Origin of the sequence: Bradyrhizobium yuanmingense, from assembly GCF_025200905.1 — a bacterium.
In the GTDB taxonomy this organism is placed as follows: Bacteria; Pseudomonadota; Alphaproteobacteria; order Rhizobiales; family Xanthobacteraceae; genus Bradyrhizobium; species Bradyrhizobium yuanmingense.
Genome location: NZ_CP104173.1, coordinates 6368622 through 6815000, shown reverse-complemented (window position 1 = coordinate 6815000; position 446379 = coordinate 6368622). Strand labels below are relative to the sequence as shown.

Annotated in this window: 415 protein-coding genes, 2 tRNA genes and 3 pseudogenes (2 of these 420 running past the window's edge); 224 read left to right on the top strand and 196 right to left on the bottom strand. The window is 64.8% G+C overall.

The window, feature by feature from the left end:
- From N2605_RS31585 to N2605_RS31565, 5 genes are all read right to left on the bottom strand, one after another.
- Positions 1-575: the 5' portion of a TRAP transporter substrate-binding protein gene (locus N2605_RS31585; protein WP_035996972.1), read on the bottom strand. It extends 514 nt beyond the left edge of the window; only the first 575 of its 1089 coding nucleotides appear in the window; the start codon lies at positions 573-575; its stop codon lies off the left edge, out of view.
- Between the two features lie 180 nt (positions 576-755).
- A complete protein-coding gene (locus tag N2605_RS31580; protein WP_225111497.1) occupies positions 756-2069 on the bottom strand; it encodes an NAD(P)H-dependent oxidoreductase in 1314 nt (437 codons plus the stop codon).
- Positions 2070-2222: 153 nt separating this feature from the next.
- Positions 2223-3023: a phytanoyl-CoA dioxygenase family protein gene (locus tag N2605_RS31575; protein WP_225137625.1), complete on the bottom strand. Its 801-nt coding sequence runs from the start codon at positions 3021-3023 to the stop codon at positions 2223-2225.
- A gap of 162 nt (positions 3024-3185) precedes the next feature.
- Positions 3186-3863 carry a GntR family transcriptional regulator gene (locus N2605_RS31570; RefSeq protein ID WP_225139444.1) on the bottom strand — a complete coding sequence of 226 codons (678 nt, stop codon included), beginning with the start codon at positions 3861-3863 and terminating at the stop codon, positions 3186-3188.
- A gap of 140 nt (positions 3864-4003) precedes the next feature.
- Complete coding sequence (locus N2605_RS31565; RefSeq protein WP_225185301.1) at positions 4004-4903, bottom strand: sigma-70 family RNA polymerase sigma factor; 900 nt, start codon at positions 4901-4903, stop codon at positions 4004-4006.
- 100 nt (positions 4904-5003) lie between these two features.
- Between N2605_RS31565 and N2605_RS31560 the strand changes: the two genes are divergently transcribed.
- Positions 5004-5459 carry a carboxymuconolactone decarboxylase family protein gene (locus tag N2605_RS31560; protein WP_225128080.1) on the top strand — a complete coding sequence of 152 codons (456 nt, stop codon included), beginning with the start codon at positions 5004-5006 and terminating at the stop codon, positions 5457-5459.
- 1 nt (position 5460) lies between these two features.
- On the opposite strand, the gene N2605_RS31555 is transcribed toward N2605_RS31560, so the two are convergent.
- Together N2605_RS31555 and N2605_RS31550 are read right to left on the bottom strand one after the other, a co-directional pair.
- The gene (locus tag N2605_RS31555) at positions 5461-6273 is read right to left on the bottom strand and encodes an alpha/beta fold hydrolase (RefSeq protein WP_225127841.1); all 813 of its coding nucleotides are present in this window, start codon (positions 6271-6273) and stop codon (positions 5461-5463) included.
- Between the two features lie 2 nt (positions 6274-6275).
- The gene (locus N2605_RS31550) at positions 6276-7094 is read right to left on the bottom strand and encodes an alpha/beta fold hydrolase (RefSeq protein WP_036020851.1); all 819 of its coding nucleotides are present in this window, start codon (positions 7092-7094) and stop codon (positions 6276-6278) included.
- A gap of 134 nt (positions 7095-7228) precedes the next feature.
- Here N2605_RS31550 and N2605_RS31545 point away from each other — a divergent pair, with 134 nt between their 5' ends.
- Positions 7229-7771, top strand: coding sequence for a methylated-DNA--[protein]-cysteine S-methyltransferase (locus N2605_RS31545; RefSeq protein WP_035997007.1), 543 nt, complete (start codon positions 7229-7231; stop codon positions 7769-7771).
- A 109-nt stretch (positions 7772-7880) separates the two neighbouring features.
- Here the strand turns inward: N2605_RS31545 and N2605_RS31540 are convergent, their stop codons facing one another.
- The 3 genes from N2605_RS31540 to N2605_RS31530 all read right to left on the bottom strand — a co-directional run bounded on the left by N2605_RS31540 (position 7881) and on the right by N2605_RS31530 (position 12015).
- A complete protein-coding gene (locus N2605_RS31540) occupies positions 7881-9035 on the bottom strand; it encodes an IS4 family transposase (protein WP_036046927.1) in 1155 nt (384 codons plus the stop codon).
- 145 nt (positions 9036-9180) lie between these two features.
- Positions 9181-10725: an acyl-CoA synthetase gene (locus N2605_RS31535; RefSeq protein WP_260344827.1), complete on the bottom strand. Its 1545-nt coding sequence runs from the start codon at positions 10723-10725 to the stop codon at positions 9181-9183.
- Between the two features lie 117 nt (positions 10726-10842).
- The gene (locus tag N2605_RS31530) at positions 10843-12015 is read right to left on the bottom strand and encodes an acetyl-CoA C-acetyltransferase (RefSeq protein ID WP_035997013.1); all 1173 of its coding nucleotides are present in this window, start codon (positions 12013-12015) and stop codon (positions 10843-10845) included.
- 232 nt (positions 12016-12247) lie between these two features.
- On the opposite strand from N2605_RS31530, the gene N2605_RS31525 reads away from it, so the two are divergent.
- The 7 genes from N2605_RS31525 to N2605_RS31495 all read left to right on the top strand — a co-directional run bounded on the left by N2605_RS31525 (position 12248) and on the right by N2605_RS31495 (position 20623).
- Positions 12248-12826 (top strand): TetR family transcriptional regulator, encoded by a 579-nt coding sequence (locus N2605_RS31525; protein ID WP_244608878.1) that lies wholly within the window; start codon positions 12248-12250, stop codon positions 12824-12826.
- 55 nt (positions 12827-12881) lie between these two features.
- Positions 12882-13640, top strand: coding sequence for an SDR family NAD(P)-dependent oxidoreductase (locus N2605_RS31520; protein WP_024337318.1), 759 nt, complete (start codon positions 12882-12884; stop codon positions 13638-13640).
- Between the two features lie 243 nt (positions 13641-13883).
- On the top strand, positions 13884-14690 hold the full coding sequence (locus N2605_RS31515; RefSeq protein WP_260344818.1) for an enoyl-CoA hydratase/isomerase family protein: 807 nt from the start codon (positions 13884-13886) through the stop codon (positions 14688-14690).
- A gap of 43 nt (positions 14691-14733) precedes the next feature.
- Entirely contained in the window at positions 14734-16605 is a 1872-nt protein-coding gene (locus tag N2605_RS31510; protein ID WP_260344816.1) for an AMP-binding protein, read from the top strand.
- Positions 16606-16763: 158 nt separating this feature from the next.
- Positions 16764-17891, top strand: coding sequence for an acyl-CoA dehydrogenase family protein (locus N2605_RS31505; RefSeq protein WP_260344814.1), 1128 nt, complete (start codon positions 16764-16766; stop codon positions 17889-17891).
- 118 nt (positions 17892-18009) lie between these two features.
- Positions 18010-19251 (top strand): acyl-CoA dehydrogenase, encoded by a 1242-nt coding sequence (locus N2605_RS31500; RefSeq protein WP_260344812.1) that lies wholly within the window; start codon positions 18010-18012, stop codon positions 19249-19251.
- A 127-nt stretch (positions 19252-19378) separates the two neighbouring features.
- The gene (locus N2605_RS31495; RefSeq protein ID WP_260344810.1) at positions 19379-20623 is read left to right on the top strand and encodes an acyl-CoA dehydrogenase; all 1245 of its coding nucleotides are present in this window, start codon (positions 19379-19381) and stop codon (positions 20621-20623) included.
- A gap of 67 nt (positions 20624-20690) precedes the next feature.
- Here the strand turns inward: N2605_RS31495 and N2605_RS31490 are convergent, their stop codons facing one another.
- The gene (locus tag N2605_RS31490) at positions 20691-22283 is read right to left on the bottom strand and encodes an ABC transporter substrate-binding protein (RefSeq protein WP_260344808.1); all 1593 of its coding nucleotides are present in this window, start codon (positions 22281-22283) and stop codon (positions 20691-20693) included.
- 198 nt (positions 22284-22481) lie between these two features.
- Here N2605_RS31490 and N2605_RS31485 point away from each other — a divergent pair, with 198 nt between their 5' ends.
- The 13 genes from N2605_RS31485 (at position 22482) to N2605_RS31425 (ending at position 36459) form a co-directional block, all read left to right on the top strand.
- On the top strand, positions 22482-24143 hold the full coding sequence (locus N2605_RS31485) for an ABC transporter substrate-binding protein (protein WP_225127965.1): 1662 nt from the start codon (positions 22482-22484) through the stop codon (positions 24141-24143).
- 195 nt (positions 24144-24338) lie between these two features.
- Positions 24339-25292, top strand: a complete 954-nt coding sequence (locus tag N2605_RS31480) for an ABC transporter permease (protein WP_074447673.1) — start codon at positions 24339-24341, stop codon at positions 25290-25292.
- Between the two features lie 3 nt (positions 25293-25295).
- The gene (locus N2605_RS31475; RefSeq protein WP_035997066.1) at positions 25296-26201 is read left to right on the top strand and encodes an ABC transporter permease; all 906 of its coding nucleotides are present in this window, start codon (positions 25296-25298) and stop codon (positions 26199-26201) included.
- A gap of 3 nt (positions 26202-26204) precedes the next feature.
- Positions 26205-27266 carry an ABC transporter ATP-binding protein gene (locus N2605_RS31470; protein WP_035997070.1) on the top strand — a complete coding sequence of 354 codons (1062 nt, stop codon included), beginning with the start codon at positions 26205-26207 and terminating at the stop codon, positions 27264-27266.
- On the top strand, positions 27263-27460 hold the full coding sequence (locus N2605_RS31465; RefSeq protein WP_225129039.1) for a hypothetical protein: 198 nt from the start codon (positions 27263-27265) through the stop codon (positions 27458-27460). The genes N2605_RS31470 and N2605_RS31465 overlap by 4 nt, the downstream gene beginning before the upstream one ends.
- Complete coding sequence (locus tag N2605_RS31460; RefSeq protein WP_260344801.1) at positions 27457-28872, top strand: amidase; 1416 nt, start codon at positions 27457-27459, stop codon at positions 28870-28872. The genes N2605_RS31465 and N2605_RS31460 overlap by 4 nt, the downstream gene beginning before the upstream one ends.
- Positions 28869-29846 carry an ABC transporter ATP-binding protein gene (locus N2605_RS31455; RefSeq protein WP_035997077.1) on the top strand — a complete coding sequence of 326 codons (978 nt, stop codon included), beginning with the start codon at positions 28869-28871 and terminating at the stop codon, positions 29844-29846. The genes N2605_RS31460 and N2605_RS31455 overlap by 4 nt, the downstream gene beginning before the upstream one ends.
- Positions 29847-29948: 102 nt before the next feature.
- Complete coding sequence (locus N2605_RS31450) at positions 29949-30218, top strand: GlsB/YeaQ/YmgE family stress response membrane protein (RefSeq protein ID WP_109142276.1); 270 nt, start codon at positions 29949-29951, stop codon at positions 30216-30218.
- A gap of 254 nt (positions 30219-30472) precedes the next feature.
- Positions 30473-32221 (top strand): type I secretion system permease/ATPase, encoded by a 1749-nt coding sequence (locus N2605_RS31445; protein WP_035997082.1) that lies wholly within the window; start codon positions 30473-30475, stop codon positions 32219-32221.
- Between the two features lie 10 nt (positions 32222-32231).
- Positions 32232-33563 (top strand): HlyD family type I secretion periplasmic adaptor subunit, encoded by a 1332-nt coding sequence (locus N2605_RS31440; RefSeq protein WP_036020913.1) that lies wholly within the window; start codon positions 32232-32234, stop codon positions 33561-33563.
- Between the two features lie 168 nt (positions 33564-33731).
- Positions 33732-35201 carry an AMP nucleosidase gene (locus N2605_RS31435; RefSeq protein ID WP_260344799.1) on the top strand — a complete coding sequence of 490 codons (1470 nt, stop codon included), beginning with the start codon at positions 33732-33734 and terminating at the stop codon, positions 35199-35201.
- 79 nt (positions 35202-35280) lie between these two features.
- The gene (locus tag N2605_RS31430; protein ID WP_035997098.1) at positions 35281-35556 is read left to right on the top strand and encodes a DUF1488 family protein; all 276 of its coding nucleotides are present in this window, start codon (positions 35281-35283) and stop codon (positions 35554-35556) included.
- Positions 35557-35691: 135 nt separating this feature from the next.
- Entirely contained in the window at positions 35692-36459 is a 768-nt protein-coding gene (locus tag N2605_RS31425; protein WP_260344797.1) for a hypothetical protein, read from the top strand.
- A gap of 37 nt (positions 36460-36496) precedes the next feature.
- Here the strand turns inward: N2605_RS31425 and N2605_RS31420 are convergent, their stop codons facing one another.
- Positions 36497-36979 carry a CinA family protein gene (locus tag N2605_RS31420; RefSeq protein ID WP_035997104.1) on the bottom strand — a complete coding sequence of 161 codons (483 nt, stop codon included), beginning with the start codon at positions 36977-36979 and terminating at the stop codon, positions 36497-36499.
- Between the two features lie 145 nt (positions 36980-37124).
- Between N2605_RS31420 and N2605_RS31415 the strand changes: the two genes are divergently transcribed.
- From N2605_RS31415 to N2605_RS31405, 3 genes are read left to right on the top strand one after another with little or no spacing between them, the layout of a single operon-like run.
- Positions 37125-38183, top strand: coding sequence for an amidohydrolase family protein (locus N2605_RS31415; RefSeq protein ID WP_225171629.1), 1059 nt, complete (start codon positions 37125-37127; stop codon positions 38181-38183).
- A gap of 25 nt (positions 38184-38208) precedes the next feature.
- Positions 38209-39321, top strand: coding sequence for an amidohydrolase family protein (locus tag N2605_RS31410; protein ID WP_035997110.1), 1113 nt, complete (start codon positions 38209-38211; stop codon positions 39319-39321).
- A 51-nt stretch (positions 39322-39372) separates the two neighbouring features.
- Positions 39373-39786 carry a Rieske (2Fe-2S) protein gene (locus N2605_RS31405; protein ID WP_109142280.1) on the top strand — a complete coding sequence of 138 codons (414 nt, stop codon included), beginning with the start codon at positions 39373-39375 and terminating at the stop codon, positions 39784-39786.
- A gap of 77 nt (positions 39787-39863) precedes the next feature.
- Here N2605_RS31405 and tcuC read toward each other — a convergent pair whose 3' ends face one another.
- Positions 39864-41192, bottom strand: a complete 1329-nt coding sequence (gene tcuC / locus N2605_RS31400; RefSeq protein ID WP_260344791.1) for an MFS transporter — start codon at positions 41190-41192, stop codon at positions 39864-39866.
- Between the two features lie 144 nt (positions 41193-41336).
- Positions 41337-42236 (bottom strand): transcriptional regulator GcvA, encoded by a 900-nt coding sequence (locus N2605_RS31395; RefSeq protein WP_260344789.1) that lies wholly within the window; start codon positions 42234-42236, stop codon positions 41337-41339.
- Positions 42237-42346: 110 nt separating this feature from the next.
- Between N2605_RS31395 and N2605_RS31390 the strand changes: the two genes are divergently transcribed.
- The gene (locus N2605_RS31390) at positions 42347-42550 is read left to right on the top strand and encodes a DUF1127 domain-containing protein (RefSeq protein WP_035997119.1); all 204 of its coding nucleotides are present in this window, start codon (positions 42347-42349) and stop codon (positions 42548-42550) included.
- Between the two features lie 68 nt (positions 42551-42618).
- Positions 42619-43242 carry a GNAT family N-acetyltransferase gene (locus N2605_RS31385; protein ID WP_036020939.1) on the top strand — a complete coding sequence of 208 codons (624 nt, stop codon included), beginning with the start codon at positions 42619-42621 and terminating at the stop codon, positions 43240-43242.
- 187 nt (positions 43243-43429) lie between these two features.
- On the opposite strand, the gene N2605_RS31380 is transcribed toward N2605_RS31385, so the two are convergent.
- The gene (locus tag N2605_RS31380) at positions 43430-44260 is read right to left on the bottom strand and encodes an enoyl-CoA hydratase (RefSeq protein ID WP_036040518.1); all 831 of its coding nucleotides are present in this window, start codon (positions 44258-44260) and stop codon (positions 43430-43432) included.
- 115 nt (positions 44261-44375) lie between these two features.
- A complete protein-coding gene (locus N2605_RS31375) occupies positions 44376-45077 on the bottom strand; it encodes an SDR family oxidoreductase (RefSeq protein ID WP_225140827.1) in 702 nt (233 codons plus the stop codon).
- Between the two features lie 34 nt (positions 45078-45111).
- Between N2605_RS31375 and N2605_RS31370 the strand changes: the two genes are divergently transcribed.
- From N2605_RS31370 to N2605_RS31360, 3 genes are read left to right on the top strand one after another with little or no spacing between them, the layout of a single operon-like run.
- The gene (locus N2605_RS31370) at positions 45112-45315 is read left to right on the top strand and encodes a hypothetical protein (protein ID WP_035997131.1); all 204 of its coding nucleotides are present in this window, start codon (positions 45112-45114) and stop codon (positions 45313-45315) included.
- A complete protein-coding gene (locus N2605_RS31365; RefSeq protein WP_260344784.1) occupies positions 45299-47083 on the top strand; it encodes an acyl-CoA dehydrogenase family protein in 1785 nt (594 codons plus the stop codon). Before N2605_RS31370 ends, N2605_RS31365 begins: the two co-directional genes overlap by 17 nt.
- Before the next feature lie 44 nt (positions 47084-47127).
- On the top strand, positions 47128-48216 hold the full coding sequence (locus tag N2605_RS31360; protein ID WP_035997137.1) for a Zn-dependent alcohol dehydrogenase: 1089 nt from the start codon (positions 47128-47130) through the stop codon (positions 48214-48216).
- A 144-nt stretch (positions 48217-48360) separates the two neighbouring features.
- On the opposite strand, the gene N2605_RS31355 is transcribed toward N2605_RS31360, so the two are convergent.
- The 6 genes from N2605_RS31355 to N2605_RS31330 all read right to left on the bottom strand — a co-directional run bounded on the left by N2605_RS31355 (position 48361) and on the right by N2605_RS31330 (position 54703).
- A complete protein-coding gene (locus N2605_RS31355) occupies positions 48361-49833 on the bottom strand; it encodes an amidase (RefSeq protein WP_260344783.1) in 1473 nt (490 codons plus the stop codon).
- 144 nt (positions 49834-49977) lie between these two features.
- Positions 49978-51126, bottom strand: a complete 1149-nt coding sequence (locus tag N2605_RS31350) for an alpha/beta hydrolase (protein WP_311735345.1) — start codon at positions 51124-51126, stop codon at positions 49978-49980.
- Positions 51127-51300: 174 nt separating this feature from the next.
- Positions 51301-52167, bottom strand: coding sequence for an MBL fold metallo-hydrolase (locus N2605_RS31345; protein ID WP_225149364.1), 867 nt, complete (start codon positions 52165-52167; stop codon positions 51301-51303).
- A 15-nt stretch (positions 52168-52182) separates the two neighbouring features.
- A complete protein-coding gene (locus N2605_RS31340; protein ID WP_260344781.1) occupies positions 52183-52794 on the bottom strand; it encodes a glutathione S-transferase family protein in 612 nt (203 codons plus the stop codon).
- Between the two features lie 133 nt (positions 52795-52927).
- On the bottom strand, positions 52928-53770 hold the full coding sequence (locus N2605_RS31335) for a fumarylacetoacetate hydrolase family protein (protein WP_260344779.1): 843 nt from the start codon (positions 53768-53770) through the stop codon (positions 52928-52930).
- Between the two features lie 84 nt (positions 53771-53854).
- Positions 53855-54703, bottom strand: coding sequence for an MBL fold metallo-hydrolase (locus tag N2605_RS31330; protein WP_036020963.1), 849 nt, complete (start codon positions 54701-54703; stop codon positions 53855-53857).
- 125 nt (positions 54704-54828) lie between these two features.
- On the opposite strand from N2605_RS31330, the gene N2605_RS31325 reads away from it, so the two are divergent.
- Positions 54829-55305 carry a DUF3775 domain-containing protein gene (locus tag N2605_RS31325; protein ID WP_035997316.1) on the top strand — a complete coding sequence of 159 codons (477 nt, stop codon included), beginning with the start codon at positions 54829-54831 and terminating at the stop codon, positions 55303-55305.
- Positions 55306-55465: 160 nt separating this feature from the next.
- On the opposite strand, the gene N2605_RS31320 is transcribed toward N2605_RS31325, so the two are convergent.
- Both N2605_RS31320 and N2605_RS31315 read right to left on the bottom strand, forming a co-directional pair.
- Entirely contained in the window at positions 55466-56248 is a 783-nt protein-coding gene (locus tag N2605_RS31320) for an SDR family oxidoreductase (protein WP_035997153.1), read from the bottom strand.
- A 139-nt stretch (positions 56249-56387) separates the two neighbouring features.
- Positions 56388-56900: a CvpA family protein gene (locus tag N2605_RS31315; RefSeq protein ID WP_225187793.1), complete on the bottom strand. Its 513-nt coding sequence runs from the start codon at positions 56898-56900 to the stop codon at positions 56388-56390.
- Between the two features lie 121 nt (positions 56901-57021).
- On the opposite strand from N2605_RS31315, the gene N2605_RS31310 reads away from it, so the two are divergent.
- Complete coding sequence (locus tag N2605_RS31310; protein WP_035997156.1) at positions 57022-57783, top strand: SDR family oxidoreductase; 762 nt, start codon at positions 57022-57024, stop codon at positions 57781-57783.
- A 205-nt stretch (positions 57784-57988) separates the two neighbouring features.
- On the opposite strand, the gene N2605_RS31305 is transcribed toward N2605_RS31310, so the two are convergent.
- Positions 57989-59581 (bottom strand): GMC family oxidoreductase, encoded by a 1593-nt coding sequence (locus N2605_RS31305; RefSeq protein WP_260344774.1) that lies wholly within the window; start codon positions 59579-59581, stop codon positions 57989-57991.
- 390 nt (positions 59582-59971) lie between these two features.
- Between N2605_RS31305 and N2605_RS31300 the strand changes: the two genes are divergently transcribed.
- Positions 59972-60048: transfer RNA gene (locus N2605_RS31300), tRNA-Met, on the top strand.
- Positions 60049-60127: 79 nt separating this feature from the next.
- On the opposite strand, the gene N2605_RS31295 is transcribed toward N2605_RS31300, so the two are convergent.
- The 5 genes from N2605_RS31295 to N2605_RS31275 are packed head-to-tail and all read right to left on the bottom strand — an operon-like array spanning position 60128 to position 64093.
- Positions 60128-60895 (bottom strand): ABC transporter permease, encoded by a 768-nt coding sequence (locus tag N2605_RS31295; protein ID WP_260344773.1) that lies wholly within the window; start codon positions 60893-60895, stop codon positions 60128-60130.
- Complete coding sequence (locus N2605_RS31290; RefSeq protein ID WP_109142297.1) at positions 60892-61656, bottom strand: ABC transporter permease; 765 nt, start codon at positions 61654-61656, stop codon at positions 60892-60894. The genes N2605_RS31295 and N2605_RS31290 overlap by 4 nt, the downstream gene beginning before the upstream one ends.
- The gene (locus N2605_RS31285) at positions 61653-62459 is read right to left on the bottom strand and encodes an ABC transporter ATP-binding protein (protein WP_225126626.1); all 807 of its coding nucleotides are present in this window, start codon (positions 62457-62459) and stop codon (positions 61653-61655) included. The genes N2605_RS31290 and N2605_RS31285 overlap by 4 nt, the downstream gene beginning before the upstream one ends.
- Positions 62456-63160, bottom strand: a complete 705-nt coding sequence (locus N2605_RS31280; protein WP_260344771.1) for a GntR family transcriptional regulator — start codon at positions 63158-63160, stop codon at positions 62456-62458. The genes N2605_RS31285 and N2605_RS31280 overlap by 4 nt, the downstream gene beginning before the upstream one ends.
- A 12-nt stretch (positions 63161-63172) precedes the next feature.
- Positions 63173-64093, bottom strand: a complete 921-nt coding sequence (locus tag N2605_RS31275) for an ABC transporter substrate-binding protein (protein ID WP_311735344.1) — start codon at positions 64091-64093, stop codon at positions 63173-63175.
- Between the two features lie 113 nt (positions 64094-64206).
- Between N2605_RS31275 and N2605_RS31270 the strand changes: the two genes are divergently transcribed.
- Both N2605_RS31270 and N2605_RS31265 read left to right on the top strand, forming a co-directional pair.
- Positions 64207-65196: a fumarylacetoacetate hydrolase family protein gene (locus N2605_RS31270; RefSeq protein WP_260347525.1), complete on the top strand. Its 990-nt coding sequence runs from the start codon at positions 64207-64209 to the stop codon at positions 65194-65196.
- A gap of 72 nt (positions 65197-65268) precedes the next feature.
- Positions 65269-66045, top strand: coding sequence for a cyclase family protein (locus tag N2605_RS31265; RefSeq protein WP_225139418.1), 777 nt, complete (start codon positions 65269-65271; stop codon positions 66043-66045).
- Positions 66046-66111: 66 nt separating this feature from the next.
- Here N2605_RS31265 and N2605_RS31260 read toward each other — a convergent pair whose 3' ends face one another.
- A complete protein-coding gene (locus tag N2605_RS31260) occupies positions 66112-67089 on the bottom strand; it encodes a GlxA family transcriptional regulator (protein ID WP_225126619.1) in 978 nt (325 codons plus the stop codon).
- Between the two features lie 107 nt (positions 67090-67196).
- Between N2605_RS31260 and N2605_RS31255 the strand changes: the two genes are divergently transcribed.
- The 3 genes from N2605_RS31255 (at position 67197) to N2605_RS31245 (ending at position 71374) form a co-directional block, all read left to right on the top strand.
- Positions 67197-67901 carry a DJ-1/PfpI family protein gene (locus N2605_RS31255; protein WP_225111534.1) on the top strand — a complete coding sequence of 235 codons (705 nt, stop codon included), beginning with the start codon at positions 67197-67199 and terminating at the stop codon, positions 67899-67901.
- A gap of 54 nt (positions 67902-67955) precedes the next feature.
- Complete coding sequence (locus N2605_RS31250) at positions 67956-69182, top strand: ABC transporter substrate-binding protein (protein ID WP_225111535.1); 1227 nt, start codon at positions 67956-67958, stop codon at positions 69180-69182.
- Positions 69183-69760: 578 nt separating this feature from the next.
- A complete protein-coding gene (locus N2605_RS31245; RefSeq protein ID WP_260344767.1) occupies positions 69761-71374 on the top strand; it encodes an acyl-CoA synthetase in 1614 nt (537 codons plus the stop codon).
- A 35-nt stretch (positions 71375-71409) separates the two neighbouring features.
- Here the strand turns inward: N2605_RS31245 and N2605_RS31240 are convergent, their stop codons facing one another.
- The gene (locus N2605_RS31240) at positions 71410-72360 is read right to left on the bottom strand and encodes a helix-turn-helix domain-containing protein (RefSeq protein WP_260344766.1); all 951 of its coding nucleotides are present in this window, start codon (positions 72358-72360) and stop codon (positions 71410-71412) included.
- 197 nt (positions 72361-72557) lie between these two features.
- A complete protein-coding gene (locus N2605_RS31235) occupies positions 72558-73757 on the bottom strand; it encodes an MFS transporter (RefSeq protein WP_035997203.1) in 1200 nt (399 codons plus the stop codon).
- Between the two features lie 179 nt (positions 73758-73936).
- Between N2605_RS31235 and N2605_RS31230 the strand changes: the two genes are divergently transcribed.
- The 3 genes from N2605_RS31230 (at position 73937) to N2605_RS31220 (ending at position 76880) form a co-directional block, all read left to right on the top strand.
- On the top strand, positions 73937-74740 hold the full coding sequence (locus tag N2605_RS31230; protein WP_260344764.1) for an MBL fold metallo-hydrolase: 804 nt from the start codon (positions 73937-73939) through the stop codon (positions 74738-74740).
- 160 nt (positions 74741-74900) lie between these two features.
- On the top strand, positions 74901-75917 hold the full coding sequence (locus N2605_RS31225; protein WP_260344762.1) for an alpha/beta fold hydrolase: 1017 nt from the start codon (positions 74901-74903) through the stop codon (positions 75915-75917).
- A 15-nt stretch (positions 75918-75932) separates the two neighbouring features.
- Positions 75933-76880, top strand: a complete 948-nt coding sequence (locus N2605_RS31220) for a fatty acid desaturase (RefSeq protein WP_225139412.1) — start codon at positions 75933-75935, stop codon at positions 76878-76880.
- Positions 76881-76936: 56 nt separating this feature from the next.
- Here the strand turns inward: N2605_RS31220 and N2605_RS31215 are convergent, their stop codons facing one another.
- Together N2605_RS31215 and N2605_RS31210 are read right to left on the bottom strand one after the other, a co-directional pair.
- On the bottom strand, positions 76937-77185 hold the full coding sequence (locus N2605_RS31215) for a hypothetical protein (protein ID WP_035997328.1): 249 nt from the start codon (positions 77183-77185) through the stop codon (positions 76937-76939).
- Between the two features lie 137 nt (positions 77186-77322).
- Complete coding sequence (locus tag N2605_RS31210; RefSeq protein ID WP_260344759.1) at positions 77323-78303, bottom strand: helix-turn-helix transcriptional regulator; 981 nt, start codon at positions 78301-78303, stop codon at positions 77323-77325.
- Positions 78304-78389: 86 nt separating this feature from the next.
- Here N2605_RS31210 and N2605_RS31205 point away from each other — a divergent pair, with 86 nt between their 5' ends.
- Positions 78390-79034 carry a glutathione S-transferase family protein gene (locus N2605_RS31205; protein WP_035997331.1) on the top strand — a complete coding sequence of 215 codons (645 nt, stop codon included), beginning with the start codon at positions 78390-78392 and terminating at the stop codon, positions 79032-79034.
- 7 nt (positions 79035-79041) lie between these two features.
- On the opposite strand, the gene N2605_RS31200 is transcribed toward N2605_RS31205, so the two are convergent.
- The 3 genes from N2605_RS31200 to N2605_RS31190 all read right to left on the bottom strand — a co-directional run bounded on the left by N2605_RS31200 (position 79042) and on the right by N2605_RS31190 (position 81905).
- Complete coding sequence (locus N2605_RS31200; RefSeq protein ID WP_036021024.1) at positions 79042-79827, bottom strand: enoyl-CoA hydratase/isomerase family protein; 786 nt, start codon at positions 79825-79827, stop codon at positions 79042-79044.
- Between the two features lie 123 nt (positions 79828-79950).
- On the bottom strand, positions 79951-80169 hold the full coding sequence (locus N2605_RS31195; protein ID WP_035997220.1) for a hypothetical protein: 219 nt from the start codon (positions 80167-80169) through the stop codon (positions 79951-79953).
- 290 nt (positions 80170-80459) lie between these two features.
- A complete protein-coding gene (locus N2605_RS31190; protein WP_225156646.1) occupies positions 80460-81905 on the bottom strand; it encodes a TAXI family TRAP transporter solute-binding subunit in 1446 nt (481 codons plus the stop codon).
- 403 nt (positions 81906-82308) lie between these two features.
- Here N2605_RS31190 and N2605_RS31185 point away from each other — a divergent pair, with 403 nt between their 5' ends.
- Positions 82309-82656 (top strand): DUF3307 domain-containing protein, encoded by a 348-nt coding sequence (locus N2605_RS31185; RefSeq protein WP_050995827.1) that lies wholly within the window; start codon positions 82309-82311, stop codon positions 82654-82656.
- A gap of 279 nt (positions 82657-82935) precedes the next feature.
- The gene (locus tag N2605_RS31180; protein ID WP_260344757.1) at positions 82936-83334 is read left to right on the top strand and encodes a hypothetical protein; all 399 of its coding nucleotides are present in this window, start codon (positions 82936-82938) and stop codon (positions 83332-83334) included.
- On the opposite strand, the gene N2605_RS31175 is transcribed toward N2605_RS31180, so the two are convergent.
- Positions 83331-83645, bottom strand: coding sequence for a YkgJ family cysteine cluster protein (locus tag N2605_RS31175; protein WP_035997229.1), 315 nt, complete (start codon positions 83643-83645; stop codon positions 83331-83333). The genes N2605_RS31180 and N2605_RS31175 overlap by 4 nt on opposite strands.
- Positions 83646-83650: 5 nt before the next feature.
- A complete protein-coding gene (locus N2605_RS31170) occupies positions 83651-84349 on the bottom strand; it encodes a helix-turn-helix transcriptional regulator (protein WP_025033709.1) in 699 nt (232 codons plus the stop codon).
- Between the two features lie 112 nt (positions 84350-84461).
- Here N2605_RS31170 and N2605_RS31165 point away from each other — a divergent pair, with 112 nt between their 5' ends.
- Positions 84462-84737, top strand: coding sequence for a hypothetical protein (locus N2605_RS31165; RefSeq protein WP_260344751.1), 276 nt, complete (start codon positions 84462-84464; stop codon positions 84735-84737).
- 38 nt (positions 84738-84775) lie between these two features.
- Positions 84776-85504, top strand: a complete 729-nt coding sequence (locus N2605_RS31160; protein ID WP_036021027.1) for a glutathione S-transferase family protein — start codon at positions 84776-84778, stop codon at positions 85502-85504.
- A gap of 260 nt (positions 85505-85764) precedes the next feature.
- Here the strand turns inward: N2605_RS31160 and N2605_RS31155 are convergent, their stop codons facing one another.
- The 6 genes from N2605_RS31155 to N2605_RS31130 form a co-directional block, all read right to left on the bottom strand.
- Positions 85765-86916 carry an ABC transporter substrate-binding protein gene (locus tag N2605_RS31155; protein WP_225126599.1) on the bottom strand — a complete coding sequence of 384 codons (1152 nt, stop codon included), beginning with the start codon at positions 86914-86916 and terminating at the stop codon, positions 85765-85767.
- Positions 86917-87006: 90 nt separating this feature from the next.
- Positions 87007-87426: an acyl-CoA thioesterase gene (locus N2605_RS31150; RefSeq protein WP_212260090.1), complete on the bottom strand. Its 420-nt coding sequence runs from the start codon at positions 87424-87426 to the stop codon at positions 87007-87009.
- Positions 87427-87449: 23 nt separating this feature from the next.
- Positions 87450-88211, bottom strand: a complete 762-nt coding sequence (locus tag N2605_RS31145; protein WP_036036313.1) for an SDR family NAD(P)-dependent oxidoreductase — start codon at positions 88209-88211, stop codon at positions 87450-87452.
- Between the two features lie 26 nt (positions 88212-88237).
- The gene (locus tag N2605_RS31140; RefSeq protein WP_036021034.1) at positions 88238-90121 is read right to left on the bottom strand and encodes a feruloyl-CoA synthase; all 1884 of its coding nucleotides are present in this window, start codon (positions 90119-90121) and stop codon (positions 88238-88240) included.
- Positions 90122-90131: 10 nt separating this feature from the next.
- Complete coding sequence (locus N2605_RS31135; protein ID WP_260344742.1) at positions 90132-90941, bottom strand: crotonase/enoyl-CoA hydratase family protein; 810 nt, start codon at positions 90939-90941, stop codon at positions 90132-90134.
- A 124-nt stretch (positions 90942-91065) separates the two neighbouring features.
- Positions 91066-91911, bottom strand: coding sequence for an SDR family NAD(P)-dependent oxidoreductase (locus N2605_RS31130; RefSeq protein WP_260344741.1), 846 nt, complete (start codon positions 91909-91911; stop codon positions 91066-91068).
- A gap of 181 nt (positions 91912-92092) precedes the next feature.
- Between N2605_RS31130 and N2605_RS31125 the strand changes: the two genes are divergently transcribed.
- From N2605_RS31125 to N2605_RS31110, 4 genes are all read left to right on the top strand, one after another.
- The gene (locus N2605_RS31125; RefSeq protein WP_260344739.1) at positions 92093-93589 is read left to right on the top strand and encodes an aldehyde dehydrogenase family protein; all 1497 of its coding nucleotides are present in this window, start codon (positions 92093-92095) and stop codon (positions 93587-93589) included.
- Between the two features lie 234 nt (positions 93590-93823).
- Positions 93824-94951 (top strand): alkene reductase, encoded by a 1128-nt coding sequence (locus tag N2605_RS31120; RefSeq protein WP_036021039.1) that lies wholly within the window; start codon positions 93824-93826, stop codon positions 94949-94951.
- A gap of 151 nt (positions 94952-95102) precedes the next feature.
- Positions 95103-95606 (top strand): GFA family protein, encoded by a 504-nt coding sequence (locus N2605_RS31115; RefSeq protein ID WP_225183025.1) that lies wholly within the window; start codon positions 95103-95105, stop codon positions 95604-95606.
- A 108-nt stretch (positions 95607-95714) separates the two neighbouring features.
- Positions 95715-97376, top strand: a complete 1662-nt coding sequence (locus N2605_RS31110) for a thiamine pyrophosphate-binding protein (protein WP_260344737.1) — start codon at positions 95715-95717, stop codon at positions 97374-97376.
- Positions 97377-97537: 161 nt separating this feature from the next.
- Here N2605_RS31110 and N2605_RS31105 read toward each other — a convergent pair whose 3' ends face one another.
- A complete protein-coding gene (locus N2605_RS31105) occupies positions 97538-98917 on the bottom strand; it encodes an LLM class flavin-dependent oxidoreductase (RefSeq protein WP_260344735.1) in 1380 nt (459 codons plus the stop codon).
- 294 nt (positions 98918-99211) lie between these two features.
- On the opposite strand from N2605_RS31105, the gene N2605_RS31100 reads away from it, so the two are divergent.
- The 6 genes from N2605_RS31100 to N2605_RS31075 all read left to right on the top strand — a co-directional run bounded on the left by N2605_RS31100 (position 99212) and on the right by N2605_RS31075 (position 104973).
- Positions 99212-100609 (top strand): M20 family metallopeptidase, encoded by a 1398-nt coding sequence (locus tag N2605_RS31100; RefSeq protein ID WP_260344734.1) that lies wholly within the window; start codon positions 99212-99214, stop codon positions 100607-100609.
- Positions 100610-100696: 87 nt separating this feature from the next.
- The gene (locus tag N2605_RS31095; protein WP_225183029.1) at positions 100697-101608 is read left to right on the top strand and encodes an amino acid ABC transporter substrate-binding protein; all 912 of its coding nucleotides are present in this window, start codon (positions 100697-100699) and stop codon (positions 101606-101608) included.
- Positions 101609-101737: 129 nt separating this feature from the next.
- Entirely contained in the window at positions 101738-102469 is a 732-nt protein-coding gene (locus N2605_RS31090; protein ID WP_035997279.1) for an amino acid ABC transporter permease, read from the top strand.
- A gap of 3 nt (positions 102470-102472) precedes the next feature.
- Complete coding sequence (locus N2605_RS31085) at positions 102473-103165, top strand: amino acid ABC transporter permease (RefSeq protein WP_225135356.1); 693 nt, start codon at positions 102473-102475, stop codon at positions 103163-103165.
- A gap of 12 nt (positions 103166-103177) precedes the next feature.
- Positions 103178-103909, top strand: coding sequence for an amino acid ABC transporter ATP-binding protein (locus N2605_RS31080; protein WP_035997285.1), 732 nt, complete (start codon positions 103178-103180; stop codon positions 103907-103909).
- Between the two features lie 203 nt (positions 103910-104112).
- Positions 104113-104973: a D-amino-acid transaminase gene (locus N2605_RS31075; protein ID WP_036021055.1), complete on the top strand. Its 861-nt coding sequence runs from the start codon at positions 104113-104115 to the stop codon at positions 104971-104973.
- Positions 104974-105106: 133 nt separating this feature from the next.
- On the opposite strand, the gene N2605_RS31070 is transcribed toward N2605_RS31075, so the two are convergent.
- The 5 genes and pseudogenes from N2605_RS31070 to N2605_RS36630 all read right to left on the bottom strand — a co-directional run bounded on the left by N2605_RS31070 (position 105107) and on the right by N2605_RS36630 (position 108243).
- Positions 105107-105568 (bottom strand): carboxymuconolactone decarboxylase family protein, encoded by a 462-nt coding sequence (locus tag N2605_RS31070; RefSeq protein WP_260344731.1) that lies wholly within the window; start codon positions 105566-105568, stop codon positions 105107-105109.
- A 26-nt stretch (positions 105569-105594) separates the two neighbouring features.
- Positions 105595-107202, bottom strand: coding sequence for a DHA2 family efflux MFS transporter permease subunit (locus N2605_RS31065; RefSeq protein WP_260344729.1), 1608 nt, complete (start codon positions 107200-107202; stop codon positions 105595-105597).
- A 4-nt stretch (positions 107203-107206) separates the two neighbouring features.
- Positions 107207-107608 (bottom strand): hypothetical protein, encoded by a 402-nt coding sequence (locus N2605_RS36640; protein WP_482151225.1) that lies wholly within the window; start codon positions 107606-107608, stop codon positions 107207-107209.
- A gap of 12 nt (positions 107609-107620) precedes the next feature.
- Positions 107621-107710, bottom strand: a pseudogene (locus N2605_RS36635) (hypothetical protein); the annotation flags it as partial.
- The gene (locus N2605_RS36630; protein WP_482151224.1) at positions 107671-108243 is read right to left on the bottom strand and encodes an HlyD family secretion protein; all 573 of its coding nucleotides are present in this window, start codon (positions 108241-108243) and stop codon (positions 107671-107673) included. The gene N2605_RS36630 and the pseudogene N2605_RS36635, both read right to left, overlap by 40 nt.
- A gap of 337 nt (positions 108244-108580) precedes the next feature.
- Here N2605_RS36630 and N2605_RS31055 point away from each other — a divergent pair, with 337 nt between their 5' ends.
- Positions 108581-109492, top strand: coding sequence for a LysR family transcriptional regulator (locus N2605_RS31055; protein ID WP_035997299.1), 912 nt, complete (start codon positions 108581-108583; stop codon positions 109490-109492).
- On the opposite strand, the gene N2605_RS31050 is transcribed toward N2605_RS31055, so the two are convergent.
- Positions 109487-109678, bottom strand: coding sequence for a hypothetical protein (locus N2605_RS31050; protein WP_260344726.1), 192 nt, complete (start codon positions 109676-109678; stop codon positions 109487-109489). The two genes, N2605_RS31055 and N2605_RS31050, sit on opposite strands and share 6 nt — an antisense overlap.
- A gap of 133 nt (positions 109679-109811) precedes the next feature.
- Between N2605_RS31050 and N2605_RS31045 the strand changes: the two genes are divergently transcribed.
- Complete coding sequence (locus N2605_RS31045) at positions 109812-110831, top strand: DUF3616 domain-containing protein (RefSeq protein WP_260344724.1); 1020 nt, start codon at positions 109812-109814, stop codon at positions 110829-110831.
- A gap of 81 nt (positions 110832-110912) precedes the next feature.
- Here N2605_RS31045 and iaaH read toward each other — a convergent pair whose 3' ends face one another.
- Together iaaH and N2605_RS31035 are read right to left on the bottom strand one after the other, a co-directional pair.
- Positions 110913-112334, bottom strand: coding sequence for an indoleacetamide hydrolase (gene iaaH / locus N2605_RS31040; protein WP_225111564.1), 1422 nt, complete (start codon positions 112332-112334; stop codon positions 110913-110915).
- Positions 112335-112409: 75 nt separating this feature from the next.
- Positions 112410-115859, bottom strand: coding sequence for an indolepyruvate ferredoxin oxidoreductase family protein (locus N2605_RS31035; RefSeq protein WP_260344722.1), 3450 nt, complete (start codon positions 115857-115859; stop codon positions 112410-112412).
- Between the two features lie 152 nt (positions 115860-116011).
- Here N2605_RS31035 and N2605_RS31030 point away from each other — a divergent pair, with 152 nt between their 5' ends.
- Positions 116012-116467: an Lrp/AsnC family transcriptional regulator gene (locus N2605_RS31030; protein WP_225126576.1), complete on the top strand. Its 456-nt coding sequence runs from the start codon at positions 116012-116014 to the stop codon at positions 116465-116467.
- A gap of 244 nt (positions 116468-116711) precedes the next feature.
- Positions 116712-120818: a bifunctional diguanylate cyclase/phosphodiesterase gene (locus tag N2605_RS31025; protein ID WP_260344718.1), complete on the top strand. Its 4107-nt coding sequence runs from the start codon at positions 116712-116714 to the stop codon at positions 120816-120818.
- On the opposite strand, the gene N2605_RS31020 is transcribed toward N2605_RS31025, so the two are convergent.
- Entirely contained in the window at positions 120792-121133 is a 342-nt protein-coding gene (locus N2605_RS31020; RefSeq protein WP_225140894.1) for a hypothetical protein, read from the bottom strand. The genes N2605_RS31025 and N2605_RS31020 overlap by 27 nt on opposite strands.
- Before the next feature lie 99 nt (positions 121134-121232).
- Between N2605_RS31020 and N2605_RS31015 the strand changes: the two genes are divergently transcribed.
- The gene (locus tag N2605_RS31015; protein ID WP_260344716.1) at positions 121233-121361 is read left to right on the top strand and encodes a hypothetical protein; all 129 of its coding nucleotides are present in this window, start codon (positions 121233-121235) and stop codon (positions 121359-121361) included.
- Here the strand turns inward: N2605_RS31015 and galE are convergent.
- The 4 genes from galE to N2605_RS30995 form a co-directional block, all read right to left on the bottom strand.
- Positions 121358-122350 (bottom strand): UDP-glucose 4-epimerase GalE, encoded by a 993-nt coding sequence (galE, locus tag N2605_RS31010; RefSeq protein ID WP_260344714.1) that lies wholly within the window; start codon positions 122348-122350, stop codon positions 121358-121360. The genes N2605_RS31015 and galE overlap by 4 nt on opposite strands.
- 19 nt (positions 122351-122369) lie before the next feature.
- Entirely contained in the window at positions 122370-123173 is an 804-nt protein-coding gene (locus N2605_RS31005) for a WecB/TagA/CpsF family glycosyltransferase (RefSeq protein WP_035997366.1), read from the bottom strand.
- Positions 123166-125541 carry a Wzz/FepE/Etk N-terminal domain-containing protein gene (locus tag N2605_RS31000; RefSeq protein ID WP_260344712.1) on the bottom strand — a complete coding sequence of 792 codons (2376 nt, stop codon included), beginning with the start codon at positions 125539-125541 and terminating at the stop codon, positions 123166-123168. The genes N2605_RS31005 and N2605_RS31000 overlap by 8 nt, the downstream gene beginning before the upstream one ends.
- A gap of 291 nt (positions 125542-125832) precedes the next feature.
- Complete coding sequence (locus N2605_RS30995) at positions 125833-126633, bottom strand: class I SAM-dependent methyltransferase (RefSeq protein ID WP_260344711.1); 801 nt, start codon at positions 126631-126633, stop codon at positions 125833-125835.
- A 322-nt stretch (positions 126634-126955) separates the two neighbouring features.
- Between N2605_RS30995 and N2605_RS30990 the strand changes: the two genes are divergently transcribed.
- Positions 126956-127984, top strand: a complete 1029-nt coding sequence (locus tag N2605_RS30990) for a glycosyltransferase family 2 protein (protein WP_260344709.1) — start codon at positions 126956-126958, stop codon at positions 127982-127984.
- 12 nt (positions 127985-127996) lie between these two features.
- On the opposite strand, the gene N2605_RS30985 is transcribed toward N2605_RS30990, so the two are convergent.
- Complete coding sequence (locus N2605_RS30985; protein WP_260344707.1) at positions 127997-128983, bottom strand: glycosyltransferase; 987 nt, start codon at positions 128981-128983, stop codon at positions 127997-127999.
- A gap of 250 nt (positions 128984-129233) precedes the next feature.
- Between N2605_RS30985 and N2605_RS30980 the strand changes: the two genes are divergently transcribed.
- The 3 genes from N2605_RS30980 to N2605_RS30970 are packed head-to-tail and all read left to right on the top strand — an operon-like array spanning position 129234 to position 132835.
- Positions 129234-130337: a glycosyltransferase gene (locus N2605_RS30980; protein ID WP_036021091.1), complete on the top strand. Its 1104-nt coding sequence runs from the start codon at positions 129234-129236 to the stop codon at positions 130335-130337.
- 3 nt (positions 130338-130340) lie between these two features.
- Positions 130341-131693, top strand: a complete 1353-nt coding sequence (locus N2605_RS30975; protein ID WP_260344704.1) for an O-antigen ligase family protein — start codon at positions 130341-130343, stop codon at positions 131691-131693.
- Complete coding sequence (locus N2605_RS30970) at positions 131690-132835, top strand: GNAT family N-acetyltransferase (protein ID WP_260344703.1); 1146 nt, start codon at positions 131690-131692, stop codon at positions 132833-132835. The genes N2605_RS30975 and N2605_RS30970 overlap by 4 nt, the downstream gene beginning before the upstream one ends.
- Positions 132836-132856: 21 nt before the next feature.
- Here N2605_RS30970 and N2605_RS30965 read toward each other — a convergent pair whose 3' ends face one another.
- A complete protein-coding gene (locus N2605_RS30965) occupies positions 132857-133396 on the bottom strand; it encodes an RBBP9/YdeN family alpha/beta hydrolase (RefSeq protein WP_225126565.1) in 540 nt (179 codons plus the stop codon).
- 121 nt (positions 133397-133517) lie between these two features.
- On the opposite strand from N2605_RS30965, the gene N2605_RS30960 reads away from it, so the two are divergent.
- Positions 133518-133994, top strand: coding sequence for an Lrp/AsnC family transcriptional regulator (locus tag N2605_RS30960; protein ID WP_036021132.1), 477 nt, complete (start codon positions 133518-133520; stop codon positions 133992-133994).
- Between the two features lie 102 nt (positions 133995-134096).
- On the top strand, positions 134097-134981 hold the full coding sequence (locus N2605_RS30955; RefSeq protein ID WP_225126564.1) for a protein-L-isoaspartate O-methyltransferase family protein: 885 nt from the start codon (positions 134097-134099) through the stop codon (positions 134979-134981).
- Positions 134982-135047: 66 nt separating this feature from the next.
- On the opposite strand, the gene wrbA is transcribed toward N2605_RS30955, so the two are convergent.
- Together wrbA and N2605_RS30945 are read right to left on the bottom strand one after the other, a co-directional pair.
- Entirely contained in the window at positions 135048-135647 is a 600-nt protein-coding gene (wrbA, locus tag N2605_RS30950) for an NAD(P)H:quinone oxidoreductase (protein WP_057028278.1), read from the bottom strand.
- A 45-nt stretch (positions 135648-135692) separates the two neighbouring features.
- Positions 135693-136391: a pirin family protein gene (locus N2605_RS30945; protein WP_225126563.1), complete on the bottom strand. Its 699-nt coding sequence runs from the start codon at positions 136389-136391 to the stop codon at positions 135693-135695.
- A gap of 115 nt (positions 136392-136506) precedes the next feature.
- Between N2605_RS30945 and N2605_RS30940 the strand changes: the two genes are divergently transcribed.
- Positions 136507-137442: a LysR family transcriptional regulator gene (locus tag N2605_RS30940; RefSeq protein WP_035997402.1), complete on the top strand. Its 936-nt coding sequence runs from the start codon at positions 136507-136509 to the stop codon at positions 137440-137442.
- A 114-nt stretch (positions 137443-137556) separates the two neighbouring features.
- Here N2605_RS30940 and N2605_RS30935 read toward each other — a convergent pair whose 3' ends face one another.
- The gene (locus N2605_RS30935) at positions 137557-137814 is read right to left on the bottom strand and encodes a hypothetical protein (protein WP_036021169.1); all 258 of its coding nucleotides are present in this window, start codon (positions 137812-137814) and stop codon (positions 137557-137559) included.
- A 255-nt stretch (positions 137815-138069) separates the two neighbouring features.
- Between N2605_RS30935 and N2605_RS30930 the strand changes: the two genes are divergently transcribed.
- Positions 138070-138915 carry an alpha/beta hydrolase family protein gene (locus tag N2605_RS30930; RefSeq protein ID WP_260344699.1) on the top strand — a complete coding sequence of 282 codons (846 nt, stop codon included), beginning with the start codon at positions 138070-138072 and terminating at the stop codon, positions 138913-138915.
- Between the two features lie 134 nt (positions 138916-139049).
- Positions 139050-140039 (top strand): Bug family tripartite tricarboxylate transporter substrate binding protein, encoded by a 990-nt coding sequence (locus N2605_RS30925; protein ID WP_225146301.1) that lies wholly within the window; start codon positions 139050-139052, stop codon positions 140037-140039.
- Between the two features lie 6 nt (positions 140040-140045).
- Here the strand turns inward: N2605_RS30925 and N2605_RS30920 are convergent, their stop codons facing one another.
- Positions 140046-142661: an autotransporter outer membrane beta-barrel domain-containing protein gene (locus N2605_RS30920; protein WP_260344697.1), complete on the bottom strand. Its 2616-nt coding sequence runs from the start codon at positions 142659-142661 to the stop codon at positions 140046-140048.
- A 252-nt stretch (positions 142662-142913) separates the two neighbouring features.
- Here N2605_RS30920 and N2605_RS30915 point away from each other — a divergent pair, with 252 nt between their 5' ends.
- A complete protein-coding gene (locus tag N2605_RS30915) occupies positions 142914-143252 on the top strand; it encodes a hypothetical protein (RefSeq protein WP_035997417.1) in 339 nt (112 codons plus the stop codon).
- A 6-nt stretch (positions 143253-143258) separates the two neighbouring features.
- Here the strand turns inward: N2605_RS30915 and N2605_RS30910 are convergent, their stop codons facing one another.
- Positions 143259-143726 carry a YbaK/EbsC family protein gene (locus tag N2605_RS30910; protein WP_035997420.1) on the bottom strand — a complete coding sequence of 156 codons (468 nt, stop codon included), beginning with the start codon at positions 143724-143726 and terminating at the stop codon, positions 143259-143261.
- 41 nt (positions 143727-143767) lie between these two features.
- The gene (locus tag N2605_RS30905) at positions 143768-144499 is read right to left on the bottom strand and encodes a haloacid dehalogenase type II (protein WP_035997422.1); all 732 of its coding nucleotides are present in this window, start codon (positions 144497-144499) and stop codon (positions 143768-143770) included.
- Positions 144500-145296: 797 nt separating this feature from the next.
- Between N2605_RS30905 and N2605_RS30900 the strand changes: the two genes are divergently transcribed.
- Entirely contained in the window at positions 145297-145530 is a 234-nt protein-coding gene (locus N2605_RS30900; RefSeq protein ID WP_260344694.1) for a DUF7336 domain-containing protein, read from the top strand.
- Between the two features lie 19 nt (positions 145531-145549).
- Positions 145550-146215 carry a CPBP family intramembrane glutamic endopeptidase gene (locus tag N2605_RS30895; protein WP_225146304.1) on the top strand — a complete coding sequence of 222 codons (666 nt, stop codon included), beginning with the start codon at positions 145550-145552 and terminating at the stop codon, positions 146213-146215.
- A gap of 220 nt (positions 146216-146435) precedes the next feature.
- Here N2605_RS30895 and N2605_RS30890 read toward each other — a convergent pair whose 3' ends face one another.
- Positions 146436-147308, bottom strand: coding sequence for a tetratricopeptide repeat protein (locus tag N2605_RS30890; protein WP_162131141.1), 873 nt, complete (start codon positions 147306-147308; stop codon positions 146436-146438).
- A gap of 250 nt (positions 147309-147558) precedes the next feature.
- A complete protein-coding gene (locus tag N2605_RS30885) occupies positions 147559-147930 on the bottom strand; it encodes a winged helix-turn-helix transcriptional regulator (RefSeq protein WP_036021178.1) in 372 nt (123 codons plus the stop codon).
- A gap of 160 nt (positions 147931-148090) precedes the next feature.
- Here N2605_RS30885 and N2605_RS30880 point away from each other — a divergent pair, with 160 nt between their 5' ends.
- The gene (locus N2605_RS30880; protein WP_225126554.1) at positions 148091-148825 is read left to right on the top strand and encodes an SDR family NAD(P)-dependent oxidoreductase; all 735 of its coding nucleotides are present in this window, start codon (positions 148091-148093) and stop codon (positions 148823-148825) included.
- A gap of 410 nt (positions 148826-149235) precedes the next feature.
- Here N2605_RS30880 and N2605_RS30875 read toward each other — a convergent pair whose 3' ends face one another.
- Positions 149236-151767, bottom strand: a complete 2532-nt coding sequence (locus N2605_RS30875; protein ID WP_260344688.1) for an NAD-dependent epimerase/dehydratase family protein — start codon at positions 151765-151767, stop codon at positions 149236-149238.
- A 400-nt stretch (positions 151768-152167) separates the two neighbouring features.
- Complete coding sequence (locus tag N2605_RS30870) at positions 152168-153052, bottom strand: amidohydrolase family protein (protein ID WP_036021159.1); 885 nt, start codon at positions 153050-153052, stop codon at positions 152168-152170.
- A gap of 342 nt (positions 153053-153394) precedes the next feature.
- On the opposite strand from N2605_RS30870, the gene ykgO reads away from it, so the two are divergent.
- The 3 genes from ykgO (at position 153395) to N2605_RS30855 (ending at position 154661) form a co-directional block, all read left to right on the top strand.
- Complete coding sequence (ykgO, locus tag N2605_RS30865; protein WP_006611362.1) at positions 153395-153520, top strand: type B 50S ribosomal protein L36; 126 nt, start codon at positions 153395-153397, stop codon at positions 153518-153520.
- A 120-nt stretch (positions 153521-153640) separates the two neighbouring features.
- Positions 153641-154276: a tetratricopeptide repeat protein gene (locus N2605_RS30860; RefSeq protein ID WP_057028269.1), complete on the top strand. Its 636-nt coding sequence runs from the start codon at positions 153641-153643 to the stop codon at positions 154274-154276.
- 124 nt (positions 154277-154400) lie between these two features.
- Positions 154401-154661, top strand: coding sequence for a hypothetical protein (locus N2605_RS30855; RefSeq protein ID WP_036021163.1), 261 nt, complete (start codon positions 154401-154403; stop codon positions 154659-154661).
- 7 nt (positions 154662-154668) lie between these two features.
- Here the strand turns inward: N2605_RS30855 and N2605_RS30850 are convergent, their stop codons facing one another.
- Entirely contained in the window at positions 154669-154851 is a 183-nt protein-coding gene (locus tag N2605_RS30850) for a hypothetical protein (RefSeq protein ID WP_028180446.1), read from the bottom strand.
- A 328-nt stretch (positions 154852-155179) separates the two neighbouring features.
- On the opposite strand from N2605_RS30850, the gene N2605_RS30845 reads away from it, so the two are divergent.
- A complete protein-coding gene (locus N2605_RS30845; RefSeq protein WP_036021165.1) occupies positions 155180-156136 on the top strand; it encodes an alpha/beta fold hydrolase in 957 nt (318 codons plus the stop codon).
- A gap of 119 nt (positions 156137-156255) precedes the next feature.
- Here N2605_RS30845 and cycA read toward each other — a convergent pair whose 3' ends face one another.
- On the bottom strand, positions 156256-156651 hold the full coding sequence (cycA, locus tag N2605_RS30840) for a cytochrome c-550 CycA (protein ID WP_035997470.1): 396 nt from the start codon (positions 156649-156651) through the stop codon (positions 156256-156258).
- 229 nt (positions 156652-156880) lie between these two features.
- Between cycA and N2605_RS30835 the strand changes: the two genes are divergently transcribed.
- Positions 156881-158374 (top strand): FAD-linked oxidase C-terminal domain-containing protein, encoded by a 1494-nt coding sequence (locus N2605_RS30835; protein ID WP_074447681.1) that lies wholly within the window; start codon positions 156881-156883, stop codon positions 158372-158374.
- 75 nt (positions 158375-158449) lie between these two features.
- Here N2605_RS30835 and N2605_RS30830 read toward each other — a convergent pair whose 3' ends face one another.
- Together N2605_RS30830 and N2605_RS30825 are read right to left on the bottom strand one after the other, a co-directional pair.
- A complete protein-coding gene (locus N2605_RS30830; RefSeq protein WP_260344632.1) occupies positions 158450-159220 on the bottom strand; it encodes a hypothetical protein in 771 nt (256 codons plus the stop codon).
- Positions 159221-159331: 111 nt separating this feature from the next.
- Positions 159332-160909 carry a cation:proton antiporter gene (locus tag N2605_RS30825; protein ID WP_260344630.1) on the bottom strand — a complete coding sequence of 526 codons (1578 nt, stop codon included), beginning with the start codon at positions 160907-160909 and terminating at the stop codon, positions 159332-159334.
- Positions 160910-160995: 86 nt separating this feature from the next.
- Here N2605_RS30825 and N2605_RS30820 point away from each other — a divergent pair, with 86 nt between their 5' ends.
- From N2605_RS30820 to N2605_RS30800, 5 genes are all read left to right on the top strand, one after another.
- Positions 160996-161754: a tetratricopeptide repeat protein gene (locus N2605_RS30820; protein WP_225156675.1), complete on the top strand. Its 759-nt coding sequence runs from the start codon at positions 160996-160998 to the stop codon at positions 161752-161754.
- 308 nt (positions 161755-162062) lie between these two features.
- Positions 162063-163454 (top strand): tetratricopeptide repeat protein, encoded by a 1392-nt coding sequence (locus N2605_RS30815; protein ID WP_260344627.1) that lies wholly within the window; start codon positions 162063-162065, stop codon positions 163452-163454.
- Between the two features lie 337 nt (positions 163455-163791).
- On the top strand, positions 163792-165702 hold the full coding sequence (locus tag N2605_RS30810; protein ID WP_260344624.1) for a propionyl-CoA synthetase: 1911 nt from the start codon (positions 163792-163794) through the stop codon (positions 165700-165702).
- Positions 165703-165860: 158 nt separating this feature from the next.
- Positions 165861-166130 (top strand): hypothetical protein, encoded by a 270-nt coding sequence (locus N2605_RS30805; RefSeq protein ID WP_225126530.1) that lies wholly within the window; start codon positions 165861-165863, stop codon positions 166128-166130.
- Between the two features lie 193 nt (positions 166131-166323).
- A complete protein-coding gene (locus tag N2605_RS30800) occupies positions 166324-167070 on the top strand; it encodes an OmpW/AlkL family protein (RefSeq protein WP_035997497.1) in 747 nt (248 codons plus the stop codon).
- Between the two features lie 83 nt (positions 167071-167153).
- On the opposite strand, the gene N2605_RS30795 is transcribed toward N2605_RS30800, so the two are convergent.
- Complete coding sequence (locus tag N2605_RS30795) at positions 167154-167849, bottom strand: DUF1013 domain-containing protein (RefSeq protein WP_035997500.1); 696 nt, start codon at positions 167847-167849, stop codon at positions 167154-167156.
- A 263-nt stretch (positions 167850-168112) separates the two neighbouring features.
- Between N2605_RS30795 and ispH the strand changes: the two genes are divergently transcribed.
- Genes ispH through rnhA form a run of 3 tightly spaced genes read left to right on the top strand, consistent with a single transcriptional unit; the run spans position 168113 to position 170532 of the window.
- Entirely contained in the window at positions 168113-169081 is a 969-nt protein-coding gene (gene ispH / locus N2605_RS30790; RefSeq protein WP_036021214.1) for a 4-hydroxy-3-methylbut-2-enyl diphosphate reductase, read from the top strand.
- 6 nt (positions 169082-169087) lie between these two features.
- Entirely contained in the window at positions 169088-170071 is a 984-nt protein-coding gene (locus N2605_RS30785) for a homoserine kinase (RefSeq protein ID WP_035997505.1), read from the top strand.
- Positions 170068-170532, top strand: coding sequence for a ribonuclease HI (rnhA, locus tag N2605_RS30780; RefSeq protein ID WP_035997507.1), 465 nt, complete (start codon positions 170068-170070; stop codon positions 170530-170532). Before N2605_RS30785 ends, rnhA begins: the two co-directional genes overlap by 4 nt.
- 161 nt (positions 170533-170693) lie before the next feature.
- Here the strand turns inward: rnhA and N2605_RS30775 are convergent, their stop codons facing one another.
- From N2605_RS30775 to N2605_RS30750, 6 genes are all read right to left on the bottom strand, one after another.
- The gene (locus N2605_RS30775) at positions 170694-171179 is read right to left on the bottom strand and encodes a peroxiredoxin (RefSeq protein ID WP_028180275.1); all 486 of its coding nucleotides are present in this window, start codon (positions 171177-171179) and stop codon (positions 170694-170696) included.
- Positions 171180-171287: 108 nt separating this feature from the next.
- Positions 171288-171842, bottom strand: coding sequence for a DUF924 family protein (locus N2605_RS30770; RefSeq protein WP_225185250.1), 555 nt, complete (start codon positions 171840-171842; stop codon positions 171288-171290).
- A 15-nt stretch (positions 171843-171857) separates the two neighbouring features.
- Entirely contained in the window at positions 171858-173543 is a 1686-nt protein-coding gene (locus tag N2605_RS30765; RefSeq protein ID WP_035997514.1) for a long-chain fatty acid--CoA ligase, read from the bottom strand.
- Between the two features lie 190 nt (positions 173544-173733).
- The gene (locus N2605_RS30760) at positions 173734-175239 is read right to left on the bottom strand and encodes a D-alanyl-D-alanine carboxypeptidase family protein (RefSeq protein WP_260344609.1); all 1506 of its coding nucleotides are present in this window, start codon (positions 175237-175239) and stop codon (positions 173734-173736) included.
- 189 nt (positions 175240-175428) lie between these two features.
- Positions 175429-177225 carry a glucan ABC transporter ATP-binding protein/ permease gene (locus N2605_RS30755; RefSeq protein ID WP_057028254.1) on the bottom strand — a complete coding sequence of 599 codons (1797 nt, stop codon included), beginning with the start codon at positions 177223-177225 and terminating at the stop codon, positions 175429-175431.
- 82 nt (positions 177226-177307) lie between these two features.
- Entirely contained in the window at positions 177308-178357 is a 1050-nt protein-coding gene (locus tag N2605_RS30750; protein ID WP_225146316.1) for an ABC transporter substrate-binding protein, read from the bottom strand.
- 227 nt (positions 178358-178584) lie between these two features.
- Between N2605_RS30750 and N2605_RS30745 the strand changes: the two genes are divergently transcribed.
- The 7 genes from N2605_RS30745 to N2605_RS30715 all read left to right on the top strand — a co-directional run bounded on the left by N2605_RS30745 (position 178585) and on the right by N2605_RS30715 (position 184172).
- Entirely contained in the window at positions 178585-178944 is a 360-nt protein-coding gene (locus N2605_RS30745; RefSeq protein ID WP_225146317.1) for a hypothetical protein, read from the top strand.
- Positions 178945-179061: 117 nt separating this feature from the next.
- Entirely contained in the window at positions 179062-179466 is a 405-nt protein-coding gene (gene hisE, locus N2605_RS30740) for a phosphoribosyl-ATP diphosphatase (RefSeq protein ID WP_035997540.1), read from the top strand.
- Positions 179467-179512: 46 nt separating this feature from the next.
- Entirely contained in the window at positions 179513-180115 is a 603-nt protein-coding gene (locus N2605_RS30735) for a YqaA family protein (RefSeq protein WP_081492862.1), read from the top strand.
- A gap of 47 nt (positions 180116-180162) precedes the next feature.
- Positions 180163-180705, top strand: coding sequence for a hypothetical protein (locus N2605_RS30730; protein WP_036021240.1), 543 nt, complete (start codon positions 180163-180165; stop codon positions 180703-180705).
- A gap of 30 nt (positions 180706-180735) precedes the next feature.
- The gene (locus N2605_RS30725) at positions 180736-182136 is read left to right on the top strand and encodes an aspartate ammonia-lyase (RefSeq protein ID WP_225146318.1); all 1401 of its coding nucleotides are present in this window, start codon (positions 180736-180738) and stop codon (positions 182134-182136) included.
- A gap of 271 nt (positions 182137-182407) precedes the next feature.
- Entirely contained in the window at positions 182408-183376 is a 969-nt protein-coding gene (locus N2605_RS30720; RefSeq protein ID WP_036021244.1) for an NAD(P)H-dependent flavin oxidoreductase, read from the top strand.
- A gap of 22 nt (positions 183377-183398) precedes the next feature.
- Positions 183399-184172 (top strand): thioesterase family protein, encoded by a 774-nt coding sequence (locus tag N2605_RS30715; protein ID WP_225126522.1) that lies wholly within the window; start codon positions 183399-183401, stop codon positions 184170-184172.
- Positions 184173-184546: 374 nt separating this feature from the next.
- Here the strand turns inward: N2605_RS30715 and N2605_RS30710 are convergent, their stop codons facing one another.
- Positions 184547-186109, bottom strand: coding sequence for an AMP-binding protein (locus N2605_RS30710; RefSeq protein WP_260344600.1), 1563 nt, complete (start codon positions 186107-186109; stop codon positions 184547-184549).
- A gap of 108 nt (positions 186110-186217) precedes the next feature.
- On the opposite strand from N2605_RS30710, the gene N2605_RS30705 reads away from it, so the two are divergent.
- From N2605_RS30705 to N2605_RS30690, 4 genes are all read left to right on the top strand, one after another.
- Positions 186218-187183: an NAD(P)H-dependent flavin oxidoreductase gene (locus tag N2605_RS30705; protein WP_260344597.1), complete on the top strand. Its 966-nt coding sequence runs from the start codon at positions 186218-186220 to the stop codon at positions 187181-187183.
- A gap of 136 nt (positions 187184-187319) precedes the next feature.
- A complete protein-coding gene (locus tag N2605_RS30700) occupies positions 187320-187568 on the top strand; it encodes a hypothetical protein (protein ID WP_036021252.1) in 249 nt (82 codons plus the stop codon).
- Between the two features lie 133 nt (positions 187569-187701).
- Entirely contained in the window at positions 187702-188415 is a 714-nt protein-coding gene (locus N2605_RS30695; protein ID WP_192893067.1) for a hypothetical protein, read from the top strand.
- A 90-nt stretch (positions 188416-188505) separates the two neighbouring features.
- The gene (locus N2605_RS30690) at positions 188506-189183 is read left to right on the top strand and encodes a hypothetical protein (protein ID WP_260344592.1); all 678 of its coding nucleotides are present in this window, start codon (positions 188506-188508) and stop codon (positions 189181-189183) included.
- 43 nt (positions 189184-189226) lie between these two features.
- On the opposite strand, the gene N2605_RS30685 is transcribed toward N2605_RS30690, so the two are convergent.
- A complete protein-coding gene (locus tag N2605_RS30685; protein WP_035997571.1) occupies positions 189227-190783 on the bottom strand; it encodes a winged helix-turn-helix domain-containing tetratricopeptide repeat protein in 1557 nt (518 codons plus the stop codon).
- 396 nt (positions 190784-191179) lie between these two features.
- Between N2605_RS30685 and pcaB the strand changes: the two genes are divergently transcribed.
- Positions 191180-192541, top strand: coding sequence for a 3-carboxy-cis,cis-muconate cycloisomerase (gene pcaB / locus N2605_RS30680; protein WP_074447728.1), 1362 nt, complete (start codon positions 191180-191182; stop codon positions 192539-192541).
- A gap of 113 nt (positions 192542-192654) precedes the next feature.
- The gene (locus N2605_RS30675; protein WP_035997576.1) at positions 192655-193914 is read left to right on the top strand and encodes an aminopeptidase; all 1260 of its coding nucleotides are present in this window, start codon (positions 192655-192657) and stop codon (positions 193912-193914) included.
- An 89-nt stretch (positions 193915-194003) separates the two neighbouring features.
- Here N2605_RS30675 and N2605_RS30670 read toward each other — a convergent pair whose 3' ends face one another.
- Positions 194004-194399, bottom strand: a complete 396-nt coding sequence (locus tag N2605_RS30670; protein ID WP_260344587.1) for a hypothetical protein — start codon at positions 194397-194399, stop codon at positions 194004-194006.
- 395 nt (positions 194400-194794) lie between these two features.
- Between N2605_RS30670 and N2605_RS30665 the strand changes: the two genes are divergently transcribed.
- A complete protein-coding gene (locus N2605_RS30665; RefSeq protein WP_035997581.1) occupies positions 194795-195250 on the top strand; it encodes a cupin domain-containing protein in 456 nt (151 codons plus the stop codon).
- Between the two features lie 81 nt (positions 195251-195331).
- Here the strand turns inward: N2605_RS30665 and N2605_RS30660 are convergent.
- The 6 genes and pseudogenes from N2605_RS30660 to N2605_RS30635 form a co-directional block, all read right to left on the bottom strand.
- Positions 195332-196383: pseudogene (locus N2605_RS30660) on the bottom strand (amidohydrolase family protein).
- A 110-nt stretch (positions 196384-196493) separates the two neighbouring features.
- Positions 196494-197015, bottom strand: coding sequence for a hypothetical protein (locus N2605_RS30655; protein WP_260344583.1), 522 nt, complete (start codon positions 197013-197015; stop codon positions 196494-196496).
- 71 nt (positions 197016-197086) lie between these two features.
- Entirely contained in the window at positions 197087-198031 is a 945-nt protein-coding gene (locus N2605_RS30650; RefSeq protein WP_260344580.1) for an EamA family transporter, read from the bottom strand.
- 68 nt (positions 198032-198099) lie between these two features.
- Positions 198100-198912, bottom strand: coding sequence for an MBL fold metallo-hydrolase (locus tag N2605_RS30645; protein WP_225111608.1), 813 nt, complete (start codon positions 198910-198912; stop codon positions 198100-198102).
- A gap of 91 nt (positions 198913-199003) precedes the next feature.
- Positions 199004-200533: a permease gene (locus N2605_RS30640; protein WP_225146327.1), complete on the bottom strand. Its 1530-nt coding sequence runs from the start codon at positions 200531-200533 to the stop codon at positions 199004-199006.
- Entirely contained in the window at positions 200530-201279 is a 750-nt protein-coding gene (locus N2605_RS30635) for an ABC transporter ATP-binding protein (protein WP_057028575.1), read from the bottom strand. The genes N2605_RS30640 and N2605_RS30635 overlap by 4 nt, the downstream gene beginning before the upstream one ends.
- 274 nt (positions 201280-201553) lie before the next feature.
- On the opposite strand from N2605_RS30635, the gene N2605_RS30630 reads away from it, so the two are divergent.
- The 6 genes from N2605_RS30630 (at position 201554) to N2605_RS30605 (ending at position 208348) form a co-directional block, all read left to right on the top strand.
- Positions 201554-202429 carry a branched-chain amino acid ABC transporter permease gene (locus N2605_RS30630; protein WP_036021277.1) on the top strand — a complete coding sequence of 292 codons (876 nt, stop codon included), beginning with the start codon at positions 201554-201556 and terminating at the stop codon, positions 202427-202429.
- A gap of 5 nt (positions 202430-202434) precedes the next feature.
- Complete coding sequence (locus N2605_RS30625; RefSeq protein WP_036021279.1) at positions 202435-203586, top strand: branched-chain amino acid ABC transporter permease; 1152 nt, start codon at positions 202435-202437, stop codon at positions 203584-203586.
- Positions 203583-204341, top strand: coding sequence for an ABC transporter ATP-binding protein (locus N2605_RS30620; protein ID WP_035997604.1), 759 nt, complete (start codon positions 203583-203585; stop codon positions 204339-204341). The genes N2605_RS30625 and N2605_RS30620 overlap by 4 nt, the downstream gene beginning before the upstream one ends.
- Positions 204342-204344: 3 nt before the next feature.
- The gene (locus tag N2605_RS30615) at positions 204345-205133 is read left to right on the top strand and encodes an ABC transporter ATP-binding protein (RefSeq protein ID WP_035997607.1); all 789 of its coding nucleotides are present in this window, start codon (positions 204345-204347) and stop codon (positions 205131-205133) included.
- Between the two features lie 95 nt (positions 205134-205228).
- Positions 205229-207067 carry an AMP-dependent synthetase/ligase gene (locus N2605_RS30610; RefSeq protein ID WP_109142366.1) on the top strand — a complete coding sequence of 613 codons (1839 nt, stop codon included), beginning with the start codon at positions 205229-205231 and terminating at the stop codon, positions 207065-207067.
- 81 nt (positions 207068-207148) lie between these two features.
- Positions 207149-208348 (top strand): ABC transporter substrate-binding protein, encoded by a 1200-nt coding sequence (locus N2605_RS30605; RefSeq protein WP_035997612.1) that lies wholly within the window; start codon positions 207149-207151, stop codon positions 208346-208348.
- Positions 208349-208535: 187 nt separating this feature from the next.
- On the opposite strand, the gene N2605_RS30600 is transcribed toward N2605_RS30605, so the two are convergent.
- Entirely contained in the window at positions 208536-209651 is a 1116-nt protein-coding gene (locus N2605_RS30600; RefSeq protein ID WP_035997615.1) for a lysozyme inhibitor LprI family protein, read from the bottom strand.
- A gap of 178 nt (positions 209652-209829) precedes the next feature.
- Positions 209830-210561: a transglutaminase-like cysteine peptidase gene (locus N2605_RS30595; RefSeq protein ID WP_260344569.1), complete on the bottom strand. Its 732-nt coding sequence runs from the start codon at positions 210559-210561 to the stop codon at positions 209830-209832.
- A 620-nt stretch (positions 210562-211181) separates the two neighbouring features.
- Between N2605_RS30595 and N2605_RS30590 the strand changes: the two genes are divergently transcribed.
- The 3 genes from N2605_RS30590 (at position 211182) to N2605_RS30580 (ending at position 219799) form a co-directional block, all read left to right on the top strand.
- Positions 211182-216590, top strand: coding sequence for a VCBS domain-containing protein (locus N2605_RS30590; protein ID WP_482151221.1), 5409 nt, complete (start codon positions 211182-211184; stop codon positions 216588-216590).
- Positions 216591-216732: 142 nt separating this feature from the next.
- A complete protein-coding gene (locus N2605_RS30585) occupies positions 216733-218964 on the top strand; it encodes a CHASE2 domain-containing protein (protein WP_260344566.1) in 2232 nt (743 codons plus the stop codon).
- Positions 218965-219100: 136 nt separating this feature from the next.
- Positions 219101-219799, top strand: coding sequence for a nitroreductase (locus N2605_RS30580; RefSeq protein WP_035997645.1), 699 nt, complete (start codon positions 219101-219103; stop codon positions 219797-219799).
- An 87-nt stretch (positions 219800-219886) separates the two neighbouring features.
- Here the strand turns inward: N2605_RS30580 and N2605_RS30575 are convergent, their stop codons facing one another.
- Together N2605_RS30575 and N2605_RS30570 are read right to left on the bottom strand one after the other, a co-directional pair.
- Complete coding sequence (locus N2605_RS30575) at positions 219887-220435, bottom strand: sigma-70 family RNA polymerase sigma factor (protein WP_018316216.1); 549 nt, start codon at positions 220433-220435, stop codon at positions 219887-219889.
- Positions 220435-220668 carry a NepR family anti-sigma factor gene (locus tag N2605_RS30570; protein ID WP_025032292.1) on the bottom strand — a complete coding sequence of 78 codons (234 nt, stop codon included), beginning with the start codon at positions 220666-220668 and terminating at the stop codon, positions 220435-220437. The genes N2605_RS30575 and N2605_RS30570 overlap by 1 nt, the downstream gene beginning before the upstream one ends.
- A 231-nt stretch (positions 220669-220899) precedes the next feature.
- Between N2605_RS30570 and N2605_RS30565 the strand changes: the two genes are divergently transcribed.
- The 10 genes from N2605_RS30565 to N2605_RS30520 all read left to right on the top strand — a co-directional run bounded on the left by N2605_RS30565 (position 220900) and on the right by N2605_RS30520 (position 230419).
- On the top strand, positions 220900-221706 hold the full coding sequence (locus tag N2605_RS30565; protein WP_035997648.1) for a response regulator: 807 nt from the start codon (positions 220900-220902) through the stop codon (positions 221704-221706).
- 156 nt (positions 221707-221862) lie between these two features.
- On the top strand, positions 221863-222489 hold the full coding sequence (locus N2605_RS30560; protein ID WP_260344548.1) for a nuclear transport factor 2 family protein: 627 nt from the start codon (positions 221863-221865) through the stop codon (positions 222487-222489).
- A gap of 237 nt (positions 222490-222726) precedes the next feature.
- Positions 222727-223149, top strand: coding sequence for a hypothetical protein (locus N2605_RS30555; protein ID WP_036021311.1), 423 nt, complete (start codon positions 222727-222729; stop codon positions 223147-223149).
- Between the two features lie 111 nt (positions 223150-223260).
- Positions 223261-225138 carry a molecular chaperone HtpG gene (gene htpG, locus N2605_RS30550; protein WP_260344544.1) on the top strand — a complete coding sequence of 626 codons (1878 nt, stop codon included), beginning with the start codon at positions 223261-223263 and terminating at the stop codon, positions 225136-225138.
- A gap of 176 nt (positions 225139-225314) precedes the next feature.
- Entirely contained in the window at positions 225315-225593 is a 279-nt protein-coding gene (locus tag N2605_RS30545; RefSeq protein ID WP_035997672.1) for a DUF3551 domain-containing protein, read from the top strand.
- 202 nt (positions 225594-225795) lie between these two features.
- Complete coding sequence (locus N2605_RS30540; RefSeq protein WP_260344541.1) at positions 225796-227610, top strand: long-chain-acyl-CoA synthetase; 1815 nt, start codon at positions 225796-225798, stop codon at positions 227608-227610.
- Positions 227611-227753: 143 nt separating this feature from the next.
- Complete coding sequence (locus tag N2605_RS30535; protein ID WP_015688794.1) at positions 227754-227999, top strand: acyl carrier protein; 246 nt, start codon at positions 227754-227756, stop codon at positions 227997-227999.
- On the top strand, positions 227986-229368 hold the full coding sequence (locus tag N2605_RS30530; protein ID WP_260344534.1) for a class I adenylate-forming enzyme family protein: 1383 nt from the start codon (positions 227986-227988) through the stop codon (positions 229366-229368). The genes N2605_RS30535 and N2605_RS30530 overlap by 14 nt, the downstream gene beginning before the upstream one ends.
- Positions 229361-230083 (top strand): SDR family NAD(P)-dependent oxidoreductase, encoded by a 723-nt coding sequence (locus tag N2605_RS30525; RefSeq protein ID WP_260344532.1) that lies wholly within the window; start codon positions 229361-229363, stop codon positions 230081-230083. The genes N2605_RS30530 and N2605_RS30525 overlap by 8 nt, the downstream gene beginning before the upstream one ends.
- A 126-nt stretch (positions 230084-230209) precedes the next feature.
- Entirely contained in the window at positions 230210-230419 is a 210-nt protein-coding gene (locus tag N2605_RS30520; protein ID WP_260344531.1) for a hypothetical protein, read from the top strand.
- 4 nt (positions 230420-230423) lie between these two features.
- Here N2605_RS30520 and N2605_RS30515 read toward each other — a convergent pair whose 3' ends face one another.
- Positions 230424-230801, bottom strand: coding sequence for a hypothetical protein (locus N2605_RS30515; RefSeq protein WP_425248826.1), 378 nt, complete (start codon positions 230799-230801; stop codon positions 230424-230426).
- Between the two features lie 222 nt (positions 230802-231023).
- Between N2605_RS30515 and N2605_RS30510 the strand changes: the two genes are divergently transcribed.
- Positions 231024-232175 (top strand): DUF3095 domain-containing protein, encoded by a 1152-nt coding sequence (locus N2605_RS30510; RefSeq protein ID WP_225183071.1) that lies wholly within the window; start codon positions 231024-231026, stop codon positions 232173-232175.
- Here the strand turns inward: N2605_RS30510 and N2605_RS30505 are convergent.
- The 3 genes from N2605_RS30505 to N2605_RS30495 all read right to left on the bottom strand — a co-directional run bounded on the left by N2605_RS30505 (position 232172) and on the right by N2605_RS30495 (position 234711).
- Positions 232172-232606 carry a DUF2147 domain-containing protein gene (locus tag N2605_RS30505; protein WP_035997687.1) on the bottom strand — a complete coding sequence of 145 codons (435 nt, stop codon included), beginning with the start codon at positions 232604-232606 and terminating at the stop codon, positions 232172-232174. The two genes, N2605_RS30510 and N2605_RS30505, sit on opposite strands and share 4 nt — an antisense overlap.
- A 109-nt stretch (positions 232607-232715) precedes the next feature.
- Complete coding sequence (locus tag N2605_RS30500; RefSeq protein WP_035997689.1) at positions 232716-234101, bottom strand: MATE family efflux transporter; 1386 nt, start codon at positions 234099-234101, stop codon at positions 232716-232718.
- Between the two features lie 82 nt (positions 234102-234183).
- Positions 234184-234711, bottom strand: a complete 528-nt coding sequence (locus N2605_RS30495; protein WP_035997755.1) for a GNAT family N-acetyltransferase — start codon at positions 234709-234711, stop codon at positions 234184-234186.
- Between the two features lie 245 nt (positions 234712-234956).
- On the opposite strand from N2605_RS30495, the gene N2605_RS30490 reads away from it, so the two are divergent.
- From N2605_RS30490 to N2605_RS30440, 11 genes are all read left to right on the top strand, one after another.
- A complete protein-coding gene (locus tag N2605_RS30490; protein WP_027573470.1) occupies positions 234957-235553 on the top strand; it encodes a superoxide dismutase in 597 nt (198 codons plus the stop codon).
- Between the two features lie 257 nt (positions 235554-235810).
- A complete protein-coding gene (locus tag N2605_RS30485) occupies positions 235811-236422 on the top strand; it encodes a permease (protein ID WP_260344522.1) in 612 nt (203 codons plus the stop codon).
- On the top strand, positions 236419-236919 hold the full coding sequence (locus tag N2605_RS30480; RefSeq protein ID WP_036036588.1) for a hypothetical protein: 501 nt from the start codon (positions 236419-236421) through the stop codon (positions 236917-236919). Before N2605_RS30485 ends, N2605_RS30480 begins: the two co-directional genes overlap by 4 nt.
- A gap of 56 nt (positions 236920-236975) precedes the next feature.
- Positions 236976-237218 (top strand): hypothetical protein, encoded by a 243-nt coding sequence (locus N2605_RS30475; RefSeq protein WP_035997699.1) that lies wholly within the window; start codon positions 236976-236978, stop codon positions 237216-237218.
- Positions 237219-237220: 2 nt separating this feature from the next.
- Positions 237221-237976, top strand: coding sequence for a metal ABC transporter ATP-binding protein (locus tag N2605_RS30470; protein WP_035997701.1), 756 nt, complete (start codon positions 237221-237223; stop codon positions 237974-237976).
- Positions 237977-237982: 6 nt separating this feature from the next.
- Positions 237983-238852 carry a metal ABC transporter permease gene (locus N2605_RS30465; protein ID WP_036021355.1) on the top strand — a complete coding sequence of 290 codons (870 nt, stop codon included), beginning with the start codon at positions 237983-237985 and terminating at the stop codon, positions 238850-238852.
- A 2-nt stretch (positions 238853-238854) separates the two neighbouring features.
- A complete protein-coding gene (locus tag N2605_RS30460) occupies positions 238855-239718 on the top strand; it encodes a metal ABC transporter substrate-binding protein (RefSeq protein ID WP_225156844.1) in 864 nt (287 codons plus the stop codon).
- 56 nt (positions 239719-239774) lie between these two features.
- Positions 239775-240815 (top strand): CobW family GTP-binding protein, encoded by a 1041-nt coding sequence (locus N2605_RS30455; RefSeq protein WP_035997707.1) that lies wholly within the window; start codon positions 239775-239777, stop codon positions 240813-240815.
- A complete protein-coding gene (locus N2605_RS30450) occupies positions 240815-241834 on the top strand; it encodes a WD40 repeat domain-containing protein (RefSeq protein ID WP_225156703.1) in 1020 nt (339 codons plus the stop codon). The genes N2605_RS30455 and N2605_RS30450 overlap by 1 nt, the downstream gene beginning before the upstream one ends.
- A gap of 30 nt (positions 241835-241864) precedes the next feature.
- Positions 241865-242581, top strand: coding sequence for an MgtC/SapB family protein (locus tag N2605_RS30445; protein WP_260344517.1), 717 nt, complete (start codon positions 241865-241867; stop codon positions 242579-242581).
- Between the two features lie 101 nt (positions 242582-242682).
- Positions 242683-243021 carry a hypothetical protein gene (locus tag N2605_RS30440; protein WP_192893073.1) on the top strand — a complete coding sequence of 113 codons (339 nt, stop codon included), beginning with the start codon at positions 242683-242685 and terminating at the stop codon, positions 243019-243021.
- Between the two features lie 151 nt (positions 243022-243172).
- Here the strand turns inward: N2605_RS30440 and N2605_RS30435 are convergent, their stop codons facing one another.
- From N2605_RS30435 to N2605_RS30415, 5 genes are all read right to left on the bottom strand, one after another.
- Positions 243173-244615, bottom strand: coding sequence for a homospermidine synthase (locus tag N2605_RS30435; protein ID WP_225130140.1), 1443 nt, complete (start codon positions 244613-244615; stop codon positions 243173-243175).
- A gap of 59 nt (positions 244616-244674) precedes the next feature.
- Positions 244675-245064, bottom strand: coding sequence for a RidA family protein (locus N2605_RS30430; RefSeq protein WP_036021421.1), 390 nt, complete (start codon positions 245062-245064; stop codon positions 244675-244677).
- 147 nt (positions 245065-245211) lie between these two features.
- Entirely contained in the window at positions 245212-245799 is a 588-nt protein-coding gene (locus tag N2605_RS30425; RefSeq protein WP_035997718.1) for a GNAT family N-acetyltransferase, read from the bottom strand.
- Positions 245800-245933: 134 nt separating this feature from the next.
- The gene (locus N2605_RS30420) at positions 245934-247076 is read right to left on the bottom strand and encodes a type III PLP-dependent enzyme (protein WP_035997723.1); all 1143 of its coding nucleotides are present in this window, start codon (positions 247074-247076) and stop codon (positions 245934-245936) included.
- A gap of 673 nt (positions 247077-247749) precedes the next feature.
- On the bottom strand, positions 247750-248004 hold the full coding sequence (locus N2605_RS30415) for a hypothetical protein (protein ID WP_036021364.1): 255 nt from the start codon (positions 248002-248004) through the stop codon (positions 247750-247752).
- A gap of 136 nt (positions 248005-248140) precedes the next feature.
- On the opposite strand from N2605_RS30415, the gene N2605_RS30410 reads away from it, so the two are divergent.
- The 4 genes from N2605_RS30410 to N2605_RS30395 are packed head-to-tail and all read left to right on the top strand — an operon-like array spanning position 248141 to position 252418.
- A complete protein-coding gene (locus N2605_RS30410) occupies positions 248141-250222 on the top strand; it encodes a M3 family metallopeptidase (RefSeq protein ID WP_036021365.1) in 2082 nt (693 codons plus the stop codon).
- Complete coding sequence (locus tag N2605_RS30405) at positions 250222-250860, top strand: DUF1007 family protein (RefSeq protein ID WP_225185238.1); 639 nt, start codon at positions 250222-250224, stop codon at positions 250858-250860. Before N2605_RS30410 ends, N2605_RS30405 begins: the two co-directional genes overlap by 1 nt.
- A complete protein-coding gene (locus N2605_RS30400) occupies positions 250857-251972 on the top strand; it encodes a nickel/cobalt transporter (RefSeq protein WP_225149308.1) in 1116 nt (371 codons plus the stop codon). The genes N2605_RS30405 and N2605_RS30400 overlap by 4 nt, the downstream gene beginning before the upstream one ends.
- An 8-nt stretch (positions 251973-251980) precedes the next feature.
- Complete coding sequence (locus N2605_RS30395) at positions 251981-252418, top strand: acyl-CoA thioesterase (RefSeq protein ID WP_035997736.1); 438 nt, start codon at positions 251981-251983, stop codon at positions 252416-252418.
- A 6-nt stretch (positions 252419-252424) separates the two neighbouring features.
- Here N2605_RS30395 and N2605_RS30390 read toward each other — a convergent pair whose 3' ends face one another.
- Positions 252425-252823 (bottom strand): MAPEG family protein, encoded by a 399-nt coding sequence (locus N2605_RS30390; RefSeq protein WP_035997738.1) that lies wholly within the window; start codon positions 252821-252823, stop codon positions 252425-252427.
- 83 nt (positions 252824-252906) lie between these two features.
- On the opposite strand from N2605_RS30390, the gene hemH reads away from it, so the two are divergent.
- The 4 genes from hemH to N2605_RS30370 all read left to right on the top strand — a co-directional run bounded on the left by hemH (position 252907) and on the right by N2605_RS30370 (position 256734).
- Entirely contained in the window at positions 252907-253944 is a 1038-nt protein-coding gene (gene hemH, locus N2605_RS30385) for a ferrochelatase (protein ID WP_225185236.1), read from the top strand.
- Between the two features lie 10 nt (positions 253945-253954).
- The gene (locus N2605_RS30380) at positions 253955-254932 is read left to right on the top strand and encodes an ABC transporter substrate-binding protein (RefSeq protein WP_225149306.1); all 978 of its coding nucleotides are present in this window, start codon (positions 253955-253957) and stop codon (positions 254930-254932) included.
- 343 nt (positions 254933-255275) lie between these two features.
- Positions 255276-256265, top strand: coding sequence for an SPFH domain-containing protein (locus N2605_RS30375; RefSeq protein ID WP_057028214.1), 990 nt, complete (start codon positions 255276-255278; stop codon positions 256263-256265).
- 25 nt (positions 256266-256290) lie between these two features.
- Positions 256291-256734 carry an NfeD family protein gene (locus tag N2605_RS30370; RefSeq protein ID WP_225149305.1) on the top strand — a complete coding sequence of 148 codons (444 nt, stop codon included), beginning with the start codon at positions 256291-256293 and terminating at the stop codon, positions 256732-256734.
- Positions 256735-256915: 181 nt separating this feature from the next.
- Here N2605_RS30370 and N2605_RS30365 read toward each other — a convergent pair whose 3' ends face one another.
- Positions 256916-257242, bottom strand: coding sequence for a winged helix-turn-helix transcriptional regulator (locus N2605_RS30365; protein ID WP_035997791.1), 327 nt, complete (start codon positions 257240-257242; stop codon positions 256916-256918).
- A 71-nt stretch (positions 257243-257313) separates the two neighbouring features.
- Here N2605_RS30365 and N2605_RS30360 point away from each other — a divergent pair, with 71 nt between their 5' ends.
- Complete coding sequence (locus N2605_RS30360) at positions 257314-257871, top strand: carboxymuconolactone decarboxylase family protein (RefSeq protein ID WP_036021381.1); 558 nt, start codon at positions 257314-257316, stop codon at positions 257869-257871.
- Between the two features lie 158 nt (positions 257872-258029).
- Here the strand turns inward: N2605_RS30360 and N2605_RS30355 are convergent, their stop codons facing one another.
- The gene (locus tag N2605_RS30355) at positions 258030-259037 is read right to left on the bottom strand and encodes a KpsF/GutQ family sugar-phosphate isomerase (RefSeq protein ID WP_036021423.1); all 1008 of its coding nucleotides are present in this window, start codon (positions 259035-259037) and stop codon (positions 258030-258032) included.
- Positions 259038-259228: 191 nt separating this feature from the next.
- On the opposite strand from N2605_RS30355, the gene N2605_RS30350 reads away from it, so the two are divergent.
- Positions 259229-260971, top strand: a complete 1743-nt coding sequence (locus tag N2605_RS30350) for an outer membrane beta-barrel protein (protein ID WP_036021389.1) — start codon at positions 259229-259231, stop codon at positions 260969-260971.
- 183 nt (positions 260972-261154) lie between these two features.
- On the opposite strand, the gene N2605_RS30345 is transcribed toward N2605_RS30350, so the two are convergent.
- Positions 261155-262606 carry a glutamate synthase subunit beta gene (locus N2605_RS30345; RefSeq protein ID WP_225139351.1) on the bottom strand — a complete coding sequence of 484 codons (1452 nt, stop codon included), beginning with the start codon at positions 262604-262606 and terminating at the stop codon, positions 261155-261157.
- A gap of 146 nt (positions 262607-262752) precedes the next feature.
- On the bottom strand, positions 262753-267498 hold the full coding sequence (gltB, locus tag N2605_RS30340) for a glutamate synthase large subunit (RefSeq protein ID WP_225187875.1): 4746 nt from the start codon (positions 267496-267498) through the stop codon (positions 262753-262755).
- 491 nt (positions 267499-267989) lie between these two features.
- Here gltB and N2605_RS30335 point away from each other — a divergent pair, with 491 nt between their 5' ends.
- Positions 267990-268739, top strand: coding sequence for a hypothetical protein (locus N2605_RS30335; RefSeq protein ID WP_260344504.1), 750 nt, complete (start codon positions 267990-267992; stop codon positions 268737-268739).
- A 62-nt stretch (positions 268740-268801) separates the two neighbouring features.
- Here N2605_RS30335 and N2605_RS30330 read toward each other — a convergent pair whose 3' ends face one another.
- Positions 268802-269572, bottom strand: coding sequence for an alpha/beta fold hydrolase (locus tag N2605_RS30330; protein WP_036036655.1), 771 nt, complete (start codon positions 269570-269572; stop codon positions 268802-268804).
- A gap of 157 nt (positions 269573-269729) precedes the next feature.
- Positions 269730-270194 (bottom strand): Hsp20 family protein, encoded by a 465-nt coding sequence (locus tag N2605_RS30325; protein ID WP_035997846.1) that lies wholly within the window; start codon positions 270192-270194, stop codon positions 269730-269732.
- A 216-nt stretch (positions 270195-270410) separates the two neighbouring features.
- Between N2605_RS30325 and N2605_RS30320 the strand changes: the two genes are divergently transcribed.
- Positions 270411-271358 (top strand): alpha/beta fold hydrolase, encoded by a 948-nt coding sequence (locus N2605_RS30320; RefSeq protein ID WP_057028207.1) that lies wholly within the window; start codon positions 270411-270413, stop codon positions 271356-271358.
- Positions 271359-271519: 161 nt separating this feature from the next.
- Here N2605_RS30320 and N2605_RS30315 read toward each other — a convergent pair whose 3' ends face one another.
- Complete coding sequence (locus N2605_RS30315; RefSeq protein WP_260344501.1) at positions 271520-274285, bottom strand: di-heme-cytochrome C peroxidase; 2766 nt, start codon at positions 274283-274285, stop codon at positions 271520-271522.
- Positions 274286-274470: 185 nt separating this feature from the next.
- Positions 274471-276267: an adenylate/guanylate cyclase domain-containing protein gene (locus tag N2605_RS30310; protein ID WP_225111637.1), complete on the bottom strand. Its 1797-nt coding sequence runs from the start codon at positions 276265-276267 to the stop codon at positions 274471-274473.
- A gap of 221 nt (positions 276268-276488) precedes the next feature.
- On the opposite strand from N2605_RS30310, the gene N2605_RS30305 reads away from it, so the two are divergent.
- Both N2605_RS30305 and N2605_RS30300 read left to right on the top strand, forming a co-directional pair.
- Complete coding sequence (locus N2605_RS30305; protein ID WP_225140993.1) at positions 276489-277121, top strand: LysE family translocator; 633 nt, start codon at positions 276489-276491, stop codon at positions 277119-277121.
- 54 nt (positions 277122-277175) lie between these two features.
- The gene (locus tag N2605_RS30300; RefSeq protein ID WP_036021404.1) at positions 277176-277586 is read left to right on the top strand and encodes a GFA family protein; all 411 of its coding nucleotides are present in this window, start codon (positions 277176-277178) and stop codon (positions 277584-277586) included.
- A gap of 5 nt (positions 277587-277591) precedes the next feature.
- Here N2605_RS30300 and N2605_RS30295 read toward each other — a convergent pair whose 3' ends face one another.
- Positions 277592-278344, bottom strand: coding sequence for a sulfite exporter TauE/SafE family protein (locus N2605_RS30295; protein WP_225134581.1), 753 nt, complete (start codon positions 278342-278344; stop codon positions 277592-277594).
- Positions 278345-278443: 99 nt separating this feature from the next.
- Between N2605_RS30295 and N2605_RS30290 the strand changes: the two genes are divergently transcribed.
- Positions 278444-279334, top strand: a complete 891-nt coding sequence (locus tag N2605_RS30290; protein WP_260344497.1) for a LysR substrate-binding domain-containing protein — start codon at positions 278444-278446, stop codon at positions 279332-279334.
- Between the two features lie 253 nt (positions 279335-279587).
- On the opposite strand, the gene hisN is transcribed toward N2605_RS30290, so the two are convergent.
- On the bottom strand, positions 279588-280370 hold the full coding sequence (gene hisN, locus N2605_RS30285) for a histidinol-phosphatase (RefSeq protein WP_036021430.1): 783 nt from the start codon (positions 280368-280370) through the stop codon (positions 279588-279590).
- Between the two features lie 522 nt (positions 280371-280892).
- Complete coding sequence (locus N2605_RS30280) at positions 280893-281783, bottom strand: N-formylglutamate amidohydrolase (protein ID WP_035997849.1); 891 nt, start codon at positions 281781-281783, stop codon at positions 280893-280895.
- 333 nt (positions 281784-282116) lie between these two features.
- Between N2605_RS30280 and cpdR the strand changes: the two genes are divergently transcribed.
- The 4 genes from cpdR (at position 282117) to N2605_RS30260 (ending at position 283558) form a co-directional block, all read left to right on the top strand.
- Positions 282117-282476, top strand: coding sequence for a cell cycle two-component system response regulator CpdR (gene cpdR, locus N2605_RS30275; RefSeq protein WP_007597092.1), 360 nt, complete (start codon positions 282117-282119; stop codon positions 282474-282476).
- A gap of 74 nt (positions 282477-282550) precedes the next feature.
- Positions 282551-282625, top strand: a tRNA-Val gene (locus tag N2605_RS30270).
- A gap of 208 nt (positions 282626-282833) precedes the next feature.
- Entirely contained in the window at positions 282834-283307 is a 474-nt protein-coding gene (locus N2605_RS30265; protein ID WP_225126464.1) for an L-2-amino-thiazoline-4-carboxylic acid hydrolase, read from the top strand.
- 8 nt (positions 283308-283315) lie between these two features.
- Positions 283316-283558, top strand: coding sequence for a hypothetical protein (locus tag N2605_RS30260; protein WP_035997826.1), 243 nt, complete (start codon positions 283316-283318; stop codon positions 283556-283558).
- An 11-nt stretch (positions 283559-283569) separates the two neighbouring features.
- Here the strand turns inward: N2605_RS30260 and N2605_RS30255 are convergent, their stop codons facing one another.
- The 3 genes and pseudogenes from N2605_RS30255 to N2605_RS30245 form a co-directional block, all read right to left on the bottom strand.
- Positions 283570-284562: a glyoxalase superfamily protein gene (locus tag N2605_RS30255; protein ID WP_260344423.1), complete on the bottom strand. Its 993-nt coding sequence runs from the start codon at positions 284560-284562 to the stop codon at positions 283570-283572.
- A gap of 71 nt (positions 284563-284633) precedes the next feature.
- Positions 284634-285109 (bottom strand): annotated as a pseudogene (locus tag N2605_RS30250) (NUDIX hydrolase).
- Between the two features lie 80 nt (positions 285110-285189).
- Positions 285190-286281 (bottom strand): enolase C-terminal domain-like protein, encoded by a 1092-nt coding sequence (locus tag N2605_RS30245; protein WP_036021436.1) that lies wholly within the window; start codon positions 286279-286281, stop codon positions 285190-285192.
- A gap of 192 nt (positions 286282-286473) precedes the next feature.
- Here N2605_RS30245 and N2605_RS30240 point away from each other — a divergent pair, with 192 nt between their 5' ends.
- Positions 286474-288036 (top strand): adenylate/guanylate cyclase domain-containing protein, encoded by a 1563-nt coding sequence (locus N2605_RS30240; RefSeq protein WP_260344420.1) that lies wholly within the window; start codon positions 286474-286476, stop codon positions 288034-288036.
- A 223-nt stretch (positions 288037-288259) separates the two neighbouring features.
- On the opposite strand, the gene N2605_RS30235 is transcribed toward N2605_RS30240, so the two are convergent.
- From N2605_RS30235 to N2605_RS30225, 3 genes are all read right to left on the bottom strand, one after another.
- Positions 288260-289486, bottom strand: coding sequence for an ABC transporter substrate-binding protein (locus N2605_RS30235; RefSeq protein ID WP_225146363.1), 1227 nt, complete (start codon positions 289484-289486; stop codon positions 288260-288262).
- A gap of 134 nt (positions 289487-289620) precedes the next feature.
- The gene (locus N2605_RS30230) at positions 289621-290550 is read right to left on the bottom strand and encodes an alpha/beta hydrolase (protein ID WP_225146364.1); all 930 of its coding nucleotides are present in this window, start codon (positions 290548-290550) and stop codon (positions 289621-289623) included.
- Between the two features lie 229 nt (positions 290551-290779).
- Complete coding sequence (locus tag N2605_RS30225; protein ID WP_225146365.1) at positions 290780-291349, bottom strand: alpha-ketoglutarate-dependent dioxygenase AlkB; 570 nt, start codon at positions 291347-291349, stop codon at positions 290780-290782.
- A 79-nt stretch (positions 291350-291428) separates the two neighbouring features.
- Here N2605_RS30225 and N2605_RS30220 point away from each other — a divergent pair, with 79 nt between their 5' ends.
- Positions 291429-291569 (top strand): hypothetical protein, encoded by a 141-nt coding sequence (locus N2605_RS30220; protein WP_167361649.1) that lies wholly within the window; start codon positions 291429-291431, stop codon positions 291567-291569.
- Here the strand turns inward: N2605_RS30220 and N2605_RS30215 are convergent.
- The 3 genes from N2605_RS30215 to N2605_RS30205 are packed head-to-tail and all read right to left on the bottom strand — an operon-like array spanning position 291566 to position 295375.
- On the bottom strand, positions 291566-293152 hold the full coding sequence (locus tag N2605_RS30215) for an ATP-binding protein (RefSeq protein WP_225111643.1): 1587 nt from the start codon (positions 293150-293152) through the stop codon (positions 291566-291568). The two genes, N2605_RS30220 and N2605_RS30215, sit on opposite strands and share 4 nt — an antisense overlap.
- Positions 293149-293853, bottom strand: a complete 705-nt coding sequence (locus N2605_RS30210) for a response regulator transcription factor (RefSeq protein ID WP_109142397.1) — start codon at positions 293851-293853, stop codon at positions 293149-293151. Before N2605_RS30210 ends, N2605_RS30215 begins: the two co-directional genes overlap by 4 nt.
- Positions 293854-293872: 19 nt before the next feature.
- Positions 293873-295375, bottom strand: coding sequence for a DUF4153 domain-containing protein (locus N2605_RS30205; RefSeq protein ID WP_260344411.1), 1503 nt, complete (start codon positions 295373-295375; stop codon positions 293873-293875).
- A gap of 188 nt (positions 295376-295563) precedes the next feature.
- On the opposite strand from N2605_RS30205, the gene N2605_RS30200 reads away from it, so the two are divergent.
- Positions 295564-296907 (top strand): glycoside hydrolase family 3 N-terminal domain-containing protein, encoded by a 1344-nt coding sequence (locus N2605_RS30200; protein WP_260344408.1) that lies wholly within the window; start codon positions 295564-295566, stop codon positions 296905-296907.
- On the opposite strand, the gene N2605_RS30195 is transcribed toward N2605_RS30200, so the two are convergent.
- The 4 genes from N2605_RS30195 to N2605_RS30180 all read right to left on the bottom strand — a co-directional run bounded on the left by N2605_RS30195 (position 296904) and on the right by N2605_RS30180 (position 302201).
- A complete protein-coding gene (locus N2605_RS30195) occupies positions 296904-298526 on the bottom strand; it encodes an ABC transporter substrate-binding protein (RefSeq protein WP_225183095.1) in 1623 nt (540 codons plus the stop codon). The two genes, N2605_RS30200 and N2605_RS30195, sit on opposite strands and share 4 nt — an antisense overlap.
- 129 nt (positions 298527-298655) lie before the next feature.
- Positions 298656-299927, bottom strand: a complete 1272-nt coding sequence (locus N2605_RS30190; RefSeq protein ID WP_035997886.1) for a DUF892 family protein — start codon at positions 299925-299927, stop codon at positions 298656-298658.
- Positions 299928-300047: 120 nt separating this feature from the next.
- Positions 300048-301502: a dihydropyrimidinase gene (hydA, locus tag N2605_RS30185; RefSeq protein WP_260344403.1), complete on the bottom strand. Its 1455-nt coding sequence runs from the start codon at positions 301500-301502 to the stop codon at positions 300048-300050.
- A gap of 69 nt (positions 301503-301571) precedes the next feature.
- Entirely contained in the window at positions 301572-302201 is a 630-nt protein-coding gene (locus tag N2605_RS30180) for a TetR/AcrR family transcriptional regulator (RefSeq protein ID WP_109142402.1), read from the bottom strand.
- A gap of 104 nt (positions 302202-302305) precedes the next feature.
- On the opposite strand from N2605_RS30180, the gene N2605_RS30175 reads away from it, so the two are divergent.
- From N2605_RS30175 to N2605_RS30165, 3 genes are all read left to right on the top strand, one after another.
- Positions 302306-303001: a PspA/IM30 family protein gene (locus N2605_RS30175; protein WP_035997892.1), complete on the top strand. Its 696-nt coding sequence runs from the start codon at positions 302306-302308 to the stop codon at positions 302999-303001.
- A gap of 52 nt (positions 303002-303053) precedes the next feature.
- Positions 303054-303329 (top strand): YiaA/YiaB family inner membrane protein, encoded by a 276-nt coding sequence (locus tag N2605_RS30170; protein WP_035997898.1) that lies wholly within the window; start codon positions 303054-303056, stop codon positions 303327-303329.
- A gap of 119 nt (positions 303330-303448) precedes the next feature.
- Positions 303449-303655, top strand: a complete 207-nt coding sequence (locus N2605_RS30165; protein WP_025033895.1) for a hypothetical protein — start codon at positions 303449-303451, stop codon at positions 303653-303655.
- Between the two features lie 83 nt (positions 303656-303738).
- On the opposite strand, the gene N2605_RS30160 is transcribed toward N2605_RS30165, so the two are convergent.
- The 4 genes from N2605_RS30160 to N2605_RS30145 form a co-directional block, all read right to left on the bottom strand.
- Positions 303739-304200 (bottom strand): DUF3237 domain-containing protein, encoded by a 462-nt coding sequence (locus tag N2605_RS30160; protein ID WP_035997901.1) that lies wholly within the window; start codon positions 304198-304200, stop codon positions 303739-303741.
- A gap of 203 nt (positions 304201-304403) precedes the next feature.
- The gene (locus tag N2605_RS30155) at positions 304404-305723 is read right to left on the bottom strand and encodes a TRAP transporter large permease (protein WP_035997903.1); all 1320 of its coding nucleotides are present in this window, start codon (positions 305721-305723) and stop codon (positions 304404-304406) included.
- A gap of 2 nt (positions 305724-305725) precedes the next feature.
- Entirely contained in the window at positions 305726-306235 is a 510-nt protein-coding gene (locus tag N2605_RS30150; RefSeq protein WP_035997911.1) for a TRAP transporter small permease, read from the bottom strand.
- 279 nt (positions 306236-306514) lie between these two features.
- The gene (locus N2605_RS30145; protein WP_035997913.1) at positions 306515-307531 is read right to left on the bottom strand and encodes a TRAP transporter substrate-binding protein; all 1017 of its coding nucleotides are present in this window, start codon (positions 307529-307531) and stop codon (positions 306515-306517) included.
- 414 nt (positions 307532-307945) lie between these two features.
- Between N2605_RS30145 and N2605_RS30140 the strand changes: the two genes are divergently transcribed.
- Complete coding sequence (locus N2605_RS30140) at positions 307946-308365, top strand: PaaI family thioesterase (protein ID WP_035997915.1); 420 nt, start codon at positions 307946-307948, stop codon at positions 308363-308365.
- Between the two features lie 55 nt (positions 308366-308420).
- Here the strand turns inward: N2605_RS30140 and N2605_RS30135 are convergent, their stop codons facing one another.
- Complete coding sequence (locus N2605_RS30135; RefSeq protein ID WP_035997918.1) at positions 308421-309305, bottom strand: LysR family transcriptional regulator; 885 nt, start codon at positions 309303-309305, stop codon at positions 308421-308423.
- Positions 309306-309426: 121 nt separating this feature from the next.
- On the opposite strand from N2605_RS30135, the gene N2605_RS30130 reads away from it, so the two are divergent.
- Positions 309427-310035, top strand: coding sequence for a pyridoxamine 5'-phosphate oxidase family protein (locus N2605_RS30130; protein ID WP_260344390.1), 609 nt, complete (start codon positions 309427-309429; stop codon positions 310033-310035).
- Positions 310036-310241: 206 nt separating this feature from the next.
- Here the strand turns inward: N2605_RS30130 and N2605_RS30125 are convergent, their stop codons facing one another.
- The 3 genes from N2605_RS30125 to N2605_RS30115 are packed head-to-tail and all read right to left on the bottom strand — an operon-like array spanning position 310242 to position 313785.
- Complete coding sequence (locus tag N2605_RS30125) at positions 310242-310973, bottom strand: ABC transporter ATP-binding protein (RefSeq protein WP_260344387.1); 732 nt, start codon at positions 310971-310973, stop codon at positions 310242-310244.
- Positions 310970-312739, bottom strand: coding sequence for a branched-chain amino acid ABC transporter ATP-binding protein/permease (locus tag N2605_RS30120; protein ID WP_128264314.1), 1770 nt, complete (start codon positions 312737-312739; stop codon positions 310970-310972). Before N2605_RS30120 ends, N2605_RS30125 begins: the two co-directional genes overlap by 4 nt.
- 5 nt (positions 312740-312744) lie before the next feature.
- Positions 312745-313785 carry a branched-chain amino acid ABC transporter permease gene (locus tag N2605_RS30115; protein WP_260344384.1) on the bottom strand — a complete coding sequence of 347 codons (1041 nt, stop codon included), beginning with the start codon at positions 313783-313785 and terminating at the stop codon, positions 312745-312747.
- 173 nt (positions 313786-313958) lie between these two features.
- Between N2605_RS30115 and N2605_RS30110 the strand changes: the two genes are divergently transcribed.
- Positions 313959-314480, top strand: coding sequence for a MarR family winged helix-turn-helix transcriptional regulator (locus N2605_RS30110; RefSeq protein ID WP_035997926.1), 522 nt, complete (start codon positions 313959-313961; stop codon positions 314478-314480).
- Between the two features lie 31 nt (positions 314481-314511).
- On the opposite strand, the gene N2605_RS30105 is transcribed toward N2605_RS30110, so the two are convergent.
- The 10 genes from N2605_RS30105 to N2605_RS30060 form a co-directional block, all read right to left on the bottom strand.
- Positions 314512-315795: a glycerate kinase type-2 family protein gene (locus N2605_RS30105; RefSeq protein ID WP_225156737.1), complete on the bottom strand. Its 1284-nt coding sequence runs from the start codon at positions 315793-315795 to the stop codon at positions 314512-314514.
- Between the two features lie 189 nt (positions 315796-315984).
- Positions 315985-317214: an ABC transporter substrate-binding protein gene (locus tag N2605_RS30100; protein WP_035997932.1), complete on the bottom strand. Its 1230-nt coding sequence runs from the start codon at positions 317212-317214 to the stop codon at positions 315985-315987.
- A gap of 177 nt (positions 317215-317391) precedes the next feature.
- On the bottom strand, positions 317392-318621 hold the full coding sequence (locus N2605_RS30095) for an ABC transporter substrate-binding protein (protein ID WP_035997935.1): 1230 nt from the start codon (positions 318619-318621) through the stop codon (positions 317392-317394).
- Between the two features lie 248 nt (positions 318622-318869).
- The gene (locus tag N2605_RS30090; protein WP_260344380.1) at positions 318870-320096 is read right to left on the bottom strand and encodes an ABC transporter substrate-binding protein; all 1227 of its coding nucleotides are present in this window, start codon (positions 320094-320096) and stop codon (positions 318870-318872) included.
- 116 nt (positions 320097-320212) lie between these two features.
- The gene (locus tag N2605_RS30085; protein ID WP_036021515.1) at positions 320213-321448 is read right to left on the bottom strand and encodes an ABC transporter substrate-binding protein; all 1236 of its coding nucleotides are present in this window, start codon (positions 321446-321448) and stop codon (positions 320213-320215) included.
- A gap of 30 nt (positions 321449-321478) precedes the next feature.
- Entirely contained in the window at positions 321479-322498 is a 1020-nt protein-coding gene (locus N2605_RS30080; RefSeq protein WP_036021517.1) for a branched-chain amino acid ABC transporter permease, read from the bottom strand.
- A gap of 2 nt (positions 322499-322500) precedes the next feature.
- Positions 322501-323379 (bottom strand): branched-chain amino acid ABC transporter permease, encoded by an 879-nt coding sequence (locus N2605_RS30075; RefSeq protein ID WP_035997949.1) that lies wholly within the window; start codon positions 323377-323379, stop codon positions 322501-322503.
- 13 nt (positions 323380-323392) lie between these two features.
- Entirely contained in the window at positions 323393-324106 is a 714-nt protein-coding gene (locus N2605_RS30070; RefSeq protein WP_035997952.1) for an ABC transporter ATP-binding protein, read from the bottom strand.
- Positions 324103-324900: an ABC transporter ATP-binding protein gene (locus N2605_RS30065; RefSeq protein ID WP_225134601.1), complete on the bottom strand. Its 798-nt coding sequence runs from the start codon at positions 324898-324900 to the stop codon at positions 324103-324105. Before N2605_RS30065 ends, N2605_RS30070 begins: the two co-directional genes overlap by 4 nt.
- A gap of 66 nt (positions 324901-324966) precedes the next feature.
- Positions 324967-325833: an IclR family transcriptional regulator gene (locus N2605_RS30060; RefSeq protein WP_260347523.1), complete on the bottom strand. Its 867-nt coding sequence runs from the start codon at positions 325831-325833 to the stop codon at positions 324967-324969.
- A 130-nt stretch (positions 325834-325963) separates the two neighbouring features.
- On the opposite strand from N2605_RS30060, the gene N2605_RS30055 reads away from it, so the two are divergent.
- The 7 genes from N2605_RS30055 (at position 325964) to N2605_RS30025 (ending at position 336113) form a co-directional block, all read left to right on the top strand.
- Positions 325964-328060, top strand: coding sequence for a 3-hydroxyacyl-CoA dehydrogenase NAD-binding domain-containing protein (locus tag N2605_RS30055; protein ID WP_260344371.1), 2097 nt, complete (start codon positions 325964-325966; stop codon positions 328058-328060).
- A gap of 158 nt (positions 328061-328218) precedes the next feature.
- On the top strand, positions 328219-329913 hold the full coding sequence (gene pimA / locus N2605_RS30050) for a dicarboxylate--CoA ligase PimA (RefSeq protein ID WP_260344369.1): 1695 nt from the start codon (positions 328219-328221) through the stop codon (positions 329911-329913).
- Positions 329914-329932: 19 nt separating this feature from the next.
- The gene (gene pimC / locus N2605_RS30045; RefSeq protein WP_035997966.1) at positions 329933-331123 is read left to right on the top strand and encodes a pimeloyl-CoA dehydrogenase large subunit; all 1191 of its coding nucleotides are present in this window, start codon (positions 329933-329935) and stop codon (positions 331121-331123) included.
- Positions 331124-331306: 183 nt separating this feature from the next.
- Positions 331307-332449: a pimeloyl-CoA dehydrogenase small subunit gene (gene pimD / locus N2605_RS30040; protein WP_036021529.1), complete on the top strand. Its 1143-nt coding sequence runs from the start codon at positions 331307-331309 to the stop codon at positions 332447-332449.
- Positions 332450-332592: 143 nt separating this feature from the next.
- Positions 332593-333366: an SDR family NAD(P)-dependent oxidoreductase gene (locus N2605_RS30035; protein ID WP_109142412.1), complete on the top strand. Its 774-nt coding sequence runs from the start codon at positions 332593-332595 to the stop codon at positions 333364-333366.
- Between the two features lie 378 nt (positions 333367-333744).
- On the top strand, positions 333745-335250 hold the full coding sequence (glpK, locus tag N2605_RS30030) for a glycerol kinase GlpK (RefSeq protein ID WP_035997987.1): 1506 nt from the start codon (positions 333745-333747) through the stop codon (positions 335248-335250).
- A gap of 269 nt (positions 335251-335519) precedes the next feature.
- Positions 335520-336113 carry a GNAT family N-acetyltransferase gene (locus N2605_RS30025; protein WP_260344365.1) on the top strand — a complete coding sequence of 198 codons (594 nt, stop codon included), beginning with the start codon at positions 335520-335522 and terminating at the stop codon, positions 336111-336113.
- A gap of 168 nt (positions 336114-336281) precedes the next feature.
- On the opposite strand, the gene N2605_RS30020 is transcribed toward N2605_RS30025, so the two are convergent.
- Both N2605_RS30020 and N2605_RS30015 read right to left on the bottom strand, forming a co-directional pair.
- Positions 336282-336701 carry a DUF6636 domain-containing protein gene (locus N2605_RS30020; RefSeq protein WP_260344363.1) on the bottom strand — a complete coding sequence of 140 codons (420 nt, stop codon included), beginning with the start codon at positions 336699-336701 and terminating at the stop codon, positions 336282-336284.
- 11 nt (positions 336702-336712) lie between these two features.
- Positions 336713-337696 (bottom strand): threonine/serine dehydratase, encoded by a 984-nt coding sequence (locus N2605_RS30015; protein ID WP_260344361.1) that lies wholly within the window; start codon positions 337694-337696, stop codon positions 336713-336715.
- A gap of 27 nt (positions 337697-337723) precedes the next feature.
- On the opposite strand from N2605_RS30015, the gene N2605_RS30010 reads away from it, so the two are divergent.
- Positions 337724-338026, top strand: coding sequence for an ArsR/SmtB family transcription factor (locus tag N2605_RS30010; RefSeq protein WP_036021541.1), 303 nt, complete (start codon positions 337724-337726; stop codon positions 338024-338026).
- A gap of 140 nt (positions 338027-338166) precedes the next feature.
- Positions 338167-338796 (top strand): glutathione S-transferase family protein, encoded by a 630-nt coding sequence (locus N2605_RS30005; RefSeq protein WP_260344357.1) that lies wholly within the window; start codon positions 338167-338169, stop codon positions 338794-338796.
- A 283-nt stretch (positions 338797-339079) separates the two neighbouring features.
- On the opposite strand, the gene metH is transcribed toward N2605_RS30005, so the two are convergent.
- Both metH and metF read right to left on the bottom strand, forming a co-directional pair.
- Positions 339080-342922, bottom strand: a complete 3843-nt coding sequence (metH, locus tag N2605_RS30000; RefSeq protein ID WP_260344355.1) for a methionine synthase — start codon at positions 342920-342922, stop codon at positions 339080-339082.
- Positions 342923-342928: 6 nt separating this feature from the next.
- Entirely contained in the window at positions 342929-343849 is a 921-nt protein-coding gene (gene metF / locus N2605_RS29995; protein ID WP_225139323.1) for a methylenetetrahydrofolate reductase [NAD(P)H], read from the bottom strand.
- A 372-nt stretch (positions 343850-344221) separates the two neighbouring features.
- Here metF and N2605_RS29990 point away from each other — a divergent pair, with 372 nt between their 5' ends.
- On the top strand, positions 344222-345235 hold the full coding sequence (locus N2605_RS29990; RefSeq protein ID WP_260344352.1) for an LLM class flavin-dependent oxidoreductase: 1014 nt from the start codon (positions 344222-344224) through the stop codon (positions 345233-345235).
- A gap of 189 nt (positions 345236-345424) precedes the next feature.
- On the opposite strand, the gene N2605_RS29985 is transcribed toward N2605_RS29990, so the two are convergent.
- Together N2605_RS29985 and N2605_RS29980 are read right to left on the bottom strand one after the other, a co-directional pair.
- Complete coding sequence (locus N2605_RS29985) at positions 345425-346282, bottom strand: prephenate dehydratase (protein WP_057028168.1); 858 nt, start codon at positions 346280-346282, stop codon at positions 345425-345427.
- Between the two features lie 21 nt (positions 346283-346303).
- Positions 346304-347044: a 3-deoxy-manno-octulosonate cytidylyltransferase gene (locus N2605_RS29980; RefSeq protein WP_035998024.1), complete on the bottom strand. Its 741-nt coding sequence runs from the start codon at positions 347042-347044 to the stop codon at positions 346304-346306.
- Positions 347045-347275: 231 nt separating this feature from the next.
- Between N2605_RS29980 and N2605_RS29975 the strand changes: the two genes are divergently transcribed.
- The 6 genes from N2605_RS29975 to N2605_RS29950 all read left to right on the top strand — a co-directional run bounded on the left by N2605_RS29975 (position 347276) and on the right by N2605_RS29950 (position 355783).
- Positions 347276-347827: a c-type cytochrome gene (locus N2605_RS29975; RefSeq protein ID WP_035998026.1), complete on the top strand. Its 552-nt coding sequence runs from the start codon at positions 347276-347278 to the stop codon at positions 347825-347827.
- A 209-nt stretch (positions 347828-348036) separates the two neighbouring features.
- Positions 348037-349950, top strand: a complete 1914-nt coding sequence (locus N2605_RS29970; RefSeq protein ID WP_036021576.1) for an extracellular solute-binding protein — start codon at positions 348037-348039, stop codon at positions 349948-349950.
- A 14-nt stretch (positions 349951-349964) separates the two neighbouring features.
- Complete coding sequence (locus N2605_RS29965) at positions 349965-351851, top strand: extracellular solute-binding protein (protein WP_036021593.1); 1887 nt, start codon at positions 349965-349967, stop codon at positions 351849-351851.
- 2 nt (positions 351852-351853) lie between these two features.
- Positions 351854-352963: a microcin C ABC transporter permease YejB gene (locus tag N2605_RS29960; protein ID WP_260344348.1), complete on the top strand. Its 1110-nt coding sequence runs from the start codon at positions 351854-351856 to the stop codon at positions 352961-352963.
- The gene (locus tag N2605_RS29955; RefSeq protein ID WP_036021579.1) at positions 352963-354141 is read left to right on the top strand and encodes an ABC transporter permease; all 1179 of its coding nucleotides are present in this window, start codon (positions 352963-352965) and stop codon (positions 354139-354141) included. Before N2605_RS29960 ends, N2605_RS29955 begins: the two co-directional genes overlap by 1 nt.
- 4 nt (positions 354142-354145) lie before the next feature.
- Positions 354146-355783, top strand: a complete 1638-nt coding sequence (locus N2605_RS29950; protein ID WP_260344346.1) for an ABC transporter ATP-binding protein — start codon at positions 354146-354148, stop codon at positions 355781-355783.
- Positions 355784-355790: 7 nt separating this feature from the next.
- On the opposite strand, the gene N2605_RS29945 is transcribed toward N2605_RS29950, so the two are convergent.
- Both N2605_RS29945 and N2605_RS29940 read right to left on the bottom strand, forming a co-directional pair.
- Positions 355791-356645, bottom strand: coding sequence for a C40 family peptidase (locus N2605_RS29945; RefSeq protein WP_109142425.1), 855 nt, complete (start codon positions 356643-356645; stop codon positions 355791-355793).
- A complete protein-coding gene (locus N2605_RS29940) occupies positions 356638-358011 on the bottom strand; it encodes a leucyl aminopeptidase family protein (RefSeq protein WP_260344344.1) in 1374 nt (457 codons plus the stop codon). The genes N2605_RS29945 and N2605_RS29940 overlap by 8 nt, the downstream gene beginning before the upstream one ends.
- Before the next feature lie 32 nt (positions 358012-358043).
- Between N2605_RS29940 and N2605_RS29935 the strand changes: the two genes are divergently transcribed.
- The 3 genes from N2605_RS29935 (at position 358044) to N2605_RS29925 (ending at position 360888) form a co-directional block, all read left to right on the top strand.
- Positions 358044-358337 (top strand): hypothetical protein, encoded by a 294-nt coding sequence (locus N2605_RS29935; protein WP_260344343.1) that lies wholly within the window; start codon positions 358044-358046, stop codon positions 358335-358337.
- A 121-nt stretch (positions 358338-358458) separates the two neighbouring features.
- Positions 358459-359964 (top strand): metallophosphoesterase family protein, encoded by a 1506-nt coding sequence (locus N2605_RS29930; RefSeq protein ID WP_260344342.1) that lies wholly within the window; start codon positions 358459-358461, stop codon positions 359962-359964.
- A gap of 96 nt (positions 359965-360060) precedes the next feature.
- Entirely contained in the window at positions 360061-360888 is an 828-nt protein-coding gene (locus N2605_RS29925; protein ID WP_036021589.1) for a tetratricopeptide repeat protein, read from the top strand.
- Positions 360889-360936: 48 nt separating this feature from the next.
- Here the strand turns inward: N2605_RS29925 and N2605_RS29920 are convergent, their stop codons facing one another.
- The 10 genes from N2605_RS29920 to N2605_RS29875 form a co-directional block, all read right to left on the bottom strand.
- Positions 360937-361911 carry a type II secretion system F family protein gene (locus N2605_RS29920; protein WP_036021591.1) on the bottom strand — a complete coding sequence of 325 codons (975 nt, stop codon included), beginning with the start codon at positions 361909-361911 and terminating at the stop codon, positions 360937-360939.
- Positions 361912-361920: 9 nt separating this feature from the next.
- The gene (locus tag N2605_RS29915; RefSeq protein ID WP_057028159.1) at positions 361921-362898 is read right to left on the bottom strand and encodes a type II secretion system F family protein; all 978 of its coding nucleotides are present in this window, start codon (positions 362896-362898) and stop codon (positions 361921-361923) included.
- Positions 362899-362914: 16 nt separating this feature from the next.
- Positions 362915-364384 carry a TadA family conjugal transfer-associated ATPase gene (locus N2605_RS29910; RefSeq protein ID WP_035998067.1) on the bottom strand — a complete coding sequence of 490 codons (1470 nt, stop codon included), beginning with the start codon at positions 364382-364384 and terminating at the stop codon, positions 362915-362917.
- A 21-nt stretch (positions 364385-364405) separates the two neighbouring features.
- Entirely contained in the window at positions 364406-365674 is a 1269-nt protein-coding gene (locus N2605_RS29905; protein ID WP_035998070.1) for a CpaE/TadZ family protein, read from the bottom strand.
- Positions 365671-366405, bottom strand: coding sequence for a CpaD family pilus assembly protein (locus N2605_RS29900; RefSeq protein WP_035998073.1), 735 nt, complete (start codon positions 366403-366405; stop codon positions 365671-365673). The genes N2605_RS29905 and N2605_RS29900 overlap by 4 nt, the downstream gene beginning before the upstream one ends.
- A gap of 20 nt (positions 366406-366425) precedes the next feature.
- A complete protein-coding gene (locus tag N2605_RS29895) occupies positions 366426-367916 on the bottom strand; it encodes a type II and III secretion system protein family protein (RefSeq protein WP_085971991.1) in 1491 nt (496 codons plus the stop codon).
- Positions 367913-368710 (bottom strand): Flp pilus assembly protein CpaB, encoded by a 798-nt coding sequence (gene cpaB, locus N2605_RS29890; protein WP_036021604.1) that lies wholly within the window; start codon positions 368708-368710, stop codon positions 367913-367915. Before cpaB ends, N2605_RS29895 begins: the two co-directional genes overlap by 4 nt.
- A 129-nt stretch (positions 368711-368839) precedes the next feature.
- Positions 368840-369364, bottom strand: a complete 525-nt coding sequence (locus N2605_RS29885; protein WP_036021607.1) for an A24 family peptidase — start codon at positions 369362-369364, stop codon at positions 368840-368842.
- 122 nt (positions 369365-369486) lie between these two features.
- Positions 369487-369627, bottom strand: coding sequence for a hypothetical protein (locus N2605_RS29880; protein ID WP_162131143.1), 141 nt, complete (start codon positions 369625-369627; stop codon positions 369487-369489).
- A gap of 77 nt (positions 369628-369704) precedes the next feature.
- Positions 369705-369869 carry a Flp family type IVb pilin gene (locus tag N2605_RS29875; RefSeq protein WP_025033956.1) on the bottom strand — a complete coding sequence of 55 codons (165 nt, stop codon included), beginning with the start codon at positions 369867-369869 and terminating at the stop codon, positions 369705-369707.
- Between the two features lie 272 nt (positions 369870-370141).
- On the opposite strand from N2605_RS29875, the gene N2605_RS29870 reads away from it, so the two are divergent.
- The 4 genes from N2605_RS29870 (at position 370142) to N2605_RS29855 (ending at position 373147) form a co-directional block, all read left to right on the top strand.
- Positions 370142-370969 (top strand): sterol desaturase family protein, encoded by an 828-nt coding sequence (locus N2605_RS29870; RefSeq protein ID WP_036036840.1) that lies wholly within the window; start codon positions 370142-370144, stop codon positions 370967-370969.
- A 249-nt stretch (positions 370970-371218) separates the two neighbouring features.
- Positions 371219-371722, top strand: a complete 504-nt coding sequence (locus N2605_RS29865) for a pilus assembly protein N-terminal domain-containing protein (RefSeq protein ID WP_057028157.1) — start codon at positions 371219-371221, stop codon at positions 371720-371722.
- A 205-nt stretch (positions 371723-371927) separates the two neighbouring features.
- The gene (locus N2605_RS29860) at positions 371928-372509 is read left to right on the top strand and encodes a TadE/TadG family type IV pilus assembly protein (protein WP_036021610.1); all 582 of its coding nucleotides are present in this window, start codon (positions 371928-371930) and stop codon (positions 372507-372509) included.
- Between the two features lie 23 nt (positions 372510-372532).
- A complete protein-coding gene (locus tag N2605_RS29855) occupies positions 372533-373147 on the top strand; it encodes a TadE/TadG family type IV pilus assembly protein (protein ID WP_036036873.1) in 615 nt (204 codons plus the stop codon).
- Between the two features lie 91 nt (positions 373148-373238).
- Here the strand turns inward: N2605_RS29855 and N2605_RS29850 are convergent, their stop codons facing one another.
- From N2605_RS29850 to N2605_RS29840, 3 genes are all read right to left on the bottom strand, one after another.
- Positions 373239-373451 carry a cold-shock protein gene (locus N2605_RS29850; RefSeq protein WP_035998097.1) on the bottom strand — a complete coding sequence of 71 codons (213 nt, stop codon included), beginning with the start codon at positions 373449-373451 and terminating at the stop codon, positions 373239-373241.
- 258 nt (positions 373452-373709) lie between these two features.
- Positions 373710-373997, bottom strand: coding sequence for a translation initiation factor IF-1 (infA, locus tag N2605_RS29845; protein ID WP_035998101.1), 288 nt, complete (start codon positions 373995-373997; stop codon positions 373710-373712).
- A gap of 23 nt (positions 373998-374020) precedes the next feature.
- Positions 374021-375604: a DEAD/DEAH box helicase gene (locus tag N2605_RS29840; RefSeq protein ID WP_260344339.1), complete on the bottom strand. Its 1584-nt coding sequence runs from the start codon at positions 375602-375604 to the stop codon at positions 374021-374023.
- Between the two features lie 480 nt (positions 375605-376084).
- Here N2605_RS29840 and urtA point away from each other — a divergent pair, with 480 nt between their 5' ends.
- The 15 genes from urtA to N2605_RS29765 all read left to right on the top strand — a co-directional run bounded on the left by urtA (position 376085) and on the right by N2605_RS29765 (position 390067).
- Positions 376085-377407, top strand: coding sequence for an urea ABC transporter substrate-binding protein (urtA, locus tag N2605_RS29835; protein ID WP_035998103.1), 1323 nt, complete (start codon positions 376085-376087; stop codon positions 377405-377407).
- A gap of 84 nt (positions 377408-377491) precedes the next feature.
- Positions 377492-379099 carry an urea ABC transporter permease subunit UrtB gene (gene urtB, locus N2605_RS29830; protein WP_035998106.1) on the top strand — a complete coding sequence of 536 codons (1608 nt, stop codon included), beginning with the start codon at positions 377492-377494 and terminating at the stop codon, positions 379097-379099.
- Positions 379096-380265 carry an urea ABC transporter permease subunit UrtC gene (gene urtC, locus N2605_RS29825; RefSeq protein ID WP_225183117.1) on the top strand — a complete coding sequence of 390 codons (1170 nt, stop codon included), beginning with the start codon at positions 379096-379098 and terminating at the stop codon, positions 380263-380265. The genes urtB and urtC overlap by 4 nt, the downstream gene beginning before the upstream one ends.
- Before the next feature lie 6 nt (positions 380266-380271).
- On the top strand, positions 380272-381033 hold the full coding sequence (gene urtD / locus N2605_RS29820) for an urea ABC transporter ATP-binding protein UrtD (RefSeq protein WP_018646608.1): 762 nt from the start codon (positions 380272-380274) through the stop codon (positions 381031-381033).
- An 88-nt stretch (positions 381034-381121) separates the two neighbouring features.
- Positions 381122-381817 carry an urea ABC transporter ATP-binding subunit UrtE gene (urtE, locus tag N2605_RS29815; RefSeq protein ID WP_260344333.1) on the top strand — a complete coding sequence of 232 codons (696 nt, stop codon included), beginning with the start codon at positions 381122-381124 and terminating at the stop codon, positions 381815-381817.
- Between the two features lie 44 nt (positions 381818-381861).
- On the top strand, positions 381862-382680 hold the full coding sequence (locus N2605_RS29810) for an urease accessory protein UreD (protein ID WP_425248825.1): 819 nt from the start codon (positions 381862-381864) through the stop codon (positions 382678-382680).
- A gap of 38 nt (positions 382681-382718) precedes the next feature.
- Positions 382719-383021, top strand: coding sequence for an urease subunit gamma (locus N2605_RS29805; protein ID WP_007605424.1), 303 nt, complete (start codon positions 382719-382721; stop codon positions 383019-383021).
- Positions 383022-383030: 9 nt separating this feature from the next.
- Positions 383031-383336: an urease subunit beta gene (locus tag N2605_RS29800; RefSeq protein WP_026202067.1), complete on the top strand. Its 306-nt coding sequence runs from the start codon at positions 383031-383033 to the stop codon at positions 383334-383336.
- A gap of 56 nt (positions 383337-383392) precedes the next feature.
- Positions 383393-383932 (top strand): HD domain-containing protein, encoded by a 540-nt coding sequence (locus N2605_RS29795; protein WP_035998123.1) that lies wholly within the window; start codon positions 383393-383395, stop codon positions 383930-383932.
- Between the two features lie 34 nt (positions 383933-383966).
- Positions 383967-385682: an urease subunit alpha gene (gene ureC / locus N2605_RS29790; RefSeq protein ID WP_035998126.1), complete on the top strand. Its 1716-nt coding sequence runs from the start codon at positions 383967-383969 to the stop codon at positions 385680-385682.
- Between the two features lie 130 nt (positions 385683-385812).
- Positions 385813-386112 carry a putative quinol monooxygenase gene (locus N2605_RS29785; RefSeq protein WP_035998129.1) on the top strand — a complete coding sequence of 100 codons (300 nt, stop codon included), beginning with the start codon at positions 385813-385815 and terminating at the stop codon, positions 386110-386112.
- Positions 386113-386125: 13 nt separating this feature from the next.
- Positions 386126-386737, top strand: a complete 612-nt coding sequence (ureE, locus tag N2605_RS29780) for an urease accessory protein UreE (protein WP_260344308.1) — start codon at positions 386126-386128, stop codon at positions 386735-386737.
- Positions 386718-387446, top strand: coding sequence for an urease accessory protein UreF (locus N2605_RS29775; protein WP_260347522.1), 729 nt, complete (start codon positions 386718-386720; stop codon positions 387444-387446). The genes ureE and N2605_RS29775 overlap by 20 nt, the downstream gene beginning before the upstream one ends.
- 39 nt (positions 387447-387485) lie before the next feature.
- Positions 387486-388109, top strand: coding sequence for an urease accessory protein UreG (ureG, locus tag N2605_RS29770; RefSeq protein WP_025033975.1), 624 nt, complete (start codon positions 387486-387488; stop codon positions 388107-388109).
- 299 nt (positions 388110-388408) lie between these two features.
- Entirely contained in the window at positions 388409-390067 is a 1659-nt protein-coding gene (locus N2605_RS29765) for a CHASE domain-containing protein (RefSeq protein WP_109142436.1), read from the top strand.
- Here the strand turns inward: N2605_RS29765 and N2605_RS29760 are convergent.
- The 5 genes from N2605_RS29760 to N2605_RS29740 form a co-directional block, all read right to left on the bottom strand.
- Positions 390064-390672 (bottom strand): TetR/AcrR family transcriptional regulator, encoded by a 609-nt coding sequence (locus N2605_RS29760; RefSeq protein WP_036021630.1) that lies wholly within the window; start codon positions 390670-390672, stop codon positions 390064-390066. The genes N2605_RS29765 and N2605_RS29760 overlap by 4 nt on opposite strands.
- Before the next feature lie 92 nt (positions 390673-390764).
- On the bottom strand, positions 390765-391913 hold the full coding sequence (locus N2605_RS29755) for an OpgC domain-containing protein (RefSeq protein ID WP_260344306.1): 1149 nt from the start codon (positions 391911-391913) through the stop codon (positions 390765-390767).
- A 167-nt stretch (positions 391914-392080) separates the two neighbouring features.
- Positions 392081-392536 carry a hypothetical protein gene (locus N2605_RS29750; protein WP_057028148.1) on the bottom strand — a complete coding sequence of 152 codons (456 nt, stop codon included), beginning with the start codon at positions 392534-392536 and terminating at the stop codon, positions 392081-392083.
- Between the two features lie 87 nt (positions 392537-392623).
- Positions 392624-392995, bottom strand: coding sequence for an ElaB/YgaM/YqjD family protein (locus N2605_RS29745; RefSeq protein WP_035998171.1), 372 nt, complete (start codon positions 392993-392995; stop codon positions 392624-392626).
- Between the two features lie 78 nt (positions 392996-393073).
- Positions 393074-394186 (bottom strand): AI-2E family transporter, encoded by a 1113-nt coding sequence (locus N2605_RS29740; protein ID WP_035998174.1) that lies wholly within the window; start codon positions 394184-394186, stop codon positions 393074-393076.
- 208 nt (positions 394187-394394) lie between these two features.
- Between N2605_RS29740 and N2605_RS29735 the strand changes: the two genes are divergently transcribed.
- The 3 genes from N2605_RS29735 (at position 394395) to N2605_RS29725 (ending at position 396185) form a co-directional block, all read left to right on the top strand.
- On the top strand, positions 394395-395210 hold the full coding sequence (locus N2605_RS29735) for a L,D-transpeptidase (protein ID WP_260344305.1): 816 nt from the start codon (positions 394395-394397) through the stop codon (positions 395208-395210).
- Between the two features lie 13 nt (positions 395211-395223).
- Entirely contained in the window at positions 395224-395874 is a 651-nt protein-coding gene (locus N2605_RS29730; protein ID WP_225149275.1) for a DUF2865 domain-containing protein, read from the top strand.
- 155 nt (positions 395875-396029) lie between these two features.
- The gene (locus tag N2605_RS29725) at positions 396030-396185 is read left to right on the top strand and encodes a Thivi_2564 family membrane protein (RefSeq protein ID WP_008546817.1); all 156 of its coding nucleotides are present in this window, start codon (positions 396030-396032) and stop codon (positions 396183-396185) included.
- 128 nt (positions 396186-396313) lie between these two features.
- On the opposite strand, the gene N2605_RS29720 is transcribed toward N2605_RS29725, so the two are convergent.
- The 4 genes from N2605_RS29720 to cysD form a co-directional block, all read right to left on the bottom strand.
- On the bottom strand, positions 396314-396514 hold the full coding sequence (locus N2605_RS29720) for a CsbD family protein (protein WP_008546815.1): 201 nt from the start codon (positions 396512-396514) through the stop codon (positions 396314-396316).
- 176 nt (positions 396515-396690) lie between these two features.
- On the bottom strand, positions 396691-398856 hold the full coding sequence (locus tag N2605_RS29715) for a malate synthase G (RefSeq protein ID WP_260344295.1): 2166 nt from the start codon (positions 398854-398856) through the stop codon (positions 396691-396693).
- A 488-nt stretch (positions 398857-399344) separates the two neighbouring features.
- Complete coding sequence (gene cysC, locus N2605_RS29710) at positions 399345-401261, bottom strand: adenylyl-sulfate kinase (RefSeq protein WP_225139305.1); 1917 nt, start codon at positions 401259-401261, stop codon at positions 399345-399347.
- A 14-nt stretch (positions 401262-401275) separates the two neighbouring features.
- Positions 401276-402070, bottom strand: coding sequence for a sulfate adenylyltransferase subunit CysD (cysD, locus tag N2605_RS29705; protein WP_035998209.1), 795 nt, complete (start codon positions 402068-402070; stop codon positions 401276-401278).
- Between the two features lie 244 nt (positions 402071-402314).
- Here cysD and cysG point away from each other — a divergent pair, with 244 nt between their 5' ends.
- The 12 genes from cysG to N2605_RS29645 all read left to right on the top strand — a co-directional run bounded on the left by cysG (position 402315) and on the right by N2605_RS29645 (position 413541).
- Positions 402315-403739, top strand: a complete 1425-nt coding sequence (cysG, locus tag N2605_RS29700; protein ID WP_225185201.1) for a siroheme synthase CysG — start codon at positions 402315-402317, stop codon at positions 403737-403739.
- Positions 403736-404053 (top strand): DUF2849 domain-containing protein, encoded by a 318-nt coding sequence (locus N2605_RS29695; protein ID WP_036021663.1) that lies wholly within the window; start codon positions 403736-403738, stop codon positions 404051-404053. Before cysG ends, N2605_RS29695 begins: the two co-directional genes overlap by 4 nt.
- A gap of 11 nt (positions 404054-404064) precedes the next feature.
- Complete coding sequence (locus N2605_RS29690) at positions 404065-405720, top strand: nitrite/sulfite reductase (RefSeq protein WP_109142442.1); 1656 nt, start codon at positions 404065-404067, stop codon at positions 405718-405720.
- Positions 405707-406222: a DUF934 domain-containing protein gene (locus tag N2605_RS29685; protein WP_035998199.1), complete on the top strand. Its 516-nt coding sequence runs from the start codon at positions 405707-405709 to the stop codon at positions 406220-406222. The genes N2605_RS29690 and N2605_RS29685 overlap by 14 nt, the downstream gene beginning before the upstream one ends.
- The gene (locus N2605_RS29680) at positions 406219-406944 is read left to right on the top strand and encodes a phosphoadenylyl-sulfate reductase (RefSeq protein WP_109142443.1); all 726 of its coding nucleotides are present in this window, start codon (positions 406219-406221) and stop codon (positions 406942-406944) included. The genes N2605_RS29685 and N2605_RS29680 overlap by 4 nt, the downstream gene beginning before the upstream one ends.
- A 120-nt stretch (positions 406945-407064) precedes the next feature.
- Positions 407065-408066 carry a sulfate ABC transporter substrate-binding protein gene (locus N2605_RS29675; RefSeq protein WP_192893080.1) on the top strand — a complete coding sequence of 334 codons (1002 nt, stop codon included), beginning with the start codon at positions 407065-407067 and terminating at the stop codon, positions 408064-408066.
- Between the two features lie 88 nt (positions 408067-408154).
- Entirely contained in the window at positions 408155-408940 is a 786-nt protein-coding gene (cysT, locus tag N2605_RS29670) for a sulfate ABC transporter permease subunit CysT (protein ID WP_035998220.1), read from the top strand.
- Between the two features lie 9 nt (positions 408941-408949).
- Positions 408950-409861 carry a sulfate ABC transporter permease subunit CysW gene (cysW, locus tag N2605_RS29665; protein ID WP_036021670.1) on the top strand — a complete coding sequence of 304 codons (912 nt, stop codon included), beginning with the start codon at positions 408950-408952 and terminating at the stop codon, positions 409859-409861.
- Complete coding sequence (locus N2605_RS29660) at positions 409851-410885, top strand: sulfate/molybdate ABC transporter ATP-binding protein (RefSeq protein WP_035998225.1); 1035 nt, start codon at positions 409851-409853, stop codon at positions 410883-410885. Before cysW ends, N2605_RS29660 begins: the two co-directional genes overlap by 11 nt.
- A gap of 107 nt (positions 410886-410992) precedes the next feature.
- Positions 410993-411496 carry a CAP domain-containing protein gene (locus N2605_RS29655; RefSeq protein WP_035998228.1) on the top strand — a complete coding sequence of 168 codons (504 nt, stop codon included), beginning with the start codon at positions 410993-410995 and terminating at the stop codon, positions 411494-411496.
- A gap of 79 nt (positions 411497-411575) precedes the next feature.
- Complete coding sequence (locus N2605_RS29650; protein ID WP_035998231.1) at positions 411576-412751, top strand: DUF3734 domain-containing protein; 1176 nt, start codon at positions 411576-411578, stop codon at positions 412749-412751.
- 1 nt (position 412752) lies between these two features.
- A complete protein-coding gene (locus N2605_RS29645) occupies positions 412753-413541 on the top strand; it encodes a 3-hydroxybutyrate dehydrogenase (protein WP_225126393.1) in 789 nt (262 codons plus the stop codon).
- A gap of 126 nt (positions 413542-413667) precedes the next feature.
- Here N2605_RS29645 and N2605_RS29640 read toward each other — a convergent pair whose 3' ends face one another.
- From N2605_RS29640 to N2605_RS29625, 4 genes are all read right to left on the bottom strand, one after another.
- The gene (locus tag N2605_RS29640) at positions 413668-413994 is read right to left on the bottom strand and encodes a type II toxin-antitoxin system RelE/ParE family toxin (protein ID WP_225134638.1); all 327 of its coding nucleotides are present in this window, start codon (positions 413992-413994) and stop codon (positions 413668-413670) included.
- Positions 413991-414227 (bottom strand): GNAT family protein, encoded by a 237-nt coding sequence (locus N2605_RS29635; protein ID WP_057028137.1) that lies wholly within the window; start codon positions 414225-414227, stop codon positions 413991-413993. Before N2605_RS29635 ends, N2605_RS29640 begins: the two co-directional genes overlap by 4 nt.
- 51 nt (positions 414228-414278) lie before the next feature.
- Complete coding sequence (locus N2605_RS29630) at positions 414279-415646, bottom strand: flippase (protein WP_425248872.1); 1368 nt, start codon at positions 415644-415646, stop codon at positions 414279-414281.
- Between the two features lie 76 nt (positions 415647-415722).
- A complete protein-coding gene (locus N2605_RS29625) occupies positions 415723-416562 on the bottom strand; it encodes a protein-disulfide reductase DsbD domain-containing protein (protein ID WP_035998237.1) in 840 nt (279 codons plus the stop codon).
- A 142-nt stretch (positions 416563-416704) separates the two neighbouring features.
- Between N2605_RS29625 and N2605_RS29620 the strand changes: the two genes are divergently transcribed.
- Complete coding sequence (locus N2605_RS29620) at positions 416705-417349, top strand: YqgE/AlgH family protein (RefSeq protein WP_035998239.1); 645 nt, start codon at positions 416705-416707, stop codon at positions 417347-417349.
- 152 nt (positions 417350-417501) lie between these two features.
- On the opposite strand, the gene N2605_RS29615 is transcribed toward N2605_RS29620, so the two are convergent.
- Positions 417502-418389 (bottom strand): TauD/TfdA dioxygenase family protein, encoded by an 888-nt coding sequence (locus tag N2605_RS29615; RefSeq protein ID WP_035998242.1) that lies wholly within the window; start codon positions 418387-418389, stop codon positions 417502-417504.
- A 96-nt stretch (positions 418390-418485) separates the two neighbouring features.
- Positions 418486-419265, bottom strand: a complete 780-nt coding sequence (locus N2605_RS29610) for an SDR family NAD(P)-dependent oxidoreductase (RefSeq protein ID WP_074447693.1) — start codon at positions 419263-419265, stop codon at positions 418486-418488.
- Between the two features lie 100 nt (positions 419266-419365).
- Between N2605_RS29610 and N2605_RS29605 the strand changes: the two genes are divergently transcribed.
- Together N2605_RS29605 and N2605_RS29600 are read left to right on the top strand one after the other, a co-directional pair.
- Positions 419366-420103 (top strand): SDR family NAD(P)-dependent oxidoreductase, encoded by a 738-nt coding sequence (locus N2605_RS29605; protein WP_260344289.1) that lies wholly within the window; start codon positions 419366-419368, stop codon positions 420101-420103.
- Positions 420104-420167: 64 nt separating this feature from the next.
- Positions 420168-420542 carry a CsbD family protein gene (locus tag N2605_RS29600; protein ID WP_035998251.1) on the top strand — a complete coding sequence of 125 codons (375 nt, stop codon included), beginning with the start codon at positions 420168-420170 and terminating at the stop codon, positions 420540-420542.
- A gap of 163 nt (positions 420543-420705) precedes the next feature.
- On the opposite strand, the gene N2605_RS29595 is transcribed toward N2605_RS29600, so the two are convergent.
- On the bottom strand, positions 420706-422415 hold the full coding sequence (locus N2605_RS29595; RefSeq protein ID WP_225146405.1) for an SGNH/GDSL hydrolase family protein: 1710 nt from the start codon (positions 422413-422415) through the stop codon (positions 420706-420708).
- A gap of 170 nt (positions 422416-422585) precedes the next feature.
- Entirely contained in the window at positions 422586-423971 is a 1386-nt protein-coding gene (locus N2605_RS29590) for a lytic murein transglycosylase (RefSeq protein ID WP_225126389.1), read from the bottom strand.
- A gap of 205 nt (positions 423972-424176) precedes the next feature.
- On the opposite strand from N2605_RS29590, the gene N2605_RS29585 reads away from it, so the two are divergent.
- Positions 424177-425052: a UTP--glucose-1-phosphate uridylyltransferase gene (locus tag N2605_RS29585; protein WP_225126387.1), complete on the top strand. Its 876-nt coding sequence runs from the start codon at positions 424177-424179 to the stop codon at positions 425050-425052.
- 110 nt (positions 425053-425162) lie between these two features.
- On the opposite strand, the gene N2605_RS29580 is transcribed toward N2605_RS29585, so the two are convergent.
- The gene (locus N2605_RS29580) at positions 425163-426659 is read right to left on the bottom strand and encodes a sensor domain-containing diguanylate cyclase (RefSeq protein WP_225126385.1); all 1497 of its coding nucleotides are present in this window, start codon (positions 426657-426659) and stop codon (positions 425163-425165) included.
- A 143-nt stretch (positions 426660-426802) separates the two neighbouring features.
- Between N2605_RS29580 and N2605_RS29575 the strand changes: the two genes are divergently transcribed.
- Positions 426803-427066: a DUF7662 domain-containing protein gene (locus N2605_RS29575; RefSeq protein ID WP_035998268.1), complete on the top strand. Its 264-nt coding sequence runs from the start codon at positions 426803-426805 to the stop codon at positions 427064-427066.
- 159 nt (positions 427067-427225) lie between these two features.
- Here N2605_RS29575 and N2605_RS29570 read toward each other — a convergent pair whose 3' ends face one another.
- A complete protein-coding gene (locus tag N2605_RS29570; protein ID WP_035998272.1) occupies positions 427226-430102 on the bottom strand; it encodes an EAL domain-containing protein in 2877 nt (958 codons plus the stop codon).
- A 153-nt stretch (positions 430103-430255) separates the two neighbouring features.
- Positions 430256-431254, bottom strand: coding sequence for an NAD(P)H-quinone oxidoreductase (locus N2605_RS29565; RefSeq protein WP_035998275.1), 999 nt, complete (start codon positions 431252-431254; stop codon positions 430256-430258).
- 118 nt (positions 431255-431372) lie between these two features.
- On the opposite strand from N2605_RS29565, the gene N2605_RS29560 reads away from it, so the two are divergent.
- Both N2605_RS29560 and rcdA read left to right on the top strand, forming a co-directional pair.
- Positions 431373-431564 (top strand): DUF1192 domain-containing protein, encoded by a 192-nt coding sequence (locus tag N2605_RS29560; protein WP_260344285.1) that lies wholly within the window; start codon positions 431373-431375, stop codon positions 431562-431564.
- Positions 431565-432166: 602 nt separating this feature from the next.
- Positions 432167-432676 (top strand): protease adaptor protein RcdA, encoded by a 510-nt coding sequence (gene rcdA / locus N2605_RS29555; protein WP_035998279.1) that lies wholly within the window; start codon positions 432167-432169, stop codon positions 432674-432676.
- 199 nt (positions 432677-432875) lie between these two features.
- Here rcdA and rpmE read toward each other — a convergent pair whose 3' ends face one another.
- Complete coding sequence (rpmE, locus tag N2605_RS29550) at positions 432876-433103, bottom strand: 50S ribosomal protein L31 (RefSeq protein WP_027573780.1); 228 nt, start codon at positions 433101-433103, stop codon at positions 432876-432878.
- A gap of 197 nt (positions 433104-433300) precedes the next feature.
- Between rpmE and N2605_RS29545 the strand changes: the two genes are divergently transcribed.
- Complete coding sequence (locus N2605_RS29545) at positions 433301-435151, top strand: ABC transporter ATP-binding protein/permease (RefSeq protein ID WP_260344283.1); 1851 nt, start codon at positions 433301-433303, stop codon at positions 435149-435151.
- 31 nt (positions 435152-435182) lie between these two features.
- On the opposite strand, the gene N2605_RS29540 is transcribed toward N2605_RS29545, so the two are convergent.
- The 3 genes from N2605_RS29540 to N2605_RS29530 all read right to left on the bottom strand — a co-directional run bounded on the left by N2605_RS29540 (position 435183) and on the right by N2605_RS29530 (position 437817).
- Positions 435183-435629 (bottom strand): GNAT family N-acetyltransferase, encoded by a 447-nt coding sequence (locus N2605_RS29540; protein ID WP_225153008.1) that lies wholly within the window; start codon positions 435627-435629, stop codon positions 435183-435185.
- Complete coding sequence (locus N2605_RS29535) at positions 435629-436657, bottom strand: peptidoglycan -binding protein (protein WP_036021776.1); 1029 nt, start codon at positions 436655-436657, stop codon at positions 435629-435631. The genes N2605_RS29540 and N2605_RS29535 overlap by 1 nt, the downstream gene beginning before the upstream one ends.
- Before the next feature lie 146 nt (positions 436658-436803).
- Complete coding sequence (locus N2605_RS29530) at positions 436804-437817, bottom strand: hypothetical protein (RefSeq protein ID WP_036021706.1); 1014 nt, start codon at positions 437815-437817, stop codon at positions 436804-436806.
- Positions 437818-437985: 168 nt separating this feature from the next.
- On the opposite strand from N2605_RS29530, the gene N2605_RS29525 reads away from it, so the two are divergent.
- The 3 genes from N2605_RS29525 to N2605_RS29515 all read left to right on the top strand — a co-directional run bounded on the left by N2605_RS29525 (position 437986) and on the right by N2605_RS29515 (position 443775).
- Positions 437986-439005 carry an SAM-dependent methyltransferase gene (locus N2605_RS29525; protein WP_225126374.1) on the top strand — a complete coding sequence of 340 codons (1020 nt, stop codon included), beginning with the start codon at positions 437986-437988 and terminating at the stop codon, positions 439003-439005.
- Positions 439006-439235: 230 nt separating this feature from the next.
- Complete coding sequence (locus tag N2605_RS29520; RefSeq protein ID WP_085968706.1) at positions 439236-440429, top strand: efflux RND transporter periplasmic adaptor subunit; 1194 nt, start codon at positions 439236-439238, stop codon at positions 440427-440429.
- 184 nt (positions 440430-440613) lie between these two features.
- Complete coding sequence (locus N2605_RS29515; protein WP_035998301.1) at positions 440614-443775, top strand: multidrug efflux RND transporter permease subunit; 3162 nt, start codon at positions 440614-440616, stop codon at positions 443773-443775.
- A 141-nt stretch (positions 443776-443916) separates the two neighbouring features.
- Here N2605_RS29515 and N2605_RS29510 read toward each other — a convergent pair whose 3' ends face one another.
- The 3 genes from N2605_RS29510 to N2605_RS29500 form a co-directional block, all read right to left on the bottom strand.
- Positions 443917-444708, bottom strand: a complete 792-nt coding sequence (locus tag N2605_RS29510; RefSeq protein ID WP_225141101.1) for an inositol monophosphatase family protein — start codon at positions 444706-444708, stop codon at positions 443917-443919.
- An 85-nt stretch (positions 444709-444793) separates the two neighbouring features.
- The gene (locus N2605_RS29505; RefSeq protein WP_035998306.1) at positions 444794-445867 is read right to left on the bottom strand and encodes a tetratricopeptide repeat protein; all 1074 of its coding nucleotides are present in this window, start codon (positions 445865-445867) and stop codon (positions 444794-444796) included.
- An 8-nt stretch (positions 445868-445875) separates the two neighbouring features.
- Positions 445876-446379, bottom strand: partial view of a thiamine phosphate synthase gene (locus tag N2605_RS29500; protein ID WP_260344281.1) — the 3' portion only. It continues 186 nt past the right edge of the window; only the last 504 of its 690 coding nucleotides appear in the window; its start codon lies beyond the right edge, outside the window; the stop codon is at positions 445876-445878.

Below are 446379 nucleotides of genomic sequence, written 5' to 3'. Positions count from 1 at the left end.
GGCACGCCCCCGACCTTTGCGACAATGGTGCCGGCGAAGCCGCCAACCCGGAATTTCAGGCCCTTGAGATCATCGACGGTCTTGATCTCCTTGCGGAACCAGCCGCCCATCTGAGCCCCGGTCGAGCCGGTCGGCACGCCGATCGCGTTGTGCTCTTTCAAGAGATCATTGAGCATGTCCTGACCGCCGCCCCATATCAGCCAGGAAATGTGCTGACGCGTATTGAGGCCGAACGGCAGCGAGGTGCCGAAGGTGAATGCCGGATTCTTGCCCCAATAATAGTAGAGCGCGGTGTTGCCCATTTCGACGGTGCCGTTGGACACGGCATCGAGCACTTGCAGGCCCCCGACGATTTCGCCGGCCGCGAAGGGTTGGATCTGGAATCTGTTGTCGGTGATCTCCGCGACCCGCTTGCAGAAATACTCGCAGCCGCCGTAGAGCGTATCCAGTGATTTCGGCCAGCTCGCCGCCAGCCGCCATTTCACCTCGGGCATTGATTGTGCGACAGCCGGCGCTGCAATTGCGCTTGCGGCAAGGCCCAGTCCGCCTGCCTTCAGAAATTTACGACGTTCCATGCGTTTCCCTCCTGCGGTGTCGTGTCCTCGACGAGGGATCGCGGTCTTGACGCCGCTTCATCTTTCGCCGGTGGCCGACGTTTCTTGGTGTCCGAAATTCAATGTTCCCGGATCGCAGGCAGCATGACCAAAGGGGAACAGCAAATCAAGCTCGCTTTGGTTGTGCGCCTGCCAAGCCGATCAATGCTGCGGCGCGAACGCGGCTTCCATGGCCTTGCGCGCCTTCACCGTTTCGTTGCCCGGGTCGAATTCGACATCGCTCCAGCGTACCAACGTGCCATGGGCGACGTCGTGCTTAAGCTTGAGGCGATGTGCGAGCCCGATCGGCAGGGCCCCAGCCCTGAGGCTCGCGGCCGCCGGTATCAGCTTGCCCCATACCGTGTAGCCGCCTTCGCCGTCGAGCATCTCCCCGGCACGCAAGTTACGTTTGGCCACGGCGGCGACGTCGCCGCGAAAGCCGTAAGGCTGCCCGGTGGGCTCGCCCCGCAGCGCGGCCGACAGCACCGAGATGTTCAGCTCGAGCCCGATCAGATGGTAGGGCTTGTACATCGCGGCATAGCGTCCGCTCCCATCGGTCTTGAGGCCGTATTGCCTGAAGCAATCGGCGGCATAGTCGTTGGGCGCCTCCAGTACCACATAGACGCCCCAGCGCAGGTCGCGAAACACCGGCCGGCCGTCGCGCTCGAGCGAGGAGACGACTTCGACGACACCGGATCGCTCCAGCACACCGCCGCGCGAGCGCGGCCGCATGATGTGCGGCAGATCATCGACGCCGCACGGCGGAAACGCCAGGCCGTCCGCGGGCACGTCGAGGCCGCAGGCATTGGCGATCGCGGCCATCTCGATCGCCGATTTGGTGCCGTCGAGGAACGAGTTGAACATCTGCGGATTCATGCCGGCCGACTGCGCTTCGCCCGCGGTCAGGCCGTAATGCTGCCAGACACCGTCGGGCGTCACGTCGTGATAGGCCGGCAGGTACTTCGTGCCCTTGCCGGCGGCAATGACGTGAAATCCAGTGGCGCGGGCCCAATCGACCATCTCCGCCGTCAGCGCCGGCTGGTCGCCATAGGCGAGCGAATAGACCACGCCGGCTTTGCGCGCTTCGTCGGCGAGCAGCGGGCCCGCCAGCACGTCGGCTTCGACATTGACCATCACGATATGCTTGCCCGCTGCGATCGCGGCGCGCGCGTGGGCAATGCCGACGGCGGGATTGCCGGTCGCCTCTACCACCACGTCCATGGCGCCGCCGGCAATGGCGCGCGCGCCGTCATCGGTGAACACGGTCGCGGCGATGCGTTCGGCATCCCAGCCGACGGTCCGGCAGGCCTCGCGGGCCCGGTCGCGGTCGATGTCGACGATGATGGGCACCTCCAGCCCCGGCGTGTGCGGCACCTGTGCGAGGAACATCGAGCCGAACTTGCCGGCGCCGATCAGCGCGACACGGATGGGCTTGCCGGCGGATGCGCGGGCTTGCAGGAGGCGGAAGAGGTTCATGGGGGGTCCGAGATCGCTATGGCTGTCAGGTGACACTGTCAAACTTCGTCATTCCGGGGCGCGCGAAGCGCGAGCCCGGAATCCATTTGTCCACAAGCACTGCGGCCCGATGGATTCCGGGCTCGACGCTCCGCGTCGCCCCGGAATGACAGGTTACTCCGCCGCCTGCCGTGGTGCCCGCGCCAACCGCAGCAGCGCATCGTCGTCCACCGTCTTGATCGGCGTGAAATCGCGATGCGCGATGTAGTCCGGCCGGGTCGGTGTGCGGATATGGTTCGAGACCGCATTCAGCGTCAGGTACACGATCTTGCGCGGATAGGGCGTGATGTTGCCGCTGGAGCCGTGCACGAGATTGCCGTGGAACATCAGCATGCCGCCGGGCTTGCCGGTGGGCGCGACGATGCCGCCCTGCTTGACGAGGCGCGTGACCGTATCCTCGTCCAGCGTCCATAGCGGATAAGAGGTGGTGGCAAGATCGTGCGAAGCCTCGAGATCGCCGGCGTTCTGGCTGCGCGGCACCAGCATCAGGGGGCCGTTGATCGGCATCACCTCGTCGAGGAAGATCGCGATGTTCATCGCCCGCGGCTCCGGCATGCCGTCATCGCGCTTCCAGGTGCCGTAATCCTGGTGCCATTGCCAGACGTCGCCGGTGAAGGCCGACTTGGCGTTGATCTTGAACTGGTGCATGTAGACGGGCTCGCCGAACAATTGCTCGACCGGCTCGATCATGCGCGGATGCGCGCCGAGGATCGCGAACGCCTCGTTGTAGAGATGCGCGGCAAAGGCCGTGCGCGGCGCTCCGCTCTTCTCGCGCCAGACCTCCGGCCGGTTGGCCTCATAGATGGCGACCGCCTCGCGCGCGAGCAGGTCGACCTCCTCTTGGGCGAACAGCTCGGGCAGGAACAGCCAGCCCTCGCGGTGGAAGAACTCCAATTGCTCCTGAGACAGTTTCATGGGTCGTCCTCCTGTTTGCTTTGTTTTGTCATTCCGGGGCACGCGAAGCGTGAGCCCGGAATCCATTCCTCCGCAGTCTCTGCCGCCCGATGGATTCCGGGCTCGACGCTCCCGGGCCGCGCTTCGAGCGGTCCCGTCGCGTCGCCCCGGAATGACGGCGTGCTACGCCGCCGCCTCTTCCGTCGCCCGCAATCTCTCCTCGGTCATCCGTCCCGCCGTCTGCGCATGCGCGAGCGCGGCGCGTTCGGCCGCTTTCGCGTTGCCGCTGAAAATGTGCGCGGCAATATCGGCATGCTCCGCCCAGGCGCTGGCGCGATAATCGAGCTCGGAGAGCACCGTCGCCATCGAGCGACGCATGTGCGGCCATTGCGGCGCCATGGTCTCCTCGATCACGGGATTGCCGGCGAGCTGATAGATCGCGCGGTGAAAATCGACATCGAGGGTGATGAGCTCGGATAGCGTGGTGTTGCGGTCGCTGCGGCGCCCGGCGGCGAGCGCTGCCTCCAGTCGCGCGCGTCCCGCTGCGTCGCTGGCCGCGCGCTGAGCGGCAAGCCCGGCCGCCAGCGCGTCGATGGCGCCGCGCACCTCGTAGAGCTGGCGGATGCGCGCGGGATCGAGCTGCGTCACTTCAAAGCCGCGGCGGCCGCTCTCTGCGACCAGGCCCTGCCGGTGCAACAGATGCAGCGCATGCGACACCGGCTGGCGCGACACGCCGAGCCGGTCGGCGAGCTCGTTCTGCCGGATGCGCTGGCCGGGCTGAAGCGTGCGGTCGGAGATCGCCTCCAGGATTCGCGCATAGACCTGGTCGATCAGGTTCGGGAGCGGGTCGAGAGGGATCACGCCGGCAGCTCCAAGCCATCTCGGAATACGGAATTCCGTATTCGAACTTACGCTCGGCGAGGTGGAGCGTCAAGCCGTATCTCGGGCGATCCCAAGGGCTTCACGTCACCCGGGTAAGCTGTTGAATTTCCTGAGTCCGTCTACTGTGCATGGGGTTGTTTTCGCGACAACGGGTCCGGATCTGACCCATCCAGCACCTCCACCTCCATCGTGGCGATGTCGTCCGCATCGGCCACCGCCTCGATCGCCCCGATCCGCTCGCCCACGAACGTCACGCGCAGGGCAATGCGCAGCTGTCCGCCGAGGATGACGGCAGCACCCAACTCACCATCGACCAGCGCCGTGCGCGCCGTCCGGGCGCGGCCCTTGTAGAGCTGCGCGACAGCCTCGGCGCCGCGCACCTCCGCCAGCGAGCCGAGCCGCACCGCGGCCTGATCGGCGCGGAAGACGACCTCGGGATCCAGCACCGCGAGCAGCCCTTCGAAATTGCCCTCGCGCGAGGCTTTAAGAAATGCATCGACGATCCTTCGCTGCTGCGTCAGATCCGTCTCGGGCACCGGTGCGCCCTGCACGCGCCGCCGGGCGCGGCTCGCCAGCTGCCGCGAGGCATCGACCGAACGGCCGACGATCGGCGCGATCTCCTCGAACGGAACGGCGAACATGTCGTGCAGCACGAAGGCGAGCCGCTCCGCGGGCTGCAGCGTTTCCAGCACGACCAGCAGTGCCGCGCCGACGGAATCGGCCATCTCCGCCTCTCGCTCGCTTGTATCGTCGACCGGCTCGGGTACGTGCGGACCCATCGGATCCTCGCGACGCGATTTCCGGGCGCGCAGCATGTCGAGGCAGATGCGCGCCACGACCGTGGTCAGCCAGCCGCGCAAATTCGCGATGTCGGACAGGTCGTAGCGGCTGACCCGCAGCCAAGCCTCCTGCACGGCATCGTCGACCTCGGCGCGCGAGCCCAGCATGCGGTAGGCGACCGCACGCAAATGGTCCCTGCTCGCCTCGAACTGTTCAGTCAGAAAATTTTCTCCGGTCATCGGTCACATTCCCTCGTCGCGATCCGTCATGCCCATGACGAAGCCAATCCGGCCGATGTGACCGGAACCTTCGAAATTCGACAGATGGAGACGCAACATGATGCACGCACGCATGAAACACCCTGTCATGGTCCTGCCGGAGGCCATGAATGTCCTTCAGTCCCTCGGCAACCTGACAAAGCAGGGTCTGCCGGAAAGGCTCCTCGAACTGGTGCACCTGCGCGCCAGCCAGATCAATGGTTGCAGCGTGTGCGTCGATATGCACCCGAAGGTCGCCCGCAGACTGGGCGAAACCGACGAGCGCTTGTTCGCCGTATCCGCCTGGCGCGAGGCACCCTACTTCACCGACGCGGAGCGCGCCGCGCTGGCCCTGACCGAAGCCGTCACGCGCCTCGCCGATCGCGAGGATCCGGTGCCCGATGCGATCTGGAACGAAGCCGCCAAGCACTTCGACGAGCGCGAGCTCGCCACCCTGATCCTCGCGATCGCGACGATCAACGTGTGGAACCGCCTGAACGCGACGATCAAGATGCCGATCGGCGTGTGGAAGGTGTGACCTACTTCGCCAAGAACCTGCTCACCACCTCGCCGAACTCGAGCGGCGCCTGCTCGAACATCCAGTGGCCGGCGTTCGCGATCACCGCCGTCTCGGCGCCCGCGATGTGCGCGGCCAGTACGCGCCACATCACCGACAGGCTGCCGGTGGTGGCGCCGCCGCCGATCAGCAGCGTCGGCGTCCTGATTGCCTGCGCATCGCCGAGCGTGTAGGGCCGGCGCTGCTCGTTGATCTGGCCGAGGAAGGTGAGCGCGTTGTCGCGGAGCTGTTGCTTCGCCGCGGCCGGCACGCGCCGCCAGGAGCCGTCGCCCTCGATGCCTTCGTAGAAATTCCGCACCGCGCCCTCGAGGTCGCCGCCGCGGATCATCTCGACGGAGCGCGCCGTGCGGGCCGCCAGCGACGGATGCGCGGGCGTGCCTTCGGGCACAGGCAGGGATGGGTCGAGATCGCCGCCGGGCTCGGCCAGCACCAGCTTGTGCAACAGATCAGGCCGCGCCTGCGCCACGCGGAAGGCGATGTGGCCGCCGCGCGAATGGCCCATCAGGTCGACGGGGCCGGGCCTGACCTGCTCGATGAAGGCAATCGTATCGGCGACGTGCTGCGCCATCTTGTAGTCGTCGCCGACGGCGTCCCAATGCTCGGGAAAGAAGTGCCGCAGGCTGACCGCGATCACGCGATGGGATTTCGACAGCGGACCGAGCACCGAATACCAGGTGCGGAAATCACCGAGTGTGCCGTGCACACAGACCAGTGGCGGGCCCTCACCGACCTCGAGATAGGCCATGTCGTAACCGTTGACGCGGAAGCTTTGCATGGTCAGCTCGCCAGAAAATCCAAAACCACTTCGGAGAATTTCTGCGGCGCCTGCTCGAACATCGGATGCGTCGCGTTCGGGATGATCGCCGTCTTGGAATAGGGCACATGCGCGGCCAGCGCATGCAGCACTTTCGGCAAGAGGCCCTTGGTCCGCGCGCCCAGGATGAACAGCGTCGGCATCTTGATCGCCTCTGCATCCGCCTTTGAGAACGGCGGGCGGCTGTCGCGGACCTGGCCGATCAGCGTAAAGGCATTGTCGCGCAGGTTCTGCTTCACCATCGCGGGCAATCGCGGCCAGGTGCCGGGGCCTTCCAGCGTGTCGACGAAGACGGCGAGCCCGCCGTCGACATCGCCGGCCGCGATCTTCTCGGCCGAGGCCGTGAAGCGCGCCAGCAGCGGCGAGGGGCCGCCGACGTAGTCCGGATCAAGGCTCGCATCGAGCTCGCCCCCGGGCTCGGCCAGGATCAGCCGGCGTAAGAGATCGGGCCGCTGCTGCGCCACGCGGAAGCAGATATGCCCGCCGCGGGAATGGCCCATCAAATCGACCGGTCCCACATCGAGCTTGTCGATGAAGGCGATGACGTCCTCGACATGCTGGGCGATCGAATAGGTGTCACCGACGCCGTCCCAGCGCTCCGGGAAGAAGTGCCGCAGGCTGACGGCGATCACCCGGTGCCGCTGCGTCAGCGGCCCCAGCACGCAGCCCCAGACGCGGAAGTCATTCAGCGATCCATGCACGCAGACCAGAGGCGGACGGCCCCTGTCTTCGCCCACATCGAGATAGGGCATGTCGTAACCGTTGACGTGGAGGCTCTGCATGATGGACTCGGGAGAGGATTGGAACGCCTGTGCAAGATTCCCGGAAACCGGGTGGATCGCAACTATTTCCAAGCCTAGATTTGGCACGACATCAAAGTGGGGGCCTGCAACGGAAGCAAGCCAGGAACCTAGACATGACCGACCAGCATTTTGCCCTGTTCGACACAAGGATCGGCCTGTGCGCCATCGCCTGGGGCCCGCGGGGCATCAACGGCACGCAATTGCCGATGGGCGGCGAGCAGAAGATCCGCACCCGCATCAGCCAGCGTCATGCCGACGCCGTTGAGACCGAGCCGACCGCCGAGGTGCAACAGGCGATCGATCGCATGACAAAACTGCTCGCCGGCGAGCCGGATGATCTCACCGACATTCCGCTCGACCTCGACGGCGTGCCCGAGTTCAATCGCAGCGTCTACGACATCGCCCGGGCGATTCCGCCGGGCAAGACCATCACCTATGGCGACATCGCAAAACAGCTCGGCGGCGTCCAGCTGTCTCGCGACGTCGGCCAGGCGCTCGGCCGCAACCCGTGCCCGATCGTCGTGCCCTGCCATCGCGTGCTCGCCGCGGGCAACAAGCCCGGCGGCTTCTCGGCGAATGGCGGCGTGGTCACGAAGCTGAAGATGCTGGAGATCGAAGGCGCGCTGGTGAACCACACGCCGAGCTTGTTCGATTGAAGATACCAAAGCTTGCTCGGCGTCATGGCCGGGCTTGACCCGGGCATCCACGTGTTCCTTTGCGGTACAAAGAACGTGGATGCCCGGGACAAACCCACGGCTGTCCGGTTTAAATTTGGCATAGTCTTAGGCTCATCTGGCGGTCATTTTTGATAATCGGGGGCGGTAGGTCGAGAAGGTGATCGATCCGGCGCCGCTGCATGAGATTTTGAGCGACCAGACGGGTGAAGATCAGAAGGTTCTCGACGCTTTGTTGCGCTTTGTGGGCCGAACGCAAGAGCAGGAAGGCGATCAGCGCGATGGCGATCTGGATGCGCACGGCATTCTCGGACGTGCCGAAGAAGTGACGGATTTTGAGAGTGTGCTTGACCCAGCGGAAGAACAGCTCGATCTGCCAGCGCCTCTTGTAGAGTTCAGCAATTTCGTCGGCCGGGGCATCGAGATCATTGGTCACGATGCGCAGGATCTTGCCAGTCTCGGTGCGAACCGTGATCTCGCGCACCGGATCCCTGAAGGGGTTTTTGCGGGACTTTGCCTGCCGTGCAGGCAACAGACCTATGCGGTCGGAGAGCGCGCAGGAGCCTTCAGGCAGCTTGTTCTCAACTATGTCGCTCAGGGGCGTGTTGACCTTGAGCCGGGTCACCAGGCGGCATCCCGCAGCGTCGAGCTCAGCCCACCAGCCATAGTCGTAGTAGCCGAGGTCGAAGATATAGGTGGCCCCGGGGCGGATCGGCATAGCCTTGGCGACGGTGATGTCGTTGACATTGGCGGGCGTCAGCTCGGCGAAGCTCGGACGCTCACTGTCCGGATTGTAGACGATATGCAGCTTGACCCCATGCACGCCGGAGCAAAACCGCGCCCAATCGGAACTCAGAGAGTTCAGCCGAAAGCCGGTCGAATCGACCAGATACACCGCTTCGGCCACTTTATCGGCAAGATCACGTTCGCAGCGGCCCATCAGCGCCGCCAACAGTTCGGCAAACACCGCGCTGGACCGCTTGGCGTTGGCGTCAGCCAAAGTCGATCGCGACAGCTCTTTGGTTCCGAGATGGTAAAGCCGTGCGGCATGGCTCTCGAAGGATGCTTCGATCGATCGTAGGCTTTGGGCGTCCGAAAGCTGCGCGTACAGCATCGCAACAAACTGATCCTGTGTGCTGAGCCGCCGCACCCGCTTATTGGCCTGGTACCTGTCCACAAGCCGATCCAGAACACCCCACGGCACCAAGTTCAGAATGCCGTGAAATACTGTATTGTGGTGGCGCATGGCGGGACTCTCCTGGCGTGTCTCGAACATTTGGCGATGCTCAAGACCGTAGAAGAATCCACGCCATGCGCCCTGTCCATGAAAATTAAACCGGACAGCCGTGGGACAAACCCGGGCATGACGGTGTTGAGAGCGGCCGCTCGCCCTAAATCTTCGCCGCCGTCTTCGGCCAATACTTATCGCGCAAATGCCGCTTCACCAGCTTGCCGGTCGGCGTGCGCGGCAGCTCGGCTTCGAAATCGACCGAGCGCGGGCACTTGATGGCGGAGAGGCGGCTCTTGCAATAGGCGATCAAATCGGCCTCCAGCGCCTTGCCGGCGCGGCTCATGTCGTGCGGCTGCACCACCGCCTTGACCTCTTCGCCCATCTCCTCGTTCGGCACGCCGAACACCGCGACGTCGGCGACCTCGGGGTGCGTGATCAGCACGTCCTCGGTCTCCTGCGGATAGATGTTCACGCCGCCCGAGATGATCATGTAGGACTTGCGGTCGGTGAGATAGAGGAAGCCGTCCTTGTCGAGATAGCCGACATCGCCGAGCGTCGACCATCCCTTGGCGTTGTAGGCCTTCTTCGTCTTCTCGGGGTCGTTGTGATAGGTGAAGGCGGGCGCGTCGGCGAAATAGACCGTGCCGATCTCACCGACCGGCTGCTCCTCGTCGTTCTCGTCGAGAATCTTGATCTTGCCGACCACGGCGCGGCCGACGCTGCCGCGATGCTCCAGCCATTGCTGCGAATTGCAGACGGTGACGCCATTGCCTTCAGACCCGGCGTAATACTCGATCAGGATCGGCCCCCACCATTCGATCATCTTGGCCTTGACGTCGATGGGGCAGGGCGCGGCGGCGTGGATCGCGCCCTTCAGGGTGGAGACGTCGTACCTCGTGCGCACCTCGTCCGGCAGCTTCAGCATGCGCACGAACATGGTCGGCACCAGCTGCGATTGTGTCACCTTGTACTTCTCGACCAGCTTCAGGAACTCTTCAGCGTCGAAATGCTCCATGATGATGGAGGTGCCGCCGAGCACGATCGCCATCATGTTGAAGCGCAGGGGTGCCGCATGATAGAGCGGCGCCGGCGACAGATAGGTGCTCTCCGCATTCATGCCGCACATGTCGGCGCAGAGCACGCGGAGGAAGGCGTTCGGCACGTCGATCCTGTTGCCTTCGAAAGCCTTCTTGATTCCCTTAGGGCGCCCGGTGGTGCCCGACGAATACAGCATGTCGTAGCCGGCGACCTCGTCGGCGATCGGCGTCGTCGGCTGCGCGGCGGCTTCCTTGTCGTAGGAGCGGAAGCCGGGCAGCGGGTCGTCCATCATGTAGAAGATCGGCTCGCCGGGCGTGCCTTTGATCAGGCCCTTGATCTGGTCAGCGCATTTCGGCGTCGTGATCACGACCTTGGCGCCGCAATCGGCGATGATGTAGTCGATCTCGTCTTGCTTCAGGTAGCGGCTGATCGCGGTGTAATAGAGCCCGCTGCGCTGTGCCGCCCAGCACAGCTCCATGAAGGCGAGCCGGTTCTCCATCAACAGCGCGATGTGGTCGCCGGCCTTGAGGCCAAGCGAGCGGAACAGCTGCGCGCCCTGGTTCGAGAGCTCGTCGAGCTCGCGATAGGTGATCGCTTTGCCGGTCCCGGCCATCTGGTAGGCGATCTTGTCGGGCGTCGTCTTTGCGTGGATACAGGGGTGGGTCATGGCGTTTCCTCAAAACGCGAATGGCGAGTAGCGAGTGGCGAATAGGGAAGAAGGGCAAACCGCTCTTCGCCTACTCACCATTCGCTACTCGCCACTCGCTACTCGCTTTTGTTCTTCTTACAGCCGCTCCACGATCGTCACATTCGCCATGCCGCCGCCTTCGCACATGGTCTGCAGGCCATAGCGCTTGCCGCGCTGGTGCAGCGCGTGGACCAGCGTCGTCATCAGCTTGGTGCCGGAGCCGCCGAGCGGATGGCCGAGCGCGATGGCGCCGCCGTTGACGTTGAGACGCTCCGGGTCGGCGCCGGTGGTCTTCAGCCAGGCGGTCGGCACCGAGGCGAAGGCCTCGTTGACCTCGAACAGGTCGATGTCGCCGATCTTCATGCCGGCCTTCTCCAGCGCGCGCTTGGTGGCGTGCAAGGGAGCATCGAGCATGATCACGGGATCGCCGCCCGTCATGGTCATGTGATGGATGCGGGCGAGCGGCTTGACGCCGAGCTGCTTCAGGCCCTTCTCGTTCACCACCATGACGCCGGAGGCGCCGTCGCAGATCTGGCTGGCGCTGGCCGCGGTCAGCTTGCCGTTCTCGGCGATCAGCTTGACGCCCTTGATGCCGTCGAGCGTGACGTCGAAGCGGATGCCTTCGTCGATGTGGTGGGTGTCCTTGCTGCCGTCGGCACGGGTGATCTCGAGCGGCACGATCTCCTTCTTGAAGTGACCTGCTTGCGTCGCCGCGATCGCGCGCTGATGGCTGTCGTAGGAATATTGATCGAGCTCATCCTTGGAGAGGCCGTACTTCTCGGCCATCATCTCCGCGCCGGTGAACTGGCTGAACACGATGTTCGGATATTTCCTCTCGATGCCCGGGCTCTTGTAGTTGCCAAAGCCGTTCTTGGCCGGAAGCTGCGATGACAGGCCCATCGGCACCCGCGTCATCGATTCCACCCCGGCCGCGATCACGACGTCCATCGCACCCGACATCACCGCCTGCGCGGCGAAGTGCAGCGCCTGCTGCGAGGAGCCGCACTGACGATCGATCGAGGTGCCTGGCACACTCTCCGGCAGCTTCGAGGCCATGATCGCGTTGCGCGCGACGTTGTTGGACTGTTCGCCGACCTGCATCACGCAGCCCATGATCACGTCCTCGACCTGAGCCGGGTCGACCTTGGTGCGGTCGACCAGCTCGTCCAGCACCTTCGCGGCGAGATCGGCCGGATGCCAGCCGGCGAGACGGCCCCCCTTGCGCCCGCCGGCGGTGCGCGCAGCGGCGACGATGTAAGCCTCGGCCATTTCGGTCTCTCCCATGATTATTTTGGATTGGGTTGTCGGGGCGGATTTAAGAGGCGGATCATCGTTTAGTCAATCGATCAATTAACTCTTGTGATGAGGCGCTGCTTGCGCTTATCTGCGCCCCGCTTCCAGCGGCCAAACAGGGATCTCCGTGGCGACCAGCGTACCGAACAGGCTCCCCAGCGGGAAAAATTCCACGGCAGAGAAATTGCTGGTGGCCGCGAGCGAGCTGATGATCGAACGCTCCTCGATCGAGATCTCGCTGTCCGATATTGCGCAGAAGTCGGGCGCCAACGCGGCCCTGGTCAAATATCACTTCGGCAACAAGGACGGCCTCTTGCTGGCGCTGCTGGCGCGGGATGCCGCGACCGAGATGACCAATCTCGAATATCTGCTGGCACAGCCGATCACGTCGACAGCGAAGCTGAAGCTGCACATCGCCGGCATCATCCGTGCCTATCACCGGTTCCCCTACATGAACCGGCTGATCCACTATCTCTTGCACGAAACCAGCGCGAGCTCTGCCGACGAAGTCTCGAAATTCTTCGTTGCCCCGCTGCTGGACTTCCATCGCCGCCTGCTGGCGGAAGGCGTCAGCCGCGGCGAATTCCGCCCGACTGATCCGGTACTGTTCTACACCAGCCTGATCGGTGCCTGCGATCACCTGTTCTTCGGCCGGCACGCGATGTCCCGCGCCACCGGCGTCGGCCCGGTCACTGACGATGTCTGCCGGCAATACATCAAGCACATGGAAACGCTGATCTGCGGCGGCATCCTCACGCAAGCCGGGGAAGCCGCTGCGGCCGGATAGTCCGGCCGACACGTGACAAGTCTAGAGAAGAAACGCTCAAGGAAAGGTACAAGCGATGCAATTAAAAGACGTAGCCGTTCTCATCACCGGCGGCGGCTCGGGCCTTGGTGCCGCGACCGCCCGCGCCATGGCCGCCAAGGGCGCCAAGATCGGCGTGATCGATCAGAGCAAGGAAAACGCCGAGAAGGTGGCCGCCGAAGTGAAGGGCGTCGCGCTGCACGCCGACGTCACCAGCGAGGAGCAGATCAAGGCAGCGATCGCCAAGGCGGAAGCCGCACACGGCGTCGCCCGCGTGCTGATGAACTGCGCCGGCATCGGCGGCTCGCAGCGCATCGTCGGCCGCGACGGTGTCTATCCGCTCGAAAAGTTCGCACGCATCATCAACGTCAATCTGATCGGCACCTTCAACTGCCTGCGGCTGTTCGCCGAGCGCCTCGTTACTGCGGAGCCGATCGGCGAAGAGCGCGGCGTCATCATCAACACGGCCTCGGTTGCCGCCTACGAAGGCCAGATCGGCCAGATCGCTTATTCGGCCTCGAAGGGTGGCGTCGTCGGCCTGACGCTGCCGGCCGCGCGCGATCTCGCCAGCCAGAAGATCCGCGTCAACACCATTGCGCCCGGCCTGTTCTTCACGCCGCTGCTGATGGGCCTGAACGAAGAGGCCCGCAAGAGCCTGGGCGCCCAGGTGCCGCATCCCTCGCGTCTCGGCGATGCCAACGAATACGGCATGCTCGCGGTGCACATCGTCGAGAACCCGATGCTGAACGGCGAGACCATCCGCCTCGACGGCGCGATCAGGATGGCGCCGAGGTAGGTGCTTTCTTCCTTCTCCCCTTGTGGGAGAAGGTGGCATAGGCGGCCTTAGGCCGCCGTTCTTAAGAACGCCGAAGCGAAGCTTCGGCTACGGCGCCGGATGAGGGGTTGTCTCCACAATCTCATTTGTGGAGGCAGACCCCTCACACAAGCGATTGTGCGGCTAGCGATTTACATGCCCTCTCCCGCAAGGGGAGAGGGCGCAGCAATCGGCGCCGCGACTCGCGGCAAGTGCGAGGCCCCCATGTCCCAACCGCTGCTGATCGAGCATGACGATGGCGTCGACCGGGTGACGCTCAATCGGCCCGAGCACCTCAACGCGCTCGATCCCGCGCTGATCGATGCGCTCAACGATTATTTCCAGGGCCTGCAACGCAATCGCGACACCCGCGTCGTCGTGCTCAAGGGCGCCGGCAAGAATTTCTGCGCCGGCCTCGATCTCAAAGCTGCGATGGCGCGCCGGGCCGGGCAGCAGGAGCCGCCGGGCATCACGGAGTCGCTGGATTCGCAGCGGCGCATCGCCGACATCGTGATGCTGATGCGGCGCTGTCCGCAGCCGATCCTGGCGCTGGTGCAGGGCGCGGCGGCCGGCGGCGGCTTTGCGCTGGCGCTGGCCTCCGACATCCGTGTCGCCACGAGATCGGCGCGGATGAATTGCGCTTTCATCAAGCTCGGGCTCGGCGGCTGCGACATCGGCACCAGCTATTTTCTGCCGCGCCTCGTCGGCGTCTCCGTCGCATCCGAGCTGATCCTCACCGGGCGCTTCATCGGAGCGGAGCGCGCGCTCGCGGTCGGCCTCGTCTCGGAGGTCGTGGACGAGGACAAGCTCGATGACGCGGCCGCGCCTTATATCGAGGCGATGATGACGGCCTCGCCCGTGGGCCTGCGGCTATCCAAGGAATGCCTCAACATGAGCGTCGATGCCGGCTCGCTGGAAGCTGTGATCGCGATGGAGGATCGCAACCAGGTCCTGTGCAGCCGCTCGGAAGAGTTTTCGGAAGGCATCAGGGCCTTCCTTGAGAAGCGAAAGCCTGTCTATATCAGGCGCTGAACGATGAAGATCCGCAAAGGACAGTAATTCCGGGAGACGCAAAATGAGTGGAAGCGCGGCGGCAGCGATGACGAAGCCCGCCTTTCGCAAGGTCCAGTGGCTCGCGCGCGACATCGACGTCGAGCGTCGCGGCGACGGCACGGTGGTGCTGAAGTCGCGCATTCCGCTGCAGCCTTATGAGAAGCACATCCCGGCGTCGCTGGCGAAATGGGCGAAGGAAGCGCCCGAACGCATTTGGCTGGCGCAGCGCGGCGGTCCGAACCGCGAATGGCGTAAGGTGTCCTATGGCGAAGCCAAGCGCATTGTGGACGCGCTGACGCAAGGCCTGCTCAATCTCAAACTCGACGGCCGGCCCGTCACGATCCTCTCCGGCAATTCGATCGAGCATGCGCTGATGACGCAGGCCGCGATGCAGGCGCGCGTCCCGGCAGCGCCGGTGTCGCCGGCCTACTCCTTGATGAGCCACGACCACGTCAAGCTGAAGTACCTGTTCGAACTCATCAAGCCGGCCGTATTGATGGTGCAGGACGGCCCGACCTTCGAGAAGGCGCTGAAGGCGCTCGACCTCCGCGGCGTCACAGTCGTTCACGTCGCTCGGCCCTGCGAGGGCATCAAGAGCGTCAGCTTCGCCGAGCTCGCGGCAACGCCTGTCATGACCGATGTCGAGGCATCGATCGCGAAGATTACGCCGCAGACCGTCGGCAAACTGCTGTTCACATCAGGCTCGACCGGCATGCCCAAGGCCGTCATCAACACGCAGGAGATGATGTGCGCCAATGCGGCGATGATGATGCAGGTGCGGCCGCGCGATCCGAACGGGCCGATCTCGACCATGCTGGACTGGATGCCCTGGAACCACACCATGGGCGGCAATGCCGCGTTCCACCCGATCCTGGTCGACGGCGGCACGCTCTATATCGACGACGGAAGGCCGATGCCGGGCCAGTTCGAGGAGACCCTGCGCAATCTGCGCGAGATCTCGCCGACCTATTATGCCAACGTGCCGGCCGGCTATGCCGCGCTGGCAGCGGCCATGGAGAAGGACGACGCGCTCTGCCGTTCCTTCTTCAAGAATCTCTCGATCATGGCCTATGGCGGCGCGCGTCTGCCCGACGATCTCTACAACCGCATGCAGGCGCTGGCGGTGAAGACGACAGGCGAGCGCATCGTGTTCTACACCGGCTGGGGTTCGACCGAGACCGCGCCGACCTCGACCGGCACCTATTGGGACACCGAGCGCGTCGGCCTGATCGGCCTGCCGTTCCCCGGCGTCGAGTTGAAGATGGTGCCGTGCGGCTCGAAATACGAATTGCGCCTGCGCGGCGTCAATGTCACGCCCGGCTATTTCGGCCAGCCTGAGCTGACGAAGAAGATGTTCGACGAGGAAGGTTTTTATTGCATCGGCGATGCCGGCGTCTTCGTCGACGATTCCGATCCGGTGCAAGGCATCATCTTTGCCGGCCGCGTGGTGGAGGACTTCAAGCTCACCACGGGCACATTCGTACATGTCGGCTCGCTGCGGACCGATGCGATCGCGGCCGCCACGCCCGTGGTGCACGACGCGCTGGTCGCGGGGCAGGACCGTCCCTTCATCGGCCTCCTGGCCTGGCCGAACCTGCACGCCTGCCGCCAGCTGGTCGGCAATCCCGATCTCAGCTTTGCGGATGCTGTGAAGCATCCCGAGGTGATCGCTTGCTTCAGGCGCGGCCTGGAAGCCCACAACCGTGAATGCGAAGGGGCCAGCAGCCGGATCATCGCGCGCGCGATGCTGATGGTCGAGCCGCCTTCGATCGACGGCAACGAGCTCACCGACAAGGGCTACATCAACCAGCGCGCCGGCCTGGAACGCCGCGCCGCGCTGGTGGAGCGGCTCTATGCGGACAAGCCGGATGAAGATGTGATCGTGCTGAAATGAAGACGACACTCGCTCCATTCGTCATTCCGGGGCGCGCGCAGCGCGAGCCCGGAATCCATCGGGCCGCATATGCGTGGCGAAATGGATTCCGGGTTCGCCGCTGCGCGGCGCCCCGGAATGACGGCAATAAATGACAACGAATAAGAGGTAAGCCCGCCATGAACTTCGACTTCTCCGACGACCAGAAGCAGCTCCGTGATCAGGCGCGCAAGTTCCTCACCGAGAAATGCTCGCCCAAGGCCGTGCGCGTCGTGCTCGACGGCAAGGCGCCTTACGACAAGGAGCTGTGGAAAGGCCTCGCCGAGATGGGCTTCCTCGGCGTCGCCATTCCGGAGGAGTTCGGCGGCGCCGGCGCCGGTCATCTCGAGCTGTGCGTGATCGCGGAAGAAATGGGCCGGGCCAACGCGCCGGTGCCGTTTTCCTCGACCGTGTACCTCGCCGCCGAAGCGCTGCTGATCGCCGGCAGCGAGGCGCAGAAGAAGAAATGGCTGCCGGCGGTTGCTTCCGGCGAGGCCATCGGCACGCTGGCGCTGTTCGAGGGCAAGGGCAACCCGGCGCCAAAGAACGTCAAGCTTACGGCCGCGAACGGCGTGCTCAACGGCGTCAAGAAGCCGGTCGCCGATGGCGCGATCGCGGATTTTGCGGTGGTCGCCGCGCGCACGGGATCGAGTGGGCGCGACAATGACATCTCGCTGTTCCTGGTCGATCTCAAAGCCGCCGGCGTCGATGTGAAGAGCCTCACCAACCTCGATCCGACCCGCGGACAGGCCGAGATCACCTTCAAGGACGTCAAAGCCGAGCCGCTCGGAGCTGCGGGTGACGGCTGGAGCATCCTCACCCAGGTGCTCGACCGCGCCGCGGTGCTGTGCGCGTTCGAGCAGGTCGGCGGCGCCGATCGCGCGCTGGAGATGGGCCGCGACTACGCGCTGGACCGCATCGCCTTCGGCCGGCAGATCGGCTCATTCCAGGCGGTCAAGCACATGCTCGCCGACATGTACGTCTCGGCGACGCTGGCGCGCTCCAACAGCTATTACGGCGCCTGGGCGCTCTCGACCAATGCGGCCGAACTGCCGGAAGCCGCCGCCGCCGCGCGCATCAGCGCGACGCAGGCGTTCCAGCACTGCGCCAAGAACAACATCCAGGTTCACGGCGGCATGGGCTTCACCTGGGAATTCGACTGCCACATGTACTATCGCCGCGCCAACGCGATGGCGCTCGGGCTCGGCAGCCTCACTTATTGGGAAGATCAGCTGATCGATCGGATGCGGAAGAAAAACGCAGCGTAACGACAGGTGCGTAGGGTGGGTTAGCCGAAGGCGTAACCTACCACGGACCGGCAGTGCTCGACAGAATTGGTGGATTACGCCTCCGGCTAATCCACCCTACGGACAACAGAGAACCAAGATGAACTTCGACGACACCCCGCAGGAAGCCGAGTTCCGCGCCACCGCCCGCGCCTGGATCAGTGCGAACGCGCCCAAGCAATACGAGGACGAGCTGCGCAAATCCTCACTCGGCCGCACCGTGCTCAAGAACGCTGACATTCTCGAAGTGGCAAAAGCCTGGCAGAAGAAAAAGGCCGACGCCGGCTGGGCCTGCCTGCACTGGCCCAAGGAATATGGCGGCCGCGGCGCCTCGCCGATCGAGCGCGTGATCTGGCAGCAGGAGGAGGGGCCGTTCGGCCAGCTGTCCCGCATGTTCATCATCGGTCACGGCATGTGCGGGCCGACCATGATGGCGTTCGCGCGCGAGGAGCATAAGCGCACCTATCTGCCGCCGCTCGCCTCCGGCGAGAAGGTCTGGTGCCAGCTGTTCTCCGAGCCCGCCGGCGGCTCGGATGTCGCGGGCCTGCGCACGCGCGCCGAGAAGGACGGCGACGACTGGATCATCAACGGCCAGAAGATCTGGACCTCGGGTGCACATTATTCAGACTACGGCATCCTGCTCACGCGCACCGATCCGACCGTGCCCAAGCACAAGGGCCTCACCATGTTCTTCCTGGACATGAAGAGCCCCGGCGTCGAGGTGCGGCCGATCAAGCAGGCGAGCGGTGCCTCGGATTTCAACGAGGTCTATTTCACCAATGTCCGCATCCCCGACCATCAGCGCCTCGGCGAGGTCGGTGACGGCTGGAACGTGTCGCTGACCACGCTGATGAACGAGCGCAGTGCGATCGGCGCGGCCGTCTCGACCGGTTTCCCCGAATTGTTCGAGTACTGCTCCAGCTTGATGCTCGACGACGGCCCGGCGATCGAGGATCGCGCGGTGCGATCCAAGCTGGCGAACTGGGCGGTGAAGGCAAGCGGACTGAAATACACCAGCATGCGCGCGATCTCGGCGCTGTCGAGGGGCGAACGCCCGGGACCGGAGAACTCCATCGGCAAGCTGGTGGCCGGCTCCATGATCCAGGACGTTGCGACCTACGCACTGGATCTGCAGGGCACGGCCGGCGTCGTCAGCGGCGAGGATGGCGAGCTGGCCGGCCGTTTCCAGGCCATGCTGCTGCGTGCGCCGGGTACACGCGTCGAGGGCGGCACCGACGAGATCATGCGCAACATCATCGCCGAACGGGTCCTGGGCCTGCCCGGCGACATCCGCGTCGACAAGGACGTGCCGTTCAACAAGATCCCGACGAAGGGAAGATGACTCCGAATTCGTAGGGTGGGTTAGCGAAGCGTAACCCACCACGTTCGCAACGATACTCGACAGAAGTGGTGGGTTACGCCTTCGGCTAACCCACCCTACGCACCGCGCAAGGATTGAGAGGTCCGCCATGAATTTCGACGACACCCCGCAGGAAGCCGCGTTCCGCGAGACCGCGCGCAAATGGATCGAGGCCAATGCGCCGAAGGAATTGCAGGCCGAGCTGTCAAAGTCCTCGCTTGGCCGCATCCGCCTTGCCAATCGCGACATCGTCGATGTCGGCAAGGCCTGGCAGAAGAAGAAGTTCGAGGGCAATTGGGCCTGCCTGCATTGGCCCAGGGAGTATGGCGGCCGCGGCGCGACGCCGATTGAGAAGGTGATCTGGCAGCAGGAGGAGGGCGTCTACGGCAAGCTGACGCAGCCGTTCCAGATCGGCGAAGGCATGTGCGGCCCGACCGTGATGGCGTTCGGCAGCGAGGAGGCCAAGCGCCGTTACTTGCCGAAGCTCGCATCGGGCGAGGAGATCTGGTGTCAGCTGTTCTCCGAGCCGTCTGCCGGCTCCGATGTCGCGGGTCTGCGCACCCGTGCCGAGAAGAAAGGCGATAATTGGGTCGTCAACGGCCAGAAGATCTGGACCTCGGGCGCGCATTATTCCGACTATGGTCTTTTGATCGCGCGCACCGATCCGAACGTGCCCAAGCACAAGGGCCTCACCATGTTCTTCCTGGACATGAAGAGCCCCGGCGTCGAGGTGCGGCCGATCAAGCAGGCCAACGGCATGCAGGAGTTCAATGAGGTCTATTTCACCGATGTCGTGATCCCCGACAGCCAGCGGCTGGGTGCCGTCGGCGACGGCTGGAACGTCTCGCTGACCACGCTGATGAACGAGCGCATGTCGATCGGCGCGCGGCTCGCGACCGGCGTGCCCGAAATGTTCGAGCTCTGCTCGAACCTGATGCTGGAGGATGGCCTCGCCATCGACGATCCCGCCGTGCGCTCCAAGCTGGCGACCTGGGCAGCAAAATCCAACGGACTGAAGTACACCAGCTACCGCACCATCTCGGCGCTGTCGAAAGGCGAGCGGCCGGGCCCGGAGAATTCGATCGGAAAGCTGGTCTCGGGCATGATGCTGCAGGACATCGCGACTTACGCCATGGACCTGCAGGGCGCGGCCGGTGTTCTCACCGGCAACGACGAGGAAACGGCGCAGGGCCAATTCCAGCAGATGCTGCTGTCCTCGCCCTCGATGCGCATCGCCGGCGGCACCGACGAGATCCTGCGCAACATCATCGCCGAGCGCGTGCTGGGCCTGCCGGGCGACATCCGCGTCGACAAGGACGTGCCGTACAACAAGATCCCGACCAAGGGGCGGTGATCGCGCGCAGCGCGGCTATTCCGGGTGGGGAACGGCGCAAAGCGCCGTGCCCGCCCTTGCCCGTTGCTCACTCCACCCCGATCGTCGTCAGGTCCTGGAACCAGTGCTGCGCCTGCACGAACTGCTTGATCTTCGGTGACAGCGCGTGCGGGTTGGTGTCGTGGACGACCCACACCAGCGTGGCATCGTCCACGATCTGCGCATGCGCCTGCGCCAGCAATTGGTCCTGCTTGGTACTATCGAAAGTCTGCTTGGCCTCGTCGATCAGCGCGTCGACCTTTGGGTTCTTGTAGCCGCCCCAATTGACGCCCACCGGCGCGATCTGGCCGGAATGGAAGAAGCGGACGATGGCGTAGAGCGGATCCGAGGTGACATAGGCGATGTTGTTGGAGGTGATGCCGGCGTTCATCTCGTCGGCGGCGCCCTTGCGCCAATGGGTATAGAGCGTCTCCAGCTCGACTACCTTGAAGTCGATCTCGATGCCGATCTCCTTGAAGCTCTGCTGCAGGAATTCGTTCATCGGCAGTGACAGCATCTGGCCGGTGCCGCCTTGCGCGATGATGAAGGTGGTCTTCAGCGGCTTTGCTTTGGAATAGCCCGCTTCCTCCACCAGCTTCTTGGCGGCGGCGAGATCATATTTCAGCTCGAAGCTGGGCTTGCCGAACCACGGGCTCGACGGGTCGACCTGGCCCTTGGCGGGCTTGGCGAGGCCGTTCATCAGGCCGACGACTTCGTCGCGGTTGATCGCAAGGTTCAGCGCCTTGCGCAGGCGGATGTCGGTCCAGGGCGAGCCCGGCAGCACGCTGAGGTGATAATTCCAGACATGCGGCGTGACGTTGTCGACCAGCTTCATGCCGGCCGCCTTCAGCTGCGGCACGGCGTCCGGTGCCGGCGTCTCGATCAGGTCGACCTGGCCGGCGAGCAGCGCGTTGGTGCGCGTCAGCGCTTCCGGCATCGGCACCAGCACGATCTTGTCGGCCTTGGGAATGCGTTTCTTGTTCCAGTAGTCCGGATTTTTGCTGAGCTCGGCGAGCTCGCGCGGCACCAGCTTCGTCAGCTTGAACGGGCCGGTTCCGGAGGGCTGGCTGGCGAACTTGTCCCAGTCCTTGCCGAGTTTTTCATATTGCGCCGGGCTCGAGACCAGGAACCACAGCATCTGATAGGGGAAGAAGGAATCCACCGTCTTGGTGATGATCTCCACCGTGAAGTCGTCGATCTTGGCGTAGCTGGCGACGGAGGGGAGGCGGGTCTTGACCTGCGCGCTCTGCCGCTTGTCGAATTGCGGCGCCTTGTCGTTGAGCACCTTGTCGAGATTCCAGATCACCGCATCGGCGTTGAAATCGCTGCCGTCGTGAAACTTTACGCCCTTGCGCAGGGTGAAGCGCCACTTCGTCTTGTCGGCGTCGTCCACCTTCCATTCGGTGGCGAGGCCCGGCACCAGCTTGCCGGGGCGGTCGGCGACATCCATCTCCCAGGCCACCAGCGGATCGTAGATCGTGTAGGCCGTGAACTGATAGGCGCCGGCGCCACGATCTGGCTGGCCAGTGGTGAGTGGAATATCCGCCATCGAGATGCCGTAACGCACCACCGTTTCGGCGTGCGCCGTTGCAGACACCGCCAGTGCAAGCACGGCGAGACAGGTCGATAGACGAATACGCATGGCCCAAAGCTCCAGGGGGATCTGGGACCAAACCTGCAATCTTGATGCCAGAATAGGCAGGGGGCCGATTTCGCCCGTGCGTCATCACAAGGACTTGTCGTCGCAGGGGCAATTCGCAGAAAAAGTTTTCCCTTGGCATAGCCATTGCATACGATTGCATCAAAATTAATCATCGGAAGCCGGAAAGGGACTGAGGCAATGTTTATCAAGAACAACAACACACGGGCGGCGCTGATCGCGCTGTTGGCGCTTGGCAGCGCAGCCGCATGGCCGCGGGTGGCGGCTGCCGAAACTGTGCTGCGCATCGGCATGACTGCTGCCGATATTCCGCGCACGCTCGGCCAGCCCGATCAGGGTTTTGAGGGCAACCGCTTTACCGGCCTCACCATGTACGATGCGCTGACCAGCTGGGACCTGTCCTCTGCCGACAAGGCGAGCGTGGTGATCCCCGGCCTTGCCACCGAGTGGAAGGTCGACGATGCCGACAAGACCAAATGGACCTTCAAGCTGCGCCCAGGCGTCACCTTCCATGACGGCTCGCCGTTCAACGCCGACGCGGTGGTGTGGAACGTCGAGAAGGTGCTGAAGCAGGATGCGCCGCAATTCGACGCCAGCCAGGTCGGCGTCACGGCCTCGCGCATGCCGACGCTGGCCTCCGCGAAGAAGATCGACGACATGACCGTCGAGCTCACCACCAAGGAGCCCGACAGCTTCCTGCCGATCAATCTCACCAATCTGTTCATGGCAAGCCCGGCGAAGTGGCAGTCCTTCTACGACAAGGCCGAAGGCGCCGACGCCAAGGCGAAGTCGCAGGCCGCATGGACCGCCTTCGCCAGGAGCGCCTCGGGCACCGGCCCGTGGAAGATGGCGAGCTTTACGCCGCGCGAGCGGCTCGAGCTGGTCAAGAACCCGGACTATTGGAACAAGGCGCGCGTGCCCAAGGTTGACAAGATGGTGCTGCTGCCGATGCCGGAAGCCAACGCGCGCACCGCGGCACTGCTGTCCGGCCAGGTCGATTGGGTCGAGGCGCCGGCACCGGACGCGCTGCCCGAACTCAAGCAGCGCGGCTTCAAGCTCTACTCCAACGAGCAGCCGCACGTCTGGCCGTGGCAGTTCTCCCGCGTCGAGGGCTCGCCCTGGAACGACATCCGGGTGCGCAAGGCCGCGAACCTCTGCGTCGACCGCGAAGGCCTCAGGGACGGTCTGCTCGCGGGGCTGATGGTGCCGGCGTCCGGCACCTTCGAGCCCGGCCATCCCTGGCGCGGCAATCCCACCTTCCAGATCAAGTACGACAAGGCGGCTGCGCAAAAGTTGATGCAGGAGGCCGGCTACGGTCCCAACAAGAAACTGACCGTGAAGACGCAGACGTCGGCGTCCGGCTCGGGCCAGATGCAGCCCTTGCCGATGAACGAGTATCTCCAGCAGGCGTTGGCCGAATGCTATTTCGACGTCCAGCTCGACGTCATCGAATGGAATACGCTATTCACCAACTGGCGCCGCGGCGCCAAGGATCCCAGCGCCAACGGCTCGCACGCGACCAACGTCACCTACGCGGCGATGGACCCGTTCTTCGCGCTGGTGCGCTTCCTGCAGTCGGGCATGGCGCCGCCGGTCTCGAACAATTGGGGCTTCATCAACAACCCCAAATTCGACGAGCTGGTGAAGAAGGCGCGCCAGACCTTCGATCCCGCCGCGCGCGACGCCGCACTCGCCGAATTGCACGCAGCCTCCGTCGATGACGCCGCCTTCCTCTACGTCGCCCACGACGTCGGCCCGCGCGCCATGAGCCCGAAGGTGACAGGCGTCGTGCAACCGAAGAGCTGGTTCATCGACTTCTCGCCGGTGTCGATCGCGCAGTAATTCGCGCCACACGCACAGTGCACCCTCTCCCCTTGCGGGAGAGGGTGGCTTCGCGGATAGCGAAGCCGGGTGAGGGGTCTCTCTCCGCGAGTGATCCTTCCTCCATTTGATAATGCTGTAACCGCGGACCGAACCCCTCATCCGGCGCTTGCGCGCCACCTTCTCCCGCAAGGGGAGAAGGAAGAAAGAAGACCAGTGCTCGCCTATACCGCCAGACGCATTGTCTACGTCGTCCCGATCGTCATCAGCGTCGCGCTGGTGTGCTTCTTGCTCGTGCACATCACGCCGGGCGATCCGCTGGTCGCCGTGCTGCCGGCCGATGCGTCGCAGGAGCTCGCCGCGCAGCTGCGCGCCGCCTACGGCTTCGACCGGCCGCTGCCGGTGCAGTTCGGCCTGTGGCTGTTGCGTGCCCTTCACGGCGATCTCGGCAATTCCATCGCGACGGGGCGTCCGGTGCTGGCCGAGGTGATGCGCGCGGTCGGCAACACCGTCACGCTCGCGATTGCCGCCGCCATCATCGGCTTCACCATGGGCGTCCTGCTCGGCCTGATCGCCGGCTATTTCCGCGAGACCTGGGTCGACAAGGTCGCGACCTCCTTTGCCATCGCCGGCGTCTCGGTGCCGCATTACTGGCTCGGCATGCTGCTCGTCATCATTTTCTCGGTCCAGCTGAACTGGCTGCCCGCGGTCGGCGCCGGCCCCAGCGGCTCCAACTCCTGGGCCTGGGATTGGGCGCACCTCAAATATCTCGTGCTGCCGGCGATCACGACGTCGGTGATCCCGATGGGCATCGTCACCCGCACGGTGCGCGCGCTCACTGGCGACATTCTCTCGCAGGACTTCGTCGAGGCTTTGCGTGCAAAGGGCCTGCGCGAAACCGGCGTGTTCCGCCACGTCATCAAGAATGCCGCGCCCACCGCGCTCGCGGTGATGGGGCTTCAGCTCGGCTACATGCTCGGCGGCTCGATCCTGATCGAGACCGTGTTCTCCTGGCCTGGCTCGGGCTTCCTGCTCAACTCGGCGATCTTCCAGCGTGACCTGCCGCTGCTGCAGGGCACGATCCTGATCCTGGCGCTGTTCTTCGTCTTCCTCAATCTCCTGGTCGACATCGCCCAAGCCGCGATCGACCCGCGCATCAAGCGGGGCTAGCCGATGAGCGAGCTTCCGTTGTCCGCCACCGCCAGCGATGCCGCGCTGCAGGCCGCGCCCGCCACCAAGGCGCGCGGTTATTGGGCGACCGTCGGCCGCCGCATCATGCGCGACAAGGTCAGCATGGCCTGCGCTCTGGTGCTGCTGCTGATCTTCCTGTCCGCGATCCTCGCGCCGTGGCTCGGTCTCGAAGACCCCTACAAGGGTTCGATGATCCGCCGCCTCCGCCACATCGGCACCACAGGCTATCCGCTCGGCACCGACGAGCTCGGCCGCGACATGCTGGCCCGGCTGATCTATGGCGGGCGGCTGTCGCTGGTCATCGGCATCCTGCCGGTGATCCTGGCCTTCTGCATCGGTACCTCGCTCGGCATCATTGCCGGCTATGTCGGCGGCAAGCTCAACACCGCGATCATGCGCACGGTGGACGTGTTCTACGCCTTCCCGTCGGTGCTGCTGGCGATCGCGATCTCCGGCGCGCTCGGCGCCGGCATCCTCAACTCCATCGTGGCGCTGACCATCGTGTTCGTGCCGCAGATCACCCGCGTCGCCGAGAGCGTCACCACGGGCGTACGCAACATGGACTTCGTCGAGGCCGCACGTGCCTCCGGCGCGGGCGCCTTCACCATCATGCGCGTCCACATCCTCGGCAACGTGCTCGGCGCGATCTTCGTCTATGCCACCAGCCTGATCTCGGTCTCGATGATCCTGGCGGCCGGTCTGTCCTTCCTCGGCCTCGGCACCAAGCCGCCGGAGCCGGAATGGGGCCTGATGCTGAACACGCTGCGCACCGCGATCTACGTCAATCCCTGGGTCGCAGCCTTGCCGGGCGCAATGATCTTCGCGGTCTCGATCTGCTTCAATCTGCTCTCGGACGGCCTGCGTAGCGCCATGGACATCAGGAACTAGGCCATGAGCGAAACCAACACCTCCGTCGAAATGCTGGAGCCGGTCGAGGACCGCGGTGGGCTCGCGCAGCCGCTGCTGCAGGTCAACGGCCTGACCAAGCATTTTCCGGTGCGCGGCGGCCTGTTCGCCGCCAAGCGCACCGTGCGTGCCGTCGACAATGTCTCCTTCTCCGTCGCCAAGGGCGAGACGGTCGGCATCGTCGGCGAGTCCGGCTGCGGCAAGTCCACCACCGCGCGGCTGCTGATGCACCTGATGCCGCGCGATGACGGCGACATCATCTATGACGGCATGACCGTCGGCCAGTCGCTAAGCTTGCGCGAGCTGCGCCGCGGCATGCAGATGGTGTTCCAGGATTCCTACGCCTCGCTCAACCCGCGCCTGACGATCGAGGAATCCGTCGCCTTCGGTCCAAAGGTCCATGGCATGGCCGATGGCGCGGCGCGCAACCTGGCGCGAGAGCTGCTCGGCAAGGTCGGCCTGCGCCCGGAAAACTTCGCCAACCGCTATCCGCACGAGATCTCCGGCGGCCAGCGCCAGCGTGTCAACATCGCGCGCGCGCTGGCGCTGTCGCCGCGGCTGGTGATCCTGGACGAAGCCGTCTCGGCGCTCGACAAATCGGTCGAGGCGCAGGTGCTCAACCTGCTCGCCGATCTCAAGCGCGAATTCGGCCTCACCTATCTCTTCATCAGTCACGACCTCAATGTCGTCCGCTACATCTCGGACCGCGTGCTGGTGATGTATCTCGGCGAGGTCGTCGAGCTCGGCCCGGTCGACCAGGTCTGGGACAGCCCGGCGCATCCCTATACCCGCGCGCTGCTCGCCGCGATGCCGTCCTCCGATCCTGATCGCCGCACCGAAACGCCGCCGATCACGGGCGACCCACCCAATCCGATCGATCCGCCCTCCGGCTGCCGTTTCCACACCCGCTGCCCGTTTGCGGAGCCGCTCTGCGCAAATGCGACACCAAAGCTCACCGCGCTGGATAATATGGGCCACGAGGCCGCGTGCTACATGGCGATACCGGGTTCAGGCCACAGCCGCGCCCCCAGGGGAGAAACCGCATGACGAGACCGACACCGAAAGAGATCAAGCCGATCGCGCATATCGCCGGCGTGCCCGTGGACGACGAGATCGCAACCCGCATCTCCAGCGCCATCGGCCCCGCCTTCGAGGGCTTCGCCGCCATCGCGGGTACGCTGCCGTTCGATCTGGAGCCCGCAACTTACGGGCTCGCGCAGACGCAGAAGGTGTCGAAATGAGCCGCGAGCCCGCCTTGATGACGCTCACCGAGGTCGCGCGCGCGATCGCGATGAAGCAGGTGTCCTCGCACGAGGCGACGCGGGCGCTGCTGCAGCGCATCGCGCAGTGGCAGCCGCATCTCAACGCCTTCATGTCGATCGAGGCCGAGGCTGCATTGAAAGCGGCGGATGCCGCCGATGCCGAGCTCGCCAAGGGCAATGTCCGCGGTCCCCTGCATGGCGTGCCGCTCGCGCACAAGGACATGTATTACGATGCCGGCCACGTCGCGACTTGCGGCTCGCTGATCCGCCGCGACTTCGTGCCGAACGTCACGTCCACCGCCTTGCAGCGGCTCAAGGACGCCGGCCAGGTCCGGCTCGGCACGCTGCATCTCGCCGAGTTCGCCTATGGCCCGACCGGGCACAACGCTCATTACGGTTCGGTGCGCAATCCCTGGAACGTCGCCCATATCACCGGCGGCTCCTCATCCGGCTCCGGCTCGGCGGTGGCCGCGCGCCTGACCTATGCGGCGCTTGGCTCGGACACCGGCGGCTCGATCCGCATGCCCGCGCATTTCTGTGGCGTCACGGGGCTCAAGACCACGGTGGGCCGCGTCAGCCGCGCCGGCGCAATGCCGCTGTCGCAATCGCTCGACACCGTCGGCCCGCTGGCCCGCACTGCCGAGGATTGCGCGCTCTTGCTGGCGCTGATGGCCGGGCCTGATCCCGCCGATTCGACCTGCAGCCACGAGCCGCTCGCGGACTACGTCGCAGCCACCAAGGCTTCGCTGAGGGGTCTCAAGATCGGCGTGCCCGCCTCGTTCTATGTCGACGATCTCGACAGCGAGGTCGCGCGCGTGCTGGACGAGACCGTCGCGGTGCTCAAGCGCGAGGGCGCCGACATCGTCAAGGTCGAGCTGCCGGACCAGCGGCAATTGTCCTCGGCCAGCCAGCTCGTGCTCGCCGCGGAAGCCGCCGCCTTCCACAAGCGCTGGATGATCGAGCGCCCGCAGGACTATGGCCCGCAGGTCTTGATGCGGCTTCAGAACGGCCTCGCCCTTCCCGCCATCACCTATCTCGAGGCGATGCGTTGGCGCGGGCCGGCGCTCGCGGCCCACAATGCCGCGACGGCAGGCGTCGATGCGGTGATCGCGCCGGCGTCCCCGGTGCCGGCGCCGACGATCGAGGAGAGCGACGTCGGCGGCGGCCCGAACGCGCCGGCGCTGTTGCAGCGGCTGACGCTGTTCACCCGCCCGGTGAATTTCCTGGGCTTGCCGTCACTGACCATTCCTTCGGGCTTCACCACGACCGGCCTGCCGGTCGGCATGCAGCTGATCGGCCGCTCCTTCGACGAAGCCACCCTGCTGACCATTGGCGCCGCGTACCAGCGCGTCACCGACTATCACGACCGATTGCCGAAGCTGCCGTCATGAGAAACCTCGTCGAGATCTCAGGCCTCAACATCCGCTTCACCGGCGAGCGCACGGTCTATGCCGTGAACGATCTCAGTCTCTCGCTCGGCAATAGCGAGGTGCTGGGCCTGCTCGGCGAATCCGGTTCGGGCAAGAGCGTGACGCTGCGTGCCTTGATGCGCCTATTGCCGAAGAAGCGCACGCAGATTTCGGGGACGGTCAACGTCATGGGACAGGACGTGCTGGCCATGAACGACGAGCAGCTGTCGTCGTTCCGCGGCCAGACCGTCTCGATGATCTTCCAGGAGCCGGCGCTTGCGCTCGATCCGGTCTACACGATCGGCGCGCAGATCGCCGAAAGCGTGGTGCGCCACGAAGGCAAGAGCTTTGCAGAAGGGCGCGCACGGGCGCTGGAGATGCTCGAGGTCGTGCGCATTCCCTCGGCCAAGCGCCGGCTGGATGCCTATCCGCACGAAATGTCCGGCGGCATGCGCCAGCGCGCGATGATTGCGCTGGCGCTGGCCTGCCGGCCAAAAATCCTGCTGGCGGACGAACCGACGACGGCGCTCGATGCCACCGTGCAGATCCAGATTCTGCTCTTGCTGCGGGAGCTGCAGCGCGAGTTCGGCATGTCCGTCATCTTCGTCACCCACGACATCGGCGTCGCCATCGAGATCTGCGACCGCGTCGCGGTGATGTATGCGGGCCAGATCGTGGAGCAGGGCACCTTGCGCGACATCGTCCGCTCGCCGGTGCATCCCTATGCCAAGGGCCTGCTCGCCTCCACCATCCACGGCGCCAAGCGCGGACAGCGGCTGGAGACCATCCCCGGCACGCCGCCGTCGCTGGCCGAGAAGCCGCACAATTGCTCCTTCGCTCCCCGCTGCAAGCTCGCCGAGCCGCGCTGCCTGGAGCAATTGCCCGGGAATGTCGCGGTCGGGCCGGGTCGGGCCGCCAGATGCGTCCTGGCGGAGCCGGCCACCGTGCTGTCATAGTTCGGATGAGTTGAACCGGGCTGTGCGAGCCTTTCCAGCATTCACACCCCGTTCATTCCGGTTCCCGTTCCATGGCGCCTTTCACGGAGAGGGACCTCACGGATGTACATTTCCAACGAAGGCCTTCTCGTCATCCTGTTCGTCGGTCTCGTCGCCGGTTGGCTCGCCGGCAAGATCGTGCGGGGCGCCGGGTTCGGCCTGATCGGCGACATCGTGATCGGCATCTGCGGTGCGCTGGTGGCGAGCCTGCTGTTTCCAAAGCTCGGCATCCGCCTCGGCAGCGGCTTGATCTCCCAAATTGTCTATTCTGCCATCGGCGCGGTCATCCTGCTGCTGGTGGTACGCCTTGTGCGCGGCGGGGGCCGGCTCTAGCCTCTGCATTCGGCTGAGCGGAACTTGAGCCGCGCTTTTCGCGGAAGCGGCTGAAAGCCTGCAAGAAAAAGCCGCAAGCCTGTGGAATTCCGGACTTGCGCGGAAGGCTATCGGGGGTAGATGTGGCCCATGAGGCCTCGGATTAAATTCGACCGCGTTGGACGGCCGGAAAACAGATGTTAATCCAAGGCGAGTACTCCTTGAATCGCCTTTGAAATCAGGGCTTTGCCCGTTAGCCGAAAGAGATCAGACTGATGGCAGCCATCCCTGGCGTCCGCCGTTCGGAGCTCGGTGACGCCTTGCGCGCTTGTCGCACGGCCTTCATCGGCGTCGGCCTGATGAGCTGCATGATCAACCTGCTCTATCTGACCGGGTCGATCTTCATGCTGGAGGTCTATGACCGGGTGCTGCCGAGCCGCAGCATCCCCACCCTGGTCGGCCTGATCATCCTCGCCAGCTTCCTCTACATGGCGCAGGGCGTGCTGGACATGATCCGCAACCGCATCCTGGGGCGGATCGGCACCGCGCTCGACGAGGCCCTCAATAAGCGCGTGTTCGACACCATCGTGCGCCTGCCGCTGCTGGTCGGCAGCCGCAACGAGGGCCTGCAGCCGCTGCGCGATCTCGACAATGTCCGCTCCTTCCTCGGCAGCATGGGCCCCAGCGCATTCTTCGACCTGCCCTGGCTGCCGCTCTATCTCGCCATCTGCTTCGCCTTCCATGTCCTGATCGGCGTCACCGCGCTGGTCGGTGCCATCATCCTGGTCGGGCTGACGCTGGTCACCGAGTTCATGTCCCGCCAGCCGGCGAAGGAAGCGATGGGCCTCGCCGCCCAGCGCAACGATCTCGCCCAGGCCAGCCGCCGCAACGCCGAAGTGATGGTGTCGATGGGGATGGCCGGCCGGATGAACCAGCGCTGGAGCGAGGCCAACGAAAAATACCTCGCCGGCAATCAGCGGGCGAGCGACGTCGCCGGTGGTCTCGGCGCGGTCGCAAAGGTGCTGCGGATGATGCTGCAATCGGCCGTGCTCGCGGTCGGCGCCTATCTCGTCATCCACCAGGAGGCGACGGCCGGCATCATCATCGCCGGCTCGATCCTGTCCGCCCGCGCGCTCGCGCCGGTCGATCTCGCCATCGCGCATTGGAAATCCTTCGTCGCGGCGCGCCAGAGCTGGCAGCGGCTGACGCGCCTGTTGGAGCAGATGCCGGCGCAGGCGATGCCAACCCAGCTGCAGGCGCCGACCAGCCGGCTCTCGGTCGAGGGCGTCGCCATGGTGCCGCCCGGCGATCAGCGTCTCGTGGTGCAGGATGTCACCTTCGCGCTCGCCGCCGGCAACGGCCTCGGCGTGATCGGCCCGAGCGGTTCCGGCAAGTCGTCGCTGATCCGCGCGCTGGTCGGGGTCTGGCAGCCGGTGCGCGGCAAGGTGCGGCTCGACGGCGCGGCGCTCGATCAATGGACGAGCGACGCGCTCGGCCGCCATATCGGCTATCTGCCGCAGGACGTCGAATTGTTCGGCGGCACCATCGCGCAGAACATCAGCCGGTTCGATCCCGAGGCCACCTCCGAGGCGATCATCGCCGCGGCCAAGGAGGCCGGCGTGCACGAGATGATCATCAAGATGCGCGAGGGCTACAACACCCAAGTCGGCGAGCAGGGCGCCGCGCTTTCCGCAGGTCAGGCCCAGCGCGTGGCGCTGGCGCGCGCGCTCTACGGCAACCCCTTCCTGATCGTGCTCGACGAGCCCAATTCCAATCTCGACACCGAAGGCGACGAGGCGCTGACCCGCGCCGTCCGCTCGGCGCGCGAGCGCGGTGCCATCGTCGTCGTGGTGGCGCACCGCCCGATCGGCGTCGAGGCGGTCGACCAGATCCTGGTGCTGCGCGACGGTCGCATGCAGGCCTTTGGGCCGAAGGAGCAGGTGCTCGCCCAGGTGCTGCAGCCGCGCGTGACGCCGCCGGCGCCGATCAAGATCGTCAGCGAAGGCGGAGTGGCCAAACCATGAGCACGAAGCCATGAGCACGTTGGCCATCGGCGGCACCAAGGCGGCCGCGAAGACCGTCCGCGACTCCATCAGGTTCCACCTGATGCTCGGCCTTGTGATCGTGCTGGTCCTGGTCGTCGGCCTCGGCGGCTGGGCCTCGACCGTCCTGATCTCGGGCGCGCTGATTGCGCCGGGCCAGATCGTGGTCGAATCCAACGTCAAGAAGGTGCAGCATCCGACCGGCGGCGTGGTCGGCGAGGTGCGCGCCCGCGACGGCGACCTGGTCAAGTCCGGCGACATCGTGGTGCGGCTCGACGACACCGTCACCAAGGCCAATCTTGCCATCGTCACCAAGAACCTCGATGCGGCGCAGGTGCGTGCGGCGCGATTGCAGGCCGAGCAGCGCGGCCTCGACCGAATCGAGTTCCCGCAAGGCCTCATCGAGCGGGCGGGCGATCCCGACGTCAAGGCGCTGCTTGCGGCCGAGACCAAGCTGTTCGAGGTCCGCGTCAATGGCCGCACCGGGCAGAAGGCGCAGCTCCGCGAACGCATCACGCAGCTCAACGAGGAGATCGCCGGTCTCAGCGCCCAGGAAAAAGCCAAGGACCAGGAGATCGCGCTGGTGCTGAACGAGCTCACCGGCGTGCGTGAGCTCTACGAGAAGCGTCTTGTGCAGATCTCGCGCCTGACCCAGCTCGAGCGCGACTCGGCCCGCCTCAACGGCGAGCGCGCGCAGTACATCGCCGCGCGCGCCCAGGCCAAGGGCAAGATCACCGAGACCGAGCTCCAGATCATCCAGATCGACAAGGACGTGGTCAGCGAGGTCTCCAAGGACCTGCGCGAAACCAACGACAAGATCGGCGAGCTGATCGAGCGCAAGGTCGCGGCCGAAGACCAGCTCCGCCGCGTCGACATCCGCGCGCCGCAGGATGGCATGGTGCTGCAATCGACGGTGCACACGATCGGCGGCGTCGTCACGGCCGGCGATACCTTGATGCTGATCGTGCCGCAGACCGACGATCTCCAGGTCGAGGCCAAGGTCAATCCGGTCGACATCGACAAGCTCCAGATCGGCCAGAAGACGCTGCTGCGCCTGTCCGCGTTCAACCAGCGCACCACGCCCGAGCTCAACGGTGTCGTCAGCCGCGTCTCGCCCGACGTCACCACCGACCAGCGCACCGGCCAAGGCTACTACACCATCCGCGTCTCGATGCCGCCGGAAGAGATCGCCAGGCTCGGCGACGTCAAGATGATCCCCGGCATGCCGGTGGAAGCCTTCGTCCAGACCGGCGACCGCACGATGCTGTCCTATCTGATGAAGCCGCTTCACGACCAGCTGATGCGCGCCTTCCGCGAGAAGTGACGCACGACAGCGCGTCGTGGTCTCGTAGGGTGGGTTAGGCGAAGCCGTAACCCACCGCTTCTCTAACCGAGGATGCGGAAGTGGTGGGTTACGCTGCGCTAACCCACCCTACAACACCGCCTTCTTTGCTATAGTTCGACTTAGGCCCAATCACCCGGCGGTCGAACCATGCAATCTCCTCCCTCCATCCCCACCGCATCCTTCTCCGACGCGTCCCTCGCCGTTGCCCGCCTCGAGGAAATCTACGAGCGCAACGCGAAATTCCTGCGCGACCGGTTCGAAGCCTATGTCGGCGGGGAAGCGATCACGATGCGGGTTCGCGCCTATTATCCCTTCGTCCGTATCACCACTGCGACGCATGCGCGGCTGGATTCGCGCCTTGCTTACGGCTTCGTCGCCGGACCCGGCGTGCATGAAACCAGCGTGACGCGGCCGGATCTGTTCCGCAGCTATTTCACCGAGCAGATCGGCCTCTTGATCCAGAACCACGGCGTGCCCGTCGAGATCGGCGAGTCCGCCGAGCCGATCCCGATCCACTTCGCCTATCGGCGCGACATCAATATCGAAGCCGCGATCACCACCAGCGAGAATTCGCCCGTGACACGCTCGCTGCGCGATGCGTTCGACGTGCCCGTTCTCGCGACCATGGACGATTCGATCGCCGACGGCACTTTCGAGCTCCAGCCTGATACGCCGGAGCCGCTGTCCCTGTTCCGCGCCGCCCGCGTCGATTACTCGTTGCGCCGGCTTTATCACTACACCGGCACCGATCCCGAATATTTCCAGAACTTCGTGATCTTCACCAACTACCAGTTCTATGTCGATGCCTTCGCGCAAGCGTGCCAGCAGCGGCTGCAGTCCGGCGAAGCCGGGCTCGAAGCTTTCGTCGCGCCCGGCAACGTGATCACGAACAGCGGCGGCGCGATCAGCGGCACCGCGCCGGCTCGCGCACCGCAGATGCCGGCCTTCCATCTGGTCGCACCTGGCTATCGCGGCATCACGTTGATCAACATCGGCACCGGTCCGTCCAATGCGCGCAACGTCACCGACCACGTCGCGGTGCTGCGGCCGCATGCCTGGCTGATGCTCGGCCATTGCGCCGGCCTGCGCAACACGCAGCGGCTCGGCGATTACGTGCTCGCGCACGGCTATGTGCGCGAGGATCACGTGCTCGATCGCGAGCTGCCGCTGTGGGTGCCGATCCCAGCGCTGGCCGAGATGCAGGTCGCGCTCGAGGAGGCGGTCGAGGACGTCACCGGGCTCGAAGGCTTCGAGCTCAAGCGCCTGATGCGCACCGGCACGGTCGCGAGCGTCGACAACCGCAATTGGGAAATTTCCGGGCCTGAGGTGATCCGCCGGCTGTCGCAATCGCGCGCGGTCGCGCTCGACATGGAATCGGCCGCCATCGCCGCCAATGGCTACCGCTTCCGCGTTCCCTACGGCACGCTGCTGTGTGTCTCCGACAAGCCGCTGCATGGCGAGATCAAGCTCGCGGGCATGGCCAGCGAGTTCTACCGCCGCCGCGTCGGCCAGCACCTTGAGATCGGCCTGAAGGCGCTGGAGCGGCTCAAGCAGCAGGAATCGGAACGCCTGCATTCGCGCAAGCTCCGCAGCTTTGCCGAAGTGGCGTTCCAGTAGGGCCGAAGCCGCACTTTGCTGCTGACAAGCGCAGCGATTTTCAGCATTGTCCGACGCGGGGCTCGACCGGGACGACTTGATGCCGCTCATGCGCCACAAGATCATTGGCCATGATCTGGAACGGCTGGCCTTTCGCTTCACCATGTTGAACGACGGCGAGGTCGTGCAGTGCCAGATCAGCGACGCCGCGATGGACGAGCTCGCGGGCATGCAGGGCACCGAAAGCAGCGCACGGCAGGCGCAATTCCTGTCGCTGCGCGAGACCATCGAGCGGATCGCGTCGGACCTCTACGACGAGGCACCGCGATTCCCGGGCTATGTGGTGCGCATTTTCATGCGGCATTTGGCAAAATAAGCCAGCCTGCATGCGATCCGCCAGGCGGTGAAAGGGCTGCGAAAGGATTCGTTAACGGCAGCCTGTAGTTGCAATGGATGGCGCCGACCCCGGCGTGCGATGATGTCTCGCGGTATTTCACGCCAACATTCTCGCATGACCAGAAGATCACTCCTGCTGCTCGTCGCCGTCGCCCTGCTGGCCGGAAATCTGGCATGTGCCAGCCTCTCCGGGCCCAGCGGGTTTGCACGCGATTTCGATCAGAACCTCGCGCGATTCCCACTGGCGGCGTCTATCGCCCGCAGCGATCCCGCCCTCCGGGAGGTCTTGCTCCGAAAGACCGAGGCGGCGTTCAATGAAGGCGGATGGCCCGCCGCGAATGGCGTGCTCAACATCATTCTGGCGAACGAGATGGAAGCCTATGCCGATGACGAACACATCAATGCGGTGGACCGGGCAGAGCTGACAGCCCTTCTGAAGCTGATGAGCGACCCATTGGCATGCAAGTCCTTCCTCATGGCGGGTTCCCAGCGCGGCGAGTTTTCGGACGCAGCACAAGAGCTTGCAGAGCTCGGGGCGGCTCACGGGGCGGCGATCGCGAACGGTTTCGAACGCAAGACAAAGGGTGTCGCCCGGGTGCAGGCTGGTGACGAGGAGCTCGGAGCGATCGAGATGCAATTGCGTCGGGGGCCTTTCGCGGAGCTCACCCGGCAGGAGCTCGGGGCAGAGTCGAGATACCTCGGCGGCAACCCCGCTTTGATGTGCAGCGCGGCCATCAAGAAGCAGCTCAATCTGCTGTCAGTAGACAGAGTTTACTCGGCTTACGCCTCGCGCCTGCGGCGAGCCAGGGATAACAAGATCGATGTCGTCGAGGTCCGCGCGAAGCTGTGCCGCGAACCCGGTAATGGCTTGTCTTGCCCCTGAGCGGGGGTATCGATGGTGAGATGAGCGTGGGCTCCGCTCATCCCTCAAGCTTTCTCAACAACAGCTTCAGCGCCGTCGCCGCGAATACCTGCATGTTGCCGAACCGGTCGTTGCTTCCCGTCTCCAGCGTCATCACCTCTGACGCGGGCCCTGCAACCGCCATGCAGCTATGGCCCGCCGAATCGCCGTAGCGGTTGCCGGTGGGGCCGGCGGCGCCGGTCTCGGACAGGCCCCAGTCGCTGTCGAAGCGCGTTCGCATCTGCTCGGCCAGCAATTGCGCGTAGGGCTCCGACGACGACCGAAAGCCCTTCATTCCTTCGTCCGAAATATCCATCAGCACGCGCCTGGCATCGCGCGTATAGACCACCGCGCCGCCGAGGAAATAGGCGGATGCGCCGGGCACCGCGAGCAGGCTGGCCGCGATCAGGCCGCCGGCGGAGGATTCGGCAACCGCAATGGTCTGTTTGCGCGCGATCAGTTTGGCGGCGACCTGTTCCGCAATGCCGACGAGCTCTTTCATGTCGTAACCCCTCATTCCTTCGCAACCGAGCTCAGCCTTCCTAGCATATGACAGGACGCTTGGCCGAGTTGCGGGCGGCGGGCAGGCCTGCTTGAATGGCAGGGACAAGAAGAGACATGCGAGGAAACGTGAGAAGGGAGACGTGATGGCATCCCTGATCGCCGGTGGCATCGACTGCGACGTGCATCCGGCCGTGCCGCATCTGACCAGCCTGCTGCCGTACCTGAACGATTATTGGCGCGATCAGGTCACGACGCGCGGCATGGTCGACCTTATCTCGCAATCCTATCCGCAGAACTCGCCGATCACCGCGCGGCCGGACTGGCGCCCCGAGACCGGCAAGCCCGGCGAGAGTCTGGAGGCCATGCAGCGTCACGTGCTCGATCCCTTCCAGCTCAAGCATGCGATCTGCAACCCGCTCTACGGCGTTCAGATGGTGTTTTCGGAAGACATGCAGGCCGCCTTCTGCCGCGCGCTGAACGATTGGCTGGCGAAGGAATGGCTCGATCGCGACTCGCGGCTGCGTGGCTCGATCGTGATCCCCACGCAAAGCGTCGAGAAAGCCGTTGCCGAGATCGAGCGCTGTGCACCGGACGAGCGCTTCGTGCAGGTGCTGATGCTTGTCATGGGCGATACGCCGCTCGGCAAGCGCGCGCTGTGGCCGATCTACGAGGCCGCGGAACGTCTGGAACTCCCGGTAGGCATCCACGCCGGTTCCGCCTATCACAATCCGCCGACCGCCGTGGGTTGGGGGTCCTATCACATCGAGGATTATGTTGGGCAGGCCCAGGCGTTCCAGACCCAGCTCACCAGCCTGATCGTCGAGGGCGTGTTCGCCAAATATCCGCGGCTGAAAATGGTGATGCTGGAGTCCGGCGTGTCCTGGATCGCGCCCTATCTCTGGCGCCTGCACAAGTTCTGGCGCGGGGTACGGATGGAGACGCCGTGGGTCGATCGCGCGCCGCTGGAGATTGTGCGCAGCAACATCCGTTTCTCGTTACAGCCATTTGATGCGCCGCCGGAACCTCAGACATTAATTCGCCTGTTTGATCATATGCAGTCCGACGAATTGGTCCTATTCTCCACGGACTATCCGCACTGGCAGTTCGACGGCCAGGACGCGCTGCCCGAAGGTCTGTCCCCCGATCTCGTGCGCAAGATCATGATCGACAATCCGCATGCAACCTATCCCCGCCTGAAATGAGCCCGCTGCCAAAGGAGGCAAGGCGATGAATATCCAGTTCCGCGAGAACCAAGAAGCCGCTTCCCCACTGAACGTCAAAACCGCAATCGCGGACTGCGACATCCATCCGGCGCGCACGACCCACACCGAGCTCTACCCCTACCTCGCCAAACGCTGGCAGCATCACCTCGAAGTCTACGGCGTCCATGCCTATCAGGGCATGATGGAAGGCCCGCCCTATCCGAAGGCCCAGCCCAACGCCTCGCGCCGCGATGCCTATCCGCCGGAAGGCGGCCCGCAGGGCTCCTCGCTCGCCTTCATGCAGAAGCAATTGCTCGATCCCAACAACGTGCAGCTGGGCGTGCTCAATCCACTCAACACCGGGCAGGGCATCCGCAATCACGAGCTCTCAGCCGCTCTGTGCTCGGCGATCAACGATTGGCAGATCGACAAATGGACCAGCAAGGATAAGCGGTTGAAGGCCTCGATCGTGGTCGGCAATGAGGACGGGCTATCGGCCGCCGCCGAGATCCGCGAGCGCGCCGGGGACAAGAACTTCGTGCAGGTGCTGCTGCTCAGCCGCAATGTCGAGCCGCTCGGCCAGCGCCGCTATTGGCCGATCTATCAGGCTGCGGAAGAGGCCGGCCTTCCCGTCGGCGTGCACGCCTTCGGCTTCGGCGGCAATCCGATCACGCCGTCGGGCTGGCCATCCTATTACATCGAGGAGATGGTAGGGCATTCGCAGTGCCAGCAATCGGCGCTTGCGAGCCTGGTTTTGGAGGGCGTGTTCGAGCGCTTCCCGAAATTGAAGATGGTGATGATCGAGGCCGGCTTCGGCTGGGCGCCGTCACTGGCGTGGCGGCTGGACAAGGCCTGGCAGCGGCTCAGGAGCGAGGTGCCGCATGTAAAACGGCCGCCGTCGGAATATATCCGCGAGCAGGTGTGGTGGACGACGCAGCCGATGGAAGATCCTGAAAGGCGCGAGGATCTGTTCGATGTCATCAAATGGATCGGCTGGGATCGTCTCTTGTTCGCCACCGATTATCCGCATTGGGACTATGACGAGCCGTCGCGCGTGCTGCCGGCGGGAGTCAGCGAGGACAATCGCGAGGCGTTCTATCTCGGCAACGCAAAGAAGCTGTACGGGATAACCGCATGATCCGAAAAAGTGTGAAGCGGTTTTTCGGTCAGATCATGCGGAAAACATAGCATGGCGCGGCATGTGATTGCCGCGGTCGACGAGCTTCCGCCCGGCACGCGAAAATTCCTGGAGATCGACGGGCGGCCGATCGCAGTCTTCAACATCAAGGGCGAATATTTCGGCCTGATGAACCGCTGCCCGCATCAGGGTGCGGCGCTGTGTGAGGGCCCGCTGATCGGTCTCGCACAGTCGAGCAACCCCGGCGAGATCGAATACACCAAGTTAGGTGAGATCATCCGCTGCCCCTGGCACGGCTGGGAGTTCGATATCCGCACCGGCCAATCCTATTGCGACCCCCGCCGTTTCCGCGTGAAGGCCTATCCCGCCCATGTCGAGCCGGGCGCCAGCGTGGTGAAGGGGCCCTATGTCGCCGAGACGATTCCGGTCAGGATCGAGAGCGATTACGTGGTGGTGGAGCTGTAGGCGGCACGGGCAGTACGCCCCTCGCCCCGTTCTTACGGGGAGAGGTGAAGAGAGTGCGCGTCCCGAAATGACACCGTCTAGCGGCCCGCCACCGGCTCCGGCACCGCATCATAGGCCGGCACTGTGCCGCCGCCGCGATACACCGTCGAGGCCGCGATGATGCCGAGCAGGGCGGCGAACATCAGCCAGAAGCCAGGCGCGGCCTTGTCGCCGGTGCGCTCGATCAGCCAGGTCGAGGCGAACGGCGTGAAGGTGCCGAACAGGGCGGCGGCGAGCGCGAAGGCGAGCGAGAAGCAGGTGGTGCGCACATGCGCCGGCACGATCTCGACGAGTGCGCCGAGCATGGTGCCGCTGTAGACGCCGAAATAGAACGAGAACATCATCTCGACCGCGAGCAGCTTGCCGAACGTCGGCGCGGCCACCAGCCAGTGCAGCGCCGGATAGGCGGTGACGAGAGAGAGGCCGGCGATGGCGAGCAGCACCGGCTTGCGGCCGATGCGATCGGACAGCGCGCCGCCGACCGGATTCCAGATGAAGTTGCTCACTGCGACGAGCAATGTCACGAGCAACGCGTCCTGCGTCGACAGCTTCAGCACAGTCTTGCCAAAGGTCGGCGTGTAGACGGTGACGAAATAGAACGTCGTCGTAGTCAGGATCGCGATCATCATGCCGAGCACGACGATGCGCCAGTTGGTGAGTGCGGAGGCGAACACCTCGCGCGTCGTCGGATGCTTTCTCATGGCAAGGAAGGCCGGCGTCTCCTCCAGCGTCCGCCGCAGGATGAAGATCAGCGGAATGATCAGGCAGCCCACGAAGAAGGGAATGCGCCAGCCCCAGGCGGCCACCAAGTCGGCCGGCATCACCTCCGAGAGGATGAAGCCGAGGATCGAGGCCACGAAGATCGCGACCTGCTGGCTCGCCGATTGGAACGAGGTGTAGAAGCCGCGATTGCCGGGCGTTGCGATTTCCGCGAGATACACCGACACGCCGCCGAGCTCGACCCCTGCCGAGAAGCCCTGCAGCAACCGGCCGATCAGCACGATGACCGGCGCGGCGAGGCCGATGGTCGCGTAGTTCGGGCAGAACGCGATGACGACGGTGCCGAAGGCCATGATGCCGAGCGTGACGATCAGGCCCTGGCGGCGGCCGATGCGATCAATATAGGCGCCGAGCACGATCGCGCCGACGGGGCGCATGAGAGCGCCGAGCCAGAACACGCCGAACGTGTTGAGTAGCGAGGCCGTCTCGTTGGTGGAGGGGAAGAACGCCTTGCCGATCGCGGCGGCATAGAAGCCGAACAGGAAGAAGTCGAACTGCTCGAGGAAATTGCCCGAGGTCGCGCGCAGGATGGCGCCGATGCGCGATTTGATCGCGGGTGGATTGGTCGATGCGGCTGATCCAGCCATGGCGTTCTCCCCTTGGAAAGGCGTGGCCGGCCGAAAATCGTTCTTTCGGCAAGGCGACAGATTGATGCTGCGACAATCTGCCATACCCCTTCCCGCGCGGGGCGAGGCGAGTCAACCGATTTCGCCGGGGAAGCTGATGAATTTTCAGGCTTTATTTTGCGCTGCAGCGATCATCCAGTCGCGAAAAGCGACCAGCTTTGGCGCCTCGCGACGGCCCTCGGGCGCGACCAGGTAGAAGCCGGCGTCCGCCGGCAGCGCGATCTTGAAGGGGACCACGAGCCGGCCTTTGGCGATGTCGTCCTGCACGTAGGAGGTCCGTCCCATCGCGACGCCGATGCCGTCGATGGCGGCCTGGATGGTCATGAAGATCATGTCGAAGGTGATGCCGGGGTGCCTTGCGATATCGGCCGGCAGGCCCGCCGCGGTCAGCCACAGCCGCCAATCGTCGCTGTTGGTGCTCGACGTGTGCAGCAGCGGATGGTTGCGCAGATCCTCGGGGCGGCGCAGCGGCTTGTCGCCGCGTAGCAGCGACGGGCTGCACACCGGAAACAGCTCATCCGCCATCAGCCAGTCGGCGCGCAGGCCGGGCCATTGGCCGCGACCATAGCGGATCGCGGCATCGACATTGTCGCGCTGGAAGTCGACGAGGCTGGTCGAGGTGGTGATGCGCACATCGATGCCGGGGTGCTGCTCCTGGAAATCGGTCAGCCGCGGCAGCAGCCATTTGGCGGCGAGCGAGGCCAGCGTCGACACTGTCAGCACCTTGTCGTCGTCCTTGCGCAGGAGACGGTCCGTGGCGAGGCGCAAATCGTTGAAGGCGGCGCGGACGCCCGGCAAATAGTCGCGCGCCTCCGGCGTCAGCGCCAGCGCGCGGTTCTGCCGGATGAACAGGCGGATGCCGAGCTCCTCCTCCAGCCTGCGGATCTGATGGCTGATCGCGGTCTGGGTCACGTTCAGCTCGCTGGCTGCGAGCGTGAAGCTGAGATGGCGCGCGGCGGCCTCGAACGCCCGCAATCCGTTCAGGGAGGGCAATCTGGCAGTCATTTGGCAGCAGGATGCATGACGTTATTTCATGCGAAAAGGTACAAATTGTCGTTTGTCGCGGCGCAGCAGAAGGCAGATAGTAGCGGTCAACTTAGCTCCAGGAGCTGAAAATGTCTACATTGACCGACAATTCGATGACAAATCATCATGCACAGGGCGTCCTCTACCAGATCGGCGAGGTCCTTCACGTCTGGCACGAGCGCTACCGGACCCGGCGCGAGCTGACCCACTGGACAGCCCGCGATCTCCAGGACGTCGGGCTGTCCTGGTCCGACATTGCCTACGAGGCCGACAAACCCTTCTGGCGGGCCTGACAGGCCGCCAGGCCGGCGCCGCCTGAGCACAGGGGCGCCGGCGGTCCCCTTTCCGCAGGGCACGTGTCATGAGCACCCTTCGCCTCGAAGACCTCAAGCAATATTCGGACGTGCTGCGCACAAGGCACGATGAGCGGCTCAATGTCCGCTTCGTCGAGCCGCGCGACACCGACGAGCTGCAGCACTATTTCCGCGCGCTCTCGACCCGCTCCCGCTACAACCGCTTCTTCGGTGCGATCAGCGAGTTGCCGAAGGGCCTGCTGCACGATTTCCTCGAGGTCGGCGAGCGCGATCGCTTCACCATCGTGGCGACCATGATGGTCGACGGCTTCGAGACCATCGTGGCCGAAGCCCGCTATGCCTTCCATGCCGAGACCGCGACGCTCGAGTTCGGCCTCTCGGTCGATGACCGCTGGCAGGGCCACGGCATCGCCACCGCGCTGATGAAGAATCTCGAATGCCGCGCGGCCGCGCTTCGAGCCGAGCACATCTACGGCGACACGCTGCGCGCCAACGAGACCATGGTCTCGCTCGCGCGCAAAGCCGGCTTCACGTTCGTCAACCATCCGGACGATTGGAAGCTGGTGCGCTTCGACAAGGAGATCAGCGTCGAACCGAAAGACATTCCCTGCGCGAGTTGGCGCCTCGCCGCCCTTTCCCGTCAGGCCGACAGCCCCTCAGCCTCGGCCTAACATGACTGCAGCCCGGCCTGGCCAAGCCAGAGCCGGGCGTTTTTTCGCGTTCTCTCTCTCTCTCCATCGTCATTCCGGGGCGCGCGTAGCGCGAGCCCGGAATCCATTTCACCGCGCGTTTTGCGGCCCAATGGATTCCGGGTTCGATGCTGCGCATCGCCCCGGAATGACGGCGCTTGTGTCGGAGCTACTTCCCCGTGAACACCGCTTTCCGCTTGTCGATGAAGGCCTGCACGGCCTCCTTGTGGTCGGCGGTCGTGGTGAGGCGGACCAGCCTTTCGGCCTCGTGGTCGCGCGCGGTTTCGAAGTCGAACAGCAGGGCCTCGTCGAGATTGTCCTTCATGTAGCGCAGCGCGAGGCGCGGGCCTTCGGCGAGCGATTTGGCCAGTGCGAAGGCCTCGGTCTGCAGTTTGTCGTCGGGCACGACGCGGTTGACGAGGCCGATCGCCTCGGCGCGCGCGGCATCGACGCGGTCGCCGGTGAACATCAATTCGCGCGCCCGCGCGGTGCCGACGAGGCGGGTGAGCAGCCAGGCAATGCCGTAGTCGCCGGACAGCGCGATGCGGGCATAGCCGGTGGCAACGAAGGCCGATTGCGCGGCGATGCGGATGTCGCAGGCCATGGCGATGGCGAGCCCGGCGCCGACCGCGGGGCCGGGCAGCGCAGCGATCGTCGGCTTGCGCACAGACACCAGCGCGCCGGTGAGCAGCCGCTGCCGCTCCTGCAGGTCGGCGACCTTGTCGTCAAAGGACATGTCGAGCTTGGCCTTGTCGCGATGCGCACCCATGCCCTTGACGTTGCCGCCGGCGCAGAAGGCTTCGCCCGCGCCGGTCAGCAGCAGTGCGCCGACATCGGGATTCTCGCCGCAGCTCCGGATCATCGTGCGCAGCGCCGGCGTCAGCGCGTCCGACAGCGAATTGCGCGCCTCCGGCCGGTTCAGCGTGATCACAGCGACGCGGTCGCGGATCGTGCAGAGGAGCTCATTGGTGCCGGTATCGATGGTGGTTTCCGTGGTCATTGTTCCTCCCGGTCTCGTAGGGTGGGCAAAGCGAAGCGTGCCCACCATTATTTCTAAAGTTCGAGATCGTGGGCACGGCGCTTCGCGCCTCTGCCCACCCTACGGCAATGTGCCTTCAAAACCTCTCCACCCAGGGCCGCAGCTCCAGCTCCCAGCTCCAGGCGCTGCGCGGCTGCTGCAGCACGTTCCAATAGCTCTGTGCGATTGCGTCGGGATCGAGCATCGAGTCCGGCTTGTCCGCCGGATCCGTCCGCGCGGCGCTCCTGATGCCGCCGTCGATGACGAAATGCGCGACATGGATGCCCTGCGGCGAGAGTTCGCGCGCCATGCTCTGGGCAAGGCCCCGCAGCGCGAACTTGCCCATCGCGAAGGGAGCGGACTGCGCATAGCCCTTGACGCTGGCGGAGGCGCCGGTGAACAGGATTGCGCCGTGCTGGTTCGGCAGCATGCGCTTGGCGGCCTGCTGCGCCACCAGGAAGCCGCCATAGGCGCTGACCGCAATCGCCTGCGCGACGTCGGCCGGCACGAGATCGACGAACGGCCCGCGCGTGCGGCCGGAGGCGTTGTAGACGACGAGGTCGGGCGTGCCGATCTCGCGCTCGACCAGACCGAACAGCCGCTCCACCTCGTCGGGCTCGGTGGCGTTGCAGGCATAGGCCTTGGCCCCGGTCTCGGTGCAGAGCGCGCCAAGCTTCTCGATCTTGCGTGCGGCGAGCGCGATGCGGATGCCCTGCGCCGCTAGCAGGCGCGCCAGCGATGCGCTGAGGCCTTCGCCGGCACCGACGATGAGGGCGATCTTGTACTTCGGGTGTTCCATGGCGTGATCTCTCGGAGGAAGGAGCCGCTGATCTATGCATGGTCCGCGCAGACAACCAGCCGGCGCGATCACAATTCCGCAGGGCGAGTTGCTCCCTCGCGGCGATCATGCCGCCCTGACATTTTGCGGCTTTATCGCTGTCCGCGACTGGAGCATGATCGACATCATCCAAAGCGGCAAGCGCAAAGAATTGCCGTCGGATGGAAACGAAGAGGACGATCATGCCCGGACCGGTTAAAGCGCAGCCAAAAGATATCGCGGCCGCACCCTCCGGCCTGCTGGCGCCCGATACGTCGGGCATGAATTTCTACCGCGCCGATCCCGCGCTCACGGACCTGCTCCGCATCCATCTGCCGGAGAATCTGTTCCGACACATCGAGCCGCATCTCGACCGGCTCGGTGAGCTCGCCGGCGGCCATCTCGACGAATGCGCGCGGCTCGCCGACCGGCACACGCCCATCCTGCACCAGCGCGACAAGTTCGGCCGCGACGTGCAATGGATCGAATATCATCCGGCCTATCGCGAGCTGGAGAACGCCGCGTTCGGCGAGTTCGGCATCCACGCGCTTTCAATCCGCAAAGGCATCATGGGCTGGTCGGACAAATACCCTGTTGTGGCCAAGCACGCCTTCACCTTCCTGTTCAACCAGACCGAATTCGGCATGGGCTGCCCGATCAACGTCACCGATGGCTGCGCCAAGCTCTTGGCGAATTTCGGCAGCGAGGCGCTGAAGGCGAAATATCTGGATGGCCTCACCTCGACCGACATGAGCAAGCTGACCCAGGGCGGCCAGTTCATGACCGAGAAGGAAGGCGGCTCCGATGTCGGCACGCTGACCACGCGCGCCGTGCAGGAGGGCGATCATTGGTGCCTCTATGGCGAGAAATGGTTCTGCTCGAATGCCGATGCGAAAGTCGTGATGCTGCTGGCGCGGCCCGAAGGCGCCGGGCCCGGCACGCGCGGCGTCGGCCTGTTCCTGATGCCGCGCTTCCTCGACGACGGCACGCAGAACCAGTACCGGATCGTGCGCCTCAAGGACAAGCTCGGCACCCGCTCGATGGCGTCGGGCGAGATCAAGCTCGAAGGCGCGATCGCCTACGCCGTCGGCAAGCTCGACCGTGGTTTCGTGCAGATGGCCGAGATGGTGAACTCCTCGCGCCTCTCCAACGGCGTCAAATCGACGGCACTGATGCGCCGCGCCTATCATGACGCGATGACGGTGGCGACCAACCGCGTCGTGTTCGGCCAGCGCATCATTGATCTGCCGCTGGGGCGGCGACAAATGCTGAAGATCATGCTGCCGGTGGAGCAGGGCCTGTCGATGAGCTTCCTCACTGCTGATGCCCTCGACCGTGCCGAGGCCGGCAGCCAGGATGCCGCGGCGCTGCTGCGCATTCTCACCCCGACGCTGAAGTTCCGCGCCACGCGCGATGCGCGCAAGGTTTGCGGCGATGCGCTCGAGATGCGCGGCGGTATCGGCTATATCGAGGAATTCGCCACCCCCCGCCTGCTGCGCGATGCGCATCTCGGCTCGGTCTGGGAAGGCACCGGTAACATCGTCGCGATCGATGCGCTGCGGCGGGCAGTCGGCCGCCACGGCGCGGAATCCGCGCTCGCAGCCGATCTGCACGCCCGGCTCGGCGACAGCGCCTCGGTGCCGCAGGCCTGGCGCGATCATCTGCGTGGCCTCACCGACCGCGCCGTCGGCTTCGCACGTGAAGTCGCGGCCAAATCCGAGAACGAAGCCGATGCGCGCCGCGCCACCAGCGTGCTCTATCATGTCGCCAGCGCGGTGGCGCTTGCCTGGGAAGCACACCGCATTCACGAGATGCGCGGCGATGCACGCCGGCTGCTGCTCTCGCGCCTCGTGATCGACCACCGCGTGACGCCGAGCGATCCGTTCCGGCTGACGGAAAATGCCGCGCAGGCGAAGATGGCCGAACTGCTGCTCGGCGATCGCGCAGCCGGCATGAGCGAGGTTGGCGAACTGGTTCTGGCAGCGTAGGCTGCGCGCTGCGATCAAACAAAAAGCGCGATAGGGAGTGTTCGATGAAGGCCGCCGTCCTCTATGAAGTCAATCAGCCGCTCGTCATCGAGGACATCAGCCTGCCGAAGCCGGGACCGCGCGAGGTGCTGATCCGGACCGCCGTCGCCGGCCTCTGCCACTCCGACCTGCATTTCATGGAAGGGCTCTATCCGCATCCGCTGCCTGCGGTGCTCGGGCACGAATCCGCCGGGGTGGTTGAGCAGGTCGGCTCCGATGTGACTTATGTCAAGCCGGGCGACCATGTCGTCACATGTCTCTCCGTCTTCTGCGGCACCTGCGACAATTGCACGACCGGCCGCACTGTGCTCTGCACCGACGCGACGGTGAAGATGCTGCCGGGCGTTTCGAACCGGATGCAGTGGTCGAAGCCGGAGAAGCTGCACCAATTCCTCAATCTCTCCTCCTTCGCCGAGCAGATGCTGGTGCACGAGAATGCCATCGTGAAGATCCGCAAGGACATGCCGCTCGATCTCGCCGCGCTGATCGGCTGCGGTGTCATCACCGGCTATGGCGCGGTGGTGAACACGGCGAAGGTGACGGCCGGCGAGACCGTGGCGGTGATCGGCTGCGGCGGCGTCGGCATGGCCGCGATCAACGGCGCGCAGATCGCCGGCGCCGGCCGTATCATCGCCATCGACACCAATCCCGCAAAACTCCAGCTCGCGACCAAGCTGGGCGCGACCGACATCATCAACCCGGCCGACGGCGATGTCGTGAAGCAGGTCCGCGACCTCACCAATGGCGGCGTGCACCATTCCTTCGAGGTGCTCGGCCGCAAGGAAACGGCCGAGCAGGCCTTCGCCATGCTCGCCTCCGGCGGCACCGCCACCATCGTCGGCATGATCCCGTTCGGGCAGAAGATCGAGCTGCACGGCTTCGACTTTCTGCGCGAGCGCAAGATCCAGGGCTCCTCGATGGGCTCGAACCACTTTCGGGTCGACATGCCGCGCCTGGTCGACTTCTATTTGCGCGGCCGGCTGCATCTGGAAGACTGGATCTCGGCCAAGCTGAAGCTCTCCGAGATCAACGAGGGCTTTGCCAACATGAAGGCAGGCAAGACGCTGCGCAGCGTGATCGTGTTCGATAGCTAGCGGCCGTTACGGTGTCATCGCCCGGTCAAGCCGGGCATGACAGTTCGTAGCCCGGATGGAGCGAAGCGCAATCCGGGATCTTTGTCGCGGATCGGCTGTCCCGGATTTCGCTTCGCTCCATCCGGGCTACAGGACTTCGAAGCATCAATCATCGAACATCTTCGGCGGCACGAAGCCGCCGAACTCGCGCTCGATCAGCTCGGCGAGCTTGAGCGGCGTCCTGTCCTCGAGGAAGGGACCGACGATCTGCACACCGACAGGCAGACCGTGTTTCGACAGGCCGAGCGGAACGGCTGTTGCCGGCAGGCCCGGAAGCGTTGCGATGCCCGGCCAGGCGAGCTGGTCGGAATAGGGGTAATCCTTGCCGTCGATGCTGATCGTTCGCAGGCGTTGTTCCGGCGAATGATCGTGCGGAAAGGCCGGCGTCGGCATGATCGGGCAGATCACCGCGTCGAAGCTCTTGAACAACGCCCGCCATTGCGAGCGGAGCACGGCGCGGGTCCCTGCGTCGAGGACCCAGGCGCGGTGGCTCGCGGTGATGCCGCGCAGCCGCTCCGCGTCAAGGCTGGTGTCCTCCGGTGACAGCTGGCTCGCCCGCGCCTGCGCATCCGCCAGCTCGTCGGGAGGTAGGAACGCGCCGAGGAAACCCAGCAGCATGCGCATGTAAAGCCGGGACGTCTCCGCGAAGTCCGGGAGCAGCGCGCTCTCGCGTGCGACGGTGACGCCGGCCTTCGCAAGATCGATTGCGAGCTTGTCGATTGCGCTGCGGACATCCCGGTCGCTCGGCAGCAGAGGATGGCTGTCGATCACCAGGATACGAAAATCCCGCAGCGACTGATGCCGCGCAGCCGGCAAATCGAGCTTGTAGGCGATACCGATGTCGAGAGGATCCGGTCCCGCCATGACGTCGAGCAGCAAGGACAGATCCGCCGCCGTGCGCGCCATCGGCCCGATGACGGCGAGGTCGCCCTCGCGCGGAATGGCTGGAAACGGCGGCGGGGTCTCGCCGCGCGCCGCGCAGAGATTAAGGGTCGGCTTGTGCGCGAACACGCCGCAATGAAATGCCGGCACACGCAGGGAGCCGCCGATGTCCGAGCCGGTGGCGAGCGCGCAATAGCCTGCGGCGAGGGCTGCCGCCGATCCTCCGGACGAACCGCCCGGCGTGCGGCCGAGATCGTAGGGGTTGTTGGTGGTGCCATAGATGTCGTTGTAACTCTGCCAGTCGCCGAGGCCGACCGGCACGTTGGTCTTACCGAGGATCACGCCGCCGGCCTGCTTGATGCGGGTCACCGCCAGCGCGTCTTCCACGGGCTTGAAGCCCTTCTGCGGCACGAATCCCCAGGTCGTCGGCAGGCCTGCGATGTTGAAGGATTCCTTGATCGTCGTGGGCAGGCCGAGCAGCGGCTTGTGCTCGTCGCGCGCCAGCGCCGCATCCGCCTCGCGCGCCGCAACGAGCGCGCGATCGAAATCGCGCACGCACACCGCGTTGATCCTGCCGTCGTGCCGTTCGATCCGCGCAATCGCATCCTGCGTGAGCTCGACCGCCGAGACCTTCTTCGCACGCAACGCGGCCGACAGTTCGACCGCACTCTTGAAACTCCATTCCGATCCGGCCACGGCGCTTCTCCCGCTCTTGGATGATGATGCGCAGTCTGGCCGAATCTCGCAATGGCTGTTTGATGGAGATTGATGTGCTGCTAGCCGTAAACAGCGAATGTGATACGAGCTACGCTGCCCCCAGCCGTGGTTCCCCCGTCCAGATCAGGCCGCGCCCGCCTTGGCGAGGAAGTCGAGCAACAACCTGCTCACCGCGGCCGGCTGCTCCTGCTGGACCCAATGGCCGGCGCCGTCGACGAGATGGCAACCGAGCATCTTCGTGCACGCGCTGCGCTGCATCGTCTCGAATACGCCGGGCCGTTGATAGGTGCCCCAATCCTGCTTGCCCGAAATGAAGCAGGAGGGCACGTCGATGCTGCGGCCGGCAAACAATTGCATCTCGTTGTTGAGCATGCCCGACGTGCCGTAGCGGTACCATTGCAGCCCGCCCTGAAATCCGGTGCGGCTGTATTCGGCGCTGTAATAGGCAAGTTCGCTATCCGGCAGCCATTGGTTCGCGGCGATCGCGGCCGGCGAGGGCATCTCCTTCGCGACCGTCTCGGCCATGGTCTCATGCAAGTCCATCACGTAATAGGTCGGCAGCTTCGCCAGCTCCTGCGCCGACCATGCTTGCAGCGGATAGGGCTTGTTGTCGGTCCAGTCCGCGCTCTTGTGATGATAATAGGCGCGCAGGAAATCATGCACGCCCTGCGGTGCCTGCTGCATGTCGGCATTGGCTTCCCGTGTCGAATAATACCATTGATAGTGCTTGCGTGGCCGCGGCAGCGCGGCGAGCTCGCGATGCACGGGGTCCTCCACCGCGGGCTTTGCCGGTTTGTCGACCGTGCCGAACGGCAGCGGCGGCGGTCCGCCGAACGGCGCGCTCATCATCGTCACCGAACGAAACACGTCGGGCCGGATCAAGGCGCACCAGGCTGCGACCGGGCTGCCAAAATCATGTCCGACCACATCGACCTGCCTGTAGCCGAACGCCGACACCAGGCCGAGCGCATCGCGCACGAGACTGAGAAGCGAGAACGGCGCGAGAGGGCCGTCGTACTCCGCGCTCCATCCCGTGGTGCGTCCGTAGCCGCGCTGGTCCGGTGCGATCACGTGGTAGCCGGCCGCGCTGAGCGCCGGCATCACCTTGCGCCAGGAGAAGGCGAGCTCGGGAAAGCCGTGCAGCAAGAGGATACAGCGCCGTCCCTTGGTCTCGAAACCGGCCTCCAGCACATGCATCCGCAAGCCGTTGATGCCGTCGACGGTGCGCGAGCGGATTCCGGCGGGCAGGGGAATGTCGGGGAGTGCGGTCATCGTATTCTCCACACGGGCAGTATCGTAGGGTGGGTTAGCCCCGGGGATTGCGCGAAGCGCAAGCCGCGCGGCGTAACCCACCTCTTTATTCTCCGCGGAGGCAGAAGTGGTGGGTTACGCTCGGCGTCTGCGCTTCGCGCAGCCGCAGAGCTAACCCACCCTACGACAGCCAGACTAAACCGCCACACATTCGAACGCGTTGCCCTTGCTCCTGATCTTCCCGACCGACGGCGAGGGGAAATGCGCGGTGCAGCACAGCGTGTCGGTGTCGCAATAGCGTTCCAGGAAGCTGCGGCGCGTTTTCGCGGCTTCGGCCGGATCGACGTCGAACTTGATCGACAGCTCCGGATAGAGCGTCTGCAGCGGCGAGTGCATGAGATCGCCCGAGAACACCGCATCGTCCTTGCCGCGGCCCATCGTGATGGCGATATGGCCCGGCGTGTGACCCGGTGTCGGCAGGATGCGGACGTGGTCGCCGATCTCGTGGTCGTTGCCGACGAGCTCGTGCCTGTTGGCCTCGACCACCGGCAACACGCTGTCGACGAATGGCGGGATCTCCGTCTTCTCGTTCTGCGCGGACCAGTGATCGAATTCCTGCTTGGCGAACAAATAGCGCGCCTTGGGGAAGGTCGGCACCCAGCGGCCGTTCTCAAGCCGCGTATTCCAGCCGACGTGATCGACATGCAGATGCGTGCACATCACGAAGTCGATGTCGTCGACCGAAAACCCCGCGGCGCCGAGGCCGCGCAAATAGGTGTCGTCGGTCTTCATGTTCCATTTCGGCCGCGGCCGCGGCTTGTCGTTGCCGATGCAGCTGTCGACCAGGATGGTGTGGTGCGGCGTCTTCACCACGTAGGACTGGAAGCACAGCAGCAGCACATCCTCATCGTCCAGTGCCTTCGCCTCGCGCATCCAAGCCCGGTTCTCGGCCAGCACGTCCGGCGTCAGTCCAGGCAGCATCTCCAGCGCCGGGACGAACGAGGTCTCCTGCTCGATGATGCGATGGATGGTGAGATCGCCGACCGAGAATCTGAGGCTCATGAGAACTCCCGAGACTTATGCCGCTGGCGGCACCGAGATCTTGACGGAGGGCCGCTCCAGCATCTTCTGGTGGAATGCGTCGAGCTTCGGAAAGGCCTTACGCCAGCCGCAATCGGCGAAGCGGAAGTCGGCATAGCCGAGCACGCAAACGAGGCCGATCTGCGAGATGTCGAACGGGCCGTTCAGCACGTCAGGCATGTTCTCGAAGCGCGCCATGCCGGTCCAGGCCCTGTTCCAGTGGTCGTCCGACCAGGCCTGCCATTGCAGGCCCTGCGGCCGCACCATCTTCTCGTAGCGGCACAGCAGCATGGAATCGAGCATGCCGTTGATCAGCGAGTGATTGGTCTTGGCTTTCCAGCGCCGCGGGCCGTAATCCGGGATCAGGCTGCCGCCGGCGATCTCGTTGAGATATTCCACGATGACATAGGAATCCAGGATCACCTCGCCGTCATTGGTGATCAGCACCGGCAGCTTCTTCAGCGGCGTGATCTTCGAATAGTCCTCGTTGGCCGTGCCCGGCGTCACGCTTGCTGGCACGAATTCGATCTTGTCGATCAGCCCGAGCTCGATCGCAGCAATGCGCACCTTGCGGGCAAAGGGCGAGGCGGGGGAGAAGGTGAGCTTCATGGAGAGTATCCCACAAATGAACGTTTTGTTTCGTCATTGCGAGGAGCGAAGCGACGAAGCAATCCAGAGTGTTGCCGCGGAGGGATTCTGGATTGCTTCGCTTCGCTCGCAATGACGGCGAGAGGGCGGAGGCTTACGCCGACACGATCTCCTGGCGCTGCTCGCCGAGGCCTTCGATGCCGAGCGTGACGACGTCGCCAACATTGAGGAAGGTCGGCGGCTTCATGCCGAGGCCGACGCCGGGTGGGGTGCCCGTGGTGATGACGTCGCCGGGCAGGAGCGTCATGAACTGCGAGACATAGGAGATGCACTTGGCCATCGAGAAGATCATGGTCTTGGTCGAGCCGGTCTGGCGGCGCTGGCCGTTGACGTCGAGCCACATCGACAGGTTCTGCACGTCCTTGATCTCGTCCTTGGTGGCGAGCCACGGCCCGAGCGGGCCGAACGTGTCGTGCGACTTGCCCTTGGTCCACTGGCCGAGGCGCTCGATCTGGAAGGCGCGCTCGGAGACGTCGTTGCACACGCAATAGCCGGCGACGTGGTTCAGCGCGTCGGCTTCCGAGACGTATTTGGCGCGGGTGCCGATGATGGCGGCGATCTCGACCTCCCAGTCGAGCTTGGTCGAGCCGCGCGGCTTCTCGACGGGATCATTCGGGCCCGACAGCGAGGTATTGGCCTTCATGAAGATGATCGGCTCGCTCGGAATCTCGGCGCCGGTCTCCTTGGCATGGTCGGAATAGTTGAGGCCGATCGCGACGAATTTCGAGATACCGGTGACGGGGGCGCCGAACCGGGGCTTGCCGGAGACGGCGGGCAGCGAGGCGGGATCGAGCGCGGCCAGCTTCTTCAGGGATTCAGGCGAATAGGCCTCGCCGGTGAGGTCCTTCAGATGCGCCGACAGGTCGCGCAACTGGCCGGATCTGTCGATCAGGCCGGGCTTTTCCGCACCCTTCTCGCCATAACGAACAAGCTTCATTCTCGTTTCTCCCTGGGAATGGACCGATCGGTTAACTGCTTCATGGAACAGGGCGGCGGGAAATTCAACCGCCCAAAACGGGCATCACCCCAGCGCCACGAACCTGAATGCGTCGCCGTCTCGCTTGATATGTCCGGCGGAATAATGACCGCCGATCACCAGTGTGGGTGTGTCGGCAAAGCGCGAGAACACCGCATGCCGGCTTGCCGCCGAACGCGCGGGATCAGTATCCACAGTCGAGCACCAGTCGAGATGGGCCATCTGGCAGGGATGATGGGCAACGTCGCCGGTCAGAAGCGCCTGCTCGCCGTCGGACTCGATCAGGACGCTCATGTGCCCCGGGCTGTGACCGGGAGTTGGGATCATTTCGATCTCCTCGCAAAGCCGATGGTCACTCGGAACCAGATCGGCCTGGCCGGCATCGACCACTGGCTTCACGGAGTCGTTGAACACCGCGACCTTGTCCGGCTCGGCCGTGTAATCACGCCAATGATCATATTCGGTCCTGCCGAAAACATAGCGCGCCTTCGGGAACGTCGGCACCCATCGGCCGTCAACCAGCCGCGTATTCCAGCCGACATGGTCGACGTGAAGATGCGTGCACAGCACGGTGTCGATGCTGTCAGGCGGAAACCCCGCCGCGGTCATGGTCTCCAGAAAGGGTGTGCTGCGGTTGTTCCAGGTGGGGACGCCGCGGCCTTGCTTGTCGTTGCCGAGGCCGGTGTCCACCACGATCCGGCGCGTCGGCGTCTCCACCACCAGCGAGTGGATCGACATTTTCAGCCGGCCTTCGTCGGTGGCGAAATGCGGGATCAGCCAGGGCAGCTTCTGGATCTCGTCATGGGTGGCTGCCGGCAGGATGAAGCGGGTCGAGCCGACCGTCTCCATTTCGACGAATTTCGTGATCCTGACCTTGCCGACCTTCCACTGCATCCGCCGCCTCCCATTTTCTTGCTCTTGCGCTGGAACATGCACGTTTTCTGCCATCGGGCGCAATGGATCATCTGAGGTGATGTGGCGTTATCGCGGGGAACTGGATGCTAGCCGAAGAGGACGCCATGCCAGAGCTTGCGATTTCCGCGGAAAAGGTCGCCTTTATCATCGAGAAGGCGCGCGAATTCGACGTCAAGGAGGGGGCTTCTGATCCGGACTCCGGCTCGAACGCGGCCGACGACGATATGATGGACGTCCTCGACGACGATGGCTCCGATCCTGTCGTCCAGGAGCTCGGAAGCTTCATGATCGCCCTGAACGAGGACGAGCAGCTCGATCTCGTCGCGCTGACCTGGCTCGGACGCGGCGATGGCACGATCGATGACTGGGACGATCTGCGCGCCCGCGCGTCGGAGGCGCGCCGTGAATATGGCAGCCCACGCCGCGAAACGGTGCACTATCTGCTCGGCGAGCCCATGCTGGGCGATCTGCTCGCGAACGGGCTCGACGAATTCGGCATCGACTGGACCGATGAGCGCACCACCGCCGATTCCTCCGCTCCGAGCCAGCAGGATGAGGACGAGCCGACCAAGCAGCGGTGATGATTTTACCTCGCCCCGCTTGCGGGGAGAGGTGGGCGCGAAGCGCCGGGTGAGGGGGAGTCTCCGCGAGTCCGACTGTCACCGTGCTTGCGGAGAGAGCCCCTCACCCCAACCCTCTCCCCCGTAAGAACGGGGCGAGGGAGTACATCTGCAAACGCGACTACAGCGTCCCCGGGAACGCGCCACCATCCAGCAGAATGTTCTGTCCGGTGATGAAGCCGGCCTTGGCGCCGCACAGGAAGGCGCAGGCATAGCCGAATTCGTCGGGCTGACCGAAGCGCCCCGCGGGGTTGAGCTTGGCGCGCTCGGCCAGGATCTGCTGCGGTGTGACACCGCGCTTGTCGGCTTCGCCCTTCGCGGTGCTGGTCAGGCGATCGGTCTCGAACGGGCCCGGCAGCAAGCCGTTGATGGTGACGTTGTTGATCACCGTCTTGCGCGACAGGCCGGCGATGAAGCCGGTGAGGCCGGCGCGCGCGCCATTGGAGAGGCCGAGAATGTCGATCGGCGCCTTCACCGCGGCCGAAGTGATGTTGACGATGCGGCCGAACTTGCGTGCCATCATGCCGTCGACCGTCGCCTTGATCAGCTCGATCGGGGTCAGCATGTTGGCGTCGATCGCCTTGATCCAGTCGTCTCGGGTCCAGTTGCGGAAATCGCCGGGCGGCGGGCCGCCGGCATTGTTGATCAGGATGTCGGGCTCGGGGCAGGCCTTCAGCACCGCCTCGCGGCCCGCCGGCGTCGTGATGTCGCCGACGATCTCGGTGACCGTCACGTCGGGATAGGCCTTGCGGATCTCGTCGGCGGTCTTCTTCAGCGCATCAGCGCCGCGCGCGGTCAGCGTGACGTCAACGCCGGCCTCCGCCAGCGAGAAGGCGCAGGCGCGCCCGAGGCCCTTGCTGGATGCACAGACGATGGCGCGGCGACCTTTGATCCCAAGATCCACTGTTTCACTCCCGTAAATGTCAGGCAGGTTTTGGACGGCGGCTACATTAGCCAACTGTGATGCCGCTGATAAGGGATCGGCCCGCACCAAAATGCATGGCGTGCGCTGCGGCGATGCAAATGCGCGGGCATGATCTGGACTAGATCCGCCGCTCCTGCTTGAGGCGGTCGATTGCGGCGGCAGCCTCCGGCGGCAGCGACTTGAAGCCCATCTGGCCCGCGGTCGAGAACAGCGGCCGCAGATGCGAGCCGGCGAGGAAGGGCGGCTGGCGGTTCGTCGGCACGATCTGATCAAACACCAGCACCAAGGTAGTGGCGACGAGGCCGACCCTGACGGCGCCGAGCGTCGCGCCGCCGAGCCGGTCGCCGATGCCGGCCTCGCCGATCGTGTCGTTCAGCGCGATGCGGCCGATATGGCCGAACAGCATGCCGACGACCACGAAGATGGCGAAGAACCAGATCCAGTTCTGCAGCAGCGGCGAGTTCGGATTGCCGGCGATCTGCGGTGCGATCAGCGGCATCAGCGCCACCGCGATCGGGGCGGCGAGCAGATAGGCGAGGATGGTCATGGCGCTGCGTAGCAGCCCGGTCCTGAACCCCAAGCCGACCGCGACTGCCAGCGCGGCATAGACGGCGAGATCGAAACTGTTCATGCGCGAAAGCCCTGCCTCGACGGAACGAATGAACGCCGAGCCGATCATTCCGGTTTCAGATCGCTAAAATCGTCTGTATTGGTGGCTCCAAAGCTTAAAGGAACCGTCCAAGGAACGCGTCATGTCAGACCTATTCGACGTCAGTAAAGAAACCATCCTCGTCACGGGTGCGAGCCAGGGGCTCGGCCGGCAATTTGCCCGGGTGCTGGCGGCGCATGGTGCGGCCGTGGCGCTCGCTGCGCGGCAGACCGACAAATTGAAGGGCCTGGAAGAGGAGATCCGCGGCAAGGGCGGCCGCGCCGCGGCGGTCGCGCTCGACGTCACCGACACTGCCTCGATCGCCAAGGCGGTCGATGCCGCTGAGGCCGCGCTCGGCCCCGTCACCGTGCTGATCAACAATGCCGGCATCGCCATCGAGAAGCTCGCGACCGAGCAGACCGAGGCGGATTGGGACGCCGTCATTGGTGCCAATCTCAAAGGCGCCTATTTCCTCGCAACCGAAGTGGCGCGGCGCATGATCGCGCGCAAGCAGCCGGGCAACATCGTCAACATCGCCTCCGTGCTCGGCACTGGCGTCTTGAAGGCGCTCTCGCCTTACGCGATCTCCAAGGCCGGCATCATCCAGGCGACGAGAGCGATGGCGCTCGAGCTCGCGGGCCAGAACATCCGCATCAACGCGCTTGCGCCCGGCTATATCGATACCGAGATGAACCACGCCTTCTGGTCGACGCCGGCAGGCGAGCGCCTCGCCAAGCGCATCCCGCAACGCCGCGTCGGCGCCGAGTCCGATCTCGACGGCGCGATTCTGCTGCTGGCGTCGAATGCGTCGCGCTACATGACGGGGAGCGTGGTGACCGTGGACGGCGGGTTCCTGCTGAGTTGAACGTGTCTTCGCCTCTTCCCGCGTGCGGAGAGGCCGGAATTTGCGAAAGCAAATTCCGGGTGAGGGCGAGCCTCCGCGATTCGAGACGGCGAGTACACGCGTCGCTCTATCCGCGTCGTCATTGCGAGCGTAGCGAAGCAATCCAGAATCCCACCGCGGAAAGACTCTGGATTGCTTCGCTGCGCTCGCAATGACGGAAAACGACTTAGCGCATCTCTCCACGGATCATATCCGCCGCCTTCTCCCCGATCATGATGGTCGGCGCATTGGTGTTGCCGCCGATCAGCGTCGGCATGATCGAGGCGTCGACCACGCGCAATCCTCCGATGCCATGCACCTTCAACGCCGGATCGACCACGGCCATCGCGTCGGTGCCCATCTTACAGGTGCCGACGGGGTGATAGACGGTGTCGACACGCGCGCGCAGAATGGCGCGGATGTCCTCGTCCGTCTTCACGTCGGATGTGAACATGTCCTTCTTCTGCAGCGCCCGCATCGCAGGCGTCTCCATCAGTCGCCGCGTCGTCTTGAAGCCGGCGACCATCGCCTCGAGATCCTCCGCCTCGCCCAGAAAGTTCGGGTCGATCATCGGCGTTGCGAGCGGATCGGCGCTTTTCAGCCAAATGCTGCCGCGGCTCTTCGGCCTGAGCAGACAAAAATGGCATGAGAAGCCCGCCTCCTTGTGTTTCTTGCGGCCGTGGTCGTCGAGCATCGCGATGACGAAGTGGAGCTGGATATCAGGTACGTCGAGATCAGGCCGGGTTTTCAGGAAGCCGCCGCACTCGGCGAATTTGGTGGTCATCACGCCGCGCCGCTCGCGGCGATATCGCTGGATACCGCGCAGCAGGGATGGCAACCGACTGATCGAGGCGTGAACGAAGTGCGGATAGTCGGAGGCGTAGACGAACACGAAGTCCGGATGGTCCTGCAGATTGCGCCCGACGCCAGGCAGGTGATGCACGACGTCGATGCCGTGGGCGGCAAGCGCATCGCCATCGCCAATGCCCGACAGCATCAATAGCTGCGGCGACTGGAAGGCGCCGGCGGCGAGGATCACCTCGCGGCGGGCGCGCAGCTGCCTTGTCTGCCCGCCCTGCACATATTCGATGCCGACGGCGCGCCCTGCTTCGAACAGGATCTTCGTTGCCTGCGCTCCCGTCTCGACCCGCAGATTCGGCCGCTTGCCGAGATGAGGAGCCACATAAGCGCGCGCCGCGCTCCAGCGCTCGCCGCCCCGCTGCGTCACCTGGTAGCTGCCGAGCCCTTCATGGTCCTCGGCATTGAAGTCCTCGCGGATGCGGAACTGCGCCTCGCGCGCGGCCTGATGGAAGACGTCATGGATCGGATTGTCCGAGCGCAGCCGGTTGACATGCAGCGGTCCGCCCTTGCCGTGATACTCGCCGTCGAAATCGGCGTTGTCTTCCGAGCGCTTGAAGTAGGGCAGCACGTCCGCATACGACCAGCCGGCATTGCCGAGCGCGGCCCAATGGTCGTAATCCCATTTGTGGCCGCGGATATAGACCATGGCGTTGATCGCCGAGGACCCGCCGAGGCCCTTGCCGCGCGGCTGATAGCCGATGCGGCCGTTCAATCCCTTCTGCGGCACGGTATCGAAGGCCCAGTTGGCCGCGGCATAGGGCAACGCGAGCCCGAAGGGCGTGGTGATCCGCCAGGTGTCGTTGCGTCCCCCTGCATCAAGCAGCGCGACGGATGTGCCCGCATCCTCCGACAGCCGCCCCGCAATTGTGCAGCCGCCCGAGCCCGCGCCCACGACGACGAAATCGAATGTGTCGGTCAATGTTGTTTCCCCCCCCCGTTTACCGTCATTCTGGGGCGCGCGAAGCGCGAACCCGGAATCTCGAGGTTCGCTTCGCCTCCCGGAACGGCACCCCGGCGTTTTCGGCCTTAATCTTGTTGCCGCAGGCTGGCCGTTTGTGGAACTTCTGGCAAGAGCGCGCGGAACGGCGCGGAAACTCGTCGATTCCCCTGTCATGAAGTCGAAAAAAACGTTCCCGCAGCCCTTTCCAAAGGCAGTCCGCCTTGATACATACCCACCGCACCCGACGGGCATTGCCCCTCGGGTCGCCTTCCAAGGAAGCCTTTGGGACGGAAGTGGAAAGCCAGCGCGACCAGCGCCGGCCTCAACCGACCGTCCCCAGGATTTAACCGAAGGCACGCAAAGCTTTAACGCGGGGTGGAGCAGCCCGGTAGCTCGTCAGGCTCATAACCTGAAGGTCATAGGTTCAAATCCTATCCCCGCAACCAAATTCGGATTGACCGGATCCGAGACGGAAACGGCCCGCGCGAAGCGGGCCGTTTTTGTTTTGGCGATGGGATCGCCGCGCTACCTCGCCGCGGTCTGCCAGGCGAGTAGCCGCTGCTCGACCAGTGACATCGCAATCGACGTCAAATATCCGGTCGCGCCGAGCAGGATGACGCCGGCGAAGAGGTCGGCGGACCGGAACGCGCGTGCCGAGAGCAGCACCCAGTGACCAAGGCCGTCGAGGCCGGCCAGGATCTCGCAGACGACCGAGAGGATCAGCGCAACCGTCAGGCTGAGCCGCATGCCCGCGAGAATATCCGGCAATGCCGAGGGCAGGGCGATCTTGGCGATGATTGCGGTGCGCGACATCTGCAGCGAGCGGGCGACCTCATAGAGCCGCGGCTCGACGGCGGCAAAGCCGTGAATGGTGGCGAGCATGATCGGCCAGATCGCGCCGAAGGCGATCACGAACAGCGCCATGCCTTGCGTCAGCCCGAGCATCGCGATTGCGACCGGGATGATCGCCGAGACCGGCAGGGGCCTTAAGAATTCCAGCGACGGCGCGACATAGGCGCGCATCATCTTGGACGAGCCGATCAGCGCGCCAAGCGCAATGCCGGCGATCGAGGCGGCGAACCAGCCATAGGCCATGTGCTCCAGCGTGCCGATGAGCTTGCCCGCGAGATCGCCGCTGGAAAAGCCGCGCACCAAAGCGGCCCAGGCGCGGTCCGGACCGGGCAGGAACACCGGCGACACTAGCTTCAGATTGGCGACGAGTTGCCACGCCGCGATGAAGCCGGCCGCGACGAGGGCGCTTGCGACACGCCAGAGGATCGCGGCGCGCTTCATGGATTGTCTCCGGCGAGCGCGGCACGGCCGAACAGACGGCGCTGGGCGGCGATCAACAGCATGTTCAGCGCGTAGCCGATCGCGCCGATCCAGACGAGATAGGCGAGCATCAGGTCGGCGCGCAGGGCCTGCTGTGCCAGCATGATGCCGGCACCCAAGCCGATCGGGTTGATGGCGATCTCGACGGTGACCGCGACGATCAGGGCGATCCCGGCCGACAGGCGGAAGGCGACGAAGATCCGCGGCAGTGCGGCCGGGATCACGATCTTCGCGATCCGTTGCGGCGCGCTCAGCCGCAAGGCCCGCGACACTTCCATCAATCGCGGCTCGATGCTACGCACCGCGCTGCGGGTCATGATCAGCATCGGCCAGACGCAGGCGAACGCCACGATCACGATCTCCATCCGGTAGCCGAAGCCGAGCGCGATCAACGCAATCGGCAGCAGCGCGATCGAGGGAATCGGGCGGATCGCCTCGACCGTCACCTCCATCAGCCGGTCGAGGGGACGCGAAATGCCGAAGGCGATGCCGAGCGCAAGCCCGATGGCGCTGCCGATGGAAAGGCCCGCAAAGGCGGCGAACAGCGTGTCGCGGGTCGCGATCGGAATCGAGAGATCGGCGAGCGCCGTGGCCAGCGCCGCGAGGATTGCGCTCGGCGGCGCCAGGCTGTCGCTTTGCAGATGGGTGAGGCGCGCCCAGAGCTCAAACGCCAGCACCAGCGCCAGCGGCAGCAGCAAGGGCTTGGTGCGATCGAGGCTCAATGCTCGGTCGCCTTGATGAAGTCGAACAATTGCCGGCGCAGCCGCAGGAATTCCGGATGCTCGCGGGTGGCGAGCTGGTCGCGCGGACGCGGCAGGTCGACGTCGAGCTCGATCCCGATCCGGCCCGGATGCGGCAAGAGGCCGATGACGCGGTCGCCGAGATAGATCGCCTCGTCGAGATCGTGGGTCACGAAGATCACGGTGGTCTCGCTCGCCTGCGTCAGCGACAGGACCTCGTCCTGCAAGCCCTGCCGCGTCATCGCATCCAGCGCGCCGAACGGCTCGTCCATCAGCAGGGTGGTCGGCTCCTGCGCAAGGCAGCGCGCGATCTGCAGGCGCTGCTGCATGCCCCCGGACATCTCGGTCGGATATTTGTCGGCATGACCGGGCAGTCCGACCTTCCGCAGCAGCGCCTCGATGCGTGCGCCGCGTTCGCGCGCCGGCACGCGCGAGGCTTCCAGCGCCAGCGAGATGTTTCCGGCCGCGGTCCGCCACGGCAACAGCGCCTTGCCGTAATCCTGGAACACGATCGCGACCTCACGCCGCGGCTCGGTGATCTCTTCGCCGTCAAACGTCACCGCGCCGCTCGTGGGGCGATAGAGACCTGCGGCGAGCCGCAGCGCCGTGGTCTTGCCGCAGCCGGAGGCGCCGACGATGCAGAGGAATTCGCCCGGCCGCACCTGAAGATCGAGATTCTCGATGATGGTCTTGCCGCCGAGCCGCAGCGTCGCGGCATTGAACGCGATCAGCGGTTTCTGCCGCCGCGCGGCGCGCGCCTCAATGAGCCTTGCAACGACGCTCATGATTGTTCCCCGCTCACCTGCGGATAGACGAAATCGATGGTCGAGTGCAGATGCGCCGCCAGCATTTTTTGCGCGGCGGCCACGTCGCGGGCGAGCACGAGGTCGGCGAGCATCTGGTGACTGCGGATGAATCTCTCGCCGCTGTCGATGGCGCCCATCATCACGCGGCGGTAGCGGTAGGCCTGGTCGTAGAGGTCGGAGTGGGCGGCCAGCATGCGCCGCGAGCCGCAGGCGGCGAGCAGCGCGGTGTGGAAGCCCTTGTGCAGCCGGTCGAACTCCGCCGCGCCCTCGCGGAATTCGTCGCCGGTGCGCTCGATGTGTCGGCGCATCTGATGCAGCGCGCTGATGATGCCGGCCTCCCAGGCAGCATCGCCGTGCAGGATCGCCAGCCTGACCGCCTCGATCTCGACCGCCGTCCGCATGCAGGTGATGTCGGCGAGATCCTCGCGGCTGACCTCGGCGACGCGGAAGCCGCGCTGGCCGATGCCGACGATGAGGCCGCGCGACATCAACCGCGAAAGGCCTTCGCGCAGGGGCGTGGCGCCGATATCGTAACGTTGCACGAGGTCGAGGATGCCCAGGCGCGATCCCGGTGCGAGATCTCCCGCCAGGATGTCCTGCTCGATGAGGTTTGCGGCACGCTCGCTCAAGGTGCCGGCTTCCGTCGGCAGGCGTTCGAGAGTGCGCTCGGGAGCTGGCATCGTCGATATCCCTTAGTTCAGCACCAGTTTCGCGGTGTCGAGCTTCGATTGCAGCATCTTCTGCGACGACATCACCTCGATCCACCAGCTGAGGTTTTGCGGCTTGAGGTTCGGCTCGGACTGGTTCGGCGGCGTCGCCTTGACGAGATCGAGCGGCTGCTTGGTGAACTTGGCGATCGAGGCCGAGGCCTTCTCGCGGTCGCTGTTGACGATCGCGGCGGCCTCCGCGACGGCCTCGCGAAACTTCTTCACGGTGGCCACATTCTTCTCCGCCCAGTCGCGCGATGCGGCATAGAAGATGATCGGATCGGTGCGGCCGAGCTCGGCGCCGTACCGCGCGCCAACCGAGCCGAGCCCCGCATTGCTCATGCGCGTGACGAACGGTTCGGCCGTGAGCACCGCATCGACGCCGCCTGATTTGATGATGTCAGCCATGGTCGGGAAGGTGACCTCGACGAAATTGACGCTTTTGGGATCGACGCCTTTCTCGACCAGCCATTTCACGAAGAGTACGTGCAGGAAGGCGTTCAGGCCGGGCGCGCCGACCTTCTTGCCGATGAAATCCTTGGGATCCTTGATGGTGATGCCGTTGCGGACGAAGGCCGCGATCGCGGTGTTGGAGGTCGGGTTCATGACCGAGGCGCCGGCGATCGCGACGAGGTCGAGGCCGCCGTCCACGGCTTGCAAGAAGACGGTGGAGGTGGGGCCGCCGACCTGAATCGAATTCGACAGGATCGCCGCCGGGATGTTGGAGTTGATCGCGATCGGCGTCATCTCGACCTCCAGCCCGTGCTTTTTGAAGATTCCTTCGTCGACCGCGACCATGGCCGAGGCGCAGTCGGAGGTCGCGGTGCAGCCGATCTGGATCTTGGCCTGCGCCAGCGCGGGTGCCGTCAAGCCAGCAGACATCCCCAACACGAGACCTGCCAACATCGCTGTGATCTGCGTTCGCCCCACTGCGCTCCTCCTCATTTTATATTTTTCGTTCTTGTTTATCGATATTTTATCTGATCATATATTCGAAACGATGACAAGGGGTGCCCAAGGTGAAGCTCGCAACATTCAGATCGGCCGGTCAGGAGAAGATCGGAGCCGTCCACAGCAACGACAGCCAGGTGTTCGACCTCGTTGCCGCGGCCGCACGGGACGGCGGGGCCGATCCGGCCTTCGGCTCGATGCTGGCGCTGATCGACGCCGGGCCCCGCGCGCTGGATCGGGCCCGGGCTCTGCTGGACAAGCACGGTCAGGACGCGACGCTGTCGGCGGCGGTCACCACCGTCGACATCCTCGCGCCGGTGCCGGAGCCGAGGCAAATGCGCGACGGCATGTCGTTCCCCTTGCACATCCTGCAAGCGCCGCGCGGGCAGCTGAAGCTCGCCGCGCGTGCCAAGGGCGACATGGCAGAGTTGGCGCGCATCGACGCCGAGCCGCTCGGCGAATTGCCCGAGGTCTATCGCAAGCAGCCGATCTTCTACATCACCAACCGCTTCAGCGTCCGCGGCACCAACACCACAGTGAAATGGCCGCGCTACAGCAAGGTGATGGACTACGAGCTCGAATTCGGGATCATCACCAAGAACAAGGGCGCGAACATTTCCGCCGCGAAAGCCAAGGATCACATCTTCGGCTACACCATCTTCAATGATTTCTCCGCGCGCGACGCCCAGCGCATCGAGATGGAGGGACGGCTCGGCCCTGCCAAGGGCAAGAGTTTTGACGGCGGCAACGTGATGGGGCCCTGGATCGTGACACCGGACGAGATCGGTGATCCCTACAAGCTGAAGATGGAAGCGCGCGTCAACGGCGAGACCCGCTCGAAAGGCGTGAGCGAGGGCATGCTGTTTTCGTTCGAGGAGATCATCGCCCACGTCAGCCAGGACGAGACGCTGATGCCCGGTGAATTCATCGGCTCCGGTACGGTCGGCAATGGCTGCGGCCTCGAGCTCGGCTGGTTTCTCGAGCATGGCGATACGATCGAGCTAGAGGTCGAGAAGATCGGCATTTTGAAGAATCGCGTCGAGCGGCAAGAAACCTGAAGGGGGCGTCTGAAGGCGCGCTTGAAGCGACGCCTGACTGCCGCCAACGAGAACAATCAACGAGGAAGCGCCATGACGAGCAAGCTGATCGACATCTCCGTCCCCCTCCAGAACGACGTGCCGGCCGACCCGCCTGGCAATCATCCGACGATCCAGTACATCAATCATCAGCAGGGCCTGCCGCGCATGCTGCAGTTCTTCGATGGACTGAAGGCCGAGGATCTGCCTGATGGCCAGGGCTGGGCGGTGGAGCAGGTCAGTCTCTCCACCCACAACGGCACGCATCTCGATGCGCCCTGGCATTTTCACCCGACCATGAATCGCGGCGAGCGGTCCTGGACCATCGACGAGGTGCCGTTGGAATGGTGCTTCCAGCCCGGCGTGAAGCTCGACTTCCGGCACTTGCCGGACGGCTATGTCGCGACGGCCAAAGACGTCGAGGCCGAGCTCAAGCGCATCGGCCACGAGCTGAGGCCGCTCGAGATCGTCGTGGTCAACACCAGCGCCGGCGCCAAATATGGCCGGCAGGACTACGTCACCTCGGGCTGCGGCATGGGCTACGAAGCAACCATGTACCTGCTCGAGCGCGGCGTGCGCCTGACCGGCACCGATGGCTGGAGCTGGGACGCGCCGTTCGTTCACACCGCGAAGAAATATGCCGAGACGAAAGACGCCAGCCTGATCTGGGAAGGCCACAAGGCCGGACGCCATATCGGCTATTGTCATCTCGAGAAGCTGCACAATCTCGAACAGCTGCCGCCAACCGGCTTCAAGGTGTCATGCTTCCCCGTGAAGATCGAGCGAGCCTCGGCGGGATGGACGCGAGCGGTCGCGATTTTGGAGGGGTAGCTTATTGTCCCGTTGGGCGCCCATGGCGTCAAAAGGTCGAGCCACCCCGCCCGTCGCTTGTTGTCTCTACCCTTGATGGAATCGAACCCGGTAGTCATGCGGCAGCACGTTCAGGCGGCGGCGGAACGCGCGGCGTAGATGCTCCTCGCTCTGAAAGCCTGCGCGCGCGGCGATTTCCTTGATAGGGGAGGCGGACTCTTCCAGCGCGCGCCGGGCAGCCTCGACGCGAAGCTCTTCGACCGCCTTGGCGGGCGTGCGGCCGGTCTTCTGGCGAAACACGCGCGCGAAGGTGCGCGGGCTCATGCCCGCTCGTTCGGCGAGACTTTCGACACGCAAATCGCGGCCGAGATTTTCTTGCATCCAGCTCGAAATTTTTTCGAGAGCCCGATCTTCCGAGGCCTGCATTGACAGCGGCACGCTGAATTGCGCCTGCCCGCCGGGCCGCTTGAGGAAAACGACGAGGCGCCGCGCGATGCGCATGGCCTCGCGATGGCCGAGATCATCTTCCAGCAGCGTGAGCGCCAGATCGATGCCGGCCGTCACGCCTGCCGATGTCCAGATGCCGCCGTCATGCACGAAGACCGGGTCGACCTGAACCGAAACGTCGGGATGTTTTGCGCGCAGCAGGTCACAGGAACCCCAATGGGTGACCGCGCGCCGCCCGCGCAGCAGCCCGGCTGCGGCGAGGATGAATGTGCCCGTGCAGACCGAGCAGACGCGCCTTGCCTTCGGCGCTGCCAGGCGAAACCAATCGACCAGCGCGGCTTCTGCAGCGGCGCGATGGACGCCGGGACCGCCACCCACCATGAGGGTGTCGATGTTCTTGTGGTCGCAGTCAGCGAGGGCGGTCGTCATCACCTCCAGACCGGACGAGGTTTTGACCGACCCGCCTTTTAACGAGCAGATCTGCCAGACATAGGGCGCGCGCCCCGCTTTCGACGTTTCGCAGGCCAGTTCGAAGGCCTGTAGCGGTCCGGCAAAGTCGAGCAGCAGACAGTCGTCGAAAAGGACGAAGACCACGCGGCGGGGGGCGGAACGGGCCATTGTCAGCGCCTTGAGCAGGGAAGGCTTGGCAGGAATTGCGTGTGTTATGACATTTCGGCAAAGGCCCTCCGCTGTCAACATGAGTTATCCAACGTTAGGAGGGCTCCATGTCCGGCAAGCGGATCGAAATCGGAATTCTGTACTATCCTGGGATGACGCAACTGGACGTCACCGGACCATTCGAAGTTTTTGCCCGTCTGCCGAATGTCCGCATGCACCTGCTGTGGAAGCGCATCGAGCCCGTCGTCAGCGACGTCGGTCTGCCGCTGCTGCCAACCACGACCTTTGCCGACTGCCCGGATCTGGACGTGTTCTGCATCGGCGGCGGTCCGGGACAAGTCGCCACCATGGACGATGACGAGGTGATTGCCTTCGTTCGCGACAAGGGTGGATCGGCGCGCTACATCACCTCAGTTTGCGCCGGCTGTCTGATCCTCGGCGCCGCGGGCCTCATCGATGGATACAGGTCAGCCTGCCATTGGCTGATGAGCGACCAGCTTGCTGCGTTTGGCGCCATCGCCGTCGACGAACGCGTCGTGGTCGACCGCAACCGCATTTCCGGCGGTGGGGTCACCGCCGGTATCGATTTCGGTTTTCAGGTTGCCGCCGAACTCTGCGGCGAAGACGTTGCAAAAAACCTCCAGCTGATGCTGGAATATCAGCCGCAGCCGCCGTTCGACATCACCGTGCAGAATGCGCCGCGTGAGCTGATTTCCCGCATGCGCCGCGAGGCCGAACCTTGGCTGCAAAAGCGCGCAGCCGCGGTGCAGAAGGCGGTTTCTAAACTCAAGGCGAGAGCAACGGCGGCTTAAGCTGTTCGAGACAGGGAGGAAAGGCACAAGCGCCCTTATTGGAAAGGTGTTCGCATGAACTGGCACGGCCGCATCGCTACGCTTCTCGTCGTTGGGACTTTCATCGCATCTTTTCTGCCCACCCACGCCGCCGAACTCTCCGGTCGCGTGGTCCGGATCGGCATTATCAATGACCAGACCGGGCCATTGTCCGACCTGTCGGGATCGGGCTCCGTGGCGGCAGCCAGGATGGCGGCGGAAGACTTTCAGAAACTGGTGCCGTCGATCAATGTCGAGATTTTGGCCGCCGATCACCAGAACAAGCCCGATATCGGCGTCGGCATTGTCCGCAAATGGTTCGACGTCGACGGCGTCGACATGGTCGCCGACGTCTCCAATTCGGCCGTGGGGCTGGCGATCCAGTCGCTGGCGCGTGACAAGAACAAGATTGCGGTCTACTCGGCGGTGGCGACCACCGAACTGACGGGCAAACAATGTTCGCGAAACGGCCTGGCGTGGCTGCACGATTCCTACAATCTGGTGTCGGGACCGATCCGCACCCTGGTCAGCCAGGGCTACGACACCTGGTTCTTCATCGCGGCCGATTACGCGTTCGGCAAGAACATGGTGTCGGAATCGCAGCGCGTGCTGGCGGCGGCGGGCGGCAAGTCGCTCGGCGCGGTGTATCACCCTATTGGCAACGCGGACTACAGCTCTTTCATCCTGCAGGCGAAGGCGTCCGGCGCCAAGGCGATCGCCTTCGCCAATGCCGGCGACCAGCTCGTCAACCTGATGAAGCAATGGAACGAGTTCGGCATGAACACGGGAAGCCAGAAGCCGGTGGCCGAACTGATGTTCGACACTGATGTTCATGCGATGGGCCCGAAAACCGCCAAGGGCCTGACCACGCTGACGGCATGGTACTGGGCGTTGGATGACGAGAGCAGGGCGTTCGGCCAGCGCTTCTTCAAGCTTCGCAGCGCCATGCCCACGGCACCGCAAGCCGCGGTCTATTCCGGCGTCAGCCACTATCTGAAAGCAGTCGCTGCCGCAGGCACGGATGCGACGGATCCAGTGCTGGAGAAGATGCGCTCGACGCCCGTCGACGATTTCTACGCACGCGGCGCGAGGTTGCGCGACGACGGCAAGCTCGTGCACGACTTCTATCTTGTGCAGGTGAAGGATCCGTCCGAGGTCAAGGCACCCTGGGAGTACTATAACGTGCTCGAGAAAATTCCAAGCGGCGAAGTCTACGCTTCGCTGGCTGACAGTGAATGCCCACTGGTCAAGCGGGGCAATTGAGGTTGGAGTGCCAATCCCGCGACCTGATGGATAATCGTGATCGTGAGCTTGGTCGGCGCGCATTACGGTGACGGTGCTGGACCGCGCCACGGTGACAGTGCTGGACCGCGCCAACTCCGACTGTGCATCGGCCAACGTTGGAGAAAACAAAAAGGCCTGACGAGCCTCAACCGCGCAACTCGCTCGCCGAAAGGCGCCGCCACATCCCGGCCCGCCCGACCTCCTGCGATGATGCCACTATGCTCCTGTTTTGCCCGACGAAGCAAATCGCGAGAGACCCCATTCGGAATGGGCGGCAACGATCGCGGCCAATTCGCCTCGGCTCGCTTGGGCGAGCCGGACAGGCGAGTCACCACGATTCCTCGGCCTCTTGGCTCCTGAAAGCCTGCCCGACCCGCACCCAATCCGGCTCCACACCTAACCCATTGATCTTGCAGCCCCCGTCTACTGTGCATGGGGTTGTTTTCGCGAGTTTTGATCTGCCCCGTGCAATTTGACGTCGCTGACAGCGCCGACTACGTTCCGCGAAACACGAAAGCTCGCGAGCGTTGAGCCGAGCGAAATTCCACGGGGAAGAAATGACCGGCGACACCGCAGCCACCATCTCGAAAGCGCGCGAGCATTCCATCGGCGATCTTCTGCGCCGCTCCGCAGGCCGCGAGCCGAACAAGCTCGCGGTGAGCTGCGGCGATGTCAGCTGGAGCTTTGCCGAGATGGATGCGATCTGCAACCGGCTCGGCCGCGGCCTGCTCGGGCTCGGCGTCGGGAAGGGCGATCGCCTCGCCGTGCTCTCGCGCAACTCGCACGTCTTCGCGGCGCTGCGCTTCGCGGCCGCACGGATCGGCGCGGTGCTGGTGCCGATCAACTTCATGCTCAATCCGGACGAGATCAACTTCATCCTGAAGAGCTCCGGCGCAAAGCTGCTCGCGACCGGTCCCGATTTCGTCGGGCCGGCACGCGCGGCGAGCGCGAAGGATTGCGCGGTCGAGAAGATGATCTGGCTGCCGGGCGAGGATCCGGCCGCGGCGCCTGCCGACCTCACCACCTTCGATGATCTATTGCATCCCGACGGGTCGTTCCTGGACGCCTCGGTCGATAGCCGCGATCTCGCGCAGATCGTCTACACCTCGGGCACGGAATCGCTGCCCAAGGGCGCGATGCTGACCCATGAAGCCGTGATGTGGCAGTATGTCAGCTGCATCATCGATGGCGGCATGAGCGTGGACGACAAGTTCCTGCACGCTCTGCCGCTCTATCATTGTGCGCAGCTGGATGTGTTCCTGGGTCCGCAGGTCTATCTCGGCGCCTCCGGCGTGATCACGGGCAAGCCGACCGCCGACAACATCCTGGCGCTGATCCAGGCGCACAGGATCACCTCGTTCTTCGCGCCGCCGACGATCTGGATCGCGATGCTGCGCTCGCCGAACTTCGACAAGACTGATCTGTCGACGTTGCAGAAGGGGTATTACGGCGCCTCGATCATGCCGGTGGAGGTGCTGCTCGAATTGCAGCGCCGGCTGCCGGCCGTAAAGTTCTGGAATTTCTACGGCCAGACCGAGATCGCGCCGCTCGCGACCGTGCTGCGGCCGGAGGATCAGCTCCGCAAGGCCGGCTCCGCCGGCAAGCCCGTGCTCAACGTCGAGACGCGCGTCGTCAACACAGCGATGGAGGACGTCAAGGTCGGCGAAGTCGGCGAGATCGTGCATCGCTCGCCGCATCTGCTCTCCGGCTATTACAACGATCCGGTCAAGACCGCAGCGGCATTCACCGGCGGCTGGTTTCATTCCGGCGATCTCGCCACGGTCGACGAGGAAGGCCACATCACCGTGGTCGACCGCGTCAAGGACATGATCAAGACCGGCGGCGAGAACGTCGCCAGCCGCGAGGTCGAGGAGATGGTCTATCGCATCCCGGAGGTCTCCGAAGTCGCGGTCGTCGGCCTGCCCGATCCGCGTTGGATCGAGGCGGTGACCGCCATCGTCGTGGTCAAGACCGGGGCAAAGCTCGACGAAGAAACCGTCATCAGACATTGCGCCGGCCATATGGCCCATTTCAAGGTGCCCAAGCGCGTGATCTTCGTGGACGCCCTGCCGAAGAATCCGAGCGGCAAGCTGCTCAAGCGCGAGCTGCGCCAGCGCTTCGTCGGCGGCGAAACGCTCGACAAGGCGGTGCAGAAGAGCTTTGGGACGTAGCAGGCGCCGTTCCGGCACCGTCGCGGCGAACTCGCCTATTCGGCCTCGCCAGCCAGCTTCCTGACATCGTCGGGCGTCGCTCCGAAACGGCGGCGAAACGCGCGATGGAAGTAAGAGACGTCGTGAAATCCGGCGAGGTGCGCGATCTCGATGATCTTGCGGCTGCGCATCGCAGGATTTCGCAGCAGTCGTTCGGCGCGCAGCAATCGTTGCTCCAGCACGAAGCCGCTATAGGTGATGCCGGCCTTCTCGAACAGTAACTGGATCGTGCGCGCGCTGATGCGGCGCGTGGCTGCAAGGTCGGACAGCGACAATGCGGGGCTGTCCAGCTGCGCCAGGATGTCGGACTTGAGCGCTTCGAAGCGCGCCGCCGCAAGGCCGCGCAATTGAGCCTCTTCGGCGGCATCGCCGCGTGCGCCGAGCATCAGGACGGCGAGGTCGAACAGGTGCTGCGAGACCGCATCGAGCTCCGCCGGCGCGAGCTTGTCCGCGTGCGCATGCGCGAGATCGTAATATCGCAGGAACATCGATGTGATCGGGTTGGCGCCGGAGATCGACCCCGCGATCAGGTCCTCGGCATTCGGGCAGGCGCGCAGCAGGGCCTTTCGCGGCAGCAGCGCGGTCTGGAAATTACCATACGCCAGTTGCGTGATTTGGGCCCCCTTGATCGAGGGATCGCCGATCGTGATGTCGCCGGCGGCGACCTCCAGTGGCCGTTTCCCCATGGCCCCACGCAATGCCGAATTGGGCGACGTCGTGATCACCAACTCGTCGTTCGTTCCCAATGACACGAAGGACATCGGCGTGCCGAACGAGGCCGAGAGTCTGAGGCGGGGAAGAATGGCAGGCGCAATGGTTCGGTGAACGCGCCCTTCACCAACCGGCACGAAATCGACGTTCGCTACCTGACGGCAAAACTGCTCGCGCCATTGCTCATAGGCCGCACCGTTCGGGTCGCCATCGAATGAGAGCTGCGGCTGGGTCATCGATCGCCGGAACGCCTATTGCCGATTCATTGCGGTCCGCACTTTCGTCGGCGCGCCGGGGATGCGGCAACTAGAAAAGCGCCAGATTGCGCGAAAAACCACTCGCACCTACGCGCTGAGCCAGCGACGAGGTGCCGCAGCCTCCTTATTGGGCAAATCGAGCACGCTGCGCCGCGACCGCCAGGCGCCGGAGAACCTCAATACTTCTTCACCGCCGCACTGAAGGCCAGCCACAGCGCGATCGACGCCAGGCCAAAGCCGCCGAGCAGCAGGAAGGTCGGCCCATAGCCGATCCATTGCGCGATCCAGCCGCCGAGAGCCGGGCTGAGGCTCGCGCCGACGCCCTGCACGGTGATCACGGCGCCCTGGCCGAGATTGATGCGGCCGGTGCCGTTGAGCGAGCGCGCGACCATGCCGGGGACGGCAACCGTCTGAAGCCCGGTGCCGATGCCGTCGAGCACCTGCATCGGCACGACGCCCCACCATCCCGTGACGAAGAAGGCGAGCACGCCCCGGATGGGCAGGAACATGAAGGAGACCAAGATGATCGGCCAGTAGTTGCGCTTGCTCGCGGCCTTCATCGCGATCAGCGAGGTCACGATCATCACGCCCTGTGCGATCACCACGGTGGTTGCGACGAAGCTCGGGCCGTTGGCCTGTCCCTCGGCGACCGCGGCAAGTCCGTACAGCGGCACGATCGCGGCATTGCCGAGGTGGAACAGCGCGAGGGCGAGAGCCAGCACGAGCAGCGCCTTGTGCTTCAGCAGCATCGTCATCGCATCCGGCGGCGCCTTGGAATCGTCCTCCTTGCTGCCGCGCGCGGCGCGATCGTCGATCGCCTTGGCTGGAATCATCAGCACGCAAGCGATGGCGATGGCGCCGAACAGGGCCGCCAGCGCGAACACGGCAAAATAGCCATACTTGTAGCCGAGATAGCCTGAGAGCGCGGCTCCGACCATGTTGCCGGCGTGGTTGTACGCCTGGTTGCGGCCGTTGAGCGCATTGAAGCCCTTCTGCTTGGCGATGCCGAGCGTGATGCCCGTGACGGCCGGCACGATTGCGGCGCTCGCCAGCGATTGCGCGACTTGCGAGAACGTCACCGCCCAGAAGTTTTGCGAGATCAGGATGATTGCAGACGCCGAGACGACGCAGATGCCGGGAATGATCACCCACAGCCGCTTGTTGCGGCTGGAATCGATGAAGCCGCCGATCGGAGTCGTGACCAGCATGCCCGCGACGTTGCCGATCGTCATTGCCGTGCCGATCAGGCCGGTCGCCCAGCCGCGTTCCTGAAGGAAGACCCCGACGAACGGCCCGATGCCCGACTGCATGTCGGCCATGAAGAAATTGAGCGCGAACAGGGGCCAGATGCGAGACGTTGAAGGGCGAGATGTCATCGAGACGCTGAACTTGATGCTGCCGATCGAATCGGATCTCGCATGATGCGGACTCGGCGGGCGGGTGCCCGGGCGGACCAGAACTTAACCTGCTCTCAACCCGTTGGTTCCGGTTGCTCTTGCGATCCGGCGAGTGCGACGTCATGTCTTGCAAGACTGGATCATGATGGATCAGCGCGATGCCCCTCTGGACCTGCGCAACCTGCGGCGCTCAATTCCCGGATAGCGGAAAACCCCCTGCGGCCTGTCCGATCTGCGAGGACGAGCGCCAGTTCGTCGGCTGGGACGGTCAAGCTTTCCTCACGCGCGAGGAGCTCGCGCGCAAGCACCGACTGGTGGGGCGCGACGATCTCGGCCTGACCGGGATCGGCATGGAGCCGAGCTTTGCCATCGGGCAGCGAGCGCTGCTGGTGCCTGACGGCGACGGCTGCGTGATGTGGGATTGCATTCCGCTCGCGACCGACGAGGCCATCCATCACATCACAGCACTCGGCGGTCTCAAGGCCATCGCGATCTCGCATCCGCATTACTATGGCGCGGTCGCCGACTGGAGCGACAGGTTCGGTGGCGTGCCGGTCTATCTGCACGCCGACGATCGCGCCTTTGTCACGCGGCCTCATCCGGCGATCGTGCACTGGACCGGCGAAAGCCATCGCCTCTCCGGCGACGTGCTGCTGCTTCGCACCGGAGGCCACTTCTCCGGCGCCACCGTGCTGCATTATGCGCGTGGTGCGGACGGCAAGGGTGCACTGCTCACGGGGGATATCGCGCAGGTGACGATGGACCGGCGCTTCGTCAGCTTCATGTATTCCTATCCGAACTACATGCCGCTCAACGCCGCCGCGGTGCGGCGGATTGCGTCAGCCGTCGAGCCGTTCGCCTTCGACCGGATCTATGGCGCCTGGTGGGGCCGCAACATCGCCAGCGGTGCCAAGGCGGCGTTTGCTGCGTCGGTCGCGCGCTATCTCGCGGCCATCGCCTGAGCCGGGTTGCGGATCGGATTTATCTTGCCGGCCTCTAATTAGTGTACTATAAGTACATTATAAGATCGGGCGCAAACGGCGCATCTGGCGGGAGCCGGCATGATCGATGCATCGAAGAAGCCGTGAGGTCTAGCGGCCTCCGTGAGCGGGAGCTGAGTGCATGACGGCGCAGCGCGGCTACGACATCTTCGAGGCTGGCGACGTCACGCTCCAATTCGGGTCCGTGTTTCCCGCGCTGAAGCTCGCCTACAAGACCTACGGCACGCTGAGCCCGGCCAAAGACAACGTCATTCTCTATCCGACCTCGTTCAGCGCCCAGCACACCGACATTGAATGGCTGATCGGGCCCGACGGCGTGCTCGATCCCACGCACTACTTCATCATCATCCCGAACCTGTTCGGCAACGGCCTGTCGTCGTCGCCCTCGAACACGCCCGCGCCTTTCCCGGAAGTGAGCTATCACGATGCCGTCGCGGTCCAGCACCGGCTGCTCACCGAGCGCTTTGGCATCTCGAAGCTTGCGCTGGTCTATGGCTGGTCGATGGGCGGCATGCAGGCCTATCACTGGTCGGCGCTGCATCCGGACATGGTCGAGCGCGCCGCGGTCGTCTGCGGCAGCGCCCGCTGCGCACCCTACAACTACGTCTTCCTTGAAAGCGTGAAGGCCGCGCTCACGGCCGATCCCGCCTTCCGCGATGGTCGTTTCCTCGAAAAACCCGTCGCCGGCTACCGCGCCATGGGACGCGTCTATGCCGGCTGGGCGATGTCGCACGGCTTCTACCGCGACGAGCTCTGGCGCGAGGCCGGCTTCACTTCACTCGAGGATTATCTCGTCCGCGCCTGGGATGCGACCTTCGCGCGGCGCGATGCCAACGATCTTCTGGCGCAGATCGGCATCTGGCAGCGTGGCGACATCAGTCGGTGTGGGGCATTCGCCGGCGATCTCGATCGCGCGCTGGCGGCGATCAAGGCCCACATGCTGCTGATGCCGGGCGCGACTGACCGCTATTTCGACGTGCACGACAACGAGGACGAACTCGGCAAGCTCGTCAACGCGAAATCGGCGGTGCTGCATCCGATCCCGTCGCTGCATGGCCATCGCGCCGGCAATCCCATCAACAATCCCCGCGACCAGGCCTTCATCAAGGCCGAGATCGCCGAGCTTCTCCGCAAGTAGGGCACGCAACCGACCATGAGCGACGCAACCATTCCGGACGCCGGCCATCGCCTGAAGCCCCTGACGCCCACCACGCTGCGCGAATTGTCGGTTCGCTCCAACATCAGAGGTGCGGTGCAGAGCCTCGGCCATTACAGCGTGATTGTGCTGGTGGGCGTGCTGATCTGGACGGTTTCGTCGAGCTGGGGCGCGCTCTGGGCGCTGCCGCTGATGGTGGTGCAGGGCTATGTCGTTGCCTTCCTGTTCATGGCGGTGCACGAGACCGCGCACAAGACGGCATTCAGGAGCCGGGGCCTCAATCTCGGCGTCGGCTATCTCTCGGCGTTCATCATCGGGCTGCCTTACGAATATTACTGTCTGTTTCACTGGGACCATCATCGCTACACGCAGGACCCGGAAAGGGATCCCGAGCTGATCGTGGGCGTGAAGCCGACGTCCGACACCCAGCTTGCGCTCGCCTATAGCGGCCTGCTCCAGGTCGCCGGCCGTCTGCGGCTGATGCTCGGCCACGCGATCACCGGCAAGGTCGTCGTGCCATGGATTCCCGAGAGCAAGCGCAGCACCATCGTTGCCGAGGCGCGCGCCTATGTCGCGCTCTACGCCCTGCTGCTCGCGCTGTCGCTGTGGTTCTCTTCAGCGCTGCTGCTCTGGGTCTGGATCGTGCCGCTCGTGATCGGGCAGTTCTTCCTGCGGCCCTATCTCTACGCCGAGCATACCGGTTGCGACCGCACCCGCAGCGCCTTTCAGAACACCCGCACGACTTACACCGGTGCTATCGTCAAATGGTTCGCGTGGAACATGCCGTATCATGTCGAGCACCACGCTTATCCCTCGATCCCCTTTCACGCCCTGCCGAAGCTGAACGCGATCGTCGACGGCGAGATCGTCCATCGCGGCCGCGGCTACATCAGAACGACGCGCGAGACCTGGGCCTGGTTTCGCCGGCAGCGGCAGGCCGGCTAGCTCAACGCAAAACTCCGGCCGCGGTGCGACCGGAGCTTTGTCGTGATATCGAGATATCAGTAGATCCCGTAGGCGCAGACGTTCACGACGCGCACGCGCAGGCCGTGACGGGTCCGGACCAGGCGCTCCTGATAGCAATTGCTGACGCCGGTGTTGAGGTAGATACCGCCAAAGCCCCAGCCGGGACCCCAGTGGTGATGACCATGATGGTGATGGAAGCCGCCGGCCGAGGCCGCGGTGGGGGCGAGAGCGGCAACGCCGAGCGTGCCGGCGGCGATCAGACCAAGTGCAAGCTTACGAAACATCTTCATTCTCCATTCGGCGCTAGGGCCATTGTTGCGTCCCTGCATTTCCGTCGAGACGAGACGCGATCGCGTTCATGGCAAGCGGGAAGAATCGTGTTTCAGGAATGTTTCGTCGGCTGCGGCAGAATGCGCCGCGATCAGGCTTTCCGCGCCGCGCGATACCGCGCGGCCATCGCCTGCGTCAGCTCGACCATCTTGTCGCGGAGATCGGCCGGTTCAAGGACTTCGGCTTCCGGGCCGAGCCGCAGCAGTTCGGCCGCGGCATGCCACGATGTCTTTCCGACCGGCACGCGCGCAATGCGCCAGCCGTCTGCATCGGCTGTCTCCTCGAGCTGCGTGCGTGCCTTGACATAGGGCTGGCTGAGCGCGTCGAGCAGCTTCACGCCGAACGGCGACAGGCGGACGATCGCGACATTGGGGTGCATCTCCGCTTCGAGCCGCAGCGTCGCGGCCCGCCAATGGGCGGCGAGGTCGAAGCCGGCCGGACGATCGAAGCGGTCGCCGAGGGCTGTGCAGTCGAGCACGCGTGCGACGCGATAGGTGCGCACGCTGCCGTCGACTTGTCCTGCGAGATACCAGCTGCCGCCCTTCAGCACGAGGCCGAGCGGCGCGACGCGGCGCTGCTTCTCGGATCGCCAGCTCTGGTACCGAATCCTGATCAGCGTCCCGCGCAGCACAGCGCCAGCGATGGTGCGCAGGTGCTTCGGGTCTTCCGCTTCACCGAACCAGCCGGGCGCGTCCAGGTGGAAACGCTCCTGCATCCGCCCGGCATCCTCACGCAAATTCGGTGGCAGTGCCGCCATCAGCTTGTTTTGGGCGGCGATCATCGCAGCATCGAGCCCGAGTGCGGCGGCCGGGCCTGGCAATCCCGCCAGGAACAACGCGCCCGCCTCGCTCTGCGACAGCCCGTTCAGCCGCACGCGATAGCCGTCGAGCAGCCGATAGCCGCCTTCCGCGCCGCGGTCGGCATAAACGGGAACGCCGGACGCCGCGAGCGCGTCGATGTCCCGATAGATCGTGCGCACCGACACTTCGCAGGCCTGCGCGAGCTCGGGCGCGGTGACCTGTCCCCTGGCCTGGAGGGTGGTGAGGATCGACAGCATCCGGCTCGCGCGCATGATCCCTTAGACCATACCTGACACAAGATGTCAGGTATGGTCCGCTACAAGCGGCGCCATCGCCAGCCGGCCAGATGGAGACTGCCATGACCGATCCGAACCGCATCACCCTGTTCTATTCGCCGCAGACGCGCGCCACCGGCACGCGCGTGCTGCTCGAGGAGCTGGGGGCACCTTACGATCTCCATGTCCTCAACATGAAGGCCGGCGATCAGCGCAAGCCCGCCTATCTCGCCCTCAACCCGCTCGGCAAGGTGCCGGCGATTCGCCACGGCGAGGCGCTGGTGACCGAGCAGGTCGCGATCACCATCTATCTCGCCGACCTGTTCCCGCAAGCGGGGCTGACCCCCGCCCTGAACGATCCGTTGCGCGGGCCTTATCTGCGCTGGATCGCCTATTATGGGTCGTCGTTCGAGCCGGCCTTGATCGACAAGTTCATGCAGCGAGAGCCGGCGCCGATCACGCAATCGCCCTATGCCGATTACGATACGATGCTGGGTGCGCTCGAGGCCCAGCTGGCGAACGGGCCCTATCTGCTCGGCGAGCGCATGACGGCGGCCGACGTATTGTGGGGCGTCGCGTTCAGCTGGACCATGATGTTCGGCATCGTGCCGAAGAAGGATGTCTTCGTCCGCTATGCGGAGCGCATGACGGCGCGGCCGGCGTTCCAGCGCATCAATGCCGCAGATGCGGAGATGGCGGCGCAGCATGCCGCCGCGGCGGGTGGATGAGAGGGCGTCAAAATCGCGGTGCCCGCTTGTCGGCGAACGCCTTGATGCCTTCCTTGATCTCGTCGCCGCGCATGCTGTCGCGGTGGCGCCGGTCGGCGGCGCCTTCATCGAGCTCGCCGCGGGCGAACTCGTTGATCGCGCGCTTCATGCCGCGCATCGCTTGGGGGGCGTTGCCGGCGAGGATCGCAGCGAGCGTGTCGACCTCCTCGTCCAGGAATTCCAGCGGCACCATTGTGGTGAGATAGCCGATGCGCAGCATCTCCGGGGCGTCGATCTTCTGCGCGGTGAGGAACAGCTTTTTCGCATTGTCGACGCCGAGGCGGGTCACGTAGCGTTTGATGCCGCTCGGGTAGTAGTGCAGCCCCAGCCGCGCCGCCGGCATGAACATTTCCGCGGTATCGACGCCGACGCGGAAATCGCAGGCGAGCGCGAGGTCGGTCGAGCCGCCATAGACGCCGCCATTGAGCCGGCAGATGGTCGGCACGCCGAGATCCTCGAGCCGGTTGACGACGGCCTCGAAGGCCGAGCCCGCGCTCTGCTGCTCGCCCGCGCTGACGGCGCGTTCCGCGACCGAATTGAGATCGTAGCCGGCGGAGAAGGCGCGCCCGGTTCCGGTCAGCACCAGCACGCGAATATCGGGATCGGCCTCGACCCGGTCGAACAGTCTCGTCAGCTCGTCGAGATCCTCCGCCTGCAGCCGGTTGAGATGTTTCGGCCGGTTGAGGCGGATGGTGGCGCGGGCGCCGATGATTTCGAGCAGGGGGCTAGATGCTGCGTCGGCTGTGTCCGACATTCTCGTCTCCGTTGTCGGCGCCAAAGTGCCCGCCCGGGCGGAGGCCGTCAACGACGGCGCCGGTCGTTTGCCGCGCCGCTGCAGCGGGCCTGCCGTCCACGCCGCCGTCCCTGGCGGGGTGCCTTACCTGAAATGTGGCGGCTCGTCGTAGCCGCGGCGGCTGCTGAAGAACAGCAGCACCATCAGCCCGACGCCGACAATGACGGAAAACCCCGCGCCCAGCGCCAGTGCCACATAGCCTTCCGTCGGGATCGGCTCACCTTCGACCGCCATTGCGGAATAGGCGAAGTAGCCGGCCGCCGCCAGCATTGCCAGAAGGAGGATGATGAGGAGTGCACGCATGCCGCGTTCTCCGGTTGCAACCGGAAACCAACGGTTGCGGGTGGGCAGGGTTCCAGACGACCGGCAGCGATCGGTCGGGAGCATAGCCTCACTCTCGTCTCGGACGCAGCGCAGCACCACAAGCGCGTTTACGCGCGTCTTCGACGCGCTGTGATGATGCGCTGCAGAGCCGGGGCCCATCGAGCAGCGGAAACTGCGGCTCTGAGTCCCGGCTCAGCGCCGCAACGCCTTCGGCATTGCGGCATGTCCGGGACACGAGCGTGGTGGGTGGGTTGCTCAATCCGGCGGGGTCAGGCGCTCTGGGCGGTCTTCACCACCACGACATTGCTATCGTCCGACGGAGCCGGGCCGGCATCGCGTACCGTCTTGTCGGCTTCGCCGGCATGACGTTTCAGATAGTCGCGGCGCATGCCGATCTCGTCACGGACGAATTCGTAGCCGAGCTTGAAGGTGTCGAGCCCGTCGGTACTGATCGTGCCGTCCCTGAGGCCGATGACGGCACCGCGCAAGATGGTCTCGAGCTCATCCTGGAGACATTCGAGCTGATCCAGCGAATGGGCGTGCTCGATCCGCTCGCCGATGTCGAGGATGGCGGTCGAGAGCTCGCTGGCCTTCTCCGGCGCGATGCGGGTGATCTTGGCGTAGATCGCGGCGAAGATCGACCCGATGACGCTGAGCGCCGCGACGCCCAGATACATCAGGTCGCTGTACTTATCCACGAACGACTTGGTGTCGTCGTTGATGTAGTCGGCGGCGCCCCGATGCGCGACCACGAAGGCGTCCTTCTCGACCGAGGCCGGCTCGATCCTGGTGGCAAAGCCGTTGTCGAGCCCGAGCGCCGCCTTGTTCTCGTAGACGATGCGGGCGAGCTCGCCGGCCGTGCTTGGGGACATCCGGGATTGCGCGACCAGCAGCCATTCGAGACCGATCGTGTCGAGATCGTCGTCGGGAATCTGCGGGGATGTCGACACCGAGCCGGCTGTCACGGTCTCATCGGAAATGCCGGGAAATTTGCGCGCCAGCGTCTTGGCTTCTTCGATGGTGTTCAGTGTGAAGCCGCCGCGCTTGGCGGCTTGCTCATAGGATTTGTCCCGGACCGCCTTCGAGGCGTGGACGATCGCGATCACCGCGCTGAAGCCGTTTGCCGGGGCGAACAGCTTGTCGAGCGTCGCGCCCTGCGGCGCCATCTGGATCTTCGCAGCCTCAGGGCCATCGGGGACGTCGAGGATGCTGCGGACGAAGGCGAGCGAGGATTCGTTCTCGGCGACGACCGCGACCTTCTTCTTCTTCAATTCGGCCAGCGACTTGATCTTCTTGTTGCCGGGACCGAGCAGGAGCACGAGATCGTGCTCGAGGATCGCGAGCGTGCGCGCCCGCAGCGGCACCTTGGCGTCGGTGCGCAGCACGGCGAGGTCGGCCTGCCTGCGGTCGAACTGCGCGAGCGCCTTGGCATTGTCGGCGTTGTTGACGATGTTGATCCGCAAGCGCGAAGCGTTGTTCTTCAGGAGGGCGGCGAGCTTGGCCGCGAACAGCGCCTCATCGCTGTTGGGGCCGCCGACGGCAAAGGTCAGCGTCTCCGAATTGTGCACCAGCGTGCGGCCGGCCCAGACGGTGGCGAACGACAGCAGCAGGGTCAGCACGACGTAGAGGAGAACCTGCTGCTGGTTGGTCTTGATCACCTTGGGGCGCCGGGGCGGCGGCATGGTCGGCGATGCGATGGGGCCTTCGGTACTCATGGCGGCACTCTGGCCTTATCGTTTGGCTGGCGGCGGCGCGTGGCTTGGAAGCGCGGCGGGCCCGGTAATTCGTAAACGCCTGAAAAAAGAACGATATTCCCGATCGCCGATGATAGCGCGAAGGCAGCGGAATGCAAATTTCGAGCCGGAGGTAACCTTAGTCGATATGTCCGCGGCGATTGGCCATCCTATCACCGGTTAGCCACACTTGGCGATTTTCCGGTTCCACCCGGCTGCATTCCGCCGCGGGAGATGTCATAAATTGCGCGTCCCGGCGATTTGACCGGTCCAAGAAGAAGTTGCGCTGAACGCTCCAATTCTTCTCGTCACGTCAATGAGGGCGTCAGCTTTGTCGTTTCCACCCATGTCATCGGCGATTCCGGTTGAAGCGCTCATTGGCTGGATGTTGCTGCTCACCTTCAAGCACGTCATCGCCGATTTCGTTCTTCAAACCGCCTGGATGGCGCACGGCAAGGATCAGAAGCATGGCTGGGCCCTGCCGCTCCTGGTGCACTGCCTGGTCCACCTTGCCGTCGCGCTGCCGCTGATCGTGATCGTGGCGCCGCGATTCTGGTTCGTGGCCTTCTTCGACTTCCTGATCCACATCACGATCGACCGCGCCAAGGGATACGTCTCCGCCAATTTCGGCGTCGACCTCGCCCATCCCTGGTTCTGGACCCTGATCGGCGTCGACCAGGCGCTGCACCACCTGACCGGCTTCGGCCTCGCGATCTTCATGGCGGCGAACTGAAGGTCGCCTTTGGGCCTTTCGGGGAGGCAATCGCCATCAGCACGAGGGATCATCATGCCCGGGCTTGTCCCGGGCCTCCACGTTCTTCGTGCCTCCTGGCTTTCCGTGAAGGGTCGGGACAAGCCCGGCCATGACGCCGCGGAAGACTTTGAAAACCCCACCAAGGCGTCCCACCGATTCGCGGCCGACGCGCAACCACCCCGGGTGACTACCGGGCAGCGTGGTTAACCTTTCGTTAGAGAATTGCGCTGCATCTTCCTCACACGAGGGAGAACTGCAATGTTTTCAAGCCGCGACGCCTTTGAAAGCGATTTCTGCCCGGTCCGCGACGAGCTCCTTGGCGAGATGTATCGCGCCAGTGAGAGTGGCCTGCCGAGGCTGGTTGAGAGTGTTTCCCCTGACGTGCGCGCCAGGCTGGCGCTGTTCTGCTACCGCCGTAGCCATTTGCACTCGCTGGCGGTCGCGATCGCAGCGAGCTGCAGCGAGCGCGACCTGATCGAGAATGGCGGCCGCGTCGGCTCGACGCTCTTCGCGCTGTCGCGCGAAGGCACCGCGAAAGCTTCGCCGTCGCTGACGGGTGGGCGCAAGCCGATCACGCTGTCGACCAAGCCGCTCTCGGTGCTCGCACCGCTCGATGACGAGCTCGACGACGAGATCGGCGAAGCCGTCCCCGCCTAAGCGGCCTCGATAACGGGCAGGCCGAACTTCCGCCGCGCCATCGCGCATTCGGCGTCACCAGGCATGCAGGTGCGGCACACCTCCGGCCGCACGTCATAGATGCCGCAGGCCGTCATCCTTCCGATCTCGCCTTGCAATGCCGCGCAGCGATCGCCCTCGCAGCGCATGCCCGATTGCCGGTCGTTGACGAGCGCCTCCGGGATCAGCGCAAGCTCCTCGTCGCTCTCGATCGAGAAGCGCGGCCAGTTCTGCGAATAGCCGCAGCAGGCGCCGCAGCCCTGGCAACAGCTCGACAGCTCGGTCTCGTCCATCGTTCTCACGTGTCCTTCGGCGGACCCCAGACCAGGCTCTGCCGCCATCTCGCGCGCAGCACGTCGCGCCGTTCCGGATATTTCTCGTCGAGATAGGTCGCCTCGACCACGCGGTCGGTGCGGAAGCTGCGGAAGTCGCCGCGCAGCTCGCACCAGGCCGCCAGCAGCCGCACGGCTTCGAGATAGCCGACCGAGATCGGCCAGATCATGCGCTCGCTGGGGCGGCCCTGTTCGTCGCGATAGCGCAGCATGATCTTCTTGCCTTCGTGGATCTGGGTCCGGGTGCGCGCCATGTCCAGGCGGTCCGGTTCCCGGTTCCAGCTCGGACGCGCCCGGCTCGCCGGCTCCAGTACGAAGGGGCGCAGGCGCTCCGGGACGGTATCGGCAATCTTGGCCATCAAGTCTTCGGCCGCGCGCGCCAGCGCGGAATCGGCGTGGCCTGCGACCCATTGCGCGCCCAGCACGGCCGCCTCGATCTCGTCCGGCGTCAGCATCAGGGGCGGCAGGTCGAAACCCTTTTCCAGGATGTAACCCATGCCGGCTTCGCCGCGGATCGGCACGCGCTGGCCGATCAGGGTTGCGATGTCGCGATAGATGGTGCGCTTCGAAGTCTCGAGCTCGGCCGCGATCGCGTCTGCCGTCAGCGGCTTACGCGTGCGCCTTAGCACCTGGATGATTTGAAACAGCCGGTCGGCGCGTCTCATGTCAATTCTCTTTCGAACGACGGATCAGAAATCGGCGCGCGGCTGCTGACAGGATGTTGGCAGCAGGGGGGTTCTATACCGGGACAACACATCGACTGAAGAGGATTTGTCCATGATCATTCCAACCCATTTCGGCCAGGCCGGTCCACTGTGGCGGGCGCAGCTGTGGCACGGCCAAATGTTGCGGGCTTGGGCGTTTGGCCGCCTCGTTCCGCTCGATCTCATGGTCGTTGATCTCCGATTTGCGCTCGCAAGCGTGGTGACACGCTCGCTGAACCATGCCGCGGATGCGCTGGTCCGCCATCTGATGGGCCGCGCCTGGCGCGGGGCCCGCTTCGCAGAAGATATCACGGCTGCTGCCACCATGGTGGCAGCAGCCGGCCGCTAGGTTCCTTCCACTCGTTCGACAGGTTCAGGAGAGCTTGCATGATCACGCTTTACGGCTTTGGCGCCGGCTTCGGCCTGCCGGAAATCAGCCCCTTCGTCACCAAGACCGAGGTGCAGCTCAAGATGGCGGGACTGCCTTATCGGAAAGAGCGGGCGATGCCGCCGGCCTCGCCCAAGGGGCAGCTGCCCTTCATCGACGATGGCGGCGAGGCGGTGGCCGATTCCACCTTCATCCGGGCCCATATCGAGCGCCGCTACGGCTTCGATTTCGATGCCGGCCTCACCTTGGCCGAGCGTGCGCAGGCCTGGGCGTTCGAGCGCATGATCGAGCACCACGTCTATTGGGCGCTGGTGGGCGCGCGCTGGGTCGATCCGGTCAATTTCGCCAAGGGGCCCGCGCATTTCTTCGACGGTGCGCCGGAGCACAATCGCGAGAAGCTGCGCGAGGACGCTCAATTCCGCGTCGCCGAGAACTATCTGCTCTCTGGCCTCGGCCGCCATGCGCCGGATGACGACGTCGATCTTGCCGTGCGTTCGCTGTTCGCGCTGTCGGTGCAGCTCGGCGACAAAGCCTTCCTGATGGGCAACAGGCCCTGCGGCGTCGATGCCACTGCGTTCGGTATGCTCGCCGGCGTCCTCTCACCGTTCTTCGAATCCGCCTTGCGCGAGCGGGCCGAGGGATTTCCGAACCTCACCGCCTATGTCGACCGCATGATGGACGACTATTATCCGGAATTCGCCTGGACGCCGCTACGGCAGGCGGCGTAGCCGCGGTGCATCGGCTGACTCCGTGCAACCTCTCCCGCTTGCGGGAGAGGTCGGCGCGAAGCGCCGGGTGAGGGTTTTCTCCTCTAGGGGGTTTTCTCCGTAAGTCTCGGAGGGTCGCAACGCGGAGGCACCTCTCCCCAACCCTCTCCCGCAAGCGGGAGAGGGGGCGCACCGGTGCCGGAGCTGCAGCTCACTCCACTAACCAAAACAAAGAGCCGGCCCAGTGGGCCGGCTCTCGTTGTCTCGAATCTTGGCGACGCCTACTTCACCAGCGTGTACTTGCCGTCCTTCACCGTGAGCAGGATGCGCGAGCGCTCGTCGAGGCCGTAGCGGTCCTTTTCGGTGAAGTTGTAGACGCCCTGGCTCGCCGCCAGCTCCTTCTCCGTCAGCAGCGCCTGGCGGATGGCTTCGCGGAATTCCGGCGTGCCGGGCTTGGCCGTCTTCAACGCCGCCGGAATGACGCGCTTGAGGATCTCGAACGCATCAAAGGAATGGCCGGCGAACTGGCTGCGGCTGTTGGGGCCGTACTTTGCCTCGTAGGCGGAGTTCAGCGCGAGGCCCGGCTTCTTGGTCAGCGCGCTGTCCGGCTGTTCCTCGGGGGCCATGACGGGACCCGAGGCCATCAGCACGCCTTCCGCTGCTTTGCCGGCAATGCGGATGAAGTCCATGCTGGCCGCGCCGTGGGTCTGGTAGATCAGGCCCTTGTAGCCGCGCTCGCGCAGCTCGGTCTGCGGCAGCGCGGCCGCGGTGCCGGAGGCGCCGACCAGGATGGCGTCGGGATTGGCGGCGACGAGCTTCAGCACCTGGCCGGTCACCGAGGTGTCGGGACGAGCGAAGCGCTCCTCGTCGACGATCGTCATCCCCATCGGCACGGCCTGCGCCTTCAAATCGTTGAACCAGAGGTCGCCGTAGGAATCGGAATAGCCGATGTAGCCGAGCGTCTTCACGCCCTTGGCCTTCATGTGATCATACAGCACCTTGCCGACGATCGGAATCGGCTGCGGCATCGCCACCGACCACTTCATGCGCTCCGGCGTGATCGGGAAGGGCGCCAGACCGAAGTGCGGGATACCGGCCTCGTTGGCGACGTTGGAGACCGCGATGGTCGGCGGCGTCAGCGCCGAGCCCATGATGATGTCGGCCTTGGATTCGGTGACGAAGCGGCGGGCGTTGGTGGTAGCGGTGGTGGGATCGCCGCCGTCGTCGAGCACGATCACCTTCAGCGGCACGCCGCCGATCTCCTTCGGCACGAATTCCAGCGCGTTGCGCTCGGGAATACCGAGTGCCGCACCTGGACCGGTCGTGGTCGTGGTGATGCCGATGGTGACTTCGCTGGTCTGGGCCAGCGCGGGCAATGCCGGCAGGGTCAGCGCAGCCGCAGTGATGGCAGCGGTTAAATAAAAGCGTTTCATCTATTCCTCCCTTGACGTGTTTATCTGAAAGCAGAAATCGCGGGGTAATTCAGCCCCGTCTTTTGGTGATGCGGCGATTTAGCTCCGGACTTAACTCCCCGTGAACTTGGCTACCATTTCCGCCGGGAATGGTGCGGATTTCAGCTTGTCGTGGTTATCAGGGTCGCGGCCGACCAGGACGCGGGTCTCGAAACCCTCGATCGCGAGCGCCTCGCCCTTGTAGACATTGTGCTTCACCTCGAAGCTCGAGCGCTTGATGCTCTCGATTCTGGTCTCGATGGTGATCCAGTCGCCATAGGTCGAGGGGATGTAGAACTTGGCCCGCGTGTCGACCATCGGGATGCCCACCAGGCCGTATTTGCGGACCAAGTCCTGCTTGGAGAAGCCGGCGGCTTCGAACAGGGTCGAGGTCGAATCGTCGAACATCGCGAAATAGCGCGGGTAGTAGACGATGTTCGCGGGGTCGCAATCGCCCCACTGGATCTGGACCTCGCGCCGGTTCACGAACATCTGGCTGGCCTTGCTCGACGAATCTACTTGGGCGCCATGCGCAGCGAACCGTCGAGGCGCACCACTTCGCCGTTCAGGTAGGCATTCTCGACCATGTGCAGCGCGAGCGCGGCGAACTCGTCGGCCTGGCCGAGCCGGCGCGGGAAGGGGATCGCGGCGGCGAGCGAGTCCTGGGCCTCCTGCGGCAGGTTCGCCAGCAGCGGCGTCAGGAACAGGCCGGGGGCGATCGTCAGCACGCGGACGCCGAACTGCGCGAGCTCGCGCGCGATCGGCAGCGTCATGCCGACGATGCCGCCCTTGGAGGCCGAATAGGCGGATTGGCCGATCTGGCCGTCATAGGCGGCAACGGAGGCGGTGTTGATGATGACGCCGCGCTCGCCGGTCGCCTGCGGCTCCAGCTTGGACATTTCGGTGGCGGCGAGGCGCAGCATGTTGAAGGTGCCGATCAGGTTGACCTTGATCACCTTGTCGAAATCCGAAAGCGCCATCGGGCCGTCGCGGCCGACCACGCGCTTGGCAACGCCGATGCCGGCACAATTGACCAGCACGCGCGCCGGGCCATGGGCCTTGGTCGCCTGCGCGATCGCGGCTTCAGCGGAGGCGGCATCGGAGACGTCGCAGGTGACGGCCACGCCCTTGATCTCTGCGGCGACCGTTTCGGCCAGCTTGGTGTTGAGGTCGCACACCGCGACCTTGGCGCCCTGTGCGGCCAGCTTTCTCGCGGTGGCCGCGCCCAGTCCCGATGCGCCGCCGGTGACGATGGCTGCCTGATCCTTCAACAACATGGCGTTCTCCTTTGGCGATATTTTTTCTAGGTGACCGATATCACACGGTTCGACGGATTGGCAGCGTAGAGCTCCTCGATCAGCTCGCCGCGATGCTCCAGCACTGCGCGCTGGTTGATCGAGCCCTTGTCGGTGACTTCGCCCTTGTCGATCGAGAGCGGCGTGTCCATCAGGATCGCGCGCGTGATCCGTGTCGAGGATCCCGTGGCCTGGCCGAGGAAACGGGTCAGACGCTCGCGGAACGCCTCGCGCACCAGGCGGTCGCGCGTCGCGACGACGAGATCGTCGGGCGGCAGCGTCGGGTTGATCAGCCGGCAGCCGTCGAGATCGAGCACGACCAGCGCGGAGATCTCGTCGCGATTGATGCCGGCGATGACGACGTCGCGCACCAGGGGCGCGCAGGCCGCGGTGAGGCGCGCGCGCAAGGGGCCGACGCTGACCCAGGTGCCGCTCGCGAGCTTGAAGTCCTCGCTGACGCGGCCGTCGAAATCGAAGCCGGCGTTGAAATCATCGGGATCGGCGGGCTTGAGCGCATCGCCCATCTTGTAAAATCCTTCCTCGTCGAAGGATTTTGCCGTGATGTCGGGTTGGCGCCAGTAGCCAGGCATCACGTTCGGCCCCTTGGCGCGCACTTCCAGCTTGCCGTTGTTCGGCACCAGCTTGGCGTCGTTGCCGGAGACGGGCAGGCCGACATGGCCGGAGCGGCTGGTGCGCGGATTGACCGACATGAAGAACGGCGCGGTCTCGGTCGCGCCGAGACCGGTCAGCATCGGCACGCGATAGCCCTTCTCCTTCGCCGCGAGCTCGTCGAGGCTGTCCCAGACGAACGGCGACAGCGCCGCGCCCGAGAAGAACATCGCATGCAGCCGGTCGAAGAACTTGGCGCGCAGGCCCTGGTCGTCGCGCAAATAGGGCAGCAGCGATTCGTAGCCCTTGGGCACGTTGAAATAGACCGTCGGTGAAATTTCCCGGAGATTGCGCACGGTCTCCTCGATGCCCCCAGGCACCGGCTTGCCGGCGTCCAGATACATCGAGCCGCCGTTGTAGAGCGTCAGGCCGATGTTGTGATTGCCGCCGAAGGTGTGATTCCACGGCAGCCAATCGATGATGACCGGCGGCTCGTCCTTCAGGAAGGCGAGCGTCTCGCGCAGCATCACCTGATTGGCGCAGATCATGCGCTGGGTGTTGATGACGGCCTTGGGATTGCCGGTCGAGCCCGAGGTCAGCAGGAATTTTGCGATCGTGTCGGGGCCGATCCTGCCGTGAACGTCGTCGAGATCGCCACGGATCGGCGTCGCCATCAGATCGGCCAGCAGGGTGACGTCGCGGCCCGGCACGTGGCCATAGGACGCGGCGATCTCGGTGCCGAGCGAGACGTTGGCGGCGAGCGCATCGGCGAACTTGTCGGCATCGTCGGCGAAGACGAGGCCCGGCGTGAGCAGCTTCATCAGATAGGACAGCTTGCCGTAATCCTTCGACACCAGCGAATAGGCCGGCGACACCGGGCAGAACGGAACGCCGGCATAGAACGCGCCGAACGCCAGGAGCGCGTGGTCGATCGAATTACCGGAGAGGATGACGACAGGCCGCTCGGCCGACAGGCCGCGCTGGATCAATGCGGAGGCGATGTGACGGCTCGCGGTGAGCAGCTCGGCATAGGTGATCTTGCGCCAGCCGCGGCCGCCTTCGCGCTCGGCCATGAAGACGCGGTCCGGCGTCGTCGTGGCCCAATGATGCAGGCGGTCGGTGATGCGGACCGGATAGTCGCCGAGCGGCTGCTTTGGCCGCAGGTAAATCGTGCCGTCGTCGCGCCGCTCGATGTTGACGACGGGATCGCCGAACGAGATGGGCCGCAGCGGGAAATTGCTCGCGCCGCGCTCGATGCCGGAAGAGGACGGCTGGGCGCTCATGACTTTACGCTCATGATTTGGGCTTCACCTTCGCGGTCTTGTGCTCGAGGAATTCGCGGATCCGCCGCTTGGCCTCCTTGTCGCTCTGCGCGACAGTGGCCATCAGCGACTCCATCAACAGGCCGGTCTGCGGATTGGCCTCCGCGATCATCGGCAGCGCCTGGAGCACGGCAAAATTCGTCAGCGGGGCGTTGGACGCCACCTTGGTCGCAAGCTCCAGCGCTTTGCCGAGCCCGTTGCCGGCCTCCGTCAGATATTGCGCAAAGCCGTAGGACGCGCCCTCAGTCGCGCTGTAGACGCGTCCCGTCAGCATCATGTCCATCATCCGGGCAACGCCGATCAGCCGCGGCAGCCGCACCGAGCCGCCGCCGCCGACGAAAATGCCGCGCTGCCCCTCCGGCAGCGCGAAATAGGTCGAGGGCTCGGCGACGCGGATATGGGCCGCGCAGGCAAGCTCGAGCCCGCCGCCGATCACGGCGCCCCGCAGCGCTGCGATCACGGGCACGCGGCTGTACTGGATGCGGTCGAACACCCGGTGCCACATCTGGGAGTGCAGGAGCCCGCCGGTGGCGTCGTGCTCGGTCAGCTCGGAGAGGTCGAGGCCACTGGAGAAATGGTCGCCGATACCGTGGATGACGACCGCGCCGATATCCTCGGGCAGGTTCGCAAAACACTCGCCGATTTCCAGGATGATGCCGTCATTGAGCGCATTGCGCTTGGCCGGCCGGTTCAGACCCACGGTCAGAACCCGGTCCGCCCGCTCGATCTTCAAAAGCCCGGAGGGACCCGCATTCGCGGTCTCGGCGTTTCCTTGTGTCATTTGCGTCCTTGTCAGAATAGTTATGTTGTATAACGAATTTTGGGGGAGTCAAGGTGGGGCAAGGCCAGGTGGCCGTGACCCCACCCTCTCCGCGAGACCCGGGGCGAGCGAGAGCGGTGCAGGCCTACTCTCGCGCCACAAACTTCGCGAACGCATCGGCATAATCCGGATGCCAGCGCGACAATGGCGGGCGGTTCTCGACGATGTCGCCGGCCGCCCAGAGCATGCGCTTCTCGTCGAGCGCGCGCGGCACGTCATTGTCCGGGCAGAGAATGTAGAAGTCGCCGGCCTCCAGCCGCGCCAGCATGAAATCGACCGTCTGCTCCGGCGTCCAGGCGCCGGCCGGCTTCTCGGTACGGCCCTTTGCGGTCAGGCCGGTGAAGACGAAGCCCGGGATCAGCAGGTGTGCCGTGACGCGACAGTCCTCCGTGTTGCGCAACTCGTGCTGGAGCGCCTCGGTGAAGGCCTTCACGCCGGCCTTGGAGACGTTGTAGGCGGGATCGCCGGGCGGCGTGGTGATGCCCTGCTTGGAACCGGTGTTGATGATGAGGCCGCGCCTGCCACGGGCGATCATGTTTGGCGCGAAGATGCGCGAGCCGTTGATGATGCCCCACATGTTAACGGCGATGATGCGTTGCCAATTGTCCGGCGCGTCGAACAAGGTGCTGCCGGGCTGAATGCCGGCATTGTTCATGAGGACGTCGGCGCCGCCGAACCGCTCGTGGACGGCGCGCTCGAGTTCCGTCACGCTCTCGATCCTGCTGACATCGACGGCCGAGGTCATGAAGTTTGCGGCCGATGTTACGGATGACAATTTTGTTGCAGCTTCTGCCAAGCGTGTCTCGTCGACATCCGCGATACACACCTTCATTCCAGCGCGCGCAAATGCCGCGGCGGCGGCAAATCCGATGCCGGCTGCGCCACCCGTGATCACGGCAACATTGTCCTTGACGATGGCGGGATGTGACATCGAGCGTCTCCGTGGAAAGCCTTCAGCCGAGCTATAGCATGGCAGCCGTGCGACCCTGCACAAGTCGGCATGGGAGGTCTTCGTTCCCCGCTGCCTTTACGCCTATCAGGCGCGGCTGTATCCTCGGCCGAACGATCCCGCCCAGATCGAACCAATCAATCACCTGACAGGGAGTGCAGCCATGGCTGTGTCGCAGGCTATTCCGATCACGCGCCATCCGTTCGCCAACGGGTCCTACAAGCAGATGCTGATCGACGGCAAGTGGGTCGATGCAGCCTCGGGCAAGCGCTTCGAGACCCGCAATCCCGCCACCGGCGAGCTGCTCGCAGCCGTTGCCGAAGGCGACAAGGAAGACATCGATCGTGCGGTCGCGGCCGCGCGTCGCGCTTTCGAAGGCCCGTGGAGCAAGGTCAAGCCGTTCGAGCGGCAGAACCTGCTCCTGAGGCTCGCCGATCTCGTCGAGAAGAATTTCGACGAATTGTCGCAGCTCGACACGCTCGACATGGGCGCGCCGCTGAGCCGCACCCGTGCCTACCGCCTGCGCGCCGTCGGCATGCTGCGCTATTACGCCGGCCAGACCACCGCGATCCACGGCGAGACCATCGAGAACTCGCTACCCGGCGAGATATTCTCCTACACGCTGAAGGAGCCGATCGGCGTCGTCGGCGCCATCATCCCGTGGAATGGACCGCTGACCGCGACGATCTGGAAGATCGGACCGGCGATCGCGACCGGCTGTACCGTGGTGCTCAAGCCCGCCGAAGAGGCGCCACTGACCTCGCTGCGCATCGCCGAGCTCGCGATGGAAGCGGGCATCCCGCCCGGCGTCATCAACGTCGTGCCCGGCTATGGCGAGACCGCGGGCGCGGCGCTCGCCTCGCATCACGACGTCGACAAGGTCGCCTTCACCGGCTCGCATGTCACGGGCCAGTCGATCATCCGTGCCTCGGCCGGCAACCTCAAGCGCGTCTCGCTCGAGCTCGGCGGCAAGTCGCCGGACATCGTGTTCGCCGATGCCGATCTCGACGCCGCCGTGCCCGGCGCGGCGATGGCGGTGTTCGCCAATTCAGGGCAGATCTGCAGCGCCGGAACGCGCCTGTTCGTCGAGCACTCGATCTATGACGAATTCGTCGGCCGCGTCGCCGAGTTCGGCAAGAAGCTGCAGGTCGGCAACGGCCTCGATCCCAACGTGCAGATCGGGCCGCTCGTCTCGGAGCAGCAGCTCGAGCGCGTCACCGGCTATCTCGACATCGGCCAGAAGGAGGGCGCGAGGGCGCTTGCCGGCGGCGGCCGTGTCACCGAAGGCGCGCTGTCGAAGGGCTTCTTCGTCTCGCCGACGGTGTTCGCGGGTGTCGAGGACAACATGCGCATCGCGCAGGAGGAGATTTTCGGCCCCGTCATCTCCGCAATCGCGTTCAAGGACATGGACGAGCTGGTCAAACGCGCCAACAACACCACGTTCGGCCTCGGCTCCGGTCTGTGGACGCGCGACGTCAGCAAGGCCCATGCGGTGGCGAAACGCTTGCGTGCCGGCTCGGTGTGGGTCAACTGCTACCAGGCGATGGATCCGGCCGTGCCGTTCGGCGGCTACAAGATGAGCGGCTACGGCCGCGAATCCGGCAAGCAGCACGTCGAGGAATATCTCAACGTGAAGGCCGTCTGGATCAAGACGGCGTAAGGCCGGCTCTCCTTCGCCTCTCCGCGCTTGCGGGGAGAGGCCGGAATTCGCGCAACGCGCGGATTCCGGGTGAGGGGGACTCTCCGCGAGTCCACTCTCACCGCGATTGCCGAGGCAGCCCCTCACCCCAACCCTCTCCCCGTAAGAACGGGGAGAGGGAGAACAACCACCGCCTTCAGGCGGTCAGTCTCCCTCACAATCATCTGCATCCTTTCAAAGACATCCGGGGACCACATGAAATTCGAAGCCTTGTTCAAGCCGTTGCAGGTCGGTCCCTACCAGCTCGCGCATCGCGTCGCGATGGCGCCGCTAACGCGCATGCGGGCCGAGCGCGACACTTTCGCGCCGCGGCCACTCAACGCCGAATATTACGGCCAGCGTGCGACGAAGGGCGGCCTGATCATCGCCGAAGCCTCGCCGGTGCTCTCGCACGGCCGCGGCAATCCGGCGACACCCGGCATCTATTCGGAGGCGCAAGTCGCGGGCTGGCGCAAGGTGACGGATGCCGTGCACGCCAAGGGCGGCATCATCTTTCTCCAGCTCTGGCATGTCGGCCGCGTCTCTCATTCCTCCTTCCACGGCGGCGAGCTGCCGGTTTCGGCCTCGGCAATTCCGATCAAGGCCGAAGGCATGAAGGCGATGACGGCCGACGGAAAGATCGCCGACTACGAGACGCCGCGCGCGCTGGAGACTGATGAGGTGAAGGGCATCGTCGAGGCGTTCCGGCAGGGTGCCAAGAATGCGCTCGCCGCCGGCTTCGACGGTGTCGAGATCCACGGCGCCAACGGCTATCTGCTCGAGCAATTCCTGCAATCGCGCAGCAACCAGCGCACCGATCAATATGGCGGCGGAATCGAGAACCGCGCGCGCCTTCTGCTCGAGGTCACTCAGGCCGCGATCGACGTCTGGGGCTCGAACCGTGTCGCTGTGCGGCTGTCGCCCTACGGCATCGCCAATGATTCCGGCGAGCCCGATCCGATGCCGCTCTATACCCATGTCGTGAAGGCGCTCGAGAAGCTGGGTTTGGCGTACCTGCATTTCATCGAACCGCGCTCCAGCGGCTCGGGCCGCGCCGAGGTCAACTGGCAGAACGTGCCATCGGCGATGGTGCTGTTCCGTCCGCTCTACAGCGGCGTGCTGATGACCGCCGGCGGCTTCACCGGGGAGACCGCGAATGCGGCGATCGCCGACGGACATGCGGACATCATCGCCTTCGGCCGCATCTTCATCTCCAATCCTGATCTGCCGCGTCGTCTCGAGCACGGCTACCCGATCACGCCGTATAATCGCGCGACGTTCTACAGCGGCGAGGAGAAGGGGTACACGGATTATCCGGTGTATGACGAGCTGACGCCGGCTTGATCTGTCATTCCGGGGCGCGACGAAGTCGCGAACCCGGAATCCATCGGGCCGCATACCTGGACGTGGGATGGATTCCGGGCTCGATGCTTCGCATCGCCCCGGAATGACGAGCTTGCTTCGCTGCGCTAGCGATGACGACGGAGAGACGTCCATGGCCAAAGCCGCAGCCGCCGCAGGGATCGCCACCGGCCAATGCCTCTGCGGCAAGGTCGCCTTCGAGATCGACGTGCCCGCGCGCTGGGCCTGGCACGATCATTCCGCCGCCAGCCGCCGCGCCCATGGCGCGGCCTACGCCACCTATGTCGGAAGCTGGAAGAAGCGCTTCCGCATCACCTCGGGCAAGACCGCGCTGACCCGCTACGAGGACAAGGCGACGAAGACCGCGCGCAGCTTCTGCTCGCATTGCGGCACGCCGATCATGTACGAGCGCCCGCGCGGGCCGCACATGGTCAACATCCCGCGCGCCCTGTTCAACGAGCGCACCGGCCGCCAGCCGCTCTATCACATCGCCATCGAGGAGCTGCAGGAATGGGCCTATACCGGCGAGCCCCTGGTGCCGCTGAAGGGCTTTCCCGGCGTCGTCTGGCAGCGCTCGAAAAGGAAGAAGCGCGCTGGCGGGGACGACCCGTTCGAACTCGGGCGGGAGGAGATGTAGCGCCTCTCCCGCGCAACGCAGCCATGACCGCGCTTCCTTGCGCCTCTGCCAGCATCTCGGCCATCATGCTTTCGGTCCTTGCGGCAACGGTCCGCTCCTGGAGGAAACATGAAGAACAAGATCACCGGCCGCTCCGCCTTTCTCGCGCTGCTCAAGGACGAGGGCATCACGCATCTGTTCGGCAACCCTGGAACCACCGAACTGCCGATCATGCATGCGCTGAAGGACCATCCCGATCTCACTTATGTGATGGCGATGCAGGAGAGCCTGGTGGTCGCGATCGCCGACGGCTACAGCCGCGCTTCGGGCAAGCTCGTCGCCTGCAACGTTCACGTCGCGCCCGGCCTCGGCAACGCCATGGGCTCGCTCTACAACGCCCAGTTCACGGGCACGCCGATGATCCTGACGGCGGGCCAGCAGGAGCAGGGCCACGGTCTGATGGAGCCGGTGCTCTATGGTCCGCTGGTGCGCATGGCCGAGCCGCTGGTGAAATGGGCGGTCGAGGTGACACGGCTGGAGGACCTGCCGCGCATCGTGCGCCGCGCCGCCAAGGTGGCGATGACGCCACCGACCGGGCCGGTGTTCATCTCGCTGCCCGGTGACATCCTCAACAGCGAGGCGGGACTCGATCTTGGCCGCTCCACCCGCATCGATGCGCGCACGAAACCGTCGGACGAGGCGCTGAAGGCCTTTGCCGCACGCCTGCTCAAGGCTGAGCGTCCCGTGATCGTCACCATGGACGAGGTGGTCAAGAGCGATGCTTTGACGGAGGCGGCTGAACTGGCCGAGCTGCTCGGCGCTGCGGCCTATCAGTCCTCGACGCCCTACGGCTCGCACTTTCTGTCCGAAAGCCCGAGCTTCGTCGGCACGCTCGCGCGCGTGCAGAAGGTCGCCCGCGATACGCTCGCGCCCTACGATCTGCTGATCGCGCTCGGCGGCGATCCCTTGCGGATGTCGGTCTATAGCGAGGTCGATGCGCTGCCTGAGGGCCTCGGCATCGTGCAGATCGGCCTCGTCGATTGGGAGATCGCCAAGAACTACGGGGCCGAGATCGCGCTGAAGGCGGATCTGAAGGAAACGCTGCGCGCGCTGATCCCGGTACTCAAGGAGATGGGCGGCGCAGCCCTCGCGAGCCGCGCCAAGCAGCGTCTCGCCGAGCTCGCGCCGAAGAACTGGACCGCGCGCCGCGCGGCGCTGGTCGAGCAGATCGGCAAGAGTGCCGGCCGCACACCGATCGATCCGGACTTCCTCGTGCTGCAAATGGTCGAGGCGATGCCTGACAACGCCATCCTGGTCGACGAAGGTCTCACCTCCAGCCGCCAGATCACGGCCCTGCATCCGCATCGCGACCGCTACGGCTATCACGGGCTCGCCTCCGGCGGCATCGGCTGGGGCCTGCCGGCCTCGGTCGGCGCCAGCATTGCCAATCCCGATCGCCCCGTGGTGTGCTTCTCCGGCGATGGCAGCGCGATGTACTCGATCCAGTCGCTCTGGACCGCGGCGCATCACAAGCTGCCGCTCAACGTCGTCATCGCCAACAACGGCGGCTATCGCATCATCAAGCAGCGCCTGCTCGCCTTCCACGGCGATGACAATTACGTCGGCATGGATTTCGTCGATCCGCCGGTCGATTTCGCCGGCGTCGCCAAGGCGCTCGGCTGCGAGGCGATCAAGGTGAGTGATCCCCGTGAGCTGAAGGCGACGCTGGCGTCGGCGTTTGGCCGGCCGGGAACCAAGCTGATCGAGGTGATGGTGGACGGGAAGGTGTAGCCCCGCAGTCGTCCCCGCGAAGGCGGGGACCCATACCGCGTGATCTATCGACTGCGGCTGGTAGGCGTATCGAGCTCCCGAGTCTTCGCCAAACTACTTCCTGTGGTTATGGGTCCCCGCCTTCGCGGGGACGACAGCCTGGCTGTGGCGCGATCTTCCGCCTACCCCTTCTTCCCCACGCGATACTCCGCCGCGGGATGCGGCGCGTCGAGGCGCGCGCGGCCCTCGCCGAACAGTTTTTCCCGCAACGTGCCCTTGGCGTACTCGCTCTTGTACCTTCCGCGCCGCGTCAGCTCGGGCACCAGCATGTCGGCGATATCCTCGAAATCGCCGGGCGAGATCGCGAACGCGACGTTGAGGCCGTCGACATCCGTCGCCTCGAACCATCCTTCGATCTTGTCTGCGACCATCTCGGGCGTGCCGACCACGACCGGGCCAGCGCCGCCGATGCCGACATGCTCGATGACGTCGCGCACGGTCCAGACGCGGTCAGGGTCGGCGCGGGTCACGTTGTCCATCGCGCTGCGGCCGGCATCGTTCTGGACGTGGCGCACCTGCTGGTCGAGGTCGTAGCCGGAGAAGTCGACGCCGGTCCATCCCGACATCAGCGCCAGCGCGCCTTCTGGGCTGATGTGGCGGCGGTAGTCGGCGTATTTTTCCTTCGCCTCGGCTTCCGTCCGTCCGAGAATGATCGTCATCATCGAGAACATCAGGATCTCCGCCGGATCGCGGCCGAGTGCGGCCGCCTCCTGCCGGATTGCGGAGACGCGCGGCGCGATCACCTTGGCTGACGGTCCCGACATGAACACGCACTCGGCGTGCCTGCCCGCGAACTGCCGGCCGCGCGGCGAGGTGCCGGCCTGGTACAGCACGGGCGTGCGCTGCGGCGAGGGCTCGCTGAGGTGAATGGTGTTGTTGATGCGGTAGTTCGCGCCCGCATGATTGACGCGATGAACTTTTGCCGGGTCGGTGAAGATGCCGCGCTTGCGGTCGCGCAGCACGGCATCGTCTTCCCAGCTGCCTTCCCAGAGCTTGTAGACGACCTCCATATATTCGTCGGCGATGTCGTAGCGGTCGTCATGGCCGGTCTGCTTGTCCTTGCCGGCACCGCGCGCGGCGCTGTCGAGATAGCCGGTGACGACGTTCCAGCCGATCCGCCCCTCGGTGAGGTGATCGAGCGTCGACATCCGCCGTGCGAACGGATAGGGCGGCTCGAAGGACAGATTGCTGGTGACGCCGAAGCCGAGATTTTGCGTCACCGCCGCCATCGCCGACAGCAGCAGCAGCGGCTCGTTCGACGGCGTCTGCGCTGCATTGCGCAAGGCTGCGTCAGGGCTGTTGCCATACACGTCATAGACGCCAAGCACGTCGGCCAGGAACAGCCCGTCGAAACGGCCGCGCTCCAGCGTCTTGGCGAGATCGATCCAGTAGGACAGGCGGTTATACTCGGCGGTACGGTCGCGCGGATGGGTCCACAGGCCCGGTGATTGGTGTGCGACGCAATTCATCGCAAAGGCGTTGAGCCTGATCTCTTTGGCCATGCTGGTCCCTCGGCGCCCTATACTGAGCGCTCTTCGAATGATAGATGTGCGCCCCAACTTGGCGAAGTTCTTGCATATAATTGGCCCTTGGCAAGGGCCAAGATAGAAGGCTTGCGCTTGGCAAGGCCAAAGTCAGCGTCGCAGCTGTGCCTGGCAAGCCAGTCTCAAGGAAGCAAGAACGAAATCCCAAGAGAGCTACAAGAGAACTACAAGAAACCATCCAAGTCCCCGCCACTTTCGAGGGCCAACCCATGTCGGGTAAGGTCCTTCGTCTCACAGTCTCGAAAAGCAAGCATGACCAGAGCCGACGCCATCGCCCGCGCCCGTGAGGATTTCAAGTCCGGCGCGTTCCTCGCTGAACTCGATCGCCGCGTCGCCTACAAGACCGAGAGCCAGAATCCGCAGCGCGGCCCCGAGCTGCGCGCCTATCTGGAGCAGGAGATGCAGCCGGCTTTCGCCGCGCTCGATTTTTCCAGCCGCATCGTCGAATCCCCGAGCGGCAAGGCGCCGTTCCTGTTCGCCGAGCATCACGAGAGCGCGTCTGCGCCGACCGTGCTGGTCTACGGCCATGGCGATGTCGTCGACGGCATGGAAGGCGAGTGGCGTGATGGCCGGGATCCCTGGCGCACCAATGCTTCCGGGACGCGCCTCTATGGCCGCGGCACCGCCGACAACAAGGGGCAGCACAGCATCAATATGGCCGCGCTGCGTGCGGTGCGCGAGGCGCGCGGCGGTAAGCTCGGCTTCAACGCCAAGTTCATCATCGAGATGGGCGAGGAGATCGGCTCGCCCGATCTCGGCAAGGTCTGCGATCTCCATCGCGACGCGCTCAAGGCCGACCTGTTCATGGCCTCCGACGGGCCGCGCCTCTCGGCCGATCGGCCGACGCTGTTTCTCGGCTGTCGTGGAGGCATCCGCATCCATCTCGACGTGAACTTGCGCGACGGCGGCCACCATTCCGGCAATTGGGGCGGTGTGCTCGCCAACCCCGCGACCATCCTGGTCAACGCGATCTCCACCCTGGTCGACGGCCGCGGCCGTCTCCAGCTCGATGCCTTGAAGCCGCCGCGGCTGACCAACCAGATCCGCTCCTATCTCGCCGACGTCGAGGTGGTGCCGACTGCGGACGAGCCGGCGCTGGCCGAAAATTGGGGCGAGGAGGGTCTATCGGCCGCTGAACGGCTCTACGCCTGGAACACGCTGGAAGTGCTGGCGATGTCCTCAGGCAATATCGAGAAGCCGGCCAACGCGATTCCGGGCCAGGCCAATGCCGTGCTGCAACTGCGTTTCGTGGTCGGGACGAAGGTTGAGGGGCTGATCGACGCTGTCCGCGCGCATCTGGTCGGACGCGGTTTTCCGATGGTCGAGGTGCGCGCGGCGCAGAGTTTTGCTGCATCGCGCACTGATTTCGACAGCCCGTGGATCAAATGGGCGGCGGATTCGGTGCGAGAGACCACCGGCAAGGCGCCGGCCGTGCTGCCGAATTTCGGCGGTTCGCTGCCCAACGACGTGTTTTCCGAGATCCTGGGACTGCCGACGATCTGGGTGCCGCATTCCTATCCCGGCTGCTCCCAGCATGCGCCCAATGAGCACATCCTGCTGCCATTGACCGAAGAGGCCTTGACGGTGATGGCCGGGCTGTTCTGGGATCTCGGAGAGTTGCCAAAGCCACTGACAGGCCCGTTAACCTGAGCCGACGATCCAGCCGAAAGTTACATTCTAATCCGGCCCGATTTGTGCTTGCATCCGGGCCGCATCATCCGAAAGGGGAAGAAAAACGTGAAACATTTCCGTCACATCGGGCTCGCGCTCGCCGCGACCTTCGTCGTCAGCCAGGCCGGGGCCCAGGAGCTGACCGGCACGCTGAAGAACATCAAGGACACCGGCGCCATCACGCTCGGTTTCCGCGATTCCTCGATCCCGTTCTCCTATCTTGACGACAACCAGAAGCCGGTCGGCTTCGCGATGGACATCTGCTACAAGATCGTCGACGCCGTGAAGAAGGAGCTCAAGCTCGACAAGCTCGAGGTCAAGCTCAACCCGGTGACCTCGGCGACCCGTATCCCGCTGATGGCCAACGGCACCATCGACCTCGAATGCGGCTCGACCACCAACAATGCCGAGCGCCAGAAGCAGGTCGCCTTCACCAACACCCACTTCCTGACCGCTAGCCGCTACGTCTTCAAGAAATCGAGCGGCCTGAAGTCGATCGACGACCTCAAGGGCAAGACCGTGGTCTCGACCGCCGGCACCACCAACATCAAGCAGCTCACCGAAGCCAACGCCGCCAAGGGCCTCGGCGCCAACATCATTCCGGCCAAGGATCACGCCGAAGCCTTCTTGATGGTCGAGACCGACCGCGCGGTCGCCTTCGTCATGGACGACATCTTGCTGGCGAGCCTCGTCGCCGGTTCGAAGAACCCGGGCGACTACGTTATCTCCAAGGATGCGTTCTCCAAGCCGGAGCCCTACGGCATCATGCTGCGCAAGGACGATCCTGCGTTCAAGAAGGTCGTCGATGCGGCCACGGCTGCGCTCTACACCTCCGGCGAGGCCGAGAAGATCTACGACAAGTGGTTCACCCAGAAGATCCCGCCGAAGGGCCTGAACCTCAACACGCCGATCTCGGCCGAGCTGAAGAACGAGTTCGCCAAGCCGACGGACTCGCCGAACCCGGACGACTACAAGTAAGATAAAACCTCGATCTTTCGATCGGAATCATGTCCGGCCACTCTTGACACCAGAGTGGCCGGACATTTGCATAGGCCTGAGACTTTCTCTGAAGACGTCCAATGACGGGCGCGTTCGCGCGGGGGACACGTGAACTACAACTGGAACTGGGGAATCTTCTTCCAGCCGAACCCGATGGGGACCGGCACCTACCTCGACATGCTGCTGTCGGGGCTGGCGCTGACCCTCAAGACCGCGGCGCTGGCCTGGGTGATCGCGCTGATCACAGGCTCGATTGTCGGCGTCATGCGCACGCTGCCGTCGAAGGGCGCCAATTGGTTCGGCTTCGCCTACGTCGAATTCTTCCGCAACATGCCGCTTCTGGTGCAGCTCTTCCTGTGGTTCTTCGTGCTGCCGGAAATTCTGCCGAGGGCGGCCGGGCTGTGGCTGAAGCAATTGCCGAACGCGCCGTTCTGGACGGCGGCGATCGGGGTCGGCTTCTTCATGTCGGCGCGCGTAGCCGTGCAGCTGCAGGCCGGCATCTCCTCGCTGCCGCGCGGGCAGAAGATGGCGGCGACTGCGCTCGGCCTGACCACCGTGCAGGGCTATCGCTACGTGCTGCTGCCGATGGCCTTCCGCATCATCCTGCCGCCGCTGACGTCTGAATTCCTCAACACCATCAAGAACACCGCGGTCGCCATCACCATCGGCCTGCTCGAGCTGACCGGACAGGCGCGCTCGATGCAGGAATTCTCGTTCCAGGTGTTCGAGGCCTTCACGGCCGCGACCATCCTCTATCTCCTCGTCAACGCCGTCGTCGTGACCGCGATGCGCTTCCTCGAGCGCTGGGTCGCGATCCCCGGCTACATCACGGGGAAATAAGCGATGTTCGGCAATCTCGATTTCGATGTCATCCGCCGCGCGCTGCCGTATCTGTTCTACGAGGGCATGACGTTCACGCTGACGCTGACCTTCCTCGCAGCTCTCGGCGGCCTAGTCTTCGGCACGGCGCTCGCCCTGATGCGCCTGTCCGGATTCAAGATTCTGGGCCGCATCGCCGGCATCTATGTCGACTTCATGCGCTCGCTGCCGCTGGTGCTGGTGATCTTCTGGTTCTACTTCCTGGTGCCCTATATCGGGCAGTGGGTGACAGGCGCCTCGCGTCCGATCAGCGTCGGCGCGTTCACGTCCTCGCTCGTCACTTTCATCATGTTCGAGGCGGCATATTTCTCCGAGATCATGCGCGCCGGCATCCAGTCGATCTCGCGCGGCCAGCCGGCCGCGGCGAGTGCGCTGGGGCTGACCTACGCCCAGAGCATGCGCTACGTCGTGCTGCCGCAGGCCTTCCGCAACATGCTGCCGGTGCTGATAACGCAAACCATCGTGCTGTTCCAGGACACCTCGCTGGTCTACGTCCTGTCGATCACCGACTTCCTGGGCGCGGCGAGCAAGGTGGCGCAGCGTGACGGCCGCCTGGTCGAAATGTATCTGTTCGCCGCCGTGGTCTACTTCACCATCTCCTGTATCGCGTCCTACGGCGTCCGCCGCCTCCAGGCGCGCATCGCCATCATTCGCTAGGGCTCCCCGCTCATGATCGAAATCAGCCACGTCAACAAATGGTACAGCCCCACCTTCCAGGTGCTGACCGACTGCACAACCAATGTCACCAAGGGCGAGGTCGTCGTGGTCTGCGGCCCCTCCGGCTCGGGCAAGTCGACGCTGATCAAATGCGTCAATGCGCTGGAGCCGTTCCAGAGCGGCGACATCCTCGTTGACGGCACCAAGGTCAACGACCCCAAAACCGATCTGCCGAAGCTGCGCTCGCGCGTCGGCATGGTGTTCCAGCATTTCGAGCTGTTTCCGCACCTTAAGATCATCGACAATCTCTGCCTGGCGCAGGAGAAGGTGCTGGGCAGGGGGCATGACAAGGCGCAGGCCAAGGGCATGCAGCTGCTCGAGCGCGTCGGCTTGAAGGAGCAGGCGCAGAAATTCCCGGCGCAGCTCTCCGGCGGCCAGCAGCAGCGCGTCGCCATCGCTCGCGCGCTCGCGATGGATCCGATCGTGATGCTGTTCGACGAGCCGACCTCGGCGCTCGATCCGGAAATGGTCAGCGAGGTGCTCGACGTCATGGTCGATCTCGCCCGCGAGGGCATGACCATGATGGTCGTCACCCACGAGATGGGTTTTGCCCGCAAGGTCGCCAACCGCGTCATCTTCATGGACCGCGGCGAGATCGTCGAGGACGCAGCGAAGGACGATTTCTTCGGCAAGCCCCGCAGCGACCGCGCGCAGAAGTTCTTGTCGAAGATTCTTTCGCATTAATCACCGCCACCGTCATTCCGGGGCGCGACGCAGTCGCGAGCCCGGAATCCATAACCACCATCGGGGGTATGGATCCTCAGGTGCGCAATTGCGCACCATAGCGCGCGCTACGCGCGTCCCGGGATGACGAGGGTAGGGTTTATCCAGCCCGCCAAATCCCCTATACCGGTGGCCAAATCCCTTCCCTCCCCAGGAGACCTGCCTTGGACTCGATCGCCTACGTCAACGGCTCATTCGTCCCGCTCTCGGAAGCCAAGATCTCGGTGCTCGATCGCGGCTTCCTGTTCGCCGACGGCATCTACGAGGTCTCGGCCGTGCTCGACGGCAAGCTGGTCGACAATGCTTCGCATCTGGCGCGGCTGGAGCGGTCCGTCGGCGAGATCAAGTTGAAGCTGCCGGAGACCATCGAGCGCATCACCGAGCTGCAGAAGGAGCTGATCGCGCGCAACAAGCTCGTGAACGGCCTCGTCTATCTCCAGGTGACGCGCGGTGCCGACAAGGGGCGCGACTTCCCGTTCCCCAAGGCTGACGTCAGGTCGAGCCTGGTGATGTTCACGTCGGAGAAGGACATCATCAATGCCGCGGTGGCCAAGACCGGCATCAACGTCATCACGGTGCCCGACATCCGCTGGGAGCGCCGCGACATCAAGAGCGTGGCGCTGCTGGCGCAGGTGCTGGCAAAGCAGGCCGCGGCGGAAGCCGGCGCCGGCGAAGCCTGGATGCTGCAGGATGGCTATGTGACCGAAGGCGGCTCGTCCACGGCGTTCATCCTGACCAAGGACGACGTCATCGTCACCCGCCAGAACTCCAACGCGATCCTGCCCGGCTGCACCCGCAAGGCCGTGATTGCGCTTGCCGAGGAGCGCCAGCTGCGCGTCGAGGAACGCTCCTTCACGGTCGCCGAAGCGCTCGCCGCCAAGGAAGCCTTCATCACCAGCGCATCCTCCTTCGTGCAGCCGGTGGTCGCCATCGACGGCAAGACGATCGGCGACGGCAAGCCCGGCCCGATGGCGACGCGTCTGCGCGAGATCTACGTGGACTTCGCCAAGGCGACGGCGGTGTAAGCGGCATACGTAGCTGTCGTAGGGTGAGCAAAGGCGCGCTTGCGCCGTGCCCACGCCTTCTCCCGTTTTTGCTGAAGAATGGTGGGCACGCTTACGCTTTGCCCACCCTACGAGACCGTCCGTTGCCGTCGGTTTAAGCCACTGACGCCTTCACCTTCACCGGATGCACGGCGCGGAACGCGATCGCGATCCTGTTCCAGGCGTTGATGGCACCGATCAGCATGGTCAGGTTCACCGTCTCCTCTTCGGAGAACTGCGCGCGGACCTGTTCGTAAGTCTCGTCTGGCGCATGCGTCTCGGCGATCAGCGTCACCGCTTCGGTCCAGGCCAGCGCGGCGCGCTCACGGCCGGAATAGAGCGGGGATTCGCGCCAGGCGTTGAGCAGGTAGATGCGCTGCTCGGTCTCGCCGCGCTTGCGGGCGTCCTCGGTATGCATGTTGATGCAGAAGGCGCAGCCGTTGATCTGCGAGGCCCGGATCTTGACCAGCTCGATCAGCGATTTCTCCAGGCCCGTCGACTGGATCTGCTGCTCAAGCGCCATCAGCGCTTTGATCGTATCGGGCGCGGCCTGGTAGTAGTTCATGCGGGGCTTCATGGTCGTTCTCCTTTTCTTTGGTTGGGTCAGTGGGCTCCGCCGGCCGAGACTTGGCCGGGCCTCTTCAGAAAGAATACGGCGATGAGAGCGACGATCAGCGCCATTCCGAGCAGGTAGAACGTGTCGCTGAAGGCGAAGATGAAGGCCTGCTTCTGTACGGTATGGCCGATCGCGACATAGGCGCGATGCGCGGCGTCCGCACGGTCGAGAACGCCGTGATTGACGAAATATTGCGTGAGCTGCTCGAGCCGCGTTCGTGTGGCCTCCTCGAACACAGAGACCGACTGCATCAGCACGTTGGAGTGATATTGCTCGCGCTTGGACAGCACGGTTTGCAGCAGCGCGATGCCGACGGCGCCGCCGAGATTGCGCATCATGTTGAACAGGCCGGAGGCCGAGCCCGCATTCTCCGCTTCGATGCCTGCGGTCGCGACCGCCGACAACGGCGCCATCACCAGCGCCTGGCCGATGGCGCGCACGATATTGGGCCACAGCAGCTGGTCGGCGGCATAGTCGTTGGTCATGTTGATGTTCATGAAGTTGGATGCTGCGAACAGAACGAAGCCGACGCCGATGATGATCCGCGCATCGAACTTCTGCATCAGGCGCGGCACCAGCGGGATCAGCACGAGTTGCGGCAGCCCGGTCCAGGCCAGCACCATGCCGATCTGCTCGGCATTGTAGCCCTGAATACGCGCCAGATATTGCGGCAGGATGAACACGGAGCCGTAGAGTGCAATGCCGAGCAAGAAGTTCGCGAGCATGCCGAAGCCGAAATTGCGACGCACGAGCAGACGCAGATTGAGCAGTGGCTTCTTCACCGTGAGCTCGATGATCAGGAATGCCGTCAGCGCAACAGCGGCGATGATCGAGAGCTTGAGGATGAACGGCGAGCCGAACCAGTCGTCCTTGTTGCCTTCCTCCAGCACGGTCTGGAGCGCGGACAGGCCGATCGCCATGGTGATGATGCCGGCCCAGTCGCCCTCGCGAAGCAGCGCCAGCTTCATCGGCTTGGGCTCGAGCGCATACCAGAGCATGCCGACCATGATCGCGCCGGGAACCAGGTTGACGTAGAAGATGTATTGCCAGCCGAAATTCTCGGTGAGATAGCCGCCGATGGTCGGGCCGATCGCCGGCGCGAAAGTCGCCGACAGCGCGAACAGCGCAAGGCCGACCGGCTGCTTGGCGCGCGGCAGCAGCATGATGATCAGCGTGAAGGCCATCGGGATCAGCACGCCGCCGGTGAAGCCCTGGATAGCGCGCAGCACGATCATCTGCGACAGATCCTGCGCCAGTGCGCAGGCCGCGGACAGAACCAGGAACAGGATCGCGTTGGTGAGCAGATAGATGCGGATCGAGAACACCTGCGCGAGCCAGCCCGACAGCGGGATGACCACGATCTCGGCGATCAAATAGGAGGTCGAGATCCAGCCGCCGTCGTCGATGCCGGCGCCGATCGCGCCCTGAATGTCCGCGAGCGAGGCGTTGACGATCTGGATGTTCAGCACCGCCATGAAGGCGCCGAGGGTGGCGCCGATCACCGCAATCCAGGTCTTTGTGGACACCGCCGTGGGCGCAGCAGCGGCGGGGAGATTGGCGGAGGTAGCGTTGAGGGCCGGTTGGAGCGTGCCCATGGCTTCAACCCCCATTCGCGCGGGACGTATTGTCGGCAAGGCGCTTGGCCGTCTCGCGCTCGGCCAGCACCGCCTGTTTGGTGTCGACGGTCGGCACCGCGGACATGCCAGGCCGCAGCAAGCCGGTGAGGCTGTGGTCGTCGAGGACGATCTTCACCGGAACGCGCTGCACGATCTTGGTGAAATTGCCGGTGGCGTTGTCGGGCGGCAGCAGCGCGAATTCGAGCCCGCTCGCCGGCGACAGGCTGTCGACATGGCCGCGCAGGCTGATGTTGCGGAAGCTGTCGACGTGCAGCTCGACCGGCTGGCCCGGCCGCACATGGGTGAGCTGGGTCTCCTTGAAATTGGCGACGACGTAGACGGCGTCGAGCGGCACCACCGCCATCAATTGCGTGCCGGCCTGCACGTATTGGCCGACACGCAAGCTGCGGGCGCCGACCGTGCCGTCCACCGGCGCGGTGATCTCGGTTAGGACAGGTTCAGCGCCGCCTGCTGCGCGACCGCGCGGGCGCGTTCGAGCTGGGCGGTGGCCTGGGCGCGCTGGGTGGTGAGCACGTCGACCTTGCGCTGCGCGGCGACGAGGCCGGACTTGGCATGCTGCAATTGCGCGCTGCTGGCGCGCAGCGCCGCGTCGGTCTGCTGCGCGCGCTGGATCGTGCCGGAGCCCGACTTCATGAGGTCGTCGTAGCGGGCGCGCTCCTCCTGCGCGAATTTCAGATTGGCTTCTGCAGCGGCGACGTCGGCGGTGCTCTGTTCAATGATCGGCTGCTGCAGTTCGAGCTGGGCGTCGATGTTGCGGACCGAGGCTTCGCCGGCAGCGACGTCGGCTTTCGCCTGGTCGAGCGCCGCCTTGAAATCGCGGTCGTCGATCTTGGCCAGCAGCTGGCCCGCCCGAACCTTCTCATTGTCGCCGACCAGCACCTTGGCGATGTAGCCGGAGACTTTCGGCGCGACGATCGTGGAGTCCGCCTTCACATAGGCGTCGTCGGTGGATTCGAGGTAGCGGCCGTTGGTCCAGTAATCGTGTCCGTAGTAGGCCATGGTCGCAGTGCCTGCGAGCAGCGCGAGCACCAAGGCCGCGCGCCGGACCCTGTTCCGGGCCGGCATAGCGGGCGGCGCCTTGGCGTAATCGCGCGTGATTTCAGTGGCTTGCTGGAAGGTCTCGGTGCGGGGCATTTCGGACATTGCAGTCTCCTGTCGGCTCGCTGAGACTATCGGTCTTGCTGGCCCGGATGATAATTGGCTAGATTTTGGAAGGATTATCCATTCAAGGTGGATAATCTGACCGGTCACCCTGGTTCGTGATGTCTACCGGGTCAGGCGAGCGGCTACGCAAGCGCGATTGCTGCTGAGGCGCACATCCCAGTCAAGGAAAGCCATGGATCGATTGACCAGCCTCGAAGTGTTCAGCCGGGTGGTCGAGACCGGCGGCTTCTCCGCAGCAGCCCGCAAGCTCAACATGTCGACCACCATGGTGAGCAATCACGTGCAGGCATTGGAAGACCGGCTCGGGGTGCGGCTGCTTCACCGCACCACGCGCAAGGTCAATCTGACCGAGATCGGGAAGGCCTATTACGACCGCTGCGTCCAGATTCTCGCCGATATCGAACAGGCCGACGACATCGCGAGCGAATTGCAGTCGGTGCCGCGCGGCACGCTGCGCATTCACGTCGCCACGCACATGGTGCCGTTCGTCGCGCCGATTGCGGCCAAACTGCTGTCGACCTATCCGGAGCTCAAGATCGATCTGCGCATGGGCGAGGCCGAGGTCGACCTCATCGAAGAAGGCTATGACGTTGCCCTGCGCATGACACAGCCACCGGATTCAAGCCTGATCGTGCGCAGCCTTGCCACCTGGCGCCACGTGCTGTGCTGCTCCCACGATTACATCGAGAAGCACGGCCGGGTGCAGAAGCTCGACGAGCTCACCGGGCACAATTGTGGTCGGCACTTGAACTATCCGTTCGGCGACGAATGGCGCTTCCTCGATCGTAAGGGCACGCCGGCCTCGGTGCGCGTCTCCGGCAGCTTCGTCACCAATAGCGGAGAAGCGCTGCGCGAGGTCGCGCTGGAGGGCGCCGCAATCTGCCTGATGGCGGGGTTCCTCATTCAGGATGATCTCGAAGCCGGCCGCCTCGTGCGCCTGTTGCCGGAATATCGGACGGTCGAGCTCTCCATGAACGCGGTCTATCCGCATCGTCATCATCTGTCGGCGAAAGTGAGGACCTTCATCGACCTGCTCGTGCACCACAGCGCCGAGCAGCAGAAGCTGATCAACCCGTATTCATGAGACTTTCACCGCCGGCTCCACGTGCGGCAGAAAGCGTGTTGACAACGCCGAGTTGCCTGCAACAATACAACCTGAGATATGAATGATGTATTTGGGACCGAGGCATTCGGTTCGCTTCTTTTTTGATACGACGTTTCGTCCAGGCCAGCTTTCTAGCTTCTCCTCTTCCATCTGTTGCTCTTCCATGTTTGACGGATCGACCGGGGGCAAGCCGGTCAACGTTCGCTTGCGTGAGAGCTTCGCAAGGGATTGGCGGCATCATCCTGTGATGGAGCTGGATGGCTTGGTCTGGCCCGACTGCGGCTCTAGGGAGGCTTCGATGACCATTGACAGAACAGGATGGATTGCGACTTTGCTGCTCGGCCTCGTGATGGCGGGTGGCGTGCAGCCTTCTCCTGCTGCGGCCGACGATGTGTGGCCGGTCAAGAACAAGCTGATCGGCAAGGACGGAGGCAAGTCGAAGGATGTCAGCGGCATCGCCTGCACGACCGCTGATGGGTTTCCCCGTTCGTGCCTCGTTATCGACGACAATCTCCAGGGCGCTCAAATCATCGAATTGACCGACGGCAAGTTCGTCGCCGGCAACCCCGTGAAGTTGATCGACAACACGTTCAATGGCAAGGCGCTCGAACTTGATGGCGAGGGCGTCGCCTTCTCCAAAGGGCAGTATTACGTCATCGGCTCGCATGGCCATCCGCGGGACAAGGACCACAAGCTCGACCCCAAGAAAGATGCCGATAAGATTCGGGCGAGGATTGCCGCAAGCAGCCAGATCGTTCGGTTCCGCACGACGGGGGCAGATGGCAATGCGTCGGGCATCGAGCGTACAGGGCAATTGCGAGAGGTCATCGCGGCCGAACCTGCGCTTCTCGAGTTCATGGATATCAGGCTGGAGAAGAACGGCTTGACCATCGAGGGCCTGGCGATCAAGGACGATCGGACGTTGCTCGTAGGATTCCGGGGCCCCGTCTTGAACGACAATCGCGCCGTCGTCCTCTCGGTAGAGATAGACGCGCTGTTCGGTGATCGAAAAAGCACGACTCACCGGCTGTTCCGACTTCCGCTCGGTGACAACAGGGGTGTACGCGATCTCGCCGCGTTCGGCGATCGCACCCTCATCCTGGCCGGTCCTGTTGCGGACGGGCCGGGAGCCTACGCAATATATTCTTGGGACGGAGAGTCCGAGACCGTGCGGCTATTGAAGGAACTCCCGTTCGATCCAAAGCGAAAGCCGGAGGGACTACTGCCGTTGGGCGCGACTTCCGCCGGACTGCGAGTCCTGATCGTATTCGACAGCGATAAGGAAGGTACGCCCACCCCCATCGAAATACCACGATGAACGGGATCGGACCTCCCCTCGCCTTGTCCAGCCGGCCGAACGAACGAGGCGCCACCTTCCAGCATTTCCGGAGGGAGTCCGTCAGCGAGCCGGTGGCGGCAAGCGCCCGAACGCAGCCTCGAGCGCCATGCCGATCGCGAGCAGGCGGGGATCGCTGCCGGCGGGGCCATCGAGCTCAAGCCCGATCGGCAATCTGCTGCTGGCGCCGAGCGCGATCGGGATCTGGATGCCGGGAATCCCGGCATTGCTGCCTGGGTCCGTGTTCTGAATGAACAGGCCGAAATTCTCGAGGCTGCTGGACTCCGGATTGGAGGGAATGGCGACGCGCGGCGTGGTCGGGAAGGCGATCGCATCGAGCCGGTTGTCGGCAAAGCTCCTGGCGTACAGCGCCTGCAGCGCGGGGCGCGCAATCTCGATCGCGGCGTCGTAGATCGGCTTGGCGTCGACCAGGGTGCCGTCGGGACCAGGCAGCTTGCGCGGGATCACCAAGCCGTCGTAGGTGCCCTTCACATCGGCGCTGGCGATCTGCTCCGCCAGTGCCGCGATGGAGAGGCCGGTGCCGGTGTGCCTGAGATAGGCGACCAGATCGTCATAGGCCTCGTACAGCGCGACGGGAAAGCTGACCTGGGCGTCGAGCTCTGCCAGTTGCGGCATCTCGATCCCGACGACCGTGACGCCTTGCACCTTCATTTTCGCGACGGCTTCCTGGAACGCGGCCTCGGTGTCGGCATCGAGATTGGCCAGCATGGATCTCGCGAGGCCGACGCGGACCTGCGTCAGATCCGCCGGCGCAAGCGCATCGCCACCGGCGATGACGCGGTCGAGCAGCGCGACATCCGCTATGGTCGCAGCCATCGGGCCTGCGGTATCGCGGGTGTGCGAGATCGGTGCGATGCCGTCTTGCGGGTAGCGGCCGACCGTCGGGCGCAGCGAGGCGCATCCGTTCAGGGCGGCAGGCACCCGCACCGATCCGCCGGTGTCCGTGCCGAGCCCGCCGGCGACGATCCGTGCGCCGATCGCCGCGCCCGTGCCTGACGAGGAGCCGCCGGCGATCAAAGTGCGATCATAGGCGTTGCGCACGCCGTACTCGGCGCCGGTCTTGAATGCGGTGTTGTAGCCGGAGATGCCGAAGGCGAGCTCGTGCATGCTGGTCTTGCCGATGATGACCGCCCCGGCATCGCGCAGCTTTGTCACGACAGGCGCGTCGGCCTTCGGAATGTAATCCTTCAGCGCCGGTGTGCCGGCGCTGCAGGGCAGTCCCGCGACCTCGATATTGTCCTTGATCACGATAGGTACGCCGCCGAGCGGCTTTGTCTTGTCGCCTGCCGCGTCGAACGCGGCCGCGGCCTTCAAGGCGCCGGCTTCGTCCAGGGTGACAAAGACATTGAGTTCGGCGTTGGCCTTGGCGCGGGCCAGGGCTTCCCGGGTGAGTGCGGTGCTCGTGAATGTCCCGGCGGCGAGGCCGGCCGCGGCCTCGGTCAGTGTCAACTGGTCGAAATCCATGATGCATCACCCGATCGCAGGAGGCCATCAGAGCGTCCCTTAAGGAGCAGAGGCTGAAGCGTCCGCGGCGCCGCGTCAACCGGTGGCGTGCATCCTTGCCGGCGATGGCGTGTCCAGTTCGGCGAGCAGCCGCTCGACGTCGGCCTTCACCTGCACAACCGCGATGTCCTTCACCGGGCCATAGCCGCGGATATCCATCGGGCCTTTGGCGATCGCCACGAGATTTGGCAGATGCGCCGCATCGAGCTCGCCCAGCATCCGCTCGATCAGGCCTTCATACCAGGCGATCAGTTCACGCTCTGCGCGCCGTTCCGCGGTGTAGCCGAACGGATCGAAAGGCGTTCCGCGCAGTGCTTTCAAGCGCGCGAGCATGGCCAGAGGCACCTGAATCCACTGGCCGAAGGCGCGTTTGCGCGGACGTCCCCGTGCATCGCGCCGCGACTTCAGGAACGGCGGGGCGAGGTGGTACTGGATGCTGAAGCCGTCCTCGAATTCACGCTTCAGCTCGTCGAGAAAGCCGCTTCGCATGTGGAGCCGCGCCACCTCGTACTCGTCCTTGTAGGCCATCAGCTTGAACAGGCCGCGAGCGACCGCCTCCGTCAGCGCCTCACTGTTCAGCTTGGCCTCGGCATTGCGGACCTTTCCGACCATCGCCCGGTAGCGCGCCGCGTAGGCGTCGTCCTGATAGGTCGTGAGGAACTCGGCGCGCCGGGCAATGATCTGGTCGAGCGTCTCGGCTTCAGGTGCCTTGTCCGAGGTCGGCAGAAAATCCGGATCGGCAGCGGCGATCCGGCCCCAGGCAAAGGCCTGCTTGTTGCGCTCGACCGCGACGCCGTTGAGCTCGATCGCGCGAAGCAGCGCCTGCAGCGAAACAGGGACGAGACCGCGCTGCCAGGCAAAGCCCAGCATGATGATGTTGGCGTAGACGGCATCGCCGAGCAGGCGCTCGGCCAGCGCATTGGCATTGAACCTGTCGAGATTGTGCTCGCCGATGACCTGACCGATTGCGCGCAGGCGGCTTGGCGCAGCGAGATCGGCGTCGCGGAAGCGGACCACGTCGCCGGTCGGCATTTCCGCGGTGTTGACGGCGGCACGGGTGCCGCGGCGATATGTGCCTGATGCCTTGGGCGAGGAGCTGACGACGAGGTCGCAGCCGATCAGCGCATCGGCCGCGCCCTGGTCGATGCGGACCTGGTGCAGCGCCTCGGGGCTCGCGGCCAGGCGAATGTAGCTCAGCACAGGCCCGAATTTCTGCGCAAAGCCGGTGAAGTCGAGCACCGAAACGCCGCGGCGTTCCAGATGCGCGGCCATGCCGATCAGCGCGCCGACGGTGATCACGCCGGTGCCGCCGACGCCGGTCACCAAGAGATCGTAGGGCCGCTCGAGCGTTGCGGGCGCGGGCAGGGGTAGTGTGGCGGCGCGGTCGGCCGCGTCGATATGGCTCGCGCTCTTCTTCCGCCGCGTCGCGCCTTCGACCGTGACAAAGCTCGGGCAGAAGCCGTTGAGGCAGGAAAAATCCTTGTTGCAGGCCGACAGATTGATCTGCCGCTTGCGGCCGAACGGCGTCTCCTTCGGCTCGACGCTGAGGCAGTTGGATTCGACCGAGCAGTCGCCGCAGCCTTCGCAGACGAGGTCGTTGATGTAGGCGAAGCGCTTGGGATCGGCCATCTGCCCGCGCTTGCGCCGGCGCCGCTTCTCGGTGGCGCAGGTCTGCTGGTAGATCAGCACCGAGACGCCGGGAACCTCGCGCAGCTCGCGCTGCACGGCATCCATCTCCTCACGCGGATGGATGGTCACGCCGGATGGCAGGTCGGCCGGCCTGAATTGCGCGGGATCGTCCGACACCAGGGCGATGCGCTCGACACCCTCGGCGCGGACGCTGTGGGCGATGGCATGAACGCTGACGGGCCCGTCGACCGGCTGGCCGCCGGTCATGGCGACCGCGTCGTTGAACAGGACCTTATAGGTGATGTTGGCCTTGGCCGCGATCGCCTGCCGGATCGCCATCGAGCCGGAATGGTAGTAGGTGCCTTCGCCGAGATTCTGGAACACGTGCCTGCGGCCGGTGAATCGCGATGAAGCAGCCCAGTTCACGCCCTCGCCGCCCATTTGGATCAGTGAGGAAGTCTCGCGGTCCATCCAGCTCGCCATGAAGTGACAGCCGATGCCGGCGAGCGCCTTCGATCCTTCCGGCACTTTGGTCGAGGTGTTGTGCGGACATCCCGAGCAGAAATAGGGCGTGCGCGTCGCGCCGCTGACATTGATCGTGCGCGCGGCCTCCGGCATCAGGGCGGCCGCGCGCGCGGCGAGATTGAGACCCGGAAACATCGGATCGAGCCGGCGCGCGAGCACGTTCGCGAGCGCGCGAGGCGACAATTCGCCGATCCAGGAGATCAGCCGTGCGCCGGTTTCGTCGTGCTTGCCGACCATGCGCTCGGGCTTGCTGCCGGGATAGTCGTAAAAATACTCCTTGAACTGGCTCTCGATGATGCCGCGCTTCTCCTCGACCACCAGGATCTCGCGCTTGCCTCTCACGAACTCCATCGCGTCGTGCAGCGCCAGCGGCCAAACCATCCCGACCTTGTAGACGTCGATGCCGAGGCGGCGGCAGGCGGCTTCATCGAGGCCCATCAGCCGCAGGGCTTCCATCAGGTCGAGATGCGCCTTGCCGGTGGTGACGATGCCGTAGGTGGCGCTGGGGATATCGTAGATGTGCCGGTCGATCGGGTTGGCCTTGGCAAAGGCGTAGACCGCGTGCTTCTTCGCTTCCAGCCGTTCCTCGATCTGCGGGCCCGGCAAATCGGGCCAGCGATAGTGCAGGCCGCCCGGCGGCGGCGTGAAGTCTGGCGTGCGGAAGAGGCGCGGCGGGCGGAGCGCGACGGAGGCGCCCGATTCCACGATCTCGGAGATCGCCTTGAAGCCGACCCACATGCCGGAGAAGCGGCTCAGCGCGTAGCCATATTCGCCGAACGCCAGATATTCGCCGACGTCCGAGGGGTGCAGCGTCGGCATGAACCAGCTCATGAAGGCGACGTCGGACTGGTGCGGCATCGAGGAGGAGACGCAGCCATGGTCGTCGCCGGCGACCACCAGCACGCCGCCATGCGGCGAGGAGCCATAAGCGTTGCCGTGCTTGAGCGCATCGCCGGACCGATCGACGCCCGGGCCCTTGCCGTACCAGAGCCCGAACACGCCATCGACCTCGCGGTCGCCTTGCGTCTCGACCTGTTGCGAGCCGAGTACAGCTGTCGCCGCGAGGTCCTCGTTCACGGCGGGAAGGAATTCGATGTGATCCCGCTTGAGCCGCTGCTGGATGCGCCAGAGCTCGAGATCGATGCCACCGAGCGGCGAGCCGCGATAGCCGGAGATGAAGCCGGCGGTGTTGAGCCCGGCCGCACGGTCTCGTCGCGCCTGGTCGAGCGCGATGCGGACGATGGCCTGCGTGCCCGTGAGGAAGACGCGGCCCTCCTCGCGCTCATAGCGATCGGAGAGCTCGTACGTGTCGATTGACGGAATGGCGTCCATGGCGGACCTCGCGCGGCATCCTGCCCAGTGCTGGAAGGTTATGCCCGGGCCGCTGGTAGGTCTTACCTATTTATCCCTTCTGTTATGGAAATCCGGTAGAATTTTGCATGCAGGCGCCCAATCTGGTAGACCTGCTCGAATTGGAGCCTCCCATGATCGAAGAGCAGGACACCCGCATTCTCGCCCATCTCCAGCGAGATGGCCGCGCCACCAACCAGCAACTCGCCGACGGGGTCGGCATGTCCACCTCGGCCTGCTGGCGGCGGGTGCGCGCGCTGGAGGAGAGCGGCGTCATCCAGGGCTATGCGGCGCTGGTCGCGCGCGAGCAGGCGGGCTTTGCGATGTCCGCCATCCTCCACGTCTCGCTGGAGCGGCACGATGCGAAGTTCGTCGATGAATTCGTGGCGAGGGTCACCAAGCGCCGCGAGGTGCTGGAGTGTTTTGCGACCACCGGGGACGCCGATTATCATTTGCGCGTCGTCGTGCAGGACATGGCGGCCTACAACCGCTTCCTCGACGAGTTCATGTTCCGCATCCCCGGCATCCGCTACGTCCGCAGCAACGTGGTGCTGAAGGAGATCAAGACCAGCGTGGCGCTGCCGTTTTGAAGGAGGTGCTACGGCACCGCGATATCAACCTCCCGTAAACCAACACAGGCTGCAAAGTGGTAACTGAACATGCCATTCGTAGGCGGTTCGGCGTCGCAGCGGTATTCCGGTCAGTTTTGTCGCGCTCGTTCGCAGCTCGTTCACTTTGATCGACGGTTTGCGCCGCGCAATAACGACCACTTAGGCGATCGCCGCGCATAAAGGTCCCGGGATAAATAGGCAGAAATGCCTGGGAGCTGAGATCGTGCCGACGACACTCGCGCGCACCTTTGCGGCGTTGAGCGCCATCAATGAAGCGATCCTGTACGCGAGATCGCCGGAGGAGCTGTACCAGAAGGTCTGCGACGCCGGGTTTTCGAGCGGGGATTTTCTGGCCGTTGCCGTTTTCCTGGTCGAGCCGGACGGCCGAAGGCTGCGCTACGCGGCCGGTTGTGGCGATGACGTTGCGCGGCTCCGCTCGATCGTGATCACGACGGAAGCCGGCACGCCAGAAGGAGCCGGCGTCGGCGGCGAGGCGTTTCGCGATCAGAAGCTGTGCGTCAGCAACGACTATCTGAACGATCCGCGCTCGCTGGCGTGGCGCGAAGGCGCCGCCAAGGCGCATATCGGTGCGGCCGCGGCGCTGCCGCTGCTCTGCAATGGCAAGAGCGTCGGCGTATTGTATGTGACGCGGAGCGAGGCCAACTCGCTGAACGAGCAGATGGTGTCACTGTTCGAGCGCATGTCGGCGAACATTTCCTACGCGCTGGACAATTTCGCCCGTGAGACCGCGCGGCAGACCAGCGAGCGGGCGACGCGGCGGCTCAACCGCATGTTCGGCGCCATCAGCGCCACCAACGAAGCCATCCTGCGCGCCAAGACCGAGCGGGAGCTATACCAGCTCGTGTGCGACGCTTCGGTCCACAGCGGCAAGTCGCTGGCGACCATCGTGCTGCTTCGCGAGCCGGACTCGCACTGGATGAAGCCTGTCGCCGCCACCGGGCAGAACCTCGATCTCGTCACCCAGGCACGCTATTCGGTCGATCCGGACAATCCTTACGGCAAGGGTATCTCGGGCGAGGTGTTCCGGACGCAGAAGGCCATTGTCGAGGACGATCTCGCCAGCCGCACCAGGGGCACGCCGTGGGAGCAGGCCAACGTCAACACCGGCGTCGCCGGCTGCGTGGTCGCGCCGTTGATCAGGCACGGCGAGAGCGTCGGCGTGCTGCTGTTCTTCATCAGCCGGTCCTGGGCCAAAGACGAGGAGATCGTCGCGCTGCTGCTGCGCATGGCCGAGAACGTCTCCTTCGCGATCGAGAATTTCGGCCGCGAGGCCGAGAAAGCCCGGATCTCCGCCGAAGAAGAGTGCCTGGCGCGCATGTATGCAGCGCTCAGCGCCACCAACGAGGCGATCCTGCGGGCACGGTCGCGGGCTGAGCTGTTCGACCTCGTCTGCGAGGCGACCGCAACGGGAGCAAAGTTCACCTCAGCCACCGTCGCGCTGGTCGACGATCGGACCGGGCTGCTGCGCGTCGTCGCCTGCTACGGCCCGAATGCGGATCAGGTTCGCAGCTTCACGTTCTCCACCTCCGACCAGGTGCCCGAAGGGCGCGGCTTGACCGGCACCGCGTTTCGCACGCGCCAGCCCGCCGTCAGCAACGACGTGCTCGCCGACGACCGCATTGCGCCCTGGCAGGCCAGCGCCCGCCGCACCGGCATCGCATCCTCTGCGGCCTTGCCGCTGTTCAACGGCGACCGGGTCGAGGGCGTCTTTCTGTTCAACTCCCCGGAGCGCGGCACCTTCACGCCGGAGCTCGTCGAGCTGCTGCGCAAGCTTCAGGCCAACGTCGCCTTCGCGCTCGAAAGTTTCGACCGCGCCGACGAGAAGGCGCGGGCGGACAAGCAGCGCAATCGTCTGAGCGGAATGTTCGAGGCGCTGAGCGCGACCAATGAAGCCATCATGCGCGCCAAGACGCGCGAGGAGTTGTTCGAGGCGGCCTGTCAGGCGGCCGTGCTCGGCGACCTGTTCGCCTCGGCGACGATCGGCATCATCGACGAGGCACGCGAGCTCGTCCGCGTCGTTGCCGTCAAGGGACGCTTGCAGGAGCGCATGAGCGGGCGTACCTGCATCATTTCCGCCGATCATCCCGAAGGCCAGGGCATCATCGGCACTTCGCTGCGGACGTGCCGGCCCAGTGTGATGAACGATTATCTGAACGAGCCGCGCTCCGCATATTGGCGCGCGCAGGCCATCGAGGATGGAACGCGGGCTGCGGCGAGCTTCCCGCTTCTGAGAGCGGGACGGGAACCGGTCGGCATTCTGCTCTTCCTCGCACCGGAAGAGAATACGTTCACGCCCGATCTGGTCGAACTGCTCGGGCGGCTCGCGGAGAACGTCTCCTTCGCACTCGACAATTTCGAGCGCGCCGAGGAGAAGGCCCGCACCGAAGCGCAGAAGGAGCGCCTGACGCGCATGTTCGCGGCCCTGAGCGCGACCAACGAGGCGATCATGCGCGCGAAGTCGCGGGCCGAGCTGTTCGACCTCGTCTGCCTTGCGGCGTCGAACGGCGCCAAGTTCACCTCGACCACGATCGCGCTGGCAAGGGCCGGCAGTGATCGGCTGGAAATCGTAGCGAGCGCGGGCCCGTCCGCCGACACCACCCGTAATGTGCGGCTCTCCGTCGATCCGGAGCGGCCCGAAGGACGTGGGATGAGCGGCACGGCGTTCCGCACGCGCCAGCCCTGCATCAGCAACGACTATCTCAACGACGACCGCGTGAGCGCCTTCCACGCCATCGTGCGCGGCGACGGCGCGCGGTCGGGGGCCGCGTTTCCGCTGATCGCGCATGACCACGCGGTCGGCGTCATGATCTACATGTCCACCGAACCGGCGACCTTCACGCCCGAATTCGTCGACCTGCTGCAGCGCCTCGCCGACAACGTCTCCTTCGCGATGGAGAATTTCGATCGCGCCGACGAGAAGAACAAGGCCGACGAGCGCATCGAATACCTCGCCTCGCACGACAGCCTGACCGATCTGCCGAACCGCGAGACCTTCAACGCCCTGCTGCGCGAGGCGATCGATGCGGCGCAACGCCACGATCACCGCTTTGCGGTGCTGTTCATCGACCTCGACCGCTTCAAGGTCATCAACGATTCGCTGGGTCACGAGGCGGGCGACCTGCTCCTGCTCGAGGTGGCGAACCGTCTGCGCGGCGCCCTGCGGGCGAGCGACGTGGTCGCGCGGCTCGGCGGCGACGAGTTCGTAGTGATCCTCGACCAGTGCGGCGAGATCGAGGACGTCCAGCGCATCGCCACCGGGCTGCTCGCCGCGCTCGCCGAGCCCATGCAGCTGGCCGGCCACGAGTGCCATTCCACCGCCTCGATCGGCATCGCGATGTATCCGGCCAACGGCTCCGACGCCCAGACGCTGACCAAGAACGCCGACATGGCGATGTATCTCGCCAAGGAGGACGGCAAGAACGGCTATCGCTTCTTCTCCAACGAGGTGAAGACGCAGTCGATCGAGCGGCTGTCGCTGGAGAGCGCGCTGCGCCGCGCGCTGGAGCGCGAGCAGTTCTCGCTCAACTACCAGCCCAAGGTGGACATGGCGACGGGTCAGATCACGGGCGTCGAGGCGCTACTGCGCTGGGCGCATCCTGATCTCGGCAACGTCTCGCCGGCACAGTTCATTCCGCTTGCGGAGGAAACCGGGCTGATCGTGCCGATCGGCCGCTGGGTGCTGGAAGAGGCCTGCGCGCAGGCCATGGCCTGGCAGCGCCGCGGCCTGCTGCCGCTGTCGATGGCGGTCAACCTGTCGCCGCGGCAGTTTGCCGACGAGCATCTGTTGCAGGACGTCGACGAGGCGCTGGCGGCCTCCGGCATGTCGCCGGTGCTGCTCCAGCTCGAGGTCACCGAGAGCATGATGATGCGCAATGTCGGCCGCGCGCTCAAGGTGCTCGACTCCATCCAGAGCCGCGGCATCCGTCTCGCCATCGACGATTTCGGCACCGGCTATTCGTCGATGTCGCTGATGAAGCACTTCCCGATCGACACGATCAAGATCGACCGCTCCTTCGTGCGCGACCTGCCGCAGGATTCGGAGGATCAGGCCATCGCGCAGGCGATCATCAGCATGGGCAAGGCCCTCGGCATGACCGTCGTCGCCGAAGGCGTCGAGAATGCCGAGCAGGAGGCGTTCCTGCGCGCCCATGGCTGCGACGAGATGCAGGGCTTCCTGATCTCCAAGCCGCTGCCGGCGCGGCAGATGGGCGAGCTGCTGCGGCCCATGGCGCTGCCCGTCGCGCCGCCGCTCCAGCCGGAAGCGGCCGGCGAAGACGCAGCCTCAGGGCTGAAACGCGCCGTCGTCTGACGGCTGCGGGTGCAGCTCGCGCACCTCGTGCTCTTCCCCCTCGGTCTTGCTCGGAAAGTCCTGGGGACCGGTCAGTGACGTCTGCTCGGTGAACAGCGCGAGAATGGCGCGCGCGCCCTCGGCGAAGCTCGTCCCTTCGCTCACGTTCAACGCGCAGCAGCTTGTTGCGCTCATCGGCTCCTGGTCGTCGACCACGGCCATCGCGGGCCCCCACCACCAGGCGGGCGCGGGCGAACGCTCGTCCTGCGGCACCACATGCCAGCGGACGAACTCCTCCATCACGCGCTCGAATTCCAGGCGGACAGCCTGATGCATGTGGTCGATGCTCCCAGAATCGCGTCCGACGACGGGTCGACACGCTGACTTGATCGTCACGTCGTTCGGAAAAATCGGCTCGTGCAAGCGAGCCGAACCATGCAGGCCGACGTCGTCGTCGGCAATGCGGAACGTGCGGCTGCCGGCAATGTGCCGGCGCAGCCGCGATGGTTCATTCTAGCCGCTGCAGGGCACGGCAAGCAAGCGATTGGAGCCGCGATTGCCTAACGCGGCCTGAACGGATGCGCCTTCTGATGCCAGGCCCAGGCCGTGCGGACGATCGTCGGCAGGTCGGAGTGACGCGGCACGAAGTTCAGCACGGTTCTTGCAGCAGAGGGATCGGCGACCAGAAAGGTGGGATCGCCGGCGCGGCGCGGCTTGATCGTGTGCGGCACCTCGCGCCCGGTCTCCTGCCTGATGGCGTCGAGGATCTCGCGCACGGAAAAGCCGGAGCCGGTGCCGAGATTGAAGCTGCCGCCGGCATGGCCTTGCTCCAAGAGCCTCAAGGCCGCCACATGCGCCGCCGCAAGGTCCGTGACATGGATGTAGTCGCGGATCGCGGTGCCGTCGGGCGTGTCGTAATCGTCGCCGAACACCGCGAACTCGACATGGCCCTGAAGCGCCATCATCGCGCGGGGAATGAGGTGGGTTTCGTTGTCGCGCAGCTCGCCGATGCCGCCGGCCGGATCGGCGCCGCTGGCGTTGAAATAGCGCAGGCAGAACGCGCCGAAGCCATAGGCCGTGCGGTAGTCGGCGAGCATGCGCTCGATCATCAATTTCGACGCGCCGTAAGGATTGATCGGCGCGCAAGGAAAGTCTTCCGGCAGCGCCTTGGAATCGGCGTTACCGTAGACGGCGCCGGTCGAGGAGAACACGATGCGATGGCAGCCCGCGTTGCGCATCGCCTGCAGCAGCGTCAGCGTGCCCTGCACGTTGTTGATGTAATATTTCTGCGGGTCGGACATGGATTCCCCGACGAGGCTCGCCGCCGCGAAATGCATCACCGCCGCGATCTTGTGGTCGGCGAAGGCGCGCGCCAGCGCCGCGCCGTCGAGCAGATCGCCCGTCACCAGCGGGCCCGATACGAAGCTGCGATGACCTGTCGAGAGATTGTCATAAACGACGGGCTGATAGCCGGCGGCGGACAATGCACGGCAGGCATGCGAGCCAATATAGCCAGCGCCCCCGGTGACGAGGACGGTCGGTCGGTCGGTCATGTCGTATTCTGCTCTTCTCTTAACGGAGGGGCCGGTTGCGGCTGAAGAGAAGATAGAGCGCGCGGGGGTTGGTGGTCAAATAACGCCAGAGCAGACGGCGCGGCTCGAGCAAGGTGCGCCAGGCCCATTCGAGCCCGATCTTCTGCATCCATTGCGGCGCGCGGGAACGACTGCCTGACAAGAAGTTGAACAATCCGCCGGATGTCTTGATGACGCCAACATTGGTCAGATGCGGCGTGAATTCCTTCACGAATGCCTGTTCGTTGGGCACACCGAGCGCGACCCACAGATAGTCCGGTGCCAGGGCGTTGATCTCCTCGACCTTGGCACGCAGCGCCTCGCCGCGCAGATAGCCGTGGCTGTGCCCGACGATCTTGAGATGTGGATACATTTTCTGGACGTTCGCGACCGCCGCGGCGTTCTCGGCCTCGCTTGCGCCGAACATGTAGAAGGTGCGGCCGGCGGCTTCGGCCTTGCGCGCGACGACGTGGAACAGGTCTGTGGTTGCGACGCGCTCCGGCAGCGGGAACCAGGATTGCAGCTTTGAAGCGGCGACCAGCGGCTGTCCGTCGGCGTTGATCAAATCGGCGGCACGGAACAGCTGCTCGGTCTGCGGCTCGGTCGAGCAGCGCGCCAGCACCTCGCCATTGGCCGAGGTCAGGAACAGCGGACGGCCGATGCGATGGTCGGGATTCGTCGCCTCGATCATGAAATCGGCGGTCTCTTCCAGGTCGATCGCGGCCATGCGAAGTCCGCCGACGGTGATTCTCGGCACCTCGGCAGTTGCTGCCCGTCCGTCGAGGTTGACGCGGCGCTCAAGCATATTGTCTGCCTCGCTGGCGCGTTTGCATTGCAGGGGTGAGCTCGTCGAGCACGACGCCGACGAGCTTGCGCTCGGCCGGGCCGAGCGCGGCCAGGATCTCTTCCAGGCTATCGTTGACGTCGAAGCTGGTCGGCAGCACAGCCACCAGCGAGTCGATGTCCTCGAGCAGCTTGCGGCCGCCGGCCGCGAGCGGAATGGCCGGGCCGTCGAGGATCACGAGATCATAGCCGCCCGCGGAATGGGCCTGCACAATCGCCTTGTGGATGGCATCGGCGGCTTTGCCGGCGTCGCCGTCGGCGGCCGGCAACACCGAGATGCCGTTGACCGTCTTGATCTCGCGCGCGTCCTTGCTGCCGATCGAGAGCCAGCCGAGCCTGCTCGGCTCGCTCTTGCCGGGACGGATGACCCTGTTCGTGAGCGAGCGCGCCTGATGGTCGGCATCGATCATCAGCACGCGGGCGCCGTCGCGTGCGGCCGCCAGCGCGAAGTTCAGCGCGGCCACGCTGCGGCCGCTGGTCTTGCCGGTGCCGACGAGCGCGACGACCGGGATCGCCTTGCCGCCGGCGCGCCGCGTTACCGCGGCGCGCATGTCGCGCCAGGCGTTGAGCAAGCTCGTCATGGGAAAGCCGGGGCGCAGCGTCGGCCAACCCAGCCGCGTGAGATCGACGCCGCCGCCGGTGGGAAGTATGGCGCCGAGCGTATGGATGACGTCGGCCTCCTGGAAGCGTGCGATCAGCGGCTTCTCGATCATTGGCTGCTCGACCATCGAAGGCTGCAGCGGGGGCGCGGCGAGCTCCGGCATCGACGGCGCAGCTTCAGGAGCGCGCGGGGCCTGGCGCGGCTGAGCAACCTCTGCAGCGCGCGGGAGCTCCGGTGCTCGGGACGCCTGCGGCGCTGGCGAGCGCTCACGCCGGGCGGGTGTCGGCGTCGCGGGCGCGGCTGCACCGGCGAAAAGCAAATCTGCCACGACGAACCAGCTCGACGCCGCGATCGCCCCGAAGATGAAGCCGATCACGGCGAACAGGCTCATGGCTGGCGGGAACGAGCGCCGCTGCGGCACCGTCGCCTCGCCGATGACGCGGGCGGCCGAGGTGTTCAGGCTCTCCTGCTCCTCGGTCTCGCGGGAGCGCTTGAGAAAGGACTGATAGACGTCGCGGCTGGCATCGGCTTCGCGCTCGAGCTCGCGCAGGCGCACGGCGGCCTGGCTGAGCTGGACGCTCTGCCGCTTCTGCGCTTCCAGCGCGCGGTTGAGCGAGGCCTCGAAGTCGCGGGCGCGCGTCAGATCGTTCTTGGCGGACTGGGCGAAGCGGTCGATCTCCTCGTTGATGGTGCGCTTGAGGTCCTCGACCTGCTTCTCGGTCTGGCGCAGCGCCGGATGGCGCGGACCGAGCTCACCGGCCTGCTCCGCATATTTCTTCCGGGCGTCGGCATATTGCGCGCGCAAATTCGCAATGGTCGGCGATTGCAGCGCCTCCGGAATCGCGCCGGCATCGGCAGCGGTGCGGCGGCTCGCCTCGATCTGGTCGAGCCGCGCCTGCGCGTCCATCGTCGCCGCGCGGGCCGCGGAAAGCCGCTGGTTGCTGGCGGAGAGCTGCTGATCGCTGATCAGCGCATCCTGGGTGCCGACGAAATTGTTCTGGGCCTTGTAGGTCGCCAGCGCGGTCTCGGCGTTACGCAGCCGGTCGCGCAGCTCCTTCAGACGGCTGGAGAGATCGTTGGTGGCGCGCCGTGCCGCCGAAGCCTGCGACTTGCGGGACTCGGCGAGATAGGCATTGGTCAGCGTGTTGGCGAGCATCGCCGCCTTGGCGGGATCCGTCGACCAGACCTCGATGTCGACGATGAAGCTCTTCTCGGTTTTGCGGATCGCGATGTGCTTGTTCAACGCATCGAGCGCCGCGAGCTCCACTTCCCTCTTCTCCGCAGCGGAGGGCGCGCGCGGTTGCAGGCCGATCAGGCCGAGCAGCGACGACATCAGGCTCCCAGCCTCGCCGCCTCCGAATTCCGGATCCTTGTCGAGGCCGGCCTGCTGGATCACCTGGAGCAGCACGCTGTTGGAGGTGATCAGGCGCGCCTGGCTCTCCACCACCATGGCCATGCCGGTGACGTCCTGGGCCCGGGGCGTGAGCTCGCGGTCGACGAGCTGAAGCTCGCGCGGGTCGACATAGAGCTGAGCGGTGGCGGTGTAGCGGGGCGTCACGCTCTTGCCGATCGTGACGGCAAGCGCCGCACCGAGCAGGGCGGCCGCGGCGATCGCGACCTTCCGCCGCCAGAGCAGATTGGCGAGCTCCAGCACGTTGAAGCCGGCCTGAGGCTTCCGTTGCGCGGCCTCCGGTCTGGCTCGATCGATCGGCTGGCTATAATCAAGCATGATCCCCAGCTTTCATTCCAAGTGCCGCGGGCTGAGGGGTTACTCTTCGCTTTACGCCACGCACCCGGGATATAGGTGCCCAATCAACGCAACAGGGAAAATTAACCATACTCATTGAGGGACTATTCACCGAAATGGCAAACAAAGCGTTTAAGCGCATGCCATCCCTTGGCGCGTCCCTATGACGCCCGCGATACCCGCCGCTTCCAGGAATTAACGGTTCGTTACCGCGCGCAGCATGGCTGCGAGCCGTCGTTTTTCCGTTGATGGGCCGCGCACGTGCCATCGCCGTCAGATCCTCCGAAGGATGACGTGATAGTCGCCGCGGCGGACGTCGGTGCCGCGCGGCAGCACGGCATTGAGCACCGCGGCGCCGGCGTCGACCAGGGCCGCAACCAGCGGCTTGCGCCGGCGCATCTCGGGATAGCGCGGACTCTCGACCTCACGACGATAGATCATCTCGAGGCCGTTGGCGGCCGCGAATGCTTCCAGCCGGGGCAGCGTCACCAGCGGATGGAAGAACGTCGGGAACGGCGGCTCGCCCGGCAGGCCGGCGTCCTTGATGCCGCGGATGTGCCGGTAGAACCAGACGTGAAACCAGTGCGGCGAATATTTGGTGACGACCCCGGAGAGCGAGCGCGGATTCGGTGCGCCGATCAGGATCATCCCGCCGCGCCTCAGCGCATCGCGGAAGTTCAAGAGCGCGGCGTCGACATGGGGCAAGTGCTCGATCACGTTGTAGCAGATCACGAGATCGAAGGTCTCGCGATTGAAGCTGTAGGTCTGGACATCGCCGAGGATCGCCTCGTCGGCGTAGGTGTTGTTGCGGACCTGGTCCTCGTCGATGTCGACGACCGTGACCTTGCTGCGGCTGAGCAGGTCCGGTGGCAGAACGCTGCACGAGCCGCCGCCCGCCTCATAGATCGCGAGCCGGCCCTGCGGCAGCTCGCGGCACAGCACGTCGTGGACTGCGAGCAGGCTGTCGCGGGCTTCGCCGGGGACGAGATCATGGAGCGCCTCGGCATATGGTGCAGCCGCGGGGATTTGGATCGCCGTGGCTGTCGCGAAATCGATGGTGGCTGGCTTGTTCATGGATTCTGACCGCGCTTGTTCTATTCAAATTTACAGGAAAAAATGCGCCTGCCCGAAGAGCAAATCCGATGCCGCACCGTCTCACCGGTCGCAGTGCTTACGGCCCGGTTAATGCGCACGCGCATTAACTACGGTATTGTTCATGTTGGAGCGTTGTCGGCGCATGGACCGCCAATTGCAGCATGACGCGCGGCGAACTTGGTGGCTATGTACCGCGCGGCAGCCGTTCATTTTGAGACGCATCTGTCCCGCGGCGATGTGCCGTCGTGGGACGCGCGATCGAAGCAGGGATTCTTCAATACATCTCGGACATCTAGACCTCATGACATTGATCCCGACAGACCTGTCTGCGGCCCGGATCGCGGATGCCGTGCGCGATCCCAACCGGGAGATCGTGGCGAGCTCTCGCGTCATCGACCTGTCGGTCGGCATCGTCGTCTGTGTTCCCTGCTTCCGTCGTCCGCAACACCTGCGCCTCACGCTGGAGTCGCTCGCGAACCAGCGCACTCCGCGTTCCTTTGCCGTCGTCATGGTCGAGAACGATGCGGTGCGGCGCGAAAGCGCGCCGGTTGCCGCGGAGTTTCTGGCCGCTGGAAGGCTCCAGGGCGTCTGCCTCATCGAGAAGCGGCAGGGGAACTGCCAGGCGATCAATGCTGCCTTCGAGACGGCGCAGCAGCTGTTTCCCGCCGCCACCCGTTTCCTGATGATCGACGACGACGAGATCGCATCAAGCGACTGGCTCGAGCTGATGGTCCGCACCGCGGAGGCGACCGGCGCCGAAGTGGTCGGCGGGCCGGTGCTGCCGGTCTTCGACGACGACAGCAAGCCCTGGCTTTCGCGTCATCCCGCCTTCTGTCCCGCCTACGACTACAGCGGTGCGGTGCCGCTGATCTACGGCTGCGGCAATTGCCTGATCACGCGTGCCGTCTTCGAGCGGTTCGACCGTCCCGCGTTCGACCTGCGCTTCAATTTTCTTGGCGGCGGCGATTGTGATTTCTTCGTGCGGTGCCGTGACGCCGGCATGCTGTTCCACTGGACGGCGGAGGCCGTCATCACCGAGACCGTGCCGCGTAGCCGCACCAGCCTCGGCTGGATCGCAAAGCGCGGCTTGCGCATCGGCGCGATCAATTATCGTGTGCAGTACAAAGCCGCCCCGAGCGCAGCAGCGCGGGCGCGGGTGTTTGCGCAGATGCTGGGCCGCATGCCGCTGTCGCTGCTTCGCGCCGCCACCTTGTTGCCGTCGTCGAAAGCCGTCGTCGCGATGCATCCCGTGATGGTTGCGTTTGGCGCCGCCCTGGCGGCCCTCGGCCTCGAGCCGAAGCCTTACGAGGCCTCGAAGATCGCGTCCTGACGCGGCGGCGGACTAGATACCGAAACGGGCGAGGGCGACCCGGATTGCCGAGCGTGGCAGCGATTTGAGCGACTGCCGGCCGATCATCGCGAGATAAGCGAACGCCTGGCGATACCTGCCGAAGCGGACCGCCTGCATCGCCGAATAGGTGACGAGATGAATCTCGGCGGCGAGGCGCAGCCCGGCGGTCATGCGCTCGGGCAGTCGCGCCAGGATCAATCCGTCATCGAACACCCGCGCGACGGCCGGGAGGAAGTCCTTCGGCGTCCGGACCGCGGCGTTCATGGTGTTGGCGGTGTGAAGACGATAATCGAGCAGCAGCTCTGGCGCGAACGCGAACTCCCCGATCGCAGCGAGGCGGCACCAGCAATGCCAGTCCTCGCAATATTTGAGGGACGTATCGAAGCCGCCGATGGCGCGGAAAGCTTCCGCGCGTGCGAGCGCGATGCCGCCATTGACGATGAAATTGCCGGCGGCGAGCCGCGTCAGCACGTCTCCGGACGGCTTCCGGCGCCCCTTCAAGAGGCCGCGCCGGCCGATCTGGCGGCCTTCGCTGTCGATCGTGTTGTAATCGCCATAAACGAGGACGGCGCGCGGCGCGCCACGCGCAGCAGCGAGCAGCGCCGCCACCGCGCCTGGGCGCAGGCGGTCGTCGGCATCGAGGAAGAGCAACCACTCGCCGCTTGCCTGTCTTGCGCCGAGATTGCGTGCGGCCGATACGCCCGCGGAATCGTTGTGGAACAAGTGCAGCCGCGGGTCACGCATGCCGCGGACGATCGCAACGGTTTCGTCGTCCGAGCCGTCGTCCACGACGATCACCTCGGTCACCTCGCGCTGCGCCAGAGCGCTGGCAAGCGTTTCGCCGACATAGGCCGCAACGTTCTTGGCCGGAATGACGACCGATACCGGTGTGGTCGAGCCGACCTGAAGCGGCAAGCGCGCCGGCGCTGCCGCGCGGGAGGCGGCTGGCAGTTCGAGAACCTCTTCAGCGGTGATCAAGCTACGGCTCGCCTTTAATGATCCGTTAACCAGGACCCCATGTGCCGCGCTGGTAATGCTGGCGATCTGCAAGTCCGGCGTGCGCGCATGATACTCGCATTCCGCTCGAACCGTTGCCGAGAAGGGCCGTGTGCCGCCGGTTTCGTAGAATAACGTTAAGCCGCTGGCATTAAGCCTGTGGCAAATTTGGAAGCGTGCGGCGGACTGCCTCGTGCGAGAATGCGCATCGGACTGCCGCGGATGGAATCCCGTGCCCGCAAACACGTTCGAACACGCCCCCGATACGATGATCCTGAACCTCTTTTACGAGGACAAGGATGACCGCTGGTTTCCGGGCGACAGGCATCTGCGTCGCATCGCCCGCCGGTTGTTGCTCGGCGAGCCGCGCATGAGTGGCCAGCTGCGCGTGTTCCTCAATCTCTGTGCGGGGCTCGACCGGCTCGGCATCCGCTACCGCGTCAACGATTACGGTTACATCGCGGAACATCCCCACGAGCTTGCCTGTATCGTCGGGCGCACGTTCCTGCTCGACAAGTTCCTATGGAAGAACCCGATCCTGCTCGGCGCTGCCGTCCACAATCATCCGCTCGACGACCCTGATCTATTCAAGCGTCTGCCGGTGAAGAAGGTCGTGGTGCCCGGTCCCTGGTACGTCGATATGTACCGGCCATATTGGCCCGAGACCGAGGCCTGGCCTGTCGGCATCGACACGAATCTCTGGGCGCCGTCGGCTCGAGCGCAAAAGACCGTCGATGTCTTGATCTACGACAAGGTCCACTGGGACCGCGAGCGCTACACGTCGGAGATGATCGAGCCCGTGCGCGCCCGGCTCGTTAAGGAAGGCCGCTCGTTCACGGAGCTGCGCTACGGCAGCTACAAGGAAGCCGATTTTCAGGCGGCGCTCGCGCGTTCGCGCGCGATGATCTTCCTGTGCCAAAGCGAGAGCCAGGGCATCGCCTATCAGCAGGCCTTGTCCTGCGGCGTGCCGGTGTTTGCCTGGGATCCGGGCGGGCCATGGCGCGACCCCGACTATTATCCGCATCGCGTGCAGTTCGCGCCGGTGTCGTCGGTGCCGTACTGGGACGAACGCTGCGGGGTCAAGTTCACCGACATCGCCGGCTTCGAGACGGGCTGGGACAATTTCTGGGCCGGGTGCACCGCGGGCGCGTTCGATCCGCGCGGCTACATCCTGGACAATCTCACGCTGGAGCAACGGGCGCTGCAATATTACGAGATCGCGCGGAGCATCATGCGGCAGCCCGCGATGTCGCAGACCTCCGCAAGACCCGTTGACGAAGCCTCGGAAGGGTTGAGCCGCGACCCCAAGCTTCACTGGCGTTACCGAATGTCTTGAGCCATGGACCGCAGTGCCGCCAACATGACCGACGTCGGGGCCCGATCGTTCGGCCATATCCTGCGTGATCGCCTCGCAGGGCTCGATGCCGTGCAGGTGGCGCGCTGCCTCGTCGCGGTCGGGGCGCTGCTGCTGGTGCTGGTGACACTCGATCCGTTCCCGGACCTGCGCAATCCCGACGTCACCATGATCGTCGGCGGACGAATGGCGCTGACCTATATCGCCTGGGGCCTGCTGGCTGCGGTCGCTATCCTGTGTGTCGCTGCCACCGATGCGCTCGCGCTGAAGAGCCTGGTGACGCCGCTGCATCTCTGCCTGCTGGTCTGGCTTGTGATCAACATCGTGTTCTCCGAAAGCCGCGGCGTTTCGATGCAGCGATTCGTGCTCACGGTTAGCGTGACGTCGCTCGCCATCGTGTTGCCATTGCTGCCGCCGACTCGGCGCAGCTTCAACCTTTGCCTGGGCGGCGCCGCGCTCGTGCTGCTCGCGCTGTGCTATCTCGGCGTCTTCCTCGCGCCGCAATATGCGGTCCACACGGCGCTCGACGTCACCGAGCCGCAGCTTGCCGGCGACTGGCGCGGCAGCTTTGGCCACAAGAACATCGCCTCCGCCGTGATGACCATCCTGGTCTATGTCGGCATCTACCTGTCCGCCGTCGGCTCGTTTGTGATGGGGCCTGTGATCGCCGTGCTGGCCGGCACCTTCCTGATCTTCACCGGCGGCAAGACGTCCTCGGTGCTGTGCCTTGCGATCTACGTGCTCGCTTCGCTGGTCTATGTCACGCCAAGCCTGTGGCTGAAGCGGCTCATCTGCTTCGTGCCGCTGGTTGCGATGAACCTGTTGACCGTCGGCAGTGCCCTCAGCCCGGTGCTCGCGGCCACGACACGGCTACTTCCGCTCGATCCCACCTTCACCGGACGCTCCGCGATCTGGGACTTCGCGCTCGCGGCCGTCGCCGAGAAGCCGATCATCGGCCACGGCTATTCTGCGTTCTGGGACGACGTGAGTGCGCGGGCCACCGCGGAAGGAGCCGAATGGGCGACATCGGCGGCGCACAGCCACAATAGCTACCTCGATCTCGCGGTCACGATCGGTCTGCCGGGGCTGCTGCTGGTGATCCTCATCTTCGTGCTCGCCCCGCTCCGCAATTTCCAGACGGCGCAGGCTCACAGCCGCAGTGGCGCACTGGCCAAGCTGTTCCTGACCGTGTGGCTGTTCGGCCTGTACTACGGTGCCACCGAGACCTTCCTGCTCGAACGACAGAATCCGATCTGGTTCATGTTCGCGCTGGCGGTGGCCGGCCTGCACTTCCTGGCGAGGTTCCAATGCATCGAGCAGACCGAGCCCCGCGCATGACCTTCCTCAGCGTTGATCAGCCCGACGATCTTGCGTCCAGCGCGTCGGCCATCGCGGTCGATTTCCTGCGTGACTGGCGGCACGCGGCCTCGCGCCTGAGCGCCGGGCACCGCACCGCCTTCCAGCATGCCGACTGGCTCGGCGCCTGGTACGAGTCGTTTCACGACGTCGCGCCACTGATCGCCGTGATCTCCGATGCTGCCACCGGCAAGGACATCGCGGTCGTGCCGATGATCAGCCACGTCAGGCGCGGCATCCGCATCGTCGAGTTCGCGGACCTCGGCGTCTCCGACAACAACGCACCGATCCTGGCGCTCGATGCCGAGTTGGACGCGGGAACGGCGGACGCGATCAACACGGCGCTGATCGGCGCGCTGCGCGCGCTGCCCGATCGTCTCGATCTGCTCCGCCTGAAGAAGATGCCGGCGGAGGTCGGCGGCAAGCCGAATCCGCTGGTATCGCTCGGCCGGATCGGATCCTCCTCGCTCAACGGCAATCTCGTGTTGATGGGCGACGACTATGGCGGCTATCAGGCCGCGATCAAGCGCCTGCAGATGCCGCGCTGCTGGCGGGTCTTCAGCCGTCTTGCCGGTGCGCGGTTCGAGATCGCCGCCGATGTCGGGCGTGCGCACGAGCTGTTGGACGTGATGGATCTCCAGCAGCAGGCACGCATGCAAAAGCTCGGCTCGCGGTTCGTTCTCAACGACGAGACCCATGCGCGATTCTATCGCGAGGTCGTCCGCCGGGGCCTCGCGGGAGGTCATGCCGTGGTCTCGGCACTGGTGTGCGAGGAAGGCATTGTCGCCACCGCGCTCGGCGTCAAGCATGGCGCGACCTATGTCCTGCTGCGCATCAGCCATGGCGGCGATCAATGGTCGAGCTGCTCGCCGGGTCTGCTCGTCACCGAGCGCACCCTGGCGGCGCTGCATGCGCAAGGCCTGCGCCGTTTCGACCTCAGCATCGGCAATCAGGACTACAAGCGGCGCCTCGGCGCCGAGAGGGTGCCGCTGACCGATGTCAGCGTCGCGCTGTCCTGGCGCGGCCGGCCCTTCGCCTGGCGCGATCACGCCGCGCAGGGCCTTCGGCGCTATCCGAAGCTCGCCTCCCTCGCGGCGAGGGCGATGGGCAAGGGAGCGCGCTGACGGGCGCCGTCTGTTTCGCCATCACCTCGGAAGGCCCGCCCGGAAAGCATCCAGCAACGCGCGTCCTTGCGGCCAGTCGCCGAGCCCGCTCGCGGCATTGATGTGGCCGAGCGCGCCCGGCACGATCAGGCCGGACTGCCAGTCCTGCGCCCGCCGCCGTGTCACCTCGAGCGCTCCATATGGATCATTCGTGCTCGAGATGATCAGCGCGGGAAAGCGCAACGCGCCGCCGGGGACCGGCTTGAACGCTGCGGCCTCCGCGGGAAAATGGCCGCCATCGGGATCGGGCACGGCGACCAGAAAGGCGCCCGCAATCGCGGAAGGGAAGCGCGCGGCCCAGTGCGCCACCAAAAGGCAGGCGAGGCTGTGTGCGACCAGGAGGGGCGGCCTGGCGCAGCGCGCGACCACGTGCTCCAGGGCTTGCTCCCAGTCGTCGAGCTCCGGCTGGTCCCAGCTCGCCGGCTGGAATCGCGTGAAGCGCGCGTCAGCGCGCTCCCATAGCGTCTGCCAGTGGGTATCTCCGGAGCCGCCGAGCCCGGGCAATGTGATGATGTCGTGCATGAACGTCCCGTGATATCTGAGTTGACCGCAGTGTGACCGATCGCGGTCCTGCATCACATGGCAAGTCATCGGCGAAATCGACCATCTGCCGATGATCTCAAGGTGGAACGGAGAATTGAGTTTGGATCGCTTCGGGAGCATCGATGCCAAGGATTTGAAGATCCTCGAGGCGCTGCAGGCCAATGCGCGCGTACCGTTGTCCGAGCTCGGCCGTTCCGTCGGGCTGTCCCAGCCGGCCGTCTCCGAACGCGTCAAGCGGCTCGAGGAAGCCGGCATCATCGAGGGCTATGGCGCCCGCATCAACCCGCGCGCTCTCGGGCTCGGCCTGATGGCGCTGGTGCGCCTGCGCACCTCGCACGAGCACATCAAGACCTGCCTCAAGCGGTTCAGCGAAATCCCTCACATCATCGAAGTCCATCGCGTCACGGGCGATGACTGTTTCGTGCTCAAGGTGCTCGTTCCGGCGCCGGAGGATCTCGAGACCATCGTGGATCGCATCGCCGGTTTTGGTGCTGTGACGACCTCGCTGGTGCTACGGAGCGAACCCGTGCGGCCGATCGGCAAGGACCTCGTCAGGAAGAAAATGGAACGGAGTTGAGGCGTGGCTACGTCACGGCGCCGTCACAAAGGCCGCGATTGCGCAAGCCTTCCGATGATCGTCCTCGTTGTGTTATCGTCGCTTCCATTCCGCGGAGGCGACATGGAAGACCGTTCGGCAAAATATCGTGCATTCTATGCGCAGTTGATTTGCGGTGCTGCGAAGGCTGCAGACCCTCGCCTCGAACAGGCCTTTCGGACCATCAGGCGCGAGCCGTTCGCCGGGCCCGGGCCGTGGTCGATCTGTCTCGGCGGTCATCCCTATGTGGTCACGCCTGACGATGATCCCGCCTTCCTCTATCAGAACGCGCTGTTGGCGCTGGACCCGGCGCGCGGTCTCAATATCGGAATGCCCGGTGCGCACGCCTACTGGCTCAATGGCTGCGCCGTGAAGGAAGGCGAGACCGTGGTCCAGATCGGCGCCGGCAGCGGCTATTACACCGCAATTCTCGCGCATCTCGTCGGTCCCGACGGTCGCGTTCACGCCTATGAGATCGATGAACGTCTGGTGGGACTTGCGCGCGACAATCTGAAGGACGTCGCCCATGTGGACGTGCGCGGACGCTCGGGCATCGCGGCGGATCTGCCGGAGGCCGACGTGATCTATGTCTGCGCGGGCGCGGCGCAGCCGGCGGCGGAATGGCTCGATGCGCTGCGGCCCGGCGGGCGGCTGGTGTTTCCGCTCGCGCCCGAAGGCATGTACGGCGGCATGTTGATGATCACGCGGCCGGATGACGGTGCGATCTGGCCGGCGAAATTCCTCAGCCGCGCCCAATTCATCGGCTGCGCGGGATTGCAGGATGCCGAGGCCGGCGGGCGATTGGGCGAGGCGTTCACGAAAGGTTGGGAAGGGGTGCAGTCGTTGCGGAGAGAGGGCGTCCCCGACGAGACATGCTGGTTTGCCGGCGAGGGCTGGTGGCTTTCGACGGCGCCCGCACCTCTACCGACGGAGCCGGTTCGGCCTCACGCCGACATCACGCAGATTTAGCGGTGACCGTATCCCAATTCCGGATTGGGGCGGCATTCCCCGACTGAGAATGCCGCCCGGGTTGCATCAGCCATGCAGCTTTTTGGCGGTCTCCGCGATCTGGCGGCCCTGATAACGCGCGCCGGCAAGCTCGTTGGCGCTGGGCTGGCGGCTGCCGTCGCCGCCGGTGATCGTGGTGGCGCCATAGGGCGCACCGCCCGTGACCTCGTCGAGCTTCATCTGGCCGGCAAAGCCGTAGTTCATGCCGACCACGACCATGCCGAAATGCAGCAGGTTGGTGATGATCGAGAACAGCGTGGTCTCCTGGCCGCCGTGCTGGGTCGCGGTGGCCGTGAAGGCACCGCCGACCTTGCCGTGCAGCGCGCCCTTGGCCCAGAGCCCGCCGGCCTGGTCGAGGAAGTTCGCCATCTGCGAGGCCATGCGGCCGAAACGGGTGCCGGTGCCGACGATGATCGCGTCGTAATTGGCGAGGTCCTCGATCTTGGCGACCGGCGCGGCCTGGTCGAGCTTGTAGTAAGAGGCTTTCGCGACCTCGGCCGGCACCAGCTCGGGCACGCGCTTGATGTCAACGGTCGCGCCGGCCTCGCGCGCGCCTTCGGCGACGGCATTGGCCATCGCCTCGATATGGCCATAGGCGGAATAATAGAGGACGAGAACTTTGGTCATGGTGGTCTCCGTTGGGATTGGGTGAGGTGATTGGTTGCTTGTTCGTCACGCCGCGTCGACGAGCACGAGCTCGGAATCTTCGAGCGCCGTGATCTTCAGCTTGGCCTCGTCGCGGATCGCGGCGCCGTCGCGGGCATTGACGCGGACGCCGTTGACCTCGACAACGCCTGCCGCCGGCACTAGGTAGAGATGCCGCGACGTCTGCGGCTCATACTCCGCGCTCTCGCCCGCCTTCAGCGTGGTGGCGAGCACCCGGGCATCGGCGCGGATCGGCAGTGCGTCCGTGTCGCCCGCAAAGCCGCTCGCGATGGTGACGAGCCTGCCGGAGCGGTCTGCCTTCGGAAACGGCTTCGAGCCCCAGGTCGGCTGTCCGCCGCGCATCGCCGGCTCGATCCAGATCTGGAAGATCCGCGTCCTGGTCGGCTCGAGATTGTACTCGGAGTGGCGGATGCCGCTGCCGGCGCTCATCACCTGCACGTCGCCCGCTTCGGTGCGGCCCTCGTTGCCGAGGCTGTCCTGATGGGTGATCGCGCCCTCGCGCACATAGGTGATGATCTCCATGTTGGCGTGGGGATGGGCGGGAAAGCCGGTGTTCGGCGCGATCTCGTCGTCATTCCACACCCGCAAGGCGCCGTGGCCCATGTTGTTCGGGTCGTAATGGCCAGCGAACGAGAAATGATGCTTGGCCTTGAGCCAGCCGTGATCGGCGCCGCCGAGCTTTTCGAAAGGTCTGAGTTCGATCATCTGTGCAATTCCTTGATGTCGGATTGACCTGTTGGATAAGCCTTCGCCTGTGGTATAGAAATAGAAACTGTCGAAACGCATTGTTTCCTTAAATGCCCCATCAGGACCGGCTGCCATGGCAAAACTTCCAGATTTCGAAGCGCTCGCGATCTTCGCCAAAGTCGTGGAGCTGCGATCATTTGCGGGGGCTGCGAGCGAGCTTGGGATGTCCAAGGCCACGGTGTCCAAGGCGGTCACGCGATTGGAGGAGCGGCTCGGCGCGCGGCTGTTCAACCGCACCTCGCGCCGGCTCGCGCTGACCGATGCCGGCCACAAGCTGGCCGAACGCGCGACGCGCCTCTTGGCCGACGGCGAGGCCGCTGAGAACGAGGCCTTGGCGCAGTCGGTGGCGCCGCGCGGCCTGGTGCGGCTCGCCGTCCCCATGACGTTCGGCATCAAGGCGGTGGCGCCGCTGCTGCCCGAGTTCTTCCAGGCCTATCCGGAAGTCTCCGTCGATCTGCATTTGAGCGATGCGACCGTCGACCTGATCGGCGAAGGTTTCGACATGGCGGTGCGGATCGCGCGGCTGCCGGACTCTTCGCTGATCGCGCGGCGGCTCTTCACCATGCCGCGCTACACGGTCGCCGCGCCGTCCTATCTCAAGAAGCACGGCCGGCCGACGCACCCGATGCATCTCGCCGCGCACAAATGCTTCAGCTACGCCTATCTCTCCACGCCCAACGCGTGGCACTACACCAATTCGGCCGGCGAGCAGGCCAGCGTGCGCCCGGGCGGCCAGCTTCGCGTCAACAACGGCGAAGCCGTGATGCCGGCGTTGATCGCGGGGCTCGGCATCGCCGAGCTGCCGGAATTCATCGTCGGCGAGGCGATCTCGTCGGGCGAGGTCGAAGTCATCCTGAAGGACTGGAAGCAGGCCGAAGGCGCCGTGCACCTCGTTACCCCGCCCGGCGGCCCCCGCCCCGCGCGCGTCGAAGCGCTCGCCGATTTCCTGGCAGCGAAGCTGCCGGGCACATGCAAGCGGCGGCCGCGCGGGAAAAGCAAAGCGTCGTAGGAGCGCGCGCGGCTTCAACGCTCTCCGTCATTGCGAGCGCAGCGAAGCAATCCAGCATGTCTCCTCGGAGAGATTCTGGATTGCTTCGTCGCAAGAGCTCCTCGCAATGACGAACTACGACACCTTCACGCCATGGATCGCGACGACGCGCAGGCTTGGCTTCAGCGTCCCCTCCAATTGCGCCTTCAATTCGTGAACGCGTGGGTCGCTCGACCGCGCCGCACACACACCATATTGATGGACGGATCGCGCCAGCGCGCGCCGCGCTTCCGGCGTTCCCGTCAATTCGGGCGTCGAAAGCCGCAACACGATCGCTGCGAGATTCACCAGCATCTCGTCCAGCGCAACGTCGATAGTCGCCAGATTCCGCATCATCCACTCTCCCTGGGAAGGCAACAGCGGGCCCGGACATGCGTTCCTGAAGGAGCCCGATATGGCTAACGCTTCGTAAACGTCTTGTTCTTGCTGCCTGGCGCGTTAGCCTGGCAGCGAAACAAGAAAATCAGGCGAGGGCAAATCATGGATCGACGCGGTCTCTTGCGTGCGGCTGCGGCATTGCCGCTGACGGAGTTTTTGCCCAGGCAGTTTGCCAAGTTGAAGAAACGCTAGGGCCCTCGCGTTGCGGTCATGAACTTTGTTGTCTATACCCGCGCCGCGTTCTGTTTCCTGCTTCCCGTTTCTCAACAACTCGATGACCGCTACATGATGCTTCGTCTTGTTTGCCTCTTCCTCTTCGCACTGTGCCTGGCCGGCCCCGCGCAGGCGCAAACCAACCAGCCGGCGACGGTTGCCAAGCCGGCAAAGAACGCGCCTCCCAAGCCGGCACCTGCTTCGCAGTCCACGCCGCAAGCTGCAGGACCGTGCGTCGGCGTGATATCGCTGCTGGGCGATCGCTTCATCGTGAAGAAGATCGGCGTGACCGTGTTCGGCAACGAGAACAAGGAGGTTCCGGTCGACGGTTTCGGGCTCGATGACCTCGTTGTTGAACGTGTGAGGGCCGCGGTCGGCTCCGGTTTTGTCGTCCGCAGGATCGCTGCCGATAGATCCGCATTCAGTTCCTACGATCCCGGGCTTGGCATGTTCGTTCGCAGCGACAAGGCCGGCGCCATCGTCCGCCAAGTTGCCGGTCAGGCCGGATGCAAACGCTATGTCGTCGTGATCAAGGGAATACGCCAGGGTGGATTCTTCGGCATCGGTGTCATGAAGGTCAGCCCGCTGTACGACATGGCCGACATCTACGCGGTCATACGGATCTACGTTCATGACGGGCAAAGCTTCGATATTCTGAAGAGCGGCGAAGGCTCGATCAGCGGAAGCAACTTTATGACCGGGCCGCCGACGCTGCGTATCGATTGGGCGCAGTGGCCAGAACCGCCGGAAGCCGCCAACAATCCAGTGATGCGCGCGTCGACGCGGCAACTGCTCGGCAACGTCCTCGACAAGAGCCTGCCCACCCTGTTGCAGTCGCAGTAGTTGGGGAGATGCGGCCAACCGGCCGCCCCCTCCAGGCCCCGCCGGGGAGGGTGCAAGCGCACGGCTATCGCAACATAATCCATTCCGGTTAGGCTGCCTCCCAATCACGAAAACAATCGGGGAGGTACCCACCAATGAACCGCCGCGAACTTCTGAAGGCCGCTGCCGTGCTGCCCCTCGCACAGGCCGCTTGCTCTCGATCAAGCTTTGCCCAAGCTCTTTACCCCTCGCGCAACATCACCATGATCGTTCCGTTCCCGGCCGGCGGACAGGCCGATCTCGCTGCGCGACCGGTCGCGACGGCGTTGGAGCGAATTCTCGGCAAACCCGTGATCGTCGACAACCGGGCGGGAGGCGGCGGCGGATCGGTCGGCAATGCCGCGGCCGCGCGTGCCGAGCCCGACGGTTACACGCTGCTGATGACGCTGTCCTCGCTCGCGGTGCTCCCCGAGGCCGACCGGCTGTTCGACCGACCCGTCGCCTACGAGGTCTCGCAGTTCATGCCGATCGCGCGCGTGCTCGCCGATCCCACGCTGCTCGCGGTGCCGGCCTCGGCGCCCTGGAGAACCGCGCAGGATTTCGTCGAGGATGCGAAGAAGCGGCCGGGCCAGATCGCCTATGGCTCGTCCGGGCCGTACGGCACGCTGCATGTGGCCATGGAGATGTTCGCGAGCAGCGCCGGCATCAAACTGCTGCACGTGCCGTTCCGCGGTGCAGGTCCTGCGCTGACCGCGATCCTCGGCGGCACCGTGCAGGCGATCACCGCTGCACCCGGCACGCTGAAACCGCAGGTCGACGACGGCAAGCTGCGCGTGCTCGGCAATTGCGGCGCGCAGCGCATCGCGAGCTTCCCTGATGTGCCGACCTTCCAGGAGCTCGGCTACAAGGATGTCGAGTTTTACATCTGGGCCGGGCTGTTCGCGCAGAGCGCTCTCCCTGCGCCGATCGCGATTCGCCTGCGCGAGGCGATGACGCAAGTGATGACGAGCCCTGATGTGCTCAAGGCATTCGAGACCTCGGGCAGCCTCGTCGCCTATCAGGACGCGCCGGCCTTCTCTGAGTTCGTCGCGACCGACAGCAAGCGGCTGATCGCGGCGGTGAAGAAGATCGGCAAGGTGGAGTAGGGCCGTTCAGAATTCGCTGCGGACCAGGCCGCGCAGCGTGTGACGGTCGTATCCCGGCGCGAACGCGCCCTCGTACGAGGCCTTGAACGATGTCGCGGTCGTCAGGTCCCACCGGATTTCGGCGCCGGCAAGCGCCACCGTGCGCGCGCGCTCGACGCCGGTGATCGCGAACGGAATGCCGGGTGCGCCTTCCAGCGCCGCCGTCGTGGTTGCCGCGCTGCCGGTAAACTCATGACGAACGGCAATGGTCGCGCCGAACTGTGCCGCGTGGCCATTCGGCATCATCATGCGCTGGCTGCCGCGCAGGCCGGCCGTGCCATAGCCGAGGTCGAAACTGCCGCCTCGCACCAGCTGATTGACCCCCGGCGCACCGGCCTCTGAAAGACTGCCCTGGTGTGTCGCGTACCAATCAGCCTTGGCAAAGGGCTCGGCGACAAGACCCCATCCGGTCTGGAACGGCCGCGAGATGCCCAGCGAAGCGGCAAAGGTGTTTGCACGCGAGGCGGCAGTTGCCGTCTCGCCGAGGAACGCGATCGTGCGCGAGGAGTCGAGTGCCGCAAAGGAATAGCTGATCGCCGATGCGAGATTGAAGCCGCCGGCTTCGCCGCGCGCGTAGACGCCGGCATGCCCGGCATTGGCCTCGATACGGTCGGCGCGGCCGGTCATTCGCAGTTGGCCGGTCGATGCGCCGACCGCGAGGCCTGCCGTAAAGCCCGGCATGTGCCAGAGGTCGGCACCGAGCGCGGCGCCGGCGATGGTCGTGTTGGTTCCGAAGGCAATGTCGCTCGCGGCCACCTTGTCCCAATTGCCATAGCCGCCAAACCAGACGCTCTGCATCGGCGCCGCGCGGCGGCGGTTCAACGCCTTGCCGATCGGGTCCCTGGGCTCCGGCGCGTAGGCGGACGCGGTCATCCGAACGGTCTCGCCGCGCGACTGCGTCCCGGCATTCCACATGAAGCTCTGGAACATGTCGGCCTGATCCGCAACGAAGCGGCGTCCATCGGCGTGGATTTGACCGGCCAGGTCGTCGAGGCCGGCCTTGATGCCTGGCGTATTGAGCGCGGCGAACGTGTTGATCGCAGTGGCCAGCGGTCCCGATGCGCCGCCGAGCTGTGCCTGGTCGAGTGCGCCGGCCACCGCAGCCTGGTTCGGCGTCAGCGCCGACAACGTTCCGAAGCCGCCGATCTGCTGCAGCAGGAAATAGACGTTGTTGGCATCGTAGCTGAGCTGCCCTGTGACTAGCGGGCTGCCAGAGCTCGTGAGCGCCGCGAACGTGCCGCTGACGCCGCCGGCCGCCGAGAGGATGGTGTATTGCGTATTGGCGATAAAGCCCGCGCCGAGCGGCACGATCTGCACTGTGCCGCCGTTGAGCGTCGCGGTGCCCGTTGCCGCTATTCTGTCGGACTGGCCGGCGGGGTTGATCTCGACCTGGAAGGTCGAGCCGGCATTGAAGGCGACGTTGCCGTTGACGTTAAGCGTCCCGATCGAATTGCCGGGTGCGACTATGCCGCCATTGTTGACGACGATTCCGCCGACGGTGCCGGTGCCGCCGAGATAGCCGCCATTGATCGTGACGACCGAGGGCAATGTGCCGTTCACGATCAGGCCGCCCGCGTCCACTGTCGTCGCGCCGTTGAAGGCGGTGGTGCCGGTCAGCGTCCAGACGGAGTTGCCGTTCTTCTTCAGTTGCTCGAACTCGTCATAGTGCAGGCCGGGGCCGAGATTGCCGAGGTCGAACGTGGCGCTGCCAATGCTGCCGAAGTTCAGCGTGTCGGTACCGCTCCCGCCGCGAACATTCCCGGTGATCGTCGCCCCCGGAGCGAGGCCGAGCTGATCATCACCGCCATTCAGCTCGATCGCTCCGCTGCCGCCGCCCGAGATGGTGCCGGCGTTGAAGATGGTGTCGCTGCCGGAAGAGCCCTGGATGGCGAGGAAGAAGCCGCCGGAGATCGTGCCGCCATTGACGAGCGAATTGCCGCCGGCGATGAATTGCACGCCGGTATGGCCGCCGCCGATCGATCCGCTGTCATAGACGAGGACGACATTGCCGCTCGACGTCCCGCTGATCCGCAGTCCCGTCGTGTTTCCTCCGGTGCCGACGGCCGTCCCGCGAATATTGAGGAGATTGTCGTTCGAATTGTCGATGACGATGGCTGCTTCGGCGTTGCCCGTACCCTCCGCGATCGCACCGGCGGCGATCGTCACATTGTTGTGGGTCGATCCGTTGGAGAGCAGGACCGCTCCGCTGGAGGTCGAGACTGTCGCCTGATTGTTGACGGTGACATGCGAGGCGATGGTGGCGTCGAAAACGATCGCAGGTATGCCGGCGCCGGGCAGCAGCGATGTCGTGGTGCCGTCGCCGACATTGACGGTGACGTTGGTGCCGCCGGTGGCGTTGATGTGATCGGTGTTGCCGAGGCCGGTGCAGGTTGCGACATCGCCCGAATTGAGCGCGCCGATCGTGCCGGTGCCTGCCACGGTGCAGGCGGCGCGCGCCGGGCTGGACGTCAGGACCGGGAAGGCAAGCACGAGGGGCGCCAGCGCGGTGGTGACCAGTAGCTTGCGGCGAAAGATTGCGGCCGTGGCGACGTTTTGCGCACAGACCGGTCTTGCAGTCGGCATCGACATTCCCCTCATTGCAGCCCATTGCTAGCGGGAGCGCCGTCATGATTCTTGGCGTCAGGCGAAATGCCTTATGGCGAAAGGCGCAAGAGGCCGGTTTGCTTCTGCCCTGTTGCTGGGGCGCCACGGACCAAGGCGTTAGCGGGAGCTGCCATGGTTCCAGTCGCGCTTTTCACATTTTGTTGTTGGTCCAGAACAAGCTCGCGTCTCATTGATTGAAGAGAATTCGAGAGACTTGGGAAGGATCTGGACATGCGAACAGAGCGGATCGCGCTAGGTGTGGCGCTTGCGGTCGGCGGCATCATGGCGCACAGCGCTGCATCCGCGCAGGAATACCGCGGCACGATGGAACAGCAGATGGCCTGCACACCTGATGTGTGGCGCCTGTGCAGCGATCAGATTCCCGACGTGAACCGCATCGTGGCCTGCTTGCAGCAGAATACGCCACAGCTCTCGAGCGGCTGCCGTGCGGTGTTCCAGTCCAGCAACCAGATGCCGCCGCAGCAACAGGTTCCGCGCGGCCGGGCCGCACCGCCACCACGCTACATTGCTCCGCCGCCTCCACAGCGGCCTTACGACGAGGACGAATAGCGCCGCTCAGGGCCTGTGCTCGCAGACGTCGACCCATTCAGCCGCGGTCAGCTCGGCCATCCGCTCCGGTGTGATGCGCACCGCGCTATGGGTCGAGCCGGCAGCCGGCACGACGACGTCGAATGCCTTCAGCGAGATGTCGCAATAGATCGGCAGCGGCGACTTCAGGCCGAACGGGCAGACGCCGCCGACCTCGTGTCCGGTGATGTCGGCGACTTCCTCCAGACCCAGCATCTTCGGCTTGCCGCCGAACTGCGCCTTGACCTTCTTGTTGTCCATGCGCGAGGTGCCGGCCGCGACGATCAGGATCACGCGCTCGCCGATCCGCAAGCTCAGCGTCTTGGCGATCATTCCCGGCTCGACGCCATAGGCCTCGGCCGCCAGCGCCACGGTCGCGGAGCTGATCGGGGATTCAATGACGGAGATGTCGGGGGCTTTCTCGGCGAAGAAGGCGCGAACGGATTCCAGGCTCATTCCGGGCAGCTCATTCCAATCTTACAGGCGGGCGACGACCCCTAAGCGATTCCCGGCAGCTCGGAGAGGGCGCGGACGCGATGATCCGGCTCAAAGCCGAGCTCGTCCATCTGGGTGCGGATCGCCTTGAACATGGTGAGCGGTGCCACGAGTTCGTTCTCGACGCAAGCCAGCGCCATCGCTTCGGGCGTCACCCGCTCGATCCAGGCAACCTTCAGTCCGAACGATTTTGCCCCGGCGGCGTCCCAGGGATTGGAGGAGACGAACAGAACCTCATCAGGCGCGGTGCCGAGCACCTCGCCGATCAGCTCATAGGCCTGTGGGCTCGGCTTGAAGATCTTTTTCGCGTCGACGCTGATGGTGGCATCGAGCAGGCGGTCGAGCCCGGAATTGCGTACCAGCGCATTGAGCATGTCCGGGCTGCCGTTGGAGAGGATGGCGAGCTTGCGCGGTCTTAAGGCCGCGAGCGTTTCGGCCGCATCCGGATAGAGATCGAGATGCAGATACTTCTCGATCACGCGCTCGAATGCTTCGCTCTCATAGGCGAGTCCGAGCACACGCAGCGTATAGGCGAGCGAGTCGCGCGTGACCGCGTCAAAATCCTGGTAAGCTTGCATCAGCGAGCGCAGCCAGGTGTATTCAAGCTGCTTGATGCGCCAGACCTGCGTGATGATCTCGCCGTAGCCGGGAAACGCATCCTCAGTGACGTCAGCGACCGACTGGATGTCATAGAGCGTGCCATAGGCGTCGAAGACGACGGCTTTGATGGGCATCGGCTGTCCTTCCGGGGTTGTGGTCACAAGAACTCCGATTGGGGCGTGCGTATAATTCGTCAGCTTACCAGAGCAAAGCGGACGTCTGCCACTGCAGGTGTGATCGGCAGCTTGTGACCCAAGACAGACATTGCCGGGTAGTCGCTATAATTTGAACTCTATTCTTCATGCAGACGTGCTTAATTGTAGTTGCAGGGCAAATAAGGCGCTTCGTCCCATGCCGAAATGGCTTGTTGTACTTGTCGCTCTCCTCGCGGCTACGGCCTACGTCCCTCAGGTCCGCCACAGTGTGATCAACTGGCTTAAGACGCACCCTGCGCTCATTGGACCAGCTCTGACCGTCGCCGGAATACTGGCAGTCTTGTATCTGTTCATCGATCCTACCACGGTCCTGTTCTTGGCCGTTGTCGCTGTCGTCTCCGCTCTCGCTGCATTCTTTGACCCAAGAACCTATTCGAGCCGATGAGACCCTCGTATGAACGACAGCTCGCGGCCCTTGAAGCTTCGTACAGGGAGTTGCTTCTGTCGGCACTACAGGGGTGCGCTAAGGGACAGTGGGGACTCTTCGGCTCGTACGAACGAGTTGGTTTGCGCGACCCCGCACGGGAGGAGCTCCTTGAATTAGGCTCCAAAATCGAGCGCCTGCGCCACAAGTGCGGCATTGAACCCTTCCAGCTCCACGAGCGGTTCCTGCAGATGGGCTCTCGCCTTTCAAACACTCCGGGTGAGCCGAAATTGGCTCAGCGGTGGTTGGACGAACTGACGTAAGCAATCACGCGGTTATGGCCCTTACACAAATGCGCACAGTTTTCCTGCTCTGGCATAGCTATCCGCGCGAAGATGCTCTGGATGAGAATGATACCGAAGATAAACTCGTCGGGGTCTATAGCAGCGCGGCCGAAGCAGATGCAGCAAGACTGCGCAAGCTGCGCTTTGAGGTCTTTCGCGACTATCCCGATAATTTCCAAGTCAGCGAGATGGAAATCGACAAGGACGCGTGGAGCGAAGGATTCGTCTCCGTGAAAACGTAAAGCGAATATCTCATCGAGCATGGAAGAGCACTCTTTCGTCGTGCCTAAAGAGCGTGAGAGCAATCGCTCCGATACGCGCCCGTTGATTTGGTGGTTCGTCCTCGCCCTTATAGCGCTAGTTGCGTCGCAAGTTATGCGGCTGCATCAACATCAAGCGGCAAGTTGGCTTCTCTGGGACTATGTGGGTCGGATCACTGCTCTCACCATTTTGGCGGCAGTGCCTTCCGCTCGGATCGCTGCATTTCGAACAGGTGGACGTCAAATTTCACTTTTTGAGATTGTCCTTTGGATCGTCGGAATTTGCTTGCTAGATCGCTTTGTCCAGTTGCCGCAATCTTCCCTCAATGCGGCATTCCCTACAACCGTTCTCGGCGCATATCCGCACCCGACCGGATGGCTAAAAGCGTTCGATCTTTTTTTAGGCTTAGCCTTGGTAGCTATCAGCGAAGAAGTCATATTTCGCCGATACATCCGGCTAGCATTCCAGCCTTATCTGGGTGACGGCATTTTTGCCGTTCTCACGACGTCAGTTTTGTTCGGCGCAATTCATTGGTGGGCCGGCCTTGGTAATGTCCTTTCTGCGGCTACTGTTGGCCTTTTCCTCATGTTAATGCTGCGGCGGTCGGGTGTGCTATGGCCGGTGGCGCTCGCGCATTACCTGCTAGATTTGATCAATTTCGCCTAACGCGCCTTGCAGGTTCGGAAGTCATACGACTGCTCCTGGCCCGAAGGGGCCGACGCGATACCTCCGTCGGATGTCGGCTGCTCGGGGTGTAACGGACCCGATATGCTCGACCTGAGTTCTTCCGGGCGTGACCCGAAGCGGACCTGATGCTTTCAGTTTCCGAGGCCACTCGAGCAGCCATATCCGAGGCAATAGTTGTAGATCAGGCGACCTTTGATCCCTAGTTCGCGCGGAGCCTCTGCAGCCGCTTCACGGCAAATTCGTCGCCTGGATTTAGTCTTAAGACGGTCTCGTAGTCGCGATACGCACGATCAAGCTCACCTGCCCGTTCATAGGCTAGCCCTCGGTACCTGAGGGCTGTAGTCGAATTGGGGTCGAGTTCGACAGCCTTATCCAAGCTTTCGATCGCGGCCTTCTCATTCTTCAATGTGATCTGAGCGACTCCGACGCCCACGCGAAGTCGATAGGTATCGCTTCGCGTGAGATGTCCGAGTGCCAACGCCTTGTCGTAATCCTCCAGCGCGGTTTGCGGTCGGCCCGAACGATTGTAGGCCTCGGCCCTTCCAAGCATGAATAGACCTGATGTCGGCTCAAGCTTTATCGCTTCGTCAAACCGTGTGATCGCTTCGTCAAATTTGCCCTGCTCCATAAGCGCCAGCCCCTGACCGTTGGGGAAAGCTCCGTTATCCGGGAACAGCCTCGCCGCAGCGGTGTAGTCGGCCAGCGCAAGCTCGAAGTGACCTCGGTGGTGATAGAAAAAGCCGCGGTCCCGATAAGCGCGCTGGTCGGTAGAGCCGACCATTTCGACGGCCGCGGTAAAATCGGCTTCGGCTTGGTCCCATCTTTTTGCCAGCTGAGCGGTTACACCCCTCATCAGCAGCAGCTCCGCCCGGTCCTTGAGACTGAATGGCTGCTCGAGCCCTTTGGAGTAGATTTGAATGGCTCGGTCAAAGTCCAGCTTGCTTACGGCAACGGCAGCAGCCGTCTGGTAAGTCTCGGCGTCAGACGCAATTGCCGCAGAACAGAAGGGCCAGAGCACGGACAGGAAAGCAATCCCGCGCAGGACCCGCCTTAGCTCTAAACCCACTTTCATTTGCTGCTCCGGGCTGAAAGACGCTCTTGCCGATGGTAACTCAATCGGCAGCAAGGCCCCATGGAGCACTGCAACGTTAACGCGGATTTCGGTTAAACAATCGTCAAGCGAGTAGAGGCTATTCGCCATTGCGAAGCTGGATAGCGTGACCTTCGCATGTCATTTGTTGGCCCAAGTCGGACGCAAGTCGAGTTGCGGCAACGCGCTGCTATCAGGGGCGGAGCAGACTTCGCACGACGAGTAGCGCGAGCTAGCCGGTCGGCTGACGTCCTGGCCGCGTCCAGGTCGCCCGCTCTGCGAACACCCGGCTGACCTCCGCCATGTGCTCGGTGCCCCACGTGCAGAGCGGCACCAGCGCTTCGGCGAGGCTCTGGCCCAGAGGCGTGAGGCTATAGTCCACCCGCGGCGGCACCTCCTTGTAGTCGGTCCGCTTCACCAGGCCATCGGCCTCCAGCTCCTTGAGCTGCTGGATCAGCACCTTGTCGCTGACGTCGCGTATGGCGCGCCGAAGCTCGCCGTAACGGGTCGGTCCGTCCTGGGCGACGAAGTACAGGATCAGCGGCTTCCACTTGCCCGAGACGACCCGCAAGGTCGCATCCAGGCCGCAGGTGAAGCCGGGCAGATTCGGCGTGCAACGTTGGACGTCTGCTTGGGCTTGCGCCGGTGGGGAGATGAGGTCTGAACGATCTGACGACATTTTTTGGGCACTTACCAAAAGGTGCATACTTGTCGATAGGTGGGTACGCCGCCAGCTCAGTGCAACCTCAATGAAGGAGCACATCATGAGCAGACTACAAGGCAAGACGGCGGTGGTGACGGGCGGCGGAACGGGCATCGGGCTCGGAGCCGCCAAACGGTTCGTCGATGAAGGCGCATTCGTCTATCTCTTCGGGCGACGGCAGGAGCCGCTCGATGCTGCGCTCGCGCAGCTGGGGTCCTCGGCGCGTGCCGTCAGGGGTTCGGTCACCGATCTGTCCGACCTCGACCGACTGTATGCGACGGTGAAAGCCGAACGCGGCAATGTCGACGTTCTGTTCGCCAATGCCGGGACCGGCGCGTTTGCGCCGCTCGGCCAGATCACGCCCGAGCACTATGATCAGATCTTCGATGTCAACGTGAAGGGGCTGGTGTTCACCGTGCAGAAAGCCCTGCCGTTGATGCGCAGGGGATCGTCGATCATCCTGACCGGCTCGAGCACGGGCGTGATGGGGACGCCGCAGTTCAGCATCTACAGCGCGACCAAGGCCGCAATCCGCAATCTGGCGCGCAGCTGGGCGCTGGACCTGCGCGGCACGGGCATCCGCGTCAACGTGCTGTCGCCGGGGCCGACCAAGACGGAGCTGGCGCTGGAGGTCGTGGGCGAGGAAGCGTTCGATGCACTCGGCAGCGCCACGCCCATCGGGCGCGTCGGCGACCCCAGCGAGACCGGCGCGGTGGCCGCATTCCTGGCGTCCTCGGACAGCAGCTACATGACCGGCGGCGAGGTCTTTGTCGATGGAGGCTTGGCTCAAGTCTGAAGCCTTCGTCTGAGTGCGAGGGCTTTGGTCAATGGGATCGAAGCCCTCATGCGCTGCGATGAGGATACGATTAGAGCGAAATGGCTTTAGGTTGAATTGATCGGTGGGGCTCGTTCACCTCTCCCGCTTGCGGAGAGGCATAGGCGGCCTCTGGCCGCCGTTCTCTAAGACGCCGATGCTTCGCATCGGCTATGGCGCCGGGTGAGGGCTTTGCCTCTTGGGGATTGTCCCATTGCGGAAGCACCCTCTCCCGACTCGCTCCCGCAAGCCTGCGGGAGAGAGGGCACCTCTGTTGTTGCAGCGATCAAGCACTCGGCGAGCCATACGTGATGCCGCTGTCCGATCAGATGCGTCATGAGAAAGCTCCCCGCATCATCTTCGGTGGCGCCCACGCAGAGCCCGCCGTTGCGTCATACTATTGCGTGGTCCCATCCGCCGTAATGCGCGGCGCTACGGGTGCCGCGTGGCAGGCTCAGCCCGATGAGGAGGACACCGGTTGCAACGTTGGCTATCGTCGCGATTGTCGTGGCGCCGTCGAGGACAAAGGGGGAGATTGCCACCCATGCTCCGAGCGCGACGTTGGCGAACCGCGCGGCACGCGCCACCTCCGCCATCGCCGTAACGGCGACGAGGATGACAAGGCAGCCGGTGATATGGTCGCTGAAATAGAGGATCGGGCTCGTGCCGAAGGCAAGCGGCGTGATCATCAGCAGCATTCCAAGGAAAGAGCTCGCGACCAGCGTCCAGGGAAAATTGACGCCGCCGGTGACGATATCGCGCAGCACCGCCGATAACGGGCGGTCGAGATCGGGCGTCGGCGCCTGCTTCTCGGAGAGCGCCGGGCCACCGCGCCAGAAAGTGCGCCAGAACGGCTGGCCCGCCTGCTTCGCGCCCCAAAGATACTGACAGCTCGCCAGTACCTCATCTATCGAATAGGGGATGAGCACTATCGTGATCGCGGCCTGGATGATGCAGAGCGTACACAGTGCACCGATCAAAGGGGGCTGGATAATGATGAAGCTGACGCTCACGAGCCCGAGCGGGATAACCAGTAGGCCGAACAGAATCACCATCCATGGCATTGTGCGCCAGCGGCGACGGTCGCCGATCGCGCCTGCCAGGGCATCTAGCGCGTAGGCGAAGGCGCCAAACCCGGCATCGGCGACCGGAAAGCCCTTCGAGACCCAGGAGGTCACCACCGCCTCGCTGCCATTGGCGACCGCTGCATCACCTGGGCCGAAGAAAGGATCCCACAAGCCGTCGATATGACCGAGTTGATAGGCGGCGAGATAGCGCGAGACGAACAGGCCGACAAAGGCCAGAGCAATGATGTGGAGGCGCTGGCTGAATGTGGATGGCGAGTAGGTCCAGCCGAGGGGGCGATCATCGTCGGCGGCGAGGGCTTGGCGGCTGATGCCCGGTGTTGGAGGAACCATCACCGCGAGCGTCACGATCAGCATGCCAGCAAGCGTATCGGTGGCGTAGGCTCCAGCGCTCGTGGTCCAGAACACGAGAGGTGCGAATATGACCCATATGCCGACGGCAGCGGTGAGCCACTGCAACCAGCGCCAGCGCCGACGCATGCCGATGAGTGCGAACGCGACGACAAGAATGCCGGACACGATCTCGCTGATGCCGAGCCTGCCGTCACGTGTCTCGGGCGAAGCGATCTCATGTCCCAGCGCCGGTGGAATTGGCGCCGCGGATGGATCGAAGAGACCAAGCGTGACAGGCGAGGCGACGAGCCACAGTCCAATCGCTGCATTGGTCAGCGGCGCCCAGAGCGTGCGCGCCCGATGCCGTTCCGTCTCGGCCTCAACCTCATCTTTCGAAGGCTCCACCGATTGCCGCAGTCTCTCCGCGGCCTGGTCGAGCTCGGGTTCGGAAGCGGCGACCGTCGCAGGATGAAGTTTGTTCGTCTCGTACCAGTCCGTCGGGTCGACCTTAAGCCGCCGGATCATTTCGGGCAGCGTGGCGGTCAGACTGTGTCGGGGTTTCCACCCCAAGAGGCTCCTCGCTCGCGAAGTATCGATCTCATAATGGTCGTCGGCATTCTCGATCATCCACGACTTGATGTCGGTATCCTGATCGAGAACCTTCTCCTGCATCCAAGTGCCGAGCTTCGTCATCTCTTTCGGGAGGGACATCGTCCGCCATCTCTCCCCATGCACAAGCTGGCCAATCCGCCTCTGCATCTCGTCGTAACTCGGCGTTTCCTCTTCGCCAATGAGCAGTGTCGTTTCATCAGCAAGATCATTGCGTCGATCGACCACGCGTACCACGGCCTCGACGAGGTCGTTCTTGTGGAGATAGGGCTGGCCAGTGGTGATGTCGCCGGTGAAGAGATAAGCGGTCGGCAAGCGCTCGAAGATGCGGGCGATCTGCTGCGCGATGAATGCCGCACGGCAATCCTCGTCATAGACACCTGCAAGCCTCAGGATCGCGACCTTGATGTTGCCATGCTCGTTCAGGATCAGGGTCTCGGTCTTCGCCTTTGACTGCGGATAGGCCCAAGCTGGTTCGATCGGCGAATCTTCATCGATCTTTCTTCCCTTTGCCGAGCTAGGAGCATGCACGAGCAGCGTGCTCGAGAAGACGAACTGCTCCGTGTCGAATGCCTGAAGGGCCGCCAGCAGTCGGCGCGTTCCCTGAACGGTGACGGCATCGTATCTCGGGTTGTCCTCGCCGGTCGTGTCGTAATAGGCGGCAAGGTGAATGACCGAGGCGATCCGACGGCCTGTTCGCGCACGAACCTGGTCCAGCGCCTTCGCCACGATTGCATCCGAGGTGAGGTCGATCTCAATCGTCTCGATGCCGGACAACGGCTTCTTAGGGCGGCTGACATCGAGGCCGATGACCTGGTAACGATCCATCAAGCCGCGCGCGATCGCCTGGCCGAGAAAGCCGCTGCTGCCGGTGATCAGGACGGTGGGGCGAGACATGGCATTCGCTGCTCAACGTGTCTTAGCGAACGACCCGGGTACCCGAAAGTTTCCCTCCAACCTGCTTTTGCGTCCTGGATCGCCGGAGTATCACGCGCCCCATCCACCTACTTCGACGCCGCTGGTGAGCAGCCCAAGCTTGAATCGGGTGGAATCACACAACGTCGTGAGGTCGATGTGGACCGCGGCCCGGCCGCCAGCCTGAAAGAACTGTGGGTACGATGTCGGTCGCTCTGACGTACCCAGAGGATCCGGAGCAGGCGGCGCGCGTCGTGTTCGAGGTACTCTACGCGCCGTCCGAATCCGGACCAGAGATGGAAGGGATACGCTAGGCTACGCCAGCCGAGATGTACCCCGTGGCCAAACCTAGTTGCATGCCGGTTTCATGGAAGCGGATCGTCTAGATCCCCAGCAGCTTGCGCGCGTTCGCCTTCAACACCTTCGGCCGGATTTCGTCGCGGATCTCGATCTTGGCGAAATCGGACAGCCAGCGGTCCGGCGTGATCACCGGCCAGTCCGAGCCGAACAGCATCTTGTCCTGCAGAATCGAGTTGATGTAGCGCACCAGGATCGGCGGGAAATACTTTGGCGACCAGCCCGACAGGTCGATGTAGACGTTCGGCTTGTGGGTCGCGACCGAGAGCGCCTCTTCCTGCCAGGGGAAGGATGGGTGGGCGAGAATGATCTTGAGGTCGGGGAAATCGGCCGCGACATCGTCCATGTACATCGGGTTGGAATATTTCAGCCGCATGCCCATGCCGCCGGGCATGCCGGAGCCGACGCCGGTCTGGCCGGTGTGGAACAGCGCGATCGCGCCGCCATTGTTGATCTCCTCATAGAGCGGATAGGCCATGCGGTCGTTGGCGTAGAAGCCCTGCATGGTCGGGTGGAATTTGAAGCCGCGCACGCCGTATTCCTCGATCAGCTTGCGCGCCTCGCGGGCCCCGAGCTTGCCCTTGTGCGGGTCGATCGAGACGAAGGGGATGAGCACGTCGAGATGCTCGGAGGCGATCTCCAGCATCTCCTCGTTCTTGTAGCGGCGGAAGCCGGTCTCGCGCTCGGCATCAACAGGGAAGATCACCGCGGCGATGTTCTTGGAGCGGTAATAGGCCGCGGTCTCCGGCACGGTCGGCGGATGCTTGTGCGGCGACTTGAAATACTCCGCCATCTGCGCCTGGAAATCGTCATAGCCGTCGTCGGGATGGGTGCCGCAGGGCTCCTCGGCATGGGTGTGGATGTCGATGGCGACGACTTTGTCGATATCAGGCAGCTTCAGCTTCGGCATGGGTGTCCTCCCGACGGGTTGCCGAATTGATTATAGGATATAACGAATTTGGCAAGGCGCTGGTGGCGGCGAAAGCGCAGGTAGCGACAGTCTTTGCCGGGCCTGACCTCCAATGCGCCGGATCGGGCCGATCCGGCCGCTTCTACTGTGCATGGGGTTGTTTTCGCGATTTTGCTCGTTGGGAGCCGGGCAGTTAACATTGACATGACCTCCCGCCATGCCTTAAGAACCGCTCCGTCCCGGGCGGTCGGTCCGCCAGCGGGAAAAATCTCATTTTGCCACATTCGCGCGTGCCGAAACGGTAGTGCCGAACACGGCCTTTCGAACGTTCAGGATTCTGCCATGAAGGTCCGTAACTCGCTGAAATCGCTGCGCGGTCGCCATCGCGCCAACCGCCTGGTCCGCCGCAAGGGCCGGGTCTATGTGATCAACAAGGTGCAGCGCCGCTTCAAGGCGCGCCAAGGCTGATCTGAGCGGCTGATCACGCCCCGCCGGGAGCCTTCGCGCGCCCCGCAAGACCACGGTCTCACACGAGTTTGACGCCGCCTTTGCTTTGCAAGGGCGGCTTTGCGCGTTTAGACTTCCACCATGGCAGTGAGATTCCGTTTCGCGCGCACCCTGTGTCTGGCCCTCGTGCTGGGAACCGCCGGCCTTGCGCCGGCGGCCCTGGCCCAGCAGGTCGAGCCGCCCGGCAAGCAGAAGAAGCTGCCGGAGGCGCCGTCAAAGCTGCCGAAGGTCGACCGCAGCAAGAATCTCGATTTCCTGTTCGGCGCGCTGAAGGCGGCGCCCGACGAGGCCAGCGCCAAGCATGTCGAGGCGCGGATCTGGGCGATCTGGCTGCAGACCCCGAGCGACACCGCCGCGCTCCTGATGTCTCGCGCCAAGACCGCCGTCGATGCGAAGAAGATCGACGTCGCGATCAAGCTCCTGGATTCGATCATCAAGCTCAGGCCCGATTACATCGAAGCCTGGAACCGGCGTGCGACGCTCTATTACATGCAGAACGATTATGGCCGCTCGCTCGCGGACATTCAGCAAGTGCTGATCCGAGAGCCCCGCCATTTCGGCGCGCTCGCCGGCCTCGGCATGATCATGCAGGAGGTCGGGGACGAGAGGCGCGCGCTCGAGGCCTACCGCAAGGCGCTCGCCGTCAATCCGCACCTGGAAAAGATCCCCGACCAGGTCAAGGCGCTGACCGAAAAGGTCGAAGGCCGCGACATCTAGCTATAACTCGATCATATCTTGAGCGATCGCGGCCGCCGCGGATTAACCACGATCCGAGCCGGGACGTTGCAAGGACTATTGCAAGGCCTGTTGCAGGCCTACCTGCATGGCAGGAGCGAAAGCCATGAAGCATTTGATGGTCGCAGCGACGTTGCTGCTCGCGTCGGGGACGGTGAGCTTCGCCGACGGACTGTTCTGGGTGGTCGGCAACCGTGCCACCGGCAAATGCGCCATCGTGACCAGCAATCCAGTCATCATTGGCGACATCTGGTTCGGCGACGGTCCCTACAAGTCCAAGGCCGATGCCAAGCTTGCGCGCTCGACGATTCGCGTCTGTCCCCCGGTCACGCCCGAGGAAGAAAAGCAGGAGGAGGGGGCGAACTAGGCTGCGCTTAATGCAGCACGCTGCTGCCGCGCTCGACCAGGCCGCGGTCGGCGGCTGCGGCGTAGGCCTTTGCCAGCTCGGTCTCGAGATGCTCGTTGATCAGGAGCAGCGCCCGCACCGCACCGCGCAGGTCGCCGTTGCAGCTCGCGACGATTTCGTCGATTGCAGTATCGTTCGATCTGAAGCTCATCGAAATTCTCCGGTTCAAACCAGGACAATCCTGCCGGTCTTTCCCGCATCCCCCTGATGTTGCGGGGAGGATCGGCGCCCACCCGCGCCTAGATGGCGGAACCGACCATGGCGATTATATGGAAGCTGCGATGACGCCCGCATGAAGCTGGTCCGAAGCTTGCGTGCGGCTTAGAATGGCTCTGATTTCATTGAGTTTTCTCGATCAGCAATTATGCACATATCCACAGCCCCAGCATTTTTGGTGGAAGCGCGCACCGCCGGCGGCGAAACTGCCGGCCGAGCAGACCCGTAACTGCCCCGTGCCCAGGATCACCCGGATTCTCTCCATGATCGTGATGTCAGTCGTGACGGCGCTGGTCCTGCTGGCGCTGCTCACGCAGGCCGGAATCGTCGCCGTGCAGCGGGCCTTTCCGCCGCAGGGGCGCATGGTCGAGGTCGAGGGCGCCGCGCTTCACGTCGTCGAGATCGGCCCGCGCGAGGCCGCCCCGCCGATCGTGATGCTGCACGGCGCGAGCTCCAACCTCGAAGCGATGCGGCGGCCGCTCGGCGATCTCCTCGCCCGGGATCATCGCGTGATTCTGATCGACCGCCCCGGCCATGGCTGGAGCACGCGCGCAAGCCGGCAGGATTCGACGCCGCAGATTCAGGCGCGCATGATCGACGAGGCGCTCGGCAAGCTCGGGATCGATCGCGCGGTCTTCGTGGTGCATTCCTGGAGCGGCGCCCTCGGCGCGCGGATCGCGCTCGATCACCCGCGCCGCGTGGCAGGTCTCGTGATGCTCGCGCCCGTCACGCATCCCTGGCGCGGCGGTGTCGGGCGCTACAACGAGATCATCGCAACGCCCGTGATCGGCCCGCTGCTCGCCTACACCATCACGCTGCCGCTCGGCTATTTCATCACCGAAGCCGGGGCCCGCAACGTGTTCCTGCCGCAGATCATGCCGGATGGTTTCGTGCAGGACTCCGCGACACCGCTCTTACTGCGCCCGCGCGAGTTCATCGCCAATGCCTATGATCTGGTGACGCTGAAGGAGTCGGTCGCCGCGCAAGTCGCGCGCTATGGCGCGATTACGGCGCCTGTTACGATCATCGCCGGCGAGCCCGACAAGACGGTGAGAACCAACATCCACGCGCGTCCGTTCGCCGCGGCTGTGTCGAATGCAAAGCTGATCGTGCTGCCCGATCTCGGCCACATGGTGCAGAACGCCGTGCCGGATCTCGTGAAGGCGGAGATCGAGACGATGATCGGAAACATCGCCCCGGCGCAGGCGGTCGCCGACTAAAGCATTTTTCGAGCGAAGTGGAAACCGGTTCGCGCGAAGAAACGCGTCAGAACAAGAAAGCCAGAGCTTCGATTCTGGTCCGATCAGAACCGAAGCTCTAGCGTCCGCCTCGTGCGCGCTTACTGCTTGATCTTCCCGTCCTTGTCGTATTGGGCAAGGAAGGCCCAGAGATTGTTGATCTCGGTCTCGTTCTTGATGCCGGCGAACGCCATCTTGGTGCCGGGGATCTTGGCCTTAGGATCCTTGATGTATTCCTTGAACGTGGCCTCGTCCCAGGTGATGCCGGAATTCTTGTTGGCGTCCGTGTAGCTATAGCCCTCAACCGCGCCCGACTTGCGGCCGTTGAGGCCGTTGAGCTCCGGGCCAACCTTGTTCTTGGCGCCTTCGCCGATCGCGTGGCAGGCCAGGCACTTGTTGAACGATGTCTTGCCGGCCGCGACATCCTGCGCCATCGCGGCGGGTGCGGTGGCAATGACGGTGAGGATTGTCACCGCGCCGAAAGTCAGTTTTGTCATAAGTGTGCTCTTCGTCTCTTCCCGGGTCAGATGGAGGGTCGTGGTTTTGGCAGGTCCGGTGCAAGTGGACAAGCCGCGAAACTCTGACAGGTTTCCTGCTAGCAGACTTGCCCCAGAGAGAACTTGCGCTGCAACAAAGCAATGCGACCTTCGGAGGACCTACCCAAAGTCCGCAAGACATGATTGATTTGCCGAGATAATTCCATCCGTCGGACGAAGGCTTCTTAAAATGGCCATCATGATGCCCGCAAGCGACCAGGCCGTGCTGGCGCGTCGCAGCGAAATCGTCGCCGCCTTGCGCGCAATCGTGCCGGGCGAGGGCGTGATCGACAGCCTCGCCGAGATGCGGGCCTATGAATCCGACGGGCTGACCGCCTATCGGCAGCCGCCGATGGTCGTGGTGCTGCCCGATACGACCGAGCAGGTCTCTCTCGTCCTGAAATATTGTGCCGCGCAAGGCATCAAGGTGGTTCCGCGCGGCTCCGGCACCTCGCTGTCCGGTGGCGCGCTGCCCCTCGAGGACGGCGTGCTGCTCGGCCTCGGCAAGTTCAAGCGCATCCGCGAGATCGATTTCGACAACCGCGTCGTCGTCACCGAGCCCGGCGTCACCAACCTCGCAATCAGCCAGGCGGTCGCCCATGCCGGCTTCTATTACGCGCCCGATCCGTCCTCGCAGATCGCCTGCTCGATCGGCGGCAACGTAGCGGAAAATTCCGGCGGCGTGCACTGCTTGAAATACGGCATGACCACCAACAACGTGCTCGGCTGCGAGATCGTGCTGATGAGCGGCGAGATCCTGCGCATCGGCGGCAAGGGCTGCGAGAATCCCGGCTATGACCTGATGGGCGTCATCACCGGTTCCGAGGGCCTGCTCGGCGTCATCACGGAGATCACGGTGCGCATCCTGCAGAAGCCGGAAACGGCGCGCGCGCTGATGGTCGGCTTTGCGCAGGTCGAGGCGGCCGGCGAATGCGTGGCCCGCATCATCGGCGCCGGCATCATCCCCGGCGGCATGGAGATGATGGACAAGCCCGCGATCCACGCCGCGGAGGCCTTCGTCCATGCCGGCTACCCGCTCGATGTCGAAGCGCTGCTCATCATCGAGCTCGACGGGCCCAAGATCGAGGTCGACGAGCTGATCACGCGCGTCGAGGCCATTGCGAACGCCTGCGGCTCGACCACCTGCCAGATCTCGACTTCGGAGGCCGAGCGCAACCTGTTCTGGGCCGGCCGCAAGGCCGCGTTCCCCGCCGTGGGCCGCATCTCACCCGATTATCTCTGCATGGACGGCACCATCCCGCGCGGCGCGCTGCCGAAGGCGCTGGCGCGCATCCGCGAGCTCTCGGAAAAGTACCAGCTCGGCTGCGCCAACGTGTTCCACGCCGGCGACGGCAATCTGCACCCCCTGATCCTCTACGATGCCAACAAGCCCGGCGAGATCGAGCGCGCCGAAGCCTTCGGCGCCGATATCCTGCGCGCCTGCGTCGAGTTCGGCGGCGTGCTCACCGGCGAGCACGGCGTCGGCATTGAGAAGCGCGACCTCATGCCCGACATGTTCAGCGAGATCGACCTCAACCAGCAGCAGCGCCTGAAATGCGCCTTCGACGCGCAGGGCCTGCTCAATCCCGGAAAAGTATTTCCGACCCTGCACCGTTGCGCCGAGCTCGGCCGCATGCACGTCCACGCGGGTAAGCTGGCGTTCCCGGATTTGCCGCGGTTCTAGGCTCCACCGTGACGGGTGCAACCTCTCCCAGCATGACGGATTTGATGCTCGGGACGACAGCGGCGTGTTGGTCGCCTACTGCGCCAGCGCCAGGATGCCGCCGGCAAATGCGTGCCACGCCGCCGTTTCGCTGACCGGCCAGTTGAGCACCTTCACCGCCAGAAGCGCGAGCGTGCCCGTGATGTACACCGGATGCATGCGGCCCTCGGCGCGCCAGTCGCGCACCATGGCGACGACGAGCAGAAGGGAGGCGACCACAGCAGGCGCGATCGTCACGGGCACCGGCGGCGGGCCGGACGGTCCTGATGGTGCGAGGAAGGTCAGGAACCAGCGCGCGATCGCGGCGTCGAGGATCGAGACCGCCGCGAGCAGCATCAGGCGCTTGTGAACCTCGAGCCTGCGCGCGTTCATGATGGCGAGCGCGAACACCACGGCAAAGAATGCGATGCCGCTCAGCGGCACGATCGAGAAGGCGATGCCTGCATCGGCCTGTCCGAGCGCCGCGGCCTTCTTCATCGACGTCACGGACGCGAAGAAGCCAGAAATGACCATCGCGGTCGCAAGCGAGACGCCGACGATGCCGAACGAGCGGTGATTGACCACACGGCCGGAGGCTGCGAGCCAGGTCTGGAGCACGAAATAAAGCGACCAGGTGAAGAACAAGAGTCCGTGAAAATGGATCACCGGGCTTGCGGACAATGTCCGGTGAGCGAGCGGCACCCAATAGGTCGGTGCGAAGCCGAGAAAGGCAGTGGCGGCGCAGGCGAGCGCCATGTGGAGATAAAAATATCGTGCAGGCGACGCATCACGCGCGCGTACACGACGGTCGTCAATCAGGGTCGTCATCAGGGGTGAGTCTGGAGAGGCGGGGTTTGGTTCAAGCTGCGGGATGCTGTGTGTGACTCGGCGCACATTGCAGAGCGCCCAAACTCTTGTCGGGACGACAGCGGAGAGACATCATCCGCCCGCGCTCAATTCTGCGCGATCGAGCTCCTCCTCGAGCCGATGAAACGCATCGTCGCCGATCACCTCGGTGGCGCGCAGGTCGAAGATCGCCTTGCGCGCGGCCTCGATAGCGCGGCGGCGCAGGGGATCGGCGGGCAGTTCGCCCTTGCTGATGCCGCCGTTGGGATCGGTCTCGGCCTGCATCAGGATGGCGCGATATTCGAGCCGCAGGATTTCCGCCTCCTCCGACGGATCGCTCTCGATCGCATCGAGCGCGGCGCGATAGGCCACGGCGCGGCCGCGGGCGACCTCGATGCCGACGGGATCGTCGTCCTTGAGGTTGAAAGCGAGGATCAGCGGCCGCAGCGTCAGGCCCTGGATCACCAGCGATCCCAGCACCACCGCAAACGCGATGAAGACGATGAAGTCACGATAGGGAAAGTTTTCCGGCAGGGCAAAGGCGGTGGCGAGCGTGACGAGGCCGCGCATGCCGCACCAGGAGATGATGAGCCCGCCCTTGGGCGAGGCCACCTGCTGCGGATCCTTGGGATGATAGAGCCCCTGCGCGATCAGCACCCGCAGGCTCGTGCGATAGAACGTCACCCAGAACAGGCGTACCAGGATCACCGTAAGCAGGATCCAGGCGGCGGCCACGCAATATTCCCAGCGCACGTCCGCATCCAGCCGCGTCCAGATCGGCCGCATCTGCATGCCGATCAGCATGAAGGCGAGCACGTTGAGCACGAACACGGTCGTCTCCCACACCGCATAGGACGGCACCCGCAGCCGCGCCGGGATGCGCGCCGGTGCGGTGCGCGCGACCGTGATGGCGTAGACCACGATGGTGAGGATGCCGGAGAGACCGAGATGCTCGGCGGCGATCCAGACCATGAAGGTGGTGGCGAACTGCACGATGATGGCGCTCGGCGCCTCCGTCACCCGCTCCATGAACAGCGGAATGATGCGGCCTGCGGCCAGACCAGCGATGACGCTGCCGACCAGCGCCAGCGCCATGGTCGGGGCGACCTGGCTCCAGGTCAGATGCTCGGTGGCGACCGCGCCGACGGCGATGCGATAGATCAGCAGCGCGCTGGCATCGTTGAGCAGGCTTTCGCCCTCCAGCACCTTGACCATGCGGTGGGGCAGCTTGACCTGGCTCAGGATCGCAACCGCAGCGGCCGCATCCGGCGGCGCCACGATGGCGCCGAGCGCGACCGCGGCGGCCCAGGGCATGTCGGGCATCAGCCGGTGCGCGACATAGGCCACGGCGGCCGTGGTCAGGCCGACCGCGGCCACCACCAGGGTCGAGACCGGAACCCAGTTCTTGCGAAGGTCGCGCAGCGACGTGTCGAAGGCGGCATCGAGCAGGACCGGCGCGACAAAAAGGGCAAGGGCGAGGTCCGGCTCCAGCGTCCAGGACGGGCTCGCCGGCACGAAGGCGATCAGCGCGCCGCCGATGGCGAGAAAGGTCGGGTAGGGCACCTTGATCCGCCGCGCCAGCGCCGATAAGCCAACCGCGCCGAGCAGCAACACAATGATCCATTCGAATGTCGACACGATGATCCCCGAAGCCGATTTCAGCGGCGCCACAAGCTAGCACCAATCCGGCCGTATGATGGATAGTGCGGCTTCAAGGCAAGAGCTTAACATCGACGACAAGGCTTCGACTGCAACGCATGCGTTTTCTCATTCAGCTGATCGGCGCCGGACTGCTCTATGCGCTATCGTTCGCCCCGGCCGATGCCGCGACCGGCGGCGAGCCGGTGGCTGTGACGCAGGTCGATGTCGCGCCCTGCCTCGCCGCGGCCGCAGCCGATGACATGGACAAGGCCGCCACGGCCTGCGCCGAAGTGATCGACAACGAGAAGACGACGAAGGCCGATCTGATCAAGGCTCTGATCGCGCGCGGTGCGCTCTATGCGCGGCACAATCAGGTGGACCATGCCATCGCCGACGACAGCCGTGCTCTTCTGCTCGATCCCGGCCTTGCCGACGTCTTCAATGCGCGCGGCGAACTCTGGCTGAAGAAGGGTGACAAGCCGAAGGCGGTGCAGGATTTCGGCGCAGCGCTCAGGATCGATCCGAACCACGAGAAGGCCAAAGCCAATCACAAGGCGATGGCGCGCGAGATCGAGCGGATCGGCGCGCAGATGGCGGTCGCCGGCAAGCCCAGCTTCAATTGCGGGCGAGCGCGTCGGGCGGTGGAACGGGCGATCTGCGGCAATCGCGAGCTCGCCGATCTCGATCGCGAGGTCTTTGCCTCCAATGCCCGTGTGATCCGGGAGGCGCGCAATGCGGCCGAGGCCAAAGCGCTCCAGCGCGAGCAGGACGAGTTCATCGCGCGCCGCAATGCCGATTTCGGCCGGCCGGGATACGACCTGAAGAAGGCGATGCAGGAGCGCTTGCAGCGGCTGAACGGTGTGGATGGATATTGAGATTTTCGCCTCTCCCCGCAAGCGGCAGGGCAATCGCATTTGAATATTGCAGGGGTCGTCATGCCCGGGCTTGTCCCGGGCATCCACGTTCTTTGTGCCGTGTGAAAAGGCGTGGATGGCCGGGACGAGCCCGGCCATGACGCTGTGGAGACAGCCGGTGCCCATAGCCACATCTCATATGCGATAGTCCCAGCCCCAAGCGCGGCGAGGGGGAGTCGGCAGCGCTCCGTCCCTCCCAGGCCCGGTTTGAACCCATCACTTGCCAGCTGCGACAACGGTGAGAACCCGACGTCACGGAGCCCTATGCCATGTGCGGCACTCACGCCTCCGCGCAAGCGCTTTCGCCTGCCAAAATCTCGCTTCGCGCCCTCTTTCTCGGCGCGGCCATGAGTTTCGTTCTCGCGGCTCCCGCCGCGGCGAGCACCGAGTGCGTGCTGGGAAGCAAGGCCGCCCCGGCCGAGTTGATCTCCGCGTGCAGCGCTATCATCGACCAGACCGCCAATTCGGCCGCCGAGCGAAGCGCGGCCCTCGTCGTCCGCGCCGAAGCCAATGCGCAGACCCTTGGAGGCCAGTCACAGGCGCTGCGGGATCTCGACCGCGCCATCGCGCTCGACGGCAAGAACGCGAAGGCCTGGCGCGTGCGCGGCGATCTCCTGCGCGAGGCCGGCGGCGACCTCAATCGGGCCGCGGCGGATCTGACCAAGGCGATCGAGCTCGACCCTCAGGATGCCGAAGCTTACGAGCTGCGCGGCGTCGTCTACACCAATCAGCGCCGCCTCGACCGCGCGCTCGCCGATTACGACCAGGCGATCAAGCTGAAGCCGGACGATGCGCAAGCCTGGTCCGACCGCGGTGTGGCCTATTATCTCGGCGGCGACAACGAGAAGGCGATCAGAAATTTCGACGAGGCGCTGCGGCTCGATCCCGACCGCGCGCGCACCTACACCAATCGCGGCGCGGCCTACAAGAAGCTCGGCCAGCTCGACAAGGCGGTCGCCGACGACGGCGAGGCGATCAGGCTCGACCCGAAGGTGCCGGAATATTACGACAACCGCGGCCTGACCTATGCTGCGATGGGCGAGTACGACAAGGCGATTGCCGATTACGACCAGGCGATCCGGCGGGAGCAGCGCGCCAACTTCCTGACAAACCGCGGCGACTCCTACCAGTTCAAAGGCGAGCTCGGGGCGGCGCTGAGCGACTACGAGGCTGCGCTGAAGCTCGATCCGAATTTCGCCAAGACCTACAACAACCGCGCGGTGCTCTACAAGAAGATGGGCGAGCGCAAGAAGGCGCTTGCCGATTATGAGACGGCGCTGAAGCTGGATCCCGGCAACGAGAATGCAGCGAACGGCCGCCGCAGCATGATTGCCGAGATCGCCAGGTTCGGCGCGGCGTCGCCGGGCCCAATGCATGCGCGCTCGGCCGACGATAGCGGTCCGTCCTTCAAGTGCGCCACCGCCAAGCGTGAGGTCGAGAAAGTGATCTGCGCCGATCCGCAGCTCGGCGTGCTCGACCGTCAGATCGCCGAGACCTATGAACGCGTGCTGAGGGCTTCCAAAGGACGTTCCGCTAGCGACCTGCGCAAGACCCAGCGCGAGTTCCTCACGACGCGCAATGCGAGCTTCCGCCGCCCCGGATACGATCTGAAGAGGATCATGCAGGACCGCTTGCAGCGGCTGAACGCGATGGAGAGCTGAGAGGCTCTTCTTCGCCTCTCCCCGCCTGCGGGGAGAGGCCGGAATTTGCGTCAGCAAATTCCGGGTGAGGGGACTCTCTGCGAGTCCAATTTGCACGATGATTGCGGATGCAGCCCCTCACCCCAACCCTCTCCCCGTAAGAACGGGGAGAGGGAGCGCACCGCCCGTGCCGCAGCCGCGCGCCTCCGCCAAAAAACCTATCCTTTTCAGCTTGAACCGCGGCCCGTTCCCGGGAAAATGGCTCCAAACAAGGCCGGCAATTGATCCTGGTCATGGCGGGGCGCCTGTCCTGCCACGAGGTTCAAGCCAGGTGAATCAAGGGAACGGGAGCGCGGGAATGAATATCCAGGGCAAAAGCAGCTATCATGAAGTCCATGCGCGCTCGCTGGCCGATCCCGAGGGCTTCTGGGCCGAGGCGGCGAAGGAGATCGACTGGATCGAGCCTGCGACCAAGGTCTTCGATCCCTCGCAAGGAACCTACGGCCGCTGGTTCGCCGGCGGCGTCGTCAACACCTGCTACAACGCCCTCGACCGCCACGTCGAACGGGGGCGCGCCGACCAGGTCGCGCTGATCCATGATTCGCCGCTGACGGGCTCGGTCACCAAGTTCACCTATGCCGAACTGCTGAACGAGGTCCAGGCGCTCGCCGCAATCATGCAGGATTTCGGTGTCGCCAAAGGCGATCGTGTCATCCTCTATATGCCGATGGTGCCGGAGGCGGTGGTCGCGATGCTCGCCTGCGCGCGGCTCGCTGCGGTGCACTCGGTGGTGTTCGGCGGCTTTGCCGCGAAGGAGCTTGCCACCCGCATCGACGATGCGCAGCCCAAGCTGATCCTGTCCGCCAGCTGCGGCATCGAGCCCGGCCGCATCGTGCAGTACAAGCCGCTGCTCGACGAGGCGATCAAGCTTGCCAGCAGCAAGCCGAAGGCCTGCATCGTGCTGCAGCGTCCGCAGCTCACCTGCGAGATGACGCCGAGCCGCGATTACGACTGGGCCAGCCTGCGCCGCAAGGCGCTGAACGACGGCAAGCGCGCGGCTTGCGTGCCTGTCGCCGCGACAGACCCGCTCTACATCCTCTATACCTCGGGCACAACAGGCGTGCCGAAGGGCGTCGTGCGCGACAATGGCGGGCATCTCGTCGCGGTGAAATGGTCGATGTTCAACCTCTATGGCGTCAAGCCGGGCGAGGTCTGGTGGTGCGGCTCCGACATCGGCTGGGTGGTCGGCCACAGCTACATCGTTTACGGCCCGCTGCTGCATGGCGCGACCACGATCATGTACGAGGGCAAGCCGGTCGGCACGCCCGACGCCGGCGCGTTCTGGCGCGTGATCTCCGAGCACAAGGCGGTGGCCTTCTTCACCGCGCCGACGGCCTTCCGCGCCATCCGCAAGGAAGACCCGGAAGGGAAATTCATCCGGCAGTACGACCTCTCGAAATTCCGTACCCTGTTCCTCGCCGGCGAGCGCGCCGATCCGCCGACCGTGGAATGGGCGGAGCAGCAGCTGAAGGTACCGGTGATCGACCATTGGTGGCAGACCGAGACCGGCTGGTGCATCGCCGGCAATCCGGTCGGCCTCGGCATGCTGCCGGTGAAGCACGGCTCGCCGACGGTGCCGATGCCGGGCTATCAGGTCGATGTCGTCGACGAAGCGGCAAAGCCGGTCGGCCCCAACACCATGGGCTCGATCGTCATCAGGCTGCCGATGCCGCCGGGCTGCCTGCCGACGCTGTGGAATCAGGACGCGCGCTTCAAGGAGGCTTACCTGAGCGAATTCCCCGGCTATTACAAAACCTCCGACGCCGGCTACAAGGACGAGGACGGCTATGTCTTCGTGATGGGCCGCACCGACGACATCATCAACGTCGCCGGGCATCGCCTCTCCACCGGCGGCATGGAGGAGATCCTGGCCTCGCATCCCGATGTCGCCGAATGCGCCGTGCTCGGCGTCAAGGACGCGATCAAGGGCGAGGTGCCCTGCGGCTTCCTGGTGCTGAAAGCGGGCGTGAAGCGCCCGCCGGCCGAGATCGAGAAGGAGATCGTCGCGCTGGTGCGCGACAAGCTCGGCCCGGTCGCCGCGTTCAAGCTCGCCATCACCGTCGGCCGCCTGCCCAAGACGCGCTCCGGAAAGATTCTGCGCGGCACCATCAAGAAGATCGCCGACGGAGAATCCTGGACCATGCCGGCGACGATCGAGGATCCCAAGGCACTCGAGGAGATCGGCGAGGCGCTGAAGGGACGGATGTGAGGCGAAGCGTCATCCCGGGGCGGGAAGGGAGTTGCTTCACCGCTCTCCACTGTCATCGCCCGCCTGTGCGGGGAACGACAGCGAGCGTGGAACGGCGTCCAGGGACTTACAATCTCCGCATTCCGCGCTAAACAGGGCCGGCCGATAGGGGACCTCGTATGCCACTTGCCGCCGCGCCACGCCTGCTGACCGCCTTAGCTCTCGCCGTCGCTCTCTCCGCCTGCTCGGCGCGCTACCAGAATCCGGTGGCGGCGGGCGGCGATGATGACGACGCCGTCTGCCAGAGCCGCGGCTATGCGCAGGGCTCGCCGGAATACGTAGCCTGCCGCAAGGACCGCGACGTCCAGCGCAACGCGGCCACCGCGCGCGCCGACCGCCGCCAGCGCGATCTCGGCGAGTACATGCTCAACAACCCCGTGCGCCCGTGATGTGAGCTGCGGCACTATGCTGCCGCGCCACCCGCTTCGCATTCGCGGTTTCCGTGACACATCTGCAACGCCGGGGGCCAAATCGCGTCGCGATAGTCCTGGTTTGATCGGCATCAAATCCTTCACCATCCTCTTTCTGCTCTGACGCTGATGTCGCGCAACGACGCGTCGACATGGTTGAAGGGGATTGAAAATGGATGGAACGATAAGAAACTTGGCGCGGGTCGCGACGCTCGGCGCGATGCTCGTGGGCACTTTTGCATCAGTGCAGGCGGCAGATCTGCCGGTCTACAAGAAGGCGCCGGTGCCGATGGAGGCGTTCAATCCGTGGATGATCCGCCTGCGGGTGCTCGGCGTATTGCCGGATGCGGGCGGGAGCACCGTCAATGTCGCGGGCGTGCCTTCGCTGTCGTCGCCGAATTCAGGCCTGTCGATCAGCGACCAGGTCGTCCCCGAGCTCGACATCAGCTATTTCTTCACCAAGAACATCGCTGCCGAATTGATCCTGGGCGTGACCAGGCATTCGATCAGCGGCACCGGCTCGCTCGCGAATCTGCCGATCGGCAAGACCACGCTGCTGCCGCCGACGCTGACGCTGCAATATCACTTCGACCAGTTCGGCGCGTTCAAGCCGTATGTCGGCGCGGGCGTGAACTACACCGTGTTCTTCAACAATTCCGCGGCCAATGCGCCTTCCGCGATCGCCGGTCCGCCCGCGATCGTCGCCACCACCACCAACCTGCACGTCAGCAACGCCTGGGGCGGCGCCGTCCAGTTCGGCTTCGACTACATGATCGACCGGCACTGGGGTCTCAATGTCGACGTCAAGAAGCTCTGGCTGCGCCCGAACTACAGCGCCATCGTCTCCGGCCTGCCGGTCACCGGCACCGCGCATATCGATCCGTGGCTGGTCGGCGCGGGTGTGACCTACAAGTTCTGACCTGAAGCCCAGCTCGGGCGTACAAACAAAACGCGGCAGGTTTTCCTGCCGCGTTCGCGTTGATGGTGGATGAACGGGAGGAATTACTCCTCCTCGTCCTCGTGCTTCTTGCCGCCGAGCGTCTTCAGCTTGGCGAACACGGCGTCGACGTTGAGGTCGTCGCTGGACTTCTCCGCGGGCTCGTACTCGTCCTTGCGGGTGGTCTCGGAGGCCGGCAGCAGGGTGGCGCCGCCATAGGCTGCGTCGATCGGCTTCTCCTTCGCCGCGCGCTGCACCTCGAAATCGAGCTCGATCTGCGAGCACAGACCGAGCGTGACCGGGTCGATCGGGGTCAGCGCCGAGGTGTTCCAGTGGGTACGGTCGCGCACGCTCGCGATCGTGCTCTTGGTGGTGCCGACCAGGCGCATGATCTGGGCGTCCTTGAGCTCCGCATGGTTGCGCAGCAGCCAGAGGATGGCGCTCGGGCGCTCATGGCGGCGTGAGACCGGGGTGTAACGCGGGCCCTTGCGCTTGGGCTGGGGCGGCAGCACCACCTTGCTCTCCTGGAGGCGGAGCCGGTAGTCCGGGTTCTTCTCGCCCTTCTCGATTTCCTCGCGGGTCAGCTGGCCATTGGAGAGGGGATCCATGCCCTTGATGCCCTGGGCGGCGTCGCCGTCGGCGATGGCGCGCACCTCGAGGGGATGCATCTTGGTGAAATCGGCGACCTGGTCGAAGGTCAGCGCGGTGTTGTCGAGCAGCCAAACGGCGGTCGCCTTGGGCATCAGAGGTGCGTTGCTCATGGCAAATCTCCTTTGTGCTTCGCCCACCCCTCTGGAGGCGAAACCGGTGGTCATCAGCGATGACAGGGAATTCGCGCTATATAAGCCCGGAGGGGGTAGCCATGCAATGGTTCTGCTATAGATAGTGCCTTGACACCGCCCGAAAGGGGGCCCAATTCCCTTTGAACCGCTGTAAGGTTCAAGCCGACAGTTTTAAGCCAAATTCCCATCCATCGACCGCCCCGGCAGAACGCGATCGGGTGATTCGGTCCCGAGATCGCTCAATGTCAGCCAAACCAGACCTCAAGATCGTGCTTTGTTCTCCCCGCGGCTTCTGTGCCGGGGTGGTCCGGGCGATCGACACCGTGGAACGGGCGCTCGATAAGTACGGCGCCCCCGTCTATGTTCGCCACGAGATTGTGCACAACAAGTACGTCGTCGATGGGTTGAAGAAGAAGGGCGCCATCTTCGTCGAGGAGCTCGCCGAAATCCCCGAGAATACCACCGCCCCGGTGGTGTTCTCGGCCCATGGCGTACCGAAATCGGTTCCGGCCGACGCCCAGTCCCGCAACCTGTTCTCGCTGGATGCGACTTGCCCGCTGGTGACCAAGGTGCATCGCGAGGCCGCGATCCATTTCAAGCGCGGCCGCGAGATATTCCTGATCGGCCATTCCCACCATCCCGAGGTAGTCGGTACGCTCGGCCAGCTGCCGCCCGGCGCAGTGACCCTGATCGAGACCGCCGAGGATGCCAAGACCATCACGCCGAAGGACCCCAACAACCTCGCCTTCGTGACGCAGACCACGCTGTCGATCGACGACACCGCGGAGATCGTCGCGCTGCTCAAGGAACGCTTCCCCAACATCAACGGGCCGCACAAGGAAGACATCTGCTACGCCACCACCAACCGCCAGCTCGCGGTGAAGAAGGTGGCGCCGGTGGTGGACGCGCTCATCGTGGTCGGTGCTCCCAACTCGTCGAACTCGCAGCGCCTGCGCGAGGTTGCCGAGCGCGAGGGCTGCAAGATCGCGGTGCTGGCGCAGCGCGCCGCGGACCTCGACTGGACCAGGTTCGGCAACATCAAGAGCCTTGGCATCACCGCTGGCGCGTCCGCGCCTGAGGTGATCGTCGAGGAGATCATGGACGCCTTCGCCGAGCGCTACACGCTGCACGTGGAGACGGTCTCGGCCGCGGAAGAGAACGAGTTCTTCCCGTTGCCGCGTCAGGTGCGCCCCGAAGCTGCCGCCGAGTAGACCTTGATGGCGGTCTACACCGACGTCGCCGCCGACGAGCTTGCGGATTTCCTGAAGCAATACGATCTCGGCGAATTGCTCTCCTACAAGGGCATCGCCGAGGGCGTCGAAAATTCCAACTTCCTGCTGCACACAAGCAAAGGCTCGTTCATCCTCACGCTGTACGAAAAGCGCGTGGCAAGGAACGATCTGCCGTTCTTTCTCGCGCTGATGACGCATCTGGCCGAGCACGGCGTCAATTGTCCGCTGCCTGTGAAGGCAAGAGACGGCGAGGCGCTGCGCGAGCTGGCAGGCCGGCCCGCAGCGATCATCACCTTCCTCGAAGGCGTCTGGCCGCGCAAGCCGAACGCGACCCATTGCGCCGGGGTCGGCGAGGGGCTGGCGAAGATGCATCTGGCAGGCGCGAATTTTGCGATCAAGCGCACCAATGCGCTCTCGGTTTCCGGCTGGCGGCCGCTGTTCGACGCAGCTTCAAGCCGCGCCGACGAGGTGCAGCCCGGTCTGCGCGATTTTCTTGCCGCCGAACTTGATTATCTCTCGAGCGGCGTCTGGCCGAGCAACCTGCCCGAAGGCGTGATCCACGCCGACCTTTTCAACGACAACGTCTTTTTCCTCGGCGACAAGCTCTCGGGGATCATCGACTTCACCTTCGCCTGCAACGACATGCTGGCCTATGACGTCGCGATCTGCCTCAACGCCTGGTGCTTCGAGCCGGATCATTCCTTCAACGTCACCAAGGCGCGTGCCTTCCTCAACGCCTATGGCCGGGTGCGCAAGCTGAGCGAAGCCGAAGAGGCCGCGCTGCCGCTGCTGGCGCGGGGCGCGGCGATCCGCTTCCTGCTGACGCGGCTGGTCGACTGGCTCAACGTGCCCGCAGGCGCGCTGGTCAAGCCGAAGGATCCGCTCGAGTATGTCCGCAAGCTGCGCTTCCATCAGAGCGTGACGAGCGTGCGCGATTATGGGCTGATGCCGTCGGGGCTGGTGGCGTGAGCGAGCTACCCAATGTCACGATCTATACCGACGGCGCCTGCTCGGGAAATCCCGGGCCGGGCGGCTGGGGCGCGATCCTGAAGTTCGGCGACAAGGAAAAGGAGCTGAACGGCGGCCAGCCGCACACCACCAACAACCAGATGGAATTGATGGCGGCGATTTCGGCGCTGGAAGCGCTGAAGCGGCCGTGCACGGTCGACCTCTACACCGACAGCCAGTATGTCCGGCAGGGCATCACCGGCTGGATCTTCGGCTGGAAGCGCAACGGCTGGCGCACCGCCGACAAGAAGCCGGTGAAGAATGTCGAGCTATGGCAGCGCCTCGACGCAGCGCTGAAGCAGCACGAGGTCCGCTGGCACTGGGTCAAGGGCCACGCCGGCCACCCCGAGAACGAGCGCGCCGACCAGCTGGCGCGCGACGGCATCGTCATGGCGCGGTTGCAGCAGCGGGTGAGGGAGTAGGGGGCGCCATCGTCGCCTCATTCACCACTGTCATCGCCCGGCTTGACCGGGCGATCCAGTACTCCGATACGTTTCTGATTCAACCGAGAAGCCTCGGCGTACTGGATGCCCCGCCTTCGCGGGGCATGACAGCGCCATGTGTGGCTAAGACCGGTGGCGCCTCACAGCTGCCCGAGCAGCGTATCGCCGCCGGAGACCTCGACCTTGCCGGGCATCGCCTCGAGGTTCAGCTTCTTGACCACGCCGTCCTCGATCAGCATCGAATAGCGCTTGGAGCGGATGCCGAGGCCGTTGGCGGAGGCGTCCAGCTCCATGCCGATCGCCTTGGTGAAGTCGGCATTGCCGTCGGCGAGGAAGACGGCCTCGTCGCGCTGGTCGGTGTCGCGCTTCCAGGCGTTCATGACGAAGGCGTCGTTGACGGAGACGATGGCGATGGTGTCGACACCCTTGTCCTTCATGGCATAGGCGTTGAGGAAGATGCTCGGCAGATGCATCTTGTGGCAGGTGCCGGTATAGGCGCCGGGGACCGCGAACAGCGCCACCTTCTTGCCCTTGAAGATGTCGTCGGTGGTCTTCACCTGCGGGCCTTCCGCCGTCATCACGCGGAATTTCGCCTCGGGCAGCTTGTCGCCAATCTGGATCGCCATCGTCAGTCTCCCTGAAAATCGGTCCCGCTTTTTAGACCGGGCGGCGGGCCTGCACAATATTGCCAGTGGCGGAAGCGGCGAGGATGGCGGCCGTTCACCGTGATGTCATCAGCCGGCAAAACCGCCGCCGTCGAGGAAGGCCTGGTCCTCCTCGGTGGTGTCGCGGCCGAGGAGACGGTTGCGGTGGGGAAAGCGGCCGAACCGCGCGATGATATCGGCGTGGTCGCGCGCGTATTTCAGGCTTTCGGTATTGTCGGTGTTTCGAAACAGCGCGACGCAATGCAACTGGTCGGCCAGGTGCTCGGAATGCATGAAGGGCAAATAGAGGAATTCCAGCAGGAGGGGATCGACCCTGCGATCGACGCCGCGCGCGATGGCGCGGCGGGCGACGTCGCGCGCCTGTGCGTCGCTGGCAAAGGCCTGCGGCGTGCCGCGAAACATGTTGCGGGGAAACTGGTCGAGCACGATGACGAGTGCCAGCACGCCGTCGTCGCTTGTCTCCCATGAGGCAAGCTCGCCGGCGGCCGCCTTCTGCCACAGCGAGAGAAAGCGGCGTCGTATCTCCGCATCGAAATCATCGCTGCGCTCGTACCAGCGTTGGCGCCCGGCCTCTCGCCAGAAGGCGAGAACGCCTGATGGCGTGATGTCGCGGGCGTCAGCCATGAACGGAGGCGCGCCTTACGCCGCCTCCGCCTTCTTCTCGTCGCGCAGCTGCCGACGCAGGATCTTGCCGACATTGGTCTTCGGCAGGTCATTGCGGAATTCGACGTGCTTGGGCACCTTGTAGCCGGTGAGCTGGTCGTGACAGAACTTGATCACGGCATCCGCCGTGAGGTTCGGGTCCTTCTTCACCACGAAGGCCTTCACCGCTTCGCCCGACTTGGAATCGGGGATGCCGATCACGGCGCATTCGAGCACGCCTGGATGGCTCGCGATGACTTCCTCGACCTCGTTCGGATAGACGTTGAAGCCGGAGACCAGGATCATGTCCTTCTTGCGGTCGACGATCTTGATATAGCCCCTCTCATCCATCACGCCGATGTCGCCGGTGCGGAAATAGCCGTCCGCGGTCATCACCTTGGCGGTTTCTTCCGGCCTGTTCCAGTAGCCGGACATCACCTGCGGGCCCTTGGCGCAGATCTCGCCCGCCTGGCCGAGCGGGACCTCGTTGCCCTCGTCGTCCCGGATCGAGATGTAAGTCGACGGCACGGGGATGCCGATCGAGCCGGCGAACTCGGTCGCCGTGGGCGGATTGCAGGTCAGGACAGGCGACGTCTCCGACAGGCCGTAGCCCTCGGCGATGCTGCAGCCTGTGATGTTCTTCCATTGCTCGGCAACGGGGCGCTGCACCGCCATGCCGCCGCCGTTCGAGATCTTCAGCTTGGAGAAGTCGAGCTTCTTGAAGTCGGGATGGTTCATTAAGGCGTTGTAGAGCGTGTTCACGGCCGGGAAGGTGTTGACCTGGTATTTCGCCAGCTCCTTGATAAAGCCGGGTATGTCGCGCGGGTTCGGGATCAGCAGGTTGCAGCCGCCGGCGCGCACAGCCAGCAGATAACAGGCCGTCAGCGCGAAGATGTGATAGAGCGGCAGCGCGCAGACGATCATGAGCTGCTCGACATGCGGCGGAGAAGCGAGCGCCGGCTGCAGCCAGGCATCGTTCTGCAAGACGTTGGCGACGATGTTGCGATGAAGCAACGTCGCGCCCTTGGAGACGCCGGTGGTGCCGCCGGTATATTGCAGGAAGGCGACGTCACCGGGCGACAGCTTCGGCTTGTTGAACGTCATGCCGCGGCCGGCGGACAGCGCGTCGTTGAAGGAGACCGAGCCCGGCAACGACCAGGCCGGTACCATCTTTTTGACCCGGCGGACGACGAGGTTGACGATCACGCCCTTGAAGCCGAGCAGGTCTCCCATGCTGGCGACGATGACGTGCTTCACCTGCGTCTTCGCGATCACCTGCTCGACGGTGTGGGCGAAGTTCTCCAGCACGATGATCGCTTCGGCGCCCGAATCCTTCAGCTGGTGCTCGAGCTCGCGCGGCGTATAGAGCGGGTTGACGTTGACCACCGCGAAACCGGCGCGCAGCACGGCGGCCGTCGCGACCGGGTATTGCAGCACGTTCGGCATCATGATGGCGATACGCGCGCCGCGCTGCAGCCCGCGGCCCTGCAAGTAAGCGGCAAGCGCGACCGACATCTGGTCGAGGTCGCGATAGCTGATCGACTTGTCCATGCAGATGAATGCCTTGCGGTCGGCGAACTTGGTGAAGCTCTCCTCCAGCAGGTCGACCAGCGATGCGTATTGCGTCGGCTCGATATCGGCAGGCACGCCGGGCGGATATTGCTTGAGCCAGATGCGCTCCATGGAAGACTCCCCTCATTGACCAGGGCCCGTTGTTCTCGGGCTTGCCTCGTTGTCGCCAGTATCCAGCTTGCCGGAACGGGTGGCAAGCCGTCGTGGCTTAGGGCAAAGGTCGGGCCGTCGCTACTGGAATCGTCGCAAAACGGTGCTGCCGCAGGTGCGAAGCGGGGCTGCGGTTTAGTGCCGAGCGGCGTTAACTGTTGTTGGCCGGCTTGGCCGCGGCGGGAGGCTTCGTCGCAGCGGGGGTCGTCGCTGCCTTGGGCTTGGCGGGCTTCGCCGCCTGATCGCCGCCGGCCGAAGGCTTCTCGGCGGGCTTCGCCACCGCATCCGGCTTGGTCGCGGCATGCTTGGCGCCAGCCGGCTTGGTTGCGGCCGGTTGGGGCGTGGCCGGCTTGGCCGCCTTGCCGTCAGTCGGCTTGGCATCCGGCTTGGCCGCCGCGGTCTTGGTGTCCTTGGGCTTATCGGCCGGCTTGTCGGCGGCGTCTGGCTTCTTGGCGACGCGCGGCTTCTTGGCGCGCGGCTTGGACGCGGCCTGCTGGTCGGCATCGGCTGCCACAGCGGCAATCAGGGCGGTGCCGGTGCGGGTCGGGCCGGTATAGACCAGCACGGGCTCGGTCGGAGCCGCAGCCGAGGCCATCAGCTCGGAAGCTTTCATCAGCGGCGGCTGCAGGCCTGCCGTGAAGAAGGTGAACTGGGCCGCGCCGCCGGTGGCGGAGCCCGATCCGGTCGCGCCGCCACTGGCCGCAATCAGCGCATCGTCGTCGTCGCTGGCCGGCCGCTTGCGGTTGGGTCCGCACATCTCGTCGCGCAGGTTCGGCGGCGTGGCATCGACCGGCACGAGATTGTCGACCGTGCCGAGCGAGGGGCGCAGCCAGGTGAGGTTGTCCGGAGCGAAGCCACGCTCCAGGAGCTGCGCCGCCTTCACCGCGCGTGCCGTGCCGGAGTTTGCACCGAGCACCACCGCGATCAGCCGGCGGCCGTTGCGCGTGGCCGAGGCGACGAGGTTGTAGCCGGAGGCGCAGATGAAGCCGGTCTTGAACCCGTCGGCGCCGGGATAGCGGCCGATCAGCTTGTTGAAATTGCCGGTGACGCGCTTGCCGAAGCGGATCGCCGGGATATGCATGTAGTACTCGTATTCCGGCAGGTCGCGCAGGAAAGACCGCGCCAAGATGCCGAGGTCGCGCGCAGAGGTGATCTGGCCTTCGGCGGGCAGGCCGTTTGGATTGACATAGCTCGTCTGCGCCATGCCGAGCTTCCTCGCGGTGTCGTTCATCACCGCGGAGAAGCCGTCGACCGAGCCGCTGACGCCTTCGGCGAGCACCACGGCCATGTCGTTCGCCGACTTGACCATCATCATCTTCAGCGCGTTGTCGACGGTGACTTGGGTTCCCGGGCGGAACCCCATCTTCGATGGCGATTGCGAGGCCGCGGTCGGCGACACCGTGAGCAGCGTGTCGAGCGTCAGCCTGCCGTCCTTGACCGCCTTCAGCGTCACATAGGCGGTCATGATCTTGGTGACGGAGGCCGGGTACCAGGGAAGGGTCGCGTTTTCGGCCTGCAGCACCTTGCCGCTGTCGGCCTCGATCAGCAGGAGCGCTTCGGCGCTCGCCGTGCGCGGCGCGAGCGTCGCGGCACAGGCGAGCGTCGCAGCGAACAGGTTGAACAGGGATTTGCGAAGCAGCGGGCGAAGGGCGTGCACTATCCGATTCCGGTCCTTGGAGATCCGCCTGATACGGCCGGTTCTCGTGATCTGATTGTCGGTTCTGAAATCCAGCGCCGCCGCTTGCGGCGTCGCAAACCTATACCGGCTGGTGCGTCGAGAATAGGGGGATCGGCGCGGTATTCCGCAACGAAGTAGGCCGAATTTCGACGGTCCTCTCGGGACTTGCTAGGGGGATTTGGCAGCTGTCGCGGCAGCCTCGGCGGCCGTCACGCTGGCCCGTGCGTTCTCCTGCACCATGAACTGGGCCTTGGCCATCTCGGCAAAATGGCCGCCTTTGGCCACGAGTTCATCGAAAGTTCCGGTTTCGATCACCCGTCCATTCTCGAACACCAGGATCCGCGTGGCGTTGCGGATGGTGGAGAGGCGATGGGCGATCACGAAGGTGGTGCGGCCCCTCATCACTTCGTCGAGAGCGGCGTTCACCTTGACCTCGGTGACCGCGTCGAGCGCGGAGGTCGCCTCGTCCAGGATCAGGATCGGCGGGTCCTTCAGCAGGGCGCGGGCGATCGAGAGCCGCTGCCGTTCGCCGCCGGAGAGCATGCGGCCGCGCTCGCCGGCATTGGTCTCGAAGCCGCCGCTGCGTTCGATGAATTCCAGCGCCTGCGCGCGCTCCGCCGCCTTACGCATCTCGGCCTCGGTCGCATCCGGCTTGCCGACGCGCAAGTTCTCCGCGATCGAGCGGTTGAACAGCAGCGCTTCCTGGAACACGACACCGATGTTCCGCCGCAGCGAGGTCAACGTGACGCCGCGCACGTCCATGCCGTCGATCTTGATGACGCCGGATTGCGGATCGAAGGCCCGGTGCAGGAGCGCAATCGCGGTGGACTTGCCGGCCCCGGTCGGGCCGACCAGCGCAATGGTCTGGCCCGGCAGCGCGGTGAAGGTGAGGTCCTCGATCGCCGGCCGCTTGCCGTCATAGGAGAACGTGACGTCGTTGAACTCGACGAGGCCCGACAGCCTGCCGGCATCGATTGCGTCGGGCCGGTCGTGCACCGCGGGCACGGCGTCGAGCACATTGAAGAACTCGCGCAGCCGCGGAGCTTCCATGAACACGTTGTTGATGAAGCTGACCACCTGCTCGAGCTTCTGGATCAGCAGCGTCGCGAAGCTCACGAACATCACGATCTCGCCGACCGAGGTCAGGCCCTGGTCGTGCAACGCGATGCCGAGGGTGAAGATCGCGAGCACCGTGATGGTGGTGGAGGCGCGCGTGATCACCGTGACCAGCGCCCACCACGACAACACCGGCATCTGCGCGGCCAGCAGCTCGTCGGCGACCGAGCGCAGCCCCTTGACCTCGGATTCGACGCGCACGAAGCTCTGCACCAGCGCGACGTTGCCGAGCGCATCAGACGCGCGCGCGGAGAGCTCGCTGTAGTGCTCCTCGACCGCCATCTGCATGCCGAAGGTCCTGCGCACCACGAAGGTGGTCAGCGCCGTGAAGACGATGCAGAGCACGAACAGGAGGATCGCCAGCCGCCAGTTCAGGTAGAGCGACAACGGCAGCAGCACCAGGACCGAAAGGATCGCGGCAAAATGCTCGCGGAAAAAGCCGAGCCACAGCCGCCACAGCGCGTCCGTGCCGTTGAGCATGACCTTCATCAGCCGGCCGGAATGGGTGCCGGAGTGGAAGGTCAAGGGCAGCTGCAGGATGTGCTCGAAATAGTCGGTCAGCACCGCCTGGCGCTGACGATGCGAGAGCCGGTCGGCCTGCAAGGCCACCAGCGCGCTGCAGACGATGGTGAACAGTCCGAACGCGACCCAGGCGACCAGGAACGGCCAGGCCGAGCTCGAGCCGGCCACGGTCTTACCCGAGAGCACGTCGACGATCCGGCCGAACAGCACGGGCTCGGCGAACTGGGATCCCGCCAGCAGGAGGTTGGCGACCGCGAGCAGCCAGCCCAGCCGCGCCTCCTTGCCGAGCAGCTCAAGAACGCGGGTGTAGAGTCGGAGAATGGACATGCGGGCGGGGGACTCGGTGACGACGGAGCTCACATTCTAAGCAGGGACCGCCGCGAGATACAGCGCAAGCTTTCAGTTTTGCTCAGTTGATCAGCCGCTCTGCCAGCGGTGGCAGGAACTGGCCGTCGAAGACGTCGCGAGCCGTCGGCCGTTTGCGGAATTTGAAGTCCCGCGCGATCTGATCGATCGAACGTTCCAGGCGCGCCGGCTCGACGCCGCCGAGGCCGTTGCGCTTGACCTCGTCGGTCAGGATATTGTCGGCAAGGACCGCGTGCAGGCGCTTCAGCTCCAAATTGCGGTCGCCGTCGTCGATGCGGCTCGCGGCCTCCTCCGCCGCACGCGCCGGCTCCCTGGCCGTCGCGGTGATGCCCGCAATCAAGGCGCGGACGAAGCCTTTCACGGCATCCGGCTTCGCTGCGGCGAAGGCGGTGTTGGCGACTACGGCAAAGCCGTAGGCCTCACAGCCGTAGTCCGCATAGCGCAGCACGACGAGATCGGCTTCGGGTACGCCGCGATCGCGCAGGTTCACCGCCGAGAGATAGCTGAACCCGGCGACGGCATCGACCTGTCCTGCGGACAGGATCGGCTCGCGCACCGCGGCACTGATCTTGTGGAATTTGACGTGCGATGCCTTGATGCCGTTCTGCTGCGCCAGCGCCGGCCACAGTCGCATCGACAGATCGCCGTCGGCAACGCCGACGGTCTTGCCGTCGAGGTCGGGCAGGAGACGGATGCCGCGGCTTTTGCGCGCGACGATCGCGTAAGGCGCGCGGTCGAACAGCACGAACACGGCCTTGACCGGCGCCGCGTCGTCCTTGTCACGAAAGCGTATCAGCTCGTTGATGTCGACGAGCGCGAGCTCGCTGTCGCCTTTGGCGAGCCGTGCGAGCGCCTCTGGCGATCCGCTCGCGCTGTTGAAGGACACGTTGAGATGCTCGGCGCCGAACCTGCCGTCCTTCGCCGCAAGGAAGAATGGCGCCATGCTCGCATCGATAGGACGGTCGAAGGTGAAACGGATGGCGGTCGAGGGAGTGCCGCTCTCGGCCGCAATGCATTCGCGCACCGTCGATGCGGTGAACGCGATTGCAAGGGCCAACAGGCATTGAAGGGCGATCGTCTTGAATCCGGACATCGGTCGCGCCGGCCCCGCAATGTTATGGTTTCGTGACGCTTGGCAAGCGCCGGCCCGCGACGAACGTGCGCGCGCGAACATGAACGGCGGATGAGCGGGCTTGCGGCATCGTTACGCAACCCCGTTCAGCTTGTGTTGGGATTGGGGAACCTACTTAGGTGGTGAGTGTTTGACAGACATCAGCCTGTCGTCAGGCACAATCCGAGGTCCCAAGGAGGGTCCAGATCATGTTTGACAGCCTTTCGAAGTTCGTCGGCCGCAAGGCCGTTCTGGCCACGGCCGCCGTGGTGGCCCTGACTGCCGCTGCACCCACCGCCTCTTACGCTGGCGGTCGTCATTGGCATGGCGGTGGCGGCGGCGCCGCTGCTGCCGCGATGTTCGGCCTCGCCGCGACCGGCCTCGCGATCGCAGCCAGCCGCAATGCCTACGCCTATGATCCGGGTCCGGGTTACTATTACGAGGGCGGCCCGGTCTATTACAGCGGCCCCGGCTATGGTTCCTATTACTACGACTCGGGCCGCCGCTACACCTATGGCGGCTACAAGAACCCCTGCGCCCACGGCTATTCCGGCTACAGCTGCTATTGACGGATCGGCCATTCTGATCGACGAACAGGCCGTCGCGCTTGCCGCGGCGGCCTGTTTTTTGCTTACATTGCCGCGTGTTAACACGCCGGCCATTTGTTTCGAGTAGTTTTGCGTACCATGAGTGATTCGCTTGAGCGGCTATATCTGGCTGTGCTCGCGGCCAGAGACCTTGATCCGGCAACATCGCGCACGGCCCGGCTGTTTCAGCGTGGGCCCTCAAAAATGGCAAAGAAGCTCGCCGAAGAGGCCATCGAAGTCGTCATCGATGCGGTCAATGGCGATAGCGAGGCCGTGATCCGGGAAAGCGCCGACCTGCTCTACAATCTCACCGTGCTGTGGGCTTCGGCCGGAGTGCGCCCCGAGGACGTCTGGCGGGAAATGACGCGGCGGGAGGACATGCTCGGAATTGCCGAGAAACTGCCGAAGTCGCCGCCGAAATTGCCCAAAGTCGCGTCACCGCGCATAGCCTCGCGGCGGCCTATTGTCGCGCTCGACGGCCGTGCCGCGCGCAAGCGCCACTAGAAGCGTCACAAATCGCTCAAAAACTGGCGATGGACAAATCCGTCCCATGGTGCTTCATCGCGGCGCCATGCTGAAACGAATGTACGACTGGTGCATCGACGCCGCCCACAAGCCCTATGCGCTCTGGATCATGGGCATCGTGTCCTTCGCCGAAAGCTCCTTCTTTCCGGTCCCGCCGGATGTGATGCTGATTCCGATGTCCCTGGCGCGGCCGCAGCGCGCCTGGTTCTATGCCGCGATCTGCACCGTGACCTCGGTGCTCGGCGGCGTCGTCGGCTACGCCATCGGCGCGCTGCTGTTCGACTCGGTCGGCCAGTGGCTGATCCAGGTCTACGGCCTCGCCGACAAGGTTGACGCCTTCCGCGCCTCCTATGCGGAATGGGGTGCGGTCATCATCCTGCTCAAAGGACTGACGCCGATCCCCTACAAGCTCGTCACCATCACCTCGGGCTTTGCCGGCTACAACATCCTCCTGTTCGTCCTGTGCTCGATCGTCGCGCGCGGCGGACGCTTCTTCGTCGTCGCGATCCTGCTCAACCGCTACGGTGACTGGATCCGGGTCAGGATCGAGCGGCATCTCGGATTGTGGGTCGCGCTCGGCGCGATCGTGCTGGTGCTCGGCTTCGTTATCGCCATCAAGCTGATCTAGAGCCGCGGCGCTTTGCCGCCGCGCCGGCTTCGGCTACGGTTGTCGTCATGATGGTTCGATCCGGCAATCCGGCGGCACGGCATGGGACGCTGATGTCGACAGCGCTGCTGCTGCTGCTGCTCGCTGCCGGAGGGACGGCCCGGCCGCAATCCGCCCCGCCGGCGCTCGGCCTTCAGCAGCAGGGAGCGCAGGCCGGCCCGTCGCCATCGACGCCCGCTCCCTCGGCGCCGCCGGCGCGCGAGGAGAATCCCGGGCTGATCAACGAAATGGGCAAGCTGTTCGACAAGCTGCCTTCGATCCTGCCGCCGATCAAAAGCCCCAGTGAAACCATGGATGACCTGTCGCGGCTGGCCAAGCCTTCGACCATGGTGTCGGGGCGCGTGATCTGCCCGGTCTCTGCGAACGGCGCGCCCGACTGCAAGCAGGCGGCCGACCAGCTCTGCCAGGGCAAGGGCTACAAGGAAGGCAAGAGCCTGAACGCCGACTCCGCGGAAAAATGCTCGGCCAAGGTCCTGATCCCGGGCCGGCAACGTAAACCGGACGACTGCCGCACCGACACTTTCGTGACCAGCGCGCTGTGCCAGAACTGAAGGCCGGCGCGCGAGAACCAAGGAGCGCCCATGAGCCGCACGGAGCAGGACTTCCTCGGACAGCGTGAGATCGCCGACGACATCTATTACGGCGTCCAGACCATCCGGGGTAAGGAGAACTTCCACATCACCGGCATTCCGATGAACCAGGAGCCTTACTTCGTGAAGGCGCTCGGTTACGTCAAGAAGGCCGCCGCGATGGCCAATCGCGACCTCGGCGCGATCGACGCCAAGGTCGCGGACGCCATCATCCTCGGCTGCGACCGCGTCATCGCGGGCGACATGATGGATCAGTTCGTCACCGATTTCATCCAGGGCGGTGCCGGCACGTCGACCAACATGAACGCCAACGAGGTGATCGCGAACCTCGCGCTGGAATCGCTCGGCTTTGCCAAGGGTGACTACCAGCACGTCAGTCCGAACGATCACGTCAATTACGGCCAGTCCACCAACGACACCTATCCGACCGCCTTTCGGCTGGCCCTGATCCTGCGGCTCAAGAGCTACATGACGGCGTTGCGTCAGCTCCAGGAAGCCTTCTTCGCCAAGGGACGCGAGTTCGAGCGGGTGCTGAAGATGGGCCGCACGCATCTGCAGGACGCGGTGCCGATGTCGCTCGGCGCGGAATTCCGGGGCTGGGGCACCACGATCGGCGAGGAGGTCGACCGCATCTCGGAAGCGCGCGCGCTGCTGCGCGAGATCAATCTCGGCGCCACCGCGATCGGCACCTCCGTCACGGCGGCGGTCGGTTATCCCAAGCTCGCCGTCCGGCACCTCAGCGCGCTCACAGGCGTCGATTTCATCCTCGCCGGCGATCTCGTCGAGGCGACCTCCGACACCGGCGCCTATGTGCAGCTTTCCGGCGTTCTCAAGCGCACGGCCAGCAAGCTGACGAAAATCTGCAACGACATCCGCCTGCTCGCTTCCGGTCCGCGCGCGGGCTTGAACGAGATCAACCTGCCGCAGCTTCAGCCGGGCTCCTCGATCATGCCCGGCAAGGTCAATCCGGTCATTCCCGAAGTCGTCAACCAGACCAGCTTCCTCGTCATCGGCCTCGATACCACGGTGACGCTGGCGGCAAGCGCCGGCCAGCTCCAGCTCAACGTGATGGAGCCGGTGATCTCTTTCGCGCTGTTCTTCTCGATCCGCACCATGGAGCGCGCGGTCAACAGCCTGCGCGAGAATTGCGTCGTCGGCATCACCGCCAACGAGGAGCACACCCGCAACATGGTGCTGAACTCGCTCGGCATCGTCACGGTGCTGAAGCCGCTGCTCGGCTACAAGCAATGCGCCGAGATCGCGCGCGAAGGCTACAAGACCGGCAAGTCGCTGCACCAGATCGTCGTGACCGAACGCAAGCTGCTGACGCAGGAGAAGTGGGACGAGATGTTCTCGTTCGAGCGGCTGATCAACCCGGATTTGATCGGGTAGGCGGTCGCTGTCATTCCGGGCGCGCGGAGCGCGAGCCCGGAATCCATTTCGCCACGCGTGCTGACGGCCGATGGATTCTATGATGCGCAATCGCGCATCATAGCTCGACGCTCCGCCTCGCCCCGGAATGACGGGTGAAGGAATTCCGCTGCTTGGAATTGCGGCAATGGCCTCCGCTGCGGCGCCAAAACGCAATACTTGACAGTGGAAAGATTGCCTTGTTGGTATGGCTCCCAACTTCAATTTGACCGGCTGAGAGGATCGTACCGCAATGTCCATGCCTGCCTTGTTTAAGGGCCGCCTGTCGATCCCCGTGATCGGCTCGCCGCTCTTCATCATCTCGGTGCCCGATCTCGTGATCGCGCAGTGCAAGGCGGGTGTGGTCGGCTCGTTTCCGGCGCTGAATGCGCGGCCGCCGGAGCTGCTGGACGAATGGCTGGCGCGGATCACCGAAGAGCTCGCGGCCTATGACCGCGCCCATCCCGACAGGCCGTCGGCGCCGTTCGCGGTCAACCAGATCGTGCACAAGTCGAACAACCGGCTCGACCACGACATGCAGCTCTGCGCCAAGTACAAGGTGCCGATGATCATCTCGTCGCTCGGCGCCCGCGAGGAGCTGAACCAGGCCGTGCACGGCTGGGGCGGCATCGTCTTCCACGACGTGATCAACCAGAAATTCGCGCACAAGGCGATCGAGAAGGGTGCCGACGGCCTGATCCTGGTCGCGGCCGGCGCCGGCGGCCATGCCGGCACCATCTCGCCGCTGGCCTTCGTGGCCGAGACACGAAAATGGTTCGACGGTCCGATCGCGCTGTCGGGTGCGATCGGCAACGGCAAGGCGATCCGCGCCGCGCGCATCCTGGGGGCCGACTTCGCCTATATCGGCTCGGCCTTCATTGCGACCAAGGAGGCCAATGCGGTCGAGAAGTACAAGGAGATGATCGCGGGCTCGAGCGCCGACGACATCGTCTATTCCAATCTCTTCACCGGCGTGCACGGCAATTATCTGAAGCCCTCGATCCTGGCGGCGGGCATGGACCCCGAAAATCTGCCGACGTCCGATCCCTCCAAGATGAACTTCGGCACCGACGCCTCCGGCGAGCGCGCCAAGCCGAAGGCCTGGAAGGAGATCTGGGGAAGCGGCCAGGGCATCGGCAGCATCGACAAGGTCGTGCCGGCGGCCGAGCTGATCGCGCGCTTCAAGAAGGAATACGACGAAGCGATCGATCCGCCGTTGTGATCGCACCCAGATCGAGTGCTGCATGCCCCCCATTTACCGCGTCGACGGCAACGACGTCGTCACCAGCCCCGATGCAGCCGGCCCCTGGGACCGGCGCATGCAGCACGGCTCGGCACCGGCATCGCTGGTGACATGGGCGGCTGAGCGCATCCCTGCGGCGGTGCCGATGGATGTCGCGCGCGTGACCATCGATCTGATGCGCCCGGTACCGGTGGCGCCGCTCACGATCGCCACCGAAATCTTGCGCGAGGGCCGCAAGATCCAGCTCTGCGGGATCAAGCTGGTCGCCGACGGCGTGCAGGTGGTCGGCGCCACCGTGCTCAAGATCAGGCGCCAGGCGCTGACGCTGCCCGACGAGGTCGAGGAACTTCCGGTCACGTTGCCGTCGCCGGAGGATTCATTGGTCGAGGACGGTCACGCCGCCACCAGCCCGTTCGTGCGATCGGTCTCGATGCGCGCCGCGCGCGGCCGCTTCGGCCAGGCCGGCGCCGGCGCGATCTGGTTTCGTGTCGACCATCCGCTGATCGAAGGCGAGGCCGTCTCGCAGGCGATGCGCGCCGTGGTCGCCGCCGATTTCTCCAACGGCACCGCCTCGACGCTCGACTTCCGCGCCTGGACCTACATCAACGCCGACCTCACCGTGAGCTTTGCACGCCAGCCGGTCGGCGAGTGGATCCTGCTCGACGGCGATTCCTGGATCGGCCCCGACGGCGCGGGCCTTGCGATGTCACGCCTCGCCGACCGCCAAGGCTATTTCGGCCGCGCGGTGCAGAGCCTCGTGATCGAGAAGCGGTGAGAGGCGCTATGTGCGATCAGCCGGGCGATGACACCGATCGTGTGAGAGCTATCTCGCGCATCGCGGGATTGAACGGCAGACTTCCGCCGCCGCGGAAGGGATGCAAGGTCGTGTTCGACCAGGGCATCCTGCCAGTTCACACACCGTAGAAGATCTTGATCCCCCACAGCACCACGATGATGGCCGTGATCAACGTGATCGCGGCGACTGCACTTTCCAGGGAAGCGACTCTCATTTCACTCTCCGCTTCCCAGCCCCGTCAGCGGTCTAGTTGATTCCCTGATTCGCCGGCAATTGCGCGGGCATCGCCGTCGCAGACTCCGTTGCGGGCTGTGGTGCCGAAGCAACAACGACACCGTAGAATTCCGGAGTATTTACCCCACCATCCGGTCCCGCCCGCTCCAGAAGCCCGCACGCAGCACCTTCTTGTCGACCTTGCCGACCCCGGTCATCGGCAATTGCTTGACGAATTGGATCTGCTTGGGCGCGTGCGCCGGGCCTTTTCGCGTCTTCACCAGGTTGATCAGCTCGTCCGGATCGGGCTTCGTCCCTTCACGCGGGACGACGATGGCGGTGACGGCTTCGCCCCATTTCTCGTCGGGAATGCCGACGACCGCGACCATCGCCACGTCCGCGTGCTGCGACAGGACGTCCTCGACCTCGCGGGGGAAGATGTTGAAGCCGCCTGTGACGATCATGTCCTTCTTGCGGTCGAGGATGAACATGTAGCCGCGCTCGTCCTGACGTGCGATGTCGCCGGTGTGGACCCAGCCGTTCTTCAGCGTCTCGGCGGTGATATCGGGCCGCTTCCAGTACTCCGCCATCACATGCGGCGCGCGCACGCAGATCTCGCCGGCCTCGCCCGTCTTCACCTCCTGGTCGTTGTCGTCGAGGATCTTGACCTCGCAGGCCGCGATCGGGAAGCCGCAGGACAGGAACAGCTCCGGCCGCTGGGGATCGTGGTCGGCCTTGCGCAGCACCGAGACGGGATAGCATTCGGTCTGCCCGTAGAGCTGCGAGAACACAGGGCCGATGCGTTCGATGCCCTCCAGCAGTCGGCTCGGCGACATCGCGGAGGCGCCATAGAGCACGAGCTCGAGCGAGGAGAGGTCGGTCTTGCCGAGCGCGGGCTGATCGAGCAGCACATAGATCATGGTCGGAACGAACAGCGTGAAGTTGATGCGCTCGCGTGCGATCGTTGACAGCACGGCTTCGGGATCGAAGCCTTTCAGCATGTGCACGGTGCCGCCGCGCATCAGGGTCGGCAGCACCTTCGTGCCCGCGACATGGCTGATCGGCGCGACCGTGAGGTAGCGCGCAGCCTCGGGGATCTCGAAGTCGGCCAGGATCGCGCCGGCGGCGCCGGCATTTTCGCGGTGATAGCGCAGCGCGCCCTTGGATTTTCCGGTGGTGCCGCCGGTGTAGTTCAGTGTGGCGAGATCGTCGGAGCCGGCGAGGCACTGTGCGCTGGCGTGCCCCGCACTCTCGACCGCCGCCAGCAGATCGACGCCGTAGCCGGCCGGTCCCATGTTGAAGACCGCCTTGAGCCGGCCGGCCTTCGCGGCGAGCTCGCCGCCGCGGTCGCGGAAGGCGGCCGCATCCACCACCAGCATCTCGGCTTCGGAATCCTCGAGCTGAAACAGCTGGTCCTCCAGCGAGCCCAGAGGGTGGAGCCAGGTGATGCAGAGGCGGGCCAATTGGGCGGCGACGCCGGCGCACCAGCTGTCGGCGCGGTTCGCGGTGAGGAAGGCTACGCGGGCGCCGGGCTCCAAGCCGAGCCGCATGAACACGCCCTGGATCCGTCCGATCAGGTCGATGGCACCCCGATAGCTCAGCGATCCCTCGGGCCAGGCGAAAGCAATGCGGTCGGGATAGCGCGACAGCGCCCGTAGCGTCTGCGCACAAGCCGGGGATGATGCGTGGAGCGGATCAGGCATATGTTTCCTCGTTGCTTTGTCACCGGCTTATGGCGTGCCAATGTTGCTGACGACGCTAGCACAGAGACTGCGGGAGGAAACCACAAAGCCCGCGCGAGGGAGGCATGCATGCCATCAGATCGACTGCAACGCTTCCGCGATCGTCTTGCTCTGCCGCTGATCGCGGCGCCGATGTTTCTGGTATCGGGCGTCGAGCTCATGGTTGCAGCCTGCCGCAACGGGGTGATCGGCAGCTTTCCCACCGCGAATTGCCGTGGCGCGGAACAGCTCGATGAATGGCGGACCGAAATCAAGCTGCGGCTGCGGCAGCATGAAGATCAAACCGGGCGAAAGGCAGCGCCACTTTGCCCGAACTTGATCGTCCACCGCTCCAATGCGCGGCTGGAGCAGGATCTCGCCGTGCTGCTGCGGCACAAGCCGGAGATCGTCATTACGTCGGTCGGCTCGCCGGCGCCAGTCTTGAAGCTGCTGCACGATGCCGGCGCGCTGGTGCTGGCGGACGTGGCCTCGATCCGCCATGCCGAACGCGCCGCGGAAGCGGGGGCGGACGGGCTGGTCCTGCTCACTGCCGGTGCTGGCGGCCAGACCGGCTGGCTCAACCCGTTCGCCTTCGTCCGTGCGGTGCGCGCATTCTACGACGGCATCATCGTGCTCGCGGGCGGAATCAGCGACGGTCGCGCGCTGCGTGCCGCCGAAGTGCTCGGCTGCGATCTCGCCTATATGGGCACGAAGTTCATCGCGACGCGTGAGAGCATGGCGGACGAGCGTCACAAGCAGATGCTGGTCGAGAGCAGCGCCGACGACATCTTGCTCACCACCGCGTTCACAGGCTTGCAGACCAGCATGCTGAGGCCATCGATCGCGGCCGCCGGGCTCGATCCCGACAATCTGCCGGCGCGCGGCGCGATCAATATCACTGCGGATATCGACGTCGCCGCCCGCGACAGCCGCCCCAAGCGCTGGCGCGATATCTGGAGCGGCGGGCATTCGAGCTCGGGTGTCACCGATGTGCTCGCGGTCGAGGATCTCGTTGCGCAGACCATCGCCGAATATCGGGAAGCGGGTGGGCGGTAGCGTCGTCGCCTCTCCCACAGGGGATCGGGCAGGGTTAATCCCGCATGCCTCCGGCCCATCCCACTTAACGGCGGATTAACCATCGCCAGCCAAGAATCCTTCTTGTGGCCGCCAATCAGGACGAGAGGGACAGGCGATGGACTTCAATTATCTCAACGGCAAAACGGCTGCGACCCTGGACGAGATCCGCGTCCGCGTCGCCCATGCGCTGGCCCGCCACCCGCTGTGTCGCAACGTCCGGTTTGACATCGTCAGCGTCCCCCGGACCCGCCGCGGCGGCAATTGGACGGTGACGCTGCAATCGGTCGAGCCGCGCGCGGTCTGGGAAGCCTCGGAGATCGTCGCCGACATCCAGGATGCCTATGACCTTGCGGCAGCAGCCTGATTTCGTTGGGGGTTTCCGGGCGATGTCGCCTTAGTCCGCGCGATTGCCGCCGCGATAGCACGGTTCAGCCTTAATTATCGCCCAGTTTCCGGGCAGTGATCACGTGGACTTGAAGTCGGACGCGGAGAGACGTTTGTCCAAAGCCATCACCATCGTCGCGCTGACCTGTTTCCTCGTCCTCGGCGCCGCCACCACCGCCATCCTCGGCCGCGACAGCGTTCCCAGCGTCAGCGCCGCGATGATCGCCGAGACGCCCCCAGCCAAGCCGCTCGCAACCAACCGCGCCGCCAAGGCCGACCGTCTGGTTCCGACGCTCGCGCTGGCCTCGGCCGCGATCGAGCCGGTCCAGGTTGCCGCCGACAAGCTGGCGCAGGCACCGGTCCTGACCGAGCCGCTGCGTCAGGCCTTCGCCGCCGCCACCCCCTCCGATTTTCCGATGCCGAAGCCGAGCGCGCACGAGGCGCCCGCCGCGACCGAGGTTCCGGCCGTCGAAGTTCCGGCCAAGCCGAAAGTCGTCGCCAAGCCGCAGCCGCAAAAATCCTACTCGCTGCTGTCCGACGTGCAGATCGCAGGCATCAGGGATCGCCTGAAACTCTCCTCGTCTCAGGAATATTACTGGCCCTCGGTCGAGACCGCGCTGCGCAACGTCGCGCGCAAGATCCAGGCGAACAGGCTGTCGAATCCGAATGCGCCGCCCAGCGCACAGATCGATCCGAATTGCGACGAGGTGCAGCAGCTGAAGTCGGCCGCGATGCCGCTGTTGTTCCAGCTTCGCGACGACCAGAAGGAAGAAGTGCGCAAGCTCGCTCGCCTCATCGGGCTTGAGAAGGTCGCGCAGCAGATCTGACGCACGCGGTTCCTCGTCGAGGAGCCGCGGCTTATCAGGAACATCTGGCAATCCCCACGCGTTGCCCGCTCCGAAAGAGGGAGTGGATGAATGCGCGCCTCGACAGCCTATTTTGTCGGTGCCGGAACCATCGTCGCGGCCATCGCCATTGGTCTCGGTGGCGGCATCGTTGCCGGCAACATTATGAATCCGGTTGCGTCCAAGCAGGGGCCGGACACCAGCAAGATGGCGCAGCGCGCGGCGACTCCCACGCCGGCCAGCACCAACGCTCCCTCCGAGCGTGTGAACTATCTCACCGGCTCACAAGCCTTTGGCGCGATGATCGCCGTGCCCGCACAGGCCGAAGCAAAGTCTGAACCCGCAAAACCCGACACGCCAACCACGCAGGCGAATGTCGCACCGGCGCCGCAACCCTCGCAAGCCGCTGCAGTCGAGCCGCCGAAGCCCGCCGCTGCGCCACAGGCCGCAAGGCCTGCCGAGCAGCAGGCCTCGACCGAGCCGTCGTCCTTACCGAATAACGCCTATGCCAAGGCAAGGGATTCCGATGTGAAGCGCGCCGCGTCCGAACGGCGCCGAGCCGAGCGTCGCGAGCGCTGGGCCGAGCGCCGCTATTATTACGAGTCCCGCGAGCCGCGCGGCCTGCGCGACCGCACCGATTGGGATGACGTCGCGCGCAACATCCGCGAGGATTCCGATGCGCGCGATTACGCGGGGCGGTCGCGCGGCGGCTTCCCGCAGATCAGGCTGTTCGGGCCTGACGACGACTAGCACCTGACACGGGGATCAAGCGGAGCGGTCGCGCCAGCGACCGTCACGTCATTCCGGCGCGCCGCAATCCCTCGAGATAGTGCGTACGATCCTCTTCCCGCAGCATCGGCAGCTCGCGCGTGATCCAGGCCAGCGAGACCTCGGGCTGGGTGCGGCGCAGGCCTTCCAGGGCGGATGCCGCGAGGGCGGGATCGCCGAGCATGCCGGCGGCGGCCGTCAGCACGCGGTGGGCGCCGACGAAATCCCCGCGCTGGCGCATCGATTCCCGAGCCATCTGCACGGCGCCCGCGTAGTCGCGGCCGACGAACCGGGCATAGGCCGCAACCCCGCAATAGATCGCCGCGAGCGGGTCGCGCGGGCTCAGCCGCAGCGCGCGGCGGGCGGCGGCATCGCCGTCCTGCCAACGTCCGGCATAGCACAGCGTCACGCCGTGGAAGGCATGCGCCATCGCGAAATTCGGATTGAGCCGCAAGGCCAGCTCGAATTCAGCCAGCGCGTCGTCGAAGCGGCGGCGGAACAGGTAGGTGTAAGCAAGACCGTGATGGGCCCAGGCATCCTCGCGATCGGCCTCCACGGCCGCGAGCGCCGCACGTTCGGCGACCGGCACGGTGGCAGCCATGTCGGCCCAGCCCATATGCGCGCCGAAGATATGGCTGGTGGCGAGCAGGCCGAGCGCCTTGCCATAGGCGGGATCGACCGCCACCGCTTCTTCCAGCAGCTTCTGCGCGGCGGCATTGTCCTCGCGGGTGATGCGCCAATAATGCGACAGCGCGCGCATCACGAGGTCCCATGCATCCAGGCTGCCCGGCGGCTTCTGTTGGGCCCGGAAGCTTTCGGCAGCATAGAGCTGCGGCTCGATGGCGGCGACGATCGCTTCCGTGATCTCGTCCTGCACGGCGAAGATGTCGGCGAGCTCGCGGTCGTAGCGTTCGGCCCAGAGATGGCTGCCGGTCGAGACGTCGTTGAGCTGGGCCGAGATGCGCACCCGTTCGCCGCTCCGCCGCACGCTGCCCTCGACCACGTAGCGCACCCCGAGCTCCCGCGCGACCTCGTGGATGTGCACGGCGCGGCCCTTGTAGACGAAGGAGGAGTTGCGCGCGATGACGAAGAACCAGCGCAGCTTCGACAGCGCCGTGATGATGTCCTCGCTGATACCGTCGGAGAAATAATCCTGCTGGACCTCGCCGCTCATATTGGTGAAGGGCAGCACAGCGATCGCGGGCCGCTCCGGCAGAGCGAAGGTGGCCTGGGAAGGGGCGATCCGGACCGGCTCCGGCGCGACCGCGCCGATTTGCGTCTGGACGTCGCCGACGAAGCGAAAACCCTTGCGGGTGATGGTGCGGATCAGCGACTGGCTCGCGCCATCGTCGCCGATCGCCTTGCGCGCCGCGTTGATCCGGCTAGTCAGGGTGGATTCGGAGACGCTGCGCCCGTGCCAGATCTTGTCGATCAGCTCGTCCTTGCTGACGACCCGGTCGCGGTTCTGCATGAGGTGGACGACGAGGTCGAAAACCTGCGGCTCCACGGCAATGGGAACCTGCTCGCGGCTCAGCTCGCGCCGGTCGGTATCGAGAAGGTGGTCCCGGAACAGAAACTGCACGTCGAAAACTCGGGCCTCATTGCGAAATCGGGCAAACAAACAAAATGAAATTTGGGTCGAAAGATCGTGTGTCTGCCGAAGGGGGCGTTTGGTTCATCGCAATCGCGTGATGGCAGCCATGTGGTTTTCCGGGGGAATACATCCGCGACTAGAATGTTGCGGTCGGGGCCGCCGAGATCTCCCACTGCAATCATCCCGTCATGTTGAGGTGCGGGACGCAGGCTGTGAAGCAGCCTCCGAGGCCTCCGCTTCGCTCCGGCACCCAAGATAACGGGCAATGGGCGCGCGCTTGCCGGGCAGGACGAATGTGTGGCGAAACTGCGAATGTCCATTGCCGAGCTGCGCAGCCTGCGTAAGCTGTCGCCCACACAAAACACCAATCATAAAGAATCGCCCATGCCTGCTTTCCCTGCCGCCAGCACTGTGATCGACTCCCTGCTGTTTCGCGACGCCTTCGGTACGCCTGAGATGCGCGAGGTGTTCTCGGACGTCGCGACGGTCGCACGCTATGCCGAGGTCGAGGTGGCGCTGGCGAAGGCGGAGGCGAAGTGCGGTGTGATCCCACACGAGGCGGCCGCAGCGATCGCGGCGCGGACCGACATCGGCGCGCTCGACTTCGATCTGCTCAGGCAGGAGACCGATGTCGTCGGCTACCCGATCCTGCCTTTGGTGCATCAAATGGTGAAGCAATGCGGCGAGGCGGGCCGCTACGTGCATTGGGGCGCCACCACGCAGGACATCATGGACACCGCCGTGGTGCTGCAACTGCGCGCCGCGCTCGAGATCGTCGAACGTGACATCGCCGAGCTGCGCAAGATCCTCGCCGATCTGTCGAAGCGCCATCGCGACACGGCGATGGCGGGCCGCACCCATCTGCAACAGGCGCTGCCGGTGACCTTCGGCTACAAGAGCGCGATCTGGCTCGCGATGTTCGACCGCCACGCCGAGCGGCTGGCGCAGCTGAAGCCGCGCGTGCTGGTCGGTCAGTTCGCCGGCGCGGCCGGTACGCTGGCTTCGCTCGGCGACAGGGGGTTCGAGGTGCAGGAGGCGCTCTGCAACGAGCTGAAGCTCGGCGTTCCCGCCTCGACCTGGCACGTCGCGCGCGACGGCTTCGCCGAAGCCGTGAACTTCCTTGCTCTCGTCACCGGCTCTCTCGGCAAGATCGCGCTCGACATCATGATCATGGCCTCGACCGAGTTCGCCGAGGTCTACGAGCCCTTCGTCAAGGGGCGCGGCGCCTCCTCGACCATGCCGCAGAAGCGCAACCCGATCTCCTCGGAGCTGATGCTTGCGGCCTCCAAGGCGGTGCGCCAGCACGCCGGCCTGATGCTCGACGCCATGGTGCAGGATTTCGAGCGTGCCACCGGCCCCTGGCACGCGGAATGGATGGCGATTCCCGAAAGCTTCGTGCTGGCCGCCGGCGCGCTGCACCAGGCGAAGTTCGCGCTTGCGGGCCTCATCGTGGACGAGGCGAAGATGAACGACAATCTCGCCATCAGCCGCGGCCTGATTGTGGCCGAAGCGGTCATGATGGGCCTAGCCCCGCAGATCGGCCGGCAGGAGGCGCACGACGTCGTCTATGACGCCTGCCGTCAGGCCAACGAGAAGGGAATGACCCTCGCTGACGCGCTATCCGCAGATTCACGGATATCGAGCCACATCGACCGTGCCACAATCGAGGCGCTCACTTCACCGAAAAATTACCTCGGCCTTGCGCCCGCCATGGTCGACCGGGTGCTGGCATCGGCAACGCGTTGAAAACCAAAATGCGTGAAACTGCGTATCTTTCCAAGGGCGCAAGACGCTCGCATACTTGTGCCCCGCGATGCTAGACTTAAATTGTGTGAGCGACTTTCGGCAGAGGGCCCGGCATGACTGATCAACGCAATCCTTCCACTCCCATCGATCCGGCGAAGCTCGACCGACTGGCCGAGGTGGCGGTGAAAGTGGGCCTGGGCTTGCGGCCGGGACAGGATCTGCTTCTGACGGCGCCCGCGATCGCGCTGCCGCTGGTGCGGCGGATCGCCGTGCATGCCTACAAGGCCGGCGCCGGCCTCGTGACGCCGATCCTGTCGGACGAGGAGATGACGCTGGCGCGCTACCGCCACGGCCACGACAACAGTTTCGATCGTGCCGCCGGCTGGCTCTACGAGGGCATGGCCAAGGCGTTCTCCGACAACACTGCACGGCTTGCCATCGTCGGCGACAACCCGATGTTGCTGTCCGGCGAGGATCCTTCCAAGGTGGCGCGCGCCAGCAAGGCCAATTCGATGGCCTATCAGCCTGCGCTGGAGAAGATCGTCAATTTCGACACCAACTGGAATATCATCGCCTATCCGAGCGCGTCCTGGGCGAAGCTGGTGTTCCCGAACGATCCCGAGGACGTTGCGGTCGGCAAGCTCGCAGACGCGATTTTCGCCGCGTCCCGTGTCGATCGCGAGGACGCGATCAGCAATTGGGCGAGCCACAATGCGGTGCTGCGCGAGCGCACCAACTGGCTCAACGGCCAGCGTTTCCGCGCGCTTCAGTACTCGGGTCCCGGCACCGATCTCACCATCGGCCTTGCCGACGGCCACGAATGGGAAGGCGGCGCCTCGCTGTCCAAGAACGGCATCAGCTGCAACGCCAATATCCCCACCGAAGAGGTCTTCACCACGCCGCATTGCCGCCGCGTCTACGGCCACGTCGTGAGCTCGAAGCCGCTGTCCTATCAGGGCACGCTGATCGACAACATCGCGGTGCGGTTCGAGGACGGCAAGATCGTCGACGCCAAGGCCTCGCGCGGCGCCGAGGTGCTGAACAAGGTGCTCGATACCGACGAGGGCGCGCGGCGCCTCGGCGAGGTGGCCTTGGTGCCGCATTCCTCGCCGATCTCGCAGAGCGGGCTGTTGTTCTACAACACGCTGTTCGACGAGAACGCGGCCTCGCACATCGCGCTCGGCCAGTGCTATTCGAAATGCTTCGTCAACGGTGCCCAGCTCACGCCGCAGCAGATCGCGGCGCAAGGCGGCAACCAGAGCCTGATCCATATTGATTGGATGATCGGCTCGGCCGAGACCGACATCGACGGCATCTTGGCCGACGGCAGCAAGGTGCCCGTCTTCCGCAAGGGCGAATGGGCGAAGTCGTAATCTAGATTTTGGTCCAAATAGGCAGCCCAGGACGTGGTCAACCTCTCCCCGCTGGGGAGAGGTGAACGTCCTCGCGTCAGTCTTCCCCCTCACGCCGCCGCGTTGCGCAGGGTCGGGCTGTTGTCGATGCTGAAGCGGTTGAACAGCGTCGTGAACGGGCTGCCGTCGGTGGCCCGCACGATCGCGTCGGACGCCGCCACCGCCTCGTAGAGCGCGCCAACCGGATCGTCCGCGTCCGCCAGCGCGAGCGCGCCGCAGATCTGTTCGCGGGCCTCGCTGACGTCATCCTCGTCTTGGAGCCTTGCCTCCAGCGCATCCGCCGCCCGGCGCATCTCTGCAAGGTCGCCGCCCCCGGAGAATTTGAGGATGTCGCGCCAGTAGGGACGGGCAACGACAAGCTGGATCAATGCATCGAAACTTTCCGCGATGATGCCCGCGCGGCCCTCTGACGAGACATAGAGCACATTCTGCGACGGCAGCAGCACGAACGCGCTGCCGAGCTGTCACTGCCGATGTGCCGCGGGCTTTCGACGCCGTCGATGGTGAACCAGGGCTCCTCGTCCGGTGCGAAGGAGACGTCGAGACTGCGGAGCCTGGCGACGACCTCGCTGTTGGCTGTCAGAATCTCCGGCGTGAGGGGCATCGGTGCGGCTCCTTCCCAAGACTTCGCGCACTTTGTCGCACCCCGGACAAGCTAGGTTCATGTGTGCGAATTCGCAGAGGAAATCGTGACGTTAACCGTGTCGCACCCGCAACTCGGGGCTGATTGTCGAGTACCATGTAAGAAAGAATTAAAAGCAGCCTACTAGCGTCCCAACTTCTTTCGAAGCAATCCGGGCCGAGACCCGGCCATTCATATTTAAATCTTCTGGGGAAGCAGATGTCGCGCACATTGATTGAAATCGGTAGTTGCAATGTGGATCTCGAGCTGCGGCCGATCGAGCCGTCCTGGATCATCGAGGGCAATCCGGTATCCCGCTCCCGCGTCTTGTCGACCAGCGCCGACGGCACCGCGCAGACGATCATCTGGCACTGCACCGAAGGCCGCTTCAACTGGTACTACGACATCGACGAGACGATCATGATCATGGAAGGATCGATCGTGCTCGAGAGCGACGGCATGCCGCCCAAGCGCTACGGCCCCGGCGACGTCATTTTCTTCCGCGACGGCGCGCATGCCAAATGGCATGTCGAAGGCCACGTCAAGAAGATCGCCTTCTGCCGCAAGACCAATCCGGTGATGATCGGTTTCCTGATCCGCGTCATCAACAAGCTGAAGAAGATGTTCGCCTCCACCGGCGAGCGCCGTCCGGCCTCGCTGATGGGCGCCGGCTAAGCGGACACCAGGGTTTCAAGGACGCTTCCCAGCGGCCACGACGAAGAGGGGTCGGGATCAAGGTCCCGGCCCCTCTTTTCATCATGACGGCAGCTCGAGCCGGTAGACGTCGATCGCGGTCTGCGAGAACAACGCCGTCTTGTCGGCCTCGCTCAGCTTTGAGGTGATACGCTTGAAGGCATTGAAGATCACCTGGTAGCTGCACTGGCCCTTGTCCGGGGGGAAATTGCTTTCGAACATCGCGCGCTTCGGGCCGAACGCCTCGATGCAGGTCTCGACATAGGGCCGCCAGGCCGCGGCAAGCTCCTCGGATGTCGGCGGCCTCTCGCGCAAATGGAAGTCGTAGCCAAGCAGGCACATCGCGAGACCACCGAGCTTCACCACCACATTTTCGCATGTCGCGATCTCCCGGATCGAGGCGCGCCATTGCGCAAACACCTCCTCGCGCCGGCCCGCGAAGCGGCCGGTTCCGACCGGGCCGCCGCAATGGTCGAGCACAATCCTGGTGTCGGGGAAGGCGCGCGCCAGTGCCGTGAGCTCACCGATTTGCGGGTGGAACAGCCAGGCATCGAAGCTGAGTTTGAGGGGCGCGAGGCAGGCAAAGCCTTTGCGGAAGGTCGGATCCTGCAACAATCCCTTCGGTCTGTTCGCATACATGCCGGCGACGACAGGATCTTCGTCCCAAGCCGATGAATGCCTGATGCCGCGAAAGCGGCCGTTGCCAGCGCGATCTCGGCTTCCAGCACGCCCTTTGCGGCGTCGCCGAGCAGCAGATTGGCATGGCTCACGATGCCGGCGCAGATCGCGGCCTTGCCGTAGCCACCGCTTGCACTCATGGCGGCGACGCCGTTGGCGAACTCGACCTCGCCCACGGGCCGGAACGCCTCGGGTCCATGCGCGCGGTACATCGAACGGCAGTCGACATAGACGGTGGCGATGACGTTGTGACCGGAGGCGATGTCGGCGGCCATCTCCTCGATCAGATAGCGGTGCCCGCGATTCCACAGATGGTGATGGGGATCGACGATCGGCCGCAAGGGATCGATGGTCTCCTCCCGATGCAGCGCGAGCCAGTCCTCACGCGGATCGACGAACAGCCCGCTCGTGTTGGCGGGCACACCGCTTGCTGCCATCGGTCTTCGCTCCCTGATGTTTTGTGTCGGGAGCCTAGCACCTCATTTCCGCATGCAGCAGCGCGCCTTGCGCAACCGCACCCATCATCACGAGCAATGCGGTATGCTCGTCAGCCCGTCCGCCGTCTTGCTCTTACTTCGACCATCAGCCGCCAGTCCACTGCCGTGGCCGGCTTGACCTCCCCACGCCAACGGAAGGAGTCCCCGGTAATCTCAGTAAAGCTCCAGCGCGTCAGCTCGCCGGATTCGGTCGTGCCTTCCTGCACGATGTCCTCGCCGCGGGGACGGCCGATCTGCTGCCGGAACACGCGGCGGCCCGGATCGAACCAGGAAATCCGCCACGCATCCATGGCCGGATCGTAGACGCGCAGCGTGGTGCCGTACCAATTGCCGGCAATCGGAAAGGCTGCGCTGCCCGCTGGCCGGGGAATGATCCAGACGTCCTGCACCGCACGGCCTTCCAGCACCCAGCCGAAATGGATTTCGCCCGGCGCGGTGTGGCTTCTGCCGTCCACTCCAAAGGCGGCGATCTCAGCGTCCCAGTCGCCGACGAAACGGCCGTAGAGCTGAAGCGCGGCCGCGTGCTCGGGATGCGGTGCGCTGGCGTGAAGAAGTCTCGCAAAGTCGTTCATGTTGCTCTCCTGCTGCGGAGGATTCAGCACGGATGAGCCGCGGGCGACTTGGAGAAAATTGCCGTCGGTCGTCAGGTCTTGCGCAGCGACAGATGTCTCATGGGACGATCGGCCTCCGCCTGCGTCGACCGATTGCTCGAGCTCTCAGCACGCCAGATGGCGACAACGGCGACAATGACGAGACTCGCGCCCACGAGCATCATGCGAGAGAACGGCTCTCCGAGCACGAGGGTGCCGAGCAGCACCGCGATGACCGGATTGACGAATGTGTAGGTCGAGACCAGGGAGGTCGAGACATTCTCGAGCAGCCAATTGTAGGCGGCGAAGCCGATGACGCTGCCGGAGACGATCAGCCAAAGAGCTGCTGCAACGGACGTCATCGAGACCTCGCTCGGTCTAAAACTCTCCAGTTCGCCCGTGAGCCAGCTGATCGCGAACAACACGGCGCCCCCAATCGATAGCTGCATGCCAGACAGCGCGATCGCGGATGCTTGATGCGACATGCTGCGCGACAGCACGGTGCCGATCGACCAGGACAGCGCCGCAGCGAGCAGCCAGACGATCGGAAGCATGCTGATTCCGGCCTGCTCGGCGTTCTGCCATGCTACGAGCCCGACGCCCACGAAGCCGGGGACGAGCGCGAGCAGCGCGATCGGCCGCGGGCGCTGATCGCCCGGAAAAAGCGTGTCCGCCAGCAGGATCCAGAACGGAATCGTGGCGAGCACGATGGCGGCGACGCCGGACGGAACCGATTGTTGCGCGAAGGCGAGAACGCCGTGGCAGCCGACGAAGAAAAGCAGCCCGCAAAGGCCTGCCTGCAACCATGTTCGGCCCGGGGTATTCGCGACATGCCTGCCGCTGAAGGCGAGCAAGATCATGCCGCCGCATAACGATCGAACTGCCATCAGCAGAAACGGCGGTATCGATTGCAAGCCAAGCGTGATGGCGAAATAGGTGGAACCCCACAGGAGATAGATGGCCGCAAACGAGCCGATGACCAGGAACCGTCTGCTCATGATTGCTCCGACTGAGGTGGGTCTTGGAGCAACCAAGTCGTTGACGGGTGATGCGTTCCGGTTCTGAGTCAGACCCCGTCGAGGATGATCACCGTCGGCTTCGTCGGCAGCGTATCCCGTGACATCCGGAACGAGCGCTCGGCGCGCCGGTCGATCTCGAACTGCTGGCCGATCCGGCGCATGAAGTCGTCGAGCGGGGTGGCGAAGCGGTGCATCGGCAGCACCACCGAGGCGCGCAGCCGCTTGGTGATCTCGGAGATGCCGTCGAGCGTCATGGTATAGGTGCCGTCGATCGGCACCATCACGATGTCGAGCCGTCCGATCTGGGCGAAATGGCTGTCGTCGAGCTTGTGATGGAGGTGGCCGAGATGGCCGATGCAGAGGCCGGCTGCCTCGAAGATGAAGATGGAATTGCCGTCGCGGATCATGTCGCTGCCGGCATCGTCGCCGTAATAGCGGCGGATGTCGGTGGTGACGTTGCGGATGAAGGTGTCGCTGATGCGCTGCGACACGATCGCCGGCTTGCCGTCCTCGCTCCAGCCATGCAGCACGTGGGGAATGCGCTTGTCCGGAAAGAGAGTGTAATGGGTGCTGTGCGCCCGGTTCATGGTGACGACATCGGGCAGTCGCCCGACCTGGTAGGCGCCGCTATAATCGGTGGCGATGCGCAAGCCGGCGGGCGTGTCGATGAAATAGGTGGAATGGCCGGCATAGGTGATCTCGACCTCGGGCGCAGCTGCAGCCTGCCTGAAGACGACCGGCATGATCCGCGGCGCCGCGTTGGCCATCGCCAGGCATTCGCTGCGCAGTGGTTGCTGGGCCAGGGCAGGGGTCAGGTATGCGCTGAACAGCGCGATAGCCGCCAAAACCAGTCGTCGCATGGATCCGTCCCCGATGACTTCACAGCGAAGTCTAGCGTGCAATGCGGAGCATCGCCAATGGGCTGCGATCAACAGCGCGTCAGTGTCGCACCTATTGCTCGCGCTTCGGGCTGAACTTCCAGGTGACCGCGACGAGGCCTGCGGTAATCAGGCCGCTGATGAGGCCGGCCAGGGGAAGGGCGAGCAGCAGTGCGGCGGTGGCGGCCCAGCCGATCGAGGAAAAGGCCTCGGCGAAGGTTGCAAGCCGCGAAGACGTCTGACGGCGCCGGAATTGGCTGCGCCTTGCCTGCACCCGGAACCAGAGCTGGATCGCGGTCGCCGAGGCCGCGCTGATGATGATCGCACCCGCGCTGATTGCGGCCTGGGATGGCGAGGCAAAGGCCAGCGCCGCGAGCAGCGGAGCGAAGATTGCGGCAATCGCGATCAGCACCACCTCGATCTTGGCACGGATGATGCCGGACGGCATCAAGGGCGCGGTCGCGACCAAGTCAGGCGCGTCCTCGCCCGAGATCGTCAGCCAGGCGAGCCCGCCGGCGAGCTGTCCGGCCGCCATCACGATGACGGGTGTGATCAGTGTCAGCGCCGCGGAGCTGTCGGCGAAATTACGCCAGAGCAGCAGCGCCGGCGGTACCAGATAGAGCAGCTGCATCAAGGTCTGCGAGATCAGCCATGGATCGCGCCACAGCAGCATGAATTCCTTGCGACGCAGCGCCTGCTGGCGCGATCCGCCGCGGAACGGGCGCTCCTTGGCACGGACGCGGCCGGACGTGGCGTAGGCCGCCGCATCGATCGCGGTGTCGGCAAAGCGGTGCGAGAAGATCGCCATCACGCCGCCGAGCATGACCAGAGCGAGCGCGAGAAGCAGCGCCAGCGCCTCGCTGTCGCCCATCGCTGCCCGCGCCGGCCACCACCAGATGCTGTCGACGTCGGGGGCGTAGGCGGCAACGCTGCCCGAGGTCAGGATAGTGAAGCGCGACAGCGTGCCGTAGGACATGATCGCGGCGACCTGAAGCGCGATCACGAAACCCGCACCGATGATGGCGGCGAGGATCTGTGCGATCAGGCGCGTCCGCGCCGGGCCGATCAACCGGAACAGGAGAATGGTGATGGCGATCGCGATCGCCGCCGCGGACAGGCCCATCGCAATGACGACGCCGAAGGCCGCCAGCCAGCGCGCGCCGCCGCCGATCACCAGAACGTCGATGAAGGGCGTCGAGAACAGCAGCGCCAGCACGGTGACGGTCAGCGCGATCGCGGCGATGCGGACCGAGAACAGATTGGCCAGCCGCGCCGGCGAGGACATGATCAGGTCGAGATCGGCGCGGGCGTAGAATACCCGCGTCACGGATTCGATCGCCTGCGACAGCATCAAGGTCCAGGCGAGAAAGATCGTCGCCGAAATCACGATCAGAGAGGATTTGTCGAGCGGCAACTGCAGGTCGGCGAAACGGCCGATCACCGCCCAGGCCGGCAGGTGGAGCAGCGCGGCGAAGCACATGAGGCCGATCATTGCCGCGCGCGCCCGTTTGCGCCGCCCGCCCGTCATCATGGCGAGCCATTCGCGCCAGGCGAGCCGCAGCTCGTGGCGGGCAAACCAGGACAGCGCGGTGGCCGAGCTCATGCCGCTTCCTGAAGCGTCACCAGCGCGATGAAGAGGTCTTCCAGGCTGGTGTCGGCATGGCCGTTCTGGTGGCGCAGCTCGGTGAGCGTGCCTTCCGCGACCAGGCGGCCGGAGGCGATCACGCCGATGCGGTCGGCCATGCGCTCGGCGACTTCGAGGATATGCGTGGTCATGATGACGGTGCAGCCGGCGCGGACACGCGCGCTGAGCAGGCCCTTCACATGGCGGGCGGAAACCGCATCGAGCCCCGTCAAGGGTTCATCGAGAATGATGAGGCGGGGATCGTGCACCAGCGCCCCTGCGAGAGCGACCTTCTGGCGCATGCCCTTGGAAAAGCCCTCGCAGCGCTCGTGGCGGTGCGCCTCGAGGCCGAGCGAATCGAGCAGTTCCTCGGCGGCCGGTTGCGAGATCGACGGCGCGATGCCCCAGAGGCCGGCGACGAATTCGAGATATTCGAGCGGGGTGAGCTTGTCATAGATCATGGGCTCGTCGGAGACCCAGGCCATCACCTGCTTGGCGGCGACGGGGTCTTGGAGCGCATCGATGCCGAAGATCGAGACGGCGCCGGCATCGGGCCTGAGCAGGCCCGCAACCATGCGTAAAGTGGTGGTCTTGCCGGCGCCATTGGGGCCGACCAGCGCGTAGAATTCGCCGGCGTGAATGGTGAGATCGAGGCTGTCGACCGCCAGACGGTCAAAACGCTTCGTTAACCCTCGGACTTCCAAGGCCGAGTTGTCCGGCTTCATGACGGCCACACCATCCGGTTTGCATCGCCCGCGACCATGACCCGAAGATGTTTCGGCACCGTGAATCGCACTGCCGCAAATTCCGCCATCCGGATTGGACTAAAGACAAGGTATCTCGACAAGTCACCGTTTGTTGACAGCGCGCGGGCGTTCAGGCTGAATTGATTCCGGACAAATGGCGCTAACGCGGCGAAACGACTGCGTAGCGACTGGACACAAGATGCGGCAAGGCGGCCTCGAAGATCGCCGGTTGCATCGGGGAGGACGCGCGTCAATGCTGGATTTCGTTCAGCAGCTGGTCAGCGGTGTTGCGCTCGGCTGCGTCTACGGCCTGATCGCGCTCGGCTTCGTGCTCGTCTACAAGGCCACCGAAGTCGTCAATTTCGCCCAGGGCGATCTGATGATGCTGGGCGGTTTCTTCGCCTTCACCTTCATCGGCATGATGGGCCTGAACTACTGGATCGGCTTCGCCGGTGCGGTCGCCGCCATGGCGCTGTTCGGCATGCTGGCCGAGCGCGTGGTGGTGCGGCCGATCCTCGGCTATCCGCAATTCTCCATCATCATGGTCACAATCGGTCTCGGCTATTTCCTGCGTTCGGTCGCCGGCATGATCTGGGGCACCGACGACCTGAAGATCGAGACGCCTTTCAGCCAGGGCGTGCTGCGCATGGGCTCGCTGGTGCTCGCCTATGACAAGCTCTCGGTGATCGCGGCGACGATGATCCTGTGCACGCTGCTCTGGCTGTTCTTCAACAAGACCACGCTCGGTACCGCGATGCGCGCCAGCTCCGAAAATATGCTGGCGGCCTATTACATGGGCATTCCGGTCAAGCGCGTGGTGGCGGTGGTCTGGGCGATCAGCGCGGCGGTCGCGACCTGCGCCGGCGTGCTGCTGGCGCCGATCACCTTCATCCACTCCAATGTCGGCCTCGTGCTCGGCCTGAAGGCGTTTCCCGCCGCCGTGCTCGGCGGCTTCGGCTCGATCCCGGGCGCGGTGGTCGGCGGCGTCCTGATCGGCGTGATCGAGAGCATGGCCGGCTTTTACCTGCCCGAGGGCTGGAAGGACGCCGCGCCTTACATCGTGCTGCTCACCGTGCTGCTGCTGAAGCCCGAGGGCCTGTTCGGCCTCCACGTCCGCAAGAAGGTCTGAACGCCATGCGCTTCCTGTTCAAGACCGACTACGAGGACGACATCAAGCTGTTCCCGCATTCCGGCTACGTCGTCACCTACGGCGTTCTGCTCGCGCTGCTGCTGATCGCGCCTCACGTGCTCTCCAGCTATCTGATGAGCCAGCTCGTCTTCGTCTGCATCTATGCGATCGTCGGCGTGGCGCTGCTGATTCTGACCGGCTTCACCGGCCAGGCCTCGCTTGGGCACGCGGCGTTCCTCGCCATCGGCGCCTACACGGCGGCGTACTTGCAGAAATACAACGTGCCGTTCCCCGTCTACTTCCTCGCCGCCGGGCTGTTGACCGGCATCATCGGCGCGATGGTCGGCTTTCCGGCGCTGCGCCTCACCGGCATCTATCTCGTCATCGCCACCATCTCGTTTGCCCTGATCGTGGAGGAGATCCTGGCGCGATGGGAAAGCGTTACCCACGGTAACGAGGGCATGCGGGTCAAGACGCTGTCGCTGCTCGGCGTCGCCGTGCCGCGCGACAGCCCGACCTTCTATTACCTCTGCCTTGCCGTGCTGGTGCTGACCATCGTCGGCACGCTCAATCTACTACGTTCGCCGACGGGCCGCGCCTTCGTCGCGATCCGCGATTCCGAGACGGCGGCGCGCAGCATGGGCGTCAATGTCGCGCTCTACAAGGTGAAGTCGTTCGCGATCTCGGCCGCGATCACCGGCTTTGCCGGCGTCCTGTTCGCGCACAAGCTCTCCTTCATCTCGCCGGAGATGTTCACGCTTCAGCTCTCGATCGAGTTCATCATCGTGATCCTGATCGGCGGCACCTTCAGCCTGCACGGCGCCGTGCTCGGCGCGATCTTCATCGTGATGATCGACCCGTTCCTCACCTATCTCAAGGACGACATGCCCGGCATCATCGCCGGCATTGCCGCGACATTCGGCGCCGGCGCGGCGACTGCGGGCAATATCGAGGCGAAGGTCGCGGCCTTCGCCTCGCTCAACGGCCTGAAGGGCGCGATCTACGGCATCATCATCGTGCTGTTCGTGCTGTTCGAGCCGCTCGGGCTCTACGGCCGCTGGCTCAAGATCAAGCTCTTCTTCCAGCTGTTCCCTCTCTACAAGCGCGCCACCTTCAAGCGGCAGAAGATCTACGTGAAGTCGGAGCGCAATCGATGAGCTATTTCCGCGCCGAGAACCTGTCGCTGCATTTCGGCGGCCTCAAGGCGGTCGATGCGGTCTCGTTCGCGGTGGAGAAGGGCGAGATCCTCTCGATCATCGGGCCGAACGGAGCCGGCAAGAGCTCGATCTTCAACCTGATCTCGCGGATCTACCGGCCGACCTCGGGCCGTATCTTCTTCGAGGACCAGGACATCACCGAGCAGCCGCCCTACGACATCGCCAAGCTCGGCATCGCCCGTACCTTCCAGAACATCGAGCTGTTCGAGAACGCGACCGTGCTGTCGAACCTTCTGGTCGGCCGCCACCGCCATTCGACCACGCAGCTGTGGCAGGAGCTCTTATTCCTGCCGAGCGTGCGGGCCAACGAAAAGGTTCACCGCCGCCGGGTCGAGCAGGTCATCGAATTCCTCGACCTCGAACCCTATCGCGACAAGCTGATCTCGGGCCTGCCTTACGGCGTGCGCAAGGTGATCGAGCTGGCGCGCGCGCTCTGCTCGGAGCCGAAGCTGATCCTGCTGGACGAGCCGTCCTCGGGTCTCAACGTGGAGGAGACCGGCGACATGTCGTTCTGGATTCGGGACATGAGGACCGAGCTCGGTATCACCGTGCTGATGGTCGAGCACGACATGTCGCTGGTCAACCGGGTCTCCGATCGCGTCATCGCACTGAACTACGGAAGGGTGCTGGCGATGGGCTCGCCCGCTGAAGTGCAGCAGCACCCCGACGTCGTCGCCGCGTATCTGGGAGCCTGACCGATGGATGCCGCTGCGCCCCAGGATATCATCCTCAAGCTCTCCAACATCGAGAGCTATTACGGGCCGATCATGGCGATCCGCGGCATCTCGCTGGAGGTGCCGCGCGGGCGCATCGTCACGCTGCTCGGGGCCAACGGGGCCGGCAAGACCACGGTGCTGAAGACCATCTCCGGCATCCTCGATCCGCAGAAGGGCGCGATCGAGTTCATGGGCAAGCCGATCCAGCGCATGGAGGCCGACCGCATCGTGCGGCTCGGCCTCAGCCACGTGCCCGAGGGGCGCGAGGTGTTCCCGTTCCTCTCGGTGCGCGAGAACCTGATGATGGGTGCCTATCCGCGCAAGGACCGGGACGGCGTCGCGGAGGACATGGAGCGCGTCTACGGCTATTTCCCGCGCCTGAAGGAGCGCATCAACCAGCCGGCGGGCCAGCTCTCCGGCGGCGAGCAGCAGATGCTCGCGATCGGGCGCGCGCTGATGAACCGGCCGACGCTGCTCTTGCTCGACGAGCCCTCGCTCGGCCTGTCGCCACTGCTGGTGAAGGAGATATTCACCATCATCCGCCGGGTCAACGAGGAGCAGGGCATGTCGATCCTGCTGGTCGAGCAGAACGCCAAGGTGGCGCTGGAAACCGCCCATTACGGCTATGTGCTGGAGATCGGCCGTATCGTGATGAACGATACCTGCGACCGCTTGATGCATTCCCAGGACATCCAGGAATTCTACCTTGGCGCCAAGGAAGCCGGCGCGCGCGGCGAGCGGCGCTGGAAAAAGAAGAAGACGTGGCGGTGAGGACGAGCTGGCAGTAAGATGAGCTTGCCCAACGTTGAGCAAAGACCGGCCGGCAAGGCAGGCAGCGGAGGGAAGGCGACAAGGAGGAGAGGTGCATGGCCCGACCGGCGGTGCTGACGGTCGCTGATACGATCGCGAAGAGCTTCTTGCGCGCCGCCGAGACGCGGGGCGACAGGCCGGCGATCCGCGAGAAGAAGTTCGGCATCTGGCAGCCGACGAGCTGGCTAGAATGGCTGGAGATCTCCAAAGAGATCGCCTACGCGCTCCGCGCCGTCGGCTTCATGCCCGGCGAGGTCGCCTCCATCATCGCCAATGCCGTGCCCGAATGGGTTTATGCCGACATGGGCATATTGTGCGCCGGCGGCGTCTCCAGCGGAATCTATCCGACCGATTCTTCGTCCCAGGTCGAGTATCTCGTCAACGACTCCGCCACGAAGGTGATCTTCGCCGAGGACGAGGAGCAGCTCGACAAGATTCTCACCTGCCGCGCGCGATGCCCCAGCTTGCAGAAGATCATCGTGTTCGACATGGAGGGCCTCAGCGGTTTCTCCGACGACATGGTGATGTCGCTGGACGAGTTTCGCGCGCTCGGCCGCAACCACATGGTCGGCCGCGAAGCGCTGTGGCAGGAGATGATCGACAGCCGCAGCGCCGGCGATCTCGCGGTCCTCGTCTATACGTCCGGCACGACCGGCCCGCCGAAAGGCGCGATGCACGCCAATCGCAGCGTCACCCACCAGATGCGACACGCCAACGACTTCATACCTGCGCGAGAGGACGAGAACCGGCTGGTCTTCCTGCCGCTCTGCCACGTCGCAGAGCGTATCGGCGGCTATTACATCTCGGTCGCGCTCGGCTCGGTGATGAATTTTGCCGAGAGCCCGGAAACCGTGCCTGACAATCTGCGCGAGGTGCAGCCGACCGCCTTTCTGGCCGTGCCGCGCGTCTGGGAGAAGTTCTATTCCGCCATCACCATCGCGCTGAAGGATGCAACGCCGCTGCAGCAATGGGTCTATCGCCGCGCCATCGGCATCGGCTACCGCATGGTCGATTGCCGGCTCGAGGGCAGGGCGCCGCCGCTATCGCTGCGCATCGCCAACCGCATCGCCTACCTGGTCGCGTTCCGCAACATCCGCCGCATGATCGGACTCGACCGCTGCCGCATCGCGTTCACCGGCGCAGCCCCGATCGCACCGGAGCTGATCCGCTGGTATCTGGCGCTCGGCATCGACATGCACGAGGTCTACGGTCAGACCGAGAATTGCGGGGTCGCAACCATGATGCCCGCGGACAAGATCAAGCTCGGCTCGGTCGGCACTGCGGTGCCCTGGGGCGAGGTCGCGCTGTCGCCCGCCGGCGAGATCCTGATCAAGGGCGACTTCCTGTTCATGGGCTATTTGAACCAGCCGGAGAAGACCGCAGAGACGATCGATTCCCGCGGCTGGCTGCACACCGGTGACGTCGGCACCATCGACAATGAGGGCTTCGTGCGCATCACCGACCGGATGAAGGACATCATCATCACCTCGGGCGGCAAGAACATCACGCCGTCCGAGATCGAGAACCAGCTCAAGTTCTCGCCCTACATCTCCGACGCGGTCGTGATCGGCGACAAGCGGCCCTATCTCACCTGCCTCGTGATGATCGACCAGGAGAATGTTGAGAAGTTCGCCCAGGATCACGACATCCCCTTCACCAATTATGCCAGCCTGTGCCGGGCGAGGGAGATCCAGGACCTGATCGGGCGCGAGATCGAGCATGTCAACGGCAATTTTGCCCGCGTCGAGACCATCAAGAGGTTCTACCTGATCGAGCGCCAGCTCACGCCCGAGGACGAGGAGCTGACGCCGACCATGAAGCTGAAGCGCGGCTTCGTGAACAAGCGCTACGCCGCCGAGATCGAGGCGATGTATCGCGAGCGTGCGGTGGCGTGACGAGTCGGTCCATTTCGAGAAAGCGAAGGAGCTGTGGCCCCGCCCTTCGTGCAATACGGGCCTTTAGGAGAGGAGACGTCAATGTCGAAATCGTTCAGCGCATTCGGCCTTGCTGTGGGTGCCGTGGTGCTCACCTGTCTGCCGGCCGCAGCGCAAACCAAGGTCACCAACGAGGGCATCTCGGCAACCGAGATCGTCATCGGCACTCACCAGGACCTGTCAGGCCCGATCAAGGGGTGGGGCGTTCCGGTCGCGAACGGCATGAAGATGGCGGCCGAGGAGATCAATGCGGCCGGCGGAATTCACGGCCGTAAGATCCGGCTGGTCGTCGAGGACAGCGGCTACGATCCGAAGAAGGCCGTGCTGGCCTCGCAAAAGCTGATCGAGCGCGACAAGATTTTCGCGATGGTGGGGCCGATGGGATCGCCGACGGTGCTCGCCGCGCAAGACATCCTGTTCGATGCCGGTGTCCTGCAACTGTTCCCGCTGACGGCGGCCGAATTCACCTTCAAGTTCGACCCGGCCAAGCCGCAGGAGCGTTTGAAGTTCAACAATCTGCTGCCCTATGTCGAGAGCACGCGGGCTGCGGTGAAATACATGATCGAGTGGAAGGGCTTCAAGAAGCCCTGCATCATGCATCAGGACGACGAGTACGGTAAGAACGTGCTCGACGGCTTCAACCAGCAGCTCACCGCCATGAAGGCGCAGCCGGCCTCGATCACGAGCTACAAGCGCGGCGCCTCCGATTTCAGCGCGCAGATCGCCAAGATGAAGTCAGATGGCTGCGACCTCGTCGTGCTCGGCACCGTGCTGCGCGAGACCATCGGGGCGATGACCGAAGCCAAGAAGCTCGGCTGGGACGTCACCTTCCTCGGGGCCACCCCCACGAACGTGATGGAGGTTCCTGCACTGGGCAAGGACGCCGTCGAGGGTCTCTATGCCGCCAGCGGCTTCGAGATCCCTTATGAGGACACCGCCAAGGGCAAGGTGAAGGATTGGCTCGTCAACTACAAGAAGATGTTCAACGCCGACGCCAACACGCAAGCCATCATCGGCTACAATGCCATGATGACTTTTGCGTTCTATGCCAACAAGGCCGGCAAGGATCTCACCGGGCAGAAGATGCTCGATGCGCTCGAGTCGGGCGAGAAATTCCTCGACATCTTCAACTCGCCGCCCACCAAGTTCTCCAAGACCGACCACCTCGCCAACACCATCACCCAGGTGCAGCAGGTCAAGGGCGGCCGCTGGGTCCTGGTGAAGGACAATCTGATGTTCTGATGCGGGCTCTCTTGCGTCGAGCTCAGTGCACCCTCTCCCCTTGTGGGAGAGGGTGGATCGCCGCGAAGCGGCGAGCCGGGTGAGGGGTCTCTATCCTTCACGCACGTCTTGCGTGCGGAGAGAACCCCTCATCCGGCGCGCTTGCGCGCGCCACTTTCTCCCACAAGGGGAGAAGGAAGAGAGAACCCTACGATCCTCCGCCCGCGGTGCCCGAATTCACCGGGGCGAGCTCGTCTTCCCGGCAGCGCCAGCCGTCGGCGGCTTTAACGAAGGCGAAGGTTCGCTGGACCCTCAGCCGGCGCGTGACGTTGAAGACGTCTGCTGGGCGCGTCTTGTTGCCGGCTCCCTGCTGCGGCCGACCCGTCGTGGCGTCCCAGCAGGTGCCGGTGCAGATGGAGGCGATCCTGCTGCACACGGTGAAGGGAGCGAGCACGGCCATTTCGATTTCGCCCGTGACCTGTGCCTCCTGGTCGGTCACCTGGCTGTCGAGCGCATAGACGCGGTTGATGCGCAGGAAGTTGCCGCAGGAATTGGCCGCATGAATCCGCGCGGCGCAGAAATCGACGGCGTCGGCGTCGGGAATGCGGGCCGCGACCTGCCGGCCGAACACTTTTTTGGGATCGCCCTTCGCGGCGCGGATTTCATCTGTCTTGCGCTTCAAATGGTCGGCGAGACAGTCCTCCGCGGATTCCAGCTCCTGCAGCGGCACGTTCTCCTTGCCGACCAGATTGCATTTGCGGTCGCGCTCGCGCGTCCACCGTCCATATTCGGCGAAGGCAAAGCGTGCCGCAGTCGGGTCCAATTTGCCGATCAGGCCGAGCACCTGGCCGTTGAGCTCGGTTTCGGCAAGCGTCAGCGAGGGGTCTGCGCAGATCACCGCGCCCGCAGCAGTGTTGGCCGCAAGGCAGTCGAAATCCGGATCGCGAACGATCGCGGCGCGCTCCTCGGTGACCTTGAGCAGGCACGCCTTGACGGTCTCGAATTGGTCGGGGCGGATCGCGGTCTGGCCGACGATGCCGCAGCTGAGGTTGCGTTGGCGGACCCAGATCGCATTCTCCTCGATAGCGGGCAGGCGATCCGGCAGGCGGGCGAGCCGCTCCTCGATCGCGATGCTCAGCTTCTCGGCGGCGGCGGCAAGCGCGGCATCACCGCAGAACAATTGGTTGCCGGGGTCGCGAATCGGCTGGCAGTTGTTCCTGGCAAACAGCGGCAGCCTGTCGGCGATCGCGCGGTCGGATTGCGCGGACGCGGGCACCGCCGGCAATGCCAGCAGCGCAAGCACAGACAGCACGATGAATCGCATTCCAAGTCGCCCCCGCACGGAAGGCGCCATGCTAGCGTCTGGTCTTGCGCGGTGAAATGGGTTTGTGGGGACGAGCAGTGGAAGGTCTGTAGCCCGGATGGAGCGCAAGCTTAATCCGGGGCCGGTGCGAGTGGTAAGAGTCTCGGATTTTGCTGCGCTCTATCCAGCTACGAACAAATCAACGTGCCTCGGCGGCCGCCATCGAGACCTGCACCGGCTCGTCGACATATTTCAGCACTGCCGACTGGTGGAGCACGAACAGTGGCTGATAGCTCCGCGTCGCGTCATCCTTGACCATCGCCATGCGGCGATTGTCCAGCATCAGCCATTGCCCGTCGAGCTTTGCCGCGGCAATTGCGTGCGCCTCGCCGGCCCTGACGTCTCGCACCACAACGATGCGGAGGTCCTCAGAGGCAATTCCCGCCAGCCGCAACGCGGCCAGCTTGGCGATGGCATAGTCCTCGCAATCGCCGGTCCCGCGCGCGAAGGTCGAAAGCGGCGAGCTCCAGACGTCGTCGGTGCCATCATTGGCGGCATGGATGGCGAGATTGATGGCGCGGTTGACCTCGCCGAGCCGCGCGCGACCGTCGCGGGCGCGGGCGTGGTCGACTATGGCGAGCAGCTCGAGCGCTGCCGGTGAAGCGCAATTGTCCCGGTCGCCGTCGCACAGCGCGAGCTGCACCATCTCGTCGTCGAGCTTGTCCTTCAGCACGGACCATCTCTGCTGCAGGCTACCGGACGAGATGGCGAAGGCGAACACGCCGAACGGTTCGGCGGATTTGCGCACTAGGACGCCGGCGCCGGGCGACAGCAGCGTGCCGGCGCGAAGCTCGGCGGCCGATCCGAGCAGGATCAAGCCGCACATGACAAGGATTGCGCGCCAGGCGCGCGAGCGAGCAGCGGTCTCCATCTGACATCCCCTTCCCAGGCTTCACGAGATCCCCCTCGATCTCGACGTGCCGGGCTTTGTTGCTTTCGCGGAGATAGTGCGAGACGGGCCGTTTTGTTCTGCTTAACGCGCCCGGCAGGGGTTCCAAAACCGGGTGACAGGCTGAAATGGGCCTACCGAAATTGCGTAAAATTTTACGATTCGCCGGCTAGGAGGTGTCGCGTTGCCGCGAAATGGAGCCAATTGCAGACACAGGTTGTGGCAGTGCCGAATCTGGGTCCTATGGCTAACAACCCCCATTTCATGGGGTTCTGTTAGATAGGTCACAGATTTAACTCCGTATTTGCCGCAGGATGCTGCGGGAGCTCGCGAAGGAAAGATGATGAAAGTATCTGCTTCGTAACTATACAGCAGGTTACTTTGGATGACTGGAAATGCGTGGAAACAGGCCGAATTCGACATACGAATATTTGAGGAATTACTTTCACTCCTCTGTCGCGGCGCCACGCCGTGGGGCCTCCCGGGGCCAAGTGATGCGAAATCACACAAGCAATAGATGGTATCGCTAAGGACTTGCTAATGCTATGCAAGCTTAGGCGGTCGATACTTACTTAAATTTTAACCCTTTTTACGGTGCCCGGTTGAATTACGCTGGCCAATTTGACGGCGCGATTTCTTTGGACGGCCAGGGTTCCCGCTCGCCCGTCGGGGCAAATATCGATTCTTTTACCGCAAAGGCGAACGGTCACGCGCCCGACGGCGCGTTCGTCGTTCCCGACCCCAATCTGATCTTCAACGGCGAGTTCAAGCGTGCCGGGCTCGACCTTGTGCTGTCCCACGACGGTCATGAGTTCGTCGTTCACGATTATTTCAGGGGCGACAAGCGCGCCGCGCTCGCTTCGCCCGACGGCGCCCACCTCAGCGGCGACGTCGTCAACGCCCTCACCGGCCATGTCCAGGTTGCCCAGGCCGCGCCCGGTGCCGGTGCGGGCCAGGTCATCGGTCACGTCACCAAGCTCGTGGGAAGCGCGACCGCGATCCGCAACGGCGTCTCGGTCATCCTGAACAATGGCGACAACGTCGAGAAGGGCGACGTGGTCTCGACCGGCGCCGACTCGACGCTCGGCATCACCTTCATTGACGGCACCGTGTTCGGCCTGTCCTCCAACGCGCGGATGGTGCTGAACGAGATGGTCTACGACCCCAACGGGTCGAACAATTCCTCGCTGCTCAGCCTCGTCGCGGGCACCATCACCTTCGTCGCCGGCGAAACCGCCAAGCGCGGCGACATGAAGGTCGACACGCCCGTCGCCACCATGGGCATCCGCGGCACGGCGGTGCTGACCCAGATCAACTTCGTCGTTCCCGCCGGCGGCGGCGATCCGCAGCCGCAGGCGAGCTTCCAGGTGCTGGTCGAGCCGAACGGCACGACCGGCTCCTACATCCTGTTCGACAAGGTCACGCTGCTGCCGATCGCGACGGTCAACCAGGCCGGCCAGATGATCCAGATCAGCGGCGGCAACGTCTCGATCACCAATGCACTGATGTCGCCGGAGGTGCAGAAGCTGATCACGGACGTGTTCACGCTGAAGTTCACCGACAACAACACCAACACTAAGCTGACCACGAACTACACCGATACGATCACGCCGTTCGGCTATGAGGTGTTGCTCAAATCGTCGTCCGGCCCTAGCGCCACCGCAACATTCGTCAATCTCAATCCGCAGGGATCGGAGACGCCCACCACCTCCACGCCGCTCATCGTACGCATTCCCGGCCAGCCGATCGCGCAGAGCTTCGACGCGAGCGGCAACGTGAAGACGGCGTTCGCGTTGACGGAGCGTGCGGACACGACCGGCGACACGCGCGCCGACACGATTTCCGGCGTGATCAGGTTCGTCGATCAGAACCTCGGCGACCGGCCGACGGTGAGCATCAGCCTCGCCGAGGCGCCGAACTACGTGTACAAAACCGCGGGCCAGAACGACGTCACCGGCTCCCTCTCGGAGCTCCAGAAGCAGGGCATCGCGGCGACGCAGATCCAGATCAGCGTCGTCCCCGACCCCGCCAACAACAACAACGGCTCGGCGGTCTGGACCTACACGATCCCCGACCACGTTTTCGACTTCCTCGCGGCCGGCGAAACCCTGACGCTGACCTACATGGTCCGCGTCGACACCAATTTCACGGTGAACCCCGAGTCCAGGTTCATCCCGATCACCATCACGATCACGGGAACGAACGACAAGCCTACCGTTGCGACGTCAGGCGGCACCGTCATCGAACAGGTCGGGACCGGCAACGAGGCGCTGGACATCATCACGGGCACGGTCACCTTCACCGACGTCGATCTGACGGACCGGCCGATCGTGAGCGCGGCGCTCTCATCCGTCGAGCCGTTCAAATATCTCGATGCCGAAGGCAACGATATCACTGCGTCCCTGACGCCGGAGCAACTCGCGGCGATCGCTGCCGTCAAAGTGCCGCTGACCGTGGTTCAGGGTGCCGGAAACAGCAACAACGGCACGGCCACCTGGACCTACAGCGTTCCCGACCATCTCTTCGACTTCCTGGCCGAGGACGAGAAGCTGATCCTCAACTACGTGGTGCAGGTCGATGACGGGCACGGCGGCGTCGTCAGCACGCCGATCACCGTGTCCATCGACGGTGCGGACGTCAATGTCGAGGGCACCAACGACGTGCCGACGATCGTCGAGGACTCGACGACGCCCACCGGAGAAGTGACAGAGGATACGGCGGCAATCCTGACGGCGAACGGCACCGTCGCCTTCAACGACCCCGATCTCACGGATACGCACACTGCCAGTTACGTCCTGCAGTCGACGACGTCGAACGCGCATCTGCCCGGCTTCGGCAGCGGCACCTCGCATATCGGGACCTTCGCGCTGACCGCGGTGAGCGAGAATCCGGGTGTCAGCACGCGCGGATCAGTGGGTTGGACCTTCACGCTCAACGACAACGATCCGGTGCTGCAGTCGCTGGCCGAAGGCCAGACCATCACCCAAGTCTACACCGTGACCGTCGACGACCATCACGGTGGCACCGTCACCCGGGACGTCACGGTCACCATCACCGGCACCAATGACACGCCGACCATCACGAGTGATGCAGACGCTGCAAAGGGCAGCGTCACCGAGGATGCCTGCGCGACGCTGTCGATCGAGGGCACGCTCGCGATTCAGGATCTCGATCTGATCGACACCCACACCGCGCAGGCCGCATTCAAGTCGGCGACGTCGAACGCGCATCTGCCGGGCTTCGATGGTAATGCGCCGCTCGGCACCTTCACGATCGATTGCGAGGTCGCGGAGTTCAACACCGATACCGACAACAGCGCGACGCTGGGCTGGCACTTCAGCCTCGACAACGACAATGCGGTGCTGCAATCGCTGGCGCATGGCCAGACCATCACCCAGGTCTACACCGTCACCTTTACTGACGATCACGGTGCGCAGGTCTCCCAGGACGTCACTGTCACGATCAACGGCGCCAACGACGCGCCGACGATCACGAGCGATCCCGAGGCGGCAACGGGTGCGGTTACCGAGGATGACGGCGCCTCGCTGACGACCAGCGGTACGCTGGCGATCCAGGACGTTGACCTGATCGACACCCATACGGCGCAGGTGCAGTTCAAGTCATCGTCCGTCAGTTCGGCTCTGCCGGGATTCGAGGACGACAGCACGAATATCGGCACCTTCTCCATCGGCGCGGTGTCCGAATCCAACGCCGACACCAGCACCGGCGCGACGCTCGACTGGCACTTCACGCTCGACAACAACGATCCCGTGCTGCAGTCGCTGGCGGAAGGGCAGACCATAACTCAGGTCTACACCGTCACCTTCAAGGACAATCACAACGCGACTGTCACGCAAGACGTCACCGTCACCATCACCGGCACCAACGATGCGCCGACCGTCTCCTATGTGACGTCCGACTACATGAACTTCGACGGTGCGACCATCGCGGTCGGCGACGTACCGACGGTCGCCACCGACGACGTGACGCTGGACGGCTGGGTGAACTGGAACGGAGACGCTGCCTCCGCCAGCCAGGTCTTGTTCTACAATGGCAATACCTCGACCACCGGTTTCGGCCTCATGGGCACTGTCATCAGCGGCAAGCTGGAGATCGCGATTCTCGAGGGCGGCGTCGAGATCCAGGATACCGGCTTCGCGCTTACTGCGGGGCAATGGCATAACCTCGCCTTGACGCGTGACGACGGCATCTTCACGCTTTATGTCGATGGCAACGCCGTCTATTCCCACAGTGGCGGCGTCAACGCGATCGCTGGCGCTCAGGAGCCGTCCTACATGATGATTGGAGCGGCGAGCGGCAGGTACGCTCCGGGCTTCGGTACGCAAGGCTTCACCGGCTCGATCGCCGATGTCAGCGTCTGGACCACCGCACTCACGCAGGCGCAAATCCAGTCGTACGACTTCACCGCGCTCACCGGCAACGAGGCCAATCTGGCCGCCTATTATACGCTTGGCGACGGCAGCGGGAGCACGGCCTCCAACACGGTCAACCCAACCAAGAGCCTCGCCATTGAAGGTGATGCGGATTGGGCCAGCGGGACCTCCGGGCCGGGCGGCGCATTTGCCGATCTGATGGAGACCAATGGCGGCCAGCTCTCGCATGGCGTGCTGGCGGTCTCCGACGTCGACGCGACCGATCACGTCACGGTATCGGTCGATGCGGTGCAGGTTAAGCTCGACAACGTGTTGCAAACGGGCAGCGTCGGCGGGCTGTCGCATGCCGATCTCCTGAACTATCTGACCGTGCCGTCCGGCGACATTCTCAACGGCACGGCGACCCACGCCCAGTTTACCTGGCAATTCAACTCGGCCGGCCAGGCCTTCGACTTCCTCGCCGCCGGTCAGACGCTATCGCTGCAATACACCATCGTTCCGTCGGATGCTCAGGGCTTTGGAACTAGCGCGGTCGTGACCATCAACATCACCGGCACGAACGACGCACCGACGCTGTCCGATCTCCACATCGGCCCGCTCACGGACACCGCTGACGACGACACCTTCTCCAATCTCACCGGGCAACTGGCGGGGACCGACGCCGACAGCGGTGAGACGGCGCCGCTGACCTATGCCGTCCTCAATTCAGATCACCAGGCGGCCACGACGGTCGCGGGACTCTACGGCTCGCTGACGGTCAATTCCAACGGCAGCTACAGCTACGTTCCGAATGATGCTGCGATCAATGCGTTGGCGGACGGATCGTATGTCGATACGTTCACGGTCCAGACCACGGATATCCATGGTGCGACCGACACGGCAACGCTCAAGGTGAACGTGACCGGTGCGGACGACGGTGCGGGCCCGGTCATCAACACCGAGAGCTTCCAGGTCGAGCACATCACCGAGAACAGCAACGAGATCATTACCGACCTCGTCGTCATGGACGCCGATCCCGGCGCTGCGACGGACACTTTCACGGTCACGCTGTCGACCGCGAATCCGGACGTCAGCCTCGCAAGTGTTTATCCGACGACCGGCACGCTCGAGCAGATCAACACCGCCCTCGCGCAAGGCGCGGGCATCGTCTACGAGCCGACCGGCGCTGATCCCGAGGCGGGACTGCCCGCCACCGATCAGATCACGCTGACCGTTGCCGATTCGGCGGGCCGCTCGGACACGGTGAACTTCATCTTCGTCGAAGGAGCCGAGAGCCAGGGCATGACCCTGCAAGGTACCGCCGGCAAGGACGTCATTTTCGCGACCGAGTCGAGTGATACGCTGATCGGCGGCAGTGCCAAGGATCAGTTCGTATTCGCACCGGCCTCGTCGCAGGATTCGGTTCAGCACACCGTGAATGATTTCGAGTACGGCCTCGACAAGCTCGACCTGCGGCAGTTCAGCGGCATCAGCTCCTTGAACGACCTTGCCCCGACCGCCGCGCAGGATGGCGGCACGTTGCTTACGCTGGATAGCCACGAGACGATCCTGCTCAAGGGTGTCGCCGTCGCGAATCTCCAGTCCAGCGATTTCATCTTCGGCACTCACGTCGGCTAGTGGAAGCAGGCGGCGCTTCCGGTTTGCACCTCGACCGCGGCAAAAAATCCATAATCCTCAGCACTCGGGGAATAGCCAATCGCACGCCGACGCTTCATGATCGGTGCGCCCGGCATGATCTGGGTCAGGAAGTCTGACTGGCATGAAGCGTTTCAAAATCCTGCGGCGGTGGTTTGCGCGGAAGTTTGGCCTTGCGCGGCTGATCTGCCTTGCGCTGCTGGTCTTGTTCGCGGGCGCGCGCCTGTGGGATCCGCCGCCGATCCAGGAATTGCGGCTGCGCACCTTCGACATGTTTCAATTGATCGATCCGCGCGAGAAGGCGGCGCGGCCGGTCGTCATCGTCGATATCGACGACAAGAGCCTCACCAGACTCGGACAGTGGCCGTGGCCGCGCACGCGCATCGCCGACATGGTCCAGAACCTCACCAACAACGGCGCGGTGGCGATCGGCTTCGACATGGTCTTCTCCGAAGCCGACCGGCTCAACCCGGATCAGGTCGCGAGCCAGATGCGCTATCTCGACGACGCGACCCGCGCCAAGCTGCGTGAGCTGCCGAGCAACGATCAGATCCTCGCCGAGGCGATCAAGCGCTCGCACGTCGTGCTGGGCGAGACCGGGCTTCCGGAGGTCTTGTCCGAGCTCGACAAGTCGCTGCCGTTCACGGGGGTTGCAACGGTGGGGGAGGACGGGGCCGAGCGTTTCCTGTTCGAATTCCCCGGCCTGCTCCGCAACGTGCCGGTCATCGAGAGGGCAGCGGCCGGCCGCGGCCTGTTCTCGATCCGGACCGAGCGTGACGGATTGATCCGCCGCGTGCCGATGATCATGCGCGCCCAGGGCAACATCATGCCCTCGCTCAGCCTCGAGATCCTGCGCGTCGTCACGGGCACGCCGACCCTGCTGGTCCGTACCGACAAGACGGGCATCAAGTCGATCCGCCTCAAGGGTTTGGAGGTTCCGACCGACAAGAACGGTCAGCTCTGGGTGCACTATGCCCGCCGGGATCCTTCGATCTACGTCTCCGCGGTCGACGTGCTCGACAATGCGGTGCCGCCCACGAGGTTTGCCGGCAAGCTGGTGCTGGTCGGCACTTCCGCGGGCGGCTTGAACGACATCAAGACCACGCCGGTGTCCCGGGCCATGCCGGGTGTCGAGATCCATGCCCAGGTGTTGGAGGGCGTGCTGAGCCGCGCGGTGATCTCGCAGCCGAACTATGCCCTGGGCGTCGAGCTGATCGCGGCGCTGATCATCGGCCTGCTCGTCATCATCTTCACGCCGAATCTCGGCCCCGTCCGCCTCGTGCTGGTGGGCGCGGCCTTCGCGGCCATCCTGATCGGCGTGTCCTGGTTCTCCTACACGCAGCACCGCTATCTCATCGACTTCACCTATCCGCTGCTGTCGACGACCGCAGTCTACCTGACGCTGATCTTTGCGAGCTTCGTGCGCGAGCAGCGCCAGCGCGTGCAGATCCGCGGGCAATTCGCGCAATACATGTCGCCTGTGCTGGTCGAGCAGCTGGCGCAGTCGCCGGAAAAGCTCGTGCTCGGCGGCGAGGAACGCGAGATGACGATCATGTTCTCCGACGTGCGCGGCTTCACCACGATCTCCGAGAGCTACAAGCACGATCCGCAGGGGCTGATCGAGCTGATGAACCGCTTCCTGACGCCGCTGACCGACGTCATCATCGACCGCAAGGGCTATATCGACAAGTACATGGGCGACGCCATCATGGCGTTCTGGAACGCGCCGCTCGACGACGCCGAGCACGAGATCAACGCCTGCGAAGCCGCGATCCAGATGCTCGAGCAGATCGACGAGGTCAACAAGGAGCGCGAGCAGGAGGCCGCCGACGGCGGCCACGTCTATATCCCGCTCAATGTCGGCATCGGTCTCAACACCGGCATCGGCGTGGTCGGCAACATGGGGTCCGACCTGAAGAAGAACTATTCGGTGCTCGGCGACAGCGTGAACCTGGCCTCGCGCCTCGAGGGCCAGTCGAAGGCATACGGATTTCCGATCATCGTGGGCTCGCGCACGGCACTCGCTGCCAAGGAGAAATTCGCGATCCTCGAGCTCGACTTCATCATGGTCAAGGGCAAGACCGAGCCGGAAGTGATCTACGCCATCGCCGGCCGCGAGGACGTGATGCATTCGGCCGCGTTCCAGCGCCTGCGCAACATCACCATCGAGATGCTCGGCTGCTACCGCAGCCGCGACTGGCAGGGCGCCCTGGATGCCATCGAGCGCGGCCGCAAGAGCGAGGACGCCGACACGCTGGAGAAGCTGTTCAGGCTTTACGAGGCGCGGATCAAGGATTTCCAGATCGATCCGCCGCAGGAGGGCTGGACCGGCGCCTATGCCCTGCTGACCAAGTAGTCGTCACGGTCACCGCTCGTGCAGGGTGGGCAAAACATAGCATGCCTACCATATGCAGGTGCATCGAGGTAAGTATGGTGGTGGGACGGCGCTTGGCGCCTCTGCCCAACCAAAAGAAAAAAGGGCGAGCTGAGTGATGGATGCACAAGTGAGACAGAACGACCGCATCGGGGTGCTCGAAGAGCTCCTCAACGAGCGCTACTCCGTTCGCGCATTTCTCCCCAAGGAGGTCGATCGCGCCACCATCGAGCATGTGCTGGCGACCGCGCAGCGCACGGCGTCCTGGTGCAACAGCCAGCCCTGGCAGGTCATCATCGCCAGCGGCGAGGCCAAGGAGCGCTTTCGCAAGGCGATCTACGCGGAGGCCTCGAAGGGCCTCGGCGATGACTACGACTTCACGCCACCGCGCGAATATGTCGGGGTCTATCTCGATCGCCGCCGCGAGAGCGGCTTCCAGCTCTACAACACGCTCGGCATCGCCCGCGGCGACAAGGCGGCCTATGCCAAGCAGGCGCTGGAGAACTACAATTTCTTCGGCGCACCGCATGTCGCCATCATCCACACCAACGAGCCGCTCGGCATCTACGGTGCGATCGATTGCGGCGCCTATGTCTCCAACTTCGTGCTGGCGGCGCAGGCGCTCGGGCTCGGCACCATTCCGCAGGCCGCGCTGGCGCGGCATTCCGGCCTGATCCGCCGCCACTTCGATCTGCCCGATGACCGCCGTGTCGTCTGCGGCATCTCGTTCGGCTATGCGGACCATGCGCACAAGGTCAACAGCTACCGCACCTCGCGGGCGAGCGTGGCCGAGACCGCAACATTCGTGGATGTGTGATCGCGACGTGAGCCGGACGCATCGCGCGCGAAGACAGCCGTGGAAGCGGCCGTCTTCGTCTCGTTCCGGTGCGATTGACGGCGGCGGTCAGCCGCCGCTGCCGCCGATCACGGCCCGCACGGTCTCGTCAGGCCCAAAATCCTCGGCGCCGTCGACATAGAGCAGCGCGGCGAGCTTCGAGCGGGCGCGGTTCACGCGGCTCTTGATGGTGCCGACTGCGCAGCCGCAGATCGAGGCCGCGTCCTCATAGGAGAAGCCGGACGCGCCGACCAGGATCAAGGCTTCACGCTGATCCTGCGGAAGCTTGTCGAGCGCGGTGCGAAACTCCTCGAATTCGAGGTGCGCATTCTGCGAGGGCTGGGTCTTCAGCGTCTTGGCGTAATTGCCCTCGGCATCTTCGACCTCGCGCCGCCGCTTGCGATAGTCCGACCGGAACAAATTGCGCAGGATCGTGAATAGCCAGGCCGGCAGGTTGGAGCCGGGCTGGAACGAGTCGATGTTGGCGAGCGCACGCAGCAGCGTCTCCTGGACCAAATCGTCGGCGCGGTCCGCATTGCCGCTGAGCGAGATGGCGAAGGCGCGCAGACTGGGCACGGCCGCCAAGATGTCGTTACGCAGGGAGTCCGTGAGAGGCATTAATCCCTCCCATTGTTGTTGTCGTTGGATCCGCCCTCATTTTCTACGTGGGGTGACGCTCCCGGCGCATCAAGCTTCTTGATCAGTTCCGCGAACCGATCCGGAACCCCCTGTCGCACGACATCGTCGTACATGGCGCGCAACTGGTGCCCGATCCGGGATTGAATCTCCGGAGTCAGGCCTCCCTTGCCGGGGGTCGTGCTTCTGCTGGCTTGAGACTTGAGATCTTTCATGACCTGTTCCACGTTTCCCCGAGTTAAGTGACTGTAAAATCGAGAAGTTTTCTCAACCGGGAGCCGTTCCCTGGATAGGCACAATTCCAGCTGCGCCAAAAAGTTCCCAGCTTGGCGGAACTTTTGTTGTCGTGAGGCGTAGACAGCCCAGCAGGGGAACCTGGGCCCCCCGCGTGATGCCTGACCTCAGGATTGGACCTCAAGGTTGGCCCAAAGACGAATGGAGTGGGGATGTCCCGTTCACAGGTAGTTGCTGAACACTTGCCGTTGTTGCGCAGGTACGCGCGGGCTCTGACAGGCAGCCAGGCCTCCGGTGACGCCTATGTCGCCGCCATGTTGGAAGCCATGCTGGGCGATCCGTCGGTGCTCGACGAGAACCATGGGCCCCGGGCCGGCCTGTTCCGGCTCTTCACCCAGATCTGGAATTCAGTCTCGATCAACGATGATGCCGAGGTGACGACCTTGCCGATGCCGCCGGAACGGCGGCTGTCGAACATCACCCCGCTGCCGCGGCAAGCCTTCCTGCTGCTCTCGCTCGAGGGCTTTTCGGAAGAGGAAGTCGCCTTCATTCTCGGCACCGATGTTGCCGAGACGCGCCGTCTTGCGGACGCAGCCGGACGCGAGATGGCCGCCGAGATTGCCACCGACGTGCTGATCATCGAGGACGAGACCTTCATCGCCATGGACCTCGAGAGCCTGGTGAAGAATCTCGGCCACAACGTCGTCGGCGTCGCGCGCACCCATGCCGATGCGGTGGCACTGGCCAAGAACAAGCGGCCGGGGCTGATCCTTGCCGATATCCAGCTTGCCGACGGCTCGTCGGGCCTGGACGCCGTCAACGAGCTCCTGCGCACCTTCGAGGTGCCGGTGGTGTTCATCACGGCCTATCCGGAGCGCTTCCTCACCGGCGAGCGTCCCGAGCCGGCGTTCCTGATCTCAAAGCCGTTCCAGCCCGCGATGGTATCGGCGGTGGCGAGCCAGGCCCTGTTCTTCCAGCGCAACTCGCGCAATCGCACGCCCAAAGCGCCTGCGGCGTAACAAGGCGCCTGCGGCCGTCCCAATAGCGAAGTCCGGCGTGCCCAAGGCACGCCGGATTTTTTTTCATGCCGGCGACCCGCTTGACGGGCGCTGAATTCGCCGCCCATAGCTCATGTAGCAGCTGCGCGTGCGACCACGCCAATCGGAGACGTGCCCATGGACCAGCAACTCCTCGATCGTCTCGCCATCCGCGATCTCGTCGAGAACTGGGCGGTGTGGCGCGATGCCGGCGACTGGGAGCGCTTTGCCACGGTTTGGCACGAAGAAGGCTGGATGTCCGCGACCTGGTTTCAGGGGCCGGCCCGGGATTTCATGCGGGTCAGCCAGGAGGGTTTTGCCAGGGGCGTGCGCATCCTGCATTTCCTCGGCGGCACCAGCATCGATCTTGCGGGTGCGCGAGCGATCGCGCAGACCAAGATGACCATCTCGCAGCGCGGCCTCGTGCACGACGTGCTCTGCGACGTCGTCTGCACTGGACGCTTCTACGATTTCCTGGAGAAGCGGGACGACCCATCAGGTATCGGCAAATGGGGCATCGTCCGCCGCCAGCCCATCTACGAGAAGGACCGCATCGACCCGGTCGATCCCGCCGCGACGCTTCGGCTCGACCAGGATGCGCTGGCTGCACTCCCCGAGGGCTACCGCCACCTCGCCTACATGCAGGAGCTGATCGGCTACAACGTGAAGCGCGACATGCCGGGCCTGATCGGCCCCGAGGTCGAGAAGCTCTATGGCGAGGGCCGGGAGTGGCTGGCAGGAAAGGCGAAAGTAGGCCCCAGATAAAAGTAAGGCGCGACTGGCATCACCACAGTCGCGCCCTACGTCGCCGGCTTATGGGGCAGGGGGGAATAGCCGGCTGCTGAGACGACTCCTGTGCGCGAAAGTCGTTCCAAGGCGCGCGAAATATTTTGCCGTCTGCTGCATTTTTCGCACACGGTTAAGTGATCGTAGCTGTCGAGAACCCCCGATCCTGCGGCGGCGTTGTTCCCGTGCCCGCCATGGGGCGAGGGATCGGCAGCCATGTCACAGATTCAAAAGGTTTTTTTGAGCGCAATTGCGGTCGTCGCCACCCTCGGTGCCGTGCAACTGGCCTCCGGGCATGATCTCGCAGACCGGTGGCAGGCCGTCGCCGACCTCCCCAGCCACGGTTCCACCGTCGCGGTGGGTCACAACGTCAACCGCACCGCCAAGGCAGACCGGCTTGCAGAGATCAAACCGGCAGCCGTTCCCACCCGTACCGTCTCGATGCGGCTGAACGACCTCGCCGATACGTCGGTGCTGCTGCGGGTCCCCGCCGTGATCGAGACCGGCAATGCCAAGACGCCGGTGCTGCTCCAGAACCAGAAGAAGCCTCGCAACAAGCCGACGATCGCCTGTGAGCCGATGGTCAGCTCCCTGACCGAGGTCGCAAGGCTGCTCCAGCCCGGCCGCTGCGTGACCTGACCCCCTCTCTGCGAGGGGTGGTTTGGCGGACCCAGACTTCACATCCTCTTGATCCGCCATTGCCTCGCGCTATATCCGGGTTCCCTCCCTTTTGTTTGACCGGGTAAGCGCATGACGACGTCAGATACGGCTGTGCATACGCAGCCTTTCCAGGCCGAAGTTTCCGAACTGCTGCACCTGATGGTGCACTCCGTCTATTCGGAAACCGACATCTTCCTCCGCGAGCTCATCTCCAACGCCTCCGATGCCTGCGACAAGCTGCGCTACGAGGCCATCGCCAGTCCCGCCCTGCTGGGCGAAGGCGACGCACTCAAGATCCGCATCGTCCCGAACAAGACGGCCAAGACGCTCACGATCGCCGACAACGGCATCGGCATGGAGCGGCAGGAGCTGATCGACCATCTCGGCACCATCGCCCGCTCCGGCACCAAGGCGTTCGTGTCCAAATTGAAAGAGGCCAAGGACGGGCTCGGCCTGATCGGCCAGTTCGGCGTCGGTTTCTATTCCGCCTTCATGGTCGCCGAGAAGATCGTCGTGATCAGCCGCCGCGCCGGCGAGAGCGATGTGTGGACCTGGACGTCCTCCGGCGGCTCCGGCTTCGAGATCGCCCGTGCCAGCGACGAGGAAGCGGCGCGCCTGACGCGCGGCACCGAGATCGTCCTGCACCTGAAGGACGATTCCAAGAAATATCTCGAGACCTACGAGATCGAGCGTATCGTCACCGCCTATTCCGACAACATCCTGTTTCCGATTGAGCTCGTGCCCGAAGACGGCGAGCCGCGCCAGATCAATTCGGCGAGCGCGTTGTGGCAGCGCTCCAAATCCGAGCTCACGGCTGACGATTACAAGAAGGCCTATCAGCAGATCGCCTCTGCCTTCGACGATCCCGCGATGACGCTGCACTACCGCGCGGAAGGACGTTACTCCTACGCCGTGCTGCTGTTCGCGCCCTCGACCAAGCCGTTCGACCTGTTCGAGCCGAACCGCAAGGGCCGCGTGAAGCTCTACGTCCGGCGCGTCTTCATCACCGACGATGCCGACCTCTTGCCGGGGTACCTGCGCTTCATCCGCGGCGTGGTCGACAGCGAGGATCTTCCGCTCAACATTTCGCGCGAGATGCTCCAGAACAATCCGCAGCTGGCGCAGATCCGCAAGGCGGTGGCGACGCGTGTGGTGTCCGAGCTCGAAAGCCTTGCCGACAAGGACCCCGAGAATTTTGCCAAGATCTGGGACGCCTTCGGCGCGGTGCTGAAGGAAGGCATCTACGAGGATTTCGAGCGGCGCGAAAAGCTGCTGGGGCTGTCGCGCTTCACCACCACCTCGGGCGAGAAGCGGTCGCTGAAGCAGGTCGTCGCCGATTTCAAGCCGAACCAGACCGAGATCTATTATCTCGTCGGCGACAGCATTGAGCGGCTGAAGTCCAATCCGCGGCTGGAAGCTGCGACCGCGCGCGGCATCGAGGTGCTGCTGCTGTCGGATCCCGTCGACGCGTTCTGGACCTCGATGCCCTCGGATTTCGAAGGCAAGCCGCTGAAGTCGCTGAGCCAGGGCGATCTCAATCTCGATTTGATTCCGCGTATCGACGATAAGGACGAGGCGAAGAAGGACGAGCCGGCTGCGGACGAAGCAGCCACCATCGCCGTGATCAAGGCCGCGCTGGGCGAGCGCGTCAGCGACGTCAAGGTCTCGACGCGCCTGACCAGCTCGGCCTCCTGCCTCGTCGCCGACAGCCAGGGTCCGAGCCGCGAGCTCGAGCGCATCTTGTCGCAGCAGAACCGCGGCATGAAGACCAAGCCGATCCTCGAGATCAATTTGCGCCATCCGCTGGTCACCGCGGTCACCAAGGCGCAGGCTGGCTCGATGGTCGTCGACGATCTCAGCCTGATCCTGCTCGAACAGGCGCAGATCCTAGACGGCGAATTGCCGGAAGACCCGGCAGCGTTCGCGGCGCGGCTGAACCGGCTCGTGTTGCAGGGCCTCGGCGGCTAGCGCTGCCTCGCAGCATCATTCCGACCGCGCTTGACCCAGGTTGTCAGATCGCTCGGCCCGCATCGCCTCTGGCGTTGCGCGTCCCACTCACCTTGACGTCATCAGGTCTCAGGAACAGTCGCGGACGGCGAGATGTTGTGTCATATGAAGCGACGTCACCAGTTCGAGGATTTCCCATGCGCTTGTCATTCCTCACTCTTACCGCGGTCTTCACGCTGCTGGGCGCAGCGGATGCCAGCGCGCAGCGATACGATCCGGCCTATCCCGTCTGCATGCACCGCTACGTCGGTGGCGGCCCTGGTGGCGGAGGCAGTGACTATTTCGACTGCTCGTTCACCTCGTTGGAGCAGTGCCGCGCCACGGCCTCGGGCCTTGCTGCGACCTGCGACCTCAATCCCTATTACGCCTTCAACGAGTCGCCGCCGCCGCGCCGGCGTCCCAAGAAGGTGCACTGAGGCGAACGGGACCAAGCCCGGGACTTCTGCATTCATCGCTCTTTCGACCTGGTCACACCCGTCGGCGCGCTGCCGGCGGGTGCGACCTTGGCTGCGCGCTGCCGACCGTTAATCGCGCCCTAACCGGGTTTTACCTTGTCTCTTAACGCCTGGGTCAGGGCGCGCGGGCTATACTGCCGGAAACCGCAGATCGCCCGAAAGAGTGAACAATATGACCACCGGCGTCATCGAGAAGCCGAAAGCCGCGCGCGCACCGTCGGCTTCCAAGATCTGGTTGAGGGCGATCGAGCTCACCGCGCGGATCGAAACGCTGCCGGGCCGCCTGTTCGCCGACGTCGTCGACGATTGGGCGCAGCGCCAGCCTAACCGCGTTGCTCTGGTGGCGGACGAGGCAAGCCTCGATTACGAAGGCCTCTCGAAGAGGATCAATCGCTACGCCCGCTGGGCGCGCTCGCTCGGCCTGTCCAAGGGCGATACCGTTGCGCTGATCATGCCGAACGGCATCGATTATATCGCGGCCTGGCTGGGCATCAGCCGCGTCGGCGGCGTGGTCGCACTGATCAACACCAAGCTCGTCGGGCAATCGCTCGCGCACTGCCTTGGTGTCGCGAAGCCGATGCATGTCATCGTTGCGCATGAGCTAGCGGGGATGCTGGACAGCGCGGCACCTCATCTGAAGACGGCGGCAAAAGTCTGGACGCATGGCGATAGCCGCAGCGAACGTGCGATCGACGTCGCGCTTGCCGTTCTCGACGACGGCCCGCTATCGCCGGAGGAGCATGGCGAGGTCACCATCGACGACCGTGCGCTGCTGATCTACACCTCCGGCACCACCGGCCTGCCGAAAGCGGCCAGCATCAGCCACCGCCGCATCCTGAATTGGGGGTTTTGGTTCGCTGGCCTCACCGGCGCGACGCCGCAGGATCGGCTCTACGATTGTCTGCCGCTGTTCCATTCGGTCGGCGGCATCGTCGCGCCGTGCAGCATTCTGGCCGCCGGCGGTTCGGTAGTGATCGCCGAGAAATTCTCGGCCTCGCATTTCTGGTCCGACATCGTCCGGCACGACTGCACGCTGTTTCAATATATCGGCGAGCTCTGCCGTTACCTGCTCAAGGCCGCGCCCTCGGAATACGAGAATCGGCATCGCCTGCGGCTCGCCTGCGGCAACGGGCTGCGCGGCGATATCTGGGAGGATTTCCAGGCGCGCTTCGCCATTCCGCGCATCCTCGAATTCTACGCCGCGACCGAAGGCAATTTCTCGCTGTTCAACGTCGAGGGCCAGCCGGGTGCGATCGGCCGCGTCCCGGCGCTGCTCGCGCACCGCTTTCCTGCCAGGCTCGTCAAGCTTGACCCCGATAGCGGCGCGCCGCTGCGCAATGAAGAGGGCTTCTGCATCGCCTGCAGCCGCGGCGAGGCCGGCGAAGCGATCGGCCGCATCGGCACCGCGGACGAGGGCGGTGGGCGCTTCGAGGGCTACACCGATGCCGGTGAGACCGAGAAAAAAGTCTTGCGTGACGTCTTCGTCAAGGGCGATGCCTGGTTCCGCACCGGCGATCTGATGCGGATGGACGACAAGGGATTTTTCCATTTCGTCGACCGTATCGGCGACACGTTCCGCTGGAAGGGCGAGAATGTCGCGACCTCCGAGGTGAACGATGCCGTGCGCGATTTCATTGGCGTCGTCGATGCCGCCACCTATGGCGTCAGCATTCCCGGCGCCGACGGCCGGGCCGGGATGAGCGCGATCGTCGTGAACGAGGGCTTTGACATCAGCGCGCTGCCCGCCCATCTCGCGCAACGCCTGCCGGTCTACGCCCGCCCGCTCTTCATCCGTATCTCGCGCGAGCTCGACGCCACCGAGACCTTCAAGCAGAAGAAGGGCGAGCTCGCCCGCGAGGGATTTGACCCGGCCGCGGTCGCCGATCCGCTGTTCATGCTCGACCCGATGTCCGGCGTCTACGTCGCGCTGGACGCGGAGACATATGCGGCCATCTCGGGCGGTACGATCAGGCTGTAGGGCAACCAAAATCGAGAGATAGGTCCAATTTTATCTGAATTGTCCAAGAAGCCATTTACTTCTGTCGGGTAAACAGACCGCGATGGGGAGGCGGTCAGCAAGAGCCGCCGCAACAACGAGATCGATAACAAAGCGAGCCAGCCATGTCGGTAAGGTCAAAGGTCATTGAAGCGATTCAGCAGATCGCCAAGGAGCAGCACGTCACGCTTCCCGCCCTCTCGGACGATCTGTCCCTGCATGAGACGGGCTTCGACTCGCTCGCCTTCGCCATCCTGGTCGCCCGCCTCGAGGACGAGACCGGCGTCGATCCCTTCACCATTTCCGAGGACGCAGCGTTCCCCGCCACGGTGGGCGATTTCGTGCGGGCCTACGAAAATGTCCCCGCGTGAGATCTTTGCACTTCGCGACCATCTTGGCGCGGAGCTGAAAGGCCGCACCATCTCCGATGCGCATGATGTCGTGTCGCTGACGGGCATCCTGTCGCACACTGTTCTGGGCGGCCGGCTGCACGAGCTCTCCGGCCGTGCCGTGCTGCTCAAGCTGTCGGACCAGCTCCGGTCCGGCCTTGCCATGATCGAGCTCGACGGCATCGCGCGCCGCATGCTGCTGTGTCCGCCGGACCTCAATCCGGCGCATCTCGACGCCTTGATCGCGGATGCCGGGATCGATGCCGTCGTCACCGACGAGCCCGAACTCTGGGCGGCGTCCGGCGTGCCGCTGGTCGTCACCGCGCAATTGCCGCCGCAAGCCGCCGCGCCGGCCAAGACCGCGCGCGGCACCGAATGGCTGATGCTCACCTCGGGCACCTCGGGGGTGCCAAAGATCGCCGGCCATACGCTGGAAGCGCTGACCGGCGCGATCGTCGCCGAAGGCCCATCGCGCGGACCTGCACCGGTCTGGGCAACGTTCTACGACATCCGCCGCTATGGCGGCCTGCAAATCTTTCTTCGTGCCATCCTCTCCGGCGGTTCGTTGGTGCTGTCCGATCCCCATGAGGCGCTCGCCGATCACGTCGCGCGGCTGAAGGCGCGCGGTGTCTCGCATATCTCCGGCACGCCTTCGCATTGGCGCAAGCTCCTGATGAGCGGCTCGGCCGCCCAGTTCGCCCCGGCTTACGTCCGTCTCTCCGGCGAGATCGCCGACCAGGCCGTGCTCGACGGCCTGAAGGCGGCATTCCCCAATGCGTCCGTCGGCCATGCCTATGCCTCGACCGAGGCCGGCGTCGGTTTCGCCGTCAATGACGGGCTGGAAGGCTTTCCGGCCGACTATCTCGGCAACCGCAATGGCGTCGAGATGAAGGTCGTCGACGGCTCGCTGCGCATCCGCTCGACGCGCACGGCTCATGCCTATATCGGCCGCAACGCCTCCGCGCTCACCGACGACGACGGCTTTGTCGACAGCGGCGACATCGTCGAGCTGCGCGGCAACCGCTATTATTTCGTTGGCCGGCGCGGCGGCATCATCAACATCGGCGGGCTGAAGGTCCACCCCGAGGAGATCGAGGCGGTGATCAACCGCCATCCCGACGTGCGGATGTCGCGCGCGAAGTCGCGCAAGAGCCCGATCACCGGCGGCATCGTCGTCGCGGACGTGATCCTCGCTGAGGGCACCGATCCGGCGCGCGCGAAAGAGATCCGCGACCAGATCCTGGATCTGTGCCGCGCCCAGCTCGCATCCCACAAGGTGCCGGCGGTGCTTCGTTTCGTCGAGGTGCTCGACGTCACCCCGGCCGGAAAACTGGCGCGCACCGATGCATAACGTTCTCGTCACAGGCGGCAGCCGCGGCATCGGACTTGCGATCGGCAAGCGCCTTGTCGCGGCCGGCTTCAACGTCATCGCGGCGGCGCGGCGCGAAAGCGAAGAGCTCAAGGCGGCCATCGCAGCCGCCGACGGGCGCCTGCATTTCCGTGCCTGCGATCTTGCCGTGATCGATGCAATCCCGGCCTTCGCAAAGCTCGTGCGCGACGAATTCGGCCCGATCTACGGCCTCGTCAACAATGCCGGTCTCGGCACCGAAGGCCTGCTGGCCACCATGCACAATTCCGAGATCGAGGCGCTGGTGCAGCTCAACGTGCTGTCGCCGATCATCCTCACCAAATATGTGGCGCGCCAGATGATGGCCGACGGCACTGGGCGCATCATCAACATCTCCTCGATCATCGCGACGACAGGCTATAACGGCCTCTCCGTCTACGGCGCGACCAAGGCCGCCGCGACCGGCTTCACCCGCTCGCTGGCCCGTGAGGTCGGCAAGCTCGGCATTACCGTGAACGCGATCGCGCCGGGCTTCATCGACACCGAGCTGACGCACAATCTCTCCGAGGAAGGCCGCAAGCGTATCGCCGGCCGCAGCGCGCTGCGCCGGCTGCCGGAGCCGGACGACGTCGCGCGCATGGTGGAATACCTCCTGGGCGAAGGCGGCCGCAACGTCACCGGGACCGTGTTCACCATCGACGCCGGGAACACAGCGTAGGCGGAACCCGGCCGCCACAATCGCGTTGATCGGGCGCAATGACAGCCAGCCGCATTTGGTCGTAGGATGCCCCGCAATCGATTGGATTACGTCAATCGATCTACCCTAACTGAAGGGGAGCAGTCGATGGCCACTTCAAACATGCCTGCTTCAAGTCGGGCCCTGACAGAGCCGGCCCGCGTGAAGTCGGATGAAGTTCGCTGCCTGCCGATGTCGCATCAGAATTCCGGCGCTCACGGCCACGAGATGTATCCGCAACAATTCGTGCGTTTGATCGGCTGCCACGACGTCCCTGCATCCCAGCTGCGCAAGCGTCGGGACGAGAAGCTGCACTAGCCGCTCACGGCCGCTGATTCGGCAGGTCGATTCGTTCGTGTGAAAATTCCGGCGGCCCTTCGGTGAGGCGGCGGATGCGGCGCTCGCGCTCGTCTGGCGGCAATGCCGGATCGAGCAGTAACTCGATCTCATGCACTGCGATCTCTTCGATCTTGGTCGCGTCCGATACGACCGGGTGCGCGGGCGCGGAGACGGGGAGTGCCAACTTCAGCCCCAGCTCGATCAGCTTGCAGATCGCATCCGAGCGGGTCAGGCGGTGAGCTTCAGCCCAGGCATCGACCGCCTCCGTCAATCTTTCCGGCATCTTCACCGCGCTGATCGGGTCGACACCCGTGCGCCGGCGGACCGGACAGGTGGAGTCCTTGCTGCTGAAGTCGGACACCTCGATTTTCCCATGCAACCCCTTGGAGCCGACCGACGATAGCCGCTCTCCCCGGATGGCCGTTTGATGCCGATCAATGATCCCGCCGGGGCATTGCAAGGCGGCCGCATCTTGTTGTCCGGGCCGCTTTCGGCCAATGATCGAAACGGGGCGCGAGCCAGCGAACCCGGATCGATCCTGCCACGTATCTTGCTTCGCATTCCCAACAGTCCGGCAATCCCGATGAGCTCAGGCGAGTCCTTCTATGGCGGCATTCCCGTCTTCCGAGGCTTCACCAGCCTGATGGATCCTGCGCTTTATGCGCCGCTGCCGGACGACTGGAGCATCGGTGTTGCCGATATCGTCGATTCGACCAAGGCGATCGCGGCGCAGCGCTACAAGGCCGTGAACATGGCGGGTGCCGCCGTGATCGCGGCGGTGACCAATGCGCTGCAGGGGCGGGAATTTCCCTTCGTGTTCGGCGGCGACGGCGCCAGCTTCGCGGTGGCGCCAGACGACGTCGAGCTTGCCCGCCAGGCGCTGGCTGCGACCGCGACCTGGGTGCGCGAAGATCTCGATCTGACCCTGCGCGTCGCCTTGGTGCCGGTCAGCGTCATTCGCACACACGGCCTCGATGTGCGCGTCGCCCGGTTCGGGCCGTCGGCCAACCTGTCCTATGCGATGTTTTCGGGCGGCGGGCTCGCCTGGGCCGACGCCGCGATGAAGCGCGGCGAGTTTGCCGTCGAGGAGGCGCCTGGCGGCACGCAGCCGGACCTCTCCGGCCTGTCGTGTCGTTTCGAGGTGATGCCGGCGGCGCGCGGCCTGATCCTGTCGGTGCTGGTGATGCCGGCGCGCGGCGTCGATCCGCAGGCCTTCCGCAAAGTGATCGAGGACATCATTCATCTCGTCGAGCGCAGCCCGGAGGGTGGCCGGCCGGTGCCGCCGCAGGGGCCCCCGTTGAAATGGCCGCCGCAGGGCGTGGAATTCGAGGCCCGAACCAGGCGCGGGGGGCCGCTGCTCGCGCGCAGAGCCAGCGTACTGGCCTATACGCTGTTCGCTTATTTCATCATGCGCTTCGACATCAAGATCGGCGGTTTCGTGCCCAGCCTCTACAAGCGCCAAGTGGTCGAGAACTCGGACTTCCGTAAATACGACGACGGCCTGCGCATGATTCTGGACTGCACGCCGCAGCTCGAGCGCGCCTTGAACGATCGTCTCAAAGCCGCCGCGCGCGAGGGCATCGTGCGCTACGGCCTCTACCAGCAGGACGCTGCGATGATGACCTGCTTCGCGCCGTCGGCGCTGCGCAGCGATCACGTCCATTTCATCGACGGCGCGCGCGGCGGCTATGCCTCGGCGGCGACGGCGTTGAAGGCGATGATGGCAGCGGGTTAGCGCCCCGCGCGCGTCCAGGTCTCACCGCCGCAGAGCGCGCCGACGCAGCCTTCGACCCGCAGCGCGTCCGCGCCAGTCAGGCTGATGTTGCTCGCATAGGTGCTGCCGTCGTCCGCATTGTAGATCTGGCCCGACCATTTGTTCGGTCCCGTCGGCTCCATGCCGCTGAACAATGGCAGGCCGATCATCGGGCGCCTGGCGAGCGCGGGATTGGGATTCTTGCTGTCGGTGGCGGGCTGACCGGTCGCGCTGTCCATGGGCTCGCGCAGCCAGACGATGTGGCCGCAGATGCCGCCGCCGCATTTGCTGATCTTGACGCGTGCATCGCCCGCCTGCGTGAGCCAGGTCCCGTCGGCGCTCTGCGCATAGGCGGAAGGCGCACCGATCAGCGCAGCCAGAATGACGGTGAGAGCGACGAATCTGAATGTCATGGAGAGGAGCCCTGGAATGGAGGCGACTCCATAGCAGCAAATCGAGCGCGCGCAACGCCCGAAGGAATCACATCTCTGAGCTTATCTGCCGGCGCTTATTTGCCTGCGATCATTTGCCCCAGCGCGCGAAAGCGACCGAGGCGGCAGTCGAGAGCCCGAACACGACCATGGCGCCGCCGACCAGCGCGAACAGGGTCCAGGCCGGAGCCTGCGCGGTCATCAGTCCGATGCCGCCGATCGCGACGATCAGAAGCCGTGCCGTCGAGGCGAGCACGGGCCCGCCGACGCGTGCGGCGCCTTGCGAGGAGAAGTAAAGCGACACGCCCATGCCGAAGAACACGAAGGCCGGACCGGCCCAGTGGAAATAGCTGTGCGCTGCGGCGGTGACGCCGGGATCGCGGGTGAAGAGTCCGACCCACAGTGACGGCGCGAGCGCAACGACGAGACCGATCAGCCCCACCGTGAGTCCCGAGGCGGCAGCCGCGGTCCAGGCGACACGCCGCGCGCGCTTCACATGCCCGGCGCCGATCGCCATGCCGACCATCGGCACCGAGGCGATGCCGAAGGCGAAGGTGATCGGGATCAGCAGAAATTCCAGCCGCGAGCCGATACCGTAGCCCGCCAGCATCTCGGTGCCGAAGGTCGCGAGGATCTTCGTGAAGATCAGAATGGTGAGCACGGTCTGCAGCGGCGACAGGCAGGCCACCGCGCCGACTTTGAGAATGTCCAGGAACATCGCGCGCTCGAAATGAAAGGCGCGGACATCCAGCGGCAGCCGGCTGCGCCCCGACAACAGATACCAGATGAAGAAGATCGCCGCGCAGCTGAACGCGATCAGCTGCCCGCTCGCCACGCCCGGCATGCCGAATTGCGGCACTCCGAACAGGCCGAGCCCCAGCGTGCCGCCGAGCACGATCTGCAGCGCGCTCGCGCCGATCAGAATCATCGAAGGCAGGCGCATGTCGCCGGTACCGCGGATCACCGAGGCCAGCGTGTTGACGAGCCAGATCGCGACCGCGCCGGAGAACAGCACCTGCGAATAGCCGCTGGCCTCCTCGAGCACGCGCTCGCGTCCGCCGAGCAGCGCGAAGAAGGAGCGGCCGAAGGCGAGCATCATCACCGTGAAGAACAGCCCGCCGCAAAGGCCGATGATGGCGGCATGCAGCGCCAGCGTCGCGGCGCGGTCGCGATCCCCTGCGCCGAGGGCGCGGCTGATTGCGGACGAGACGCCGCCGCCCATCGCGCCCGCGCTCATCATCTGCGTCAGCATCGCGAACGGAAACACCAGCGCGATCGCGGCGAGCGGGATGGTGCCGAGCCGGCCGATATAGGAGGTCTCAGCCACTGCGACGAGCGTGCTGCCGACCATCGCGATCATGTTGGGGATCGCGAGCCGCAGCAGCGTCGGCAGGATCGGCGCGGTCAGGAGGCTCGCGATGGGGGAGGCGACCGGCGCAACCGGCGGGACGGCATCTGCGGGGGCGTCGATCGTCATGTTCACCGGGCGGAAAATTAAATGATGACCGACATATTATAAGAGAATGAGCCGGCCGGCGCAGCCCTGGCTCACGCAGGGCTCACCACGGCAGGCCGCATAGGTCGATGGTGCCCAGCGTCGGCGCGCGCACGATGTGGAAGACATAGGGCGCCATGTAGGTGAACCGAATCCGCCCTTCCGGCTGTTCGCAATAGACCTCGCCTTTGAACGGCAGCCAGCTCCGGGCCTCGTAGAACGCGAAATTGTGCGGCTCGCAGACCAGTAGGGCGAACCGAACCGCCTCGTTGGCGCGCATGGTATGCACCGCCGCGTCGATCGCCACGGTCGCATAGCCACGGCCGCGCTGGTCCTCGCGCGTCGAGACGCCGCCGATGCCGCCGATATGAACCTTTTGTCCATTCCAGGTGATGGTGCGGAAGTAGATGCCGACATGGCACACGAGACCATCCTCGGGCGTCTCGACCAGCACGCGGAGATCGGCATTGGCCCATTTGACATGAGCCCAGGGCTTGCCTGCGACCAACTGCGGTGCCCAGACCGCCTGAAGTAGCGGCTCGGCCCTCGGCCACGAGGCGTCGCCGTTCAATATGTCGATCTCGATGCTCATGGCCTCGTCCTCCACAGCTCCGCTTCTTCGCGCGTTTGTTCTGTCTTAAGCGCCTCAAAGGCAATGATATTTTACAGCGAACCGCAGGTCTGATCACGGCGGCCGGGTTGCGGCGAATTTGTGCATTCAAGCAGGACGCGCCAAGTCACGCCTTTTCGCAAATTCTGAGGTATTTAATGGCCGCGGAACCTTCTATAAGGGGTGACCGTTAGAACTCGTTCCCCACCAGTTGCGGACAAGAAGCCATGACCTTTACGCTGCCCCCACTTCCTTACGCCTATGACGCCCTCGGCCAGTACATGTCGAAGGAGACGCTGGAATATCACCACGACAAGCATCATCAGGCCTACGTCACCAACGGCAACAACGCGCTCAAGGGGACCGAATGGGAAGGCAAGTCCCTTGAAGAGATCGTCAAGGGCTCGTTCGGCAAGAACCCCGCGGTGTTCAACAACGCCGGCCAGCACTACAACCACATCCACTTCTGGAGCTGGATGAAGCCCAATGGCGGCGGCACCAAGCTGCCGGGCAAGCTCGAGAAGAAGATCAACGAGGACCTCGGCGGCTTCGAGAAGTTCAAGACCGACTTCCAGGCGGCCGGCGTCGGCCAGTTCGGCTCCGGCTGGTGCTGGCTCCAGGTCAAGAACGGCAAGCTCGAGATCTCCAAGACCCCGAACGGCGAGAATCCGCTGGTGCACGGCGCCACACCGATCCTCGGCTGCGACGTCTGGGAGCACTCTTACTACATCGACTATCGCAATCGCCGTCCCGACTATCTCAAGGCGTTCGTCGAGAACCTCGTGAACTGGGAATACGTGGAGTCCCTGTTCGAGAAGGCGTGACAGGTGTCATTCCGGGGCGCGGGAAGCGCGAGCCCGGAATCCATTTGTCTGCTCGGGTGACGCCCGATGGATTCCGGGTTCGGCGCTGACGCGCCGCCCCGGAATGACAGAAACAAAGGCGGTCGCAGGCGCGACCGCCTTTTTGCTGTGCGGAATTGCCCTGCGTGGCGCGCGCATGGGTCTGTCGTCACACCGTTTGCATCGGGGGAACACCGCCCTTAATCAAAACGGGCATCACCCTCGAGCGACCCAGCCCGTTGTCAGAACCTTCCCCGAACAATCCGGTGCCTGGCGGCGACGCGGAATCCGAGCCGCGGCCGGGCCGGGTCCGCAAGCCGATCGGCTGGTCGACCGTCATCATCGCAGCTCTGGTGGCGGTGAGTGCTGCACTGGTCTGGCGGCGGGACGGCACTGACGGCGTTCTGGAAATCCTCACCCACGATCTCTCGCTGTTCTCGGGCATCCTGCCGCGCGTGCTCGCCGGCTGCCTGCTCGGGGCCTTCATCTCGGAGATCTTGCCGCACGAGAAGGTCTCGCGCTCGCTCGGGCCGAAATCCGGCCTGATGGGCCTGCTGATCGGCACCGCCTTCGGCGCGATTCTGCCCGGCGGTCCCTTCACCGCCTATCCGGTCGCGAGCGCACTGCTCGCGGTCGGCGCCGATTTCGGCGCCACCATCGCCATGGTCGTGAGCTGGACGCTGATCGGTTATGGCCGGGCGGTCGCCTGGGAAATCCCGATCATGGGCACCGATTTCACGCTGTGGCGGATCGTGATCTCGCTGCCGCTGCCGGTGCTCGCCGGCGCCCTCGGCCGCTTCGTCTATGTCAGGCTCTATCCGAAGCCGCTCGCGAAGGACGACGAGAGTTGAGCGCAGCGCTTCTGATCGACATCCTGCTGTGGGGCTCGGTGCTCGGCGTCGGGCTGATCGCCTTTCGTCGTGGGCGTCCGGTGTTCGTGGCCTCGCTGCGCGAGGGCACGATGGACTTCGTCAACATCGTGCCGCGGATCGCGCTTGGCGTGATCGGCTCCGGCTACATCGCGGCCATCATCCCGCAGGAGGTGATCACCGGCTGGCTGGGCCCGGATAGCGGCTGGCTCGGGGTTGCCACCGCCGTGGTCGCCGGCGCCGCCACGCCCGGCGGTCCCGTGGTCGGCTTCTCCATTGGCACCGTCGCGCTGAAGTCGGGCGGCGGGGTGCCGCAGGTGGTCGCCTATGTCGTCGCTTGGGCGCTGTTCGCCTTCCAGCGGGTGATCCTGTGGGAGATCCCGTTCATGCCCGCCCGTTTCGTCTGGTTCCGCTGCGCCGTCTCGGTGCCGTTCCCATTCGTGGCAGCCGCCATCGCCATGGTGATCGGCAAGCCCTGAGCCGCGATGTCAGTCCCGCCGTGGACAGGCGTAATGTTATAATATAACGTCCGCAAATGGCTCCCGCCGCGTCCCACGCCCACCAGCACGACCATGCTCATGGCCATTCCCATGGTCACGGCCATGGACATTCGCACGGGCACGATCACGCCCACGCCCATGTCCACGATGCGACGTCGCCGCATCCGGCCCAGACCGCGCCTTGGTCGATCCTGCGCATGACCATGGCGGGCCGTCTCGCGGCCGCGCTCGCGGTCTGTGCCGTGCTGTGGGGCATCGTCTTGCTGGCGATGAGGTGACGATGGCAGCGTTGCACTTTCACAACGTCACGCTCGGCTATGACCGGCACCCCGCCGTGCATCATCTCAGCGGCGAGGTCGCGCCGGGCGCGCTGGTTGCGGTGATCGGCCCGAACGGCGCCGGCAAGTCGACGCTGTTGCGCGGCATCGTCGGCATCCTCAAGCCGCTCGACGGCACGATCCATCTCGGCGGGCTCGATGCCCGCGACATCGCTTATCTGCCGCAAAGTGCGGAGATCGACCGCAGCTTCCCGATTTCGGTGTTCGATTTCGTCGGCACCGGGCTGTGGCGTGGCACAGGCCTGTTCGGCGGCATCGGCAAGGCCGCGCGCGACAAGATTCTCCGGGCAATCGGAGCCGTTGGCCTCAGCGGTTTCGAGAACCGCCCGATCGGCACGCTCTCCGGCGGTCAGATGCAGCGCGTGCTGTTCGCCCGTGTGCTGCTCCAGGATGCCAGCCTGATCGTGCTCGACGAGCCCTTCAACGCCATCGACAGCAAGACCACCGCCGATCTGCTCGCGCTGGTGAGGCGCTGGCATGGCGAGGGTCGCACCGTGCTCGCCGCGCTGCACGACATGGAGATGGTGCGCAATCATTTCACCGAAACGCTGGTGCTGGCGCGCGGCCCGGTCGCGTGGGGTCCGACGGCGGAGGTGCTGACGCCGGAAAATCTGCTGGTCGCGATGCGGATGTGCGAGGCCTTCGACGACAGCGCCGCGGCCTGCGCGGCCGATGATATCAGCTCGCGGGCGGCCTGATATCCGATGCTCTATGACGCGCTGATCGGTCCGTTCACCGAATTCGAGTTCATGCGGCGCGCGCTCGCCGCGGTGATTGCATTGGCGCTGGCGGGGGCGCCGATCGGCGTGTTCCTGATGCTGCGCCGGATGAGCCTCGTCGGCGACGCCATGGCGCACGCGATCCTGCCTGGCGCGGCGGTCGGTTTCCTGCTCTCCGGCCTCAATCTGTTCGCGATGACGGCCGGTGGCCTGGTCGCCGGCTTTGCCGTCGCGATCCTCGCTGGCGTGGTCGCACGCTCGACCGGGCTGAAGGAAGATGCCTCGCTCGCCACCTTCTATCTCGCTTCGCTTGCGCTCGGCGTCACCATCGTCTCGATCAAGGGCACCAACATCGATCTCCTGCACGTGCTGTTCGGCAACATCCTCGCAATGGACGATCAGACGCTGTTGGTGGTCGCCTTCAACGCCACGGTGACGCTGCTGGTGCTCGCGGTGATCTACCGCCCGCTGGTGATCGAGAGCGTCGATCCCCTGTTCCTGCGCACCGTGAGCCGCGCCGGCGGCCCCGCCCATCTCGCCTTCCTCGCGCTGGTCGTCATCAACCTCGTCAACGGCTTTCAGGCGCTGGGCACGTTGCTGGCGGTGGGGCTGATGATCCTGCCTGCGGGCATCGCAAGGTTCTGGTCGCGCGATCTCACCGCGATGATCTGCATCGCCGTCACTGCTGCTGCGGTGTCCGGCTATGCCGGCCTCGTGCTCTCATTTCAGACCCGCGTGCCCTCGGGCCCGGCGATCATCCTAGTGGCGACGGTGCTCTACATCGTCTCCGTCCTGTTCGGCCGTGTCGGCGGCATCGTCCGGCAGCTGTTTCCCGGCCGGCATCTGGAAGCATGACGATGCGGCTCATCCTGGTCTTTGCACTGTTGCTGATCGCCTCGCCGCTGCGGGCCGCGGAGCGCCTCAACGTCGTCGCGAGCTTCTCGATCCTCAGCGATTTCGTCCGCAATGTCGGTGGTGACCGCATCAACCTGACGACGCTGGTCGGGCCCGACGGCGACGTCCACGTCTATACGCCGGCCCCTAGCGATGCCAAGCGGGTCGCGGCGGCGAAGCTCGTCATCGTCAACGGGCTCGGGCTGGAGGGCTGGCTGCCGCGCCTCGTGCAATCCGCAGGGAGCAAGGCCAAGGTGATCACCGCGAGCACCGGCATCGCGCCGCTGAAGCTGGGCTCGGCCGCTGATCCCCACGCCTGGCAGTCTATCCCGAACGCCAAGATCTACGTCACCGACATTGCGAGCGCGCTCGCCACGGCCGCTCCTGACGATGCGGAGTTCTTCCGCGCCCAGGCCAAGGCCTATCTGGAAAAGCTCGAAGCCCTCGATCGCGAGGTCCGCGACGCCGTCGCAAAAATCCCGCCGGAGCGGCGCAAGGTGATCTCCACCCATGACGCCTTCGGCTATTTCTCCAGCGAATACGGTATCCGATTCATCGCCCCCCGGGGCGTCTCCACGGAGAGCGAGCCGAGCGCGCGAGATATCGCCGCCATCATCGGCCAGATCAAGGCCGCGAGGATCCCGGCCGTGTTCCTTGAAAATATCAGCGACGATCGCCTGATCCGGCGGATCGCCGCCGAGACCGGCGCCAAGGTCGGTGGCACCCTGGTTTCGGACGGTTTGACCGGCGAAAAGGGCCCTGCACCCACTTACATTGACATGGTCAGGCACAATATAAAGGCCCTGACCAGCGCGCTTGACCATTAGGGCAGGGGCCACCCCGCCTCGCGTCGCGCGAAAAAGCCTTGAAGTCCGGAGTTGTTATGTCTGACGCGACCTCCCAGAAGATTCCCGTGACCGTGCTGACCGGCTATCTCGGCGCCGGCAAGACCACGCTGCTCAACCGCATCCTGTCGGAGAACCACGGCAAGAAATACGCTGTCATCGTCAACGAATTCGGCGAGATCGGCATCGACAACGACCTCATCATCGGCGCCGATGAGGAAGTGTTCGAGATGAACAACGGCTGCATCTGCTGCACCGTACGAGGCGACCTCGTCCGCATCATGGACGGCCTGATGAAGCGCAAGGGCAAGTTCGACGCCATCATCGTCGAGACCACCGGTCTTGCCGATCCCGCCCCCGTCGCGCAGACTTTCTTCGTCGATGAGGACGTGCAGAAGAACGCCCGGCTCGATGCGGTCGTGACGGTCGCCGACGCCAAATGGCTGTCCGACCGTTTGAAGGATGCACCAGAGGCCAAGAACCAGATCGCCTTTGCCGACGTCATCGTTCTGAACAAGACCGACCTCGTCAACAAGGGCGAGCTCGCCGAGGTCGAGGCCCGCATCCGCGGCATCAATCCCTATGCGAAGCTCCATCGCACCGAGCGCTGCGCGGTGGCGCTGGCCGACGTGCTCGACCGCGGCGCCTTCGATCTCGACCGCATCCTCGACATCGAGCCGGCTTTCCTGGAGGCCGACGATCATGACCACGATCATGATCATCACGGCCACGATCACCATCACCATGATCACGGCCACGGTCTGAAGCACTATCACGACGAGGAGATGCAGTCGCTCTCGCTCAAGACCGACAAGCCGCTCGATCCCAACGTGTTCATGCCCTGGCTGCAGAACCTGGTGCAGGTCGAGGGCGGCAAGATCCTGCGCTCCAAGGGCATCCTCGCCTTCCACGACGACGACGATCGCTACGTCTTCCAGGGCGTCCACATGATGCTGGAGGGCAACCACCAGCGGAAGTGGAAGGAGGGCGAGCCGCGCGAGAGCCGCCTCGTCTTCATCGGCCGCGAATTGCCCGAAGAGGCGATCCGCAAGGGTTTCGAGAGCTGCATCGTCTCGTGATGAAAGAGTTTACGCCCGCGCCCGAGTCCGCTTCGATCGTTTCCGTCACCGACCGCGTCAAGCCGATTGCGCTCGGCATGGCCGTGACCTCGGTGCATTTCCTGAAGGATCGCGCTGCCTTCGTCGGCGGCGAGGAGAACGTCGCATTCGTCGATGCCAATTGCGAGATCACCACGGTTGCCGTGCATAGCGGCGGCATTCTCTCGACCGCCTCCGACGGCAAGCGTCTCGTCATGGGCGGCGACGACGGCAAGGTCGTCTCGATCGATGCCAAGGGCGAGGTGACGCTGCTCGCCACCGATCCCAAGCGGCGCTGGATCGACGCGGTGGCGCTGCACGCCGACGGCGCGTTCGCCTGGTCGGCCGGCAAGACCGCGACCGTCAAGAGCGGCAAGGCTGAGGAGAAGTCGATCGACGTGCCCTCGACGGTCGGCGGCCTTGCCTTCGCGCCGAAGGGCCTGCGGCTCGCAATCGCGCATTACAACGGCGTGACGCTGTGGTTTCCGAACATGGCGGGATCGGCCGAATTCCTGCCCTGGGCCGGCTCGCATCACGCGGTCACCTTCAGCCCCGACAACAAATTCCTGGTCACCGCCATGCACGAGCCGGCGCTGCACGGCTGGCGGCTCGCCGACAACAGGCACATGCGCATGACCGGCTATCCGGGCCGCGTCCGCTCGATGTCGTGGAGCGCCGGCGGCAAGGGGCTGGCGACCTCGGGCGCCGACACGGTGATCATCTGGCCGTTCGGCAGCAAGGACGGTCCGATGGGCAAGGAGCCCGCGATGCTCGCGCCGCTGCAGGCGCGCGTCTCCGCGGTCGCCTGTCATCCCAAGAACGACATCCTCGCCGCCGGTTACAGCGATGGCACCGTGCTGATGGTCCGTCTGGAGGATGGCGCGGAGATCCTGGTCCGCCGCAATGGCACGCCGCCGGTGGCCGCGATCGCCTGGAACGCCAAAGGCACGCTGCTGGCCTTTGCCGACGAAAATGGGGACGGCGGTCTGCTCGAGCTTTAATCTGTCATGGTTCCCGCCGTATAGGGAACCATGCGATTTCTGACGACCTTCCAGCTTGCCGACTTTGGCGACACCCTGGTCAGCCTGATCACGGCCTTCGTGCTGGGCACGCTGATCGGCGCCGAACGGCAATACCGTCAGCGCACCGCGGGGCTGCGCACCAACGTGCTGGTCGCGGTGGGCGCTGCCGCCTTCGTCGATCTCGCCATGCAGCTGGATGGCGCCGACGGCGCGGTCCGGGTGATCGCCTATGTCGTCTCCGGCATCGGCTTCCTGGGAGCCGGCGTCATCATGAAGCAGGGCATGGATGTGCGCGGGCTCAACACCGCGGCGACGCTGTGGGCCTCGGCCGCGGTCGGCTCCTGTGCGGGCGCCGACATGATCGCACAGGCGGCCGCGCTGACCGTGTTCGTCATCGCCGGCAACACCATGCTGCGCCCGCTGGTCAACGCCATCAACCGCATCCCGCTGAACGAGAAGGCGCTGGAGGCGACCTACTATCTCAAGCTCGCAGTTGCGGCCGACGCCTTGCCCGACATGCGTGACCGCCTCGTCGACAAGCTCGAAGCGGCGAAATATGCCGTGGCCGATATCGAAGTCGCCGAGATCAGCGAGGGCATTCTGGAGATCGCCGCCAAGCTGGTTGCGACCGCGGTCGACCCGAACGAGCTGAACGCGGTCGCGACCGATCTGCAGCATCTGCCAGGCGTCCGGCATGCAACATGGGAAGTCAGCACGACGGAGTAGCGCGGCGTTTTGGCGCGTGCGGGTGGGTTCCGCGCGTTTTCAGGTTCCGGAACCGGCGCGCCCCAGTTTCGTTGATTCCGCGAACAAAGGCGGTGATCGACATGCCCGGCCGAGATGACAAACGTAGACTGAAGCTCAACCTGACAATCGCCGGTGCGCTGTTCGCAGCAGGCGTTGCGGTGTCGGTGATGTCCCTGGCGCAAATCCGCGCCGAAAGCCGCATGCAGCTGGCGCAGGCGACGCCCCCGCTCCAGGGCACCCCGTCCGACGAACAGAGCAAGGTGCCCGCGGAGGCGAAGCCCGGCGGTGATCGCCCGACCACGCCGGCCCCCGAGCCGGCACGGCCGGATCCGCAGACTCAGGGCGCGGCTGGTGCGGCCAAACCGGCGCTGCCGCCGGCCCCGGCCGAGAAGATCGCGCCGCCGATGGAGAAGAAGTAGTTTTTCCGGTCATTCCGGGGCGCGCGAAGCGCGAACTACGGTGCGCAATTGCGCACCGGAGAATCCATTTACCTGCAGAGTCTGCCGCCCGATGGATTCCGGGCTCGCGCCAATTGGCGCGCCCCGGAATGACGGGCGGAGAGAGCCCGCCTCACCGCACCAGAATATTCCGGAACTGCCAGGGATCGCTGGTGTCGATATCTTCCGGGAACAGTCCCGGACGATCCGTCAACGGGGTCCAGTCGGTATAAAAACCCTTCACCGGACCGAGATAGGGCAGCTGAATTTCGAGCAGGCGCTCGAAATCCATCTCGTCGGCCTCGACGATGCCTTCGTTCGGGTTCTCCAGCGCCCAGACCATGCCGCCGAGCACGGCGGAGGTCACCTGCAGGCCGGTGGCGTTCTGGTAGGGCGCGAGCTCGCGGGTCTCTTCGATGGAGAGCTGCGAGCCGAACCAATAGGCGTTCTTGTCATGGCCGAACAGCAGCACGCCGAGCTCGTCGATGCCGTCGACGATCTCGTTCTCGTCGAGGATGTGGTGCTTCTCCTGCATCTTCCCGGCGCGGCCGAACATTTCATGCAGCGACAGCACGGCATCGTCGGCCGGATGGTAGGCATAGTGGCAGGTCGGCCGGTAGATCGCCTTGCCCGACGCATCGCGCACGGTGAAGTAATCGGCGATCGAGATCGACTCGTTGTGGGTGACGAGGAAGCCATACTGGGCGCCGCGGGTCGGGCACCAGGTGCGCACGCGCGTGTTGGCGCCGGGCTGCATCAGATAGATGGCAGCGCCGCAGCCGGCTTCATGGGTGTGCGCATTCTCGGGCATCCATTTCTCGTGGGTGCCCCAGCCGAGCTCGGATGGCTGCATGCCTTCCGACAGGAAGCCTTCCACGGACCAGGTGTTGACGAAGACGTCAGGCTCCTTCGGCTTCTTCGAGCGCTGGGTATCGCGCTCGGCGATGTGGATGCCCTTGATGCCGGCCTGCCGCATCAAATCCGCCCATTCGCCCTTGGTCTTCGGCCTGGGCGCATTTAGCTTCAGATCGGCCGCGACATTGAGCAGCGCCTGCTTGACGAAGAAGGAGACCATGCCGGGATTGGCGCCGCAGCAGGACACGGCCGTGGTCGAGCCGGCGGGGCGCGCCTTCTTGGCGGCCAGCGTCGTTTCGCGCAGCGCGTAATTGGAGCGCGCTTCCGGACCCTTCGAGGAATCGAAATAGAAGCCAAGCCAGGGCTCGTTGACGGTGTCGATGTAGAGCGCGCCGAGCTCGTTGCAGAGCTCCATGATGTCGGTCGAGCCGGTATCGACCGACAGATTGACGCAGAACCCCTGGCCGCCGCCCTCGGTGAGCAGCGGGGTCAGCACCTCGCGGTAATTGTCCTTGGTCAGCCCTTTCTGGATGAAGCGGACATTGTGCTTCTCGCAAAGCGCCTTGCGGCCCTCGTCCTTGGGGTCGAGCACGGTGATGCGGGACTTGTCGTAATCGAGATGCCGCTCGATCAGGGGCAGCGTGCCTTTGCCGATGGAGCCGAAGCCGACCATGACGATGGGGCCGGTGATCTTCGCGTAGATCTGCGAGGGAGGGCTCATGGGATGGATTCTCCGGAACGTGCTGGCAGTGAGGGATGGATCAGGCGCTGCAGCGCTTGTCAGATGCTGCGGCGCTTGGCGGTGACTTCAATCTCGACCTTCATCTCGGGCCTCGCCAGGGCAGAGACGACCAGCAAGGTCGCCGCCGGCCTGATGTCGCCGAGGACCTCGCCGCAGACGGCGAAGTGGTCATCGATATAGCTGGCGTCGGTCACGTAATAGGTCGCACGGACGATATCGGCCATCTCGAATCCGCCCTCCTTCAGGGCGGCGGCGATGGTCTTGAAGCAGTTGCGTGACTGGCTCGTGACATCTGATGGCATCGTCATCGTGGTGTAGTCATAGCCGGTCGTTCCCGCGACGAAGGCGAACTCGCCGTCGATCACGGCACGGCTGTAGCCGACGGACTTCTCGAGCGGGGAGCCGGTGGAGATCAGGCGACGGGACATGGTCATGGGCCTCGACTGAAGGGGGTGTTTCGCGGGGTTAAAGGGCGTTTCCGGCGCCTGCGCAACCCCAAAGGAACGGGCCTCGCGCAGGCGCGGCAGGGCGTCGCCACTCGATGCGGCTGCGGTCTTCGCTACGCCAGCGATCCCTCAGGCCGCGTGCGCCTCAGGCGCGCGAACCGACCTCCGTTTGGGCAGGGCCGCGCCGGTCGGGACGATCATCCCGGCGGCGCCATCAAGCGCGCCATCAGTGAACTCGATCGCCAGCAGGCGGTTGCGCTCGAACGGGCCGGGCAGCGACAGCTCGGCGGTCTTCTCGGCTGTGAAGCCGAAGCGGGCGTAATAGGGGGCATCGCCGAGCAGGATCACGGCGCCATGCCCGCGCGCCCGGGCGGCAGCCAGCGCTTGTTGCATCAGCGCGGCGCCGATCCCGAGCTCGCGGCAGGCAGGGTCGACCGCCAGCGGTCCGAGGACCAGAGCGGGCCTGCCTCCGGCGCTGACATGCCACAGCCGCACGGTTCCCACGAGCTTGCCCTCGCGCATCGCCGACAGGGCAAGGCCTGCAGCGGGCGCGCGTCCGTCGCGCAGGCGCTGGCAGGTGCGGCCATGGCGGTTCTCGCCAAAGCAGGCATCGAGCAGCGCTTCACGCGTCGCGACGTCTCCAGCACGTTCCGCACGGATCACGAACGGAGCGGCTTTCGAGGTGAGGGCAACTTGCGGCTTCCGAGGAGCAGTCATGGCACGTCAGTCCCCGCTTGAACCGGCGTGCGCACAGCACGCCTGTCCAAGACGTCGTCAGAAATCGAGATGTTGGATGAGGAGCCGGCGGACCGGCTCCCGGGTTCGTCAGGCCTCTGGAAAAGAGAGGCGGATCAGATGTGGTACGTCCGCAGCGGCGGAATGCCGTTGAACGCCACCGACGAGTAGGTCGACGTATAAGCCCCGGTGCCTTCGATCAGCACCTTGTCGCCGATCTCGAGCGTCACCGGAAGCGGATACGGGGTCTTCTCGTACAGCACATCGGCGCTGTCGCAGGTCGGACCTGCGAGCACGCACGGGGTCATGTCCGCGCCGTCGTGACGGGTGCGGATGGCGTAGCGGATCGACTCGTCCATGGTCTCGGCGAGACCGCCGAACTTGCCGATGTCCAGGTACACCCAGCGCACCTCGTCCTCATCGCTCTTCTTCGAGATGAGCACGACCTCGGATTCGATGATGCCGGCGTTGCCCACCATGCCGCGGCCCGGCTCGATGATGGTCTCCGGAATCTGGTTGCCGAAGTGCTTGCGCAGCGCGCGGAAGATCGAGCGGCCGTAGGTGACGACCGGCGGCACGTCCTTCAGGTACTTGGTCGGGAAGCCGCCGCCCATGTTGACCATGGACAGGTTGATGCCGCGCTCGGCGCAGTCGCGGAACACCTGCGAGGCCATCGCCAGTGCACGGTCCCACGCCTTCACCTTGCGCTGTTGCGAGCCGACATGGAAGGAGATGCCGCACGGCTCCAGGCCCAGGCGCTTGGCGAGGTCGAGCACCTCGACCGCCATCTCCGGGTCGCAGCCGAACTTGCGCGACAGCGGCCACTCGGCGCCGGCGCAGTCATAGAGGATGCGGCAGAACACCTTCGCGCCGGGAGCGGCGCGGGCGATCTTCTCGACCTCGGCGGCGCAATCGACCGCGAACAGGCGAATGCCGAGCGCGAAGGCGCGAGCGATGTCGCGCTCCTTCTTGATCGTGTTGCCGAAGGAGATGCGGTCGGGCGTCGCACCCGCAGCCAGCGCCATCTCGATCTCGGCGACCGTGGCGGTGTCGAAGCAGGAGCCCATGGACGCCAGCAAGGCCAGCACTTCCGGCGCCGGGTTCGCCTTGACGGCATAGAACACGCGGCTGTCGGGCAGCGCCTTGGCGAAGCTCTGGTAATTGTCGCGCACGACCTCGAGGTCGACGACGAGGCACGGCTCGGTGTCGAGGCCTTCGTTGCGGCGGTTGCGCAGGAATTCCTGGATACGTTCGGTCATGGCACTCTCCAACGGTCCCAGCGACGGGAGCCGTATCAACGTGACGTCTGATGAGAGTGCTTCGGCCGCATCGCGCGATGGAGGCGCGCTGGGGCCAAAAAACTCAAACCAGACTGTGCTGCCGTGGATTGGTTGGGAGAGTTTCCCGCCCGCTCACCTGGCAATGAAGGACAAGCCTTTTCAGTAGCCCGCGCCGGCGTTGGACTGCCGGTAGAGACCAAAAAAGCCCGATCCGTCGTTGCTTTAAGTCGCGTCCCCCGTTGAGAGCGGGGTGCGCCGGTTCGCCTCCGGCTGCCAGTCACGGTTGCAAAGAGCGAAGTCACCTTCGACATGGCATCTCTTTGAGAGAGATGCTGGGCGCTCCGGGTTTGCTTCGGTCGCTCGACGTTTCAGTCTCGACTTCCGCACTTCCGAAGAGCCCCTCGGCTTCTTCACCCCTTGGCGGCTGTCCGGCCTCTTGTCCGGATACCTACCGACTGACACACGACCACAGGCACGTGCGAAATTGGGCAAGTCCGCACATAAGCGTTTTGACTCTGGTTCGCAAGAATTTTTTTAGGCTGCGGACAGGATTGCCTAACATCTGCTTGCGCACTGTTGCGCGAGCGACGCGGAAGATGAACGCGCGTTAAGTTTTCGCCGCGCAGCGCGTGCTGCCCACGCGCGAGACGCGTCAGCCGCGCTTGGTGAAGGGCTCGATGCGCTGAGCGCCGCGGATGAAGGCGGTCATCACGAGCACGCCGAGTGCGAACAGCACGGCCTGCAGGATATGGGCGCCCTGATCGCCGAGCCCGAACAGGATCGCGAGCGCCCAGCCGCCGGCAAACGCCGCGCCGAACACCTCCGCGCCGATCAGGATGGCGGCGCTGATGACGGTGATGACGCTGGACCAGACGATCTGGCGGGGCGATGAAGAAGGCGCGTTCATGGTTTCAGAGAGTCCTGGCTTCGAGGGCCGCAATCTCCCCGAAAAGGAGGCTGGGGGCAAGGGCAAACGGCCCAAAAAAGCCCCACGCGTGCTATAGCTGGCCGCAACAATCGAGCCACGAAATCCGGGACTTGTGATGTCAGAACCCCGCCAAACTACGGACGCCGAGACCAATCCGCTGCTGAAGGCCTGGGTGACACCGTTCGCGACCCCGCCCTTCGACGAGATCAAGCCGGAGCATTTCCTGCCGGCCTTCGAGCAGGCCTTCGCCGACCACGCCGCCGAGATCGCGGCGATCACCAACGATCCCGCGGCGCCCGACTTCGCCAATACCATCACGGCGCTGGAGCGCTCGGGCAAGCTCCTGAGCAAGGTCGCGGCGGTCTTCTACGACCTCGTCTCGGCGCATTCCAACCCGGCCATCCTGGAGATCGACAAGGAGGTCTCCTTGCGGATGGCGCGGCACTGGAATCCGATCATGATGAACGCCGTGCTGTTCGGCCGCATCGCCCATCTGCACGAGAACCGCGCGGGTCTCGGTCTCACGCCCGAGCAGCTCCGCCTCTTGGAGCGCACCTACACCCGCTTCCACCGCGCCGGCGCCGGCCTCTCCGAAGAAGCCAAGGTGCGGATGGCCGAGATCAACGAGCGGCTGGCCCAGCTCGGCACCGGCTTCAGCCACCATCTGCTCGGCGACGAGCAGGACTGGTTCCTGGAGCTCGGGGAGTCCGACCGCCAGGGCCTGCCGGAGAGCTTCGTCGCCAGCGCCAAGGCTGCGGCGGAAGAGCGCGGCATGGCAGGCAAGGCCATCGTCACGCTGTCGCGCTCCTCGGTCGAAACGTTCCTGAAGAGCTCCGCCCGGCGTGACCTCCGCGAGAAGGTCTACAAGGCCTTCATCGCGCGCGGCGACAACGGCAACGCCAATGACAACAATGCGACCATTGTCGAGATCCTGAAGCTGCGCGAGGAGAGCGCCGGGCTCCTGGGCTATCCGACCTACGCCGCCTACCGGCTCGAGGACTCCATGGCCAAGACGCCGGACGCGGTGCGCGGCCTGTTGGAGCGGGTCTGGAAGCCGGCCCGCGCCCGCGCGCTTGCCGACCGCGACGAGATGCAGGCGCTGATCACGGAGGAGGGCGGCAATTTCAAGCTCGCCCCTTGGGACTGGCGCTTCTACGCCGAGAAGCTGCGTCTGCAGCGCGCCAATTTCGACGATTCCGCGATCAAGCCGTATCTCGGTCTCGACAACATGATCGCCGCCGCCTTCGACTGCGCCACGCGCCTGTTCGGCGTCACCTTCGAGGAGCGCAAGGACGTTCCGGTCTGGCACCCGGACGTCCGGGTCTGGGAGATGAAGGACAGGGGCGGCAAGCACAAGGCGCTGTTCTATGGCGACTACTTCGCCCGGCCGTCCAAGCGCTCCGGCGCCTGGATGACCTCGCTGCGCGACCAGCAGAAGCTCGACGGCGACGTCGCGCCGCTGGTTCTCAACATCTGCAATTTCGCCAAGGGCGCCGGCGGCGAGCCGTCGCTGCTGTCGCCCGACGATGCCCGCACCCTGTTCCACGAGTTCGGCCACGGCCTGCACGGCATGCTCTCCAACGTGACCTATCCCTCGCTGTCGGGCACCTCCGTGTTCACCGACTTCGTCGAGCTGCCGTCACAGCTCTACGAGCACTGGCAGGAGCGGCCCGAGGTGCTGCAGAAGTTCGCCCGCCACTACCAGACCGGCGAGCCGCTGCCGGACGACCTGCTGCAACGCTTCCTCGCCGCGCGAAAATTCAACCAGGGCTTTGCCACGGTCGAGTTCGTCTCCTCGGCGCTGGTCGACCTGGAATTCCACACCCAGCCGGCCGCCGCCGCGCAGGATGTCCGCGCCTTCGAGAAACGCGAGCTGGAGAAGATCGGCATGCCCGAGGAGATCGCGCTGCGTCACCGGCCGACGCAGTTCGGCCACATCTTCACCGGCGACCATTACGCCGCCGGCTATTACAGCTACATGTGGTCGGAGGTGATGGACGCCGACGCCTTCGGCGCGTTCGAGGAGGCCGGCGACATCTTCGATCCCGCCGTGGCCAAGCGCCTGCACGACGACATCTATTCGTCGGGCGGATCGGTCGATCCGGAAGCCGCCTACGAGGCGTTCCGCGGCCGCCCGCCGGAGCCGGATGCGCTGCTCCGCCGCCGCGGCCTGCTCGAAGACGCCAGGGCAGCCTGATGAGCATGCGCGCCCTGTTCGGATACCTGCTCGCCGCCGCGATGACGCTCGCGGCCGGGGCAGCGAATGCACATCCGCATGTCTGGATCACCGCCACCAGCGAATTGCTCTATGCTGCCGACGGCAGCGTCACCGGCGTGCGCCACGCCTGGACCTTCGACGACATGTTCTCGGCCTATGCGGTGCAGGGGCTCGAGAGCAAGACCAAGGGCGCATACACAAGCGAGGAGCTGAAGCCCCTGGCGCAGACCAACGTCGAGTCCTTGAAGGAATACGCCTACTTCACCTTCGCCAAGGCCGACGGGAAGAAGGAGCGGTTCCAGGAGCCGGTCGACTATTTCCTCGACTACAAGGACACGGTGCTGACCCTGCACTTCACCTTGCCGCTGAAGAATCCGGTCAAGCCCAGGCAGCTGGTGCTCGAAGTGTTCGACCGCTCCTTGTTCATCGACTTCCAGATGGCCAAGGACAGTCCGGTCAAGCTGGTCGGTGCGCCCGCGGGGTGCCAGATGAAGCTGGAGCGGCCGAACGACGGCACCGCGAGCGCGCAGAAGCTGAACGAGCAGACCTTCCTGAACGGTGAGAACTCGAATTTCGGCATGATGTTCGCCAACAAGATCACGGTGGATTGCCCTTGAAGCCGCAACTCTCTTCGCTTGCGCGTGGGCTGCTCGCCACTGCCGCTGTGCTGCTGGTCGTGGCCGTGACTGATGCCGCCCTTCATGATCTTCTCGCGCAAAACCCGTTCGGTGCGCCGCGACCGGCGCAGGCGGCCCAGCCTGAAGCAAGCGGCCTCATCGGCTGGCTGCTCGCCAAGCAGTCGGAATTCTATCGCCAGATGTCGGCGACGATCCGCGCCGCGAAGTCCGATGGCTCGGCGGTGTGGACGCTGCTGTTCATCTCGTTCGCCTACGGCATCTTCCACGCCGCCGGTCCCGGCCACGGCAAGGCGGTGATCGCCTCCTATCTGGTCGCCAACCGCGAGACGGCGCGGCGCGGCATCGCGCTGTCCTTTGCCTCGGCCCTGATGCAGTCGCTGGTCGCGATCCTCATCGTCGGCATCTCGGCCTGGCTGCTGAATGCGACGGCCAAGACGATGTGCAAGGCGGAAGGCGTGATCGAGATTGCGAGCTACGCCCTGATCGCGCTGTTCGGCCTGCGCCTGGTCTGGGTCAAGGGCCGCACCTTCATCCGCGCATTTCAGGCCATCCAGCCGGTGCCGGCGATGGCGGGCGTGCCGCACGACCATGATCACCACCATCATGATGCGCATGATCATCATCACCACGATCACGGCCATGATCAACACCATGGCCACGGCCACGCTCACCATCACCACGGGCACGACCACGTCCACGACGAGCATTGCGGCCATTCCCACGGACCCACGCCAAGCGAACTCGCCGGCCCCGGCGGCTGGCGGCGCGGCTTCGCTGCGATCCTGACCGTCGGCATCCGCCCCTGCTCGGGCGCAATCCTGGTCCTGGTGTTCGCGCTGGCGCAGGGCCTGTTCTGGGCAGGGATCGCCGCGACCTTCCTGATGGGGTTGGGCACCGCGATCACGGTGGCGGCCATTGCTGTCGTTGCCGTCTCCGCCAAGGACATTGCCGCCCGCCTCAGCGCCGGACGCGACGGCGGTGGCGCGCTGTTTATGCGCGGCATCGAGTTCGGCGCCGCGAGTCTGGTCCTGCTGTTCGGCGTCGGCCTCCTGTTCGGCTACATTGCCGCCGAACGGACCACGTGTTTTTGAGGCGATAGATGTCGCGCGAACACTTCTGGTTCTTCCATCCGTTCCGGGTGCGCTATTCCGAGATCGACGGCCAGGGCGTCGTCTTCAACGCGCATTATTTGACCTATTTCGACACTACCATCACCGAATATTTCCGCGCGCTCGGCTTCGACCAATATGCGGATGCAAAGGCGAGCGGCATCGATTTCCACGTCGTCAAATCGCTGATCGAGTACAAGGCGCCTGTTAGGTTCGACTGGGAGCTCGACGTCGGCGCGCGCGTGGCGCGGATCGGCAATTCGAGCCTCCTGTTCGAGCTCGCCATCTTCCGGAAGGGCGGCACTGAGGCGCTGGTAACCGGCGAGATCGTCTGGGTCTACACGGACCAGAACACCCATCGTCCGGTCACGATCCCGGCATCAATGCGGGCACTGATCGCGACGCGAGAACGCCATCTTTCGGCGTGAAGCCGCTCACACCGGCAGAAACCGCTTCAATGCCGGCATGAAGAAGATGCCGAGATTGATCGCAAAGCCGATGCTCCAGAGGATCGAGCGCAGCGTCGGGCGGTTGCCGAGATACGTCAGCACATAGGCAATCCGCACGATCAGGAACAGCGCCGCGAGCTCGTCGATCAGCCGCTGCGGCGCTTCCCTGTATTCGGCGAGCAGCACCGCGAACGCAAAGAACGGAAACGTCTCGATGCCGTTCTGGTGCGCGCCGAGCGCGCGTTGCGACAGGGCGTCCTCATAGAAGGCGGGGTCGCGCGGCCGGGAATTGTCGAAGCGGCGAAACCTGATCCATTTGACCGTGACGATCGTCGACAGATAGAGCAGCAGCGCCCCGAAGACGCACCATTCCGCGAGTGTCATCCTGCCTCCCCCCGCTTGGGTGCGACCCTAGCGAACCCCGGCTCATCTTGACAAGTTCGGACCAACGCGCGACCCAACCAGTCATGAACAGCGTCCTCCCCCTCGAGACCGCGAAACCGGCCACCCGATCCGCCCTACCGCGCGTCGGCGTGCTCCTGATCAATCTCGGAACGCCCGATACGGCCGATGCTCCGGGCGTGCGGATCTACCTCAAGGAGTTCCTCAGCGACGCCCGCGTCATCGAGGACCAGGGCCTGATCTGGAAACTGGTGCTGAACGGGATCATTCTGCGCAGCCGTCCGCGCACCAAGGCGCTCGACTACCAGAAGATCTGGAACAATGAGCGGAACGAGTCGCCGCTGAAAACCATCACGCGCTCGCAAAGCGACAAGCTCGCGGCCGCCTTGTCGGACCGCGACAACGTCGTCGTGGATTGGGCGATGCGCTACGGCAATCCGTCGATCAAGTCGGGCATCGACGCGCTGATCGCGAAGGGCTGCGAGCGTATCCTGGCCGTGCCGCTCTATCCGCAATATTCGGCCTCGACCTCGGCGACCGTCTGCGACGAAGTCTTCCGCGTGCTCGCGCAGCTGCGGAACCAGCCGACTCTGCGGGTGACGCCGCCCTACTATGACGACAAAGCCTATATCGAGGCGCTCGCCGCCTCGATCGAGGGCCATCTGGCGACGCTGTCCTTCAAGCCGGAGCTGATCGTGGCATCCTTCCACGGCATGCCGAAAGCCTATGTCGACAAGGGCGATCCCTATCAGCAGCACTGCATCGCGACGACCGAGGCGCTGCGCCGCCGGCTCGGCATGGACGAGACCAAGCTGCTGCTGACCTTCCAGTCGCGCTTCGGCAACGACGAGTGGCTGCAGCCCTATACCGACAAGACCATGGAGCGGCTTGCCAAAGAGGGCGTGCGCCGCATCGCAGTGGTGACGCCGGGCTTTTCCGCCGACTGCCTGGAGACGCTGGAGGAGATCGCGCAGGAGAACGCGGAGATCTTCAAGCACAATGGCGGCGAGCAGTTTTCCGCGATCCCCTGCCTCAACGACAGCGGACCGGGCATGAACGTGATCCGCACCCTGGTGCTGCGCGAGCTCCAGGGCTGGATCTGATGGGCATCCCATGAACCGCCGCCGGTGCCTGGCGCTTCTTGGGATGCTCGCGGCGCTGCCGGCCCCGGCCCTGGCGCAGCAGCCGAACGCGACACGGCGGCTCGGCGTGCTCTCGGTCACGGCTGCTGATGATGCGATCGGCCAGACGCGCAGCATGGCCCTGGTCGAAGCGCTCGCCGGCCAAGGCTGGAAGGAGCGCGACAATCTCAAGATCGATTGGCGCAACGGCGGCGGCGAGCGCGCCCGCATCGCGCAGTTCGCCGACGAGCTGATCGCGCTCAAGCCCGACATCCTGCTTGCGGTCGGCACACCCTCGGTCGAAGAGCTGCGCCGGCGCACCACGACGATCCCGATCGTGTTCGCCGTCGTCACCGATCCCGTCAGCCAGGGTTTTGTCGAAAACCTCGCGCATCCCGGCGGCAACCTCACCGGCTTTACCGATTACGACGGTCCGCTCGCCGGCAAATGGCTGGAGATGCTGACGCAGGTCACGCCGAAGGTGTCCCGCGCTGCGGTCGTCTTCAATCCCGCCACCGCGCCGTTCGCGCCACTGATGTTGCGCGCCATCGAGGACGCCGCACGGACGCTGCGCCTGACGGTCGAGCCCGCGCCCGTCCATGACGCCGTCTCGATCGGGGCGCTGGCTTCCAGGCAAGACGGCGCCATCCTGGTCCTGCCGGACTTCTTCACCATGGCCAACCGCGCGCAACTGCTCTCGGCGATCGCACAGGCGCGTGTACCCGCGGTATTCTGGAGCCGGACGTTCGTCGATGAGGGTGGGCTGATGTCCTACAGCACCGACAGCGTCGAGCAGCTTCGCCGCGCCGCGGACTATATCGATCGGATCCTGAAGGGCGCACGGCCGGCCGACCTGCCGGTGCAGAATCCCACCAAGTTCGAGCTGGTGATCAACCTGAAGGCGGCGAGAGCGCTCGGCATCACGCTTTCCCCGGGCCTGCTTGCAATTGCGAATGACGTGATCGAATGAACCCGTCCGTGACGGACGCCTCGCCCGAATTCGCTAATTTCCGCTGCTAGAGCATGATCCGGAAAAGTGTGAAGCGGTTTTCCGAAAAGATCATGCTCAAACAATAACCTAAAGTGCGATGACGATTCATCCTGATCGCATCGCGCTTTAGGCCTGCGCCCGCGCGCTTTCAAGAGCCTGTCGCAAATACATATCGCGACCGTTCTCTTGCTGTGTGTCTTGTGTGGAATTGCTCCGATACCGACGTGAATTGCGACCGCTGAACCGGTAGGATCGTGATCCCGACCAATGACAGCGCCGGAAAGGGCTTTTTCCTGACGTCTTGTCCCGGCTTGGAGGAGATATGAGCGGCTTCGACATTTTCGCGATTGTTCTGGTTTTGCTCGTCATCGTCACGCTGGTCGCCGGCGTGAAGACGGTGCCGCAGGGCTATGACTGGACCATCGAGCGGTTCGGCAAATACACCCAGACGCTGAGCCCCGGGCTCAATTTGATCGTGCCCTATTTCGATCGCGTCGGGCGCAAGATCAACATGATGGAGCAGGTGATCGACATTCCCGAGCAGGAGGTGATCACCAAGGACAACGCCACGGTGACGGTGGACGGCGTCGCCTTCTATCAGGTGTTCGATGCCGCCAAGGCGAGCTACGAGGTCGCCAACCTGAACCAGGGGATCACGGTGCTGACCATGACCAACATCCGCTCGGTGATGGGCTCGATGGACCTCGACCAGGTGCTGTCGCACCGCGACGAAATCAACGAGCGCCTGCTCCGCGTGGTCGACGCCGCGGTCTCGCCCTGGGGCGTCAAGGTCAACCGCATCGAGATCAAGGACATCGTGCCGCCCGCCGACCTGGTCGAAGCCATGGGGCGGCAGATGAAGGCCGAGCGGGTCAAGCGCGCCGACATTCTCGCGGCCGAAGGCCAACGCCAGTCCGAGATCCTGCGCGCCGAGGGCGCCAAGCAGGGCCAGATCCTCCAGGCGGAAGGCCGCCGCGAGGCCGCCTTCCGCGATGCCGAGGCGCGCGAGCGGTCGGCGGAAGCCGAGGCCAAGGCCACGCAAATGGTCAGCGAGGCCATCGCCAAGGGCGATGTCGCTGCGCTAAACTATTTTATCGCCGACAAGTATATCAAGGCATTCGGGCAACTGGCCGACTCGCCGAACCAGAAGGTCATCATGCTTCCGGTCGAAGCGATGAGCATGCTGGGCTCGCTCGCCGGCATCGGCGAAATTGCGAAGGCCACGTTCGGGGAGAGCGCGGTGGCCGCGGCCCGCCGCGGCGGCTCGGTACCGTCGTCGGGCCCGACACCGCCGTTCGTGCCGCAGCAGTAACGGGACTATTCACAGAGGTCGTGTCATGACCGACATGTTCGTATCGCTCGGCAACTGGAACTGGCTGATCCTCGGCTTCATCCTGATGGCGTTGGAGGTGCTGGCGCCCGGCATCTTCCTGTTCTGGCTCGGGCTCGCTGCGCTGCTGGTCGGCCTGATCTCGTTCGCGGCGGCGATCTCCTGGCAGGTCCAGCTCGTGATGTTCGCGATCTTTGCCGCCGCTGCCGTGCCGGTCTGGCGCCGCCTCGCCAAGCCGAAGCCGGACGCCAGCGCCAGTCCGTTCCTCAACAAGCGCAGCGAAGCCCTGCTCGGCCGCGAGTTCACGCTGGAGAAGCCGATCATCGACGGCACCGGCACCGTGCGCATCGGCGACACGGTATGGCGCGTGGCTGGGCCCGATACGCCGGCCGGCACGCGGGTGAAGGTGGTACAGGTCGACGGCGCCAACCTGACGGTCGCCGCGGCGTGAGGACTTTTCCCCTCTCCCCTTGCGGGAGAGGGTGGCTCGCCGCAAAGCGGCGAGACGGGTGAGGGGTGTCTCTCCGCGATAGCTAAGCTGAGTTCGTGGAGAGAGACCCCTCATCCGGCGCTTCGCGCCACCTTCTCCCACAAGGGGAGAAGGAACACCAGCGCGTGGCAACGAGTGATGCTCACCTTCTCCATCGCTCCGCAAACCTGTGCAGTGGCATGAAGGTCTCGCACAATTCCCGGCCCAGCGGTGTCAGTCCGTAACCTCCGCCGTCGCCCAGCTCCACGAAGCCCGCCTCGCGCAGCTCGGTCAGCCGGGCCTGCAGCACTGTGGGCGAGGCCTCGTCGCAGGCGCTGCGCAGGGCGCGCGAGGTGAGGGGCTCTCCGCGCAACTCCCACAAGATCCGCAAGGCCCAGCGCCGGCCGAGCAGGTCGAGCAAAGCCATGATCGGCCGTCCGGTGCGCGAGCCGCGGACGCGGCGTTCTGCTGTTGTCGCCCGTTTCGCCATGGTCACCTCTTGCGTCATGCTACGGATAATGTAGCGTAGCGCTACGGTAAATGTAGCAACGGAAATCGCTCATGTCCCAGGCCTCACCGCGCATCGCCCCGCTCTCGCCGCCTTATCCCCTGGGCATCCAGGCGCAGTTCGACCGCATCATGCGCGGTGCGCCGCCGCTGGTGCTGTTCCGGGTGATGGCGGGCCATGACCGCGCCTGGGACAAGTTTCGCGCGGGCGGGCTGCTTGATCCGGGGCCGCTCTCGCTGCGGCAGCGTGAGATCGTCATCGACCGCACCTGCGCGCTGAACGGATGCGAATACGAATGGGGCGTGCATGTCGCGATCTTCGCCGGGCCGGCGAAGCTCACCGCGGAGGAGGTGCGCGCCACGGTGCTGGGTGATGCGAATTCGGCCCTTTGGTCGCCGGCCGAACAGGCGCTGATCGCAGCCGTCGACGCGCTGCATCATCGCGCGACGTTGAGCGACGATGAATTCGCCGCGCTCTCCGCGCATCACGACGAGGCGCAGATCCTGGAAATCATGCTGCTGTGCGGCTTCTATCGCACGGTGTCGTATTTGGCGAACGGGCTGCGCTTGCCGCTGGAGGAGAACGCGGCGCGGTTTCCGGCGCCGCTCTAGCGGCCGTCATTGCGAGGAGCGTCTCATCCTTACCGTCATTCCGGGGCGCGCGAAGCGCGAGCCCGGAATCCATCGGGCAGCGACCTCGGGGTGAAATGGATTCCGGGTTCGCGCCAAGTGGCGCGCCCCGGAATGACGGGTGAAGCGGGCTGCGCGCCCTACGCCACGCCCGCGCGCAGCAGATCGTGCAGATGCACGATCCCCACCACCTTGCCAGCTTCCGTCACCAGCAGCGAGGTGATCTTGCGGGTGTTCAGCACCTCGATCATCTCGGTCGCGAGCATCGAAGGCGGCACGGTCTTGGGCTGCTTCGTCATGATCTCGTCGACGGTCACCGTCAGCAGATCGGGCCGCATGTGGCGGCGCAGATCGCCGTCGGTGATGATGCCGACGGCCTCGCCCGCATCGTTAACGATGCAGACGCAGCCGAGCCCCTTCGCCGACATCTCGACCACGGCTTCCGACATCTCGGTGCCGAGCGGCTTGAGCGGAATCTCAGCGCCCGTGCGCATGTAGTCGCGGACGAATTTCAGCATCGCGCCCAGCTTGCCGCCGGGGTGGAAATGCGCGAACTCCAGCGCGGTGAAGCCGCGTCCCTCCAGCAGCGCGATCGCGAGCGCGTCGCCGATCGCGGCCTGCATCAGCGTCGAGGTGGTCGGCGCCAGATTGTGCGGGCAGGCCTCGCGCGCCTTGGGCAGCTCGATCACGAGGTCGGCGGCCTGGCCGAGCGAGGACGACGCGCTCGAGGTCACCGCGATCATGGGGATCGCAAAGCGCGCCGAATAGTTCACGAGGTTCTTCATCTCCGGCTGCTCGCCGGACCAGGACAGCGCCAGGATGACGTCGTCGGGCGTGATCATGCCGAGGTCGCCATGACCGGCTTCGGCGGCGTGCACGAAGAAGGAAGGCGTGCCGGTCGAGGCCAGCGTCGCGGCGATCTTGCGGCCCATATGGCCTGACTTGCCGAGCCCGGTGACGATGACGCGGCCCTTGGCATTGCGGATCAGCTCGACCGCCTTGGCGAACGGCTCGCCCAGCGGGCCGCGCAGCGCGCTAGCGAGCGCATTGATGCCGCCGCTCTCCGTCTCCAGCGTGCGGAGCGCGGATTCGACGCTATCGGGAATGGAGCCGGATGATTGGGTCATCAGCGGTTTCGAGCTCGGCATGGTCGGGTCCAGGGAGGAGGGGCGTTCGCCCATTGGCGCCTGCTTAGCACGCCCCGATCAGCGAGGCGACGCGCGGCCGGATGCCCTCAACCGGTCATTAACCATAATTGTTTTAACTCCATTAACGATGGTTCTCGCCAGTCGGCGGGGATGATCGAGAAAGTGTTTGATTTCGTTGGGGTAATTCCATCGTGGGGTCGTCTCCAGGCAGGGGCCGGAGCAAGGTCGCGCATTTCCTGCGCGCCTCTTTGCCGTGCCTCGCGCTGACCACCCTCGCAAGCGGCCCGGCGGCGGCCCAGGGGCTCACGCCCGACCTGTTCAATCCCAACCGCGGCGCCTTCGCCTCGCCTGAGACGCTGCCGACCCGCCGCACCGCCGGCGTACCCCAGGCGCCCTCCGATGCCTTGCCGAAACTGCCTGATCCCAACGCCGACCCGCGCCAGCGCCAGCAGGCGCCGGCGAGCTCGCGTGTCGGTCAGGTCCCGACCTACGGCCTGCCGGCCGCCACCGGCGCGAGCGGCTCCGGCTACGACTCGCTCAACCGCAAGCGCCAGCAGCCCAAGCTCTATCCGGGCCAGCCGAAGCCGAAGCGCGCCGCCGGTCCCGGCTCACCGCCGCCGCCCGCAACGCCGGCCACGACGCTGGGCCCGCCGCGCATCGCGCCACCGCCCTCCGAGACCGCGCACAAGGTCCCGGTGCCGGCGGCGATGGCGGGCAACGTGCCCGGCCAGCCGCTGCGCCGCCGCCTCAGGGCCGATGACGATCCGTTCGGCGCGGTCGGCGATTACGCCGGCAGCTTCCTGATCAAGGGCGGGCTCGAACTCTCCGCCGGCTACGACAGCAATCCGACGCGCCTCAACAGGCCCGTCGGCTCGCCGGCCTATGTCATCGCGCCCGATCTGCTCGTGGTGTCGGATTGGGAGCGCCACGCGCTGGTCGCCGATCTGCGTGGCTCGTTCTCGGGCTACACCAAGGACATGCCGGCGACGATCAACGGCTTGGCCTCGCCGTCGCCGGTCGAGGCCAATCGTCCCGATTTCAACGGCCATGTCGATGGCCGCCTCGACGTCACCCGCGATTTCAAGCTGACCTCGCAGCTGCGCCTGCGGCTCGCCACCGACAATCCTGGCAGCCCCAACGTGCAGGCCGGCCTGCAGAGATATCCGGTCTACGCCGCCTATGGCACGACGCTCGGCTTCGACCAGACCTTCAACCGCTTCCAGGTCGCGGCCGGCGCCACCATCGATCGCACCGCCTACACCGATTCCAAGCTCACCGACGGCTCGACCTTCAGCAACGACGACCGCAACTTCAACCAATATGGCGGCGTCGGCCGCTTCTCCTACGACCTCAAGCCCGGCCTAAAACCCTTCGTCGAGATCCAGGGCGATACCCGCGTCCACGACCAGGCTTCCGACCGCAACGGCTATTTCCGCGATTCCAACGGCGGCTATGCCAAGGTCGGCTCGTCCTTCGAGTTCTCGCGCATCCTCACCGGCGAGATCTCGGTCGGCTATTCCGCGCGCAGCTACACCGATCCGCGCCTCAGCCAGCTCGCAGGGTTTCTGACCACGGGCTCGCTGATCTGGAGCGCCAGCGGCCTCACCACGGTGAAGTTCTTCACCGACACGCAGATATCGGAGACCACGGTCCCCGGCTCATCCGGCGTCCTGGTGCGCACTTACTCCGCCCAAGTCGACCACGACTTCCGCCGCTGGCTCACCGCGGTCGGCAAGTTCACCTACGGCACGCTCGACTACCAGGGCCAGAACCGCAACGACAAGACCTACTCGTTCGAAAGCAATTTGATCTACAAGCTCAACCGCAACATCTGGGTCAAGGGCACGCTGCGCCACGACATCCTGAATTCGAGCCAGCCGGGCTCGAGCTCGCAGGGCACGGTGGTGCTGCTCGGGGTGAGGCTGCAGAATTGAGGCGCTTGTTAGCGCGTCGCACGAGACGAAGCCGAAAGGCGCGGCTCTCTCCAATTGTCATTCCGGGGCGCGCCACTTGGCGCGAGCCCGGAATCCATCGGGCGTCTGGGTTGGTGATGAATGGATTCTCAGGTGCGCAATTGCGCACCATAGCTCGCGCTTCGCGCGCCCCGGAATGACATCTCAGCGCGGCAAATCCGTCTTCCCCATAAGGAACGTATCGATCGACCGCGCGCACAGCCGGCCCTCGCGGATCGCCCACACGACGAGCGATTGCCCACGCCGCATGTCGCCGGCGGTGAACACGTTGGGGCGCGAGGTCTGGTAGTCCAGCGTGTTGGCCTTGACGTTGCCGCGCGGGTCGAGCTCGACCGCGAGCAGCTTGAGCAGGCCCTCGTGCACGGGATGGACGAAGCCCATCGCGAGCAGGACCAGCTCGGCATCGAGCTCGAACTCGGTGCCGGCAATCGGCTTGAACTTGTCGTCGACGCGGACGCAGTGCAGCTTCTTGACCTGGCCGTTCTCGCCCGAGAACTTCTGGGTCAGCACGGCGTATTCGCGCACCGCGCCTTCGGCCTGGCTCGAGGAGGTCCGCATCTTCAGCGGCCAGTTCGGCCAGGTCAGGCCCTTGTTCTCGCGCTCAGGGGGAGCGGGCATGATCTCGAGCTGCGTCACCGAGAGCGCGCCCTGGCGCAGCGAGGTGCCGATGCAGTCGCTTCCGGTGTCGCCGCCGCCGATGACGACGACATGCTTGCCGCCGGCCAGGATCTCCTGGACGCCGCCGAGCGGCTCCTCGGAGACGCGGCGGTTCTGCTGCGGGAGGAAGTCCATGGCGTAGTGGATGCCGGCGAGCTCGCGGCCGGGGATCGGCAGGTCGCGCGGGGCTTCCGCACCGCCGGTCAGCGCCACGGCGTCGTACTCGTTGAGCATCTCGCGCGGATCGACGTTGCCCTCAGCGCCGACATGGCTGTTGTAGTGGAAGGTGACGCCTTCAGCTTCCATCTGCGCCACGCGGCGGTCAATGACGCCCTTCTCCATCTTGAAGTCGGGGATGCCGTAGCGCAGCAGGCCGCCGGCCTTGGCGTACTTCTCGTAGAGGTGGACGTCGTGGCCGGCGCGCGCCAGCTGCTGCGCACAGGCCATGCCGGCCGGACCCGAGCCGATCACCGCGACTTTCTTGCCGGTCTTCACAGTCGCGACTTCCGGCTGGAGCCAGCCATTGTCCCAGGCGCGATCGACGATCGCGCATTCGATGGTCTTGATGGTGACGGGGTTGTCGTCGATGTTGAGCGTGCAGGACGCCTCGCACGGCGCCGGGCAAATGCGCCCCGTGAACTCCGGGAAATTGTTGGTCGAATGCAGGTTGCGCGAGGCTTCTTCCCAATTGCCCTGGTAGACGAGGTCGTTCCAGTCGGGAATCTGGTTGTTGACCGGACAGCCCGGCGTGCCCGGCGCGACCGAGCCGGTGCCGTGGCAATAGGGAATGCCGCAATTCATGCAGCGCGCGGCCTGGTCGCGCACCTCCTTCTCGGAGAGCGGAACGACGAATTCCTTGTAATGCTTCACGCGCTCGGCGACCGGGGTGTACTTGCGGTCGTGCCGTTCGATTTCCAGAAAACCCGTGATCTTGCCCATTAAACCCGAAGTCCCTGCCGCTTAAATTCGTCTTGTTGTTTCCTCACCGTCATTGCGAGGAGCGAAGCGACGAAGCAATCCAGTCTTTTTTCCGCGGAGAGATTCTGGATTGCTCCGCTTCGCTCGCAATGACGAGGTGTAATGCCTTACGCCCCGATCGCGATTTTCGGCTCGGCGTCCGCGTTGGCCGCCATCTCGCGCAGCGCGCGCCGGTACTCGACCGGCATCACCTTGCGGAATTTGGGCAGCCAGTCCTTCCAATTGGCAAGGATGTCGGCGGCGCGCTTGGAGCCGGTGGCTTTGGCGTGGCGCGAGATCAGGACGTGCAGCCGCTCGACGTCGGAGGCGAGCAGGTTCCTGAACACGTCGACCCGGCCATGCGCCTCGAGGTCGCCGGCATGGTGATAGGTGCCGGCGTTGATCAGCTCCTCCGACAGCACCGGCTCGAGCTCGACCATGCTGAGGTTGCACAGCTTGTCGAAGTCGCCGGCCTCGTCGAGCACGTAGGCGATACCGCCGGACATGCCGGCCGCGAAGTTGCGCCCGGTCTTGCCGAGCACGACCACGATGCCGCCGGTCATGTATTCGCAGCAATGATCGCCCGCGCCCTCGACCACGGCGACCGCGCCCGAGTTACGCACGGCAAAACGCTCGCCGGCGATGCCACGGAAGTAGCACTCGCCCTCGATCGCGCCGTACATCACGGTGTTGCCGACGATGATGCTCTCTTCCGGCACGATGGCCGAGTTCCTCGGCGGCTTGACGATGATCTTGCCGCCCGAGAGGCCCTTGCCGACATAGTCGTTACCCTCACCTTCGAGCTCGAAGGTGACGCCGTGGGCGAGCCAGGCGCCGAAGGCCTGGCCCGCGGTGCCCTTGAGGCTGACATGGATGGTGTCGTGCGGCAGGCCGGCATGGCCGTAGATCTTGGCCACCGCGCCGGACAGCATCGCGCCTGCGGAGCGGTTGGTGCTGTTGATGGCGGCCTCGATCTTCACCGGCGCGCCGCGATCGAGCGCTGCCTGCGCCTTCTCGATCAGCGTGCGGTCGAGCACCGCCTCCAGATGATGGTTCTGGCGCTCGGAGTGATAGATCTTCTGGCCCTTCTCTTCCTTCTGCTTGACGAAGAGCTTGGAGAAGTCGAGCCCCTTGGCCTTCCAATGCGCGACCAGCTTGGTCTGGTCGAGCAGCTGCACCTGGCCGACCATCTCGTTGAAGGTGCGGAAGCCGAGCGAAGCCATGATCTCGCGGACTTCCTCGGCGACGAAGAAGAAGTAGTTGATCACGTGCTCGGGCTGGCCGGTGAAGCGCTTGCGCAGGACAGGGTCCTGGGTCGCGACGCCGACCGGGCAGGTGTTGAGATGGCACTTGCGCATCATGATGCAGCCGGCCGCAATCAGCGGCGCGGTGGCGAAGCCGAACTCGTCGGCGCCCAGCAGCGCGCCGATCACGACGTCACGGCCGGTGCGGAAGCCGCCGTCGACCTGGACCACGATGCGGCTGCGCAGCCGCTCGCGCACCAGGGTCTGGTGGGTTTCGGCGAGCCCGATTTCCCACGGCGATCCCGCATGCTTGATCGAGGTCAGCGGCGAAGCACCCGTGCCGCCCTCGAAGCCCGCGATGGTGACATGGTCGGCGCGCGCCTTGGCAACGCCCGCGGCCACAGTGCCGACGCCGATCTCCGAGACGAGCTTGACCGAGACGTCGCCGGTCGGGTTGACGTTCTTGAGGTCGTAGATGAGCTGCGCCAGGTCCTCGATCGAGTAGATGTCGTGGTGCGGCGGCGGCGAGATCAGGCCGACGCCCGGCGTCGAGTGCCGGACTCTTGCGATGGTCGCGTCGACCTTGTGGCCGGGCAGCTGGCCACCTTCGCCGGGCTTGGCACCCTGCGCCATCTTGATCTGCATCATGTCGGAGTTGACGAGATACTCCGTCGTGACGCCGAAGCGGCCCGAGGCGACCTGCTTGATCGCCGAACGCATGGAATCGCCGTTCGGCATCGGCTTGAAGCGGTCGGCTTCCTCGCCGCCTTCGCCGGTGTTCGACTTGCCGCCGATCCGGTTCATGGCGATCGCGAGCGTGGTGTGCGCCTCGCGCGAGATCGAGCCGAAGCTCATCGCACCGGTGGCGAAACGCTTGACGATCTCCTTGGCCGGCTCGACCTGGTCGAGCGGGATCGGCTTGCGCTTTTCTTCCTCCGCGTTCTTGATCCGGAACAGGCCGCGCAGCGTCAACAGGCGCTCCGACTGCTCGTTCAGGATCTTGGCGAAGGCGCGGTAGCGCTCCTGCGAATTGCCGCGCGCGGCGTGCTGCAGCAGCGACACCGACTCCGCGGTCCAGGCATGGTCCTCGCCGCGGCTGCGATAGGCATATTCGCCGCCGACATCGAGCGCGGTCTTGTAGACCTGCGCCTCGCCGAACGCGTCGGCATGACGGCGCACGGCTTCCTCGGCGATCTCGCCAAGGCCGACGCCCTCGACGCGGGTGTGCGTGCCGGCGAAGAACTTGGCGACGAAGTCGGCCTTGAGGCCGACCGCGTCGAAGATCTGCGCGCCGCAATAGGACTGATAGGTCGAGATGCCCATCTTGGACATCACCTTGAGCAGGCCCTTGCCGATCGACTTGATGTAGCGCTTGACGATCTCATAGTCGTCGAGCGAGCCGGGCAGGCGGTCCTTCATCGCGGTGATGGTCTCGAACGCGAGGTACGGATTGATCGCTTCGGCGCCGTAGCCGGCAAGGCAGGCGAAGTGATGCACTTCGCGCGGCTCGCCGGATTCGACGACGAGGCCGACCGAGGTGCGCAGGCCGGTGCGGATCAGGTGATGATGCACGGCGGCGCAGGCCAGCAGCGATGGGATCGGCACGCGGTCGGTGCCGACCATGCGGTCGGACAGGATGATGATGTTGACGCCCTCGCGCACCGCGCTTTCGGCGCGCGCGCAGAGCTCGTCGAGCACCTGGTCCATGCCCGCCGCGCCGAGGCCGGCGTGGAAGGTGGTGTCCAGCGTGCGCGACTTGAAGTGCGACTCCGCCACCTCCGAGATCGAGCGGATCTTTTCCAGGTCCGCGTCGGTCAGGATCGGCTGGCGCACTTCGAGGCGCTTGGTCGTGGCCATGCCCTGCAGGTCGAACAGGTTCGGCCGCGGCCCGATGATCGAGACGAGGCTCATCACCAGCTCTTCGCGGATCGGGTCGATCGGCGGGTTGGTGACCTGCGCGAAGTTCTGCTTGAAGTAGGTGAACAGCGGCTTGGCCTTGTCCGACAGCGCCGAAATCGGCGTGTCGTTGCCCATCGAGCCCGCGGCTTCTTCGCCCGTGGCCGCCATCGGCGTCATCAGAAGGGTGATGTCTTCCTGGCTGTAGCCGAACGCCTGCTGGCGGTCGAGCAGCGACAGGTTTGAGCGCACGCCCGTGGTCGGCACCTTCGGCAGGTCTTCCAGCACGATCTGGGTCCGCTCCAGCCACTCCTTGTAGGGATGGCTGGCGGCGAGCGAAGCCTTGATCTCGTCGTCCGGGATTAGGCGGCCTTGCTCGAGGTCGACCAGCAGCATCTTGCCCGGCTGCAGCCGCCACTTGGTGATGATCTGGTCCTCTGGGATCGTCAGCACGCCCATCTCGGACGCCATGACGATGCGATCGTCCTTGGTGACGAGATAGCGGGCGGGCCGGAGGCCGTTGCGGTCGAGCGTGGCGCCGATCTGGCGGCCGTCGGTGAAGGCGATCGCGGCCGGGCCGTCCCACGGCTCCATCAGCGCGGCATGATATTCGTAGAAGGCGCGGCGCTTCTCATCCATCAAGGGATTGCCGGCCCACGCCTCCGGAATCATCATCATCACGGCGTGCGGCAGCGAGTAGCCGCCCTGCACCAGGAATTCGAGCGCGTTGTCGAAGCAGGCGGTGTCCGACTGTCCCTCATAGGAGATCGGCCAGAGCCGGTTGATGTCCTTGCCGTAGAGCTCGGAGCTGACCGAGGCCTGGCGTGCCGCCATCCAGTTGACGTTGCCGCGCAGCGTGTTGATCTCGCCGTTATGCGCGATCATGCGGTAGGGATGCGCCAGCGACCAGGCCGGGAAGGTGTTGGTCGAGAAGCGCTGATGCACGAGCGCCAGCGCGCTCTCGAAGTCAGCCTCGTGCAGATCGGGATAGTACTTGCCGAGCTGGTCGGCGAGGAACATGCCCTTGTAGATCACGGTGCGGCAGGACATCGAGCACGGGTAATAGCCGGCAAGGCCGCGGTCGCGGCGCTGGTAGATCGCCTGCGAGATCGACTTGCGCAGGATGTAGAGCCGGCGCTCGAACTCGTCCTCGGTCTTGGCGGTGCCGTTGCGGCCGATGAACACCTGCATGCAGGCGGGCTCGGTCGGCTTCACGGTGACGCCCAGCGAGGAATTGTCGGTCGGCACGTCGCGCCAGCCGAGCAAGGTCAGACCCTCTTCCTTGATCTGGTCGGCGACGATGCTCTTGATCACGTTGCGCCAGGCGGTGTCGCGCGGCATGAACAACGCGCCGATGGCGTATTCGCCGGGCGCCGGCAACTTGAAGCCGAGTTCGGAGGCCTTACGGCTGAAGAAGGCGTGCGGGATCTGCACCAGAATGCCGGCGCCGTCACCCGCGCGCGGGTCGGCGCCGACGGCGCCGCGATGCTCGAGGTTGCAGAGGATGCTCAGCGCGTCCGAGACGATCTCGTGCGACTTCTTGCCCTTGATGTTGGCGATGAAGCCGACGCCGCAAGAGTCCTTCTCCAGGCTCGGATCGTACAGGCCTTCGGCTTTGGGGCGCGAATTGTGCTCTTGAATCGGTGAGGTGATCGGATCGGTCGTTTTCGAGGCGACCGTCGCCGACAGCTCTTCTGCCACGATGTTTGCGCGCTCGAATTGCGACCCGTTCATTGTTCCTGTCCTCTCCATGCGGCAAGCTGCCTCACCGCCATCTTCGGCGCACCTTGGGCGTCCCGCGGCACCCGCTCCTGGGCCACCGCTCGTCCTCTGCGAGCCGCATTTTCTTAAATTCAGGCCTAGGCGTTCTTCGTCCCCGAGAACGGCTTTGCCTGGTACCTTGCCGGCGCTCGAGAGCACCAGTTCTCGCTGCAATCCCTATGCCGGAACCGCAGGCAAAATTGAGACAGTCTTCCTGTCCTAACCATCACCTTGCCAAATTTTTGTCTAGCACACAAGCGCGCGGAAGTCCCGATTCCGCAGAAGTCAATCGATCGCTTTCCAAAAGTTGCGTAGCCCCGGTTTTGAGGCAAACACGCCCTGATCCGGCCCCGGCGGCGCCGAAATCCCAAATGAAGCTTCGGATCAACCCTTCGGAAGGCGCGCCACGCCGCGAGAAGCGAAAGAGGGCGGCCACCGGAGGGCCTGACAGGAGCGTCTGGATCATGAAGTTTTTCACAGGATGTGTGGCCGCCGCCGTGCTGGCGCTGGGTGCCAGTGCGGGGCAGGCCCAGGTTCCCGCGAGCGGTATCGCCAGAGGGGCCGTCATCGCGGTCTCGGATTTCGACGGGCCCTATGCGCCGCCGGAAGCCGCCCCGCCGCCGCGCTACGGTTATGGCTACGAGGAGCGCGGCCCGGCGCTGGCCCTGTTGCCGCCGACCGAGGTTTACGCCGTGCTGCGCGAGAACGGCTTCTCGCCCCTCGGCATTCCGCGCCTGCGCGGCAGCGTCTACACCATCGCGGTGATCGACAGAAACGGCGACGATGGCCGGCTGGTGATCGACGCCCGCGACGGGCGGATCATCCGCTTCATGCCCGCCCCTGACGCCTATGGCATGGCGCCCGCCTATGACGAGCGCGCGGTCGCGCCCTACGGGCCGCAAACCGCACTGCCGCCGACCGTGGTCCGCGGCGGCCCGCCGCGCCCGCCGGCGTCGATCCCGCATGTGGCAAGCCGCGCCGTGCCGCTGCCGAAGGCCGCCCCGCGGCGCGCCGAGCCGCCGGTCGTCGTTGCCAAGCCAGCCGAGCCGGCGGCGCAGGCAGCGCAGGCCCAACCCGCGCAGCAAGCCGCCGTGGTGCAAGCCAAGCCGACCGAAGCCGCTCCGCAAGCAACCGCGCCGACCGTCGGTCAGGTCAGGCCGGCCCCGACCATCCTGCCGACGCAGGAGATGCCAGCCGCACTGGGGCTGGATTAGGCCTCAGCAAACGGAAAGCGCCCGAGAATCTCTCGGGCGCTTTTGCGTGAACTGACTGCGCCTCAGCTCCGCGGATAGCCCGCCGCATCCAGGATCAGATTCGCCACCTCCTTTGGATGCGACACCAGCGAGAGGTGGCCGGCATCGAGCTCGATCGTGGTGGCGTTCATGCGCTTGGCGAGGAAGCGCTCGAAATCGGGGTTGATGGTGTAGTCGTTCTTCGACACCGCGTACCAGCTCGGCTTGGAGCGCCAGGCCGCCTCCGTGGTGCGGCCGGCGAAGATCGAGGCCGCCGTCGGCCATTGCACGGCGTAGAGCTCCTTGGCCTGCTCCGGCTTCACGCCGTTGGCGAAGTACTTCAGGAAGGCCTCTTCCGAGAGCTTGGTGTAGCCGTCGCGCTCGACGATGCCGGCGCGCGCCGGCCCGGCCGGAAACTGCTTCGACAGCGCCACGAAATCCTCGTTCGCATCGGGCGCGCGTGCGGCGACGTAGACGAGGCCGGTGACCTTCGGGTCGGTGCCGACCTGGCTGATCACGGTGCCGCCCCAGGAATGCGCGACCAGCACCGTCGGCCCGTCCTGCTCGGCCAGCGCCCGCTTGGTCGCCTCGACGGAGTCGCTGAGCGAGGACAGCGGATTCTGCACGGCGGTCACATGCAGGCCTGCAGCCTGCAGGATCGGGATCACCTCCGACCAGCTCGAGCCGTCGGCCCAGGCGCCGTGCACCAGCACGACGTTCTTCGCCTTGACCGTCTGCGGTGTCTGGGCATGAGCGAGGTTGAGGGGAGCGGCCAAAAGGCTCGCGGCGACGAAAAGGCTGCGCCAGAGTGACATGGTCTTCTCCGTGTTTTTGGTTCGATGCCCAAAGGACGGAGAGCGAGGCGACGGTGTTACGCCATCACTGCTCTGTGATGCATTGCAACGAAAAAAACGCCCCGGGGCACCGGGGCGTTTTTCGCAACCTGGAAGTCGCTGGGTTTGGTCGCCTGGCTCAGGCGGCCTGCGCGGCGGAGTTCTCGATCACCTGCGCCTTGGCGCCGGCGTTGATCGCGATCTGGCGCGGCTTCTTGGCCTCGGGAATCTCGCGGACGAGGTCGACATGAAGCAGCCCGTTCTCGAGCGAGGCGTCCTTCACCTGCACGAAGTCGGCAAGCTGGAAGGCGCGCTCGAAGGCACGCGCGGCGATGCCGCGGTAGAGCACTTCGGATTTCGAGTTCTCGTTCGCGACCTTCTCGCCCTTGATCGTCAGCGTGTTTTCCTTCGCGACGATGGAGAGCTCATCCTTGGCAAAGCCCGAAACCGCAACGGTGATGCGGTAGGCATTCTCGCCGGTGCGCTCGATGTTGTAGGGGGGATAACCGGGGCTGCCGTCCGAGCTGGCCTGGTCGAGCAGGTTGAAGAGACGGTCGAAGCCGACGGTGGAACGATAGAACGGAGTGAGATCGTAGCTACGCATGGTCAAGTCCTCCATTGAGCGACTGTTGGTAACCCGCCCGCCAATCGGGCCGGGCTTTAGTCTGTGTGCAGCCTGATGTTCCGGTTCCGAAACACTGGTAGCGGCCTGCACGAAGGTGATATGGGTGGAACGAGACGGCGTTCAAGAGGGCGGGACAGGCGCCTTTTCGGCGCTTTGGCCCCTTGATTTGCAGCACTTCCCGCCCAAGCACGCCCAATGACGCTGGTCTCGATTCCCGCCAATCCGGTCCCCGAAAACGTCGTCAGCGGCACCATCAAGACCCCTGATGGCGTCGAGCTGCGCTTTGCGCGCTGGGCGCCGCCGGCGAACCGCAAGGGTACGGTCTGCGTCTTCACCGGGCGCAGCGAGCAGATCGAGAAATATTTCGAGACCGTGCGCGATCTGCGCGACCGCGGCTTTGCGGTGGCGATGATCGACTGGCGCGGGCAGGGCCATTCGTCGCGCCGCCTGCGCGATCCGCGCAAGGGCTATGTGCGCGACTTCGCCGATTTCGAGATCGACGTCGAGACCTTCGTGCAGCAGGTGGTGCTGCCGGATTGCCCGCCACCCTTCTTCGCGCTCGCCCATTCCATGGGCGGCACGGTGCTGCTGCGGGTGGCGCATGCCGGCAAGCGCTGGTTCGACCGCATGGTGCTGTCTGCGCCGATGATCGACCTGCCCGGGCGCACCACCTCGCTCCCCGTGCGTGCGCTGCTCAAGACGATGCGCCTGCTCGGGCAGGGCGGCCGCTACGTCCCCGGCGGCAGCGACCGCCTCACCGGGCTCGAACCCTTCATCAACAATCCCTTGACCAGCGATCCCGTCCGCTATGCGCGCAACGCCGCGATCCTGGAGGAAGACCCGACGCTTGGCCTAGCCTCGCCGACGGTCGCCTGGGCCGATACCGCCTTCCGCGCGATGCACACCTTCAAGCGCGTGAACTACCCCTCCCAGATCCGCCAGCCGATCCTGATGCTGGCGGCCTCCAACGATACCGTGGTCTCGACCGCGGCGATCGAGGAATTCGCCTATCATTTGCGCGCCGGCTCCCATCTCGTGATCGCCGGTGCCAAGCACGAGATCCTCCAGGAGCAGGACCGCTACCGCACCCAGTTCTGGGCCGCCTTCGACGCCTTCGTGCCTGGCACGCCGCTGTTCAAGTGAGAAGAGATCGGGAGCCTCCACGATTACGGTGAGAATCGGAGTCGAGGAGCGTCCTCATTCTCCGTCATTGCGAGGAGCTCTTGCGACGAAGCAATCCAGGCTATCTCCGCGGCGACAGCCTGGATTGCTTCGCTGCGCTCGCAATGACGAAGCAAGATTCTTTACAGCGTCTTCAGATACTCGATCAGGTCGTAGCGCTCGGCGTCGTCCTTGAACATGCGGCCGATGACGCCGGGGCGCTTCGACTCACCGTCCTTGCGCTCGAAGGAATGGCCGAGCACGCTGTTGCCCTGGATCGGCTTGCCGTCGGAGCCGGTCGCGGAGAACTCCGTTTCACCGGTCTTGCAGCGCTCGTTGGCGGTGACTGCGAAACCGACGCTGTCGGGGTCGTAGTCGCGGCGGCCCATGCAGAATTTTTGCGGACGCTCGTTCTGCGGCTTCAGCAACCAGTACAGCGAAGGCACCGAGCCGTTGTGCAGGTAAGGCGCAGTGGCCCAGATGCCGTTCAAGGGCCGGGCGCGATAGCGCGGGTCAGGCGCCGGATTGAGACAGTTCTTGCGCGCCATATTCCACATTTGCGCCCGTTCGGCCTCCGGGATCTTCTCGTCGTCCATCCATTTGCGGGCGACGAGATCGACCACCGTCATGAGCCCGAGTGCATAGACCATCTCGTTGGGCGATTTGCTCGCGGTCGGGATCTCGCACTGCCACCACGTCTGCAGGTCAGCCGTGTTGATTTTCAGAAAGCCGGGCACGTCGACGGTCCGCTTGCTGAGAACGAGGGACTGCTCGGGATCGGTCTTGATCTCGTCGAGCGGGATCGTCACCGCATTCAGCACCTTGCTGTCGCCGCTCGGCTCCCAGCGCTTCGACGACCAGAAGGCCGGGGTGTTGATGTCAGGCAGATGGCATCCGGAGCACATCTCCGCGTAGATGGCGCGGCCGCGTTCGACCCGATCGGGCTTCAGCTTCCAGGCATCGCCGAGGATGTGCGAGGGCCATTTCGGTGCGAGCAGGCCGCCGAACTTCGGACCATCAGCCGCCTTGAATGGATCGGGGCCTCTCAGCATGTCCTCGATCCAGCCGAGCGTCCTGATGTTCACCGAGGAGCGCCACAGCCTGTCCTGCGGATAGGCATCGGACAAATTGAGCAGCGCCGTCACGCCGAGTGCTTCGCCGGCGTTGCGGATCAGCGGCTGCTCGATCGAGGCGTCGTATTGGGCGAACTTGAACCAGGGCACCGTCCAGATCGCGGGATAGCTGACCGGCGCGTCCTGGGCGTGCAGGTTCTTCTCGAATCCCTTGACCCCGCTCATTGCGAGGTCCTGCGAAAACACCTGGTTGCCGATGCGGTTGAGGGCATCGAGCCGGCCGAACCCTTCTTCGGTGTCCTGCTGCTGCTTGCCGTCCCAGGTCGTCTTGCCTTCGATCGTTTTCTCGTAGGTCTTGGCCCAGTCGATCAGGAAGCTGCCGATCGTGCTCAGCTTCTGCTTGAGCGCAGCGCGGTCCGCCTTGCTGGCGTCGGGGCCGAGCACGCGATCGGCGAAACGCTGGAAGCGGAACGGGACGTACAGCGTATAGGCGATCGACAGGCCGGTCGCGAGCTCGAGCTTCTTCAGGTCGGTCATCGCCGGGCCGCCGTCGAAGCGGACGTCGATGCCCTGGTAATGGATCTGGCCGGTATGACAGGCGGCGCAGGTCAGTCCGATCATGTCGTCCTCGCGGCGGCTCGTCGCGGGATCGACCACGCCGGTCATGCGCGCGAAGCCGACCGGCAGGCCGTCAACGTTCTCCGCCGGCGTCCAGCGCGTCGACCAGTCCGACGCTTGCGTGGTCTCGTAGACATTGGCGTAGCCGAAGCGGCGCAGCGTCGCCGTGTCGGTCTGGATCGTCTGCGGGCTCGGGATGAAGCCGAAGCGTTCGAGATAGGCGCTGTCCTTGATCAGGCCCGGTTTGGAGAACAGGTGGAGCTGCGGCTGCTCCAGCGCCACGAACCACTCATAGGGCACCGGGAACGTCGCGGTGCCCTGGCTGGCGTGGTGGAACCAATGTCGGTCCTTGAGCGACCAGTTTTGCTCGAGCCAATAGGCAGCCTTGGTTTCGGGCATCGCCGGCAGGGGCGGCGGCAGGAGATTCACCAGCACGCCCTTCTGCGGCAGCATGGCACGAACCTGGTTGGGGAATTCGGCGACCGCGACCAGGGCGACGAGGCCGAGGCCGATGACGAACGCCGTGAGCGCGACTGCCCAGCGAAAGCGGAGCTGGCAGGACGACAGCAGCGGCTGCGATACGATCCGCTGATTGATGCGGTCGGGGAATTGGCGCTGTTCGAACAGCGTGCGCACGTCGGCCACGCTGAGATAGCGCTCTTCGCCCTGCTTGCCCTTGCCGATGATCTTCAAAAGGATGGGCCATTCGAACTTCATCAGCAGCGGGTAGTACCAGCGAGCGGCGCTGCCGGCGCGCTCGAGGTTGTCACGCATGAAGGTCTTGATTTCCGCGGCGTTGAGGCCGGGCTCGCTGCTGCCGGTGTTCGGGTCGGTGTAGTTCCGGCCGAAGCTCGCGAGCCGCGCGATCTCGTCCTCGTCGATCTTGCCGTCGACGCCGAGGATGCGCGAGCCGGCGCCGCGCTTGTCCAGCGGGCCGCCGCGCAGCGCGTCGAGCTGCGCGCCCGAAAAGATGCTCTTCAGAATGTGCTTGACGCCGTTGGCGATCATCGCGACGCCGCGGACCTGGATGCGGGCCGAGACCTTCTTCAGCCCCGTCTCACCGGTCGCATTGGCGATGGTCTGCGACAGCGTGTTGAGCGGGACGGTGCCGCCCTCGACGAAGCCTTCGCCGACGAGGCCGCGCAGGAACGGGCAGGGATTGTTCGGCGAGACTGGAATCGAGGGATCGAGGGGCGGCTTCGAAGCGGGGTGATGCATGGCCCAAATCCTGAAAGCAGCGAATCTTGAAAAAGCAGGCGCGCTGTTAGAGCGCGGAAAGTCCTAACAAACCGACAGCACGATATACTACTTCAGCGTGTGACGAGTGTGGCCCATTTCACTGTCGCGTCAACAACGAGCAGGCGGTCGCACCGGAACCACGTCGGGCCTGCGGCCCCCTTCGTTCAGGATTCGGCGGCCCGTTTGACGTCGCTCTGGACCAGCGTCAGCTTGCCGAGCGGCACGCCGGCCTTCAGCAGCCCCTCGCGATAATGGGCGATGTCCTCGGGCCGCTTCCAGTGGAAGTTGCGCAAGTGCCTGTCGACATTCAGCGTTGGATAATTTGCCATCAGCACGCGGGCAGCTTCGCTGGCCTCGTCGCTTCGCCCGAGCTGCGCCAACGCCGCGGCGCGGATCGCCAGCGCCTGCATGTGATTCGGGTTGATGTAGAGCTGCTCTCGCGCCCATGACAGCGTCGCGTCATATTGGCGCAGAAGGTAATGACTGAACGCGTTCAGCGCCGCCCATTGATAGCGCGGGTCGCTGTTGTCGCGCTGCGACGCCATCGAGAACAGCTCGATCGCCTGGCGGTGCTCGCCGATCATGAAATGGCAGATGCCGAGCACGCCGCGCGCGCCATTGTCGTAAGGGTTGAGCGCGACCGCGCGCTTGGCGGCGTCCATTGCCGCCTCGTGATGACCCTCCAACGCGTGCGCCCAAGTCAGGATCGAGAACGCGAAGGAGGAGCGCGGATCGAGCCGGACGCTGGTTTCGGCGAGGCTCATCGCCTCGGCCCACATCTCGCGCGTGCCCTTGACCCAGCCGAACTGAATGCTCTGGATCTGGATCGTGGCGAGATAGGCATGCGCGATCGACAGCTTGGGATCGAGCCCGATGGCCTCGCGGAATAGGTCGACCGCGACGGCCAGATCTTCCTTGGTTTGCCGATAGTAATGCGACAGCCCCTTGAGGAAGCGGTCCCAGGCGGTGACGTCGGTCGAGAGCCGCGCCGGCGCCGAGGCCTCGGCACGGACGATCTCTGTGGCGATGGCGGCGGACAAATTGGTGGTGATCTCGTCCTGCATCGCGAACAAATCGCCGATGTCGCGGTCGTAGCGGCCGGTCCAGAGCTGCTCGCCGGTCTCCGGCGCGATCAGCTCGGCGGTGACGCGGATCTTGGCGCCGGCGCGCCGCACCGAGCCCTGGATCAGATAGGTGGCGTCGATCTCGCGCGCGATCAGCCGGGTGCCCACGTTCTTGCCCTTGAAGGCGAAGGTCGAGTTGCGGCTCAGCACCCGATAGAAGGATTGCAGCGACAGCGCGTGGATCAGGTCCTCGGTGAGGCCGTCGGAGAAATATTCGTCCTGGGCGTCGCTGAGATTGGCAAAGGGCAGCACGCCGACGATGGCCGTGCGGTACTGCTGCGACAGCGCCGAGGCCTCACGGAGCTCGGGGGCAAGCGCCGGCGCGCCCTCGGGCGTCCAGGTAAAGACCCCGATCGCATCCTTGATGTTCTTGAAGCGATGGTTGCCGGCATCGGTCAGCGGCACGGTGAGATGCTTGCTCGCCTCCCGGTAGGCCTTGGCCGAGATCGCGAAGCCGCCGGGGCTCGCCACCGATTCCAGGCGGACGGCGATGTTGACATCGTCGCCGAAGACTTCGTCCTCGTCGGCGATGACGTCGCCCATGTGGATGCCGAGCCGGAACTGCATGGCGCGGTCGGCCGGCAGGTGGCGGTTGCGTTCTGCCATCAGCGTCTGCATCGCGATCGCCGCCTCGGCGGCGCCGACGATCGAGGCGAATTCCAGCAGGAAGCCGTCGCCGGTGTTCTTCACGACGCGGCCGCCGTGATTGAGGATGATGGGATGGATCGCGGCGCGATGGGCCTTGAAGGCGGCATGGGTGCCGGCCTCGTCGCTGCCCATCATGCGCGAATAGCCGGCGACATCGGCGCAGACGATGGCGGCCAGACGTCTTTCCATATCCTCAAAGCTCCAAGGGACCAGATGACCGGCCACAGCGTGGCGGTTGCCGCGAATCCCGCATTTCAAGAACCCCGCCTTTATAGAGCAGATGCGCCGCAGCGGAAGCATGATCCGCATTGCAAATTCGAGGTAAATCCTGCGCAATCCCGGCGGTGGACGGGAACGGGCGAACCGACTAAGCGGAACCAGGACCGCCAGGACGGCAGCGGAGGACCTTCATGCTGGGCATTCACGAGATCGGGCTTTTCATCCTCTCGGGCGTGGTGCTCAACATCACGCCGGGGCCGGATTCGGTCTATGTGATCGGCCGCAGCATGCAGATGGGCTGGCGGGGCGGCGCCGCTGCCGCCCTGGGCATCAGTTGCGGCTGCTTCGTCCATGTCGCGGGCGCGGCGATCGGGCTTTCGGCTCTGCTGATGGCCTCGTCCACGGCCTTTTCGATCCTGAAGCTGGTCGGCGCGGCCTATCTCGTCGTGACCGGTCTTCAGATGCTGTGGTCGCGCCCGACGCTGGCTTCAGACCTGGACGAGCCGGTGCGGAGCTCATTGCAGCGGGTCTTCCTCCAGGGTGTCTTCACCAACGCGCTCAATCCCAAGGTCGCGCTGTTCTTCCTCGCCTTTCTGCCGCAATTCGTCGCAGCCGATGCCCCGCACAAGCCGCTCGCCTTCCTGACGCTCGGCCTGATCTTCATCTTTACGGGGACGCTGTGGTGCCTGGTGCTGGCGGCGTTCGCCGCCAGAGCCGCCTACCGGCTGCGGCAGTCCGAGGGCGCGATCGCCTGGGTCAACCGCGCGCTCGGCGGCCTCTTCATCTATCTCGGCATCCGCGTCGCCATGCTGGAGACACGGTAGCTCCTTCTAGTGAATGAGAAGCGGTCCGATCGAGGCTGCGCTCGGGAGGTTTCGATGATCCGTGGAAGCTGTCTGTGTGGCACCGTGCGGTTCGAGATCGAGAAGGTGCGCGCGCTGACGCACTGCCATTGCGTCAATTGCCGCAAGCTGAGCGGCGCGGCCTTCGCCACCTACGCGCATGTCGATGCCGACAAGTTTCGCTTCGTGGCGGGCGAGGACATGACGGCATCTTACGAATCCTCGCCGGGCAGTATCCGCTATCGTTGCAGGACCTGCGGCTGCCCGACGCCGGGCAAGGCGAGCTATCTCCCGACCGTCAGCATTCCCGCTGGCCTGCTCGATGACGACCCGGAAGTCCGGCCTCGCCTCCACGTTTTCACCTCGTCGCGCGCGTCGTGGTGGACAATCCAGGACGACCTGCCCCAGCACGAAAAATGGGTGCCGGGCTACGGGCCGAAATCGTAAGGCGCTTAAGCGAATTCTTTCGCCAGCGCGCTGCCGGCGAGGTAAAGGCCGAGCAGGATCATCGCGATCAGGAACCAGCGGCGAAACGCCTCCGCCGGCATCCGCGCCCGCACCGATTGGCCGATGAACATGCCGGCAAAGGCCATGGCGAGGCCCAAGGCGCCCGGCACGACATTGGCGGGCGTGAGCAATCCGACCGCAGTCAAATTGAAGGCGAGCGCCAGTGTTGCGGTGGTGAAAAACACCCCGAGCGCCTGCACCAGCTCGTCCTTTTCCATGCCGATCGCCTGCATGAACGGCATCGACGGGATCACCTGCACGCCTGTGGAGGCCGAGATCACGCCGGTGATGACGCCGACCACGCCGCCGACCCATTTCTCGTTCTCCGGCGCGACGTGGAACTCGAACTTGTTCAGGCCGATCACAGCGTAGACGACGAGCAGGGCGCCCAGCACGATCGTGCCGTAGCGCGCATGCGGCCCGGTCAGCGCGCCGGCGTTGAGCCAGCAGCCGACCACGGTGCCGATCATCAGCGGCCACAGCCGCCGCAGGATGTCGCGCAAATACGGGCCGACGAAGGTCTGCCAGATGTTGGTGACGATGGCGGGAACGATGACGATGGCGATGGCGCGGCTCGGCGCCATGCTCACGGCGAGCAGGCCCATCGACACCGTCGGCAGGCCGAGCCCGACCACGCCCTTGACGAATCCGGCGAGGAGGAACACGGCGGCGATGAGGATGAGCAGCGGGTCGATCATGTCTGCACATTGACCGAAGCCGCGCCGGCGCACAATCTGGAGGTTACGGAGAGAGCCTTCGGCCTCAACGAAGGCTCAGGGAGCTCACGGAGACATCGCATGCGCTTCGACCTGGTCGATCTCCAGCTCTTCATCGCGGTCGCCGACCAGCGAAGCATCACCCGCGGCGCGGAGCGCTCACATCTCGCCCTCGCCTCGGCCAGCGCGCGTATCAAGGGGCTCGAGGATGCGCTCGGCGTCGCGCTGCTCAAGCGCGGGCGCCGCGGCGTCGAGTTGACCGCGGCCGGCGAGAGCCTGCTCGATCATGCCAGGCTCGTGATCCATCAGATCGACGCCATGCGCGGCGATCTCGCCGGCTTTGCCAGCGGCGTGCGCGCCAGCGTGCATTTCCTCGCCAACACGTCGGGCCTGTCTGAGCATCTGCCGAAGGCGCTCGCCGGCTTCCTGCGCCAGCATCGCGACGTCGCCGTCGACATCGAGGAGCGCGAGAGCACCGATATCGCGGCGGCGATCACCGCAGGCGCCGCCGATCTCGGCTTCGCCGCCGAGCACGCGCTGCCCGAGCATATCGAGCGCTTTCCCTTCAGCGAGGATCGCCTGACGCTGGTGACGTCGAAACGCGGCCCGTTCGCCGGCCGCCGCCAGATCGACTTTCAGGAGGCGGAGGCTTGCGACTTCGTCGGCCTCACCAGCGCCACCGCGCTTCAGATGCACATCGCGAAGCACGCCGCGCGGCTCGGCATGCGGCCGCATTTCCGCGCGCGCCTGCGCGACTTCGACGCGATCTGCCAGATGGTCGCGGCCGATGTCGGCGTGGCGCTGGTGCCCGAAGCCGCTGCCCGCCGCTGTGCCAAGACCATGCCGCTCGCCATGGTCCGCCTGCGCGATGCCTTCGCCAACCGCCGCCTCGTGATCTGCGCGCGCAGCTTCAAGGCGCTGCCGAAGCCGGCCAAGCTGCTGGTGGAGCATTTGCGAGCAGAGGCGGTGTGAGGAGCTGTTACCCTCCCCTGGAGGGTCAGGGCAATCGCAATTGAATTTTGCAGAGGTCGTCATGCCCGGGCTTGTCCCGGGCATCCACGTTCCTTGTGCCGCGTGGAAAGGCGTGGATGGCCGGGACAAGCCCGGCCATGACGCTGCCATAGCGACATCTCATATGCGATAGCCCTGCCCTCCAGGGGAGGGTAAGACACCTACTTCGCCATCTCCGCTCCCGCGTCGGTGATGCAAGCCCTCCGCCCGCGCGCTACTGGTTCAAAAGCTTCAACGCTGCCTCGTGCACCCGTGCGTCGCCGGCGGCGATGATGCGGCCGCCGCCCTGGGCCGGCTTGCCTTCCCAGGTGGTGACGACGCCGCCGGCGCCGGTCACGATCGGGATCAGTGCCGCGATGTCATAGGGCTTCAGCTCGGTCTCGACCACGAGGTCGACGTGGCCCGCGGCAAGCATGCAATAGGAGTAGCAGTCGCCGCCATAGCGCGACAGCCGCGCGCTCTTCTCGATGTGGCCGAAGATGGCGCGGTCGCTCTCGTTCATCAGCAGCGGGCTGGTGGTGTAGGTCGTGGCCTCCGACAGCGAGGCGCAGCGGCGGACCTGGAGCCGGCGCTCGCCCGACGGCCCTTTATAATTGGCCGAACCGTTGTCGCCGGAAAAGCGCTCGCCGATGAAGGGCTGGTGCATCATGCCGAACACCGGCGTGCCCTTGTGCAACAGCGCGATCAGCGTGCCCCAGATCGGAAAGCCGCCAATGAAGGATTTGGTGCCGTCGATGGGGTCGAGCACCCAGACATAGTCGGCGTCCTCGCGCTCGTTGCCGAATTCCTCGCCGACGATGCCGTGCTGGGGAAAGTTGGCCTTGATCAGCCGCCGCATCACCGCCTCCGCGGCGCGGTCGGCCTCCGTCACCGGGTCGAAATCCTTGGTCTTGCTCTTGTCGTCGATCGACAGCGAGGTGCGGAAGAACGGCAGGATGGTTTCGCCGGAGGCGGTGGCGAGCCGACCGATGAAGGCGGAGAAGTCGATCACCGTCACAGGCGAAATCCTCGAAGCGAAGTTGGAGAGCTTGCCTCCTGCCTAGCTCAATTCGACTGCCGCGTGCAGCGCTGTCTTGATGTTGCTCCCTGGTATTTTGGATGCCGGGGCGGGCTGCCCCATTCCAGTCATCTGCTGGCCAAATATCGATCATGGAGTTGAAATCTTGGTTCCGACCTTGCCTTGTTCGTGTGCAAATGACTATCAACCCATTGAATTCCCTTATCAAAGGAACTGAATCTGGGTTTCCATAGAAGCAACTGAGCCATGTGCGATTTGCATGGGAAACCGCGCAAAAGCCCTTGCACTTTGTGCGGCGCGGTCGCATATTGTTGCGGTGCGGTAGCGCCTCGCGTTACCGCTGCCCTCCTTGGGCGTTTCCTCCCTAGACTTGGGCCGCTTGCGTCATTCGCGAGCGGCCCTTTTTTCTGAGCCCCGCCGTTTTCATTTGGGGCGCGCAAGCTTGCGAAGCGAAAACGCAGTCGCGCGCAAGGCCTCGTCGTTTCGGAGAGAAGCTGCGTCCTATTCCGCCGCGGCTTGGAACGGGCCGAGATCGGCGAACGGAATCGTGGTCGCCAGCACGTCGGCGAGAACGCCGAAGTCGGAGGCCACTTGCGCAAAGCGAGCGCCGCGCTCGCGCCGCCGCTCGTCCATGTAGATCGCGCGGTTGAGCTCGAGCTGCACGGCGTGCAGGCCGCTCGCGGGATTGCCGTAATGCTCGGTGATGAAGCCGCCGGCATAGGGCTTGTTGCGGCCGATCGAATAGCCGAGCCCGCTCATGGTCTCCTCGACGCGATCGGGCAAGAGGGGCGTGCAGCTGGTGCCGTAGCGATCGCCGATTACGACGTCGGGCCGGCGCGGCTCGTCCCTGCTGACGCCGACCGAGGGCATCGAGTGGCAGTCGACCAGCACCACCGTGCCGAACATCTGGTGCACCTTGTTGATCAGCCGGCGCAGCGCGCGATGGTAGGGCTTGTACAGCGTCTCGATCCGCCCCAGCGCATCGTCGACCAGGAGGCGGTCGCGATAGATCTCCTGGCCGTCGCCCACCACGCGCGGAATGGTGCCGAGGCCGCCGGCGACCCGCATCGAGCGGGTGTTGGCGAAGCTCGGCAGCCGGCCAGTGAACATGCGCGGGTCGAGCTCATAGGGCTCGCGGTTGACGTCGACATAGGAGCGGGGAAAGTTGACCCGCACCGTCGGAAAGCCGCGCGCGCTCAGATGGCCGATCAGCTCATCCATGAACGAATCTTCCGACCGTCGCAGCGTGGGCAGGTCGATCCGCGACGCCGCCAGGAATTCTTCAGGATAGGTCGAGCCGGAATGCGGCGAGTTGAAGATGACGGGCGCGCGCCATTCGGCAGGCTCGAAGATCTCGAAGGCTGGCGACATGTCGCCGTCAAAGCGGGTCATCTTCTCAGGCTTCGTCCCTTCGTGCCGCACGATCCGGACAAGCTCCGGGTCCAATGATTCGGCCGATCTCGCGGCTCTTATGTGTCGTCATTGTCCGGAATCGCAACCATTCTGCCAAGCGAAAAGATGTCATGGCCCCTTGGAACACGTCTTAACCGTGCAGGCCTCGGGATGGGGACGCGCCGGTCCGGCTCGATTGATCTGGACCTCGTTTCGGTCCACAAAGAGCCGGCAGCGGGGCCGGCGCAGGGTTAAGATTTTCACCCCAAATTTACCCTCTGTCGGGCTTAGTGACCTCTGCTGATATCCTCTGGGGATTCGACGTTTCCTGCCATGCCAAAGATCCTGCTCGCCGAAGACGACAATGACATGCGCCGTTTCCTGGTCAAGGCGCTGGAAAACGCCGGTTTTCAGGTCTCGTCCCACGACAACGGCATGGCCGCCTATCAGCGGCTGCGGGAAGAGCCGTTCGAGATGCTGTTGACCGACATCGTCATGCCGGAAATGGACGGCATCGAGCTCGCCCGCCGAGCCTCGGAACTCGACCCCGACATCAAGATCATGTTCATCACTGGCTTTGCCGCGGTCGCCCTGAACTCGGATTCGGACGCCCCCAAGAACGCCAAGGTCCTGTCCAAGCCGGTGCATCTGCGCGAATTGGTCAGCGAAGTGAACAAGATGCTGGCGGCCTGAATCGGCCCCCTTCCGTCCTTGCGCCGGCTCCCCTGAGCCGTTATAGGGACCCCACCCGACACAAGTGGACTTTAGGGCACGTAGCTCAGCGGGAGAGCACTACCTTGACATGGTAGGGGTCACAGGTTCGATCCCTGTCGTGCCCACCACGCTTCGGCTTCGCGTGGCACAGCCTGGAAGATTGCGGCGAAGCGTGTCCGGCGCAGCTCGAAGAGCGAAGACGGACTGGTGCGGCTTGCTCGAAAGCTTCTAGCCCGTTGCAGCGACGCGCAGTCCGGCCGCAGTTTCCCGGCCGCTGTCCCGGATGACCCTGCACTCTATCCGGGCTACAATGACATCTCCGACACGAGGCCGCCCATGACCGTGTCCGTCATCGAGCAAGCGAAGATCCAGGCGCAGGTGCTGGTGCCGCTGATCAAGACGTTGCAGGCCGAGCTCGGCGAGGCGCGCGCCAATGCGCTGGTGCGCAAGGCGCTCGGCGATCTCTATCGCGGCTTCGGCGAGGCATTCTGGAAAACCAAGAACGAGAGCAATCTCGGCAAGGCCGTGTCGTCGGCCTTCCGCACCTATGCCCGCGACGATGCGCTCGCCTATGACGTGATCGAACAGACGGCGGACGCCTTCGCGTTCGACGTGACGCGCTGCGCCTATGCCGAGTTCTACAAGGCCCTGGGCGAGCCCGAACTCGGCTTCCTGCTGATCTGCACCGCGGACTTTGCGACCGCGGAGGGGTTCGGTCCCGACGTCAGGCTCACGCGCACGCAGACCATCATGCAGGGCGCCTCTCATTGCGATTTCCGCTACCGCCGGGATGGAGGCGGATCACAGTGAGAGGAGCGATGCGGACGATCTGTCTCGCCATGGCGATGCTGGCGCTGATGGCGCCGCGCGCCGACGCCGCGATCGTCGACTGGCAAGCCGAGCTCCAGCGCTGCCGCAGCTTGCGCCAGAACGTGGCGCCGCTGCTTCAGGCCGGCGAGGGGATCTCCGCCGTCGGCCGCTCCAGCAGGTCCGTCCGCCGCTGCATCTGGATCCAGCGGATGGCGGTGCGGAAGAAAATTCCCGGCGCGGAGGTGTGGTAGCCTGACCGAGCTCATGGTCCCGGCGTGACGAAGGCCGAGATGATCGTGCCGTCGTTGCCGAGCGCGATGTGCCAGTGCGAGGCTGCGCCACCCTGATGCCAGACGGAATAGACGTCCTGTCCTTGTGCGTTCACACCGAGGAATTCGATCGAGGTGATCGGACCCATTTCGGCAAGGCCCGGCTGCAGGCGCGGCAATTGCTTGCGTGTCGCCTCGGCCAAGTCGGCGCTCATCTCGCCGTAATTGGGCTGGCCCGATGCGACGCTCTCGATCAGACGGCGAAGCGCGGCCGCGGTCCCGGGATTGGCGGACCGGCTGCTCATACGAGACTCGATCGCGCGTTGGAGCTCTTGCGCCGTGCTCGTGTCGATGCGTGGCATGGTGTGATCGTTGCCGTGCTGGCGCAGGATCACGGCGGTAGGCACCCCATCCGGCCCGAGGGTAAACCGTAGCTCGACATCGATCTCCCGCGCGGCGAATTCCGTTTCGCCCACCGCGTAATATTGCGCCGAGCTTTGACCGCTCAGCCGTCCGGACAGATGATCCTGTTCACGCGTCACGGTGAAGACGGCGCTATGGAATTGGTATGTTCCGGCATAACGATCCAGCACCGCCTGCGGCAACTGAGTTTCTTTGGCTCTCGAGCGGAGCTGATCCGCAGCATCGGTCTTGGTGCTTTCCTCGTTGCTGCGGCCCGAGCCGGCCTGCTCCGCAGAACGGATTCGGGCCGCCAGGACATTCCAATCGGCCAGCCCGAATAACCTCGCGATGAGCTCGAGGCTCTCGCTGACGGTGAGGGAGACCGATCGGGCGTTGAGGGATTCTCGGAGCGTCTGCGCCATGGCTTTGGCGTCGCGGAAATCGCGCATACTCTGTTCCTTTGCAACATGAACGGAGAATGTCAGGGCTTGCGTTACTGACCCGTTCGCGTGAGCAAAGGAAGCGGGCGGCGGTCCGATACACTTCACCATACCCCGAAGGGCGCAAGCGGCCGGCGGTATCAACCTTTCGAAATTTGCTTGAGAGCGCCATGCTTGTCAACTGACGTCGTCGGCGTCTCGACATGGATCACGCATCACTCTTCCGTTGATGCACGACGCGCAGGCTGCAGCAGCAAGTCCTTCAGTCCGGTCGGATAGAGCTTCGGCCCGCCGTCCAGGTCGAGATCGGCAAGGTCGAACCACCGCGCGACGATCTGCTCTCCATTGTCCTCGCGGAAGTCGATGCGCTCCCGGCCGGCGAATGCGCCATCCGGAAACGCGACCTCCGCGATGTACATCACCTCGTGCCCGGTCGATCCCTCGTGCACAAAGATGTTCTCCAGCATCAAGGGCTCACCCACGATGCCGACGTCGATGCCGAGCTCTTCGTTGAATTCCCGCACCAAGGCCGCGCGCCAGCTCTCGCCGAACTCGATCGCGCCGCCGAGCGGGCGCCCCCCTTGATCCGCCCCGCGTCGTCGCGCACCTCGGCCGCCAGCAGCCGCCCGCCGCGCCAATGCAGGCCGATCGCGACGACGCGGATACCGGGATGTGGGCGCCAAGTGGTCATGGCGGATCGTTAATCCGTGTCGCATGCTTTCGCAACGAGGGACGAGATCGTGTGCTTGCGATGGCGAGATGAGAGACCCGTCACTCCACCAGATACTTTTTCACCGCCGCTTCGTCCCACGCGATCCCGTTGCCCGGCTCCTCGCTCGGCAGCGCAAAGCCGTCCTTGATCTGCAGCCGCGTTGCCAGCACCGCGTCGGCCCAGTCGACATATTCCAGCCAATGCGCGGTCGGCGTCACGCAGAGCAGATGCGCGCTGACTTCAGAGAACAGGTGCGACGACATCTCGATGCCGGCAGCATGGGCAAGCGAAGCGGCGCGGAGCCAGCCGGTGACGCCGCCGATGCGCTGGACATCAGGCATCACGTAGTCGCAGGCCTCTGCCGAGAGCGCGGCTTGCATGGAAAACGCGCTGTCAAAATTCTCGCCGATCTGGACCGGCGTCTGCAGCGCGTCGGCAATGCGGGCGCAGCCGGCATGATCGTCGTGGCGGATCGGCTCCTCGATCCAGCTGAGGCCCTCGTCGTCGAGCATCTCACCGCGGCGGATCGCTTCGGTGACCGTCAGCGCCTGGTTGTAGTCGCACATCAGCGTGACCTCGTCGCCGACGGCCTTGCGCACCGCGCGCACGACGGCGAGATCCTCCCGCGCATCGCGTCGGCCGACGCGGATCTTTGCGGCGTGAAACCCCTCGGCCAGCAGCTTGTGGGCTTCCTCCACCGCGGCGCCTGCCGGCATGATGCCGAGCCCCTTCGAGTTGTAGGCGCGCACCGGCTTCGGCGTGCCGCCGAGCAGGCGGGCGAGCGGCAGGCCGCGCGAGCGCGCCAGCGCGTCCCATGCCGCCATGTCGATGCCGGATTGCGCCAGCCGCTGCAGGCCGGCGAGGCCCAGCAGCGTGAAGCGCTGGCTCAGCTTGCGCTCGATCTCGAACGGCAGCAGCTCGTCGCCGGCGACGAGGTCCGACATTTCCGTGACCATCGCCGCCAGCGGCTTCAAGGCCGAGGGCGTGAGCGAGAACAGATAGGAATGACCCACCGCGCCGTGGTCGGTCTCGCAGTCGATCAGCACCAGCGGTGCCTTGGCGACCGCCCCGGTCGCGGTCTGGAGCGGCAGGTTCATCGGCACGATCACGGGACGTGCCTGGAAGCGCTTGATGCGGACGGTCTCGGTCATGGCTCTCTCCCGGCGGAGCGGATGCAGGTCGGCGCCGATCTTAAGCATCCGTGATCAAACGAAAAGGCGCTTGCTGCGACCATCATAAAATGGGGTTGCGCCGGCCGGCAATTCTTGGCTCTGTGCCGCCGCATGCATTGTCTCGGATTCCGGAAGGATTTGCGACAAAATCGCACAGAACGGAGCCACAGGGTGAAACAAGAGATCTCCGAACAACAGCGCAAGAGTGGCATTCTCACGGGTGCCGCGGTCGTCTTCCTCCTGCTCGCCCTGCCGGTCGCGGTGTGGCTGGACCTGACCGAGCTCAGCAAGACGGCGCTGCGGCGCCAGGCGATCGATCTCAATTCGGTGATCACGAGCGTGCGCAGCTATTACGCCTCCAACGTGGTCGGGCGCGTGCTCGCCAACCCCAACGGCAGCACCAAGGTCGTGCACAATTACGAATCGGTGCCCGGCGCGATCCCGATCCCCGCGACGCTGTCGCTGGAGCTCGGCCGGGTGATCGGCGCCCAGCAGGAGAACATCACCTATCGCTTCGTCTCGGACTTCCCGTTCCAGAACCGCGCTCCGCACCAGCTCGACAAGTTCGAGAAGGACGCGCTCGATGCGCTGCGCCGGGATCCCGAGCAGAAGATCGTGGAGACCGAAACCTCGCTGTTCAACGACAAGGTCCGCCTGGTTGCGCCCGTCACGATGGGTCCGGCCTGCGTCAGCTGCCACAACAGCCACCCCGAGAGCCCGAAGAAGGACTGGAAGGTGGGGGATGTCCGCGGCATCCAGGAGGTGATCATCGCCCAGCCGATCGCCGCCAACATCTTCTCGTTCAAGTTCCTGCTGGCCTATTTCGTGATCGCCGCCGGGAGCGGACTGGCGTTCCTGTCATTGCAGCGACGTCAGGCGCGCCGCATCAAGAACATGAACAAGGAGCTCGAATCCGCCAACGACTTCCTGGCCTCGCTGTCGATGAAGATCTCGCGCTACATCCCGCCGCAGGTCTACAAGAGCATCTTCTCGGGCCAGAAGGACGTCACCATCCACACCGAGCGCAAGAAGCTCACCATCTTCTTCTCCGACATCCAGAACTTCACCGCCACTGCCGAGCGGCTGCAGCCGGAGCAGCTGACCCAGCTCCTCAACGAATATTTCACGGAAATGTCGGCGATCGCCCACGAATATGGCGGCACCATCGACAAGTTCATTGGCGATGCCATGCTGATCTTCTTCGGCGACCCCGAGACCAAGGGCGATCGCGCCGATGCACAGGCCTGTCTGCAGATGGCCTGGCGCATGCAGCAGCGCCTTGCCGAGCTCAATGCGAAATGGCGGGCGTCCGGCATCGAGCAGCCGTTCCGCTCGCGCATGGGCATCAACTCGGGCTATTGCAATGTCGGCAATTTCGGGAGCGCCGACCGTATGGACTACACCATCATCGGTGCGGAGGCGAACCTCGCCGCGCGCCTGCAATCGATCGCTGAGCCCGGCGGCATCGTCTTGAGCTACGAGACCTTCGCCCTCGTCAGCGACATCGTCCGCGCGCATGCGCTGCCGGCGATCACGATGAAGGGCATCAGCCGCGAGGTGATCCCCTATTCGGTGGATGCACTGAGTGACAAAGCTGCGGAGAACAGCGGCATCATCACCGAACGCGCGCCGGGCCTCGAGCTCTATCTCGACCCCGCCGTGGTGAAATCAGGCGATGCCGCGCGCGTCCGCTCGCTGCTGGAGAACGCACTGGCCTCGCTGAAGCCGGCGTGAGGGTTTCTTACCCTCCCCTGGGAGGGGTCCGGGACGAGCGTAGCTCGCCCGTAGGTCGATCGCGCGCAGCGCGAGCGGGGTGGGGTGATCTCTCAACACGGGCAGTTTACGACGTGGAGAGACCGTCACCCCACCCCGCTACGCATTCCGCTTCGCTGCATGCGTAGCGACCTACGGGCGAGCTACGCTCGTCCCGGACCCCTCCAGGGGAGGGTAAGTGACCTCACCTTGCCGCCCCTTCCGTGAACGCCGTCTCGATCACATCCCCAAACGGCTGCCACGACCGCCCGTCGAACTGCACCAGCCGCATCTGCCGGATCGGCAGGTAGCGACTGGGCGAGGTGTTCATCCTGATGTTGGGCAATGCGACCGAAGGCTGATAGTCCCTGAGCGAAGCCGCCTGGCGCATGATGTTGTCGCGTGAAAAATCGTCGCCGCATTGCTTCAGCACCTGCGTCAGCGCCTCGGCCGCGGCGTAGCCATAGACGGCCGCACTGTTGTTGGTGCTTTCGACCCGATGGTATTTGTCCATGAAGGCGAACCAGTCCTTCATGCCGGGATCGTCCTTCCAGGCGGGATCGCTCGGATCCTTCAAAAAGGCCGCCGAAATCACCCCGGCAGAGTTTTCCAGCCCCGCGGGCGCCATCGCGTTGGCGATCGAGGCGGAGGCATCGTTAACGATGAAGACGGGACGCCAATTCAGGGACGCTGCCAGCTTGATCACCTTGGATGCGGTCGAGGGCACGCCGAGGAAGACGAAGATGTCGGCGCCGGCGCGCTTGAGGATCGAGACGTGCCCGTCGAGATGCTCGTCGGCAAGGTCGAAGGCGATGTCGACCAGGACGTGACGGTTGAGATCGCCGAGTCCCTCCTGGATGCCCTTGTAGAGCATGCGCCCGAACTGGTCGTTCTGCCAGAGCACGACGATCTTCTTCCTCGGGTAAGAGGCCTGGATGTAGTTGGCGTAGATGCGCCCTTCCGACCGGAACGACGGCTGCCAGCCCATGGTCCAGGGAAACGCGCTCGGCTGGCTCAGCTCCTCGTCGCCGGAGGCGACGAACAGTTGCGGGATCTTCTTCTCGTTCAGGTACGAGCGCGTGACGAGATTACCGGGCGTGCCGAACGAGCCGAACATCAGGTGCACGCCGTCCTTCTCGACCAGCTTGCGCGTCAGCTCGAGCGCGGTCGCCGGATCGGAATTGTCGTCGCGGGTGATGAAGCGGATCTTGCGGCCATTGATGCCGCCGCGCGCGTTGACCATGTCGAAATAGGCCGCTTCCGCCTGGCCGATCGCGCCGAATTCCGAGAGCGGCCCCGAATACGGCATGACATTGCCGATGCGGATTTCCTCATCGCTTGCGGGTTGATCCGAGTGCTGCTGCCGCGACATCGCGCCCAGCGATGCGATGGCAATCACGGAAACGAACAGCATCCTGCCGATGACGCGCATGTTCGATGCCTTGTGGTTGGCCCCCAACGAGGTCGGCTCAGTCCCCACCAAGGCCGCTTGATCTAGGTCAAGCGTTTGGCAATCGTGTGGCTGTCGCGCTTCGATGAAAGCGGCAGGCGTGCTGCCGCAACGCGTTACGGCAACCCCCGCGCCTCGAGCTGACGCACCAGCAGCAGCGTCGGCTCCGCGAGGCTGTCGCCGGAACCATCGAGGCCGAAGGCGTTCGCGATGCCGTCGCGGCTGCGCAGCAGCGTGCTGCGCGGGCAATGGCCGGCGCCGCACAGCGTCTTCTTCAGCGTCTCGCCTTGCGCCACGAGGCCGGCGGAATCATCCGCGGCCCAGGCCAGCACGATCGGCACGTCGACATTGAGGATGCCGGGGAATACCGAGCGCTTGTCGTACTGGGTGGCATCGCCGCCGAGATAGGCCTTCTCGCTGTCGCTCGCGTCCTTGTCGACGCGGTAGATCCCGGACACCAGCACCACGCCCGCGACGTCGGCGCCGGCTGTCTGCAGCTCGGGATGCGCCAGCATGGTCGCGACGTGGAAGGCGCCGGCGCCGTAGCCGACCGCGACGATCTCGCGGGCATCGCCGTTGAAGAGGTCGATATTGCCATGAACCCAGGACAGCGCCGCGGCCACATCGGACGCGCCGGCCGGCCAGGTCGCCACAGGCGCCAGGCGATAATTGACGCGGACCCCGATCATGCCGTTGCGCGCGGCAAAGCACATGGCCTGGTCCTGGATCTGGCGCGCCAGCTCCGGCGCTCCGCGGTCGCCGGTGAAGGTATCCCCAGTCACGAACAGCAGCACCGGCCGCGGCGTATCGGCCTTGGTCGCGCTGGCCGCGACATCGAGCACATTGGCCTCGCTCTCGCCATAACGCAGGCCGCGCGAGAAGGTGACCTGCTCGCAGAGTCGCGCGGTGCCGCCGGCGCTGGTGTCGGAATCGGTGAGGCCCACCTGCACGAGACCCGAGGGCGGCCGGAGCCGGCCCGGCACGGGTCCGTGCGCGGAGGCCGCGGTCATGGCCAGAAACAGGAAAAATGTCAGATAATGCTTCATGGGTGTGGCGGCCTTGCGGGGCTCCATATCGGCTCGCTGATCTGGCCCGTCTTTTCAATTCATCTCATTAGTCAGCCGGCCTTGAGGCGAATTCGCGGCACCTTGGATGCGCAGCCGCCGTTTATCCCGATCCGTCAGGCCGTTGTCCAGCGCCGCCGAGGCTCGCGCCTGAAACGGCTTTCTACTGTGCATGGGGTTGTTTTCGCACCTTTTGTTTTGGCCTGGTCCGTCAGGCCCGCTTCATCGTCCGGAAGGTGATGGAATATCGCCGCGCCGCGACCGGGGGGATGCTGTGCTCCCACTGCGACCGCGCCTCGCCGTCCATCATGTAGAGCGAGCGCGGCAGGGCGGTGAGCGTGTGGCGCTCCCAGGTCTCGCCCTTGCGGCGGCGGAAGCGGAAGTTGCACGGCGAGCCCAGTGACAGGCCGAGCACCTTGTCGAAATGCGGCTTGTCGCGATGCCAGCCGATGCCGACGCCGACCTCGTATTCGGTGCACAGCACCTGCCGGACGCTGCCTTCCGGCAGCGCCGCCCAGGCCTCGGCCTGCCGCGCGACCGGCCGCACCCAGTCCGGGATCGGATCGGCCTCGGCGAGACGCTGCAGCGTGTAGTCATAGCGATAGCCGAACGACGCCACCCGGCGGTTGCCCTCGAACGCGCCGAACTGAAAGCGCTGGAGCGGCAATGCTGCGATGCGGCCGATCAGATCCTGCTCGGCGGCCCGATCGATAAAATCGTCCGTGTAGCGAAGTCCGGCCGGGCCTTTCTGCGGGTCGGCGAACAAACCTAGCTGCGTCATGCCTCGCATTTCCGTGATGGAACCTCTTTGCGGCTGATGCGACTTATCTATGACGCGGGAAGAAACGTGCGAGGCTGTCATGGCAGAGAAGCATACCGCCGATCCGGTTGAGATCATGCGGGCGACCGGTCATCCTGAGTTGGAATACGCCGCCGGCTGGACCATCGCCGGTCTCGCCACCATCGGCACCATCGTCGCCGTCTGGGTCTTTGCGATCTAGGCAACCGGAAACTGGAGCTCGAAGGCTGCGCCCTCGTCGGTCGGCTTAAGCCTGATCGAGCCGCCATGGCTCGCCATCACCGCGCGCGCGATCGCCAGCCCCATCCCGGTGCCGCCCTGGTCGCGGCGGGTGGTGAAGAACGCATCGAAGATCCTGTCGCGGTTCGGCGCCGAGATCGGCTCGCCGTCATTGCTGACCGTCACAAGCACGGTCGTCCGTGCGTCGACCGCCTCCAGCCTGATCGTGCCGGCCTTGTGCCGCACCGCATTGTCGGCGATGTGCGACAGCACGATCAGCGCCTTCTCCGAGGACATTCCGATCGCCCGGTCGAGGCTGCCGCTGGCCTCGATCGCGCTTGCCGGAAACCGGCTTCTGAGATCGGCGATCACGGGTGCCAGCTCGGTGCGCTCGTTCTGCGGCAGGCTCTCGGCGCGGGCGAGCTCCCGCAGCCGCTGCGCCATCGCCTCCAGCCGCTGGGTATCAGACAGGATGTTGGCGATGAAGGTGTTCTGCTCGGCCGGCGTCAGGCCCTCGGCCTTGCCCTGAACCGAATCCTGCAACAGCTCGGCTGCGCCCTTGATCGAGGTCAGCGGCGATTTCAGCTCGTGGGTGAGATGGGCCGAAAAGGTCGCGATATAGTCGGAGCGCCGCGCCAGCTGCTCGGCCATGCCGAGGAAGCTGTGCGAGAGCTGGGCGAACTCGCGCGTGCCGTAATGCTTCAGCGGCTGGAACGCCTCCCGGTCGCCGCGGCCGATTCGGGCGGCGCGGTCGATCAGCTCGCGCATCGGCAGCGTGATGGTGCGCGAGAACACGAGGCCGATCGCGATGGTGCCGAGGATGACGGCAAGGCCGGCCAGCACGAACTTGGCCCGCTCCTGGTAGAGATGGTCGAAAATGTTGCTCGGCGTGCGCGTCGTGTAGATCACGCCGGCGACGCGGTTGTTGACGATGACGGGCATCGCCGAAAACACGTGCACGCCGAGGCCGCGGCTGAAGGAATAGATCGGCGGCGGCGGCTTGTCCGGCACGCGGTTGCGTAAAGTCGCGCGGTATTGCCCGTGCAGGGCGTCCGCGACTTCCTCGATATGGGCGAGCGACTGCCCGACCTCCTGCCGCCCGGCAATCACGACGCCTTGCGGATCGAGGATGCGAAAGCCGGCCAACGTCACCTTCTGGGTCTCGCGGATGATCGGCGTCAGCCTGGCCCCGATCTCGACATAGGCTGCTTGCGCCTGCCCGGGCGCGGGCAATGCGTCGGGCCGCCGCCGCAACAGGTCGTTCGCGGTGAGGTCGAGCGCGGGGCGGATCGGTGTGACCTGGTCGCCGGGATCGGGCAGCACGCCCGGCGGCACCTCGGCGCCGAGCACGAGGCCGCTGTCGAGCCGGGCCGTCACCTCCTGCGCATAGATCGTCGCCAGCACGCGGCTCTGTGCGATCAGCTCGGCCTGGGTCTGGCGGATCAGCTGGTTGTCGTAGAGACGGAAGAAGAACAGGCCGACCAGCGGCAATATGCCGACCGTCGCCAGCACCGTGAAGATCACGAGGGTGAGTGACGGCCGCCATTTGTCGGGCGCGGCGCTCATGCCTCTTTCTCGCAGCGGCCGAGCTTGAAGCCGACGCCGTGGATGGTCTCGATCACGTTGTCGCAAGCAAGCGCCGCGAGCTTGGCGCGGATGTTGCGGATATGGCTGTCGATGGTGCGGTCGGAGACCTGGATGTTGAGCTGATAGGCTGCGCGCATCAACTGCTCGCGGTTGAACACCGATGTCGGCCGGGACAGGAACGCGCGCAGGATGCCGAACTCGATCGCGGTCAGCTTCAGCGGCGTGCCGGCAAAGGACGCGACATGCTGTTCGGGATCGATCAGCAGCCCGCCTTGCGTCAGCGCGGTGGGCCCGGCCTTGGCCTCGCCGTTGCGCGGGCTGAGGCGGCGCAGGATGACATTGACCCGCGCCACCAGCTCGCGCGGGCTGAACGGCTTCGTGACGTAGTCGTCGCCGCCGATCTCGAGGCCCAGGATACGGTCGATCTCCTCGTCGCGCGCCGACAGGAACAGGATCGGCACGTCGGAGCCTTTGCGAATCTCGCGGCAGACGTCGAGGCCGTCGAACTCGGGCATGCCGATGTCCAGCACGATGAGATCGGGCCTGTCGGCGGCAAAGCGGAGAAGCGCCTCCTTGCCGTCGCGGGCCTCGATCACGTCCATGCCGGCCTTCTTCAGGGCGACGCGGATGACCTCGCGGATGTGGCCTTCGTCGTCGACGATGAGAATGCGATGCGCCAAGAAACTCTCCGTGTCCTCGTCAACTCGCCGGCTGGCTGCCGGCCTGAGCTTTCGCCTCGGCGTCCAGCCTGCGCTGGAGTCGCCAGTTGCGAAAGCCCCAGCTTCGCCAGGCCAGGTCCTGACGCTGCTGTTCTACAAGGCGGTCGCGGCGTGACACAAGGCAGCCCTCTTTGACGGCGGGCCGTAGCGCGATCGCCTTGTCGATGGCTGGCACCGCCTGTGGCCCGAGCGTCAGGAGATAGTCGATGTCGATCTGCACGCCTTTTCCCGAAACTTCCCGGCTGTCGACGACATTGTAGTCGGCGATGAAGGCGTCGAAGTTCACGAGCGAGCAGCCATAGAGCACGATCGCCAATGCGGCGAGATTGGCGCCGATCAGCCATTGATTGGACCTGTCGAGCACGATGCGCGCGACGATCAGGATCAGGCCGAGCGCTACCAGTCCCATCCAGACGAACGCTGCAATCCGCCAATAGGTCAGCATGTAGATGTCGACATAGAGATCGAGCCGGCGGATGGAGGAGACGACCAGCAGCACGTTCTGTCCGACCCAGAGATAGACCAGCGGCCGGATCACCTTCGATTTCTCGGCCGGCCCGCCCGGACGCATCGCCACCAGCACGAAGGCAGCGGCGAGGAGGGCGGTTGCGATCAGCGGATAGGCGCCGCGATGGGCGTAGGCCGCATAGGTCATGTTGTCGGGCAGCGCCGCGTGGCCCCAGAGATAGATGCCGTCGAGAATGGACTGTGCCGCGAACAGCAGGTTGAACAGGATCAGCGAGCGCAGGATGGTGGAGGCGCCGAGAAATTCCGCCGAGACCATGGGCGGCAGCGGCGGTGGCACGGGGCCCTCGGCCACGGCGGCGGCGACGACCGCCCTGCGCCGCCAGCGCACATGGATGAACGGCCAGACCAGAGCCAGCATCAAGGTCCAGAACAGGACGCGCCACATGTTGACATAGTCGAGCATGACCTTGGGATTGAGCAGCGACACCCATTGCTCGATCACCGGATTTGCGGCGGCGAACAATGCGATGAAGACGGTGCTGAGCACTGCTGGCATCAGCCAGAGCGCGATGCCGCGGGTGAAGGCCGACATGTTGAAGGCTTGGGGCGCATCGAGGAAGAACCTGAAGGGACCGAGCAGGAGGAAATTGCACAGCGCGCGGGCGCGGTCGGTGAGCCCGGTCGTATCGGGATTGGTTGCAAGCAACAGCGCAATCGTCAGCGACGCGACGAGGATCAGGAAGGACAGCGTGTTGAGCTCTTCCATGGCCGGCACAAGGCCGAGCACGAGGATCGCGCCGCTGATCGCCGCGCGCCGCCAGTCCACGGCCGCGTGATTGAACAGCACCGACACGCAGGCGGTCGCGATCGCAAACAGCGTCAGCGACAGCCCGATCCGCTGACCGTAGAACAGCCAGTCGGCGAGCCCGGCCAGCAGCAGCGCCATTGCAAGCTTGGCCGACAGTGCAGAAGGCCTGATCGGTTGGATATCCGTCGTCGAAGCCAGGCTCGTCATGTCCAGAAAGTCTCCGTGAATGGTGGCATCACGAATTCTGAACGGCACTTGTGCAGACGGCGGGATCATCGTCTGCACGGCTTCAGGAGTTTCTTGCAGTTTTCGTGCAGGCGCGCTTTTGCCTCTCGCGCAGCGCGATTCGCTTTGCTAGGTGCGAAACATTCATCGCCCATCGCACCTGGTGCATCATGCAATTGCTCAACCGCATCGGTCTCGCCCTGCTCTGGCTCGCCGCGCCGCTCGCTACATTTGTCGCCGCGAACAAGAACGATCCCTATCTGCTCGTGCTGCGTGGCGCCGGAAACATCTCCCTTGTCGTCGCAAGCATCGCAATCGTCGCTCTTTTGTTGCGCAGCGGTCACTGGCGCACCTTCGCCGGCAAGGCGCTCGTCGTGCTCTGGTGCGTGCCGCCTGTCTTGATGTCCGCCGCGCATCTGAAGTTCGAGCTGCGCAAGCATGACGTTCTCGGCGCCGGCGCCGCCGAAGCGCGGCAGCTCGGGCCGCACTTCATGGTCGGCTATTCCTCCTTTCCCGAGGTCGCGCGTCTCGCCAGGCAGGGCCTGATCGGCGGCGTCTATGTCACCCGGCACAACATCCGCGGCCGTGCCATCGAGACGCTGCGGGCCGAGATCGCGGCGCTGCAGGATCTCAGGCGCGCAGCCGGCCTGCCGCCGCTGATCGTCGCCGCCGATCAGGAGGGCGGAATCGTCGGGCATCTTGCGCCGCCGCTGACGAAAGTGCCGGCGCTGGCGACGCTCACGGGACTGGCTTCCGATGAACAGCAGGCCAAGGCCGAGGAGTTCGGCCGCATCCACGGTCGCGAGCTCGCCCACGTCGGCGTCAACCTCAATCTTGCGCCGGTGCTCGACCTCAAGCCGCCGGCGCGGCGCAACCGTCTCGATTTCCACACGCTAATCGGCCAGCGCGCGATTGCGAGCGATCCCACCGTCGTCAGCACCATCGCGAGCGCCTATGTGCGCGGGCTGGAAGAGACGGGCGTTGGCGCCACGCTCAAGCATTTTCCCGGCATCGGCCGCGTGCGCGCCGACACGCATCATTTCAGCGCCAATCTCGACACGCCGGTGAAGGAGCTGGAAGCAACCGACTGGCTCCCGTTCCGCGAGGTGCTGTCGCATTCGCGCAGCGCCCTCATGGTCGGCCACGTCACGCTCACAGACGTCGATCCCGATCGCGCCGCCTCGCATTCGAAGCGCGTCGTCGACGGGATCATTCGTGGGACGTGGGGTTACCAGGGCGTGGTGATGACCGACGATCTCATCATGGGCGCAATCTACCAGAACGACGTCTGCAAGGCCGTGGTCGAGGCGATCAATGCCGGCGTCGATCTGCTGCTGGTCGCCTATGACGGCGCGCAGTTCTACCGTGTCTTTGCCTGCGCCCTGGAAGGATCGCGACAGGGCAGGCTCGACGCGGCGATGCTGCATGCGAGCAGCGCGCGCCTGGAGCGCGGCTTTTCGACCATGCAGGCACGAGCTGCCTCACGCGCCATCAGCGTCGCCCGGCAGAACTAGCCCTTCGCGAACTGGCGGTAGTCCGGTTCACGGTGAAACCAGAACTCGTAGCCGGAGATGCCCTTTTGCATGGCAACGTCGTGGATCGGCTGGTTGAGCGGAACCACGGGGACGTCGCGCATACAGAGCGCGATGAAATCCTTCACCGTCCTGTCGTATTCGGCGGCATCGGTGGTGAAGCGCGCCTTGTCGATCAGGGCGTCCATCTCCTTGTTCTTGTATGAGGAGATGTTGAAGATCGAGTTGTTGCCGTGGAAATTCCAGTAGAAGTAATATTCGGGATAATCGAGCCAGCCGCTGAAGCGGTTGAGCGCGAGCGGCAGCTCCTTCTTGTTCAGCGTCGTGCGCCAGTTCGCGCCGGGAATCTTTTCGATTGCCGCCTTGATGCCGATCTTGGCGAGATTCTCCTGGATCAGGATCGCGGTCGGCTCGCCGACGGTGGCGGTGCCTGTGTCCAGCGACAGCGTCGTCTCCAGGCCGGCTTCGAAGCCCGCTTCCTTCAGCAGAGCCTTGGCCTTGTCGAGATCGGTGACGTAAGGAAACGGTTGCGGCCACACCGGCTTTGAGACTTCGGCGGTGCCGCCATACATGGGAACGGCGCGGCCGAAGAAGGCGCTGGTCTGAATCTGCTCGTACGGCATGGCCCAGGCGATGGCCTGGCGCAGCTTGACATTGTCGAACGGCGGCTTGGCGGTGTTCAGCGCGACGTACCACAGCGCGTTCGGGATCGGCACGCCCGAGACCTTGACCTTGCCCTCCTTGATGATCTGCTCGAAATCGCGCGGGGCAAAGCCGCTGGAAATATCCGCATCGCCCCGCTCCAGCATGGCACGCCGCGTGCCGGCGGAGGGAACGTCGCGGGCGATCACGCGCTTGACCTTCGGCAGCGGCCCGCTCTTCCAGTCGTCGAAGCGCGTCAGCACGGTCTCGCTGCCCGGCTTCCAGCTCTCGATCTTGTAGGCGCCGCCGCCGGCCTCGTTGTTCTTCAGCCAGGCCAGCGCCCACGGATCTTCCGGCGTCGCGTTCTTCCTGGCGAGCTCGGAATTGATGATGAAGGGCACGACGACGGCCACGTTGAACAGCAGCATCTTGTCCTTGCGGACATAGTCGATACGGAAAGTGTGGTCGTCGACCACCACGAACTGCTCCGGCTTTTCCAGCGATCCCGCCGACATCTGGAAGGTCGGAAAGCCGCCGACCTTCACGGCGCGGTCAAACGACCATTTGACGTCCTTGGCGGTCACAGGCGTGCCGTCGTGGAATTTTGCGTCCTTGCGAAGCTTGAAGGTGCAGGACATGCCGTCGGCGGCGACCTCCCAGCTCTCGGCGAGCTCGGGCGCGAGCTTCTCGCGGTCATACGACAACGTGCCGTCCGGCAGTGTCTTGGAGGCGTAGGTGAGCAGGCGGTCGTAGCAATTCCAGGACAGGCCGTTCACGGTCTGGTTGGAGCCGACGCCCTGCATGTCCAGCGAGTTCGGCCCGAGCTCCTGCACCACCAGCAGTGTCTCGCTGCGCCCCTGCGCCCGAGCGAGGCGCGGAGCAAAGGCCGCCGTACCGGCGACACCGAGGCCGCCCAGCACGACGCTGCGGCGGTTCAAATCGAGGGGTGAAATGCTCAAGGGTGCCTCCCGTTCCGGAAATTGTCCGGCATCGAGAGGCAAGGTGTATGCCACAGCGAGGAAGTGCCAAGCCGCCCCACGAAGACGCGAGGCGGCTTGGATTGATAGGCGTTGCGCGTCGGCTTAGGTCTACTCGGCCTGCTCCAGCGCGGCGGGCATCTTCGCCACCGACATCAGCGATCGCGCGACCTGGTTGAGCAGGAGATCGGCGTTCTCTTCCTCGGCGAGGGATTTGGAGAGCAGGCCGACGATGGCGCTGTGGCGCAGCTGCTGCGCGAGGTTGCGCGCGGTGGTATAGCCGGACATCTCGTAATGCTCGACGCGTTGCGCCGCGGAGATCAGCGCGAGGTCGGCGGCAGCGTCCTCCTTCTCTTGGCTTTCCTTCATGACCTCCTGGCCTTCCTCGATCAGGCCCATCATGCCCTTGCAAGGCTTGGCGCGGGCGTTCTCGCCGAGCAGCTCGAAGCACTCGTTGATGCGCTCGACCTGATTTTCGGTCTCGGCCAGATGCTGCTCGAACAGCTCGCGCAACTGATCGAAGCGGGCGGCCTGCGCCATCTTCGGGAGCGCCTTGGTCAGCTGCTTCTCGGCATGGAGGATGTCACGCAGCTCATGCAGCAGCAGATCGGTCAGGCCCGCCTCGTCGACAGGCGGTGAGCTCTCCGCGACGATCGACGGGGCAGCGCCGGGATCGGAGGATTGCAGCGCAGGCGATTCTGTGAACACCCAGTCCTCGCCCTCGTTCCAGGGACCGCGGGTATCGATTTCGCCGTGGTCGCCGCTACCGGTGGAATCGTTGAAGTACTGGTTGACGAGGCCGGGCGTCGGGGCAATCCGGCCGATGCTGAAGGCCGGCTTCGACAGGCTCTCGAGCGCGCGCGCGAACGCCTTCATATGCGTGATCTCGCGCGTCATCAGGAATTGCAGCGCGTCCTTGCTGCCGGCATCGTCGCAAAAATTGATCAGGCGCTCGTAGACGATCTTGGCACGCGCTTCTGCCGCGATGTTGCTGCGGAGATCGACGTCGAGCTCGCCCGTGATCTTGAGATAATCGGCGGTCCAGGGATTGCCTTGCGAGTTGAACAGATTGACGCCGCCTCCGCCGGCAATCGCGATCAGAGGATCGGCCTCCGCCGCCTGGCGGTCATTCCGCGAGGGCGCAAGATGCATCCGGGCGAGGCAACCGACGACCTCGAGATGGCTGAGCTCTTCGGTGCCGATATCCATCAAGAGGTCCTTGCGGTCGGGATCCTCGCAATTCAGTCCCTGAATCGAATATTGCATCGCAGCCGCAAGTTCGCCGTTGGCGCCGCCGAACTGCTCGAGGAGCATATTGCCGAAGCGCGGATCGGGTTCGTCGACGCGCACGGTGAACATCAGCTTCTTGACGTGGTGATACATGGGGAGACTCGCGTGCTGGAGAGAAACTACGCGACAACGAGGCCTCCAGCCGTTCGTTCCTAAGTCTCTCCAGGATCGAGGCTGTCGTTGCCCCGGACCTCTGCCAGGGAGCGCGATGGCTTACGGCGTCACCGCACTGCGCGCGACGGCGCGCGGAGCCGTCAGTTCCTTCCAGGTCGAATTTGCCACATGCACCGGCGAGAAGGCGGGACGTTCGACGTATTGTCCATCGCCGGCCTCGGCGCGCAGGTCGCCATCCTTCCAGACGATACGGCCGCGCGACAGCGTCGCGGCCGCACCGCCGGTGCAGGCAAAACCCTCGAACACGTTGTAATCGATCCGGCTCATCTGCCGCTTGGCGCTGATGGTCTTGCTCGCCTTGGGATCCCACACCACGATATCGGCATCCGAGCCGACGGCGACCGCCCCCTTGCGCGGATAGATGTTGAGGATGCGGGCGATGTTCGCCGAGGTCACCGCGACGAATTCCTCTTTGGTCAGCCGCCCCGTGGCGACGCCCGCGGTCCAGAGCAGCGCCAGGCGATCTTCGAGGCCGCCGGTGCCGTTCGGGATCTTCCTGAAATCGCCGCGCCCGAACCGCTTCTGCTCGGTGGTGAAGGCGCAATGATCGGTCGCAACCACCTGGAGCGAGCCGGCTTGCAGGCCGGCCCAGAGGCTGTCCTGATGCTGTTTGTCGCGGAACGGCGGCGACATCACGCGCTGTGCGGAATGGTCCCAGTCCTTGTTCCGGTATTCGCCGGCATCGAGCAGCAGATGCTGGATCAGCGGTTCGCCATAGACCCGCTTTCCACTGGCCCGCGCGCGAGCGATGGCCTCATGCGCCTCGCGGCAGCTGGTGTGGACGATATAGACCGGCGTGCCCGTCATGTCCGCGATCATGATGGCGCGGTTGGTGGCTTCGCCCTCGACCTCCGGCGGCCGTGAATAGGCGTGGCCTTCCGGGCCGGTGACGCCGCGCGCAATCAGCGCGTCCTGCATCAGGGCGACGACGTCGCCGTTCTCGGCATGGACGACAGGCATGGCGCCGAGATGGGCGCAACGCGCGAACGAGTTGTAGAGCTCGTCGTCGTTCACCATCAGCGCGCCCTTGTAGGCCATGAAATGCTTGAAGGTGTTGATGCCGTAGGTCCTGACCACGATCTCCATCTCGTCATGAATCTGCTTCGACCACGACGTCACCGCCATGTGGAAGCCGTAGTCGCTGGCCGCCTTCTCGGATTTGTGCCGCCACTCCTGATACGCCGCGAGCTTGGATTGGCCGGGATCGGGCAGGCAGAAATCCACCACCATGGTGGTGCCGCCGCTCAGCGCCGCCTTGGTTCCGGATTCGAAGTCGTCGGCGGTGACGGTGCCCATGAACGGCATTTCGAGATGGGTGTGCGGATCGATCCCGCCCGGAATGACGTAGGCGCCGCCTGCATCGATGATCTCGCTACCTGTCGGGGCATCGAGCGAGGCGCCGATCGCGACGATGGTCTCGCCGTCGATCAGCACGTCCGCGCGGCGCGAATGATCGTGATTGACGACGGTGCCGCCGCGGATGAGGAGGGGCATGAGGTGCTCCGAGAGGTGAGGGACGGCTCGAAGGCTAAGCGCGCGACTGGCGATGCGACAGGTGAAATTTTAGTCAGCCGCCGCCGCTCCTTTCACGTCGTGCGCGATCAGCCCGTCGATCATCGCGCGCACGAGGCCCGTGATCTCCTTGCGCAGCGCCGGCAGCGGCACGGCCACCAGCTTCTGCTCCAGCCCGAGCGCCACCATGCCATGCACGGCCGAGAACAGGCTGCGTGCGGTGATGCCGAGTTCCTCCGGGCTGCGCCCAGGAAACAGTGCGGCCAGCGGCTGGTAGATATGACGGAACAGCTGCATCTGGTCGTGCACGGACCAATCCGGCACCAGCTTGCCCGTCTCCATCCGGTGCTCGAACAGCGCGCGCCAGAGCTGGAGGTTTTCGGCGGCGAAATCGCAATAGGCGAGGGCGATGCGGACCAGGGATTCCCGTGGCGATGGCTCGCCGGCATTTGTTGCGAGAGTCAGCGTCTCGTCGAGCCGGAGCAGCGTGCGCGAGCCGACCCGCAGGATCAGTTCGTCGACATCAGCCACGAGATTGTAGACCGCGCCATTGGCGCAGCCGATCTCGCGGGCCAAATCGCGGGTCTTGAGACCCGCCAGCCCCCGCTCGGCGATCATCTGTTCGGCCGCCTGGATCAGGGCCGCACGCAATTTCTCTCGCCGTTCCAGGGCCTTAGTCATTCTTAAACCAAATTCTTGAGCGTCGCTCAAAATAATATTGAACGATGTTCAAGGTTCCTGCTACAAACCATCTGTGAGCAGCGCTCATAGACAGGGAGCAACCAATGTTCAAGACCGTCGTGACCCTCTTCCGCGGCAGCGTCGCCGCTGCGGGCGAGGAACTGGAAGATCGCACCGCCCTTCTGATCCTGGATCAGCAGATGCGCGATGCAGCCGCAGCCGTCGAGCGCAGCAAGCGCACGCTGGCGCTGGCAATCGCGCAGGACCAGCAGGAAGGCCGCAAGCTCGAGGCCACGAATGCGCGTATCGCCGATCTCGAGACCCGTGCCGTTGCGGCGCTGGATGGCGGCCGCGAGGATCTCGCCAAGGAGGCCGCCGAAGCCATTGCGGCGCTGGAGGCCGATCGCGATGCGGCCATGACGGCGCGCGCGCTGTTCGCGACCGAGATCATCAGGCTGAAGCGCCACGTCGCCAACGCGCAGGCCCGCATCACCGAGCTCGATCGCGGTCGCCGGATCGCCCGCGCCTCGGAAGCGGTGCGCTCGCTTCGCCGCAGCGGCATCGAGGCCGCGCGCCCCTATGAATCGACATTGCCGGAGGCGGAGGGGACGCTGAGGCGTCTGCGCGAGCGGCAGATGGAGGCTCAAGCGGCCGACGATGCCCTGGTCGAGCTCGACGCGGCCACCGGCCCGCTCGCCACCGCCGAACGACTCGCCGAGCAGGGCTTCGGCCCGCGGCTCAAGACGACCGCAGACGACGTGCTGGCGCGCTTGAAGTCCAGGCGCATGCCGGCGGCCTGATCTCAAGTTCCAACCCGAACACCATCATCATTCCAATCGACAGGAGACCATCATGAACCAGAATGGCCAGCCCCACAGCGGCGCCTGGGTGAGCTTCACCTACGCGTCCTTCGCAGCTTCCGCCTTCCTCGTCGCCATCGGCATCTTCTTCCTGCCGATCGACCTCTGGATGAAGGGTTATCTCACCATGGGCATCGTGATGATGATCCAGACCTGCGTCACCCTGACCAAGACCGTGCGCGACAATCATGAGAGCAGCCGCCTCGTGAACCGCATCGAGGATGCCAAGGCCGAGCGGCTGCTGATGGAGGTCTCCAAGGCGGCGTAAGGCGAACGGTCGCAGCGCGCGCTCTGGGGCGACAGGGGCGCGCGCGGCAGGCAGGGTGCATTGTGCTTCGCGTGCAGGTGCGATATGGCTCTCGCGCTTTCCAGAGGCGGAGACGAGCTTTGTCGAAACAATCCCTGCGCGAGGAGGCCGAGCGCCTGATCCGCGAATCGATGGAAAAGAAGACCATCGTGGTCAAGCAGGGCACGACCCGCATCGAGGCTGTCTGCGGCAAGTGCGGAGCGCCGAACCGGGTGCAGGCGGAGAAGGGCCAGACCCGCGTCAAGTTCGCCTGCAAGAACTGCGGGCATAAGCAAGAGACGTTGTAGGCGTCTTCGCCTCTACCCGGGTCGCTTCGGCGATGCGCAGCATCGTCTGCCGCGATCCGGGTGAGGGCCCTACGGCCTCTCCCTCACATCACCTGATGCACGTCGATCACGACGCGATCCGCATGGCGCGCCGCTGACGCCACGAAGATGTGCTCCATCAGCCAGCGGTATGTCTCGTGCCCGGTCTCGAACTTCGGCACGGTGCGGAAATAGATCAGCTTCGGATCGACCGGCTCGCCGCGCTTGAGCTTGTGCAACAGCTCGACCGGGCCGAAGCGCATACCCTTGTTCTCGACGTAGACGGTCGCACCGTCGTCGGTCTCGAAGGCGTATTTCGCTTCGAGATCGATCAACTCGTTGGGCCGGATGGTCTGGAAATCGGCGCCGAAGGGGAGCACCTTTCCGCTGACCGCGCCCGTCACCTCGCCGCCGATGATCGGAATGATGCGGCGGACGCCGATCCCGGTCTCGCCCGCGGTCACGACGTCGCCGATCCGCGCGGTGATGGTGAAAACGTATCTTGTTTCGAGGGTCGGGGTGGTCATCTCTGCCTCCAATTATCGACGAGCCTTCCCTTCTCCCCTTGTGGGAGAAGGTGGCGCGAAGCGCCGGATGAAGGGTCTATCTCCACAAGCGTGCTCGCGGAGAGAGATCCCTCACCCGTCTCGCCGCTATCGCGGCGAGCCACCCTCTCCCACAAGGGGAGAGGGGAAGCAGCCACGCCGTGCGGCATTCAATCTTGTCACCTCTAATGCGCCATCATCCGCGTCGGCAGCCAGGTTGCCAGCAGCGGGAAGGCGATCAGGATCACGAGGCGCACGAGGTCCGTTGCCACGAACGGGCTTACGCCCTTGAAGATGGTGGAGAAGGAGACGTCCTTCACCACGCTTTTTATGACGAAGACGTTCATGCCCACGGGCGGAGTGATCAGGCCGAGCTCGACGGTCACGACGATGATGATGCCGAACCAGATCGGATCGAACCCCAGATGCATGATCACCGGGAAGATGATCGGCACGGTCAGGATGATCATCGCCATGGCATCCATCAGGCAGCCGAGCACGAGATACATCACCATGATCAGCGCCAGCACGCCGTAGGGGCCGAGGCCGAGCCCGGTGAGGAATTCCGTCACCTTCTGCGGCGTCTGCGTCACCGTGAGGAAATAGCCGAAGATCAGCGCGCCGATCAGCACGGTGAACACCGCAGCCGCGGTGCGCGTCGCCTGCAGCAGCGAGGCCAGCACCTTCTCGCGGTCGAGCCGGCCGGTCAGCACGCCGATGATGAAGGCCCCGGTCGCGCCGACGCCGCCGGCCTCGGTTGGCGTGAAGCGCGGCAGGAAGGGCAGGCCGTAGAGGCCGCCGATGACGAAGATGAACAGCAGCACCGGTGCCCAGATCTCCTTCAATCCGGCAAAGCGCTCGCGCCACGGCGTCACCTTGCCCTTGGGCAGGAACTCGGGGCGGAAATAGCCGATCAGGGAGATCGTGATCATGTACATGGTCATCGCGAGCAGGCCCGGGATGATGCCGGCGATGAACAGCTTGCCGATGTCCTGCTCGGTGATGATGCCGTAGACGGCGAGCACGGTGGAGGGCGGCAGCATCGCGCCCAGGGTGCCGCCGGCCGCGATCACGCCGGTGGCGAAGGATTGCGGATAGCCGAAGCGCCGCATCTCGGGATAGGCGACGGCGGAGAAGGTCGCGGCGGTCGCGACCGAGGAGCCGCAGATTGCGGCAAAGCCGCCGCAGGCGCCGACGGTGGCAATGCCGAGTCCGCCGCGCAAATGTCCGACGAAACCGTTGGCGGCGCGGAATAGCTCGCGGCTCATGCCGGAATTGCTGACGAAGGAGCCCATCAGCAGGAACATCGGGATGACGCCGAAGGTGTAGTCGGTCACGGTGCGCATGGTGACCTGACCGACCATCTTCAGGGCCGGTGTCGAGCCCACGAGATAGCTGAAGCCGCACACGCCGACGAGGCCCATGGCCATGCCGACCGGCACGCGCAGCAGCATCAGGGCGAACAGGGCGACGAAGCCGATGACGGCGACGGCGTCGGTACTCATGGTTACTCCGTCACCTTGATCTTGGGTTCATGCATGTCTTCGGGGTGGAAGATCAGCCGGTACGTGCGGATCGCGATCAGCAGCACGGCGCAGACGTCACCGATCCACGCGACGAGGAAGAACGGCCATGTCGGCATGTGCAGGTCGAAGGTCTGAACGTTGTCGTTGTAGGTCAGCCGGACCTTGTCGAACAGCGTCCAGGTCTGCACGGTGACGACGAACAGCAGCACCAGGGTCGCGAACACGTCGATCCAGCGCTGATGGCGCGGCCCGACATTGCCCCAGACCAGGTCGACGGTGATGTGGGTGCCGCGATAGGAGGTTGCCGCGATGCCCCAGAAAATGAGGATGCCGAGCAGCATTCGGCCGATGTCGAAGCTGTCGGGGATCGAATAGTTCAGCGTGTTGCGCAAGAGCACCGACAGGAAGATGTCGAGCGCGACGATGCCGACGAAGCCGGCCGCGATCCATTCGATCGAGTCGATCACGCGATCCATCCAGGAGCGCTTCATGGGTGTTTCCTAAGCACTGCTATTCTCATTCTCGGCTCTGGCGACGGCACTTCGCCTCTCCCGCTTGCGGGGAGAGGCCGACACGCGAAGCGTGGCGGGTGAGGGGGACTATCCACGAGTCCAATTGTCACCGTCCTGCGGAGACTCCCCCTCACCCCAACCCTCTCCCCGCAAGCGGGGAGAGGGGGAAGAGACACGGTGCGCTCCTCACCTGCTCTCAGCTTGCAAGGCAACGGCGGCAGGACCAATCCCGCCGCCGCGTTTCCTTCGCCACCGCCGTCACTCCGCCAGCGCGTTGTATTTCTTCAGCGAGGCTTTGAGCTCCGCGAGCGCCGCATCCGGTTCGGCGCCGGCCTTCTTGGCGCCGTCGCCCCAGGTCTTGACCAGCGGCTCGGCGGCCTTCTTCCAGGCGGCGATCTGCTCGGGCGTCAGCTTGTAGACCTCATGGTTGGATTCCGCCTTCACCTTGGCGATGCCGGCGTCCTCGAACTTGCCCCAATGCTCGCCGACCGCGCCTGCCATCTCGACCGTGCAGTTCTTGTCGATCGCGGCCTTCTGCTTGTCGGACATCGCATTGTACTTGTCCTTGTTGATCACGAACACGAAGGTCGTGGTGTAGAGCGGCGCCTCCATGTCGTATTTGGTCACCTTGTCGATGCCGAACAGCACCAGTGAGCCCCAGGGGAAGGTGACGCCGTCGGCGACGCCGCGCTCGATGATGTCGCGCACTTCCGGCGCCGAGGACTGCACATTGGTGCCGCCAAGCGAGGTGACGAAGTTCGCCATGGTAGCGTGCGCCGGGCGGATCTTCATGCCCTTCACGTCCTCGGGGTTGACGATCTTCTTGGTGCGGGAATGGAACGAGGAGGGCGAGTGGACGAAGGCGAGGCAGTATTTGACGTCCTTCATCTCCTTCTCGGCATATTTGCGATACCACGCGTCGAGCCCCATCGAGCCGCCCTTGGCATCCGAGATCAGGAACGGCAATTCCCCGGCGCCGATGATCGGGAAGCGGCCGGGCTGGTAGCCGGGATTGACATAGGTGACGTCGGCGATGCCGTCGCGCGCCATGTCGTAATGGTCGAAGGCCTTGCCGAGCTGCTGGGCCGGAAACACCTTGCCGGTAATGGTGCCGCCGGAATCCTTGTTCACCGCAGCCACCCAGTCTTCCAGCGATTTCTGCAGCGGATGCGATGCCGGCACCCAGTGCGAGACCTTCAGGTCAAATGTCTTGTCCTGCGCGAGCGCGGGGCTCACGCTTGCTGCCAGCAGCAAGGCCAGACAGGCTTTCCTCATCACGCGTCTCTCCCTTTTGCGACGGCGGGCTTCGTTGGCCCGGTCTCGTTAATTAACATGTTATCTAATTCGCCGGCGCGTTCAAGCCGGAACTGAGGCCCGCCGTGTCGCGCCATCTACGTCAGTCATGTTGCATGGATTTGTCGCTGCTCGGGCGACCACCGCTCTCCCTTTGCGCAAACGTTATATGGTATAATTATCGCCTGCGAGCCTTTGCCACAAGCAGGCTGCGGTCAAAGCCTAACAGGATCGGAAGCAGCATGTATTGCGGACAAAGGTCGCAATCGTCGGCCGTTGCGGCGATGGCGGGGCTCGTTTCAAACATCTGCACAAATTCCGTTTAAAGCTTTGTAGGTGATGCATTCCTCGCGTCATTCGCTTCCAATGCAGCCGAGGCAATGAAGCGAGACCGCCATGACCCGCACCGACATCCCCGCCGGCTACGAGCCACATTTCCGCAAAGCGCCGCTGACCGATCCCTGGGAGCCGCTCTATTCGAAGAAGACCGATAAGGGCGTCACCGTCGGACTGCGCCTGGCGACGCCGCACACCAACGCCCGCGGATTGATCCATGGCGGGCTGATCGCGGCGCTCGCTGACGCCGCCATGGGCTACAGCTGCGCCCAGGCGACGGGCTGGACCACGTCATTCGTCACCATCTCGCTGTCGGTCGACTATGTCGGCGCCGCCGAGATCGGCCAATGGCTGGCGGTCGAGGGCGAGGCGATCAAGACCGGGAACACGATCTGCTTCGCGCAGTGCCTGGTGAAGGCGGACGACGCCGTGATCGCGCGGGCCAGCGGCACGTTTCGGGTAGTGCCGAAGAAGGGGTGAGGCCCAACTCTCTCCGTCGTCATGCCCGGGGCAAGCCCGGCCATGACGGAAAAGATCACCCAAACCTCCACTCCGCCGTCTCCACCACGAGGTCGACGAACGCGCGCACCTTGGCCGAGAGCAGGCGCGAGGTCGGGTAGACGATGTGGATCGGCAGCGCCGGCTGCTCGTATTGCGCCAGTACGATCTTCAGGCGCCCGCGCTTCAGGCCCTCGGCGGCCTGATAGGCCAGCACCCGCGTCACGCCGCCGCCGGCCTCGGCATATTGCAGGGCGGCGTCGGCGCTGTTGCTGATGAAGCGAGGCGACAGCGGCAGCCCGATATCGCGGCCGTCGCGCAGGAAACGCCATTCGGACCAGGGGCCGAACTGGATGGTCTGGTGCGTGGCGAGCGCTTCCGGCGTCTTCGGCTCGCCGTTGCGCTTGAGATAACCGGGCGCGGCCACCACGATCCGCCGCATCTCGCCGACCTGGCGCGCCACAAGCGAGGAATCGGCGAGATGGCCGATCCGCACCGCGGCATCGACGGCGTCCTCGACGAGGTTGACGAGATGGTCGGACAGCCTGAGTTCGGCGGCGACCTCGGGATAGCGCTTGAGATAGGCGGTCATGAGAGGCCCGACATGCAGCCGGCCGAAGCCGACCGGCGCGGACACGACGAGACGCCCGCTCGGCCGATTGCGCTCCTCCCGCGCCGAGCCGTCAGCCTCCTCGACGTCGGCGAGGATGCGCCGCGCGCGCTCCAAATAGCGCGTGCCGACGTCGGTCAGCGCCACCTGCCGCGTGGTCCGCTGCAGCAGCCGCGCGCCGAGATGCTCCTCCAGCGCCGCGATCATCCGCGTCACCGCCGACGGCGACAGCCGCAGTTTGCGCGCGGCCGGCGCGAAGCCGCGCAGGTCGGCGACCGTGACGAAGACGTGCATGGCTTCCAGGCGGTCCATGGACATTATTGCATAAATCGCAATGATGAAGTGTCAAGCTGCTCAATTGTTTTAGACGCCGAAAGGTCCAGATTAGGCGCGGAAGACGCAGCAATGCGCCGGAATTTCAGGAGATGTTCCGATGACGGCAGTTCACACCTATGCCAGCGACGTGGCCTTTTCGCCGGCGGTGAAGACGATCCAGGCGCGCAAGGGCTCGCGCGAGGCCTATGCGCGCAGCGAGCAGCGCGGCTGGCGCACCGAGGTCGACGACAATCTCGCCGCGTTCCTGGCCGACGCCAACAGCTTCTATTTCGCCACGACTTCAGCCGACGGCCAGCCCTACATCCAGCACCGCGGCGGCCCGAAGGGCTTTCTCAAGGTGCTGGACAAGCAGACGCTCGCCTTCGCCGATTACGCCGGCAACCAGCAGTTCATCACGCAAGGAAATCTCTCGGAGAATCCCAAGGCCTACATCTTCGTGATGGACTACGCCCACCGCCGCCGGGTGAAGATCTGGGGCGAGGCGCGCGTGGTCGAGGACGACGAAGCCCTGACCGCGTCGCTGATGCCGAAAGGCTACCGCGCCCGGCCCGAGCAAGTGATCCTGTTCAAGATCGCGGCCTGGGACACCAACTGTCCGCAGCACATCCCGCAGAAGTTTGATGCAGCCGATGTCGCGGCCGCGCTCGCCGCGAGGGATCAGCGGATCGCAGAGCTGGAAGCGGAGGTTGCGGCGCTGAAGGGGTAGGCGGCGAGCTTAGCCTCTAACGAAAGCTGAAGCAGGCTGCGCGGTGCACCCTCTCCCCTTGTGGGAGAGGGTGGATTCGATGCGAAGCATCGAAGCCGGGTGAGGGGTTCTGTCCTCTCGGACGGTCTCACGCGCGGAGAGAACCCCTCATCCGGCGCTTCGCGCCACCTTCTCCCACAAGGGGAGGGAAGAAGAGCGCTGAATCGCTAAATCACACTCTCGCCTTCGTGCTGGAAGCCGAGATAGCTCGCGGCCACCCGTTCGTTGGCGGCGATGTCGCTGGCCTTGCCGCTGAGCACGAACTCGCCGAGCTCCATGACGTAGGCGTGGTCCGCGATCTTCAGCGCGGCCTGCGCGTTCTGCTCGACCAGCAGCACGGAGACCCCGGCGGCGCGGAGCTCGGTGACGATACGGAAGATGTCGGCGACGATGATCGGGGCCAGGCCCAGGCTCGGCTCGTCCAGCATCAAGAGCTTCGGCTCGCCCATCAGCGCGCGGCCCATCGCGAGCATCTGCTGCTCGCCGCCGGAGAGCGTGCCGGCGAGCTGCTTGCGCCGCTCCTTGAGCCGCGGAAACAGCGCATAGACCCGCTCCATCGAGGCTTTGGCCTTGCTGCGCTCGATCCGGAACGCGCCCAACTCGAGATTGTCCTCGACATTCATGGTCACGAACAATTCGCGATGCTCGGGAACGAGACCGAGGCCCATCGCGACACGGTCCTCGATGTCGAGGCGGGCGAGATCCTGCCCGGCAAAGGCGACGCGGCCCTTCAGCGGCAGGATTCCCATGATGGCCGAGAGCAGCGTGGTCTTGCCGGCGCCGTTGGCGCCGACGATGGTGACGATCTCGTTGCTGCCGACCTCGAGCGAGACCGAACGCACCGCCTCGACCTTGCCATAGGCGACATGCGCGTCGGTGACGGACAACAGCGTGCTCATGCCGCCACTCCGAGATAGGCCTTGATCACTTCGGGATTGGTCTTGATCGTCGCCGGCGTGCCTTCCGCGATCTTGGTGCCGAAATCGAGCACCACGATGCGGTCGGCAAGGTTCATCACGAAGCCCATGTCGTGCTCGACCAAAAGGACGGACATCCCGCCGTCGCGCAGCTCGCGGAGCAGTGTTGCCAGCCGCTGCTTTTCCATGTGGCGCAGTCCGGCTGCCGGCTCGTCGAGCAGCAGCAGCATCGGATCGACGCAGAGCGCGCGGGCGATCTCGACGATGCGCTGCTGGCCGAGCGAGAGCGAGCCTGCCAGCTGGTGCATCTGCTCGGCGAGGCCGACGCGCTCGATCTGGCGGGCGGCCTCGGCGAGCAGCTTGGCCTCGTCAGCGCGGTCGAGCCGCAGCATCGAGGAGATTGGGCCGGAATGGCCGCGCAAATGTGCGCCAATCGCGACGTTCTCCAGCACGGTCATGTCGGGGACGAGCTTGACGTGCTGGAAGGTCCTGCTGATACCGAGCTTGACGATCTCCTGCGGCGGCGCGTTGTCGACCTTCCTGCCGAGCACCGAGATCGAGCCCGAGGTTGCCGACAGCACGCCGGTGATCAGGTTGAAGGTCGTGCTCTTGCCGGCGCCGTTCGGGCCGATCAGCGCGACGATCTCGCGGGCCTGCACGTCGAAGGACACGTTGTTCACCGCGACCACGCCGCCAAACTGCTTTCGCGCCTTCTCGACCTGAAGCAGGACGCCGGTCTCGGCGGGCGCGCGGGTGCGATGCTCCAGCTTCAGCGAGGTGTCCGGCTTCCTGCCGTCGGTGCGCTCGGGGAAGAACGACATCAGCCAGGGCCAGAGGCCGCCGGGCGCAAGCTGCAGCAGCGCCACCAGCATGATGCCGAACACGATGGTCTCGACCTGGCCGGAGCCCGGCAGGATCAGCGGCAGATAGCTCTGCAGCACCTCTTTCAGGATCACGACGATCGCCGCGCCCAGCACGCCGCCCCAGACATAGCCGGCGCCGCCGACCACTGCGATGAAGAGATATTCGATGCCCATATGCGCGCCGAACGGCGTCGGGTTCACGGCGCGCTGGAGATGGGCGTAGAGCCACCCGGACAGGCCGGCGAGCACCGCGGCGTGGATGAACACCAGCAGCTTTGCCCGCGGCGTGTGGACGCCGAACGCTTCGGCGGCGACATGGCCGCGGCGCAGCGCGCGGATGGCACGGCCGGTGCGGGAGTCCAAGAGGTTCATCGTCAGCAGGGCCGAGAGGATCACGGCGACCCAGATCGCGTAATAGATCGAGCCGGGCGAGAGCATCTTGAAGGCACCGATCGACAGCGGCGGGATCGCCGAGATGCCGTCGTTGCGTCCGAGAAACTCCAGCTTGCTGAACAGGTAGAACAGCCCGAGCCCCCAGGCGAGCGTGCCGAGCGGCAGATAATGCCCCGAGAGGCGCACGGTGATTAGCCCCAGCAGCACCGCGAGCGAGCCGCTGACCACGAGCGACAGCGGCAGCGTCAGCCAGGGCGACAGGCCATAGGCCGTCGTCAGCACGGCGGTGGTGTAGGCACCGAAACCGACGAAGGCGGCCTGCCCGAACGAGGTGAGGCCGCCGACGCCGGTCAGCAGCACGAGGCCCATCGCGACCAGCGCGGCAAGGCCGATATTGTCGAGCAGCACGATCCAGAACGGGGGCACGCCCGGGATGAGCGGGATCGCCGCCATGAGGATCGCGAAGACGAGGATGGGAAGCCGGCTCTGCATCGGGCTCAGTCCTTCTCTTCCTCGACCGCGGGCGCGGCGAGCGAGCGCAGCAGCAGCACGGGGATCAGCAGCATGAAGACGATCACCTCCTTGTAGTTGGAGGCATAGAAGGACGAGAACGCCTCGACGATGCCGACCACCAGCGCCGCGACGGCGGTGAGGGGATAGCTGACGAGGCCGCCGATGATCGCGGCAACGAAGCCCTTCAGCCCGATCAGGAAGCCGGAGTCGTAATACAGTGTCGTGATCGGCACGATCAGGATGCCGGAGAGTGCGCCGATCACGGAAGCCAGCAGGAAGGCGATCTGGCCCGACAGCGTGGTGCGGATGCCGGCAAGCCGCGCCCCAAGCCGGTTGACCGCGGTCGCGCGCAGCGCCTTGCCGTAGAGCGTCAGGCCGAAGAACAGCCAGAGGGCGACGATGAAGGCGATGGTGATGGCATAGACGGTGATGCTCTGGCCGGTGAAGCGCAATGCGCCGGCGGTGAAGGCGCCGGACAGCACGGCAGGCCCGCGCTGGCCTTCGGCGCCGAAGAACAACAGGCCAAGTCCCTGCAGCGCGAGATGGACGCCGACCGAGGCGATCAGCAGCACCAGCACCGAGGTGTGCGCCAGCGGCTGGAAGGCGATGCGGTAGAGATAGAGGCCGATCATCGCCACGATCACCAGCGACAGCGCGATGCAGACCGCGACCGGCGGCTTCTGCGCCGCGAGCGACAGGGTCAGCGCCAGCACGATCGCCGGCAGCACGACGTTGGCGATGAAGCTGCGGACGACCAGCTGTCCGTGCAGCGCCTTGCGCGCCACGAACAGGTCGAAGACGAAGGCGCCGATGCCGAGCGCCAGCGCCAGCTTTGCCGTGCCCGGCATCTGGCCGGCGGCCAGCGAGGCATAGGTCAGCGCGCCGTAGGTGACGAATTCGCCCTGGGGAATGAGGATGACGCGGGTGACGGCGAACACCAGCACCAGCGCCAGGCCGAGCAGCGCATAGATCGCGCCATTGGTGATGCCGTCCTGCACCAGGAACAGCATGATGGTGGTATTCAAGACCGGACGCTCCCCCTAATCCGGACCGGTCCCCTCGATTGCGGTGGACGGTCCGCTCACAGCCATTGAAAAACGCAGGCGATATTTGGTATGGTCCATAACAATTATCAAATATAACTTCAAGGGTGGGAACGACCCGCCCCGGAATTTAGCGGGATTACGAGCACGAGGCGATGACCGTTTCCAAAACCGCTGAAAAGTCCTCCGACAAGCCGGCCGACGCGGCCAAGGGCCGCAAGGAGGCAGGCGAGCCGCAGGCGGAGGCCCTCCAGCTCGGCGAGCTTTCCGAGCAGCTCGGCTATGTCCTGAAACGTGCGCAGCTCAAGGTGTTCGAGAATTTCCTGCGCTGCATGGCCTCGCTCCAGCTGACGCCGGCGCAGTTCTCGGTGCTGCTCCTGGTCGAGAAAAACCCCGGCCGTAACCAGACCGAGATCGCCTCCACGCTCGGCATCCTCAGGCCGAACTTCGTAGCCATGCTCGACAATCTGGAGAGCCGCGACCTCTGTGCGCGGATCCGCTCCACCAACGACCGGCGCTCGCACATCCTGGTCTTGACCGACAAGGGCAAGGCCGTGCTGGCGCGCGCCAAGAAGCTCGTCGCCACCAAGCACGAGGCCCGGCTGAACGACTTGCTCGGCCAGGCCAACCGCGAAGCCCTGATCGAGATGCTCGCGAAGATCGCCAACGAGTTTTGACTCTTACCCTCCAGGGGAGGGTAAGCGAACGTCAATCCACCAAAATCACCCTGATGTCGTTCACGTTGGTCAGCGTCGGTCCAGGCTGTAGCAGGTCGCCGGTCGCCTCGAAAAACGTGGTGGCGTCGTTGTTGGCGAGATAGGCCTGCGGCTCGAGCCCCAGCGCCTTCATCTTCGCGAACGTCGCCGCATCTATCAGCGCGCCGGCGGGGTCGGTCGGGTGGCCGGCGCCGCCATCGGCGCCGTCGGTGTCGCCGGCCAGCGCCGCGATGCCGGAAGTGTCCTTCAAGAGCGAGGCCAGGGCCAGCGCGTATTCCTGGTTCGGCCCGCCGCGCCCGTTGCCGCGCACGGTGACCGTGAGCTCGCCGCCGGAGAGAATCGCGACGCGCTTGCCCTGGCTGCGTGCCTGAAGCGCCAGCCTGGCGTGATCGGCGGCGACCTCGCGCGCCTCGCCTTCGAGATCGGCGCCGAGATCGATGGTCTCGTAGCCGGCCTCGCGCGCGAGCTTGACCGCGGCGTCCAGCGACTGCTTGGGCCGCGCGATCAGCTCGAACGAGGCGCGCGCAAAGGCGGCGTCGCCCGGCTTGCAGCTCTCGTTGTTGGGATCGTCGAGCGCGCGGCGCACCGCATCGTCGATGTCGAGCCTGTATTTCGCCACGATCGCGCGCGCATCCGCCAGCGTGGTCGGATCGGGCACGGTGGGGCCGGAGGCGATCGCGGACGGATCGTCATGCGGCACGTCGGAGATCGCGAGCGTCACGATCTCCGCGGCGTTGCTGCCAGCGCGGGCGAGGCGGCCGCCCTTGATCCGCGACAGGTGCTTGCGCACGACGTTCATCTCGCCGATCGGCGCGCCCGAGCGCAGCAGCGCCTTGTTGACCGCCTGCTTCTGCGCGAAGCTGATGCCGTCCACCGGCGCGATCCAGTTGGCCGAGCCGCCGCCGGTGAGCAGCACCAGCAGGAGATCGTCCGGCCCGGCCTCGCCCGCGAGTGCGAGCGTGTCGGCCGCGCCCTTCAGGCCGGCTTCGTCAGGCACGGGATGACCGGCCTCGACCACGCGAATGCTGCGCGTCGGCACGCCGTAGCCGTGGCGCGTGGTGGCGATGCCGACGAGGCGCTCCGGCGCCAATCCCAGCGCATCGAGATAATGCCGCTCCGCGGCTGCGGCCATCGCGCCGGCGCCCTTGCCGGCCGCGAGGCAGATCACGCGCCCCCTGGGCGCAGGTCGCAGGTGAGGGGCCAGCACCATTTCGGGATGGGCGGCGGCGACGGCCGCGTCGTAGAGCGCGCGGAGCAGGGGGCGTCGGTCGGTCATGGACAATGGCCTTGCGCAGACTGGACTGGCGGCGAGGAGGTCGCCGCCATCTGCCTACCGCATCGTGTGCCAAAGCGTAAGCGCCTTCGCCGTCATTCGATTGTGCAATCGCGTGATCATAATTGCCACACAAGCAGAAGCCCCCTGCGCGATCAGCGCAGGGGGCTCGTCGTCCGGGCTTTGAAGCTTCTAGCCGCCGGCGTCGGCGCTGATCACCTCGCCGAACAGGTCCCACTTGTCGCCCTTGAACTTCATCAGCTGCAGCGAGCTGATCGGTGCGAAGTCGTTCGGCCCGGTACTGATCTTGATGCCGGGCAGCAGCACTTCGGTGCGGAAGTCCTTCAGGCTCGCCGCCTGCTTCATGACGTTCTCGCGCGTGAGATTGTCGCCGCATTTCTTCAGCACTTCGACCAGCGTCTGCGCGACGCCGTAGCCGACGATGGTGCCGCCGTCGAGCTTGTCGCCCTCGGGGAAGTACTTCGTCATGAACTCCAGGAACGCCTTCATGCCGGCGTCGTCCTTCCACTGCGGATCGGAGACGTCCTTCAGATAGGCGGCCGAGATGATGTCCTGCGAATTCTCGAAGCCGGCGGGCTTGATCACGCTGCCGACCGAGGCCGAGACGTTGTTGAGGAAGTGGGTCGGCTTCCAGCCGATCTCGGAGATCTTCTTGATCGCCTGCGCCGCGAACTTCGGCGTGGTGATGTTGATGAAGACGTCGGCGCCGGTGGCTTTCAGCTTGACGATGTGGTTGTCGATGGTCGGCTCCGAAGTCTCGTAGCTTTCCTCCAGCACGATCATGCTCGCGGCCTTGGCCCCCAAGCCGTCCTTCAGGCCCTTCAGGTAATCCTTGCCGTAATCGTCGTTCTGGTAGAGCACGCCGATCTTGGCGTTCGGCATGGCCTTGAGGATGTATTTCGCGTAGATCTGCGTCTCGCTCTGGTAGTTGGGTTGCCAGCCCATGGTCCACGGGAAGTTCTGCGGATCGTTCCACTTGGTGGCGCCGGTGGCTACGAACAGCTGCGGCACCTTCTTCGAGTTCATGTATTTCTGGATCGCGGAGTTCGGCGGCGTGCCGAGCGAGTTGAAGACGAGCAGCACCTCGTCGCTCTCGACCAGCTTGCGCGCCTGCTCCACCGTCTTCGGCGGCGAGTAGGCGTCGTCGTAGGAGACGAAATTGATCTTGCGGCCGTTGATGCCGCCCTCTTCGTTGATCTTCTTGAAATAGGCGGCTTCGGTGCGACCGATGATGCCGTAGGCGGAGGCCGGTCCGCTGTAGGGCATGATGTTGCCGATCTTGATCTCGGTATCGGTCGCACCGGTATCGTATTTCTTCTGGGCCGTTGCGGTTGAGGCCGAGGCCGCGATGAGCGCGAGCGCCAATGATGCGGCCGCAAGCTTGCCGGTGACAGCAGGCATTCCAATCTCCCTGTTTTTCTTTGTGTGTGCGTCCCTTTTCTTGTCTCGTTTTTCTTCGCGACGCGGCCGCAATTCAATACGATTTGCCTGAACGCTTCAAGGAAAAGCCCCTGCGGCATGGCCGCAGGGGCTGCGTCTTTACTCGATTTGGCTACATCTTGAGCAAGTGGTTAATGGTCAGCCGCCGACGTCGCCGCTCAGCACCTCGCCAAATGGCACCCAATGCTCGCCCTTGAACCGGATCAGTTGCAGCTGCGACAGCGGCGCGAAGTCGGTGGCCGAGGTGTTGACCTTGATGCCCGGCAACAGGCCCGCCGGCTCGAAGTCCTTGATGTTGGCGGCCTGCTTCATGATGTTTTCGCGGGTCAGATTGTCGCCGCATGCCTTGAGCACGTGAACGAGGCCTTGGGCGACGATGTAGCCGTACATTACCGAGGCATCGGCGCGGTTCGCTTCCGGATAGTACTTATCCAGAAATTCGTTCCAGGCGATCATCGCCTTGTCGTTTTTCCACTGCGCGTCGGTCGGATCCTTGAAATATTGCGACGAGATGATGTCCTGCGCGTTCTCGAATCCGGCCGGCTTGATTACGCTGCCGATCGAGGCCGAGACGTTGTTGAGGAAGTGCAGCGGCTTCCAGCCGATCTCGGCGTTCTTCTTGATCGCCTGTGCCGCGAATTTCGGCGTCGTGATGTTGAAGAACACGTCGGCGTTGGTCGACTTCATCTTGACGATGTGGGAGTCAATGGTCGGCTCGGAGACTTCGTAGCTGTCCTCGATGACGATCATCGAGGCGGCCTTGGCTCCGAGCCCGTCCTTGAACCCCTTCAGATAGTCCTTGCCGTAATCGTCGTTCTGGTAGAGCACGGCGATCTTGGCGTTCGGATGGTTCTTCAGGATGTACTTGGCGTAGATGATCGACTCGATCTGGTAGTTGGGTTGCCAGCCCATCGTCCACGGGAAGGTCTGCGGGTCGTTCCACTTCGTGGCGCCGGTGGCGACGAACAGCTGCGGAACCTTCTTCTGGTTCATGTACTTCTGGATCGCCGAGTTCGGCGGGGTGCCGAGCGAGTTGAAGATCAGCAGCACCTCGTCGCTCTCGACCAGCTTGCGCGCCTGCTCCACGGTCTTCGGCGGGGAATAGGCGTCGTCATAGGTGATGAAGTTGATCTTGCGGCCGTTAATGCCGCCTTCTGCGTTGATCTTGCGGAAATAGGCCTCTTCGGTCTTGCCGATCACGCCGTAGGCGGACGCGGGACCGCTATAGGGCATGATGTTGCCGATCTTGATCTCCGTGTCGGATGCGCCGGTGTCGTATTTCTTCTGCGCGAGCGCTGTCGTGGACAGCGTGGCGGCTAGCACGAGGGCAGCCGAGAAGGCCCCCAATCGCACATGCATTGCAGGCATTTTGATCTCCCTGGACAGGATTGAATGTGTCGTTTGTTCTTGTTGGGAGCGATCGTTGCGCGTCGCTCCGTCACGCATTCAATACCTATCCACGGCCGTCAGCAAGAAGAACGCCTGCACGGGCCTCGCGCAGGCGGCGATCTCGTCGAAGGCGGTGCTGAATATTCCGGCGCGTGAGATTCTTTTTGCGGGGCAAACTCACCGCTTGAGTTGCTTTACGAGAAGGCGGCTATTTTGAATTGCGTCGTTCAGTGGCTCATCTCGCTCGAGATGATGTCGCCGAACAGCTCCCATTTCCTGCCCTTGAAGCGCATCATCTGCAGCTGCTCGATCGGGGCGAAATCGTCGGGCGCGGTGTTGATCTTGATGCCTGGCAGCAGCGTGTCGGGTGCGAAGTCCTTCAGGCTGGCGGCCTGCTTCATGACGTTCTCGCGGGTGAGATCGTCGCTGCACATCTGCAGCACCTTCACGATGGTCTGTGCGGCGGCATAGCCGTACACGACGCCGGCATCGAGCTTGTTGGCCCTGGGCTCGTATTGCGCGAGGAAACTGTAGAACTTCTTCATGCCGTCGTCGGCATTCCACTGCGGGTCGGAGCCGTCCTTGGTGTAGGTCGCCGACAGGATGCCTTGCGAGACTTCAATGCCCGCCGGCTCCAATACGCCGCTGACCGAAGCCGAGACGTTGGAGATGATGTGCATCGGATGCCAGTTGATCTCCGCGGCTTTCTTGATTCCCTGCGCGGCGAATTTCTGGTTGGTGAGGCTGATGAAGATATCGGCGCCGGCCGCCTTCAGCTTCACGACTCGCTCGTCGATTGCGGGCTCGGACGTGTCGTAGGCCTCCTCCCGCACGATCATCGAAGCCTTGGCGCCGAGGCCCTCCTTCAACCCGTTTAGATAGTCCTTGCCGAAATCGTCGTTCTGGTAGAGCACGCCGATCTTTCCGTTTGGCTTCTCCTTCATGATGTATTTGGCATAGATCCGGGCCTCGCTGACGTAGCTCGGCTGCCAGCCCATGGTCCAGGGATATTGCTTGGGGTCGTTCCATTTCGAGGCGCCGCTCGCCACGAACAATTGCGGCACCTTCTTCTCGTTCATGTACTTGCGGATGGCGCTGTTGGTGGAGGTGCCGAGCGAGCCGAAGATCAGCAGCACGTTGTCGCTCTCGACCAGTTTTCGCGCCTGTTCCACCGTCTTCGGCGGCGAATAGCCGTCGTCATAGGAGATGAATCTGATCTTGCGGCCGTTGATGCCGCCCTCGGCATTGATCTTGTTGAAGTAGGCTTCCTCGGTCCTGCCGATCGCAGCATAGCCGGAGGCCGGACCGCTGTAGGGCATGATGTTACCGATCTTGATCTCGGTATCGGACGCGCCGCTGTCGTATTTCTTCTGCGCCAGCGCCTCGCCGCTCATTGCAGTGCACAAGGCAAGCGCGGCCCAGAGCGTCGCAACCTGGGAACGAACGGCGGCCATTGCTCTCCTACCCCGGGATGGATCGATCGCATTGAACAAGATTGGCGCCTGTCGTCAACAAAAAGCCCCCGCGACTGTCCGCGGGGGCTCCTCGTCCTCGATCATCGCGTCACGCGTCACTCGGAGGCGACGTCACCGCTGATGATCTCGCCGAACAGTTCCCACTTCTCGCCCTTGAAGCGCATCATCTGCAGCTGCGCGATCGGAGCGAAGTCGGTGGCGCTGGTGTTGATCTTGACGCCGGGCAGCAGCGTATCCGGGGCAAAGTCCTTCAACGAGGCGGCCTGCTTCATGATGTTGGCGCGAGTGAGATCGTCGCCGCACATCTCCAGCACCTTGGCCAGCGTTGACGCGGCGCCATAGCCGTAGACCATGCTGGTGTCCGACTTGTCGGCACCCGGCATGTACTTGTCGACGAACTCGTTCCACTTCTTCATGCCTGGGTCGTTGGCCCATTGCGGATCCGTGGAGTCCTTGGCGTAGGCGGCCGACAGCACGCCCTGCGCGTTCTCGAAGCCAGCCGGCTTCATCACGCTGCCGACCGAGATCGACACGTTGGTGAGGATCTGGAGCGGTTTCCAGCTGAGCTCGGCGGTCTTCTTGATGGTCTGGGCCGCGAACTTCGGCGTGGTGTAGATCAGCAGCACGTCGGGATTGGCGGCCTTGATCTTGACGATATGGCCGTCGATCGACGGCTCGGAGACCTCGTAGCTCTCCTCCATGACGATCATGGACGAGGCCTTGGCGCCGAGGCCGTCCTTGGTGCCCTTGAGGTAGTCTTTGCCGAAATCGTCGTTCTGGTAGAGGATCGCGATCTTGGCGTCCGGCTTCTCCTTCATCAGCCACTTCGCGTAGATCTGCGCTTCGCTCTGGTAGGAGGGCTGCCAGCCCATGGTCCAGGGGAAGTTCTTCGGGTCGTTCCACTTGGTGGCGCCGGTCGCGACGAAGAGCTGCGGGATCTTCTTGGAGTTCAGATACTTCTGGATCGCACTGTTCGAGGGCGTGCCGAGCGGGTTGAAAACGACCAGCACCTCGTCGCTCTCGACCAGCTTGCGAACCTGCTCGACGGCCTTTGGCGGCGAATAGCCGTCGTCATAGGTGACGAAGTTGATCTTGCGGCCGTTGATGCCGCCCTTGTCGTTGATCATCTTGAAATAGGCTTCTTCGGTCTTGCCGATGATGCCATAGGCCGACGCCGGACCGCTGTACGGCATGATGTTGCCGATCTTGATCTCGGTATCGGACGCGCCGGTGTCGTATTTCTTTTGGGCGAGTGCAGCGCCGGAGGTGAGAGTGATGGCCGCCGTTGCCGTGATCAGCGCGGCGGCTCGCAGTGTTCTTCCAAAATACAATTCGGTCTCCTTGGTTAATTCAACGGGTCTTCAGTTCTTCCTGAGCTTGCCGACGAGTTGCTGGCCCAGGATCGCGACCTGCCTTGCGCCATGCGGCACGAGGTAGATGACGAGGAACAGCAGCACGCCGAACACTGCGCCGGAGAGGCCCTTGGAGATGCTCTCCGCCATGTTCGGCACGAAGATGATGAAGGCCGCGCCGACGAACGAGCCGGGCAGCCAGCCGACGCCGCCGACCACCATGCCGAGGAACAGCGAGATCGCGAGCGTGATGGTGTAGCTGTCGGGCGCGACGAACTGCACCGCGATGGCGCCGAGCGAGCCGGCAACGCCGGTGATGCCGGCGGACACGCCGAAGGCCAGCGTCTTGTACAGCGCGACGTTGACGCCCATGGAGGAGGCCGCGATCTCGTTGTCGCGGATCGCCATGAAGGCGCGGCCCGAGCGGGAGCGCAACAGGTTCACCGAGAAGATGTAGATCGCGACCGTCACGGCAAGCGTGAAGTAGTACAGCCACATGTCCTGCGACATCGGCAAGCCGAACGGTGCGTCTGGCTTGGTGACGACGAGGCCCTGCACGCCGCCGGTCCAGTGCTCGAGGAAGTTCAGCTTGAGCAACTGCGGCATCGCGGTCGCGAGCGCAAAGGTCGCGAGCGCGAGATAGATGCCCGACAGCCGCAGCGCCGGCTTGCCGAACAGGTAACCGAATCCGAAGCAAATCACGGCGGAGATCGGAATGGTCAGCGCGTAGTTGACGTTGGCATGTTCCATCAGCACCGCAGACACATAGGCGCCGACGGCGTAGAACGCGCTCTGGCCGAGCGAGAACTGGCCGCTTCCGCCGGTCAGGATGTTCAGCGCCAGCACCGCGAGCCCGTAGATCAGGAGCATCGTCATCTGGAAGATGATGAAGTTCTTGACGAACATCGGCACGATCAACAGCGCGGCCAGCACCACCAGCGACGTGCCGGTGCCCAGCGTCATGGCCCGCTTCGGAACCGCCTCGACCGCCTCGTGGCCCTCGGCGACGACTTCTTCTGCTGCGCTCATGATCAAACTCGCTTGACGATATGCCGGCCGAACAGACCAGCGGGTTTGACGACCAGGACGGAGATGATCAGCGCGAGCGCGATCGGGAGTTTCAGCTCATTGCCGACGCCGGGAATGTAGGTACCGGCGAGATTCTCGAACACGCCGACCAGGAAGCCGCCGACCACGGCGCCGAACGGGCTCGACAGCCCGCCGAGCACCGCCGCGGCGAAGCCGTAGATCAGCACGCCGCCCATCATGTTCGGCTCGAGGAATACGACAGGCGCGATCAGCATGCCGGCGATCGAGCCGATCGCGGTCGCCATGCCCCAGCCGAGCGCGATCATCCAGCTCGTGTTGATGCCGACGAGGCGGGCCGATTCGGGCACCGACGCTGCGGCTCGCATCGCAAGGCCGATGCGCGTGTACTGGAAGAAGAAATAGAGCGCGAGCAGCAGCGCCACGGTGACGCCGATCATGCCGGCTTGGTGCGTCGAGATCAGCTGGCTGCCGAGGAACGGTGCGGAGCCGAACGGGGTCGGATATTGCTTGATCGTGAAGTCCCAGATCAGGCCCGCCGAGGAGTTGATGATCGCAAACAGCGCGATGAAGCCGGCGACGTTGGTGAGCACCGGCGCTTTGACGAGCGGCTTGAACAGGATGCGCTCGATCGCGATGCCGGCAACGAAAGAAAATGCCAGCGTGATCAGGAAGGCAGCCCAATAAGACACGCCCCACTGCATCAGCTGCCATGAGATGAAGGTCGAGAACATCGCCATCTCGCCTTGCGCGAAGTTGAGATGGTCGATGGCCTGGTAGATCATGACCACGGCGAGCGCCATGCAGGCATAAATCGCCCCCGTGGCGATGCCGGCCAGGACCTGGTTGGTGAACAGCTCCATTGTGCCGGCTCCCTCAGTAACCCAGATAGGATTTGCGGATTTCTTCGTTGTTCGCGATGTCCTTGGCCTTGCCCGACATCACGATGCGCCCGGTCTCGATCACATAGGCCTGGTCGGCGAGCTCGAGCGCGAGCTGGGCGTTCTGCTCGACCACCAGGATCGAGACCTTGTCCTCGCGGTTGATCTTGCCGAGGATGCCGAACAGGTCGCGCACCACCAGCGGCGCGAGGCCGAAGGAGGGCTCGTCGAGCAGCATCAGCCGCGGTCGCAGCATCAGCGCGCGGGCGACCGCGAGCATCTGCTGCTCGCCGCCGGAGAGCGTGCCGGCCTGCTGGGTATGGCGCTGCTTCAACACTGGGAAATGCGCGTACATGCGCTCGATGTCGGAGACGATGCCGGCGCGGTCCTTGCGGGTGATGGCCCCGAGCTGGAGGTTCTCTTCCACCGTCATGTTGGTGAAGGTGCCGCGGCCCTGCGGCACGTGGGCGATGCCGAACCGCACGATGCTCTCGGTCGAACGGTTGTTCAGCGGCTTGCCTTCGAACTCGACGCCGCCGGTGGAGCGCACCATGTTGCAGATCGCGCGCAGTGTGGTGGTCTTGCCGGCGCCGTTGGCGCCCAGCAGCGTCACGAGCGAGCCCTCGTTGAGCGAGAAAGAAAGGCCATGGAGCGCCTGGACCTGGCCGTAATAAGCGCGCAGGTCCTTGACGTTGAGCAGTGGCGTCATTGATCCTTGCTCCCGAGATAGGCCTTGATGACGTCCGGGTCCGCCTGCACCTGGGCGGGCGTGCCTTCCGCGAGCTTCTTGCCGAAATTCAGCGCGACGACATGGTCGGCGATCGACATCACGAGGCCCATGTGATGCTCGACCAGGAGCACGGTCATATGGCGCTCGTCGCGGATTTTGCGGATGAGATCGCCGAGCACATGAACTTCCTCGTGGTTGAGGCCGCCGGCGGGTTCGTCGAGCAGCAGGATCTTCGGATCGGCCGCCAGCGCACGCGCCAGCTCGACCCGCTTCTGCGTACCGAACGGTAGGCCGGACACGACGGTATGGGCGACGTCCTCGAGGTCGAGGTAAGCAAGGATCTCGTGCACCTTCTTGTTGATGCTGGTCTCGCTGCGCCGGACCCAGGCAAGCTTCAGGGAGTCGCTGATAATGTCGCTCGAGGTCTTCGAATGGGCGCCGACGCGGACGTTGTCCATCACCGAAAGGTTGGGAAACAGCGCCACGTTCTGGAAGGTGCGGCCGATGCCGATCTCGGCGATCCGGTGCGGCGGCCGCGTCAGGATGCTCACGCCGTCCATCAAGATGTCGCCGGACGACGGCTGGTACAGCCGCGACAGGCAGTTGAAGAGCGTGGTCTTGCCGGCGCCGTTCGGGCCGATCAATCCGAGGATGGCTCCCTTGTGCATGTCGAAGGACACGCCGTTGAGCGCGACGATGCCGCCGAACACGACGCTGACGTCGCGAACCGCGAGCAGGGGCGATCTACCCTGCGCGAGCTGTGCCTGCGTCATCTCGTCTCGCTCACGACGTACAGTGAGCGATGGGGCGATGCGAGCCGCTCCCGATGATGACAAAGGCTATCTGAATCCCTCGGCCACACGCGCAACTTTTCCTCCTGATTTCAGCTTTTTGCTGCTGTCTTTTTTTGAATGCGGCATCAGACCCCCGAGCGCCGCCTCGATGTTCCTTACCATCGCTAAGAGACGCGGTCCAATGTCGTTGATCAAACGCTCTTCCGTGAAACGGAATGCGGGCGCGCCGCAATTGAATGCGTAAGGCCCGGTTCCGTCGTTGAGCTTGAGCGCGACGCCGGCCGCGCCGATGTCGTCGTGCCAATCGCCGACCGAAATCGCAAAGCCGTATTTCGCGACCGTCTCGCCGGAACGTTCCAAGCCCTCGCGCATCTTCGGCCAGCGGCTGCCGTAATGTTCGCGCAGGATGCGCGACACTTCGGCGCGACCTTCGTCATCGAGTGCCCAGAAATAGGCGCGGCCCATCGCGCTGGTTGCAATCGGCACGCGCGAGCCGACGTCAAGTTGAACGCCGACGGTCTCGCTGCCGCGGCTCTGCCCGAAATAGATCATGCTGTGGCGGTCACGGCCGCCGACGGCGACGGCGCCGCCGGTCGCGCGCATCACCTCTTCGCGGAACGGCTCGGACAAATGCCGAACGCCCAGATTGGCCAGCGCCGCGTAGCCGAGCGACATCGCTGCCGGGGCGAGCTGGTACTTCTCGAAGCGGGGAACCGGCGTCAGATAGCCAAGCTTGGTCAGCGTGTAGGTCAGTCGCGACACGGTGGGCTTGGGCAGATTGGTGCGGGACGCAATCTCCTGATTGCCCAGCAGGCCGTCATTGGGTTCGAACGCGCGCAATACTTCCAGTCCGCGGGAAAGCGCGACGACGAAATTCCGATCGGTCGCGGTCTTCTTTCCTGTACGCTTCATCCCTGATCTGCTTCTTGCGCGGAGTCGTTGACAACGTCCGTGCTTCAAAATAACCCTGCCGTCAAGATGCGGAATTAAATTCCGCAATGCGAAATCGAATAAATGTAAATCCCCACCAAGGAGGGACACCGTGAGCGAAGTGGTCAAGCTTGAGCGTCATGATGAAGTCGGGATCGTCACGGTCAACAGCCCGCCGGTCAATGCGCTGAGTGCCGCAGTCCGCGGCGGGATCCTCGAGTGCATCAAGGCCGCGATCGCCGATCCCGCCATCAAGGGCATCGTGCTGACCTGCGCCGGTCGCACCTTCATTGCCGGTGCCGACATCACCGAGTTCGGCAAGCCGCCGAAGCCGCCCGCGCTCAACGACGTGCTGTCCGAGATCGAAAACTCGCCCAAGCCGGTCGTTGCCGCGATCCACGGCACCGCGCTCGGCGGCGGCCTCGAGGTCGCGCTGGCCTGCCATTTCCGCGTCGCGGTGAAAGAGGCCAAGCTCGGCCTGCCCGAGGTGAAGCTCGGACTTCTGCCCGGCGCCGGTGGCACCCAGCGCCTGCCCCGTGCGGTGGGCCCGGAGCTTGCGGTCAAGATGATCGTCGGCGGCGACCCGATCGGGGCGGCGGAGGCGCTGAAGAACGGCCTGATCGAGGAGATCGTCGAGGGCCCGGCCTCCGGCGGCGAGGCTTTCGTGCGCAAGCTGCTCGCGGAGAAGCGCCCGCTGCGCCGCCTGCGCGACGACGATTCCAAGCTCGCAGCCGCCAAGGCCGACCGCTCGATCTTTACCAATGCGGTCGCCGCCATGACCAAGAAGTCGCGCGGCCTCGAGGCGCCGTTCGCCGCCGCCGATGCCGTCGGCTACGCCATCGACCTGCCGTTCGACGAAGGCCTGAAGAAGGAGCGCGAGGGCTTCCTCAAGCTCGTCGCCAGCGACCAGTCCAAGGCGCAGCGCTACGCCTTCTTCGCCGAGCGCGAGGCCAACAAGATCGCCGGCGTTCCTGAAGGCACCAAGCCGCGGCCCGTGAACCGCGTCGCCATTCTCGGCGCCGGCACCATGGGCGGCGGCATCGCGATGTCCTTCGCCAATGCCGGCATTCCCGTCACCCTGATCGAGACCGGCGAGGAGCAGCTCAAGCGCGGCATGGGCGTAATGCAGAAGAACTGGGAAGCGACCGCCGCGCGCGGCGGCATCCCGGCCGATGCGCCCGCCAAGCGCATGGCGCTGATCGACGGCAAGGTCGGCATCGAGAATGTCGGCGATGCCGACCTCGTCATCGAGGCCGTGTTCGAGACCATGGCGGTGAAGAAGGAGGTGTTCGGCAAGCTCGACCAGTACGCCAAGCAGGGTGCCGTGCTCGCCTCCAACACCTCGTATCTGAACATCGACGAAATCGCGAAGTCGACCAAGCGTCCGCAGGACGTGCTCGGCATGCACTTCTTCTCGCCGGCCAACGTCATGAAGCTGTGCGAGATCGTGCGCGCCGACAAGACCGCGCCCGATGCGCTGGTCACGGCCGTGACCATCGCGCGCAAGATCGCCAAGGTGCCGGCCGTGGTCGGCGTCTGCGACGGCTTCGTCGGCAACCGCATGTTGGCCCAGCGCGGCAAGCAATCGGAAAAGCTGCTGTTCGAGGGCGCGCTGCCGCAGCAGGTCGATGCCGTCGTCACCAAGTTCGGCATGCCGATGGGCCCGTTCGCGATGAGCGATCTCGCCGGCCTCGACATCGGCTGGCGCTCGCGGAAAGATCGCGGCATCAAGTCGGAGATCGCGGACGCGCTGTGCGAGGCCGGCCGCTTCGGCCAGAAGACCGGCAAGGGCTATTACAAGTACGAGCAGGGTTCTCGTGCGCCGCTGCCCGACCCCGACGTCGAGAAGCTGATCGACGAGACCTTGCTGCGTCTCGGCCGCAAGAAGCGCATCGTCAGCGACGAGGAGATCCTCGAGCGCATGATGTATCCGATGATCAACGAGGGCGCGAAGATCCTGGAAGAGGGCATCGCCGCGCGTCCCAGCGACATCGACGTGGTCTGGCTCTACGGCTATGGCTGGCCGATCTACCGTGGCGGCCCGATGTTCTGGGCCGACAGCGTCGGCCTCAAGCACATCGCCGATCGTCTGGCCTTCTACGCCAAGGAGACCAACGATCCGAGCCTCGAGCCCGCCCCGCTGCTGAAGAAGCTCGCCGCGGAGGGCAAGACGTTTGCGTCGCTGGCTGCGGAGTCGAAAGCAGCGTGATCGGGGCTTCGTCCCAACCTTCGTCATTCCGGGATGCGCCGCAAGGCGCAGGCCCGGAATCCATAACCCCAGCTGGTGGTTATGGATTCCGGGCTCGCGACTTCGTCGCGCCCCGGAATGACGGTCTGTGTTAGTTGTTCGCTCGAGCAATCAGGAAAATGACCCATCCCGGCGAACAGTTTTATCCCGAGGGCGTGCGGTGGGACGACACCATCGTCCAGGGCACGCTGCCGGACCTTCTCGCCAAGGCCGCCGCCGATTATGGCCCGCGCGCCGCGCTGGAATTCCGCGACCGGCCCATCAGCTACACCGAGCTCGCAAGCTTGGCCGATCGCGCCGCCGCGGCGTTCCTGCGCGCTGGCATCGGCAGGAACAGCTCGGTCGCGCTGTTCCTCGGCAACACGCCCGATCATCCCGTCAGCTTCTTCGGCGCGCTGAAGGCCGGGGGCCGCGTCGCGCATCTGTCGCCGCTCGACGGCGAGATCGCGCTGACGCACAAGATCACCGATTCCGGCTCGCGCCTGCTCGTCACCTCCAACCTCCAGGCCCTGCTGCCGACCGCGCTGAAATTCCTGGAGAAGGGCCTGATCGACAAGCTCGTCGTCTGCGAGGATGATCATTGGGGCAAGGTCGGCACGCCGCAGGCGGCGATCCCCGACGATCCCCGCATCGTCACGTTCGCGGCTTTCGTCGAGGGCGCCATCGCGCCGGCGCAATGGCCTGTCGTTGCGGCCGACGACGTCGCGCTGCTGCAATATACCGGCGGCACCACCGGCCTGCCGAAGGGCGCGATGCTCACGCACGGCAATCTCACCTCGGCGGTGTCGATCTACGACGTCTGGGGCAAGCCGGCCCGTGCCGCGCGCGGCGAGACAATCGAGCGCGTGATCTGCGTGCTGCCGCTGTTCCACATCTACGCGCTCACGGTGGTGCTGCTGTCCTCGCTCCGCCGCGGCAATCTGATCTCGCTGCATCAGCGCTTCGACGTCGAAGCCGTGATGCGCGACATCGAGGTCAAGCGTGCGACGTATTTCCCAGGCGTGCCGACGATGTGGATCGCGATCGCCGCGCTGCCCGATCTCGACAAACGCGACTTCTCCTCGCTCGTCACCATCGGCTCCGGCGGCGCGCCGCTGCCGGTGGAGATCGCGAGCTTCTTCGAGCGCAAGGTCGGCAAGAAGCTGAAGAGCGGTTGGGGCATGACCGAGACTTGCTCGCCCGGCACCGGCCATCCGCCCGAGGGCCCCGAGAAACCGGGCTCGATCGGCCTGACGCTGCCCGGCATCGAGCTCGACGTCGTCGCGCTCGACGATCCCAGGCGCGTGCTGCCGCCGGGCGAAATCGGCGAGATCCGCATCAAGGGCCCGAACGTCACCAAGGGCTACTGGAACAAGCCGGAGGGATCCACGGAAGCCTTCGTCGATGGCCGCTTTCTCACCGGCGACATCGGCTATGTCGATGCCGACGGCTATTTCTTCCTGGTCGACCGCAAGAAGGACATGATCATCTCCGGCGGCTTCAACGTCTACCCGCAGATGATCGAGCAGGCGATCTACACCATTCCGGGCGTGCATGAGGTGATCGTGCTCGGCATTCCCGATCCCTATCGCGGCGAGGCAGCCAAGGCTTTCATCAAATTGAGGCCCGAGGCAAAGCCGTTCTCGCTCGAGGAGCTGCGCGCGCAGCTTGCCGGCAAGCTCGGCAAGCACGAATTGCCGGCCGCGGTCGAGTTCGTTGACGACCTGCCGCGCACGCCGGTCGGCAAATTGTCGCGCCACGAATTGCGCCAGCAGCAGAAACCGTCGTCCGGGATTCGCGCTGCCGATGCCCCCGCAATGACGAAAATGAAGTAACGTTTCACAGGAGGATCCAATGGATCTCGCATTCACTAGAGAAGAGCAGGCGTTTCGCGACGAAGTGCGGCAGTTCTTCCGCGACAACGTGCCGCCGGATACGCGGCGCAAGCTGGTCGAGGGCCGTCACCTCTCCAAGGACGAGATGGTGACGTGGTGGCGCATCCTCAACAAGAAGGGCTGGGGCGTCAGCCATTGGCCGAAGGAATATGGCGGCACCGGCTGGACCAGCGTGCAGCACTACATCTTCAACGAGGAGCTGCAGTCCTATCCGGCGCCGCAGCCGCTCGCCTTCGGCGTCAGCATGGTCGGCCCCGTCATCTACACCTTCGGCAACGAGGAGCAGAAGAAGAAATATCTTCCGCGCATCGCCAATGTCGACGATTGGTGGTGCCAGGGCTTTTCCGAGCCCGGCTCCGGCTCCGACCTCGCCTCGCTCAAGACCAAGGCCGAGCGCCGTGGCGACAAATGGATCATCAACGGCCAGAAGACCTGGACCACGCTCGCCCAGCACGCCGACATGATCTTCTGCCTCTGCCGCACCGACAACAACGCCAAGAAGCAGATGGGCATCTCCTTCATCGTGTTCTCGATGAAGTCGAAGGGCGTCACCGTTCGCCCGATCCAGACCATCGACGGCGGCCGTGAGGTCAACGAGGTCTTCTTCGATGACGTCGAGGTTCCCTACGAGAACCTGATCGGCGAGGAGAACAAGGGTTGGGACTACGCCAAGTTCCTGCTCGGCAATGAGCGCACCGGCATCGCCCGCGTCGGCGTCTCCAAGGAGCGCATCCGCCGCATCAAGGATCTGGCCTCGAAGGTCGAATCCGCCGGCAAGCCGATCATCCAGGATCCCGCCTTCCGCGAGAAGCTGGCGGCCTGCGAGATCGAGCTGAAGGCGCTCGAGCTCACCCAGCTGCGCGTCGTCGCCGACGAAGGCAAGCACGGCAAGGGCAAGCCCAATCCGGCCTCCTCGGTGCTGAAGATCAAGGGCTCGGAGATCCAGCAGACCACCACCGAGCTGCTGATGGAAGTGATCGGCCCGTTCGCCGCGCCTTACGACGTGCACGGCGACGATGGCTCGAACGAAGCCATGGACTGGACCGCCCAGATCGCGCCGAGCTACTTCAACAACCGCAAGGTCTCGATCTACGGCGGCTCCAACGAGATCCAGCGCAACATCATCGCCAAGGCGGTGCTGGGGCTGTGATCTGCCACCTCTCCGCGACCGCGGGGAGGGCAATCTTTCCACCGTCATTCCGGGGCGCGACGAAGTCGCGAACCCGGAATCCATCGGGCCCATACGCTGAGGCGAAATGGATTCCGGGCCTGGCCCTTCGGGCCATCCCGGAATGACGAAGTCAAATAAGTCCGGGTACGAGGAACCAAAGAAATGGATTTTGATCTGTCCGAGGAGCAGCGGCTTCTCAAGGAAAGCATCGACGGCCTGCTGACCGATTCCTACGATTTCGAGCAGCGCAAGAAGTACATGGCGGAGAAGGGCGGCTGGAGCAAAACGGTCTGGCTCAAGCTCGCCGAGCAGGGACTTTTGGGCCTGCCCTTCAGCGAGGCTGACGGCGGCTTCGGCGGCGGCGGTGTCGAGACCATGATCGTGATGGAAGCGCTCGGGAAGGCGCTGGTGCTCGAGCCCTATCTGGCGACGGTGGTGATCGGCGGCGGCTTCCTGCGTCATGCCGGCACCGATGCGCAGAAGGCCGCGCACGTGCCCGGCATCATCGACGGCAGCAAGACGCTGGCCTTCGCCCAGCTCGAGAAGAACTCGCGCTACGATCTGTTCGACGTCGCCACGACCGCGAAGAAGAAGGGCGATGCCTACGTGATCGACGGCGAGAAGTTCGTCGTGCTGAACGGCGAGAACGCGGATACCCTGATCGTCACCGCGCGCACCAAGGGCGACCGCCGCGACAAGTCAGGCATCGGCGTGTTTCTGGTTCCGGCCAATGCCAAGGGCGTCGCGAAAAAGTCCTATCCGACCCAGGACGGCCTGCACGCCGCCGACATCACCTTCACCGGTGTCGAGGTCGGTCCCGACGCCGTGCTCGGCAACCCCGAGGATTCGCTCGCGCTGATCGAGCGCGTGGTGGACGAAGCCCGCGTCGCGCTCTGCGCCGAGGCGGTCGGCCTGATGGACGAATCGCTCAAGACCACGGTCGAGTACATCAAGACGCGCAAGCAATTCGGCGTCGCGATCGGCTCGTTCCAGTCGCTGCAGCACCGCGCCTCCGACATGTTCGTCGCCACCGAGCAGGCGCGCTCGATGTCGATGTTCGCGACCATGGCGAACGACTTCGAGGACGCCAAGGAGCGCAGCAACGCGATCGCCGCGGCCAAGGTGCAGATCGGCAAATCGCTGAAATTCGTCGGCCAGCAGTCGATCCAGCTCCACGGCGGCATCGGCATGACCATGGAGGCCAAGATCGGCCACTACTTCAAGCGCCTCACCATGATCGAGAACACCTTTGGCGACACCGACTACCACCAGCGCCGCGTCGCGGATGCGGGCGGGTTGATCTGACCTGTCATCCCGGGGCGCGCGAAGCGCGAGCCCGGGATCCATCGGGCGGCAATACGTGCGGTGAAATGGATTCTCAGATGCGCAATTGCGCATCGTAGTTCGCGCTATGCGCGCCCCGGAATGACCAGGAGGAGGCAACAACAATGAAGAACACCCCGTTCGATCTCACCGGCAAGGTCGCCGTGGTCACCGGCTCCAGCCGCGGCATCGGCCGCTCCTCCGCCGAGTTGCTCGCCAAGTTAGGCGCCAAGGTGGTTGTCTCCTCGCGCAAGGCCGACGCTTGCAAGGAAGTCGCCGACGGCATCAATGCCGCTGGCGGCGATGCCATCGTCATTCCCTGCAACATCGCGCGCAAGAACGAGGTCGAGGCGCTGATCGCGGGCGCGACGAAGCATTACGGCAAGATCGACATTCTCGTCTGCAACGCCGCCGTGAATCCCTATTACGGCCCGCTGCTCGAAATCACCGACGAAGCCTTCGACAAGATCATGGGCTCGAACGTCAAGAGCAACATCTGGCTCTCCGCGCTCGCGATCCCGCAAATGGCCGAGCGCGGCAAGGGCTCGGTGATCATCATCTCCTCGATCGGGGGCCTGCGCGGCTCCACCGTGATTGGCGCCTACGGCATCTCCAAGGCCGCCGACTTCGCGCTGTGCCGTTCGCTCGCCGGCGAATGGGGTCCGAAAGGCGTCCGCGTCAACTGCATCGCGCCCGGCCTGGTCAAGACCGACTTCGCCCGCGCGCTCTGGGAAGACGAAGCCAATCTGAAGCGCCGCACCGCCACCACGCCGCTCCGCCGCATCGGCGAGCCCGACGAGATCGCCGGCGCCGTCGCCTATCTCGCCTCCGACGCCTCTAGCTTCATGACCGGCCAAACCATCGTCATCGACGGCGGCGTGACGACGGCGGCGGTGTAGGGTTCTTCCCCTCTCCCCTTGCGGGAGAGGGTGGCATAGGCGGCCTTCGGCCGCCGTTCTCAAGAACGCCGATGCTTCGCATCGGCTATGGCGAAGCGGCGAGACGGGTGAGGGGTATCCCTCCGCACGTGACTCTTTTGCGGCTGTGTTCGCCGAAGCATACCCCTCATCCGGCGCCGTAGCCGAAGCCTTGCTTCGGCGTTCTTGAGAACGGCGGCCGACGGCCGCCTATGCCACCTTCTCCCACAAGGGGAGAAGGAAGAGCAGCGGCCCCCACTGATCCAAACCTTGACCTTGCCGCCCTAATCCGCTCCCTTTGGCGCGACACAATGACCCCTCCAGGGAAGACGCCCAAAGAAAACGCCAAGGTAAGCCGCCATGTCTTTCGTCCTCGCCATCGACCAGGGCACCACCTCTTCGCGCGCGATCGTGTTTCGCGGCGATATTTCCATCGCGGCGAAGGCGCAGGCCGAGTTTCCGCAGCATTTTCCGGCCTCCGGCTGGGTCGAGCACGAGCCGGAGGACATCTGGACCTCGACCGTGATGGTCTGCCGCGAAGCGATCGAGCATGCCGGGATCACCGCAAAGGACATCGCCGCGATCGGCATCACCAACCAGCGCGAGACCACCGTGGTGTGGGACCGCGCCACCGGCCAGGCCGTGCACCGCGCCATTGTCTGGCAGGACCGCCGCACCGCCGACATCTGCGCCAAGCTCAAGGCAGAAGGCCGCGAGCCCGTGATCTCTGAGAAGACCGGCCTGATCATCGATCCCTATTTCTCCGGAACCAAAGTCGCCTGGATCCTCGACCACGTCCCCGGCGCCCGCGCGCGCGCCGCGCGCGGCGAATTGATGTTCGGCACCATCGATTGCTATCTGCTCTGGCGCCTCACCGGCGGCAAGGTGCACGCCACCGACGCCACCAACGCCTCGCGCACGCTGCTGTTCAACATCCACACCGGCGCGTGGGACGACGAGCTGCTGGAGATCATCGGCGTGCCTCGCTCGATGCTGCCCGAGGTGAAGGATTCCTCCGCCCGCTTCGGCGAGAGCACGCCGGACCTGTTCGGCGGCCCCATCGTCATCGCCGGCATCGCCGGCGACCAGCAGGCCGCCACCATCGGCCAGGCCTGCTTCCGCCCGGGCATGATGAAGTCGACCTACGGCACCGGTTGTTTCGCGCTGCTCAACACCGGCACCACGCCCGTCGTCTCCAAGAACAAGCTGCTCACCACCGTCGCCTATCAGCTCGATGGCAAACGCACCTACGCGCTGGAAGGCTCGATCTTCGTCGCCGGCTCCGCTGTGCAATGGCTGCGCGACGGCCTCGGCATCATCAAGCATGCCGCCGAAACCGGACCGCTTGCCGATCAGTCGGACTCCATGCAGAGCGTCTACCTGGTCCCCGCCTTCGTCGGCATGGGCGCGCCCTATTGGAATCCGCGCGTCCGCGGCGCGCTGTTCGGCCTCACCCGCAACACCGGCCCCGCCGAGCTCGCCCATGCCGCGCTGGAAAGCGTCTGCTACCAGACCTTCGACCTCTGGGCCGCAATGCGCGCGGACTGGCCGAGTTCGGAAACCGCAAGCGTCGTGCTCCGCGTCGACGGGGGCATGACCGCCTCCGACTGGACCATGCAGCGCCTCGCCGATCTCCTGGATGCCCCGGTCGACCGCCCCGTGATCCAGGAGACCACCGCGCTGGGCGCGGCCTACCTCGCCGGCCTCCAGGCGGGCGTCTATCCCGAGCCGACCAAATTCGCCGACAATTGGCGCCTCGAGCACCGCTTCAAGCCCAACATGAGCCAGGCCACGCGCGAGCGGAAGCTCGCCGGCTGGGCGCGCGCGGTAAAGGGCGTGCTGGCGAGCGACGAGGGGGAGGGGTAGCGGCAAATGTCGTAGCCCGGATGGAGCGCAGCGTAATCCGGGTCCGCTGTCGATGGTGGCACAAATCCCGGATTGCGCTGCGCTCCATCCGGGCTACACCACCGCCTCTACACCGTCATTGCGAGGAGCTCTTGCGACGAAGCAATCCAGACTGCCTCTGCGGAAAGATCCTGGATTGCTTCGCTGCGCTCGCAATGACGGAGTGTGGCGCTGCTGTGGTGCCTCCAACGGCGCCGCCCGCAAACCGCTAACAAAAGAAGAAACGAAACATGATCGTCCCCGACGGCTATTCCGACGTCCCGAACGGCAAGATCGCCGCAATTGTCACCCATCTGGAGATGACTGCACCGCCCGCGCGCCGCGATGATCCGCCCGGCGCCTGGACCTTGCGCAAGGTCGATGCCCCCGCGCTTCCCTGGTACCGCGATCTCTTCCGCCGCGTCGGCGAGGGCTGGCTGTGGTTCTCGCGCGCGCGCATGACCGACGCTGAGCTCGCCGCGATCATCCATGCGCCTGGAATCGAGGTCTATGCCCTGGTCGCCGACGGCCGCGACGAAGGCCTGCTCGAGCTCGACTTCCGCGAGCGCGGCCAGTGCGAGCTGACCTATTTCGGCGTCACCGCCCCCTTGATCGGCACCGGCGCCGCCCGCTTCCTGATGAACCGCGCGCTGGAGCGCGCTTGGTCACACGACGTCCGCCGCGTCTGGGTCCACACCTGCACCCTCGACCACCCATCGGCCGTTACCTTCTACCAGCGCTCCGGCTTTCGCCCCTTCCGCCGCCAGATCGAAGTGGCGGATGATCCGCGGCTTGATGGCACGGCGCCGCGCGATGCGGCGAAGCACGTGCCGATCATTGAATAGTGCGCGACTGCCTCCTCACCGTCATTGCGAGGAGCCCTTGCGACGAAGCAATCCAGAGTGTCCGCACGGAGAGATTCTGGATTGCTTCGCGGAGCCTGTCATCGGGCCGCGCTTTGCGCGGACCCGGTGGCTCGCAATGACGGGAGTCTGCGCTGCCGTTCTACGATCTCAAAACACGTCCTGCTTCCCCCGCGCCAGCGAAAACCCCCGCTGCATCGCGTTGAAGCACGTCAGCCCCATCTGCTCCGACCTGCAGGTGAATCCCCCGCGCTGCCACACCTCGCCATAGGCCAGCACCGGCAGCGAGGGGTCCATCACGGTGTCGCCGGCGCAGATGCGGCTTGCTGCGCCCTTCGCGCTCATCTCGAAGGCGTGGCCCCAGTCGAGCTCGCAATCGGCGGGCCGGCGCGGGCGCACGTCCATGTTCATGATGTCGCAGCGGAGCACGCCCTGTCCGTTGTCGGTGAAGAACTGGCAGGCGATGTTCTTCGACGGCGTCAGAAAGCCGATCGGGCGGTCCTGCGCGTGGGCGGCGCCGATCATCGGCAGCAGGATCGCCATCAGGACCAGTCCGCGCGGTCGCGTCATGTCATTCCCGCTCAGCTGTCGAAATTCACCGCCGTCGTGTTGGCGCCGCAGACCAGGACTGCGATGCGCTCGCCGGCCGAGGGACGATAGCGGCCGGAGAGCACCGCGGCAAATGCAGCTGCGCCGCCGGGCTCGGCCACGAGGCGCAAGTGCGACCACAGCGCGGACTGGGCCTGCCGGATCGCATCGTCGCTGACCAGGACGACGCGCTCGACATTTGCCCGCGCGACCGGAAACATCAGCGCGCCGACGCGGCGCGGCGCAAGGCTGTCGGCGGCGATGCCGCCGGCCGGCGCATCGACCGGCGCGCCTGCCTCGAACGCGGCATGCAGCGTTGGCGATTGTTCGGGCTCGACCGCGACGATGCGTGTCCGGCCGCCGTACCACGCCGCAATGCCGCCGATCAGCCCGCCGCCGCCGACCGCCACCAGCAGCGTGTCGATGCCGGGCGCGTCCTGCTCAAGCTCCAGCCCGACGCTGCCCTGGCCGAGCAGGGTTTCGGCTTGATCGTAGGCATGGACGGCCAGCGCGCCGGTCTGCGCGACATGCGCCTCGCTCGCGGCGAGCGCATCGGCGTAGCGGCTGCCGGCGATCACGAGCTTTGCGCCATAGGTCCTGATCCGCTCGGCCTTGGCCGGCGAGGTGATGTCGGGCACGAAGATCGTGGCGGGAATGCCGAGCCGATGCGCGGCATAGGCAACGGCGGCGCCGTGATTGCCGCCGGATGCGGCGACCACACCGGCCTGCGGCACCTGCCGCAGCAGCAGATTGGCGAAGGCGCCGCGCGCCTTGAACGATCCGGAATGCTGCAGCATCTCGAGCTTGAAGGTAACAGGCGCCGCCGCCAGGCCGAAATCGGCGAGATCGGCCTGAAGCAGCGGCGTGCGCCTGATATGCGGACGGATGACCGGCTCGGTCCCCGCAATCCGCTCCCGTGTGATGTCCATTGTCGCTGTCATGATGCCGTCCAGGATAGCCCAACTGAGAGTTGACATCAATTAGGTAATTAGCAAAATGGCTAAATGAAATTTGCCGTCGCCCTGCGCGCGCTCGCCAACGAACGCCGCCTGCAGATCCTGGAATGGCTGCGGGATCCGCGGAAGCATTTTCGCGAGCAGGAAGACGGCGACCTGGTCGAGGACGGTGTCTGCGGATTGCTGATCGCCGAAAAGCTCGGGGTCAGCGCGCCGACATTGAGCGAGCACATGCGGGTGCTGACGGCAGCCAAGCTGGTGCGCGCCAAGCGGATCAAGCAGTGGACCATGTACAAGCGCAACGAGACCGCCATTGCCGCGATCAAGCGCTCGATCCAGGACGGCCTTTGAGCGTGGTGCGCGGTGAGGCCGTCGCGGGTCGTTGCAGCCGGCGCAATGCTCCGTTTCCGAGATATTTGTTGCGCCGCGCCGAGCTGGTCGTGGAGACTGATCGGCCCTGTCGTGTTCAATGATCGAGAAGAGCGAGAACCATGTTCCTGATCGGCCAATATGATTCCCCCTTCGTCCGCCGCGTCGCGATTGCGCTCCGGCTTTACGGGCTCGCCTTCGAGCACAGGCCATGGTCGACCTTCGGCGATGCCGACAAGATCGCGCCGTACAATCCGCTCCGCCGCGTGCCGACCCTGGTGCTCGACGACGGCGAGGCTTTGATCGAGAGCACGATCATCCTCGATTATCTCGATGACCTCGTCGGCGCGGACAAGGCCATGCTGCCGCGCGGCGGCACCGAGCGGCGCAAGCATTTGCGCATCTGCGCGCTCGCTTCCGGCCTCGGCGACAAGGCGGTGAGCCTGCTCTACGAGCGCGTGCTCCGGAAGGAGCAGCTCGCGCTGTGGGTCGAGCGTTGCCAGGCGCAGATCGCGGACGTGCTGAAAGTGCTCGAGGCCGAGCGCGCCAGGGTGACGACGCCGTATTGGTTGGGTGACCGCATCGGCCACGCAGACGTTGCCGTCGCCTGCGTCGTCCGCTTCACCCGCGAAGCGCATTCGCAACTGTTCGATGCCGCGCGCTATCCCGCGCTCGAGGCCCATAGCGAGCGCTGCGAGGCGCTGGCCCCGTTCAAGGAGATCGTGCAGCCGCTGTCCCCGCCGAAGGGGTGAAGCGCTCTGTCATTCCGGGGCGCGCGAAGCGCGAGCCCGGAATCCGTGCAGCGGATGATGTGGAGCAATGGATTCCGGGCTCGCGCCAAGAGGCGCGCCCCGGAATGACAGCGCGGGGCCTGGCGAGAGTATCGGACGGCCACCGCAGCCCGATGATGCCACAATACCCCTGTTTTGCCCGACGCCGCAACCGCGTTTTCGGCAAGTCAGAAAACGTCAAGCCTTTTCAACCCCATCGCTACTGTGCATGGGGTTGTTTTTCACGTTTGTGTTTCGGCGGCGTCTACCCCGCGCCGGCGCGCTTCTTCTGCCAGACCAAGTGCACCGCGCAGGTGCAGCCTGGCGGATGCGAGGCGAGGTCTTTCGGCATCTCGTCGTTCGCCGGCGTGGCGGCGAAGGTCTTGTCCTGCGACGGGATGTAGTTCAGCACCGGCGCGAGCCAGCGCTCGGCTTCCGCCACGCTCATGCCCTTGCGCGCCGCATAGTCCTCGACCTGGTCGCGCTCGATCTTGCCGACGCCGAAATAATAGCTTTCGGGGCTGGCAAAATAGAGCCCGGAGACTGACGAGCCCGGCCACATCGCAAAGCTCTCCGTCAGCTTCACCCCGGCGGTGGCTTCCGCGTCGAGCAGCTCGAACAGCGTCGCCTTCTCGGTATGATCGGGCTGCGCGGGATAGCCGGGCGCGGGGCGGATTCCGGAGTACTTCTCCAGGATCAGCTCCTCGTTCGAGAGCGTCTCATCCGGCGCATAGGCCCAGAACTCGCGGCGGACGCGGGCATGCATGCGCTCGGCGAACGCTTCGGCGAGGCGGTCGGCCAGCGCCTTGCACAGGATCGAGGAATAGTCGTCGTTCGCCATCTTGAAGCGGTCGGCGACCGCATCCTCGCCGATCCCTGCGGTGACGACGAAGCCGCCGATGTAATCGGGCACACCGGTCGGCGCGATGAAGTCGGACAGCGCGGCGTTGAAGCGGCCCTCGCGCTTCTCCAGCTGCTGGCGCAACGTGTGCAGCGTCGCGATGCTCTTGGTCCTGTTATCGTCGGCATAGAGCACGATGTCGTCACCTTGCGCGTTCGCCGGCCAGAAGCCGATCGTCGCGCGCGCCCGGAACCACTTCTCCTTGACGATGGTGTCGAGCATCTTGCGCGCATCGTCATAGAGCGAGCGCGCGACCTCGCCGACCTTGGAATCGTCGAGGATGGCGGGGAAGCGTCCGGCGAGCTCCCAGGTCTGGAAGAACGGCGTCCAATCGATGCAGTCGACGAGCTCGGCGAGATCGTAATCGTCGAAGCTCTTGGTGCCGAGGAAAGTCGGCTTCACCGGCTTGTTCTTGGCAAAATCGACCGGCACGCGGTTGGCGCGCGCGTCAGCCAGTTTCAGCCGCTTCTTGTCGGACTGCGCGCGCAGATGCGCCTCCGAGATCTTGGCGTATTCGGCCCGCACCTCGGCCGCATAGGCCTCGCGCTTCTCCGGCGAGAGCAGCGCGGAGGCGACGCCGACCGCGCGGCTGGCGTCGTTGACATGCACGACGGGACCGGCGCGATAGCTCGGGTCGATCTTGACGGCCGTATGCACGCGGCTGGTGGTGGCGCCGCCGATCAGGAGCGGCAGCCTCAAGCCCTCGCGTTGCAATTCGCCGGCGAAGAACGCCATCTCGTCGAGCGAGGGCGTGATCAGGCCGGACAGGCCGACGATGTCGGCCTTCTCGGCCTTCACGGTCTCGACGATCTTCGCCGCCGGCACCATCACGCCGAGGTCGATGACCTCGAAATTGTTGCACTGGAGCACGATGCCGACGATGTTCTTGCCGATGTCGTGGACGTCGCCCTTCACCGTCGCGAGCACGATCTTGCCGGCGGACGAGGAGCCCTCGGTGCCGATGCCGCTCGCAAGGTTGCGCGCCTTCTCCTCCTCCATGAACGGCATGAGGTAAGCGACGGCCTGCTTCATGACGCGGGCAGACTTCACCACCTGCGGCAAAAACATCTTGCCGTCGCCGAAGAGGTCGCCGACCACGTTCATGCCGGCCATCAGCGGGCCCTCGATGACGTCGAGCGGGCGCGAGGATTTCTTGCGGGCCTCCTCGGTGTCCTGCTCGATGAACTCGGTGATGCCGTGCACCAGCGAATGCGACAGCCGCTTCTCCACCGGCCATTCGCGCCAGGCGTGATCGGCTTCCTTGCCTTCGGTCTTCTTGCCGCGGAACTTCTCCGCCAGCGCCAGCAGCCGCTCGGAGGCGCCCGCGTCACGGTTGAGGACGACGTCCTCGCACACTTGCCGCAGCTCCGGGTCGATGTCGTCATAAACGATCATCTGTCCGGCATTGACGATGCCCATGTCCATGCCGGCCTTGATGGCGTGATACAGGAACACCGAATGCATGGCTTCGCGCACCGGCTCGTTGCCGCGGAACGAGAACGACAGATTGGAGACGCCGCCCGAGACATGCGCGCCCGGCAGGTTCTGCCGGATCCAGCGCGTCGCCTCGATGAAGTCGACGCCGTAATTGTTGTGCTCCTCGAGGCCGGTCGCGATCGCGAAGATGTTTGGATCGAAGATGATGTCTTCCGGCGGGAAGCCGACCTTGTTCACCAGGATGTCGTAGGCGCGCTTGCAGATCTCGGTCTTGCGCGCGAACGTGTCGGCCTGGCCGACCTCGTCGAACGCCATCACGACAACGGCCGCGCCGTGGCGACGGGCGATCTGCGCCTCGTGGATGAACTTCTCCTCGCCTTCCTTCATCGAGATCGAGTTGACGACCGGCTTGCCCTGCACGCATTTCAGGCCGGCTTCGATCACCGAGAATTTCGAGGAATCGACCATGACGGGCACGCGCGCGATGTCGGGCTCGGCGGCGAGGAGATTGAGGAACGTCACCATCGCCGCTTCGGAATCGAGCAGGCCCTCGTCCATGTTGACGTCAATGATCTGGGCGCCGTTCTCGACCTGATCGCGCGCGACCTGGAGCGCGGCGGTGTAGTCGCCAGCGGTGATCAGCTTGCGGAAGCGCGCCGAGCCCGTGACGTTGGTGCGCTCGCCGACATTGACGAACGGAATCGCGTCCGTCAGCACGAACGGCTCGAGTCCGGAAAGCCGCAGGCGCGGGGTGATCTCCGGCACGATGCGCGGCTTGTGCGGCGCCACTGCCGCGGCAATCGCCGCGATATGGTCCGGGGTCGTACCGCAGCAGCCGCCGACGATGTTGACGAGGCCGTCGCGCGCGAACTCGCCGATCAGCCGCGCCATGTATTCGGGCGTCTCGTCATACTGGCCGAACTCGTTCGGCAGGCCGGCATTGGGATAGGCGCAGACCAGCGTGTCGGCGACGCGGCCGATATCGGCGATATGCGCGCGCAGGTCTTCCGCGCCGAGCGCGCAGTTGAAGCCGATGGTAACGGGCTTGGCGTGCCGCACCGAATTCCAGAACGCTTCCGGCATCTGGCCCGACAGCAGGCGGCCGGACTTGTCGGTGATGGTGCCCGACACCATCACGGGCACGTCGATGCCGCGCTCTTCGGTGATCTCGGCGATCGCATAGAGCGCCGCCTTGGCGTTGAGTGTGTCGAAGATGGTCTCGACCAGCAGGAGGTCGACGCCGCCGTCGATCAGCCCGCGGATCTGCTCGCCATAGGACTTGCGCAGATCGTCGAAGGTGACGGCGCGGTAACCGGGATTGGAAACATCGGGCGAGATCGAGGCCGTGCGGTTGGTGGGGCCGATGGCGCCGGCGACGAAGCGCGGCTTGCCGTCCTCGGCTTCGACGCGCCGTGCAGCATTGCCGGCGAGGCGGGCGCCTTCACGCGCCATCTCGTAGACGATGTCGGTGAGGTCGTAATCGGCCTGCGCGATCGAGGTCGTCGAGAACGTGTTGGTCGCGACGATGTCGGCGCCGGCGCGCAAATAGGCGGCGTGGATGTCCTCGATCGCCTGCGGCTGGGTCAGGATCAACAAATCGTTGTTGCCGCGCAGGTCGCGATGGAAGTTCTTGAAGCGCTCGCCGCGGAAGGCTTTCTCGTCGAGCTGCAGATTCTGGATCATCGTGCCCATGGCGCCGTCGAGCACCAGGATGCGCTCGCGCGCGGCGTTCAGAAGGGCAGTTCGCTTCGGAGAGACGGTCACGGTCATGTTCTCTTACGCCGCCTTCTGCGCGCTCTTGGCGCGAATGCCGAGCAAATGGCTGATCGCGAACACGAGATCGGCGCGGTTCATGGTGTAGAAATGGAAGGTGTCGACGCCGTGCTTGGCGAGCTTCTGCACCTGGCCGGCCGCAACGGTCGCGGCCACCAGCTTGCGCGTTTCGGCATCGTCATCGAGCCCTTCGAACTTCGCCGCGAACCAGTCGGGCACCGTGGTGCCGGCACGGGTCACGAAATTGCGCGCCTGCTTGAAGTTGTGCATGGGCATGATGCCCGGCACTACGGGGATGTCGATGCCGCGCGCACGCACGCGGTCGAGATAGCGGAAGTAGAGATCGTTGTCGAAGAACACCTGCGTGATCGCGCGCGTCGCGCCCGCATCGACCTTCGCCTTGAGCGTGTCGATATCGGCATCGAAGTCGCGCGCTTCGGGGTGCTTCTCGGGGTAGGCAGAGACCGAGACCTCGATGTCGCCGTGCCGCTTCTTGATGCCGGCGACGAGCTCGGCCGAGCTCTGATAACCCTCGGGATGGCTCGAATAGGGCGTGCCGATGCCGCCGACGGGATCGCCGCGCAAGGCCACGATGTGGCGGACGCCGACCTCGTGATAGCGGTCGACGATCTCGTCGATCTCGCCGCGCGAAGCGCCGACGCAGGTCAGATGCGCCGCCGGCAGCAGCGCGGTCTCTTTCAGGATGCGCGTGATGGTCGAATGGGTGCGCTCGCGGGTCGAGCCGCCGGCGCCATAGGTCACCGAGACGAATTTCGGCTCGAGCGGGGCCAGCCGGTTGATGGTCTCCCAGAGATTGCGCTCCATCTCTTCCGTCTTCGGCGGAAAGAACTCGAAGGAGATCGCGGGCCGCTTCAGGTGCCTGTCCTGCCGGTCGGCTGTCGCAGGCGTCGTCAGGTCAGTCATGGCGCCACTCACTCCAATGTCAGGCCGGCGATCGGTCTAGCCTCGGAGAGCTAAAATACGGCAAAGGCCCCTTGATCGACAGCCCATCATGCATGGGAAGTTGCCCATTCAGGTACAGTTTACGGGGTCTTTCTGGCGAATCATGTTTTGGGTGGGAAGCGTGCTGAATGACATAAGTTGTTTAATTCTCAGATATTTTCTCTCGTCAGCCATCTTTTGTGAACGACTTTCTTGGTGGGCAGACCAAAACCGTCTGCAAAGTAGCGGCGGTTGTCCCAACTCCAGCCGTTGGCGTGCCCGCCCGTCCGTACACGTCAGGCCTGCGCAGCCTGCCCATTGCCGCCGCGACCGCCTCCATTAGGTTAAGCCGTCATGATCCCGCTCTCCGTCCTCGACCTCTCCGTCGTCACAACAGGCACCAAGCCGGCCGCGGCGCTGCGCAACAGCATCGATTTGGCGCGTCACGTCGATGGCCTCGGCTATGTCCGCTACTGGCTCGCCGAGCATCACAATCTCGCCTCCGTCGCGAGCCCCGCGCCCGACCTGATGATCGGCCAGATCGCGGCGGTGACGAAGCACCTCCGCGTCGGTTCCGGCGGGGTGATGCTGCCCAACCATGCGCCGCTGGTCATCGCTGAGCGCTTCAAGATGCTGGAGGCGCTATTTCCGGGCCGGATCGATCTCGGTCTCGGCCGCGCGCCGGGCACCGATGGTGCGACGGCTTACGCGCTCAGGAGCCGGCTCGACCGCCGCGAGGGCGACGATTTCCTGGAGCGGCTGCACGAGTTGATCCTGTGGGAGACGCGCGAATTCCCCGCGGGGCACCCCTACAACAACGTCGTCGCAATGCCCGACGACACCAGACTGCCGCCTATCTGGCTGCTCGGCTCCAGCGATTATTCCTCGGAATTGGCCGCCCAGGTCGGCATGGGCTTCGCCTTCGCCCATCATTTCGCGTCCCACGACGCGATCGATGCGATGGTGCATTACCGCAATCGCTTTCAACCCTCGGCCTGGCGTGCGAGCCCACATGCCATTCTCGCGGTCGCCGTCATTGCGGCTGATACCGACGAGGAGGCCGAAAGGCTCGCCTCGTCCTTCGACCTCAACCGTCTTCGCCGCGACCGCGGTCAATATCTGCCGCTGCCGAGCGTCGAGGAGGCGATGGCCTATCCGTATACGGACGCCGAGCGCACCTCGATCCTGCGCAACCGCTCGCGCCTGTTCGTCGGCAGTCCCGCGACGGTGCAGAAGAAGCTGCAGCCGCTGATCTACGCAAGCAAGCCGGACGAGCTGATGGTGATCACGGCGGTGTATGACCACGCGGCGCGAAAGAAGTCGTATTCGCTGCTGGCGGAGGCATTCGGGCTCAGAGCGGCGGGGTAGCTTACCCTCCCCTGGAGGGGGCGGGTCGATTGCGCGCAGCGCGAGCGGGGTGGGGTGATCTCTCCACTCGGGCAGTATTCGACGTGGAGAGACCGTCACCCACCCCGCTACGCATTGCGCTGCGCTCCATGGGGAGCGACCCACGGGCGAGCTGCGCTCTCCCGGACCCCTCCAGGGGAGGGTGAGGGATCAATCCTGCACTTCGCTGAACGTGGCGCGGAACGGATGGCCCGGATATACGCCGACGATGCGGAACTCGCGCGAGAAAAATTTCAGCTCCTCGATGGCGAAGGCGAGGCCCTTGTCATCGGGATGGCCGTCGACGTCGGCATAGAACTGCGTAGCGAAGAAATTGCCGTCGACCATGTAGCTCTCGAGCTTGGTCATGTTGACGCCGTTAGTGGCGAAGCCGCCGAGCGCCTTGTAGAGCGCCGCCGGCAAATTGCGCACCCGGAAAACAAAAGTCGTGACGAGCGGCCCGGCGCCTTGGGGAGCCCATTTCGGCTCGCGCGCCAGTACCACGAAGCGCGTGGTGTTGTGGGCCTCGTCCTCGATGTCCTCGGCGAGGATGTCGAGACCGTAGATCTTTGCAGCAAGGCGCGAGGCGATCGCGGCCACCGTCTTGTCCTTGCGCTCCGAGATGTCGCGGGCGCTGCCGGCGGTATCGGCATGCACGATCGGCTTGATGCCGAGCTTGCGGATGATGCGCCGGCACTGGCCGAGCGCATGCACATGGCTCTCGACGCTCTTGATGTCTTCGAGCTTGGTGCCCTTCACGGCCATCAGCTGATGCCGGACCGGCAGAAACCATTCGCCGACGATGAAGAGGCCGGACGCCGGCAGGAGGTGATGGATGTCGGCGACGCGGCCGGCGACCGAATTCTCGATCGGGATCATGCCGAGATCGGCCTCGCCCGACGAGATCGCCGACAGCGCGTCTTCGAATGTGGCGCAGGGCATCGGTTCGGCGTCGGGATAGGCCTCGACGATGGCGATGTGGGAATTGGCGCCAGGCTCGCCCTGGAATGCGATCTTCATCTTGCTCATGCTCGGCCTTGTAGCAGCGGCTCAGGATTTGGAAAGGATGCTGCGCGCGGTCTCGAGGTCCGCCGGCGTATCGACCCCGCGGGGCACGGTGTCGACGATGGTGAAATCGATGCGCATTCCGGCCTCAAGCGCCCGGAGCTGCTCGAGCTTCTCCTGCAATTCCAGCGGAGACGGCGGAAGAGAGACGTAGCGCTCCAGCGCGGCGCGGCGAAAGGCATAGAGGCCGATATGGTGATAACGCGGTCCGTCGCCGGTCGGGGCGGTCGCGCGGGTGAAATAAAGTGCGCGCATCCGCCTGCCGCCAACCGAGGTTCCGATCGCCTTCACCACGCTTGGGGCGAGATCCTCTTCCTCGGTGTGGATCCGCGAGGCCAGCGTCGCGATGTCCACGGCCGGGTCTTGCAGCGGCGGCAGCACCTCGCGGATGTTGTCGATCGTGATGGTCGGGAAATCCCCCTGGACATTGACCACGATCTCGGCCTTGCCCTCGGGATCGAGCTTCTGCATGGCCTCGTGGATACGGTCCGAGCCGGAGGGGTGGTCGCCGCGGGTCATCACGGCCTCGCCGCCATGGGCGGTCACGACCGAGGCGATCTCGTCGGTGTCGGTGGCCACCGCGACCCTGCCGATTGCGGCGGCCTCGGCACGGCGCAGCACATGCACGATCATCGGCAATCCCGCGATATCGGCGAGCGGCTTGCCGGGCAGGCGGGTGGCGGCCATGCGAGCCGGGATCAGCACCAGGATGCGGGGATCGATCATCGGGTTCAAAGGTCTGAGGTCAAGAGCCTGAAAACGGAGCGTTTTCCGCACCGGGACATGGGATGGGGACGGGCCTGAAGCCGGGTCGCTTATACGGGTTGCCAGACCCCGGGCAAACCGATATCTCAATGGCAAAACTCGGGGAAACAATAAGGAACGTTTGATTCTCCGAGGCTCGTCCTGCGGCCATCCGGGCCGCTGTTTCCTTCTTGCGGTGGGGCCTGGCCGGAAATGGACTCTTTCGAACTCAACAAGATTCTCGGCGCCGTGTTCGGTACCTGTCTCTTCCTGCTGGTGACGAGCTTCACCGCGAGTGCGCTGTTCTCCCCCAAGATGCCGGAAAAGCCGGGCTTCGAGATCGCGGTCAAGCAAGATGCCGGCTCCGGCAAGGAGGGCGCCGCCGCCGCACCGTCCGAACCGATCGAAAAGCTGCTCCAAACCGCCTCCGTCGAGAAGGGCGCCGCGGCCGCCAAGAAGTGTGGCGCCTGCCACACCTTCGAGAAGGGCGGCCCGAACCGGGTCGGTCCGAACCTCTATGGCGTCGTTGGCGAGCCCAAGGGCCAGGGCCGTGGTGGCTTCAACTTCTCGGCAGCCATCAAGGCTAAGGGTGGCAACTGGAGCTTCGACGACCTCAACAAGTTCCTCGCCAATCCGAAGGGCTTCATTCCGGGCACCGCGATGGGCTTTGCCGGTGTTGCCAAGGATTCCGAGCGTGCCGATATCATCGCCTATCTGAATTCGCAGTCGGAGAAACCTCAGCCGCTGCCGACGGCGTCAAAATAAGGTCCCAAGAACCGGCGCTCGAATACGGCCAGGCTGAAAAGTCTGGCCGTTTCCTTATCCGGGCCTCGCGGCGACGTTATCGGGGCGTTTGGCCGCATCCGATAGGCCGGCCGGGCTTCCAAGATGAGGAAAAAGCAACATATTCGGTCGAAACCTCGCCTATATTGGGAACTTAAAGGAGTAGCCTCCTTCAAGACAGGGATGTTGATTTGGCCATTACCCGACGCGATCTCCTGCTCACCGGCACTGCAGCCGCAGCGCTTCCAGCCCTTGGCTCCCTCGCGGGCGTTCCCGTCGGCGTGGCGCATGCGCAATCAGCAACTGAGCTGCCTTCCGGCGGGTTGCCTTGGCGCCACGCGCTGTCGCTGTTCGGAAAGGTCAAGTACCCCGCCGACTTCAAGCGCTTCGACTACGTCAATCCGGACGCCCCCAAAGGCGGTGTCGCGCGCCAGATCGCCGTCGGCACGTTCGACAATTTCAACATCGTTGTCTCGGGCGTGAAGGGCCAGGTCGCTGGTGCCGTCGCGTTCATCTATGAATCGCTCCTGACGCAGTCGCTCGACGAGGTCTCGACCGAATACGGCGCGCTGGCCGAAGCGGTCAGCCATCCCGACGATTTTTCCTTCGTCACCTATCGCCTGCGCCCGCAGGCGAAATGGCATGACGGCAAGCCTGTTACGCCGGAGGACGTGATCTTCTCGCTCGATTCCTTCAAGAAGAACCATCCGATGTACTCGGCCTATTACAGCCATGTGGTGAAGGCCGAGAAGGTCGGCGAGCGTGACGTGAAGTTCGTGTTCGACGCACCCGGCAACCGCGAGCTGCCGCTGATCGTGGGACAGCTGATCGTCCTTCCGAAACATTGGTGGGACGGGACGGACGCGCAGGGCCGCAAGCGCGATATCGCCACCACCACGCTGGAAGTGCCGCTCGGCTCGGGCCCTTACAAGGTCAAGGAATTCGTCGCAGGACGCTCGATCGCGCTGGAGCGCGTCAAGGACTATTGGGGCCGCGATCTTCCCATCAATGTGGGCCGCAATAATTTCGATGAGCTGCGCTACGAATATTTTCGCGACGGCACCGTTGCGATCGAGGCCTTCAAGGCCGACCAGGTCGATTGGCGCACCGAGAACAGCGCGAAGAGTTGGGCGACCGCCTATGATTTCCCGGCCGTGACCGAAAAGCGGGTGATCCTCGAGGAATTCGTCAATCGCAGCTCGGGCGTGATGCAGGCCTTCGTGCCGAACCTGCGCCGCGCCAAGTTCAGCGATCCGCGCGTGCGTCGTGCGCTCAACTACGCGTTCGACTTCGAGGAGATGAACAAGCAGATCTTCTACGGCCAGTACAAGCGCATCAGCAGCTATTTCGACGGCATCGAGGAGCTGATGGCAACGGGGTTGCCGCAGGGTAAGGAGCTCGAAATTCTCGAGACCGTCCGCGCCCAGGTACCGCCCGAGGTCTTCACGACGCCCTACACCAATCCTGTCGGGGGTAATCCGGAGGCGGTGCGCGACAATTTGCGTGAGGCGCTGCGCCTGTTCAAGGAAGCCGGCTACGAGGTGCGAGATCGCAAGCTCGTCGACGTCAAGACCGGTGCGCAGTTCTCGCTGGAATTGCTCAACTCGGATCCCAGCTTCGAACGAATTACGCTGTTCTACAAGCCGTCGCTGGAGCGGCTCGGCATTGCGGTGAGCGTTCGGACGGTCGATCCGACCCAGTATGAGAACAGGACGCGCGAGTGGGACTTCGACATCGTGACGAACTCCTGGGGCGAGTCGCAATCGCCGGGCAACGAGCAGCGCGAGTTTTGGTCCTCCAAATCGGCCGACATCGCCGGGTCGCGCAACATCGCCGGTATCAAGAATCCGGCCGTGGACAAGCTGATCGAGCGGGTGATCTACGCCACTGATCGCGACGATCTCGTCGCGGCCACCAAGGCCCTCGACCGCGTGTTGCTGTGGAATCACTACGTCGTGCCGCAATGGACCTACAACAAGGTGCGCACCGCGCGCTGGGATCGCTTCGGCCGGCCGACGGAATTGCCCAGGTATGGTCTGTCCGGCTTCCCGTTCATCTGGTGGTACGACGCAGACAAGGCGGCACGGATCGCAAAGAAATCGTGAAGGACAATCCCCGCATGACGCAGATGTCACGCCGCCATGTGCTGGTCCTGGGTGTTGGCGGCGCCCTCGGGGCGTCCGTCGGCGCGCCGCTGCTGCGCAGCGCGCGAGCATCGGAAGCGGCGACCGAGGCGCACGGCATGTCGGCATTCGGCGATCTCAAATATCCCGCCGACTTCCGTCATTTCGATTACGTCAATGTCGACGCGCCGAAAGGCGGCACGTTCTCGCTAATCCCGTCGGTGCGGGCCTACAATCAGTCCTACCAGACCTTCAACTCGCTCAACGCCTTCATCCTGAAAGGCGACGGCGCACAAGGTATGGGTATGACGTTCTCGCCGCTGATGATCCGCGCAGCTGACGAGCCCGACGCAATGTACGGGTTGGCGGCCAAATCCGTGCAGATATCGCCGGACAAGCTGGTCTACCGCTTCGCGATGCGACCCGAGGCGAAATTCCACGACGGGACCAGGCTCACCGCCCACGATGCAGCCTATTCGCTGACGACTCTGAAGACCAAGGGGCATCCGCTGATCACCGTGCAGATGCGCGACATGGTCAGTGCCGAAGCCTTCGACGATGCGACGCTCGTCGTCACCTTCGCCAAGGGGCGTGCACGCGACGTGCCGCTCTATGTCGCCAGCCTGCCGATCTTCTCGAAGGCGTACTACGCCTCCCGCCCGTTCGATGAATCGTCGCTGGAGATTCCGCTCGGCTCGGGCCCGTACAGGGTCGGCAGGTTCGAGGTCAATCGCTACATCGAGTTCGAGCGCGTGAAGGACTGGTGGGCCGCTGATCTGCCGCCCTGCCGCGGCAGCTATAATTTCGATGTCGTCCGCTATGAATTCTATCGCGACCGCGACGTCGCCTTCGAGGGCTTTACCGGCAAGAGCTATCTTTATCGCGAGGAGTTCACTTCGCGCATCTGGGCGACGCGCTATGACTTCCCCGCGGTGAAGGAAGGCCGAGTCAAGATGGAGGTCGTGCCCGACGATACGCCCTCCGGTGCGCAAGGCTGGTTCATCAATACGCGGCGCGACAAATTCAAAGACCCCCGCGTGCGCGAGGCCCTGATCAACGCTTTCGATTTCGAATGGACCAACAAGACAATCATGTACGGCGCTTACGCTCGTACGGTGTCGCCGTTCCAGAACTCGGACCTGATGGCCGGCAATGCGCCGCCTTCGCCGGAAGAGCTGAAGCTGCTGGAGCCGTTTCGCGGCCAGGTTCCTGACGAGGTGTTCGCGGCGCCGTTCACGCCGCCGGCCTCCGACGGCTCCGGACAGGACCGCAGCCTGCTCCGCAAGGCGCAGCAATTGCTGACCGAGGCCGGCGTGCCCATCAAGGACGGCAAGCGGGTGCTGCCGAACGGCGAATCATTCAAGATCGAGTTCCTGCTGGATGAGCCCTCGTTCCAGCCGCACCACGCGCCTTACATCAAGAATCTCGCGACGCTCGGCATCGAAGCGAGCGTGCGCCTCGTCGATGCCGTACAGCACAAAGCCCGGCAGGAAGATTTCGATTTCGACATGACCATCCAGCGCTTCAGCATGTCGGCGACGCCAGGCGATGCCATGCGCGCGTTCTTCTCCTCGCAGGTCGCAAACACCAAGGGCTCGTACAATCTGGCTGGCGTCGCCAGTCCGGCGATCGACGCCATGATCGAGAAGATCATGGCGGCCGACAGCCGCGAAGACCTGACCGTCGCCTGCCGCGCCTTCGATCGCCTGTTCCGCGCCGGCCGGTATTGGGTGCCGCAATGGTACAACAAGACGCACCGGCTGGCTTATTGGGATCAGTTCGGACATCCGCCGAAGCTGCCGCGCTATGCCAACGGCGTCGGCGCGCCCGACATCTGGTGGTATGAGCCCGCCAAGGCGGCCAAGCTCGAGCAGGCAAAATAGCCATGAGCGCCTATATCGCCCGCCGCCTCCTGCTAATGATTCCGACCCTGCTTGGGATCCTCTTCGTGTCCTTCGTCGTGGTGCAATTCGCGCCGGGCGGCCCGGTTGAACGCGTGATCGCGCAGCTCTCGGGCGCCGACACCGGCGGCACCTCGCGCATATCGGGCGGCAGCGATTTTGCGCAGCGCGCGCCGGGACAGGTCGGTGCGGGCGGCGATTCCGTCAACTCGAAATATCGCGGCGCGCAGGGCCTCGACCTCGATTTCATCAAGAAGCTGGAAGTGCAGTTCGGCTTCGACAAGCCGGCGCCGGAACGCTTCCTGCTGATGGTGTGGAACTTCGCCCGCTTCGATTTCGGCAAGAGCTATTTTCGCGACGTCAGCGTTCTGCAGCTCATCAAGGAAAAGCTGCCGGTCTCGATCTCGCTTGGCCTCTGGCTAACACTTCTGACCTACCTGATCTCGATCCCGCTCGGCATTCGCAAGGCCGTGAACGACGGGGCGCGGTTCGACACCTGGACCTCGACGGTGCTCGTGCTCGGCTATGCCATCCCCGGTTTTCTGTTCGCCATTCTCCTCATCATCCTGTTTGCCGGCGGCTCCTTCTTCAACTGGTTCCCGCTGCGCGGACTGACCTCGGACGGCTGGTCGCAGTTTCCCTGGTATTGGAAGATCATCGATTATTTCTGGCATCTGACGTTGCCGCTGATCGCCATGGGGCTAGGTGCCTTCACCACCATGACGTTCCTGACCAAGAACTCGTTCCTGGATGAGATCCGCAAGCAATACGTCATGACCGCCCGCGCCAAGGGCTGCAGCGAGAACCGGGTGCTCTATGGCCACGTCTTCCGCAACGCGATGCTGATCGTGATCGCCGGCTTCCCCGGCACTTTCATCCACGCCTTCTTTTCCGGCTCGCTGCTGATCGAGACCATCTTCTCGCTGGACGGGCTCGGACTGCTCAGCTTCGAGAGCGTGCTCAATCGCGATTATCCCGTGGTGTTCGGCACGCTCTACATCTTCTCGCTGGTCGGCCTCGTGATCAACCTGATCTCCGACCTGACCTATATGTGGATCGACCCCCGGATCGATTTCGAAGCGCGGGAGGTCTGATGACGATCACCGCGCCGACGCCGATTGAGACCACAGCGAAGTCGCCGCTCGGCGATGCCGTTCCGATCACGCGCAAGCCGTTCGCTCCATCGCCGCTTAACCGGCGGCGGTGGCAGAACTTCAAGGCGAACCACCGCGGCTACTGGTCGTTCTGGATCTTCATCGGCCTGTTCGTGATTTCGCTGTTCGCCGAGCTGATCGCGAACGATCGGCCTTTCCTGATCAAGTTCGATGGCCGTCTCTATTGGCCGGCTTTCGTCACCTATTCGGAGACGACGTTCGGCGGCGATTTCGAGACGGCGGCCGACTATCGTGACCCCTACTTGCAGAAGCTGATCAAGGAGAAGGGCGGCAGCATCGTCTGGCCGCTGATCCGTTACTCCTACGATACCCACAATCTCGATCTGCCGACGCCGGCGCCGTCGCCGCCGACCTGGATGCTGACGGAGAAGCAGTGCAAGCCGGTGGTGGAGAAGAAGGGACTGAAGAGCTGCCGCGATCTCGAATACAATTGGCTCGGCACCGACGATCAGGGCCGCGACGTGGTGGCGCGGCTGATCTACGGCTTCCGCATCTCGGTGCTGTTCGGCCTTTGCCTCACCATCGTTTCGTCGGTCATCGGCATCGCGGCGGGTGCGGTGCAGGGCTATTTCGGCGGTTGGGTCGATCTGATCTTCCAGCGCTTTATCGAGATCTGGACCGCGATTCCATCGCTGTATCTTCTCCTGATCCTGTCCTCGGTGCTGGTGCCCGGTTTCTTCGTGCTACTCGGCATCTTGCTGCTGTTCTCCTGGGTCTCGCTGGTTGGCCTCGTGCGGGCCGAATTCCTGCGCGGGCGCAATTTCGAATACGTCCAGGCGGCACGTGCGCTCGGCGTCTCCAATCCTCTGATCATGTTCCGCCACCTGCTGCCGAACGCGATGGTCGCGACCATGACGTTCCTGCCGTTCATCGTATCGAGCTCGGTGATGACGCTGACGGCGCTCGATTTCCTCGGCTTCGGCCTGCCACCGGGATCGCCCTCGCTCGGCGAATTGCTCTCGCAGGCCAAGGCCAATGTGCAGGCACCGTGGCTCGGCTTCTCCGGCTTCTTCTCGGTCGCGATCATGCTCTCGCTGTTGATCTTCATCGGTGAAGCCGTGCGCGACGCCTTCGACCCGCGCAAGACGTTCAGGTAAGGCCATGGATGCGATCAACCAGCCCCTGCTCGCCGTTCGCGACCTCTCGGTGGCCTTTCACCAGGGCGGCGCCACCACGCTCGCGGTCGACAAGGTCTCGTTCCAGATCAAGCGCGGCGAATGCGTCGCGCTGGTCGGCGAGTCCGGCTCCGGCAAGTCGGTCAGCGCACTCTCGATCCTGAAGCTGCTGCCGTATCCGAATGCCTCCCATCCCTCCGGCAGCATCCGCTTCAAGGGCCAGGAGTTGATCGACCAGTCCGAGCAGCAGATGCGGGAGATCAGGGGCAGCGACATCTCCATCATCTTCCAGGAGCCGATGACCTCGCTCAATCCGCTGCACACGATCGAGGCGCAGATCGGCGAGATCATCCAGCTGCACAATCCGACCAGCAATGCGCAGGCCCGCAAGCGGACGCTGGAGCTCTTGACCCAGGTCGGCATTCCCGATCCAGAGACGCGGCTGAACAGCTATCCGCACCAGCTCTCCGGCGGCCAGCGCCAGCGTGTGATGATCGCGATGGCGCTCGCCAACGAGCCGGACCTTCTGATCGCGGACGAGCCGACCACGGCGCTCGACGTCACCGTGCAGGCGCAGATCCTGGCGCTGCTCGCCGAGATCCGCGCGCGGCTCGGCATGAGCCTGCTGTTCATCACCCACGATCTCGGCATCGTGCGCCGCATTGCCGACACCGTCTGTGTCATGAAGGGGGGCGTGATCGTCGAGCAGGGTCCGGTCGAGCAGGTCTTCAAGACCCCGAAACATCCCTATACACGCGACCTGCTCGCGGCGGAGCCCAAGCCCGATCCGGCGCCGCCGCAGCCGAATGCGCCGGTGGTGATGTCGGCCAATGACCTAAAAGTCTGGTTCCCGATCAAGCGCGGCCTGATGCGCAAAACGGTCGGTCACATCAAGGCGGTCGATGGGGTCAGTGTCGCCGTACGCAAGGGCGAGACGCTCGGCGTGGTCGGCGAATCCGGCTCGGGCAAGACCACGCTGGGGCTGGCGCTGCTGCGGCTGATCTCCTCGAACGGACGCATCGTGTTCTTAGGGAACGACATCCAGGGCCTGCGGTTCAAGGAGATGCGTCCCTTCCGGCGCGACATGCAGATCGTGTTTCAGGATCCGTTCGGCTCGCTCTCACCGCGCATGTCGGTCGCCGACATCATCGCCGAGGGCCTGTCCGTGCATCAGCCGGCGCTCTCGCGCGAGGGACGCGAGGCGCGCGTGGTCAAGGCACTCGAGGATGTCGGACTCAATCCGGAGACGCGCTTCCGCTATCCGCACGAATTCTCCGGCGGCCAGCGTCAGCGCATCTCGATCGCGCGCGCGATCGTGCTGGAGCCTGATTTCGTCGTGCTGGACGAGCCGACCAGCGCGCTCGACATGCTGTTCCAGGCGCAGATGGTCGATCTGTTGCGCGAGCTCCAGCGCAAGCGCGAGCTCACCTACATGTTCATTTCGCACGATTTGCGTGTCGTCGCCTCGCTCGCCAGCCACCTCATCGTGATGCGCGGCGGCAAGGTGGTCGAGGAGGGGCAGGCGGCCGAATTGTTCAGGAATCCGAAGACGGATTATACCCGAGCGCTGTTCGCGGCCGCGTTCCGGCTGGAGACGGCCGGGAACGGGGCGGTGGCGACGTAGCGCTCCGTCAGAGCCGCTTGATCGCGACGACCTCGCTGCCAGCCGCCTTGATCCGCGCGATCGCCGGCTCGATCGGCTCGATCACCGTTGCCATGTGATGCGCATTGGCGTGAACCATGGTGGTGGCGTCGCGCACGATGGCGACATGACCTTTCCAGAAGATCAGATCGCCGCGCTGCGAGCTGCTCCGCTCGTGCGGCTCCAGCGTGCGGCCGAGACCGGCGAGCTGCATGTCGCTGTCGCGCGGGCAGCCGATCCCGGCTGATGTCAGCGAGACCTGGACGAGGCCGGAGCAATCGATGCCAAAGCTGCTCTTGCCGCCCCAGAGATAGGGCGTGCCGACGAAGCGCTCGGCCACCGCGACGAAATCCGGCTCGCGATGATCGAGCGGGATGAGATGCGTTCTCGGCAGATATCTGCCGTCGTGCGTCACGGCGAAGCTGCCGTCCTCGCGCGCTACGGCAAGCTTCGATCCCATCACGAGCGTGTCGGCCGGCGGCAGCTTGATCGAGGGGCCGGGGAACGCAAACGTCCGCAGTGCGCCGACCAAGTGCGTTGCGGCAGCCGACGGTTTTGCGAGCGCCGCATCCGGGAGCCAGCCGACATAGCCATCGCTACTGAGCTGGCCCCAGGCCCAACCCTCGCCGTTGCGGTCGTAGATGGTGACGCGTTCGCCGCGCAGCGCTTCGGTCATCAACGTCGCGTTCGAGGACGGCTGCTCGCGTATGGGCGCGATCGGCTCGACGACCTCGAACTCGTCACCCTCGACGAAGCGCTGCGCCTCGACCTTGCCTTCGAGATATTTGGCGGCAAGGTCGCCCCGCGCCGGCGTCAGCCTCGGGTCGTGTCCTGGATCAGGCATAGCGCTCGCTCAGCAGTGCGTAGATGGCGCGTGCGGCCTGGCATTCGCCGCCCTCGGGCCGCGCCGGCTTCGCCGACGGCGTCCAGCCATAGATGTCGACATGGAGCCAGCTCTTGGCGTGCTCGACGAAGCGTTGCAGGAACAGCGCGCAGGTGATCGAGCCGGCGAAACCGCCCGAGGGTGCATTGGTGATGGTGGCGGTCTTGGAGTCCAGCCAGGCATCGTAAGGCGGCCACAGCGGCATGCGCCACAACGGATCGTTCTCCCTCATCGCGCAGCGCGCGAGGTCGGCAGCCAGCGTCTCATCATGGGTGTAGAAGGGCGGCAGATCCGGCCCGAGCGCGACGCGGGCGGCGCCGGTCAGCGTGCCCAGGTCGATCAGCAGATCGGGCTCCTCCTCGTCGGCCAGAGCCAGCGCGTCGGCGAGCACGAGGCGGCCTTCGGCGTCGGTGTTGCCGATCTCGACGGTGATCCCTTTGCGCGAGGTGAAGATATCGAGCGGACGGAAGGCATTGCCCGCGACGGCGTTCTCCACCGCCGGGATCAGCACGCGCAGCCGCACCTTCAGCTTCGCATCCATCACCATGCGCGCCAGCGCCAGCACGTTGGCGGCGCCGCCCATGTCCTTCTTCATGATCAGCATGCCGCTCGACGGCTTCAGGTCGAGCCCGCCGGTGTCGAAACAGACGCCCTTGCCGACCAGCGTCACCTTGGGATGATCAGGATCGCCCCAGATGATGTCGATCAGCCGTGGCGCGCGGCTGGAGGCCATGCCGACGGCGTGGATCAGCGGAAAGTTCTTCGCCAGCTCTTCGCCGACGGTGCAGGAAAAGCTCGCGCCGAACTCGGCGGCGAGCGCTTGCGCGGCCGCGGCGAGCTCATCCGGGCCCATGTCGTTGGACGGCGTGTTGATGAGGTCGCGCGCGAGCATTGCCGCATCGGCAATCCGCTCGATCTCGGCCGCGTCGACACTGTCAGGCGGCACCAGCCGGATCTCGGGCCGATCTGCCTTGCGGTAGCGGGCAAAGCGGTAGCAACCCAATGCGAAGGCGAGCGCGGCCAGCCGCGCATCGTGCGGTGCATTGGCAAACCGATAGGTGCCGGGCGGCAAGAGGCCGGGCAGGGCGCCGGGCCGAAACAGGTCGCGCGATCTTGCATCCTCTTCCTCGAGCCCGAACAGCACCTGCGCAATGGTGCCGTCGGTCGCGGGCAGCGCCAGATAGCTGCCCGGCTTGGCGGCGAAGGCGCTGGCACGCGCGAACTGGCGTTGCGCCGGCGGCAGCGTTTCGGCGACCTGATCCCAGCTCGATTTGGTGACGAAGGTGATCGGGGTGGCGGTGGATGACGTCTCGAAGACAGAAGGCATTGGCGGGTCCGGATCGTCAGTTCAGGCGAGTCATGCGAACGGACGAGACTTCGCAGAGTTTGGCCGCCGCTGCAATCGGCTTTGCCGTCACCGTTCAGCGAGCCGCTACTCGCCGCAAGGTGGGCATGCGGTTCGATGCGCTCGACGAGATCCGCGAGCGGCTTGCCATCGAGTATCGAACGGGCGCGACGAAACCGTCCGCGAACAAATCTCGTATCTCACGCCAAGAGCTGCCGTTCGCAACGCCACGGCCGCAGGGCTTTACTAGCGCTTCGGTTGTGGCATTATCGACGAACATTTTAGATTGTGTCGCTTGTTCTGCATGAACCCGAACGCAGACACGCGGCGGCATGGTGCCTGCCCAGGTTGGGTCGATACGGCTGAATCTGGTCGAAGCATTTTTCTCATTGTTTGGGCGGCGCAGCATATGCAGATGAGCGGCGCAAAATGGATAGATCGTTCGTTGTTGCGCAGATTTCCGACCTGCATCTGGACGGGTCGGGCCGGCTGCTTCCGGCCATCGAGACGCTCAGGGCCGCGATTTGCGAGAAGATGGCGGCTGCCGCGAATGTTCCCGATCGCATCCTGCTGATCACGGGCGATCTGGTGGACGACCCAACGCCGCGCGCGCTCGACGAGGCGCTCGCCGTCATCGCATGCTTCCGGCAGACGGGGCTATTCACCGACATCCAAGCCGTGGCAGGCAATCACGACGTCAAGCGGCCGAGCCAGCGTGCGGGCCGTCACGACGCCTACGATTACCTGCACCTGCCGCGGACGGCGAAGAATGTCTATTACCGTCAGGCAGGCCTCGACCTGGTGCTGCTCGATTCCAATCGCGCCAACTTGAAGGCGCTCGCGAGCGGCAAGATCGACGAGAGCGCTTACAAGGCGATGGTCGCCGATTCCGCCCGGCTGAGCGCCGAGGTCGCGGGAAGCATCGGTTCGGCCGGGCGCGCCGACTACGCCGAGCCGGCGGAAAATCTGGTTCGTGTGCTGGCCCTGCACCATCACCCACTGCCGCAGGCCACCGGCGAAGGAAAGCGCTTTCTAGGCATGCCGGACGAGCCGCTGATGTATCTCGCCGCACCCGCGACCTTCCTCGAGGCCGCCACCTCGCTCAATTTCGATCTGGTTCTGCACGGTCATCGCCATGTCGAGGGGCTGACCCGCTATTCCATCCCCGATCCGCGTGCGACGTCGAGCGAGAGCGGTGAGGCGTTCTGGCGCACGATCTACGTGCTCTCCTGTCCGTCCTCGACCGGGCAAGCCGGCGACGATGCCGGTTTCAACCTCGTCCATTTCGGCCCCGCGTCCCATGCCGGCCGCAACGAGCACCGCTTCGCGATCACCCGCTATACGAGGCTCCGCAACGATGCGGCCTTCAGGCCGCTCGATTCCAACCTGCCGGGCGGCGTCATCAGGCTGCCGGCGGGGCGGGATTTTTCCCGCGATCCGGCCGTCCAGTCGGCGATCGAGGCGGCCTCGTCCCGCACACTGAAACGCGACCAGGTCGCGGCGATCGTCCGCCGGCTGTTCATGCGTGGCAGCTTTTACGATGAGGCGGAGCCGAACTGGGCGATAGCGCTCTACACCTACATGGTCTCGGCCCATGCCTGGGCGGAGCTCGAGCGTAAGGCCGCGAGATCCCGGCCGGGATTCGACAGCGACGCGCTCGCCGCGGTGAAAACGTTGCTCGGCCGATTGATCGAGCAATCCGCTGACGTGCTCGGCATCGATCGCGCTCAGCTCGATGAGCTCTACGGGAGAGGCCTGATCAATTGTAACGACTTCCTGCGTCAGGTGCCGCGGCTGCCTTCTGAAGGTGTCGACGTTCAGCGGCGGGGGCGGCAGAGGCTGCAACTGCTGCTGGAGCTGGATCAGCAGGTGCAGGCGCTCGGCCCCGATCTCGGCCTCGGCGGCAAAGCGCCGCCGCAACCATCGCCGGCGTGAGAGAAGCGCGTCTGAGCGCTGTTAACCGGCCGTTAGGGTTAACATTCTACTGCTGACACGTTCGGCTCGATCGAGCAGCTCGAGAGTCAAAGCGTCATGCGTCAACGGATCAGGCTTACCCGGCTACTTGCTTCGACGTCGCTGGTCGCGACGGTGGCGATGAGCCTCGGCGGCTGCACGGCGATGTCGAAGCTCTCGGAGGTGACGGGCTCGGTCGGCCCCCGGGCGGACGCGGCCTCCGCCGACCGCGCGCCCACCGATCCGGCGCGTGCGGTCGAAGCCTATGGCGAGCGCTACCGCGCCAATCCCAAAGATGCCGACGCCGCGCTCGCCTATGGACAGGCCTTGCGCGCCAACGGCCAGCGCGCCCAGGCCGCCGCCGTGCTCGAGCAGGCGACCATCGCCAACCCCGGCAACAAGGCGCTGCTTGCCCAGTACGGCCGCGCACTCGCCGACAACGGCAATTTCCAGCAGGCCTTCGACGTGCTGTCGAAGGCGCATTCGCCCGACAATCCGGACTGGCGCCTGCTCTCCGTGCAGGGCACCGCGCTCGACCAGATGGGCCGTCATGAGGAGGCGCGATCCTATTACGCGAGCGCGCTCAAGATCGCACCGGGTGATCCCGGCGTGCTCTCCAACCTCGGCCTGTCCTACATGCTGTCGAAAGAGCTGCCGAAGGCGGAAGAGGCGCTGCGGCAGGCGCATGCCTCGCCGCGTGCCAGCGCCCGGGTCCGGCAGAACCTCGGCCTGGTCGTCGGCCTGCAGGGCCGCTTCGCGGAGGCGGAGACCATCGTCAAGGCGGACCTGCCGCCGGACCAAGCTGCGGCCAATGTCGCCTATCTCAAGGAGATGCTGAGCCGTAGCGAGGCCCCGCGCGGCGCGCCGAAGCGGACGCCGGTCGCTTCGCTGAGCCAGCCCGGCTGATCATCTGACTTCCTGGCCTTGGTGGCGGACCGTACGGTCCAGCCCGGCTCATTGCATCTCGGTGACCTTGATGGCGGTGGGTCCGAGAATGACCACGAACAGCACAGGCAGGAAAAACAGGATCATCGGCACCGTGAGCTTCGGCGGCAGCGCGGCCGCCTTCTTCTCGGCCTCGTTCATGCGCATGTCGCGATTTTCCTGCGCCATGACGCGCAGGGAATGGCCGAGCGGAGTGCCGTATCGTTCCGCCTGTTGCAGCGCCAGACACACCGACTTGACGCCCTCGAGCCCGGTGCGCCGTGCCAGGTTCTCATAGGCGACCTTGCGATCCTGCAGGTAGGACAGCTCGGCCGTGGTCAGGGTGAACTCCTCCGACAGCGCGATCGACTGGCCCACGATTTCGGTCGCAACTTTCCGGAATGCCATCTCGACCGACATGCCCGATTCGATGCAGATCAGGAGCAAATCGAGCGCGTCGGGAAACGCACGCTTGATCGAGAGCTGGCGCTTGGAGATCGCGTTCCTGAGGAACAGCATCGGCGCCTGGAGGCCGAGATAGGCGGCGCCGATACAGATGCCGATCTTGATCGGCATCGCCTGTTGCATGTTTCCGATCACGAACACGTAGAGGGCCGAGCCGATCAAGAACACGATCGGGGCGACCATGCGGGCAAACAGGAAGGTGATGTAGGGCGCCTGGCCGCGGTAACCCGCCATGATGAGCTTGTCCCGCGCAGCCTCCTGCGCGAGCCACTTGGTCAGGTTGAAGTCCTCGACCACCTTGGAGACGAGTTGCTTCGGCGTCTGGCGCAGTGAAACCTTCTCGCTCTTGTTGAGACGCTCACGCTCGCGCTGCCGGATGCGTTCACGCTCGCTCGCCACCGCCTTCATGCGCTTGGAGAGGCCCTCGCCGGCGAACAACGGCATCACCAGCGTATAGACGGTGGCGCTCGCGGCGATGGCCGCGAGCAGCATGGTCATGAAACGGACGTCGTGCAGTTTCGAGACGAGGAATTCGACCATGCGACACCGTCAGAAATCGAAGTTGATCATCTTCTTCATCACCAGGATGCCGATCGACATCCAGACGACGCAGCCGACCAGCATCAGCTGGCCGGTGGGATGAGTCCAAAGCACCGAGATGTATTGCGGCGTCGTGAGATAGACCAGGAACATCACGATCGGCGGCAGCGAGCCGATGATGCCGGCCGAGGCCTTGGCTTCCATCGACATCGCCTGGATCTTTTCCTTCATCTTCTTGCGGTCGCGCAGCACCTTGGAGAGGTTACCGAGCGCTTCGGAGAGGTTGCCGCCCGATTTCTGCTGGATCGACACCACGATCCCGAAGAAATTGGCTTCCGGCAGCGGCATGCGCTCGTAAAGCCGCGCGCAGGCCTCGCCCAGCGGCATGCCGATCGCCTGCGTCTCGATGATGGCCAGAAACTCGCTGCGCAGCGGCTCGGGCGAATCGGCGGCTACGACCTTGATCGATTCGAACAAGGGCAGGCCTGCCTTGATGCCGCGGACGATCACGTCGACCGCGTCGGGCAGTGCAGCCAGGAACTTGGTTTCGCGACGCTTCTTGAGGAAGCCGAGTGCCCAGCGCGGCAGGCCGAAGCCGCCGGCAAAGGCAAGACCGGCGGCGCCGATCAGGCCCCCGCCCGCGAACATAGCGGCCGCGAAAAAAACGCCGGCCACCACGGCGGACACGGTCCAGAACTTCTGCGGCGTCCAGTCGAGCCCGGCCTGCGACAGGCGGACGCTGAGCGGAGCGCTCTTCTCCTGGGCGCGCCGCGCCTCGAGGTCCTTCAGCGTGGACTCGACCTGCTCGCGGCGAGAGCGCTGGGTTTTCTCGGCCTGCCGGGCCGTGGGCGCTTCGGCGCGCGCGACCGAGGCACGGCGGCTTTCCGCCTTTCGCTCCCCAGACAGCACCGGATAGAGGAATACCCAGGCGATGCCACCAACTGCTGCGGTGGCGAGGAATGCGAGGGCGAGGACCTGCATGTTCATGGCGCTGCCAATCTGCTCACGTCTTCGGCGCGACTTCCGCCGCGTCGAGCGCTGCGGCGAGGCGCTTCTCCTCGCCGTAATAACGGGCGCGTTCCCAGAACTTCGGACGGCCGATGCCGGTTGAGCGGTGCCGGCCGATGATCTTGCCGTTGGCGTCCTCGCCGACCATGTCGTAGAGGAAGATGTCCTGGGTGATGATGGTGTCGCCTTCCATGCCCATCACCTCGGTGATGTGGGTGATGCGGCGGGAGCCGTCGCGCAGGCGCGCGGCCTGGATGATGACGTCGATCGAGGCGCAGATCATCTCGCGAATTGTTCGCGACGGAAGGGAAAAGCCGCCCATCGTGATCATGGATTCGCAGCGCGACAGCGCCTCGCGCGGGTTGTTGGCGTGCAGCGTGCCCATCGAGCCGTCATGGCCGGTGTTCATGGCCTGCAGCAGGTCGAAGGCTTCGGGTCCGCGGACCTCGCCGACGATGATGCGTTCGGGACGCATACGCAGGCAGTTGCGCACCAATTCGCGCATCGTGACCTGGCCCTCGCCCTCGATGTTGGGCGGACGGGTTTCCAGCCGCACCACGTGAGGCTGCTGCAGCTGGAGCTCGGCGGCGTCCTCGCAGGTGATGACGCGCTCGTCGTGCTCGATGTAGTTGGTGAGGCAGTTGAGCAGGGTCGTCTTGCCCGAGCCGGTACCGCCGGAAATCAGCACGTTGCAGCGGACGCGGCCGATGATCTGAAGGATCTCGGCGCCTTCCGGCGTGATCGCGCCGAACTTGACAAGCTGATCCAGCGTCAGCTTGTCTTTCTTGAATTTGCGGATGGTGAGCGCGGGGCCGTCGATCGACAGCGGCGGCACGATGGCGTTGACACGGGAGCCGTCGGCGAGGCGCGCGTCGCAGATCGGCGAGGATTCGTCGACGCGCCGGCCGACCTGGCTGACGATGCGCTGGCAGATGTTGAGAAGCTGCTGGTTGTCGCGGAAGCGGATGCCGGTACGCTGGATCTTGCCGCCGACCTCGATGTAGACGGTGTTGGCGCCATTGACCATGATGTCGGCGATGTCGTCGCGCGACAATAGCGGCTCGAGCGGGCCGTAACCGAGGACGTCGTTGCAGATGTCGTCGAGCAGCTCCTCCTGCTCGGCGATCGACATCACGATGTTCTTGATCGCGATGATCTCGTTGACGATGTCGCGGATTTCCTCGCGCGCGGACTCCGAATCGAGCTTGGCGAGCTGGGCGAGGTCGATGGCCTCGATCAGCGCGCCGAAGATGGTCGCCTTGACCTCGTAATAATTGTCCGAACGCCGGCTCTCCATGGCCGGAGGCGGCGGAGCCTTGGCGGGCGCAAGCGGCGGCGAGGCGACGGCCGGCGGAGGCGGAGCGCGCGAAACCGTCGGCGCCTGAGCCGGGGCAGGCTCGAGCGACACGGCGCCGGGCTTGGGTGCCCGAAGGTCGGTGTCTGTTCCGCTACGCTTACCGAACACTTAACAACTCCATGCGGCGGCTTATCTTCCCCGCAACTTCTCAATCAGAGGTGAAAGCAGGGACGACTTTTGCTTCTTGGTCTCGCTGCGGCCGGTCAGGCGCTGGGCGATCTGCAGGAACATCTCGATCGACTTGTGGTTGGCGGAGATCTCCGCGATCATCTGGCCGTTGTTGGCCGCCGAGCCGAAGATCTGCGGTTCGAACGGGATCGAGACGACCGGCTGGCTCTCGATTGCCTTGGCGAACTCCGCGGCGGCGATCTCGGGCCGTTTCGGCACGCCGACCTGGTTCAGGCAGTAGAGCGGCGGCCGGTCGTTGGGGCGCGCGGCCTTCAACAGATCGAACAGGTTCTTGGTATTGCGCAGATTGGCGAGGTCGGGCGCGGCCACGATCAGGATGTCGTCCGCCCCGATCAAGGCCCGCTTGGTCCAGCCCGACCATTGATGCGGAACGTCGAGCACGATGCAGGGCATGGTGGAGCGCAGCGTGTCGAATACGGCATCGAAAGCGTCAGTGCCGAAATCATAAACCCGGTCGAGCGTCGCAGGCGCTGCCAGCAGGCTGAGATGGTCGGTGCATTTTGACAGCAGGCGGTCGATGAACGCGGTGTCGACGCGGTCAGGCGAGAACACGGCGTCGGCGATACCCTGCGGCGGATCCTGGTTGTAGTCGAGCCCGGCCGTGCCGAAGGCGAGGTCGAGATCGGCGACGACGGCGTCCATCGCGAGGTCTCGCGCGATCGCCCACGCGACGTTGTGCGAGATTGTCGAAGCCCCGACGCCACCCTTGGCTCCGACCACGGCGATGATGCGGCCGACTGCCTTGGCTTCGGGGGCCGAGAACAGGTTGCAGATCGAGCGTACGACGTCGATCGCGCCGACCGGCGCTAGCACGTAATCGCTGACGCCGCGGCGCACCAGCTCGCGATAGAGCGTGACGTCGTTGATGCGGCCGATCACCACCACGCGGGTGCCGGCATCGCAGACAGTGGCGAGCTGGTCGAGTCCGCCCAGCAGGTCGTTGCGACCGTCGCTCTCGAGCACGATCACGTTCGGCGTGGGAGCCGAGCGGTAGGCTTCGATCGCGGCCGCCATGCCGCCCATCTGGATCTTCAGGTGAGCCTTGCCGAGACGGCGATCCTCGCCGGCCGACTGCACCGCGGCGGCCGTCTCCACGGTTTCGCAGAAGGCCTGAACCGAGACGCGCGGCGCGGGCGCAATATGCTCCTCGACCGGCGGAGGAGCTGCTGCCGGCTGCTCTTCGTGTGTCTGGCGCGCGTAACTGATCATTTGCCGGTGTCGCTGAGTTTGGCCCTGTCGGCCTCGGGATAGGTGGTCGCCGTCGTCGTTCCCTTGCGATACTTCTCGAACCCGGTGATGCGCCGCGGCGTGTATGACGGAGTTTCGGGCCGCGGCTGCTCAAGATCCGACGGATTGTCGACCATGGCCGCGAGGTTGCGCTGATAAGCGCAGCCGTAATTGTAGTAGTCCTTGTTCTCGAACCAGCGCTTGTTCTTCATCGAGGGTCCGATGTCTTCCGGCCACAGGCCGCAGGGACCGGCGACTGCGGCAATCCTGGAATAGGTGAGCCGGATCGGGGGGAGGAAGCGCTTGTCTTGCGGCTGGTAGGGGTGAAGGCTGACGCCGCGCGGCGGAACGCCTGCCGCCGCCAGCATCGCCTGGATCTCACGCATCGTATCGGCGACCGGGCGAGCATTGGGCGTATTGGAAGGCACGTCGATGCGAATCGCGCCGGTGCCTTCTTGCAACCACGCCGATGCCACGCCCATCACGTCAGCGCGTTGGGCCGCGGTTAATCCGCCGCGGGCATGACCCACGAAGACGACGATCGAGCGATTCTGCTCCTCGACCGCGATCGGATGGCGCTGCTTGTAGTCGTCGGGAATGGACGCCGTGAGGACTTCGTCGTGCTGGCAGCCCCCGACCGCGAGCGCGAGGCCGATGAGCGCGCCACCGAGGCTGATGGCGCGCTTGCGAAGCTGGGGTGGTCTCGTGATCATCGTGAAATCCCCGTTCCGCCTCAGTCGGTAATGAAGCCGTAGGTGCCGCGGTAGTTCTTGGCCGCTTCGGTCCGGCCCGGCACGCCGTAGATCCGGTTGATATTGCCGATCAGCTGCGCCTGCGGATCCGCAGGCGGGGCGAAGCCGTCATCCGGCCGCGACAGGTCCTTCGGCGCCACCGCGCGGACCACATAGGGCGTCACGATCACGACCAACTCGGTTGCATTGTTGACGAAGTCGCGGCTGCGGAACAGCGTGCCGAGGATCGGGAGCTGCATCAGCCCCGGCATTCCGTTGACAGCTTGCTTGGTCTGCTGCTGGATCAGGCCGGCCATCGCCATCGCGCCGCCGGACGGAATTTCCAGCGAAGTCTCTGCGCGGCGTGTCTTGATTGAGGGGACCGTCAGCGAGTTGACCGTGTTCGAGGTCACCGCCTGCGACAGCGTGATCGCATTCTCATTGGACAGTTCGGAGACCTCGGTCATCACCCGCAAGCTGATCTTGCCTTCGCTCAGGACCACAGGCGTAAAGTTGAGTGAGATGCCGAACTTCTTGAAGCTGATCTGAGTGGTACAGACGCGTGTGACGGGATCGCACGAATAACCTGCGGGCACCGGAAATTCGCCGCCGGCGAGAAAGGTGGCGGACTCTCCGGAGATCGCGGTCAGGTTCGGCTCGGCAAGCGTCCTGATCACGCCCGCGCTCTCCATCGCACGCAGGGTCGCCTGCACCGAAGGCGTCGCGCCGAAACTCGCAGTGAGATTGTTGCCATCCACCAGATTACGGCCGAGGGCCGTGAACGGGTTGGAGTTGCTGAAGCTCACCACCGATGTGCCGTAGTTGAGGTTGGCGGTGAGGTCGATACCGAGCTGCTTGACGATCGTACGCGCGACTTCGGCAACGGTCACCTTGAGCATGACTTGGTCGCGGCCGCGCACCACGATCGAGTTCACCACCTTGTCGACGCCGCCGGCCAGGCGCGCAGCGAGCTCGTTGGCCTGTTGCGCCTCCATAGGGTTGGCGGCCGTGCCGGACAGGACGATACCGTCGCCCAGGCCGTCGATCTGGATGTCTGAGTTGGGCAGAACCTGCTTCAGTGCGGCCCGCACGCCGTTGAGGTCGCGCTTCACCGCGATGTCGTAGGCCGCGATCTGCTGCCCGGCGGAATCGAAGAACACGATATTGGTCTGGCCGACCGCGGCGCCGATGATATAGGCGCGCTGTGCGGAGCGGACCACCGCATTGGCGATCTTGGGATCGGCGACCAGCACGTCCTTGATGTCGCGCGGCAGGTCGATCACGACCGACTTGCCGATGCCGAGCGAGAGGAAACGCGCGTTGATCTGGCCGTCCGCCGCGGCCTGCGGCACAGGGCGGTAATCGGCGGCGACCGCCGGGGCGATCGCCGGGTTGAGCGCCAGCGCGAGGGCGGCCGAAAACGACAGGGCGCGGACCAGTGAGGTCCGCATCGTCGCCGAATCTGCCCTGTATTTGATGTCGACTGTCTTCATCGTGCCTTAGCCGTCTGACTTGGAATGCCGTAGCGAATGATCGAGACACCGTCGCGCTTCTGCGCGGAGTCATCGAGCGTGATCTCGCTCATCTTGACGTCGACGATGCTGCGCAGCGCCAGCGACAGCGTGCCGCTCTGGCGCGCCGCGGAGAGCGTTGCGGTCTGCGCGGGATTGAGCTCGAGGGTGACGGTCTTGCCGATCACCGCGTTCTGCCCGTCCTTCTCCTTGGGTGCCTGGTCGATGGCCAGGACCCGGATATTGGCCAGGATGATCTCGGAGGTGACGATGTCGGGAGCGCCGCTGCTCTGATCCGGGTTCTTGAGCCGGCGGGTGAGCAGGACGTCGACGCGGTCGTTGGGCAGGATGAAGCCGCCCGCGCCGGTCTCCGGCGAGATCTCGGTCGAGATCGCCCGCATGCCGGTGGGCAGGATTGCCGCCATGAAGCCGGAACCTTCGGCCTTGACCAGCTTCTGGTCGCGGATCGGCTCGCCCTGGATGAAGGGCGCGCGCGCGATCGAGCCGGTCACCTGGGTCGCACCGTCGGGGCGCTCGTTGCGTCGGATGAAGGTGGCGCTGGCGGTCGCGGTCGGCCAGGTCTGCCATTGCACGTCTTCGGGCTTCACGGTCTGGCCGAGGCCGATGTCGTTCTTGGCCACGAGGACGTCGACGGTCGGCAGCTGTGCGACCGGAACCGGAGGCGGCGCAGAATTGTCGGAGCCGCTCGCCAGGTACGCGGCGACGCCGCCGGCGCAGATGGCGACCGTCAGGACGACAATGCGTGCCCTATTCATACGCTTCAACTTTCCAACAATACGCCGCGACGCTGCCGCCGCCGTGATCGGCAGTTGACCAGCTATTCGTCAAAGCATGGTTAATGAGGCGTATCTAAATCGCCTTAACGCCGGGTTTACCCGGAGCGTTCAGCGCAGCGCGAGGCGAGCGAGGTCGATCGCCTTCACCCATTCGGTCTCCGGGTAGACCATCAGCGCGCTCAGCGCGAGCGCTATGCCGTAGGGAATGCCGCTCTCCTTGGCGTGCAGCCGTGCGAGCCAGGCCTGTCCTGCCAGCCCGTAAGGCAGCGGCCATTGCCGGAACTGCAGCAGGAGCAGCGTCAGCGCGCCGCCGAACAGCGAGGCGTAGAGCAGGAAGTTCATCAGATGTGGGAAGCCGAACCAGAGCGCGACGGAGGCAGCGACCTTGGCGTCGCCGCCGCCCACCCAGCCCATGGCGAAGCAGGTGAAGGCCACGACCAGAACGAGCGCACCGGCGCCGACATGACTCAGCATCTCGTAAGGTGCCATGCCCCCGGCGAGGGCGAGCGCGAAGAAGCCCGCCACCAGCGCCAGCGATACGCGGTTCGAGATCGTCATCGTGAAGAGATCGCTCGCGGCGGCGAACGCCATCAGGGCCGGGAAGAGCAGAAGGCGCGCAAGGTCGAGAATCATGGGCTGCGTCTTGAGGCCTGGGTTTGTCGCGGGAGCTGCTTCGGGCGATGCTAGCGCGCGATGCTAAACAAACCGACAACGGCGGCACGGGCGCGCCCGGGCCTCGGCCGACGAACGCGCTTTCACCAGAAGCTGGCAATACGTGCGGCGAGCGCGACCGTCGCAACCAGCAGCGCAAGGCAGATCCAATAGACCGGCGAGCCGGCCTGCGCCGCTTCGGTCTCGTGGGCCGCGACCGCGGCATCGGTTCTGAACTCGTGCAACGCCACTGGAACTCGCCGTCTTCAGAAAAACAAACGCCCCGGAGGTCCGGGGCTTTTGCCGTCGTTCGTGGACCCGCTTACTTCAGCGAGGTGCTGATCGAGCTGAACTTGGCGTTCAGCGTGGTGCCGAGATTGTTGACGACGGTGATGATGGCCAGCGCGATGCCGGCGGCGATCAGGCCGTATTCGATGGCGGTGGCGCCGGATTCATCCTTCGCGAAACGCGCAATCAAGTTCTTCATGAACAAAACTCCGTCTGGGTGGGGACCGCCTCGTTCGGCGCTGTCGTTGACGCGACGACCATGAGAGCCGAGCTCTTTCGGGAGAGTTAATTCGACCGGGTAATCCCACGTCCGGCGCGATGCTTTTGCCCAGAGTGAATTTCGCCTTAAGACGGCACCTGCAAATTCGTTGCGGTTCCGGATGCGCCGCCAACGCGGCGCGTGCTTCACCCTCCCTTAAATTTCGCGGAGTAGGCCTTAAGCTACAGCGGAATTCGCGGAGAGAGGCGACGATGTCGAGCCTGCCCATGCAAGTCGCCTTGATGCTCGGCGAGACCATCGTCAAGGTGATCCCGGTCACCTTGGTGCTCGCGGCGGTCTTCACCGTGCTGGAGCATTTCTGGGCCTGCAATCCCGGCGCGCCGTGGTGGCGCAAGCGGGAGATCGTCACCGACATCTGCTACTGGTTCTTCGTTCCGGTGTTCGCCCGCACCATGCGGATCGGGCTGCTGGTTGTCGGCGCCAGCGTCGTCTTCAACATCCACGACGCCGACGAGCTCATCGCCTTTTACGACAATGGCCACGGTCCGCTGGCGCAGCTGCCGCTGTGGCTGCAGGCCGTGCTGTTCCTGGTGCTGTCCGATTTCATGCTGTACTGGCTGCATCGGCTTTTCCACGACGGCGGCTTCTGGAAATATCACGCCATCCATCATTCGTCGGAGGAGATCGGCTGGATCTCCGCGGCGCGCTTCCATCCGGTCAATCTCTTGCTCGGGACGATCAGCGTCGACGTCGTGCTGCTGATGGCAGGCATCTCCCCGAACGTCATGGTCTGGGTCGGCCCGTTCACCACCTTCCACTCGGCCTTTGTGCACGCCAACCTGAACTGGACTTTCGGACCGTTCAAATACGTGCTGGCGACGCCGGTCTTCCATCGCTGGCACCACACCTCGCTCGAAGAGGGCGGCGACACCAATTTCGCCGGAACGTTCCCGATCTGGGACGTGCTGTTCGGCACCTTCCGCATGCCGGAGGGCAGGCTGCCACAGGATTACGGCAAGGACGAAGCGGCCATGCCCAAGGAGATCGGGGGCCAGCTCGCCTATCCGTTCCGGCACTAAAGCATAATCCGAAAAAGTGCGAAGCAGTTTTCCGGAAAGATCATGCGTAAACAACAACCTAAAGCGCGATGACGATTCATCCAAAACTCATCGCGCTTTAGGGGCGAGCCCGCAAATGTCCGTCCGTTCAAACAATACTCGGCGAGTTTGCGGAACGTTCACGAATTAAAGGCAGGTTAGCCGGGTCGGGCACCGGCTCCGCTGTATTCGGTCGCTTCTGCCGGTCTGTGACGTCCCGGGGGTAAGAGTATGCGTAAAGAAATGCTGCGCCGTCATGTGCGCGTCTGTGTACTGGTTGCCGCTGCGGTGCTGGCCTCGCCGGCCGCCGGCCTTGCCGAGCCAGTCGCCGATACCATCGCCGTCAATGTCGACCAGGCCAAGCTGGTGCGGCTGCCCGGCAAGGTGGCGACCATCGTGGTCGGCAATCCCCTGATCGCCGACGTCACGCTCCAGCCCGGCGGCATGATCGTCGTGACCGGAAAGGGCTACGGGGCCACCAACTTCATCGCGCTCGACCGCGGCGGCGAGATTCTGGTGGACCGCCAGATCCAGGTCGAAGGTCCGAGCGACCGGCTCGTCACCGTCTATCGCGGGGTCGAGCGGGAGTCCTACAGTTGCGTGCCGCTTTGCCAGCGCCGCGTGACGCTCGGCGACAGCGACACCTATTTCAACAACGCGATGAGCCAGGCCGGTACGCTGAGCAGCAGCGCCAGCGGAGGTGCGGGTGCCGGCGCGGCTGCCAAGCCAAACTAGCCCACGGGCGGGCCCCGATCCCGCCAAGCCGCTCGATTCGAGGGCGGCACCTCGTTGCATGCCGTGCTTCCTCCCGCTTGCGGGCGCTGGTTAACGCGGTGTTAACGGCGCGGTCCGCCGGAAGCGGATCGTCTGAAACACTTAGACAATCAGTTTCCGCTATTGAACGGGCAGATGATCGCCGGCCGCTGGGGAATTTGACGAGATGCCATCGCCTGCACCTACGAGGTTCACGCTCCGGAAAGCGCTGCTCCGGTTTCGCGGCAACCGCCGCGGCTCCGCAGCCGTCGAATTTGCGCTGGTCGCACCGATGTTCTTCGCGCTGCTGTTCGCGATCCTCGAGACGGCGCTCATGTTCTTCTCCAGCCAGGTGCTCGAGACCATCGCGCAGGACTCCGCGCGCGCGATTCTAACCGGCCAGGCTCAGGCGCAGGGCGGCTCGGTGGCGGCCTGCCAGTCCGCGCCCAACACAGTCGCTGCATGCGATCAGACGACGTTCAAGACCTTCGTCTGCAGCAAGATTCCGGCGCTGTTCGATTGCAGCAAGCTGTACGTCGACGTCGTCAGCACCAGCTCGTTCGGGACGCTCAGCCTCACCAATTTCGGCAATTCCTGCACCTTCAATCCCTCCGGCATGCAGTACAGTGCCGGAAGCTCCGGTCAGGTCGTCGTGGTGCGCCTGTTCTATCAATGGCCGCTCATCGTCACCGGCCTCGGCTACAACGCGGGATGCAGCAACAAGCGGCTGATGGTGGCGACGGTGGCGTTCAAGAACGAACCCTTCTGAGGCAGATGGATCTGGGCGGACCGATGCGGGCGATTGCGAACATCTGGAGGAATGCACGCGGCTCCGTGCGCGGCTTCGTCGCCGACAAGCGCGCCCTGGCGGCGACCGAATTCGCGATCATCGTACCGCTGATGCTGGTGATGTTCTTCGGCACTGTCGAATTTTCGTCCGCCGTGGCGATCGACCGCAAAATCACGTTGATCGCGCGGACATTGTCCGATTTGACCTCGCAGTCGACGACGCTCAACGATGCCGGCATGAAGGATACGTTCACGGCAAGCATCTCCGTCGTCATGCCTTACGACGCTGCGCTCGTGAAGGGCACGATCTCCCAGATCTACATCGACGCCAACAGCATCGCCAAGGTCCAGTGGAGCAGGGCCGGCACGATTGCGAGCGGCGCGACGCAAGCCACGCTTGCGACCTCGGCTCGGAACGCCGGCGACACGGTCACCACGATGATTCCCCCGGCACTCTTGATTCCGTCGAGCTATCTCATCCTGAGCGAAGCCAACTACACTTACACGCCGACCATCGGCTACGTGTTGAAGTCGAGTGTAACCCTGAGCGATCTCTCCTACACGCGGCCGCGTCAGGTCACCTGCGTGCCCTACAACAACGTGCCGTCGACGTGTTGAGATCTGTCAGCCGCCCGTGACATGAAAAAGGCCGTGCGTTGCGCACGGCCTTTTTGCTTTGGCTCGCTGATCGGGCCGGCGCCCGGCGGGCTCAGCCCGCAGCGCGCAGGTTGTCCGCCGCAGACTTGCCGGAACGGCGGTCGGCCACGATCTCGTAGGAGATCTTCTGGCCCTCGCGGAGCGAGCCGAGGCCGGCGCGCTCCACGGCGCTGATGTGAACGAACACGTCCTGGCCGCCATCGTCGGGCTGAATGAAGCCATAGCCCTTGGTTGCGTTAAACCACTTCACGGTTCCCATGCTCACGGGGGTAGTCCCTCTCAGATAACACTATGTCGGAGCCCGCTCGCGCGGGCAGGGTTAGATCGAATTTCTGGAAGGGTCGTCAGCGTGTCTGAACCGGCTGTACCGGTGGATGCCAATGTCGTCCGGCCGAAAATCGATTAATTCATTTTATCGGAAGCAACGGTTCGAAACAATCCGGACGCGCACGATTTTTTGATCCGCCGTGATGTCACGGCGGATCACCTGACAGATCGGAATTCGAACCCGCGCCGCAGCCGACTAGCGGCGGCGGAATTGGCCGCCGCGCTGTCCGGGACGGGGCGGTCCGCCCGGCGTGCTGGGACGTTCGTCCTTGTGGCGGAAAATCAGCCGGCCCTTCTCGAGGTCATAGGGCGACATCTCCACCGTCACGCGGTCGCCCGCGAGCGTCTTGATGCGGTTCTTCTTCATCTTGCCGGCGGTATAGGCAACGATCTCGTGTCCGGCGTCGAGCTGCACGCGGTAGCGGGCATCGGGGAGGATTTCGGTGACCAGTCCTTCGAACTGGATCAGCTCTTCCTTAGCCATTGATATCTCCAGGTCGTGGACGGCTAGTGCGAATAGGGTTTGCGGTTCGGTTGGCTGTTTGGCCGACTCTGGCGGCGCAAAAAGGCAACGCCTTGTATCCCATCAGGGGTCCCGGCGCTATGCGCGGAACGCTGTTCCGGACGGTCGACAGGCGATGAATGCATCTTACCACCGGAGCGGCGGCGGCGAGAACCCTTGGGGGCATTCGGGCCACTGCCGGGCCGTCCGTCCGCATGCCTTGCCTCGGCGTGGCGTCCCTCACCGTGCCTGCCGTCGCCTTGCTTGCCGGCACTATGGTGGCGCCCGTCGGCATGCCGTTCGTCGGCGCGACGTCCGTCACCGTGGCGTGCGCCTTGCGGGCGCTGGCCCGGACGACCGCCCGGCCGGCCCTGTCGTTGCTGCGACGGGGCGGGACCGGCATCGCGGCGGCCGGCGTCGGTGCGGTGGTCCTCCCGCGGCAGGGCGACGCGAATCAGCCGCTCGATGTCGCGCAGATAGCCGAGCTCCTCGCCGCCCGCGACCAGCGAGATTGCGGTGCCGTCGGCTCCGGCGCGCGCGGTGCGGCCGATGCGGTGGACGTAGGTCTCCGGCACGTTCGGCAGGTCGAAGTTGATGACGTGACTGATGCCGTCGACGTCGATGCCGCGGGCGGCGATGTCGGTGGCGACCAGGGTGCGGATCTCTCCCGAGCGGAACTGGGCCAGCGTGCGCTCGCGATGGTTCTGCGACTTGTTGCCGTGGATGGCGTTGGCGGCGATCCCGGCCTTGGTCAGCGTCTTCACCACCTTGTCGGCGCCGTGCTTGGTGCGGGTGAAGACCAGCGCGCGGTTGATCGCCTCGTCCTGCAGCAGCTTGGTCAGGAAGGCCGGCTTGGCCGCGAAGTCGACCTGCAGGATGCGCTGGTTGATCCGCTCGGCGGTCGAGGACACCGGGGTCACCGCGACACGGGCGGGGTCGCGCAACATGGAATCGGCGAGCTCGGCGATGTCCTTCGGCATGGTGGCCGAGAAGAACAGGGTCTGCCGCTTGATCGGCAGCTTGGCGACGATTTTGCGGATGTCGTTGATGAAGCCCATGTCGAGCATGCGGTCGGCTTCGTCGAGCACGAGGAACTCGACGCTTGAAAGCTTCAAGCCGTTGCTCTGCACGAGGTCGAGCAGGCGGCCGGGGGTGGCGACCAGCACGTCGACGCCCTGCATCAGCGCACGGACCTGGCGGCCCATCGGCACGCCGCCGATCGCGAGCGTCGAGGACAGGCGGATGTGGCGGCCGTAGGCGTTGAAGCTGTCGAGGATCTGCCCGGACAGCTCGCGGGTCGGCGACAGCACCAGCACGCGGGCGGTCTTGGGCTGCGGCTTGATGCGGTTCTCGAGCAGACGATGCAGGATCGGCAGCGCGAAGGACGCGGTCTTGCCGGTACCGGTCTGGGCGATGCCGACGACGTCGCGGCCCGTCAATGCCAGCGGGATGGTTTGGGCCTGGATCGGAGTGGGGGTGACGTAATTCTCTTCACGAAGAGCGCGCGCGATGGGTTCGGCGAGGCCGAAGTCCTGAAACGAAGTCAAAAGAGGGGTTCTTTCCATGTCAAAAGCGAACGCCCGGCGCATCAGCGCGGCGCGCGCAAAAGGGTGTCGAGAAGACACCTGCGTGTTTGGGGTGTCGGATGGCTTGGATGATATGGGGCAAGCCAGAGGCCCGTAGAGGGCTTAAGAACACGCGGCTCGCTACGACCCCTTGATTCGCAAGAGGTCTCGGACGCTCATATGGAACATCGAGGGGGCGCTTTCAAGGCACTTGCCTCCAAAACAGCGGGTGCGGTGCAAAAATACTGCTGCCAGAAATTTAGCCAGCGTTAGCGATTTGCTTAGAAAGTAGTCTGACTGCCGCTTTCGCATACATTTATGTTGCCTATGATTTAGGCTGCAAGTCTGCGGAGAAACTTCAATTTCTGGCAATTAGTTTTGCAAATTCAATAAGTTGATGGGTGCCCAGCCCATGGCATGGTTCTTGCGATTCCGTTAACCGCAGGCGGCCGTGGGGCCGTTTCGCAGCGTTTTTCACGTCTGCGTCAGGGAGATGAGGCACTCATGTTTAACAAATCCACTCACGATATAGCGGCGTCATTTAGCCGCCGCGGCGTGCTCGCTGCGACCGCCGGACTGATGCTCGGTCTGGCTTCATTGACTGGCGCAAAGGCCGCCGACGACACCATCAAGGTGGGTGTACTCCACTCCCTGTCCGGCACCATGGCAATCAGCGAAACCACGCTGAAGGACACCATCCTCTTCCTGATCGACGAGCAGAACAAGAAGGGCGGCGTGCTCGGCAAGAAGCTGGAAGCCGTCGTCGTCGATCCCGCATCGAACTGGCCGCTGTTCGCCGAAAAGGCGCGCGAGCTGATCACCAAGAACAAGGTCTCGGTCGTGTTCGGCTGCTGGACCTCGGTGTCGCGTAAGTCGGTGCTCCCGGTGTTCAAGGAGCTCAACAGCATCCTGTTCTACCCCGTGCAATACGAGGGTGAGGAGAGCGAGCGTAACGTGTTCTACACGGGGGCTGCGCCGAACCAGCAGGCGATCCCTGCCGTCGACTACCTCATGAAGGACGAGAAGGTGAAGCGCTGGGTGCTCGCGGGCACCGACTACGTCTATCCGCGCACCACCAACAAGATCCTGGAGGCCTATCTGAAGTCCAAGGGCGTCGCCCAGGAAGACATCATGATCAACTACACGCCGTTCGGTCATTCCGACTGGCAGACGATCGTGGCCGACATCAAGAAGTTCGGCTCGGCCGGCAAGAAGACCGCGGTGGTCTCGACCATCAACGGCGACGCCAACGTTCCCTTCTACAAAGAGCTCGGCAACCAGGGCATCAAGGCCAAGGACATCCCCGTGGTGGCGTTCTCGGTGGGTGAGGAAGAGCTCGCCGGCATCGACACCAAGCCGCTGGTCGGCCACCTCGCCGCCTGGAACTACTTCCAGTCGATCAAGTCGCCGGAGAACGAGAAGTTCATCAAGGCGTGGCAGGCCTACACCAAGAATCCGAAGCGCGTGACCAACGATCCGATGGAAGCGCACGTGATCGGCTTCGACATGTGGGTCAAGGCGGTCGAGAAGGTGAAGTCGACCGATCCCGACAAGGTCATCGACGCTCTCCCGGGCATCGAAGCCAAGAACCTGACCGGCGGCACCTCCAAGATGCTCCCGAACCACCATATCACCAAGCCGGTGTTCATCGGCGAGATCAAGGGCAACGGCCAGTTCGACGTGGTCTGGAAGACCCCGAGCCTCGTCCCCGGCGACGCCTGGTCGAAGGAGCTCGACGGCTCCAAGGACCTGATCGGCGACTGGGTCGGCAAGAAGTGCGGTAACTTCAACACCAAGTCCAACAAGTGCCTCGGCTCGGGCTCCTGATCCCGATCTGACGCTCCATTGCAAGACCGGAGAGGGCGGCGATCCCGCCGCCTTCTCCACTCATTTCTGCCGGGGTCATTCACAGTGCCAGCCCATTTGTCCGCTCGTCTCTGTTCGCTTGCACTCTCGTTGTTCCTGATTGCGTTCGCGCTGCCGGCCTTCGCCGGTCCGTTCGAGGATGCGGTCGCCAAATTCGCCAACGATGATTTTTCCGACACGGAAGAGGCGATCGGTGTGATCGCGGGCAGCGGCAGCAAGCTGGCTTTTCCGATCATCAATGCGCTTCAGGACGGTCGCCTCATGGCCGATCCCGATAGTAAGAAGGTCTACGTCACCGATGCGGACGGCAAGTCGATCGACGCTGCGACCGGCGAGGCCGTTGCCAGCGTTCCCGACAGTGCGAGCGCGGTTCGCCTCAACAACCGCCTGCGCCGCAGCGTCGACGCCGCACTCGGGAGCCTGACGCTGCAGTCTCCGGATCTGGGAACGCGCCTGCAAGCCGCGCAGTCCGTCTTCAAGTCGCACGAGGAGACCGCGCTCGAGGCGGTCGATGCCGCGCTTGCCAAGGAAGCCAACAAATCCGTCAAGGCGGCGCTCACTGAGGCCCGAGCCGCGATCCTGCTGTTCAAGTCCGACGCCACCGAGGTCGAGAAGCTCGAAGCGGTCGCAACCCTCAAGGCGCGGGGCGACCAGGATGCGCTGGCGCTGCTCACCGGCATGGGCGACCAGCCGGCCTCGGTCACCAAGGCCGCCGCGAGCGCGATCGGCTCGATCCAGAATTCGCTCGCGGTCTGGTCGATGGTGCAGAATGCCTGGTACGGCCTCTCGCTCGGCTCGGTGCTGCTGCTCGCCGCGATCGGGCTCGCCATCACATTCGGCGTGATGGGCGTCATCAACATGGCGCACGGCGAGATGGTGATGATCGGGGCCTACACCACCTTCGTGGTCCAGGAGGTGATCCGCACCCGCTATCCCGGCCTGTTCGACTATTCGCTCTTGATCGCCGTGCCGCTCGCCTTCCTCGTCGCCGGCGCGATCGGCGTCTTGATCGAGCGCAGCATCATCCGCTTCCTCTATGGCCGCCCGCTCGAGACGCTGCTCGCGACCTGGGGCCTATCGCTGGTGCTGCAGCAGGCGGTACGCACCATGTTCGGCCCGACCAATCGCGAGGTCGGCAACCCCTCCTGGATGAGCGGCGCTTTCGAGCTCGGCCAGATCACCATCACCTATAACCGGCTCTGGATCCTTCTCTTCACGCTCGCCGTGTTCGCGATCCTGCTCGCGATGCTGCGCTACACCGCGCTGGGCCTCGAAATGCGCGCCGTGACGCAGAACCGCCGCATGGCGGCTTCCATGGGCATCGCCACCTCGCGCGTCGACGCGCTGACCTTCGGCCTCGGTTCGGGCATTGCCGGCATCGCCGGCGTCGCGCTGTCGCAGATCGACAATGTCAGCCCCAATCTCGGCCAGAGCTACATCATCGACAGCTTCATGGTCGTGGTGTTCGGCGGGGTCGGTAATCTCTGGGGCACGCTGGTCGGCGCCTTCACGCTCGGCATCGCCAACAAGTTCCTGGAGCCGGTCGCCGGTGCCGTGCTCGGCAAGATCGCCATCCTGGTCCTCATCATCCTTTTCATTCAAAAGCGGCCGCGCGGCCTGTTCGCGCTCAAGGGCCGTGCGGTGGAAGCATGACCCCTCACATGCTGACGCGATCGCTGGACCGCAGCGCGACGATCTTCCTTGCCGTCGTCGCGGCCTGCGGCATCCTCATTCCGCTCTCCAACCTGCTGCTTCCCGCGGGCTCGATCCTGCAGGTGCCGACCTATCTCGTCGCGCTCTGGGGCAAGTATGTCTGCTACGCCATCCTGGCGCTGTCGATCGACCTGATCTGGGGCTATTGCGGGATCCTCTCGCTCGGACACGGCGCCTTCTTCGCGCTCGGCGGCTACGCCATGGGCATGTACCTGATGCGGCAGATCGGCACCCGCGGCGTCTACGGCAATCCGATCCTGCCGGATTTCATGGTGTTCCTGAACTGGGAGAAGCTGCCCTGGTACTGGTACGGCTTCGACATGTTCTGGTTCGCGGCGCTGATGGTGCTGGTCGTACCGGGCCTGCTCGCCTTCTGCTTCGGCTGGCTCGCCTTCCGCTCACGTGTCACCGGCGTTTATCTGTCGATCATCACGCAGGCGATGACCTACGCGCTGCTGCTCGCCTTCTTCCGCAACGACTTTGGTTTCGGCGGCAATAACGGCCTGACCGACTTCAAGGACATCCTGGGCTTCAACGTCCAGGCGGAGGGGACGCGCGCCGCGTTGTTCGCGCTGAGCTGTCTGGCGCTGATCATCGGCTTCCTGATCTGCCGCGCCATCGTCTCCTCCAAGCTCGGCAAGGTCTTGATTGCCGTGCGCGACGCGGAATCGCGCACGCGCTTCCTCGGCTACCGCGTCGAATCCTACAAGCTGTTCGTGTTCACGGTGTCGGCCTGCATGGCCGGCGTTGCCGGCGCGCTCTACGTGCCGCAGGTCGGCATCATCAACCCGAGCGAATTCGCGCCGGGCAATTCGATCGAGGCGGTGATCTGGGTCGCGGTCGGCGGCCGCGGCACGCTGGTCGGCGCGGCGCTCGGCGCCGTCGTCGTCAACTACGCCAAGACGTTCTTCACCTCGGGCGTGCTCGCGCCGTACTGGCTGTTCATGCTGGGCGCATTGTTCATCCTGGTGACGCTGCTGCTGCCCAAGGGCATCGTCGGCACCTTCAATGCCTGGTGGGATCAGTCGAAGGAAAAACGCACCCCCGCGACTTCCGTGAGCGCTGCGGCCGAAGACGGCGTCACCGAACCCAAGATGGCGGAGTAAGCGGTCATGAACGTCATGGACACCCGCGCGACCTCCGCGATGCTCTATCTGGATGGCGTGCACGTCTCCTTCGACGGCTTCCACGCCATCAACAATCTGTCGCTGACGCTCGAGCCCGGCGAGATGCGCGCCATCATCGGCCCGAACGGCGCCGGCAAGACCACGATGATGGACATCATCACCGGCAAGACCAAGCCGGATGAAGGCACCGTGCTGTTCGACGGCGTCACCGACCTGACGCGGCTCGACGAGACCCGCATCGCCGAGCTCGGCATCGGCCGCAAATTCCAGAAGCCGACGGTGTTCGAGAGCCAGACCGTGCAGGACAACCTCCTGCTGGCGCTCAATGTCGACCACTCGGTTCGCGGCACGCTGTTCTGGCGCGGCAGCAAGGCGGAGTCCGAACGCATCGACAAGGTGCTGGAGACGATCCGCCTCACCGAGGCTCGCAATCGTCTCGCCGGCAGCCTCAGCCATGGCCAGAAGCAATGGCTGGAGATCGGCATGCTGCTGGCGCAAGACCCGAAACTGCTGCTGGTCGACGAGCCCGTCGCGGGAATGACCGACGTCGAGACGCATCTCACCGCCGAGCTGCTGAAGGAAATCAACAAGACCCACACCGTCATGGTGGTCGAGCACGACATGACCTTCGTGCGCGAGCTCGGCGTCAAGGTCACCTGCCTGCACGAAGGCACGGTGCTCGCGGAAGGGACCATCGACCAGGTCTCGTCCAACGAGAGGGTCATCGAAGTGTATTTGGGAAGGTAGCGAATGGCGAATGGGGAATGGCGAATGGACTGGCCGCTTCTCCTATTCGCTACTCGCCATTCGCTATTCGCCCGCAAAGGTGTTTCCGATGCTTGAAGTGAAAGACATCAACCTGTTTTACGGTGCTGCCCAGGCGCTGCGCGGCGTCTCGATCTCGGCCGAGCCCGGCAAGGTCACGTGCGTGCTCGGACGTAACGGCGTCGGCAAGACCTCGCTCCTGCGCGCGATAGTCGGGCAATATCCGATCTCGTCGGGCGCAATCGTGTTCGACGGCAGCGATATCACCGGCCTCAAGCCGTACGAGCGGGCGCGCAAGGGCATCGGCTTCGTGCCGCAGGGCCGCGAGATCTTCCCGTTGCTGACAGTCGAGGAGAACCTCAAGACCGGCTTCGGTCCGCTCAAGCGCGAGGACAAGCACATTCCGGACGACGTGTTCTCGCTGTTTCCGGTGCTGCAATCCATGCTGGGCCGGCGCGGCGGCGACCTCTCCGGCGGCCAGCAGCAGCAGCTCGCGATCGGCCGCGCGCTGGTGATGCGGCCAAAACTACTTTTGCTCGACGAGCCCACCGAAGGCATCCAGCCCTCGATCATCAAGGACATCGGCCGCGCCATCTCGTACCTGCGCAATCTCGGCAACATCGCCATTGTGCTGGTCGAACAATATCTCGACTTTGCCTGCGAACTCGGCGACAGTTTCGCGGTGATGGATCGCGGCGCAGTGAAGTTCACCTGCGACCGCTCCAATCTCGATCCGGCCGAGATCAGCCGCCAGATGGCGCTGTAGGCCATTCTGCCGCGACCGGCTGGGGGAGGCGGATGCGCAGCGAATTGTCAGTCACATCCACCGTGTTTGAGGCAAACCGTGCCCGCGGCGCGGTGCGCTTCGACGTGCATGCGCGCGACGGCGTGACGCGGCGCGGCGCCTTGCATGAATCCGGTTCGCTCCGCGTCCGCTTTCCCTCCCCGGAAGATCAGGGTCTGTCCGGCGTGTTCGTCAACACGGCGGGCGGAGTTGCCGGCGGCGATCGCTTCGACATCGAGATAGCGGCGGCGGATGCAGCGCGGCTGACGCTGACCACAGCGGCCGCCGAAAAGGTCTATCGCACCCCCGGAGCGGCAGCGCAGCTCAACATCGCCTTGAAGGTCGGGGCGGGCGCGCATCTTGCCTGGCTGCCGCAGGAGACGATTCTGTTCGACCGTGCCCGCGTGCAGCGCCGCTTCGACATCGGCCTCGACGAGGCGGCCTCGCTCCTGCTCTGCGAGACCGTCGTGTTCGGCCGGACCGCCATGGGCGAGCGGATGGAGCAGGGCGAGTTCGTCGACCGCTGGCGGCTACGCCGCGGCGGGCGGCTGGTGTTCGCCGAGACGGTCCGGCTCGACGGCGATATCGGTGCCAAGCTCGGCCGGTCCGCCGTCGCCAAAGGTGGCGCGGCGATCGGCACAGCCCTGATCGTGCCCGGCGACGAAGCCTTGGTCGAGCGCATCCGGGAGGCGTCGGAATCGTTCTCCGGCGAAGTCGGAATCTCGGCCTGGAATGGCTTTGCAATGGCGCGGTTCTGTGCCCAAGATGCGGCGCGTTTGCGTACCGACATGATGACGGTGCTGGCGCGCACCGGTGCGGCCCTGCCGCGGCTCTGGCTGAACTAGACTGGTTGAATTGACGTGTTGAACGGAAGAGATATCGCATGAATCTGTCTCCCCGCGAAAAGGACAAGCTTCTGATCTCGATGGCGGCGATCGTGGCCCGCCGCCGGCTGGACCGCGGCGTCAAGCTCAACCATCCCGAGGCGATCGCGATCATCTCCGATTTCATTCTGGAAGGCGCGCGCGACGGCCGCACCGTCGCCGAGCTGATGCAGTCAGGCGCGCAAGTTCTGACCCGCGACCAGGTGATGCCGGGCATTCCCGAGATGATCCACGACATCCAGGTCGAGGCAACTTTTCCTGATGGCACCAAGCTCGTCACCGTGCACGAGCCGATCAGGTAGGAGCAGAGCATGATCCCCGGCGAACTCTTCATCCAGGACGGCGAGATCGAGCTCAATGCCGGCCGCAAGACCGTGACGCTGACGGTCGCCAATACCGGCGACCGCCCGATCCAGGTTGGCTCGCACTACCATTTCTTCGAGACCAACCCCGCGCTGAAGTTCGACCGCAAGAAGGCGCGCGGCATGCGCCTCGACATCGCCGCCGGCACCGCCGTCCGCTTCGAGCCCGGCCAGACCCGCGACGTCCAGCTCGTCGCCATGGCGGGGAAGAAGACGATCTACGGCTTCCGCGGCGATGTGATGGGGAAGCTGTGACCTCCGCAGGAACGAGCACGGCGCGGCATGGTTGAGGCGGAAACGGAGGTATTTCCATGCTCTCACCAATCCGCCTCGTCTCGGAAGCTGCCGAGCTCGCCGCGCAGCGCCATAACGGCATGGCGCGCAAGGGCCGCGGCAATGAGCCCTATATCAATCATCTCGCAGAGGTCGCGAACCTGCTCGCGACTGCGACCGACGGCGCCGATGCCGAGCTGGTCGCGGCCGGCTGGCTGCACGACACCATCGAGGACACCGACACCACGCGCGAGGAGCTCGCGCAGAGATTTTCCGATCGGGTCGCGTCCCTCGTTGCCGAGTGCACCGACGACATGAGCTTGCCGAAAGCGAAGCGGCGGCAGAAGCAGATCGAGGACGCGCCCCACAAATCGCCGGGCGCCAAGCTGATCAAGATCGCCGACAAGATCAGCAATACGGGCGCGCGCATTCAGACCGATCCGAATGCTGGGGAGCGCGAAGATCTCGCCGACTATATCGCCTGGGCCACGCAGGTCGTGGCGGGGTGCCGCGGCGGCAATGCGTGGCTCGACGAAAAATTCGATGACGCCGTGAAAGCAGCAAAGGCCTTGCTGTGACAAACCAGACATTCAATCGCAAACGGGGCTTGTGATGTCCGTCAAGATGAAGCGTTCCGTCTATGCCGACATGTTCGGTCCGACCACCGGCGACAAGGTGCGGCTGGCCGACACCGACCTCATCATCGAGGTCGAGAAGGATTTCACCACCTATGGCGAGGAGGTGAAGTTCGGCGGCGGCAAGGTGATCCGCGATGGCATGGGGCAGTCGCAGGTCACCAACAGGCAGGGCGCGGCCGATACCGTCATCACCAATGCGCTGATCGTGGACCATTGGGGCATCGTGAAGGCCGACGTCGCTATCAAGGACGGCATGATCGCAGGCATCGGCAAGGCCGGCAATCCCGACATCCAGCCCGGGGTCACCATCATCATCGGCCCCGGCACCGACGTGATCGCGGGTGAGGGCAAGATCCTCACCGCCGGCGGCTTCGACAGCCACATCCATTTCATCTGTCCGCAGCAGATCGAGCACGCGCTGATGTCAGGGGTCACCTCGATGCTGGGGGGCGGCACCGGCCCGTCGCACGGCACCTTCGCGACCACCTGTACGCCGGGGCCCTGGCATATGGGGCGGATGATCCAGTCGTTCGACGCCTTCCCGGTCAATCTCGGCATTTCCGGCAAGGGCAACGCCTCGCGGCCCGCCGCGCTGGTCGAGATGATCAAGGGCGGCGCCTGTGCGCTGAAGCTGCACGAGGACTGGGGCACCACGCCGGCCGCGATCGACAATTGCCTGTCGGTCGCCGACGATCACGACATCCAGGTGATGATCCACACCGACACGCTGAACGAATCCGGCTTCGTCGAGGACACGATCAAGGCGTTCAAGGGCCGCACCATCCACGCCTTCCACACCGAAGGCGCCGGCGGCGGTCATGCCCCTGACATCATCAAGGTCGCCGGGCTGAAGAACGTGCTGCCGTCGTCGACCAACCCGACGCGGCCGTTCACCCGCAACACCATCGACGAGCATCTGGACATGCTGATGGTGTGCCACCATCTCGATCCGTCCATCGCCGAAGATCTGGCGTTCGCCGAGAGCCGTATCCGCAAGGAGACGATCGCGGCCGAAGACATCCTGCACGACCTCGGCGCGCTCTCGATGATGTCCTCGGACTCGCAGGCCATGGGCCGCCTCGGCGAGGTCATCATCCGGACCTGGCAAACCGCGGACAAGATGAAGAAGCAGCGCGGCTCGCTGCCGCAGGACAAGGGCAAGGACAACGACAATTTCCGCGTCAAGCGCTACATCGCCAAGTACACCATCAATCCCGCCATCGCGCACGGCGTGTCGAAGCTGATCGGCTCGGTCGAGAAGGGCAAGATGGCCGATCTCGTGCTGTGGTCGCCGGCCTTCTTCGGCGTCAAGCCGGACTGCATCGTCAAAGGCGGCACGATCGTCGCCGCGCCCATGGGCGATCCCAACGCCTCGATCCCGACGCCGCAGCCGGTGCACTACCAGCCGATGTTCGGCGCGTTCGGCAAGGCACGTACGGCATCCTCGGTGGTGTTCACCTCCAAGGCCGCGATCACCGGTGGCCTCGCGCGAAAGCTCGGCATCGAGAAGAAGCTCTATGCGGTCCAGAACACCCGCGGCAAGATCTCCAAGAAGAGCATGATCCACAACGACGCGACGCCCAATATCGAGGTCGATCCGGAGACTTATGAAGTGCGCGCCGACGGCGAGCTCCTGACCTGCGCTCCGGCGGAGGTGCTGCCGATGGCGCAGCGATATTTCATGTACTGAAATAGCGCCTCAACGCATGTCCCCGGCGGTGTCCGGAGACGGCTTTTTTGCGGTTTTGCGTTCGGTCCCGCCTGGTCTAATGTCCCGCCCGGTATCGTAACCCTCAGAAGAAAAGCCGGGAGGATTTCTCGTGATCTATGTCGTTGCCACCTTGACCATCAAGCCCGAGACGCGCGCCGAATTCATTGCAGCCGCCACCGCCTGCATCAAGGAGACGCGGAAAGAGCCCGGCAATATCGCCTATGACTTGCATGAGAGCGTCACCGACCCCGCCAAGATGGTGTTCGTCGAGCAGTGGGAGAATATGGAGGCGCTGGGGCCGCATCGCGCTGCCGAGCACATGAAGACGTTCGGCCGCGTGGCGGTGAAATGCTTCACGGCGCCGCCGAAGATCGAATACATCACGCCCGAGAAGGTCGAGACACGGTAAAGAGGTACGACGCATGATCCGGGCGACGCAGGTCAGGGGACAGCACCGCTTCACGGAAGCGCCAGTGGACACGGTCGTGCTCGGTTTCGACGACCGGCACCGCCGCCGCATGGCGATGACCGGCACCCGGGGCCTCGAATTCCTGCTCGACCTGGAGCATGCCGTCGCGCTGCGCGGCGGCGATGCGCTGGTGCTGGAGGACGGAAGGCTGATCGAGGTGGTCGCGGCGCCCGAGCCGCTGCTCGAAATCCGCGGCCGCGATCCGCACCACCTCGTCCGCGTCGGCTGGCATCTCGGCAACCGTCATCTGCCGACCCAGATCATGGCCAAGGCCCTGCGCATCCGCCGCGATCACGTCATCGAGGCGATGGTGAAGGGCCTTGGCGCGCGTGTAATCGAGATCGAGGCGCCGTTCGATCCCGAAGGCGGCGCCTACGCCAATGCCGGCCACGCGCATGGACACGACCATGCGCATCACGATCACGGCCATCATCACCATGACCATGGTCACCTCCATGATCATGGCTCGCACGACCATAGCCACGAGCACCACCATCACCACGACGAGCATTGCGATCATCCCGACCATCACCACGGCCACAAGCATGCTCATGACCACAAATGAGCCGGTCGGCGCCGGTGATCTTGCCGAGGGCGAGGCGGCGGCGTTGTACCGGCTGATGACCTGGCTTTCGCCGGCATTTCCCGTCGGCGGCTTCTCCTACTCCAGCGGCACCGAATGGGCGGTCGAGGCGGGCGACGTCACCGACACGACGACGCTGGCGGATTGGCTCGATGCGATGCTCGGCGACGGCTCCGGCTTCTGTGACGCGACGTTTCTGGTCCACGCCTATCGCGCCACGGAATCGGGCGAGACGGCCGCATTGAACGAGATCGCCGAGCTCGCGAGCGCCTTCGTGCCGTCGCGCGAGCGGCAGCTGGAGACGACCTCACAGGGCCGCGCCTTCATCGACATCTCGCGCGCCGCGTGGGATGCCGACGGACTGGACGCGACGGTCGCGGCATGCAGCGCGCCATTGGTCTATCCGGTCGCGGTCGGTGTAGTTGCCGCGATGCACGCCGTGCCGTTGGCGCCGACGCTGCACGCCTTCCTGCATGCGCTGGTCTCGAACTGGATTTCCGCCGCCAGCCGGCTCATTCCGCTCGGCCAGACCGATAGCCAGCGTGTGCTGGTGAGGCTGGAAGCCGCCGTCGCCGCCACCGCCAATCGCGCGTTGAATGCGACCTTGGACGATCTCGGCAGCGCGACGTTCCGGGCCGATCTCGCCAGCTTGCGGCACGAGACGCAATATACCCGCTTGTTTCGGTCGTGAGCGGTGCGGCCGTCAAGTCATCAGGAGAGAACAAGTCACATGGCGAAATCTCACGGTCCTTTGCGTGTCGGCGTCGGCGGTCCGGTCGGATCGGGCAAGACCGCGCTGATGGACCTGCTCTGCAAGACCATGCGCGAGCGCTATGACATTGCGGCAATCACCAACGACATCTACACCAAATGGGATGCGGAGTTCCTGGTGCGTTCGGGATCGCTGACGCCGGATCGCATCGCCGGCGTCGAGACCGGCGGCTGTCCGCACACGGCGATCCGCGAGGATGCCTCGATGAATCTCGCTGCGGTCGCGGACATGCGCGCGAAGTTTCCCGGACTTGACCTCGTGCTGATCGAATCCGGCGGCGACAATCTCGCTGCCACTTTTTCCCCGGAGCTGGCCGACCTCACCATCTATGTCATCGACGTCGCCGCCGGCGACAAGATCCCGTCCAAGGGCGGCCCGGGCATCACCCGGTCCGACCTCTTGGTCATCAACAAGACCGACCTTGCGCCCCATGTCGGCGCCTCCCTGGAGAAGATGGAGACGGATGCCAGGCGCATGCGCGGCGAGCGGCCCTTCGTCATGACCAACCTCAAGAAGAGCGAGGGGCTCGACCGAATCGTCGGTTTCATCGAGGCCAAAGGCGGCCTGAAACGGGCCGGCTAACCGGACGCGACCAGTTGGCGCAGGCGTTTTTCGCCGTTAACGCCTGGGCCATGCCGCAACCGCGGAACAAATCTCGCACACGGCGATTAACTACCTCCGGCGCCCGGGGCAAAGATCATCCCGGCCAGACCATCGGCCGGGCGGATTAAGCTTTTCAGGCGACCCAAGTTGCGTACTGATGCCTCCTCCTTCATTATCTCCGCCACTGGGGTTTACCCTGCTTCGGCCTCTGGCCGTTCGAGCGGCGTTCATGTGCTCCGTGTTCATTGGCGACTTCCTGCTTTCGCCTGAGTAATCGCGTGGTCAGGCTGGGTTTCATCATCGGCTTCATCGCTCTGCTCGGGGCCTTGCTCTCCGGGCTTGCGGCTTATCGCGTCCACGACCAGGAGCTGGCGCTGGACCGGATCGCGCTGGCGCGTGCGATCGACGTGCATGCGAGCCTGGTTCAGGACCGCCTGACCGAGCGGGAGCTGCTCGCGCGTGTCGCCTCGGGCCTGTTCCGCGCGCCGTCGGTGATCAAGCCGAACATGCTGGAGCCGCTGCGCTCGGCGATCTACGCCTTCAAGACCGACTTTGTGGTGGCCGGCTGGATCGCCCGGCTGAAGCCGAACGAGCTTGCGGACGCGCAAGCCGCCATCGCCAGCGCCGGCTTCCCGAATCCGCAGATCCGCTCGTTTGACGACAAGCCGATCAATCCTGCCGATGTCACCCAGCCGATCGACGTGCTGTTGGATCTCGAGCCGCGCAGCAACGAGACCACGGCCTTGCCCGGCCGCAGCTACGATCAGGATCCGGTTCGCAGCGCGATGCTCACGCGGGCGCGCGCCGAAAAGAGGTCGGTTGCCTCCGACCCGGTGCCGTTGATCCGCGGCAACGGTCCGATCGGCATCATCGTGGCCGCGCCCGTCGTTCCCGAGGGCGCGACGGAGCCGGCCGGGTTCGTCACATTTTCCTACGAGCTCGCCTCGCTGATGCTGGCCAATGACGACATGTCGCTGTTCGCGGTGGCGCTCAGGGATCCGCGCAAGGACGGCGGCGAGCTGATCGCCAATGATCAGGGCGTGGTCTCGACGCGGATCGCGGCGGCGGACGGGGCGCCGTCGGCGACGCGCACGGTGAGCTTCGGCGGCCGCGATTGGCAGCTCGGCTATTACGCGAAGACCAATTCGGTGCGCCGCGCCGAGCAGACCGCCATCATCGTGGCGGCGATCGGCTTTGCCATCACCGCAATGGTGTGCGGCCTGTTCGGTTACGTCGCCTACAACAATCTGCGGCTCAGCCGGGAGATCCAGGTCAGGATCGGCTTCGAGCGGCGGTTGACCGCGGTGATCGACGAGCTCAACCACCGCGTCAAGAACATCCTGGCGGTGATCCAGTCGATCGTGACGCGCACCTTGCGCCACGGCTCGGACATCGACATCGCGCGCGAGCTCCTGATCGGGCGCATCCACGCCATGTCCAATGTGGTGTCGCTGCTCAGCGAGAGCCAGTGGCAGGGTGTCAAGTTGAAGGGCCTGTTCGAGGCGCGCGCGATTCCGCATGCCGATCGCATCGCCGTCACCGGCCCCGACATCGCGGTCAGCGCGCGTGCCGCACAGAGCCTGTCGCTGCTGTTCTTCGAGCTCGCCTCGCATTCCGACGAGGGCCTGTCGCTGGTCGGCAAGCACCCGCACATCACCGCCAACTGGACGGTGACCGGCGAGGAGGGCGACGAGGTCTTCCATTTCCGCTGGGAGGAGTTCAACACCAGCGAGGCGACGCGCCGGCCCGATTCTGATTTCGGCCTGATCCTGCTCGACCGCGTCGCGCCCGAGGCGCTGGGCGGGACCGCCAAGCGCTTCTTCACCGACGTCTCCTACGTCTATGAATTGACCGCGCCGATGGAGACGGTGGTCGACATGACCGAGCGCGACCGCACGGATAAAATCTCGGCGCCGGTCAGGCCGGTGCGAAGTTAGCCCTTCGGCCGCAACACCAGATCGACGAGGCTGCGCGCGTAGCCGGGTGTGATCGGTGCGATGCCGAAGATATAGCGGTAGAACAGGCTGCCATAGATCGCGTCGTAGAGATTCTCAGGAGGACCCTCGGCCTGAATGCTGCCGTCCTTCTGGCCGGCGGCGATCATGTCCACCAGCGCGTCGCGGCGGAATTGCAGGTACCGGGCGTAGAACAGCTCGGCCGACCCGGTCTTGGAAATGCATTCGGAGACGACGGCGAGCTGGACCTTGCCGAACTCGCCCTGCAGCGCCTCGGCATAGGCGGCGGCGTGGCGCCGCGCGCGCGCCGCGGGCGTGCCGGCGCTCGCGGGCGGCAGCGGCAGCATTTGCGCGGCATGGTGGAGGAAGGCGTCGATCAGCAGCGCTTCCCGCGACGGCCACCATTTGTAGATCGTCATCTTGGACACGCTGGAGTGGCGTGCGATCGCATCGATGGTGGTGGCGGCAAGGCCGGTGGCCGCCATCAGCGCATAGGCGCTTTCGAGGATGGCGTTGGTGGTCTCGATCGACCTTGGCCGGCCGCGCCGGGGCGCGCGCTCCGCCTCTTCACGCCCGTCTTTCGCCATCGCCACGCCCGGTCTCCTCACGCAGGGTCCCGGCATAGCGCAGGGGCGGCATTCGGCCTAGCAGAATCACACGATGTTGTCGCGAGAAGCGATCAGCTCTGGGCCTGCTGCCGCAGGGCTGCCGGCAGATCCTGCCGTTTCGACCAGGCGATGTAGTAGGCGAGCCCGGTCATCGCCGCGAAGCCGGTGATGCTCACTGCCACCTGCATCACCGCCAGGTTCGGCCCGGTGATCAGGATGAGGTGGCCAGCGAAGGATAGGAACACGGCGACGGAGAATACCGCGAGCCATTCCTCACCACATGCGATCACCGCTTGCAGCGGTTTCCATCTCAGGCCGGGGTGATCTGCCGGAATGAGATGGGTGGCAATGAATGCGAGGGCGAGGAAGTGGACCACCCGATAGGGAGCGAGGTTTTCCTTGTCGGTCGGAGCGATGCTGTTGAGGAGCAGATCGGGCAGGTAAGCCGACAGCGCCGGCGAATGGCGCATCAAGGTGACGGCCATCGCGAAGACCAGGTAGGCGCCGGCGAGGATCCGCAGCCAGGACATGCCGTGCAGCGCACGTCCCGGAGCGCCCGTCACGGCGAACCAGCCGCCCAGCACCATCAACATCTGCCAGCACAGCGGATTGAAGGTCCATTCCCCGTCCGGATAGATCCGAAAGTTCCAGTCGAACCAGCGTGCGGCGAGATACAGCGCGACCGATGCCGCCAGCGTCAGGTTCGGGCCCCGCAGCAGGCCCCACAACGCGAACGGAAAGAACGCCATCAGCGGGACCATCAACTGCAGCAGGTCGAGGTTCAGCGGCTCTTCCTGGAGCACGAGACCGCGGACCAGGATGCGCAGTGGATGCTCGAGAATTCCGGAGATGTTGTACTGGTGGATGATCTCCGGCGCCATCGATTGCCTGGCGACATAGGCGATGGCATCGATATAGATCACGAACAGCACGACATAGGCGGCATAGAGCCGCCAGACCCGGCGAAAGATGCGCGTCGCCGCGACCAAGTAGCCGCGTTCCAGCGCCATCCTGCCATGGATGATGGCGACCCCGTAGCCCACCACGAACACGAACAGGTCCGCCGCGCCGCTGAAGCCGAAATTGCGCAGCGTCAGCAGGTTGACGACGTTGTTGGGAATATGGTCGACGAATATGGACCAATTGGCGATGCCGAGCGTCAGATAGAGCCTGGCGTCATGCTGGAATGCGGCGAGGTTCGCCTTGACGGACGGTTTCATTGAGCAAAATAGCTTTGGGAATCAGGATGATGCTTTTAACGGCAACCGCCTGCTCGTCCGAGTAGCGTTTGCGTGAGCAGGGAAGAACCGCGCCAAACGGCGTCAATGTGCCGCTTGCTCTATGAAATGCAGATAGATGCGCGCGCAGTAATTATAATGCCGGACCTCTACTCGGCAGGTTCGGCCGACACCTCGTCGGACACGCCGGCGCGGCTCGCCAGGATGCCAAGGGCGACGCCCCCGATCGCCAGGATCGGCAGCAGCCGCTTGACGCCGATGGCACGAACGATCTGGAGCCCGGTGGCGAGGAGCATCGGATCTGCAAGCATGCTCTGCGCGGCCGATTTCGCGGCGCGCTCGGCCGCGATCTGGGCGCGTTTCTGCACCTCGCGCTTGTAGCTCCAATAGGAGCCTGCCGCGGCCAGGGTCAGCAGGAAGAAGATGCCGGCGCCGGCAAGACAAGCCTGCACCGGGCCATATTTCTGCAGCACCCAAATGAAGACGGCGGCACAGAGGAAGCCTGTGGTCACGAGCAGCGCGAAGGCAGCGCCCGCGGCAAGGGAGGTCAGCCGAACCGTCGTGCCGGTTGATGCGCTGATGCCGTCGATGATGCGCTGAAACATGGCCTTGCTCCTCATCCCCACCAGCCGAATGGTCACGAGCCAACAGCGGCGGCGTGTCGCCGCCGTATCAAATGGGCCTCGACATCCTTAGCGACGCCAGGCGACGCCGATCAGGAAGCCGATGCCGAGCGCCAGCCCGACGGTCGCCAGCGGCCGCTGCGTGATCGCCTCTTCCAGCGTCTCCTCGATCGAGCCGTAGGCGTCATGTGCAGCTTCCATCATCGCGCTGCCGCGCTCGGACATGTCGTCCATCGCGGAGTCCATGTTCTCGCGCGCCTGGCGATAGCCGCGGCGAGCCTGCTTGCTGGTGGAGTTGGCGAAAGTATTGAGCGCGTCGGTGATCTGGTCGGTGAGGGCGGCGATATCGCTTTTCACGGCTGCTACATCCTTTTCGAGGCGGTCTCGGGTGGCTTTGTCGGTCCAGTCTCTCATCCCGGCTTCGGCATTGGGCGTGGACATCGGGAGCTCCGAACTGTTGACGGCTGAGATGGGCGGAGAACGTTTCGTCGCCGGGTAAGTTCCGTTCGCTGAAACCGGTCAGGCTTGCGGCAGCTGCGGCGAATTCTCCGGCAGCAGGTGGTCCTTCAGGATCAGCGCGACGATCAGGAGCGGCGACGACAGGAACGCGCCCATCGGCCCCCACAGCCAGGTCCAGAACGCGAGCGCGAGCAGCACGGCGAGCGCGTTCAGGGCGAGCCGCCGCCCGATGATCGTCGGCGTGATGAAGTGACCCTCGAGAAAGGTGAGGCCACCGAAGGCGAGCGCGGCCATCAGGCCGCCGCCGAGGGTCGGGAAGGCGATCAGCCCGACCACGACCAGCACCACGAACATCGCCACGGGCCCGATGATCGGGATGAAGTTGAGCGTGGCCGCCAGTGCGCCGAGGCCGGCCGGATTGGGCATTCCGGTCAGCGCACAGATCAAGCCGGTGGCGACGCCGACGCCGACATTGATGAGGGTGACGGTCAGCAGATAATTGCCGAGATGGACCTCGATCTCGTTGAGGATCCGGAGCGTGCGCAGCCGCGCGTCGTGATTGCTGAAGGTCATGATCATGGCCCGCCGCAGGTCGCGCCAGCTTGCGATGAACAGGATCAGGGTGACGAAGAACAGCAGGAATTCGGTAAAGGTCGGTGACAGGAATTCCAGCGTCGGCTGCACCCACTCGATCTTGGGCATGTGCAGGCTCGGCAATCCCTCCGAGCCGCCGAGCATGGCTTGCAGCTCCCGCCAGAGCGCAAGCGGCCGGTCGAACACGTGCAGCTTGTCCTTCAATTGCGCGCCGAGCTCTGGCAGGCGCGTGCTCCACGCCATGACTGGCGAAGCGATCAACGCGACGGCGAAAGCGACCACCGCGCTCACTGCGACCACGATCAGCACCGCGCCGACGCTGCGTGGGACCTTGCTTCGCTCCAGGAAGGTGGCCGCCGGAGACAGCATGGTCCCGATGACGAACGCCATCACGACCGGCAGGAAGAACGCCCGGCCGACATAGAGCACGGCGACGATGGCGATCAGCAACAGCCCGGCCAGCGCGAACGCGACGAATTCAGTGCGGCGGATCACCGGCGGCAGCTCGACATGGCTCTCGGGAAGCGGATCGCCTTCGCTGTTGCCGGAAATCAAACGTTCACTGGGTAGGACGCGCACAATATCTCTCCCGCACGGAATCCGTGATCCGCGCGCCCATTGATGACGTGACTAATGCTTGGGCGGCGTGCTGGTTCCATCGCGGCTTCGTGAACGGATGCTCGCTTGACTGTGACGTCGCTGCCGCACGCTGCGCCGGAACTTCGATCGAGCCGGCGGAGTTTGTTGAGGCAGCGCATCACCTGATGCACACCCAACGGGGCAGCTCATGACAAAGTTGTTTGCAGTCCGTCGTAGCTTCTCGCCGCGCGCCGTCGGCGCGTTCGCCTTCGCAACCGCTCTTCTCGCAGTGCCGGTGGGCACCGCGAGCGCCCAAACCTTCGGCTATGCGCCGATGCAGCGGGTGTATCCGCAGGACCTTTACTCGCAGGGCCAATACTTGCAGGGCCAACACTTGCAGGAACAAGGCTATTCGCAGGATGACATCAACGGGGCGCCGCAGGTCGCCGATGAGGATGCCCAATTGCCCGACCGGCTGCGCAGGCAGATCGTCGGCTTCGACCGGAGCGAGCCGGCCGGTACCATCGTCATCGATACCAACAGCACCTATCTCTATTACGTGCTCGGAGGCGGCCGCGCGATCCGCTACGGCGTCGGCGTCGGCCGCGAGGGCTTTACCTGGTCGGGCGTGCAAAGCGTCAGCCGCAAGGCCGAGTGGCCGGACTGGCATCCGCCGGCCGAGATGATCGCGCGCCAGCCCTATCTGCCGCGCTTCGTCGCCGGCGGGCCCGGCAACCCGCTCGGTGCGCGCGCGATGTATCTCGGCTCGAGCCAATACCGCATCCACGGCACCAATGATCCCTCCACCATCGGCAAGTTCGTCTCGTCCGGCTGCATCCGCATGACCAACGAGGACGTCGTCGACCTGTATAGCCGCGTCAATGTCGGCGCCAAGGTCGTGGTGCTGCCGAAGAACGCGCCGCTAATGGCGAAGGGAGGTGATCCCGTGCGCAAGCGTCCGGCCGTGACGACGCTGCCTTCGGGTCGGCAGGCGCTGAACATGACCACGTCGGCCGTGAATTAGTCTGCGAGGTCCTATGGCGAGACGGCTGATTGACAAACTGGCGGGCGGAGCGGCGATTGTCGTCGTCGTCTCCACCGGGCTAGCGATGGCGCCGTCGGCGCATGCGCAGGATTTCTTCTCGGGCCTGTTCGGCGGCTTTCGGATGCGGCCGCCGCCGGAAATCCGGATGCCTTTCCCCACCGACGATATGCCGCGCTATGAGGCGCCACGCCAGCGCGCGTCCTACGGCGGCGGCACCGCCTATTGCGTGCGCAGCTGCGACGGTCGCTACTTCCCGGCACAAGGCAATGATGCCGAGAGCAAGGCGCAATCCTGCAAGAGCTTCTGCCCGGCCTCGGAGACCTCGCTGGTCTATGGCGGCAACATCGACGATGCCGCGACTGAGAAGGGAAAATCCTATTCGGACTTGCCAAATGCATACCGCTACCGCAACGAGATCGTCGCGGGCTGTACCTGCAACGGCAAGGACCCGGTTGGGCTCGCATCAGTCAAGGTCGAGGACGACCCGACCCTGCGCAAGGGCGACATCGTCGCGGGCGCCGGCGGCCTCGTGGTCGCCAGCCGCAACGCCAATGACCGCCGTGGCGTCGCGATGAATTTCTCGCCGCTGCCGGAATCGGTGCGTGCCAGATTCCGTCAAGTCCCGGTGGTGGCGAAGGAGTAGGGAGCGCCCTATCGGACGGCGTCCGAACCTTGTCGGACGGCCAAATGCTGGACTAGGCCCGCCGCGGGACGTTGCGCGGCAGGGTTTCCGAGATGGAACCGGCTTGGGTGCAGCGCGTTAGAACAGCGTAGCAATTGCCTGAAGGGGGCCTCGCGATGCTGGTCGGCGTACTCGTCACCTTTCTCGTCGTCATTCTCGTGCTCTATCTCATCAACATGCTGCCGATGGATGGCCGCGCCAAGCAGATCGCGCGCGTGATTGTCATCATCATCGGCATCGTTTCGCTGCTGAAATACCTGGCGGTGTTCTAGCAATCGCAGCCCGGACAAGCGAAGCGGTATCCGGGCCGCAACGACGGCCCCGATCGCACCTCACGCCATCCGGGGCTACACCTCAAATCAAAAGCCCCGGCGTGAGCCGGGGCTTCGTTCGTGCCGCTTCAGTGCAGCGACTTCAGCCAGTCGTCGACGTCCTGACGAACCTGGTCCTTGGCCTTGCCGTAACGCTCCTGCAACCGGCCCTCAAGCTGCTCGCGGCGGCCCTCGATCAGTTGGAGGTCGTCGTCAGTGAGCTTGCCCCATTTCTCCTTGGCCGATCCCTTGAACTGCTTCCAGTTTCCTTCGATCCGATTCCAGTCCATGACCATCTCCCGTTGGTTGATGGCCCGACAACGCGAGGCGCACGCAGCCTGTTCCGTGACACAGCGCGACGTTTCGCCCAACAAAAAAGCCCCGGGTTCGGCCGGGGCTTCGATGTTCCCGTGACTTTGCTCAGCCGAGCGCGCTTATCCAAGCGCCTCTTTATCCAAGAGCCTCTTTATGCAAGAGCCTTGGCCTCGCGGCGGCGCGCGGTGAGGATGTATTCGGTGTAGCCGTTCGGCTGTTCGCGCCCCTTGAAGATGAGGTCGCAGGCAGCCTTGAAGGCGACGCCGTCGAAGGCAGGCGCCATCGGCTTGTAGATGGGATCGGACGCGTTCTGCTTGTCGACGACGACCGCCATGCGCTTGAGCGATTCCATCACCTGCGCCTCGGTGATCACGCCCTGGTGCAGCCAGTTGGCAAGGTGCTGGCTGGAGATGCGCAAGGTGGCGCGGTCTTCCATCAGGCCGACATCGTGGATGTCGGGCACCTTGGAGCAGCCGACGCCCTGGTCGATCCAGCGCACGACATAGCCCAGGATGCCCTGGCAATTATTGTCGATCTCCTGCCTGACGTCATCGGGCGCCCAGTTCGACTTCGACACCGGAATGGTGAGGATGTCGGACAGCTTTGCGCGCGGTCCGCCCTTGGCGAGTTCCTCCTGGCGCGCGATGACGTTGACCTGGTGGTAGTGCAGCGCGTGCAGCGTCGCCGCGGTCGGCGAGGGCACCCAGGCGGTGGTGGCGCCGGCCTGCGGATGGCCGAGCTTCTGGGCCAGCATGTCCGCCATCTTGTCGGGCGCGGCCCACATGCCCTTGCCGATCTGGGCGTGGCCGGGCAGGCCATCGATCAGGCCCATGTCGACGTTCCAGTCCTCATAGGCCTTGATCCAGGCCTGCGCCTTCATCTCGTTCTTGCGAATCATCGGACCCGCTTCCATCGAGGTGTGGATCTCGTCGCCGGTGCGGTCGAGGAAGCCGGTGTTGATGAACATGATGCGCTTGGAGGCGCGCTGGATGCAGGCCTTGAGGTTGACGGTGGTGCGTCGCTCCTCGTCCATGATGCCGACCTTGAGCGTGTTCTCGGGCAGGCCGAGCATCTTCTCGACGCGGTCGAAAATCTCGCAGGTCAGCGAGACCTCGTCCGGGCCGTGCATCTTCGGCTTCACGATGTAGGCAGAACCGGTGCGGCTGTTCTTGACCTTGGAATTGCCCTTGAGGTCGTGGATCGCGAGCAGGCCCGAGACGGCGGCGTCCAGCAGGCCCTCCGGAACCTCTTCGCCCTTCTCGTCGAGCACCGCGTCCGTGAACATGTGGTGACCGCAATTGCGCATCAACAGCAGGCTGCGGCCGTGCAGCTTGAGCTCGCCCTTGCCGTCCGGCGTCTTGTAGAGGCGGTCGGAATTGAGCGAACGCGTCAGCGTCTTGCCGCCCTTCTCGAAATCGGCCGACAACGTGCCGTTCATCAGGCCGAGCGTGTTGCGGTAGACCAGCACCTTGTCCTCGGCATCGACAGCGGCGACCGAGTCCTCCATGTCGAGGATGGTGGAGACCGCGGCCTCCATGATCATGTCGGCGACGCCGGCCGGATCGTCCTTGCCGATCGCGCTGCTGCGGTCGATCTTGACCTCGATATGCAGGCCGTTGTTGACGAGCAGCACGGCGCTCGGCGCAGCCGCATCGCCCTGGAAGCCCGCGAACTGCGCGGCGTTCTTCAGCGCGGTGGCGTTGCCGCTCTTCAGCTTCACCGCGAGCTGGCTCGCGACGATGCTATAGCCGGTCACGTCGGTGTGGCTGCCGGTCGCGAGCGGCACCGCGTTATCGAGGAACGCCTTGGCCTTGGCGATCACCTTGTCGCCACGCGCCTTGTTGTAGCCCTTGCCGCTCTCGGAAGGGTCGTGCGGGATCGCATCGGTGCCGTAGAAGGCATCATAGAGCGAGCCCCAGCGCGCATTCGCTGCGTTCAGCGCGTAGCGCGCATTGGTGAGCGGCACCACGAGCTGCGGGCCGCAGATCTTGCCGATCTCCTCGTCGACATTGGCGGTCTCGACCTTCTGCGTCGCCGGCTCCGGGACGAGATAGCCGATCTCCTTTAGGAAGGCGGTATAGGCATCGAGGTCGAACGCCTTGCCCTTGCCCGCGCGGTGCCAGTCGTCGATCTTGGCCTGCAGATTGTCGCGGAATGCGAGCAGCTCGCGGTTCTTCGGTCCCAGCTCCTTGATGATGCCGGCCAGCCCGGCCCAGAACGCATCCGGCGCGATCCCGGTTTTCGGGGCCGCTTCCTTGGCGATGAAGTCAAACAGGACGGGTGCGATCTTCAATCCGTGGGCGTCGACGCGTTTCATGATGGGCTTTCTTGTTGGAAATGGCTGTTTTTGGCTGCTTTTGACCCGACAGCAGCAAAATGCGCCCACGCGGGGCGGCTTTCGGGGGCCTATTAGCCCCAAAAAAGAGGCCGTGAGAAGACCCCCGGGAGCTTGTCAAAATGTCAAGGCGAGGATCTGGATTGGTACGCCGTTACAGACTTGAGCCCAGCTCCGCACCACGCGCACAACTGCGCTCCCTCCCCCGCTTGCGGGGGAGGGTTGGGGAGAGGGTGTCTCCGCGTCGGGATTGTTGAGATTAACTGAGGATGTCCCTATGCAGCGAGAGCCCTCACCCGCCGCGCTCTGCGAGCGCGTCGGCCTCTCCCGCAAGCGGGAGAGGCGGAGCAAGCCCGCAGACAGTCCTCGTGCAATTCATATGCGATCGCCCACCCCCGCAAGGGCTCGCAAGGGGGAGGGACGCACCGCCCGTGTGGGCGGCAGCGAGCGCATCAACGAATGCGCGTGCCTCAAATATTCGCAGCGAGGTCCACGAGCTCGTCGAACAGCACGCCTGATGCCTTCAGCATCTGCTCGATCTCGTCGGCCGCTTCCGCAACCGTCCGCTTCGACGTATCGATCACGAGCTCGGCGGCCTCAGGCTTCTCGTAGTCGTTGCCAATGCCGGTGAACGAGGCGAGTGCGCCGGCGCGGGCTTTCTTGTAATGGCCCTTGGGATCGCGCTCCTCGCACACCTCGGCGGGCGTCGCGACATGGATTTCGCGAAACGCGGTGTCGGCGATGCGACGCGCGGCGGCGCGATCTTCGCGCGCGGGCGAGACCGCCGCGACGATGGCGATGTGGCCGTTGCGGGCGAGATGCGTCGCGACCTCGGCGAGGCGGCGGATGTTCTCGCTGCGATCAGTGGCGGAGAAGCCGAGATCGCTGTTGAGCCCGGCGCGCAGCGTGTCGCCATCGAGCAGGATCGGCGAGCCGCCATTGGTGAAGAGACGCCGCTCCAGCGCCCGCGCCAGCGTCGACTTGCCGGAGGCCGGCAGGCCGGTAAGCCAGACCACGGCGCCATTGTGGCGGTAGCGGGCCGAGCGCTCGTCGCTACGCAGCGCCGATTCCACCGGCACGATGTCGACAGGCACGGCACGCTGGCCGGCATCGACCGACAGCACCAGGCCACCGCCGGCGATGCGCCCGGACACCTCGATCACGAGGCGGCCGGTGCGCGGATTTTCGGTGTAGGGATCGGTCGCGATCGGATTGGACAGGGAGATGTCGATCTCGCCGACATGGTTGCGACCGATCGCCTTGTTCTCGCTGCTCGAGAGCTCGCCGGGATCGACCGCCTTCTCGATGGCGACCACGGTGGCGCGGCTTTCCTTGGGGCCGCAGCGCACCAAAAGCTGGTCGCCCTTGGCAAGCGGCTTGTCGTGCAGCCAGAAGATGCGCGCGCGCAGCCGCCGCGTCTCGCGCGGGGCGCTGCCCGCATGCGCGATGATGTCGCCGCGCTCGATGAACAATTCGCGGTCGAGCGTGATGCCGACCGAGCGGCCGGCGCCCTGACGGCCCGCTACCGGCGTCGCCGGCCAGCTCTCGACCGTCTTGATCTTGGCGATCTTACCGGCCGGCATGATCACGATCTCGTCGCCGGCAATCAGGCTGCCGGATTCGATGCGGCCGGCGACGATGCGGCGGTCGTCGAACTTGTAGATCGCCTGCACCGGCAGCCGCAGCGCCAGCGCTTCCAGCGGACGCGCCGGCTCGAGGTGATCAAGCGCCTCGACCACGGTCGGTCCCTTGTACCAAGAGATGCGGTCGGTGCGCATCGCGACGCCGTCGCCGTCACGCGCGGAAATCGGGATCACGGCCGTGGGCGTCACGCCGAGGCCGTTCAGATGCGCGGAGATCTCGTCGCTGATGTCCTTGAAGCGTGCGGCGGAGAAATCGACGCGGTCCATCTTGTTGACGACGACGGCGACCTGCTTCACCCCGAGCAGATGCAGGAGATAGCCGTGCCGCCTGGTCTGGTCGCGCACGCCCTCCAGCGCGTCGATGATCAGCACCGCACCGTCGGCCTGCGAGGCGCCGGTGATCATGTTGCGGAGGAATTCGGCGTGGCCGGGCGCATCGATCAGCACGATGTCGCGCGAATTGGTGCGGAAGCGGATCTGGGTGGTGTCGATGGTGATGCCCTGGTCGCGCTCTGTCTGCAGCGCGTCGAGCAGGAACGACCATTCGAACGGCATGCCGCGCCGCGCGCTGACGGCCTTGAGCATTTCGAGCTTGCCCTCGGGCAGGCTGCCGGTTTCATGCAGGAGGCGGCCGACCAGGGTCGACTTGCCGTGGTCAACATGGCCGACGATGACGATGCGGACCTGGGGACGCGTGGTGCCGTTCGGCGTGCCGGGCGAGGCTGACGTGACGATCATGTTCATGGCCGCGTCCTTGATCAGAGATAGCCGGCGACGCGAAGGCGCTCGAAGGCGTCCTCGGTCTCGTGGTCGAGCGCGCGCCCCGAGCGCTCCGGCACCTTGGTCTGTTCGAGCTCGATCAGGATCTCGTCGATGTTCGAGGCATTCGAGGCAACCGGATTGGTGATGTCCTGGTCTCCTAGCGAGCGATAACGCTTGCCGTTCTTGGCGAGGTACAGCGGAATAATCGGGATGTTCTCGCGCTTGGTGTAGGCCCAGATGTCGGCCTCGGTCCAATGCAGGATCGGATGGATGCGCAGATGCGCGCCTTGCGGCGGCGAGGCGTTGAAATGATCCCAGAATTCCGGCGGCTGGTCGCGCACGTCCCAATTGCCCTCCAAGCCGCGCGGCGAGAACACCCGCTCCTTGGCGCGCGTTGCTTCCTCGTCGCGGCGGATGCCGGCGATCAGGCCGTCAAAGCCATACTTTGCGAGCGCCATCTTGAGGCCCTCGGTCTTGCGCGCGGCGGAACGGGCGGCCGGCGGCAGCGTTGGGTCGACGGCATCGATCGGCGGGCAGGGCTCGACGCGCAGATCGAGATCCCATTCCTTGCCGTAATGATCGCGGAAGCGATACATCTCCGGAAACTTCTTGCCGGTATCGACGTGAAGGGCCGGGAACGGCATCTTGCCGAAGAAGGCTTTCCGCGCCAGCCAGATCATGACGTTGGAGTCCTTGCCGAGTGACCACAACAGGGCAATCTTCTTCAGCCGGGCAAAGGCCTCACGGAAGATGTAGATGCTCTGCGCTTCGAGCTGGTCGAGATGGTCCATGCTCGAGGCAAGTTCGGCAGCAAATTCTTGCGCGCGCACGCGCTCAGCCAGCGCCGGATTGCTCAGTCGATCAGCAGCGGAATCGTCCTTGAGAAGATGCATCTCTGCCACTTTGCGTTTGGAGGCGAAAATTCTATAGTTGCGGTGCGGAAGAGAAGAAAAAATTTTCTCTTTGCGCGCTCGAAACGAGACATATATAGAAAATAATTCCAGTCAACCCCGTTTGTGGGGAAGCGAGTATCACATGCGGTTCTTGCCGGTGTTTCTCGATCTCAAGGCCGGCCCGGTGGTCCTCATCGGGACGGGCGAGCTTTTGCGCGCCAAGCTGCGCGTGCTCGCCGCTGCCGGCGCGCGCCTGCGCGTGCATGCGATCGACGGCAATCATGACCTTGGCCTCGGCTCCGAAGACTCCGCGCGCATCGAGATCGCGGCGGGCGATCCGCTCACGGCGGATCTTTCCGGCGTCATCGCCGTCGTTTGCGCCGGCGCAGGCGATGTCGGTGTCGCCATGTCGGCTCGCGCCAAAGCGGCTGGCCTGCCCGTCAACGTCATGGACGACCTCGAGCATTCCAGCTTCATCTTTCCGGCCATCGTCGATCGCGGCGATGTCGTGGTCGCGGTCGGCACGGGCGGCACCTCCCCGGTGGTGGCGCGGCGCGTGCGCGAGAAGATCGAGGCGCTGCTGCCGGCGCGCATTGGCGAGCTCGCCGAGTTCATCGGCACCTTCCGCAAGTCGATCAACGAGCGCATCGCCGAGTTTCCGCTGCGCCGCCGCTTCTGGGAGCGCGTCATCGACGGTCCTATCGGCGCCGCCATGCTCGCCGGCCGCAACAGCGAAGCCGATGCATCGCTCAAGGCGATCTCCGATCCCACCGCGTTCGCGCGCGCCGACAAGCCGGAAGGCTCCGTCGCGCTGGTCGGCGCTGGCCCCGGCGATCCCGATCTGCTCACCATCAAGGCGCTGCGCGCGCTGCAGGACGCGGACATCGTCTTTTATGACGAGCTGGTCTCGCCCGAGATTCTCGACCGCATTCGCCGCGACACCACGCGCTTTGCGGTCGGCCGCCGCGTGGGCAAGCCCGGCATCGGCCAGGACGCCATCAACAAGCGCATGATCGAGGCCGCGCAATCGGGCCAGCGCGTCGTGCGGCTGAAGGGCGGCGATCCCTTCGTGTTCGGCCGCGGCGGCGAAGAGGTGGAAGCGTTGCGCGCCGCCGGCGTCGCCTATTCGATCATTCCCGGCATCACCGCAGGGCTCGGCGCCGCTGCCGATTTCGAGGTGCCGCTCACTTATCGTCACGAAGCGACCCGCATCACCTTCCTCACCGCACACAAGGCCCGCGATGCAGAGAACGTGGATTGGTCGACACTGACCGACACCAAGATGACCGTCGTGGTCTACATGGGCATGACCGCAGCGCCCGCCGTGCGCGCAGGCTTGTTCGCGGCCGGCCGCTCGCCGGAGACGCCGGTCGGCGTGTTCGCCCGCGTCACGCGGCCCGATGCGCAAGGCGCAATTGGCACGCTGCGCGATCTGCCGGAACTGGTGCGGCGGATCCATGGCGGTCCCGCCATCCTCATCATCGGCGACGTGGTCCGGCATGCCGGCTCGCTTCGCCGCCAGACACCCAAACAAATCATCTCTGACCTATTGGATGCAGCCGAATGACCTCTCCGCTCGAACAAAAGAAGATCCGTATCGCCGGCCCCTCGGTCGTGACCGCCAACCGCACCTGGGACGGCATCGTGGTTTACCGCACCGCCGCCAACAGCTGGTCCGCCGAGCTGTCGGAAGCCGCGATCGTGCGCAACTCCGACGAGGCCAAGGCGTTGCTTGCGGAAGCCGTGGCCGATGACGTCGGCGCCATCGGCCCCTATATCGCGCCGGTGCAGATCGGCGACGATGGCAAGGTCCAGCCCGGCAATCTGCGCGAGCAGATTCGCCGCACCGGCGTCACCATCGGACAGCCGGCCCAGGTTTAAGGCACCCACTTATGTATGCTTACGACGAAATCGACCGCACGCTCGTCAACGAGCGCGTCTCGGAGTTCCGCGACCAGGTGAAGCGGCGCCTTTCCGGCGAGCTCACCGAGGACGAGTTCAAGATCCTGCGTTTGCAGAACGGCGTCTATCTGCAGCTGCACGCTTATATGTTCCGCGTCGCGATTCCCTATGGCACTCTGGCGACGAACCAGATGCGGGCGCTCGCCCATGTCGCGCGCAAATACGATCGCGGCTACGGCCACTTCACCACGCGGCAGAATATCCAGTTCAACTGGATCAAGCTCGCCGAGCTGCCGGATGCACTCGAAGACCTCGCCAAGGTTGGCATCCACGCGATGCAGACCTCCGGCAACAACATGCGCAATGTCACCTCGGACCAGTGGGCCGGCGTCGCGCCGGGCGAGATCGAGGATCCGCGCATCTGGTCGGAGCTGATCCGCCAGCACACCACGTTGCATCCGGAATTCTCGTTCCTGCCGCGCAAGTTCAAGATCGCGATCACCGCCTCGGACCACGACCGCGCCGCGATCAAGATCCACGACATCGGCCTGCGCTTGATCAAGAACGAGAAGGGCGAGACCGGCTTCGAGGTTCTGGTCGGCGGCGGTCTCGGCCGGACGCCGTTCATCGCCAAGACCATCAAGCACTTCGTGCACGGCCGCGACATCCTCAGCTACATCGAGGCGATCTTACGCGTCTACAATCAGTACGGCCGCCGCGACAACATCTACAAGGCGCGCATCAAGATCCTGGTGCACGAGCTCGGCATCGAGAAATTCTCGCGCGAGGTCGAGGACGAGTGGCAGCATATCCGCAACTCCTCGCTCCAGATCGACGAGGAGGTGATCGAGGACATCCGCTCGCGCTTCACCTATCCGGCTTACGAGAAGCTGCCGCATATGCCGGACGAGCTGCGCCAGGCCGCGGCCGACCCCGATTTCGAGGCATGGCGCAAGAACTCGGTGGCCCCGCACAAGGTGCAGGGTTACTCCATCGTCACGATCTCGCTGAAGCCGACCGGCGGGCCTCCGGGCGATGCCACCGCCGAGCAGATGGACGCGCTGGCAGATCTTGCCGACAAATATTCCTTCGGCGAGATCCGCGTCGGCCACGAGCAGAATCTAGCGCTGCCGCACGTCGCCAAGCGCGACCTGCCGGCACTGTGGAAGGCGCTCGACAAGCTCGGGCTGGCGACGCCCAACGTCAACCTGATCACCGACATCATCGCTTGCCCCGGGCTCGACTATTGCTCGCTGGCGAATGCCCGCTCGATTCCGATCGCGCAGGAGCTGACGCGGCGCTTCGCCAATCACGAGCTCGCTAACCTGATCGGCCGTCTGCACATCAACATCTCCGGCTGCATCAATGCCTGCGGCCATCACCATGTCGGCCATATCGGCATTCTCGGCGTCGAGAAGAACGGCGAGGAGGTCTACCAGATCACCATCGGCGGCCGTGCCGACGAGAACGCCGCGCTCGGCACCCTGATCGGTCCCGGCGTCAAGTTCGACGAGGTCGCCGACGTGGTCGAGGACATCGTGGAAGCCTATCTGGCGCTGCGCGAGCGGCCCGAAGAGCTGTTCATGGACACGGTGAAGCGCCTCGGCGTCGAACCCTTCAAGGAGCGCGTCTATGCCACTCGTTAATGGCGGAAAGATCACGGACGACCGCTTCGTCAAGCTCGCCGTCGACACGCCGCTGCCCGAGGGCGGCGACATCCTGGTGCCCGCCGAGCGCTTCCTCGGCGAGGCCGAGGGCTTGCTCAAGCGCGCCGGAAAGGTCGGGGTGATCTGGCCCAACAATCGCGACATCGCCGAGCTCGTGCCGTATCTCGGCCAGATCGCCGCCGTCGCGCTGGTGTTCCCGACCTTCCGTGACGGGCGCGCCTACAGCCAGGCGCGGCTGCTGCGCGAACGTTACAACTACCGCGGCGAATTGCGCGCGACCGGTCAGGTGCTGCGCGACCAGTTCGTGTTCATGCTGCGCGCCGGCTTCGATGCCTTCGAGGTCAAGAAGCAGGCCGATGCGGAGGCCTTCATGCAGACCGCGAAGCGCTATTCGGTGTTCTACCAGCCGACCGGCGATGGCCGCATCACAGCGCTGCACCGGCGCATGCAATTGCGCCACTCCGAAGGGGTCGGCACGTGAACGCGATCGCGCCTCAGGTTTCGCCCGTGTCTGCGCTACCTTCGGCGGACGAGCTCGATCGCGCCTTGCGCGATGCCTCGCCTGCGGAGGTCATTGCCGCGGCGCTGAAGACGGTCGGGCGCGAGAAGCTTGCGCTGGTGTCCTCGTTCGGTACTGAATCGGCGACGCTGTTGAAGGTCATGTCGGATGTCGATCCCGCAATCCCCGTGATCTTTCTCGACACCGGCTGGTTGTTCGAGGAGACGCTGGCCTATCGCGATACGCTCATTGCGACGCTGGGCCTGAAGGACGTTCGCTCGATCAAGCCGGCCGAGGAGACGCTGTCGCGCGAAGATCCCGACCGCGACCTCTGGTTCTCCGATCCCGACGCCTGCTGCCGCATCCGCAAGGTCGAGCCGCTGGCGCGTGCGCTGAAGCCGTTCGGCGCCTGGCTCAACGGCCGCAAGCGCTTTCAGGGCAATGCGCGCGCCGACATTCCGGTCGTCGAGGACGATGGCGCGCGGCTGAAGTTCAATCCCTTCGCCAACGTCTCGCGCGAGGAGATCGAGGCGATCTTCACCCGCGCTAAATTGCCGCGGCACCCTCTGGTTGTGTCAGGATTCCTGTCGGTTGGGTGTATGCCTTGCACCAGCAGAACGACTGAGGGCGAGGATGCACGCGCCGGCCGGTGGCGCGGCCGGGCCAAGACAGAATGCGGCATCCATACGATGAAGACTTCGTAGCACAGTCACGCTGCGAGCTAGCGAACAAGAAAATCGGGTTCCGTTGACACAAGAGCGTTTCGCCACGAGTTATGCCTGCCGTCGATGACGCCGATGTCGTCGAGGTGAATGGAGATGGACATGATGCGCCGTATCGTTCCGCTCGCCGCAGGATTGCTCGCGACGGGGTTCTGGGCAGGCTCGGCTCTGGCCGCCGACATCAATTTGCTGAACGTGTCGTACGATCCGACGCGCGAGCTCTATGTCGAGTTCAACAAGGCGTTCGCGAGCGCCTACCAGAAGGAAACCGGCAAGAGCGTCGAGATCAAGCAGTCGCACGGCGGCAGCGGCTCGCAGGCGCGCGCGGTGATCGACGGCTTGCAGGCTGATGTGGTGACGCTGGCGCTCGCCTATGACATCGACGCCATCGCGAGCAAGCGCCTCACCGCGACGGATTGGCAGAAACGGCTGCCACAGAATTCGTCGCCCTACACGTCGACCATCGTGTTCTTGGTGCGCAAGGGCAATCCCAAGGGCATCAAGGACTGGGATGATCTGATCAAGCCGGGCGTTGCCGTCATCACGCCGAACCCGAAAACGTCGGGCGGCGCGCGCTGGAATTATCTTGCCGCCTGGGGCTTTGCGCAAAAGAAATACGGTTCGGCCGACAAGGCCAAGGACTTCGTTGGGAAGCTCTTCCAGCAGGTGCCGGTGCTCGATACCGGCGCCCGGGGCGCCACTGTGACCTTTGTCGAGCGCGGCGTCGGTGACGTGCTGCTCGCCTGGGAGAACGAGGCGTTCCTGGCCCTCAAGGAATTCGGTGCGAACAAGTTCGAGATCGTTGCACCGCCGCAGTCGATCCTCGCCGAGCCGCCGGTCGCGATCGTGGACAAGGTTGCCGACAAAAAGGGCACCCGCAATGCGGCTGACGCCTACCTCCAATACTGGTACACCAAGGAAGGGCAGGAAATCGCCGCGCGCAATTTCTACCGTCCGCGTGATGCCGAGACCGCCAAAAAGTACGAAAATGCCTTCGCCAAGGTCGAGCTGTTCACGATCGACGACGTCTTCGGCGGCTGGACCAAGGCACAGAAGGAACATTTTGCAGACGGCGGCGTTTTCGATCAGATTTACAAGAACTGATCGGGCGCTGTCGTAGGGGGCTTTAGCAGGGGGCCTGGTGAGCGCACTCGCAGCACGACGCCGGACATTGCCGGGCTTCGGTCTCACCATGGGACTGACGCTTTCCTGGCTGTCCGTGATCATCCTGATTCCACTCGCCGGCCTGTTCCTGAGATCGCTTGAGCTCAGCCCCGAGCAGTTCTGGAACATCCTCTCCAGCCGCCGCACCCTGAACGCGCTCCGCGTCTCGTTCGGCCTCGCCTTTGCGGCGGCTTGCGTCAATCTGGTGATGGGCAGCATCATCGTCTGGGCGCTGGTGCGCTACCGCTTCCCCGGCCGCCGCATCTTCGATGCCATCGTCGACGTGCCGTTTGCGCTGCCGACGGCGGTGGCCGGCGTCGCGCTGACGGCGCTGTTCGCCGAGAAGGGCTGGCTGGGGGCGCCGCTCGCCGCGCTCGGCCTCAAGGTGGCGTTCACGCCGGTCGGCATCTTCGTCGCCATGATCTTCATCGGCATTCCCTTCGTTGTCCGCACCGTGCAGCCGGTGCTGCAGGATCTCGACCCTGAAATCGAGGAAGCCGCGGGCAGCCTGGGGGCCAGCCGCTTGCAGACCATCGTTCGCGTGATCCTGCCTTCGCTCGCGCCGGCGCTGCTCACGGGCCTCGCGCTCGCCTTCGCCCGCGCGGTCGGTGAATACGGCTCGGTGATCTTCATCGCCGGCAATCTGCCCAACGTCTCCGAGATCGCGCCGCTCTTGATCGTGATACGCCTGTCCGAATTCCGTTACGCCGATGCGACCGCGATTGCGGTGGTCATGCTGGTCGTCTCCTTCGTCATCATCTTCGCGGTCAATCGGCTCCAGCGCTGGGCGCAGAGCCGGATCCCGGCGCGCTGAGGGCGGACCATGACGATGCAGATCGCAGATTCCGTGTCGCTCTCGGCCTCCGACTCGCAGGCACGCGCGCACGCGGCGGCGGCGCGGAACAATTTGCGCACCGAGCCGCGCGCTGTCCGCATCGTCATCATCACGCTGGCGTTGCTGTTTCTCACCGTCTTCGTCGTGCTGCCGCTGGTCGTCGTGTTCGCGCAGGCATTTTCGCGCGGCATCCTCGCCTATTTCGCCGCGCTCGCCGAGCCGGAGGCGATGGCGGCGATCAAGCTGACGTTGATCGTCGCGGCGATCTCGGTCGGGCTCAATCTGGTGTTCGGCCTCGTCGCCGCCTGGGCGATTGCAAAATTCGAGTTTCCGGGCAAGACCTTCCTGATCACGCTGATCGACCTGCCGTTCTCGGTCAGCCCGGTGATCTCGGGCCTCGTCTTCGTGCTATTGTTCGGCGCGCAAGGCTATTTCGGCAGCTGGCTGCGCGAGCACGACATCCAGATCCTGTTCGCGGTCCCCGGCATCGCGCTCGCCACCACCTTCGTGACCTTCCCCTTCGTGGCGCGCGCGCTGATCCCCCTGATGCAGGAGCAGGGCACGCAGGAGGAGGAGGCCGCGATCTCGCTCGGCGCCTCCGGCCTGCAGACCTTCTTCCGCGTCACCCTGCCCAACATCAAATGGGGCGTGCTCTACGGCGTCCTGCTCTGCAACGCGCGCGCGATGGGCGAGTTCGGTGCGGTCTCCGTCGTCTCCGGCCACATCCGCGGCGAGACCAACACCATGCCGCTCTTGGTCGAGATCCTCTACAACGAATACCAGTTCGTCGCCGCTTTCGCGATCGCCTCGCTGCTCGCAATGCTGGCGCTGATCACGCTGATCGCAAAAACCGTTCTCGAACGTCATCTCGACGAAGGACAAGACGCCAGTGACCATTGAAGTCAAGAATCTCGTCAAGAAATTCGGCAGTTTTGCAGCCCTCGACGGCGTCGATCTCAAGGTCAACGACGGTGAGCTGCTGGCGCTGCTCGGCCCGTCCGGCTCCGGCAAGACCACCTTGCTGCGGATCATCGCCGGCCTCGATTGGCCGGACTCGGGCGAAGTCTCCTTCAACGGTGAGGACGCGCTGGCGCAAGGAGCCCGCGAGCGTCACGTCGGCTTCGTGTTCCAGCACTATGCGTTGTTCCGCCACATGACGGTGTTCGAGAACGTTGCCTTTGGCCTCCGCGTGCAGCCGCGCGCGGTCCGAAAGGATGAGGCTGCGATCCGCTCGCGCGTCAAGGAGCTGCTCGATCTGGTGCAGCTCGACTGGCTCGCCGACCGCTATCCAAGCCAGCTCTCCGGCGGCCAGCGTCAGCGCATCGCGCTCGCCCGTGCGCTTGCGATCGAGCCGCGCATCCTCCTGCTCGATGAACCCTTCGGCGCGCTCGACGCCAAGGTGCGCAAGGAGCTGCGCAAATGGCTGCGCTCGCTGCATCACGAGATCCACGTCACCTCGATCTTCGTCACGCACGACCAGGAGGAGGCGCTGGAAGTCGCCAACCGCGTCGTGGTGATGGACAAGGGACGGATCGAGCAGATCGGCTCGCCCGACGACGTCTACGACAATCCGGCGACGGCGTTCGTGCACGGCTTCATCGGCGAATCCATCGTGCTGCCGATCCAGATCGGCGATGGTGCGATCCGGCTCGGCGACCGGCAGCTCGATCTGGCGGCCGATGGGCTTGCGCCTGGCGCGTCGAAGCTGTTCGTGCGGCGACATGACATGCTGGTCGGCCCGCCCGGCAGCGGCGCCTTCGAGGGCGCGGTCCAGCACGTCCGCAATTTCGGTCCGGTGCAGCGGGCGGAAGTAGCCCTGTCCGGCGGCGAGACCATCGAGATCGACGCCCCCCGCGACAAGGAACTGCGCGCCGGCGACACCATCGGCCTCAATCCGCGTCGCTACCGGATTTTTGCGGGCTGAGCCAACCGTCATTCCGCCGCGGAATGACGGCTCAAATTCTCTTCAAAATTCACCTTTCAGCCATTGTTGGTATGCAACAACAGCCCCTCATTTGGGGGCCCCGATTCATGCGCGCTGCAGCCGCAATTCTCATCATGTTGCTGCTCGCCGGTTGTGCCGGCAACGAAGCACCGGTCCAGCAGCCGTCGATGTATGCCGACATGGCGGTGCCGGGCTCCAAGCTCGACGTCCAGGCAGCTGCAATCATGATCTCGCAATACCGCCAGAACAACGGGCTCGGTACGGTCGTGGTCGACCCGGATTTGACGCGGCTCGCCGAATCCCAATCGGGCGCGATGGCGGCGGCCAACAAGATGGACCACGACGTCCGCGCGCCGCTCGCCAAGCGTCTGGCCTCTGGCGGTTATCCTGCCACCGTGGCGGTCGAGAACATCTCGGCCGGCTATCATACGCTGGCGGAAGCGTTTTCCGGCTGGCGCGACTCGCCTCCGCACCGCGCGAACATGCTCAAGAGCGGTGTCACAAAATTGGGCATCGCGGCGAGCTATGCTCCAGGCACCAAATACAAGGTGTTCTGGACCATGATCCTGGCCTCCACCGAGCCTCGATAAGCCAGACTTGATCCCGGGGATGCATTGACGTCGCGGCGGAGTGTCGCCACGGTGGCCAGCCTTTTGCTATTGTTCCCGCATGACCGATCATAGTCCGGAAACCGCAACAATCCCCACGAATGCGCAGCGCGTCCTGGTCCTCCAGGGCGGCGGCGCGCTCGGCTCGTACCAGGCTGGCGCCTTCCAGGCGCTGTGTGGCTACGGCTTCGATCCGGAATGGGTCGCCGGCATCTCGATCGGCGCGGTCAATGCCGCCATCATCGCCGGCAATGAGGGGCACACCCGCGTCGAGCGGCTCAAGGAATTCTGGGAAATGGTGTCGGCCCCGGTGCCGTGGAAGCCGGTCGGCAAGAGCGACCGCAGCCGCGAGCTGTTCAATTCCACCAGTGCCGCGCTGATTGCGACGTTCGGCGTGCCCGGCTTCTTCACGCCACGCATTCCGCCGGCGCCGCTGTGGCCGCCGGGGCATCGCGAGGCCGAAAGCTATTACGATACCTCGCCGCTGAAGAAGACGCTGGAGCGACTCGTCGATTTCGACCGCATCAACGATCTGAAGACACGCCTGTCGGTCGGCGCGGTCGGCGTCACCTCGGGCAATTTCAGATATTTCGACAATTACGCGTTCAAGAAGCTCGGCAAGAAGATCGGCCCCGAGCACATCATGGCCTCCGGCGCGCTGCCGCCGGGCTTTCCCTCCGTCGTCATCGACGGCGAGCATTATTGGGACGGCGGCATCGCCTCCAACACTCCGCTCGACTACGTGCTCGATGCCGAGGTCGAACGCGACATGCTGATCTTTCAGGTCGATTTGTTTTCCGCGCGCGGCGACCTGCCGAACTCGCTGCTGGAGGCCGCCGAGCGCGAGAAGGACATCCGCTATTCCAGCCGCACGCGGATGAACACCGACAAGAACAAGCAGCTGCACAACGCCCGCAGGGCCGTGCGCGATCTGATCGGCAAATTGCCGGACTATCTCAAGAACGATCCTTCCGTCGAATTCCTGGCGAAAGTGTCGCGCGAAAGCACCGTCACCGTGGTGCATCTGATCTACCGCAGCAAGAACTACGAATCCTCGTCCAAGGATTACGATTTCTCGCACATTGCCATGGTCGAGCATTGGGAGGCCGGCGTTCGTGACGTGCACCTGTCGATGCGCCACAAGGACTGGCTGGAGCGGCCGCAGTCCGGCGAGACCATGGTGACCTACGATCTCACGGGGGACGTCACCGCGCCCCCGGCAAAAAGGAGCGAATAGAATGGGTACTCTGTCAGGCAAGAACGCCCTCGTGACCGGATCGACCAGCGGCATCGGGCTCGCTTACGCGCGCGCCTTCGCCGGCGCCGGTGCCAACGTCGTCATCAACGGTTTCGGCTCGCCGGAGGACATCGAGAAGGAGCGCGCCAAGATCGAATCCGATTTCGGCGTCAAGGCGGTCTACTCGCCCGCCGACATGACCAAGCCCGCCGAGGTCGCCGGCATGATCGCGCTCGGCGAGAAGACGTTCGGCTCGGTCGACATCCTCGTCAACAATGCCGGCATCCAGTTCGTCTCGCCGATCGAGGAATTCCCGCCGGAGAAATGGGACCAGATCATCGCGATCAATCTGTCCTCGGCCTTCCACGCCATCCGCGCCGCAGTGCCCGGCATGAAGAAGAAGGGCTGGGGCCGCATCATCAACACGGCGTCGGCGCACTCGCTAGTGGCCTCGCCATTCAAGTCGGCCTACGTCTCGGCCAAGCACGGCATCGCCGGCCTCACCAAGACCGTGGCGCTGGAAGTCGCGACCCACAAGATCACCTGCAACTGCATCAGCCCCGGCTACGTCTGGACCCCGCTGGTCGAGAAGCAAATCCCCGACACGATGAAGGCACGCAATCTGACGCGCGAGCAGGTCATCAACGATGTGCTGCTCGATGCGCAGCCGACCAAGGAGTTCGTCACCTCCGAGCAGGTCGCCGCGCTCGCCCTGTTCCTGTGCAGCGACGACGCCGCCCAGATCACCGGCACCAACCTCTCGATAGACGGCGGCTGGACCGCGGAGTAGGCGCACAGTGCTGTAGGGTGGGCAAAGGTGCCAGCGCCGTGCCCACCATCTTTCCGCTGTTCGCGACCAGCGTCAGTGGCACTGGGTGTCTCACCTCTTCCCGCGCCTACTGCGAACCAGCCGTTCTCAGGTCCGAGGCGAACCATATTGGCTTTCCGGCTCGTTCAGTCCGGCAAGGGGCCGCCGCGACGCGTGGCGGATATGGACGATATGAACGAACTCGCCGGTGACACGGTAAAATATCCGAAATGGATAGCGGACGACCGTTGCCACGCGGACTTGGGAACGTTGTGTGACCCGTGGCGATGAGAAAGGCGCACGCCGGACGCGCTCGATAACATCCGCAAATCTTCGTCCGATGGCATCGGCGATCGCTGGGCTGGCGTTGCTGGCATAATAGGTTGCAATGTCTTCGAGGTCAGCAAGCGCCTCTCGGGACCAGACGACCTTCATCCGCGCCTGAATTTCGCGAAGACTTCTGCGACCTCGGCATCCGTAGCGAACTCGCCGCGATCTATGGAGGCTAACGCAGCGTCGATACTTCGCAGCTCTTCCTGCGTCGCAACATACTCGCCGCCGAGCAGTTCGCTCTCGATTTCGCTGGCAATCGCAACCAGCTCGTTCTGGGCCTCTTCGGGCCAAGTCTGGGCACGTTCCAGAAGATCTCGCAGATCGCTTGCAGCCATACCCAACTATATCAGGTGCCGAAGAGGTTTCCAATCATCTCAAGCTGATGGCTAACGTCCGAACGCCAGCACGTGCAGCCCCAGCCGCTGCCGCACGATCCAGAACAGCAGCACCGTCTCGAAGGTGAGGGAGATCGAGGTTGCAGCCGCGGCGCCATGGCCGCCGTAGCGCGGCACCAGCGCGATGCAGAGCACGAGGTTCATCATGAAGGCTAGCGCATAGGCGAGCGCGCAGATCTTCTGCTGGCCGAGCATGTTGAGCAGGCGCTCGACCGGCCCGATCGCAGAGCGGACCACGAGCCCGATCGCGGCGACGAACATGATGTCGTAGCCGACGGTGAATTGCGGCCCGAACAGCCAGAGCAGCGGCTTGCCGAGCGCGAGCAGCACGATGGTCGCGGCCAGCGACGGCCAGAACGTCCAGGTGATGGCATGCGCGACGTAGGCCGACAGGCGCGCCTTGTCGCCGCTGGCATTGTATTCGGCGAAGCGGTGTGCCGTCGTGGCTGACATCGCGTAGTGGATGAACGAGACCAGCGCCAGCGTCTTCACCACGGCGAAATAGACGCCGACCTCGTCCGAGGGACGGAATTGCTGCAGCACCAGCACGTCGGTGTAGGACAGGAGCAGGTAGAAGCTCTCGACCAGCAGGATCGGTAGCGAGACGGCGAGCCAGCCCTTGACGTCATAGGCCTTCGGTCCCGGTGTGATGTGATCGGCGAGCTTGCGGTTCAGCACCACCATCTGCCCGGCCATCGCGATCCATACCGCGCAAAGGCTTGCGACCATCGCGGCGACGGCGCCGAGGTGATAGCCGAGCAGGAAGGCGAGCGCCGTGATGCCGATGATCAGCGCCTGGCGGATGATGAATTGCGGCATCAGGCCGAGTTGCACCCAGTCGTGCGAGCGCGCGATGCCGTCCTGGGTGTTGGCGACCACGAAAGCGGGCAGCGTCATGCAGCCGATATAGAGCGGCAGCACCTCGGCGGGATCGATCCAGGGCGACAGCAATTTGACGATGCCAGCAAGGCCGAGCGACGTCAGCGTGGACACGGCAAAGGTCAGCCAGCGGCTGCCGGACAGGAAGCCGCGCAGCAGCGCGTGCGCGCCGTTGGCGCGGTACTCCGGAATGATTTTCTGCGCGGAGGCCGAGATGCCGAAATCCATCATGCTGCCGAGCAGCAGCACCCAGGTCCAGACATAGACGTAGATGCCGTAATCGGACGTGCCCATCCAGCGCGCCAGCAGCACCTGCGAGACATAAGCGAGGCCGGCGCTGATGACGCGAATGATGAAGATGGTGCCGGCGAGCCGCCGCGTCAGCGACGCCTCGCTCGATCCGCCCGCGAGCTTGGCACGCAGCCGCGCGACCAGCCCGGCCGGTCCGGTCGTTGCGGGTGGTGCATCCATCACGGCCAATTCGAACAATCCCCAGCGACCTGCAGCGGCAGGCGAGGGATTAGCAACCATTCGTTAAGATTCGGTTGGGCGGACGCTAGTTCAAATTCGTGTTGAACTCGTACGCCTTCTCCGGCCCGACCAGCGTGAACTTCAGCGCCGCGCCCTCGGGCTTGGCGCCCGGCGGCAGCCCGTCGAGCTCGAACGAGAAGCGCACGACCCCGGGCGGGCTGGGCTGCACCGGCGCCGGAATCGGCAGCGCCCAATCGGGCGTCGGGCCTTCCACGAACAGATTGACCTTGCGGCTGTCCGGCGCCACCACATCGACCACTACGTTCTTGGGCCCGTCCCGCTTGACGTCGCGAATGGTGAGCGGGTTGGGGTCGCCGATATTGGCGGGCTTCGGCACGGTGTCGAGCGCGGCACGCAAGTTCGCGTCCTCGGTCGAGGCGACGCTGTTGAAGCCGAGCTCGGCGCTGGCCTCTACGGGAATGCAGAGCTTCTCGCACACCGCGTAGTTGATCTCGGCCCTCAAGGTCACCGGCTTGTCCGCGGCCTTGGCGACGATGCGCAGGGGCAGCACGACCTGGTCGCGATAGCCGATCGAATGGCCGCCCGCGCCGTCATCGAACTTCAGCGGTGCCGGCCACATCACCGTCACCGCCTCGACATTGTCGGACTTGGAGAAGTCGAACCGGGGGGGAACGCCGGAATCGCCGGGCGACCGCCAGTAGGTCTTCCAGCCGGGCTGCAGCTGGAAGGCGATACCGCCGAGCAGCACCGCGCCGCTGCGCGAGCCCGCCAGGAGCCGCACCGCGGAATGTCCATCGCGCTGCCAAGGCGATGCGTCATCGGCACGGGCCGCGATAGCCAACGACGACGCGAGCAGGGTTGTCGCGACGCCAATCGCCGCACGCAGGGGAACAATGCTGGACATGGCACGTCTTTACAGGGTCACCCAGGGCCAAACCATTGAATTGCTTGTGATGGATGCACCCGAATCAACTCGCCGCAACCCTTGATTTGACAGCCGCCCGGCCCGACATCAGGATAGGAATTGAAACCGGAGTGCTCGAGCGATGGCTCCCACAGGCAAGAGGACGGGCGAAAGCACCCGCAGCTCGGGCGCCGCGCTGCCCAGTTCCGGCGGCTATCTCGACGGCCGGCTCCTGATCGCAATGCCCGTGATGGGCGATTCCCGCTTCGAGCGCTCGGTGATCTATCTTTGCGCCCATTCGGCGGAGGGGGCGATGGGCATCATCGTGAACCACCCCGCCGGCAGCATCGATTTCCCCGAGCTCTTGCAGCAGCTCGGCATCATCAAGAAGGGCGAGCACATCAAGCTGCCGGAGAATGCCGAAAGTATGAAGGTGCTGCGGGGCGGGCCGGTCGACACCGGGCGCGGCTTCGTGCTGCATTCCAGCGACTTCTACATCGAGAACGCCACGCTGCGGATCGATGACGGCGTCTGCCTGACCGCGACGGTCGACATTCTGCGCGCCATCGCCAACGGCTCCGGCCCCAAGCACGCCATCCTCGCGCTCGGCTATGCCGGCTGGGCGCCGGGCCAGCTCGAGACGGAGATCCAGAGCAACGGCTGGCTGCATTGCGACGCGGACGCGGATCTGATTTTCGGCGACGACGTCGAGGACAAGTACAATCGCGCTTTGCAGAAGATCGGCATCGACCCCGGTATGCTCTCGAACGAGGCCGGGCACGCGTAGCGTTATCGGCCGCTATTGCCACACTCTCCACTGCCCTCAGTTATTCTCCGCTGTCGTCCCGGATCGGCGCTTCGCGCCGGACAACGCTACGCGTTGCCCAGCGCTCCGCTTGTCCGGGACGACGACCGAATTTGTGGCTACTCCGACCCGGCCTACTCCGCCGCCTGCTGCTGCACCGTCGGCTCCGTCCCTGCCACCGTCGCGCGGCGCATGTCGCGGGGCTGGGACTGGTCGTAGCGGCGGACGCGGTGCATGGTCTGGCGGTTGTCCCACATCACGAGGTCATGCAGCTTCCATTTGTGCACGTAGACGAACTCGGGTTGCGTGGCGTGCTCGGTCAGATCGCGCAGCAATAGCCGCCCCTCGGGCATGCTCATGCCGACGACCTTGCCGGCATGCGATGACAGATACAGCGACTTGCGGCGATGCACGGGGTGCGTGCGCACCAGCCGTTGCAGCACCGGCTTGAACATCTCCTTCTCTTCGTCGGTGTATTCGGTGAAGCCGAGCGATCCCCGCGAATACATCAGCGAATGCTCGCAGACGAGATCCTCGATCTCCGCCTTGGTCTCGTCGTCGAGCGCGTCATAGGCCGCGCGCATGTCGGCGAACTCGGTGTTGCCGCCCTTCGGGTTCACCACGCGCGCCGATAGCAGCGAGAATTTTGCGGGGATCGGACGGAACGAGCTGTCCGAGTGCCACAGGCAATTGCCGAGGTTGAACAGATTGGCGCGGCTGTCCTTGGGCAGCGGCTTGCCGTCCTTACCGAGGTTGGAGACGTCGTTCAGGCCTGAGGTGAGGCGGTGTTCATCCGCCTTGGTGATGTTGCCGCCGCGCGCCTCCTCGCGCTGGCCAAAATTCAGCGCGAATGCCATCTGCTGCTCGTCGGTGATGTCCTGGTCGTGGAAGACGAGCACCGCGTACTTGTCCATCGCGGCCTCGATCTCGCGCGCCTGATCCGGCGTGAGCGGCTTGCGCAAGTCGAGGCCGGACACCTCGCCGACGAAATGTTTCTGAAGCTGCCGGATGGCGATGGTCATTGCGTTCCTCCCGCATCTACGAGCGGTTTCCCCGCTCTGTTTGTGGAAAAAATGACGCCCGCATCCGGCGATGTCAACGCGCCGCGCGCATGGCTCTCACGCGTTCCGCGCCATCAGCCCGCCATCGACCGGGATCACCGCGCCGGTGAGGAAGGACGCCGCCGGAAGGCACAGGCTCAGCGTCATATGCGCGACCTCTTCAGGGTCGCCGTAGCGGCCGAGTGCGGTGCGGCGCTTGGCGTAGATGGTCTTGTGCTCCTCCGGGATGCGGTCGGTGATTTTTGTGCGGATCGGTCCGGGGCAGATGCAGTTGACGGTGATGCCCTCGCGGCCGAGCTCCACCGCCAGCGAGCGGGTGAGGCTCACGACGCCGCCCTTCGCGGCCGAATACGGGCTGTGCAATGCGGTGGCGCCGAGCGCCTCGGTCGAGGCGATGTTGACGATGCGGGGACTCTTCGACTTGCGCAAGTGCGGCAGCGCGGCGCGGATGATGCGTGGGTGCGCCGTCAGCATCACGGCGATGCCCTTCGCCCAGGCGTCCTCGTAGCCCTCATCGTCGATCGCGACGCGCACGGAGATGCCGGCATTGTTGACGACGATGTCGAGGGCGCCGAAATGCGCGGCGACATCGCCGACCACACGTTTGATTTCGCCGCCGTCGGCGACGTCGAGCTTCCACGCCCTTGCCGCGCCTCCGCTTGCCGCAATCTCCCTGGCGACGTCCTGCGCGCCTTGCTCGTCGAAATCGGTGACGGCGACGTTCGCACCTTCGTTTCCGAACACGCGCGCTGTGGCGCGCCCCATGCCGCTGGCTGCGCCAGTGACGAGCACGGTGAGCCCCTTCACGGACCGGCTGAGCTCCCTGACGTCGGACATGCTGTTCCCTCGCGCCGAGCTGGTTCTTGTTGTGATTGACAAGGCTGGCATCGATCCGCAGACAGGTCAAACAAGCAGAAAACAAAAGGGGAGGCCGACAATGGCAAATGAGCTCGATTACTCAGGCAAGCAGGTGCTGGTGGTCGGCGGTTCCAGCGGCATCGGCAACGGCATCGCGCAGGCCTTTCGCGCCAAGGGCGCAGCTGTTGCCGTCTGCGGCACGCGTGCTCGCGCAACGGAATATTCAGCCGACGAAGGCTCCGATCTCGAATGTCTTGCTTACGCGCAGCTCGATGTCGGCAATTCCGGTGCGATCGAAGCATTCAAGCCGTCGTTCGACCGTCTCGACATCCTGGTGCTCGCGCAGGGCGCGGTGATCTACCGCCGCGGCGAATTCGAGATGGCGGGCTTCCGCAAGGTCGTCGAGATCAATCTGATGAGCCTGATGGCCTGCGCGACGCGCTTTCATTCCATGTTGCGGGACGCGAAGGGCGCGCTGATCATCGTGTCCTCGACCGCGGCCTATCATTCCACCATGGGCAATCCCGCCTACAATGCCTCGAAGACCGGTGCGGTCGGATTGACGCGGACGCTGGGCGAGGCCTGGGCCGAGGACGGCATCCGCGTCAACGGCATCGCGCCAGGGCTCGTCGACACCAAGATGACGAAGGTGACGACCGACAATCCGAAGCGGCTCGAAGGCGCGCTCGCACGCATCCCGCTGCGGCGATTGGGTACGCCGGCCGACATGGCGGGCGCGGCGCTGTTCCTGGCCTCGCCGCTGTCGTCCTACATCATCGGCCAGACGCTGGTCGTCGATGGCGGCCTGATTCTATAGGAGAGCCTAAGGAACCGCGCTGCGTCTGATCGGTTACTTCGGCTGACCACCGAGGAGGATCATCATGGACACGGATCGGATTGTTGGATCGGCGAAGGAATATGCCGGACGCGCGGAAGGCGCGATCGGAGACATGGCAGGCGATGCCAAGACGCAGGCGTCGGGCAAGGCGCGGGAAGCCGCGGGCACGGTGCAGAATCTCTACGGCCAGGCCAAGGATGCCGTGCGCGACGCCACGGACACCGCCGCGGGCTATGCCAAGGACGCCTACGAGAACAGTGGTGAGACTTTCCGCGACGGCTCGAAGGCCATTGCGCAGAAGGTGCAGGACAATCCGCTCGGCGCGCTGCTGGTTGCCGGCGGCATCGGCTTCGCGCTGGCGCTGCTGATGTCGCGTCCTGCCCGCCGCCCGCCGTCACGCTGGCGCTATTACGGCTAGTTGCCGAAACGCCTGTCACGCGTGCCCCGGCTCAGCGATGCAGCGTGAGACGCTGCATCGCTGAGCCGGGGCCATCTTTTCTGAATGCCGCACGAATTGGGTCCCGACTCTGCGCCGCATCACCAGAAGGTGCAGCGTTGCGTCCGGGACACGAGATCTTACCTTACCGGAACATCTCGGCGGAACGGCCGACGTTAGCCGGCGGACGCGGGATCCCAGGATTGGGATTCGGATTGCGCGGCCCAGGCGGCGGCGCCATTTGGCGCGGCGGCGGGGGCTGTGGCGAGCCGAAGCCGAAGAAATCACGGAATGTGGGCGTTGCCTGGGCCGGCAGTTGCGGGGCGACCTGCGGCTTCTTCGGCGCGAGCTTTGGCGGTGCGATCGCGGCGGCGGCGCCCGGTGCGCCCTGAGCCGCCCCGCCGTCCGGCGTCGTTGCCGCCATCGGCGTATCGCCCTTGGCCTGCTCGCGGCCGACTTCCCGGCGCGGCCAGGCATAATCGTCGGCGCGGCCGGCCGGGGCTGCCAGCGGTTCACCCTTTACCATGGTCTTGGCGGCGAGCGCATCGACGGCGGCGGGACGCGTGCCCGGTCCGCCCAGCAATTGATCGGTCGAGATCGAGGCTGCAACCAGCGGCACGATCGGTCCGGCCAACGGCCGCGGCGCGGGCTTGCCCGGCTCGGCGCTGGTGTCGGGCGTCGCGGGCTCGCTCGGCAGCGCGATCGGGCCGGAGCGTCCGGCAAGCAGACGCGTGATCTCGCGCTCGACATAATGCGCGAGCTTGCGCGCGCCGGCCTTGGTGAAATAGATGCCGTCGGAGCTGCGGAGCTGGCGGATCTGGCCTTCGAAGTCCGGGCCCTTCTGCAGGAAGCGGCCGGCTTCGTCGACGAAGCCGTCCCATACGTCGACATAGGTGATGCCGGCCTTGGCCGCGCCCTCACGGTACAGCGAATCCAGGAACAGCGTGTCCGCGGTGCCCTTCGGTCCGCGGACCGCGGGCAGGCCGACCCAGAGCACCGGCACGCCCTTGGTTTTGAGGACGGCCGCGAGCTCCTCGATCTTCTTGCCGTAGAGCTCGACCCAGCGCTCGTCACGGAATTCGTAGAGGCCGTTCGGATTGCGCGCGGTCTTTTCCGGCGCGGCTGCCGGCGTGTCGGCATTGTCGGCGTCGTCCTGCGGCAGGTCGGCGTCGGCAGGCTTATCGTCCGGCTTGGCGGCGCTGTCGCCGGGCTTGGCGTCGCTGGGCTTGCCTTGCGGCTTTGCGCGCGCACCCTTGTCGTTCTTCTTATCTTTGTCCTTCTCCGCGGCCGGCTTGTCGGGTTTGTCGGCGGCCGGCTCGCGGATCGCGACGCGGTCGTTGAGGCCGAGCATGACGACGATCACGTCGGGCTTTTCGGTCTCGAGAATGCCCTTGGCCGCCGCGGCCCAGTCCGCGGGCTCGCCCTTGGGCTGGTACCTGATCAGGCCGGACGTGGTCTTGTGCTTGCGGATCACGCCCATGTCGGGCTGCTCGGCGTAGGCGTCTTCGAGGCCATAGGCGAGCCAGTCGGCCATGGCATCGCCGATCACCAGCACGTTCTTCTCAGGAATCGTGTCGCGCTTGGCCGGTGCCGGCGCGCGTGAAAAATCCTGGCGCGGCGCCTGCGGCGGCGGCTGGAAGGGTGCGAAGAAGTCGCCGCCGAACCATCCGCCACCTCCGCCGCCCCGTGGTGGCGGTGGTGGGGCCGAACGCTGCGGCGGACCGCCGAAGCCAGGGAAGTTGAAGAACTGCGCCGAAGCGGGTGCCGCCACCGACACCAGGATCGCAAGCGCCGTCCCCAGCGCGATCAACGGGCCGGTCTCGGTCAGCGCCTTGAACAGGGACTTCTTCGACATGCGATCTCGGGCACGCGCAATGGGGGATCGGAGTTAGCTCAATATAATAACGGAATCAGGCGCCAAACGGGCAAATTCCATCGCAGATTCTTGTCCATAGACCGGGGAACACCAGTCCCGGTCAAGGCTATCAGCCAAAATCCCCCTTCAAGGTTACTTCGAGCGCGATTTTACCGCCCGCGCAGCCGGTCCAGCACGTCGGAGGAGGCAAAACCGTCGGCGGGGACCCCGATCGAGGCCTGGAAGTTGCGCAGGGCCTCCCTGGTCATGCCGCCGAATTGGCCGTCCGGGGTGCCCTTGTAGTAGCCGCGCTGAGCCAGCAGCTGCTGCAGCTCCAGCCGTTCGGTGCGGGACAGCTCGCGCTCCTGCCGCGGCCAGGGCTGCACGAAAGGCTGTCCCCCGCGCAGGCGGTCGGCGAAATGGCCGATCGCCAGCGCATAGGCTTCCGCCGGGTTGTACTTCATGATGACGCGGTAATTCTGCAGCATCAAAAAGCCCGGTCCCTGCGCGCCGGCGGGTGCCAGGAGGTAAGCCTTGTCCGCAGGATGCGGGAAGGCCTGGTTGTTCGGACGCTTGAGCCCGAGCTTCTCCCATTGCGCGATCGGCATCGCCTTGGCGCGGTCGGCCAACATGTAGTTGAAGCCTTGCGGTACCACGACCTCGTAGCCCCAGGTCTGGCCTGGCTGCCAGCCGTCCTTCTTCAGATTGTTGGCGGTCGACGCGATCAGGTCGGTCGGATTGTCGACGACGTCGCGCCGGCCGTCGCCGTCGCCGTCCACCGCGAAGCGCTTGAACGCGGTCGGCATGAACTGGGTCGGGCCGAAGGCGCCGGCCCAGGAGCCGCGCAGCTGCTCCGGACGCAAATCGCCGCGGTTGAGGATCTCCAGCGCGGAGAGGAATTCGTCCTTGAAATAGGCTTGGCGGCGGCCGATGCAGGCGAGCGTCGCGGTCGATTGCAGCACGCTGCGATCGCCGATCTGCGTCGAGTAATTGGACTCGATGCCCCAGATCGAGGCGATGATGTAGCGGTCGACACCGGTGGCCTTTTCGGTGGCGTCGAACTGCGTCTTGTATTTGGCGAGGACCTCGCGGCCCTTGGCGAGGCGGTTGTCGTTCACCAGGATGTCGAGATAGGCCCAGATCGACTTGGTGAATTCCGGCTGCGAATCCATGAGGTCCATGATGCGCAGGTCGGGTGAGAGCCCGGCGGTGAAGCGCTGAAAGTTCTCCTGCGTGACGCCGCGTCGTGCGGCATCGGGCCACATCGCAGCGACGCAATTGTTGAAATTGCCGGCAGCCTCGCGGATCGCGGCGGCCGTCATCAAGGGATGGCCGGAGGCGCCGTCCTCGCCGCTCCACGGCAATGGACCCGTCGGCGCGCCGCTCGGGCCAGGTGTGGGTTGCGCCGGTGCCGGGTTCGATCCCGAGAAGATGCCGCCGAACAGGTTGGACAGGCCGTTCTGCGCCTGGGCGTGTGCGCCGGCCGGCAGCAGCAAAGCGGCCGCAACGACCGCGCCGCCAGCCCGTGTCGCCAGTCCCGCCATTGATTGCATCATGTTCCACCCGTCGGCCTGAAAAACCCGCCACAGGAGGCCTGGTTAGCGTTGCCAATAGCTTAACAAAGGTGAAATTTTGGTGGCGGCCTTTTTCTTAACTCCGTCGGGGCGAGGCCCCACATCCGCCTTTGTTGGCGGCTGCAAACAGGCTAGCAAGGATGCCATTGCTCCCGTCCCATGTGCCCCAAGGTATTCGATCGATCCCATGAAGATTCGCAAAGCCGTATTCCCCGTCGCCGGCCTCGGCACCCGCGTCCTGCCTGCCACCAAGGCGATGCCGAAGGAAATGCTGACCATCGTCGACAAGCCGCTGATCCAATACGTCTATGACGAGGCGAAGGAAGCCGGCATCGAGCACTTTGTCTTCGTCACCGGCCGCAACAAGGCTGTCATCGAGGATCATTTCGACCGGATGTTCGAGCTCGACGCGACGCTGGCCGCGCGCGGCAAGAAAGCCGAGCAGGATATCCTGGCGCAGAACCAGCCCGAAGCCGGCGCGGTCAGCTTCACCCGCCAGCAGGCGCCGCTCGGCCTCGGCCACGCGGTCTGGTGCGCGCGCGACATCGTCGGCAACGAGCCGTTCGCCGTCGTGCTGCCGGACGAGCTCGTGCTCAACACGCCCGGCTGCCTGAAGCAGATGATCGAGATAGCGTCCTCGCTCGGCGAGAAATCCAACCTGATCGCGGTCGAAGCGGTGCCCGATCACCTGACCCATCAATACGGCATTTGCGGCGTCGGCAAGCGCAACGGCAAGATGTTCGAGGTCGACGGCATGGTCGAGAAGCCGGCCAAGGGCACCGCGCCCTCCAACCTTTCGATCACCGGCCGCTACATCCTGCAGCCCGAGATCTTCAAGATCCTGGAGACCCAGGAGCGCGGCGCCGGCGGCGAGATCCAGCTCACCGACGCCATGATCGGGCTTGCCAAGACGCAGAAATTCTACGGCGTCGAGTTCGAGGGCGAGCGCCATGATTGCGGCTCCAAGCCCGGCTTCCTGCGCGCCAACATCGCCTATGGCTTGAAGCGGCCGGAATTGCGCGACGGCCTGGTCGCGGAGATGAAGAAGTATCTGGGGCAGTAGCTCCCGCCGTCATCGCGAGCGAAGCGAAGCAATCCAGAATCCTTCCGCTGAGGAAGTCTGGATTGCTTCGTCGCAAGAGCTCCTCGCAATGACGAGAGCGAGAGACCGCCTCACGCCACCAGCGACAGCTGCGGCAGGCTCGCCACCACCGACTGGTTGCGCCCGCCGGCCTTGGCGGCGTAGAGCGCCTTGTCGGCGGCGGCAACCAGTAGCGGCCAGTCCATGCCGGCGGCGGGGACGAGGCTCGCGATGCCGCAGGACACCGTCGACATCGCCTGATCGTCGGACCAGCCCTGCACCTTGAGGCGGATCATCTCCGCCACCTTGTGGGCCTCAGTGGCCGAGGTGTTCGGCAGCAGCACGGCGAATTCCTCGCCGCCATAGCGCGCCGCGCAATCGCCGGCGCGGCTCACCGAATCGGAAATGCAGATGGCGATGCCGACCAGCACCTGATCGCCGGCCTGATGGCCGAACGTGTCGTTGTAGGCCTTGAAGTGATCGGTATCGATCATGAGCAGCGCGATCGGCGCCTTCTGGCGCATGGCGCGCCGCCATTCGACGTCGATGACGGAATCGAATTTGCGGCGGTTTTTCAAGCCCGTGAGCGCGTCGGTCGTCGCCAACTCCTCGAGCTTGCGCTCGGCCTCGGCGCGCCGGCCGATCTCGCGCGCGAGCACGAGGGTCGATCCCAGCACGAACAGGATGAGCGCCAGCACCACGGTGCCGATGCGGAGCGCCTCCCTTTGCCAGAGTGCGAACACCGCGGCCAAAGGCTTGCCGGCGACCACGAACAGCGGACCATTGTTCTTGCTGCGGACATAGAGCCGCGGGGTCGCATCGACCGGGCCCTGTCCCGAATAGGCGGCGCCGACCCTGAGATTGTCGGCCTTCCAGTTCTGACGGTCGTTCAGGTTCGTGCCGATGATGTCGAGATCGAACGGTCGCCGCATGATGATGGTGCGGTCGCGCTTGAGCACGGTGATGGTGTCCTCAGGGTCGAGGTTGAGCCGATCGAACAGCTCGTGGAAATAGCTGAAGCGGATCGAGCCGGCGACCACGCCCATGAAGCCGCCGTCAGCGTCACTGATGCGCCGGCTCAACACGATCGAGTAGGCGCCGCGAAACAGCATGGGACGGCTGATGAACAGCTCCGTGCCGGGATTATCCCGGTGGACCTTGAAGTAGTCCTCCTCGCTGCGGTCCTCGGGCAGGGGATCGAGCGTGGACGCATCGATGGTCAGCCGGCCCTCGGCGTCGAACACCTGGATGGCGCCGAAATGTTTGGCGGTGGTTGCGTGGTCGAACAGGATCAGGTGACGGATCGTCTTTGAGACCGTCGCCAGCTCGGGCAGCAGCATGTTGCTGGCCACCGCCTTCAGCGACAAATCGTAGATCTCGACGTTGCGGCTGACGTCGGACTCGATCGTGGTCGCGAGGTTCTCCAGCGTCTGGCGGGCGAGTGCCTCCTCGCCGCGGCGCATGTCGAGCATGACGTTGACGCAAATGGCGGAAAAACCGATCACCGTCACCACGGACGAGATGATCAGCAGCTTCGCCGAAATCCGCCACGGCCGGCGGGCCGCAACGTCGCGCCATCCAGAGAACATTTTTCGCTCCTGTCCATAGTGGATGCGCCCGAAAGCTTGCGTAGTGTTTAAGCCGCGACGGCGCTGCCGCAATGAGTTAAGAATCGGTTTATGCGGCTGACGGTTTTGAGCAGCCTGACTTCGCCCCGGACGAGAGGACGAGTGTGAACGACTACGACGCGTTGCGCGATTATCTGCTGCGGCAGAAGCAGGAGGAGCTCGTGCTGAGCTTTGAGCAGATCGAGGAGATCATCGGCGCGGCGCTGCCGCGCGCGGCCCAGCGTGCCTCATGGTGGGACAGCCTTCGCAGCCCCGACATCCAGATGCCGCAACGCGAAGCCTGCCTCGCCGCCGGCTTCGTGGCGACACGCATGCCGGACGGCCAGAGCGTCCGGTTCAGGAAGCAGAAGGGTGAGCGGCGGCGCTAGTGCGTGACTTCCCTTCTCCCCTTGCGGGAGAAGGTGGCGCGAAGCGCCGGATGAGGGGTATGTCTCCGCGCATTCAGATGGATTTGGACGTGGGGAGAGATACCCCTCACCCCCGCTCGCTTGCGAGCGGACCCTCTCCCGCAAGGGGAGAGGGGAAGATCAACTCGCAGCTTCCAGCCGCACTTCCGTGAGCAGACGCATCGCCGCGTCCGCGTCCATCGGCTCGCCGAAGGCAAAACCTTGCGCGTATTCGCAGCCCATCTGGTAGAGCTCGACGGCGTCCGAATCGGTCTCGGCGCCTTCGGCGACGACGTCCATGCCGAGGTCATGCGCGAGCGCGATGATCGACTTCAGGATCACGGGGCGGGTGCCGCGGCTGGTGGTGCGTACGAACGACTGGTCGATCTTGATAGTGTCGAACGGGAAGCGCTGCAGATAGGCCAGCGAGGAGTGGCCTGTGCCGAAATCGTCGAGCGACAGCCCGGTGCCGAGCTCGCGGATCCGGGTCAACATCTGGGCTGCGTGCTCCGGATTCTCCATCACCAGCGATTCCGTCAGCTCGAGCTTGAGCGTGCCGCGCGCCACCGAGGAGCGCGACAGCACGGTACGGACATCGTGGATCAAATCGTGGCGCAGCAGCTGCCGCGAGGAGACGTTGACGGAAGCGAAGATCGGCTCGCGCGAGCGCATCGCCCGCTGCCACACCGAAAGCTGCTTGGCGGTCTGGTCGAGCACGAACATGCCGAGGTCGACGATCAACCCGGTCTCCTCGGCGATGGTGATGAACTCGGAGGGCGCCATGCGTCCGAGCTTCGGGTGGTCCCAGCGCGCCAGGGCCTCGAAACCGGCGATGGAGCGATCCTCCAGCCGCACGATCGGCTGGTACAGGATCGTGATCTCTTGGCGCTCGATGGCGCGGCGCAACTCGCTCTCCAGCGTCAGGCGGTCGGTCTTGCGCGCCCGCATCGCCGGCTTGTAGACGTCGATGCGGTCGCCGCCGATCCGCTTGGAGTGATACATCGCCAGCTCGGCGTCCTTGATGATCTCGTCCGTGAGCTGGGTTTGCGGATCGGACAGCGCGAGGCCGATCGACGCGGTGAGGAAGATCTCGCGGTCGTTGAAGGCGATCGGCGCGCGGATGGTCTTGCGGATGGTCTCGGCGAAAGCGGTGATGCGGGCCGGGTCCTGCTCCGACAGCAGGATCAGGCCGAATTGGTCGCCGGCCATCCGCGCCAGCGTGTCCTGCGGCTTCAGGATGCGGGTGAGGCGGCGCGCCAGCGTGAGCAGGATGGAATCGCCGACCGCGATGCCGACGGAATCGTTGACCTGCTTGAAGCGGTCGAGGTCGATCACCATCAGCGTCGGCCGCAGCGTCGGCATGGTCTTGGCGAAATGCGCGACCGCGCCCAGCCGGTCCATGAACAGTTTCCGGTTGGGCAGGCCGGTGAGATTGTCATGCACGGAATCGTGCAGCAGGCGCTCCTCGGCGTTGCGCAGCTCGGTGACGTCAGTGAGCGTGCCGACCACGCGCGAGACCTCGCCGTCCGAGCCGACCACCGGGCGCGCCTTGAGCGCGAACCACATGAAGTGGCCGTCCGGCGTGCGCAGACGGAAATCCTGCACCAGGCGGCCGCGGCGCTGGTCGAGCACGCTGTCGAGCGCGGCGCGGAAACGGTCCTGGTCGAGCGGATGCAGTACTTCTAACCAGGAGGCGGCCGGGCCTTCCAGCGTCCCGCGCTTCAGCCCGAGCAGGGCTTCGGTCTCGGGACTGGTGAACACCTTGTCGGCGGAGACGTCCCAGTCCCAAATCAGGTCGCCGGAGCCGGCCAGTGCCAAAGCGCGCCGCTCGATGTCGGAGACGACGCCGGTGCTGGCGCCGCCGCCGGCAAAGGCGTGCTGCATCACCGTGAAGCCGATCAGCATCACGATCAGCACGAGGCCGCCGAGCAAAGCAGGGCCGACGATGTCGTTGGTGACCGAGCCCGCCACCGTCATGCCGGCCGCGACCACCCAGACCACGAGGAGGAACCAGGTCGGGATCAAGAGCACGGCGCGGTCGAAGCCGTGGGTGGAGAGATAGACGATCAGCGCGAAGCCGGCGAAGGCGATCAGCACCAGCGAGATGCGGGCGATGCCGGAGGCCACCGCCGGGTCGAACAGCGCGAGCGCCACCAGCGAGCCGAGGAACGCGAGCCAGCCGACGGTGATGTGCGAATAGCGCACGTGCCAGCGGCTGAGATTGAGATAGGCGAACAGGAACACCAGGAGTGTCGCCGCCAGGATCGCTTCGCCCGCCGCGCGCCAGATGCGCTCGGCGTTGTTCGACATGTCGAGCACCTTGCCCCAGAAGCCGAAATCGACGCCGATATAGACCAGCACCGCCCAGGCCAGCGCCGCCGCGGCCGGGAACATGATGCTGCCCTTCACCACGAACAGGATGGTCAGCACCAAGGCAAGCAAGCCGGAGATGCCGATCACGATGCCCTGGTACAGCGTGAAGGAGTTGACCTTGTCCTTGTAGGCTTCCGGCTCCCACAGATAGAGCTGCGGCAGCTTGTCGGTGCGCAGTTCCGCGACGAAGGTGACGACGGCGCCGGGGTCGAGCGTGATGCGGAACACGTCCGCGGTGGCGCTTTCCTGCCGTTCCGGCCGGTCGCCGATCGAGGGCGTGATGGTCGCGATGCGCGACAGGCCGAGGTCGGGCCACAGCAATCCCGAGGAGACGATCCGGTAATGCGGAGCGACGATCAGGCGGTCGAGCTGGTCGTCGGTGTTGTTGGCGAGCGCGAACACCACCCAGTTCTGTCCGCCCTCGCGGGCGCGCACCTCGATGCGGCGGACGATGCCGTCGGTGCCGGGTGCGGTGGAGACCTGGATACGATCGGCATCGCTGCGCTGATGCTCGAGCACGCCGGTGAGGTCGATCGCGGGCGCGTCGCTGCGGACGCTGACGGCGTCGAGCGCGCGCGCAGGATACGCGGCGACAAGAATCATGAGGCCCAGCGCGATGGGCGCGAGGCACCTGATCAGACGCAAGGTCAGTTCTCCGCGTTCGACGCAAACTCGTCAGTGCAAGGCAAATCTAAAAGGCGATTTCAGACCGGACCGATGCGGTTCGGTGCGTCGCGATAGATGCCACGAAAGCGAGGAAAATCAAAGGGTTTCCGGCTTGCCCTGTGGGCCAGCGGCCTAGGCCTCCAACACAATTTTGCCAATATGTGCGCTCGTTTCCATGCGCCGGTGGGCGTCTGCCGCCTTTTCCAGCGGGAAAGTGCTGTCCATCACCGGCTTGACGCGGCCTTCGCGCAAAAGCGGCATCACTTTCTGCTCGATCGCGGCCACCATCGCCGCCTTGTCCGCATTACTACGGGGGCGCAAGGTCGAGCCGGTATGGGTCAGGCGCTTGACCATCACCTTGGCGATGTTGACGCTGACCTTGGGGCCGTTGAGGGTCGCGATCTGGACGATGCGGCCGTCGACCGCGGCGGCATCATAGTTGCGGTCGACATAGTCGCCGGCGACCATGTCGAGGATCAGGTTGATGCCAACGTTGTTGGTCTCCGCCTTCACCACGGCGACGAAGTCTTCGGTCTTGTAGTTGATGGCGCGGTCGGCCCCCAGTTTGAGGCAGGCGTCGATCTTGTCCTGCGATCCCACGGTGACGAACACTTTCGCACCGAAGGCTTTGGCAAGCTGAATGGCCATGGTGCCGATGCCGGACGAGCCGCCATGGATCAGCAGCGTCTCGCCGGCCTTGAGGCCGCCGCGTTCGAACACATTGTGCCAGACCGTCATCAGTGTTTCCGGCAGCGCGCCGGCTTCCTTCATCGACAGCGCCGGCGGCACTTTCATCGCCTGGGCGTCCTGGGCGATGCAGTACTGCGCATAGCCGCCGCCGGCGACCAGCGACATCACCTTGTCGCCGACCTTGTGCCGCTTGGCGTTGCTGCCGACCGCGACGACTTCGCCTGATATCTCGAGGCCGGGCAGGTCGCTGGCGCCGGGCGGCGGCGGATAGGCGCCGGAGCGCTGCGCCACGTCGGGCCGGTTGACGCCGGCAGCTTCGACCTTGACCAGGATCTCGTCGGGGCCGGGCTGCGGAACACTGCGTTGCTCCGGCACCAGCACCTCCGGCCCGCCGGGCTTGGAGATGGCGACCACGGTCATTTGCGCGGGCAGCTTGTCCATGATGTGTCCTTGAGCAAAAGTGCGGGAGGAAACGAGGCCCTTGCTTAGCCAGCGCGGTGCAGGCTGGCAACCGCCTTAGGCCGTGTGGTCCGGTCCGCGGACGAGAGGAGCAACGACGATGCCGCTAGAAGAGGACGATCGCTCGCGCAAAAAGATCAGCCATGAAATTGGGCAGGACCTCTCACTTTTGTCAGTGGAGGAACTGACCGAGCGCGTGGCGCTGCTCAAGACCGAGATCGCAAGACTGGAAGAAGCCACCGCCAAGAAACGCGCCTCGCGCGATGCGGCGAACAGTATTTTCAAGTCGTAGTGGTCGCCGCACAACGACTGTCGTCCCGGACGCGTGGGCCGAACTTTCCCCGCCTCGTCATTCCGGGGCGGCGCGTCAGCGCCGAGCCCGGAATCCATAATCCAGGCTCTTGCAAAAGGGCGCGCCAAGAGAGCCGGGCCGTTCCATCCGCTCGTGGTTATGGATTCTCAGATGCGCAATTGCGCATCGTAGCTCGCGACTTCGTCGCGCCGCGGAATGACGACGGAGAGTCTGTTCCCGCAGCACACTCGGCCACTGGCTCACATGACTAATGAACTCTGAAAAAATTAGCTCGTTTACTTCAGATTAAGCTTTCGGGTTTATGACTGGAACTGTCCTCGTTTGGACACCGAGTGGCTCCTGTCCACTCTGTTTGACGCCTCCCTGTTATCAACTTTCAAAGCCGCCGGTCTCCGGCGGCTCTTTTTTGCGTTCACTGCCCGGTTTGCACCTCTCATCCCGGTTGCATTCGAAAGGATTGACCCGCAGAAACCATATCCGCGCTTGTCACTGGACTCCGCGTCCCGCCCGCGCAATGATTTGTTCATCATAAGCCGGCGGCAAAGCCGGGCAGTCAAACAGTTGCGTAAGAGGCGTTAACCATGGAACGTTTGCAGGCCGACGGCGCGCTCGTTCAGCTCAGTGAGCGATTCACCAATTCTGCGGCGTTCGGCAATTTGTTCCGTGAGGGCATGGACCTCGTCGAGGAGACCGCCGCCTATCTCGACGGCGCCGGCCGCGTTGAGGCCAAGGCGCTCGACCGCGCCGTCAGCCTCACCTATGCGACCGAGAGCATGCGCCTCACGACGCGCCTGATGCAGCTCGCCTCCTGGCTGCTGCTGCACCGCGCGGTCAAGGAAGGCGAGATGACGCTAAGCCAGGCCAATCGCGAGAAGACCAAGGTCAAGCTTACCGCCGCCGATCCCGGTCCCGCCGACACCATCGAGAAGCTGCCCGCGCAGCTTCAGGACCTGATCCATCGCTCGATGAGCCTGCAGACCCGCGTCCGCCGCCTCGACAGCACGATCCACACCCCGCCGGCCGAGCAGGCCACGATCGGCAACCCGCTGGTGCCGCACCTCAACGCGCTGAAGGCCGCGTTCGAGCGGTAGGGTCTATCAACAATCGTAATTCCGGGACGCGCCTCTTGGCGCGGGCCCGGAATCCATACTCCCGATCGAGGTTATGGATTCTCAGATGCGCAATTGCGCATCGTAGCTCGCGACTTCGTCGCGCCCCGGAATGACGGCTAGAAACAAAAAACGCCCCCGGTCTCCCGGGGGCGTTTTCATCTCCAGCCTTGCGGCCGGCTCAATCCTTCTTGAGGAAGCCCGAAAACTTCTTCTGGAAGCGCGAGACGCGGCCGCCGCGGTCCATGATCTGGGCGGAGCCGCCGGTCCAGGCCGGGTGCGACTTCGGATCGATGTCGAGGTTCAGCGTGTCGCCTTCCTTGCCCCAGGTCGAGCGGGTCAGGTACTCGGTTCCGTCGGTCATGACGACCTTAATCGTATGATAATTCGGATGAATTTCGGCTTTCATGGCAATTCCTCGGCGCTCCGGCGCCTTCTTGGGTGGCTCGCGAATGACGGATTTGGGCGGCTCTATACCTCACGAAACCCCGCAAAACAAGCCATGCCGGCGCGCTGGACCGGGTTTGCCCCTAAGGGACTTCCCGGATTTGCCACTACTCATGCACCGGCCTATTGGGAGCAGATCAATGCAACGGGTCGGATCTCATGAGCGCAGTGGAACGGCTGGATGACCACGATGTCGAACGGCCCGCAATGAACGCCGCAGACACTCCCTCGATCGAGGCCGAGCTGATCGAAGCGCCGGCCAAGGGCCGCGCCAAGCTGCGGCCGCTGCTCGCGCTCGCGCCGTATGTGATCCGCTATCGCGGCCGGGCGGCGCTGGCCTTCGTTGCGCTGACGATCGCAGCGTTGACCACGCTGCTGGTGCCGGTCGCGGTGCGCCGGATGATCGATTTCGGCCTGACGCCCGAGGGCATCGAGCTGATCAACAGCTACTTCTCGGTCATGCTCGCGGTCGTCGCCGTGCTCGCGATCGCCAGCGCCGCGCGCTACTACCTCGTGATGAGCATCGGCGAACGCATCGTCGCCGATCTCCGGCGCGACGTCTTCGCCCATCTGCTGTCGCTCTCTCCCGCCTTCTTCGATTCCGCCCGCAGCGGCGAATTGATCTCGCGCCTCACTGCCGACACCACCCAGCTGAAATCGGCGGTCGGTGCCTCCGTCTCGATCGCGCTGCGCAACCTGATGATGTTCCTCGGCGCGACGGCGATGATGGTGATCACGAGCCCGAAGCTGTCGGGCTTCGTGCTGCTGGCCATCCCTTTGATCGTGCTGCCGCTGGTGGCGTTCGGGCGCTGGGTGCGGCGCCTGTCGCGCAATGCGCAGGACACGCTCGCCGACGCCTCCGCCTATGCGGGCGAATTGGTCGGCGCGATCCGCACCGTGCAGGCCTACACCAGCGAGCAATTTGCCGAGAAGCGTTTCGGCGGCGAGGTCGAGCAGGCCTATGAAGCCGCGCGCACCTCGACCCAGGCCCGCGCCGTGCTGACGGCGATCATCATCTTCATCGTGTTCGCAAGCGTGGTCGCCATCCTCTGGATCGGCTCGCATGACGTGCTCTCCGGCGCGATCACGCCGGGCCGGCTCGGCCAGTTCGTTCTCTATGCCGTGTTTGCCGCGGCGGGCCTCGGCCAGCTCAGCGAGGTCTGGGGCGAGGTCTCGGCGGCATCGGGCGCGGCCGAGCGCCTGTTCGAGATCCTCCACGTCGAGCCCGAGATCACCGCGCCTGCGGCCCCGCTTGTGCTGCCGGTGCCGGCGCGCGGCGAAGTCGGCTTCGATCGGGTCAGCTTCGCCTATCCGGTGCGGTCCGACGTCAAGGTGCTCGACGCGGTGTCGTTCACCGTGCGTCCCGGCGAGAAGGTCGCGATCGTCGGTCCCTCCGGCGCCGGCAAGAGCACCATCTTTCATCTGCTGCTGCGCTTCTACGATCCGCGCAGCGGGACGATCTCGCTCGACGGCGTGCCGGTCAGGTCCGCCGACCCCGGCGATTTCCGCGCGCGCATCGCTCTGGTGCCGCAGGAATCCGTGGTGTTCGCCGCGAGCGCCCGCGAGAACATCCGCTTCGGCCGGCCCGATGCGACCGATGCCGAGGTCGAGCGCGCCGCCGAGCTCGCCCATGCCGCCGAATTCATCCGCCGCCTGCCCGAAGGTTTCGAGACTGCGCTCGGCGAGCGCGGCGTGACGCTCTCCGGCGGCCAGCGCCAGCGCATTGCGATCGCACGCGCCATCCTGCGCGACGCGCCGCTGTTGCTGCTGGACGAAGCCACCTCCGCGCTCGACGCCGAAAGCGAGACGCTGGTGCAGACCGCGCTGGAAGAGCTGATGCGCCACCGCACCACGCTCGTCATCGCCCACCGCCTCGCCACCGTGCTCTCCTGCGACCGCATCCTGGTGATGGACCAGGGCCGGATCGTCGAGCAGGGCACGCATGCCGAGCTCGTCGCGGCGAACGGGCTCTATGCGCGGCTGGCGCGGCTGCAGTTCGAGGGCGCGTAGACGCCTCACACGGCGGAAAGTACCGGGGACCTCACGCCTTCCACACCATCTTCAACACCGGCCGCCCCGAGGTCGGGTTCACGTCGTCGCCCGCATGGGCGAAGCCGCTACGCTCGTAGAAGCGGATCGCGCGGGCATTGTCCTTGTTGACGAGCAGCGTGACGCCCGAGGGCGACAGCCGCTTGGCCTCGTCCACCAGCAGCCTTGCCGCGTCGGAGCCCCAATGCGCGGGATCGACGACGAGCTGGTCGAGATAGCCTTCGCCGTCGACGGTGACGAAACCGACCAGCGCGCCGTCCTGCTCCGCCACCACGATCTGGGCCTTCGGCACCAGATCCCTCAGCCAGCGCTCGCGCCACCATTCGAGCCGTGCCGCGAAGTCGATCTGCGGATAGGCCTGCTGCCAGGTGCGATGCCAGAGATCGATCGCGACGGCTTCGTCTTCGGGTCGGTAAAGGCGGAGGTGGAGCGCGCTCACTACCGCTCCGTCAGCTTCAGCTCGATGCGGCGATTGCGCTTGTAGGCCTCCTCGGTGTTGCCGGTATCGAGCGGCTGGAATTCGCCGAAGCCGGCCGCGACGAGGCGCTGGGCGGGCACGCCGAGCGAGACCAGATATTGCACCACTGAGATCGAGCGCGCCGCGGACAGGTCCCAGTTCGACCTGAAGTTCGCGCCGCTCACCGGCCGCACGTCGGTATGGCCGTCGACGCGCAGCACCCAGGGGATGTCGCTCGGGATCTTCTTGTCGAGCTCGATCAGCGCCGCTGCCAAGGTGTCGAGCTCGGCGCGGCCCTCGGGCAGCAGGACCGCTTGTCCCGTGTCGAAGAACACTTCGGACTGAAACACGAAGCGGTCGCCGACGATGCGGATGTCGGGGCGGTTGCCGAGGATGGCGCGCAGGCGGCCGAAGAATTCCGAGCGGTAGCGCGACAATTCCTGCACGCGCTGCGCCAGGGCGACGTTGAGGCGAGAGCCCAGGTCGGCGATGCGGTTCTGCGATTCCTTGTCGCGCTTCTCGGAGGCATCGAGCGCCTCCTCCAGCGCCGCCAATTGCCGGCGCAGCGCGCTGATCTGCTGGTTCAGCACCTCGATCTGCGCCAGCGCCCGCGCCGAAACCGCCTTCTCCGAGTCCAATGCCTTGCCGAGCTCGGCGGTCTTGCCTTGCGCATCGTTGCCGGCGGCCGCCAAGCCGTCATAGAGACCCTTGATGCGGTCGCGCTCGGACTCAGCCGAGGCGAGCCCGGCTTTCAGCGACGAGACCTGGTCGTCGAGGGTGAGCTTGCCGAGCTTCTCCAGCGACAACAGCTCGTTGAGCTGGGCGATCTTGGCGTTGAGCTGCTCCAGCGCCTTGTCCTTGCCGGTGACCTCCTGCGACAGGAAGAACTGCACCACGAGGAATACCGACAGCAGGAACACGATCGACAGCACCAGCGTCGACAGCGCGTCGACGAAGCCGGGCCAGTAGTTGAGACCGCCTTCGCTGCGGCGGGCGCGGGCAAGGGCCATGTCATCCGTCTCCACTCTTGTGTCCCGGACGCGGTGCAGCGTGCAACGCTGCTGCGCAGAGCCGGGACCCATCTTGTCCCTGACGCTGGGCCCGGCTCAGCGATGCATCATTTCATGCTGCGTCGCGTCCGGGGCACAACACCGTCTCAACTCTTCTCGGGCTGGCGCGCGATCCGCTCCAGCAGGCGGCGGATCTCGCGGTTCTGCTCGCCCTGGCCGTCGGCCCATTCGCGGATCATCTGCTGCTCGGTGCGCATGTGCGAGACCAGCGCCTGGATGGCTTCGGCAAGGCTCGCCATCGCCGCGGTGGTGCCGCGGCCGGCGCTGCCTTCCTCGAGCACGGACCGCAGCCGTTCGACCGCGGCCTGAAGCTCGCCGCTGGCGACGCCGCCGCCGGTCGCGACAGGCGCCTCGCCGTTGCCATACTCGCGCACTGTGGTGGCGAGCCAGTCTTCGAGATCGGTGTAGAAGCGGTTCTGCGCCTGGCTCGATTGCAGATCGAGGAAGCCGAGGATCAGCGAGCCGGCAAGGCCGAACAGCGAGCTGGAGAAGGAGATGCCCATGCCGCCGAGCGGGGCGGCGAGACCTTCCTTCAGCGTGTCGAACAGCGCCCCGGAATCGCTCCCGACCTTGAGCCCGTCGATCACCTTGCCCACCGAGCCCACCGTCTCGATCAGGCCCCAGAAGGTGCCGAGCAGGCCGAGGAAGACCAAGAGGCCGGTCATGTAGCGGGAGATGTCGCGGGCCTCGTCCAGGCGGGTCGCGATCGAATCGAGCAGGTGCCGCATCGTGGTCTGGGTGATGGTCATCCGCCCCGAGCGCTCCCCGCCAAGGATCGCAGCCATCGGCGCCAGCAGCTTGGGGTGGCGGGCCGGCGCCAGGCCGGGATCGGCGACGCGGAAATTGTTGACCCAGGAGACTTCGGGATAGAGCCGGATGACCTGGCGGAAGGCCAGGATGATGCCGATGAACAGCACCCCTCCGATCAGGGCGTTGAGCCCGGGATTGGCGAAGAAGGCCTGGACGATCTGCTTGTAGAGCACCACGCTCACCAGCGTGCACAGCACCAGGAAGACCAGCATCCGCACCAGGAAGACGCTGGGCGAGGACAGTTTGGTGTACTCGATGTCCATGGTGGATCGGGAAGTGCCAGACCTCATGCCGGTATCATCCGTTACGTAAAGCTTGCTTGCGGCGCGCACTATGGCACAGCGCCGGCCCAAAAAAAGCGCCGGATGCGCCGATTTCGGGGACAGCTCGGGGAACCCGGACCGGAAGCGGTGCTTTGATAAGCAGGTCTCTGCAGAAGTTCGCCATTCGGGGGGCGCATGAGCGTCGTTTCCGCGATCATCGGGACTGCCGAGCGTGTGCCGCTGCCGGACGTGGTGATCCGCGCCGCGATCCAGCGCCTGTGCTCCCGCATGGCGACGCGCCTGTCCGGGCTGGGCCTCGGCGACGATGCCGCCTTCGCCGGGCGGATGATGCTGCGGCCGATCGCCGAGGGCGCGGCAGCGGGGCATGACGAGGTGCCCGCGGCCTTCTTCGCCGACTTGCTCGGCCCCAAACGCAAATTCTCCTCCTGCTTCTACAAGACCGACGCGACCACCTTGCGGGAGGCGGAGGAGGAGGCGCTGCGCCAGACCGTCGAGCATGCCGGCCTGGCCGACGGCCAGGCCATTCTGGAGCTTGGCTGTGGCTGGGGCTCGCTGTCGCTGTGGATGGCACGGCAATTTCCGCACGCGACGGTGACGGCGGTCGCGGCCTCGCAGGCGCAGCGCGCCTCCGTCGAGGAGGAGGCGCGGCGGCGCGGGCTGCTGAATCTGCGCGTGGTCACGGCCGACATGAACGTGTTCGCGCCCGATGGCCAGTTCGACCGCATCGTCTCGGTCGAGATGTTCGAGCGGATGAGCAACTGGCGCAAGCTGATGACGCGCGTGCGGTCATGGCTCGCGCCGGAGGGACGGTTCTTCATGCACGTCGTCACCCACCGGTCCGGCTCGCATCTGCCTGACCCGGCCGATCGCGACGACTGGATCGCGCAATACGTCTACACAGGCGGGCTGATGCCGAGCCATCACCTCGTCAGGCAGTTCGACGATATCTTTGCCATCGAGAAGGAATGGTGCTGGAGCGGCACGCACTACCAGCGCACCGCCAACGACTGGCTGGCCAATTTCGATGCCCATCGCGAGGCCATCGAAGCCTCCTTGCACGGGGTCCACGGCGAGGAGACCGCTCTCTGGATGCGTCGCTGGCGCTGGTTCCTGCTCGCGACCTCGGGCCTGTTCGGTTACGCCGACGGAACAGAATGGGGCGTCAGCCATTACCGGATGAAGGCCGCCGAGTAATTGCGGTGTTCCGCCGCAGCACGCGCCGGTGGAACTTAGATTCACAATCAAGTTACACCGCAAAAGCCTTCTGATTTCAACGGGATAAGCTGTGTGACAATGAGCCGCCCGCGCCATGCGTTGCATCGCAGCAGATGCATTCTATTTTGGCGGCATCAGCCGCGTGCAAAAGGTCCAGAACGGGCTTCGCGCGAGCATGATCAGTTTCAACAATCGGGGCATCCCACTTCATGTTTGGAATTCGAGCGCGATCGGCATGCGTTGCAATGATGCTCGCGGCCCTTGCGCCGCTGCTGGGTGCTTGCGAGGAATCCAGTTCCGCGGTGTCCGCCGCCCAGCCGCCTGCCCCTGACGTCAGCATCGTTATCGTCAAGCCGCAGCCGCGCGCCGTGGTGCGCGAGCTGCCGGGCCGCATCGCCCCGACCCGGGTCTCCGAAGTCCGGCCGCGCGTGTCCGGCATCGTGGTAGAGCGCCTGTTCCGCCAGGGCAGCGAGGTCAGGGCCGGCGATCCGCTCTACCGCATCGATCCGCGCCCGTTCGAGGTCGAGGTCATGGCCAACGAGGCCGCGCTGGCGAAGGCCGAAGCGGCATTGGCGCAGGCCAAGCAGCAGGCGCATCGTATCGCCACCCTGACCAGGGATCGCGCCGCGCCCGAAGCCGAGAACGAGAAGGCGATTGCGGCCGAACGCCAGGCCCATGCCGAGGTCGAGGGCCGCAAGGCCGAGCTCGCGCGGGCCAGGCTCAATCTCGACTACGCCACCGTGCGTGCGCCGATCGACGGCGTGGTCGGCGCGGCCCTCGTCAGCGAGGGCGCGCTCGCCGTGCAGAACGAGACCAATCTCGCCACCATCCAGCAGCTCGATCCGATCTATGCCGACTTTACCCAGTCGGTGACCGAGCTCAACCAGCTCCGCCGCGCCTTCGAGACCGGCGACCTCGATCGCATCGCCGCCGATGCCGCCAAGGTGCGCCTCGTGCTCGACGACAACACCATCTATTCGCTCGACGGCAAGCTGCTGTTCTCCGACGCCAAGGTCGACGCCCACACCGGGCAGGTGACGTTGCGCGGCGAGTTCCCCAATCCCAAGCGCGAGCTGCTCCCGGGCATGTATGTCCGGGTCCGCATCGACCAGGGTCTCGATTCCGATGCGATCGCGGTGCCGCAGCAGGCGATCCAGCGCAATGGCGGCGGCGGCAGCGAGGTGTTCGTCGTCAAGGACGACAATCACATCGCGGTGCAGCCGGTGCGCACCGGCTCGGTGCAGGACGGCCTCTGGTTCATCACCGAAGGCCTGAAGTCCGGCGACAAGGTCGTGGTCGAAGGCTTCCAGAAATTCGCGGCCGGCGACAAGGTCAAGCCGCAATCCTGGTCGGAGGCGGAAGCGACCGCAGACAACCGGCACGCTCAGCAGCTCACGCGGTAACGCTCCGCGCAGCAAGTGTCGTCCTTAACCTGAGGAGCCCGCTGCAAGCGGGCGTCTCGAAGGATGGCCGCGGGAGAGAGCCGGGCCTTCATGGTTCTCGCGGCGATGCGCGGCATCGTCCGGAGCGCGCGTTCCGCGCTCCTCACCATGAGGGTCTAACCGAACAACGAGGATAAAACGGCCAATGCCGAGTTTCTTCATCGACAGGCCGATCTTCGCCTGGGTGGTCGCGCTGTTCATCTGCTTGATCGGCGCGATCGCGGTGCCGCTGCTGCCGATCGCGCAATATCCGATCATCGCGCCGCCCTCGATCTCGGTCTCGACCAGCTATCCCGGCGCCTCGCCGGAAAACCTCTACAATAGCGTCACGCGGCTGATCGAGGAGGAGCTCAACGGCGCCGCCAACATCCTCAATTTCGAATCGACCAGCGACTCGCTCGGCCAGGTCGAGATCATCGCCAATTTCCAGCCGGGCACCGACACCAGTGCCGCCTCGGTCGAGGTCCAGAACCGCATCAAGCGCGTCGAGGCGCGCCTGCCGCGCGCGGTGATGCAGCAGGGCATCCTGATCGAGGAAGCCTCGAGCGCAGTGCTGCAGATCATCACGCTGAACTCGACTGACGGCAGCCTGGATGAAGTCGGCCTCGGCGACTTCATGATCCGCAACGTGCTCGGCGAGATCCGCCGCATTCCCGGCGTCGGCCGCGCCACACTGTACTCGACCGAGCGCTCGCTTCGTGTCTGGGTCGATCCGGCCAAGCTGGTCGGCTATGGCCTGACCGCCGACGACGTCAACAAGGCCATCACCGCGCAGAACGCGCAGGTCGCTTCCGGCAGCATCGGCGCCGAGCCGTCGACCTCGAACCAGCGCACCTCGGCACTGGTGCTGGTCAAAGGCCAGCTCTCCTCGCCCGACGAGTTCGGCGCCATCATCCTGCGCGCCAATGCCGACGGCTCGACCGTGCGCCTGCGCGACGTCGCGCGCATCGAGGTCGGCGGCCTCAGCTACCAGTTCAACACGCGCCTCGACGGCAAGCCGACGGCGGGCCTGTCGGTCCTGATGTCGCCGACCGGCAATGCGCTGGCGACCGCCAGCGCGGTCGAAGCGAAGATGAAGGAGCTGTCGCGCTTCTTCCCGGCCAACATCACCTACGAGATCCCCTACAACATCACGCCTGTGGTCGAGGCCTCGATCGAGAAGGTGCTGACGACGCTGGTCGAAGCCGTGGTGCTGGTGTTCGTGGTGATGTTCTTGTTCCTGCAGAACATCCGCTACACCATCATTCCGACCATCGTGGTCCCGGTGGCGCTGCTGGGCGCCTGCTCCACGCTGCTGCTCGCCGGCTATTCCATCAACATGCTCTCGATGTTCGGCATGGTGCTGGCGGTCGGCATCCTCGTCGACGACGCCATCGTCGTGGTCGAGAACGTCGAGCGCATCATGGCCGAGGAAGGCCTGCCGCCGAAGGAAGCGACGCGTAAAGCCATGTCGCAGATCACCGGCGCCATCATCGGCATCACGCTGGTGCTGATGGCGGTGTTCGTGCCGATGGCGTTCTTCCCGGGCTCGGTCGGCATCATCTACCGCCAGTTCTCCGTCACCATGGTCGCCGCGATCGGCTTCTCCGCCTTCCTGGCGCTGTCGTTGACGCCGGCGCTGTGCGCGACGCTGTTGAAGCCTGTGGCAAAGGGGCACGGTCATTCGACCAACTTCGTGTTCGGCTGGTTCAACCGCATGCTCGAAGGCGTCAAGGAACGCTATTCACGCACCGTCGGCTTTTCGCTGAATCGCACCGGCCGCCTGATGCTGGTCTATGCCGCGCTGCTGGTCGGCCTGTCCTGGGCCTTCGTCAACCTGCCCGGCGGCTTCCTCCCCGTCGACGACCAGGGCTTCATCACCACCGACGTGCAGACGCCGTCGGATTCGTCCTATGCCCGCACCGAGGCCGTGATCGAGAAGGTCGAAAAATATCTCGCCGCGCGGCCGGGCGTCGACAACGTCACCTTCCTCACCGGCTTCAGCTTCTCCGGCCAGGGCATGAACACCGCGCAGGCCTTCATCACGCTGAAGGACTGGTCGGAGCGCGGGCCGAAGGACTCCGCTGCCGCGATCGTCAACGACGTCAACCGCGACCTGGGCTCGTCGATCCGCGACGCAAAAATCTCGGCGCTGCAGCCGCCGCCGATCGACAATCTCGGCAACTCGTCCGGCTTCTCGTTTCGCCTCCAGGATCGCGGCCAGAAGGGCTATCAGCAATTGATGCGCGCCGCCGACCAGCTGATCGCGGAGGCCAATGCCAGCCCGGTGCTGCAGAAGGTCTATATCGAAGGCCTGCCCGAGGCGGGCGTGGTCAATCTCATGATCGACCGCGAGAAGGCCGGCGCGTTCGGCGTCACCTTCGAGGACATCAACAACACCATTTCGACCAATCTCGGCTCGAACTACATCAACGACTTCCCGAATCGCGGCCGCATGCAGCGCGTCGTGGTGCAGGCGGACGCGCGCGACCGCATGCGGGCCGAGGACATCCTCAATTACAACGTCAAGAACAGCCGCGGCCAGCTGGTGCCGTTCTCGTCCTTCACCACGATCGAATGGGCGCGCGGCCCGACGCAGATCGCCGGCTTCAACTATTATCCGGCGGTGCGCATCTCCGGCGAGGCCAGGCCCGGCTTCACCTCGGGCGACGCGATCGCCGAGATGGAGCGGCTCGCCGACCGATTGCCGCGCGGCTTCGGCTATGAATGGACCGGACAGTCGCTACAGGAGAAGCTGTCGGGCTCGCAGGCGCCGTTCCTGCTCGCGCTGTCGGTGTTCGTGGTGTTCTTGTGCCTCGCCGCGCTCTACGAGAGCTGGACCATTCCGCTCGCGGTGCTGCTCACCGTGCCGCTCGGCATCGTCGGCGCGGTCACTGCCGCCATGCTGCGCGGCCTGCCCAACGACGTCTATTTCACCGTCGGCCTGATCACCATCATCGGCCTCGCCGCCAAGGACGCGATCCTGATCATCGAGTTCGCGAAAGACTTGCGGAAGGAAGGCAAGCCGCTGGTCGAAGCCACCATCGAAGCCTGCCGCCTGCGCTTCCGCCCCATCTTGATGACCGGCCTTGCCTTCATCTGCGGCGTGCTGCCGATGGCCATCGCCCACGGCGCCGGCGGCGCCAGCCAGCAGGCGCTCGGCAGCGTGGTGATGGGCGGCATGATCGCGGTCGTGATCCTGGCGCTGTTGATGGTGCCGGTGTTCTTCGTCTCGGTGCAGCGCGTGCTGGCGGGTGATCGCGAGCCGAAGGCGGCGCGGGAAGCTGAAGCGCACGGCCGACCGGCGCGGGCGCACACAGGCCACTGATGCACCCCCGTCATTCCGGGGCGTGCGAAGCACGAGCCCGGAATCCAGCGGGCCACCATTGACGAGGATCAATGGATTCCGGGCTCGCGCCAAGAGGCGCGCCCCGGAATGACAGGGGAATGTGGAGCGCGAGCTTCCGCCTTAAGCCGGCTTCCGCAAGATCTTCACCAGCTCCCCGTGCACGTACTCATTCCCGCACACGACGTGCCCGGTGACCAGCGGGTCGCCCGGCGTTGCGATATCGCTGATGGTGCCGCCGGCTTCGCGCACCATCAGCATACCGGCCGCGATGTCCCAGGATTGCAAATCGCGCTCCCAATACCCGTCGAGCCGGCCGGCGGCGACGAAGGCGAGATCGAGCGAGGCAGCGCCGAAACGGCGCAAGCCGGCGACGCGGTCCTGGATCGCGGTCATCTCGCGGCGGAATTCCTGGTGGTCGCCGCGGCCGATATGGGGCAGGCCGCAGGCCACCACGCATTCGCTCAGCTGGCGGCGGCCGGCGACGCGCAGGCGCTGGTCGTTGAGGAAGGCGCCCTTGCCGCGCTCGGCGATGTAGAGCTCGTCATTGGCGGGGTTGTAGATCACGCCCGCAATCACGGTGCCCTCGCGCGCAAGCCCGATCGAGATCGCGAATTGCGGGATGCCGTGCAGGAAGTTGGTGGTGCCGTCCAAGGGGTCGACGATCCAAGTGTGGCTCTTGTCGGTGCCCTCGCGGTTGCCCCCTTCCTCGCCGATGAAGCCGTAGCCGGGCCGGGCCTTGGCGAGGTCCTGGTAGAGGATCTCCTCGGCGCGCTTGTCGGCGAGCGAGACGAAATTGGCCGGTCCCTTCAGCGAGACCTGGAGATGCTCGATCTCGCCGAGATCTCGCTTGAGGCTGCGGCCGGCGCGGCGCGCCGCCTTGACCATGACGTTGATAGTGGCGGAATACAGCATATGCTTCTGGTCTTGATCGGGGGGAGGGGCGCGGAAACGCGCCTGTTTGGGGGATTGGGTGCCCCGTGAGGGGCCCCGCGTCAAGTCATTTGGACCCGAGCCACTTCCTGGCGGCGGCCTCGGCCTTGGCGCGGTCATCGGCCGGCAGATCGGAAAGCTGCTTGTCGAGCTCGGGGTCGCCCTTGCCGGCCGTCTTGGCCACCAGGTGCCATTTGAAGCCTTCGATCTTGTCCACGGGCGTGCCGACGCCGTTGATCAGCACCCAGGCCAGCCGGTTCTGCGCGATCGCGCTGCCCTGGCGGGAGGCCTTGCGAAGCAGGGCGACAGCCGCCGGCTGGTTCTTCGGCGTGCCGGTGCCGTTGAACATCGCGATGGCATATTCGACCTCGGCATCGACATTGTCGGCGATCGCGGCGGCCTGCAGCAGCCGCACCGCGCGTTCGGGGTCCTTCGGCACACCGGTGCCCTCCTTGTAGAAGGTCGCGAGCGCGTATTGCGCTTCGGGCAGGCCTGCATCGGCGGCTTGGCGCAGCAGTTCCGCCGAACGCCGGACGTCCTGCGGCAGCGTCTGGCCGTCCAAATAGAGCAGGGCGAGGTTATAGGCCGCCTTGGGCTCGCCGAGCTTGGCGGCGGAGGCCATCAGCCTGACCGCCTCGCTTTTGTCGACCGGGCCGCCGCGGCCGGAGATGCGCAGCATGGCGAGCGCGAACATCGCCTCGCGATCGCCGGCATCGGCGGCGCGCTTGTACCACTCGGCCGCTTTCGCGTAATCGCGCCGGATGCCCATGGCGTTGGAATAGAGCTCGCCGAGCATGGTCATCGCCTTGGCATCGCCGGCTTGCGCGCGCACCGTGGCGAGCTCGAACGCCGTCTTGTACTGGCCGCGCTGATAGGCGCCGAACACGAGGTCGACGTTGGGATCGTCGGACGGCGGCGCGGGGATCACGGTTGCCGGCTTGGGCGAAGCGGACGGCTTGGGAGATGCCGTAGGCTTCGGCGCCGGTGCTGCCTCCTTCTTCTTGGCAGGGGCGGGCGGCTTTGGCTTCTGCTTCTCTGCCGGTGCGCTCGGCGTCGTCGCCGGCGGGGTGATCTGCAGCTGCGCGGCCGCGGGCACTGTCAGCAGCAGCGTGGCCAGCATGGTGATGCACGGGAGCTTCATGTCGGGCGCTAGCCGTGCTCCTGGCCCGCAGGATCTTGGCCGGCCTGCGCCGTCGCATGAGCCTTCTTGATCGCGGCATCGACCTCGATCAGGGCGGCCTTGGGCCCGCGCGGATCGGCCCAGATGAAGTCGCCGACCAGCACGAAATCGGCGCCGCTGGCGGCGAAATCGTAGGCCTCGTCCAGCGTGGTGGCAAAGCCGACGCAGGGCGGCTCGAACAGCTCGGCCCACCAGTCGAGCCGCTCGGCGATCGCCTGCGACGACGGCCGCTGGCCTTTCGCATCGGGCTCGCCGAACAGCACGTAATCCGCGCCCATCTCGCCCGCATCCATGGAATGGTGCCGCGTCGTCAGCCCGCCGACACCGGCGATGCGATCCGGCTTGAGCGACGGCAGGGCCTCCTTCAGCGCGGCGATCCCGGGCAGGTGCGCGCCGTCGGCGCCGCCGCGCGCGACGATATCAGGATGGCCGTCGACGAGGAGTGCCGCGCCCGCCTTCTGCACCGGCGGCGC

Coding starts and splice junctions, on each gene's coding strand:
- N2605_RS30155 (WP_035997903.1), bottom strand. CDS start 305,723: ATGAGTACCGACGCCGTCGCCGTCATCGGCTTCGTCGCCCTGTTCGCC.
- N2605_RS29945 (WP_109142425.1), bottom strand. CDS start 356,645: ATGCCTGATCCAGGACACGACCCGAGGCTGACGCCGGCGCGGGGCGAC.
- N2605_RS30535 (WP_015688794.1), top strand. CDS start 227,754: ATGTCGGTAAGGTCAAAGGTCATTGAAGCGATTCAGCAGATCGCCAAG.
- N2605_RS31220 (WP_225139412.1), top strand. CDS start 75,933: ATGAGCGACGCAACCATTCCGGACGCCGGCCATCGCCTGAAGCCCCTG.
- N2605_RS29725 (WP_008546817.1), top strand. CDS start 396,030: ATGCTGGTCGGCGTACTCGTCACCTTTCTCGTCGTCATTCTCGTGCTC.
- N2605_RS31065 (WP_260344729.1), bottom strand. CDS start 107,202: ATGGGCACGCTCCAACCGGCCCTCAACGCTACCTCCGCCAATCTCCCC.
- N2605_RS30635 (WP_057028575.1), bottom strand. CDS start 201,279: ATGAAGCCGGACAACTCGGCCTTGGAAGTCCGAGGGTTAACGAAGCGT.
- N2605_RS30570 (WP_025032292.1), bottom strand. CDS start 220,668: ATGAAAGATCTCAAGTCTCAAGCCAGCAGAAGCACGACCCCCGGCAAG.
- N2605_RS29980 (WP_035998024.1), bottom strand. CDS start 347,044: ATGATCGATCCCCGCATCCTGGTGCTGATCCCGGCTCGCATGGCCGCC.
- N2605_RS31335 (WP_260344779.1), bottom strand. CDS start 53,770: ATGAAGCTTGTTCGTTATGGCGAGAAGGGTGCGGAAAAGCCCGGCCTG.
- N2605_RS29655 (WP_035998228.1), top strand. CDS start 410,993: ATGCGCGCTGCAGCCGCAATTCTCATCATGTTGCTGCTCGCCGGTTGT.
- N2605_RS31240 (WP_260344766.1), bottom strand. CDS start 72,360: ATGACCCAGCCGCAGCTCTCATTCGATGGCGACCCGAACGGTGCGGCC.
- N2605_RS31485 (WP_225127965.1), top strand. CDS start 22,482: ATGTTTATCAAGAACAACAACACACGGGCGGCGCTGATCGCGCTGTTG.
- N2605_RS30810 (WP_260344624.1), top strand. CDS start 163,792: ATGAATATCCAGGGCAAAAGCAGCTATCATGAAGTCCATGCGCGCTCG.
- N2605_RS31200 (WP_036021024.1), bottom strand. CDS start 79,827: ATGTCGGACACAGCCGACGCAGCATCTAGCCCCCTGCTCGAAATCATC.
- N2605_RS31235 (WP_035997203.1), bottom strand. CDS start 73,757: ATGACATCTCGCCCTTCAACGTCTCGCATCTGGCCCCTGTTCGCGCTC.
- N2605_RS30905 (WP_035997422.1), bottom strand. CDS start 144,499: ATGCCCATCAAAGCCGTCGTCTTCGACGCCTATGGCACGCTCTATGAC.
- N2605_RS29935 (WP_260344343.1), top strand. CDS start 358,044: ATGCGAACGGACGAGACTTCGCAGAGTTTGGCCGCCGCTGCAATCGGC.
- N2605_RS30090 (WP_260344380.1), bottom strand. CDS start 320,096: ATGGCCGCCGTTCGTTCCCAGGTTGCGACGCTCTGGGCCGCGCTTGCC.
- N2605_RS31550 (WP_036020851.1), bottom strand. CDS start 7,094: ATGCAGAGCCTCCACGTCAACGGTTACGACATGCCCTATCTCGATGTG.
- N2605_RS30800 (WP_035997497.1), top strand. CDS start 166,324: ATGGATGGAACGATAAGAAACTTGGCGCGGGTCGCGACGCTCGGCGCG.
- N2605_RS30915 (WP_035997417.1), top strand. CDS start 142,914: ATGCGAACAGAGCGGATCGCGCTAGGTGTGGCGCTTGCGGTCGGCGGC.
- N2605_RS31390 (WP_035997119.1), top strand. CDS start 42,347: ATGTCTACATTGACCGACAATTCGATGACAAATCATCATGCACAGGGC.
- N2605_RS31080 (WP_035997285.1), top strand. CDS start 103,178: ATGATCGAAATCAGCCACGTCAACAAATGGTACAGCCCCACCTTCCAG.
- N2605_RS29715 (WP_260344295.1), bottom strand. CDS start 398,856: ATGAAACGCGTCGACGCCCACGGATTGAAGATCGCACCCGTCCTGTTT.
- N2605_RS31450 (WP_109142276.1), top strand. CDS start 29,949: ATGTACATTTCCAACGAAGGCCTTCTCGTCATCCTGTTCGTCGGTCTC.
- N2605_RS30435 (WP_225130140.1), bottom strand. CDS start 244,615: ATGAGCCCTCCCTCGCAGATCTACGCGAAGATCACCGGCCCCATCGTC.
- N2605_RS30390 (WP_035997738.1), bottom strand. CDS start 252,823: ATGACACTCGCGGAATGGTGCGTCTTCGGGGCGCTGCTGCTCTATCTG.
- N2605_RS31005 (WP_035997366.1), bottom strand. CDS start 123,173: ATGCTTGAGCGCCGCGTCAACCTCGACGGACGGGCAGCAACTGCCGAG.
- N2605_RS30545 (WP_035997672.1), top strand. CDS start 225,315: ATGCGCTTGTCATTCCTCACTCTTACCGCGGTCTTCACGCTGCTGGGC.
- pimC (WP_035997966.1), top strand. CDS start 329,933: ATGGATCTCGCATTCACTAGAGAAGAGCAGGCGTTTCGCGACGAAGTG.
- N2605_RS29625 (WP_035998237.1), bottom strand. CDS start 416,562: ATGTCCAGCATTGTTCCCCTGCGTGCGGCGATTGGCGTCGCGACAACC.
- N2605_RS30925 (WP_225146301.1), top strand. CDS start 139,050: ATGAACCGCCGCGAACTTCTGAAGGCCGCTGCCGTGCTGCCCCTCGCA.
- N2605_RS30895 (WP_225146304.1), top strand. CDS start 145,550: ATGGAAGAGCACTCTTTCGTCGTGCCTAAAGAGCGTGAGAGCAATCGC.
- N2605_RS31545 (WP_035997007.1), top strand. CDS start 7,229: ATGACCGACCAGCATTTTGCCCTGTTCGACACAAGGATCGGCCTGTGC.
- N2605_RS31275 (WP_311735344.1), bottom strand. CDS start 64,093: ATGTTGGCAGGTCTCGTGTTGGGGATGTCTGCTGGCTTGACGGCACCC.
- N2605_RS30020 (WP_260344363.1), bottom strand. CDS start 336,701: ATGACGCGACCGCGCGGACTGGTCCTGATGGCGATCCTGCTGCCGATG.
- N2605_RS31195 (WP_035997220.1), bottom strand. CDS start 80,169: ATGCGTGCACTCCTCATCATCCTCCTTCTGGCAATGCTGGCGGCGGCC.
- N2605_RS30170 (WP_035997898.1), top strand. CDS start 303,054: ATGAACCAGAATGGCCAGCCCCACAGCGGCGCCTGGGTGAGCTTCACC.
- N2605_RS30530 (WP_260344534.1), top strand. CDS start 227,986: ATGTCCCCGCGTGAGATCTTTGCACTTCGCGACCATCTTGGCGCGGAG.
- N2605_RS30520 (WP_260344531.1), top strand. CDS start 230,210: ATGGCCACTTCAAACATGCCTGCTTCAAGTCGGGCCCTGACAGAGCCG.
- N2605_RS30445 (WP_260344517.1), top strand. CDS start 241,865: ATGCGATTTCTGACGACCTTCCAGCTTGCCGACTTTGGCGACACCCTG.
- N2605_RS30125 (WP_260344387.1), bottom strand. CDS start 310,973: ATGAGCACGCTGTTGTCCGTCACCGACGCGCATGTCGCCTATGGCAAG.
- N2605_RS29955 (WP_036021579.1), top strand. CDS start 352,963: ATGACGATCACCGCGCCGACGCCGATTGAGACCACAGCGAAGTCGCCG.
- N2605_RS31020 (WP_225140894.1), bottom strand. CDS start 121,133: ATGCATCAGGCTGTCCGCCTGGAATTCGAGCGCGTGATGGAGGAGTTC.
- N2605_RS31475 (WP_035997066.1), top strand. CDS start 25,296: ATGAGCGAGCTTCCGTTGTCCGCCACCGCCAGCGATGCCGCGCTGCAG.
- N2605_RS30120 (WP_128264314.1), bottom strand. CDS start 312,739: ATGCAGAGCCGGCTTCCCATCCTCGTCTTCGCGATCCTCATGGCGGCG.
- N2605_RS31580 (WP_225111497.1), bottom strand. CDS start 2,069: ATGAACCTCTTCCGCCTCCTGCAAGCCCGCGCATCCGCCGGCAAGCCC.
- N2605_RS30260 (WP_035997826.1), top strand. CDS start 283,316: ATGCGGACGATCTGTCTCGCCATGGCGATGCTGGCGCTGATGGCGCCG.
- N2605_RS30995 (WP_260344711.1), bottom strand. CDS start 126,633: ATGAACAAGCCAGCCACCATCGATTTCGCGACAGCCACGGCGATCCAA.
- N2605_RS29960 (WP_260344348.1), top strand. CDS start 351,854: ATGAGCGCCTATATCGCCCGCCGCCTCCTGCTAATGATTCCGACCCTG.
- N2605_RS30150 (WP_035997911.1), bottom strand. CDS start 306,235: ATGAAGCGCTCCTGGATGGATCGCGTGATCGACTCGATCGAATGGATC.
- cysG (WP_225185201.1), top strand. CDS start 402,315: ATGCGGTTCTTGCCGGTGTTTCTCGATCTCAAGGCCGGCCCGGTGGTC.
- N2605_RS30720 (WP_036021244.1), top strand. CDS start 182,408: ATGTCCATGCCTGCCTTGTTTAAGGGCCGCCTGTCGATCCCCGTGATC.
- N2605_RS29560 (WP_260344285.1), top strand. CDS start 431,373: ATGCCGCTAGAAGAGGACGATCGCTCGCGCAAAAAGATCAGCCATGAA.
- N2605_RS31575 (WP_225137625.1), bottom strand. CDS start 3,023: ATGAAACTGTCTCAGGAGCAATTGGAGTTCTTCCACCGCGAGGGCTGG.
- N2605_RS31115 (WP_225183025.1), top strand. CDS start 95,103: ATGGCCAAAGCCGCAGCCGCCGCAGGGATCGCCACCGGCCAATGCCTC.
- N2605_RS31265 (WP_225139418.1), top strand. CDS start 65,269: ATGACGAGCAAGCTGATCGACATCTCCGTCCCCCTCCAGAACGACGTG.
- cysW (WP_036021670.1), top strand. CDS start 408,950: ATGACGATGCAGATCGCAGATTCCGTGTCGCTCTCGGCCTCCGACTCG.
- N2605_RS31140 (WP_036021034.1), bottom strand. CDS start 90,121: ATGAGCGCCCAGCCGTCCTCTTCCGGCATCGAGCGCGGCGCGAGCAAT.
- N2605_RS30755 (WP_057028254.1), bottom strand. CDS start 177,225: ATGTCCATTCTCCGACTCTACACCCGCGTTCTTGAGCTGCTCGGCAAG.
- N2605_RS30640 (WP_225146327.1), bottom strand. CDS start 200,533: ATGAGCTCGGCCACCGCGCTGTCCTGGTTTGCCCGCCACGAGCTGCGG.
- N2605_RS29750 (WP_057028148.1), bottom strand. CDS start 392,536: ATGTTTCAGCGCATCATCGACGGCATCAGCGCATCAACCGGCACGACG.
- N2605_RS31085 (WP_225135356.1), top strand. CDS start 102,473: ATGTTCGGCAATCTCGATTTCGATGTCATCCGCCGCGCGCTGCCGTAT.
- N2605_RS29585 (WP_225126387.1), top strand. CDS start 424,177: ATGAAGATTCGCAAAGCCGTATTCCCCGTCGCCGGCCTCGGCACCCGC.
- cysC (WP_225139305.1), bottom strand. CDS start 401,261: ATGAACATGATCGTCACGTCAGCCTCGCCCGGCACGCCGAACGGCACC.
- N2605_RS31415 (WP_225171629.1), top strand. CDS start 37,125: ATGGCATCCCTGATCGCCGGTGGCATCGACTGCGACGTGCATCCGGCC.
- N2605_RS30835 (WP_074447681.1), top strand. CDS start 156,881: ATGGCCATCATGATGCCCGCAAGCGACCAGGCCGTGCTGGCGCGTCGC.
- N2605_RS30855 (WP_036021163.1), top strand. CDS start 154,401: ATGAAGCATTTGATGGTCGCAGCGACGTTGCTGCTCGCGTCGGGGACG.
- N2605_RS30105 (WP_225156737.1), bottom strand. CDS start 315,795: ATGACCGACCGACGCCCCCTGCTCCGCGCGCTCTACGACGCGGCCGTC.
- N2605_RS30335 (WP_260344504.1), top strand. CDS start 267,990: ATGAAGTTTTTCACAGGATGTGTGGCCGCCGCCGTGCTGGCGCTGGGT.
- N2605_RS29685 (WP_035998199.1), top strand. CDS start 405,707: ATGCCACTCGTTAATGGCGGAAAGATCACGGACGACCGCTTCGTCAAG.
- N2605_RS30160 (WP_035997901.1), bottom strand. CDS start 304,200: ATGACCACCCCGACCCTCGAAACAAGATACGTTTTCACCATCACCGCG.
- N2605_RS30245 (WP_036021436.1), bottom strand. CDS start 286,281: ATGACCGAGACCGTCCGCATCAAGCGCTTCCAGGCACGTCCCGTGATC.
- N2605_RS31490 (WP_260344808.1), bottom strand. CDS start 22,283: ATGCGTATTCGTCTATCGACCTGTCTCGCCGTGCTTGCACTGGCGGTG.
- glpK (WP_035997987.1), top strand. CDS start 333,745: ATGTCTTTCGTCCTCGCCATCGACCAGGGCACCACCTCTTCGCGCGCG.
- pcaB (WP_074447728.1), top strand. CDS start 191,180: ATGCCTGCTTTCCCTGCCGCCAGCACTGTGATCGACTCCCTGCTGTTT.
- N2605_RS30510 (WP_225183071.1), top strand. CDS start 231,024: ATGAGCTCAGGCGAGTCCTTCTATGGCGGCATTCCCGTCTTCCGAGGC.
- N2605_RS30875 (WP_260344688.1), bottom strand. CDS start 151,767: ATGTCTCGCCCCACCGTCCTGATCACCGGCAGCAGCGGCTTTCTCGGC.
- N2605_RS31150 (WP_212260090.1), bottom strand. CDS start 87,426: ATGTTCGTGAACCGGCGCGAGGTCCAGATCCAGTGGGGCGATTGCGAC.
- N2605_RS31130 (WP_260344741.1), bottom strand. CDS start 91,911: ATGTCACATCCCGCCATCGTCAAGGACAATGTTGCCGTGATCACGGGT.
- N2605_RS31100 (WP_260344734.1), top strand. CDS start 99,212: ATGACCAGAGCCGACGCCATCGCCCGCGCCCGTGAGGATTTCAAGTCC.
- N2605_RS29930 (WP_260344342.1), top strand. CDS start 358,459: ATGGATAGATCGTTCGTTGTTGCGCAGATTTCCGACCTGCATCTGGAC.
- N2605_RS29650 (WP_035998231.1), top strand. CDS start 411,576: ATGACCGATCATAGTCCGGAAACCGCAACAATCCCCACGAATGCGCAG.
- N2605_RS30110 (WP_035997926.1), top strand. CDS start 313,959: ATGACCGTTTCCAAAACCGCTGAAAAGTCCTCCGACAAGCCGGCCGAC.
- N2605_RS31310 (WP_035997156.1), top strand. CDS start 57,022: ATGTCAGACCTATTCGACGTCAGTAAAGAAACCATCCTCGTCACGGGT.
- N2605_RS31460 (WP_260344801.1), top strand. CDS start 27,457: ATGAGCCGCGAGCCCGCCTTGATGACGCTCACCGAGGTCGCGCGCGCG.
- N2605_RS29720 (WP_008546815.1), bottom strand. CDS start 396,514: ATGGACTGGAATCGGATCGAAGGAAACTGGAAGCAGTTCAAGGGATCG.
- N2605_RS29675 (WP_192893080.1), top strand. CDS start 407,065: ATGATGCGCCGTATCGTTCCGCTCGCCGCAGGATTGCTCGCGACGGGG.
- iaaH (WP_225111564.1), bottom strand. CDS start 112,334: ATGGATTTCGACCAGTTGACACTGACCGAGGCCGCGGCCGGCCTCGCC.
- N2605_RS31190 (WP_225156646.1), bottom strand. CDS start 81,905: ATGAGTACCGAAGGCCCCATCGCATCGCCGACCATGCCGCCGCCCCGG.
- N2605_RS30325 (WP_035997846.1), bottom strand. CDS start 270,194: ATGCGTAGCTACGATCTCACTCCGTTCTATCGTTCCACCGTCGGCTTC.
- N2605_RS30140 (WP_035997915.1), top strand. CDS start 307,946: ATGACCCGCACCGACATCCCCGCCGGCTACGAGCCACATTTCCGCAAA.
- N2605_RS30280 (WP_035997849.1), bottom strand. CDS start 281,783: ATGACCCGCTTTGACGGCGACATGTCGCCAGCCTTCGAGATCTTCGAG.
- N2605_RS30735 (WP_081492862.1), top strand. CDS start 179,513: ATGGTGCTTCATCGCGGCGCCATGCTGAAACGAATGTACGACTGGTGC.
- N2605_RS30405 (WP_225185238.1), top strand. CDS start 250,222: ATGAGCATGCGCGCCCTGTTCGGATACCTGCTCGCCGCCGCGATGACG.
- N2605_RS29605 (WP_260344289.1), top strand. CDS start 419,366: ATGGCAAATGAGCTCGATTACTCAGGCAAGCAGGTGCTGGTGGTCGGC.
- N2605_RS30365 (WP_035997791.1), bottom strand. CDS start 257,242: ATGGCGAAACGGGCGACAACAGCAGAACGCCGCGTCCGCGGCTCGCGC.
- N2605_RS29695 (WP_036021663.1), top strand. CDS start 403,736: ATGACCTCTCCGCTCGAACAAAAGAAGATCCGTATCGCCGGCCCCTCG.
- N2605_RS29900 (WP_035998073.1), bottom strand. CDS start 366,405: ATGATCACGAGACCACCCCAGCTTCGCAAGCGCGCCATCAGCCTCGGT.
- N2605_RS31125 (WP_260344739.1), top strand. CDS start 92,093: ATGGCTGTGTCGCAGGCTATTCCGATCACGCGCCATCCGTTCGCCAAC.
- N2605_RS30450 (WP_225156703.1), top strand. CDS start 240,815: ATGAAAGAGTTTACGCCCGCGCCCGAGTCCGCTTCGATCGTTTCCGTC.
- N2605_RS30900 (WP_260344694.1), top strand. CDS start 145,297: ATGCGCACAGTTTTCCTGCTCTGGCATAGCTATCCGCGCGAAGATGCT.
- N2605_RS29640 (WP_225134638.1), bottom strand. CDS start 413,994: ATGAAGGTCGTCTGGTCCCGAGAGGCGCTTGCTGACCTCGAAGACATT.
- N2605_RS30500 (WP_035997689.1), bottom strand. CDS start 234,101: ATGACGATCGACGCCCCCGCAGATGCCGTCCCGCCGGTTGCGCCGGTC.
- N2605_RS29545 (WP_260344283.1), top strand. CDS start 433,301: ATGAGCGCAGTGGAACGGCTGGATGACCACGATGTCGAACGGCCCGCA.
- N2605_RS29905 (WP_035998070.1), bottom strand. CDS start 365,674: ATGATCAGTTACGCGCGCCAGACACACGAAGAGCAGCCGGCAGCAGCT.
- N2605_RS29940 (WP_260344344.1), bottom strand. CDS start 358,011: ATGCCTTCTGTCTTCGAGACGTCATCCACCGCCACCCCGATCACCTTC.
- N2605_RS31375 (WP_225140827.1), bottom strand. CDS start 45,077: ATGGAACACCCGAAGTACAAGATCGCCCTCATCGTCGGTGCCGGCGAA.
- N2605_RS31260 (WP_225126619.1), bottom strand. CDS start 67,089: ATGGCCCGTTCCGCCCCCCGCCGCGTGGTCTTCGTCCTTTTCGACGAC.
- N2605_RS30910 (WP_035997420.1), bottom strand. CDS start 143,726: ATGAGCCTGGAATCCGTTCGCGCCTTCTTCGCCGAGAAAGCCCCCGAC.
- N2605_RS29990 (WP_260344352.1), top strand. CDS start 344,222: ATGATCCCGCTCTCCGTCCTCGACCTCTCCGTCGTCACAACAGGCACC.
- hemH (WP_225185236.1), top strand. CDS start 252,907: ATGAACAGCGTCCTCCCCCTCGAGACCGCGAAACCGGCCACCCGATCC.
- N2605_RS29515 (WP_035998301.1), top strand. CDS start 440,614: ATGCCGAGTTTCTTCATCGACAGGCCGATCTTCGCCTGGGTGGTCGCG.
- N2605_RS31160 (WP_036021027.1), top strand. CDS start 84,776: ATGATCACGCTTTACGGCTTTGGCGCCGGCTTCGGCCTGCCGGAAATC.
- N2605_RS31515 (WP_260344818.1), top strand. CDS start 13,884: ATGTCCCAACCGCTGCTGATCGAGCATGACGATGGCGTCGACCGGGTG.
- urtD (WP_018646608.1), top strand. CDS start 380,272: ATGAACGTCATGGACACCCGCGCGACCTCCGCGATGCTCTATCTGGAT.
- N2605_RS31410 (WP_035997110.1), top strand. CDS start 38,209: ATGAATATCCAGTTCCGCGAGAACCAAGAAGCCGCTTCCCCACTGAAC.
- ureG (WP_025033975.1), top strand. CDS start 387,486: ATGGCGAAATCTCACGGTCCTTTGCGTGTCGGCGTCGGCGGTCCGGTC.
- N2605_RS31250 (WP_225111535.1), top strand. CDS start 67,956: ATGAACTGGCACGGCCGCATCGCTACGCTTCTCGTCGTTGGGACTTTC.
- N2605_RS29595 (WP_225146405.1), bottom strand. CDS start 422,415: ATGTCGAAGAAGTCCCTGTTCAAGGCGCTGACCGAGACCGGCCCGTTG.
- urtE (WP_260344333.1), top strand. CDS start 381,122: ATGCTTGAAGTGAAAGACATCAACCTGTTTTACGGTGCTGCCCAGGCG.
- N2605_RS30315 (WP_260344501.1), bottom strand. CDS start 274,285: ATGCATCACCCCGCTTCGAAGCCGCCCCTCGATCCCTCGATTCCAGTC.
- N2605_RS31520 (WP_024337318.1), top strand. CDS start 12,882: ATGCAATTAAAAGACGTAGCCGTTCTCATCACCGGCGGCGGCTCGGGC.
- N2605_RS30300 (WP_036021404.1), top strand. CDS start 277,176: ATGATCCGTGGAAGCTGTCTGTGTGGCACCGTGCGGTTCGAGATCGAG.
- N2605_RS30235 (WP_225146363.1), bottom strand. CDS start 289,486: ATGCGCGTCATCGGCAGGATGCTGTTCGTTTCCGTGATTGCCATCGCA.
- N2605_RS36630 (WP_482151224.1), bottom strand. CDS start 108,243: ATGGCCTACTACGGACACGATTACTGGACCAACGGCCGCTACCTCGAA.
- N2605_RS31465 (WP_225129039.1), top strand. CDS start 27,263: ATGACGAGACCGACACCGAAAGAGATCAAGCCGATCGCGCATATCGCC.
- ureE (WP_260344308.1), top strand. CDS start 386,126: ATGATCCGGGCGACGCAGGTCAGGGGACAGCACCGCTTCACGGAAGCG.
- N2605_RS29505 (WP_035998306.1), bottom strand. CDS start 445,867: ATGAAGCTCCCGTGCATCACCATGCTGGCCACGCTGCTGCTGACAGTG.
- N2605_RS30320 (WP_057028207.1), top strand. CDS start 270,411: ATGACGCTGGTCTCGATTCCCGCCAATCCGGTCCCCGAAAACGTCGTC.
- N2605_RS31340 (WP_260344781.1), bottom strand. CDS start 52,794: ATGAAGCTCACCTTCTCCCCCGCCTCGCCCTTTGCCCGCAAGGTGCGC.
- N2605_RS30625 (WP_036021279.1), top strand. CDS start 202,435: ATGCGCTTCCTGTTCAAGACCGACTACGAGGACGACATCAAGCTGTTC.
- N2605_RS29615 (WP_035998242.1), bottom strand. CDS start 418,389: ATGACCATCGCCATCCGGCAGCTTCAGAAACATTTCGTCGGCGAGGTG.
- N2605_RS30850 (WP_028180446.1), bottom strand. CDS start 154,851: ATGAGCTTCAGATCGAACGATACTGCAATCGACGAAATCGTCGCGAGC.
- N2605_RS30410 (WP_036021365.1), top strand. CDS start 248,141: ATGTCAGAACCCCGCCAAACTACGGACGCCGAGACCAATCCGCTGCTG.
- N2605_RS29975 (WP_035998026.1), top strand. CDS start 347,276: ATGGACTCTTTCGAACTCAACAAGATTCTCGGCGCCGTGTTCGGTACC.
- N2605_RS30870 (WP_036021159.1), bottom strand. CDS start 153,052: ATGCCGAAGCTGAAGCTGCCTGATATCGACAAAGTCGTCGCCATCGAC.
- urtC (WP_225183117.1), top strand. CDS start 379,096: ATGACCCCTCACATGCTGACGCGATCGCTGGACCGCAGCGCGACGATC.
- N2605_RS30730 (WP_036021240.1), top strand. CDS start 180,163: ATGATGGTTCGATCCGGCAATCCGGCGGCACGGCATGGGACGCTGATG.
- N2605_RS30650 (WP_260344580.1), bottom strand. CDS start 198,031: ATGAGCAGACGGTTCCTGGTCATCGGCTCGTTTGCGGCCATCTATCTC.
- rcdA (WP_035998279.1), top strand. CDS start 432,167: ATGGAACGTTTGCAGGCCGACGGCGCGCTCGTTCAGCTCAGTGAGCGA.
- N2605_RS29590 (WP_225126389.1), bottom strand. CDS start 423,971: ATGATGCAATCAATGGCGGGACTGGCGACACGGGCTGGCGGCGCGGTC.
- N2605_RS29885 (WP_036021607.1), bottom strand. CDS start 369,364: ATGATTCTCGACCTTGCGCGCCTTCTGCTCTTCCCGGCCCTGATGGCG.
- cysT (WP_035998220.1), top strand. CDS start 408,155: ATGGGACTGACGCTTTCCTGGCTGTCCGTGATCATCCTGATTCCACTC.
- N2605_RS30465 (WP_036021355.1), top strand. CDS start 237,983: ATGCTCTATGACGCGCTGATCGGTCCGTTCACCGAATTCGAGTTCATG.
- N2605_RS30225 (WP_225146365.1), bottom strand. CDS start 291,349: ATGACGCAGCTAGGTTTGTTCGCCGACCCGCAGAAAGGCCCGGCCGGA.
- N2605_RS30420 (WP_035997723.1), bottom strand. CDS start 247,076: ATGACCGAACGTATCCAGGAATTCCTGCGCAACCGCCGCAACGAAGGC.
- N2605_RS29950 (WP_260344346.1), top strand. CDS start 354,146: ATGGATGCGATCAACCAGCCCCTGCTCGCCGTTCGCGACCTCTCGGTG.
- N2605_RS30645 (WP_225111608.1), bottom strand. CDS start 198,912: ATGCGACGACTGGTTTTGGCGGCTATCGCGCTGTTCAGCGCATACCTG.
- N2605_RS30940 (WP_035997402.1), top strand. CDS start 136,507: ATGGCAAAACTTCCAGATTTCGAAGCGCTCGCGATCTTCGCCAAAGTC.
- cycA (WP_035997470.1), bottom strand. CDS start 156,651: ATGACAAAACTGACTTTCGGCGCGGTGACAATCCTCACCGTCATTGCC.
- N2605_RS30295 (WP_225134581.1), bottom strand. CDS start 278,344: ATGATCGACCCGCTGCTCATCCTCATCGCCGCCGTGTTCCTCCTCGCC.
- N2605_RS30190 (WP_035997886.1), bottom strand. CDS start 299,927: ATGTATCACCACGTCAAGAAGCTGATGTTCACCGTGCGCGTCGACGAA.
- N2605_RS31205 (WP_035997331.1), top strand. CDS start 78,390: ATGACCGATCCGAACCGCATCACCCTGTTCTATTCGCCGCAGACGCGC.
- N2605_RS29690 (WP_109142442.1), top strand. CDS start 404,065: ATGTATGCTTACGACGAAATCGACCGCACGCTCGTCAACGAGCGCGTC.
- N2605_RS29920 (WP_036021591.1), bottom strand. CDS start 361,911: ATGGTCGAATTCCTCGTCTCGAAACTGCACGACGTCCGTTTCATGACC.
- N2605_RS30585 (WP_260344566.1), top strand. CDS start 216,733: ATGAAGCGTTTCAAAATCCTGCGGCGGTGGTTTGCGCGGAAGTTTGGC.
- N2605_RS30290 (WP_260344497.1), top strand. CDS start 278,444: ATGCGCTTCGACCTGGTCGATCTCCAGCTCTTCATCGCGGTCGCCGAC.
- N2605_RS30705 (WP_260344597.1), top strand. CDS start 186,218: ATGCCATCAGATCGACTGCAACGCTTCCGCGATCGTCTTGCTCTGCCG.
- N2605_RS31440 (WP_036020913.1), top strand. CDS start 32,232: ATGAGCACGTTGGCCATCGGCGGCACCAAGGCGGCCGCGAAGACCGTC.
- N2605_RS30010 (WP_036021541.1), top strand. CDS start 337,724: ATGAAATTTGCCGTCGCCCTGCGCGCGCTCGCCAACGAACGCCGCCTG.
- cysD (WP_035998209.1), bottom strand. CDS start 402,070: ATGGACCATCTCGACCAGCTCGAAGCGCAGAGCATCTACATCTTCCGT.
- N2605_RS31295 (WP_260344773.1), bottom strand. CDS start 60,895: ATGAAGCGCGCCGCGATCCTCTGGCGTGTCGCAAGCGCCCTCGTCGCG.
- N2605_RS29525 (WP_225126374.1), top strand. CDS start 437,986: ATGAGCGTCGTTTCCGCGATCATCGGGACTGCCGAGCGTGTGCCGCTG.
- N2605_RS30360 (WP_036021381.1), top strand. CDS start 257,314: ATGTCCCAGGCCTCACCGCGCATCGCCCCGCTCTCGCCGCCTTATCCC.
- N2605_RS31535 (WP_260344827.1), bottom strand. CDS start 10,725: ATGACCCACCCCTGTATCCACGCAAAGACGACGCCCGACAAGATCGCC.
- N2605_RS29855 (WP_036036873.1), top strand. CDS start 372,533: ATGCGGGCGATTGCGAACATCTGGAGGAATGCACGCGGCTCCGTGCGC.
- N2605_RS30060 (WP_260347523.1), bottom strand. CDS start 325,833: ATGAAGCGTACAGGAAAGAAGACCGCGACCGATCGGAATTTCGTCGTC.
- ykgO (WP_006611362.1), top strand. CDS start 153,395: ATGAAGGTCCGTAACTCGCTGAAATCGCTGCGCGGTCGCCATCGCGCC.
- N2605_RS31430 (WP_035997098.1), top strand. CDS start 35,281: ATGCCGCTCATGCGCCACAAGATCATTGGCCATGATCTGGAACGGCTG.
- tcuC (WP_260344791.1), bottom strand. CDS start 41,192: ATGGCTGGATCAGCCGCATCGACCAATCCACCCGCGATCAAATCGCGC.
- N2605_RS29965 (WP_036021593.1), top strand. CDS start 349,965: ATGACGCAGATGTCACGCCGCCATGTGCTGGTCCTGGGTGTTGGCGGC.
- N2605_RS30970 (WP_260344703.1), top strand. CDS start 131,690: ATGACCTTCCTCAGCGTTGATCAGCCCGACGATCTTGCGTCCAGCGCG.
- N2605_RS31325 (WP_035997316.1), top strand. CDS start 54,829: ATGCCAGAGCTTGCGATTTCCGCGGAAAAGGTCGCCTTTATCATCGAG.
- N2605_RS30455 (WP_035997707.1), top strand. CDS start 239,775: ATGTCTGACGCGACCTCCCAGAAGATTCCCGTGACCGTGCTGACCGGC.
- N2605_RS31455 (WP_035997077.1), top strand. CDS start 28,869: ATGAGAAACCTCGTCGAGATCTCAGGCCTCAACATCCGCTTCACCGGC.
- N2605_RS30880 (WP_225126554.1), top strand. CDS start 148,091: ATGAGCAGACTACAAGGCAAGACGGCGGTGGTGACGGGCGGCGGAACG.
- N2605_RS31420 (WP_035997104.1), bottom strand. CDS start 36,979: ATGAAAGAGCTCGTCGGCATTGCGGAACAGGTCGCCGCCAAACTGATC.
- N2605_RS30005 (WP_260344357.1), top strand. CDS start 338,167: ATGTTCCTGATCGGCCAATATGATTCCCCCTTCGTCCGCCGCGTCGCG.
- N2605_RS31495 (WP_260344810.1), top strand. CDS start 19,379: ATGAATTTCGACGACACCCCGCAGGAAGCCGCGTTCCGCGAGACCGCG.
- N2605_RS29565 (WP_035998275.1), bottom strand. CDS start 431,254: ATGGACAAGCTGCCCGCGCAAATGACCGTGGTCGCCATCTCCAAGCCC.
- htpG (WP_260344544.1), top strand. CDS start 223,261: ATGACGACGTCAGATACGGCTGTGCATACGCAGCCTTTCCAGGCCGAA.
- N2605_RS30725 (WP_225146318.1), top strand. CDS start 180,736: ATGAGCCGCACGGAGCAGGACTTCCTCGGACAGCGTGAGATCGCCGAC.
- N2605_RS30610 (WP_109142366.1), top strand. CDS start 205,229: ATGGCCCGACCGGCGGTGCTGACGGTCGCTGATACGATCGCGAAGAGC.
- N2605_RS31360 (WP_035997137.1), top strand. CDS start 47,128: ATGAAGGCCGCCGTCCTCTATGAAGTCAATCAGCCGCTCGTCATCGAG.
- N2605_RS30785 (WP_035997505.1), top strand. CDS start 169,088: ATGGCGGTCTACACCGACGTCGCCGCCGACGAGCTTGCGGATTTCCTG.
- N2605_RS30490 (WP_027573470.1), top strand. CDS start 234,957: ATGACCTTTACGCTGCCCCCACTTCCTTACGCCTATGACGCCCTCGGC.
- N2605_RS30130 (WP_260344390.1), top strand. CDS start 309,427: ATGACGGCAGTTCACACCTATGCCAGCGACGTGGCCTTTTCGCCGGCG.
- N2605_RS31385 (WP_036020939.1), top strand. CDS start 42,619: ATGAGCACCCTTCGCCTCGAAGACCTCAAGCAATATTCGGACGTGCTG.
- galE (WP_260344714.1), bottom strand. CDS start 122,350: ATGACCGACCGACCGACCGTCCTCGTCACCGGGGGCGCTGGCTATATT.
- N2605_RS30025 (WP_260344365.1), top strand. CDS start 335,520: ATGATCGTCCCCGACGGCTATTCCGACGTCCCGAACGGCAAGATCGCC.
- N2605_RS30355 (WP_036021423.1), bottom strand. CDS start 259,037: ATGCCGAGCTCGAAACCGCTGATGACCCAATCATCCGGCTCCATTCCC.
- N2605_RS30845 (WP_036021165.1), top strand. CDS start 155,180: ATGATCGTGATGTCAGTCGTGACGGCGCTGGTCCTGCTGGCGCTGCTC.
- N2605_RS30370 (WP_225149305.1), top strand. CDS start 256,291: ATGACCGACATGTTCGTATCGCTCGGCAACTGGAACTGGCTGATCCTC.
- N2605_RS29840 (WP_260344339.1), bottom strand. CDS start 375,604: ATGCGCCGGGCGTTCGCTTTTGACATGGAAAGAACCCCTCTTTTGACT.
- N2605_RS29800 (WP_026202067.1), top strand. CDS start 383,031: ATGATCCCCGGCGAACTCTTCATCCAGGACGGCGAGATCGAGCTCAAT.
- N2605_RS30100 (WP_035997932.1), bottom strand. CDS start 317,214: ATGCCTGCTGTCACCGGCAAGCTTGCGGCCGCATCATTGGCGCTCGCG.
- N2605_RS31395 (WP_260344789.1), bottom strand. CDS start 42,236: ATGACTGCCAGATTGCCCTCCCTGAACGGATTGCGGGCGTTCGAGGCC.
- ureC (WP_035998126.1), top strand. CDS start 383,967: ATGTCCGTCAAGATGAAGCGTTCCGTCTATGCCGACATGTTCGGTCCG.
- N2605_RS31210 (WP_260344759.1), bottom strand. CDS start 78,303: ATGCGCGCGAGCCGGATGCTGTCGATCCTCACCACCCTCCAGGCCAGG.
- N2605_RS30505 (WP_035997687.1), bottom strand. CDS start 232,606: ATGACATTCAGATTCGTCGCTCTCACCGTCATTCTGGCTGCGCTGATC.
- N2605_RS29985 (WP_057028168.1), bottom strand. CDS start 346,282: ATGAGCAAGATGAAGATCGCATTCCAGGGCGAGCCTGGCGCCAATTCC.
- N2605_RS30580 (WP_035997645.1), top strand. CDS start 219,101: ATGGATGCACAAGTGAGACAGAACGACCGCATCGGGGTGCTCGAAGAG.
- N2605_RS29925 (WP_036021589.1), top strand. CDS start 360,061: ATGCGTCAACGGATCAGGCTTACCCGGCTACTTGCTTCGACGTCGCTG.
- N2605_RS30600 (WP_035997615.1), bottom strand. CDS start 209,651: ATGCGATTCATCGTGCTGTCTGTGCTTGCGCTGCTGGCATTGCCGGCG.
- N2605_RS31445 (WP_035997082.1), top strand. CDS start 30,473: ATGGCAGCCATCCCTGGCGTCCGCCGTTCGGAGCTCGGTGACGCCTTG.
- N2605_RS31350 (WP_311735345.1), bottom strand. CDS start 51,126: ATGACCGCACTCCCCGACATTCCCCTGCCCGCCGGAATCCGCTCGCGC.
- N2605_RS30795 (WP_035997500.1), bottom strand. CDS start 167,849: ATGAGCAACGCACCTCTGATGCCCAAGGCGACCGCCGTTTGGCTGCTC.
- gltB (WP_225187875.1), bottom strand. CDS start 267,498: ATGAACGGGTCGCAATTCGAGCGCGCAAACATCGTGGCAGAAGAGCTG.
- N2605_RS29760 (WP_036021630.1), bottom strand. CDS start 390,672: ATGGCGAAAGACGGGCGTGAAGAGGCGGAGCGCGCGCCCCGGCGCGGC.
- N2605_RS31510 (WP_260344816.1), top strand. CDS start 14,734: ATGAGTGGAAGCGCGGCGGCAGCGATGACGAAGCCCGCCTTTCGCAAG.
- N2605_RS30035 (WP_109142412.1), top strand. CDS start 332,593: ATGAAGAACACCCCGTTCGATCTCACCGGCAAGGTCGCCGTGGTCACC.
- N2605_RS29635 (WP_057028137.1), bottom strand. CDS start 414,227: ATGGCTGCAAGCGATCTGCGAGATCTTCTGGAACGTGCCCAGACTTGG.
- N2605_RS30745 (WP_225146317.1), top strand. CDS start 178,585: ATGTTTGACAGCCTTTCGAAGTTCGTCGGCCGCAAGGCCGTTCTGGCC.
- N2605_RS30655 (WP_260344583.1), bottom strand. CDS start 197,015: ATGAACGACTTTGCGAGACTTCTTCACGCCAGCGCACCGCATCCCGAG.
- N2605_RS30265 (WP_225126464.1), top strand. CDS start 282,834: ATGACCGTGTCCGTCATCGAGCAAGCGAAGATCCAGGCGCAGGTGCTG.
- N2605_RS30715 (WP_225126522.1), top strand. CDS start 183,399: ATGCCCCCCATTTACCGCGTCGACGGCAACGACGTCGTCACCAGCCCC.
- N2605_RS31370 (WP_035997131.1), top strand. CDS start 45,112: ATGCATGGTCCGCGCAGACAACCAGCCGGCGCGATCACAATTCCGCAG.
- N2605_RS30890 (WP_162131141.1), bottom strand. CDS start 147,308: ATGAAAGTGGGTTTAGAGCTAAGGCGGGTCCTGCGCGGGATTGCTTTC.
- N2605_RS31015 (WP_260344716.1), top strand. CDS start 121,233: ATGCAGGCCGACGTCGTCGTCGGCAATGCGGAACGTGCGGCTGCCGGC.
- N2605_RS31105 (WP_260344735.1), bottom strand. CDS start 98,917: ATGGCCAAAGAGATCAGGCTCAACGCCTTTGCGATGAATTGCGTCGCA.
- N2605_RS29520 (WP_085968706.1), top strand. CDS start 439,236: ATGTTTGGAATTCGAGCGCGATCGGCATGCGTTGCAATGATGCTCGCG.
- N2605_RS30145 (WP_035997913.1), bottom strand. CDS start 307,531: ATGAGGAAAGCCTGTCTGGCCTTGCTGCTGGCAGCAAGCGTGAGCCCC.
- N2605_RS29535 (WP_036021776.1), bottom strand. CDS start 436,657: ATGGCCCTTGCCCGCGCCCGCCGCAGCGAAGGCGGTCTCAACTACTGG.
- N2605_RS30080 (WP_036021517.1), bottom strand. CDS start 322,498: ATGAGCGCAGCAGAAGAAGTCGTCGCCGAGGGCCACGAGGCGGTCGAG.
- N2605_RS30380 (WP_225149306.1), top strand. CDS start 253,955: ATGAACCGCCGCCGGTGCCTGGCGCTTCTTGGGATGCTCGCGGCGCTG.
- N2605_RS30930 (WP_260344699.1), top strand. CDS start 138,070: ATGAACTTTGTTGTCTATACCCGCGCCGCGTTCTGTTTCCTGCTTCCC.
- N2605_RS29610 (WP_074447693.1), bottom strand. CDS start 419,265: ATGTCCGACGTCAGGGAGCTCAGCCGGTCCGTGAAGGGGCTCACCGTG.
- N2605_RS30955 (WP_225126564.1), top strand. CDS start 134,097: ATGGAAGACCGTTCGGCAAAATATCGTGCATTCTATGCGCAGTTGATT.
- N2605_RS31435 (WP_260344799.1), top strand. CDS start 33,732: ATGCAATCTCCTCCCTCCATCCCCACCGCATCCTTCTCCGACGCGTCC.
- N2605_RS29645 (WP_225126393.1), top strand. CDS start 412,753: ATGGGTACTCTGTCAGGCAAGAACGCCCTCGTGACCGGATCGACCAGC.
- wrbA (WP_057028278.1), bottom strand. CDS start 135,647: ATGACCAAAGTTCTCGTCCTCTATTATTCCGCCTATGGCCATATCGAG.
- N2605_RS30920 (WP_260344697.1), bottom strand. CDS start 142,661: ATGCCGACTGCAAGACCGGTCTGTGCGCAAAACGTCGCCACGGCCGCA.
- N2605_RS29895 (WP_085971991.1), bottom strand. CDS start 367,916: ATGAAGACAGTCGACATCAAATACAGGGCAGATTCGGCGACGATGCGG.
- N2605_RS30200 (WP_260344408.1), top strand. CDS start 295,564: ATGCAATTGCTCAACCGCATCGGTCTCGCCCTGCTCTGGCTCGCCGCG.
- N2605_RS31315 (WP_225187793.1), bottom strand. CDS start 56,900: ATGAACAGTTTCGATCTCGCCGTCTATGCCGCGCTGGCAGTCGCGGTC.
- N2605_RS30220 (WP_167361649.1), top strand. CDS start 291,429: ATGGCAGAGAAGCATACCGCCGATCCGGTTGAGATCATGCGGGCGACC.
- N2605_RS30990 (WP_260344709.1), top strand. CDS start 126,956: ATGACATTGATCCCGACAGACCTGTCTGCGGCCCGGATCGCGGATGCC.
- N2605_RS30175 (WP_035997892.1), top strand. CDS start 302,306: ATGTTCAAGACCGTCGTGACCCTCTTCCGCGGCAGCGTCGCCGCTGCG.
- N2605_RS30440 (WP_192893073.1), top strand. CDS start 242,683: ATGCCCGGCCGAGATGACAAACGTAGACTGAAGCTCAACCTGACAATC.
- N2605_RS29620 (WP_035998239.1), top strand. CDS start 416,705: ATGGCTCCCACAGGCAAGAGGACGGGCGAAAGCACCCGCAGCTCGGGC.
- N2605_RS31505 (WP_260344814.1), top strand. CDS start 16,764: ATGAACTTCGACTTCTCCGACGACCAGAAGCAGCTCCGTGATCAGGCG.
- N2605_RS31000 (WP_260344712.1), bottom strand. CDS start 125,541: ATGCTTGATTATAGCCAGCCGATCGATCGAGCCAGACCGGAGGCCGCG.
- cpaB (WP_036021604.1), bottom strand. CDS start 368,710: ATGAATAGGGCACGCATTGTCGTCCTGACGGTCGCCATCTGCGCCGGC.
- N2605_RS30555 (WP_036021311.1), top strand. CDS start 222,727: ATGTCACAGATTCAAAAGGTTTTTTTGAGCGCAATTGCGGTCGTCGCC.
- N2605_RS31470 (WP_035997070.1), top strand. CDS start 26,205: ATGAGCGAAACCAACACCTCCGTCGAAATGCTGGAGCCGGTCGAGGAC.
- N2605_RS29865 (WP_057028157.1), top strand. CDS start 371,219: ATGCGTAAAGAAATGCTGCGCCGTCATGTGCGCGTCTGTGTACTGGTT.
- metH (WP_260344355.1), bottom strand. CDS start 342,922: ATGACCGTGACCGTCTCTCCGAAGCGAACTGCCCTTCTGAACGCCGCG.
- N2605_RS31175 (WP_035997229.1), bottom strand. CDS start 83,645: ATGGACGAGACCGAGCTGTCGAGCTGTTGCCAGGGCTGCGGCGCCTGC.
- hydA (WP_260344403.1), bottom strand. CDS start 301,502: ATGCCCCTCCTCATCCGCGGCGGCACCGTCGTCAATCACGATCATTCG.
- N2605_RS31180 (WP_260344757.1), top strand. CDS start 82,936: ATGTTTTCAAGCCGCGACGCCTTTGAAAGCGATTTCTGCCCGGTCCGC.
- infA (WP_035998101.1), bottom strand. CDS start 373,997: ATGGCTAAGGAAGAGCTGATCCAGTTCGAAGGACTGGTCACCGAAATC.
- N2605_RS30095 (WP_035997935.1), bottom strand. CDS start 318,621: ATGCCTGCAATGCATGTGCGATTGGGGGCCTTCTCGGCTGCCCTCGTG.
- N2605_RS29530 (WP_036021706.1), bottom strand. CDS start 437,817: ATGAGGTCTGGCACTTCCCGATCCACCATGGACATCGAGTACACCAAA.
- N2605_RS30860 (WP_057028269.1), top strand. CDS start 153,641: ATGGCAGTGAGATTCCGTTTCGCGCGCACCCTGTGTCTGGCCCTCGTG.
- N2605_RS30415 (WP_036021364.1), bottom strand. CDS start 248,004: ATGAACGCGCCTTCTTCATCGCCCCGCCAGATCGTCTGGTCCAGCGTC.
- cpdR (WP_007597092.1), top strand. CDS start 282,117: ATGCCAAAGATCCTGCTCGCCGAAGACGACAATGACATGCGCCGTTTC.
- N2605_RS30345 (WP_225139351.1), bottom strand. CDS start 262,606: ATGGGCAAGATCACGGGTTTTCTGGAAATCGAACGGCACGACCGCAAG.
- N2605_RS29755 (WP_260344306.1), bottom strand. CDS start 391,913: ATGAAACCGTCCGTCAAGGCGAACCTCGCCGCATTCCAGCATGACGCC.
- N2605_RS30425 (WP_035997718.1), bottom strand. CDS start 245,799: ATGACTGCTCCTCGGAAGCCGCAAGTTGCCCTCACCTCGAAAGCCGCT.
- N2605_RS30750 (WP_225146316.1), bottom strand. CDS start 178,357: ATGTCCGGATTCAAGACGATCGCCCTTCAATGCCTGTTGGCCCTTGCA.
- hisE (WP_035997540.1), top strand. CDS start 179,062: ATGAGTGATTCGCTTGAGCGGCTATATCTGGCTGTGCTCGCGGCCAGA.
- N2605_RS30605 (WP_035997612.1), top strand. CDS start 207,149: ATGTCGAAATCGTTCAGCGCATTCGGCCTTGCTGTGGGTGCCGTGGTG.
- N2605_RS30565 (WP_035997648.1), top strand. CDS start 220,900: ATGTCCCGTTCACAGGTAGTTGCTGAACACTTGCCGTTGTTGCGCAGG.
- N2605_RS31050 (WP_260344726.1), bottom strand. CDS start 109,678: ATGGAAGAGCAACAGATGGAAGAGGAGAAGCTAGAAAGCTGGCCTGGA.
- N2605_RS31110 (WP_260344737.1), top strand. CDS start 95,715: ATGAAGAACAAGATCACCGGCCGCTCCGCCTTTCTCGCGCTGCTCAAG.
- N2605_RS30475 (WP_035997699.1), top strand. CDS start 236,976: ATGGCTCCCGCCGCGTCCCACGCCCACCAGCACGACCATGCTCATGGC.
- N2605_RS30230 (WP_225146364.1), bottom strand. CDS start 290,550: ATGAAGCATTATCTGACATTTTTCCTGTTTCTGGCCATGACCGCGGCC.
- N2605_RS31035 (WP_260344722.1), bottom strand. CDS start 115,859: ATGGACGCCATTCCGTCAATCGACACGTACGAGCTCTCCGATCGCTAT.
- N2605_RS30820 (WP_225156675.1), top strand. CDS start 160,996: ATGCGTTTTCTCATTCAGCTGATCGGCGCCGGACTGCTCTATGCGCTA.
- N2605_RS30815 (WP_260344627.1), top strand. CDS start 162,063: ATGTGCGGCACTCACGCCTCCGCGCAAGCGCTTTCGCCTGCCAAAATC.
- N2605_RS31245 (WP_260344767.1), top strand. CDS start 69,761: ATGACCGGCGACACCGCAGCCACCATCTCGAAAGCGCGCGAGCATTCC.
- N2605_RS31425 (WP_260344797.1), top strand. CDS start 35,692: ATGACCAGAAGATCACTCCTGCTGCTCGTCGCCGTCGCCCTGCTGGCC.
- N2605_RS30830 (WP_260344632.1), bottom strand. CDS start 159,220: ATGACGACCCTGATTGACGACCGTCGTGTACGCGCGCGTGATGCGTCG.
- N2605_RS30935 (WP_036021169.1), bottom strand. CDS start 137,814: ATGCGGAATCTGGCGACTATCGACGTTGCGCTGGACGAGATGCTGGTG.
- N2605_RS30675 (WP_035997576.1), top strand. CDS start 192,655: ATGACTGATCAACGCAATCCTTCCACTCCCATCGATCCGGCGAAGCTC.
- N2605_RS30710 (WP_260344600.1), bottom strand. CDS start 186,109: ATGCCTGATCCGCTCCACGCATCATCCCCGGCTTGTGCGCAGACGCTA.
- N2605_RS31345 (WP_225149364.1), bottom strand. CDS start 52,167: ATGAGCCTCAGATTCTCGGTCGGCGATCTCACCATCCATCGCATCATC.
- pimA (WP_260344369.1), top strand. CDS start 328,219: ATGACCCATCCCGGCGAACAGTTTTATCCCGAGGGCGTGCGGTGGGAC.
- N2605_RS30305 (WP_225140993.1), top strand. CDS start 276,489: ATGCTGGGCATTCACGAGATCGGGCTTTTCATCCTCTCGGGCGTGGTG.
- N2605_RS31155 (WP_225126599.1), bottom strand. CDS start 86,916: ATGAAACGCTTTTATTTAACCGCTGCCATCACTGCGGCTGCGCTGACC.
- N2605_RS31070 (WP_260344731.1), bottom strand. CDS start 105,568: ATGAAGCCCCGCATGAACTACTACCAGGCCGCGCCCGATACGATCAAA.
- N2605_RS30975 (WP_260344704.1), top strand. CDS start 130,341: ATGGACCGCAGTGCCGCCAACATGACCGACGTCGGGGCCCGATCGTTC.
- N2605_RS30805 (WP_225126530.1), top strand. CDS start 165,861: ATGCCACTTGCCGCCGCGCCACGCCTGCTGACCGCCTTAGCTCTCGCC.
- N2605_RS30690 (WP_260344592.1), top strand. CDS start 188,506: ATGCGCGCCTCGACAGCCTATTTTGTCGGTGCCGGAACCATCGTCGCG.
- N2605_RS31330 (WP_036020963.1), bottom strand. CDS start 54,703: ATGCAGTGGAAGGTCGGCAAGGTCAGGATCACGAAATTCGTCGAAATG.
- urtA (WP_035998103.1), top strand. CDS start 376,085: ATGTTTAACAAATCCACTCACGATATAGCGGCGTCATTTAGCCGCCGC.
- N2605_RS31500 (WP_260344812.1), top strand. CDS start 18,010: ATGAACTTCGACGACACCCCGCAGGAAGCCGAGTTCCGCGCCACCGCC.
- N2605_RS30965 (WP_225126565.1), bottom strand. CDS start 133,396: ATGCACGACATCATCACATTGCCCGGGCTCGGCGGCTCCGGAGATACC.
- N2605_RS29870 (WP_036036840.1), top strand. CDS start 370,142: ATGTCGAGCCTGCCCATGCAAGTCGCCTTGATGCTCGGCGAGACCATC.
- N2605_RS31225 (WP_260344762.1), top strand. CDS start 74,901: ATGACGGCGCAGCGCGGCTACGACATCTTCGAGGCTGGCGACGTCACG.
- N2605_RS30375 (WP_057028214.1), top strand. CDS start 255,276: ATGAGCGGCTTCGACATTTTCGCGATTGTTCTGGTTTTGCTCGTCATC.
- N2605_RS29730 (WP_225149275.1), top strand. CDS start 395,224: ATGGCGAGACGGCTGATTGACAAACTGGCGGGCGGAGCGGCGATTGTC.
- N2605_RS30945 (WP_225126563.1), bottom strand. CDS start 136,391: ATGATCGAACTCAGACCTTTCGAAAAGCTCGGCGGCGCCGATCACGGC.
- N2605_RS30430 (WP_036021421.1), bottom strand. CDS start 245,064: ATGTCCCGTCGCCTGATCTCCACCGGCTCCCCGCTCGAGAAGTCCGTC.
- N2605_RS30310 (WP_225111637.1), bottom strand. CDS start 276,267: ATGGAAAGACGTCTGGCCGCCATCGTCTGCGCCGATGTCGCCGGCTAT.
- rpmE (WP_027573780.1), bottom strand. CDS start 433,103: ATGAAAGCCGAAATTCATCCGAATTATCATACGATTAAGGTCGTCATG.
- N2605_RS30015 (WP_260344361.1), bottom strand. CDS start 337,696: ATGTCAACTCTCAGTTGGGCTATCCTGGACGGCATCATGACAGCGACA.
- N2605_RS30205 (WP_260344411.1), bottom strand. CDS start 295,375: ATGACGAGCCTGGCTTCGACGACGGATATCCAACCGATCAGGCCTTCT.
- N2605_RS30620 (WP_035997604.1), top strand. CDS start 203,583: ATGAGCTATTTCCGCGCCGAGAACCTGTCGCTGCATTTCGGCGGCCTC.
- N2605_RS29860 (WP_036021610.1), top strand. CDS start 371,928: ATGCCATCGCCTGCACCTACGAGGTTCACGCTCCGGAAAGCGCTGCTC.
- N2605_RS30770 (WP_225185250.1), bottom strand. CDS start 171,842: ATGGCTGACGCCCGCGACATCACGCCATCAGGCGTTCTCGCCTTCTGG.
- N2605_RS31145 (WP_036036313.1), bottom strand. CDS start 88,211: ATGTTGTTGAAGGATCAGGCAGCCATCGTCACCGGCGGCGCATCGGGA.
- N2605_RS30470 (WP_035997701.1), top strand. CDS start 237,221: ATGGCAGCGTTGCACTTTCACAACGTCACGCTCGGCTATGACCGGCAC.
- N2605_RS31365 (WP_260344784.1), top strand. CDS start 45,299: ATGCCCGGACCGGTTAAAGCGCAGCCAAAAGATATCGCGGCCGCACCC.
- N2605_RS31255 (WP_225111534.1), top strand. CDS start 67,197: ATGTCCGGCAAGCGGATCGAAATCGGAATTCTGTACTATCCTGGGATG.
- N2605_RS31030 (WP_225126576.1), top strand. CDS start 116,012: ATGATCGAAGAGCAGGACACCCGCATTCTCGCCCATCTCCAGCGAGAT.
- N2605_RS29775 (WP_260347522.1), top strand. CDS start 386,718: ATGCTCATGACCACAAATGAGCCGGTCGGCGCCGGTGATCTTGCCGAG.
- N2605_RS30525 (WP_260344532.1), top strand. CDS start 229,361: ATGCATAACGTTCTCGTCACAGGCGGCAGCCGCGGCATCGGACTTGCG.
- N2605_RS31565 (WP_225185301.1), bottom strand. CDS start 4,903: ATGACCGGAGAAAATTTTCTGACTGAACAGTTCGAGGCGAGCAGGGAC.
- N2605_RS30575 (WP_018316216.1), bottom strand. CDS start 220,435: ATGCCTCTCACGGACTCCCTGCGTAACGACATCTTGGCGGCCGTGCCC.
- N2605_RS31135 (WP_260344742.1), bottom strand. CDS start 90,941: ATGACACAAGGAAACGCCGAGACCGCGAATGCGGGTCCCTCCGGGCTT.
- N2605_RS31530 (WP_035997013.1), bottom strand. CDS start 12,015: ATGGCCGAGGCTTACATCGTCGCCGCTGCGCGCACCGCCGGCGGGCGC.
- N2605_RS30395 (WP_035997736.1), top strand. CDS start 251,981: ATGTCGCGCGAACACTTCTGGTTCTTCCATCCGTTCCGGGTGCGCTAT.
- N2605_RS30330 (WP_036036655.1), bottom strand. CDS start 269,572: ATGTCACTCTGGCGCAGCCTTTTCGTCGCCGCGAGCCTTTTGGCCGCT.
- N2605_RS31185 (WP_050995827.1), top strand. CDS start 82,309: ATGTTGCTGCTCACCTTCAAGCACGTCATCGCCGATTTCGTTCTTCAA.
- N2605_RS29805 (WP_007605424.1), top strand. CDS start 382,719: ATGAATCTGTCTCCCCGCGAAAAGGACAAGCTTCTGATCTCGATGGCG.
- N2605_RS31405 (WP_109142280.1), top strand. CDS start 39,373: ATGGCGCGGCATGTGATTGCCGCGGTCGACGAGCTTCCGCCCGGCACG.
- N2605_RS31165 (WP_260344751.1), top strand. CDS start 84,462: ATGATCATTCCAACCCATTTCGGCCAGGCCGGTCCACTGTGGCGGGCG.
- N2605_RS30665 (WP_035997581.1), top strand. CDS start 194,795: ATGTCGCGCACATTGATTGAAATCGGTAGTTGCAATGTGGATCTCGAG.
- N2605_RS30460 (WP_225156844.1), top strand. CDS start 238,855: ATGCGGCTCATCCTGGTCTTTGCACTGTTGCTGATCGCCTCGCCGCTG.
- N2605_RS29600 (WP_035998251.1), top strand. CDS start 420,168: ATGGACACGGATCGGATTGTTGGATCGGCGAAGGAATATGCCGGACGC.
- N2605_RS31540 (WP_036046927.1), bottom strand. CDS start 9,035: ATGCGCCACCACAATACAGTATTTCACGGCATTCTGAACTTGGTGCCG.
- N2605_RS31120 (WP_036021039.1), top strand. CDS start 93,824: ATGAAATTCGAAGCCTTGTTCAAGCCGTTGCAGGTCGGTCCCTACCAG.
- pimD (WP_036021529.1), top strand. CDS start 331,307: ATGGATTTTGATCTGTCCGAGGAGCAGCGGCTTCTCAAGGAAAGCATC.
- N2605_RS30700 (WP_036021252.1), top strand. CDS start 187,320: ATGGACTTCAATTATCTCAACGGCAAAACGGCTGCGACCCTGGACGAG.
- N2605_RS30775 (WP_028180275.1), bottom strand. CDS start 171,179: ATGGCGATCCAGATTGGCGACAAGCTGCCCGAGGCGAAATTCCGCGTG.
- N2605_RS29875 (WP_025033956.1), bottom strand. CDS start 369,869: ATGAAGAACTTGATTGCGCGTTTCGCGAAGGATGAATCCGGCGCCACC.
- N2605_RS31055 (WP_035997299.1), top strand. CDS start 108,581: ATGGATCGATTGACCAGCCTCGAAGTGTTCAGCCGGGTGGTCGAGACC.
- N2605_RS31230 (WP_260344764.1), top strand. CDS start 73,937: ATGCCCCTCTGGACCTGCGCAACCTGCGGCGCTCAATTCCCGGATAGC.
- N2605_RS30560 (WP_260344548.1), top strand. CDS start 221,863: ATGGACCAGCAACTCCTCGATCGTCTCGCCATCCGCGATCTCGTCGAG.
- N2605_RS31560 (WP_225128080.1), top strand. CDS start 5,004: ATGCACGCACGCATGAAACACCCTGTCATGGTCCTGCCGGAGGCCATG.
- N2605_RS31285 (WP_225126626.1), bottom strand. CDS start 62,459: ATGAGCGTCGTTGCAAGGCTCATTGAGGCGCGCGCCGCGCGGCGGCAG.
- N2605_RS31215 (WP_035997328.1), bottom strand. CDS start 77,185: ATGTTTCGTAAGCTTGCACTTGGTCTGATCGCCGCCGGCACGCTCGGC.
- N2605_RS30075 (WP_035997949.1), bottom strand. CDS start 323,379: ATGGAGCTGTTCACCAACCAGGTCCTGGCCGGCATCGCCACGGGGGCG.
- N2605_RS29915 (WP_057028159.1), bottom strand. CDS start 362,898: ATGAACATGCAGGTCCTCGCCCTCGCATTCCTCGCCACCGCAGCAGTT.
- N2605_RS30070 (WP_035997952.1), bottom strand. CDS start 324,106: ATGACGCCACTGCTCAACGTCAAGGACCTGCGCGCTTATTACGGCCAG.
- N2605_RS30135 (WP_035997918.1), bottom strand. CDS start 309,305: ATGGACCGCCTGGAAGCCATGCACGTCTTCGTCACGGTCGCCGACCTG.
- N2605_RS31045 (WP_260344724.1), top strand. CDS start 109,812: ATGACCATTGACAGAACAGGATGGATTGCGACTTTGCTGCTCGGCCTC.
- N2605_RS30630 (WP_036021277.1), top strand. CDS start 201,554: ATGCTGGATTTCGTTCAGCAGCTGGTCAGCGGTGTTGCGCTCGGCTGC.
- N2605_RS31280 (WP_260344771.1), bottom strand. CDS start 63,160: ATGCCAGCTCCCGAGCGCACTCTCGAACGCCTGCCGACGGAAGCCGGC.
- N2605_RS30765 (WP_035997514.1), bottom strand. CDS start 173,543: ATGGAGCGCATCTGGCTCAAGCAATATCCGCCCGGCGTGCCTGCCGAT.
- N2605_RS29735 (WP_260344305.1), top strand. CDS start 394,395: ATGACAAAGTTGTTTGCAGTCCGTCGTAGCTTCTCGCCGCGCGCCGTC.
- N2605_RS30180 (WP_109142402.1), bottom strand. CDS start 302,201: ATGACTAAGGCCCTGGAACGGCGAGAGAAATTGCGTGCGGCCCTGATC.
- N2605_RS31555 (WP_225127841.1), bottom strand. CDS start 6,273: ATGCAAAGCTTCCGCGTCAACGGTTACGACATGGCCTATCTCGAGGTC.
- N2605_RS30065 (WP_225134601.1), bottom strand. CDS start 324,900: ATGACGCAGGCACAGCTCGCGCAGGGTAGATCGCCCCTGCTCGCGGTT.
- ispH (WP_036021214.1), top strand. CDS start 168,113: ATGTCAGCCAAACCAGACCTCAAGATCGTGCTTTGTTCTCCCCGCGGC.
- N2605_RS29795 (WP_035998123.1), top strand. CDS start 383,393: ATGCTCTCACCAATCCGCCTCGTCTCGGAAGCTGCCGAGCTCGCCGCG.
- N2605_RS29510 (WP_225141101.1), bottom strand. CDS start 444,708: ATGCTGTATTCCGCCACTATCAACGTCATGGTCAAGGCGGCGCGCCGC.
- N2605_RS30615 (WP_035997607.1), top strand. CDS start 204,345: ATGGATGCCGCTGCGCCCCAGGATATCATCCTCAAGCTCTCCAACATC.
- N2605_RS30595 (WP_260344569.1), bottom strand. CDS start 210,561: ATGGAGACCGCTGCTCGCTCGCGCGCCTGGCGCGCAATCCTTGTCATG.
- N2605_RS31380 (WP_036040518.1), bottom strand. CDS start 44,260: ATGACCACGGAAACCACCATCGATACCGGCACCAATGAGCTCCTCTGC.
- N2605_RS29745 (WP_035998171.1), bottom strand. CDS start 392,995: ATGTCCACGCCCAATGCCGAAGCCGGGATGAGAGACTGGACCGACAAA.
- N2605_RS30495 (WP_035997755.1), bottom strand. CDS start 234,711: ATGAGCATCGAGATCGACATATTGAACGGCGACGCCTCGTGGCCGAGG.
- N2605_RS31525 (WP_244608878.1), top strand. CDS start 12,248: ATGATCGAACGCTCCTCGATCGAGATCTCGCTGTCCGATATTGCGCAG.
- N2605_RS31170 (WP_025033709.1), bottom strand. CDS start 84,349: ATGAGACGCGCCGACCGGCTGTTTCAAATCATCCAGGTGCTAAGGCGC.
- N2605_RS30215 (WP_225111643.1), bottom strand. CDS start 293,152: ATGAGCGCCGCGCCCGACAAATGGCGGCCGTCACTCACCCTCGTGATC.
- metF (WP_225139323.1), bottom strand. CDS start 343,849: ATGACTGACCTGACGACGCCTGCGACAGCCGACCGGCAGGACAGGCAC.
- N2605_RS29580 (WP_225126385.1), bottom strand. CDS start 426,659: ATGTTCTCTGGATGGCGCGACGTTGCGGCCCGCCGGCCGTGGCGGATT.